Origin of the sequence: Achromobacter xylosoxidans, assembly GCF_001457475.1 — a bacterium.
In the GTDB taxonomy this organism is placed as follows: domain Bacteria; phylum Pseudomonadota; class Gammaproteobacteria; order Burkholderiales; family Burkholderiaceae_B; genus Achromobacter; species Achromobacter xylosoxidans.
The window spans coordinates 1,763,099-2,221,709 of the sequence record NZ_LN831029.1 but is presented as its reverse complement, the minus strand read 5'-3'; the positions used below and the strand labels follow the sequence as shown (position 1 = coordinate 2,221,709).

The following is a 458,611-nucleotide window of genomic DNA, read 5'->3' as shown; positions in this document are numbered from 1 at the left end:
TGTCGGCATCCAGGCGATCGTAGATGGGCTCGCCCCAGCCGGCGGGCAGGTTCTCGGCCACCACTTCGATGCGCGCGCCGACGGAATCGCCATCGCGGCGCAACTGGTCCATGTAGGCTTCCAGTTCGGGCACGACCTCGGCGTTGGGCGCGTAGAACGGGTTGTTCGGAACTTCGTCCCAGGACACGAAGGGAATCGCGATCGGGCCCAGCTGGCTCATGTAGCCGCGCACCTTCACGCCGTACTGCTCGGCCAGCCATTTCTTGGCCACGGCGCCCGCGGCCACCGTGGGCGCCGTCAGGCGCGCCGACGACCGGCCGCCGCCGCGCGGATCGCGCAGGCCGAACTTGCGCCAGTAGGCGTAGTCGGCGTGGCCCGGCCGGAAGGTGTCGGTGATGTTGGAGTAGTCCTTGCTGCGCGCATCGGTGTTGCGGATCAGCAGGCCGATGGGGGTGCCCGTGGTCAGGCCCTCGTACACGCCGGACAGGATCTCGACCTGGTCGGCTTCCTGGCGCTGGGTGACGTGGCGCGAGGTGCCGGGGCGGCGGCGGTCCAGTTCGAGCTGGATGTCGGCCGCCTCCAGGGGCATCCCGGGAGGGCAGCCATCGATGACGCAACCGATGGCCGGCCCGTGGGATTCGCCAAAATTCGTGACGGTGAACAGAGTACCGAGGGTATTGCCGGGCATAGGAAGTCAACAGGTGGGTTTGCAAGCAACCCCGATTATGACACCGCCGACGCCAAAGCCTGAATTTCCGCGGCCGGCGCCGGACGCCCCAGCAGGAAACCCTGCATCACGCGGCAGCCGAGCGATTTGAGGATCTCGCGCTGCCCCTCGGTCTCGACGCCTTCGGCCACGACCGGCAGGTGCATCGCCTGGCACAGCCCGAACAACGCCGACACCACTTCGCGGCTGCCGGCGTCGGACTCGAGCGCGGAGATGAAGCTGCGGTCGATCTTGACCCAGTCGATGGGCAGGTGGCGCAGATGGTTCAGGCTGGAATAGCCGCAGCCGAAGTCGTCCAGCGCCACGCCGATGCCCTTGGCACGCAGCGTGTTCAGGATCTTCACGTGCCGCTCGTAATGCAGGATGAAGATCGACTCGGTGATCTCCAGCACCAGCTTGCGCGGCGCCAGCTTGGTCGAGGCCAGCACGTCGGAAACCAGTTGCACCAGGCTGTCTTCGTTCATCTGCTTGACCGACAGATTGACGTGCACGCGCCAGGCGGGCGGCCACAGCGCCGCCTGCGAGCAGGCGCGCTCCAGGATCCAGGCGCCCAGCGGCACGATCAGGCCGCTGCGCTCGGCCAGTTCGATCGTCACGGCGGGCGACACGCTGCCCAGTTCGGGGTGGTGCCAACGCAACAGGGCCTCGCAGCCCTGCACCACGCCGGTGCCACTGTCACACACCGGCTGGTAGTACAACTCGAACTGGTCCATGGCCGCCGTGGTCAGCGCCAGCCGCAGGTCGTTCTCCAGCCCCTGCTGATCGCGCTGGCGCGCCAGCAGGCGGAAATCGAACATGTTCCAGCCCGGCCCGCCGCGCTCCTTGAGCGGCACCATCGCCACCTGCACGCAGCGTTGCAGCTCTTCCACACTGCGACCGTGGTCTGGATACAACGCCGCCCCCACGCGGAACACCGCGATCAGGGGCCGACCGCCCAGTTCGTAGGGCACGGACAGGTCCTCGAGCAGCTTGGCCGACACCTGGGCGGCGCCCACCTCGTCCACGTCGGGAATGCACACCGTGAATGCGTCGGTGCCGGTACGCGCCACCATCCCACCGAGCGCGCGCGTCAACAGACTGAGCCGGTCCGCCACCATCACCAACAGCGTCTGGTCCTCGCCCGCGCGCAGCATGGCGCTGATCTCGGCGTACTGGTCGAAGCTGACCAGAAAAAAGGCGCCGATGCCCCGAGAGCCGGCGCGGGCACGCGAAATACCCAGGGATTCGCGCTCATCCTGGGCCGAGCCGCGGGGTCCGAAAATGCCTCGGCCCGACTGCCTTTCGGCCTGGTTCAGCCAGGCGCGCGCGCGGCGCTGCAGCTCCTGCTGGCTCAGGACACCGGTCAATTCGTCACGCGTCAATCGTCCGCGCAGGACGCGTTCCCGGCGGACGAAAAACAAACATATCGCTGCAAGTGCGCCCGCGAGCGTCAGGCACAGTGCGAGCAGGTAACTCTCACGCACGGAGCCCCCTATCTAGAAACCCTTGGCGTTGTGGTCCGGAAAGAAACCCAAGGGCTGTAACATTTTTTAAATTATGCATTATTTTCGCAAAAAAACGCCACACTTCAGGAGCAACGCGCTCCCTTTCCTTCGATTCCTGCCCTGATCTGATTGCTCGCGAGGGGTCATGACGGTCCTTGGATAGCAGTCGCTGGCCGCTCCATTGCGCCATGCCGTGCCCTTACTACGACACCCTGGGCCGGAAAATTAATACGGCCTGTCTCAATAGTTATCATCCGGGCAATTATCACGAACGAAATAATTGCACAGGTTGTCTGATATCGCAGTTGATTTCGTAATATTCTGTATGTTCTGTGACATGCGGAATTACAGCGTATACGGCGACACTGAGGTATTAGTAACGTGTGTCACGTTTCTTATCCAGCATTTTTCCCCATCGGGCACTTGCGTGGCCTGACGTTCCCCCCTTTCATTGGCAGGCCGGCATCGAACGGCACCGGCAACGGTGCAGGCCACGAAGGGAATCCTTGATCCATGTCCACACTACGCCGGCTGATCCTCTGCACCGCCCTCCTGATTGCCTTCATCCTGCTCGGCGCCCAGGCCCTGGGGATGCTGGCCGCCCATCGCTATCTGAACACCCAGCTGGCGCAGCAGGGACAGGCCGGCGCGAGCGCCCTGGCCTGGGCCCTGTCGCACGACGCGGCCGGCGACCAGGACAAGGCCAGGCTGGCCGATGACCTCTTCGCGGCCGGCACCTACGCCCTGGTGCGGATCACGGGCGAAAACGGGGACACCCAAGTCGAGCGGCGCGAGCCCGCGCCCGACCGGCCGGACCTGGCGCGCGACTGGCGCAACGGCTGGCTGGCGATGGAAGCGCCAGCGGCCACCCGGCCCTATCAGGCGCCCGACGGCCGCCGGCTCGGCACGGTCACGGTCCAGGCCGACGCCCGGCTGGCGCGCGACACGCTGTGGCAGGGCGGCGTGCGGGTCATCGGCCTGACGTTGGCCGCGGCCGTCTTCTGGGTGCTGTTCGCCGCCAACCTGTTGCGCTGGATCGAAGCGCGCGCCGCCCGGGAGATCCACGACCGGGCACGCGCGCAGGCGCCGGACGGCGGTGCGCCCGGCCGCCCCGGCGAACTGACGGACCAGGCCCTGGTCGACGCGCAGCGGCAGGTCGCCGCGACGGTGCAGGAACAGAACGCACGAATCGAATCGCTGCAGAGCGAAATCCATCGGGACGCCGTCACCCGCCTGCCCAACCGCAAGTACTTCATCGACCATTTCCGCCAGGCCCTGGCGGACCCGGCGCCCGAGGCCGGCGGGCACATCCTGATGTTCCGGCAACGCGACCTGGCGCAGATCAACCGACATTTGTCGCGCGCCTTCACCGACCAATGGCTGCGCTCATCCTCCGACCGCCTGCGCAAGCTGGTCGACGGCGGCGGTGATGGCGACATGACGCTGGCGCGGATCAGCGGCTCGGACTTCGCACTGTTGATGCCGCGCACCTCGGCGCCCCAGGCCGGTCTGCTGGCCGAGCGCGTGCGGCATGAACTGCGGTCGCTGCGCGTGCCGATGGACAAACACGGCTGGTGCCGCTGGGCCCTGGCGATGGCGGCCTTCACGCCCGGCGACAACATCAGCGACACCTTGGCGCGGCTGGATCATGCGCTGATGTGCGCGGAAAGCGCCGACGATGACCAGATCGCCCCGGCCAGCCAGGCCGCCGACAGTACGCGCATCGGCGAATACAGCTGGCACGACGCGCTGTCCACGGCGCTGGAGCAACATCGTTTCTCGCTGTCGGTCCAACCCTTGGCCGACGTGTCCGGCGCCCTGTTGCACTACGAGGCCAGCCTGACGCTGCACGATGCCGACGGCGCCGACCCGGTGCCGGCCTCGATCTTCATGCCACCCGCGGTGCGATTGGGGCTGTCGGCGGAATGCGACATCCAGGCCATCCGCCTCGGGCTGGACTGGCTCTACACCCATGCCGACGCGCTTACCGTGCATGTCTCGCTGGCCTCGCTGGCGCAGGGCGCTTTCCTGTCGAGGCTGGAACGCATGCTGGCCGACCGGCCGGCCCTGGCGTCACGGCTGATCCTGGAAGTGGATGCCGCGGCGCTGGTGGAGCACGGCGCCGACATGCGCCAGCTGTGCCAGATCGTCAGCCAGGGCGGCGGCCGTATCGGCCTGTCGCGCCTGTCGCAGCAGTTCGGCGCGATGGAACACCTGCACGAATATCCCTTGTCCTACGTGAAGCTCTGCGGCGGCTTCGTCACCGGCATCCTGCACAGCCCGGGCAGCCAGCACCTGGCGGCCACCGTCGTGGCCACCGCGGTATCCCTGCGGATGTCGGTATACGCCGAAGATGTGCCCGACGAAGCCACCCGCGCCATCCTGGAGCAAATCGGTGTCCGCGCGATTCGTGGCGCTGTCGTAAACTTCGCCCGCGCGCACGACCTCGCGCCTGACCAACAATGGGTTTCTAGTTGACGGAAGGATTGTTTCTTCGCACCCGCTGGCGGTCGCGCCAGCGCCGCGCGCCGCGCGCCCGTCCGGCCGGATCCGCCTGGCCGGAATGGCTGGGCGCCGTGCTTTTCTGGCCAGGCACCGCCCTGGCCGCCGGATCCGGCCATTCCCCTCCAGACCTGCAGATCGGCCTTGCCGCAGGCATCGCCGTGGCTTGCGCCGCGGCCTGCGCCGTCGCCTGGATTTATTCGCGCGCGGCGATCTTTGGCGCCGGCCTGGCATTCGCGCTGGTCGAAGGCATATTGCGCGCCCAGCCGGCGCTGTTTCCCGCCGGCGCATTGCAGGCAGGTTCGTACGCCGCGCTGCTGGCCCTGTCCATTCCCCTGATCTCGGGCCGCCCCGTCGCCTCGCGGCTGGCCGCGGCCTGCCACTGGACCTGCATCGCATTGACCGGCGTGGCAGCGCTGGCGCTGATCTTCGTCTATGACGGTGACGGCGGCATGGCGCCTGCGCTGATCGCCGGCGCGGGCGCCGCCGCCAGCGCGGCACTGGCCCTGTGGTTCCTGGCCGCGGCGGCGCGATCCGGCCCGCAAAGGGCCGCGACGGCGGCGCTGGGCCTGGCCTATCTGCTGTCGATCGCGATCCTGGCGCGCGACGCCGGATTCGTGCCCGGCGACGGCTCCCTGGTGTTGCCGCTGGCGCGGCTGCTGCTGGTGCTGGCCGCCCTGCTCCTGGCCGGGTTGGCCCAGCGCGGCACAGGCTCGGCCGCCCCCCACGCCAGGGCCGACGCCGACCAATTGGTACAGGGCGAACTGCGGCTGGTGGAAATGGCGAGCGCGCTGGACACGCAGCGCCAGATGAACGCCCTGATCTCGCACGAACTGCGAGCGCCGCTGGCCACGATCAGCGCGGCCGCCCAGTCGCTCGACATGATCCTGTCCGGCAGCGGCGAAACCGTCGATAGCCGCCTGGCCCGCATTCACCGGTCGGTGAGCCGGATGACCGAGCTGATGGAGCAACTGCTGAACCAGGACCGGCTCGGGGAACAGGCCTGGACGCCGCGCGGCGAACTGACCGACATGTCCGAGCTGGCCAGCGACGTCGTCATGGCCATGCAGCCCGACACCGCCCACGCGCTGCGCCTGCAGACGAGCGGCGATGCGTTGCCGGTGTACTGCGACCGCCCGTTGACCAGCGTGGTGGTCCGCAACCTGATCCACAATGCCGTCAAGTATTCGCCGGCCAGCGAACCGATCCGGATCGAAACCGGCCAGGTCGAGGTAAACGGCGCGCCGATGGCATGGGTAGCGGTGACCGACCGCGGCCCGGGCATCGGCCCGGATGAACAGGCGCGCATCTTCGAGCCGCGCTTTCGTCGCGCCGCGCATCGCGAGACCCAGGGGATGGGGATCGGCCTGTACCTGGCGCGGCGCATCTGCCAGAGCCAGGGCGGTTCACTGACGATGCAAAGCGAAGTGGGCGTAGGCACGCGTTTCGTGATTACGCTGCCCGCCCGGGCGCCCGCGCCGGGCGAGCGCGATCAGGCGGCGAATACGTAGCCCTGTCCGCGTACCGACAACACCGGCAGCTTCAGGCCCGCGCTCTGCGCCTTGGCGCGCAAGCGACTCACCAGCACATCGATACGGCGCAGTTCGAAGCCGCCCGGGCTGTCGGGCAGGAACAGCTCGGCCAATGCCTGGCGGCTGACCGCCGAACCCGCCGCATCCATCAAGGCCATGAGAAAAGTGCGCTCCTGGGCGCTCAGGTGCAGCGAGGCGCCGTCCGGCGCCACCAGGATCCAGCCGCCGTCCTGCAACGACCAGGAGGTGTCGGCGGCCGCGCGCGTTTCAGCATCGACCGGCCGCGGCGCCTTGGCCAGGCGCATGCGGCGCGCCAGGCTGCGGATGACCGAACTGAGTTCGAGCAGGTCGACCGGCTTGGTCATGTAGACATCGGCGCCGCCTTCCAGGCCGCGCACCCGGTCTTCGAGCGCGCTGCGGCCCGTCAGCATGACGATGCCGACGGGGCTGAGCGCCCGCAGGCGCGTCGCCACTGAAAAACCGTCCTCTCCGGGAAGATGGGCATCCAGAATGACGATATCGCAGGGTTGCTCCTGCAAACGGCGGTAAAACGCCGCGGCATTGTCACAGGCGAACGCCACACGGAAACCGTACCCGCCCAGGCCCAACGCCAACTCCTCCCGGAAGTCCGCATCATCCTCAAGCAGGCCGATACACAGCAAACCATCTGCGCCAGGCATATTCAGAGTGCTTTATATTGAAAATTGTCGACAAATGCCCCAGTGACAGGCATGCCATCCTGAGTGTCCCGCAGGCGACAATCTTACGACTTTTACAATGGAAACGAATGATTGCAGAGAAAAAAACTGCGATTTTTCGCCTCATTGCGCCAATTTTCCGCATCTTCCGCGCTCAAAAGACGATTTTGTCGTCACCAAACGCGCAAAACGAACATCAAGACGAACAGCTGACTTCGATGCCGTTGGCCCAGTCCGGCGGCAGGCCGGCATACTTTTCGTAGCCAACTCTGGCCGTGAACGGCGCCCGCAACAACGTCATCAGGGTGTCGATCTCGCTGGCGTCGCCGGCCTTGGCGGCGCGGATCGCCTCTTCCGCCAGATGGTTGCGCAATACATATAAGGGGTTGACCCGGTTCATGGCCTCGGCCACCTCGGCCGCCGGACGCCCGTCCTGGGCGTGGCGCGCCAGCAGGCGGTCGAGCCAGGCCGACGCGGCGGCGCGGTCTATGAACAGGTCCTGGAACGGGGCCCGGTCGCCCGACACCGCATCGGCCAGGCGGCGCCAGGTCAGGGTGAAGTCGGCCTGGTTGGCGTCCATCAGCTTGAGCAGGTCGTCCAGCAACGGTTCATCCGCCGGCCGCCACGCCGCCAGGCCCATCTTGGCGCCCATGCGGTCATGGAAAGCGCGCGTGAACACGCCTTCGAATTCGTCCAGCACGGCGCGCAAGCCGTCGACGTCCGGGGCCAGCGTGTGCAGGCTGCCGCCCAGCCGGTAGAGATTCCACAGGGCCACGGAAGGCTGCCGATTCCAGGAATAACGGCCTTCCGAATCGGAATGGTTGCAGACATGGCCCAACCGGAATCCGTCCATGAAGCCGTAGGGACCATAGTCGAGGGTGAGGCCCAGGATCGACATGTTGTCGGTGTTCATGACCCCGTGGCAGAACCCCACGGCCTGCCAATCCGCCATCAGCAGCGCGGTGCGCCGGGTGACTTCGCGCAGCAGCCCCACATAGGGCGCGGCCTCGTCCTGGGGTTCACCGGCCGGCGCGGCCCGGCATTCGGGGTAATAGCGGTCGATCACGTAGTCGGCCAGCGTCCTGAGCATGTCCGGCTGGCGGCGCGAGGACCAGTGTTCGAATGAACCGAAGCGCACGAAGCTGGGCGACATGCGCGTCACGATGGCGGCGGTTTCCACGGTTTCGCGCCACACCGGATCGTCCGAGGCGACCAGCGCCAGTGCGCGGGTGGTCGGTATGCCCAGGCCGTGCATGGCCTCGCTCGCCAGGTATTCGCGCATCGACGAGCGCAGCACGGCGCGGCCGTCGCCCATGCGTGAATAAGGCGTCAGGCCCGACCCCTTGAGCTGCAGCTCCCAGGCGCCGCCCGGTCCCTGGATTTCGCCCAGCAAATGGGCGCGGCCGTCGCCCAGTTGCCCTGCCCAGACGCCGAACTGATGGCCGCTGTAGACCGCGGCCAGCGTATCGCCGCCGGGCAACGGCTCGGCGCCTGAAAACACCCGCAGGAATTCCGGCGTCCGCAGCGCCGACGGGTCCAGCCCGATCAATGCCGCCGCATCCGCATTGGCATGCAGCAGGCGCGGCTGGTTCAGCGGCTGGGGCGCCAGGCGGGTGTAGAACGCGGCCGGCAATGCGGCAAACGAGTTGACGGCCCGCAGGTCGGACAGGGAATGGACGTTCACGCGCGTTGCCTCCTGGCGGCCCGCTTGGCCGGCCGCACATAGAAAATGGCGCTGAAGAAGAAAATCGTCGACAGCGCGATCTCGCCCCACGCCATCAGCACCGACAGCGGCGCCGGGTCCGACATGGCGCGCACCGCCCCCTCCATCAGGTACAGCAGCGACAACATCGCAGCCCACTGGTAGGTGTAGAGATTGCCGCGCACGATGCCGCGCAGCGGCAGCGCCAGCGGCAAGGCCTTGAGCAGCATCCAGGAGCCCCCCGGGCGCAGCGGCGCCGCCAGCGTCTCCCAGGTGACGCACAGCACGATCAGGGCGAACAGCGACACCGAGGCCGCCAGGCGCAAGCGAGGGTTGAGTTCAGGGTTCATGCTGCTATTATCGCCTGATGAACCGCCCCGCCGAGCCTGCCGCCGCCGCGCCGGCGGCCACCCAGCCCCTGCCCCCGCGCGCATCGTGGGCCGCGCGGGTCGGACGCGCTTTTGTCTTCACCGCGCAGCGCGCCGACGAGGAAAAGCTGCTGCAGGTCGCGTCCAGCCTCACCTTCACCACGGTGCTGGCAATCGTGCCGATGCTGGCCGTGGTGCTGTCGCTGTTCACCGCGTTCCCCGTATTCCAGGAATTTCGGGTCGCGCTCGAGGACTTCCTGACCAATAGCCTGATGCCACCGTCCGTTTCGGACAACATCATGGACTACCTGAACCAGTTCGCCCGCCAGGCCTCGCGCCTGACCGCGATCGGCGGCGGCTTCCTGCTGGTCACGTCGCTGCTGCTGATCATGACCATCGACAAAGCCTTCAACGACATCTGGCATGTCACGCGGCAGCGCCCGCTGCCGCAGCGCGCCCTGGTCTACTGGGCGGTCATCACCCTGGGCCCGGTGGTGGCCGGCGCCAGCCTGTGGGCCACGTCGTTCGTGGCCCGCGAATCGCTGGGGTTGGTGCGCGACGTGCCCGAAGTGGTCAGCGTCGCCATCTCGTTCATTCCGCTGGTATTGACCGGCCTGGGCTTTGCCGCCCTGTTCGTGGTGGTGCCGAACCGGCAGGTGCTGTGGCGCGACGCGCTCATCGGCGGCTGCGTCACCGCGGTCGCGCTGGAGGTCATGAAATCGGCGTTCGCCTACTATCTGACGCGCTTCCCCACCTATACCGTCATCTACGGCGCCTTCGCCACGCTGCCGATCTTCCTTTTGTGGATCTACCTGTCCTGGCTGGCGGTGCTGCTGGGCGCCACCCTGGCGGCCAGCGCGCCGCTCATCCGGCTGGGCCGCTGGGAGTTCAACCGCTACCCCGGCGCCCCGTTCGTCGACGCACTCGATGTCCTGCGCGCGCTGCGCCGGGCGCAGTCCCTCACCCCGCCCGGCCTGCCCGCCAATGTGCTCGCCTCCCGCCTGAAACTGCACCAGGACGAACTGAACGACGTCCTTGAAACGCTCGGCGACATGGGCCTGGCCACCCGCAGCCCCGACCATCTCTGGGTGCTGACCTGCGATGCCCGCGAGACGTCGCTGGCGCCGGTGGTCGACCGTTTCCTGCTGGATCGCGGTCAACCCCGGGTGCGCAACGACGCCGAAATCCTGCGGGTCGCCGCGGCGGTGATTTCCCGGGAAAATGCGCCCGTGCTGGAAGAACTCTGCAGAGAAGCGCAAAATACCGGAAATGACGTCGCCCCGGTATTGCAGCTGGAAGCGAACAAGAAATAGCAATCAGGGCGTCATCCGCCCAGGAGAAACCGATGTTGAAGGTCAGCGAAATTCTGCGCGTCAAGGGAGACACGCTTTACACCGCATCGCCGGACATGCCCGTGTCCCAGGCCGTGCAAACCATGAGCGAGCAGGATATCGGCTCGCTCGTCATCATGGAATTCGGCACGCTGGTAGGCATGCTGACGTTCCGCGAGATCATCCGCCACATGCATGCGCACGGCGGCGCGGGCGAAACCACCATCCGTTCCATCATGGACGACGCGCCGGTCAGCGTATCGCCCAATACCAGCGCCGACGAAGTGCAGCGCCTGATGCTCGAAAAGCATGCGCGCTACATCCCCGTCATGGACGGCCCGACGCTGATGGGCGTGATTTCGTTCTACGACATGGCCCAGGCCATCGTGGCCGCACAGCAGTTCGAAAACAACATGCTCAAGGCCTATATCCGCGACTGGCCCGCGGAAAGCGCGGAATCGACCCAATCCTGAGCCATCGGCGATCGCCTGGCGGCGGCCTGGTCCGCCGGCCTGCACGGGATATGCGCAAAAACGCCCGGGCGGCCTCGCGGCCGTCCGGGCGTTTTTGCGTTCAAGCCGTTCCGATGGATGCTCAGGCGCTCGCGGGAGCGGCCGTCAACGAAGCGCCGTCGCGTTCGGGCGGCACATGCCGCTGGCTGCGCCAGGCGTCATAGATCAGCGCGGGGTCATTGGCGGCCAGCAGCGCCGGATCCGACAACATGCGGCGCCAGCGCCGCGCGCCCGACTGGCCGTTCACCAGTCCCAGCATCGGCCGGGTCATCACCCGCAGCGGCACGCCCTGCGCCACCTGGCGCGCGGCGTATTCCATCATCGCATCGACCACCTGGGCATCGCCGGGCAGGCGCACCGACGGCCACAATTGCAGTGACACTTCCGACAGCACCCGCGGCGTGTGCCAGGCCGCGCGGCCCAGCATGACGCCATCGAAGTCGGCCGCCGCGCGCACCGATTGCGCGGCATCGGCCAATCCGCCATTCAGCACGAACACGCAGTCCGGGAAATCCCGCTTGAGCTGGCTGACCACGTCATAGCGCAGCGGCGGGATCTCGCGGTTGTCCTTGGGCGACAGGCCCTTGAGGACCGCATTGCGCGCGTGGGCGATGAACACCCGGCAGCCGGTGTCGTAGATCTTGCCGACGAAGTCACGCACGAAGGCGTACGACTCGTCATAGTCCAGCCCCAGGCGATGCTTGACCGTCACCGGGATGTCGACCGCGTCCTGCATCGCCTTGATGCAATCGGCCACCAGGTCCGGCTCCGCCATCAGGCAGGCCCCGAATGCGCCCTTCTGCACCCGTTCCGACGGGCAGCCGCAGTTGAGGTTGATTTCGTCGTAACCCCATTGCTGTCCCAGCCTGGCCGACTGCGCCAGCGCGTCCGGTTCGCTGCCACCCAGCTGCAACGCGACAGGGTGCTCGGCTTCGTCGAAATCGAGATGGCGCGCCACGTTGCCATACAGCAGCGCGCCGGTGGTGATCATTTCGGTGTACAGACGCGCGCGCGGCGCCAGCAGCCGGTGGAAATAGCGGCAATGCCGGTCGGTCACGTCGATCATCGGGGCGACGCACAGCCGCCAGTCGGGGGAGTCCAAGAATCACTCAGCAAAACAAGGGGATGCGGTATTTTACGGTGCTTGGCGCGATTCTGCCGGGCGGGTCCCGCGGGCGGGCCGCCAGACCCTGCCGGCCATGTGGTCTAAAATTGCGCCGCCGCCACGTGCACGCATGTCCAGGCGTCCGTCACCCGCGTTCGTTAACCCCTATTTTCCTGACATCAATGGCCGTTTTCACCCCCGTATCCGATGACGACGCGCGCGCCCTGCTGGCGCATTTCGATCTGGGCGAGTTTGTCTCGCTACGAGGGATCACGGCGGGCATCGAAAACACCAATTACTTCCTGCATACCAGCCGTGGCGAGTACGTGCTGACGCTGTTCGAAGTGCTGACGCACGCGCAATTGCCGTTCTATATCGAGCTGATGTACCACCTGGCCAGCCGCGGCATTCCGGTGCCACAGCCGCAGACCCTGCGCGACGGCACCCGCCTGACCACGCTGCACGGCAAGCCTTGCGCCATTGTCTCGCGCCTGCCCGGCGGCTACGAGCCGGCGCCGGGCGCGGCCCATTGCGCCCTGGCCGGCGCCACGCTGGCCCGCGCCCATGTGGCGGCGTGCGACTTCCCGATCCAGCAGCCCAATCTGCGCGGTCTTTCCTGGTGGATCGAGACGGCGCCCAAGGTCCTGCCCTTCCTGGATCCTGGCCAGGCGCAGTTGCTGCAATCGGAACTGGCCGCCCAGCAGGCCGCCGCGGCCACCCCGTCCTGGCGGACGCTGCCCGCCGGCCCCGCCCATTGCGACCTGTTCCGCGACAACGTGCTGTTCGCCGGCACCTTCGAAGACCCGCTCATGGGCGGCATCATCGATTTCTATTTCGCGGGTTGCGACACCTGGCTGTTCGACGTCGCCGTCAGCGTCAACGACTGGTGCATCGAGCGCGATACCGGTGAATTCATCCCCGAGCTGGTCGAATCCTGGCTGGACGCCTACGCCCGCGTGCGGCCGTTCACCGACGCAGAGCGTGAAGCCTGGCCGCTGATGCTGCGCGCCGCCGCCCTGCGCTTCTGGCTATCGCGCCTGTACGATTTTTTCCTGCCGCGCCCGGCCCAGACGCTCAAGCCGCACGACCCCCGACATTTCGAAAGAGTGTTGCAGGCGCGCCACCGCCCGGGCCTGCCGGTATTGCCGTAATCGTTACGCCCCCCATAATTGGGGGTAGCACGTCCCTTATTGAGAGATCACCCCCAAGAGAGCCATGCAAGCAGCATTCCTACCCGCGTCTTCCGGCTGGCAATGGGTTCGAGACGGCTTCCGTCTGTTCCGCAAGCAACCCTTGGCCATGTACACCTGGGCGCTGGTCAACAGCCTTCTGGTGATTTTCGCCTTCGCCGCGCAGATCGTCGGCCCGATCCTGTTCATCGCGCTGATGCCGTCGGTCACCCTGATGAGCCTGGCTGCCTGCAAGCACGTCGAGGCGGATCGCGTCATGCTGCCTTCGATGTGGGCCAAGCCCTTGAAGCAGCCCGGGGTGCTTCGCAAATTGTTCCTGATGGGCCTGCTGTATGCCGCCGTGAGCCTGACGGCCGGACTGGCCACGTTCCTGCCGTTCTCGTCGGCGTTCGCCGAAGGCATGCGCATCGCCTCCATCGAGAACAGCATGGAACCCATCCTGATGGCGATGCGCGCGCCGCTCATCATTTTCACGATCGTCTATATCGTGATCGCGGCGCTGTTCTGGTATGCGCCGGTCCTGGTGGCCTGGCACGGCCTGCGACTGACCCAGGCGCTGTTTTTCTCGGGCATCGCTTGCTGGCGCAACAAATGGGCCTTCCTGGTCTACGCGGCCACGTGGGTCCTGATCGCGCTGTTCCTGGACCTGTGCTCGGGGCTGCTGATCGCCATCGGGCTTTCGCCGCAACTGGCCAGCACCCTGCAGATCCCATTCACGATCGCCGCGGCAGGCGTGTTCTATTGCAGCTTCTATCCGTCGTACACCTCCGTGTTCGGCATCAATGGTTCCAGCCCGAACCTCGACAACGGCCACGGCGCCCAGGCATGACGCTATCCGGCGGGGCGGCAACGCCCTGCGCACCTTCACCACGCGCCCGCCACGCGACACGAACGCCACGTCAATGGCGTGCCGCATACCGAAGGTGTGCACCGCCCGGCAAGGGCGCAGCAGGATCCCCGATCTCGGCCCTGGCGCTCGACGGCACAGCAACCCCCGCATCCGTCCCATCCAACCATTGACCCGCAGCAGCCTGAGCCGTGCCTGCGGCAAGCGTCGATGGTCGTTCATCCCAGCCCCCTGGACAGCTGGACCGCGATGGGAAACGCCAGCACCAGGAACGTGCAGGGAAAAATGCAGCCGATCAACGGCAAAAGCATCTTGACCGGAGCCTGCATCGCGAGCCGCTCGGCTCGCATGTGACGCTCGCTGCGGCATTGGGCTGCCTGCGCCCGCAGCAAAGGCCCCAGGCTGATCCCCAGCGCGTCCGCGTGCGCCAGGGCCGTGGCCCAACGATGAACCAGCGGGCTGCCGCAACGATCCGCCATGGCCTGGATGGCCGCCGCCCGGGGGACTCCGGCACGGACCTGCGCCAGCGCGCCGGCCAACGCGTCACGCAACGGTCCGGGTGGACCATTCGCGGCGGCCGCCTGCAACGCTGCATGCGCGCCGAGCCCCGCCTCGACGCACAGCGTCATCATGTCGAGCATGAACGGCAGGCCGCGTTCGATCCCACGGCGCCGTGCCACGCCCTGCGCCCGCAGCCATGCGAACGGCAGCAGCGCCGCCGTGAAAGCGACGGCCCCGCCCGCCATCGCCCAGGCCGGTCCGCTCGCCGCGGGCGGCATCGGCGTCCATGGCGTCTGCATCCACGGCGCCTGCATCCCTATGTCAGCCACCATGCCCGCCACCGGCTGCCGCAGCAACAGGTAAGCCACCCCCACCAACCCGACACCGCCGATCAATGCGGCGACGCTCAGGGCCAGGACATGCCCCTCCCTGACTTGCGGCGGCAATCCCGCCCGCATCAGCGCCCCGCTCAGCCAAGCGCGCCAGCGCCTCGGGCAGAACCGGTCCAACGCCGGCGCGACACCCGTGAGCCAGGGCCAGGCCAGACGCCACCACCACGGCACGGCACCGGGAACGGGAGCGAGGTCGGGATTCGGGCGGGGGCCACCCCGCATGGCAGGACGCAGGACACGCCATGTCCCCCAGCCCGCTCCCAGCCCCGCCGTGATCATTCCAAAATACAGCCACATGGCGCCTCCCGCTTCAAATATCGATCCGGACGATGCGCCGGATCAGCAGCACCCCCGCGGTCTCGAGTCCGCCCAGCACGGCCAGCACCGTCCACCCGGCAGGCGTGTGCCAGAGCGGCGTCATGATGTCCGGCTCGAGGCGATCCAGCGCGATCAGCAGCAGCACCGGCAACGCGCCCACGATCCAGGCCTGCATGCGCCCCTGCGCGGTCAAGGTCCGCAGCCTGGCCTGCAACTGCAGCCTGGCAAACAATGTCTGCGCGATGCTGTCGAGCGCTTCGGCCAGGTTGCCACCGGTCTGCGCGGCGGTGCGCATGGCCGCCACCATCAGGGTTGTGGATTCGGCCGTCATTCTCGTGTTCAGGCGCGCCAGGGCCTCGTCCCACGGCACGCCGAGCCGCTGTTCCCGCAGCATCAAGCCAAACTCCTGTGCCAGCGGCGCCCCGCCCTGCGCCACCACTTGCCGCAAAGCGGGCATCAAGGCGACACCTGCCCGCAAGGCCGACGCCAGCATCAGCAAGGCCATGGGCAATTGCTGTTCGAAGCGCCGCACCCGCCGACGTCGCAACAGGCCCGCCAGCATGGCCGGCGCCCGCAATGCCGCCACGCCCGTTCCAACGGCGGCCATGCCGCTCGCCGTGAGCGCGAAGGCCGACATTGCCGCCAGCAGCGCCAACGTCACCGCGCAGGCCCAGAGCCGGGAGGGTTCGACGAACAGGAACAGTTCCGTGAACCGCAGGCCCGCATCCCGCGTGTAGCGCTCGCGGTAGCGCCGCAAGGCTGGCGCCAGCCGGCGCGTCGCCCACCACGCCAATGTCGTGACGCAGATCATCGCTCCCGCCGCCGCCAGCCACATCATGGCGAGGCCGCCAGGCCATCCGAGGCCGTGCCGGCCTGTCCGGCCGCAAACCAGGCCATGTCCAAGCCCGCCCCCGCCTGCTGCCATTCCGGCGCAAAACTGGGTATCGTGCCGCAGCCGCTGAATCCGCCGGCGCGCTCGTGCCGGAATAGATCCTGCAGCTGAATCCGGCCGCTCTCCATGCCGGTGACTTCCGCGATCGAAAGCACCACCCGGCGTCCGTCGGGCTGGCGTGCCAGTTGCACGATGATGTCGATGCTCGCCGCGATCTGCTCACGCACCGCCGTCAATGGCAGATCCAGTCCCGCCATCAGGACCATCGATTCCAGGCGCGCCAGCGCGTCGCGCGACGAATTGGCGTGCAATGTGGTCAGGGAACCTTCGTGTCCGCTGTTCATGGCGGTCAGCATGTCGAACGCCTCTGCCCCGCGGCACTCACCCACCACGATCCGGTCCGGCCGCATCCGCAGGGCATTGCGAACCAATTCGCGGATATCGACGCGCCCCCGGCCCTCCTGGTTGGGAGGACGGGCTTCCAGGGCCACCAGATGCGCGTGATTCAAACGCAGCTCGGCGGCGTCCTCGATGGTGACGACGCGCTCACCCTCGGGGATCTCGTTGGACAGGACGTTCAACAGCGTGGTCTTGCCAGAACCCGTGCCTCCCGAGACCAGCAGGTTCTTGCGCAGCCGCACGCAACGGGCCAGGAACCGCGCCATGGCATCGCTGAGCGCTCCCGCGGCAAGCAGGGCCGGCATGTCCGGCCGGCTGCGCGGAAACTTGCGAATGGTCAGGCTGGCGCCCTTGAGCGCGACCGGAGGGATGACGGCATGCACCCGCGCCCCGTCGGGCAGCCGGGCATCCACCAGCGGCGAGCTTTCGTCTATGCGACGCCCCAGCGGCGTCACGATGCGCTCGATGACACGGCGCACGGACTGCTCGCCGGTAAACGCGGCCGCGTGACGCCAGAGCCGGCCCTCGCGCTCGACGTAGATCTCATCGTGCCGGTTGACCATGATCTCGGTGATGTCCGGCGCCGCCAGCAGCGGCTCCAGCGGCCCCAGCCCAACCGCCTCGTCCAGCACCTCACGGCACAAGGCTGCCCGGTCCACCCCTGGCGCCGACACATCCTCATCGGCCACGATCTGTGCCAGCAGGCGCGCGGCTTCGGCGCGCAGCGTGGCGTCGCTCATGCCCGACACATCGCGACGGCGCAGGTCCAGCGCTCCCAGCAAGGCGGCATGCAGCCGGCGACGCAGGTCGAGCGACGGCAGCGAGGATCGCGTCGAATCCGGGATCCGGGCCGGCATCGACGGCAAGGGCGCAGGCGGATGAATCCGGGCGAGCGCGTGGCCGCGCGCGTCCGCCTTCACGAATTGCACCCGCAGGCGGCACGGCCCGATCAGGATTTCATCCTGCGGCAGTACCGGCGCATGGTGCGCCACGCGCAAACCATTGACGAATACACCGCCCAGGGCGCCAAGGTCCTCGAGCACAACGGCCGAGGCCTCTTGCCGCAGCCGCGCGTGCTGCCGGCCCACCCGCCAGTTGGCGATACGCACGCCGCAATGGGCGCCGCGGCCGATCAGCGCCGGAGCCGCGGCCCTGATCTTGCGCGTGGCACCGTCGTCAAAGGTCATGTCGATTTCAAGCATGGTGCTACTCCTGATCGGCCAGGGCCGGTTCGCGGGCGGTGCCGGCCCATTGCGAGCCCTTCCCCCCATGGATATTCCACCCCGCCATCACGGGAACCTCCGTGCCCAATCGTGACGGTTCGGGAAAGGCAGCGCGGATCACGTCGCGTCCACGCCGTACGCGATCCGTCATGGCTGGCTCGTTGCGCGATACGATCCGGGGCGTAACGAAAATGGCCAGCTCGGTCTCGCGCAACTGATAGCGTCGCGAGGCAAACAGGGCGCCAAGGATCGGAATGTCTTTCAAGCCGGGCAGGCCGCTGCTGTCGTCGGCGCGTTCGCGAGACAGGAATCCGCCGATGACCAATGTGTCGCCGGAGCGGACATTGAACTCGGTCGAGGCGCGGCGGGTCCGCAGCGCCGGTCCGCTCGCGCCGGTCAACGCCATGTCCACCGAGCTGGCTTCGACCTCGATCAGCGAACGGATGACGCCATTGCGATCGATGCGGGGAGTGATCCGCAGGGACACGCCATAGGGCTTGAACAAGGTGGTGGGATTGCCGCGCGAATCGGTGGAGACGTAAGGCACTTCGCCCCCCGCCAGGAACGTCGCGCTGGCGCCGCTGCGCGCCAGCAGTTGCGGCTGTGCCAGCATGACGGCCTCGCCGCTTTGCGCCAACGCGGCGATACGTGCCGACAACAGCGCATTCACGCCGAAATAGCCCGCGACCGACGACACCGGCGCGGGCGTGTCGATCACCGCCTCACCCGGCCGCGCCATCCGGCCCAGGGAACCGGCATCCCACGCCAATCCGGCGTTGACGCCGCCTTGCGTCAGGCCTTCCCAGCGCACGCCGATCTCGCGCAATCTGGAGCGCGGCATTTCCACCACCTGCACATCCAGCTGCACCATGCTGTCCCACCCCACCCTGCCGGTGAAGTCCATGACCTCGGGGTAGTGTTCCGCCAACGCCGCGATACGGGCGTGGTCGTCATCGGAAAGGTCATCCCCCTCGACGACGACACGGCCACCGACCAGGGAGCTACGGGCCCCCGGGATGCGTGCCAGCAAGGCATCGACCTCGGCGCGCAGGCGCGTGACACCGGCCGCCGCGACATGCACGTCGTAGGCCTGCACGCCGCCATCGGCCCAGACCTGTATCGACGACACGCCCTCGGTGCGCGCAAAGACCACGACCTCGCGGCTGTCGGTGGCGATGGCACTGAGCACCTGGCTGTCGCCGATGGCCACGCGTGTCACTCCGGACTCCGCCAGCACGCGGCTCTCCCCCACCTGCATTTCGAGTGTCTGGCCTGCCGGCCAGGCCGATCTGGCGGCCAACCCAAGGCATAACGTGGCCAGGACCGCAAAGGATCTGATGTTCATGGATGCTCCGACTCAAAATCCGCCAAGACCGTGCCAGGCGCGCTTGCCGACAGACCTGGCCGGTCGCCATACAGGATGACCACGGCCGGTTCGCGGGGCGCTTCGGGAGCCAGTCCGATCAACGACGCCAGGTCGCGGGGCGGGTCCTCCGGAATCCTGGCCGTATCGGCGCGATTGCGCACCAAGCCGGTCAGCGTACCGGCCCGCCGCGCTGCGAGATATCGCATGGCCTGGTTCGGCGTGGCGGCCAGCGTGACCTGCGCCGGACCGGTGCCGCCGCTGGCATCGGGCACGGCCAGGACGCGCACGCCCTGCAATAGCGGCGCGGTCACCTCGCGGCCCCGATACGGGAACGAGACATAGATGTCGACGAGGTCCCCCACCCGCAACAGATCCGCCACGGTTCCCAGATCGGAGACCGGAACCTGCAAGGCCCGCTGGCCGGGATCGAGCCGTGCCGCCAGTGCCGGCGGCGAAGCGCTGTCGGCGCGAGCCAGGCACCCGCTCAGCACCGGATCTCCCTGGGCCAGAGCCACCCCCAGGCGGGTCCCCAGGACGCTGTCGCCATCGCGTGGCTCGATGCTGGCGGCCGGGGCCCACTGCGCCGGGATGTCGCGTATCGCCAGATGCGCTGGCGTCAGCTCGGTGCCGGCCGGCAAATCGCGCGCCGCCACCAATCGACTGACCATGGCCTCGCGGTGCTCGCCCGCCAAGGTATCGACCCGCTGCCGCACGTGTTCGCGAACCGCCCAGGCCGCCACCAACCCGGCGGCGAGGGCCAACAAGGGAACCGCCATCTTGCGCAAGGCGCGCAACCCCCATCCGAGCAAGCGCATCATGGTGTCGATCTCCGGATCCAGATGCCACTTCCCGATTCGAGCGGCACCAATAGCCATTGCAGCCGTTCCTGTCGGCGCTGCCATGACTGCCAGCCGCCGTCTCCCGGCCCCGCTTCGATATCGCGCCAGCCGTCGCGCGCCAGGCCACGCCGCAGCAACGGCGCCAGGCGCGACGGCGACAGCTGGTACTGCCAGATGGATTCGGACAACACGCGATCCGCTTGGGCAACGGCGAAATCCAGCCGGAGCCGCGCCCCGGATGGCAGCCATGCGGGCGGCGGGGATGCCGACGTGGCCAAGGCCGACAGCGACGACATGCTGCCAACGCTGCGACCCGCGGTGGGACTGGTGAGCCGCAGCACCCAATAGGCCTCGCCAACGCGGCCCGACAGGATGGCGAACCCGGGCATGATCCGCAGATCTTCCAGCGCCGGCTGTTGCCGCGACAGGGCCTGGATCAGCGTCGCAACGTCGACCGGGGCGTCAAATACCCACACCTGTACCGGCATGCCGTGCAACCACATGCGCTCGGCCACGGATTCGACCCGCGAGCCAGGAGGAAAACGCAGGTCCGCCAAGGACGCAGGCCCTGATGCGGACGGCAACGCGTCGGCCGGCGTCGTCGCCAGGGCCGTCGTCCCCAGCGCCAGGGCCAATGCAGCAAGGGCCGCCAACCCCGCCACGACGACCGTACGCGCGCCCCCACGGCGGACGCCGCGCCAAACGACGAAGTGGGCATGCGTGATCATTGGCCGGCCCCCGCGACGGGCAGCAGCCTGTCGGCCGGCACCACATCCGCCCATGCCGACAGCCAGTCCAGCGCAAGCGGCGCCCGGCGCCATGGTGCATCGGTAGCGGCAGCCACCGGCCCGGCCGCGCGCGCGACAGCCTGTGAGCGATCAGCAAACTGTCTCCATGTCGTCGTCGCCGCCGCGATGCGACGGCCCGCGTCCGCGTCATTGGACGCATGCCCGGCCCCCAAGGCAACGCTTGTGCGGCGCTGCAGTGTCATGACGCTCCAGGGACCTGCACCGGTCACAGCGCCGCGGGCCGTCGCGGACACCAGCCGCGCCTCTCCGCCGAGCCACTCCGCTTGCGGCAGGGTATGGTTGAAGCCATCCGCGCCGGAATGCAATGGGACATGTTCCAGCTGCACCCGGAATCCGGATTGACCGGGATTCGGCGCGCCTGCCGCACTCGCCATCGCGGTCATGCGACTGGCCTGGAGCAGCATTTGCGCGGAAAACTGCAGCCACCCCAACCAGCCGATTGCCAGGAGAACCAGGGCCAGCCCGGGCAGGACAAGCAGCGCTTCAGCCATGGCCTGGCCTTGCTGCCGGTGGCGAGCGCTCATCATGGCGCAGCCCTGGCCAGCAGCGCTTCCGCGGATGTCACGGGCGACAACCGCGCCTGCCAATACGGGCGAAACAACGTGGCCAGCTCGGTGTGCCCGTCAGCACGCGCCTGTGGCCGCGCGAAGAACGTCTCGGCGGCGCTCGTAACCGTCAATGCCGCATCGGCGCCAGGCAGGAGCAGACCGCCCAGGATCGCCGTCTTTGGCGCCGTGTTGCGGTCCAGCTTGACCGCCACCGCAAACCGCAGCGGCGCCGTCTGGCAGCAGTGGGCCAGCTCGTAGTAATCCGGCAAACCCTGGCCAGGCCAGCGCTGCCCCTGCGCCACCGCGTAGGAATTGGCCAGCGGCGTGCCCGTGCCGTCGTGCAGGTCCCATGTGGTGGACTGCCGTACCCAACGCCAGAAGTCCTGTGCAATGAAATCCGCCGGGGGATTCTCGACGTGCTCCAGGTCGGACGGAGCCCTGGAACCGTCGCCCAGCACCGCGCCCCAGCCCATCGCGTACTCGCGCAGATAGCATCCCGCCCAACGGTTGAAGCGCAGCGAATGGAACGACTGCGTATCCACCGCGCCCCAGCGTCCGTCCGCTCCCAACCAGGTCGCGCCCCGGCGGCGCAAGGTGTGGTGTCCTTGTGGGCAATGCGCGACAGCCGGCACGGCGTTGCGGCGCGTACCGTCGCGGCGCCCGACAAAGTCATAGCGCTGCACAGCCTGCTCGACAGCGGAACGCAAGCCAGCGTGGCCCATGGCATCGCGCCGCTCGAGGTATCCCGGCCAGCCATCGCTGAGCATGCGAATGGATGGCACGGGCGCCGTGGGATGGTTGTCTTGCAGCACAAGCCGCATGAGCCGCGCGCGCGTGGCCGGAAGATCGGCCACGGCCGAGGCCATGCCGACCGCAAGCACCTGGTGCACGACACGATCGTGTTCGGCATAGGCTTGCGCCAACCCCACGGCGGTGCCTGGCTCGGCGCGCGCCGCGCGATAGGCCGCCGCCACGTCGCGACCGAACAGCGTGGCGAGCAGCCGCACCGGCGGGTTGTTGCGACGGCGCTGCCCGGCAAGCGTGCGCGTGAAGGCCATCGATGCCTCCAGGGTCACCAGATGTGCCATCGCGACCTGGTGGGCGACCAGCGTGCGGTTTGCGTAGGCCAGCAGATTCAATCGGCGGGCTTGCGCAAGCGCGCCGCTATACGCAGCCGCGTCCGCCGCGTGCGTCAGGCGCATCCGCGCCTCGACCACGCGTCCCACGCCATGCAGCATTGCCAGCGACGCAACGGCCACGGCAAGCAGCAACAGGCCCGATACCAACGCCTGGCCGCGCTGTGCCTCGGACTTCAGGCGGCCTTTTGACCGAGCATTCATTTGCCGCCCACGGCATTGCCGGCGAAGGACTTGAGCGTGCGCGTTGAGACCTGGCCCGCCGCCTTTTTGACCGCCGCGGCCGCCGCACGGGTTTGCGCGCTGCCGTCTTCGCCCGCGAGTTCGCGCGCCATGGCCGCGGTCTGCGCCCGCACGACCTGACCAAAATGCTGATAGACCGCGATGGCGGCAATCGCCACCAGCGCCACGATCACGATGTATTCCGTCATGCCCTGCCCCGCCTGACGCTGCAAATATCCCGACACTGCCGTTCTCCGCTCGCGATGAATGAGGGTCACAGTGTCGAGGCTGCCGCAGAGCGCCACAATTCGCGGATACCGAGCTGGATCAAAACATCGCACCATCCGGCCGAGTCGACATCGGCCCAGGACAACGCCCAAAAAAATGTTGTAACCCCTTAATTTCCATCGGGTTTTCCCTATTGCCCAGGCCCCAGGGCGGCAGTAGATTGAAGTTGCCGGGCTGTCTGACACCCATCGCGTGCGAAGCCGGGCAGGAGCGCCTCAGACTCATCGCGAGCTGGGGCGCTCTTCCATTGCGCGGCCCGCAGACAGGAACCGGCGCGCCGGCGGCATTACAAAATCTATACACAGTCGCCCAATCCCCTCACAGGGCCATGGCTAGCATTGCGTCTTTCGTTGCCCGATTCGATTGACGACCTATGCTTGCCTACGCCCCACGGCCCAGGGCCTCGCGCCCCGTGCAGGGCGCCGCCGTCCGCAATCCCGCCATCGACGCCCTGCGTGGCCTGGCGATCCTGTGCGTCGTGCTGCTGCACGTGCAGATCCACATCCCGCAAGAACAGAGCCTGCTGGGAAAAGTGCTGCCGCCCGCCCTCTTCAACCTCGTCTTTCGCAGCGGCTACTACGGCGTCATCATTTTTTTCGTGATCTCGGGCTTTCTCATCACGCGCGCAGCCCTCGAGCGCTGGGGCAGCCTGGAAGCCGTCCCCTGGAAACCGTTCCTGCGACGCCGGATCGCCCGCATCTACCCCTGCCTGGCTTTGCTGGTATTGATACTGGCCGGCCTGCACTGGGCCGAGGTCCCCGGCTTCGTCGTCGACAACACCAGCCTCGCCCGGGCTGCGGCCAGCGCGCTGGCGCTGCATCTGAATTGGCTGGAAGCCCAGGTCGGCTACCTGCCCGCGGCCTGGAACGTGTTGTGGTCGCTGTCCATCGAAGAGGCGTTCTATCTGGCGTTTCCGCTGATCTGCATGCTGGCGCTGGCGGCGGGCCGGCGCGCACTGATCGTGGCGCTGCTGCTGTTCGTGGGGCTGGGTCCCTTCGCCCGGGCTGCCTTCAGCGCCAACGAAATCTGGGCCGACCACGCCTACCTGTCCGGCATGGACGGCATCGCCATCGGCTGCCTCGCGGCCTTGTACGCCGCCTGCCCCGCCCGCTGCGCGCGGCACGGCCGCAGGCTGCTGCTTGCCGGCACCGCGCTGTTCTCACTGGTGTTCCTGTTGCGCAAGACCACCCACATGCTGGGCCTGACGGGCCTGGGGCTGAACGTCACGCTGCTGGAGATCGGCGTGGCCTGCCTGCTGATAGGCTGGAGCCGTCCGCGGCGTGCGCCACGTCCCAACGCCATCGCCGCCGCGCTGCGCTGGGCCGGGCAAAACAGTTACGAGATCTACCTCACCCACATGTTCCCCGTGCTGCTGCTGGCGGCCGCATCGTGCCGCAATTCCGGCGGCGTCGTGTCGACCTGGTGGCGGGCGGGCGCGCTGACCGCGGCCAGCGTGCTGGCGATCCTGCTGTCGGCCATGCTGGGGGGATTGGTGGCGCGCTATTATTCGACGCCCATGCGCCACTGGCTGACCCGGCCCGCCCCACGATGAAGCGGCAGACGGCTGCTCTGTTCCACGCGGTGCGTCGGGCGCCGCTGGCACCCGTCCGGCAAGGCCACCGTGAAAAAGCATACGATCGGTTATCCTCCGCAGCAAAAACCACGAGGATGAATCGAACGTGAGCACCGCTCATTCCTTCCAGACCGGCAAACTGGCGTTGGTCCTGTCCAATCGGCTGGGTGATACGTTATATCAGATGACCCTGGCCAACAATCTGCGCAAGGCCGGCCGCGACCTCACCGTGTATGGCGTGCACGGCCACGCCTTGCGGGAATGGTTTCCCGACTTCGATATCCAGCCCCTACCCGCGGACATCGACGGCCTGGCGGGATACGACACCATCGTGCAAATGGACCCGGACAGCCCATTCGACGGCCTGACCCGAGTCTGCAGGCGTTTTCTCAGCACCAAGGAATGGGGCAAGATCCGGGCGGCGCCGCGCAGGCATGCCTCGCCCAACGGCATCCTGGATGAATTCCGCCGGTTCTCGGTCGACGCCTTCGGCCTGACCGAATGGAGCGACGACAACGGACTGCGCGCGCCCGCGCGCTTCAAGGCCCGCCTGCACGACAAACGCGTAATCCTGCACCCCACCTCGAGCGAAGCGGAACGCTGCTGGACGCCGGGAAAATACGTCCTGGTCGCCCGTCGCCTGCGCGCCATGGGCTATGAACCCACCTTCGTGCTGGCGCCCTCTGAACGCGCGTTCTGGCGCCCGCTGCTGGAGCAGGCCCATGCCGGCCTGGTGGAAGCGCCCTCCATCGACGGTGTCGCCGCGCAAGTCTACGAGTCGGGCTGGTTCATCGGCACCGATTCCGGGATCGGCCACCTGGCCTCCTGTTGCGGCCTGCCGACGGTGACCATCGTCGACCGTCCCCGCAATATGCCGCGCTGGCGGCCGGCCTGGGCCGACAACATCATCGTCAAGCCGTGGTGGCTGCCCCTGCGGACCCTGCGCCGCAAATATTGGCGCGAGGCCACCACGGTGGCCGCGGTGATGCGTTGCTTCGGACGCATGGTGCATCGCCAACGCCGCTGAGCGGGAAAACAAACAAACCGGTTGTCGACATGTCGGCAACCAGCCTGGCTCGGCAAGGCCGATTCCCGCCGCGCACGAGACTCCTGAACGTCGTTCTCGCGTCAGGCTGCCACCGCCCCGCTCCTGACCATCCTCGCCTCGTCCATCGCGGCCTCGTAAGCGCTCAACGTCTCGGCCATCTTCTGGGACAGTACCAGGTGACGGTCGGCGAACGCCCGCGCCTGCTCCGCAATGCGGGCGGCCTGCTCCGGATGCGACCAGATCCACGCCAGTCGTTCGGCAAAACCGGCGATGTCACCCACCGGCGCCAGCCAACCCGTGCTGCCAGGGTGAACGATCTCCGGCAATCCCCCGACCGCGCTGGCGACCACCGGACAACGCGCCGCATAGGCTTCCGGCACGACGCGGGACCAGGCCTCGTTGACGGACGGCACCAGCACCGCGTCGGCGGCATGGATGACACTGGCGATATCCTCGCGATGTCCGGCGAATGTCACGCACCCGCCGATTCCCAGTTCCGCCACCAGCTCTTGCAGTTTCTGGCCATACGCCATGGTGCCGCGTGTCGGCATGCCCACCACCAGGGCGTGCGCCGGCAACCCACGCTGGCGCAGCAGATGCACCACGCGCAGCAGGTCCTCCTGGCGTTTGTCCGGGCGCAGCATGCCGATGGTCGCGACGACGAACGCGGCCGGATCCAGCCCCAACTCGCGCCGGGCCGCCTGGCGCCGCTCCAGCTTGTCCGCGCCCACGAAAAAGCCATGGTCGGCCCATTCCCCAACGACACTGATACGGTCCTGCGCGGCAAAGCCCGCCGTGACGATATCCTGGGCGCCCCCCTGGCTGGTGGTGATGACGCGGTGGCAGCCCAGGCGCCATTCCAGCCGTCGCCGCCAGCAGGTGCCCAGAGGGCGGGCGAAGTGCCAGGTCCGTACCAGCGAGCACAGGTCGCGGCATAGCGCGGTCGCCTTGGCGTCCGACGTGCCGTGCGCATCGATGACCTGGATGCGCAGATCCTTGACGAGCCGGCGCAGCTTGAGCATGCCCGACCACGAATACGGCGAACGGAAGTTCATGCCGATGGTCGCCAATCCCCAACTGCGCGCAAGCTTCAGGGTTTCGCTTCCTGGCGGCGCGGCAATCGCCACGGCGTGGCCCTGCTCCCGCAGCCAGCGGGCCTGATCCAGGACGCGGAACTCCAAGCCACCCAGGTTCGAGCCAGAAAGCGTGTGCAGAATTTGCATGAAAATAAAAAGACCGGAAAGCGTGACGCAACTGGCGACGCCCGGTGGCAACTCCGCCCCCGGACCAGCCCGACTCGGTTGGCGCCCAGGCAGGGGCGGCATGAGCGGGATCTCGAATCCGCAGGTCGGCGCTTGGTAAGATGGCCGTCGCGCATCCTTGCGCGGCAGGCTATCGGGTCATCGAAACCAACTGAAACGCCATTTTGTGAAATTTAGCTATCGGTCAGGAATATAGACAGGCAAAAGGGGACAAATTAGGCGATGCCTTTAACTATTGTTAATTTCTTTGCTAATTTCGTAACATTCTGATTCCACTCCTCCCCTCCTGTCCAAGGTGGCGCCGCCGGCATGCGCTGGCACGAAAGGAGCAATACCCAGACAACAAGGGTTGGAACCAGAAGCCGAACGGCCTCTTGCGCCGCGCGGGCCTGTCGGCCGCAACAGCGCCGATGGCGGGAGAATTGAGGGGAAAGCCATAGGGGAATGACGACGGGCGCTCCACCCTCGCATTGCGCGAGGCATCGTCATCAGCGCTGTCCTACGTGCCGCCCATGCCGGCCCGGTCTGTGCCGACCGGGAATCAGCGCTCAGAAAATACAGGTCTTTTGCGTGCAGGTCTTTCGCGCGCCTTCGACCAGAAAAACCGCCACCCGACGATAAACCGATGCCATGCGGGCGCCTGTCGACATGGCGCGGTGGACCGCCGCTGCATCACGGAAAACAAAGCGGGCCTCGGATTGCTCCGAGACCCGCATTGTTCTTTGGTAGGCCCCCCGAGAGTCGAACTCGGCACCAACGGATTATGAGTCCGCTGCTCTAACCAGGCATGAGCTAGAGGCCCAGGAAACTTACTGCCCTTCCAGGAAGCTCTTCAGCTTGTCGGCCCGGCTCGGGTGACGCAGCTTGCGCAGCGCTTTGGCCTCTATTTGGCGGATGCGCTCACGCGTGACGTCGAACTGCTTGCCCACTTCTTCCAGGGTCTGGTCGGTGCTCATTTCGATACCGAAACGCATGCGCAGCACCTTGGCTTCCCGCGGGGTCAGAGAGTCTAGCACTTCCTTGACCACGTCGCGCATGGAACCATGCAGCGCCGCGTCCGAAGGCGCCAGGGTGGAGGTGTCCTCGATGAAATCGCCCAGGTGCGAATCGTCGTCGTCCCCGATCGGCGTTTCCATGGAGATCGGCTCCTTGGCGATCTTCAGGATCTTGCGGATCTTGTCCTCGGGCATGTCCATCTTCTGCGCCAGGGTCGCGGGATCCGGCTCGGCGCCGGTTTCCTGCAGGATCTGGCGGCTGATCCGGTTCATCTTGTTGATCGTTTCGATCATGTGGACCGGAATACGGATGGTGCGCGCCTGGTCGGCGATGGAACGCGTGATGGCCTGACGGATCCACCACGTCGCGTAGGTCGAGAACTTGTAGCCGCGACGGTACTCGAACTTGTCCACGGCCTTCATCAGGCCGATGTTGCCTTCCTGGATCAGGTCCAGGAACTGCAGGCCGCGGTTCGTGTACTTCTTGGCGATCGAGATCACCAGGCGCAGGTTGGCCTCGGTCATTTCGCGCTTGGCCTTGCGGGCCTTGGCTTCGCCGGTGGCCATGCGCTTGTTGACGTCCTTCAGGTCCTTGAGCGGCAGCACCACGCGGGTCTGCAGGTCGATCAGCTTCTGCTGCAGTTCCTGCACGGCGGGGATCTGGCGCTCCAGCGTTTCGGCGTACGGATGGCCGGCAGCCACTTCGTCGACGACCCACTGCAGGTTGGTTTCGTTGCCCGGGAACACCTTGATGAAATGCGTGCGCGGCATGCCGGCACGGTCCACACACGTGTGCAGGACGGCGCGTTCGAGCTGGCGCACTTCTTCCACCTGGTTGCGCAGCGTGTCGGCCAGCTTCTCGACCATCTTGGCGGTGAAGCGGATGCCCATCAGTTCGTTCTGGATCGACTCCTGCGCGCGCACGTAGATGTCCGACTTGTAGCCGTCCTTCTCGTACGACAGGCGCATCTTGTCGAACTGCTTGCCGACCTCGTCGAACTTGGCCAGCGCCTTCACGCGCAGGTCTTCCAGCTGCTTGCTGGACATGCCGCCGGCGGGGCCGTCGTCGCTCTCGTCTTCGTCGGCCGAGACACCGGCGCCCGCGTATTCCTCGCCGTCTTCCGGATCCACCAGGCCGTCGACCACTTCGTCGATCTGCGCCTGGCCTTCACGCACGCGCAGGACGTGGGCGAGGATCTCGTTGATGGTGGTCGGGCAGGCCGAGATGGCCATGACCATGTGCTTCAGGCCGTCTTCGATGCGCTTGGCGATTTCGATTTCGCCTTCGCGCGTCAGCAGTTCCACCGAGCCCATTTCGCGCATGTACATACGCACGGGGTCGGTAGTGCGGCCGAAATCCGAATCCACGGTGGTCAGCGCGGCTTCGGCTTCGTCTTCGACGTCGTCGTCGTTGGACGCGACCGGCGCGTTTTCGCTCATCAGCAACGTTTCGGCGTCGGGGGCCTGGTCGTAGACCGCGATACCCATGTCGCTGAACGTGCTGATGATGCCGTCGATGGCTTCGGCGTCGACCAGGTCGTCAGGCAGATGGTCGTTGATTTCGCCGTACGTCAGGTAGCCGCGGTCCTTGCCCAGCTTGATGAGCTGCTTGAGGCGGTTGCGGCGCGCTTCATATTCCTCGGCCGAGACGGGGCCGCGGGCGATCAGGTCCTTGGGATCGGCCTTGCCGCGCTTGCCGCCACGCTTGGGCGGCTTCAGGTCCGGCAGGACTTCGCCTTCGCCGTCCATGGTGTCGTCGAAACCGTCGGAATCGTTGTTGGCATTCTTGGCCGGGCGGCCCGGGCGGCGGCCGCTGGGGGCCGGGCGCGCGCTGCCGACCAGGTCGGCGAGCTTGTCCTCGGCCTTCTTGGCGCGGGCCTTGGTCACCTTCTCGGGCTTGTCCGCCGCCGCCGTCTTGGCGGCCGCCTTCTTGGCGGCCGTCTTCGCGGCAGGCTTGGCGACCTTCACCGCCGTCTTGGCGGGCGCTTTTTCCGCCGCCATGCTGACGACGCGCTTGGCCTTGGTGGCCAGCGTGTCGGTCGCATCAATTGCAGAGGAGGATTTGCCGGTGGATTTGGTCATAGTCGCTTCCGTGGTCGTCGCAACCCGTTCGGGCATGTTGCACCGCATGAAACCGCCGCCGGGCAAAGGCCCATCGCGGCATCCATGCGGGTAAAACTGGTGAATCGGCGGAAACCCTGCGGCTGCGTTGTTCGCAGCACCGGCTCTTGCGAGCCCGCCTGGCGTCATTGCGGTCCGTGACCGGCTGGGCGCCTGGCGTGCATGGCTTCATCCCGCGACGGACTTCGGGCATCGAGGGGGGCTGTCTGCCTATAAATAGGCGTTGCTTGCCTGGCGGGCCTTGCCCTTGGCAGCTGGATAGACACAGCACCCAAACCTCAGACGCGACGCGAAGATAACCGTCGCCGGACTGCGTGATTCACCACTCAGCTATAGTAATTAACTATGTAACAAATTTGACGCACTCATCCGCTTTTTTTCACGTATGGGCTGGGATTCCCGGCAATCCGGTACCGCCCCCGCCCATCCGCCAAAACTTCGGCCGATCCGCTCGTCAAACCTTAAAACTATTAGATTCAGGCGGCGCAAATAGATTCCGCGCGCCGCATTTTTCCTGCCGTCACTTCGCTTCCTGCGGCCACGCTGTAGTCGCCTCTCAGCTGACCGTATCAGTTGCCTGACTCAGTTGCCCGCCCCAGTTGCCTGACTCAGTTGCCCGACCCAGTTGCCTGCGTCACAGCTACCGCTACCGTCGCCAATTGCTTGCAGCCGCTTGCGCATCTGCTCTTGCCACAACCGCTTTTTCAACCTTTCGCGGCGGAAAACCCTTGATTTTACCGCATTTAGCGTATGCCGGCACCCTTGAGCACCAACATGCGGCTCGACAGTTCCAGGTAGCGCTTGCGCGCCTCTTCCGTCGCCAGGCCAGATGCCGCCAGCTTGGCCATTTCCGCCTTGGCCGAATCGAATTCGATCCGCCGCAGCGCGTCGTCCCACTCGGTCTGCGGGTCGGGCAGGTCCTCCTGGGACAGGATATCGACCCGCAACCCCTTGAGCACCGTCGCCAGATCGGAGTCGGGCTCGGCGGCTTCCAACAGGGCCCCGACATGGCGCGCCCCGCTGGATTGGGCCAGCATGATCAGGTCCCTTACCAATCCTAGATGGGGGCCGTGGTCGATGACTTCAAGCTGCTGGTCCCCCATCGAGTCCACCAGTTCGGGATGGGCCAGCAACAGGCTCAACAGACGCTTGGCCAATGACGGCATGGTGCGGCGCCCTTCGAAACCGCCAACGTCATCGCGCTTGCCCTTCCAGTTGCCCTTGCCGCCCTTCCAGTCACCCTTGCCCTTCCAGTCGCCTTTGCCCTTCCAATCGCCCTTGCCTTTCCAGTCCTGCTTGCCCGCGCCGGCATTCCAGCCGCCGCCCTGCTCCCCGCTTGGCGAGGAAAACTGGCCGTAGTCGACGTATTCGCCATCATCGGCCGGGATGTCGTGGAAGTCATGGCCGCCGAAGTCGTAACCGGCATCCGCGGGCGCGCCATCGTGCAATGCCGCGGCGGCACCCCCGCCCCCTTCGACAGGCGCCGGCTTGGCCGGCGCGCCGAACGGCTTGGCGGGTTGCTGCGCCAGCACCTGGGCCATTTCCTCGGGCGTCAGTTGCACCAGCTTGGCCATCTCGCGCTCGATCTGCACGCGCAAGGCGCATTCCGGAATCGACGCCAGCAGGGGCTTGGCCTCATGCAGGCAGCTGGCGCGGCCTTCGGCCTCGTCCATGTTGTGACGCGATGCGAGTTCGTCCAGCAGGAAACGCGACAGCGCCACCGCCTCGCCCAGGCAGGCGCGGAAGGCTTCGGCGCCCAGTTCGCGCACATACGAATCCGGGTCATGCTCGCTCGGCAGGAACAGGAAGCGGATGGCGATGTCGTCGCGCAACACCGGCAGGCATGCCTGCAAGGCGCGCCACGCGGCGCGGCGGCCCGCGCCGTCGCCGTCGAAACTGAAAATCACCTTGTCGCTGGTGCGCAGCAGCTTCTTGACGTGATCCGGCGTGGTCGCGGTACCCAGCGTGGCGACGGCGTTGGCGATACCTTGCTGCGCCAATCCGACCACGTCCATGTAGCCTTCGACCACGATGACCTGCCCTTCCTGCCGGATCGCCTGGCGGGCCTCCCACAAGCCGTACAGCTCCTGGCCCTTGGAAAACAGCGGGGTTTCCGGCGAATTCAGGTACTTGGGCTCGCCCTTGCCGATGATGCGGCCGCCAAAGCCGATCAGGCTGCCGCGCGCATTGCGGATCGGGAACATGATCCGTTCGCGGAAGCGGTCGTAGCGGCGGCCATCCTCGGATTCGATGACAAGCCCTGATTCCACCAGCGTGGGATCTTCGTAATTGGGAAAAACCTGCGACAGCCCGTGCCGGTCCGTGCCGGACCAGCCCAAGCCGAAATGCGCCGCGATCTCGCCGGTCAGGCCACGTTGCTTCAGATAACGGATCGCCGCGGGCGATGCGCGCAACTGCTTCAGGTAATGGGCCTGGGCGGCGTCCAGCACTTGCGTATGGCGGGACTCCTCGGCCTTGCGGCGCGCGGTTTCCTGCTGCTGGCGCGGACTGCGATTTTCTTCGGGGACCGTCATTCCCGCCGAAGCCGCGAGCGTGCGCACGGCTTCGGGGAAACTGGCGCCCGTGTGTTCCATCAGGAAGGTGATGGCGCTGCCGTGGGCTCCGCAACCGAAGCAGTGATAGAACTGCTTGGTGGGGCTGACAGTGAACGACGGACTTTTTTCGTTATGAAAGGGGCACAGGCCAAGCAGGTTGGCCCCACCCTTTCGCAACTGCACGTATCGCCCGACTACATCGACGACGTCGACCCGGGCGAGTAATTCCTGGATGAATGATTCTGGAATCAATAGATTCTGGAATCAGAAATCAATACAGGCGCGGGGGCAGTTGCTGGCTACGGATGCGCTTGTAGTGGCGCTTCACAGCGGCGGCGTGCTTGCGCTTGCGCTCGGCCGTGGGCTTCTCATAGAACTCGCGCGAACGCAGTTCGGTGAGCAAACCGGTCTTTTCGATGGTGCGCTTGAAGCGGCGCAGAGCGGCTTCAAACGGTTCGTTTTCCTTCAGTCGAACGATAGGCATAAAGTGATTGGCCTGCTTGTAGGGTAACAAAAGTTGATGACAAACCTGGCTTGCTTACCAGCAACGCCACGTGGTTCCGGACGGCGAACCGCCTGTAAGCTCAGGCCGCAGACTACGCACGCGACAATAGTAATCGCGCATGCTGTCCGGACCAAGAGTTCAAGAGCCCCGCGCACAGGATTCCCTGCCCGCTGAACTCCTTGCTTCCAGGCGCCAGCGCCAAGAGCCTTGCAGCGCTAAAGTCCTAAAATCGGCTGGCTCTAGGGCCGGCTGGCTGCTGACTGGCAAGAGTCTCCAGGGCCGGTTGCGTTACCCAAAGACTACCTAAAGAGTAACAAGCCAAGTTCGGTTTAGCGATAACCAGCGATTCTAGCATGGTCATGGCTATTTTGACTACCGGGGGAACAGTCTGGCGCCCTGCCCTCGCACCATCATGCCGCGCATCGACGGCCAGGATTGCCAGACCATCCGTCCCCGTATGGCTTCAGCCCTTGGAACCCTTGCGGATCCAGGCTTCCAGCTGGTGCGGACGCAGGCTGTCGTAATCCTCGAACGGCTGGTGGATCCAGGGGTTGGTCGGCAGCTTGTCGACGTAATAGTCGGGCTGCGCCTGGGAATGCCCCTTCCACCACAGCACGGCGCTGCGCAATTCGGTGATGTCGGCGAACTGGCTCTTGAGGTGGTCGTACACCTTCATGAACGTCTTGCCGGTATCCACCATGTCGTCCACCAGCAACACCCGCCCGGACAGCGTGCCGCGCGTAATGGTGATGAACTGCGCGATATCCATATCGCCCTGCTTGGTGCCCGCAGCTTCGCGGTAGCTGCTGGTCGCCAGAATGCCCAACGGCACATCAAAAATGCGGGACATGACGTCGCCCACGCGCATGCCACCACGCGCCAGGCACAGAATCTTGTCGAACTCCCAACCGGACTGATGCACCTGCAAGGCCAGGCGCTCGATCAAGCGGTTGTAGTCGTCCCACGTCACCCACAGATGGCTATCGTCACTGGTTGGCGCGCTCATAGGCAAGGATCTCCTGCGTGAAAATACGAAAAGGCCGCCGCCGGTAGGAGACCGGCGGCGGCCTTGCGAATGATAACCCGATGTCAGCCCTTCAGGGGATGACGCAGCACAATGGTTTCGTTGCGGTCGGGACCGGTCGACACCAGGTCTATCGGCACGCCGCAGACTTCGGCCACGCGCTCCAGGTAGCGACGGGCGGCCTCGGGCAGCTTGTCGTACTCGGTGATGCCGACGGTGGATTCGCTCCAGCCCGGCAGTTCTTCCAGCACCGGCTGGGCTTGCGCCACGGCATGCGCGCCGTACGGCAGCACGTCGCGGAATTCACCGTTGACACGGTAGCCCACGCCCAGCTGGATGGTTTCCAGGCCGTCGAGCACGTCCAGCTTGGTGATGCACAGGCCGGTGATGCCGTTCAGGCGGACCGAGCGCTTGAGCGCGGCGCCGTCGAACCAGCCGCAGCGGCGCGGACGGCCGGTGACCGAACCGAATTCCTTGCCGATGGTGGCCAGGCGGGTGCCGATCTCGTCGACCAGTTCCGTGGGGAACGGGCCCGAGCCGACGCGCGTGGTGTAGGCCTTGGTGATGCCCAGGACGTAGTCCAGCGACTGCGGACCGACGCCGGCGCCCGCCGAGGCGGCGCCAGCGACGCAGTTGCTGCTGGTGACGTACGGGTAGGTGCCATGGTCGACGTCCAGCAGCGCGCCCTGCGCGCCTTCGAACAGCAGGCGCTTGCCTTCCTGCTGCATGGTGAACAGCGTGCTGGAGACGTCCGCGACCATCGGGGCGATCGCCGGCGCCAGCGCCATGGCCTGATCACGCACTTCGTTGGCCGAAACGGCTTCGGCGCCCAGGTACTGGGTCAGCACGAAGTTGTGGTAATCCAGCACTTCGGCGAGCTTTTCGTCGAACAGCGCGGGGTTGAACAGGTCCTGCACGCGCAGGGCGCGGCGGGCGACCTTGTCTTCGTAGGCCGGGCCGATGCCGCGACCGGTGGTGCCGATCTTGCCATCGCCCTTGCGCGCCTCACGGGCCTTGTCGACGGCCACGTGGTACGGCAGGATCAGCGGGCAGATCTCGGAGATGCGCAGACGCGAACGCACGTCCAGGCCGGCGGCCTCGAGCTCTTCGATTTCCTTGAGCAAGGCTTCCGGCGACAACACCACGCCGTTGCCGATGAAGCAGGTGACGCCGGGATGCATGATGCCCGACGGGATCAGGCGAAGAATCGTCTTCTTGCCATTGATCCACAGCGTGTGGCCGGCATTGTGACCGCCCTGGAAGCGGACCACGCCCTGGACGGATTCCGCCAGCCAATCGACGATCTTGCCCTTGCCCTCGTCACCCCACTGGGTGCCGATTACGACTACGTTCTTGCTCATGTTACGAATCAATATCGAGTTTCTCGGGAAATCCGGAAATCTCCCCGCGGCCCTCTCGTTGCCGAGAGGGAGTTAGTCACAGCGTTCTGACCGTCCAGGCGCCATCCTGCAGCGCCAGCTCGCGATCGCAAACGAATTCGTCCTGATCCTGCTCGTGACCGGGCAATACCTGAACGACGATTTCCCCTGACCGGCGCAGGCGGCGGACCGCCTCGGTCAGGGCGGGGGCTTGCCCCCAGGGCGCGCGAACCGCACGCGCCCGTTCCGCCGGCGGCAAACCCGCCGCCAGCTTGCGTAAATCCAGACTGAAGCCGGTGGCTGGACGCGCGCGTCCGAACGCCAGGCTGACATCGTCATAGCGGCCGCCGCGCACCAGCGCATCGCGCCAGCCTTCGGCGTACAGCGCGAACTTGATGCCGGAGTGGTAGCCGTAGCCATCCACGTCGGCCAGGTCGACGCCCACATCGACATTGGCCATGCCATCCACCAGCACCTGCAGCGCATCCAGCGCCGCGACGACGCCGGGCAGCAGCGGCAAATCGTGACGGGCCCGCTTCAGCACTTCGGGTCCGCCATAGAGCTTGGGCAGCAGTTGCAGCGCCTTGAGCGTTTCGGCCCGCATGCCGGCGGTGCGCGCGGCCAATTCGGTCAGGCCCGGCACGTCTTTTTCGCGCATCAGCCGGATGACGTCCTGCGACACCGCGGCGGCGGCCGGATCGGATTCGACGATGGCGCGCAGCACGCCCGGATGGCACAACACCAGGCGCGGATTGCGCACACCGGCAATGGCCACGGTTTCCAGCACCAGCTGGACGATTTCGAGGTCGGCCTCGAAGCCCGCATGGCCGTAGATCTCGGCGCCGATCTGCAGCAGCTCGCGGCTGGACAGCAGGTCCGCCGGGCGGGCGTGCAGCACGTTGCCGCAGTAGCACAGGCGGGTCACGCCGGCGCGGTTCAACAAGTGCGCGTCGATGCGCGTGACCTGGGGAGTCATGTCGGCGCGTACGCCCAGCGTGCGGCCCGACAGCTGGTCGACCAGCTTGCAGGTACGCAGATCCAGATCGCTGCCGGTGCCGGACAGCAATGAATCGATGTACTCGACCAGGGGCGGCGCGACTAGCTCGAAGCCGTAAGTACGGTACAGATCGAGAAGTTCGCGGCGCAATTCCTCGATGCGCCGGGCCTCTGCCGGAAGTACGTCGGCAAGGCTCTCGGGCAGCAACCAGTTACCCATGAATGTTTACCTGAATAACGCCTAGAGATGCGTGGGCGTCGCCCAAACGAAAAAGCGGCTGAGGGGGCGTAAGCCCGCTCAGCCGCTGCGGAATGTTTTCTAGCTTACGCGGTATTGTACATGGTTCAGCCAGCAGCGCCAGCCGGACCATCCCCCACCGTGTAACCGTCCCCGATTGCCCTCCCGCCCATCGCGCCGACGGAAAAAAGCCCCTTGGAAAACCAAGGGGCCTGGGGCTGGCGCGAGCGCCGCTGGCCTTATTTGGCGGGCACGGTTACCGGAGCCAGCGCCTGTCCGGTGGGGTCCTTCATGAACTGGAAGAAGCTGGAGCTGGGGTCGACCACCAGCACGTCGCCCGGCTTCGAGAACGAGGCACGGTAGGCTTCCAGGCTCTTGTAGTACGTATAGAACTGCGGGTTCTTGCCGTAGGCCTGCGAATAGATCGCGGCGGCCGCGGCATCGCCCTCGCCCATGATCGTCTGGGCCTTGGCGTAGGCCTGGGCCACGATCACTTCGCGCTGGCGGTCGGCTTCGGCGCGGATCTTCTCGCCCTCGGCGGCGCCGATCGAGCGCAGCTCGTTGGCGACGCGGGTACGTTCGGCTTCCATGCGGCGGTACACCGATTCCGAAATCTCGGGCGCGAATTCGATGCGGCGCAGGCGCACATCGACGATCTGCACGCCCAACGGCTCGGCGCGCTTGGCCACGTTAGTGAGGATCTCGGCCATGATCTTGTCGCGTTCGGTCGAGACCACGTCGCGCACCGTGCGCACGTTGACCGATGCGTTGAGCGCGTCGCGGATCTGCGCTTGCAGGCGTTCCTGCGCGGCGCGTTCGTTGCCGCCGAAGGTCACGTAGTACAGGCGGGGATCCGCGATGCGCCACTTGACGTACGAGTCGATCAGCAGGTTCTTCTTTTCGGAAGTCTGGATGCGCTCGGCTTCGTTGGTTTCGATGGTCAGGATGCGCTTGTCCAGCGTCACCACGTTCTGGAACGGCGGCGGCGCCTTGAAGTACAGGCCGGGCTCGCTGATGACCTTGCGCACTTCACCCAGCGAGAACACCAGGGCGTAGTCGCGCTCGCGCACCACGAACACGCAGGAAGAAAGGGCGGCCAGCACGATGAGCAGGCCGACCAGGATGGGCATAAGACGTTGCATGATCAGAAATCCTCCGGGTTAGCGCGACTGGCGGTCGCGGGGCAGCGCGTTGCTATTGCTGCTGCCGGAGGGTTGCGGAACCGGCGCCACGTTGCCGCGGAGCGGCGGCTGGGCGGGCGGATTGATCAGGGTCGACGAACCGGCGCTGCCGGCCGCGGACTTGCTGGCGTCCTGCGCGGCCAGATGCATGATCTTGTCCAGGGGCAGGTACAACATGTTGTTGTTGCTCTTGGTGTCGACCATGACCTTGCTGGCGCGGGTGAAGATCTCCTGCATGCTTTCGAGGTACATGCGCTGGCGCATGACCTGCGGCGCCTTCTCGTATTCGGCCAGGATGCTGGTGAAGCGCGCGGTATTACCCTGCGCATCGCCCGTCACCTTGGCGCGGTAGCCTTCGGCCTGCTCCATCATGCGCGAAGCCTGGCCGCTGGCCAGCGGCACGACCTGGTTGGCATAGGCCTGGCCTTCGTTGATCTGGCGTTCGCGGTCCTGGCCGGCCTTGACGGCGTCGTCGAACGCGGCCTGCACCTGTTCGGGCGGCTGCACGTTCTGGATGGCGACCGTGCTGACCTGCACGCCGGTCTGGTAGCGGTCGAGGATCTGCTGCATCAGCGCCTGGACCTGGCTGGCGACCGTGGTCCGGCCTTCGTACAGCACGAAGTCCATGGACTGCTTGCCGACCACTTCGCGCATGGCGGTTTCAGACGCCTGGCGCACGGAATCGTCCGGGTCGCGCGTCATGAAGAGGTAGTCGGGCGCGCCATCGGCACGCAGGCGGTACTGCACGACGAACTGCATGTCGACGATGTTCTCGTCCGTCGTGAGCATCAGCGCCTCGGGCAGCACCTTGTTGCGGGCGCCGCCACGGAAACCGACCTCGAACGTGCGCAGTTGCGACACGTTGACCATTTCATGGCTCTGGATGGGGTAAGGCAGGCGCCACTGGAAGCCGGCTTGCGAAGTGCTCTTGTATTTGCCGAACTGCGTGACGACGGCGACCTGGCCTTCCTGCACGATGTAGAAACCGCTGGCCGCCCAGATGCCGACCGCGACCAGGGCGATCACCCCCAGCCCGATGCGCGCACCCCGCGGTGACGGCGGCGTCATGCCGCCGCGATTGCCGCCAGGGCGATTGTTACCGCCCCCGCCCTTGCGGCCGAACAACGATCCGATGCGATTATTGAAATCGCGCCAGACCTCGTCGAGGTCGGGCGGACCGTCTCCGTTGCCTTGGGGCCGCTTGGGCGGCGGCTCGGAGCCATTATTGTTTCCACGACCCCAGCCGGGGTCATTCAGATTGAAGAGTTTGATAATTCGAGGCATTGTTTCCCACAATCTGTCCGGTCTCCGCAATTGCCCCGCGCAACGCGTCCAAACCGGCGCGCTCGGTGGCGCTTACAAATACTCGCGCAATCGTACCATGGGCATCACGCTCCGCCCGGGGTTCCAGGCCAGCGCGGTCGATCTTGTTGTATACCAGAATGGTGGGAATCGCGGCAGCGCCGATTTCGGCCAGGACCTTGTTGACCTCGAAGATCTGTTCATCGCGCTGCGGACTGGCGGCGTCGACCACGTGCAGCAGCAGATCCGCGTGCACGGTCTCTTCCAGGGTGGCGCGGAACGCCGCGATCAGGTCATGCGGGAGGTCGCGGATGAAACCCACGGTGTCCGATACCACCACGTTGCCCGCCCCTTCGATCCAGATGCGACGGGTGGTCGTGTCCAGCGTGGCGAACAACTGGTCGGCGGCGTAGGTATCGGCCCGGGTCAAGGCATTGAACAATGTCGACTTGCCGGCGTTGGTGTACCCCACCAGCGACACCGACAAGGCACCGCCGCGGGCCCGCGCGCGCCGCTGCGTGACGCGCTGGCGCTCGACGCGATCGAGGCGTTCGCGCAGCGTCTTGACCTTGGCGCCGATCATGCGGCGGTCCATTTCAAGCTGGGATTCACCAGGGCCGCGCATGCCGATGCCGCCGCGCTGCCGTTCCAGGTGGCTCCACATGCGGGTCAGGCGCGTGGCCAGGTGCTGCAACTGGGCCAGTTCGACCTGCAGCTTGCCTTCGTGGCTCTTGGCGCGCAGCGCGAAGATATCCAGGATCAACGCCACGCGGTCCACCACGCGCAGGTTGAATACCCGTTCCAGGTTGCGCTGCTGGGCGGGCGACAAGGGCTGGTCGAACAGCACGATGTCGGCCAACAGCGCCTGGGCCATGCCCACGCCTTCGTCGGCCTTGCCGGAACCGATGAAGAACTTGGCGTCGGGACGGTCGCGGCGGGCCGTGAGCGTGCCGACGATTTCCGCGCCGGCGCCCTTGGCCAGCATGGCGAATTCCTCGGCGTGGGCCGTGAAGTCGGGATCACCCAGATCCACGCTGATGATCAGTGCGCGCATACATGCACCATTTTGGAGCCAAAGCGAAAATGCCCGCCGACGTCGACCGTCCGGCGGGCAATAAAAGGTACTGCGGGAGCGAGATTACTCAGCAGGGACTTCCACCTGGAAATTCACGGCGCGGGCGGGAACGACGGTGGAAATGGCGTGCTTGTAGACCATTTGCGTGACCGTGTTACGCAGCAGCACCACGTATTGGTCGAAGGATTCGATTTGCCCTTGAAGCTTGATACCGTTCACCAGGTAGATCGACACCGGCACATGATCCTTGCGCAGCGTGTTCAGGAACGGATCTTGCAGAGTTTGCCCTTTATTGCTCATTGGCCAGGCTCCATTTGTTTGTTATTGGGTGATGACGCGCTTTTTACAGGTGGGGCACGCCGAAACATGTACTCTACAGGGTTTTCCCGGCCCGTGCTACTTGTGTCGGATGCAAAAGATGACACCAGAGTTTTCCGCCGGAAAGGCCCTTCAGCCGGGGTTCAGACGACCTCGGCCAGCGCCTTCAGCAGCAACTCGCACTGGGCGTCGGTTCCCACCGTAATACGCAGAAACTGGTCGATGCGCGGCAGGCGGAAATGCCGCACGATGATGCTGCGTTCGCGCAGGCCGGCCGCCAGCTCGGCGGCGTCGCGCGACGCATGCCGGGCGAACACGAAGTTGGCGCTGGACGGCAGCACCTCGAAGCCCAGCGCCTGCAGGCCCGCCGTCATCCGCCCGCGGGTCTGGATCACCGCCTGGCGGGTCTGCTCGAAATACTCGACATCCTCGAGCGCCGCGACCGCGCCGGCCGAGGCCAGCCGATCCACGGGATAGGAGTTGAAGCTGTTCTTGACCCGCTCCAGGCCATCGATGAGTTCCGGGCTGCCCACCGCGAAACCGACCCGCAGGCCCGCCAGCGAACGCGACTTGGACAGCGTCTGGATGACCAGCAGATTGTCGTAGCGTTCGGTCAGCGGAATCACCGATTCGGCGCCGAAATCGACATAGGCCTCGTCCACCACCACCACGGTGTCCGGATTGCCGGCCACCACGCGCTCGATCTCGGCCACGCTCAACGCGCGGCCGGTGGGCGCATTGGGATTGGGGAAGATGATGGCGCCGGCCTGGCCGCGGCGGCCCGGCAGGTAGTCTTCGACGTCGATGCGGAAATCGTCGGTCAGCGGCAGGGTCTCGTAGTCGATGCCGTACAGGCCGCAATAGACCGGATAGAAGCTGTAGGTGATGTCCGGAAAGCGCAGCGGGCGTTCATGCTTGAGCAGCGCCAGAAAGGCGTGCGCCAGCACTTCGTCGGAACCGTTGCCCACGAACACGCGCGTCGGCGCCACGCCCACCGCCTTGGCCACCGCCTGGCGCAGTCGGTCGGACGACGGATCGGGATAGAGCTTGAGCGTGTCGTCGCACGCCGCGCGGATCGCCTCGAGCACCTTGGGCGACGGCCCGTAGGGGTGCTCGTTGGTGTTCAGCTTGACCAGGTTCTGAAGCTTGGGCTGCTCGCCCGGCACATACGGACTGAGCGTCCCGACCACGGGACTCCAGAAACGGCTCATGGATCAGCTTTCCTGCGCGTAGGGGTTGTGCGAAGACTTGAATTCGATCCGCAGCGGCGTGCCGGCCAGGTCGAACGCGTTGCGGAAACGGGTTTCCAGGTAACGGCGGTACGAATCCGGCACCGCGTCCAGCGCGTTGCCGTGGATGACCACCAGCGGGGGATTCTGGCCGCCCTGGTGCGCATAGCGCATCTTGGGACGGAAGATGCCCTTGCGGGGCGGCGGCTGCTGCTCGACGGCGGCCTGCAGTTCGCGCGTCAGCTTGGGCGTGGAGAGCTTGGCGAAGGCGGCGGCGTGGGCGGCGTTGACAGACTTGAGCAGCGGCTTGATGCCCTGGCCGCGCAAGGCCGAGATGGTGTGCACGCGGGCGAACGACAGGAAGCGCAGCTTGCGCATGAATTCGCGTTCGATGCGTTCCTTTTCCTCGCCGTCCAGGCCATCCCACTTGTTGACGGCCACGACCACGGCGCGGCCGGTTTCCAGCACGAAGCCGGCGATGTGGGCGTCCTGCTCGGAGATCTCGGTCTGCGCGTCCAGCATCAGCAGCACCACGTTGCTGGCCTCGATGGCCTGCAGCGTCTTGATGACGGAGAACTTCTCGACCGCCTCGAACACCTTGCCGCGCTTGCGCAGGCCGGCGGTGTCGATCAGCGTGTAGCGGCGGCCGTCGCGCTCGAAGTCGATCTCGATGGCGTCGCGCGTGGTGCCGGGCATGTCGAACGCGATCACGCGTTCTTCGCCCATCAGCGTGTTGATCAGCGTGGATTTGCCGACATTGGGACGACCCACGATGGCCAGCTTGATGCGGTGATCGTGCTCGCCCTCTTCGGCGGGTTCTTCTTCCTCGGCCGGCGGCTCGGCCAGGTCCTGCAGGGCCAGTTCGATCAGGTCGACGATGCCGTCGCCGTGCGCCGCCGAGATGGGATAGGGTTGCCCCAGGCCCAGCTCGTGGAATTCGGCGATGGCGGCGCCCGCGCCCATGCCTTCCGCCTTGTTCACCGCCAGCAGCACGCGCTGCTGCCCCGACTTGCGCAGCAGCGTGGCAATCTCGTGGTCATGCGCGTTCAGGCCGGCGCGGGCGTCCACCAGGAACACCACGACGTCGGCCTCGGCGATGGCCTGCCGGGTCTGGCGCGCCATTTCCAGCAGGATGCCGTCCTTGGCGACCGGTTCGAAACCACCCGTATCGATGACGATGAAGGGGATCTCGCCCACCCTGCCCTCGCCGTAATGGCGATCGCGGGTCAGGCCGGAAAAATCGGCCACCAGCGCGGCGCGCGATCGCGTCAGGCGATTGAATAGGGTCGATTTCCCCACATTGGGGCGGCCGACCAGGGCAACGACAGGCTTGAAAGACACGGTGTAAGGCTTTGTTCTTGAGGGTTTAGTTGGTGCCGATCAGGACGAGATTGCCATTGCCCGTCTGGACCAGCACACCTTGGGAAGTCGTCTGCGGCGGCGAGACCACGGCGCCACCGCCCACGGACAGGCGCGCCATCAGGCTGCCATCGCTGCGCGACAGGAAATGCACGTAACCGTCCAGGTCGCCGACCGCGAGCGCGCCGCCCAGCAGGGCCGGAGCGGTGAGCTGGCGGTTCTTCAGCGCGGCCTGCTTCCAGACGTTGCCGCCGTTGTCGAGCGCGAAAGCGTTGACCACGCTGTTCTGGTCGGCCGAGTAGGCAAAGCGCTGGTCCAGGACCATGCCGCTGACGCTGGAGAAGTCCTTGGCCCAGATCGGACGGCCGCCGGCCGTGACGTCAAAGCACACGATACGCCCTTGATAGGCCACCGCGCAAAGCAGGTTGCCGGCAATCTGGGGCGAGCCGACCACGTCGGTCAGGCGTTCCAGGTCGCTGGCGCCGCGCGGGGTGGCGACGGTGCCTTCCCATTGCACGTTGCCGCTGTCGGAGGCGATGGCCATCAGCTTGCCGCCCGGCAGGCCGGTGATGACGAGGCCTTCGGCCAGCACCATCTGCGCGGCGCTGCGCAGGGCCAGCGCCGGGCCGGGGCGCTGCACGCTCCAGAGGCGTTCGCCGTTGTTGGCATCGAAGGCCTGGATGCGGTAGTCGCCGCTGCGGACCACGACGATGCCATACCCCACCACCGGCGAGATATTGACGTCGCTGGTGGCGCGCACCTTCCACTTGACCTTGCCGCTGTCGTCGAATGCGACCACGTCGCCATCGGGCGAAGCCACGGCGGTGGTGGTGCCATCGCTGCCGGCGCCCGCCGTCAGCTTCACGCCCGCCTGCGACTTCCAGATGGGACGGCCGCTTTGCAGGTCGAACTTGCCGACCGAGCCGTCGGGGGTGGCGGCGTAGACCGCATTGTTCAGCACGGTGGGCGCGAAGCCCAGGCCGGAGCCACTGCCGATCGAGGTCGACCAGACCTGGCGCACCGACATGCCGGCCTTGTATTCAGTCAGGGGAGCGGGGTCGTAGCGGCCATCGTCATGGGAAAACAGGCCGCAGCCGCCCAGGGCCAGCAGGCCCGTCAGGCATACCGCGCCACGCCACGTCGTACGACCAAAAGCAAATTTACGCATTACAGTCACGCTCCGCTCAGGGCATCCAGTTTCAGTTGCACGACCTGGGTCAGCGGATTCGCCGTGCCCAGGCCATCGATGGCGCTTTGCCACGCGGCACGCGCTTCATCGCGCTTGCCTTGCGCCGCGAGGATATCGCCACGGCGGTCGGCGAACAAGGCGGCAAAGGCGGCCGGCGCATTGTTCAGCTGTGCCAGCGCGGCGTCGTACTGCTTCTGGTCGAGCAACAGGCCCGCCAGGCGCAGCCGGGCCACGGCCTGCATCGAGGGGTTCTTGGACTGGCCGGCCAGCCATTCGAGCTGCTGGCGCGCGCCGTCGACGTCCTTCTGGGCCTGCAGCGCCTGGGCCGCCACCAGCGCGCCGCGGGTGGCGTAGCCGGTCGAGCCGTATTGCTCGCGCAGGGTCGCCGCCGCGGCCTTGATGCGCACCGACGAATCGGCGCCGCCCAGGCGGGCCGCGTCTTCGAGCGCCTCGAAATAGCCCATGGCCTGGTTGGCCTTGTGCGATTGGTAGGCCTTCGCGCCCCACCAGCCGCCCCAGGCCAGCGCCACGGCGGCCACCAGCAGCATCACCAGGGTGCCGTAACGGGCCCACCACGCCTTGATCGCGTCGAGTTTTTCCTGTTCTTCCAGATCGTATGCCATGCTAACCCTTGAGATTCAATACGTCGGCCAAGCCCGCCAACGGGACTTGCTGCTGCGCGCCATCGCCTTGGGCGTCGGCGCGCAGGAATTTGATGCTGGCGGTCTGCGAAGCCACTTCATCGGCGCCAAGGATAACCGCAACCCGGGCGCCGCTGGCGTCCGCGCGCTTGAATTGGGACTTGAAGCTGGCGGCGCCGGCATGCACCACCACCGCCAGGCCGGCGTCGCGCAGGTCTTCACCGACGCGGGCGGCCAGGCGCTGCGCGTCTTCGCCCTGGTGCACGACATAGACGTCGCACTCGGCCGGCGCTTCGACCTGCACGCTCTGCTCCCACAGATCCAGCAGGCGTTCCATGCCAATGGCGAAGCCCACGGCCGGCGCGGGCTTGCCGCCCAGCAGTTCGATCAGGCCGTCATAGCGGCCGCCGCCGCACACCGTGCCCTGGGAACCCAGGCGGTCGGTGACCCATTCGAAGACGGTCAGGTTGTAGTAGTCGAGCCCGCGCACCAGGCGCGGGTTGAGGCGGTATTCGATGCCGGCGTCGGTCAGGCGCTGGCACACGCCGTCGAAGTGCGCGCGCGATTCCTCGCCCAGGAAGTCGAACAGGCGCGGGGCGCTGTCGGCCATTTCCTGCATGGCGGGGTTCTTGGTGTCCAGCACGCGCAGCGGGTTGGTATACAGGCGGCGCTTGCCGTCCTCGTCCAGGATGTCGACGTGCTTTTCCAGGTGCGCGATCAGGGCGGCGCGGTGCGCGGCGCGCTCGGCCGGCTGGCCCAGCGAATTCAGTTCGAGGCGCACGTCGGTCAGGCCCAGCAGCTTCCACAGGCGGGCCAGCATGACGATCAGTTCGGCGTCCACATCGGGGCCGGCGAAGCCCAGGGCCTCGACGTCGATCTGGTGGAACTGGCGGTAGCGGCCGCGCTGCGGGCGCTCGTGGCGGAACACCGGGCCGATCGAGTAGACGCGCTGCGGGCGGTCGTACAGCAGGTTGTGCTCGATCGAGGCGCGCACGATGCCGGCGGTCATCTCGGGCCGCATGGTCAGCGATTCGCCGTTGAGCGCGTCGGTGAACGTGTACATCTCTTTTTCGACGATGTCGGTCACTTCGCCAATGCCGCGCGTGAACAGGCGCGTATGCTCAAGCACGGGCGTACGCACATTGCGATAGCCGTAGCCGCGCAGCCAGCCGCGCACGATTTCCTCGAATTGCTCCCAGCGGGCGCTGGCCCCTGGCAGCAGGTCATTCATGCCGCGAATGGCGGCGACTTTCTGGAAAGCTTGAGTCATCTTGATCATGCCGCTCCGCGCGCCGGCAAGCGCGCCTCGCGGCCACACCCTTTCTTTTAATGAGAGGCGAGCGCGCCGTAGCGACGCGCAACGTAGTCTTCAACGATGGCCTGGAATTCTTCGGCGATGTGGTCGCCCTTCAGGGTGACCGTGCGCTCGCCGTCGACGAACACCGGCGCGGCCGGCACCTCGCCGGTGCCCGGCAGGCTGATGCCGATGTCCGCGTGGCGGCTTTCGCCAGGCCCGTTGACCACACAGCCCATGACCGCGACATTCATGCTTTCGACGCCGGGGTACTGGGCGCGCCACACCGGCATCTGCCGGCGCAGGTAGGACTGGATGCTATCGGCCAGTTCCTGGAAGAACGTGCTGCTGGTGCGGCCGCAACCGGGGCAGGCCACCACCATGGGCGTGAACGCGCGCAGGCCCATGGTCTGCAGGATCTCCTGCGCCACCACGGCCTCGCGGCCGCGGTCGCCGCCCGGTTCCGGCGTCAGCGAGATGCGGATGGTGTCGCCGATGCCCTGCTGCAGCAGCACGGCCAGCGCGGCGGTCGAGGCGACGATGCCCTTGCTGCCCATGCCGGCTTCGGTCAGGCCCAGGTGCAGCGGATAGTCGCAACGCGCCGACAGGTCGCGGTAGACCGCGATCAGGTCCTGCACGTGACTGACCTTGCACGACAGGATGATGGCATCGCGGCGCAGGCCGAGTTCCTCGGCGCGCTGGGCGTTGCTGATGGCGGACACCACCAGCGCGTCGCGCATCACCGCCTGCGCTTCCCAGGGCTGGGCGCGGCGGCTGTTTTCGTCCATCTTGCGCGCCATCAGCTCGTGATCCAGGCTGCCCCAGTTCACGCCGATGCGCACCGGCTTGTCGTAGCGGCAGGCCACTTCGATCATCTGGGCGAAGTTGTCGTCACGACGCTTGCCGCCGCCCATGTTGCCCGGATTGATGCGGTACTTGGACAGCGACTGGGCGCAGTCCGGGAATTGCGTCAGCAGCTTGTGGCCGTTGTAGTGGAAGTCGCCCACCAGCGGCACGTCCACGCCCATGCGGTCGAGCTGCTCGCGGATCGCCATGACTTCCCTGGCGGCTTCGGGCGTGTTGACGGTGATGCGCACCATCTCGGAGCCAGCCAGCGCCAATTCCTTGACCTGGATCGCCGTGGCGATGGCATCGGCGGTGTCGGTGTTGGTCATGGACTGGACCACCACCGGCGCGTCGCCGCCGATCATGACCGTGCGGTCGCCCCACTTCACCGCCACCGAACGCGTGGCGCGGCGGGGAGCCGCGCCCACGGCGGGCGGCGGCGCATCCTGGCAAGGCAGAGAGGAATCTTGCATCGGCGAAACCGGTATTTACTTGGACAGCTTGGGAAGCCAGTCGAACGCCAGCCATTGCTGCGGCAGCCAGCCCTGCCAGAAGGCATAGGCGACGCCGGCGGCAAGCACCAGCACGATGGCGATCAGCCAGCCCCAGGAGGTCGAGGACGCGCGATCATCGTCGGCGCCGGACTGGGGAATGGAATGGGCCGAATGCAGCGCTCCCGGACTCAGCTTGACCGGGCCGGTGACGCGGGCCTTGGGATCGAGCGAATCAACGATCGCCTGCGAATCGGCGCCCAGCATGCGGGCGTAGTTGCGGATCAGGCCGCGCAGCGAGACGCCGGTGGGCAGATCGCCCCACTGTTCGTTCTCGAGGGCCTCGATCTGCTTGGCCGAAAACTTGATGCGGCTGGACACTTCGTCGAGCGACCAGCCCTTGGATTGGCGCAGCGTGCGCAGCGCCGAGCCCACATTGCCCGAACCGCCCGCGCTCGCGGGCGTCTCTGAAACTGCAGAAGCGATATCCTGCGTCATGCATGCACCTGTCTAATTGGTATGGTCTGGCGCTGCGCGGCGTTCCGCTCGGTGATGCGGGTACGGTCGCGCACTTCTCCAGCCAGTTGACCACAAGCGGCGTCGATATCGTCCCCCCGGGTCTTGCGCACCGTCGTGATGATGCCGGCGTCCATCAGACGCTGGGCGAACACCTTGACGCGGGCCGAAGGCGAACGCTTCAGGCCGGAGGCGGGGAAGGGATTGAACGGGATCAGATTGAGCTTGCAGCGGATCTGGCGGGCAATGTGTATCAGTTCCTTGGCGTGCTAGTCGGTATCGTTGATGCCATCCAGCATGCAGTATTCAAACGTGATGAAGTCGCGCGGCGCGAAAGCCAGGTAGCGTTCGCACGCGGCCAGCAACTCCTTCAACGGGTATTTCCTGTTCAGCGGCACCAGCTCGTCGCGCAGCGCGTCGTTGGGCGCATGCAGCGACACGGCCAGCGCCACCGGACAGTCCTGCGACAAGCGGTCCATCATGGGCACCACGCCCGACGTGGACACCGTGACGCGGCGGCGCGACAGGCCATAGGCATTGTCGTCGAGCATCAGGCGCAGGGCCGGCAGCACCTGGTCGTAGTTGAGCAGGGGCTCGCCCATGCCCATCATGACCACGTTGCTGATGACGCGGGTGTCTTCGGTGGCGCGAGCGCCTTCCAGGCGCGCGGTGCCGACGTCGGCTTCCAGCACGCGCTTGGCCCACCACAACTGGCCGATGATCTCGCTGGTCTTGAGGTTGCGGTTGAACCCCTGGTGGCCGGTCGAGCAGAAACGGCAGTTCACCACGCAGCCCGCCTGGCTGGAGATGCACAAGGTGCCGCGGTCGTCTTCAGGAATGAAGACGGTTTCGATGGCGTTGCCCTGCCCCACGTCGAACAGCCACTTGCGGGTGCCGTCCGACGAGCGCTGCTCGGTGTTGACCGCCAGCGCCTCGATGACGCAACGGGACGCCAACTGGCCGCGGAAATCGCGGGCCAGGTCGGTCATGGCGTCGAACGAATCGGCGCCGCGCTGGTGCATCCAGCGCTGCAACTGGCGGGCGCGAAACGGCTTGCCGCCCCACTGCCCGACGAGTTCGGACAGGGCGGAGCCATCCAGCCCCAACAGGTTGATTCGTTCGACGGATTCCATGACCAGGGTATTGCTATGACGCTAAAGGAATTTCCGGGAAATCAACGGCTGTGGATGTTGATTTCGGGGAAGAAGAAAGCCACTTCGACAGCGGCCGTTTCCGGCGCGTCCGAGCCGTGCACGGCGTTGGCGTCGATGCTGTCGGCGAAGTCGGCGCGGATGGTGCCCGGGGCGGCCTTCTTGGGATCGGTGGCGCCCATCAGGTCGCGGTTCTTCTGGATGGCGTCTTCGCCTTCCAGCACTTGCACGAACACGGGGCCCGAGACCATGAAGTCAACCAGGTCCTTGAAGAAGGGGCGCTCTTTGTGGACGGCGTAGAAACGCTCGGCGTCGGCGCGCGACAGTTGGGCCAGGCGGGCGGCGATGACCTTCAGGCCGGCTTGCTCGAAGCGGGCGACGATCTGGCCGATGACGTTCTTGGCGACGGCGTCGGGCTTGATGATCGAGAGGGTGCGTTGGACGGACATGAGAACTCCAAAAACGGATACTGACTGGTTTCTATGATTGCCTGGCGTGGCCTGCGCTCGTTGGTGTCACCCTTCAAGCGGCAGCGCGCCATGGGCGCGCAAGCGACTCGGAACAACTGCGTTGACAGCGCGTTCCGGGCCGTCCCGGCCGCCTGTGCCAAGGCGGGGATTCGACACTGCCAACCCTTCGGAGTGATCCCGGGGTTGCCCCCGGGCTGTCCCACCTCGAATGCTTCGCTCGATTCATTGCGCTGAAATTCGCAGCGTTTTTTCAATGAACTTTTGGCGAAACCTCAATGAATTCAGGGACTTCTAAAAGGTTTACAGTAACCCGGTATTCTAACACGCCGATACGACCGCATTACATCTTAAAATGAGCGGTTTGCTTGCCCGTTTCCATCGACCGGGCGCCCTGTCTGCCGGAACCCTGTAATGACTCAAGCCGCTCCCCCGAACGCCGCGTCCGCCGCGACCGACTCCCCGGAACTCTCCAAGAGCTTCGAACCCGCCGAACTCGAATCCCGCTGGTACGCCGAGTGGGAAAAGCGCGGCTACTTCGCCGCGGGGTCGCACGTAAAAACGGGGACCGAAGGTCAGCCTTACGTCATCCAGTTCCCGCCGCCCAACGTGACGGGCACCCTGCACATGGGCCATGCGTTCAACCAGACCATCATGGATGGCCTGATCCGCTACCACCGCATGCTGGGCGACGACACCGTTTTCATTCCGGGGACGGATCACGCCGGCATCGCCACGCAGATCGTGGTTGAAAGACAGCTCGACGCGCAGAAGGTTTCCCGCCACGACCTCGGCCGCGAGAAATTCGTCGAAAAAGTGTGGGAGTGGAAGGAAAAGTCGGGCAACGCCATCACCGGCCAGGTGCGCCGGCTGGGCGCCTCGGCCGACTGGCCGCGCGAGTACTTCACCATGGACGACCGCATGTCGCGCGGCGTGGTGGAGACCTTCGTGCGCCTGCATAAACAGGGCCTGATCTACCGCGGCAAGCGCCTGGTCAACTGGGATCCCAAGCTGCTGACGGCCGTGTCCGACCTGGAAGTCCAGTCGGAAGAGACCGACGGCCACATGTGGCACATCCTCTACCCCTTCGTCGACGGTCCGCAGACCATCGTCGACAAGGACGGCCAGACGGTCACCCTGCGCGGCATGACCATCGCCACCACCCGCCCCGAGACCATGCTGGCCGACGGCGCGCTGTGCGTGCACCCTGAAGACCCGCGCTACAAGCACCTGGTCGGCAAGGAAGTCGAACTGCCGCTGTGCGACCGCAACATCCCCATCATCGCGGATGACTTCGTCGACCCCGAATTCGGCACCGGTTGCGTCAAGATCACCGGCGCGCACGACTTCAACGACTACGCCTGCGCGATGCGCCACGACCTGCCGCTGATCGTGATCTTCACGCTCGACGCGCACATCAACGAGAACGGCCCCAAGCAGTTCCAGGGCATGGAGCGCTACGAGGCCCGCAAGGCCGTGGTGGCCCAACTGGAAGCCGAAGGCTACCTCGTCAAGGTCGAGCCGCACAAGATGATGCAGCCCAAGGGCGACCGCACCGGCGTCGTGCTCGAGCCCATGCTGACCGACCAGTGGTTCGTCGCCATGAGCAAGCCGGCCCCCGAGGGCACGCTCAACCCGGGCAAGAGCATCACCGAAGTGGCGCTGGAGGTCGTCGCCGACGGCCGCATCCAGTTCTACCCGGACAACTGGACCACCATCTACAACCAGTGGCTCAACAACATCCAGGACTGGTGCATTTCGCGCCAACTGTGGTGGGGCCACCAGATTCCCGCCTGGTACTCGGATGACGGCCAGGTGTTCGTCGCGCACGATGAGGCCGAAGCCGTCCAGCAGGCCCGCGCCGCCGGCGTCACCGGCGAGCTCAAGCGCGATCCGGACGTGCTGGACACGTGGTTCTCGTCGGGCCTGGTACCCTTCACCACGCTTGGCTGGCCCGACAAGACGGCCGACCTGGCGCGCTACCTGCCGTCCAGCGTGCTGGTCACCGGCTTTGACATCATCTTCTTCTGGGTCGCGCGCATGGTCATGCTGACCACGCACCTGACCGGCCAGATCCCGTTCAAGCACGTCTACGTGCACGGCCTGATCCGCGACGCCGACGGCCAGAAGATGAGCAAGTCCAAGGGCAACACGCTGGATCCGGTCGACCTGATCGACGGCATCGACCTGGACGGCCTGGTGGCCAAGCGCACCTACGGCCTGATGAATCCCAAGCAGGCCGGCGCCATCGAAAAGGCCACGCGCCGCCAGTACCCGGACGGCATTCCCGCCTTCGGCACCGACGCGCTGCGCTTCACCATGGCCGCCTACGCGACCCTGGGCCGCAACATCAACTTCGACCTGAAGCGTTGCGAGGGCTACCGCAACTTCTGCAACAAGCTCTGGAACGCCACCCGTTTCGTGCTGATGAACACCGAAGGCCACGACCTCACCGGTCCGGACGCGGGCGAAACCTCGTTCGTCGACCGCTGGATCGTCAGCCAGCTACAGGCGCTGGAAGCCGACGTGGCGCGCGGCTTCGCCGACTACCGCTTCGACAACGTGGCCAACGCGCTGTACCGCTACGTCTGGGACGAATACTGCGACTGGTACCTGGAACTGGCCAAGGTGCAGATCCAGACCGGCACGCCGGCCCAGCAACTGGGCACGCGCCGCACGCTGATCCGCGTGCTGGAAGGCGTGCTGCGCCTGGCCCACCCGATCATTCCGTTCATCACGGAAGAGCTGTGGCAGAAGGTCTCGGTGGTGGCCGGCAAGCGCAAGCAAGGCGTGGCAGACAGTGTCAGCGTGCAGCCGTACCCGCAGGCCAATCCGGCCGCCGTGGACACCGCCGCCGAAGCCGACGTGGCCGAACTGAAGGCCCAGGTCGAGGCCGTGCGCGCCCTGCGCGGCGAGATGAACCTGTCGCCGGCGCAGAAAGTGCCGCTGTGCGCCCAGGGCGACGCGCCCACGCTGACGCGCAACGCCCCCTATCTGGCCGCGCTGGCCAAGCTCAGCCAGGTGGACGTGCTGGACGCCCTGCCCGACGCTGGCGCGCCGGTGCAGGTGGTGGGCGCCAGCCGCCTGATGTTGCATGTCGAGATCGACGTGGCCGCCGAGCGCGTGCGCCTGGACAAGGAAATCGCCCGCCTGGAAGGCGAGATCGCCAAGGCCAACGGCAAGCTGTCCAACGCCAGCTTCGTTGAACGCGCCCCGGCCGCCGTGGTCGAGCAGGAAAAGGCCCGCCTGGCTCAATTCGGCGAGACGCTGCAGAAGGTGCGCGAACAGCGCGGCAAGCTGGGCAACTGATCGCCCGGCAATGCGTTCATGCAAAGGGCCCCGGATCCTCTCCGGGGCTTTTTTTCGCGCGGCCTGATCGCATCGGCCTATACGCCGCCGTCGGTCATCCGGTACCAGGTGACCACGGCGTTTACGTACAGGCGGCGCAGTCCATAGAGCGGAAACGGCTTTACGGGCGACAACGGCACCGGCAGCGCCTTGGCGTCGCCGCTGACGAGGTACTGCGCCATGGCGCGGCCCATGCTGGTCTGCAGGCCCACGCCGCGCCCCTGGCAGCCGATATCCACCAGCAGCCCGGGCTGCGGCTCGTGCAGGTGCGGCAGATAGTCGCGGGTGATGGCCACGCGGCCGCACCAGCGGTACTCGAACGGCGTGCCCGCCACCTGCGGGAACATCTTCACCATCACCCGCTCCAGGTGAGCCCAGTCCTGCGGCCCCTTGGGCTCGCGGAAGGGCCCACGCCCGCCCATCAGCAGGCGGCCCTGGTGGTCCAGGCGAAAATACAGCAGCAGGTTGCGGGTATCGGACGTGACGTGGCCTTCCGGAAAGATGCCTGCGCGCAGGCGCTCCGGCAGCGGCGTGGTGGCGACCTGGAAGGTATTGGCGTCGATGATCGAGGTCTTCAAGCCCGGCAGCAGATCGGCGCCGTAGGCGTTGGTGCACATCACCACGCGGTCGGCGGTCACGCTGGCGCCGCCGGCGGTCGTGGCGGTCCACTTGCCGCCGTCGCGCTTCAGACCGGCGACTGGCGTGTCGGTATGAATCACGGCGCCGGCATTCAGGGCGGCGCGGGCCAGTCCGCGCGCATAGCTCAGCGGCTGCACCGCGCCCGCGCGGCGGTCGACCCAGCCGCCCAGGTAGCGGTCGGCCCCGATCAGCCGCGCCACCTCGGCCCGGTCCAACGGCTGCGCGTCGGCGCCATGGCGCGCCCATTGCGCGGCGCGGGCGTGCGCCAGTTCCAGCGCGGCGGGATTGTGCGCGCCCTGGATCCACCCCCTGCGCACATGCGGCACGTCCATGGCATGCCGTTCGATCAGGTTGAACACCGCGTCGGCGGTGGCGCCAGCGAAGCGCACCAGGCGTTCGCCGCGCTCGGCGCCGAACATCGAAACGAGCGCATCGGGATCGTACTTGAGGCCGGGAATGACCTGGCCGCCGTTGCGCCCCGAGCCCCCGAAGCCGATCTCGCGCGCTTCCAGCAGCACCACCCGCACGCCCTGCTCGGCCAGGTGCAGCGCGGTGCTCAGGCCGGCGTAGCCGCCGCCCACCACCAGCACGTCGGCCTGCTCGGACTGCGTCAGCGGCTGCGTGTCCGGCGGCGGCGCCGCGGTGGCGGCCCAGAGCGACGGGGAAAGCGGAAACGGCGTCTGCGACATGATGGTTCCTCACATGGGATGCAGCACGCGGCGCAGGAAATCCTGCGTGCGCGGGTGCTGCGGCTGATTCAGCACTTCACGGGCGGCGCCCTGCTCCACCATCACGCCGCCGTCAAAGAACATGACGCGGTCGGCAACCTCGCGCGCGAAGCTCATCTCGTGCGTCACGACGACCATGGTCATGCCGGCCTCGGCCAGCTTGCGCATCACGCCCAGCACGTCGCCCACCAGCTCGGGGTCGAGCGCCGAGGTCGGTTCGTCGAACAGGATCGCCTTCGGCTGCATCGCCAGGGCCCGCGCGATCGCCACGCGCTGCTGCTGGCCGCCGGACAGTTGCGGCGGATGGGCGTCGGCCTTGTCGGCCAGGCCGACACTGGCGAGCAATTCACGGCCGCGCTCCAGCGCCTGCGCGCGCGGTTCGCCCTTCACGTAGATCGGACCTTCCACCACGTTCTCCAGCGCGGTGCGATGCGGGAACAGGTTGAAGCGCTGGAACACCATCGCCACCTGCGTGCGGATGGAAACGATGGAGGCCGCATCGCAGTCCACCAGTTCGCCATCCACGGTGATGCGGCCGGCGTTGTAGCGCTCCAGCCCGTTGATGCAGCGCAGGATGGTGGACTTGCCCGAGCCGGATGGCCCGATCACGCATACGACTTCGCCCTTGCTGACCGAGGCATCGATGCCCTTGAGCACCTCCAGCGACCCGAAACTCTTGCGCACGCCCTTGAGTTCGATCATTTGGCGGCACTCCTCTTTTCCAGATGCCGCACCAGCAGGATCAGCGGCACGCACATCACCAGGTACATCAGCGCCACCAGCGAGAACACGGTGGCGTTCTTGAACGTCGACACGGCGATCAGCTTGCCTTGCAGGGCAAGCTCGGCCACCGTGATGGTGGACGCCTGCGACGAGTCCTTGAGCATCATGATCATGATGTTGCCGTAGGGCGGCAGCACGATCTTGACGGCCTGCGGCAGCACCACGCGGCGCATGGTCATGCTCCAGCTCATGCCCATCGCCATGGCCGCCTCGATCTGGCCGCGGTCGATGGCTTCGATCCCCGCGCGGAAGTTCTCGGCCTGGTAGGCCGAGTAGGCGATGCCCAGCCCGATGATGGCCGCCTGCACCGCCGTCAGCGCGATGCCCATGTCCGGCATCACGAAATAGATGTAGAACAGCAGCACGATGATCGGGATGCCGCGCAGCAGGTTGATCACGCCCGCGCTGAACTTGGACAGGTATTTGTTGCCGGAGACGCGCATCAGCGCCCACACCAGCCCCAGCAGCGTGGACAGGACCAGCGACCCGAGCGTCACCAGGATGGTGAGCTTGGCGCCCTGCAACAGGATCGGCAGGTATTCCGCCGCGTCTTTGAAGAATTCCGTCATGACTCGATTCACCCCAACTGGGCCGCCTCCGGAAACCCGGGACGCGGCCGGTCCGCGCGCCAGGGCGCGCAGTCCGGGCGGACGCCTGCCGCGGCGCCACGCCCGCCATCAAACGGCCGTCAGCCGCCCAGCCCCCACTTCTTCAGGATCTGGTCGATGGCGCCATCGGCCTTGAGCTTGGCCAGCGCCTTGTTGATGCGTTCGAGCAAGGCGGTGTCGTCCTTGCGCGTGGCCAGGCCCAGGCTGCCCATGACGGTGGGCTGGTAGGACTGCGCCATCTTCAGGTTGGGATAGTTGCCCTGGGTCAGGATGTAGGCGGCGATGGGATAGTCCATGAACCCGCCCTGGATGCGGCCGGCGTTGGCGTCGCGCATCATGTCCGGCGGATTGTCGTAGAGCTTCACCTCCTTGAACACGCCGCTCTTCTGGATCGGCTCGACAAAGGCGGTGCCGACCTGCACCCCCACCGTCATGCCCTTCATGTCGGCGAATGACTTGTATTCCTTGTTGTCGCTCTTGAGCACCATCAGGCCTTCGCCATAGCGATAGACCGGCTCCGAGAAACTCACCACCTGTTGGCGCTGCGGCGTGATGAACATGGCCGCCGAGACGATGTCGATGCGCTTGGAAGTCAGCGAACCGATCAGCGCCGAAAACGCCATGGGCTCGATCTGCACCTCAAAGCCAGCCTCCTTGCCGACCGCTTTCACAATATCGACCATCACCCCTTCGATGGAGTTGGTCTTGGTGTCAAGAAAAGTGAACGGACTGCCGGTGGGCGTGGATCCCACCTTCAACACCGTCTGGGCCTGCGCGGCCGTGGCCGTGGACAATGCTGCGAATACAGAGACAACCAGAGTCTTGAATTTCATGACATTTCCTCATCTAGGCAAAGCGTTCCGGAGCGTGCCCGGAAGGCGGATGATCCCCAGTGTCATCGCGCCGATTCACTGCCCGCGCGCTCAAGGCGGCGGTTGCGTCATATCCCCCGCGGCTTGATTGATATTCGAGATGGCCCAGATGACTTCGGTCACCTGCGAGCCGGGATTGCGCCAGCGCCGCGGCGTGCTGCTGGCATAGCAGAAACTGTCGCCCTCCTTGAGCAGCACGACCCGGTCGCCCACCCACAACTCCAGCGCCCCCTTGAGCACCACGCCGATCTGCTCGCCCTGCCCGGTCACGAACAGCTCGTTGCCGGTCGAGCCGCCCGGCTCGATGGTGGCGCGGCACAGATCCATGCTGCGGCAGGCCGGCGGCGTGTACATCTCCTTGACGATGCCCTTCTCGCGCAAGTCGATGTAGCGGTGCGTGCCGGCGCGGGCCACGCGCCCGCCATCCTCGCCTTCGGTGTGTTCGGCATTGCGCAGCAGCGTATTGACCGAGACGCCGAACTCGCGCGCCAACTGATGCAGGGTCTTGACCGAGGCCGAGCTCAGGCCGCGCTCGATCTGGCTGAGCAGGCCCAGCGACATGCCGCAGGCCTGCGCCACGTCCGCCAGCGAGCGGCCGTGCTGCTTGCGCAGTTGGCGCAGCTGCTGGCCCAGCCACATGTCGACGGCCGATTCGGGCCGCCCCGGCGCCAGCGCCGGCTTGGACAGCGCCGCATCGTCATGCGCACCAGAAGATGAGGATCGACTCATATGAAAATTTCATTTTTATGTAATTTTCAATACTAAGGAGCGAGCCGGGCCGCTACAACCTAGGAGCATCCCTAGGCCGATCCAGTCTTGGAAAAGGGAAAAAGCTTGCGGAGGAAACCTGCCGAAGAACGGCAGAGAGATGCGCCCCGCCGGAACCGGCGGAGGGTACGTCCTGGCACGGGCCCCGGAGATGTCTGCGCCGGCTCAGGAAGCCTTGGGCTTGCCGCCGCGGCGGCGCTTGGCGGGAAGCGGCGGCAACGGCTCGCCGGCCAGCTCGGCCAGGAAGCGTTCGTCGGCCAGCGACAACCATCCCTGGGCGCGGGCCGACTCGATCAGCTCGGGGCGACGCGCAGCGGTCAGCGCCAGCGAGCGCTCCCGGCGCCAGCGCGAGATGTTGGCATGGTGGCCGCTGAGCAGCGGCGCCGGCACGGGCGCGCCCTCGTAGACTTCGGGGCGCGTGTAATGCGGGCTGTCCAGCAGGCCGGACAGCGTGTCGTTGAAGGAGTCCTGCAGCGCGGAGTCGCCGTCGTTCAGCACGCCCGGCAACAGACGCACCGCGGCGTCGATGACGGCGAGCGCGGCGATTTCCCCGCCGGACAACACAAAGTCGCCCAGCGAGATTTCATGCGTGACACAGCGCTCGATGAAACGCTGGTCGACGCCTTCGTAGCGACCACAGATCAGGATCAGACCGTCGCTGGCGGCCAGCGCCTCGGCGCCGGCCTGGTCGTAGCGCTTGCCCACGGGCGCGAGCAGCGCCACCGGGGCCGGCCCCAGGCCTTGGGCCGCGCGCGCCGCCTGGGCGGCATTGACGGCGGCCTCCAGCGGGGCCGCCATCATCACCATGCCGGGGCCGCCGCCATAGGGGCGGTCGTCCACGGTACGGTGAGGATCATTGGTGAAATCGCGCGGATTCCACGCATGCAGGGCCCACCGGCCCTGGGCGTGGGCCCGGCCGGTGACGCCCAGGTCACGCACCACCCCGAACATTTCGGGAAAGAGCGTCACGACGTCAATGCGCATCAGAGGAGATCCGCGGGCCAGTCGCTGTCGATGCGGCGCGCGGCCAGATCGACGGCATGGATATGCGCGCGCACGAACGGAACGAGCATTTCGGCGGGCTTTCCCTTGGAGGTCAGGACAAATTCGGGACCATTGGCCCCGGCCTGCTGGCGCAAGACTTTCAAGACGGCGTGAGCGCCGTTGTCAAAGACTTCATCGACCACGCCAATGAGCGCAGCCTCGCCATCCGCCGTGGTGTACAGCGAACAACCAATGAGATCGACCCAGTAGTATTCGTCTTCTTCGGGCGCGGGGAAGGAGCCCCGCGGCGCCTGCACGGAAAAACCGCGCAGCGCTTCGGCCTGGTCGCGGTCGGCGATGCCCGCCAGCTGGGCCACCACGGTGGCCCCCTGGGAACGGACTTGCACGACCTTGTATGCGACAGGCGCAGACACGACAGCGCCCCGCGCCAATTCAGGCACAGGGCGAGTCAACCACCATTGAGAAGCTGAGAGCAGCACTTCGGCATTGGCCGAATGCGGCTGCACCTTGACCCAGCCTTTCACACCGTAGGCCGCACTGATGCGACCAAGCTCGATCAAGTCCGCAGGCGCCGCGTTGGAATGTGCGGCATCAGACATGTATCGGGCTATCGGTTTCGTACAGCGTAGCTGGAAACTAGCAGGGTTCAGGCGTACGACGCGGGCATCAAGCCGCGGCGGAAACCTTGGCCGAGTAGTCCTTGACCAGACGCTCGACGGCCGGCGACAGCTGGGCGCCGTTGCTGGTCCAGTGCTGCACGCGATCCAGCGCGATGCGCAGGTTTTCGGCGCCTTCATTGCCGACGGGGTTGTAGAAACCCACGCGCTCGATGAAACGGCCGTCGCGACGGTTACGCGAATCGGTGGCCACCAGGTTGTAGAACGGACGCTTCTTGGACCCACCGCGGGCCAGGCGAATCACCACCATAGGTAATCCCTTGAATTAGTTGTGAAAAACGGGAAATTCTAGCACTTAAACAAGCCAGCTGGCAAATGCCCGTGCTGAATCTCGGAAGTCGCGGCGCGATTCATACGCGAAAACACCACATATGCACCACATACGGTATTCTACAAAATCAAAATACGGGCCGGAGCCCGCCGCAGACAGAGTGTAGCCCGTCACGGGCCGCTGTGCTGCGCGAGGGCGCACGAAAGTGGCCGGGCGGGGTTTCCACCCGGAATGCCCTGCCGGAACGGCGCCCTTTGCAAGTGCGTGTGAAGCATTTCCCCGATTGGAGAGATCGGAATGTCATCCTGCGCCACATCCGCAAGCCCGCCTCCCCCTGCCGCGCCGCAACGGCGCCGCCCTTCTCCGCCCTCGCGCCCCCTGCGCCCGCGTAAACGTCCGCGGTTTCACAGCGGCTGATCGCGCCCCATTTCTCCCCAGCGTTTTCCCCAAACTTCCTCTACCGGAGGGTGCAACACCATGAAGAACCGTAAAACTGTCTTCACCCCTGTCGCGCGCCTGGCGGCCACAGGTTTGCTGGCGGGCCTGCTGGCGCTGCCGATGGCGGCCCAGGCCCGGGTGGTCGGCGCGGCGCTCACCACCGTCACCGGCAAGGTCACGGCGGTCGACCCCGCCAGCCGCACCATCACCCTGCAGGGCGCCAATGGCAATGTAGTGGATGTGCAGGCCGGGCCGAACGTGCGCAACTTCAAGCAAATCAAGCCGGGCGATTCGCTTACGCTGGACTATTACGAGTCGGTCGCCATCGACGTGCGCCGGGCAGGCTCCGGCGCGCCGGAGGTGGTCACCGAGACCGCCGCCACGCGCAGCGCCAAGGGCGCCAAGCCGGGTGGCGCGATGGGCCGGCAGACCACCATCACCGCGGAAATCTGGCACATCAACAAGAGCGCCAACCTCGTCACACTGAAGGGTCCGCAAGGCGGCCTGCGCACGATCCAGGTGCAGGATCCCGCTCTGCAGGCCCGGCTGGCGCAGCTCAAGGAAGGCGACCTGGTGGACTTCACCATCACGCAAGCGGTGGCGGCGGCGATCCACAAATAAGGCGCGGCGATCGCCAACAAAAAGGCCAGCCCGGGGAGAGGCTGGCCTTTTTCATGAGTCGCGCGGCAGCTGCGTGGCTAGCGGCGGCGCAGGAAATGCACGCCGCGGCCGTCCGCCTCATGCTGCGCGACCAGCACATTGCCGGTCTGGCGCGAGAACGCCTGGAAGTCGCGGATGGCGTTGCGGTCGGTGGTGACGACGCGCAGCACCTGTCCGCTTTCCATCTGCGCCAGGGCCTTCTTGGCGCGCAGGATGGGCAAGGGGCAGGTCAGGCCGCTGGCATCCACCTCCTGGTCGAAGGACGGCGCTGGCGCGCCGGACGCGTTGTCCATGTCAGAGGCGCTCATCGACCCACTTCTGCACGCTGGCGATCGCGGCGGGCAAGGCCGCGATGTCGGTGCCGCCACCCATGGCCATGTCCGGACGGCCGCCGCCCTTGCCGCCCACCTGGCTGGCGACGAAGCCCACCAGGTCGCCGGCCTTGATGCGGTTGGTCAGGTCGGCCGTGACGCCGCCGACGACGCTGATCTTGCCATCGGCCGAGCCGGTGGCCAGCAGCACCACGGCGGGCTTGAGGCGGTCCTTCAGGTTGTCGACCATGCCGCGCAGGGCCTTGGGATCAACGTCGCCGATGCTGGCGGCCAGCAGCTTGATGCCCTTGACCTCGACGGCCGCGGAGCTGGCCAGGTCGTTGCCGGCGCTGGCGGCGAGCTTGCTGCGCGATTGTTCCAGGTCTTTTTCAAGCTGCTTGACCTGGTCCTGCACCTGCGAGATGCGGGCGGGCAGGTCGGCGGGCGTGCTGCGCAGCATGCCGGCCACCTGGGCCAGCAAGGCGCTCTGGTTCTGTACCCAGGCCAGGGCGTTGTCGCCCGTGATGGCCTCGATACGGCGCACGCCAGCGGCCACGCCGCCTTCGGAGACGATCTTGAACAGGCCGATGTCGCCGGTGCGGCCGACGTGGGTGCCGCCGCACAGTTCGCGCGAGAAGCCGATGTCGAGCACGCGCACGGTGTCGCCGTACTTTTCGCCGAACAGCGCCATGGCGCCGCCCTTGACGGCGTCATCGTAGGCCATGACCTGGGCCACGGTGGGCTGGTTGGCGAGGATTTCGGCGTTGACGATGGCCTCGACGCGGGCGATCTGCTCGGCCGTCAGGGGCGCGTCCTGGGCGAAGTCGAAACGGGTCTTGTCGGGGTCGACCAGCGAGCCGCGCTGCTGCACGTGCGCGCCCAGCACCTGGCGCAGGGCCTTGTGCATCAGGTGAGTGGCGGAGTGGTTGCGCACGGTGCGGGCGCGGCGCACCGCGTCCACGCGCGCCAGCACGGTGTCGCCCACCGCCAGCTTGCCCTCTTCCAGCGTGCCGTGATGGCCGAACACGCCGGACTGGATCTTGAGCGTATCGCCCACGGCGAAGCGCACGCCGGCGGCTTCGAGCAGGCCGGTGTCGCCGACCTGGCCGCCGGACTCGGCGTAGAACGGGGTGGCGTCCAGCACCACCACGGCGCTCTGGCCGGCCTGGACCTGTTGCACCTGGGTGCCGTCGACATACAGGGCCGTGACCTTGACGTTGTCGAGTTCGAGCTTTTCGTAGCCCTCGAAGCGCGTTTCCGCGCCTTCGTAGCTCAGGCCCTCGGCCATCTTGAACTTGCCGGCCGCGCGGGCCTGGTCGCGCTGGCGTTCCATGGCGACCTCGAAGCCGGCCATGTCGACGTCGACTTCACGTTCGCGGCAGATGTCGGCGGTCAGGTCCACGGGGAAGCCGTAGGTGTCGTACAGCGTGAACAGCGTGGTGCCGTCCAGTTGGCCGCCCTTGGGCACGTTGGCCAGCGCGCCGTCGAGGATGCGCATGCCGTGTTCCAGCGTTTCGCCGAAGCGTTCTTCTTCCTGCTTGAGCACCTGCGCCACGCGCTCGGCGGTGGCGGCCAGTTCGGGATAGGCTTCGCCCATCTCGGCGACCAGGTCGGGCACCAGGCGGTGGAAGAACGGCCTGGTCTGGCCCAGCTTGTAGCCGTGGCGCAGCGCGCGGCGGACGATGCGGCGCAGCACGTAGCCGCGGCCTTCGTTGCTGGGAATGACGCCGTCGACGATCAGGAACGAGCAGGCGCGGATGTGGTCGGCAATGACCTTGAGGGAATTGTTTTCCAGGTCCTTGACGCCGGTTTCGCGCGCGGCGGCGGCGATCAGGTTCTGGAACAGGTCGATTTCGTAATTGGAGTGGACGTGCTGCAGCACGGCCGCGATGCGCTCCAGGCCCATGCCGGTATCGACACAGGGACGCGGCAGGCGCGGCATGTTGCCGGCGGCGTCGCGCTCGAACTGCATGAACACCAGGTTCCAGATCTCGATGTAGCGGTCGCCGTCTTCCTCGGGCGATCCCGGGGGGCCGCCCCAGATCTCGGGGCCGTGGTCGTAGAAGATTTCCGAGCACGGGCCGCAGGGACCGGTGTCGGCCATCTGCCAGAAGTTGTCCGACGCGTAGCGCGCGCCCTTGTTGTCGCCGATGCGGATGATGCGCTCGGTCGGCACGCCGACTTCCTTGGCCCAGATGTCATAGGCCTCGTCGTCTTCCTGGTAGACGGTGACCCAGAGCTTCTCGGCCGGCAGCTTGTAGACCTGCGTCAGCAGTTCCCAGGCGTACTGGATGGCATCGCGCTTGAAGTAATCGCCGAAGCTGAAATTGCCCAGCATTTCGAAGAACGTATGGTGGCGGGCGGTGTAGCCCACGTTCTCCAGGTCGTTGTGCTTGCCGCCGGCGCGCACGCTGCGCTGCGACGACGTGGCACGCGTGTACGACCGCGATTCCTTGCCCGTGAAGACGTCCTTGAACTGGACCATGCCCGAATTGGTGAAAAGCAGGGTCGGATCGTTGCCCGGCACGAGCGACGACGAAGGAACGATGGTGTGTCCCTTGGACTTGAAGAATTGCAGGAACTGCTGGCGAATCTCGGAGGATTTCATCGTGGATGAAGCAGGATTTAGGCGAATCGTTGATTATAGAGGGTTGTCGGCGCCTTGCACCCTGGGGGACATCCCGGCCGGCGCATCGCCATCCGCCGCGCCTTGATCGAGCCCCCTGCCGGGGCGCGCCGCGCCCGGGCAAGCAGCCTGCCGCCACGAAACCACAAGCTATCCCAGTTGCCGGCCAGCACCACGTAGGGATCGCGGCGCACGTAGGGAACAACCCGCTCGCCATCGGCGTCCACGCCGAAGATGGCGGGTATCGCCTGGCCCGGCGCGAACTGCAGCCAGGTCTCCCGGCCATCGTCGAACACCTGCATCGGCGCGACCGCGGGATCGCCGGACAACTGCCAATCGAATCGGAACCCCGGCGCGGCGACGCCGGATGCCCGCCAACCGGCCCCTGCCATCGGCGCCGCGCCGGGCGTCCATGCGCAACCGGCCAGGCTCGACAGCGCGCCGGCGAGAAAGAGGATTCGTACCATGTGCCCCACCATCCCAGGAACGGCGACCCGGGAACGGATCGCACCACGCCGGGCATGGTGAACCCCTGCGGGCCGGAAAGGCAGACCGGCATGTACGCATGGATCGAATCGCCCTCTCCGACGCGGCAAAAGCGCGGGCAAGGACGCGGGCAAGAAAAAAAGCCCGGTTCGAAAACCGGGCTTGCGGGCGCTGCCGGACGGCGCGCGGGCGCCGGGCCGGCTGGCGCGGCCTCAGCGCTGCGTGGCGATGCTGCGCGCCTGGCTGGCGGCGTTGTTCAGGGCCGCCACCGGCGGCGTCTTGCCTTCCAGCGCATCGTTGAGCTGCTGGTTGAATACCGGCTCGATGCGATCGTAGTTGGCCATGCGGAAGCCGCGGCTGTTGGCAACCGGGCGGTTGCTCATGGAAGCCACCACCGCCTGGGCGCCGGGAATGCTCTTGTAGAACGACACGTCGGAGGCGCGGAAGGCCGCCTCGGTCAGCGGCAGGTAGCCGGTGCGCTGGTGCCATTCGGCCGCGATGACGGGCTTGGACAGCCAGGCCAGGAATTGCGCCGTGGCCTTTTCCTCATCCTTGGGACGGCCTTCCAGCGCCCACAGCGCCGAACCGCTCACGAACGGTTGGCCGCCGTTCTGGGTGACCTGGTCGTAGTAAGGCAGCGGGGCCACGCCGAACGCCAGCGACTTGGTGTTCAGGAACTGGCCGAACGAACCCGAGGAGCCGGTCAGCACGGCGCACTCGCCCTTGGCGAACAGCTTGTCGGCGCTGTTGTCGGCGGTGTGCGCCATGAACAGCAGCGAACGCTTCCAGCTGACCATCAGCGAAATGTGGCGCATGTAGAGCGTGTCGAACTGCATCGCCGGCGCCGCGCTCTTTTTGGTGACCGCGTCCAGCCCGTTGTTGTTGCTGGTGTATTGCTGGTTGTTCACCGGCGCCAGGTTTTCCAGGTGGACCGTGACCTGGTCGCTGGAGGCATAGGGACAGTCGAGGTCGGCCACGTCGCGCAGCTTGAGCAGCTCGCCCTGCAGGGCGGTCCAGGTGCGGGCGGGCTTGTTGGGATCGAGGCCGGCCTTCTTGTAGGCGGCGGTGTTGTAGAACATCACCGGCACTTCGGCCATCCAGGGGAACGCCAGCAGGCGGCCCTTGCCGTCGCGCACGAAGCTGCTGGTGGCAGGCACGAACCAGTTCAGGTCCTTGACCGGATACTTGGCCAGCAGGTCGTACATCGGCAGGATGGCCTTGTGCTCGGCCACCACTTCCGGCGAGTGGTTGTCGTTCAGCTGCACCAGGTTGGGGGCCTTCTTGGCCTTGACCGCGGCGGTGGCTTCCTGCTGCAGCTGCGCCTGCGAGGCGAAGGCGCGCAGGGTCACTTTGACCTGGTCCTGTTCCTTGTTGTACTGCTTGGCCAGTTTCTCGAACTCGGCCTTGTTGGCGTCCGGCAGCGTGTGCCAGACCTGGATTTCGACGGGTGCGGCGTGGACCGCGCCAGCGACCGCCATGGCGGCGCCAAAGACCCATGTGCGCCGGCTGGCGAACATCGCGCGGGCAATGCCCGCCAATTGCAATTTCTTCATAGGTTCATAGACCAAGAAAAGGGAATTCCGGTTCTGGACGACGTCCGCTCAGCAGATCGGCCAGTGCCCGGCCCGAGCCGACGCCCATCGTCCAGCCGAGAGTACCGTGTCCGGTATTGATATACAAATTGGGGATACGGCTACGGCCGATGATGGGCACGTTCGAGGGAGTGGACGGGCGCAGGCCCGACCAATAACTGACGCGCTCGAAATCGAGCGCGTCGGGAAAGAGTTCGCGGGCGAGCCGCGTCATGGCTTCGCAGCGGCCGGTGTTCAGGCCGCGCGAATAGCCGGACAGCTCGGCGGTGCCGGCCATGCGCAGGCGGTCGCCGAGCCGCGAAAACACCACCTTGTGGCTGCTGTCGGTCAGGCTGACCGTGGGCGCGGCGCCCGGTTGCAGGACCGGGAAGGTCGCCGAATAGCCCTTGGCCGGATAGACATTGCACGGAATGCCGAGCGGGCGCAGCAGCGAAGGGCTGAAACTGCCCATGGCCACCACGTAGGCGTCGGCGGCCAGGGCGCCGTAGCGGCCATCGGGTTCGATCAGTTCGACGCCGCTGACCGCGCCGGCCTCGGTGATGAGCCGGGTGACGCGGGTGCTGTAGCGGAATTCGACGCCGGCGCGCGCGCAGCGCTCGGCCAGCGCGACGGTGAACAGGTGCACGTCGCCGCTCTCGTCCTCGGGCGTGTAGTCGCCGCCGACGATGGTGTTGCGATGCGGCGCCAAGGCCGGTTCGATGGCGATGACCTCGTCAGTCGACACGACGCGGCGCTCCACGCCGAAGTCGCGCATCAGGCCGGCGGCGCGCTGCGAGTTCTCGAATTCGTGTTGATCGCGGTAGAAATTCAGGATGCCGCGCTCGAGGTGGTCGTATTCGATGCCCAGCTCGGCGCGCATGCCGCGCAGCGTGGCGCGGCTGTATTCGGCCATGCGCACCATGGCGCGGATGTTCGGCGCCAGCCGGCCCGGCAGGCATTCGCGCAGGAAGGCCAGGCCCCACATCCACTGGCGCAGGTCCAGCTGCGGACGGAACAACAGCGGCGCGTCGTCCTGGAACATCCATTTGAGCAGCTTCAGGGGCGCCTGCGGATTGGCCCAGGGCTCCGCATAGGAGACCGAGATCTGCGCGCCGTTGGCAAGGCTGGTCTCCTGGGCGGGTCCGGTGCAGCGGTCGATGACCACGACGTCGTGGCCGGCCTGGCTCAGCCACCAGGCGCTGGAGATTCCGATGATGCCGCTACCCAATACCGCTACTTTCATGCCCGCATTGCTCCCTGCGTACCCGCGGGCCCTGCGGACACGATGTCCGCCCCCCGCGGCAAGCCGCTGCCAAGATGACACCGCAGTTTACCCCGGCGCCCCGCCCTCGCCTACGCCCGCCGCCATCAAAAAAAGGGGAGGAATCCGCCGATGCCGGATCCCTCCCCTTCGCGTTGCGCGCGGCCTGATCTCGGTCAAGTCGCGGCTTTCGCCAGATCGGCCTCGGACGTGAAGGCGTCCGCATAGAATTCCTCGGGCGGCAGGCCGCACTGGGCGCTGAACTCGCGCCGGGCGGCGTCCACCATCGGCGGCGCGCCGCAGGCGTAGACCTGGTGGCCCGACATGTCGGGGATGTCCTGCAGCACGGCCTCGTGGACGAAGCCGTCACGGCCGCTCCAGCCGTCTTCCTCGAGCGCGTTCGACACCACCGGCACGTAACGGAAGTCCGGCAGGTCACGGGCCCACGACTGCGCCAGCGCGTCCATGTACAGATCGCGCGGGCGCCGACCGCCCCAGTACAGCGCGACCGGACGGCGGATGTTCTTGTGGATCATGTGCTCGACGATGGCCTTGACGGGCGCAAAGCCCGTGCCGCTGGCCAGCAGGATGATCGGCTTGTCGCTGTCTTCGCGCAGGAAGAACGAACCGAACGGCCCTTCCAGCCGCAGGATCTCGCGTTCCTTCATCTGCGTGTCGCCGGCGCCGAACACGTGGTCGGTGAACACCCCGCCCGGGAGGTGACGGATGTGCAGTTCCAGCGGGCTGCCGGTGTGCGGCGCGCCAGCCATGGAATAGCTGCGGCGGCGGCCGTCCTTGAGGATGATCTCGATGTACTGGCCGGCGTAGTAGCGGAATTGCTCCGAGGCGGGCAATTGCAGCTTGAGCACGGTCACGTCCGGCGCCGCCTTTTCCATCGTCTGCACGCGCGAGGGCAGCTTGCGGATCTGGATGTCGCTGGCCAGGCGCACTTCGGTGGACTCGACCACCATGTCGGAGGCGGGCCGGGCCTGACAGAACAGGGTGTAGCCGTCGGCCAGCTCCTCGGGTGAGAGGATCTGCGCGGGGTACTGGCCGGCGTCGAACTCCCCGGACACCACTTTGCCCTTGCAGGTGGAGCAGGCGCCGTTGCGGCAGCTGTAGGGCAGCACGATGCCCGCGGCCAGGGCGCCGTCGAGCACGGTCTGGCCGGGCTCGACCGGGAATTGATGCTTGCTGGGTTGGATGATGACCTGGAAGCTCATGATGAAACGTATCAGGGGGATCAGGGTTGACGGCGCCCATGGGACACACCCCACGGCACGCCGCCCGGCCCGGCCTCAGGCCGGGAACTTGCGGATTTCCTTGACGCGGTTGGCGTCGTCCACCAGCACGACCTGCGGCTTGTGGGTGGCGGATTGCTCTTCGGACATCGGCCCGTAGGTGCAGATGATCATCAGGTCGCCGACCTGCGCCCGGCGCGCGGCCGCGCCATTGAGCGAAATGATGCCGCTGCCGCGGGCCGCCTTGATGATGTAGGTGTCGAAGCGTTCGCCGTTGTTGATGTTGTAGAGCTCGATGCGTTCGAACTCGCGCATGCCGGCAGCGTCCAGCAGGTCTTCGTCGATGCCACAAGACCCTTCGTAGTGCAGGTCGGCTTCGGTGACCGTGACGCGGTGCAGCTTTGCCCGCAGCATGATGCGTTGCATGATGGAAATATCCTGGTTTCGCGTGCCGGAACGCGAAGTGATGCGATGAATGTGAAACACCCGCGGATGGCGCGCACCTGCGGGCATGCAGCCGAACGGCACCCGGTTTTGCCGTCGGAAGCCGGTATTCTATAATTTTTGCCGCGACGGGACGGCCCGTTGCTGCGCTGGCCGCGACATGGCGGCATTTGCCATCGGCAACGACGGCATTGGCCATTGCCGCAAGCGCATCAATCCGGGGACGACCCCTCTCAAGTAGGAGTCGTCATGACCTGGATCATCCTTGTACTGGCCGGCCTGTTCGAAATCGTCTGGGCCGTCGGCCTCAAATATACCCATGGGTTCACGCGCCTGATGCCGTCGCTCGTCACCGTCGGCGGCATGCTCATCAGCTTCTGGCTGCTGGCGCTGGCCATGAAGACGCTGCCGCTGGGCACCGCCTACGCGGTGTGGGTCGGCATCGGCACCGTCGGCGCCTTCGTGGCCGGCATCATCCTGTTCGATGAATCCATCAGCTGGCTGCGCATCGCCAGCGTGGCGCTGATCGTCGTGGGCCTGATCGGCCTGAAGCTGTCGTCGGCCTGATCGACGGCCGGATACCGCCGCCCCGGCCGCGCGCCGGGGCGCGGCGGGCTAGAAATCCAGTTCGATGTCGACCGCGTCGCCCACCTTCAGGCGGGCGCCGGCCGGCGCATCGACGATGGCGTTCTGGCCAAACACCACCCCGATCTCCAGGTTGCGGTAGCCCGCCAGCGTGCGGCCCGGCTCGTCGTGCTGCACGGCGGTGCGCTGGTCGATGTCGGGAATCGAGCAGCGCGTGCACGGCTTGACGAACGCCATGCTGACCGCGCCCGTGGTGATCATGGCGGTATGGTCTTCCTCGAAGGCCTCCCACTCGCCCTGCACCACGATATTGGGCCGGAACCGGTCCATCGGCACCGGCGCCACGCCCTTGGCCCGCAGGCGCGCGTTCAGGTCATCGAGCGATGCCTGGTTCGCCACCAGCAGGGGGAAGCCGTCGGCAAAGCCGAAGAAGTGATCTCCCCCGAACGTCTGCGCCAGATCTGGATGGCTTTCGGCCCACTTGTCCACCCATTCCGGCTTGGCGGGCCGCGTCGCGCCGGTGTCGACCTTGTACAGGCGGCAAGGCGTCTTGAGGAAATCCGAACACCACTGCGCCGCGGCCTCGCTTTCGCGGCGCGCGTCGAGCGTGTCCTTCCAGACGCCCACGCTTTCGACGCCGGGTTGCAGCGCCGAGCCGTCCAGCGGCACGTCCAGATCGGGCATGCCGGGCGCCGAAAGCCGCAAGGCGTCGGCCGTGAGCGCCGTGCGGATCAGGGCCATGGCCGCCCATTGACGCTGCGTCATGAAATGGCCGTCCGCCCCAACCAGCATCCAGCGGCGGTCGTGGGCCAACCCGGCGCGGTCCACCGGCGACTCGGACAGGTCGATACCGGCACAGGATTTGACGGGGTAGATATGCAGGCTGAGGATGCGGGCGGACATGATGCGACTTCCGGCAGGGAAAGACGGCAGAGCATAGCGGAACGACGAAAAAAAGCCCAGGCCGAAAGGCCTGGGCTGCGGCGCATGCAAGCGGCGCGGGCGTTCTTTCCCTCACGGGAAAGCGCGCGGCGGGAACGGCATGGGTCGCCCCCGCGCGCGGCCGGTCAGGCCACGCCCCGACCAGCGCCGGCAAGCATCCGCCGCGGACAAGGTGCCGCGCTAGCTGCCGACCAGCTTCAACGTGTCGAGCGGCGTGACCGCCTTGAACGCCTTGCGGGTGGCGATGTGCTCGGGACGCGGGGTCAGGCCGTACTTGGGCGGCTCCAGCGTGTTTTCCATGCTGTTGTAGACCATGAACACGTTGGCGCGCGGCCACGGCGAGATGTTGCTGTTGGAGCCGTGCATGGTGTTGCAATCGAAGAACACCACCGACCCCGCCTTGGCCGTCATCGTGCGGATGCCGCCCTGCTCGACCAGCAATTGCAGGCTGACCGGATCCGGCACGCCGTACTCCTGCTTCTTGAGCGACTGCTTGTAGTGGTCGTTGGGCGTTTCGCCGACGCACGAAATGAACTGCCGATGCGAGCCCGGCACCAGCATCAGCGGGCCGTTGCAGTCATTGTTCTCGGTCAGCAGCACCGAGCAGCTGAGCGCGCGCATCGACGGCATGCCGTCTTCCACGTGCCAGGTCTCGAAGTCGGAGTGCCAGTAGAACTCCTTGCCCTTGAAGCCGGGCTTCATGTTGGCGCGGGACTGGTGGATGTAGACCTCGGACCCCAGGATCTGGCGCGCCACGTTGACCAGCCGCGGATCGCGCACCAGGCGCGCCAGCACGGGGTTCAGGACGTGCACCATGAAAATGGAGCGCACGGCGTTGCTGCCGGGCTCGGTGATCGACTCCTCGCGGCGCACGATCGACGGGTCGCGCGTCATGCGCTCGACCTCGGCCGACAACGCCCGCACTTCGGCTTCGGAGAACAGGTTCTCCAGCAGCAGGAAACCATCGCGCTCGTAGCTGCCGATCTGCTCGCCGCTCAGGGCGTCGGCGTACTTGCCTTCTCCATAGACCACCGGATCCTGGCGGGAAATGATGGCGGAACTTCGATCCGTACGGGAGGCGTACGGATCCTGCGCAGGTGAGATCATGCGAACCTCCTTGTATCAGGCCGCTTGGGCTTCGGCTTCAGGCAGGGCGTAGACGCCCTCTTTGTCATGCACTTCCTGGCCGGTCAGCGGCGGGTTGAAGACGCAGATGACGCGCAGCGGCTCCTTGCCGCCGCACAGCCAATGCTCATCGTGCTCGTTCAGCGCGTAGACCACGCCCGGGCCGAGTTCATACTTCTTGCCGTCGGCAATCGTCTCGATGGAGCCGTCGCCCTCGATGCACCACACCGCCTCCAGGTGATTCTTGTAGTGGATGTGGGTGCGACCGCCCGGGAAGATGGTGGTCTCGTGGAAGGAAAAGCCCATGCCGTCCTTCTTGAGCAGCACGCGGCGGCTGACCCAGGTATCGGTGCGGACTTCGTCGGCGGTGCCGATCACATCTTTGACATTGCGTACGATCATTGACGTTTTCCTCCAAATTTCAGGATGCGGGCGGACTGCCCCTCTTCGGCCAGCGCGTCGGCCACGCTGGCCTCGATCACTTCCAGGCCCTTGGACAGCAGTTCTTCCTCGATGGTCAGGGCCGGCAGCAGCTTGAGCACTTCGTCATGCGCACCCGAGGTCTCGATGACCACGCCGCGCTTGAAGGCGTTGGCGGCGATGCGGTTGGACAGCGCCGGGGTGGCGTTGCTCACCAGGCCCTGGATCAGCCCGCGGCCCCGCACCGACAGGCCGGCGTTGGGATAGCTGTGCACCAGGTTCTCCAGCCAGTCGCGCACCAGGCGCTCCTTGCGCTGGATCTCGGCGGTGAACGCGGTGTTGGCCCAGTAGGTCTCCAGCGCCTGGGTGGCGGTGACGAACGCCAGGTTATTGCCGCGGAAAGTGCCGCTGTGGGCGCCGGGTTTCCAGACGTCCAGCTCGGGCTTCATCAGCACCAACGACATCGGCAGGCCGAAGCCCGACAGCGACTTGGACAGCGTGATGATGTCCGGGCGGATGCCGGCGGCCTCGAAGCTGAAGAAGGTGCCGGTGCGGCCGCAGCCGACCTGGATGTCGTCCACGATCAGCAGCATGTCGTGGCGCTTGCAGAGCTTGTCCAGTTCCTTGAGCCAGCGCAGCGTGGCAACGTTGACGCCGCCCTCGCCCTGCACCGTCTCGACGATGACGGCGGCGGGCTTGTCCATGCCGCTGCTGGGATCTTCCAGCATGCGCTCCAGGTAGGCCATGGTGTCCACGTCCGGGCCGAAGTAGCCGTCATAGGGCATGAAGGTGGTGTTGGCCAGCGGGTAGCCGGAGGCGTCGCGGAACTTCATGTTGGCGGTCACCGCCAGCGAGCCGCCGCTGACGCCGTGAAAACCGTGCGTGAAGGAAATCACATTGGGACGCCCCTTCACCTGGCGCGCGATCTTGAGCGCCGCCTCGACCGCATTGGTGCCGGTGGGGCCGGTGAACTGCAGGGTGTATTGCCAGTTGCGCGGCTTGAGCAGCACGCGGTCGACCGCCTCGAGGAAGCTTTTCTTGGCGCTGGTGGCCATGTCCAGGCCATGCACCACGCCATCGGCCTGCACGTATTCGAGCAGTTTTTCCTTGAGGATCGGATTGTTGTGGCCGTAGTTCAAGGTGCCGGCGCCACTGAAGAAGTCGATGTACTCGCTGCCTTCCTCATCGACCAGCGTCGAACCCCTGGCCTGGCTGAAGATCACGGGAAACGACCGGATATAGCCTCGTACTTCCGACTCCATCCGGTCAAAGATTTTCAAGTCCATGTGATTAATCCTCCCTTTCATCTCATAAGTTGACAGACGGCCAGATCCCTTCCGCATGCGCGCCGGGCGCATCCGGATGCGTCAAAGCCATCCCGGTTTTCGACAGAACCGCGTTGCCGCCTAGGGGGCGGGCAGGGTGAACGGGCCTATCCTCAACAACATCTCGTCGTCATGGTCCGCGCCGCCGAAAAGCTGCCGATCGAAGAACGGCTGCTCGGAGACGTGGGCGCCCAGCTCGCTGGCCAGGCCGGCGAACGTGCGGCGCGAGGCCTGGTTGTCAGGCGCCACCGTGGTTTCAAGATGACGAACATGCACGAGCCCCTCGCGTTGCAAGAGCGCCCGGAGCATGGCGCGGCCTAACCGTTGGCCGCGTGCGCGGGTGTGCACGGCGACCTGCCAGACGAACAACACGTCGGGCCTGTCGGCAAGCACGTAAGCGGAGATAAATCCATCGATGCGTCCACCGGCGCTTTCGGCCAGGACGCAGGTGCCGCGGTTGTGCTCGCACAGGAGCAGGTACGCGTACAGGGAATTGAGGTCGAGTGGCGGGCACTCGGAAATGAGCTGGTGGATCGCGGCGCCGTCCTTGCGGCGGGGCTCACGCAACAGATGCGTTTTGCTGCCCGCCGCCGGCGCCACGGCACTTGAGGTCGTAGGGTCGTTCAGTTCGTTTGCTCTCATACAACCAATCCTGATTCGGGAGGCGCGCCACCCGTGGGCACCTCGAGGATGGGCGACGAGACGTCGCCCTGGGTTTCCGTCGCCACCCCGCTCTCTTCTTCCATGAGCGCGACGATGCGCTCGAGCGACAGGGTGATGGTGGCCTGCTCCAGCTCCGGCAACGCGTTGAGCGCGTCGGCCAGGTGCTTCTGCAGCGGCGACGGCGCCTGCTGCGCGACTTCGCGGCCGGCATCGGTGGCCGTCACGAAGACGATGCGGCGATCTTCGCGGCCGCGCTCGCGGCGGATCAGGCCCTTGTCTTCCAGGCGGTCGAGAATGCCGACGACCGTGCTGGGGCTGACGTGGATCTCGCGGCTGATCGCCGTGGCCGTCAGCGGCCCGTTTGCAATGACCGTGCGCAGGCACATCAGCTGCGGCGCGGTAATGTGGCTCACCGCGGACAGCTGGCGCGAATGCAACGCAATGGATCGCGTGATCCGGCGCAGCGCCCGCAGGATGCGCAGGTCGTATTGCTGCGCGGGGTCGGTTACGGTCTGTTTATTCATGACTGAATTAGTTCAGCTAAATTGATTTCTATACGAATGATATGGGTGACCCATCCCCGTGTCAAACCGGATTGACCCTCATTTTGTAATCATTTCCGCGCAATCCGCCGTCAAGTCGCCGGGGGCGTTCCAGGGAAACGCCGGCGTTACGATTTGCCAGAATTGTTCTACATTCCGCAAATAAAACATCTGTTTTTCTTTTTGCCGAGACGGATGTAGCATTTGTTTTATTGCTCCTTCCCTGCTGCCATGATCGCGCCTCTGCAAGACCATCTGCGCCACCTCAGCGCCACGCTGCCCGCCGAGCTGCAGCGCGCCGCCCAATGGGTGCTGGCCAACCCGGCCGAAGTGGGGCTTTGGTCGATGCGCCGGCAGGCGCAGGCGGTGGGCGTGTCGCCCGCCACCATGCTGCGGCTGGCGCGCGCCGCGGGCCACGACAGCTATGAGGCCTTCCGCGCCCCGTTCCAGCGCGCGCTGGCCGGTGCCGCCGAGGGTGGGCTGCGCGAGCGCGCGGCGCGCCTGCAAGCCTCGCACGCCCGGCAGTCCGGCGGCCGCGGGCAGGACGCGCTGACGCAATGGCAGACAGCAGCCCTGGCCTCGATCCGGCAGGTCAACGACGACGCCGCTTTGGACGCCGCCGTCGATGCCCTGCTGCGGGCCCGCCAGGTCGGCTTCCTGGGCACGCGCTCCGCTTTCGGCATCGCCTTCCAGATGCGCTATGCCTACCACCTGCTGCGCCGCAACGGCATCCTGATCGATGGCCTGGGCGGCGCGTCGGCCGAAGATGCCGACAGCCTGCAGGCGGGCGATGCGCTGGTAGTGGTGTCGCAAGCCCCCTACCCCAGCGCCACCGTGCGCCTGACGGCCCAGATCGCCGCCCGCGGTGTCACCGTGCTGGCGCTGACCGACAGCCTCGCCAGCCCGATGGCCCGGGCCGCCCGCCATGTATTGCATTTTGCCCGCCCCGCCGAGGCCGGCGCGGACGCATCGGCGCCGCGCGGCCCCGCCTCGTTCTTCCACAGCACCGCGGGCCTGCTGGGCCTGGCCGAGCACCTGATCGCGCGGCTCGCGGCCCGTGGCGGCGACGAGGTGCTGCAACGACTGACCGAGATCGAAACACGATTGCGGGACGAAGGCGCCTATTGGAAGGAGCCGCCGCCGCGGGGCGGCCGCGACCGCGCTCCGGTCCCTGATTGAACGCGCCCGCGCCCCGCGCTCACGCCAGCCCCGACATTTCACGCCCCTTGCCAACGTTCCCGCCCCGGAGTTCCTCGCCATGACCAGCACCCGAGTCCTTCATCGTTCCCTGCGCAGCACGCCCCCGGTCGCGGTCCGTGGCCAGGGCGTGTGGCTCTATGACCAGCAGGGCCGCGCCTACCTGGATGGCTCCGGCGGCGCGGCGGTCTCGTGCCTGGGCCACAACCATCCCGACGTGCAGGCCGCGATGCATGCGCAGATCGACGCGCTGGCCTACGCCCACACCAGTTTCTTCACCACCGAGGTGGCCGAAAGGCTGGCGGCGACGCTGGTCGCGGACGCGCCCGCCGGCACCTCGCACGCCTACTTCGTCTCTGGCGGCTCGGAAGCCATCGAGGCCGCGCTGAAGATGGCGCGCCAGTACTACGTCGAGATCGGCCAGCCGCAGCGCCGCCATATCGTCGCGCGGCGCCAGAGCTATCACGGCAACACGCTGGGCGCGCTGGCGGTCGGCGGCAACGCCTGGCGCCGGGCGCAGTTCGCGCCATTGCTGATCGACGTGGCCCACGTTGCGCCCTGCTACGCCTATCGCGACCGCCACGACGGCGAAACCGACGACCAATACGCCGAACGCCTGGCGCAGGAATTGGAGCAGACCTTTCAGCGCCTCGGCCCCGACAGCGTGATGGCCTTCGTCGCCGAACCGGTGGTGGGCGCGACCTCGGGCGCGGTGACCGCGGTGCCGGGCTACTTCCGCCGCATCCGCGAAGTCTGCGATCGCCATGGCGTGCTGTTGATCGCCGACGAGGTGATGTGCGGCATGGGCCGCACCGGTACGCTCTACGCGGTCGAGCAGGAAGGCATCACGCCCGACCTGATCACCATCGCCAAGGGCCTGGGCGGCGGCTACCAGCCGATCGGCGCGGTCATGGCGCAAGAGCGCATCGTGCAGGCGATGCAGCAAGGCAGCGGCTTCTTCCAGCACGGCCACACCTACCTGGGCCACGCCACCGCGTGCGCGGCCTCGCTGGCGGTACAGGAGGTGATCAAGCGCGACCATCTGCTGGCGCGCGTGCGCACCCAGGGCGACGGCTTGCGCCAGCGCTTGCAGCAAACCCTGGGCGAGCACCCGCACGTCGGCGACATCCGCGGCCGCGGCCTGTTCATGGGCGTGGAGCTGGTGCGCGACCGCGCCAGCAAGGCGACCTTCGATCCGGCGCTGTCGCTGCATGCGCGCATCAAGCGCGAAGCCATGGCGCGCGGCCTGATGGTCTATCCGATGGGCGGCACCATCGACGGCCGCCACGGCGACCACGTGCTGCTGGCCCCGCCCTTCATCATCTCCGACGACGAACTGGACCAACTGACCGAGCGCCTGGCGGGCGCCATCGACGCCGCCATCGCTGGCGGCGGCGCCTGACCCCGCGCTAGCTTCCCTGTTCCGCCGCCACGCGGCTCCAGGCGGGCCAGGCGCCGATGGTCAGCGCGCGCAGCAACCATTCGACCGGGCCGTAGGCATGGCGGCGCAGCCACCATGCCGACAGCGGCAACTGCGCCACGAAGATGGCCACCGCGATCAGCACCCCCGCCCCGGGCGAAACACTGCCCGACAGCCGCAGCCCCCACGCCTTGAAGATCAAGGCGCAAAGCAACGATTGCATCAGGTAATTGGTCAGCGCCATGCGGCCCGCCGGCGCCAGGCAGCGCGCCAGCCAGGCTCCCGGCCGCGTGCGCATCGCCAGCAGGAAGGCGGCGGCGTATGACATGCTCAGCAACGGCGCGGTGAACAGATCCACCGCCAGGCCCGGCGTCTCCCACAGGGCGCTCATCGCAGGCAGCGCGCTGGTCGCATAGGCGGCGGATCCCGCCAGTCCGGGCAAGGCCCCCAGCGCGCACAGCAGCCACAGCACGCGCGGCTGTCGCCATGGATCGGCCAGCGCCTGCCGGCGCCCCAGGGCATATCCGACCAGGAACATCGCGAAAACGAAGGGGCCCTGCACCAACAGGATGACACCCCAGATACTGGAGGTCAGTTCGTACCAGTGCCGCGCGATAGTGGTGCCGATGGTGCCGCGGTAGGCCGCCAGCGCCGCCTGCGCGTCGGCCACGTACGCGGCGGCGCCAGAACGGCTCAAGGCTTCGGTGCCGGCGGGGTCCAGCAGACTAAGGCCGGCCAATAGCGCCCAGGCCAGCGACACCAGCCCGATCAACCACAACGCCAGGCGCAAGGCGCGGCCCGGCGCCATGCCGCGAACGGCCATCAGGGCGAGCCCCAGCAGCGCGTAGGTCAACAGGATGTCGCCCTGGTAGAACAGCACGGCGTGCGCCAGGCCCAACGCCGCCAGCCCTGCCAGGCGGCGCAGGAAACGCGGCGCGAAGGCCGCGCCGCCGCGCTCGGCGGCGGCCATCTGCAAGGTGAAGCTATAGCCGAACAGGAACGAGAACAGCAGGTAGAACTTGGTCTCGAACAGCCACGCCACCAGCCACCGCACGGCCAGGTCCGCCCGGCTCGAAAACGCCGGATCGGCGATGCCGTTGGCATAGAACGGCGAAGCGAATACGCCGATGTTGACGACCAGGATGCCGAGCAAGGCGAAGCCGCGCAACGCGTCGACCTGCGCCAGCCGCGGCGGCGCCATCGCGACGCCGTTTGCGCCGCCGGTGGCGTCATTGGCGATGCTGCCGTGGGCGGCGCTCATGGCCGCTCTCCCGCCGCGCCGGGCGCCGGCGGCAGGCACCCCTGCAACGCCGCGTCAAGCAAGCGGCCGCCCGCCGCCGCGTCGAATTGCGGATCGACCACGGACCGGCTGTAGATCCCATCCAACAGCAGCAACAGCATGTCGGCCATTTCCGCCACGGGCCGCGGCATGGCGGTTTGCGGCAGGTTGCGCCACACGGCCGCCAGCAGCGCCGAAAGCGACGCCTTGCGTTCGTTCTCGTTGGCCATGACGAGCGCGTGCACCCGAGGATTGCGCACCGCCTCCGCCAGGATCTCCATGCCCAGGCGGGCAAAGCCCGGATCACGGTACTGCGCCAGGTTCTCGTCGATCCAGCCGATCAAGGCGACACGCGCATCGGCCGCCGGAGGATCCGCCTGCCGGCGTTCGCGCAATGTGTCGGTATCCGAGGCGATCAGCGCCTCGATGATCTCGGCCTTGCTGGCGTAATAGTGGAACAGGTTGCCGGGACTCATCCCGGCGCGTGCGCAGATCTGCGCGGTCGAGGTGGCGTGGAAACCATTTTCGGTGAAGCACTCGGCGGCCGCGGCCAGTATCTGGCGGCGCCGCTCCAGTTGCCGGGCGGGATCGATCTTGCGCATACGGCTGACGGAGGATTAATTAATAGACTGATTGATCTATCTATTAAATATCACGCCACGGGCGACGGTCAAGCCAAGGGATGAAAAAACGGCGGACCCGAGGGTCCGCCGTTGATGGCCGCGTCGCCCGCCGGCAGGTCAGCCCAGCACCGGCGACAGCAGCGGCTGCTTGGGCCGCACGTCCAGCGCCCGCCCCTTGCGGGCGCGCTTGCCGACGTACACGGCCAGCGCCGCGCCCGCCAGGATGTCCTCGGTGTGCTTGTTGCGGTAGATGCCCGCCGCGCGCAGGCCGAGCGCGCCGATCGGCACGGTCTGGTCCAGCTTGTCGGCGCCGTCCAGCCCCATCAGGATGGTGCCGCGCCCGCCGCCGGACAGCGACTTGACTTCGTCCAGCCCGAACACCAGGAACTTGCCCTTCTGCGACAGCAGCGCCAGCTGCGTGGCGCCCTCGAACAGCGGCACCGGACGCAGCAGTTCGTCGCCCGCCTCCAGCGTGATGAACTGCTTGCCCGCGCGCTGGCGGCTGGTCATGTCCGACAGCTTGGCGGCAAAGCCATAGCCGCCGCGCGTGGCCAGCAGCCAGCGGCTGTCGGCCGCCGCCGCGATGGTGTGGACGATGCGGGTGCCGCTTTCCAGGTCGATCATGGTGGTGACCGGCTGGCCATCGCCGCGCGCCGAAGGCAGCCCGGCCACCGGCACCGAGTAGACACGGCCGTTGTCGCCCATGGCGATCAGCGTGTCGGTGGTGCGGCATTCAAAGGCGCCATAGAGATCGTCGCCCTGCTTGAAGCCGAACTGCGAGGCATCGTGGCCGTGGCCCTGGCGGGCGCGCAGCCAGCCCTTCTGCGACACGATCACGGTGACCGGTTCGTCCAGCACCTTGGTTTCGAGCACGGCGCGCTCGGCGGTCTCGATCAGGGTGCGGCGGTCGTCGCCATATTGCTTGGCGTCGGCCTCGATTTCCTTGATGAGCAAGCGCTTGAGGGTGTTGGGATTGTCCAGCAGTTCCTGCAGCGCGACCTGCTCCTTGCGCTTGTCCTCGAGCTCCTGCTCGATCTTGAAGCCTTCCAGGCGCGCCAGCTGGCGCAGGCGCATTTCCAGGATGTCCTCGGCCTGCCGGTCGGACAGGTTGAAGCGCTCCATCAATGCCGCCCGCGGCTCGTCCGATTCGCGGATGGTCTGGATCACTTCGTCCACGTTCAGGTAGACCACCATGCGGCCTTCCAGCACGTGGATGCGGTCGATGACCTTGTCCAGACGGAAGCGGGTGCGGCGCAGCACGGTATTGGTGCGGAACGCCAGCCATTCGGCCAGGATGTCGCGCAGGCCCTTCTGGCGCGGACGGCCGTCGGTGCCAATGCAGACCAGGTTGACCGAGGCGCTGCTTTCCATGCTGGTCTGCGCCAGCAGGGTGTTGACGAACTCGTCGCGGTCGACGCGCGAGGTCTTGGGTTCGAACACCAGGCGCACGGCGGCGTCCTTGCCGGATTCGTCGCGCACCGCGTCCAGCAGGTTCAGCATCACGGCCTTGGCCTGCGTCTGCTCGGGCGTCAGGCTCTTCTTGCCGCTCTTGACCTTGGGGTTGGTGATTTCCTCGATTTCTTCGAGCACCTTCTGGCACGAGGTGCCGGGCGGCAGCTCGGTGACCACCAGCTGCCACTGGCCGCGCGCCATTTCCTCGAACTGCCAGCGCGCCCGCACCTTGAGCGAGCCGCGCCCGCCGGCGTAGATCTGCGCGATGTCGGCGGCCGGCGTGATGATCTGGCCGCCGCCAGCGAAGTCCGGGCCGGGGATCATGCCGAACAGCTCGGCGTCCGGCAGTTGCGGCTGCTTGATCAGCGCCACGCAGGCCTGCGCCACTTCGCGCAGGTTGTGCGGCGGGATTTCGGTGGCCATGCCGACCGCGATGCCGGAAGCGCCGTTCAGCAACATCACCGGCAGGCGCGCCGGCAGCATCTGCGGCTCTTGCTGGCTGCCGTCGTAGTTGGGCACGAAATCGACCGTGCCCTCGTCCAGTTCGTCCAGCAGCAGCTTGGCGATCGGCGTCAGGCGCGCTTCCGTGTAGCGCATCGCCGCGGCGTTGTCGCCGTCGCGCGAACCGAAGTTGCCCTGGCCGTCGATCAGCGGATAGCGCAGGGAGAAGTCCTGCGCCATGCGCACCATGGCGTCATAGGCCGCCTGGTCGCCGTGCGGGTGGTATTTGCCCAGCACGTCGCCGACGACGCGCGCGGACTTGACCGGCTTGGCGCCGGCCGCAAGGCCCATGGCCTGCATGGCGAACAGGATACGGCGCTGCACGGGCTTCTGCCCGTCGCCGACGTCGGGCAGGGCCCGGCCCCGCACCACGGACACTGCATAGTCCAGATAGGCCTGTTCGGCATAGCGCGCCAGGGTGATGGCGGCGTCGCCGCCCTCGTCGGGCGCGGCGTCGAACAAACCTTGTTGATTGCTGTCGGTCATGATGGTTTCAGGTAGACAAATTCATTGAAACGGCGTCATTGGGAACGCGCGGCGCCCAGCAGCTGGGAGTCGGCCACGTGCTCGCGCAATTGGGCCCGCACCGCGTCCAGCGTGGCGGCGTCCTGCCCGCGCTTGGGAATGATCACGCCCTGCAGCGTCCCCAGGATGACATACAGATGCTGCGGCGTTTCCTCGACCCGCCGCACGTCGACCCAGTCGATGCGCCCCGAGGCGTCGGCGATGCTGTCCTCGATGCCGTCGGCGCCGAAGACCAGCTGGTGACGTCCCAGGAACATCCCGTCCGGCCGCTTGGCCAGCATGCGGCGCGTGTTCATGCGCACCAGTCCCGGCAGCACGAACTCGTAGGCCAGCGCCAGCAGCGCCAGGATGCCCAGGCCGACCGCCAGCCCCTCGAAGTACACCGGCAGCAGCAGGCCCCAGTTCGGGCCATGCCCGTCCCAGGTCTGCCAGACCAGGTAGCCCAGCAGGACCACCACCATCAACACCGCGAAACGCAGGTGCGACAGGTAGCGGCGGCGGCGCAATTCGGGCCGCTTGTACACATAGGCCGCGAATTCGGCGTAGTCGTCGGCGGTCAGGTCGACCGCCATGGCGGCGGACGGCGGCGGGGACGAGGGCAACGACATCAGATGTCCAGCTCCGCCAGGTTGCCCTTCTCTTCGATCCAGGCGCGGCGCTGCGAGGACTCGCCCTTGCCCATCAGCATGTCGAACATGCGGGTGGTGTCTTCGGGGGTCTGGTCGCCATAGCCCACCGGCAGCAGCCGGCGCGTGTCCGGATTCATGGTGGTTTCCCACAGCTGCTCGGGATTCATTTCGCCCAGGCCCTTGAAGCGGCTGACCGCCCAGCTGCTTTCACGCGAGCCTTCCTTGCGCAGCTTGTCCTGCGCGGCTTCCAGCTCGCCTTCGTCCAGGCAGTAGATCTTGCGCGCGGGGCGCTTGCCCTGCGCCGGCACGTCCAGGCGGAACAGGGGCGGCTTGGCGACGTAGACGTGGCCGGCCTCGACCAGCTTGGGAAAGTGCTTGTAGAACAGCGTCAGCAGCAGCACCTGGATGTGCGAACCGTCGACGTCGGCGTCCGACAGGATGCAGATGCGGCCGTAGCGCAGCCCCGACAGGTCGGGGGTGTCCCCCGGGCCGTGCGGATCGACGCCGATGGCGACCGAGATGTCGTGGATTTCGTTGTTGGCGAACAGGCGGTCGCGGTCGACTTCCCAGGAATTGAGCACCTTGCCGCGCAGCGGCAGGATGGCCTGGAATTCCTTGTCGCGGCCCATCTTGGCCGAGCCGCCGGCCGAATCGCCCTCGACCAGGAAAACCTCGGTGCGGGTGGCATCGCTGGATTCGCAGTCGGTCAGCTTGCCGGGCAGCACCGCCACGCCGGAACTCTTGCGCTTTTCGACCTTCTGCGCCGAACGCTGGCGCGCCTGCGCCTGGCGGATGGCGAGTTCGGCCAGCTTCTTGCCGTATTCGACATTGCTGTGCAGCCACAGGTCGAGCGCGCTCTTGGCGAACCCGCCCACCAGGCGCACGGCGTCGCGGCTGTTCAGGCGTTCCTTGATCTGGCCCTGGAATTGCGGGTCCAGCACCTTGGCAGACAGCACGAAACTGGCGCGCGCGAACACGTCCTCGGGCAGCAGCTTGACGCCCTTGGGCAGCAGGCTGTGCAGCTCGGCAAAGCCCTTGACCGCGCCGAACAGGCCTTCGCGCAGACCCGACTCGTGGGTGCCGCCGGCCGGCGTCGGGATCAGGTTGACGTACGACTCGCGCACCGCGTTGCCGTCCTCGGTCCAGGCCACCACCCATTGGGCGCCCTCGCCTTCGGCGAAGGTTTCGTGGTCGGCGCCGGCGTATTGCTGGCCTTCGAAGAACGGCACCATCAGCTCGGCGCCCGCCAGCGCCTCGGACAGGTAGCCGCGCAGGCCGTCCTGGTACTGCCAGGTCTTGGTGTCGCCGGTCTTTTCGTTGACCAACGAGACCTTCACGCCCGGCAGCAGCACGGCCTTGCTGCGCAGCAGGTGGGTCAGCTCGCCCAGCGGGATATTGGGGCTGTCGAAATATTTGGCGTCGGGCCAGACCCGCACGCGGGTGCCGGATTTCTTGCGGCCGCCTTGGTCGTAGGGCGCCAGCGGTTCGGCGACGTCGCCGCCCTTGAACACCAGCCGGTTGACGGCGCCATCGCGCCACACCACCACTTCGAGGCGGGTGGCCAGGGCGTTGGTGACGGACACGCCGACGCCGTGCAGGCCGCCGGAAAAGGCGTAGGCGCCGCCCCCGGCCTTGTCGAACTTGCCGCCCGCGTGCAGCCGGGTGAAGACCAGCTCGACCACGGGGGCGTTTTCCTCGGGGTGCAGGCCGACGGGAATGCCGCGGCCGTCGTCCTCGACGGAGACGCTGCCATCGATGTGCAGCGTGACCAGGATCTGCTTGCCGTGGCCGGCCAGGGCCTCGTCCGCGGCGTTGTCTATGACTTCCTGCACGATGTGCAGGGGGTTTTCGGTGCGGGTGTACATGCCCGGGCGCTGCCGCACGGGCTCCAGCCCTTTCAGGACGCGGATGGACGCCTCGTTGTAACGTGGAGTGGCCAAGTTATCCCCAACATCTGTGGAAAAAAACCGACATTTTACGGATAAGCCCAGATTCTGCGCGGCTCCGGGTGGGATGCGCACGACCTGACCAGCTCCGAATTCGGTAGGATGACGATAGAGACACAGCCAGCGGATCCGGGTTCAATGCGCCGGATCGCGATAACTGCGCCGCGATATCCTACACAAAAGCGGCGAATACTGTTGTTATAAACAGTAGTATGCCTGTTGTTATTGACAGTGGTATGCTTTAATCCATTCCACAAACAAGAACAACGGCAAGGCGCGTCCCTTTTTTACGCGCCTTTTGCTGCCGAACCGAGAAACACCATCATGAGCGACCAAATCAAGAACGTCAGTGACGCCAGCTTCGATGCCGATGTGTTGAAATCCGGCCAGCCGGTGCTGGTGGACTACTGGGCTGCCTGGTGTGGCCCCTGCAAGATGATCGCCCCGATCCTGGAAGAAGTCGCCACCGAATACGCCGGTCGCCTGACGATCGCCAAGCTCAATGTGGACGAGAACCAGGGCACCGCCGCCAAGTACGGCATCCGTGGCATCCCCACCCTCATGCTCTTTAAAGACGGCCAGGCTGCCGCCACCAAGGTTGGCGCGCTGTCGAAGTCGCAACTTACGGCATTCCTGGACGGCGCGTTGTAAACTGCGTGCTGTGAACGAACGCGCCGCCCTGGGGGCGGCGCGCATTCAATACCGCGCGAGCCCGTCCGTGGCGCGCCGCCAGAACCCTCCTTTACTTTTCCCCCAACACTCACCGCGATGCACCTCAACGAACTGAAGGCGCTGCATGTCTCGCAGCTGCTGGAAATGGCCGCTGGCCTGGAAATCGAGAACGCCAACCGCCTGCGCAAGCAGGAGCTGATGTTCGCCATCATGAAACGGCGCGCCAAGCAGGGCGAGCAGATCTTTGGCGACGGCGTGCTGGAAGTCCTGCCCGATGGCTTTGGTTTCCTGCGCTCGCCCGAGACCTCGTATCTGGCCAGCACGGACGATATCTACATCTCGCCGTCCCAGATCCGCCGCTTCAACCTGCACACCGGCGACTCGATCGAAGGCGAAGTGCGCACGCCCAAGGATGGCGAACGCTACTTCGCGCTGGTCAAGGTGGACAAGGTCAACGGCGTGGCGCCCGAGGCGATCAAGCATCGCATCATGTTCGAGAACCTGACGCCGCTGCATCCGAACCAGCCGCTGCGCTTGGAACGCGACATCAAGAGCGAGGAAAACCTCACCGGCCGCATCCTCGACGTCTTCGCCCCCATCGGCAAGGGCCAGCGCGGCCTGATCGTCGCCAGCCCCAAGTCCGGCAAGACGGTGATGATGCAGCACATCGCGCACGCCATCACCACCAACTACCCCGACGCGGTCATGATCGTCCTGCTGGTGGACGAGCGCCCCGAGGAAGTGACCGAAATGCAGCGCACCGTGCGCGGCGAAGTGGTCGCCTCGACCTTCGATGAGCCCGCCACCCGCCACGTGCAGGTCGCCGAAATGGTCATCGAAAAGGCCAAGCGCCTGGTCGAAATGAAGAAGGACGTGGTGATCCTGCTGGACTCGATCACCCGCCTGGCCCGCGCCTACAACACCGTGGTGCCGGCTTCCGGCAAGGTGCTGACCGGCGGTGTCGACGCCAACGCCCTGCAACGTCCCAAGCGCTTCTTCGGCGCCGCGCGCAACCTCGAGGAAGGCGGCTCGCTGACCATCCTGGGCACCGCGCTGATCGAGACCGGCAGCCGCATGGACGAAGTCATCTACGAAGAATTCAAGGGCACCGGCAACTCCGAAGTGCACCTGGAGCGTCGCCTGGCGGAAAAGCGCGTCTACCCGTCCATCAACCTGAACAAGTCGGGCACCCGCCGCGAAGAACTGCTGATCGCGCCGGACCTGCTGCAGAAGGTCTGGGTGCTGCGCAAGTTCATCCACGACATGGACGAAGTCCAGTCCATGGAATTCATCCTGGACAAGATGCGCGCCACCAAGACCAACGCCGAATTCTTCGACATGATGAAGAAGAAATAAGCCGTCGCCGCCCGCATGCCGGGCGCACGCATCGATTTGGCGAGGATTGCCCCACGGCGGTCCTCGCCAAATGCTTTTTGGGGGTCTGTATCGCCATGCCAGCGATCGCTGGGGCAGCCGGATCAGTGCTCGATGAACTCTTCCAGGCTGCGTGGCTTGGGCGTCTGCTTGGGCGCCGGCTTGCCCGACGCGTCGATCGGGTCGATCTTGGGATCGTCCCAGCTGCCGGTCACGGCGTATTCCATGGTCATGGCGCGGGCCAGCGGCTGCTTGAGCACCCATTGGGTCACGAAGGCGCCCAGGCCGATCAGCGGATTGACCGCCAGCGCCGTCACCATGGCTGCGCCACTGGCGTCGAGATTGGGGATCACGACCGCTTTCAGATCCCAACGCTCCTGCACGATGTTGACGCCCCCCGCCAGCACGATGGCCGCGACCGGGCCATTGATCTTGTAGCCCTCGGTATTCAGCGAACCATCGGCCAGCTTGATCTGGCCGCGCACGGTATCGAAAGGAAAGCCGTCGCGCAGCAGGTTGGTCGGATTCACGTCAAGCCGGGCCAGGCGCTGCAGCGACTGCAGCGACAGCAGCTCCAGCAGGCGCGCCGTACGCGAATTCACGTGCATGAAGCGGCCCTTGTCCAGGCTGATCTCGGCGTCGCCCACCAGGTCGGCGATGTCATGGGTCCATGGCAGGTTGCGCCAGGTCGCCTTGCCCTTGATGCTGCCGGTCCCGCCGGACACGACCCGGTCAAAGCCGATACGATCCATGAAGCTGCCGACGTTCTCGAACTTGGCGGTGGCGTCCACCGTCAAGCCACGCTCCGGGCCTTCGAGGCGCCAGGCACCGGTCGCATTCAAGGCCGCGGCGTCATTGGTGATCGACAGTTTATCCAGGCGCCACTGGCGACCACGCTCCAGATTCGTGCCCAGCACCTGCAATTCGCCCAGGTTCTTGCCATAGAGGCGGAATTCCTTGGCCTGCAGGTCGATGGCGGGAATGTCCGACAGGTCGTTGCCGGAGGAAAGCGCCTTGTCGGCCTCGTTGGTGTCGTCGGCGCCGCCCAGCGCAAGATACTTGAAACGGGCGGTGATCTGGCCGGCGATCGCGCCGGACGCTTCGCGCCATGACAGCGAACCGGCTGCCTGGCGCGACTGGATGTCCACGCGCCATTGGGCCGGCGCCGGACGGGTGGCGTACAGGGTCAGGTCGTTCAGCGTGTAGCCGCTGGCGCGCAGCAGGCCCGCGCTCAGGCTGACGCGCTCGGCAACCGGCAGCAGCGGCCGGGCCGCCGCGCGCCCCTTGGCTGGCGGCGGGTTGAAGCCGTTGGACACGGCTTCCCAGGCGTCCATGTCCAGTTCCGGCAGGCTGGCGTTCAGGCTCAAGCCGCGTTCGGGCAGGCTGGCGGGACGCTCGATCCCGAGCGCGCCGCGGGTGAAGTATGACGGCGAGGCATCGGCCGGATCACGTTCGAAAAGTGCATTGAGATTGTCGCCCAGGCTGGCGGTGAGCCAGCGCCTGCCCTTGGCTCCCGGATCCTGCGCGGCCCCCCATTGCAACTTCAGGGGCCGGGCCAGCGACGCCGGCTTGCCCACGGGTGCCGGCATATCGATCGCCAGGCCGGTCAGGTCGGACTCCACCGACAACTCGACCGAACCGCCGCGCTGGTAGCCGATCCGGCCCTTGTAGGCGGTCTTCCCGGTAAAACGGCCCATCGACGGCGTATTGCTGATCTGCGTCAGCCCGGATCCCGCCAGCACGCCCTCGAAACGCAAGGCATCGGTCGGTTGCGCCAGGCTGCCGCTGAGCTTGACCGGCCCGCCCAGGAACTGGGCGCGGATCTCCTTGGTGCGCACGCCCTTCTCCGAAAAATCCAGGTCGCCATGCATCTGGCTGAGCAAGGGCATTTCCGGCATGAAGGTGAAGGTGTTGTCGGCGAACTGGATCTTGCCTTCCACCTGCGTGTCGTCGGTGTTCATCAACGGCACTTTCAACTTGAGCGGCATGCGCCAGGTGCCAGTGCCGCGCGCCTCGTCCAGCGCGCCGTCCAGCAACTGGCCCAGCGGCGAGCTTTCCGAGAGCGCCAGGTAGGCCGGCACCGGACCGCTGGTTTCACCATTGACGGTCAATTGCGCATTGTGTTCCATGTCGGGAATGGAGGCGGTCACCGCGCCCAGCGTCACGGTCTGGCCTGGGCCGGTATGCGCCAGCGCGCCGCCCGGACTGTCGAGCACCAGCCCAACCTTGTCGATGCGGAAGCTGCCCGACAGGTTCTCCAGCATCGGCCAGCCCTTGCGGTGAGGGCGCGCCGGCGCGTAGTCGACCTTGGCGCCGGAATAGGCGCCGGCGATGACGAACTCGCCGCTCGATCCGGCCGCCCCGAAGGGAAATTCGTCCAGGTCGCCCTTGAGCACAATCGACGCCGACTCCATCTGGCCGGCCGGCAATCCGGTCGCGAGCCATTCGCGCGCGTCCGCGTTCACCTCCAGCGGCAGATAACGATGGATCGCGTTCATGGCGCCGCGCACCAGCGTGCCGCGCATGTCGACGCTACCCGCCGCGCTCTTGCCTTCCCTGCGCCACTGCCCCTGCAGGCGCACATCCAGATCGTCATTGGCGATCCGCAGTTGGGCCACGTCGATGAACCAGTCGTGTTCGCTGGTTCCCTTGATGCGGGCGTCCAGCGCCACCTCGTCGGCTCCCAGCTCGGGTTGTTCGAATATGCCCGGCAGCGCCACGCGCAATTGCTCGGCATGGCCAATGACCGACAGGTTGGCCGCGCCGGAACTGCGGGCCAGCGGCACGCGCTCGCCGTCGATGAAATCGCCCGGCACGCCCTCGATGCGGACTTGCGCATAGCCGGCGCGCACCGCGGTCGCACCAGGCGCCGCCGACCAGTCCACCCCGCGCGTCGCCACGTCGGCCGTGAGCGTGGTGAACTTGCCATGATCGAGCTGCAGCCAGGCGCGGGTGCTGATGCGTCCCTTGATCGGCGGCGGCGACAGCCAGGGCGCCCAGGCCAGGGGTTCGGCGTCATCCAGCGCGGCGTAGAGCTGCCCGCTCCAGTTGGCCGGGCTGGCGGCATTGGCCGAGAACAGGCTGCGATTGAATTCTCCGCGCAGGTCCACTTTGCGCGCCAACACCGGATCGCCGTCGGCGCGCAGCACGAAGCGATGCGACAAGCTGCCATTGCGCACCAGCAGATCGACATTGTTCAGCACCAGATCCGGCGCCTGGCGCAATTCGTCCTGCCAGCGGATCCGGGCGCCACGGATCTGCACCTCGCGCTGCCCGGTCAGCCAGCGCAGCGCCGGATGATTCAGGTCCGACTGGTGATCGCTGGCATTCAGGTCGATGCCCTGCCCCGCCACCCACAGGCGGTTGGCGGCGTCGCGGCGCAAGGTGAGGTCCGGCTGCTCCACCCGCAGGCGCAGCAACGTGGGCGACAGGGTGAACAGGCTGCGCCAGGCCAGCACCGCCGACACCGAAGGCAGGCTCAGGACCGGCTCCGGCACGTCGTCATAGACTTGCACCGCGCTGAGTTCGAGCTTGGGGTTCAGGCCCTGCCAATCCGCCCGGATGGCCCCGATCGCGACGCGTGCGCCCAGCGCCTGGCTGGCGTAGGCTTCGATCTGGGGGCGCCATTGGTCCACGCGCGGCAAGACCCAATAGCGCACGCCCAGGAGCCCGATGGCCACGACGCCGTACACGGTCAGCGCCACCCAGAACAGGCAGCAGAACACTTTCTTTGAAACAGACACGGATCGGTGGGCAGGAGAATAGTCTTGCGGTATCGTCCCCACTTATACCTGAAACGCGTCCATTCGTCTCCCGTCCGATCGCCATGTCCATGCCCGCCCTGTTCGCCCCCGCCCTTGCCTGGTCCGGCCACCTGCGCCGCCGTCTCGATGCCCATCCGGACCTGGCCGCGTGGCTGGAAGACGCCGTACGGGAACCCGTCACGCGGGAACGGCTGGCGCACTGGCAGGCCGAGCTGGCCGGCCCCGGCGCGCCGGACATCCTGCCGGTGGAATTGTGCCGCCAGGTGCTGCGCAAATTGCGCGAGCGGGTCTTCAGCACGCTGATCGTGCGCGACCTGGCCGGCCAGGCGCCGCTCGAGGAAGTGGTGGGCGCGATGACGGCGCTGGCGGATGCCGCGGTGGCCGCCGCCTATCGCAGCGTGGCCGCCGAATTGGCCGAGGTGCACGGGGTGCCGCGCGACCCGGCCACCGGCCTGCCCCAGGAAATGCTGATCGTGGGCATGGGCAAGCTGGGCGGCGCCGAACTGAACGTGTCCTCCGACATCGACCTGATCATGCTGTACGGCGAGGAAGGCGACACCGATGGCCCGCGCCGCATCAGCCACCACGAGTTCTATGGCCGCCTGACGCGCCGCATGATGCCGGTGCTGTCCGAGGTCGACGCCAACGGCCAGGTGTTCCGCACCGACCTGCGCCTGCGTCCCGACGGCGACGCCGGCCCGCTGGCCTGGAGCCTGGACGCGCTGGAGCACTATCTGATCGGCCAGGGCCGCGAATGGGAACGCTACGCATGGCTCAAGGCGCGCCTGATGCCGGCGCAGGCGTTCGAGGGCAGCGACAGCGCCGCCCAGGCCCGTCAGCTGGAAAGCCTGCGCGTGCCCTTCGTCTACCGCAAGTATTTCGACTTCGACGCCTTGGCCGCCCTGCGCGCCCTGCGCGAGCGCATCCGCCAGGACTGGCAGCGGCGGGCTTCCGCCCGCAACGGCATCGACAGCGCCAACAATATCAAGCTGGGCGATGGCGGCATCCGCGAAATCGAATTCGTGGTGCAACTGGCGCAGTTGATCCGCGGCGGCCGCATGCCGGCACTGCAACAACGCGGACTGTTGCCCGCCCTGCACGCCGAATGCGTCGCCGGCCTGGTTCCGGCGCAAGACGCGCGCCGCCTGGAGGATGCCTACCGGTTCCTGCGCCGCACCGAACACGCGCTGCAATACCGGGAAGACGAACAGACCCATCTCCTGCCGGGCGACCCGGCGCTGCGCGCCGGATTGGCCGCCGCCCTCGGCATGAGCGCGCAGGATTTCGAAACCACGCTGGCGGCGCATCGCCAGTTCGTCTCGCAGACCTTCCGCAACGTATTCCGCATGGTCGGCATGGACAAGGCGGACAGCGCCGATGCCACCGAAGAAACCACCGCGGACGAAAGCGACGAGCAATGCGAACTGGCCGAGCAGATCCGCCAGGCCTTCGGCGAGCAGGCCGACGACCTGCTGCGCCGCACCGAAACGCTGCTGGGCAGCCATCGCGTGCGCAGCCTGCCCGAAAGCAGCCGGCGCCGCATGGAAACGCTGCTGCCGGCCGCGCTGCGCGCCGCCCGCCAGACCGACGCGCCGCTGGACGCGGCCGTGCGCCTGTTCGACCTGATCGAGAAAATCGCCCAGCGCAGCGCCTATCTGGCCCTGCTGGCGGAATACCCCGACACCCTGGCGCGGGTCGCGCGCATGGTCGCGGCCAGCCCGTGGGCGGCCCAGTACCTGACGCAGCATCCGCTGCTGCTGGACAGCCTGATCGACTGGCGCACGCTGTTCGAACCGCTGGATTTCGCCCAGATCGCGCGCCAGTTGTCCGCCGACCTCGACGCCTGCCGCCTGCCCGATGGCGATCCCGACATCGAGCGCCAGATGAACCTGATGCGCGACGTGCAGCGCCAGGCCAGCTTCCAGTTGTTGGCGCAGGACCTGGAGGGCGAGCTGACGGTCGAAAAGCTCGCCGACCAGCTATCCGCGCTGGCCGACCTGCTGCTGACGGAAACCATCCGCCGCACCTGGCCGCTGGTGAACAAGGTCGCGGGCGCCGAACCGCGTTTCGCCGTGATCGCCTACGGCAAGCTGGGCGGCAAGGAACTGGGCTACGCCTCCGACCTGGACCTGGTGTTCCTGTATGACGATGCGCGCGAGGACGCCGCCGAGGTCTACGCCAAGCTGGGCCGCCGCATGACCTCCTGGCTGTCGACCATGACCTCGTCGGGCCGGCTGTATGAAGTCGACCTGCGCCTGCGCCCGGACGGCGACGCCGGGCTGCTGGCGGTATCGGTCGAAGCCTTCGAGCAGTACCAGCAAAAGCACGCCTGGGCCTGGGAACACCAGGCCCTGACCCGCGCCCGCTACGCATCCGGCGATGCCGCGGTCGGCCAGCGCTTCGAGCAGATCCGCGAAGCCATCCTGGTGATGCCGCGCGATACCGCCAAGCTGCGCGAGGAAGTGCTGGCGATGCGCCAGAAGATCAACGCCGGCCATCCGAACAGCACCGACCGGTTCGATCTCAAGCACGACGCCGGCGGCATGGTCGACGTGGAATTCGTGACCCAGTACCTGGTGCTGAGCCATGCCGGCACCCACCCGGTGCTGGTGCGCAACCTGGGCAACATCACCCTGCTGCGGCTGGCCGGCGAGGCCGGGCTGATCGATCCGGCGTTGGCCGCGCGCGCGGGCGATGCCTACCGCACGCTGCGGCGCGTGCAGCACCAATTGCGCATGCAGGGGGTGGAAAAGGCGCGCGTGGCGCCGGACCAGTTGCAGGCCGAGCGCACGGCCGTGCGCGAACTGTGGGATGCGGTGCTGGGCTGAACAACGGGGGACGCCCCCTCCCCTTGCCACGCGCCACCCGCCGTCACGGCAACTCGGCGTAAAATAAGGGGTTTTCCGCCTCATTGCCCGCTTTGACCATGTCCGAATTCGTGCGCCCCAAACTCGACCTGCCCGTCGGCCGCAGCAAGGTGCTGTTGCACTCGTGCTGCGCGCCCTGTTCCGGCGAAGTCATGGAAGCCATGACGGCTTCCGGCATCGACTACGCGATCTACTTCTACAACCCGAACATCCATCCGGTCAAGGAATACGAGATCCGCAAGCAGGAGAACATCCGCTTCGCCGAACAGCACGGCATCGAATTCATCGACGCCGACTACGATATGGACAACTGGTTCGAGCGCGTCAAGGGCATGGAAGACGCCCCCGAGCGCGGCGAGCGCTGCACCGCCTGCTTCGACATGCGCTTCGAGCGCACCGCGCTGTATGCCCACGAGCATGGCTTCGACACCATCACCAGCTCGCTCGGCATTTCGCGCTGGAAGGACATGAACCAGATCAACGGCTGCGGCGAACGCGCGGCCGCGCGCTACGACGACCTGGTCTACTGGACCTACAACTGGCGCAAGGGCGGCGGCTCGTCGCGCATGATCGAGATCAGCAAGCGCGAGAACTTCTACCAGCAGGAATACTGCGGCTGCGTCTATTCGCTGCGCGACACCAACCGCCATCGTCGCGCGCAGGGCCGCGAGCGCATCCACATCGGCGTGAAGTTCTACGGCAAGGAAGACCTGATCAACGCGGAAGAGCTTTAAGGCCTGCGTGGGTCCGCGCCGGCCCCGCCCGGCCGCTCAGTCCGGCTCGTCCGTCCGGCGTCCCTGGCGCCGGTATTCCGACGGCGACACCCCATAGCGATTGCGGAACGCGTGGCTGAAGCGCGCCGCGTCCGAGAACCCATGCCGGAAGGCGATCTCGCCGATCTGCCGCGCGGTCTGTGCGGCGTCGGCCAGCATGTCGCGGCAACGCTCCAGCCGCGCGCCGAGAATGAAGTCGGCCGGCGTGGTGGCCGCCTGCGCGAACAGGTTGTACAGATAACGCCGCGACACGCGCAGCGCCTCGGCCGCCGTGGCCGGCGACAGATCGGGGTCATGCAGGTTCTCGATCAGGTACTGCTGCACCCGCCGCAACTGCGCCTGCCGCAATTCAGCGGGGTCTTGCGCCCCGCCCCCGCCCGCCCGCTCACTGATGTCGAGCCCCATCATCTGCATCACCGCGTTGGCGGCGTCGCGCGCGGCGCTTTCGGACAGGTGCGCGTGTTCGCTCAGGGCCACCCGCAGCAGATCCATGGCCATCCGGCCGCAACCATGGCGCGCGCTGAAGCTGCGCGCCACGGCGTTGCGCATGGCCGGCAGCCAGGCTTCGGACTGCTTGGCGGGCACCTGCATCACCAGGAAATGCGCATTGTCGTCGACATCGACCTCGTACGGCCGGGTGGTGTCGTAGATGCCCCATTCGCCCGGCATCAGCAAGGCGGTGCGCGCGGCCTGGCGGATTTCACTGCGGCCGTCGAGCTGCAGCGTCACCTTGTAGCCGGATGCCTCGGCCCGCTCGGCCAGCAGCCGGGTGCGCCGCACGCGCTGGGCCCCCGTGCGCATTTCGCAGATCTGCATCCATCCCAGCGCATCCACCGCCACGCTGCTGCGAAAGTGCTTGGGATCGGCGGCCGACACTTCCAGCGGCACGAACGTGTTGCTGATGTTTTCCTTCCAGCTGGCGCAATCCAGGAACTGCTGGGGCGCGCTGCGTACGAGGGGGGGTGACATGGCGACTCCGGCGCGCGGCATGGAACAAGTGGCGGTCTTCTTTCTATCACCGAGCCCCGGGCGCGGAGTATCGGTGACAACCCCTAGGGCGCAACCGCAATCCAGCATGCCGGGCACCCTCCGCGCCGGCGCTCCCGACAATGCGCGCCTCAGGGCTTGCGGGCGCTGCCATACGAATAGTCGGACAGGGCAAAACCCAGCGCCCCCAACTCACGCGCGAGGCCGTGGCGTACCGGCACCACGTCGTCGTATCGGCGTGGCCGGGCCGCCGCCACCTCGCTTTCGGTGTACGGGCGGAACCCCGCCGGCAGTTGCGCCGGACTGAAGGTGTGGAGCAGCCAATTCAGCACGTTCGCCAATTCGGCATTGTTCAATTGTGAATAGGCGGCGCCCGGCACCCGGATGAGGTATTCGCGGCCCGCGGGCAGGTGCGTGAACGCGCCCACCGAATTGCGGAAATCGGGAATGCCGTGCGGTGTGCTGCCCCGCCCGTCGACCCGATGGCACCCTGCGCATTGCAGTATGTAGTCGGCGCGAGCGGCCTGCCACAGCGCACCCGCGCCGGCCGCGCCCGGGGCGTCTGGCGCCGCCGCGGGGACGGCATCGCCGGCGGCCGCGCCGAAGGACGCGGCCGCCGCCCCGATGGCCATGGCACAGGCGAGCGCAACCCCGGCGCCCCGCCGCCGGCGCGCCCCGCCGCGAGCCCTTGCCGCCGTGACGTTCATGGCTTCTTCTTGGCCAACCCCACGATGACGGAGGTGGTGCAATGGAAAATGGACGATTCGTTCGACATGCACCAGTTGACGTCGTTGTGCAGGAACATCTGGTAGCCGGGCCGCTCGCGCTCGGCCGAGGCGCACATGCACTTGCCGCAGGCCGTCTTGCCGCAGCAGTCGTTGTAGCTGATGAGATAGTCCTTGCCATCGAGCGGGTTGTGGCAGGTTCCCACCCACGATACCGCCGAGGGCGAGGTGCCCGGCGGGCACGAGGTCATGCTGCCACCGCAGCATGAGCACAGAAAGCCGTCCACCGCGCAATAGCGCCAGTAGTCGCAAGCGGTCTCATCGGTCTGCGGCTTCCTGGCCGCCGCGGGCGCCGAGCGGGCCACCGGCAGCACCGGCACCAGGAAGGCGGTGCCGACCAGCACGCGGCCGATGCGGTTGAGCACGCTACGGCGCGAGGTGGTGTGGGCGACGGAGCGCGTGACGCGCTCGCCAAGCTTATCCAGCCAGAGCATTGCCGTTCTCCTTGCGTGAAACACGGGTTTCCTGCAGCGCGCCCCCGGCCAGGAATTCCTGTACCGAGGCCACGCCCAGTTCCTTGGCCGTGAACAGGCTTTCGAGCTGCTCGCGGGAATTGATCAGGCCCTTGGCGCGGATCACGCCGGACTCGTCGATCAGCACGGCATAAGGCAGCTTGCTGATCTGGAACTTCATGCCGAGTTCGGTCGACAGCAGGTAGGGAAAACGCTCCAGGCCGGCCTGGCGGTAGAACGCCAGGTGCTCGGGCATCTCGCCGTCGCTGGCCAGCACGATGCGCAGCCAGGCGTTCTCGGTGCTCGCCACGGACTTCAGGATGGGCAACAGCTTCTTGCACACCGGGCAGGTCGGCGACAGGAAGAACAGCAACTGGCTGTGCTGGCCGCGTTCGCCGATGGTCAGGCGCCGCCCCAGCAGGTCGGCCAGCTCGAACCGCGGCGCGGCCTCGCCCACCGCCGGCCCCTTGTCCATGGTCAGGGCCCCCATCGGCGCCACCCGTTCGTACAGCACGCCGATCTGGCGCGACAGCGCCAGGATGACCAGCAGCAGGCAGAGCACCACGCCCCACAGCAGAAAATTGGAAATGATCAAGGCTTCCATATCGTGTCTCTCCGTTGTTCCTAGATGTGCAGCTGCCGCAGCTTCAGGTGCGAGGCCAGCAGGTGATTGGCGGTGAAGTAAAGGGCCACGGCGCTCATCGCCAGGCCGAACACCGAGGCGGCGTCGGCCCACTGCAGGCTGCGCGACGCGCCCTGCGCCGCGGCGAAAACCGGCAGCGTCCACAACGCCAGCAAGGCGTTGCGCGGCACCATCCACCACGACAGGCCGGCGCCGCGCGCCGCCGCGCCGCGCATGGCGGGACCGCCGCAGCCGCAATCGATGTCGCGGCGGCCGCGTGCCAGGTTCACCGCCACGCCGGCGGTGGCCAGCGCCAGCACCAGCAGCGCCAGCGCCGCCCCCGGCGAACGCAGGCCGGGTACCAGCAGCAAGGCGCCAGCCAGCGCTTCGGCGAGCACATAGCCCCAGGCAAACAGGCCACCGAACGCTGCCGGCACGATCTCATAGGCCTGCACGGCGGCGGCAAACGCGGCCATGTCCTTGAGCTTTTCCAATGCCCCCAACAGCAGCACGCAGGCCAGCGCGGCGCTGGCGGCATAGAGCAGGACGGGATCGGTCATGGCATGCCTCCCGGTTGCGGTTCGACCTGCAAGGCGGTTTCACCGGCGCCCTGGATGGTGCCCTTGAACACCGGTGCGGCCGGCGCCGCGTCGTAGACGTTGACGTTGCCGCCGTCGATGGTGAACAGGCGCGGCTTGTCGTCCTGCGACACCGACATCGACAACGCGTTCTTGCCCGGGATGCGCGCCAATCGCTTGTGCGTGGCCAGGTCGTAGACCCAGATCTCGGCCGCCGGCGTCTTGTGCGACCCCTCGGCGCCATTCGGATGCATGCCCACGTACAGCCGCTTGCTGGCGCGGTTCACCGCCAGCAGGTTGTAGCCGCCGGGGCGCCAGCCGCGATCCTTGCCGGAAGCGTCCAGCAGCGACCAGCGCTCGCCGAAGCGGGCCTCGGCGCCGCTGAAGTCGGCGCTGTAGACGTTGCCGTTGTACGAGACGAAATAGAAGGTGTCGCCCAACCGGTCGGTATGGGTGAAGATCGGGTCCTTCTCCACCTCGAACATCGGCTTGCTGCGCTGCTGGCCGGATGGCTTGCCGGCGGCATCAAGGTCGACCGTGACGAAAGAGCCGTCGCCGCAGATGCTGGCGAAGCTGCGCGGCCGCGATGGCGGCACGATGATGCTCCAGCAGCCCGCCGCCGCGGTCACTTCGTCGGCGAACTTGCGCGTCTTCAGGTCAACCACCGTCACCGACGACGCGGGCGTGGCGTTCTGCACGAACAGCAGGCCGCCGTCCGAACTCTGCTGCAGGTAATTGCGGTAATTCAACGCCTGCGCGCGCTTCTCCGGGATGGGCACCTCATACTTGGGCGTCAACGTCTCGGCATCCCAGGCCTCGACCACGTCGGTGCGCTTGCCCCGATTCAGGCGCTCGTAGTAGGTGGTCATGATGTAGATGTCCTTGCCGTCCGCCGACACCGTCATGTGGCCGTTGAACGACGAGGGCACCAGCCCCAGGAATTTCATCGTATCGCCGTCATAGATGTTGATGCGGCTGTCGACCAGGTGGTTGAACACCGCATCCATCACGTACAACCGATGCGGCGTGGCCGGCGGCAGGCGCGTGCCGCCCTTGAGTTCCTCGACCGGCAGGTCGGCGCGGGCAAGCCCGGCCGCGGCGGCCAGCGCCGCGCACAGCGCCCACTTGCCGGCCCGCCCGGCGCTGCCCTTGGCACAAAGCGCAATCATTGGCTCTCTCCTGGTGTCATGTCCATTGCTCCTAGAAGGCGTAGACGTAGCGCATCTGCACGCCCCGCATGCGCGGGCCGTTCTCGACCTTCAGGTCGTGGATGTACTGCATCTGGATCTGGTTGGCGTCGTTGATCTGGTGGGTAAGCTCCAGCGCCAGCTGGTGGTTGCGCGCGCGGCTGGTCACGGTTTCGCCGCTGGAGCGTTCGCGCCCGCCGGTCTCATAGCGGTAGCGTATGCCCGTATAGGTGTCGGGCGTGAGGTTGGTGGAAGCCAGCGCAAAGAAGCGGAAGGACGGATCCTTTTTGAGCGTCTGGCTCATCCAGTCGGTGTTGCGTCCGTAGATTTCCACTTCGGCGATGGCCTCGAGGAAGGTGGACTCGCCCACGCCCTTGACGAACGAAAAGTCCTGGACCGTGGACCAGCGATTCTTGCCTGGCGAGGTGTCGGGGCGCGAACCGTCGTAGCGGCCAAGCGGCACCACCACGAAGGGTTCCCAGGCGAACCAGGTCTTGGTCTGCTCATTGTTGTAAAGCCAGATCGCGGAACCCAGGGTAACGTCGCCGATACCGGTCTGGCGATCGCGCGAGGCGCCCGGCATCTCCATGGTGGTGCGCGACATCGGCACGATGAACTCCAACTGCACGGTCTTGCCGAACAGTTCGCGATAGTGCATCTGGCGGTAGATCAGCGCGTCCACGTCCACCGAGGCGCCGTCGACGCGCTTGCCGGCCGAGTACAGCCCGGACGAACGTAGTCCGGACAGGTAGCCGGCGATGATATTGGTGCCCACCGGCGCGGGTATCCAGTCGCGCGCGCTGGGATCTCCCGCCCATGCCGTCTGCGCCATCGCCAGGCACGCCAGCAGCAATGCTGTGCGCGCCCGGGCCCGGCAAATGGTCTTGCCTGCCATGCACTTCCCCTTGGTTGCGCGGCCTGCGCGCGCCGGTATCTCCCGGCTTGTCCCGCGCGGCCGTCAGTCTAATAAGCGATACAAACGGACTTCTTCTCCAGGTACAGATCGAGGACGGCGCGGCCATGTTCACGGCCGACACCGGACTGCTTGAAACCTCCGAACGGCATGTTCGGGTCCAGCATGTTGTGGGTGTTGATCCAGAGCGTGCCCGCGTCGATGCGCGGAATCAGCCGCTGGACCCGCGCCAGGTCGTTGCTCCAGAGACTGGCGCCCAGCCCGAAGGCGCTGTCGTTGGCCAGCCTCACGGCGTCGTCCAGCGTGTCGAAGGACTGGGCCACCACCACCGGCCCGAAGATCTCCTCGCGGGCGATGCGGGCGTCCTGCGGCAGATCCGCGAACACGGTCGGCCGCACGAAATAGCCGCCGCCCTCGCCCGCCTCGCCGCCGGCCAGCACCTTGCCGCCTTCGGCGCGGCCGATACCGATGTAGTCCATCACGCGTTGCTGGTGGCGGGCCGACACCAGCGGACCGACCTGCGTATCCGGGGCAAAGCCGGAACCCAGCTTCATGCCGCTGGCCAGGTCGGCCAGCCGCTCCACCACCTTGCCGTACAAGCCTTTCTGCACATACAAGCGCGAGCCGGCGGTACAGACCTGTCCCTGGTTGAAGAAGATCGCGGCGGCGGCTCCCTGTGCCGCCATATCCGCATCGCAGTCATCGAGCACGATGACGGGCGATTTGCCGCCCAACTCCAGCGAGACGCGCTTCATGTCGTCCATGGCGGCGCGGCCGATGAGCTTGCCGACTTCGGTGGAGCCGGTGAAGGCGATCTTGTCCACGCCGGGATGCGCAACCAGCGCCGCGCCAGCGGTCTCGCCACGGCCGGTCACCACGTTGACCACGCCCGGCGGGAACCCCGCCTCCAGCACCAGTTCGGCCAGGCGCAAGGCGGTCAGCGGGGTTTCCTCGGCCGGCTTGAGCACCACCGTGCAACCGGCGGCCAGCGCCGGCGCGATCTTCCAGATCGCCATCAGCAGCGGAAAATTCCACGGAATGATCGCGGCCACCACGCCCACCGGCTGCGGCAGTGTGTAGGCGCTGTACTTCACCCCGGGCGGGAACGGGATCGACAGGGCCAGCGTGTCGCCGGTCAGCTTGGTGGCCCAACCCGCCATGTAGCGCAGCCATTGGGCGCCGGAGCCAACCTCCAGGCCCTGCGCCACGCCCAGCAGCTTGCCGTTGTTCAGGGTCTCCAGGCGCGCCAGTTCCTCGCCATGGCGTTCCACCAGGTCCGCCAGGTTCAGCAGCAGGCGCTCGCGTCCGGCCGGCAGCATCTCGTGCCAAGGGCCACCGGCGAACGCCCGGCGCGCGGCCTGCACCGCCAGGTCGACCTGCGCCGCGCCAGCGTCCAGCTGCATGGCGATGATCTCGCCGGTTGCCGGATCGTGGACGGGAATGGGATCGCCCTGCCCCTCGCGCAGCGGCTTGCCGTCGACGATCATGTATTCCCGGATGGCAGCCAATTCCGGACGGCCGGTGGCGGAAACGCTGGCGGAGGGGCGGGCGGACGACATGCGAAAGCTCCAACGGATAGTGTCGGGCCAGCATAGCAACGGCCCATCGCGTTCGCTTGTCCGCCCGTGCATGGCGATTTGTCCCGGTGCGCACGGCCCAAAAAAAAGCGGGACGCTCGCTGCGCCCCGCCTTGCCAGTCGCGCGCCCCGGGGGCGCGCCGGATCAATCCAGCATCAGCACGGTGGCGCCGGTGGTCTTGCGCGAGGCCAGCGCGGTCTGCGCTTCGCCCGCCTGTTCCAGGCCGTAGCGCTGGTCGATACGCACCTTGATCTTCTTCTTCAGGACCAGGTCGAACAGCTCATCCGAGGCGGCCTGCAGCTTTTCCAGCGTGTTGACGTGCACGCCCAGCGACGGCCGCGTCACGTACAGGCTGCCCTTCTGGTTCAGGATGCCCAGGTTGACGCCCGCCACCGGACCGGACGCATTGCCGAAGCTGACCATCAGGCCGCGCGGCTCGATGCAGTCCAGCGAGGTTTCCCAGGTGTCCTTGCCGACGCCGTCGTACACCACCGGCACCTTCTTGCCGCCGGTCAGGGCCAGCACGCGCTCGGCGACGTTCTCGCGCGAGTAGTCGATGGTTTCCCAGGCGCCGTTGGCGCGCGCCAGCTCGGCCTTCTCGGGGCTGGAGACGGTGCCGATCAGCTTCACGCCCAGGGCGCGCGCCCATTGGCAGGCGATCAGGCCGACGCCGCCCGCGGCGGCGTGGAACAGGATGGTCTCGTTGCCTTGCAGGCGGTAGGTCTGGCGGAACAGGTACTGCACGGTCAGGCCCTTGAGCATCACCGCCGCCGCTTCGTCGAAGCCGATGCCCTTGGGCACCTTCACGACCTGGTTGGCCGGCACGTTGCGGGCCTTGGCGTAGGCGCCGATGGGGCTCTGGCCATAGGCCACCCGGTCGCCCTTTTTCAGGTGCTTGACGTCGGCGCCCACGGCGGTGACCACGCCAGCGCCTTCGAAGCCCAGGCCATGCGGCAGCGGATGGGGATACAAGCCCGTGCGGAAATAGATATCGATGAAGTTCAGCCCGGCCGCATGCTGGTCGATGGTGACCTCATTGGCGGCCGGCGGCGGCACTTCGACTTCGACCAGTTTCAGGACTTCGGGACCGCCATGCTGCTCGATACGGATTGCCTTGACGAGATTGCTGGCCATGCTGGCCTCCTTTCATTGGATTGTTGCGACGCAAGCTTGAGAATCAAACGGGAAGCCCGGACTTCAACGCGGAGCAGCGTTGCCGCCGGGCGCGGCGGGCGAAGGCCTGGCGGCCCCGCCCCCCATCAATACGAATACACCCGCCAGTACCAGCGCGGTCCCGGCCATCTGCCAGACCGTGATGGGCTCTTGCAGGAACCACGACGCCAGGAACAACACCGACACCGGCCCCAGCATGCCCAGGAGCGAGGCGGTCGGCGCGCCGATCAGCGCCACCGCCCACATCAGCATGAAGACGGGCACCACCGTGTTCAGGGTGGCGTGGATGATCGAGTAGCCGTACACGCCCATCGGCTGGACCAGCACGGAGGCGGGATGGATCACGAAGAACTGCACGATGCAGGCCACGCAGGACACCAGCATGGCATAGGCCACCAGCCGCGTGGGTCCGACGCGCTTGATCAGCTCCCCGGAACAGATCAGGTACACAGAATAGCTGAGCGCCGAACCGAAAACGAACAAAGACCCTGACAACACCTCGGCGGAGCCGCCGAAGCTGAGGTCATGGGCAAAAACCAGCACCACGCCGGCGTATGACAGCGTCATTGCCAGCCACTGGCGGCGCTCGACCGGGCGCTTGAACCAGAACGCCGAAATCAGCACCACCAGCGACGGCGACAGGAACAGGATCAGCCGCTCCAGGCTGGCGGTGATGTAGCGCAGGCCGAGAAAGTCCAGGAAACTGGACAGGTAATACCCGAGCAACCCCAGCAGGCAGACCTGCAGGCGCTCTTTCCAGGTCATGACGACGATCTCGCCGCGCGCCGCCAGGCGCGACTGGTGCCAGGCCACGGCCGCGAAAAACGGCATGGCGAACAACATGCGGAAAGCGATGAGGGTGACCGCGTCGATGCCGTAGCGGTAGGTGAACTTGACGACGATGGCCTTGGCCGAAAACAGGATGGCGCCAAGCGCGGCCATGAAGAACCCGGCCGCGCGGCTGGAGGGACGGGAGACCGGCAAAAGCTTGGCAATACGATTCATGCGATGATTTTAGATTCAGCGCCACGGGATTTGCACGCCCGCGCGCTTTTTTTAGCCACTAGCCCAGCGTCCCCCCGCCGTCCCATTGCGAATGACCCGACACCGCGCCCTCACCTACATCCACATCGCCGCCGTCCTGTTCGGCCTGACCGGCGTCTTCGGCGAACTGATCCAGGCCAGCGCGGCGGTCATCACATTGGGCCGGGCGGTCTTCGCGGTCATTTCGCTGGGGCTTTTTGCCCGCATGCGGCGGCGCCCGCTGCTCGGCGCCCTGACGCCGGCCCAGCTGTTCGTGCTGGTGATCGCGGGCGCCCTGCTGGCGGCCCACTGGGTCACCTTCTTCATTTCGGTGAAAGTGGGCGGGATCGCCATCGCCACCTTGGGCTTTGCCAGCTTTCCCGCCTTCATCACGCTGTTCGAGGGTCTGATCTTCCGTGAGCGCGTGCGGCTGGCCGAATGGTTGCTGCTGGGACTGGTCACCGCCGGCCTGGTGCTGGTCACGCCCTCGTTCGATCTCGCCGACCAGGGCACCATCGGCCTGGCCTGGGGCCTGCTGTCGGGCCTGACCTTCGCGCTGCTGGCCCTGAGCAACCGCCGCTCGGCCTCGGGCATGGATCCGATGCAGGTGGCCTGCTGGCAGAACCTGGTGGTGGCGCTGGTGATGCTGCCATTCGCCGTCGGCCAATTGCCCGCCCTGCCCGCCATGGACTGGTTCTGGCTGGCATTGCTGGGCGTGTTCTGCACCGGCCTGTCGCATTTCCTGTTCGTTTCCAGCCTGACGCGCCTGAACGCGCGCAGCGCCGGCCTGGTGATCGCGCTGGAGCCGGTCTACGCCATCGCCTTCGCCTGGATCCTGTTCAGCCAGCAGCCGACCGTGCGCATGATGGCCGGCGCGGCCCTGATCGTGGCCGCCATCGTCTGGTCCGGCCTGCGCAAGACGCCTGCTCCTCTCCCGGAAAGCGAGCCTGGAAAGCAGTCTTGACAATTACTGCCTAGGCAGTAAAATTCGCGGATGAACGCCCCGCCCCGCCCTGATTCCTCCGAAAATCCGATCCATTATCGCGGCGACACGCGCTGCATGATGGAAGAGAACGCCGGCTACCTGATCAAGCTCGTCGCCAACTCCCTGAACCGGATGCTGGACCAGGAAATGGCTCCGCTCGATCTCACCGCCATGCAGTGGCGCCCCATAGCCATGGTCTCCCTGGGCCGTGCCGACACGCCCGCCGAGCTGGCCCGGCTCAATGGGGTGGACACCGGCGCCATGACTCGCACGCTCGACCGGCTCGAGGCCAAGGGCCTGCTGCGCCGCGCCCGCAGCCAGCAAGACCGGCGCGTCGTGAAAATCGAGTTGACCGAACTGGGCGAAGCCAAGGCGCGCGAAATCCCGCCCAATATCGCCCATGTGTTGAACCATCATCTGCGCGGTTTTTCCGCTGACGAAGTCACGCAACTGATGCACTTCCTGCGCCGCATGATCGCCAACGGTTCCGCCTCCGCCCCCGAACGCTGACGGCGTCGGCCGGCACCGCCCCACCCCTGTAAAAGGGGTTTTATTTGACGTAATATTTGCCTAGGCAAATACAGATTAATCAATTACTTTCAGCAGATTGTCAGGATGAAACGCCTTCTTTTCTACCGCATTAGTGTTGGCTTTGAGCGGTTGCGCCCTGATGGAACCCGGCCCCGAGCCGGTGGCCGCCCTGAATGAAGCCAAGCTGGGATTGACGGGTCAGGCAGCGGCCTGGCCCGAAACGAAATGGTGGCAGCGCTACGGCGACAGCCAGCTCGACACGCTGATGGACGAGGCGCTCGCCAACAGCCCCTCCATGACCGCAGCGCAGGCCCGCCTGGCCAAGGCCAACGCGGCCGTCAGTACGGCCCGCGCCCCGTTGATGCCGCGCGTCGACGCCAACTACACGCTTAACCGCGAGCACCTGTCCGCCGACTACATCTATCCGGCCCCGCTCGGTGGCTCGGTGGTCAGCGAAAACCGCCTGGCGCTGGACTTCAGCTACGAGCTCGATTTCTGGGGCAAGAATCGCTCGCACCTGAAGGCAGCCGTCTCGCAGCAGGCCGCCGCCGAAGCCGACGCCCAGGCCGCGCGCAACGTGCTCGCCAGCGCCACCGTGCGCGCCTACCTCAATCTGCAGGACGCCTTCGCCCAGCGCGACGTCATCAAGCGCGTGCTGGCCCAGCGCGAGGAAGTGCTGTCGCTGACCCGCGGCCGCTACTCCGCCGGGCTGGACACCCAGGTCGAGGTCAAGCAGGCCGAATCGTCGCTGGCCGCCGGTCAGGTCGAGCTGACCCAGACCGAAACCACGCTGGCGCAATTGCGCAACCAGGTCGCGGCGCTGGCGGGCGCCGGTCCGCAGCGCGGCCAGTCGCTGGTGGCAACGGCGCTGACCGCCCCCGCCGGCGGCGTGCCCGCCAGCGTGCCGCTGGAGCTGCTGGGCCACCGCCCCGACGTGGTCGCGGCGCGCTGGCGCGCCGAAGCCGCCCGGCACCAGATCGACAGCGCCCGCGCCGAGTTCTATCCCAACGTCAATCTGGTGGCTTTCGCCGGCTTCCAGGCGATCGGCACCGGCAACCTGCTCGGCGCCGCCGCCCGCACCGCTGGCATCGGCCCCGCCATCACCCTGCCGATCTTCCACGGCGGCGAATTGAACGCCAACCTGGCCAGCCGCCGCGCCGACGCCGACCTGGCCGTGTCCGACTACAACCAGACCGTGCTCGATGCCGTGCACCAGGTCGCCGACGCGCTCGACGGCCTGCGCCTGCTGGAACAGGAAAGAGCGCAGCAGCGCCAGGCGCGCGAAGCCATCGAGGCGGCCTATGAACTGGCCGTCAATCGCTACAAGGCGGGCATGGGCAACTACCTGACCGTGCTGATCGCGCAGACCGGCGTGCTGACGCAGGCGCGACTCGACACCGACCTGCGCATCCGTGCCTACCAACTCGACGCCAACCTGGCCAACGCGCTGGGCGGCGGCTATGCGCCCGCCCCCGCGACCGACGCCGCGCCCGCCACGAACTCCACTCATTGAACGCTCCGGATTCAGACGTCATGAACGCAGCCACTCCCACGACCAATCCCGCCCGCAAACGCCTGCTGCTGATCGCGACCGGCGTTTTCCTCCTCATCGCGATCGCCTACGGCATCTGGTGGGCCCTGTTCGGCGCCCACTTCGAGAGCACCGACGACGCCTACGTGCACGGCAACCTGGTGCAGATCACGCCGCAGGTGCCCGGCACCGTGGTGGCCATCGAGGCCGATGACACCGAGACCGTCGCGGCCGGCCAGCCGCTGGTGCGCCTCGATCCGGCCGACACGCAGGTCGCCCTGCAGCAGGCCGAGGCCAAGCTGGCGCAGACCGTGCGCCAGGTCCGCACCTACTATGTCCAGAACGACGCGCTGGCCGCCGACGTCGACCTGCGCAACGCCGACATCCTGCGCGCCCAGGCCGAACTGACCCGCGCCCAGAGCGACGTCAGCCGCCGCCAGCAGCTGGCCAAGTCGGGCGGCGTCAGCGGCGAGGAAATCCTGCACGCCGAAGCCGCGCTGAAGACCGCGCAATCGGGCCTGGCCCAGGCCCGCGCGGCACTGGCCGCCTCGCGCGCCAAGCTGGCGACCAATCAGGCACTGACCCAGGGCACCACGGTGGCGGACCACCCCGACGTGCGCCAGGCCGTGGCCGGCCTGCGCAACGCCTGGCTGGCGCAATCGCGCACGGTGCTGCCGGCCCCCGTCGGCGGTGTCGTCGCCCGCCGCAGCGCGCAGGTGGGCCAGCGCGTGGCGCCCGGCGCCGCGCTCATGACCGTGGTGCCGCTGGACCAGGTCTGGGTCGAAGCCAATTTCAAGGAAGGCCAGCTGCGCAAGATGCGCGTCGGCCAGCCGGTCAAGATGGTCGCCGACCTGTACGGCAGCTCGATCACCTATCACGGCACTGTCGAGGGCCTGGATGCCGGCACCGGCAGCGCCTTTGCCCTGCTGCCGGCCCAGAACGCCACCGGTAACTGGATCAAGGTGGTGCAGCGCGTGCCCGTGCGCATCAAGCTCGATCCCGAAGACCTGAAAACGCACCCGCTGCGCGTGGGCCTGTCGATGGATGTGGAAGTCGACGTCGGCAAACAGGAAGGCGAAGCGCTGACGGCCGCCACCCGCAAGGAACCGGCCTGGTCGACGCGCGCCTTCGAACCCGCCCATGACGAGCTCGACGCCATGATCCAGAAAATCATCCAGGCCAACCTCGCCTCCGACGAATTCACCCCGCAGGCGGACGCCTCGCCCGTGGCCAAAGCCGGCTTGGCGCGCGGCGCCAAGTAAGGGAGCGCTCCCATGAGCACCACCGCGCAGCCCGCGGCCGGCGGCGCCCCCGCCGAACCCACCGTACTTCCGCCGGGCACCTACCCGCCGCTGGAGGGCGCCACCCGCATCATCGGGTCGATCGCCCTATCCACGGCGGTGTTCATGAACGTGCTGGACACCTCGATCGCGAACGTGTCCATTCCCACGATCTCCGGCGACCTGGGCGTCAGTTCCAGCCAGGGCACCTGGGTCATCACCTCGTTCGCCGTGGCCAACGCCATCACCGTGCCGCTGACCGGCTGGCTGACGCAGCGGTTCGGCCAGGTCCGGCTGTTCCTGATCTCCACGCTGCTGTTCGTGCTGGCCTCGTGGCTGTGCGGCTTCTCGCCCTCGCTCGAAGCGCTGATCGCCTTCCGCGTGCTGCAAGGCGCGGTGGCCGGGCCGATGATCCCGCTGTCGCAAACATTGATGCTTGCCAGCTTTCCCAAATCCAAGGCCGGCATGGCATTGGCGGTTTGGTCCATGACGACACTGGTCGCGCCGGTGGCGGGGCCGCTGCTGGGCGGCTGGATCTCCGACAACTACACCTGGCCGTGGATCTTCTACATCAACGTGCCGGTGGGCCTGCTGGCCGCGTGGATCAGCTGGCGCATCTATGGCAATCGCGAATCGCTGACCCGCAAGCTGCCGATCGACAAACTCGGCCTGGTGCTGCTGGTGGTGTGGGTCGGCGCCTTGCAGATCATGCTCGACAAGGGCAAGGAACTGGATTGGTTCGCCAGTCCCACCATCATTGCGCTGGCGGCGATCGCCTTCGTCGCGTTCGTCTTTTTCCTGATCTGGGAACTGACGGATGCGCATCCGGTGGTGGACCTGCGCCTGTTCAAGGTCCGTAACTTCACGGTGGGCGCGCTGACCCTGGCGGTGGCGTACGGCGTGTTCTTCGGCAATGTGGTGCTGCTGCCCCTGTGGCTGCAGAGCTACATGGGCTACACCGCCACCTATGCCGGTCTGGTGACCGCGCCGGTGGGGCTGCTGGCCATCCTGCTCACACCCATGGTGGGCAAGATGCTGGCCACGCGCGACCCGCGCCAGATCGTCACGGTGGCATTCCTGATCTTTGCGCTGGTCTGCTTCATGCGCGCCGGTTTCAATACGCAGACCGATGTGCGCACGCTGATGGTCCCCACCATCATCCAGGGCGCGGCCATGGCGGCGTTCTTCGTGCCGCTGACCTCGATCACGCTGTCCAGCATCGAACCCTGGCGCATACCCGCGGCCTCCGGCCTGTCGAACTTCCTGCGCCTGACGGCCGGCGCATTCGGCACCTCGATCGCCACCACGTTGTGGGAAAACCGCGCCACCCTGCACCACGCACAGCTGACCGAAGTCGCCAAGCCCGGCCAGCAGGCCTTCGACCAGACCGTGAACGTGCTGCAGAACAGCGTCGGCATGTCGCACTCGCAGGCGCTGAGCACCGTGGACCGGATGATCAACTCGCAGGCCTTCACCATGTCGGCGGTCGACGTCTTCTACGCCTCGGCGGTGATCTTCCTGCTGCTGACCGGACTGGTATGGTTCGCGCGGCCCCGCTCGGCCAAGGCGGGTGGTGGCGGCGGCGCCGCGGAAGCCGCGGCAGGCGCTCACTGAACGGCGCCACGCCCGCGAAACACGCGAAAAAAAGCCCGGCGAGCGCCGGGCTTTTTTTCAATTCTTGAGAAGCGCCTGCCAATCCTGCCGCTCGATCACCTCCGGCGGCAACGCGCTCACCGGCGACAGGTTGATCACCGACACGCCCCGGCCGCGCCACTGCTGCGCGGCAAAACGGAACGATGGCTCGATCAGGCGGGCGAAGTTGCGCACCAGGCGGCTGGTTTGCGGCGTGGCGCCCTCATCGTAGAAACGCATGCCGTGCTGCAATGTCAGGTCGAGACCATGCAAGTAGACCTTGCGCGCTCCGCCCGAGATCAATACCTGCAACGCCACATAGGCCACCGTATCGGCATCGAACACACCCAGCGACGCGTCGAAGCTGTAGCCCAACCCTTGCTTGGCATCCAGCAATTGAAGGTCGGGCGATGCCGCCACCATGCGCTTGAGCACCGCCGGCGCGGCGCTGCGCTCGTAGGCGCGCTCCGAGATCAGCTCGATGATGCAGATGCGGCAACGGATGAGATCCTGCGGAATGCCCTGCATGATGTAGCGCAGGACTTCCGGCAACACATACAAGGTCAGGTCGCAAGCGACGATTTCACGCACCAGGTCGATGCGATCACGCACGAAATTCTGGTCGATGATGCAGTAGTACTTGAACGGCAACTTGAACTTGCGAGCCAGCGCGATCGAGCCATTGACGCCCATCGCCGTCCGGATATCCAGGCGGTCGTATGGAATCTGCGCAATGGAGGGTCCGCTCAGGATCAGGTGCACCTCTGCATCCGCCGGGTCATAGCCCTGCTGCAGCGGGGTAATGGGAAAGGTGCGTCCGAACGCCCGAAAACCGCAGATCACGCCCGCCGGATCGCGCCAGATCCGCACGAACGGCCACAGGTGCTGGTTGTGTCGCTGCGTGCGCGAGCGAAGCATGCGAAACAGCTTGCGGGCGAAGCGGTCGGCCCGGCTCCCGCCCACCGGCGCGGGCGGAGCGGCAATCGAATCGACCACGTTATCGGCCCCTGGCTGATGCATCGCTACGCCGTGGGAATCAGCGACGCGATGGCGTCGCCCACTTCGGCCGTGGACGCGCTGCCCTTCATGTCGCGTGTGCGCGGGCCATCGGCCAGCACGGTTTCGATGGCGCGAACCACCGCCGCCGATGCGTCCGGATAACCCAGGAAATCCAGCATCAGCGCGCCGCTCCAGATCTGGCCGATCGGGTTGGCGATGCCCTTGCCGTAGATGTCGGGCGCGGATCCATGCACCGGTTCGAACAACGACGGAAACTTGCGCTCGGGATTCAGGTTGGCCGACGGGGCGATGCCGATCGTGCCGGTGCAAGCCGGGCCGAGATCGGACAGGATATCGCCGAAAAGATTGGAAGCCACGACCACGTCGAACCAGTCAGGATGCTGCACGAAATGCGCGCACAGAATGTCGATGTGATATTTGTCCCAGCGGACGTCGGGGAAGTTCCCGGCCATGTAGGCCACGCGTTGGTCCCACCACGGCATCGAGATCGAAATGCCATTGGACTTGGTTGCCGCGGTCAAGTGCTTGCCGCGCTTGCGGGCCAGTTCGAAGGCGAATTTCAGGACCCGCTCGGCGCCGACGCGGGTGAACACGCTTTCCTGGATGACCACCTCGCGCTCGGTGCCGCCGAACAGTACGCCACCGCTGTTCGAATACTCGCCTTCGGTGTTCTCACGGACGATGAAGAAATCGATCTCGCCCGGCTTGCGATCGGCCAGCGGCGACGGCACCCCGGGCATCAGGCGCACCGGGCGCAGATTGATGTACTGGTCGAATTCGCGACGGAACTTGAACAGCGAGCCCCAGAGCGCTTCATGATCGGGCACGGTGGCGGGCCAGCCGATGGCGCCGAAGAAAATCGCCTCGTGCTGGCCGATCTGCTGCTGCCAGTCGTCCGGCATCATCTTGCCGTGCTTGGCGTAATAGTCGCAGCTCCAGTCGAAATGATCCCACTGGAAATCGATGCCGAAGCGCGTCGCGGCGGCCTCAAGCACCTTCAAGCCTTCCGGCACGACCTCCTTGCCAATGCCATCTCCTGGAAGTACTGCAATCTTGTGTTTTGCCACCACGCTTTCCTTTGGATTTCCGGGTTATATCGCCCAGAATCATAGGCATAAATGGTGCCAACGCAACACCCCCAGTTACAAACAACACAATACCTCGGGTTACAACACGCGGCGACCCGAATTTGTCCTAAAAATGGAATACAGCGTTCAGCGGCGGGATTTGGATCCCAGCAGCGACCCCAGGATGCCCCGGGCCAATTGCGTCGCGATCGAACGGGCCGTGCTCTTGGCGAAGGTCTGCACCACGCCGTCGCGTTTGCCGCCACGCGGTCCGGTCGAGCCGAACAGCACGTCATTCAGGCTGTCCATGAGACCACCGCCCTGCTTCTCGGCCGGCGCGCCCCCCGCCGTTGGCGTGGGCGCGGCCTTCCCGGGCGCCTGATCGGCTGGCGCCGCGGCGCGTCCGGCCAGCACTTCGTAGGCGGATTCGCGGTCGATGGCCTTGTCATATTTGGCCGACATGGGACTGCCCTGGCGCAAGGCCTGGCGCTCGGCGTCGGTGGCCGGCCCGATGCGGCTGGCCGGCGGCACGATCCAGGCGCGCTCCGTCGGCATCGGCCGGCCCTTGGCATCCAGCAGCGACACCAGCGCTTCGCCCACGCCCAGTTCAGTGATGGCCGCCTCGATATCCAGCCCCGGATTGGGCCGCATGGTCTGGGCCGCGGTCTTGACGGCCTTCTGGTCGCGCGGCGTGAAGGCCCGCAGCGCGTGCTGCACCCGGTTGCCCAGCTGGCCCAGCACCGTGTCCGGGATGTCCAGCGGATTCTGCGTGACGAAATACACGCCCACGCCCTTGGAACGCACCAGGCGCACCACCTGCTCGATCTTGTTCAGCAGCGCGGGCGGCGCGTCGTTGAAAAGCAAGTGCGCTTCGTCGAAGAAGAACACCAGCTTGGGCTGGTCGGGATCGCCCACTTCGGGCAGCTTCTCGTACAGGTCGGCCAGCAGCCACAGCAGGAAGATCGCGTACAGCCGCGGCGCCTGCATCAGCTTGTCGGCGGCCAGCACGTTGACGATGCCGCGGCCCTGGGCGTCGGTGCGCATCAGGTCGGCCACGTCCAGCATGGGTTCGCCGAAGAATTTCTCGGCGCCTTGTGACTCCAGCGCCAGCAGGCTGCGCTGGATCGCGCCGACGCTGGCCGCCGACACATTGCCGTAACGGGTCTTCAGTTCGGCGGCGCGATCGGCGACGTTCTGCAGCATGGCGCGCAGGTCTTTCAGGTCCAGCAGCAACTGGCCTTCGTCGTCGGCCACCTTGAAAACCAGGGTCAGCACCCCTTCCTGGGTATCGTTCAGTTCCAGGATGCGCGCCAGCAACAGCGGGCCCATGTCGGTAATGGTGGCCCGCACCGGCGTGCCCTGCTCGCCGAACACGTCCCACAGCGTGACCGGGCTGGCGCCCCACGCCGGCTCCGACAGGCCCAGGTTTTTCAGGCGTTCCTGTAATTTGGGACTGGCCACCCCCGCCTGCGAGATGCCGGTCAGGTCGCCCTTGACGTCGGCCATGAAGACCGGCGTGCCGATGCGGGAAAAGGACTCGGCCAGCACCTGCAGGGTGACGGTCTTGCCCGTCCCCGTGGCGCCGGTGATACAGCCGTGGCGATTGGCCAGGGCCGGCAACAGGGCCAGCTCGGTCTGGGCGTTCTTGGCGATGACGATGGGGTTGGGCATGGACTGCTCTCCGGACCGGAATGACTCAGATGCCCAAGTGTAGAGCCTGCCGCGGCGCTTGTGCGCGTGGCAATATGGACACAGGCGGTCGGCAGCCGGGCGCACCGGCCGCCGGCACGGTAAAATGCCCGTTTTGCAGACAATTTATCCTGGGAAGCCATGGCCGGACACAGCAAATGGGCCAATATTCAGCACCGCAAAGGCCGCCAAGACGCCAAACGCGGAAAGCTCTGGACCAAGATCATTCGTGAAATCACCGTGGCGGCGCGCGCCGGCGGCCCCGACCCGGACAGCAATCCGCGCTTGCGCATGGCCTGGGACAAGGCCACCGACGCCAACATGCCCAAGGACAACATCCAGCGCGCCATCCAGCGCGGCGCGGGCGGCGCGGACGGCGACGCCTACGAGGAAGTCCGCTACGAAGGCTACGGCATCGGTGGCGCGGCGGTCATCGTCGACTGCATGACCGACAACCGCACCCGCACCGTGGCGGAAGTGCGCCACGCCTTCGCCAAGAACGGCGGCAACCTGGGCCAGGAAGGCTCGGTGGCCTTCATGTTCAAGCACTGCGGGCAGTTCGTGTTCGCTCCCGGCACGCCGGAAGACCAGGTCATGGAAGCCGCCCTCGAGGCCGGCGCCGAAGACGTCACCACCGATGAGGAAGGCGTGATCGAAGTGGTCTGCGCCCCGGCCGACTACGCCGCCGTGCGCAAGGCCTTCGACGACGCCGGCCTGAAGGCCGAAGTCGACGGCATCGTCATGAAGGCCCTGAACGAAACCGAACTGGCCGGCGAAGACGCCATCAAGATGCAGAAACTGCTCGACGCCCTCGAAAGCCTGGACGACGTGCAGGAAGTCTATACGACCGTCATTTTCGACGAAGCGCAATAATTTTCCGCAGTCTTGTCGACGCTGCTTTTCCACGCAGTTTTTCCATTACCCGGCGCGCCGCAGGCCTGGCCTTCCCCGCGCCCCGCTGTCACCGGATCCGGGCCCGCCCGGATCCGTGGCCTATTTCTCGGGCAGGTGTCTGACGACACTCGACTGGCAACCTTAAGAATCACGCAACAATGAAACTCCTGGTAATTGGCTCGGGCGGCCGCGAACATGCCCTCGCCTGGCGGTTGGCCCGCTCCCCGCGCGTACACAAGGTGTACGTGGCGCCGGGCAACGGCGGCACGCAACGGGCCGAGCAGATGGAAAACATCCCGCTCACCAATGCCGAGGAACTGGCCGATTTCGTCCAGCGCGAAGGCATCGCCCTGACGGTCGTCGGCCCCGAGGCGCCGCTGGCCGCTGGCGTGGTCGACGTCTTCCGCGCTCGTGGCCTGAAGATCTTCGGCCCCACCAAGGCCGCCGCGCAGCTGGAAAGCTCCAAGGACTACGCCAAGGCCTTCATGGTCCGGCACAACATCCCGACCGCGCGCTACGAGACCTTCACCGATCCGGCCGCCGCCCACGCCTACATCGACCAGGAAGGCGCCCCCATCGTGATCAAGGCCGACGGCCTGGCCGCCGGCAAGGGCGTGGTGGTCGCCGCCACGCTCGAAGAAGCGCACGCAGCCGTCGACGCCATGCTCGGCGACGGCTCCATGGGCGAAGCCGGCGCGCGCGTCGTCATCGAGGAATGCCTGGTCGGCGAGGAAGCCAGCTTCATCGTCATGTGCGACGGCCGCAACGTGCTGGCGCTGGCCACCAGCCAGGACCACAAGCGCCTGCAAGATGGCGACCAGGGTCCGAACACCGGCGGCATGGGCGCCTATTCGCCCGCGCCCATCGTCACGCCCGAGCTGCATCACCGCATCATGCGCGAAATCATCCTGCCGACCGTGCAGGGCATGACGCGCGACGGCATCCCCTACACCGGCTTCCTGTACGCCGGCCTGATGATCGCCCCCGGCGACGATCCCGACCGCGACATCAAGACGCTGGAATTCAACTGCCGCATGGGCGACCCGGAAACCCAGCCCATCATGATGCGCGTCAAGAGCGACCTGCTGGACGCGCTCGAGCACGCCGTCGAAGGCACGCTGGACCAGGCCGACATCACCTGGGACCGCCGCACCGCCCTGGGCGTGGTGCTGGCCTCGCACAACTATCCCAATACCCCGCGCACCGGCGACGTCATCCGCGGCCTGCCCGCAGACGCCGACGACTGCATGGTGTTCCACGCGGCCACCCGCCTGGAAGGCGACGAAACCCAGACCACCGGCGGCCGCGTGCTGTGCGTCACCGCGCTGGGCGACTCGGTCAAGATGGCGCGCGACCGCGTCTACGAAGCCATCGACGGCATCCACTTCGACGGCCGCCAGTACCGCAGCGACATCGGCTGGCGCGCGCTCAAGCCGTCGCAGCAGAAGCCCAAGTCCAACGCGTAACCGGAAGCGCCGATGAACGCATTGCCCGTCGCCGACGTCCGCGGCTACTTCACCGGCCTGCAGGCCCGCATCGTCGGGGCGCTGGAAGCCGCCGAGGGCGGCCCTTTCCGCACCGACGAATGGATCCGGCCCGAAGGCGGCGGCGGCGTGTCGCGCCTGCTCGAAGGCGGCCAGTTGTTCGAACGCGCCGGCGTGCTGTTCAGCCACGTCCAGGGTTCCAAGCTGCCGCCCTCGGCCAGCGCGCACCGGCCCGAACTGGCCGGCCGCTCGTGGCAGGCCATGGGTGTCTCGATGGTGCTGCATCCGCGCAACCCCTACGTGCCCACCACGCACATGAACGTGCGCATGTTCGTCGCCACGGCCCGTCCCGGCCATGACGAAACCGACGTGTTCTGGTTCGGCGGGGGGATCGACCTGACGCCCTACTACCCCTTCGAGGAAGACGCGCGCCACTTCCACGCAGTGTGCCGCGACGCCCTGGCGGGCCACGGCGCCGACTACTACCCGCGCTACAAGCGCTGGTGCGACGAATACTTCTTCCTCAAGCACCGCAACGAAACCCGCGGCATCGGCGGCATCTTCTTCGACGACCTGAACGCCCCCGGTTTCGACGCCTCCTTCGCCTTGACGCGTTCGGTCGGCGACGCCTTCCTCGACAGCTACCTGCCAATCGTCGACCGCCGCCGCCACACGCCGTATGGCGAGCGAGAACGCGACTTCCAGGCCTACCGCCGCGGCCGCTACGTCGAGTTCAACCTGGTGTTCGACCGCGGCACGCTGTTCGGCCTGCAATCGGGCGGCCGCACCGAGTCGATCCTGCTGTCGATGCCGCCGCTGGCGCAATGGCGCTACGACTGGCAGCCCCAGGCAGGGACGCCCGAGGCCGAACTGGCCGCCTACCTGACGCCGCGGGACTGGGTGTGAAGCGTATCGGGCTCCTGGGCGGCAGTTTCGACCCCGTCCACGTCGCGCATGTCGCCCTGGCCGAAAACGCGCTGCGCGCGCTCGACCTGGCGCAGGTGCAATTGATCCCGGCCGCCAACCCGTGGCAACGCGCCGCCCTGCACGCCACCGCGCAACAGCGCCGCGCCATGCTGGAACTGGCCATTGCGGGCCGCGACGGCCTGGCGGTCAACCCGATCGAACTGGAGCGCGGCGGCGCCACCTACACCATCGACACCCTGCGCGCCCTGCCCGCCGATGCGCGCTACGTCTGGCTGCTGGGCGCCGACCAACTGGCCAATTTCTGCACCTGGCAGTCCTGGCGCGACATCGCCAGCCTGGTCGACCTGGCCGTGGCCACGCGCCCCGGCACGCCGCTGACGCCGCCGGCCGAACTGGCCGACTGGCTGCGCGGCCAGGGGCGCGAACTCGAAGAATTGCCTTTTGCCCCGATGCCGGTCTCGGCCTCGCAGATCCGCGAGCGCCTGGCCCGGGGCGAACCGACCGACGGCCTGCTGGCCGCCCCTGTCGCCGCCTATATTGCGGCGCACCATCTTTACCGATAAACCCACCCCCGCCTCGGCGCGCGGCGCCGCGGAACCGGCTCCCACCGCCCGTCAGCGGGTTATATTTGCAGCTATGGATATACAGAAACTCCAACGCGCCGTCATCGACGCCCTCGAAGACGTCAAGGCGCAAGACATCAAGGTCTTCAACACCACGCATCTGACCAGCCTGTTCGATCGCGTCGTGATTGCAAGCGCCACCTCCAACCGGCAGACCCGTGCGCTGGCCTCCAGCGTCTCCGACCGCGGCCGCGCGCTCGGCCTGTCGGGCATCACGATCGAAGGCGAAGACACCGGCGAATGGGTCGTGGTCGACCTGGGCGACGTTGTCGTCCACATCATGCAGCCCGCCATCCGCCAGTACTACAACCTGGAAGAGATCTGGGGCGGCAAGCCGGTGCGCGTCAAACTGTTGCCCGAATCCACCCGGTCCGCGCCGATCGCCGGCGACAGCGGCTACGACAGCACTGACGACTGAGGCGCGTCGTGAAACTGATCGTCGCGGCCGTGGGCACCCGCATGCCGGACTGGGTGCAGACAGCCTGGGACGACTACGCCAAGCGCCTGCCGCCGGACTGCGCGCTGGAACTGCGTGAAATCAAGCCCGAACCGCGCACCACCGGCAAGACCCCGGCACAGATGATGGCGGCCGAAGCCAAGCGCATCGAGGCCGCCCTGCCGGCCGGCGCGTTGCGCCTGGCGCTGGACGAACGCGGCCGCGATCTCACCACCATGGCGTTATCGCAAAAGCTCGAGCAATGGCGCGCCGGCGGCCAGGACGTCGCCTTCCTGGTCGGCGGCCCCGACGGACTCGACGCCGACCTCAAGGCCTCGTGCAGCGGTCAACTGCGCCTGTCATCCCTGACGCTGCCACACCCCATGGTGCGCGTGGTGCTGGCCGAACAGCTCTACCGCGCCTGGGCCATCATGACCAACCATCCCTATCACCGCGCCTGAGGCATGACGCCCGGCGCCAGCCTCGCGCGCCTGCAGCGCGCCTCCTCCCATGACTGACGCCTTGCCCGCACGCCTCTACCTCGCCTCCGCCAGTCCTCGCCGGCGCGAATTGCTGACACAGATCGGCCTGCCGCACGAGGTGCTGCGCGTGCCCGCGCCGCCCGGCGAAGACGAACCGCAACACCCCGGCGAAAGCGCCGCCGACTACGTCCGGCGCACGGCCCGCGACAAGGCCGAACGCGGTCGCGACTGGCTGCGCGCCCAATCCTTGCCCATCATGCCGCTGCTGGCCGCCGACACCACGGTCATCCTGGACGGCCAGGTGCTGGGCAAGCCCGCCGACCGCGACGACGCCATCCGCATCCTGCAGGCGCTGTCGGGCCAGACGCACCAAGTGCACACCGCCGTGGCGCTGTGGAGCCGCGAACGCCTGCTGGAGTCGGTCTCCATCACCGAGGTGCAAATGCGTCCGCTGCAAGCGGACGAAATCGCGCGCTATTGCGACAGCGGCGAACCCTACGGCAAGGCCGGCGCCTACGGCATCCAGGGCCTGGCCGGCACTTTCATCGCGCGCATCGACGGCAGCTACACCGGCGTCATGGGCCTGCCCCTGTTCGAAACCGCCAACCTGCTGCGGGCCGCCGGCATCGCGATTCCCTGATTCGCGCGGCAACATGAAAAAAGCCCCCGGGACCTTGGCGATCCCGGGGGCTTTTTTGTAGCGATCCGCGGCAGCGATCAGCTTTGCGAGGTCGACACCTGCGCCATCGCCTGCGGTTGCACGCCGGGCGCCGGGGCCTCGCCTTCCAGCGCCGCATGCAACTTGTCCTTGTCCAGCTCGCCTTCCCAGCGCGCCACCACCACGGCGGCGGTGGCGTTACCCACCAGGTTGGTCAGCGCGCGGCATTCGGACATGAAGCGGTCCACGCCCAGGATCAGCGCCATGCCGGCCACCGGCACGGTCGGCACCACCGACAGCGTGGCTGCCAGCGTGATGAAGCCGGCGCCCGTCACGCCCGCGGCGCCCTTGGAACTCAGCATCGCCACCAGCAGCAGCAGGATCTGGTCGCCCAACGACAGCGGAATGTCGCAGGCCTGGGCGATGAACAGCGCCGCCATCGTCATGTAGATGTTGGTGCCGTCCAGGTTGAACGAATACCCGGTAGGCACCACCAGGCCGACCACCGACTTCGAGCAGCCGGCGCGCTCCATCTTCTGCATCAGCGTCGGCAGTGCCGCTTCCGACGAGCTCGTGCCCAGCACCAGGAGCAGTTCTTCGCGGATGTAGCGCACCAGCTTCAGGATCGAGAAGCCGTTGTAGCGCGCCACCAGGCCCAGCACCACGACCACGAACAGCACCGAAGTGGCGTAGAACGTGCCCACCAGCATCGCCAGGTTGATGATCGACTTGATGCCGTACTTGCCGATGGTGAACGCCATCGCGCCAAATGCGCCGATGGGCGCGGCCTTCATCAGGATGGCGACCAGCTTGAAGATGGGCTGGGCCAGCGCCGTCAGGAAGTCCAGCACCGGCTTGCCGCGCTCGCCGACCTGCGCCAGCGCGATGCCGAACAGCACCGCCACGAACAACACCTGCAGGATGTCGCCGCCGACGAAGGGGCTGAAGATCGTGGTGGGGATGACGTTCAGCAGGAAGCCAGTGATGGTCGAGTCATGCGCCTTGGCGACATAGCCCGACACCGCCTTCTGGTCGAGCGTGGCCGGATTGATGTGCATGCCGGCGCCCGGCTGCACAAGGTGGCTCACCAGCATGCCGACGATCAGCGCCAGGGTCGAGAACACCAGGAAGTACAGCATGGCCTTGCCGGCCACCCGGCCGACCTTCTTCAGGTCGCTCATGGCCGCGATGCCGGTCGCCACCGTCAGGAAGATCACCGGCGCGATGATCATCTTCACCAGCTTGATGAAGCCATCGCCCAGGGGCTGCATCGCCTGGCCGAGATCGGGCTTGAAATAGCCCAGCAGAATGCCGACCACAATGGCGAACAGCACCTGCACGTACAGGATTTGATAGAACTTGAGCTTGCGCGCAGGCGCGCCTTGATCCACTTCGATCATTGGGATTTGTCCCCACCAGGGGCCCCTGTTCCCCCGCGTCGTGGCGCAGCGGATATCGGGGCGTTATCTCTTTTAGAGCCTTGCGTATTGGCGCAGGCCGATTTCACCCGGTGTGCGATGTGGCCGGGCTTGGAGGGACATACGCAAACCCCGTGCCAGCAGCAGGCCTCCCTCGCCGCTGCCTCAAGTGTTTGATTCGACTTGGAATTTTTTCCACCCCAAGGTACACCGATAAAATATCGAGCGAAATACCGCACAGAAACCGGATAAAATGTGCGAAAAACCGCACAACACCATGCCCCTCCCCTCAGCCTTCCCGCCGACGCAGCCGGACCCGGACGCCATCGGCCCACGCCGCCTTCCCGCCTGGGCCTGGATCCTGCTGGCCTTGGTGGCGGTGGCCGCCGTCTTTGGCATCCTGCACGCCGCCAGTCAATGGGCGCGGGAAGGAGCGCTCAAGGAGGCCTACCAGCAGGCCCGCAGCGCGGGACAGATCAATGCCGCCCTGCTGCGCAACAACCTGGACAAGTTCCGCGCGCTGCCCTTCGTCCTGACGCGCGACGTGGACCTGCGCGCCACGCTGCAGGCGCCCTCGGCAGCGCAGATCGAAGCGCTGGACGAGAAACTCGATACCTTGAGCCGCGGCGTCGGCGCATCCGCAATCTACGTGCTGGACCGCAGCGGCTATGCGATCGCCGCCAGCAACTGGCGCGAGCCGGCCACCTTCGTCGGCGTCGACTACCAGTTCCGGCCGTATTTCCGCGGCGCAGTGGCACATGGCTCGGCCGAACACTTCGCCCTGGGCACGGTCAGCCACGAAGCCGGGCTGTACCTGTCGCGCCGTGTGGACGACGCCAATGGCGCCATGCTGGGCGTGGTGGTATTGAAAGTCGATTTCCGCGATCTCGAGGCCGATTGGCGCCAGTCGAACGCGCCCATCTTCGTCACCGACGAGCATGGCGTGGTGCTCCTGGGAAGCGTGCCCGACTGGCGCTTTCGCGTCGTGGCGCCGCTCGCGCCCGACCTGGCCCAAACCCTGCGCACCAGCCTGCAGTTCGGCGATGCCATGTTCCAGCCACTCCCGTTGCAGCCGCCCCTGCAAACCCTCAGTGGCGGCCAACTGGTGCGGGCCGGCGAAGCCTTGCCGCAAATCCCGGCCAGTGCGCCGCTGCTGCACACCACGCTGCCCATTGTCGAATCGCCGGGCTGGACGTTGCATCTGCTGTCGCCGGTGCAGTCGGCCCTGAACCGCGCCACCGCCAACGCGCAGCTGGGCGCGCTGCTGGCGCAAGGCGTGCTGTCCGCGGTGATCGGCATCCTGCTGTACCGCCGTCACCGGAGCCGCGAGCGCAGCGCGCAGCAATTGGCCGTACGCCGGCAACTGGCCGCGCAGGTCGAGGAACGCACCGCGCAGTTGCGCGCGGCCAATCAGCAATTGGTCGCGCAGATGGACGAACGCCAACGCACCGAAGCGCGCCTGCACACCATGCAGGACGAACTGGTGCAGGCCAGCAAGCTCGCGCTATTGGGACAGGTGGCCGCCGGCGTGGCGCATGAAATCAACCAGCCGGTGGCCGCCATCCGCGCCTATGCCGACAACGCCGCCGAATTCCTGCGCCGGCGCGACAATCCCTCGGTCGAGGAAAACCTGGCCACCATCGCCTCGCTTACAGAACGCATCGGCCATATAACCGGCGAACTGCGAGCCTTTTCGCGCAAGGCCGGGGCCTCGGTCGGTCCCACCAGCCTGCAGGAAGCGCTGGACGGCGCGCTGCTGCTGGTCGGCCCGCGCGCCAGGCGGCAGGGCGTGGTCCTGCAGCGGCCTCCCGTCGAACAGGATCATCGGGTGTGGGCCGACCGCATCCGTCTGGAGCAGGTGATGGTGAATCTGCTGCAGAACGGTCTGGATGCGCTTGAAGGCCGGGCCGACGGCCGCATCGTCGTCGCCATGCAGGACATGGGCGCATCGGTGCAGTTGTTCGTCAGCGACAACGGCCCGGGTCTGTCGGCCGAAACCAGCGCCCGGCTGTTCACGCCGTTCCACACGACCAAGGCCGAAGGCCTCGGACTGGGGTTGGTGATCTCGCGCGACATCGTCGCCGAGTTCGGCGGCGACCTGCGTGTCGCCCATCCCGGCGACGCCATTTTTCCCGCGCCCCACGGTCCCGACCGCGGCGCGATGTTCACCCTCACGCTGCGCAAGTCGCCGCCCGCCGATCCATGACCCGCGTTCCTGATTCCCCTTCCCGCCCGCCGACCCGGCCCGATCCGGCGACGCCGGCATCAGACACCAGACACCTGGAACACACCGAGGCCGAGCCGGCCATGGCCGCAATGTTCGAAGCGGCTGCCGACAACCGGCCGGCGCCCCTGGTGGCTTTCATCGATGACGACGACGAACTGCGCCGCGCCAACGTGCAGACACTCAAGCTGCGCGGTATCGACGTGCAAGCCCACACCAGCGCGCGCGGCGCGCTTGCCACCTTGAATCGTGATTTCGATGGCGTGGTGGTCACCGACATTCGCATGCCCGATATCGACGGCCTGCAACTGTTCCAGCGCCTGCGCGCCATCGATCCGGAAATTCCCGTCATCCTCATTACCGGCCATGGCGATATCGCCATGGCGGTGCAATGCATGCGCGACGGCGCCTATGATTTCCTGGCCAAGCCCTATCCGCCCGACCGCCTCGTCACCGCCATCACCCACGCCGCCGAAAAGCGCCACCTGGTGCTTGAAAACCGCCGCCTGCGCGAAGCGGCGTTCGCCGTCGAAGCCGATGAAGTGCCCTTTATCGGCACCACACCGGCCATGCAGCGCATCAAGCAGACCTTGCGCCACATCGCCGATGCGGACGTCGATGTCCTGGTGGAGGGCGAGACCGGCACGGGCAAGGAAGTGGTCGCCACCGCCCTGCATCGCCTGAGCCGCCGCCGTCACCGGGCGTTGGTCGCGATCAACTGTGGCGCGCTACCCGAAAGCGTGATCGAAAGTGAGCTGTTCGGCCATGAGGCCGGCGCCTTCACCGGCGCACAGAAGCGCCGCATCGGGCGTATCGAGCATGCCAGCGGCGGCACGCTGTTCCTGGACGAAATCGAAAGCATGCCGCTCGCCGTGCAGGTCAAGCTGCTGCGGGTACTGGAATCCCGCCAGATCACGCCGCTGGGCAGCAACGAGGTCCGCAACCTGGATCTGCGTGTCGTCGCCGCCACCAAGGAAGACCTGGGCAATCCCGCGATCCGCGCCAAATTCCGTGAAGATCTCTTCTACCGGCTCAACGTCGTCACCATCCGTATCCCGCCGCTGCGCGAACGCCGCGAGGACATTCCACTGCTGCTGGCCCATTATCTGGGTCACGCCTCGCGCCGCTTCCAACGCGACATTCCCGATATGCCGGCCGACATCAAGCGTCACCTGTTGACGCACGACTGGCCCGGCAACGTGCGGGAACTCGCCCACTTCGCCGAGCGCTTCGTGCTGGGCGTGCTCAACACGCCGGCCGCAGTCTCGCCAACCGCGGAAACCACGCCAGGCACCCTGCCGGAAAAGATGGAACGCTTCGAGGCCCAACTCATCCGCGACGCCCTCGCCGCCCACCAGGGCGATGTGCGCGCCACGCTGGAAGCGTTGGGCATTCCGCGCAAGACCTTCTACGACAAGCTGCAGCGCCACGGCATCGATCGGCAGGATTACACCGGCGCCACCAACTGAACCGTCCGCGCTGAATTTCCGTGGGATCAAGTAAAAACCCCCGTGCGGCGCCAGCCGCACGGGGGTTCTTTTGGGGCAAAAAACAAAACCCCACAGGCGCGAGCCTATGGGGTTTTGAGCAATAAAAGCCTGACGATGACCTACTTTCACAGACGTCCGTCCACTATCATCGGCGCAAAGGCGTTTCACTGTCCTGTTCGGGATGGGAAGGAGTGGTACCACCTTGCTATGGTCGTCAGGCGTAACGGGTTGAGAGATTGTCTTTGAGGGACAACCGCTCCAATCTTGGAAGAAGCGCAACGTGTGGGGATCAGAGAGTGTCTCGATGATCCCCCACAGGGGGTGTAATTGGTGTTGGCTGGCTGCTGACGGGGCAGCCAGATTTTGTATTGAACGACACTTGGAACGCTATACCACCAGGTCATAACCATCAGTGTTATAGGATCAAGCCTCACGAGCAATTAGTATCGGTTAGCTTAACGCATTACTGCGCTTCCACACCCGACCTATCAACGTCCTGGTCTCGAACGACTCTTCAGGGGGATCAAGTCCCCGGGATACCTAATCTTCAGACGAGTTTCCCGCTTAGATGCCTTCAGCGGTTATCTCTTCCGTACTTAGCTACCCGGCAATGCCATTGGCATGACAACCGGTACACCAGAGGTACGTCCACTCCGGTCCTCTCGTACTAGGAGCAGGCTCCGTCAAGTATCCAACGCCCACGGCAGATAGGGACCAAACTGTCTCACGACGTTTTAAACCCAGCTCACGTACCTCTTTAAATGGCGAACAGCCATACCCTTGGGACCGGCTACAGCCCCAGGATGAGATGAGCCGACATCGAGGTGCCAAACACCGCCGTCGATATGAACTCTTGGGCGGTATCAGCCTGTTATCCCCAGAGTACCTTTTATCCGTTGAGCGATGGCCCTTCCATTCAGAACCACCGGATCACTATGTCCTGCTTTCGCACCTGTTCGACTTGTCAGTCTCACAGTCAAGCACGCTTATGCCATTGCACTATCAGCACGATTTCCGACCGTACCTAGCGTACCTTCGAACTCCTCCGTTACACTTTGGGAGGAGACCGCCCCAGTCAAACTGCCCACCATGCACTGTCCCCGATCCGGATAACGGACCAAGGTTAGAACCGCAAACAAACCAGGGTGGTATTTCAAGGATGGCTCCACGTGATCTAGCGACCACGCTTCAAAGCCTCCCACCTATCCTACACAGGCCGGTTCACAGTCCAATGCAAAGCTACAGTAAAGGTTCATGGGGTCTTTCCGTCTAGCCGCGGGTAGATTGCATCATCACAAACACTTCAACTTCGCTGAGTCTCAGGAGGAGACAGTGTGGCCATCGTTACGCCATTCGTGCAGGTCGGAACTTACCCGACAAGGAATTTCGCTACCTTAGGACCGTTATAGTTACGGCCGCCGTTTACCGGGGCTTCGATCAAGAGCTTGCACCCCATCACTTAACCTTCCGGCACCGGGCAGGCGTCACACCCTATACGTCGACTTTCGTCTTTGCAGAGTGCTGTGTTTTTAATAAACAGTCGCAGCCACCGATTCTCTGCGACCCCATCATGCTAAGCGCGCAGGCGCTTCACACTACCGGGGTATACCTTCTCCCGAAGTTACGGTATCAATTTGCCGAGTTCCTTCTCCTGAGTTCTCTCAAGCGCCTTGGAATATTCATCCCGTCCACCTGTGTCGGTTTGCGGTACGGTCTCGTACAGCTGAAGCTTAGAGGCTTTTCTTGGAACCACTTCCAATCACTTCGCAAGCAATGCTCGCTCGTGCCATACCCTTGATTTACGCGCCCGGATTTGCCTAAGCGCCATCTTCGATATGTCAACAGGGACATCCAACACCCTGATGATCTTCCGCGATCCGTCCCCCCATCGCACTGTACGACGGTGCTGGAATATTAACCAGCTTCCCATCAGCTACGCATCTCTGCCTCGCCTTAGGGGCCGACTCACCCTGCGCCGATGAACGTTGCGCAGGAAACCTTGGACTTACGGCGAGGGGGCTTTTCACCCCCTTTATCGCTACTCATGTCAGCATTCGCACTTCTGATACCTCCAGCAGCCTTTACAAGCCACCTTCGCAGGCTTACAGAACGCTCTCCTACCGCGTGTACAAAGTACACACCCGCAGCTTCGGTTTATCGCTTAGCCCCGTTACATCTTCCGCGCAGGACGACTCGATCAGTGAGCTATTACGCTTTCTTTAAAGGATGGCTGCTTCTAAGCCAACCTCCTGACTGTCTATGCCTTCCCACTTCGTTTCCCACTTAGCGATAATTTGGGACCTTAGCTGGCGGTCTGGGTTGTTTCCCTCTTGAGTCCGGACGTTAGCACCCGGTGCTCTGTCTCCCAAGCTGTACTTGCGGGTATTCGGAGTTTGCCATAGTTTGGTAAGTCGCCATGACCCCCTAGCTATAACAGTGCTCTACCCCCCGCAGTAATACTTGAGGCACTACCTAAATAGTTTTCGGAGAGAACCAGCTATTTCCAGATTTGTTTAGCCTTTCACCCCTATCCACAGCTCATCCCCTAATTTTTCAACATTAGTGGGTTCGGTCCTCCAGCACGTGTTACCGTGCCTTCAACCTGGCCATGGATAGATCATCTGGTTTCGGGTCTACACCCAGCGACTGAATCGCCCTATTCGGACTCGCTTTCGCTACGGCTTCCCTATTCGGTTAACCTTGCCACTGAATGTAAGTCGCTGACCCATTATACAAAAGGTACGCAGTCACCCCACAAGGAGGCTCCTACTGTTTGTATGCATACGGTTTCAGGATCTATTTCACTCCCCTTCCGGGGTTCTTTTCGCCTTTCCCTCACGGTACTGGTTCACTATCGGTCGATCACGAGTATTTAGCCTTGGAGGATGGTCCCCCCATCTTCAAACAGGATTTCACGTGTCCCGCCCTACTTTTCTCACGCTTAGTTCCACACACAAAATTTCGTCTACAGGGCTATCACCTGCTACGGCCGGACTTTCCATTCCGTTCGACTATCTTGCATGCTAAAACGTGAAGGCTCTTCCGATTTCGCTCGCCACTACTTTCGGAATCTCGGTTGATTTCTTTTCCTCGAGCTACTGAGATGTTTCAGTTCACCCGGTTCGCTTCCACTGACCTATGTATTCAGTCAGGGATACTCCTTACGGAGTGGGTTTCCCCATTCGGATATCTGCGGATCAAAGCTTGTTTGCCAGCTCCCCGCAGCTTTTCGCAGGCTACTACGTCCTTCATCGCCTGTGATCGCCAAGGCATCCACCATATGCACTTAGTCGCTTGATCCTATAACGCTGTAGGCTATAGGACCTGAGTATTAGCGTTTGTGCCGTTCATAAGTTTCAAAGCAGTCTGAGGTTATTCACCCCAGTCTTGAGAACTTGGAACAAAATTAATGCAATCACAACCCGTACCCATCTTCATCAGCAAGCTGATTACTCGATGAGCACATTTCGTTGTGCTTCTTCCAGATTGTTAAAGAACGAATATAGCTGTTGAGTAAAACCCAACTCATAAGACCGGGCAGATATTATCCGCACGACACTATGAGTTAGCCTCTACATCCCACCAGGCACAGGTCTTGGTGGAGGTGAACGGGATCGAACCGATGACATCCTGCTTGCAAAGCAGGCGCTCTCCCAGCTGAGCTACACCCCCATATCCACGGCATCTCTACCTGCGAATACTTGGTGGGTCTGGTTGGATTCGAACCAACGACCCCCGCCTTATCAAGACGGTGCTCTAACCGACTGAGCTACAGACCCAAAACCTTCTCGGATCAGTAGTCAGAAGTCATGGACACAGGGAGGAGTCCCTCTACCCAAGCCCACAACCGATCCCAGCTATATCAAACAACCGATAAGAGTGGACGCTTAACACGAGCACTAAGCTCTGAAAGGAGGTGATCCAGCCGCACCTTCCGATACGGCTACCTTGTTACGACTTCACCCCAGTCATGAATCCTACCGTGGTAATCGCCCCCCTTGCGGTTAGGCTAACTACTTCTGGTAAAACCCACTCCCATGGTGTGACGGGCGGTGTGTACAAGACCCGGGAACGTATTCACCGCGACATGCTGATCCGCGATTACTAGCGATTCCGACTTCACGCAGTCGAGTTGCAGACTGCGATCCGGACTACGATCGGGTTTCTGGGATTGGCTCCCCCTCGCGGGTTGGCGACCCTCTGTCCCGACCATTGTATGACGTGTGAAGCCCTACCCATAAGGGCCATGAGGACTTGACGTCATCCCCACCTTCCTCCGGTTTGTCACCGGCAGTCTCATTAGAGTGCCCTTTCGTAGCAACTAATGACAAGGGTTGCGCTCGTTGCGGGACTTAACCCAACATCTCACGACACGAGCTGACGACAGCCATGCAGCACCTGTGTTCCGGTTCTCTTGCGAGCACTGCCAAATCTCTTCGGCATTCCAGACATGTCAAGGGTAGGTAAGGTTTTTCGCGTTGCATCGAATTAATCCACATCATCCACCGCTTGTGCGGGTCCCCGTCAATTCCTTTGAGTTTTAATCTTGCGACCGTACTCCCCAGGCGGTCAACTTCACGCGTTAGCTGCGCTACCAAGGCCCGAAGGCCCCAACAGCTAGTTGACATCGTTTAGGGCGTGGACTACCAGGGTATCTAATCCTGTTTGCTCCCCACGCTTTCGTGCATGAGCGTCAGTGTTATCCCAGGAGGCTGCCTTCGCCATCGGTGTTCCTCCGCATATCTACGCATTTCACTGCTACACGCGGAATTCCACCTCCCTCTGACACACTCTAGCCCGGTAGTTAAAAATGCAGTTCCAAAGTTAAGCTCTGGGATTTCACATCTTTCTTTCCGAACCGCCTGCGCACGCTTTACGCCCAGTAATTCCGATTAACGCTTGCACCCTACGTATTACCGCGGCTGCTGGCACGTAGTTAGCCGGTGCTTATTCTGCAGGTACCGTCAGTTTCGCGAGGTATTAACCCGCGACGTTTCTTTCCTGCCAAAAGTGCTTTACAACCCGAAGGCCTTCATCGCACACGCGGGATGGCTGGATCAGGGTTTCCCCCATTGTCCAAAATTCCCCACTGCTGCCTCCCGTAGGAGTCTGGGCCGTGTCTCAGTCCCAGTGTGGCTGGTCGTCCTCTCAAACCAGCTACGGATCGTCGCCTTGGTGAGCCGTTACCCCACCAACTAGCTAATCCGATATCGGCCGCTCCAATAGTGCAAGGTCTTGCGATCCCCTGCTTTCCCCCGTAGGGCGTATGCGGTATTAGCTACGCTTTCGCGTAGTTATCCCCCGCTACTGGGCACGTTCCGATACATTACTCACCCGTTCGCCACTCGCCACCAGACCGAAGTCCGTGCTGCCGTTCGACTTGCATGTGTAAGGCATCCCGCTAGCGTTCAATCTGAGCCAGGATCAAACTCTTCAGTTTAATCTCTGTATTTGTTTCGTATTTCTTAGTTCCGAAGAACCGAGTCATACGTCGCTACTCAAAGGAAGTGAGGTATGTGCTTAGACTTGACATCTAAGGTACTTCACTTCTAGTGAGCACTTGATTTCATTGTGCTTGTGAAAGGGTTTAAAACCCAGTCACTGTGCACCCGCATCAAGCGCCCACACTTATCGGTTGTTTAATTGTTAAAGAGCGGTACTGCCAAATTCTGTACTACCAAACTACTTACTGCATCTTCCGCTTTCTTCGGCGATTTCGCTTTCGCGTCGATCGCTGTGTCAGCAGCAGAGAAACGAGATTATGAAGAAGTTTTTATCGTTTGTCAAGTCAGCGTCGCTTGCTTCACTTCGCTGCCTTGCCTACGACCTCTTCAGGTCTCACCAGGCTCGCACCCGGCTTTCTCTTTAGCAGCTATCGAAATATCAGGGTTAACCCTAAGTTTTCGGTAACTGCCAAGCCTGAAACTATAACACAACTTTTGCAGATTATGCAACCGGCTTTTGCCTAACTTGCACCCTATCTTGCAACCCCGCCGCTTCGTGAATCGCTTCACTTCGCAGCAGCCCCGAATCGCTTCGGAGGTTGGTTACCGCTCCAGCTGGCTTGCAACGCTGACCAGACCACCCTACCGGGTAAACCCTGATTCGCTGTCACCAGCCAAGCCCAAGACTATAGCACAATTTTTGCAGATCGTGCAACTGGCTTCTGCCTGATTCGCACCATCCTATGCAAAATTCGCCGACCGCCGGTTCGAGAGAATCATCGCTGACTCACCGCCTTGCTGCCCTGCGGCAGATCCGCTTGCCGTAGCCCTCGGATCCGTTGCACTTGCCTGGCCCCGCCGCTCAACAAACTGCTTGAACTGCGAAGGAGCGAGACTATAGCACAGAATTTTCGACTGTCACACGCCGGACGCAAAAAGACTGATGAATTTTGCAGGACGTCGGAACGCAAGCCGCCCGCGGGCCTTCCGTCCCCTGCTCGCGCACTTGTCCAACGCCTCGTCTCTCTATATAGATAGCGTTGTGTGCCCGCGTGCCGATGGCGCAGTCTTCCCTATCTATATAGATATAGGGCGCTTCCCTCGCCCCCCTATCCATATGGATAGGCGATCTCGCCAGCCGGGCGCCGCGCCGCTTGCCCGGCGCGCCGGTACGTTTACTATTCGCCTTGCGCCGCACTGCCCTTAACTTGGAGAAGATGCCCCCATGCCCCCCACCATCGCGTTGAGCGAAGATATCCTGATCAACGTCACGCCTTTCGAGACCCGCGTCGCGCTGGTCGAGCAAGGGTCGGTGCAGGAGCTGCACGTGGAACGCAGCATCCAGCGCGGGCACGTCGGCAATATCTACCTGGGACGCGTGGTCCGGGTGCTGCCGGGCATGCAGAGCGCCTTCATCGACATCGGCCTGGAGCGGGCCGCCTTCATCCACATCGCGGACCTGCGCGAGAACCGGGGCGAGCGCAGCCAGGGCCTGACGCCGACGCCCATCGAAAAACTGCTGTTCGAGGGGCAGACCATCATGGTCCAGGTGGTCAAGGATCCCCTGGGCACCAAGGGCGCCCGCCTGTCGACGCAGATCAGCATGGCCGGCCGCATGCTGGTATACCTGCCGCACGATCCGCACATCGGCATTTCGCAGAAGATCGACTCGGAGTCCGAGCGCATCCAACTGCGCGAGCGGCTGCAGGCGTTGATGCCTAGCGAGGAAAAAGGCGGCTTCATCGTGCGCACCCAGGCCGAAGGCGCCAATGACGAGGAATTGGCGGCCGACCTGGAATACCTGCGCAAGCTCTGGACCAGTGTGCAGGCCGCGGCCCGCACCCAACCGGCGCCGGCGCTGCTGCACCAGGACCTGACACTGGCGCAGAGAGTGCTGCGCGACATGGTGGGGCCGTCGACGGGCGCCATCCTGGTCGACTCGCGCACCACCACCGCGGCGATGCTGGAATGGGCCCGCGTCTATACGCCTTCCGTGGTCGATCGCATCCAGCATTACAGCGGAGAGCGCCCCCTGTTCGATACGGCCAACGTCGACGAGGAGATTGCGCGGGCCCTGTCGCGCCGCGTCGACCTGAAGTCGGGCGGCTACCTGATCATCGACCAGACCGAGGCGTTGACCACGGTCGACGTCAATACCGGCGGCTTCGTCGGCGGCCGCAACTTCGACGACACCATCTTCAAGACCAATCTGGAAGCCGCGCAGGCCATTGCCCGTCAATTGCGGCTGCGCAACCTGGGCGGCATCGTGATCCTGGACTTCATCGACATGGAGGAACAGGAGCACCGCGAGACCGTGCTGGCCGAACTGAAGAAGGCGCTGGCGCGCGACCGCACCCGCATGACGGTCAATGGCTTCACGCAGCTGGGCCTGGTGGAAATGACGCGCAAGCGCACCCGTGATTCGCTGGCGCACCAGCTGTGCGAGCCCTGCCCCATGTGCGAGTCGCGCGGTAACGTGCGCACGCCGCGCACGGTCTGCTACGAGATCCTGCGCGAGATCCTGCGCGAGGCGCGCCAGTTCAATCCCAAGGAATTCCGCATCCTGGCGTCGCAGGACGTGGTGGACCTGTTCCTGGAAGAGGAAAGCCAGCACCTGGCGATGCTGGGCGATTTCGTGGGCAAGCGGGTGTCGCTGGAAGTCGAGAGCACGTATTCGCAGGAAAAGTACGACATCATCCTAGTTTGAAACCCGCAGCCTTGCCGGCCCATGGCCGGTACTCCATGATCTGTGATGCCGGAAAGCCGCGACAGCGGCTTTCTTCTTTCATGGCGACCTTATTCCATCGTGACCATCCTTCATGGCGGCCGTACTCCGCCCTGCCTACGCCCGCTCGCGCGTACCAGCTGCCATGCAAATTTTCACGTCAATGTGTGTGAATTTTGTATCTTGGCACTTCGATTGAAATGAAGTTTGAAACCAATGGCGACGAAGGCCACGACCCGATAAGCTCGCCCCCGGCTGGCCACCCCCGGTTTTAAAAGGGGCGCGCCATTTCCCATGTTTTCCGGAGAATCACGTAATGAAATCCCTATTCCGTCCTTTCGTGCTGCTGGCCCTGGCGTTGCCGCTGGCGCTGACCGCTTGCGGCAACAAGGAGCCTGAGCAACGCGCGGCGTTCACGCAGTTCCTGCAGACCCGCATCGTCGACAAGCCGGGCGTGCGCGTGCCGCAGCTGACGGAAGAAGAGAAGAAGTCCTTCGGTGACTACGCCGCGCAGTATGCGGTGATCACCGATTTCAACGCCGGCATGGACGCTTCGGTCAAGCCGATGGGCAGCCTCATGCAGAAGGGCGCCGTGCGTTCGCTGAACGACGTGGTGGCCCGGCGCGACGACATCAAGACGGTGCAGACCGCGCTCAAGGACATGGGCGAGGCCCTGACCAAGGAGCAGGCCAAGGCGGACGCGGCGCGCGCGCAACTGAAGCAGCCCGACGACCTGAAGGCGGTGTATGACAAGGCCTACGCCAAGACGGTGACGGTGCCGGCCGACACCTTCCGCGAAGTGTTGCCGCAAATCAGCGGCACGCTGGACAGCAGCCTCAAGGTGGCGGAATACGTCGAAACGCACAAGGCGCAGATCGACCTGACGGGCCCGGCGCCGCGGGTGCAGGACCCGGCCGTGCTGGCCGAGCTGAACAAGCTGCTGCAGGAATTGACCGCCCAGGCGCAGAAGGTGCAACAGGCGCAAACTCGCCTGCAGGCCGTCATGCTCGGCCGCTGAGCGCCTCGCTGGCATCTCGACGGGACGGTCCTTGCAACGGCCGTCCCGTTTTTCTTGGCGTCCGCGACGGCGGCGACAGGCCGACGCCCGTCATGGGCCGGCAGCCACGACGCGGTTGCGCCCGGCCTCCTTGGCACGGTAGACGGCCGCATCGGCGGCTTCAACCAGGGCGGCGACTTCGTCGCCCGGCCGGGGCACCGCGGTGGCCACGCCGATGCTGACGGTGACAATGCCGCCTTCGTTGTCTTCGTGCTGCGCGTGCAGGCCGACCACGGCCTGGCGTATGCGTTCGGCGATGTCGATCGCATGCTCGAGCGGGGTATTGGGCAACAGTGCCACGAACTCCTCGCCGCCATAGCGCGCCGCCAGGTCGCGAGGGCGCCGCGCCTTGCCGCGCACGGTCAGCGCCAGTATCTTGAGCAGCTCGTCGCCCTCCTGGTGACCATAGCGGTCGTTGTAGAGCTTGAAGCGGTCGGCGTCGAGAAACAGCAGTGACAAGGGTTCGCCGTCGCGGCCCGCGCTGGCCCATTCGCGCGCCAGTGCTTCATCGAAGGTGCGGCGGTTGGCAATGCCTGTCAGGCCATCGGTCTGGGCCTCTTTTTCAAGCCTGGTCTCCACTTCCAGGCGCAACCGCGTCTCGCGCCGGTACAGCACGACCTGCGCCACCACCGAGGCGAACAGCGCCAGGGTGATGGGGATGACCAGCATCGCCCGTCGTTCCCATGGCGCCAGGACTTCGTCGACCGCCATCGCGACGTCGATGACCAGCGGCGTGCCGGGCACGCTGTCGAAGGTATAAAGACGGTCGACGCCATCCGGAGCCAGCGCGCCGACGAACACGCCTTCGCGGCGGATCAGGAATTGCTGGAAGTCCGGTTCCTGGCCGATGTCGGCGTCCAGGTCCGCGGAGGAATAAGGCGTGCGCGCGAGCACCGCGCCATCGTTGCGGAAGATGGTGATGGAATCGCGCGGGCCGATCGACAGCCCGGCGAAGCGCTCGCGGAAATAGGCCAGGCGCAGCGACCCGGTGACCACGCCGGCGAAGCTGCCGTCGGGCGCGGCAAGCCGGCGGCTGATGCCGATGCTCTCGTCGCCGCCGCGCAAGCGGCTGAGGTACGGACGGCTGACATACATGCCGGCGTCGGGCCTGTCGCGATGGACCTGGAAGAAGTCGCGGTCGGCGAAATTGGCGATGGGAGGATCGAGACTCTGTGAGTCGTAGCGGACGTTTCCGTCGCGGTCCAGGATGAGGATGGTGCCAAGGTACTCGGCGCTGGCGGCGCGGTCGAACAGGAAGCGATGCAGGGTGCCGCGTGGCAGGTCTTCGATACCCGGCTCTTGCAGGCGTTCAATGACGCCTTGCAGCGACAGGTCATAGACGCGAATGGTGCGGCTGATGTCGGCCGACAGCACTTCCGTCAGGTTGCCGGCGGCGACGTAGGCGAGGTTCCAGGTGATGCGCCGGTCCGTCCAGAGCAACGCGATCGAGGCGGCGCAGATGCCGATGGCGATCAACCCCGCGAGGGCGTACAGGCTGCGATGTAGAAACCCATGGGACTTCAATACGGCGCTCCTTCGCGATCGCGGCGGGGTGTCATGCCTTTTACGGGTCATGATGCCGCAAGCGCGGGCGACCATGCAAGATGGCGCCCGTTCACAGCCAGGAACGGCGTCGGCGGATCCACGCCGGGGCGTACCGATCGATATCGAAAGCCGTATCGGCATGGCGCCGACCGGGCATCTTGCCTGGTGGCGCCAGGCCGGCAAGCGCCGCGTGGCGATGGCAGCCGGCCACGCGCCCCCCACGGCCGCGCGGCCGGGCCAGCGCGTCAGGACAGCGTGGCGGCGATCCGGAAGGGGAAGGCCTTGGCGCCGCGCGCCTTGTCGGTTTCGCGATGGGCGCTGATGGCCCAGGCGGGGCCGGCCCCGCCCGCCGACAGGACGAGCTGGCGCATGGCGCCCGCGCAAAACCCGCAACGCAGGGTCGTGGCTTGACGGCGTGCAAGCTCAAGCGCGACCGCTTGCGGGGTCGTGGAAATCCGATCCGATTGCAGCATGGCAGCCCCCTGGCAGAAACGCTCCGGAAGTGGAGCGCGCTTGAAGCTAAATCTACCTCAGCCGATCGGACTTGCGCGTGAAATGATGCGTAAAGTAATGCAAAGAGGCTGTAATACGCGATACAGGTCGCTTGTCATACGGCGGTCATGCCGGCGCGCCAGGCTCCGCATGCCCGGCCGGCGCCACGGTTTCACGGTCCGGCTGGTCGTTCCTGCCATCCGCCGGGCCGGTCATGTTGCCGTACAGCAGCGAGCGCCCGGCGAACAGGCCGCCGGCCACCTCCAGCTCGAACCGGTCGGTGTCCCGCTTGCGCACGTCCGCCACCACGTCGGCGGCTTCGTCCGGCGGCACGCCGATGGCGCGCAGCGCGGCTTCGCCGAAAACCAGGGCCGATTCCAGGGTCTCGCGCACCTGGTAGTCGACCCCTTCCCTGGCCAGCGCCAGGGAATGGATGCGGTCATAGGCCCGCACCACCAGTTGCACCAGGGGGAATTCCGATTTGATCAGCTTGACCATGTGGTTGACTGACTGCGGATTGTCGATGCAGATCAGGATGGCCTTGGCGGTTTCGGCGCCGGCCGTGCGCAGCATGTCGATGCGGGTACCGTCCCCGTAATAAACCTTGACGCCCCATTTGGCGGCCGCGCGGATGGCATCGGTGTCGATATCCAGGATCGAGACCTTCATGTCGCGCGCCAGCATTGCCTGCGTCACGATCTGGCCGAAACGGCCGAAACCCACGATCAGCGCGCAACCTTCCAGGTCCCGGGCCACGTCCACCCCTTCCATCGAGGGGACGGGTTTGGGCAGCAGCCAGCGCAGCGCCAGTACGCACAAGGGCGTCAAGGCCATGGAAATGATGACCACGGCGATCAGCACGGCGGCCAGGTGCGCATCGAAGATGCCCGCGGCCGCGGCGGCGCCGTAGAGCACGAAGGCGAATTCGCCCCCTTGGGCCAACAACGCCGCGCGGGTCACGGCCTCGGCATGGCTGGCGCGCAACAGTCGGGCGACCAGGTAGACGCCCACCGATTTGACCAGCATGAAGACCAGCACGCCCGCCAGGATCAACTGCCATTCACGCGCCACCGCGGCCAGGTCCAGCGACATGCCGACGCCCAGGAAGAACAGGCCCAGGAGGATGCCGCGGAACGGCTCGACCTCGGCCTCCAGCTGATGGCGGAAGGTGGACTCGGACAGCAACACGCCGGCCAGGAAGGCGCCCATGGCCATCGACAGGCCGCCCAATTCCATCAGCAGCGCCGCGCCCAGCACCACCAGCAGCGCGGCGGCGGTCATCACTTCGCGGGCATGCGCGGCCGCCAACAGGCGGAACAAGGGGTTGAGCAACCAGCGCCCGGCCGCCAGCAGCGCCAGGACGCAACCGATGGCGATGGCCGCCTGCAGCCAGGGATCGCCATGCTCGGTGGTGCCTGCCGGCGCCAACAACGCCACCAGGGCCAACAAGGGCACGATGGCGAGGTCTTCGAGCAGCAGGATGGAAACGATGCGCTGGCCCTGGGCGCTGGCGGTCTCGTCGCGCTCGCCCAGTATCTGCATGACGATGGCGGTGGACGACAGCACGAAACCCATCGCCGCCATGAAGGCCGCCGGCCCCGACAATCCGGCCAACAGGCCGACCGCCGTCAACAGCGCGCCACAGGCCACCACCTGGGCCACGCCCAGGCCGAAGATTTCCCCGCGCAGCTTCCATAGTCGCGACGGCTGCATTTCCAGGCCGATGATGAACAGAAACATCACCACGCCGAGTTCGGCCACATGCAGGATGGAACGGGGGTCGGAGAACCAGCCGATGCCGAACGGGCCGATGGCCAGGCCGGCGGCCAGGTAACCCAGGACGGAACCGAGTCCCAGGCGCTTGAACAAGGGCACCGCCACCACCGCCGCGCCCAGCAGGACGACGACGTTGACCAGCTGGTTGCCTTCTGCGGGCAGGGACATGGGCGGCTCCTGGGTGGCCTGGCGCGGCGCCCCGGGCGCCGCGCACGCGATCAGTCTTCGCGGAACTGCATGTTGTAGAGCGAGGCGTACAGGCCGTCGGCGGCCAGCAGCTCGGCGTGGGCGCCCTGCTCGACGATCTTGCCGGCGTCCAGCACGATGATGCGGTCGGCGTTCTGCACCGTGGACAGGCGGTGCGCGATGACCAGCGTCGTGCGCCCCTTCATCAGGCGCTCGAGCGAGGCCTGCACCTGGCGTTCGGACTCGTTGTCGAGGGCGGAGGTGGCCTCGTCGAGGATCAGGATCGGCGCGTTCTTGATCAGGGCGCGGGCGATCGCCAGGCGTTGGCGCTGGCCGCCGGACAGGCGGGCGGCGTTTTCGCCCACCGGCGTATTGATGCCCTGCGGCAGGCCTTCGACGAAATCGAGCAGGTTGGCGGCGGCCAGCGCGTCACGCACCTGCTGCTCGCTGGCTTCGCCCAGGGCGCCGTAGCCGACGTTGGCGGCGATGGTGTCGTCGAACAGCACCACGTCCTGGCTGACCAGCGACAGGTGCGACCGCAGGCTGCGCAGCTTAAGGTCGTTGATCGGCACGTCGTCGACGTAGATGGCGCCGCTGTCGGCCAGCACGAAGCGCGGCAGCATGTTGACCAGCGTGGTCTTGCCGCTGCCGGAGCGTCCCACCAGCGCCACGGTCTGGCCGGGTTCGACCACGAAGGACACGTCATTGACGGTGTCGCGGTCGGCGTCGGCGAAGCGGTGGGTGACGTTGCGGAACTCCACCTTGCCGCGCACGGGCTCGGGCAGTTCGCGCGTGCCGGTGTCGCTTTCGGGCACTTGGTCGATCAGGGTGAACACGCTTTCGGCCGACACCAGCATCTTCTGCATGCGCGCGGCCAGGTTGGTCAGGCGCTTGATGGGGTCGAAGATCTGCGCCAGCGCGGCCATGAAGGAGGCGAAGCTGCCGACCGTGAGCGAGCCGTTGTTGGCCTGGCCCAAGGCGACGGCGATGACCGCGCCCACCGAGATCGAGATGCACACCTGCGTCAGGGGCGTCAGGGCGGCGTCGGCGGTGGCGGTGCGCATGGCGAAGCGGCGCAGGCGGCTGCTGACGAAATCGAAGCGGCCGCGTTCGACCTCGTAGCCGTCGAACAGCTTGATGACGCGCTGGCCGTCGATGCCCTCGCTGACCACCCGGGTCAGTTCGGCGTTCATGTTGACGGTGTCGCGGTTGATGCGGCGCAGGCGCTTGATGAAGGTGCGCGCGATCAGCACCGAGACGGGCAGCATGATCAGGATGATCAGGGTCAGCACCCACGAGGTGTACAGCAGCACGCAGATCAGGGCGATGACCACCAGGGTTTCACGCACCAGCACCGTGATGACGTCGGTGGCGTAGCCGGTGACGTTGCCCGCGTCGATGGTGAATCGGTTCAGCAGGCGGCCGGTGTCGCCGCGCTTGAAATCGGCGTCGGGCAGGCCCAGCAGGCGTTCGAACATGTCGCGCCGCATGCCCAGCAGAACGTTGTTGGCGACCCAGGCCAGCAGGTAGTCGCTGAAGAAGTTGCAGACGCCGCGCAAGAAGATCAACCCGACCACCGCCAGCGGCAGCGCCCAGACATAGTACGGTTTGGCGCCCGAGAAGCCGTCGTCCAGCAGGGGCTGCATAATGACGGCCAGCGTGGGCTGCGTGGCGGCGGCGCCGGCCATCAGCAGGGTCGCCAGCACCAGCCCCTTCCAGTAGGAACCGACCCGGCTATAGATTCGGCTCCAGAGTTCAGCTTTGACAGGCTGGGAGCCTGCGGGCGCGTTGCGTGCGGCAGAATTCAATGGAATCACTCGCTTTTATACAATTGTGCCCCGGATTGTACTGGCTACGCGTTGCCGCGCGGGGCCGGGCGTCCCCCTTTCAGTTCCTATCGCGCGGTGCGCCTGTCCATGTCCGAAATCAGTTGCCTCTACGTCCGCCTGCCCAATTGGGTGGGCGATGTCTGCATGAGCCTGCCCAGCCTGCGGGCCTTGCAGGCCGCCGGCTTGCCCCTGGTTATCTGTGCCCGCCCCTGGGCGCGGGACCTGTTGGACGGGATCGACAAACGGGAGTTCCTGCCGATGCTGGGAAAAGTGGGGCCGGATAGAGCCACGGTCAGCGCCCATCGCCGCGCCCTGGGCGCCGAGGGCCGGCGCGCCCGCGGCCTGTTGTTGCCGGATTCGCTGTCCAGCGCGCTGGTGTTCCGGCTGGCGGGAGTGCCATCGGCGGGCTATCGCGACGACGGCCGCAGCTTCCTGTTGCGCTGGCCGGTGGCCAAGCCGGACGCCGCCCTGCACGCGGTGCAGTCCTGGCATCACCTGACACGCGAAGCGCTGGCCCGCTGGGGTCTGCCCACCGGCCCCGCCGACCCGGCTCCCACACTCGACCTGCCCCTGACGCCAACGCACCAGGGCGCCGCCGACCTGGCCCTGGAGGCGGCGGGCCTGGCCGGGCAGCGCTTCGTCCTGATCGCGCCCACGGCCACCGGGCTGCACAAGGGAAAGATCAAGGTGTGGCCAGGATTCGATACACTTACCCGCGCCTTGCAGGCACGGGGCCATACCGTGGTAATGTGCCCCCCTCCGGCGGAAACCGACGAAGCCCGGCGCAATGCCCCGAGCGCGCAGTTGCTGCCTCCCTTGTCCCTGGGCGCGTTCGCCGCGTTGACGACCAAAGCAGCATTGGTGGTCTGCAACGATTCCGGCGTTTCGCACGTCGCCGCGGCGGCCGGCGCGCGGGAACTCACGCTATTCGGCGTCACCCGCCCCGGCCGGACCGGACCGTGGTCGCCCCGGGCGGTGTGCATCGGTTCGGAAACGGCATGGCCATCCGCCGAGGCGGTGCAACAGCAGGCCAACGCCATGCTGGACGATGCGCGGTAAACAGTTTGTCTTGAAATGACCATGTCGAGCTACCTCACGAATCTGATCATTCCCTACAACCTGTGCCTGACCCTGGTGGTGGTCGGCCTGGTGCTGGGCCTGTTCCGGCTGCGCAAGACCGGCGGCGCCCTGATCCTCGCCGGCCTGCTGTGGGCGCTGGCGTGGTCGCTTCCGGTGACCTCGCTCTGGCTCGGCGGCGCGCTGGAAAACCGCTATCCGCACCTGCCGCCCGCCGAGTCTCCCACCGCCGACGCCATCGTGGTGCTGGGCGGCAATACCGCCAATGGCCGCGCCAATTGGTTCCTGCCCTACGACAAGGACACCGCCGTGGTGCGCGTCGACACCGCGGCCCAGCTCTACCTGGCGGGCCGGGCGCCCAAGGTGGTGCTGTCGGGCGGCGCGCTGGAAGGCGACGTGAGCGAGGCGCGCGGCATGGCCCACGCCATCCGCCAACAGGGCGTGCCGGAATCGGCCCTGATCCTGGAAAACGCCAGCCGCACCACTTACGAGAATGCGGCCCTGACCGAAGACCAGCTCAAGACCCGCGGCATCGGCAAGGTGCTGCTGGTCACGTCCGCCCTGCACATGCCGCGCGCCATGGCGGCGTTCTCCAAGCAGGGCGTGATCGCCATCGCCGCGCCCGCGCCCCCGCAGATCGTGGCGCCCGCCGACGGTTCGCTGAACCCGTGGCTGCCCGACCAGCGCACGTTCGACGCCAGCCGCTCCATCATCAAGGAATACGCCGGCCTGTTCGTCTACTGGTTGCGCGGGTGGGTCTGAAGATGCCGGCCTCGCTGGCGTGCCGGCCAGGGTGCGGCGCCTGTTGCATCGCGCCGTCGATCACGCGGCCGATCCCCGGCATGCCCGACGGCAAGCCGGCAGGCGTGCCCTGTATCCAGCTGCTGCCGGACATGCGTTGCGCCCTCTTCGGCCAGCCCGAGCGTCCGGCTTTCTGCGGCGGGCTGCAGGCCCAGCCCGAAATGTGCGGATCCGAGCGCGAATATGCGATCCGCTGGCTGGGGGAACTGGAACGGGCCACGGCGCCGACGCATTGAAAGCGAAAACGGGACCTTGCGGTCCCGTTTTTTTTTGCTGGCGGCCGCGTCTCAGCCGCGCTCGGCCAGCACCCCGTGGTACAGGTCTTCATAGCGCGACGCCACGGTCTCCCAGCTCTGGTCGCGCGCGATCGCCAGGCCGCGCTCGGATAGCGCCGCGCGCAGTTCGGGTTCGTCGCCCAGGCGCTGCAGGGCCTGCGCCAGCTGCGCGCCATCGCGCGGATCCTGCAGGATGAGGGCATCCTTGCCGGCCGACAGGTATTGCGCGAATCCGCAGTAGGCGGGGGAACTGACCACGACCGGCAAGCCATGCGACATGGCTTCCAGCGGCGCCATGGCGTAGCTGTCGTTGAGCGTCGGATGGGCGTAGATGTCGGCCGCGGCAAAGTACCTGGCGACATCGGGCGTGGGATCGACCAGCGTGACGCGATTGGCCACCGCGCCGGCCGCGCGCACCCGTTCGCGGGTCGCGGCGTCGGCTCCCACCACCAGCAGGCGGTACGGCGCGGGCAGCAGCGCCAGCGCGTCCAGCAGCGCGGGCAGCCCCTTGCGCAGCGGGTTGCGAGCCACCAGCAGGCAGCCGATCGTGTCCGCCTCCCAGCCCAGCGAGGCGCGCGTGGCGGCGCGCGAGTCCGCCGCTTCTGGCGCGGGCAGCTTGACGCCGGGCGCGATGATCTCGACCGGCAACTGCGGACCGTAGCTGCGGTGCAACTGGTCCATGATCAGGCCGGACACCGCCACTACCCGACGGGCGGGCGCGCGGCGCACCCGGGATTTCTCGAGCAACAGATACGTGGCCAGCCGCGGGCTGAGCCAGGCGAGTACACGCTTGAGCGGCTTGGCCCGGGTCAGGCGGTTGTAGCGTACCGGCGTGACGTGCATGACCTGGATTTCGCCGGCCCAGCCGTTCATGTGCGAATGGACGATGTCATAGCGGCCACGGGTCAGGCGATCGGCCTTCCAGGCGAAATACAGCACCCGCATCCAGCTGGGCAGCCAGCCGGGAAAGCGCACCGGGTGGAAGGGAAACGGCAGATCGCTGTCGAAGTCGCGCGCCACCACGGAAATATCGTGGCGCTGGCCCAGCACGCGCATGAGTTCGACGCCGTAGGCCTCGGCGCCGCCGAAGCGGTTGCCGAAGCGGTCGACCAGCAGTGCGATGCGCAGCCGCCGCTCAGCGGCGCCCGCGGGTGTCTTCATAGCGCGTCAGGCATTTCTGCAGGAAACGGAAGATGCCGGTCGATCGCGACACGGTCACTCGCGGCAGGCCGAAGGGATCGTCGCTGGCGCGCGCCAGGCCGCGCTTGGTCAACGTGGCGTTGTCGTAGCCCGCCTCGCGCGCCATGACCAGGTGTTCCGGGCCATGGTCGCCGTAGGGATAGCAGAAGGCGGTGACCGGCGCGCCGAGAGCCTGCTCCAGCACGTCCTTGGATTCGACCATCTGGCGGCGCGCCTCTTCGGGCGTCATTTCGGGCAGGTGGACGTGATCCAGGGTGTGCGAGCCGACCTCGTGGCCGGAGGCGGCCCACTGGCGCATCTCGTCGACGGTCATCAGGGGCGAAAAGGGAATGCCGATCTTGGCGTCCCAGACATTGCCGCCGTCGAACTGGTTGGCCACCAGGTAGTTGGTGGCCGTGAAGCCGAGCTTGTCCAGCACCGGCATCGCATTCTGGACCACGTTGCGGTAGCCGTCGTCGAAGGTCAGGCCGAATACCTTGCCGTGGCGCTCGCCGCGCACGTACGGCATGATGTCGCGCATCGACAGGCCGCGATAACCCAGGAAGCGCATCCAGCGCATCTGGCGCGCGAAATCGTCCGGGTGCACCGTCAGGCCGCGAAACGGCGTGCCCTTGGGATTGGGCTCGCCGATCTGGTGGTACATGAGAATTGGGATAGACATAGCGCGGATTATAAGGCTCAGTGTCCGCCCAACGTACGCTGGTAGACGTCGACCGTGGCTTGCGCGAAACGCGCCAGGTTGAAGTCGCGCACCGCGGTTTCGCGGGCGTTCGCGCCCATGGCGCGGACCTGGCCGGGATCGTCCAGCATGATGCGCAGGCGCGCCGTCATGGCGGCCACGTCGCGCACCGGCACGATCCAGCCGTCGACGCCGTCATTCACGTTCTCGGGCAGGCCGCCGACGTTGGTGACCAGGGCAGGCAGGCCCAGGCCCATGATCTCGCGGCAGGCGAACGACAACGCCTCGCGGTACGACAGCACGAAACCGGCGTCGCACGCGGCCAGGGCCGCCCGCACGTCGTCGAGCAGGCCGGGAAAACGCAGCTGATCGGTCATGCCCAATTCGCGCACCCGATCCAGCTTGGCTTCGGACGGCGGATCGCCGGCCACGAGCAGCAGCACCCGCTCCTTGTCGCCCGGCGGCAAGGCCGCCACCGCGGCCACCAGGTCGAGCCAGCCCTTGTCGTAGTCGGTGCCGCCGGCGCTGCCCAGCAGCAGCTTGCCGCGCCATTGCGGGCCGAAAAAGAGTTCGCGCAGCTTATCGACGCTCTCGGGCGCCGGCGGCGCGAAGAACTGAGTGTCGATGCCGTGGCGGATGGTGGTGATGGGACGCTTGCGGTACGGTGAATCGGACAGCAGGCCGTGGATGTAGTCGCTGACCGCGATGCTGTGGTCGGTGGCCAGCGCCACCCGCAGCTTGTGGCCGAAACTGGTGAGCGGATGGTCGTTGTGCTTGGTGAACACGATGCGCGGGCGGCGCGCCATCGCCAGTGTGGCCAGCATCACCTGCTTGTGATCGGCCGAGCCGTTGGCATGGATGATGTCGAAGCCGCCGTCCTTGATCAGGCGGCGCAGCCGCGCGCGGTCCTTGAACCAGGACGAGGGCCGCGTGGTGTAGCGCATGTCCGCGACCGTGACGCCCGGGATCGCCTTGGCGTAGCGGTACAGGCGGCTGCTGGCGGGCGCGGCGACCGTGATCTGGTGCTCGGCGGCCAGGGCGCGGCACAGGTTGATGATGTAGGTGACGTGTCCACCGCCGTTGCCGGCGTGGAAATTGGTGTAGAGAATCTTCACTTGTTCTTCTCGGCCAGGAACATCAGCTTCGAGTAACGGAAGAAACTGCCCGCCGCCGCGGTCACCGCCAGCACCAGGCCGTGGCGGCCGTCGAGGAAGCCGCGCCGGATCAGGTAGATGCGCACGAAAGTCCAGAAGCTGTGGCCCAGCGCGCCGAACACGGAAGTGCGGCGCCCCTTGGCGTACATCATGGCGGCGGCGTCCGACGAGTAGCGGTTGATCTTGGTGACCAGCGCGTCCAGGTTGTCGTACGGGTAATGATGGAAGTAGCCCTTGAGCTGCAGCGGCGGCTGGCCATTGGCCGGCACCACGCGCTCGTGCACGGCGGCGTCATTGAAGCGCGCGGCGCCGCGCTTGAACAGGCGCAGCACGTAGTCGGGCCACCAGCCGCTGTGGCGGATGTCGCGGCCGCAGAAATTCGACAGGCGGGCGATCTCGTAGGTGTCGGCGCGCGGCGCGGCCAGGGTGTCCTGGATCTCGCGCGCCAGCTCCGGCGTGACACGCTCGTCGGCGTCGATCGACAACACCCAGTCACCGGTGGCCAGGTCCAGCGCGCGGTTCTTCTGCGGACCGAAGCCGGGCCAGTCGGAGGTCACTTCGACCCGCGCCCCCAGGGCCCTGGCCAGCTCCACCGTGCCGTCGGTGCTGCCCGAATCCACGACGATGAACTCGTCGGCGAAAGCAACCGACTTGAGGCATTCGGCGATGTTGGCCGCCTCGTTCTTGGTGATGACTATGACTGATAACTTCATCCGCGATTCCTAAGACGCTTTTTCCAGGCTTTCCAGGCGTGATAGCGCGGCCCCCAGAAGGGATCGCGCGACAGCCAGAGCCGCCGGTTCAACCAGGTACCACCCTGGTTGCGCACCGCGAAGCGGTAGATGTGGCCGGGGTCGGCGCCAGGCGTGTTCTGGCCGAAAGGGTCGGTAGTGTACAAGTGGAGAAAGCCCGCCTGCCTGGCGGCCGCCACGTAGTCGGCGTCGAAATAGCCCTGCGGCCAGCAAAGATGATCACTGGCCTGCCCCAGGCGCTGGATCAGCGTCTCGCGCGAATCGGACAGTTCCCGCGCGATATGGGCCCGCTTGGCCTCGGTGTCGGCGCCGCAGACCTTGTCCCAGCGCGTGTGGGTGTGGGTATGCGAATGAAACTCGAAAGTGCCGGCGGCGCGCATCGCCTCGATTTCGCTCCAACGCAGCATGGCCTCGTCGCCGCGCCCGGCCGCGATCAGCTTCTTGCAGGCGTCGTGGTCGGGCGTGGCGGGCAACGGCAGGCCCTGCCCCGCGTGCGGGCGCGCCGGCCCGTCGCCGATCCAGCCGGTAATGGTGAACAGCACGGCGCGCATGCCGTGGCGCGCCAGCACCGGATGGGCATGGACCCAGTTGTTGAGATAGCCGTCGTCGAACGTGATCAGCACCGACCGCTCGGGCGCCGGCGCGCCGGCCAGGTAGGCGGCGAACTGGTCGGTCGACAGCGACTGGTAGCCGGCCCGCGCCAGGCGCGCGATCTGCGCCTCGAAAACCTCGGGGGTGGCGGCGATCATGCCGCCGGCCGGCGTGACGTGGTGATACATCAACACCGGGACGTTGGGCGCGTTCATCCGCGCCGCTCCGCCAGCCAGCGGGTGTAGACGGCTTCGGTGGTTTCGGCCAGGCGGGCGGGCGAGAACACGCCTTCTTCCCAGACCATCTTGCGGCCCGCCTCGCCCATGCGGTGGCGCAGCGCGGCGTCATCGACCAGTCTTTCGAGCGCGGCGGTCAGCGCGGCCGGATCCTTCGGCGGCACCAGGATGCCGGTTTCGCCGTCGCGGAACATCTCGGAAACCCCGCCGACATCGGTGCCGATGACCGGCAGGCCGCTGGCCTGGGCCTCGACGTAGACGGTGCCGGACGCTTCCTGCTGGGTCGCCAGCGCGAACAGATCACAGCCGGCCAACAGGTTGGGCACGTCGCGCCGCATCCCCATCAGGTGGATGCGATCGGCCAGGCCGCGTTCGGCCACGTAGGCCTGGGTCTGCTCGAACACCGGCGATCCCCCGCCCACGAATACCAGGTGCAGCTTGGGACGGGCGGCCATCAGCGGCGCGATGGCGTCGATCAGGTCCTTGTGGCCCTTGGTGGCGCGCATCACGGCCACACAGCCGACCACCACGTCATCGGCCGCCAGGCCGAGTTCCTCGCGCAGCGTGGAATGCTCGACCGGCGGCGGCAACACGATGGGCGAATAGACCGTGGCGACGTGGTCGGCCGGCACGCCGCGCTCGATCAGATGCTCGCGCACATGGTCGCTGACGGTGGTGACGCGGTGCGGCAGGCGCGTGTATGACCACAGCGAACCGACCTTGTTGGACAAGTGGCGGGTGCGGACGATCAGCGGCGTGCCCGCCAGCCGGCCGGCCGCCGCGGCGATCACCGTATCGCGCCGGCTGTGGGTATTGAGCACGTCGAAACGCCCTTCGCGCAGGATGCGGCGGATGGCGATGACGCCCTTGACGTAATTGACGGGACCGTCCATTTCCAGCGTGTGTACCGTGAACCCGGCATCCGACAGGCGCTCGGCCAGCAGGGCGGTGGGCTGACAGATGGCTTCGAGGTGATGGCCACGCGCGCGCATGGCGTTCATTTCCTTGAAGATCCGGCCTTCCTGGCCACCGAAACTGGTGGCGGCTTCCGAATGGACGATACGCATCAGTAGGTGACCTCCACGCCGTTGGGCTTGGTCCAGGCATTCAGGTTTTCGAGCAGGGTATCGGCCATGCGGACCCGCCATTCCTCGCCCAGCCGCACCGTGCACAGGAAATTGTTCTTGGTGTAGACGATGTCCACCGGCACGCCGGGGATGCCGTTCTCGGGCTCGGCGCGGAACGGGTTGAGCATCTGGCGCAGGCGCGCGGCGTCCGCGCCGCCGTTGAGCTTGACGCGCAGCGACTTGGCGCGCGCCTCGCGCGCCAGTTGCAGGTCGTAGAGCTGCTCGGCGACGATGCGCATGCCGCCCGAGTAGTCGTCGTTGCTGACCTTGCCCTGGACAATGACCAGTTGGTCTTCGCGCAGGCGGTTGCGGTGCTTTTCGTAGAGCTCGTTGAACACCGAGATCTCGACCTGCGCGGTGCCGTCGTCCAGCACCGCGAACACCATCTTGCCGCGACGGGTCATCATGACGCGCACGCTGGCCAGCACCCCGCACATCCATTGCAGGTCGCGCTGCGGCTCGACCCGCGCCAGCTGCATCGGCACGATCTGGCGCACTTCGTCGCGCCAGGCGTCGAACAGGTGGCCGCTGTAGTAGTAGCCCAGCGCCGATTTTTCCTCGGTCAGCTTCTTGTGCAGGTCCCACGGCGCGACCTTGGCCAGTTCGCCGGCCACCACGTCGCTGCTGTCGTCGCCGAACAGCGAGGACTGGTTGGCGCTGCGCGCGGCCTGCTCGGCCGCTTCCATGGCGGTGGGCACCGAGGCCAGCATGGCGGCGCGATTGGGTTCGATGGTGTCGAAGGCGCCGGCCTTGATCAGGGCCTCGATGGTGCGGCGGTTGACCGCGTGCTTGCTGACGCGGCGACAGAAGTCGAACAGGTTCTGGAACGGGCCGCCTTCCTTGCGGGCGCGCAGGATGTCCTCGACCGCGCCCTGCCCCGTGCCCTTGACCGCCCCCAGGCCGTAGCGCATGGTGCGCGGCGGCTTGCCCTTTTCGGTGTGCTTGTCAGCCACGGGTTCGAAGCGGTAGCCCGAGAAATTGACGTCGGGCGGCAGCACCTCGACGCCGTTGTCCTGGGCGTCGCGGCAGAAGATCTGGACCTTGTCGGTGTCGTCCATGTCGGAGGACATGGTGGCGGCCAGGAACTCGGTCGGGTGGTAGGCCTTGAGCCAGGCGGTCTGGTAGGAGATCAGCGCGTACGCGGCCGAGTGCGACTTGTTGAAGCCGTAGCCCGCGAACTTCTCCATCAGGTCGAACAGCTTGACCGCGAGGTCGGGGTCGTGGCCCTTTTCCTTGGCGCCCTTCTCGAACAGCTCGCGGTGCTTGGCCATTTCCTCGGGCTTTTTCTTGCCCATGGCGCGGCGCAGCAGGTCGGCGCCGCCCAGCGAGTAGCCGCCGATGATCTGCGAGATCAGCATCACCTGTTCCTGGTAGACGATGACCCCGTAGGTGCTCTTGAGCGTGCTCTCCAGATCGTTGTGGAAGTAGTCCACCGCGGCGCGGCCGTGCTTGCGGTTGACGAAGTCGTCCACCATGCCCGATTCCAGCGGCCCCGGACGGTACAGGGCCAGCATGGCGATGATGTCTTCGAAGGTGTTGGGCCGCAGCTTCTTGAGCAGCTCCTTCATGCCGCGCGATTCCAGCTGGAACACCGCGGTGGTGTTGGCGTCGCACAGGATCTTGTAGGCGGCCGGATCGTCGAGGCTGAGCGCCATGACGTCGAAGTCGCGCTTGTCCTCGTTGAACTGGCGCACGTAGCGCACGGCCCAGTCCAGGATGGTCAGGTTGCGCAGGCCCAGGAAGTCGAACTTGACCAGGCCGGCGGCTTCGACGTCGTCCTTGTCGAACTGCGACACCGCGCTGTTCTCCTGCCCCGGCTGGCAATACAGCGGGCAGAAGTCGGTGAGCTTGCCGGGCGCGATCAGCACGCCGCCGGCGTGCATGCCGATGTTGCGCGTCAGGCCTTCGAGCGGCTTGGCCAGGTCGACCAGCGCGCGCACTTCCTCTTCCTGCTCGTAGCGGTCCTTGAAGGCCGGTTCGTCCTTCAGGGTGCGCTCGAGCGTCCAGGGGTCCATCGGGTTGAACGGGATCAGCTTGGACAGGCCGTCGCAGAACATGTAGGGCATGTCCAGCACCCGGCCGGCGTCGCGCACCACGGCCTTGGCGCCCAGCGTGCCGAAGGTGGCGATCTGGCTCACGGCGGCGCGACCGTATTTTTCCTTGACGTAGTCGATGACGCGTTCGCGGTTGTCCTGGCAGAAGTCGATATCGAAGTCGGGCATCGAGACCCGCTCGGGATTCAGGAAGCGCTCGAACAGCAAGTCGTAGCGGATCGGATCCAGGTCGGTGATGCCGAGCGCGTACGCCACCAGCGAACCGGCGCCCGAACCCCGGCCCGGGCCGACCGGCACGCCGTTGTTCTTGCCCCAGTTGATGAAGTCCTGCACGATCAGGAAGTAGCCCGGGAAGCCCATCTGGATGATGGTCTTGCATTCCCAGCGCAGGCGTTCGTAGTACTGCTCGCGCTTGGACGCGCGCTCGGCTTCATCCGGGAACAGGAAGGCCATGCGCTTTTCCAGGCCCTCTTCGGACAGCTGCACCAGGTAGTCGTCCAGCGACACACCGTCGGGCGTGGGGAAGTTGGGCAGGCGCGGCTTGCCCAGCACCAGGCTGAGGTTGCAGCGCTTGGCGATCTCGACCGTATTGGCCAGCGCCGAGGGCACGTCGGCAAAGCGACGCGCCATTTCCTCGGAACTGAGCAGGTACTGTTCCTTGCTGAAGCGGCGCACGCGGCGCGGGTTGGCCAGGATCTCGCCTTCGGCGATGCAGACGCGCGCCTCGTGCGCCTGGAATTCGTATTCGTCCAGGAACTGCACCGGGTGCGTGGCCACCACCGGCAGGCCGGCCTCGGCCGCCAGGCGCATGGCGGCCTGGGTGTAGGCCTCGTCGCCGTCCATGCCGGCACGTTGCAGCTCGATGTAGTAGCTGCCCGGGAACATATGCGCCCACTGGCGCGCCAAGGCCAGCGCCGACACCGCGTTGCCGGCGTCCAGCGCCTGGCCGACGTCGCCGCCGCGGCCACCCGACAGCACGATCAGGCCGTCCTGGCCCTGCAGCCATTCACGGCGGATCTCGGCCCGGCCCTTGCCCTGGTTGGTCAGGAACGCGCGCGACAGCAGTTCGCACAGGTTCAGGTAGCCCTGGTGGTTGCGCACCAGCAGCAACACGCGGAACGGCTTGGCGGGATCGTCGTCGTTGCTCAGCCAGACGTCACAGCCGGCGATGGGCTTGATGCCCGCGCCGCGCGCGCCCTTGTAGAACTTGATCAGGCCGAACAGGTTCGACAGATCGGTCAGCGCGACTGCCGGCTGGCCCAGCTTGGCGACACGCTTGATGAGGTCGGGAATGCGCACGATGCCATCCACCACCGAAAACTCGGAATGGACGCGCAGGTGAACAAAAGGGGACGGAGTTGTTACGGCTTCGGACATAGGAGGAATTGTACCTAGTCGGAGGGCCTAAAACCGCCCTGCGGACGATTCCTCCACGGCCTGTTCGGCGACGCTGTGTAACAATAGGCGATTGCACCTGACTCACCCGCCGCAGGACGAGATTTACGTATGAAATGGCTGATACCCGGGATCTGGCTTGCCGCCATCCTGTTCGCGCACTTCCGTGGCCGCGTCAAGCTGCCGCTGGGCCGGCAACTGCTGGATCACTCGGTGCTGCTGGCGCCGGTCAACGCCTTCATGGTGCTGACCTCGCGCGTGCCGTCCACCCCTTACCTGACCACCAGCGAGATCGCCGAACTCAAGGTGCTGGACGACAACTGGGAAACGATCCGCGACGAAGCCCTGCAGATGGCCGAGCTGCGCCGCATCAAGGCGGCCGACAGCCACAACGACATCGGCTTCAATTCCTTCTTCAAGTACGGCTGGAAGCGCTTCTACCTGAAGTGGTATGACGCCCGCCACCCCTCGGCCGAGGAACTGTGCCCCAAGACGGTGGCCATCCTGAAGACGCTGCCCAAGGTCAAGGCGGCGATGTTCGCCGAGCTGCCGCCGGGCGGCAAGCTCAACGCCCACCGCGACCCGTTCGCCGGCTCGCTGCGCTACCACCTGGGGCTGACCACGCCCAACGACGACCGCTGCCACATCATCGTCGACGGCGAATCCTACAGCTGGCGCGACGGCGAAAGCGTGGTGTTCGACGAGACCTACGTGCACGAGGCCTACAACCACACCGACCAGAACCGCATCATCCTGTTCTGCGACGTCGAGCGGCCGCTCAAGTGGGGCTGGGCCGAGGCCTTCAACCGCTGGTTCGGCCGCGTGGTGATGTCGGCAGCCAGCTCGCCCAACGACGGCGGCGACCAGACCGGCGCCATCAACAAGCTGACCCATGCGCACTGGGTCATCGACCAGAAGCGCAAGGCCTTCAAGGCCTGGAACCGCAACGTCTACAAGGCCACCAAGTACGGCCTGATCATCCTGGTGATCGCGGGCTTCATCGCCCTGTGATCGGGCCGACCGCGCGGATCGCGCGGTCATCACGCCACCACGGCGGGCCGTCCGGCCCGCCGCTCCCCCACCCTACCCCGCGGCGCGCTCCGGCAAGCTCAACAGGCCGGTGTGGTAGTCGTAGCCATAGATCTCGCCATAGCGGCCCCACTCCACCGCGATCTTCAGCACGCGCTCGGCTTCGTCGGGCTTGAGGAATTCCTCCAGCGAATCCAGGAAGTTCCTTTCCGGCAGCTCGCCGGCGGGTTCCTGTTCCAGGCTGTGGCGGATGTGCGCGGCCAGCGGCACGTGGGCCAGCAGCTGGCGGCCGAAGATGGCCTGCTTCTGGTCCTGGTCGGCCTGAACGTAGCGCTGGCCCAGCGGCGTCAGGTAGATGTCGCCCTTGTCGATCTGGGCCAGCCCGAACAAGCCCAGCGCTTCGCAGGCCGGCAGCAGGTCGTCGTCGGATATCTCGGCTTCCTCGGCCAGCTTGGGCAGGTCGGCGCGGCCATTGAACGGCGCCTCGGCCAGCACGTCGAGCACGCCTTCCATGCGCTCGACCTCGGTATGCGGAAAGCGGTAGCCCAGGCCCTGCTGGCGCGGCGTCGGCATGTCGTGCGCCGGGCGCTGCGTCATCAGCGCGTAGACCTCGTCGATCAGCGCCCGCACCTGCGGCGAATCGGCGTTGCGCGGCCGCGGCAGGCCGATCTGCACCTGGCTGCGGATGCGGCCGGGGTCGCTGGAGAACACGATGATGCGGTCGGCCATCATGACCGCTTCCTCGATGTTGTGGGACACGATCAGGATGCCCTTGGTCGAGATGCGGCTCTCGTCCCATAGTTCGAGCATGTCGTCGCGCAGCGTTTCGCCGGTCAGCACGTCGAGGGCCGAGAAGGCTTCGTCCATTAGCAGCACGTCGGGATTCATGACCAGGGCGCGGGCGATGCCGACGCGCTGGCGCATGCCGCCGGACAGTTCGCGCGGCAAGGCGCCGCCGAACCCGCCCAGGCCCATCAGGTCGAGCACCGCATCGGCGCGCCTGGCGCGCTCGGCCGGCGCCACGCCCTGGGCCTCCAGGCCCAGCTCGACGTTCTGCTGCGCGGTCAGCCAGGGGAACAGCGCGAAGGACTGGAACACCATGGCGATGCCTGCCGCGGGGCCGTACACCGGCTGGCCGCGGTAGGTGACGGTGCCCTGGTCGGCGTTGACCAGCCCCGCCATGATGCGCAGCAGGGTCGACTTGCCCGAACCGGACTTGCCCAGCAGGGCCACGATCTCGCCTTCGCGCAGCGTGAAGTCCACGTGTTCCAGCACGTGCCGGGCAGTGCCATCCGCGGCGCGGAACGATTTGCCGACATCGTGCAGTTCAATCAGGAAATTGGAAGGCATGGAGACTCCTACCGGCCGCGGTCTTCGGCCAGCAAATACAGTTTGCGCCAGAAAAACCGGTTCAGCAGCATGACGAAAATGCTCATGACGCCAATGCCGAGCGCGATGCGGTGGAAATCGCCCTGCTCGGTCATCTGCTTGATGTAACTGCCCAGGCCGTCGGCCACCAGCGAGGTATTGCCCCAGGACACGTACTCGGCCACGATGCTGGCGTTCCAGGAGCCGCCGCTGGCGGTGATGGCGCCGGTGATGAAACTGGGAAACACCGCCGGCAGGTAGACCCGGCGCCACAGCAGCCAGCCCTTCAGGCCCAGGTTGCCGGCCGCCAGGCGCAATTCATTGGGAATGGTCGAGGCGCCCGCCACCACGTTGAACAGGATGTACCACTGGGTGCCGAAGATGATCAGCGGGCTGAGCCAGATGTTCGGATTGAGCTTGAACGCCACCATCACAAACACCACGGCCGGAAACAGCAGGTTGACCGGGAACGCCGCCAGGAACTGCGCCACCGCCTGCACCCGTTGCGAATACCGGGGCCGCAGGCCGATCCAGACCGCGATCGGCACCCAGATCAGCGACGCAAGTCCGATCAGCACCATCACCCGCGCCAGGGTGATGCCGCCCAGGCCGACCACGTGCAGCACCTCGCCCCAGCCCACTTCCTGGTGCACGAACACGACCAGCTTGTAGGTCGCCAGCAGCGCGGCCGCGGCCAGCAGCGAATCCCAGATGCGGGTCCAGCGCGGGTCCGGCGCCTTGGCGCGGGCGCGGATCGAGGTGCCGTCGTAGGGCACGCTGAACCAGCCCAGCGCGCGCCGCATCCGCGCCCAGAACATGTTCGACAGGGCCTGCATCCAGCGGCTGCGGCGGGTCCAGTCCAGCAACCAGGACTGTTGCGCCACGTCGGCCTGCGATTCCTCGAAGCGGAACTTGTCGGCCCAGGCCAGCAGCGGGCGGAAGAACAACTGGTCGTAGAGCAGGATGCCGGCCATCATGGCGCCGATGGCCCAGGCGATGGCGCGGCCGTTTTCGGCGTCGATGGCCACCGCGATGTACGAACCGATGCCGGGCAGCTTGATGTCCTGCCCGGCCACCGAGATGGCCTCGGCCGCCACCAGGAAGAACCAGCCGCCGGACATGGACATCATCATGTTCCACAACAGGCCCGGGGTGGCGTACGGCAGCTCCAGGCGCCAGAAACGCTGCCAGCCGGACAGCCGGAACACCCGCGCGGCCTCGTTCAGCTCGGCCGGCACGGTGCGCATCGACTGGTACAGACTGAACGCCATGTTCCAGGCCTGCGAGGTGAAGATGGCGAAGATCGCCGCGCACTCCACGCCCAGCAGGTTGCCGGGAAACAGCGCGATGAAGGGCGCGATGGCGATGGCCTGGAAACCCAGGATGGGCACCGATTGCAGGATGTCCAGCATCGGGATCATGGCTTTTTCGGCGGTGCGGAACTTGGCCGCGATGGCCGCGAAGACGAAGCTGAACAGCAGCGAAAAGGCCAGCGCCGTGAACATCCGCAGGATGGTGCGCAGCAGGTAGTACGGCAGGTAGATCGGATCCAGCGAGATCGGCAGTTCTTCGCCGACGGCGAAGGGGCGGCTCATCTGCGAGGCGCCATAGGCCATGGCGGCCAGCACCCCCAGCACCAGGGGCAGGAGCGCCCAGTCCCAGCGATTGGGCGAGGAGCGGGACGACGCGGACGGGCGCGTCCGGGTGCTGAAGAGCTCGAACATGTCGGCAATGCTCCAGGGAGCGGGGGTGAAGGCCCGCGCATTGAAGCATAACCAGATGACGCGTCACTGAACAGAAAACGACTGAAATCTGGCGGTAATACGGGACGGCTCGCGCCGCCCCGTATTCCTCGGTTGACGGGGCCGCGCCGGCCTCGCCTGAACCAGCAAGATCAGCGCTGCAGGGATTCCCAGCTTTTCATCAGGCGCTTGACCGACACCGGCATCGGCGTGCGCAATTCCTGCGCGAACAGGGCTACCCGCAGCTCCTCCAGCAACCAGCGGAACTCGTCCAGGCGCGGGTCGGGCGCCCCCTTCAGGGCCGAGCGGGCCCGCTGGTACTGGGTCACGAGCGGGGCCATCTCGGCCACCAGCTTGGCATCGCGGCCCGGATCGGCGCGCAGCTTGTCGATGCGCGCCACCGCCGCCTTCAGGTAGCGCGGGAAATGCGACAGCTGGGGGTAAGGAGTGTCGCGGATGAACCACTTGGGCATCAGCGCCCCCAGCTGCTGCTGCAGGTCGGCATAGGCCGCGGCGTGCGGCTTGGCCTGCGGCAGCTTGCGCTGCAGGGTCGCGTATTCGGTCAGGATCGTGCCCGCCAGGCGCGCCACTTCCTGCGCCAGCAGGCCCAGCCGGCCCTTGCCCTCGGCCCGGCGCGCCTCGAACTGCTGCTCGTTGACCGGCCAGGGCTCGGCCAGGCAGGCCTGGCCCAAGGCGCAGTCGATGATCTGGTCGCGCAGTTCTTCCTGCGTGCCCAGCGTCATGTAGAGCATGCTGATCCTGGTCAGGTCGGCCAGGTTCTTTTCCAGGAACTTGACCTGCTCGCGCAGGCCCAGCCGGAACAGCTTGAGCAGGCCGGCGCGGTGCGCCTTGCGGGCCTCGTCCGGGTCGTCGAACACGTCCAGGTCGCAATGCGCGCCGCGGTCGACCAGCGCCGGGTAACCGATGACCGACTGGCCGCGGCGCTTGATCTCCATGATCTCCGGCAGCGGGCCGAAGGTCCAGGCGGTCAGGTTCTCGTGCGCCAGCGCCTGCGCCACCTGGGTGTCGCTGGCGGCCAACTGCTGGAAGGTGGCCTGGGCCTGCTTGCCGAACTCGGCGCGCAACTGCGCCAGGTTGCGGCCGGCGGCCAGCATGCGGCCGTGCTCGTCGACCACGCGGAAGTTCATGAACAGGTGCGCCGGCAGCGTCTCGAGCTTGAAGTCGGCGGCGGCCGGGCGCACCTGCACCTGGTCCCACATGTCGGCGATCAGGGCGTCCACCAGGCCGGTCTGCGGGTCGCCCAGGCGCTCGAACCAGCGGTCGTAGAAGCCGGCGGCGTAGTCGGGCAGCGGCACGCAGTGGCGGCGCAGCTTCTGCGGCAGCGACTTGAGCAGCAGGTGCACCTTCTCCTTGAGCATGCCGGGCACCAGCCATTCGCAGCGCGCCGGATCGATCTGGTTCAGGGCGAACAGCGGCACCGCCAGCGTCACGCCGTCGCGCGGCGAGCCAGGCTCGAAGTGGTAATCGAGCGCCATCGACACGCCCTGCCACTCCACCTTCTTGGGGAAGACGTCGGTGGTGACGCCGGCGGCCTCGTGCCGCATCAGTTCGTCGCGCGTCAGCAGCAGCTTGGCGGCTTCGGCCTTGTCGAGGCCGTTGACCCACTTTTCAAGCGTCGCGGTCTGCGAGATGTCGGCCGGCAGCTGGCGGTCATAGAAGGCGTAGATCAGCTCGTCATCGACCAGGATGTCGGGGCGACGGGTCTGATGCTCAAGTTTCTCGATGCCGGCGATCAGCTTGCGGTTGTGGGCCACGAAGGCCAGGCGCGTGTCGATCTCGCCCGGCACCAGCGCCTGGCGGATGAACAGTTCGCGCGCCTCGCGCGGATGGACCCGGCCGTACTGGATGCGACGGCCGCTGTAGATGGTCAGGCCATAGAGCGTGGCGCGTTCGTTGGCCACCACCTGGCCGGCCTTCTTTTCCCAGCGCGGGTCCGACCAGTTCTTGCGGATCAAATGGGCGCCGACCTTTTCCAGCCAGACCGGATCGATGCGCGCCACGCAGCGCGCATACAGGCGGGTGGTCTCGACCAGCTCGGCGGCGACGATCCAGCGGCCGGCCTTCTTCACCAGGCGCGAGCCCGGATGGATGTGGAAGCGGATCTCGCGGGCGCCCTGGTAGTGACCGCCCTCGTCGCTCTTGAAGCCGATGTTGCCCAACAGGCCCGACAGCAGCGCCATGTGCAGCTGTTCGTAGGTGGCCTCGACCTGGTTGACGCGCCAGCCCTGCTCGCCCACCAGGGCGGCCAGCTGGGTGTGGACGTCGTGCCATTCGCGCAGCCGGATGGGCGACAGGAAGTTCTGCCGCAGCAGGCCCACCAGCTTGCGCTGCGAGGCCTTGTGCTGCACCTGCTCGCCGTACCAGCGCCACAGCTTGAGGAAGGAGATGAATTCGGACTTGTCGTCGGCGAACTTGGCGTGCGCGGCTTCGGCCGCCTCGCGTTCCTGCATGGGCCGGTCGCGCGCGTCCTGCACCGACAGCGCCGAAGCGATGATCAGCATCTCGGCCAGGCACTGGTGCTCGCGCGCGGCCAGGATCATGCGGCCGATGCGCGGGTCCACCGGCAGCTTGGCCAATTCGTGGCCGGTCTGGGTCAGGACGAACGAGGCGCCGGTGCGGCTGGCGTCGTCGCCATCATCGGCGGCCGCCAGTTCGATCGCGCCCAGTTCCTGCAGCAGGTGGTAGCCGTCGGCCACCGCGCGCCCGGGCGGGGCCTCGACGAACGGGAACTGCTCGATGTCGTCCAGCTTGAGCGACTTCATCCGCAGGATCACGGACGCCAGCGAGGAACGCAGCACCTCGGGGTCGGTGAAGGCGGCGCGGGCGTTGAAGTCGGCTTCATCAAAGAGCCGGATGCAAAGGCCCGGGCCGACCCGGCCGCAACGGCCGGCGCGCTGGTTGGCCGAGGCGCGGCTGACCGGCTCGATGCGCAGCTGCTCGACCTTGTTGCGCCAGGAATAGCGCTTGACGCGCGCCAGGCCGCTGTCGACCACGAAGCGGATGCCGGGCACCGTCAGCGAGGTTTCCGCCACGTTGGTGGCCAGCACGATGCGGCGCGCGTTGCCGCGCGGATGGAAGATCTGTTCCTGCTCGGCCTGCGACAGGCGCGCGTACAGCGGCAGTACCTCGGTGCCGGCCGGGTGGCGCTTGCGCAGCGCTTCGGCCGATTCGCGGATCTCGCGCTCGCCCGGCAGGAACACCAGCACGTCGCCGGGGCCGTGGCGGGCGCATTCGTCGACCGCGTCGACGATGGCGTCGATCAGGTCGCGTTCCTCGTCGCCCGACATGCGCTCGCGGTCGCGGCCCGGCCTGGCGGGCGCGGCCTCGTCCTCGGCGGCTTCCTCGCGCACCGGACGGTAGCGCACCTCGACCGGATACAACCGGCCCGAGACCTCGATCACCGGCGCCGGCTTGTCCTCGGACGCGGCGAAATGGCGGGCGAAGCGCTCGGCGTCGATGGTGGCCGAGGTGATGATGACTTTCAGGTCGGGACGGCGCGGCAGCAGCTGCTTGAGATAGCCCAGCAGGAAGTCGATGTTCAGGCTGCGTTCGTGCGCCTCGTCGATGATGATGGTGTCGTAGCGGCGCAGGAGCGGGTCGCGCTGCGACTCGGCCAGCAGGATGCCGTCGGTCATCAGCTTGATCGACGCATTGGGGCCGGTGCGGTCGTTGAAACGCACCTGGTAGCCCACCACCTCGCCCATCGGCGTGTTCAGTTCCTCGGCGATGCGCTTGGCCACCGAAGTGGCGGCCAGCCGCCGCGGCTGGGTGTGGCCGATCATCTTCTGGCGGCCGCGGCCCAGTTCCAGGCAGATCTTGGGCAATTGGGTGGTCTTGCCCGAGCCGGTCTCGCCGCTGACGATGACCACCTGATGGCCGGCGATGGCGCGCGCGATTTCCTGGCGCCGCGCGCTGACGGGCAGGTCTTCGGGGTAGGTCACGGCGGGAATGGGCCGCTCGGGGCGGGGCGCCTGGCGGGCCGCCGGGGCCGCGGCATCGGCACGCGGCTTGCGGGGGCCCCGGGTCGGCCCGTCGGCCGGCACGGGCGGCCGCGGGCGGGAAGATTCTGGCATGTACGATTTGTCCGGTTAGCTGCCTATTATATAAACGGCCGCCGGTCATATAATTTCGCCACGCCGTCCCATGACGGCGCGTTGACGCGGCCCCTGGGCCGCGTTGTTGCCACTCTCAGGAATCGCCCCACCCATCATGCCCGACCTGGAACCAGACACCGTCTCCGCCCTTGAAGCCCCCGAATTCGCCCCTGCCCAGTTCGTCCGATGGTTCCGAGACGTCGCGCCCTACGTGCATGCGTTCCGAGGCAAGACCTTCGTGGTGGCGTTTGGCGGTGAATTGGTGCAGGCCGGGGCGCTGAACGCGCTGGTGCAGGACCTGTCGCTGCTGTCGTCGCTGGGCATCCGCCTGGTGCTGGTGCATGGCTCGCGCCCCCAGGTCAACGAACAGCTGCGCCTGAAGGGCTTCACCCAACAGTTCGACCGCGGCCTGGCGCCCACCGACGCGGCCGCGCTGGAATGCGCCAAAGAAGCCGCCGGCGAGATCCGCCTGGACATCGAGGCCGCCTTCAGCCAGGGCCTGCCCAACACGCCGATGTCGCACGCGCACATCCGCGTCATTTCGGGCAACTTCGTCACCGCCCGCCCCACCGGCGTGCTGGACGGCGTGGACTACAAGCACACCGGCCAGGTGCGCAAGATCGACGTCGACGCGCTCAAGTTCGCCATCGAAAAGGGTTCGTCGGTAGTGCTGCTGTCGCCGCTGGGCTTCTCGCCCACCGGCGACGCCTTCAACCTGGCCATGGAAGACCTGGCCACCAGCGTGGCCGTGGCGCTGCGCGCCGAAAAGCTGATCTTCCTGTCCAGCGGCCAGGGCGTGCTCAATGACGACGGCTCGGTCGACACCGAACTGGCCCGCGTCGATGCCGACGCGCTGCTGGCGGGCGGCTCGCTGGACGAGGAAACCGGCGCCTACCTGCAATACGCGTCGCTGGCGGTCAAGCGCGGCGTGGCCCGCGCCCACCTGGTGCCGTTCGCGCTGGACGGCAGCGTGCTGCTGGAGATCTTCACTCACGATGGCGTCGGCACCATGGTGGTGGAGGACACGCTGGACGACCTGCGCCCGGCCACGCTCGATGACGTTGGCGCCATCCTCAGCCTGATCGAGCCGCTGGAAGCCGACGGCACGCTGGTGCCGCGCCCGCGCAGCGTGATCGAGCGCGACGTCGAGAACTTCACCGTGCTCGAGCACGACGGCGTGATCTACGGCTGCGCCACGCTGCACAACTTCCCCGAGGATCACATGGCCGAGATGGCCTGCCTGATCGTGCACCCCGAATGGCAGGGGTCCGGCGAGGGCGAGATCCTGCTGCGCCACATGGAATCGCGCGCCCGCGCCAGCGGCGCCAAGCGGCTGTTCGTGCTGACCACGCGCACCTCGCACTGGTTCATGAAGCGCGGCTTCGTGCAGGGCGGCATCGCCGACCTGCCGCGCGAAAAGCAGAACAACTACAACCGCTCGCGCAACAGCCTGGTGTTCATCAAGAAGCTGTGACGCGGCCCCGCCCCAGGCTGGCCCCGAGGCCTAACCGCAGTGCCCGCAGGGGCTTGGCGGCCTTCCGGCGCCAAGCCCGCTAAAATGGCGCATTACCCATTCTTTCCGGCAGCGAACCATGGCCCGTACCGTCAACTGTGTGAAATTGAAGCGTGAAGCCGAAGGGCTGGATTTTCCACCCTACCCCGGCGAACTCGGCACCCGCATCTGGCAAAGCATTTCCAAGGAAGCTTGGGAAGAGTGGAAGCAGGTGCAGACCCGCCTGGTCAATGAAAACCGCCTGAACCTGGCCGACGCCCGCGCCCGCAAGTACCTGCAGCAGCAGATGGAACGCTTCCTGTTCGAGGACGGCAGCGTCGAAGCCCAGGGCTACGTTCCGCCCTCGGCCTGATCGCGCCACGCCGCGCGCGCGGCCCCTCCTGCGAAGCCCCTCGTCCGCGAGGGGCTTCGTGCTTCTGGCCGGTCGATCCGGCCATGCCCGTGGCTGGCTTAAGATTCCATTATTGCTGGCCGTATTAACGCTGTCATGAAAGAAGATCCGAGTTCCGCCTCTTCCTCCGACCTGCCCCCGGCCATCCGGCGCGCGCTGGCGGTGGCCCCCGACCGCAAGCACGGCACGCTTCACGACGTGCGGCACGTCGTCATCCTGATGCAGGAAAACCGGTCCTTCGACCACTATTTCGGCAGCCTGCCCGGCGTGCGCGGCTTTGCCGATCCGCATCCGGTGCCCACCCCGGCCGGCGATGTCCTGACACAAGCCGACGGCGCCGAGCGAGTCCGCCCCTATGCGCTGCAAGGCGAGTACGCCAGCGACACGCCCGTGGGCTACATCACTCCGCACACCTGGGACGACGCCCAGCGCGCCTGGAACGACGGCCGCATGGACCAATGGCTGGCCGCCAAGCGCCGCCTGGGCATGGGCGCCTACCGCCCCGCCGAAGTGCCGTTCCAGACGGCGTTGGCCAATGCCTTCACACTGTGCGATGCCTACCACTGCTCGGTCCAGGCCGGCACCAATCCGAACCGCCTGTTCCTGTGGACCGGCACCAATGACCCGCTGGGACGCGCTGGCGGACCGGCGTTGGTCAACACCTTCGACCGGCTCGGCCCGGCCGACCAGGGCTACGGGTGGACCACCTATCCTGAACGCCTGCAGGCCGCCGGCATCGACTGGCGCATCTACCAGGACATGGCGGACAACTTCCACGACAACCCGCTCGCCGGCTTCCGCCAGTACCGGCGCCAGCACGAGGCCGGCGGCGCCGACGCGCCGCTGCGCGACCGGGGCCTGTCCACCCACACCCTGGACGACCTGGCGCATGACGTGGAACAGGGTACGCTGCCGCAGGTCTCCTGGATCATCGCTCCCGCCGCCGACTCCGAACATCCCGAGGTCTCGTCGCCGCGCCAGGGCGGCGCCTACACCGAACGCGTGCTCGAGATCCTGACGCGCAACCCCGCCGTCTGGAGCGGCTGTGTACTCCTCGTCACCTACGACGAGAACGATTGCTTTTTCGACCATATGCCACCGCCCGCGCCGCCCACGCGCGAGACCGACGGCCGCTCGGGCGGCTTGTCGACGGTGGAGCTGGATGGCGAATACCACGACACCCGCCACGGCCCCAGCGCCGCCACCCCGGACGACCCCGCCGCCCTGCATGGCCGCGGCTTCGGCATGGGGCCGCGCGTGCCGATGCTGGTGGTGTCGCCGTGGAGCCGCGGCGGCTGGGTCAATTCGCAAGTGTTCGACCACACCTCTGTGATCCGCTTCCTGGAGGCCCGCTTCGGCGTGGCCGAGCCCAACATCAGCGCCTGGCGTCGCGCCGTGGCCGGCGACCTGACCTCGGCCTTCGACTTCGCTGGCGACCGCGCCACGCTGCACGCCGACAGCGCGCGCCACACCTGCGCCCTGCCCTATGCCCTGGAGGCCGTGGGCCGCATGACCGCCGACGGCGAACACTACCGCCTGACCTTCCGCAACCCGGGCACGGCGGGCGCGGTGCTGCACGTCTACGACCGCCGGGCGCTGGAGCGCGCCCCGCGCCGCTATACCGTCGGTGCCGGCGCGCGGCTGGATGACGGCTGGCGTCTCGACGCCGAAGGCGCCTATGACCTGTGGCTGCTGGGTCCGGACGGCTTCCACCGCAGGTTCCGCGGCGACACCCGGGATGCCGGCCTGTTGGAAACGCAGCTGGTGCCGGTGACCTCCGGCATTCGCCTGCGCCTCATCAACCACGGCGACACCCACCTGCCGGTGCAGATCGAATCACGCATGGGCGACGGTTGGCGCGCCATGGCCCATGTGCAGGCCGGCGGCGCGCTGGAACTGAAATACGCCGGTTGCGAAGGCTGGTACGACCTGGACGTCAGCGCCCAGGGCCTGCCGGCCTTCGGCCGGCGGCTGGCCGGGCGCATCAACGCCGGCAAGTCGGGCGTACCGGACCCGCGCCTGTGCCAGGGCGCCGAGTTGCCGCTGTAGGCAGCCGGACACGTAAAAAAACCCCAGCGCGCCGTGGCGCCTGGGGTTTTTTGCCGCCGGGCCGCCCCAAGGCAAAAACGCCCCCTCGGGGGGCAGCGACCCGCGCAGCGGCGAGCGTGCGGGGCTTTTTTTTGCCGCCGGGCCGCCCCAAGGCAAAAACGCCCCCTCGGGGGCAGCGACCCGCGAGCGGCGGAGCGTGGGGGCTTTTTCCGGCAGGACGGGCGGCGCGGCCGCCGCGGCGATCAGTCGTCCTGCCCGGGAGTATCCTCTTCGCCGCGCGCCAGGCGCTCGGTGTTCTTGACGCCGGTGTGGCGCACGTCCGCGCCCTTGACCATGTAGATCACGCGCTCGGACATGTTCTTGGCATGGTCGCCGATGCGTTCGAGGGCGCGGGCGATGAAGATCATGTCGATGGCGCGCGAGATGGTGCGCGGGTCTTCGATCATGTAGGTGATCAGGTGGCGCAACGCGCCCTTCCATTCCTTGTCCACTTCCTTGTCGCTGCGCACCACGGCAGCGGCCAGGATGGGGTCGAGGCGGGCGAAGGCGTCCAGCGCCTGGTGCAGCATGGTGCGCACGTTGGCGGCCATGTGGCGCAGTTCGATCACCGGGATGTGGCGGACTTCGGACTCGTGGATGCGGCGGGCCACGGTGGCCACCTTCTCGGCCTCGTCGCCGGAGCGCTCCATGTCCGTCAGCATCTTGGACACGGCCATCAGCATGCGCAGGTCGATCGCGGTGGGCTGGTGGCGGGCGAGGATGCGGCTGATGCTTTCGTCGATCTCCACTTCGTGGCGATTGACTTCTTTCTCGCGCTCGCGCACTTTCTCAACCAGCGTCAGATCGCCGCTGGCCAGCGCATCGATGGCCTCCTGGATCATGGCTTCGACCACGCCGCCCATTTGCAAGAATTGCGAACGGACGCTTTCCAGGTCAGCGTCGAACTGCTTGTTTGTATGCTCCGTCATCCGGGCTCCCTGCGTGGTTGATCTCATTGCATTGCCCCGATAAGAAAGCGTTTCGTGTGTGGGCCTGCACAACCCGCAAGGTTATGACCCAAGTGTGACAGGATTATGAATCGCGGCCGGACCGCCCGCAAGGGCGGCCGGCCATGCCCACTCAGGCGCGGCGGTCCAGGCGGCGGATGCCGTTCTGCGTGGCCAGCAGCGCCACGTCGGCGCCGGCGATCGCGAACAGGCCGCAGGTGACCACGCCGGGCAGATTGTTGACGCGGGCTTCCAGGCCGGGCGCATCGGTGATCGACAGGCCGGCCACGTCCAGGATGATGTTGCCGTTGTCGGTCACGAAGCCCTCGCGCAGGCGCGGCTGGCCGCCCATGGCCGTCATGGCGCGGGCCACCGACTCGCGCGCCATCGGAATGACTTCGATCGGCAGCGGGAACTTGCCCATGACCTCGACCAGCTTGGACTCGTCGACGATGCAGACGAAGCGGTCGGCCACCGAGGCGACGATCTTCTCGCGCGTCTGCGCGCCGCCGCCGCCCTTGATCATGTGCAGGTTGGCGTCGATCTCGTCGGCGCCATCGACGTAGATCGGCATCGACGTGACGTCGTTCAGGTCCAGCACTTTCAGGCCATGGCCGGCCAGCCGCGCGGCGCTGCGCTCGGAGCTGGCGACCGTGCCGCCGATCCGACCCTTGAAACGCGCCAGGCCGTCGATGAAGAGATCGGCCGTGGAGCCGGTGCCGACGCCGATGATGACGTCGGGGCCGGCGACCTGTTCAACGAGTTCCAGGGCGGCGTCGGCGGCTTGCTGCTTGAGTTCTTGCTGGGAGAGCATGGCGATGCGGAATAAAGGTGGTTGAAGCCGGGAAATTTAGCATGCGGCCGCCGCCGGCCAGGCCCGCGCCAGGATCGTCCCGACGTCCAGGCCCCCCGCCAGCTCGCCGAACACTCCGCCCACACCCGCCAGGCGGCTGCCGACGAACCCCTGCGCCACCGGCCCCGGCGCGTGCCGGATCAGCAGCGCCGCCTGCCACAGGCACGCCAGGCCGCAGGCGATGCGCCTGGCCTGGAACTCCGCCTGCGCCGGGTCCGCCAACAGGGCGCGCCACCGCGCCAGCGCGGCATCGAACTCGCGGTACTGGCCGAGGGCCGGGGCGAACTCGCCTTCCAGCGCGGGCAGCGCCTCGGGCTCGCGCTGCAAGGCACGCAGCACATCCAGCGCCATGACATTGCCGGACCCTTCCCAGATGGAATTGACCGGCGTTTCGCGATACAGCCGCGGCATCGGTCCCTCTTCGACGTAACCGTTGCCGCCCCATGCCTCCATGCATTCGGCCACCGCCGCGATCGCGCGCTTGCAGACCCACAGCTTGGCGGCGGGCGTGCCGACCCGCGCCAGCGCGCGCGCGCCGGCGTCGCCACGCTCGTCCACCGCGCGCGCCAGGCGCAGCGCCAGCGCCTGGGCGGCCTCCGACTCCAGCGCGAGGTCGCCCAGCACATTGCGCATCAGCGGCTGCGCCACCAACGGCTTGCCGAAAGCCTGGCGGTGGCAGGCATGGTGCAGCGACTGCACCAGGGCCTGGCGCAGCAACGCGGCGCTGCCCAGCACGCAATCGAGGCGGGTGGTGGCGGCCATCTCCAGCAGCACCGCCAGGCCGCGCCCAGGTTCGCCGACCATGACGCCCCACGCGTCCTCGAACTCGACCTCGGCGCTGGCATTGCTGTGATTGCCCAGCTTGTCCTTCAGGCGCCGGATGCGGACCGCGTTGCGCGGGCCTTCCGGAATCCAGCGCGGCACCAGAAAGCAGCCAAGGCCCTCGTCGGTCTGCGCCAGCACCAGATGGGCGTCGGCCTGCGGCACCGAGAAGAACCATTTGTGGCCCACCAGCAAATAGGCGCAACCGCGCCCGATCGCGCCCATCGGCGCGGCGCGTGTCGTGACCGCGCGCAGGTCGGAACCGCCCTGCTTCTCGGTCAGGCCCATGCCGATCAGCGCGCCGCGCTTGCCGGCCAGCGGCGCGTCGGCGCCGTCGAATTCGCGCGAATAGAGCGCGGGCAGCCAATCGCCGGTGTAGTCGATCACGCCCGCCGGCTCGCGTTGCAGCAGAGGCACGGCGGCAAAGGTCATGGTGGTGGGACACAGCGTGCCGGCCTCGACCTGGCCCTGCATCAGGTAGGCCGCCGCCCGCGCCACCTGCGCCCCCGGCACCGGCTGGGCCCAGGCGCGGCTGTGCAGGCCGCGCGCCACGATGCCGCTCATCAACAATTGCCAGGCGGGATGGAAATCGACATGGTCGATGCGATGGCCGGTCCGGTCATAGGCCTGCAGCCGCGGCGGATAGCGGTTGGCGTCGACGCCGGCGGCCAGGGTCTGGGCGCGGCCGAGCCAGGCCCCATGCGCGCCGAGGTCGCCGAGCCAGGCGCCAGCGCCCTCGCGGACCGCCGCCTCGCGCAACGCCGGGTCGGTCTCGAACAGCGAATAGTCTTCCAGGGGCGGGACCTGGTTGAGTACGGTATGGGTCACGAACGACGGCATGCTGGCTCCTCTTCGTTGATGCGCCGTGCTTGCCGGCGCGCCCCGCCCGGCGGCCTATCTGGCGATGGGCGCCACCCGCTGCCAGGGCCGCAGGGCCTCGACCTGGGCGGCCAGTTCCAGCAGCCAGGCCTCGCTGCCCAGCGGGCCCATGACCTGGATGCCGATCGGCAGGCCGTCGGCCGACAGGCCGAACGGAATGGAAATGGCGGGCATGCCCGTCAGGTTGGCCAACGGCGCGAACGGCGAATAGCCGATCACGCCCTTCTTGCCCAGGCGATAGGCCAGGTAATCGGCGTTGTCCATCGCATAGCGGCCGATGGGCGCCGGCAGTTGCGCCAACACCGGCGACAGGAACAGGTCGTGGCCCTGCGTGCCCTCGCGATGCAGGAAGCGGCCGATGCGGCGCGTGATCTCGTGGCAGGTATCGACGCAAGCCACGTACTGCGCGCCGGAAATCGCGCGGGCGTACTCGCGCGCGCCCAGCGTGGTCGGCTGCAATTCGTCTGCGGCAAGACGACGATTGCGCGCGCCGACGAAGCTGTCGATGGCATTGGCGGCGGCGCTGGCGATCAGCGGCAGCATCGGCGACAGCACTTCCTCGGAACCCACCGGCGGCGCGGCCACCACCAGTTCGTGGCCCAGGCCGGCGAACAGGCGCGCGGCCTCGTCGACCGCCGCCGCGACCTCGGGATGGATCGCTTCGCCTTCGTAGGTGGTGTTGATATAGGCAATGCGGCGGCGCGGCGATGAGCGCGGATCCGCCGACACCCGCGCCACGATGTCGCGATAGGATTCGCCTGGCCTGGCCGGCGCCGCATACGGCGCGCCGACGTCGGCGCCGGCGCTGATATCCAGCGCCGCCGCGCAATCGCGCACCGACAGCGTCATCATGTGTTCTGTCGCCAGGCCGCCCCAGCCCTCGCCCTTGAGCGGCCCCAGCGGCATCATGCCGCGCGACGGCTTCAAGCCCAGCACGCCGCAACACGAGGCCGGAATGCGGATCGAGCCGCCGCCGTCGCTGCCATGGGCGATGCGCACCATGCCGCTGGCCAGCGCCGCCCCTGCCCCGCCACTGGAACCGCCGGCGCTGTGGCCGGCCTTCCAGGGGTTCTGGGTCGGCGCGCCGTAGACCGGCGATTCGCTGGTGGGGCTCAGGCCCAGTTCGGCGCTGGTGCTGCGGCCGAAAGGGATCAGGCCGGCGCGGCGATAGCGCTTGACGATTTCAGCGTCGACATTCCATTCAACCTGGCCATACAGCACCGAGCCCATGGCGCTGGGCAACCCCAGCGCGGCGGTGCCCAGGTCCTTGAGCAAGGTCGGCACGCCCAGGAACGGACGCTCGCGCAGCAGCGCCAGCCGCTGCTCGGCCGTCAGCGTCGCCAGCTCATCGTCCAGCGCGCGGGCCAGGTCCAGGCCCAGCTCGGCCTGCACGCCGCACGCCGCGTTGATCGACGGATTGCGCGCCGCCACCCGTTCCACCGCCTGCTGCATCGCGGCCTGCGCCGTGGTGGCCCCCTGGGCGATCTCGGCGCCCAGCGCCATCGCGTCGAAGGAAGAGGAATCAACTCGGTCAGCCGTGCCCATGCTTACGATGCTCCAGATATCGACGGCGGAATGCCGCAAGTATGAGGATATCGGCAGAGCGCCCGGGTCACAAGCTCGGCCCCGGAGGGCGCCACGCCGGGCCGCGGGGGGAAACGGCGCCCGGGCGATGGCCGCTGATGGCGGCGCGGCGACGCAGGCGCGTAAGGCCGGCAGCCGGGCGCGCCTGTCAGGCGCCGGAAGCGGGCGCCGCGGGCGCGTCGCCCTCGGCCGCGGTCTCGTCGGCGGCGCCTTCGCCGCCCAGCAGGCGCAGCGCCTCGGCTTCGGGCAGCGCTTCGACGCTTTTCAGATTGCGCAGCATGGCGCGCGTGCGCACCTCGGTCTGGCCGATCTTGCTGCTGGCGGTGTCCAGGGTCTTCTTCACGCCGGCCAGCGCGTCACCGAATTTTCCGAATTCGGTCTTGACCGCGCGCAGCACCTGCCAGACCTCGGACGAGCGTTGTTCGATGGCCAGCGTGCGAAAGCCCATCTGCAGGCTGTTGAGCAGCGCCGCCAGGTTGCTGGGCCCGGCCACGTTGATACGCAGGTCGTGCAGTCGATCCAGCAGCCCCGGGCGCCGCAACACTTCGGCATACAGGCTTTCGGTGGGCAGGAACATGATGGCGAAATCCGTGGTGTGCGGCGGCGCCACGTACTTGGTGGCGATCAGGCGCGCCTGCAGTTCGACCGCCTTGGCCAAGGCAGCACCGGCCGCCTTCACGCCCTCGGCGTCGGCCGCCTCCTGCGCATCCATCAGGCGCTCGTACTCTTCCTTGGGAAACTTGGCGTCGATCGGCAGCCAGACGGGCATGCCGCCATCGCCGCGCCCCGGCAGGCGGATGGCGAATTCGACCACCGCGTCGCTGCCCGGCACCGGTTTGATATTGCTGGCGTACTGCTCCGGCGTCATGTTGTCTTCGATCAGGCGCGCCAATTGCACTTCGCCCCAGGTGCCGCGCGACTTGACGTTGGTCAGGACCCGTTTCAGGTCGCCCACGCCCGCGGCCAGCGCCTGCATTTCGCCCAATCCCTTGTGCACCGCTTCAAGGCGGTCGGAAACCTGCTTGAATGATTCCCCCAGGCGCTGCTCCAGGGTGGCGTGGAGCTTCTCGTCGACCGTGCGACGCATATCATCGAGCTTGGCGCTGTTGTCATTCTGCAACGCTTGCAAACGCTGATCGACCGTCTCGCGCACCTCCATCAGGCGCCGCTCGTTGATCTGTATCAGCCCTTGCAACTGCTCGTTGAACCCGGCCGCGAAGCGCGCCAGTGATTCGGCCGATTCCACCCGCGCCGCCTGGGCATCGCGGGTCAGCGCCGCGCGCAGCTCGCCGTGGGATTGCGCCAGTTCCTGCCGCAGGCCGCGGGTCGATTCCGAGAACTCGGCGCGCAGACCGCGCTGGCCCTCGGCGATATCGGCGCGCAGCGCGCGCTCGGTGCGTTCCAGGCCGTCCAGCAAGGCGTCCAGGCGATCATCGCGAGCCGGGCGCGACAGCCAGGCCATCAGGGCCGCCAGGCAGGCCAGTACCGCGCCGCCGGCGGCGACCCAGAGCAGAACTTCGTTTGACAAAACGGACCCTCAACGCTGCGCGCCCACGCCGGGCGCGTGAAATTATAGGGCGGCATACCCGGCCCTCTGTAGCTATCCGAAACGACTTTCCCCGCACGCAGAAAAAACCAAAAGCAAACAACAGCATTAAACTGTTAACAACGTATGTATAAACCTTAAAAACAGTTGAATACAGCTGATTTCCCCACGTACTGTCCGCCTCCCGTCGCCTTCGAATCGATTTTCGGTCCATTGAATCTCAATGACGAAACTCCGGTCGCGGTGGGCGGGGACCGTCATATCTTCCAGCATCCCCATGCCCCTTCCCTGTTGGTCAAGGTCATGGACATGCAGGCGCGCGCGATTTACCTCGAAGCCCGGCCGTTCAAGCGCTGGTACAAGCAATACCAGCGCGAAAGCGCCTATCGCGTCTACCTGAACGAAATCACGGAATACGTCACCACGACCACGCGCCCGTCCGGCGTCTGGCAGGTGCCGATGGCGCGCATTCTGGGCGTGGCCCAGACCACACTGGGCCTGGGCCTGCTGGTCGAGAAAATCACCGATGAAGCGGGCAATATCGCCCTCACCCTGGCGGACCTGGCGCCCCAGGGAACAATGGATGCGGCCCTGTCGGCGCAACTGGATGAGTTCATCGAGGACCTGGCCGACGCGCACGTGGTGCTGCACGACCTGACCGCCAGCAACATCGCCTGTGGCCAGAACGCGGAAGGCCGGTCGGGGCTGTTCCTGATCGACGGGTTCGGCGTCTTGCCGCTGGTGCCCATCTACGCGTGGAGCAAGCGCATCAACCGCCGGCGCATCCAACGCAAATACGCCGAGATGCGGGCCGGCATGGCCGAGCGCGCCCGCAAGGCGGCGCAACAGGCGGGCACGGGCGGCTCCGGCCCCCAGGGCTGAAGGCCGCGGCCCTGAGGCAAGCGCGCCGCGCCCGCCTCAGGGCGCCTGCTTGAGCGGCGCCCCCTGCCGGTCGACCCAGTGATAGTCCCGTCCGGCCACTTGCCCGCGACGCAAAGGGTTGCGCGTGCACCAGGCCGCATAGGCCGGATCGACGTAGCGGTATTCCAGGTGTTCGTCGCGCCCGGGCGGGATGCCAAGCCGGGCGGTGCTGATCAATGCCTGCGGCGATTCGCCCACGTCTTCGACGTACAGCGCGTCGGGGTCGAAGCGCCGCGCATCCCAGTCCGGCACCTTCAGGCCCAGCGCGCGGCACAGCAGCGTCTGGCCCGCGCACAGGCGCGCCGGCAGGCGCGGACGGCCCTGGGCATCGGGATTCAAGGCCTGCATGCGGGCCAGCGCCTCGGGGCCCGAGAGCGCGTCGACCCAGGGATAGCCGGACTTGATCAGCACCGCGTTGCCCGGCCCGCCCGCGCTGAAATTGAGCGAGTCGCCGCCGCGCGCGTAATACATGTAGACCACGCCGCCGTCCATGAACAGGGCGCGGCGCTTGTGGGTATAGCCGAGCGAGGCATGGCTGCCCTTCTCTTCCAGGTAGTAGGCCTCGGTCTCGATGATGCGCGCCGACAGCCACAGGCCGTCGACCCGGTGGCGCACCACCTTGCCCAGCAGTTCGCGCGCCAGCTGGCGCGCGTCGCGATTGAAAAAGGCATCGGGCAACGCCTTGCCGGCGCCGCGCGATGCCTTGTCGGCCTTGCCCGCCACGGCGTCAGGCGAAGCGTTCGCCGTAGCGCTTTTCGCTGAAGCCGACGCCGACTTCGCCATCCGGCGTCACCGCCACCGGGCGGCGCACCAGTGCCGGGAACTCGGCGATCAGCTTGGTCCACTGCGCGTCGGTGCTGGCCGTCTTGCGATCGTCCGGCAGGTTGCGCCAGGTCATGGAAGCGCGGTTGACGAGTTTTTCCCAGCCGCCGAGCTGGCCGGCCCATTCCTTCAGGGTGGCGGCCGGCACCGGATGGTCGCGGTAGTCGATGAACTGGTGGTCGACGCCGTGCGCGGTCAGCCACTCGCGCGCCTTGACGCAGGTGCTGCACTTGGTCAGGCCATACAGGGTGGTTTGCTTCATTTGGGTTCGGACTCCTTGCGCCATTGCATGCGGTTGGCCAGGATGACGCAGGTGCCCACCGCCAGGATGAACAGCGTCGCCAACGCATTGATCTCGGGTTTCAGGCCCAGCCGCACGCGCGAGAAGACTTCCATCGGCAGCGTGCTGGAACTGGGACCGGACAGGAACGACGCCAGCACCACGTCGTCCAGCGACAACGTGAAGGATAGCAGCCAGGCCGAGGCCAGCGCCGGCGCGATCAGCGGCAGCGTGATCTTGAAGAACACCGTGATGGGCGTGGCGCCCAGGTCCAGCGCGGCTTCTTCCAGCGAACGGTCGAGGTCGCGGATGCGGGTCTGGATCACCACCGCCACGAAGGCCATGCACAGCGTCACGTGGCCCACCCAGATGGTGAAGATGCCGTTCTCGGCCGGCCAGCCCAGATGGCCGCGCAACTCCACGAACATCAGCAGCAGCGAGATGCCCAGCACCACTTCGGGGATCACCAGCGGCGCGCTCAGCATACCCACGTACAGCGCGAAGCCGCGAAAACGGCCCATGCGTCCCAGCACATAGCCGGCCCAGGTGCCGATGATGACGGCCGCGGTGGCGGTCATGGCGGCGATGCGGAACGACAGCCAGGCCGCGCGCAGCAACGCGTCGTCGTTGAACAGCGAGTGATACCAGCGGAACGAGAAACCGGTCCAGGAGGTCACGGCGGGCGATTCGTTGAACGAGAACACCATCAGGCTGATGATGGGCACGTACAGGAAGAAGTAGCCCAGCCCCAGCACCACGGCGCGCAAGGTCTTGTTGGGACCGTTCATTTGCGCCCCCCGTTGGCCAGTTCCTGCTGCTTGACCTGGTTGTACTGGAACAGCGCCAGCGGCACCAGCAACAGCAGCACCATCACGCAGGTCACCGCAGAGGCCATCGGCCAGTCGGTGTTGTTGAAGAACTCGTTCCACATGACGCGGCCCATCATCAGCGTGTTGGCGCCGCCCAGCATTTCGGGAATGACGTATTCGCCGACCGCCGGGATGAACACCAGCATGGCGCCGGCGATGACGCCCTGCCGCGACAGCGGCACGGTGATCTGCCAGAACGCCTGCCAGGGCCTGGCGCCGAGGTCGTAGGCGGCTTCCAGCAGGCGCAGGTCCATCTTCACCAGCGTGGCATACAGCGGCAGGATGAAGAACGGCAGGTAGGCATAGACCATGCCGATATACACGGCCAGGTCGGTGCGGTAGATCTCCAATGGGCTGGAGATGATGCCGAGCCATTGCAGGAAGTTGTTCAAGAGACCGTCGTTGCGCAGGATGCCGACCCAGGCGTAAACGCGCAGCAGCAGCGAGGTCCAGAACGGCAGGATCACGCCCAGCAGCAGCAGGTTGCGCACCCGCGGCGACGATCGCGCGATGTAGTAGGCGATGGGATAGCCGATCAGCACACAGGCCAGCGTGGTGATGGCCGCGATCTTTACCGAACTGAGGTAGGTGGCGAAATACAGGCTGTCGGTGAACAGCAGGATGTAGCCGCGCAGGTGCAGGCTGAACTGCACCGCCTCGTCCTTGAATTCGGCCAGCGAGGTGTACGGCGGAATGCCGAACTTGAGCTCGGCGAAGCTGATCTTGAACACCAGCAGGAACGGCACCAGCAGGAACAGCACCAGCCAGGCGAACGGCGGCACCACCGCCAGCGTCCGGCCCGAGGGCAGCCAGTCGCGGGGCGAGAAGCGGCTCATGACGCCAGCACCGTCGCGCTGTCGGCGTCCCAGCTGACGAAGATCTCTTCGTCGATGCCCGGGGCGTCCAGTTGGGCCAGTTGCAGGCTGGGCACGCTGGCCTCGACCATGGCGCCGGAATCCAGGCGGATCTGGTAGAGCGCGTAGCTGCCCATCCATGCCATGTGGCTGACCATGCCGTGGGCCCAGTTGTATTCGCCCGCCGGCTGTTCGCGCGACACCACCATGCGCTCGGGGCGGATGGAGACGTGCACGTCCATGCCCAGCGGCTCGCTGACGCCGTGGCTGACGTACAGCGGGCGGCTCAGTTCGGGGCTTTCGATGGCGACGTGGTCGGGTTCATCGACCACGATGGTGCCGGTGAACATGTTGGTCGAGCCGATGAAGCTGGCGACGAAGCGCGAGTTCGGGAAGGCGTAGACGTCCTGCGGCGTGCCGCACTGCACGATCTGGCCCTCGGTCATGACCGCCAGGCGGTGCGCCATGGTCATGGCCTCTTCCTGGTCGTGGGTGACCATGATGCAGGTCACGCCGACCTGCTCCAGGATCTTGACCAGCTCGATCTGGGTCTTCTGGCGGATCTGCTTGTCCAGCGCCGACATCGGCTCGTCCAGCAGCAGCAGCTTGGGCCGCTTGACCAGGCTGCGCGCCAGCGCCACGCGCTGCTGCTGGCCGCCGGACAGCTGGTTGGGCTTGCGGCGCGAATAGCCGGCCATCTGCACCAGGTCGAGCGCCTCGAACACGCGGTCGTGGATTTCGGCGCGGTCCACGCCTTCCTGCTTCAGGCCGAAGGCCACGTTGGCCTCGACCGTCATGTGCGGGAACAGCGCGTACGACTGGAACATCATGTTCACCGGCCGCCGGTACGGCGGCACGTTGGTGATGTCCTCGCCATCGAGCAGGATCTGGCCCGAGGTGGCTTCCTCGAAGCCGGCCAGCATGCGCAGCAAGGTCGACTTGCCGCTGCCGGAGCTGCCCAGCAACGCGAAGATCTCGTTGCGCTTGACCGAGAGGTTGACGGAACGGACGGCGACCACGTCGCCGAAGATCTTGACCACATCGGCGACCCGGACGAACTCGTCCGGGTCGGCCGCATGCTGCGCCGAGTAACGGCTATCGCTCATGATGCTCAGCGTCCCGATTTCAGCTCGGCCCACATGCGCGTCTGCAGGCGCTGGATGTTCAAGGGCTGGGCCTTGATGACATACAGCGACTTGGAGACCTCGGGCGACGGGTAGATCATCGGGTTGTCGGCCACGTCCTTGACCACGTACTTGCGCGCCTCTTTGTTGGCGTTGGGGTAGAACATGGTGTTGGTGATGGCGGCGTGCACCTGCGGCGTCTCGATGTAGTTGATGAACGCCAGGGCCTCTTCCGGATGCGGCGCGTCCTTCGGGATGACCATCAGGTCGAACCAGGCCGGGGCGCCGCCCTTGGGAATGAAGTAGTTCACTTCATAAGGCTTTTTGGCCTCCTGGGCGCGCTTGCGGGCGATCATGACGTCGCCCGAGAAACCGTAGACCATGCACAAGTCGCCCACGGCCAGTTCGTCGATGTAGCCCGACGAGCTGAATTGGCGGATGTACGGACGGATCTGCTTGAGCACGTCCAGCGCGGCCTTGTAGTCGTCCGGGTTGGCGCTGTTGGGGTCCTTGCCCAGGTACTTGAGCACGGCCGGGAACACCTGCGCGGCCTCGTCCAGCATCGAGATGCCGCACTCCTTGAGCTTGGCGGCGTTCTCGGGCTTGAAGATCATGTCCCAGTTGGCCAGGTCGGCGTTCTCGCCCATGATCTGCTTGACCTTGGTGACGTTGTAGCCCAGGCCATTGGTGCCGTAGCCCCACGGAATGGCGTATTCGTTGCCGGGATCGACCGAGGCGACCAGCGCCATGACGTCGGGATCCAGGTACTTCCAGTTGGGGATCTTGGACTTGTCCAGCTTCTGGAACAGGCCGGCCTCGATCTGGCGCGAGGCGTAATGCGTGGACGGGACAACGACGTCGTAACCCGATTTGCCGGCCAGCAGCTTGGCCTGCAGCGTGTCGTTGCTGTCGTAGACGTCATAACGGACCTTGATGCCGGTTTCCTTCTCGAAACCGGGGATCGTGTCCGGGGCCGTGTATTCGGCCCAGTTGTAGACGTTGACGACCTTGTTCTGCGCCACCGCCGCCGACGTGGCTGCCGCGACCAGCATCGTCCCCAGCGCCCAGCGCATTCCCGCCCGTAGTTTCATTACCAGCCCCCCAGCTATATGCCGTAAGTTACAGGAGTACCAAAAGGCGGAATCATAAAGCCTTTTAGCGATGGCCTGCCCAACTTTACCGGCGGATTTAGCGCAATTTGCCGCAATTGGGCCCGGATCGGGCCGCGGGCGCCGCCCGTCTCAGGGCTGTACGCCGATCCCCCAGGCGGTCCAGTAGCTGTCGCGCAATTTGAGCCAGAAACGCTCGCCCTCGTCCCCCGCCACCTTGACCAGCGACCGGCGCAGGCGTTCCAGGTTGCCCTGGCGCTGGCGGTCGGAAAGGCCGCCGTCGGTGCCGCGGTCGAAATCGATCAGCCAGACCCGGCCGTCGGACCCGATCAGGATGTTGAAGGCGTTGAGGTCGGCGTGCCAGACGCCGGCCCGGTGCATGCGCACGATGGCCTCGGCCACCGGCTGCCACAGCGGCTCGGCCAGCGCCTGGGCCAGCGGCCGCACGCCCGGGATGCGCTCGACCACGATGGCGGCGCGGTAAGTCGGCCCCTGGCGCCAGTAGGCAGCGGCCAGCGGCGCCGGCACCGGCAGGCCCTGGGCGCGCATGGCGGCGAGCAGGCGGAATTCGCGGAAGCTGCGGGTGCGCGCCTGGCCCGCCCACAGGTAGGTATCGCGGCTGAGCTTGGCGATCAGGCCGCCGCGCCGGTAGCGTCGCAGCACGCCCTGCCAGCCCTGGCCCTGCACGAACCAGGCCGCCTGGCGGCCGCCGGCATCCACCGGCCGGGCCCGGTCGCCATAGTGCGCCGGGTTGAACAGCTCGGGACCGGCATCGCCCAGGCGCGGGTCGGCCAGCATTGCGCCGGCCAGCGGCGCCGGCCAGGCATGGCGTCGGGCGCCGGAGGGATCCCGATCAGCCTTCACGGTTGCGCATCCAGTCGGCCACGCCGAAGAACGATTGCAGCAGGCGCTCGACCAGGGCGGGCTCGACGCCCTCGTCTTCCATGGCGCGGCCCATGCAGGCCACCCATTGGTCGCGCTCGACCTGGCCGATCGAGAACGGCAAATGCCGCGCCCGCAGGCGCGGATGGCCGAAGCGCTCTATATAGTGATTGGGGCCGCCGAAGTAGCCGCACAGGAACCAGAACAGCTTGTCGCGAGCCTCGTCCAGGCTGGGGCCGTGCGCGGCGCGCAGTTCCTTCAGGTCGGACTCCATGTCCATCAGGTCGTAGAAGCGGTCGACCAGGGCGCGCACGCCGCGTTCGCCGCCCAGGAGATCGAAAATGCTGGAGGAAGTTTCCACGGGTTCGGTAGGGGTTTGGACGGAGGACGTCATCAGGTTTCTCTCAGGGTGACCAGCGGCGGGGTGCGCAGCACGCCGCGCAACGCCAGCGCGCCACCGGCCCAGGCGCCGAGCATACCCGCGCCGACCCCCACCAGCCAGGGCCAGAGGCTGAGGGTAATCGTGAAATCGAACACCTGGGTTGATAAAGCCCAAGCGATCGCGCTGGCGCCGGCCGCGGCCAGCAGGCCGGCCAGGCCGCCCACCGCCCACAGCTCGATGCGCTGCGAGCGCGCCAGCTGGCGCCGGGTCGCGCCCAGCGCGCGCAGCACCGCGGCTTCGCGCATGCGCTCGTCGCGGGTGGCGGTCAGGGCGGCCGACAGCACCAGCACGCCGGCCGCCAGGGTGAACAGGAACAGCAGCTGCACCGCGCGGCCGACCTCGTTGAGCACCGACTGCAACTGTTGCAGGATGGCGCCCACGTCGAACACCGTCAGGTTCGGGAACTGCCGCACCAACGCGGGCAGCACCTGGGCCTTTTCCGGCGGCAGGTAGAAGGACGTGATCCAGCTTTGCGGCATGTCGGCCAGGGTTTCGGGCGTCAGGATGGCGAAAAAATTGACGCGCATCGTATCCCAATCCACCCGCCGGGTGCTGGAGACAGCCACCTCGAACTGCTGGCCGGCCACGTCGAAGGTCATCCTGTCGCCCAGCTTGATGCCCAGCGTCTTGGCCAGGCCCGACTCCAGCGACACCTCGGCCGAGCCCGGCTTGAGCCAGCGGCCCTGCTCGATGCGGTTGGACGACGGCATCTGCTCGCCATAGGACAGGTTGAATTCGCGGTCCACCAGGCGCTTGGCGCGCGGCTCCTCGTAGTCGTCCGGCCCCACCGGCTTGCCGTTGACGGCGATCAGGCGGCCGCGCACCATCGGCGACAGCACGATCCGGCCCAGCCCCTCGCGGGTCAGCGCGTCGGTCACGGCCTGGCGCTGGTCGGGCTGCACATTGATGAGGAAACGGTTGGGCGCGTCCGGCGGCAGCGTGCGCTGCCAGCCCTGGATCAGGTCGGTGCGGGTCATGGCCAGCAGCAGCAGGGCCATCAGGCCCACCGCCAGCGCGCACACCTGGGTGATGGTGGCGGCGCGCCGGCGCACCACCCCGGCCAGCGCGAAACGCAGCGCCGGCAGGCCTGCGGCCAGGCCGCGCAGGCGCGCCAGGCCCAGGATGCAGAGCCAGGCCACCAGCGCGAACAGCGCAAAGGCCCCCAGGAACCCGCCCGCCACCACGCCGCCCAACTTCGCGTCGCCGGCGAACCACCAGATCAGCAGGGCGAATCCGACGGCGCCGACGCCGTAGCCGAGCGCGCCGCGGGCGCTGATGACGTCGGCGTCGCGCCGCAGCACCCGCGCCGGCGGCACGTGGCGCAACTGCGCCAGGGCCGGCAGGGCGAAACCCAGCAACAGCAAAAGGCCGGTCAGCAGCCCCTGCAGGGCCGGAATGGCCGAGGGCGCCGGCAAGGTCGTGTCGATCAGCGAACCCAGCACCATCACCAGCACCTGGTGCACCGCGTAGCCCAGCAGGCAGCCGGCGGCCGAGGCGAACAGGCCGACCAGCGCGAATTCCAGGGTCAGCATGCGGGCGATCTGCGACTGCACCGCCCCCAGGCAGCGCATCACGGCAATGCCGTCGCGGTGCCGGGTCATGTAACGGCCGGCCGCCAGCGCCACTGCCACGGCGGAAATCAGCACCGCCAGCAGCGCCACCAGCGACAGGAAGCGCTGCGCCCGGTCGAGGGTGCGGCGCACCTCCGGCCGGCCCGATTCCAGCGTGGCGACCTTCTGGCCGCGCTTGAGGTTCTGGCCCAGCCAGGCGGAGTAATTCGCCACCGCATCCGGTTCGCCGGCCACCAGCAGGGCATAGCCGATGCGGCTGCCGGGCGCGATCAGCCCGGTGGCCGGCAGATCGCTGGCGCGCAGCATCACCCGCGGCGCGACGTTGACGAACTGCATGCCGCGGTCCGGTTCGTAGGTGATGACCCGGTCGATGCGCAGGTGGGCGTCGCCCACGTTCAGGGTGTCGCCGACCTTCAGGCCCAGCAGCGACAGCAGTTGGCCGTCCACCCAGACCGCGCCCTCGGGCGGGATGTCGCGGGTGGGGCCGTCGGGGTTGAACGGCGCGTCCGTCACCCGCAGGGCGCCGCGCAGCGGGTAGCCGGGCTCGACCGCCTTCAGGGCCGCCAATTGGGCGCCGTCGCCGGCGCTGACCATGGACGGGAACTGCCAGGTGTTGGAGACGGACAGGCCGCGCTCGCGGGCCTGATCGAGGAAGGCCGCCGGCACCGGTTCGTCCGCGTCCAGCACCAGGTCGGCGCCCAGCATCTGGCCGGCGTCGCGTTCCAGCGCCCGGCCGACCCGGTCGGCCAGGAAGCCGACGCTGGTGACGGCAGCCACCGCCACCACCAGGGCCAGCACCAGCAGGCGCAGCTCGCCGGCGCGGGCGTCGCGCATCATCATGCGGGCGCCCAGCGCCAGGGTGGTCCAAAAGCCGGGGCGCCTGGCCCGTGAGACATCAGGGAAATCCATCATCTGCCAATGTTAACCAACGGCCGGAATGGGGGCCGAATCCCGCTATCATGCGCGAAGCGCCTTGCGGCGCCGCATACCGACTGCAAAACCCACTGCAAAAAATACTGATATCCCTGGAGAAGACAATGCGTAAATCCTGGCTCGCGGCCACGATCCTGGCTGCCTGCGCGGTCGCCGCGCCCCTGGCCGCCTCGGCCCAGGCTCCCCTGAAGATGGCCTATGCCCTGTCGACGTCGTCGCACTACGGCGCTGGGGCCGACGCCCTGGCCAAGTCGATCGAAGCGTCCAGCAACGGCAAGTACAAGGTACAGCAATTCGCCAACAGCGCGCTGGGCGGCGAACGCGAAGTAATCGAAGGCCTGCAGATAGGCACCATCGACCTGGCCATCGTCTCGACCGGCGCCACCCTGAACTTCGTGCCCGAGACCGGCGTCTTCGACATCCCCTTCCTGCTGCGCGACCTGCAACACGCGCGCAACGTGCTCGACAGCAAGATCGGACAGGATATGCTGGCAAAGTTCCCCAGCCGTGGCATCGTCGCGCTGGCCTGGGGCGAGCAGGGCTTTCGCCACCTGACCAACAACGTGCGCCCGGTCAAGACGCCGGCCGACGCCAAGGGCCTGAAGATCCGCACCACGGAAAACCCGATCCACATCACCGCCTTCCGCCAGATCGGCATCCTGCCGACGCCGATGGCCTGGCCGGAAGTGGCCACCGCCCTGCAGCAGGGCACCATCGACGGTCAGGAAAACCCGCTGTCGGTGATCACCTCGGCCAAGCTGTCGCAGATGCAGAAATACCTGTCGCTGACCGGCCACGTCTACGGCCCGGCGCTGGTGCTGATGTCGGCCAACGTCTATGACGGCCTGTCGGCCGACGACAAGGCCAAGTTCGACAAGGCCGGCAAGGAATCGGCCCAGGCCATGCGCGCCTATGTCGACAACATCGAGAAGACCGGCGTCGAGCAGCTCAAGAAGGAAGGCATGCAGGTGTCCGAAGTCGACCGCGCCGCCTTCGCCGCCGCCGTCGAGCCGGCCTATCCCGAGTACTACAAGAAGTTCGACAAGAAGCTGATCGAGTCGATCCGCGACACCAAGTAAGCGCAAGGCCGGCGCGGCGCGAGGCGCCGGGATGACGGAAGCGAATTTCGTCCCCGGCGGCGCCTGCCGCTCCGCCCTCCGCGCGCTCCGCCATCCGTCCTGGAAACCCCCATGCGTCTGCTCTGCGCCTTAGACCGCATCCTGTTCAAGCTGGTGTCGGTCATCGCCCAACTCCTGCTGGTGGCCGCCGCGGCCGCCGCTTTCTACCAGGTCATCGCCCGCTTCGTGCTGCATTCGCCCGCCGACTGGAGCGAGGTGCTGACCCGCGCCCTGCTGATCTGGACCGTGCTGCTGGGCGTGGCCCTGGCCTTTCGCCACGGTGCCATGATCAGCGTCGAACTGCTGCGCAACCTGCTGGGCGGCATGCGCCGCCGCGTGCTGGAAGCCGTCATCGGCCTGATCTGCGCCGGTTTTCTCGGCTTCATCGCCTGGATCGGCGGCCAGATGACCTACCGCGTGCGTTTCCAGAACGTGCCCAGCCTGGACATCTCGATCTCCTGGATCTACCTGGCGATCCCGGTGGGCGCGACGCTCGCCGCCATCGCCGTGCTGGCGCGCTGGTGCGCCGGCGAAGAAGAAGACGTCCCCGTGCGCAACGACGCGCAGGGCTGAGTCCCGTCCCGAATCCAAGCAGCCGATATCGCCATGTCCCAATTAATGATTGTCTCGATGCTGATTTTCTTCGGGCTGTCCGTGCCGGTCGCCGTGTCGATCGGGCTGGCCAGCCTGGCGGGGGTCGGCGCCGCCAACCTGCCCTGGCTGGTGGTGGCCCAGCAGCTCTATGCCGCGCTGGACAAGTACCCGCTGGTCGCGATCCCGTTCTTCATCCTGGCCGGCAACCTGATGGAAGCCGGCGGCATCTCCGAACGCATGGTGGAGTTCGCCAAGAGCGTGGTCGGCGGCATCCAGGGCGGCCTGGCCTGCACCTGCGTGCTGACCTGCATGATCTTCGCCGCCGTGGCCGGCTCCAGCGTCGCCACCACCTTCGCGGTGGGCGCCATCCTGATCCCGGCCATGATCCGCCACGGCTATCCCGCCCCCTTCGCCGCGTCATTGCAGGCCAGCGCGGCCGAGCTGGGGGTGATCATCCCGCCGTCGATCCCGATGATCCTGTTCGCGGTGTCCACCGACACCTCCACCGGCGAACTGTTCATCGCCGGCGTCATGCCCGGCATCCTGATCGGCGTGGCGCTGATGTTCTACGTGTGGCTCTACGCCAAGCGCAACAACCTGGGCAAGCGCGACGGCGAAGGCCGCCTGCCGCTGTGGCCGGCCTTCAAACGCGCCTGGCTGGCGCTGATGATGCCGGTCATCATCCTGGGCGGCATCTACGGCGGCGTCTTCACCCCGACCGAGGCGTCGGTGGTGGCGGTGATGTACGCGGTGGTGGTGGGCAAGTTCGTCTACCGCCGCCTGAGCTTCAAACAGCTGTCGGACACGCTGCACAAGTCGGTGGTGTCCACCGCCGTGATCATGTTCGTGATCGCCAACGCCGGCGTCTTCAGCTTCCTGCTGAACCGCGCCGGCATCCCCGACGCGCTGGGCGTGTGGCTGGCGCAGCTGTTCGACACCCAGTTCTCGTTCCTGATGGGCGTGAACCTGGCGCTGTTCGTGATCGGCATGTTCATCGAGACCTCGGCCTCGATCGTGGTGCTGGCCCCGCTGCTGCTGCCGGTGGCGCTGAAGTTCGGGGTGGACCCGGTGCACTTCGGCATCATCATGGTGGTCAACCTGGCCCTGGGCATGATCACGCCGCCATTCGGGGTGAATCTGTTCGCGGCGTGCGCGGTGGCCAAATTGCCGCTGGAGCGGTTGATCAAGCCGTTGATTCCGTTCGTGGGGGTGGTGATTGTCTGCCTGATGGTGATTACGTATTGGCCGGGGTTGTCGTTGGGACTGCGCGACCTGGTCTACGCCAAGTAGCAACGCGGCCGGCCGCCACGCGGGCGGCCGCGCGCCACCCCGCCCCGGCGAGAGGGGCGCGGCCTGTAGCAAGCCTGAAAGACAAAGCGCCCGATTCGGGCGCTTTGTGGTTTCGGCAAGCCTAGATTTCGCGTTCTTCCGTCTTGAGGTGGTTGTCGCGGGCGAAATCCACCACGAACTTGTACGCCAGCGGTTCGAGATCGCGCAAGCGCTGGTCGACCACGATGCCACGCACGCCGTCGATGACGACGGGCAGCACGTAGGGCGAGTAGGTGAGGTGGTTACCGGCACAGCCGGCGGGCCGGAACTGTGCCATTACGCCGGCGAGCCGTTCCGCCCAATCGCTGGGGCGAAAGCGGCTACCGCTTTCGGTAACGCCATGAATTACGAATTGTCTGACGCGAGTTGCCATGGATTCTTCACTACGGAACGCCCTTCACGAAGCCGGATCGTCGGCGTGATCAAACTGCGCCCCGCGCCGCGAATTGTATATGATTGATCCTTTGCCCTGTCCCGAAAGGCGATCCGCCCAGGGGAAAAGCCCAGGAGGACCCGCGATGACCTCGCCTCTGGCCAACATCTATGCCCGGCTGCCGGTATCGTTCACCCACGGCCAGGGTGTCTGGCTGTGGGACGCGCAGGGCCGCAAGTACCTGGACGCGCTGGCGGGCATCGGCGTCTCCTGTCTGGGCCACGCCCATCCCCGGCTGGTCGCGGCCATCAGCGAGCAGGCCGCGCGCGTCATCCACACCTCCAATATCTACGAAGTCCCGCAGCAGACCGAGCTGGCCGCGCGCCTGGCGCGGCTGTCCGGCATGCGCGACGTGGTCTTCAACAACAGCGGCTCCGAGGCCAACGAAGCCGCCATCAAGCTGGCGCGCTACTACGCCTACCGGCACGGCAACAGCCACGCCCACATCATCACCATGGACTCGTCCTGGCACGGGCGCACCCTGGCCACGCTGGCCGCCACCGGCAGCGACAAGGCGCGCAAGGGCTTCGAGCCCCTGCCCTCGGGCTTCATCCAGGTGCCGTACAACGATGCCGCCGCGATCCGCGCCGCCGGCGACGCCGAGCCGCGCGTGGCCGCCGTGCTGCTCGAAGCCCTGCAGGGCGAAGGCGGCATCCGTCCCTCCGATGCCGCCTTCCTTCGAGAGGTACGACAACTGTGCACCGAGCGCGGCTGGCTGCTGATGATCGACGAGGTCCAGTCGGGCATCGGCCGCACCGGCAAGTGGTTCGCCCACCAGTGGGCCGACATCGTGCCGGACGTCATGACCCTGGCCAAGGGCCTGGCCGGCGGCGTGCCGATCGGCGCGATGCTGGCCGCCGGCCCCGCGGCGGGCGTGTTCACCCCCGGCAGCCATGGCACCACCTTCGGCGGCGGCCCGCTGGTCTGCGCGGCCGGCCTGGCGGTGCTGGACGCGCTGGAATCGGAAAACCTGCTGGCCAATGCCCACGACGTGGGCGGACACCTGCAGGCGCGGCTGGCCGCCGAACTGGCCGGCGTGCCCGGCGTGGTCGAGGTGCGCGGCCGCGGCCTGATGCTGGGCATCGAACTGACCCGTCCCTGCGGCGTGCTGGCGTTGCGTGCCCTGGAAGCGGGTCTTTTGATCAACGTCACCCGCGACCGCGTCATCCGCCTGCTGCCGCCGCTGGTCCTGTCGCGCGCCGAAGCCGACCAGATCGTCGGCATCCTGGCGTCGCTGATTCGACAGTTCCAGGCCGAACATCCATAATCAACCTCCCGCCCGGGCCACGAGCCCGTCCGGGCCCAATGACCTGCGACATCACCATGACTCCTCCCACGACTCAAAACGGCCCCTTGCGGCACTTTCTGCAGTTCAAGGACTTCTCGTCCGCCGAGATCGCCTACGTGCTGGACCGCGCGCGGCTGATCAAGGAAAAATTCAAGCGCTACGAACCCCACATGCCGCTGCACGACCGCACGCTGGCGATGGTGTTCGAAAAAGCCAGCACCCGTACCCGCGTCTCGTTCGAGGCCGGCATGTACCAGATGGGCGGCTCGGTCATCAACCTGACCTCCAATGATTCCCAGCTGGGCCGCTCCGAGCCCATCGAGGACACCGCGCGCGTCATCTCGCGCATGGTCGACATCGTCATGATCCGCACGTTCGAGCAGACCCGCATCGAGCGCTTCGCCTCGCACTCGCGCGTGCCCGTGATCAACGGCCTGACCAACGAATTCCACCCCTGCCAGATCCTGGCGGACATCTTCACCTACATCGAGCACCGCGGCCCCATCGCCGGCAAGACGGTCGCCTGGGTCGGCGACGCCAACAACATGGCCTACACCTGGCTGCAGGCCGCCGAGATGCTGGGCTTCACGCTGCACGTGTCGACCCCGGCCGGCTACGAGCTCGAAGCCGCCCGCATCGGTTCGCCGTCCGACAAGGTGCTGCGCCAGTTCAAGGACCCGATGCAGGCCTGCCAGGGGGCGCACCTGGTCACCACCGACGTCTGGACCAGCATGGGCTACGAGGCCGAGAACGAAGAGCGCCGCGCCGCCTTCGCCGACTGGTGCGTGGACGCCGAGATGATGGCCGCCGCCGATCCCCAGGCCGTGTTCATGCACTGCCTGCCCGCCCATCGCGGCGAGGAAGTCACCGGCGAAGTCATCGACGGCCCGCAGAGCGTGGTCTGGGATGAGGCCGAGAACCGCCTGCACGTGCAGAAGGCGCTGATGGAGTTCCTGCTGCTGGGCCAGCTCAAGTAAGCAGCGCGCCCGTGAAAAAAGCAGCCCCGTGGGGCTGCTTTTTTTTTATCCGCGCCAGGCGCGGCATTCAGGGCTTGAGCGACTTTTCCCGGCGCACGATGGCGTCGACCACCGCCTGCGGCGCTTCCGGCACCAGCGCGTGGCCGGCGCCCGGGATCACCACCACCGACACGCGCTCGCCGAATTCGTCGCGGATCTCGTTGCGGGTCGATTCCGGCTTGAACAGGTCGGCGCCCGCCTGCAGATCGAGCAGCGGCTTGCTGCCGCCCGACCACCAGTCCGACTGGCGCGTGGCCTTGCCGGCCAGGCGCTGGCTTTCGCTGACCTGGGGGTACCAGCCGTTGAGCCAGACGCTGGCGTCATGGCCCGGCGCGAAGAACGCGTACTGGATGGACTTGAGGCGCTCGGCGTCGGGCAGCGACAGGTCGGCGCTGCGGTCGACGTGCTCGCTCAGGCCGGCGGGATACTTCTTGGCCGCCGCCGCCACGATCACCACGCCGCGCACCAGGTCGGGATGGTCCACGCCCGTGGTGCGCGCCACCCAGTTGCCGAAGGCGTGCCCGATCATCACCACCGGCTGCTTGGCCACGTCGCGGATCACCGCCGCCATGTCGTTGCCGAAGTCATGCAGCGTGATGTCCTTCATCGGTCCGCTGCTGCCGCCGATGCCGCGCGGCTCGGGCCGCAGCACGCGGTAGCCAGCCTGCGCCAGCCGCGCCGCGAGGTCGTCGAAATCCTCCTGGCCGCGGCCGCGCGATGGCAGCAGCACCAGGGCCGGGCCCTGGCCCTGCACCAGCACCTCGATACGGGCGCCGTTGCCCGGCAGCACCGTCACGCGCTCGACCTTGTCCGCAGGCGTCACCGCGGCAGGCGTCGGCGCGGCCTGCGCGGCCACCGATACCCCCGCCGCGCTCAACGCGCCCCACAGCACAATCCTCGCCCATCGCTTGCCCATCGTTGTCTCCTCGTTCTTCTGTGTCAAAGAATCTTCTGGAACATGGTGCGGCGCGTGTTGCGAAACGACGGCCGCACCCGGCTGCTCCAGTCGGTGGCGCGCACCGCCAGCCACGGCGGGCTGCCGAAGGTCTCGCGCGTCTCCAGGTCATAGCAGGCCAGGTAGCGCGGCCCCTGGTCGCGGCATTCATAGCGCTGCGCGCGCACGGTGCCGGGCACCGCGGCCAGCCCCGGCAGGTGTTCCTGGTCGTACCAGGCATTCAGGTCCGCCTCGGCCTCGGGCAGCACGTCGGTCTCGACGATGTAGTGCCAGGGCGCATCCAAGCCGGCCGAGGCGCCGGCCAGGTCCAGGGTCCGGTGCAGCACGCGCGCCTGCGCCCCGGGGAACAGTTCGGCCAGGCGCGCCTGCACTTCCGGCTGGCCACCGGCATCGCCGTCGACATATACGTAGGTCTCGTCCTCCTCGATCGCGGCGAAGGCGCGCAGCCGCACACCGTCCAGCCCTTCGGTCAGGCGTTGCGCCATATCGGCCGCGCGCGTCGCGTCGAAACGCTCGCCCAGCGACACCAGCAATACCGTCTTGTCCATGCAAAGCTCCTTTCAGTGCCCGACGCGCAGCGCCACCAGGAAGCGCGACACCATGTTGTAGGCGGCTACCGTCGCGGCCAGTTCGACCAGTTCCTGATCGTTGTAGCGCGAACGCAGCGGCGCGAACAGCGCGTCCGGCACCTCGATGTCGCGGGTCATGGCATCCGTCAGGGCCAGCACGTCGGCCTCGTCCGCCTCCAGCCCGGCCACCGTGTCCGCCTGGGGGCCGCCGCGCAACTGGTCGACCACCGCCTGCGGCATGCCGGCAGCCAGCGCATGCGGCACGTGCGCATCGAACTCGTAGGGCGCATTGTTCAGCGTCGCCACGCGCAGGATGATCAGTTCGCGCACCCGCGGCGACAGCGACGTATTCAGGCGGATCGCGGTCAGCATCGCCTCCCACCCCTGCACCACGGCGGGACTGTTCAGCAGCACCTGGTACAGCGGCGAGATACGGCCGCGCGCGGCCGCGATGCGCGCTTCCATTTCTGCCAGGGCCGGGCGCGTGCCCGGCACGACCGGCGAGACTCGGCAATCGCTCATGCTCACTCCGGACGAATGTTCTTGCGTTGGATCAGCGAACCCCACTTTTCGCGGTCGGCGGCGATCAGCGCCGCCAGCTCCTGCGGCGAGCTGGGCGCGGCCTGGGCGCCGAACTTCTCCAGCTTGGCGCGCACCGCTTCATTGCCCAGCGCGGCGCGCAGGGCCTGGTTCAGTTTCTCGACCGTGGCCGGCGGCGTGGCGGCGGGCGCAACGATGCCGTACCAGTTGTTCGACTCGACGCCGCTGATGCCCTGCTCGGCCAGCGTCTTGACGTCCGGCAGCAGCGGATGGCGCGTCGGCGCGGCGATGCCCAGCGGCTTGAGCTTGCCGCCCTGGATGTGGCCGATCAGGCCCGGCACGTCGCCGAAGAAGCCAGCCACCTGGTTGCCGAGCACATCGTTGATGACGGGCGCCGCGCCCTTGTACGGCACGTGCAGCACCTTGGCCTTGCTGGCGTCGGCGAACATTTCCAGCGTCAGATGCGGAATGCTGCCGATGCCCGACGAACCGATGGCCACCGATTGCGAAGCCGCCTGCGAACGCTTGACGAAATCCGCCGCGTCGGTCGCCGGATTGGCCGGATTCACCACGAACACGGTGGCGTTGTTGACCACGCGCGACACCGGCGCAAAGTCGCGCACCGGGTCATACGGCAGGTCCTTGTACAAGGCCGGGCTGATGGAGACCGCGCCAACGCTGGTCAGGAACAGCACCGAACCGTCGGCCGGCGCCTTGGCCACGTAGGCCGCGGCGATGTTGCCGTTGGCGCCCGCCTTGTTCTCGACGATGACGGACTGCTTGAGTTCCTTGCCCAGTTGTTCGGCCAGCACGCGGCCCACCAGGTCCACCGGGCCACCGGGCGGGAAGGCGATGATCAGGCGCACCGGGCCATCGGCGTGCGCCGTGGCGCCCAGGCTGGCCAGGCCCAGCAGGCCGGCGAATACGAGTTTCTTGAACATGGATTGTCTCCTCGGGATATCGTGTTTTCTTGTCGCCTGGCAGCAGGCGATGGCGCGGCTACGGAAATCCGTAGAGACGCGCCGGGTTGTCCACCAGGACCTGCCGGCGCGTCTCGGCGTCCGGGCAGGCCAGGAAAAAAGCGTCGGCCAGCTCGCCGTCGTCGGGCATATCGCCCGCCACGTTCGGATGCGGCCAATCCGTGCCCCACAACGTGCGTTCCGGCAGCGCCTGCACCAGGGCGCGCACGAACGGAATGCCTTCGGCAAAGGGGCGCTTGCCCGAGGCGATGCGGTCGATCCCGGACACCTTGACCCAGGCGCGCGGCTCGCGCGCCAGGTCCAGCAGCGCGCGGAACGCCGGCGCGCCCAAGCCTTCGGCGGCCTTGACGCGGCCCATGTGGTCGATCACGAACGGCACCGGCAGCGCCCGCAGGCGCGGCAGCAGCTCCGGCAGCATGGCTCCGTCCAGGTGCAGGCAGACGTGCCAGCCCAGCGGCGCGATCAGCCCGATGACGTGGTCGAACACCGCCGGATCGGGCGCGCCGCCCAGGTGCGGCACGAAGTTGAAGCGCGCGCCGCGCACCCCGCCCTCGTGCAATCGGCGCACGCTGGCCGGCGTGGCGTCCGCGCCCAGCAGCGCCACGCCGCGGTAGCGGCCCTGGCTCTGCGCCAGCGCGTCCAGCAGCGCGGCGTGGTCGCTGCCATGGCAGTTGGCCTGCACCACCACGGCGCGCTGCACGCCAAGGTGCGCATGCAGGGCTGCCATCCTGGCGTAGGGCGCGTCGGGCGGGGTGTAAGAGCGCCCCTCGGCATACGGAAACACATCGGCGGGGCCGAAGACGTGGCAATGCGTATCGCAGGCCCCGGCCGGCAGCGCATGGCGGGGACGGGAAGGCGTGGCTAGCGGGGGACGACAATCGGGCACGGGGCGGGTTCCTGCGGGCAAAACGCCATGCTCATCGATTGCGAGCCGCTTAACAATGCTATATCTTTGATTTCAGATATAGAAAATACAAATATCCATACACCCTTTCCCGCCTCCCGGCCCCACCATGGACCTCAAGCAAATCGAGTATTTCGTGCGCGTCGCCGAACGCCGCAGTTTCTCGCGCGCGGCCGAACTGCTCGACGTGGCCCAGCCCACCCTAAGCCGCCAGGTGCGCCTGCTGGAACTCGAACTGGGCCAGCACCTGCTCTACCGCAACGGCCGCGGCGCCGAACCGACCGAGGCAGGATTGCGTTTCCTGGAGCATGCCCGCGCCCTGCTGGCGCTGGCCGACCGCGCCAAGCAGGACCTGCAGACCCTGCGCGAAACCCCGACGGGCAAGGTGGTGGTCGGCCTGCCGCCCCGCATCGCGCGGGTGCTGACGCCGCCGCTGGTGCAGGCGTTCCGGCGCCGCTTTCCCGATGCATCGATCGCCGTGGCCGAAGGGCTGAGCGCGCAGATGCGCGAATGGCTGCTGGCTGGACGGGTCGACCTGGCGCTGCTGTACGACCCCGCGCCTTCGCCGCAACTGGGCTATGAATCGCTGTTCCGTGAGAATCTGGTGCTGGTGGCCGCCGCCGACCACCAGCCGCCGCTGCCCGCCCGCATCGCGGTGGCCGGCCTCGGCGCATATCCCCTGGTCCTGCCGAGCCTGCCCAACGCCATCCGCACCCTGGTCGAGAGCATCTGCCGCGCCCAGGGGGTACGGCTGCAGGTCGCGGCCGAGGTCGACGCGGTGCAGACCATCGTGGAACTGGCCGCCCAGGGCGACGCCTACGCCATCCTGCCGCGGTCGGCCGCGCGGGGCCCGGCGGCCGAGCACGCGCTGTCGCTCAGCGAGATTGAAGCGCCCCGCATCACCAACAACCTGGTGCTCGCCAGCGCCCGCCACCGCCCCGCCACCCGCCTGGCCAGCGCCACCGGCGACCTGATCCGCCAGTTGAACCTGGCGGCGCTGTTCGAGCCGGCCGCCCCGCCTGCCCACCCCCTGCCCTGACCCCAGCCCGGTCCCCTGCCCGGCCCCCTGCCCGGACCGCCCAAACGCGTTAAAATGGCAGGCAGATTTCTTGTTTGGCGGCTCGTTGCTGTCAAAGTCCCGTTGGCGTCTCACCTCAAACAATGACCACTATCCTCCCGAACCTTCCCACCGGCCAGAAGGTCGGCATCGCCTTTTCCGGCGGCCTCGACACCAGCGCCGCGCTGCTCTGGATGCGCAACAACGGCGCCATCCCCTACGCCTACACCGCGAACCTGGGCCAGCCCGACGAATCCGACTACGACGAGATCCCGCGCAAGGCCATGGCCTACGGCGCCGAGAACGCCCGCCTGATCGACTGCCGCGCGCAGCTCGTGGCCGAAGGCATCGCCGCCCTGCAGGCTGGCGCCTTCCACATCTCGACCGCCGGCATCACCTACTTCAACACCACGCCCATCGGCCGCGCCGTCACCGGCACCATGCTGGTGGCCGCCATGAAGGAAGACAACGTCAACATCTGGGGCGACGGCAGCACCTTCAAGGGCAACGACATCGAGCGCTTCTACCGCTACGGCCTGCTGACCAACCCGGACCTGAAGATCTACAAGCCCTGGCTCGACCAGCAGTTCATCGACCAACTCGGCGGCCGCTCGGAAATGTCCGAGTACATGCGCCAGGCCGGCTTCGACTACAAGATGTCGGCGGAAAAGGCCTACTCCACCGACTCCAACCTGCTCGGCGCCACCCACGAAGCCAAGGACCTGGAACACCTGAACTCCGGCATCCGCATCGTCAAGCCCATCATGGGCGTGGCGTTCTGGCGCGACGACGTCGCCGTCAAGGCCGAGGAAGTCACCGTCCGCTTCGAGGAAGGCCAGCCGGTCGCCCTGAACGGCGTGGAATACAGCGACCCGGTCGAACTGATGCTCGAAGCCAACCGCATCGGCGGCCGCCACGGCCTGGGCATGAGCGACCAGATCGAAAACCGCATCATCGAAGCCAAGAGCCGCGGCATCTACGAAGCCCCGGGCCTGGCCCTGCTGTTCATCGCCTACGAACGCCTGGTCACCGGCATCCACAACGAAGACACCATCGAGCAGTACCGCGAAAGCGGCCGCAAGCTGGGTCGCCTGCTGTACCAGGGCCGCTGGTTCGACCCGCAAGCCATCATGCTGCGCGAAACCGCCCAGCGCTGGGTCGCCCGCGCCATCACCGGCGAAGTCACCATCGAACTGCGCCGCGGCAACGACTACTCGCTGCTGAACACCGAATCGCCCAACCTGACCTACGCCCCCGAGCGCCTGTCGATGGAAAAGGTCGAGAACGCCCCCTTCACCCCCGCCGACCGCATCGGCCAGCTGACCATGCGCAACCTCGACATCGTCGACACCCGCGCCAAGCTGTTCACCTACACGAAGACCGGCCTGCTCTCCGCCTCCGGCACCTCGCTGCCGCAACTGAAGGACGAGGCCAAGAAGAAGTAATTCTTCCCGCCCAACAAAAAGCCCCTCGGCAACACCGAGGGGCTTTTTTTGTTCAACACGCCACACAACGCGAGCCGTCCCGCCCCACCGCCCAAATGCCAAAAGGTGGCCGCCCGCGCGGCCTCCTTTTGGCGACCCCGAAAGATCCTTCTCACTTCAATAAACCATGGGCAAGAACGTCAAGCAAACCGCCCGCCCCAAAGTCCGCCAAGATGCAGACATTGCAGCCCGCCGGGTTGGCGTTGCGGGGGTGCGGGGCGTGTAGATGCGCCCGACGGAATCCGAAGGAGTCGCCGAAGGCGAGGACGAGGATGAGAAAGGGGCAGTCCGGAGCGAACGCTCCGGACCGCAATCGTAGCCCCGCGCCCCCGCAACGCCAACCCGGCGGGCGCCTCAAGAACTCAACCCCCAGGCCTAAAGTTCGACCTGCATCCCCATCTCCACAACCCGATTCGCCGGAATCTTGAAAAACTTCGTGCTCCGCGTCGAATTGCGCGCCATGAACGAGAACACCGCCCGCCGCCACCGCCACAAGGCCGGCTTCCTGGCCGCCACCACCGTCTGCCGCGACAGGAAGTAAGACGTGCGCATCGGCTCCAGATCCAGCTCCGGATACGCCTCCGCCACCAGCCGCAGCGCCTCCGGCACGTCCGGATCTTCCTTGAAACCGTAGTTGATCGTCGCCGCCCAGCTCGACGCGCTCATCTTCTGCACCGTGAAGCGCTCGTCCTCGGACACATAGGGCACGTCGGCCACCCGGATCGTCAGGAACAGCACATGGTCATGCAGCACCTTGTTGTGCTTCAGGTTATGCAGCAGCGCCGGCGGCACATTGCCCGAATTCATCGTCATGAAGATCGCCGTGCCCGGCACCCGCGACGGCGGATAGGCCTCCAGCTGCTCCATGAATTCCTTGAGCGGCTGGCGGTCGCGCTGCTGCATGTCGGACAGCAGCCGACGGCCGCGGCGCCAGGTCATCATCAGCGTGAACACCACGATCGCCACCACCAGCGGCAGCCAGCCGCCTTCGTGGATCTTGAAGACGTTGGCCGAGAACAGCAGCACATCGAACAACAGCAGCAGGCCCAGCACCACGAACCACAGCATGCGCTTGGCGCCCGTCGTACCCCGCGGCAGCACCGCGAACGCCAACACCGACGTCGTCAGCATCGTCCCCGTCACTGCGAAACCGTAGGCCGCCGCCAGGTTGTCGGAATTGCGGAACAGCAGCACCAGCACAAGCACCGCGCACAGCAGCAGCGCATTGACCTGCGGCAGGTAGATCTGGCCCTTCTCCACCGCCGACGTGTGCAGGATCTGCATGCGCGGCCAGAACCCCAGCTGCACCGCCTGGCGCGTCACCGAGTAAGCGCCCGAGATCACCGCCTGCGACGCCACGATGGTGGCCACCGTCGCCAGCGCCACCAGCGGCGCCAGGCCCCACTCCGGCGCCATCATGAAGAAAGGATTGCGGATCGCGCTGGGGTCGCGCAACAACAGCGCGCCCTGGCCGAAATAGCACAACGTCAACGCCGGCAGCACCATGCTGAACCAGGCGCTGCGGATGGCCGGGCGGCCGAAATGGCCCATGTCGGCATACAGCGCCTCGGCGCCGGTCAGCGCCAGCACCACCGCGCCCAGCAGCACGAAACTGATCCACGGGAATTCGACGATGAAGCGCAGGCCCCACATCGGATTGAGCGCCGCCAGCACCTCGGGCGTCTGCCACACCTGCCAGGCGCCCAGCGCCGCCAGCGTGCCGAACCACAGCAGCATCACCGGCCCGAACAGCTTGCCCATGGCGCCCGTGCCGTGCGACTGGATCGCAAACAGCGCCACCAGCACCACCAGCGCCAACGGCACCACCCACGCATCCAGCGTGTGCGACACGATGCCGATCCCCTCCAGCGCCGACAGCACCGAGATCGCCGGCGTGATCATGCTGTCGCCATAGAACAGCGCCGCGCCGAAAATGCCCAGCACGATCAATACCCAGCGCAGCTTGCCCTCGCGGCTGCGCACCGCCAGCTCCAGCAGGGCCAGCGTGCCGCCTTCACCGCGGTTGTCGGCGCGCAGCACCAGCGTCACGTACTTGAACGACACCACCACCATCAACATCCAGAACAGGATGGACAGCACACCCAGCAAGTGGGCCGGCTCCAGGTCGGTGTGCACGCTCAGCCCGGTGAGGCACGCGCGCAGCGTGTACAGCGGACTGGTGCCGATATCGCCATACACCACGCCCAGCGCCCCCAGGACGAGAGCCGCGCGCGACGAAGGTGCATGCCCGCCGGCGGCGTGGCCGTTGGACGAGGGAGGAACGCTGACCGAGCCCTGGCTCATGATGTGGGTTCTTGCCGAGTGAGTTGAGCCCCCTTGCGAGGGCCGGGAAACACGACCGAAAGCCGCGTTCCGGAAAAATCCGGGCGGCTGGTGAGCTTCCACCAGGCGCCGTGGGCGTGCGCGATCTCGCGCACAATGGCCAATCCCAGGCCCGAACCGCCGGCGCTGGCCGACGGGGAACGATAGAACGCCTCGAAGACGCGGTCGCGTTCTTCGGGAGGAATGCCTGGGCCATCGTCCTCGACCGTCAACGAAGGCGGGTTGGCGCCCACGATCAAGGTGATCCGGCCGGTGGCGTTGCCGTAGCGCAGCGCATTGTCGATCAGGTTGCCCAGCAACTCGGCCAGCAACAACGGATCGGCGTCGATCCAGATCGGCGCATCCGGGGCCACCAGGTCCAGCTCATAGCGCGCCTCGCGCACCCGCGGAAACCACTCCGCGCCGTGCGCCCGCACCCATTCGCACAGGTCGATGCGCACGAAGCTGTCCTGCGGCCGGGCGTTGGGGTCGGCCCGCGCCAGCACCAGCAGTTGCTGGCCCAGGCGGATCATGCGATCACTGACCGCCTTGATGCGCTCGGCGCGCGCCCGCACATCGTCGGGCAGGGGCCGGGCCAGCATCAGTTCTGATTCCAGGCGCAGCCCCGACAGGGGCGTGCGCAACTGGTGCGCGGCGTGGCCGATGAAGCGCCGCTGCGCCGCCAGCGAAGCATCGAGCCGCAGCAGCAGGTCGTTGGTATGCGTGACCAGCGGTTCGATCTCGACCGGCACGCCGACCACTTCCAGTGGCTGCATGTCGTCGATGGAACGCTGGCGGATTTCCTCGGACAGGTGGTTGACCGAGCGCAGGCCGGAGCGCACACCCTGCACCACGACCCAGGTGAACAGGCCGATCAACGCCACCTGCCCCACCACCATCAGCCAGAAAAAGTCCTCCAGCATCCAGAGGGACATGTCGATCTTGTGGGTGATGACCCAGGTGGCGGCCAGGTCCAGCAGCACCAGCAGCAGGATGGGCGGCATCAGCCGGATGACCAGATGCCGCGCGAGCGAACGGGAGGGGAGCAAGGGGCGCGAGGCCGTAGGAGCGGGAGGAGTGCGTTCTAGCGTCATGACGCGGTGCCCTCGCTTAGGCGGGCAGGGATTCCGGCCGCCGCGGGCCGGCTACGCCAGCCGGCGCCAGGCGGCCAGGGAGGCCGTCAGGCCGTTTCCACATCCAGCATGTAGCCGAAGCCACGCACGGTCTGGATGCTGGCGCCGGTGCCTTCCAGGCGCTTGCGCAGGCGGTATACGTAGACTTCCACTGCGTTTTCGCTGAAATCGGCATCCCAGGCGGACAGGGAATTCACGATCTGGCGCTTGGTGACCACGCGGCCCACGCGGGCCATCAGCATTTCCAGCACGGACAGCTCGCGCACCGACAGCGACAGGCGCTGGCCATTGGCGCGGACTTCGCGGCCGACGGTGTCGAACACCAGCGGCCCGACTTCGATCAAAGGCTGCGCCTGCCCCGCGCGGCGGCGGCCGAAGGCGCGCACCCGGGCGGCCAGCTCGGGCAGTTCGAAAGGCTTGGTGACGTAGTCATCGGCGCCGGCATCCAGGCCGGCGACGCGGTCCTCGATGCCATCACGGGCCGTCAGGATCAGCACCGGCACCTGGTTGCCGTCCTGGCGCAGTTGACGCAGCACGTCCAGGCCGCTCATGCCCGGCAGGTTGAGGTCGAGCAGCATCAGGTCATACGGCTGGCCTGCCAGCGCGCCCAGAACCCGGTCGCCGTCGGTGAGCCAGTCGACCGCATAACCCTGGTCGGCCAGAAATTCCTGGAGCGCATGGCCCAGGGTGGTGTCGTCTTCGATTACCAGAACTCGCATGCCGCGATTCTAGCGCGATCCCGGAAAAAACGGGGCGCGAAATGCGCCCCGCTGCCGGGAATCGTTCAACGGGCGGACGGTGCCGGGGCGGCTCCGCCTGCTGCCGGGGCCTCCCCCGCCGGCGCGCCCGAGGGCGGCGTGGTGACGAAGCCGATGCGCGTCATGCCCGACCGGCGCGCCGAAGCCATGACCTTGGCCAGGGTCTCGTAGCGGGTATTCTGGTCGGCGCGGATGCGGATCTCGGGTTGCGGCTTGGTGCCGGCGATCGACTTGAAGCGGTTCGGCAGGTCGTCGATATTGACCGGCTTTTCGTCCCAGAACAGCGCGCCGCCGGCATCGATGGCCAGATCCACGGTCTTGGGTTCTTCCTCGATCTGCTCGGCGGCCACCTGGGGCATGTTGATCTTGATCGAGTGGGCCAGCAACGGCGCCGTGATGATGAAGATCACCAGCAGCACCAGCATGACGTCGATCAACGGCACCATGTTGATCTCGGAAACCGTATGGCTCCCGGATCCCTTGCCCTCGAAGCTGCCAAAAGCCATTATTCGCTCCCGCGTTGAACCGCGGCGCCGTTACCGTGCTGGCGGCGCAGGGCGCGCACCTTGCTGTCCGACAGGGCCACTTGCTGGCCGGTCGTCAGGAAGGCGAACAGGTCGTGCGCAAAGGCATCCAGGCGCGACAGGTAGACGCGGTTGTTGCGCACGAAGGTGTTGTAGGCCAGCACCGCCGGAATGGCGACCGCCAGACCCAGGCCGGTCATGATCAGGGCCTCGCCCACCGGACCGGCGATGCGGTTGATGGTGACGCCATCGGACAGGCCGATACCGACCAGCGCATGGTACACGCCCCACACGGTGCCGAACAGGCCGACGAACGGCGCGGTCGAGCCCACCGAGGCCAGCACCGTCAGGCCGTTTTCGAGCTTGGCGGTTTCCTCGTCGATCACCTTGCGCATGGTGCGGGTGACGAAATCGCCGTTCGAGCCGGCTTCTTCCAGCTTGGTGGCGCCGAACTTGTTGTGATGCGCCTGGGCATGCATGGCGTGGCTGGCCAGGTGCGAGAACGGATCACGCGCCCCGTGCGTGGTGATTTCGTGCTCGACCTGTTCCAGCGAGCTGGAGTTCCAGAACTTGTTCAGGAAGTCGGCCGAGCGGCGGCGCATGCTGATGTTGCTGCCGACCTTGACCAGGATCAGGTACCAGGTCACCAGCGACATCAGGATCAGGATGATGAACAGGGTCTTGCCGACGAAGTCGCTCTGCGCGACGAAGTGCAGGAAGCCCATGTCGGGGACCGGCGCCGGTGCCGGCACCGGCGCGGCCGCGGGCAGCGCGGCGGCGGCGCTGTGCAGCGCCTCCGCGGATTGCTGGACGGCGCCGGTGGCCTGCTGGACGATGCCGCCGGCCGCGGTGGCGGCTTGCTGGGCGGCGGGCGCCGCAGCGGCGGCGGCGGGTGCCGCGGCCGCCGGAGCCGCTGCCGGGCTGGTGGCCGCCTGCGCCACCAGGGTGGCGCTGTGCATTGCGTTGGACATCTCAGTTCCTCATTACGAAATCGAACGGAATCTTTGCTTTGGCGGGATAAGCCACGCCATTGCGGCTATAGGGTTTCATGCGGGCCTTGCGCGCGGCGGCCAATGCCGACTCGTCCAGCCTGGGGAAGCCCGAGGACGAATCGACGGTGGCCCGCTCGACCAGTCCCTGGGTATTGATTTCCACCAGCACCACCACCCGGCCCTCTTCCCGCATGCGGCGCGATGCCATCGGGTAGTTGGGCATGGGCCGCGCCCCCAGGTATTCGATCTGGGTTTCCTGCAGGATCTGGTCGGGCGGCGGACCTTGGCGCGGCGCCTGCGTGGTCTGCGCGCCGTCGGGGGTACCGGTGGGCGGCGTTTCGACGGGCGGCGTCTCGGGCTTGGGCTCGGGTTTGACTTCCTGCTTGGGCTGGGGCTTGGGTTTCGGCTTGGGCTTCGGCTTGGGGGCCGGCATCGGCGGTTTTTCGACCACCGGTTCGGGTTCGGGCTCCGGTTCGGGCTCCACCTTCGGATCCGGCTCGGGTTCGGGCTCGATCTCGGGCTGTGGTTCGGGCGGCGTTTCGGTCACCGGTTGCGGCACTTCCGGCGTGGGGTCGGCTTTGGCGATCTGGGGAGTGGGAGCATCCACCACACTCACCATGATGGCCTCGGGTTCCTCCAGTTCAGGACGGTTCTCGGGAGCCAGGTAAATGGCATAGACCACTGCGGCGTGTAGCGCAACGACCGCCAGGCCAGCGCCTACGCGTATACCAAGGGAAGACGGCGGTGAAGTGTTCAAACCACGTTGAAAGCTAGGCATGAATCAGCCAGGGTGCATTAACTTATCTGGCCAGCCAGGAAAACGCGCGCCACGGACGCGCGCCGGCTGACCGGTACAAGCCAAACATCATATCTTAAATGCGAATGATTCGCACGTCATATTTCGTCTGCAATAGCGTAACACCCAGATGCACCGCCAACCCTGCGCGCGCGCAAACAAGCCCACAACCCGCACAGGAACGAACACACACCACGCGCTCTTTCGCCAGCGCCTGCGCCACGGAGCCTGCGCGCACCGCATCCACACGGCGCATCCACAGTGCGCATCCCCAGTGCGCATCCACATGGCTCGCGTCCGCAAGCCTGCCCAGACGCCCCCCTACATGCGCACGACAAGCGCAAAAACAAAAAACCCGCCACGGTACCGTGTGCGGGTTTCTGTTTCGGCTTGCTGATGGTGGGTGCTACAGGGGTCGAACCTGTGACCTACGCCTTGTAAGGGCGCCGCTCTACCAACTGAGCTAAGCACCCGTCTTGGTGTCGAATCTGCCGCGAACGTCACGCGGAAAATCGCTGGCCGGGGTACTCAAAAGCAATACGCGGGCCGGAGTATACCGGACCGCGTACCTGTCGGCAAATCAACGGGTGCCGTGCCCGTGCAATCTGCCTGGCCGTCGATCAGTTGACGGCGTCCTTCAGGGCCTTGCCCGGACGGAACTTCGGCACCTTGGCCTTCTTGATCTTGATGGTTTCGCCGGTGCGCGGGTTGCGGCCGGTACGAGCGGCGCGAGCCGACACGGCAAACGTGCCGAAGCCCACCAGCGTGACCGTACCGCCCTTCTTCAGGGTGGTCTTGACGGCACCGATCAGGGCGTCAAGCGAACGACCGGCGGCAGCCTTGGAGATATCGGCCTTGCTGGCAATGTGATCGATGAGTTCGGTTTTGTTCATTCAGGTGTACCCCTCACAAGGTATGGAGTCTGCCGGGAGTGCAGTTCATGGCTGTCATGTTGGACGCCACGACTTGACGCGAAGACCCGACAAACGACGAACAGACTAGTGGATAAACTTTTTCTTGCGCTGCAAAGCACAACTTTTAAACTGCTGCGCCGCCTGGGTTTCAAGGGCTTTGCAGCTCCAGAACCGTCAGCGACGCAGACGTGTATTAGGCCTTGGCGTAGAGCGGCTGTCAAGCGAAAACCTCACCACAAGCCGCACCAATACTAGCTTTTAGGCCTTTTCGCAATAAACAAAAACACGCATTTCGGGGTTTGCGCGACAACGCCAAGTGATGTTCCGAATGCGTTCCAAATGCGTTCCAAATGCGCGTCGAGCGCGCCTCGAAGGCGCCTCGAATCACGCTCAGACATCCACCCAGCGGCGCAGCAGGTTGTGATAGATGCCGGTCAGCTGGATGATCGACGGATGCCCCGCCGCGTCCTGGTTCAAACGCTGGATGGCCACGTCCATGTCGAGCAGCAAGGCGCGCTGGCTGTCTTCGCGCACCAGGCTTTGCATCCAGAAGAACGAACTGATCCGGGCGCCGCGCGTCACGGGATTGACCTTGTGCAGGCTGGTTCCCGGATACAGCACCATGTGCCCGGCCGGCAGCTTCACGCTGCGCGGGCCGTAGGTATCGTCGACGACCAGTTCGCCGCCGTCGTAGGAATCAGGCTCGGAAAAGAACAGCGTGGCGGACAGGTCCGTGCGCACGCGTTCGCCGCTGCCGGCAATGCCGCGCACGGCGTTGTCGACGTGGTAGCCGAAAGCCTCGCCGCCTTCGTAGCGGTTGAACAGCGGCGGGAAGATCTTGCGCGGCAGGGCGGCGGACATGAACAGGTTGTTGCCCGCCAGGCGCTGCAGGATCAGGCTGCCGAGTTCCTGCGCCAGCGGATGCTGCTCCGGCAATTGGCGATTGTGCTTGACCTCGGCGGACTGGTAGCCCGCCGTGACCTTGCCATCCACCCAGTCGGCGGCCTCGAGGCGATGGCGGATGGCGGCGGCCTCGTCGGCAGTGAAAACTTCGGCGATCTGTATAAGCATGGGTTCCTGCCCGGGTTGCGGCGCGGGGCCCTGCCGCGCGCCATGCCCCGTGAATTATCCCTGCAGGCAGCCGTTGAGCGCCTGATCGAAGTCAAATAGCAGATCGGTCTCATCCTCGATGCCCACCGATACCCGGATCAGGCTGTCGGCGATACCCATCTGCTTGCGACGCTCGGCGCCCATCTCGTAATAGATGGTGTGCGCGGCGGGCAGCGCCAGGCTGCGCGTGTCGCCCAGGTGCGTCGCCATCAGCACGATGCGCAGGCGGTTCAGGAAATCGAAGCAGTCCACGCCGTCGGCCAGTTCCACGCCCAGCAGCCCGCCGAAGCGCGAACCGAACAGCGCCGCGGCGCGCGCGTGCTGCGGATGGCTGGCCAGGCCGGGGTAATGCACCTTGGCCACGCCGCGGTGCTCTTCCAGAAAGCGCGCCAGCGCCAGCGCATTGGAGCAATGCTTGGCCATGCGCAGCGCCAGCGTCTCGGCGCCCACCGCAATGCGGTGCGCGGGCTCGGCCGCCAGCGTGCCGCCCATGTCGCGCAGGCCCTTCTTCTTGATCTGGGTCAGCCCCCAGCCGGTGGACGGCCCCTTGCGATAGGCATCGTAGATGTTCGAATAATCGGCCCAGTCATACAGGCCCGTGTCGGTGACGGCGCCGCCCAGCGCATTGCCGTGGCCGCCGATGTACTTGGACAGCGAGTTCATCACCAGCGACGCGCCCACCGTCGCCGGCCGGAACATCCACGGCGAGGTCAGCGTGTTGTCCACGACGTAGACCAGCCCTTTCTCGCGGCAGATCTCGCCGATCACCGCGAGGTCGGCGACCTGGGTGCCGGGGTTGGCGATGGTCTCGGTGAACACCATGCGGGTGTTGGGCTGGATCGCCGCGCGCACCTGCGCCGAGTCGGTGGCATCGACGAAGGTGATCTCCACGCCCAGCTCCAGCAGCGTGCCCAGCAGGCTGTTGGTGTTGCCGAACACGTACTGGCTCGACACCAGATGGTCGCCACGGCGCAGCAGCGTGGTGAAGATGGCGGCCAGCGCGGCCATGCCGGTGGCGAAGCTCACCGTACCCTTGCCCGCCTCCATGTGGTTCACCTTGGCTTCCAGCGCCGTGGTGGTCGGCGTGCCCTGGCGGGCATAGGTGAAGCCCGCCTTGCCCTGGAAGACGGCGGCCAGTTCGCGCGCATCGGCGTAGGCGAATTCCGACGAAGGATGCATCGGCTTGTGCACCGCTCCGTGCTCGACGGATTGCTGGCGGTCGGAATGGAGGATCGTGGTGGTAAAGCCGTTCTGGTGCATGATGGGCGACGCGAAAGAGAAAGGGTCTACGAAAAGGAAGGCATGGCCGGCTCAGGCCTGGCGCTGGCGCACGGTTTCATACAGGCACACCGCGCTGGCCACGCTGACGTTCAAGCTCTCGACCGAACCCAGCATGGGAATGTTGACCAGTTGGTCGCAGGTCTCGCGCGTCAGGCGGCGCATGCCCTCGCCTTCGGCGCCCATGACCCAGGCCATCGGCTGGCGCGCGTCGATCCGGTGCATGCTGTCGGTCGCCTGGTCGTCGGTGCCGACCAGCCATACGCCGCGGTCCTTCAGGCTGCGCATGGTGCGCGCCAGGTTGGTGACCATCAGGTACGGCACGGTGTCGGCTGCGCCGCAGGCCACGCGCTGCACGGTGCTGTTCAGGCCCACCGCGCGGTCGCGCGGGGCGATCACGGCGTGCACGCCCGCGGCATCGGCCGTGCGCAGGCAGGCGCCCAGGTTGTGCGGATCGGTCACGCCATCCAGGATCAGCAGCAGCGGCGGGCCCTCGATCACGTCGAGCACTTCGTCCACGTCCACCGCCAGCTGGCGCTCGTCGGCCAGCGCCACCACGCCCTGGTGACGGGTGCCGCGCGCCAGGCCGTCCAGGCGCTCCATGGCGACCGGATGCAGGCGACAGCCGGCCCTCTCGGCCTGCTCGATGAACGTCTGCATGCGCTTGTCGCGGCGCGACGCTTCTACGTAGATTTCCTTGATCGACTCGGGCGCGTGGCGCAGCCGCGCGACAACCGCGTGAAACCCGGCAAGGACTTGGGTCGACGCCATAAATGCAAATACCTTTAGAGAAACGAATGCCCGCCCCGGAACGGAGCGGGCCGCCGGACAGGCCGGCCATAGGCGCAATGTTACCCCTTATGGGGCGGCCGCCCGCCCGGGCCGAAACCCGGGCGGCGCCCTGTCAGTGGCGTTTGCGCGTGGCCTTCTTGGCAGGCGCGGCGCGCTGCTGGGCGACCTTGGACGGCTTGCCGGCCTTCTTGGCCTCGGCGCGCCGCTCCTTGGCGGTCTGGCCCTTGAGCGCGGCCGGCTTGGGCGCCGCCGCCTTCTTCACGCGGCGCGGACCCTCGTCGGGACCACGCGCGGACGCCTTGCGCAAGGCATCGAAGCTGGTGCCCTGCACCAGGCGGAACTCGATGCGGCGCGCCTCCAGGTCCACGCGCGAGACCTGCACCTGGACCTTGTCGGTCAGGCGGTAGCGCATACCGGTGCGTTCGCCGCGCAGCTCGTGCAGCGCATCGTTGAACTGGAAGTACTCGCCGCCCAGCTCGGACACGTGCACCAGCCCTTCGACGTGCAGCGTATCCAGCGTGACGAAGATGCCGAAGCTGGCCACGCCGGTGACGGTGCCGCTGAAGTCCTCGCCCACGCGCTCCTTGACGAACCAGCACTTGAGCCAGGCCTCGACGTCGCGCGAGGCCTCGTCGGCGCGGCGCTCGCTGGCCGACAGCACCAGGCCCATCTTTTCCCAGATGGCGTGCTCATGCTCGCGCTGGGTGCGGCCGATGACGACCGGCTGGTCGTCCAGGCTGGGCACGTAGCGCTGCCCCGCCAGCAGGGCCTTGATGACGCGGTGCGTCAGCAGGTCCGGATAGCGCCGGATGGGCGAGGTGAAGTGGCTGTAGCCGGGATACGACAGACCGAAGTGACCCAGGTTGTCCGGACTGTAGATGGCCTGCTGCATCGAGCGCAGGCACATGGTCTGGAGCAGCTGGTAGTCGGGACGACCGCGCACGGAATCGAGGAAATCGCCGTAGTCCTTGGCCGTGGGCGTATCGCCCCCGCCCAGCGACAGGCCCATGGTGCGCAGGAACTCGCGCAGCGATTGCAGGCGCTCGGGCGTCGGGCCTTCATGGATGCGGTACAGGCCGGGATGCTTGCTGCGCGTCATGAAGTCGGCCGCGCAGGTGTTGGCGGCCAGCATGCATTCCTCGATCAGCTTGTGGGCATCGTTGCGCACCGACGGCACGATCTGCTCGATGCGCCCCAGCTCGTTGCAGACGATCTTGGTCTCGACCGTGTCGAAATCGATCGCGCCGCGCTTCTTGCGGCTCTGAGACAGCAGGTGGAACAGTTCATACAGGCTCTGCACCTGCGGCATGACGGCGCGCATGGCATGGGCCGCCGGGCCGCCGGGCTGCTGCAGCGCCGCCCAGATATTGGTGTAGGTGGTGCGGGCATGCGAGTGCATCACCGCGTTGTAGAACTGGTAGGCGGTGACCGTGCCGGCCTTGGCGCCCGAGGCCGGAATCACCATGTCGCACACCAGCACCAGGCGGTCGACGTCCGGATTCAGCGAGCACAGGCCATTGGACAGCGACTCGGGCAGCATCGGAATGACCCGGCGCGGGAAATACACGCTGGTGCCGCGCTCGAGCGCGTCGTCGTCCAGCGCGTCGCCGGGCCGCACGTAGTGGCTGACGTCGGCAATCGCCACCAGCAGGCGCCAGCCCGGCCGCTTGCGCTGGCCGGTGCCCAGTTCCACCGCCTCGCAGTAGACGGCATCGTCGAAATCGCGCGCGTCTTCGCCGTCGATGGTGATGAGCGGCACGTCGCGCAGGTCGACGCGGTCTTTCAGGTCACTCTTGCGGACCACGTCCGGCAGGCGGGCGGCCTGCTTGCGCGCGGCCTCGGAGAATTCGACGGGCACGTCGAACTTGCGCACCGCGATCTCGATTTCCATGCCGGGATCGTCGATCTCGCCCAACACTTCGGACACACGGCCCAGCGGCTGCGTGTGGCGGGTGGGCTGCTCCATGATCTCGACCGCCACCACCTGCCCATGCTGGGCGCCGTTGGTGTCGCTGGGCGGGATCAGGATGTCGTGCTTGATGCGCTGGTCTTCCGGCACCACGATGGACAGGCCGTGCTCGTGCAGGAAACGGCCCACCAGCTTGTTGGTGCGGCGCTCGATGACTTCGACGATGGTGCCTTCCGGCTTGCCGCGGTATTCGCCCGACGGCTTGACCAGCACGCGGTCGCCATGCAGCACCTTGAGCATTTCGCGCGGCGACAGGAACAGGTCCGGCCCGCCATCATCGCGCAGCAGGAAGCCGAAACCGTCGCGGTGGCCCAGCACCTTGCCCGCCACGAAGTCCAGCTTGGTGGCCAGCAGCAGCACGCCCTTGCGATTGGGCATCAATTGGCCATCGCGCTCCATCGCGCCCAGGCGGCGTTCGAATCCCACCATCGTCGCCGGACGCTCCACGCCCATGCGCTCGGCCAACTCCACCGGAGACAGCGGCGCCCCCGCGGATCGCAGCGCCTTCAGAATGGCTTCACGGGACGGGACATCGGGATCGAAGTCTGGCGGCGCTTCCGGCAACGGAGTGGATCTGTTGTTCGATTCGTTATTCGATCGTTTTGCCAAAGCTAATTTTTCCGTATATAATGCGCAGCTTCTGTGGTTCGCCCAAGGCTGAACACTGAAGCAGAAATGGTCAGACGGATTGTAGAGTGATTTTGCAATTACGCTTTGAATACATGCGCTTTAAATACATGGGAATAAAAACCTCATGCAATCGAAGTGGCAGCGTATCACAAAGTTCTGACTGGAATGTCTCAGTGCCCAGGTGGCGGAATTGGTAGACGCGCATGGTTCAGGTCCATGTGCCGCAAGGTGTGGAGGTTCGAGTCCTCTCCTGGGCACCACGGAATTTCAGCTGAGGCTGTTTGGGTTTGCGATGAAAAACATCGCCGTGAAATCAAACAGACAGCATTGGCAAAAAAGTTGAAAACCCCGGAAATCGTGAGATTTTCGGGGTTTTTGCTTTGAGCTGCGTGAATGGTCTGGCGTGAACTGCTTTGCACGGCATCAATTGCCCTGTGCCGACCCATCCGCGACCAGATTCAAAGGCCATCACAAGGATGGTGACGCCCCACCCCAACGTTAGCCCCCCCCGGACAGTATTGCTCGATCGAACAACCTTCAGCGCCAAGGCACCTTGCGATTCAGATGATGGCGCGCATACAGGTCCGCCCCCATCCCCGCGATCTGGCCATCGATCAAGGCCTCGAACGGCCGCAGCAGTTCATCGAAATTACGTGGCGCCTCCAGCGCATTGAGCGCGTGCGTCACCGCCTCGATGGTGGACAGCGCACCCGGAATGTCCGCGTGCCGCACCCGGTAGCGCGACGTCAGACCGGCCGGCAGCATCACGCGCGGCAACGCGGCCAGTTGCGGATTGATGTGCAGCAGCTTGCGCGCATGAGTCCAGGTGCCATCGGGCACAATCAATTGCACCGGCGCGCCCGTCGCGGCGGCGCACCCCGGAATCAATACCTCCGCGCCCTCGCCGGGAAACAGCACGCAGGGCGCATAGCCAGGCTCGGCCCACTGCTCATGCTGAAAGCGTTCGCCCACCAGGCGCCGCGCGCCATCCAGCCCCAACACCGCAAGCCGCGCTGTGTTCAGCGCATGGCGCGCCTCGCTCGGATGCTGCAACACCACCACACGGGTTCGCGGGAGCAGCGCCGGGATCAGGGCGCACAGGCAATGGGATTCGGGGCGCTTACAGCGCAGGCAAACAGGGCGTGACATGGGGCGACACTATAGCCAAGCCGGCCGCATCGAAAAAAAAGTGAAAAAAATGCTGCATGACTTGCACACTTCCAAAAAAGTATGCATAATCTCGTTCCTCTGCTGTTGAACACGAAACGAAACGCAGCCGGTAGCAAGAAGTCGAAAGATGGAACGCAAACTGGAAAGCGACGCGGAAGGTAAGACATCAGCGCCCAGGTGGCGGAATTGGTAGACGCGCATGGTTCAGGTCCATGTGCCGCAAGGTGTGGAGGTTCGAGTCCTCTCCTGGGCACCAATTATTACATCACGAGGTACCTGTCGTGATGCGCCAAGAAAAACCCCGTTCGCGAAAGCGTCCGGGGTTTTTTCTTTTGCGGCCCGAATGATCGGGCCGGCCTAGACAGCCGGCCGATCGTTCGCTCGTTCGCAAGCGCCTAGGCCAGCACCCGCGTCATGACGACGTGCGCGATGCCGGCTTCCATGAACTCCTCGCCTTCCACCTGGAAACCATGGGCCTCGTAGAAGCCCTTGGCGTGGGTCTGCGCATGCAGCACCAGCATGCGGTGGCCATCGCCATGGCCCTGCCCGATCAGGGCGTCGAGCAACTGGCCGCCCACGCCCAGGCCGCGTGCGCGCTTGTGCACGGCCATGCGGCCGATGTGGCCGTCGGGCAGCAGACGGCCGGTGCCCAGCGGCGTGCCGTCGGCGGCATAGGCCACGGCGTGCACCGAGACCGCATCGTCGTCATCCATCTCGACTTCGGGCGGCACGTTCTGCTCGACCACGAACACGTCGTAGCGCACCGACGACGCGTCGTCGCGCAGGCGATCCCAGGTTCCCAGGGTGATACGTACCGTCGACTTTTGTTGGTTGGCCATTTTTTTCCCTCGCGCCACTGCTGAATATGAATCCACTGTCGACATTTTCGCAGGGATGGCGCATCGGCGAAACAGGCGTACCATCGCGGCTGGCCCATTCCCGCAGCTGATCGCCATCATGCCGCAAGCCGCAACGCCCGCCTGGTTGAAATTCGCGCCCGCGCTTTTCCTGCTGCTGTGGTCCAGCGGCTTTGTCGTGCTGAAAGTGGGCCTGGCCTATGCCGACCCGATGACGTTCCTGGCGCTGCGCTATGCCTGTGTGGTGGCGCTGCTGGCGCCGTTCCTGCTGGCGTTGCGCCCGCCGCTGCCGCAAGGCGCGAGCGCCTGGGGCCACCTGGCCATGGTCGGCCTGCTGCTGCAGGCGGGCTATTTCTGTTTCACCTATCTGTCGCTCAAGCAGGGCATGTCCGCCGGCGGGCTGGCGTTGATCACGTCGCTGCAGCCCATCCTGATCGGTCTGCTGGCGCCGGTGATCGCCCACGAACGCGTCGACGCGCGGCGCTGGGCCGGGCTGGGACTGGGCGTTTCCGGCGCGGCGCTGGTCATCGTTGCCAAGGCCTCGGTCGACCTGGCCTCGACGCTCGGGCTGGTGTTCGCCGTGGCCGCCCTGCTCTGCATCACCAGCGGCACGCTGTATGAAAAGCGCTTCGGTGTGCAGACCCACCCCGTCACGTCCAACACGGTGCAATACGCCGTGGGGCTGGCGGTCACGGCGCCGCTGGCATTCTGGCTGGAACCGATGCACATCGACTGGACCCCGCCCTTGCTGGGCTCGCTGGCCTACCTGGTGGTGGGCAATTCGCTGGTCGCGATCTCCCTGTTGCTGGCCATGCTGCGCCATGGCGAGGCATCGCGCGTATCGGCGCTGTTCTTCCTGGTGCCGCCATCGACCGCGGTCATCGCGCTGCTGGTGCTGGACGAGCCGATCCCGCCGCTGGCCTGGCCCGGCATGGTGCTCGCGGCGCTCGGCATCCTGCTGGTGACGCGCTCGGCGCGCACCCCGACGACGGCGCGGCAAGTAGAATGAGCGCCCTTTCGCGCCCATTTCTCCCGCCGCCATGAATGCCGTCATCACCGCCGCCCTGCCGGTCTTTGCGCTGATCCTGACCGGATGGCTGGCGGCGCGCTGGCGCATCCTGGGGCCGGCCGCCACCGACGCCCTGAACCGCTACGTGGTCTACCTGTCGCTGCCGGCGCTGCTGTTTCGCGCCATGACCCAGGTAGACCTGGCGCACATGGCGCATTGGGGTTTCGTCGGCGCCTTTGCCGGCGGCATCGCCGTCACCTTCCTGCTGGCGTTCCTGCCGCGCAAGCGTGGACCGCGCGGATTGACCGACCGCGGCATCGAGGGACTGGCCGCCGCCTATGCCAACGCCGGCTATATGGGCATCCCGCTGTGCCTGGCGCTGTTCGGCGCCGAAAGCCTGGCGCCCGCGGCCTTCAGCACGCTGCTGACGGCCAGCGTGCTGTTCGGCTGCGCCATCGCCCTGATCGAGTTCGACCGCCAGCAGGCGCCGAGCCTGGCCGCCACGCTCGCCAAGGTAGGCCGCGCGCTGATGCGCAATCCACTGCTGGCCGCGCCCATGCTGGGCCTGGCGTGGGCCGGCACCGGGCTGGCGCTGCCCGAGGGGCTGGATCGCTACGTGTCGCTGCTGGGCGCGTCGGCCAGCCCGTGCGCGCTGGTGACCATCGGCCTGTTCCTGGCCCAGACCGAATCGGCCAGCTCCGGTCCCGGCGTGCTGCGGCTGGTGGCCGGCAAACTGCTGCTGCAGCCGGCCGTGACCGCGCTGCTGGCGTTCCAGGTGTTTTCCATGCCGCCGCTGTGGGCCTGGACGGCGGTGCTGATGAGCGCCTTGCCGATCGGCACCGGCCCCTTCATGCTGGCGCAGATGTATGGCCGCGACGCGCGCGTGACGTCCCGCGCCATCCTGGTGTCGACCGTGCTGTCGGTCGTGACCGTGAGCCTGCTGGTGGCGTGGATCAGTGCCAACCCGATCATGTGATGGCCAGCGCAGGCCAGAATATAACCATTAGTTATTAAGAAAGCGCAAATTGATTCTTTGAGAAATGTTCGACGCGCTTTAGACTGGACACCACGATGACGGGTGCGGCGACGCGCCCGTTTGCTTTTCCTTCGCCGGATTTCACCTTACCGATCCCCCCGGACTCGACCATGAGCACCAACGCCTCCACCCTGCCCCTGCCCTCGGCGCTGCCGCCGATCCAGATCAACCGCAAGCCGCTCTGGATCGCGCTGCTGCTGCTGCTGGCAGGCGCCCTGTACCTGAACCAGACCGTGAGCTGGCGCCAGGGCGCGCTGTGGATCGTCGGCGCGCTGCTGGGCGTGGCGCTGTACCACGCGTCGTTCGGCTTCACCCAGGCCTGGCGCGTGTTCGTGTCGGACCGCCGCGGCGCCGGGCTGCGCGCGCAGATGTTCATGCTGGCCCTCGGCGTATTGCTGTTCTTCCCATTCCTGGCGCAAGGCTCGCTGTTCGGCCAGCCGGTCAACGGCCTGGTCTCGCCGCCGGGCGTATCGGTGCTGCTGGGCGCGTTCCTGTTCGGCATCGGCATGCAGCTGGGCGGCGGTTGCGCCTCGGGCACGCTGTTCGCGGTGGGCGGCGGCAATACCCGCATGCTGGTCACGCTGCTGTTCTTCATCGTCGGTTCGGTCATCGCCACCGCCCAATTCGGCTGGTGGTCGACCCTGCCCGCGCTGGCGCCCACCTCGCTCATCAAGACCTGGGGCCTGGCGCCCGCCATCATCGCCAACCTGGCGGTGTTCGCGCTGATCGCCTGGGTCGCCACCAAGCTGGAAAAACGCCGCCACGGCCATGTGATCTCGTTCGCCTCGCGCACCGCGCGCCCGACGTCGCTGTTGCAGGGGCCCTGGCCGCTGATCTGGGGCGGCGTGGCGCTGGTGGCGCTGAACTTCGCCACGCTGGCGCTGGCCGGCCGCCCCTGGGGCATCACCTCGGCGTTCGCGCTGTGGGGCGCCAAGGCGCTGGACGCGATGGGCGGCGACGTGGCCACCTGGGCCTACTGGAGCAAGCAGGCCGCGCTGGGCGCGCCGCTGCGCCAGGACGTGACCACGGTGATGGACATCGGCCTGATGCTGGGCGCGCTGGCCGCGGCCAGCGCCGCCGGCAAGTTCGCGCCGGTCTGGAAGGTGCCCGCGCGCTCGCTGGCCGGCGCCGTCATCGGCGGCCTGCTGCTGGGCTACGGCGCGCGCCTGGCTTTCGGCTGCAACATCGGCGCCTACTTCAGCGGCATTCTGTCGGGCAGCCTGCACGCCTGGCTGTGGCTGCCGGCGGCATTTGCCGGCAGCGCCCTGGGCGTGCGCCTGCGCCCGCTGTTCGGTCTGGCGGTCGAAAAGACGCCCGCGGCATCCAGCTGCTGAGAAACACTGTTCCAGCAACGGCCCCCTGACCAGGGGGCTTTTTTACGTCCGCGGCCCGCAGAGCCAGCACTGGCGCCGTTTCCACGTCCCCACGCCGGCCCGTGGCGGCTGCCGGGCCGCACGACCCGTTTACCGGTTTTACAGCCGCCCTGGTGTATGGTTGCTGCATTCCGCAATACGGAGATGGACATGCAATGGATTGCCGGCCGCTACACGGCCTTTATCTTGACCCTGGTGGCCGCGGCCGCGACCACCATCCTGGTGTTCACGGATTCGTACTGGTGGCTGTGGGCCGCCGTGCCGCTGGTGCTGTTGAGCCTGCTGGGCGTGTACGACCTGATCCAGACGCGCCACGCCATCCGCCGCAACTATCCGGTGCTGGGCAACCTGCGCTTCCTGTTCGAATTCATCCGCCCCGAGATCCGCCAGTACTTCCTGGAAGACGACACCCAGGCCTCGCCGTTCTCGCGCGCGCAACGCTCCATCGTGTACCAGCGCGCCAAGCGCGAGATCGACAAGCGCCCCTTCGGCACCCAGGAAGACGTCTACGGCGATCGCTACGAGTGGATCAACCATTCCATGTCGCCCACCCATATCGGCGACACCGATTTCCGCGTGACCGTGGGCGGCCCGGACTGCGCACAACCGTACGCAATGTCCGCCTTCAACGTGTCTGCCATGAGCTTTGGCGCCCTGTCGGCCAACGCGGTGCTGGCGCTGAACGAAGGCGCGCGGCAAGGCAACTTTGCGCATGACACGGGCGAAGGCGGCATCAGCCGCTACCACCGCCAGCCGGGCGGCAGCCTGGTGTGGAACATCGGCTCGGGCTATTTCGGCTGCCGCGACGAACACGGCGCCTTTTCCGAGGAAGCCTTCGTCAGGAACGCCTGTACGCCACAGGTGAAGATGATCGAGATCAAGCTGTCGCAGGGCGCCAAGCCGGGCCACGGCGGCATCCTGCCGGCCGGCAAGGTCACGCCGGAAATCGCCGAAGCGCGCGGCGTGGCGCCCTGGCAGGACTGCAACTCGCCGGCCAGCCATTCGGCCTTCGATACGCCCATCGGCCTGATGAAGTTCGTCGCCCGCCTGCGCGAGCTGTCCGGCGGCAAACCGGTGGGCTTCAAGTTCTGCGTCGGCCACCCGTGGGAATGGTTCGCGATCGTCAAGGCCATGCTGGAAACCGGCATCACGCCGGACTTCATCGTGGTCGATGGCGCCGAAGGCGGCACCGGCGCCGCGCCGGTTGAGTTCGTCGACCATGTCGGCACCCCGCTGCGCGAAGCGCTGCGCCTGGTGCACAACACCCTCATTGGCGTGAACCTGCGCGACCGCATCAAGCTGGGCGCCTCGGGCAAGATCATCACCGCGTTCGACATGGCCCGCGTCATGGCCATGGGCGCGGACTGGTGCAACGCCGCGCGCGGCTTCATGTTCGCCATTGGCTGCATCCAGGCCCAGGCCTGCCACACCGGCAAGTGCCCCACCGGCGTCACCACCCAGGATCCGCTGCGCCAGCGCGCCCTGGTGGTGCCGGACAAGGCCGAGCGCGTCGCCAACTTCCACAAGAACACGCTGCACGCGTTGGCCGAACTGCTGGCCGCCGCCGGCCTGACCCATCCCGGCCAATTGCGCCCGCACCACATCGCCCGCCGCATTTCGTCCAGCGAGATCCGGCTGCTGTCGGCGCTGTTCCCCGAACTGGCACCCGGCGAACTGCTGCGCGGCGAGTTCCGCCACCAGGTGTTCCGTACCGGCTGGTCGATGGCGCGCGCCGATTCGTTCCAGCCGACCCACGACATCAGCACCGCGCTGGCGCAGGAACACGCCATGGCGCATCCGCCCCATCCCGCGACGGCCTGAATCGCGCGCAACGCCGCACGGCGCGGCGGCGCTAGAGCCAGCGCTCGAACATCCGTGAAAAGAATTCCATGAAGCGGTCATCCACGCCCCGGGCCCGCCAGGCCTCGGGCGTGATGCGCACCGACTCGGCAACATCGCGCTGGAACAGGGCCTCCATCTCGGCGGCAAACTCCGGCCCCAGCACCACCGCGTTGACCTCGTAGTTCAAGGCGAAGCTGCGCCAGTCCATGTTGCTCGACCCGACCGTGGACCAGACACCGTCGACCACCGCGGTCTTGGCGTGCAGCAACGCGTCGCGCCGCTCGTAGAGCTTCACGCCGGCATCCAACAATTTGCCGTAGTGCGAACGGCCGGCGTTGAACACCAGCGAGGAGTCGCTGAAGCCGGGCAGCACCAGCACCACGTCCACGCCGCGTTGCGCGGCCGCGGCCAGCGCGTCGACAAAGGCCGGGTCCGGCACGAAGTACGCCATGGTGATGTGGATGGATTGCTGCGCGCTCTCGAATGCGGACATCAACGTCAGATAGACGGTGTAGCCATCGCTGCGATCGGGCTGGTTGGCCAGGATCCGCACCCGCGTCGATCCCGACGGCGGCGCGATCGCCTCGCCGCCGCCCCGCAGCGGTTCCTTGGCCTGTGATTGCCAGCCGTCGCGGATCACGGCTTCCAATTGCGCCACGGCCGGACCCTCGATACGCAGGTGCGTATCGCGCCAGGGCGCGGCACGGGCGTCGGCGCGCCGGGCATCGGCGCCACTGCCCACGCCCCCGGAGCCGCCACTCCCGCTGGCCGGCGAAGATGCGTACACGTCGCTGACGTTGATCCCTCCGAGATAACCCACCTTGCCATCGACCACCAGGATCTTGCGATGATTGCGCTGGTTCGGAGACCAGCCGGCCCGGCTGCCGTTGACGGGGCTCACCGGATTGAACACCGCGACCTGCACGCCCGCGTCGCGCAGGCGCTGGAACAAGGCATCCGGCGTCTTGATGGTGCCCACGGCATCCACCATCAGCGCCACGTCGGCGCCGCGGTTGCGCGCCGCGATCAGGGCTTCGGCGAAGCGCGCGCCTTGCGCGTCGTCGTCGAAGATATACGTCTCCATGTGCACGTAATGTCGCGCCTGCGCGATCGAGCGCAGCATGGCCTGGTAAGTGCCGGGGCCATCGGCCAACAGGCGCACGCGATTGCCGGCCGTCAGGGGCGCGCCGCTGACGGCCTCTTCGACCGCGAGGTGCCGGGCCAGGAAATCACGGTTGGCATTGCGCGGATCCGCCGCGATGGCCTGGCCGCGGCGATAGCTGTCCTGCGCCGCATCGGTGGACAGGCCCGCTTGCGCCTTGCGCGCCGCGCGTTCCTGGGCGTCGGGCACGCTGGCGCAGGCGGCCAGCAGCGCGGCGCAACATGCCAACGCCCACGCTCGCGCCCACCGGCACCACCCGCGCCCAGGGACGGCCGGGCCGGACCTGCCCGGCGACGGCGCCGCAGGCGGCCTCATGGCATCGCGGCTCAGCGCCGGTTGGCCAGCAGGCAGCAACCCAGCAGCACGCCCACCAGCGTCGCCACGCCGACCGACTTCCATGCATTTTCGTGCACGTATTCATCGGCGTAGGCCTTGGCCCGGCGCGCCCGCTCCCGGGCTGCGCCTTCCCAATCGCCAGCGGATTCACGCGCCTCGGCCAGTTGACGCTTCAGGCGCGTGCGCGCCGCTTCGATTTCGGAGCCGGTATACGAGGCCGTGGAACGCAACAGGTCTTCGGTGCCGGCAAGCAGTTCGTGCAGGCTGTCGCTCACGCGGTCGCGGTGCAGGGCCATTTCGGCGCGTTGGTTCTTTCGATTCATAGTCGCTCCTTATTGCTTGTCGATCGTTGAGCTTCCCGGCTGGCCGCCTGCCCGGCATGGCGCCGGACCAGGTTGGGCATGCTGCTGCGCCGGGCCATGGAACCATTGTGGCCATTCCCGCCGCGCTGCGCCCGAGCTTTCGCAACCAGCCGTTAACCGATATTTCAGTGGCGCGGCGCTTGCTGAGGAGCTTGCGCCTGGAGGGAACCGTACGCAACGCCATTGGCCGCCGGCCGGCATGGCAGCCCTCCGGGTGCGCGCCCAATTTCGTAAAAGTCCATTGCATTTCAGGGGCTTAGACTTGACACCAGAACCCCTCTGGCGGCCACAATAAGCCTTTGCAATGCGCTTCACCCGCCTCAAAAAGGAACTGAACGCATGGTCTCTCCTTCCGCACTTCTTGCCGACGCCGCGCCGCGATTCCTGGCGCCGCAACCGCAACCCGCCGGCGCCGAGCAGCGCGAACTGCACGCGGGATTGCGCGATCGCCCCGCCCATATCGACCCCAAGTTCCTCTACGATGCGCTCGGCTCGTCGTTGTTCACCGCCATCACGCAGTTGCCGGAGTACTACCCGACCCGCTGCGAAGCCGAGATCTTCGAACGCCATGGCGCGGACATCGCCCGCCACATCGGCCCGGTCCAGGCCATGATCGACCTGGGCGCGGGCGACTGTGCCAAGGCGGAGCGCCTGTTTGCCAGCCTGCGCCCTCGACACTACGTCCCGATCGACATTTCCGCCGACTACCTGCAATCGGCGGTGCGCCGGCTGCGGCTGTCGTATCCCGAATTGCGCATCACGCCGATCGGCCTGGACTTCTCCCAGGCACTGGCGCTGCCGGCCGACATCGCCACGGAGCAGCGCCTGTTCTTCTATCCCGGCTCCAGCATCGGCAATCTCGACCCGGAGGCGGCGCTCGCCATGCTGCGACGGATCCATGGCCAATGCGCCGGCGGCGGACTGCTGGTGGGTGTCGATCGCGTCAAGCCCAGGCAGGTCCTGGAACCGGCCTACGACGACGCCCTGCACCTGACCGCGGCCTTCAACCTGAATCTGCTGCGCCACGTCAATAGCGTGCTGGGCACGGATTTCAATGTCGATGACTGGCGCCACGTGGCGCTGTTCAACAGCGACCGTTCGCGCATCGAAATGCACCTGGAGGCGCGTCGGGCAACCACCGTCAGCTGGCCCGGCGGCGAGCGTCACTTCGCCGCGGGCGAACGCATCCACACAGAGAACTCCTACAAGTTCAGCCCACCGGCATTCACCCGCCTGCTGCAGGACGCGGGCTATCACAGCACCGAGCACTGGTCGGACGCCCGCGGCTGGTTTTCGGTTTTCAGCGCCCGCGCCTGATGCGGCGCCCCCCCAAACCCGCCACTGGAGGATCGCCATGGAACCCGCCTGCCTGCTGACCCATCCCGCCAACGGCCCCTACGCCGCCGGCCAGGCCGGCCAGCACGACCGGTACGACGCCGTGCGCGCCACCACCACGGCGCTGGCCGCGCCGCTCAGCCCGGAAGACTGCCAGGTGCAATCCATGCCCGACTGCAGCCCGGTCAAGTGGCACCTGGCGCATACCACCTGGTTCTTCGAAACCTTCCTGCTGACCCATTTCCATCCGCCGACCGCGGTCTTCCATCCCCAGTACCGGATGCTGTTCAACTCCTACTACAACGCCATCGGCGCCAAGCATCCGCGTCCCCAGCGCGGCCTGCTGTCACGGCCGCCGTTGGCGGACGTGATACGGTATCGCCAGCATGTGGACGAGGCCATGCATGCGTTGATATCGCGGCTCGGCGGCAACGACCCGGCGTTCGACGCGTTGCTCGAGCTGGGCTTGAACCACGAGCAGCAGCACCAGGAACTGATCCTGACGGATCTGAAGCACATGCTTTCCGCCAATCCGCTCAAGCCTGCCTACGTGGCCGGCGGATCGCCGGCGCTGCCGCCGGGCACGCCGGCCGGCTGGACCCGATACAACGGCGGCGTGGTCCGCATCGGCCATGATGGACGCGGCTTCGGCTTCGACAACGAAGGCCCCGCGCACGAGGTGCTGCTGACGCCGTTTCATCTGGCCGACCGGCTCGTGACCCAGCACGAGTACCTGGCCTTCATTCGCGACGGCGGCTACAAACGCCCCGAGTTGTGGCTGTCGCTCGGCTGGGAACGTGTCTGTGCCGAAGGATGGCGCGCGCCGCTGTATTGGGAAGGCCAGCGCGACGACTGGCGCATCTTTACCTTGCGTGGCCTGCAGGAACTGGAGCTGCAGGCGCCGGTCACCCACATCAGCTATTTCGAAGCCGATGCCTACGCCCGCTGGGCCCGGGTACGCCTGCCGCGTGAAGCGGAATGGGAGCATGCGGCGCGCCAACTGCCCGACGAGGCCTGGTCGGCCCGCGCCAACCTGCTGGAGAACGGCCACCTGGATCCGCGGCCGGCCCCCGCGCGGCTCGGCGCCAGCGGACCGGTCCAGTTGTTCGGCGATGCCTGGGAATGGACCGCCAGCGCCTATGATGCCTACCCCGGTTTCAAGCCCGACAGCGGAGCGGTGGGGGAATACAACGGCAAATTCATGTGCAATCAGTACGTGTTGCGCGGCGGCTCCTGCGCCACGCCGCGGGGCCATATCCGTCCCAGCTACCGCAATTTCTTCCCGCCCGAGGCGCGCTGGCAGTTCTCGGGGATCCGGCTGGCACGCGATGCCTGAGGCGCGGCCGGGCGGATGTAGAAAAAAATCCCCGCCTGGTTGCATTCCCAAAAAATTCCGTGCTAGAATTTCGTTCTTCGTTGCCCTGCTCTCTTTTAATAGCGAGCCAGCAGCAATGAAGACGTAGCAATAAAGACGTGGCGCATTAGCTCAGCCGGTTAGAGCGACGGAATCATAATCCGCAGGTCCCCTGTTCGAATCAGGGATGCGCCACCAAAGAATTCAAAGCAAGGCCCGCAAGCAATTGCGGGCCTTTTTGTTTTTGTGTTTTTGTGTTTTGGGCGGGTGTTTGGGTGGGTGTTTTGGTTTTAACCGACGGGCCTTGATCAACCCGCTTTGATCAACCCTTCCTGGCCAACCAATGTTGGCCGCCCCAAATCCTGGCTCCCCCCGCAGCTACAGTTTGACCAGCATATCGCGGCGGCGTCCGCCCCAGGTGGCGCACAGGCTCGCGACGAACGCGCCGATCAACATCGAAGCGAAACCCCACAACGCGAACGCCGCAGCCGCCTTGCGCGCCTGGTCGGCCGCCTCGCGGGCTTTCTGCTTGGCGTCATCAGCGGCTTTCCTGGCGTTCTGGATGGTCTGCTCCACGCGTTGCTGCGCCGCCGCGGGATCGATCTGCGCTTGCGCCGCGATCACCTTGGAGACATAGTCGCGATCCGCGGCCGTCATCTCGCCACGCGCCAGGCTCATGGCCACGATACGGCCCACTTCGGCCCTGGCCGCGGCGCGGTCGCCAGTGGCGTCGGGACGTTCGGAACGCAGCAGCACGTCGGTGAAATAATCGCCGGCCCGGTCCACGCCGCCAGCGCCGGCACCCACGGCCGCGGTCGCGGTGATGGCGGTGCCCGCCCCGGCGGCCACCGAGGCGCCGGCCCTGGCCGCGCCCGAGGCCAACGTGGCGATGGCGGAGCCCAGCAGCGCCGCGCTGACCACGGCGCTCAATGCCCAGGTCAGAAAGCCATGCGCGGTATCGCGGAAGTAGATCTCGTCGCCGTGCACGTCGGCCCACTTGGTGCGCAGCCGGCCGGCGACGTAGCCGCCCACGCCATAGGCCACGATCTGGGTGAACAGCATCCAGGCGATCACGCCTATGCCCACCGCCGGCGCGGACATGCCTTCGCCGCTCCAGGGTGAAACAGACAGAAAGCCCAGCCCGGTGCCGCCAGCGAACAACGCCAGCGACAAGGCGGCGGCGATCACGGCGCCGGCGAAGACCGCCGCCCACGACACGGCGGATATTGCCGATTCGCGCGCATGCATGATGCCCTCGTAGGGGCGGTTGGCCGTATTTGCATTTTCCATGGTTGTTCCTTGTTCATAGTGCGCGGCGCGGCGCGGAGTCGAAACGGCGATCAGTGCCAGAACAGCGCCAGCAGGATGATGATGGGAATGGGCACCCCCAGCAGCCATAGCAGGATGGAACGCATGCAGACCTCCTTGAAATGAATGGAATCCCGGCGCTCAGGCCAGGTCGATCGTGCCGGGCGCGCGCGGATCGGGCGCGGGCGGCGTTATGCCGGGCGCGCCAGGATCATCGGGCGCGTGATTCGGATCCGGTCGCGGATCCTCCGGCGAGGGATCGCCGGGCAGCGGCGGGTCATCGGGTGGAACGTCGTCGGGCGCGCCCGGTGGACGGTGAAGGGATGGGGACATGGCAGTTCTCCTCGACGGCGCCAAGCGCGCCAGCCGATCCGCCAGCAAGCGCCATGCCCGTCCGGCGGACGCAAAAAAACCCTCGAACGAGGGTTTTGCGTGGGAGAGCTGCCGGCGGTGCCTCGGAGATCAACCCCGGCCAGTCTTGCCGTCGCGGGGCGCTTCCATGCTGTCAGAGGCGTCCCGGCCGAGGAATTCCACCACGGCTGCCTTGCCGGCGGCGGAGGCCTCATCCTGGCTGGCATAACGCCGCTCGGAATAATTGGTGCTGCGCACATTGCCGGTTTCCGGTTCCAGCAGCGTGATGATCCAGGCGAATTCACCCGGCATCAATTGCCTGACCTGCAAGGTGGCACGCGTGCCCGGGCGCAGTCGTTGCGGCATCTGGCGATCTCGAAGAGGACTCAAGGCCTTCATCGTAGCGCAAAGCGCGGGCGACTCGAGCGCCGAAAAATGCTGCAATGCACACCGTTTCAATGCTGCAAGCTGCGCGGCGAAAATGCCACATCATTGGCCGGAACCTGGAAAACCCTAGCGCCATCCCCTCGAAACCAGGCGCACAATCAGATCAAACGTACTAGACCGCGATAGCGGCGCCGCATCCCTTTAATCAGGCGAAGACGGAGACAACATGACTTACGTAGCAGTGGTTATCAGCTGTCTGATGGTTGTGGGTATCGTCGCGTTGGTGATTCAGACGATTCAAAGCGCGGGGTCCGAACCCTGGCTGAAGATATCGGCGGCGATTGTCAGTTCCCTGTTCGCTTCCCTTTTGCTCATTCCGCTCGGTTACGCGGTGGCGCAAACCATGGTTCTGGATTGAGCCTTCCACGCCCGGGGGCTAACTTCCCCGGGCCGATCTGCCTCGCGTCGCCGCCCAACAAATCAACGAACCGGCGGTGACCATCGCTACCCCCTGCCAGAAGGTCAGCGTCAGGCGGGTGGATAGCCATATGGCCGCGAAAAATGTCGACAGCACCGGCGTGAAATATGACGCCGTGGCCAGCAAGGTCAGGTTGCCGTTCAGGATCCCCAGGTTCCAGAGCGCGTAGCCCGCGGCCATGGCACCCGCCGTCACGCACAGTTCCAGCGTGGCGCCGCCGCCGAAGGCCAGCGCGGGTTCCGCGCTCATGCCGTATTTAATCCACAGTACGATCGCAGTCAGCATGAAAAACAATGCCACACCGTTCTTGCCGTCGGCATAGCGTTTTGTCACGTTGCAATAAACGGCCCATATGATGGCCCCGCTGAACGCCAGCCCGTAGCTGAGGGGATTGCTGGAAATGTTGGCGACCAGCCGGTCCCAGGAAATGCCGCCGTCGCCGCCCACCACCCAGACAATGCCGCACAGCGACAAAGCGATGCCGGGAACGACCCAGGCGCTGGCACGCTGGCCGTTGATCAGTATCGCCAGGACGACGGTAAAGCACGGCCACAGGTAATTGACGATGCCCAGTTCGATGGCCTGGCCGCGATTGGCGGCGAAACCCAGCGAAAGCGACAGGCAGATTTCGTAGGCGACGAACAGAATGCTGCCGCTGACCAGATAGGAGCGTGGGAACGACCGCAGACGGGGAAACCCCAGCAGCAGGACGAGAAACACCGAACCTACCGTATAGATCAGGGCCGCGCCGCCGATCGGCCCAAAACTCTCGCTGACGCTGCGGATCAGGCCGACCACGGTGCCCCAGAGCACCACGGCCATCAGCCCAAGAAAGGTCGCCGTGTTCCGGCTGGGAGCAAATTGCATTACTTTTTCCGATTGCCCGAGGTCCATCCAGGCGCCGCGCCGGGCAACGCGCGCCAGAACGACGCAGTGTAGCGAAACAGGAAAACAGCCGCGGCGACATCGGCATGCCGGCAAGGAATGCCGGCGCGCGGCGGATCAGTGCAACCACCGACAAGAGGGAGATCAGGCCGCATGACCATCTCAGTACGCAGGCTGACCGATGTGCTCGCCACAACGGCATCAGGCCGACTTTATCGGATCGAAGTGTTCACGCAGACGGAACGGCAGGACGGGCCCGCCCCAGGCGACATGAGCTTCCGCTACGTCCTCAGGACATCGGAGGGAGAGCGTGTCATCGCACTGGACGAGCGGCGCTACCGGCTGCATTCAGGCGAGGTGCTGACTGCCCTCACCCCCGCGCCCCGCCGCCCCCCTGCCCTCGATCCGCCTTGAAGCAGGAAGGCACGGGGAAGGCAGCATGGCGGAGTCAGGGGCCGTCAAAGGCCACGCGCCGCTTGCCCAGGCCCTTGGCCCGGTACAAGGCGACATCGGCCCGCTCCAGCAATTGCAGCATGGTGACGCCGGACTGCGGATAGACCGCGATGCCTATGCTGGCGGAAACCGCCACCTGGATATTGGGATACGGCTGCGACAGGCTTTCGACCAGGGCTTCGGCGACTCCCGTGGCGTCGTCGCCCCCGGCCCCCAGCAGCAGCACGGCGAACTCATCGCCACCTTGCCGCGCCGCCACGTCCGACACCCGGATGGCACGGGCCATGCGGTCTGCCGCCTCTTTCAGCACGGTGTCGCCCGCGGCATGCCCATGCCGGTCATTGACCGCCTTGAAGCCGTCCAGGTCGATCGCCAGGATGGCGAACGACTCGCCGCTGCGCTGCGCCACGGCCAGCTCACGCAGCACCAGTTCGCCGAACAGTACCCGGTTGCACAGCCCCGTCAACGGATCGTAGTGCGCCAGGTGTTGCGCGTGCGCCAGCATGCGCGACGCCTGCAGCAAGGCCGCGCCGACCTCGGCGGCCTCCTTGACGCGCGTGCCGGGCAACTCGACGCTGCGGCCTTCACCCAGCGCCAGAGCCGGTCCGACCAGGCCCTGCACCGCCGAGGTCAGGCGGTTGGCCAGCCGCAGGGCCAGCCACAGCCCCAGCCCGAAGGTTACCAGCGTGCCCAGCACCAGCCAGGCGATGGAACGATACAGATCGGTCGTCACCAACGTCATCGGCGCGCCGGCCGCGACCGTCCAACCGGTCAGGCTGGATCGGCTGAACGCGGTATAGACCGGGGTGCCTTCCTTGGTGATGGTTTCCAGCGAGCCCTCGTTTTCCATCTGCACGGCGTGCGCCAATGCCGGCACCGCCTTCTGCCCGACGAAGCGCTCCATGTCGCGGGTACGCGCGATGATGGTGCCGCTTTTGTCCAGCACCGCCGCCACCCAGCCGTCCGGCAGTCCGCGACGTCCCAGCACATTGCCGATGCGCTCGGGCGACAGGCCCACGTTGAGGCTGTAGATGACGTCATCGCCGCGCACCACGGGGACACCCAGCGCAATGGTCGGACTGCGGCCGACGGCGCTGGTGAACAAGCCGCTCAACACCGGTTCGCGCGCGCGGAAAACCCGCGCCAGCTCTTGCGCCACGCCCGATGGCGGCAGTTCGGTGCCATAGGGCACCAGGGTATTGACGAGCTGGCGACCGGACCTGTCCGTCAGGACATAACTGTCGATGACCTGGAACTTGATGGCTTCGCGGGCGCGCTGGTGAAATCCGGCCATGTCGCCACTGAGCAGGTCTGGCGATGATGCCAGCATCTGCAAGCCGGCCTCGACCCCGGTCATTTCGCGATCGAGGATGGCAGTGAGGTTGCGCGCCAGGAAAATCGTGTCGCGAAAAATCCGCTCTTTCTGGATCAGATAGCTTTCGTAGACGGCGATCGAGGCCACCACCAGCGCCGGCGCGATACAGGCGACCACCAGCCCAAGCAGGCCGGTGCGCATCGAATACCGGTGCTTGGAACGGACCCGCGCGACGGCCAGGCTTTCGCCATCAGCCATGTTGTTTTTCCCGGCCGCGCCACCGCGCGGGACAACACGTTTGCCGATACTGCATTCTCTGACCCATTGCGCCTCTCCTGGAAAAGCCAACCGCGCCTCGGGCGCGGGTTGGCGAAAAACCAGAAATCATTGCAGAACCAGACCGCGGCATACTCATTCATCGCCTGCCGGCGCCAGGAATCAGGTTCCCGACGATGAAAAATCCGCGTCCCCAATTTACCTCAAAAACAAAGCCGAGCCACCATTTCATTATGCTCGAGCACCTGCCGGCGGATGTTCGGCGGCGTGGCGTCGACCTCGGCGGCGGAATTGAAATATACCGGCCGTGCATGCTCGCAATACTCAATCCCGGTCCTCGGGGGAAGCGGCGCGCACCCACCCAGACTTGAGGCGATCAGCCACGGCATCGTCATCGCTGCGAGCCACTTTATCCTGCACATCCCTGGCCTCCTGGCGGGCCTGGCCCGCCCGCTCCTGGAGGCGGGCCGCACTGTCCGAGCGTTCCTGCGCCCGGCCCATGGCCCGCCCCCGCCAATAAACCCCGGCGACGGCGGCCAGGCCCGCCAGCACTGCCGCCATCAAGCCGAGGCCCCGCTTAATCCATTGCTGCAACATGCGTCGCGCTCCTGTCTACCCGCGCCCGGACGGCCGCAACGGCCTGCTGATACAGGGCGGGCCAACTGTCAGGCTTGGGCTTGCCCGGCCGCCAGGTGCGCAGATACAGCGCCCACGCCGCATTCGTCTCGCCGACCGGCGGCAGCGCCTTCGGATCGGTCCAGAGCAGCAACCGGGCGACGCCCGCCGCCAGCACGTCGTCATGCTCGAGCGCGGCGTGGATCGCGTCCGGATCGGCGGCCACGCCGCGCGCCCGGCACAGCGCGGTCAGCCAATCCCTGCTCGCCGCGTGCAGGAACACGCCCCACACACCGCCGCGACTGGCGGGCGTGCCCCTCTCGAACTGCCAGAAACCGCGCGCCGGTCCGCCGATCTGGCGCCGATGCACGAAGCGGCTTTCCTGCAGGCCGATCGCCAGCAGCATGCAACGCGCCTCGCCCGTATCCATGCGCGCCGGCAGTAATGCCATCGCCGGCCGCAGCGCGTGATCCGTGATCTGGTCAAGCGTCATGCCTGCCCTCCTTATCCGTTTGGGTATCCATGCCCAGCGTCTTGCGCCGGATCTCCACCGCCCAGTCCACCAGGTCCTGGTTCTGCAGCTTGGCGGTCAGGCGCAGGTAGGCGCCCAGCACCCACCAGGCCGGCAAGCCGGCCAGCAGCATGCAGGGGCCGAGGACGTAGAACATGGCCAGAAGACCGTCCTCGCCCAGCCCGGTGCGCTGCGCCATCCAATAGGCGGACGACATGATGTCGGGCATCCAGGCAATCATGGCGATCGCCAGCAACGGCCCGAACAGAAAAGAACTGACCACCGTGCAAGCGGTGCGCGCGACGAATTCGCGCGGCGTGCGCGGCGGCATCAGCAACATGCCGATCAAGGCCGCCATCGCCGCCGGCATGCCGAAGGCCAGCGCGATTTTCAGGGCGGCCCAGCCGCCCAATCCTGTAGATGCCGGTTCCATGGTTACACCGCTCCTGTCGACGGTGCGCATTGCTGCCTCCCGTGAACATCACGGGCGCCGCAATGGCGCACCGGATGGACAAATTGAAATGCGGGCGACACTGTCGTCCGTTTGGTGCAGGCGCTGCCTGCATGCGTCCTGGTATCTTCCCTGTCTATTTCCCTTTCCTTTCAGTCCGACCTGCCATGAAACCTTGGACCCGCCGCCAACCTCGCCGCAAGCCCGCTCCGACCCTCGCCGAGGCGCTCGCCCGCTATCTCCTCGAGGTCTCGGCAACCAAGAAAGGCCATACGTCGGAACAGTCGATCGCGCGGATCTGGCGCGCCACGCGTCTGGCGATCCGCCCGGTCGATCGCATCCGCAGCTCGGACCTGACGGAATTGCGCGACGAATGGCTCAAGGATCGTGCCCCGGCCACCGTGGTGCGCCGCATGGCTTTCCTGTCACACGTCTATACGGTGATCCGAAAGGATTGGGGTTTCGACCAGTTGGCCAATCCTGTCCAGCTGGTGCGACGTCCGGCTGTGGACGACGCTCGAGACCGGCGTCTGTTCGACCGCATTACCCTGCGCGGGCTGTCGGAGGACGACTGTCCGCGCAAAGAACTGGAATGGATCATCCGCGCCACCCGCTCGGCCGAGCTACCCACGATCCTGACGGTGGCCAAGGAAACCGGCATGCGCCGGTCCGAGGTCGTGGGGATCCAGCGCGAGCATCTGGATCTGATGCACGGAGTGGTGCATCTGCCCCACACGAAAAATGGCCGGGCCCGCGATGTTCCGCTTACCCCCCGGGCCCGCGAGGCCCTGCGCCGCTGGGTCACAGGCAAACCGATGCGAGGTCGCATCTTCGCAATGCAACCCGGCTCGGTCACCCGGGCATTCATTCGCGCCCGTCGCCGTGCCCGATCGCGATACGAAGGCATGTGCCGGCACTATGGCCGGCGCCCCAATCCCGCCTACTTCCGCGACCTGCGATTCCATGATCTGCGACACGAAGGCACGTCGCAACTTGCCACCGTGTTCCAGATCCATGAATTGGCCAAGGTCAACGGCAACGTCGACACCCGCATGCTGCTGCGCTATTACCACCCGCATGGGCGCGAACTGGCCCAGAAGCTGGCGCGCAGCCAGCTAGGCCGGCGCCAGCTCGAGGAAATGCGGCGCGAGCGCGAGATCGAGCTGGATACGTTGCCCCTGGCCGCCTGACGCTACGCGGCAGCGCTTTCAACCGGGCGCGGCGGTTCCACCGCGGTCAGCCAGGCCGGCAATTCCCCCCAGCCCGGATAGCTGACCTTGCCGATCGTGCCGTCATGCTGCGCGCCGATCGAATACGGCGCTCCCGTCTCCACCACCCACAGCGGCGTGGTGCGATAGTCATCGACCATGGCCCAGGCATCGCCCAGGCGCCGGGGCCATTTTCCGGCCGGAGGCGCCGGCGGCGCGTCCTCGTATGCGCCGTAGGGGATGTTGAATGTGCCCGGCGTCAAGGCCAGTTCGTTTGCGGTCGACTGATACAGGTAAAGGCCGTCGTTGTCGGTCTGGAATACTGCTTTTTGCATATTGTTTTCTCCTTCGGAATGAAATTTGCACTGCAAATGCGCGGGTGCTGGGATCCAAACAGCAGGGAAGCAGCATTGCAGTGAACGGCGGCCCGACGGGCCTTTCCTCGATCGCTGACTACTCGACGACCGGCGTCGCAGATTGGGGACTGGAACCGGCGGTGCCAATGGCCGGTATGAAGATCGCCAGCGCGCCGGGAACAGCAGGCGTCCCAACGTCTGGCAACGTGGCCCGGGTGAGGCCTGCCAACGTTGCCTATCATCCGCGCCTGCACGTATGACGTCGTCGTCACTGCAAATGCGCGGGTGCTGGGCACGCGCCAGGCGGATGCAATGAAAGCGCACGTTCATACGCTAATCATGCAGCGGTCTGGCGGCGGCCTCGGCTCGACCATGCGCGCAGTTAATGGAGGGAACAACTATTGGCCCTTCAACGCGAACGGATCGGAATCGGAATATGTCACGAGGGATAGCAACCAAGGGGTAAGCGCAGCGGGCGGAACTGAGAATCGGAGCCTGAACACTGCCTACCTCCCCCGTATTCATGCCTGACCGTCCGTCCCACTGCAAATGCGAGAACGCTAGCGACGCGCCAGCCGCAGCAAGTCCAAAGCCACCTCCACACAAGCTTGGCCGTGGGCGTAGGAGAAGGCTCGTTAGGGCCAGGCCAGAGTTCTTACGCGCTTTATGGCTCCGGCACCACGGGACTGTCAGGCGGCCCAGAAACACGACCGATGAATATTGCCTATCACCCACGGATTCATGTCTGAAATCAAGCGTGAATCCGGGGATAGAAAGCGACGTTGGTAGGCCGCGTTTCCTTGCCTCCAGTGTTCGTCGTTCCCCGTCCTATGACCGTGCCTGACTTACCCCCAACACCCATTGCAGAGGAACCGCTGAACGCGTCCCAAGTTTCGTTTGGGATTGCGTGAGAGTGGCTGGCGATTGCTCCGGCCTGCCGGCTAGCCATCGCTCTCGCATTTGCAGTGTCAGCGTCAGTTCCGGTAAACCGACGGAACATATCGCGCAGATCCGGCACCCGGAACTGTGTCGCCGAATAGTCCGAAAACCAATGGCTGCCGCGGTTTGCCGACCACACGGCCTCGGTTTTCACCAACCCCTGCTCCTGCGCGTAACCCCATAGCGCGGCGTAGTCCGTCTTCGACAGCAAACCGCCGGTGGCGTCGACCTCGCTGGCCAGCGGCAGGTTGGTATGGCCGTCCAACGGGCGGCCGCAAAGCGGCGAGCGGTAGCCGGTGAAATACTGTCCGGTCACCCAGTTCCACACTTCGGCGCATTCCGCGACGATGATGGGACCGACATCCTGAGTCGGCAGCGCATTGATCGAGTAGATCCTGGGGAAATTCCCCGCCACGAACGCGGTCGTGGCGATACGGGCGCTCTTGTCCCCCGCCGCCGGCGTCGGTGCGGTCGGGGTCCCGGTCAGCGCCGGCGACGCCGCCAGCGCCGCCACGAAGCGGGCCTGCAGCGCCGCCAGGTCGCCGTCGTCCAGTACGTCCTGGCCCGTCTTGTCGGCGATGTACTGGCCGATCATGGCGGCCACGAAGGACGCCTGGCGCCAGACGGTGTTGAGTTCCTTGGATTTGGCCGTGCCGGCCGAGAAGCCGCCCAGCCGGGCAGCCAGGGCCTGGTAGTCGGCGGGATCGAGCACGTTGGCGCCGGGCACGGTGCCGAAGGGAAGAATTTGATTGATAGCCACGGAATTGTCCTTATTCAACCTGCGAAAAGCGAACCCCAGAGTCCGCTGTCGAACCCCGAGATGTAATGGTTCTGAACGTCAAAACCGAACAGGGGCCCCTCGTTCGAGGGGATGACGTAGTAACTGATGCGCACGCCCTCCGGCTTGAGCGGGATGTATCCGCCCGTCAGGAGCGCCAGGAACAGCGCCGACGGCGGCGTGCCGGCGACGCCGATGTCGACCGACATGTCGCCGTTGTCCTGGATGAACACGTGGGTGCCGCCGCCGAAGATGCGCTCCAGGATGGCGGCCGACGTCTCCAGCGTGCCGTCCCAGTGGTTGGCGCCGATCTTGGCGCGCAGCAGCAGGCGATAGGTGTCGTCGTCCAGCGCGGTCAGGCCGCTGTCCGGATCGAACGGTCCCTGCCATACCCCTTGGTCGAAACCCAGGCCGTCGGTGTCGTGCGAGAAATACACGTTGGCGATCGGCGTGCGGACCTTCCGGTCCAGCCCCACCCAGCGCCCCACGGCATCCAGCTGCGCCCCGACCGCCAGGTCCAGGTCGAAAGCCGCCGGCATGCCGCCGTACAACTCACGCAGGCTGGCCGCCGCGCCGCACAGGGCGGTCACGGTGGCAACGAACCTGGGCTTGCCGCGGTGCCAGGCCGACAGCCGCGCGATGTAGTCGTCCGTATTGGCCATGTCAGCTCACCGTGAGTTTCACGTCGTCGGGCGTCGCGGCGGCGGCTTCGTTGAAGGCCAGCGGCACATCCGGCGCGCCATCGCCGGCCGGGCCGCGCAGCGCCAGGCCCGTGATCTTGAACGTGCCATTGCCCGCCACGCCGTTCGCGGCCGAGATAGCGTCGGCCCATTCCACCGAGGCGCTGGCGCCGCCGCCGATCGCGACCCCATTGATGTAGTCGGCAACCGCGCGCTGCACCGCTTGCCCGATGGCCGTGGTGTACCCGGGCAGCGCCCGCATCTGCACCTGCACCGAGAGCGGCACGAGGGTGGGCCGGAAAAAGCGGATGCGATGCGCGATGCCGTAGATGTCCGTCACCACCACCGCGGTGGTGCCGTGCGTGCCCGTGCCGGGCGTCTTCTTGGCGGCGATGGCTTGCGCGATCGAGGCCGCGTCGCCGCCGTCGACCACCAGGGCGATGCTGTGCGGCGGCAGCCCGTGGGCGTCGACCACCGCGGCGTCGTTCTCGAAGGCGGCATGGCGCAATACCCCGGGCACCGACGCCACCGCGCCGATGGTGCCCTCCAGCACGCTGCGCGATGGCAGGGCCACCGAGATGGCCTGCCGCACCCGCAAAGCGGCATCGCTCTCGACCGGCGCGCCGGGGGTCGCGGCCGCCGGATTGGTGACGGACTGCCAGCCCAGCGTCGGCGTGCCGATCTGGTTGACGCTGCCGGCCGGCGCCGTCACCGCGCCCAGCGTCTGGCTAAGCGCGGTGACGGTGATCTCGCCGCCAGGCGGGATGGTGACGCTGGACGGCAATTGCCAGCGGCCGCGATTGGCATCGGTCGCCACGCCATCGACGATGGTGACGCCGCCCTGCCCGACGATGCGCAGGTCCACCGCAGAGCGCGTCGCCACGCCGCGCGCCAGGCCGTTGATCTTGACGTTGCTGGACAGCGCCGCATTGGCGGCGGTGGCGGGCGAGAACGCGTTGTACACATTGATCGCCGCCGTGTTGGCCTCGTGGATGGCCAGGGCGAACAGGGCCAGCAACTGGCCGTCCTGGCTGTCCGCCTCCAGATAGGTGTCCGCGCCGTAGATGCCGCGGTACTGCTCCTTGAAATACTGCAGCACCTCGCCGTAACTCGGCGCGCGTATGCCCGCGGCGTCGATGACCGGGGCCGTGGATGGAATCGTCATAATGCCGCCTGCACAGTGGCCGTGCCGTAAAGGGTTGAGATGGATGCCGTAACGCTCAGGCCGCGGGTTTGCGGATCGAGCCGGCTCGAATACCCGGCCAGACCGGTCACGCCGGCCGTGCCCAGGATGCGCTGGCGGATGGCCCAGTCGTAGCTGGCCCTGGACTGCTTGCCCAGCACCTCGCCGCGCCAGGGCATGCCTTCGGTGACGTCGAGGAACCATTCACCGCGCGCCAGCATCAGCCGCGTCTTGACGGCCTGAGCCACGGTCGCGGCCGTGTCGCGATGGAAATCGGCCCGTGACGAGCCGAATGAATAGTCGCCGTCGGCGTCCAGTTTTCGGTAACGCATGGGAGTCCTCAATTGGGCGGTGTGGTCACCGCGTTGGCCCCTTGGGCGATGTGGGTGTGCGTGTCGTCCACCCGTTTTCCATTGGCCAGGATCTGGCCGATCACGTTCAACACGCCGGTGATCTGGGCGGTATTGCCCTGGCCGCCGCTGCCGACCAGGCCGGCCAGATAGCTCAGCAGGCCGTTGACCAGCACCTGTCCGGAGAACTCGGACGTCGGCGCGACCACGTCGAAGCCGCCCGGCGCCACGATCCTCACCTTGCCCGCGGCCGGATCCAGCTCCAGGAACGTCGAGCCGTCGTCGCTGCGCAACTGGGTCGTGTGAGTGCTGACCGCGGGCAGCACCCGCGGCTGCGACCGCACGCCCACATAGACAAAGCCGTCGGACAGGTCATGCATCCGCACTTCCGCCTGGTCCTGGACCTGGCCCGATTGCCACCAGGCATCGATGCAGCGCGACGCGAACACCACCAGGCATTCGTCCCCGGGCTTCACCGGGAAAGTCAGCGTGCAATTGCCCCCCGCGGGAAAGTACACGGGGCAATCCACCAGCAGCGGCAACGTCATGCTGCGCTGCGTTCCCTCGGGCGTGGTGACGCGCGCGCGGATGGCCGGTTGCGCGGTGCACGTCATGGCCACCGGGTCGAACGCGCCGATGATGGCCGGCATGGCGGTCCAGGTCTGCGCCAGCGCGCCGCGCAGCGCCGCGCCGATCGCGGCTTGCGGGTCGTTCAAATTCTCTAGTCGGTTCATGAATCATCCTGCTGAAATGAAGCCGCGCGGGCCGTTACTTGACGACGTCGGCCGGCCTGGCCGCGGCGCCCTCCGCCCCTGCCCGTCCCAGGTCGCCCGGGAACAGCGTCGCATCGGTGGCCAGGCACAGGATCTCCGTGTACCAGTCGTTGTCGCGGGTATGCCCGCGATGCTCGACTTCCATGACGTAGTAGTAGCCGTCGCCGCTGATGCGGCGCTGTTCGCCGCGATCGATTTCTGTCGCGTCCTTGCCCTGGGCGCGCCCCTCGTAGCCGTACTCGGCGATGCGGCTGTTGTCCAGGTTGACCAGCCCGCCCACGCGGATGCTGGGGTTGAGCAACATGCGCACCTTGATGCCCTTCTCTGCCTGTTCGGGCATGCCGACCAGGCCGGTGTCGTGCGAGATGACGGGCACCGAGCCCGGCACGTAGGCGGTCTCGGGAACGATCACGACTTTGCCGTCCTGGATGCTCCACAGCGTGTTCGCGCCGTCACAGACGTCCTGCATGTGGTCGCGCACCATGCCGGACATCACGGCTCCGCGGATGGCGGTCTTGCCGCCCAGGTCGGGCACGTAGCCCTGCCTGACGCCATACAGGTTCATGGCCGAGCACAGCAACCGCACCTTGTCGGCGCGGGTGGAGCCCTTGGGCACGGTCGCATTGACCACCGCGAAGTTGTAGGCCTTGTCGCCATCGGCCGCCGTGATCTCCAGCACCGTCTCGGTGTCGCCCGATCCGCCCCACCTGGCCCGCACCACGTTGCCGTGGAAGATCACGCCGTAGTTGCCCTCGTAGCCGGCCTGCAGCACGACCCGGGTGAATTCGCGCTGCACCATGCTGGCCGTCTCGCGACTGGCATTCATCACCTTGATGGTGGCGGTGTTGGGCGTCTTGGCATCATTGCGCTTGATCGCGAAGCTGAAACTGAGCGCCGACAGATCCAGCGCTTCCTCGTCGCCGACGATCAACGACACTTTCCTGCCCCACTGGCGCACGCCCTTGTCGTCGTCCACCGGATCGCCGTACACGGCGATGGGTTCCATTGTGGTCGTCCCGGCCATGTCAGTCCGCCACCCAATAAAGCCGGGCGCCGCGGCCCAGGTCGGTGAACGTCGGCGCGTCGTCCGGCGATTCCGCCCCCGTCACCCGCAGCCCGCCGGTGAAACCGAGGTGGCGGTACTGGCCCAACAGGTTCAGGCCGGCCACCAACGGAACGCCGCATACCAGCGGCCGGCCCAGATCGTCGGCCACGTCCAGGATCCAGCCGTCGCGGTATTGCAATGTCAGCCGATAGTCGTCGCCGCCCAGCGAAATCGCGAACACCTGCGGAATCGGCGACACGGGTATCTCGAAGTAGTTCATGCGTATCTCCTAGTTCCAGTGCAGCGACCCGCCGTTGGGCGCCGCCACGGGCCGGGGCGTCTTCACGCCCAGGTTCTGCTTGTCCGCGGTCTTCTCTTTTTCCTTCTGGCCCGCGTACGGGGGCAGCGAGGTGCTGCGCGTCTGTACCACCACCACTTCGCGCAGCGTCACCGTCGCGAACACGGCGCCGAAGCTGTCTTTGTTGGTCTCGACCGAGAGCTTCTCGATCAACATGTCGCTGTAGCGCCGCCGGCTGGTGACCACGGTCACCGGCTCGCGCGATTCCTGCAGGCTGAGCAGCTGCGAGTAGATGGCGGTCGCGTAGTCGTCGGCCGCGGCCTTGCCATTGGCCACGTCCTTGGCCCGCGCGCCGGCCAGCGCCTCATACGAGGCGTTGCTCCACGCGCACTTCAAGGTCAGCGTCAGCGGCTGCTTGAAGGCATGGTCGCTGATCGCCGATTTGCCATAGGGGCCCGACTCCACCGGGTGGCTGGTGATCTTGAGCGTGTCCTCATGCGACTCGCTGAGCGTCGCCTCCACCACGATGTCGCCGATTTTCTTCGACAGCAGGCCGACCATGTCGGCGCCCGCGATGTTCAAGTCAGCCATAGGATCCCTGCAGGTTGCGCGTCAGGTCGGCATTGACCCGGCTCTGTTGATTGGCCACGGCTTCTCCGGTCGCATGGGGATCGTTCGTCCCATTGACGTGGATATTCGTGGTGGCGTTGATGGAAACCGATGCGGGCGCGGGCGCGGCCAGCACGCTGGCCGCCGTTTCGCCCGTGGCGAAGCCGGAGCGGTAATCGCGCCACGGCTCGACCTGGGCGCCGTCCATGTGCTCGGGCCGGATGCCGCCCCCGGGCAGGTTCAGGCCCGGGCCGGGCTGTCCGGCCGGAAAGCCTGGCATCCCCTCCAGCGATTTCAACGTCCCGTCGCCCAGGGTCCTGGGGTACAACAGCAGTCCCGCGCCCACGGCCGCGGGGCTGCTGGCCACGCTGCGCACCACCGCCTTGGCGCCGTCGGCGATGCGGCCGATCCACGAGCCCGCGGCTTCCCACAGCGATCTGCCCCACTGCAACGCGGTCTGGCCCGCGGCCTTGACGCCATCGACCACCAGCGCGCCGCCGCGCGCGGCCATATTGCCCATCCAGGACCAGACCGCGCCGGCCATATTGCCCATCTGGGTCACGGCGGTGCGGCCCATCGACGTCATCCTGCCGAACACGCCAGCCACGAAATTGCTGGTCACCGTCCAGGCCCGGCTCACGAAACCGCCGATCCGTCCTGGCAACGACGCCAGCTGGGAGCCCAGCCCGCCGATGAGCGACCGCATGCCACCCAGTCGCGAGACCAGGCCTGCCAGCGCTCCCACGACGCCACCGCCGCCCAGCATCAGGAATCCGCCGACCAGCAACAGGAGCTGCGAACTCAGCCCCCCCGTCACGCCGTCGAGCCAGGTGATCAGGCTGACCACCGGCCCCAGCAACGACATGATCGACAACACGAAATTGCCGACTTCGCCCAGCCGCTTGCCGGCGGTCTGCCCGTTCTCCTTGAACCAGGCCGAAATGCCGTCGAGCGTCTGCTGCAATTGCGGGCCCATCGTCAGCAGCGCCTGCGCGAACATCGCGTCGACGGAGCCGCTCAAGGCGCGGATGGTGGCCATCAGCTGATGGGCGCGCTCGCCGGCCGCCTCGATCCTGCTGCCTTCTTCGGCGTCACGCTGCACCGACAGGCGCTGCCCGAACGCTGGATCGCGCAGGGCCTCCACGAGGCCGGCATCCACCACCAGTTTCCTGCCCGTCTCCCCGGCCTGGCCGGGGTCCATGCGCTTGAGCGCATCGCTCAGTTCCAGCACCAGGTCGGCGGTGTTGCGCTGGCCACCCGCGCCATCGCTCGGCGAGATATGCAGCTGTTCCAGCAGCGCGGCAACCCTGGGGTCATCGCGCACATTGCGATGCAAGGCTTGGGTACTGTTGCGCATCGCTTCGACGGAAACGCCGAAGTCCTGCGCGACCGTCTCCAGCGCCCGCATGTCCCTGCCCGAGGTGCCGCCCAGCCGGGCGGCGAAATAGCCTTGCTCGAACTGGGCAATCTTGTTTTCGGCAAAGTCGACGACACTCTTGGCCCGCCCCGCGAACACCGCGAGCGCGTCGGCCAGGCTCTGCTTGCGCGAGTCGCCGATTGCCTGCTTGAGGTCCTTCAGGTCGTCCTTGTCGATCTTGAATGGGCCCATCAACCCCGACAGGTCGATGGACAGAATTGTGTTAGCCATTTTTTTCCGCCATGTGGCGGCGGTACGCTTCCGCCTTGTTGTCTGCCCGGACCGACAGCGCGTCGTTCAGGAGCGCGATGTCGGCCAGGTCCAGGGTGCCGTCCTTGAGGGACTCGTATTTGCAGAGTCCCTCGAGGACCGGCGCCAGCAGCCAATCCTCGCCACCGGGCAGGCTCTTCAGCCAGCCTGTGTCGCCTCGGGGCTGCCGGTCTGGCTGGTAAGCAGCCCTTGTATAAAAGGCCCGAGGCTCCCGACGATGACGCGCAGCGCCAGCGGCAACATGACCGACAGGTCGATGTCCTGGAACATCGGCACGCGCTGGCCGGCCGACCAGATGGCGGTCCAGCCATGTTCCTGCCGGCGCTGGACCGCCTGCATGCAGGTGTCCAGCACGTAGTCGGCGTCCTCGTCCTTCATCGCCGCCAGGCCATCGGCCAGCGGTTGCAGCACGTCGGCCATGCCGCCCGGATCCTCGGTGATCCCGCGCCCGCCCGCCGCGAGGCGGACGAACACGGGGATCAGCGTAGGAACGATCGGAGCGATGCGGCGCGACACATGGAACTGTTGCTTGGCGCTCAGTTTCCCGATGGAGTACCGGTGGCCGTTCAGATCGAGTTCCTGTGCCATGGCTTAGTAGGTTCCCAGGATCGTGTCGATCTTCGCGGCGTCGAAGGTCCACTTCACCACGTCGCCGTCCTTCTTGTAGGTCAGGTCGGGCTTCTTGCTGAAGGCGCACGAGCGGCACGCCGTCACGTCGCCGGTGGCCGGATTGGTGATGGTGATCAGGTTCTTGCCCCACAGGCGGCTGTCCAGCGACTGGGCGTCGTACAGGGCCTGCAGCTGGGCGTTGACGGGCGAGGTCTTCAGGTAGCTCAGCGTCACGGTGCCGCTCTTGTCGGCACGCAGCGTGTGCATGACCTCGCCATCGGCGCCCACCGTCATGGCGCTTTTCTCGCCCTTGGCGGCGATGGCGATGCCTTCATCGGCCACGCCGGAGCCGGAACCCAGCGAAATCGCCCCGCCCGGGCCCACGAGACTGGCGCTGATATCAGCGAACGAATAGGTAGACATCTGCTACTCCTGTTTAGCGGTTGACCGTGACCAGAACGTCGACGGTGTGGATGGCGCCGGCTTCCTTGGCGGCGACCTGGAACGGAACGGCCTTGCGCGCTTCGCGGTCGGCCTGCGACTGGGTGGCGATCGCCGGCGCGTAGACGTAGTAGCCCTTGGCCAGCGTGTCGCCTTGCTTGAGGGCGCCGAAGCCGGCCGAGTTCCACACACCCGGCGCCAGGTAGCCGTTGTTGACGGCGGCCTCGCACGCGGCCTCGATCACCGAGGCGATCAGCTGGTTGCCGGCGTCGGTCTGCGGCACCTTGGTGGGGCTGGTGTACAGCAGGTTGTAGACATCGGTCTGGACGCGGTTGCGGAACCAGATCGCGTTGTAGACCGAGTCGATGAAGATGCCGCTGGGCGTCACGCCGTACTGGATGATGGCCGTGTCGTTGTCGTAGTTGACGAACACGTTGCAGTTCTTGGCCGCCAGCGTGTCGGCCTGGCTGCTGGTCAGGGTCTCGGCGACGATGCCGGGCTCCTGCTTGTACATCAGCGTGATGGTGGTGTTGTTGGCGTTGAAGTTCACCGTCAGCATGCGGCCCAGCAGCGAAGCGACCGCATACGGGCTGGCGCTGGAGAACTGCACGATCGAGTACTTGTATTTCAGCGCCTTCAGCTGGCTGGCGATGTCCTCGTGGTTGGTCGGGTCCAGCACCTGCGGCGCCTGGGTCGACACACCGTACAGGTGGCGCTGGTCGGCCTCGATCAGGCCGGCCACGGCCAGGTGCTGCGCGTCGGTGATGTCGGCATCGGCGAACGCGAGGCCCAGGAACTTGTTGGCGAAGCGGTCCAGGAACAGCGACACGGCGTCCACCGGCTTTTCGGCGACGATGCCGGCGACGGGCGTCGAGGCCTGGCCCGCGGTCAGGCCCAGCATCGATGCGATGTCGGTGCCGGTGCCCGCGGCCGTGGCGTAGCCCAGCGTCGAGGTCGCGCCGGAGGTGTTCGAAGTCACCACGAACTGCGAGCCGTTCCAGGTGACGGAAGCGGAGGCCAGTGCCGTCGAGATGATCGACGCGACCCCGTTCAGGTTGGTGGCGCCGGAGAAATCCAGGCCGTTGACCGTCTTGGCGGTGCCGTCGACCGACAGCGTGAAGGCGCCCGCGGTCACCGCGGTCCAGGCCGACACCTGCTTCTCGGCGGCCGACAACACCGCGCCGCGCAGCGTGGCCGAGGTCGCGCCCTTGGCCCAGCGGCCGATGTACAACTGCGAGGGCTGGGGCGTCTGCTGGAAATACAGCAGGGCCGCGCGATATTCGGGCGCGGCGGTGCCGAAGTCGGCGGCGACGGCGTCGATGCCGCCATAGGAGCGCATGCGCTCGCCGGTGTCAATGACGGCGGAGGCGCCCAGCAGCAGCGCGGTGTTCAGGCTCGCGCCCTGCGCCGCGAGCGGCGACATGTTGATCGTGACGTTGATCAGGCGTGATACCGGCAATCCATTAGCCATGGTAGATCCCTTAATCTGCAAGGTGGTTGATGTGATCCGTCGGCGACAGCGACGCGGCATGCGTCGTGACCTGCGCCGACAGGAGATTCAGGACCGGATAGATGCGCGTGACCCGGCGCTTGAAATGCAAGGTCATGTCGAACTGCCGTATCCACTGCTGATTCACGAGCTCGTGCCGGGCCAGGATCGGCCCCGCGCCGCCGACCGCCATGCCCTGCGCGAGCAGGGGTTCGCGGTTCTGCGGCACGGCGGCGCCATCGCGCAGCAAGGCCGCGTGGCGCAACGCGTTCGGGCCGAACATCGAGCAAAGCACCTCGATGTCTTCGTGCCGGACGTATGAATCAGATCCTTCCCCGGCCGGGTCGTGAGCGACGACCGGGCCGGCGTCCGCGGTTTGCGCCCGGATGTCCATCAGGCACCAGGTATCGCTTTGCGCGGGCGGTTCCACACCGGCCGCGGGCCAGTGCGTACGAACCATGTTCGGGGGCAAGCCGGACACGCCGGCGATGAACCCCAGGAACAGCGCCTCGAGTTCGGCATCCTCCAGGGGCGGAGAAATGGCGATCGGCGCCAGGTAGCCGCCGGTGGCCGAACTGTTCGCCATGCGTAGCTCCTTTGTCGTGTTGAAGTGCCCGAGGGCGGATCGGGGGAATCCAGTTGCCTGGAGGCGGATCGCCGACTTTGCCGCGCCATCGGCGCGATGCCGCGTTGCGTGATGCGTGCGGCCGGGTTGCGGCGGATTCCGGCTGTCGCCCACCGGGCTGCCGCCTCGAGCCGTTCCGGGTCACCGCGGGCGGGAGAAAGGCCCGGTCATTGCAGGAAAGGCGAGGCGGCAGGCCGCTGGACGGCCCAAACGAAACGCCCCGCGCTCTGTTCGAGAACGCGGGGCGTGCAAATAGAAAAGGCCCGCCTGTGGCGAGCCTGTCGTGGGGAACTGCAAAGAGCGCGAGGGGGGAACGGGCAGGTGATGCATCCGCCTTGGGACGCACCGCCCGGGCACACGTACCCTCTCATAAAAAAGGCCCGCTGGTGGCGGGCCTTTTTCGGTTCGTCGTCGGTGCGCAGCGCGACGACATGGATGCATTGTCTCGCGGCATCAGGCGCGCTGGCAATCCCCATTGTGTCGCACTTCGCTCCAGACGTAGCTGAGCGAGTTGCGGGCATGCTCGATGCGCGCCACCTGGCCGCCCTCGCGCAGCGTTTCGAGTACGCGCAGGATGGCCTGTCGCATCGCGTTGCGTTCGCGCCGCGTCAGCTCGCGCGCGCCGGATGCGCCGCGCACCAGTTCCGCCATGCGCCAGGGACGCCCCGGCGCCGCCGCCATGAGATCCAGGACTTCGCTTGCATATTTCATCGGGATGCCTCCCGGACAAGATGCTTATCCATGCTTTTTTCCTTGTTCCAAGCCTTCGATTCGTCGTCATCCCGGTTTGTCCGCCCGTGGCGGTCGCTACTCCGGTAGCGATTCAAGGGCACATTGGCCGGTGCCCCTTCGTGCGCCACGGTCGGCGGGGTGGGTCCCGGCAGGGCCACCGGCGGCCGGGCATGGCTGCGGTCGCCCCGACTATCTTCGGGATTGGAATCATGGTAGCGACTCGCTACCTTAAAATCAACAGCGAATCGCTACTGTACTTTCAGGTAGCGGATTGCTACTATCGCTACCATGGATATCCGCTCGATACGACTGAACAACCTCAAGTACGCCGTGCTCCAGGCCGGGGGGGTGGACCGCCTGGCCGAACGCGCGGGCGTGAGTCGCAAATACCTCGACCAGATCCTCCAGGGGTTCCAGGGCAAGCGCGACAAGAACCCGCGCCGCGTCGGCGATGCCCTGGCCGCCAGGATTTCCGCCGGCCTGGGCCAGCCCGCCCACTGGATGGATCTTCCCCACCCCGACCTGTGGCACGAGCTCTCGCCCGACGTCATCGCCGACGAGCCACCGGGCCGGCTGGTCTCCTTCAACCACGGGCGGCTGGGCCGGCCCGATCACGGCAATGTGCTCATCGCCCAGTTCGATACCGGCGGCGCGATGGGAAGCGGCCTGGAACTGCGCGACCAGCCGGGCGTCATCCAGAGCTGGAACGTCAGCCCCGAATGGCTGCAGAAGAACGTCCGCGGCTTTTCCGCCTCGAAGAACCTGTGCATCGTCACGGGCTTTGGCGATTCCATGCGCCCCATGTTCAATCCCGGCGATCCCCTGATCGTCGACCGCGGCGTGCAGGCCGTCGAATACGACGCCATCTACTTCTTCCGCGTCGGCAGCGAAGGCTTCATCAAGCGGCTGCAGCGCATTCCCACCGCCTCCGGGCTGGTGGTGCGGGCCAAGTCCGAAAACACCAAGTACGACGCCTGGGACATCACCGAAGGCATGGATTTCGAGGTCTTCGGCCGCGTGCTGAAGGTCTGGCGCAGCGAGGACTTCTGACCCCATGGCAACCCGCTCTCCCCTGTCGGCTCCCGAAAGAACCATCCTGGTCCACGGCGCGCTCGGCGCGCTGCTGGCGTTGGCGCTGCATGCCGCGCTGCTGAACCGCGTGTGGCCATGGCACAACCCGTTCGCCACCCTGTTCGCGATCCAGTGGGTCTGGCTGGTGCCACTGGCGGGCGCCATGCTGGCCGGCATGCGCTCTGGCAGGCGCTGGCTGCTGGCGCTGCTGGCCTATGCCCTGGCGCTGCCCGCGCTGCACGCCTACGGCCTGATGCCGCTGCTGGGCTCGCAACCCGTGCGCTATTCCGACGACGGCCCGCGCGCGCTCGCCACCGTGATCACCGCCGCCAGCGGTTTCATGCTGCTTCCCCTGATCCAGGCGCTGGACCCATCCCGGCCGGGCTGGGACTACCCCGCGGTGTTCCGCGCGGCCTGGCGCAACACCGTCAAGCTGGCGCTGGCCGGCGGCCTGGCCCTGGCGGTCTGGCTGTTGTTCTGGGCCGCGGGCGCCATGTTCGGCATGATCGGCATTGGCGCGGTCGGCAATGTCGTCAAGTCCACCCGCTTCACGCTGGGCGTGATGCCGCTGGTGCTGGCGGTCAGCCTGGTGGGGGTACATCGCCGGCCGCAGCTGGCGGACACGCTGCAACGCTCCTGGCTCACGCTCACCGCGTGGCTGCTGCCGCTGGTTGCGCTGGTCGGCATCGCCTTCGTGCTGGCGCTGGCGGCCCGGCTGGCGCTGGACCTGCAGGCGGTGGCGCTGTCCGCTGGCGCCCTCATCGCCTTCAGCGCGCTGTGGATCAAGCTCATCAACTCCGCCTGGCAGGACAGCCCCGAGGCGCCGCCCTTCGGCCCGCGCCTGCGCGCGGTGCTGCGCGTCGCGGCGTGCGGCCTGTTGCCGCTGGCGCTGGTGGCGCTGTACGGTCTCGTCGTGCGCGTCGAACAGTACGGTTGGACCATTCCGCGCATCTGGGGCGTCTACGCCGCGATCCTGTTGACGCTATACGCGCTGGGCTATGCCTGGGCGGCGCTCGCGCCGCGGCGTTTCCACACGATCCTGGGAGGCACCAACATCGTCGCGGCCTTCTGCGCGCTGGCCATGCTGGCCCTGGTGAACACGCCAATCCTGAATCCCGACCGCATCGAGGTCGACAGCCAGGTGCAACGCCTGATCGACGGCCGCGTCCCGCCCGAGGAATTCAGCTATCTCTCGGCCGCGCGCGATCGCGGCGAATACGGCCGGCAGGCGATGCGCAGGCTGGCCGATGGTGCCGCCCAGGCCCAATCGCCCAAGATCGCAATCGCCGCCGCCGACGCACTGACGGGCAAATACTACGATTGGGGGCCGCGCCAGTCCGGCCTGGCCGCCTCGCTGACCAAGCCCGACAGCCTTCAGGTCCATCCTGCCGGCGGTGCCGTGCCGGACGCCTGGTGGCGCTACGCCGCGACCGAAAACCCGTTCGAGCTGGACCGATGCGTAAGCGCGGAAAAGGCCGCTGCCGACGACCCGTCCAACCCCGTCTTGGCCGCTGCCCGCTGCTGGTTGATCCATGCGGACATCACCGGCCCCGGCGCGGCCGATCTGGTCCTGTATGTACCGCCGCGCGCCGACGCCACGGCGGGGGGCTACGAAACTTTCCTGACCTATCAGGGGCGGGGCAAGGACGGCTGGCGCGTGGTGTCGTCCAGGACGCATCGCACGTCCGAGAGCGGTCCGGAAGTCGACATGGGCGGGGCGCTGGCACAGGGGCAGGTGCATACCGAGCCACGCCAGGACCGCGACCTCATCGTCGGAGGACGCCGCCTGCCGCTGCGCTGAATGGCGCGCCGCCGCCGTCTCCAGCGCAAGCCCGCGCGCGTTGCGCGGGCCGCAGGCGGCGGCCTGCCGCAGCCTACTTTTCTTCCAGGTCCGGCGTGCCGGCGAACTGGCTCTTGAGCAGCGCCAGCGCGCCCTTCTCCGCCAGCATCGCGTTCGGAAACACGTTTCGCGTGTCTTCCAGCACGGGAAAGCCGAAAACGCGGACGCGGGCATGGTAGCCCTCGGGAGTTTCGGCGAATTCGATGTCGAAGTTGCGCTCTTCGATCCAGCCCGACTTGTGCAATTTCCAGTCCATATCCGACGCGCTCCTCATGAAGGAAATCCGCAGCACTGCCGGGTCAGGCCGGCGGCGCCGCGGAGACAGGACGCCGGCCCCGGCGGGCCGGCACCACCACACCTTACACCCTCGGCCCTGACGTCGTCTTGACCGCGCACAGGCCACTGGCAGGCGCGCTCAGGCTTGTCAGTCGGCCTTTGGGGGCGCAGCCGGGGACGAGGCCGGGGTCGACGGCCTGGAAGGCGGGACCGCGGGCTTGGCCAGCGCGGCCGCGACGACGTCATCCGGAGGCGAGAACAAGTCCCAGCTGGCCATGAACAGCGCGGCGATCAGCGGGCCGATGACGAAACCATTCAGGCCGAACAGCGCCATGCCGCCCAGGGTCGAGATCAGCACCACGTAGTCGGGCATCTTGGTGTCCTTGCCCACCAGGATCGGACGCAGCACGTTGTCGACCATGCCGATCACCAGCACGCCGAAGGCGATCAGCACCACGCCCTTGATGGTCGCGCCGGTCAACAGGAAATAGATCGCCACCGGCGCCCAGATCAGGCCCGCGCCCACCGCCGGCAGCAGCGACAGGAAGCCCATGATGACGCCCCACAGCAGCGCCCCCTGGATCCCCAGGATGGAAAAAATGATGCCCCCCAGGGCGCCCTGCGAGGCCGCCACCGCGATATTGCCCTTCACCGTCGCGCGCACCACCGTGGTGAACTTGCGGAAAAGATGGTGCTTGTGGGTTTCGCTGAGCGGCACCGCGCGCTTGACGCGCTGGGCCAGTTGCGGCCCGTCTCGCAGCAGGAAGAACAGCAGGTACAGCATGATGGCGAAGCTGACCACGAACTGGAAGGTGTCCTGCCCGATGCTGAGCGCCTGGGTCGCCAGGAACTGGCTGGCCTGCATTGCGCCAGCGCTGAGCTTTTCCTGCAGGCTGGGGATGTCGGCCAGGTCGAACCGCGCCAGCAGGTCATGCACGGACGGCGGCAGCGCTTCCATGGCCTGCTGGAAGTAGGCGCCAAAGTTGATCTGGCCGGATTTGATGCTCTGGTACAGGTTCGCCCCCTCGCGCACCAGCGACCCACTGATGACCACCAGCGGCAGGATCACCAGCAGCAGCACCATGGCCAGCGTGATCAGCGCCGCCAGGTTGCGCCGGCCGCCGATGCGCGGCACCAGCCGCCGTTGCAGCGGCGCGAACAGGATCGCCAGGATGGCGCCCCAGAACACCGCGCCGTAGAACGGCCACAACAGCCAGCCGAACGCGATGGATACCACCACCAGGAGGAGCAGGAAGGTACGGTAGTGCAAGCTGGAAGATTGGCTCATGTTCCGTCCAAGGCGCGGCCTGAACCGCGGAGACCCGCATTGTACAAAGCAGCGTCCCGCCCCGCTCGTTCCCCCCGCTGGCCCCGGCCCCGGCCGTCCGGCGGGCGCCATTGCGCGGAAAGCGGCGCGCGGCGGGCATTCAGGGCTCGCCGGCCGCCGCCCGCGACACCACCGCGCGGGCGGCCTCCAGCGCCGGCGACTGGGCGTTCAGGCCCTGCAGGCGCAGATTCAGTTCATGCTGCAGCGACGGCGTGGCGACCTTGGCCAGCCCATCCTCGAGCGTGATCTCGGCCTCATTGGCCGCGACGAAATCGGCGATGCCGAGCGCATCGCGCGCGACGGTATCCATGCGCGCCGCCGCGTCCATCAACTCGGCCGCCGGCGCCGTGACCGCCTCGTCATACACCCCGTCGTAGACCGGCGCCAGATCCGGCGCAAGCTCCAGTCCCCTGCGCGCGCGGTCGGCGCGGGCCTTGGCATCCTGCAAGGCGCCGGCGCTGTCGGCCAGCGTCTTGCGCGCGGCCAGCAGGGCCTCGCGCCGCCGCACGATGTCGTCGACCGACTGGATGCGCTCGGCCGCAAGGATGGGGCGCAGCGTCACGGCCGCCTTGGCCATGGCGGACTGGAAATCGACGATCACCTCGTAGGCATCGTCGTAGCGGCCCACGGCCTCTTTCTCGGCTTCGCCGAGGGCGCCGACCGGCACCAGCGACCCGGACGCGATACGGCTTTGCAGCAGCTCGATGAAGGCCGCGCGCTCCTGCGGCTCGCGATTGCCGCAAGCGGCCAGCGCCAGCATCGAAGCCGCCGCCAGGCCGGCCAGGCAGATCCGCAGCATTGCCATGCCCTTCCCTCCTTGCGTAAAACGTTGCATCGGGAACACCCGCCCGGCGGCCGGCATCCTCCCCGGCAGATTATCCCGAAGCGTCCGCCACCCGCCGCCGGCGGGCGGATTTTGTTGCCATCGAATCGATATGACACAGCCCACCGGCGCGCGCCTTAGCGGCTCACGCCGCCAGCGCGTAGCGCATCGCGCAGCGGCGCGCCGGGTCGAAACCCGCGGCCGCCTCCGCCTCCAGGCGAGCCCGCAATGCGGGCCCCAATTGCGGGGCCGGGACCTCGACAAAGCCTTGCCGCTGGTAGAAAGGCGCATTCCAGGGCAGCTCGCGATCGGTGGTCAGCGCCACGCCGCGGTAGATGCGCGCGGCGCGCGCATGTTCGACCACCGCCCGCAGCAGGTCGCGTCCCAGGCCGCGCCCCTGCATAGGCAGCGCGACCGACATTTCCGCCAGGTACAGGTCGCCGTCCATCGGCCGGGCCAGCGCGAATCCCGCCGGCCGGTCGTCGTCGCCCGGCGCGACCCACAACAGGCCCGCGGCAGCGGCGCGCGCCAATTCGGCTGGCGGCAGGGGCTCGCCCGCGGCGGCCCAGGCCATGGGCGTCCCAAGGAAGCGGGCGGCGGCGGAACGTTCGATATCGGGCAGGAGCGCCAGGTCGGCGGGGCGTGCGTGTCTGATCATGGGGCGCCCAGTATGCCCCAAGCGGCACGGAAACGGGATGCGCAGCCCCACTGTGCAGGCCGCGCGCCGGGACCTCATGCTTGGCCGCGTTCCGCCAGCGCCCCGCACTGGGCCGGACCGGCCTAAAATGCAGGATTGCCGGCCCGCTGCGGCCGCCCGCCACCCCTTGTCTTTCCAGCCTGAATGACCCAAGACGCTTCCCCCGACACCTGGGGCTTCGCCCATCCCGATTGCCGTGGCGCCGCCGCCCTGCTGTTTTTCATGAACGACCTGGCCCGCGTGGCCAACCAGTATCTGCGCCCCGGGCACCTGGGCGAAGAAGCGCTGGCCGATGCGCAGAAAGCCGTGGATGCCTTGCTGCAACGCTATGTCGAGATCGAGGCCGCCCCGGAAGCCTTCGATGGCGAACGCATCGAGCTGGCGCTGGAAACCGACACCCGTCCCGACGGCTCGACCGCCGCGCAGGTCGCGCTGCGCATGTCGCCCCGCCTGGAGGCGCTGATCATCGAAGCGCAACGCCAGGCGCGCCCCGCCACGCACTGACCTGGGTCCTGCCCCCTGGCGCGGGGCGTCAGCGCCCGCGCCAGGGGGCACCCCGGCCGGACGGCAAGGGTGGCGTCGCACTCATTTCGGCGCGCCTCACAAAAACCCTTGCGAAATCATTAATTTAGCCATATAATCGTTAGTTGAGCCTATTGAACTTGGCGCTATTGGAATTTGCCGTTTGGCACTCCAGGCTTTGCCGCCGCCTTGGTCGGGTTTTGCTCAGGTCCCACTCAGCCTCACCTGGGTCCGCCAGCGAACCAGGCTTTGAAAACCAGCCATTGAGCTACCCGGCGGGGCATCGGTCACCATCCGTTGACCAACCCTATTGGCCAACCCGTTGATCATCCTGTTTCGCGACAGACAACCCTAAGAACGCGGAACCGGTTGCCAACCATTTATTGCACGCAATTGTGTTGCCGGTTTGCCTTGCGCGTCGTCACGACGATGGCGCGGGCCATAGCCAACATTCGCCCCGACCATGCCGCCGAGTCCGGCCCGGTCGGAAAACGCACAACGCAGCGTTGATCCGCTGCCATGCGCCCGCGATGGCGCCGTAACGCCATCGCCTATTGGATCCGCCGTCCACCAATACAGGCAGGCGGCGCCCGCAACGTCCCAGGTCCAGGCCCGGGACGGCCCCCGCAGCCAGTCCGGCGCGCCCGCAAACCATGAGAATGCGCAAAGGACCGGCGGCGGATATGCGTTAGTGTCATGCATGACCCGGCACATGGCCGGGGCGCGGCGCGCGACAGCGCCCTCGCCCCCGCTTCGTGGCATGCGCTACGCAGCAATTCCCATAACAAGAACTTGAAAGAGAACACAACATGAATACTCGTTTCACTACCTCGGACCTGATCCGACGCCCGGCCCATACCAAGCTGGACAACATGCCGATCCACATCGGCGACATCGTTTACCTGCAACCGGCCGACGGCCCGGCCATCCGCGCCGCCGTGATCTTCAACGCGCCGATCGACGGCACGACCACGTACACCACCGAAATCGTGCCTTGCGGAACGGCCGCGCAGAAGGTCCCCGGACAGCGTATCCGCTTCCGCCACGAGCACGTGCACCGCATCGAACCGGTGCGCCGCGCCGCTCGCTGAGCCAGCGGTTCCCAACCTTAATCTGGCGCAAAACCGCCATGGCCCACGCCGTGGCGGCTTCATTTGTGCGTGATAAAGTCGCAGGCAACGCAGTCAAGGCGCGACCATCATGCAAAACAACCGGCTTGCCATCCGCATCTGGGACCTTCCCACCCGACTCTTCCACTGGGCCCTCGTCGTCTGCATCGTCGGCGCCTTCGTCAGCGTCAAGCTGGGCGGCCTGTACATGGACTGGCACGTGCGCTTCGGCTGTGTCGCGCTGGGCCTGATCGTCTTTCGCGTGCTGTGGGGCTTTGTCGGCCCGCGCTATGCGCGCTTCACCCAGTTCGTGCGCGGGCCGCGCGCGGTGGCCAACTATCTCAAGGGCGCGGCCGCGCCGGCCGGCCACAATCCGCTGGGGGCGTGGTCGGTGCTGGCATTGCTGCTGGTGGTCGGCTTCCAGGCCGTGAGCGGCCTGTTCACCACCGATGACATCATGACGCAGGGCCCGCTGTTCGGCCACGTCAGCGAGTCCACCGCCGGCCTGCTGACCTCGTGGCACAAGCTCAATGAATGGGTCATCATCGGCCTGGTCGCCCTGCACCTGCTGGCCATAACCTGGTATGCGCTGGTGCGGCGCAAGCGGCTGGTGCGCGCCATCATCACCGGCAACGTCGATCCGAAAGACGTTCCGCCCGGCACACCGCCGACCCAGGACGGCTTCGCGATCTGGCTGCGCGCCCTGATCCTGGGCGCCTGTGTCACCGGCCTGGTGCTGTGGATTCGATCGCTGGAAATCGTCGCGGACATGTCGTTCTCGTAGTCATCGGGCTCGCGCGTGGCGCTGGCCGCCGAGCCACGCGCGGTATCCAGGCCGCGCACCAATGGAAAAGCCCCTCGGTCGAGGGGCTTTTTACATGCGGCGGCGCGCCACAGGGCGCGGTACCGGCTTACTTCTTCTTGCGATAGGCGTCGTGGCAGGCCTTGCAGCTCGCGCCCACGTCGCCGAATGCGGCGCGCAGCTTGTCCAGGTCGCCGGCGTCGGCAGCCGCCGACAGCTTGACGATGTTGTCCTGGAACGCCTGCTGCTTCTGCTTGAAGCCGGCCGCGTCGCTCCAGATCTCGGGACGGGCGTCGCCGCCTTCCGTGCCGGGACCGAAAGCCGACCAGGGCAGCGCCGACAGCGTCTTGAGCACTTCGACGTTGGCCTTGATCTGGGCCGCGTCGTAGGGCGCCTGGCCCTTGACCACCGGCGTCATGCGGCCGAAGTGCGAGGCCATCAGCGTCAGCGCCGACTGGCGGTACTTGACGGCATCTTCGGGCTTGGCGAACTGCGCCTGGGCCGAGGTCGCCAGCAGCGATCCGACGGTCATACAGGCCAACGCGGCGAGCGTGGACAACTTCTTCATTGCAATCTCCCGTAAGTACAACAAGGATGCCGCGCGCCCGGCGCGCGGCAAGGCGACTATACCGCCCGGGCCAGGTCCGCGGCCAGGCCGATATACGAACGCGGGGTCATCGCCAGCAGGCGCGCCTTGGGTTCGTCCGGCAGGGCCAGGCCCTGTATGAATTCTCGCAGGGCTTCCTCGGTGATGCCTTTGCCGCGCGTCAAAGCCTTGAGCTGTTCGTACGGCTGCGGCAGGCCGTAGCGGCGCATGACCGTCTGCACCGGCTCGGCCAGCACTTCCCAGCAGGCGTCGATGTCGGCGTCGATGGCGGCGGTGTTGACTTCGAGCTTGCCCAGGCCGCGCATGCAGGCGTCCCAGGCCACCAGGCAATAGCCCAGGCCCACGCCCAGGTTGCGCAGCACGGTGGAGTCGGTCAGGTCGCGCTGCCAGCGGGAGATCGGCAATTTATCAGACAGATGGCGCAGCACGGCATTGGCCAGGCCCAGGTTGCCTTCGGAGTTTTCGAAGTCGATCGGGTTGACCTTGTGCGGCATGGTGGACGAACCGACCTCGCCTTCCTTCAGGCGTTGCTTGAAATAGCCCAGGGCCACGTAACCCCAGATGTCGCGGTCCAGGTCGAGCACGATGATGTTGGCGCGCACGATGGCATCGAACAGCGCCGACATCCAGTCGTGCGGTTCGATCTGGATGGTGTGGCGGTTCTGCGTCAGGCCCAGGCCGGCCAGCACGCGCTGGCTGAAGGCGGGCCAGTCGATTTCCGGGTAGGCCGACAGGTGGGCGTTGTAGTTGCCGGTGGCGCCGTTGAGCTTGGCCAGCGGCTCGACCGCTTCGATCGCGGCGATGGCGCGGTTCAGGCGCGCCGCGACGTTGGCGAATTCCTTGCCCAGCGTGGTGGGACTGGCCGGCTGGCCGTGGGTGCGCGACAGCATCGGCTGGTCGGCCTGGGCCACGGCCATGTCGTTGAGCCTGGCGGCGATTTCACGCAGGCGCGGCAGCACCACTTCGCTGCGGGCGCGCGACAGCATCAGCGCGTGCGAGGTGTTGTTGATGTCCTCGGAGGTGCAGGCGAAGTGGATGAATTCGGCCGCGGCCGCCAGTTCGGCATGGTCGGCGACCTTTTCCTTGAGCCAGTATTCGACCGCCTTGACGTCATGGTTGGTGACGCGTTCGATGTCCTTGATGCGGGCGGCGTCGGCCTCGGAGAAGTCGCGCACCAGCTGTTGCAGGCGGGCGCGGGCTTCCTGGGAGAAGGCGGGCAGCTCCGGCAGGCCGGCATCGGACAGGGCCACCAGCCAGGCCACCTCGACCTCGACGCGGTGGGCCATGAAACCGGCCTCGGAGAGCAGCCCGCGCAGCGCGTCGCCGCGGGAGGCGTATCGGCCATCCAGTGGCGAAAGGGCATTAAGTTGGCTAAGCTGGTCGGCGATTTGCATGGTCTGGGAAGGAAAAAGCTGCGGGTGGGAAAACCCGGCGATTTTATCATTCAGGGCCGCGCAACATTGTGGCAAACTGAGCGGGATTCCGTCCCGCGGACGGTTTGGCCGCCATGCGGCCTGCTATACTTCGGCCGCTTTCCGACTCCGCTTGTGAATCCATGAAACTGATCGGCTCGCTTACCAGTCCATACGTGCGCAAGGTGCGTATCGTCATGGCCGAGAAAAAGCTGGATTATCGGCTTGAACTCGAAAACGTCTGGTCCGCCGACACGCAGATCCAAACGTACAACCCGCTGGGCAAGGTGCCCTGCCTGGTCATGGAAGATGGCGGCGCCCTGTTCGATTCGCGCGTCATCGTCGAGTACCTGGATACCTTGTCCCCCGTCGCCCGCCTGATTCCGCAGCCGGGCCGCGACCGCGCGGCCGTCAAGTGCTGGGAAGCCATCGCCGACGGCCTGCTGGACGCCTGCGTCACCATCGTCAAGGAAAAGCAGCGCCCCGAGGCGCAGCGCAGCCCGGAATGGATCGAACGCCAGTACGGCAAGATCCACGCCAGCCTGGACGCCATGGACAAGAGCCTGGGCGAGAACGCCCACTGCATGGGCATCAACTACAGCCTGGCCGACATCGCCGTGGGCTGTGGCCTGGGCTACCTGGACCTGCGCTTCGCCGAGCTGGACTGGCGCGCCAACCACCCCAACCTGGCGCGCCTGTACGACAAGCTGTCGCAGCGCCAGTCGTTCGTGGACACCATCCCCAAGACGGCCTGACGGCCCCCGGCATCGTCCCGCACCGTTCCGGCCGCCTTGCGCGGCCGGTTTCACTTGCGGCTCAGGCCCAGAACGCCTGCGCGGCCTTGAACAGCATGTAGGCGGCCAGCGCGAACAGCAGGCAGGCGAACACCCGCTTCAGCGTCTGCACCGGCAAGCGGTGCGCCATGCGCGCGCCCAGCGGCGCCGTGAGGACGCTGACGCACACCAGCACCAGCAGCGCCGGCCAGTAGATGTAGCCCAGCATGCCGGGGCGGGTCGCGCCTTCGTTCAGCCCCGACACCACATAGCCGATGCTGTTGGCCAGCGCGATGGGAAAACCCAGCGCCGCCGAGGTCGACACCGCATTGTGCAGCGCCACGTTGCACCAGACCATGAAGGGCACCGACAGGAAGCCGCCGCCCGCCCCCACCAGCCCCGACAGGAAGCCGATGCCGGCGCCGGCCGCGCTGGTGCCGACCACGCCCGGCATCTGTCGGCTCGGCTTGGGCTTCTTGTTGCGCAGCATGTTCCAGCCGGAATAGCCCACGAACAGCGCGAAGAACAGCGACAGCCACAGGGTGCTGAGCGCCGCGAACACCGCGCCGCCCGACAGCAGGCCGCCCAGGATGATGCCGGGCGCCATGGCCCAGACGATGCGCCATTTGATCGTGCCCTTCTGCTGGTGGGCGCGCACGCTGGAGATCGAGGTGAACAGGATCGAGGTCATCGAGGTGGCGATGGCGGCGTGCACCACCAGGTCCGCCGGCATGCCTTTCCAGGCGAACAGCATCGTCAGGAACGGCACCAGCAGCATGCCGCCGCCAATGCCCAGCAGCCCCGCCGCGAAGCCCGCCACCGCGCCCAGCGCCAGCAGGCAAATCACCATCGTTACATCCACATCCCTCTCCTCGTTGTCGGCATGCGCCGTTTTTCATGAGCCAGGCCCCGCGGACGCGACGCCCGCGGGGCCTGGCTGGAACTGCTATCGGTGTTGCAACGGCCCGTCACAGGCCGGCGTGCCTAGACGATGATGCCGCCGCCCAGGCAGATATCGCCATCGTAAAGCACCGCCGATTGCCCGGGCGTGACCGCCCATTGCGGCTCGGCGAAATCGAGCGTGAAGCCCTCGGTGGTCGCGTCGCCCAGGCGGCAGGCCGCATCGGCCTGGCGGTAGCGCGTCTTGGCGCCGTATTCGCCCGCGGCAGGCGCCTGCCCCGCCACCCAGCTGACGTCCTGCGCCCGCAACGAGCCGGACAGCAGCCAGGGATGGTCATGCCCCTGCACCACGTAAAGCACATTGCGCTCGAGGTCCTTGCGCGCCACGTACCAGGCCTCGGCCGTGCCGTCATCGCGCTGGCGGCCCTTCACGCCGCCCACGCCCAGGCCCTTGCGCTGGCCCAGCGTGTAGAACGACAGGCCCTCGTGGCGCCCGACCTTCTGTCCTTCCGGCGTCAGGATCGGGCCCGGTTCGGTCGGCAGGTAGCGGTTCAGGAACTCGCGGAACGGACGTTCGCCGATGAAGCAGATGCCGGTGGAGTCCTTCTTGGCCGCATTGTGCAGGCCGATCTCGTGCGCGATGCGACGCACCTCGGTCTTGTGGATCTCGCCCAGCGGGAACAGGGTGCGCGACAGTTGCGCCTGGTTCAGTCGGTGCAGGAAATAGCTCTGGTCCTTGGAACCGTCCAGCGCCTTGAGCAGCTCGAAGCGCGAGCCGCCGCCCTCGGCGGCCACTTCGCGCACGCGGGCGTAGTGGCCGGTGGCGATGTGTTCGGCGCCGAGCGCCATGGCGTGGTCGAGGAAGGCCTTGAACTTGATTTCGGCATTGCACAGCACGTCCGGATTGGGCGTGCGGCCGGCCGAGTACTCGCGCAGGAATTCCGCGAACACGCGGTCCTTGTACTCGGCGGCGAAATTGACGTATTCGAATTCCACGCCGACCAGGTCGGCCACGCTGGCCGCGTCCAGCAGGTCCTGGCGGGTGGAGCAGTATTCGGAATCGTCGTCGTCTTCCCAGTTCTTCATGAACAGGCCGACGACCTCGTAGCCTTGCTGCTTGAGCAGCCAGGCGGTGACCGAAGAATCGACCCCGCCGGACATGCCGACGACAACGCGGCCCTTCTTGGTGGATGTTTGACTCATGATGATGCCATTTTACTGTGGGGCGGCGGCGTCCTGCGGCTGCGGCTCGGCCGCCCGCGAGACTTCCATCAGCCAGGTCCGGAACGCCTGCAGGGTGGGCAGGTTGGCCTTCTGCTCGGGGTAGCACAGGTAGTAGCCCATGCGCGCGCGGATCGGCAGCTGGATCGCCACGGCCAGCTTGCCGTCGCGCAATTCGTCCTCGATCAGGCAGCGCGGGATCAGCGCCACGCCGAAGCCGGCGGCGGCCGCCTGCGACAGCAATGCATACTGGTCGAAGCGCGCCCCTTCCAGGCTGCGCCGGGTGTCGCAGCCGGCCTGCTCGAACCAGTCGCGCCAGCCTTCCAGGGCCGAGGTATGGTGCAGCAGGGGGTAGGCCAGCAGGTCCGCCGGCACGCTACAGCCGCCGGGAATCAGGCGCGGGCTGCAGACCGGCAGGATCTCGCGGCCGACGATGTAGTCGGCGCCGCTGCCCGGCCAGATGCCCTCGCCGAAACGGACGGCGGCGTCCAGCTCGGGCGACGAAAAATCGTAGCCCTGGCGGTGCGGCAGGAATTCCACGTGGATGTCCGGGCGCAACCGCATGAAGGCCGTCAGGCGCGGGATCAGCCAGCGCGCGCCGAAGGTCGGCATACAGGTCAGGTTGAGCGTGCCGCCCTGGCCCTGGTGCGCGATCAGTTCCACGGTGGCCGCCTCGATCTGGCCCAGTCCCGCCTGGATCTTGGTGAGGTAGCTGCGGCCGGCCTCGGTCAGGACCAGCCCTTGCCTGATGCGCAGGAATAGTTCGACGCCGACGAACTCCTCCAGATGTTTCACTTGCTTACTTACCGCACCCTGCGTCACGCACAGCTCCTGGGCGGCGCGGGTGAAGCTGCTGTGCCTGGCGGCCACTTCAAAGGCTTGCAGGTCGGTGAGCGAAGGACAGAACCGTCTCATGGGGGGGAATGCCTGCGGACCCGGTCGACGGGGCTTGAAGTTACAAAAAGAAAACTTCGCCGCAAAAGAGGCATGAAAAAAAGTCATAGCTTAAGGAGAAACTTTCGTTTGTGCAAACCGGCCTTGCACGAAAGAATCTTCCTGTTTGCGTCTGCCTTTTGCGCAGTCGCTTTCCAATTCATAGGGGAATCCATGCAACGCCGTAATGTAGTCCTAGGTCTCTGTGTCGCCGCCGCGACCCTGGCCACGCCGCTGACCTCGGGCATCGCCCATGCCGAAGACGCCTACCCGAGCAAGCCGATCCGCCTGATCGTGCCGTTCCCGCCCGGCGGCACCACCGACATCGTCGGCCGCCTGTTCGCCGACAAGCTCGGCAAGGAACTGAACCAGACCGTGGTGGTGGAAAACCGCGGCGGCGCCGGCGGCTCGATCGGCAGCGCCTTCGTGGCCAGCAGCGCGCCGGACGGCTACACCCTGGGCATCGCCACCGTCAGCACGCACGGCATCAATCCGGCCATCTACCCGAACCTGCCGTTCGATGGCGAGAAGGACTTCACGCCGGTCTCGAACCTGGCCGCCGTGCCGAACATCATGACCATCAACCCGAAGGTGCAGGCCAAGGACATGGCCGAGTTCATCAAGCTGGCCAAGAGCCAGCCGGGCAAGCTGACCTACGCCTCGGCCGGCAACGGCTCGGTCTCGCACATGATGGGCGAACTGTTCAAGATGGCCTCGGGCACCGACCTGATGCACGTGCCCTACCGTGGCGTGGGCCCGGCGCTGAACGATGCGCTGGCCGGCCAGGTCGACGTCATGTACGACAACCTGCCCTCGACCCTGCCGCACGTGCAGTCCGGCCGCCTGATCGCCATGGCCGTCGCCGCGCCCAAGCGCGTGGCCAGCCTGCCGAACGTGCCCACCTTCGCCGAAGTCGGCCTGCCCGCCGTCAACGACGCCTCGTGGTTCGGCCTGGTCGCCCCGGCCAAGCTGCCCGCCCCGATCCTGGCCAAGCTGAACGCCGCCGTGCAGAAGGTCAGCGCCGAAGCCGACGTCAAGTCGCGCCTGGAAGCGCTGGGCGCCGAGCCGGCCGCCAACAGCCCCGAAGCGTTTGCCAAGCAGATCTCGGCCGAGATCGCCAAGAACAAGCGCATCGCCAAAGAAGCCAACGTGAAGATCGACTGAGCGATCTTCGGCCCCCGCCGCGTCCGCGCGGCGCGCGGGGGTCTCCGATTCACGAACGCAACACCCCCATATGCGAATTACCCAACCCCTGTCCTATCGGCTCGACCTTCCGCAGCAGTATCCGAACTCGGCGCCCTCGGCGCCCCTGGTGCTGGACTCCCCGCACAGTGGCACCACCTACCCGCCCGATTTCGCGCCCGCCGTGGATTTCGGGGCCCTGCGCACCGCCGAGGACACCTGGGTTGATGATCTGTGGGGCGACGCCATCGACATGGGCGTGCCCATGATCGCCGCGAGCTTTCCGCGCGCCTACATCGATGCCAATCGCGCCCCGGACGAAATCGACGAACTGCTGCTCGACCAGGCCTGGCCCGGCGCGGTCAATGCCTCGCCCAAGGTCAAGCTGGGCAAGGGCCTGATCTGGCGCATGCTGGACGACGGCACGCCGCTGTACGACCGCAAGCTGAGCGTCGAGGAAGTGACGCACCGCATCGAAGCCTGCTGGAAGCCGTACCACGCCGCCCTGGGCCAGGTGCTGGACAGCGCCCACCAGAAGTTCGGCAAGGTCTGGCACATCAACTGCCACTCGATGCCCAGCGTCGCCGGCGCCTACGCCACCGACCGCCCCGGCCTGGTCCATCCCGACTTCGTGCTGGGCGACCGCGACGGCAGCACCAGCGATCCGGCCTTCCGCGAATTCATCGCGGTCTGGCTGCGCGAGCGCGGCTACAACGTGACCGTGAACGACCCCTACAAGGGCGTCGAGCTGGTGCGCGCCTTCGGCCGTCCCGACGAAGACCGCCACAGCCTGCAGATCGAGATCAACCGCAAGCTCTACATGGACGAGGCCAGCCTGCGTCCGTCGGCCAACTACGGCCGCCTCAAGGCCGACCTGCGCGATCTCACCGCCGCGCTGATCGACTGGACTCGCGCGCAGACGGCCTGACGCCGGACGCCTGCGCGCCGGGTGCCGGCCAGCAGCCAGCTGTCAGTCTGGCCGGTATGACCGGGGCGCGAGCCCCAAAGCCCCATGGTTAACCCCATGGGGCTTTTCTTTTGCGCCCCGCCGAACCTCCTCCCCCGGGCGTATATCCGTTATAACTACGGCGAACCTTCTGAGGAGAGGCGTCGATGCACATCGGGATACCAAGGGAAACCCGAGACGGGGAAACCCGTGTCGCAGCAACACCAGAGACCGTCAAGAAGTACGTAGGCGGCAAACACACCGTTGTCGTGGAGCGTGGCGCGGGCACTGCGGCGCGCTATCTCGACGAAGCCTACGAAGCCGCTGGCGCCACGCTCGGCACCGCCCAGGAGGCATTGGGGGCGGAGCTCGTGATGAAGGTTCGCGCGCCGTCTGCGGCCGAACTGCCGCAGATGAAACCCGGCAGCGTGGTCATCGGCATGCTCGATCCCTTCGATGCCGACGGCCTGCAGCAGATGGCCGCCGCCGGACTGGTCGGATTCGCGCTGGAAGCCGCGCCCCGCATCACCCGCGCGCAAAGCCTGGACGTGCTCTCGTCGCAGGCCAACCTGGCCGGCTACAAGGCCGTGCTGCTGGCGGCCCACCACTACGGCCGCCTGATCCCCATGATGATGACCGCCGCCGGCACGCTCAAGGCCGCGCGCGCCGTGGTGCTGGGCACCGGCGTCGCCGGCCTGCAGGCCATCGCCACGGCCAAGCGCCTGGGCGCGGTGGTCGAGGCCTCGGACGTGCGCCCCGCCGCGCGCGAGCAGGTCGAATCGCTCGGCGCCAAGTTCATCGACGTGCCGTTCGAGACCGACGAGGAACGCGAGATCGCGCAAGGCGTGGGCGGCTATGCCCGCCCCATGCCGCCGGCCTGGATGGCGCGGCAGGCAGCGCTGGTGTCGGAACGCTGCAAGCAGGCCGATATCGTCATCACCACCGCCCTCATCCCCGGCCGCCCCGCGCCCACGCTGGTGTCGGCCGAGACGGTCGCGGCCATGAAGCCCGGCTCGGTGCTGGTGGACCTGGCGGTCGAACGCGGCGGCAACTGCCCGCTGTCAGAGAAAGGCAAGGTGGTCGAGAAACACGGCGTGACGCTGGTCGGGCTGACCAACCTGCCCGGCCTGGTCGCAACGGACGCGTCGGCGCTCTATGCCCGCAACATCCTCGACTTCCTGAAACTCATCATCAATGCGGACGGCGCGCTGGCAATCCAGCGCGACGATGAAATCGTGGCGGCCTGCCTGGTGTGCGAAGGCGGCAATGTGACGCGCAGGAGCTGAAAGCATGGAAGCGATCAATCCCACCCTGATGAATCTCATCATCTTCGTGCTGGCCATCTACGTCGGCTACCACGTGGTCTGGAACGTCACCCCCGCGCTGCACACCCCGTTGATGGCGGTGACCAACGCGATCTCGGCCATCATCATCGTCGGCGCCATGCTGGCGGCGGCGCTGACCGAAGGCGGACTGGCGCGCGGCATGGGCGTGTTCGCCGTGGCGCTGGCCGCGGTCAACGTGTTCGGCGGCTTCCTGGTCACGCGGCGCATGCTGGAGATGTTCAAGAAAAAGGACAGGAAGCCGGCCAAGGAGGAAGCGAAATGATCTCGCTGAACCTCGTCACGCTGCTCTACCTGGTTGCCTCGGTCTGTTTCATCCAGGCGCTCAAGGGCCTGTCGCACCCCACCACCTCGCGCCTGGGCAACGCCTTCGGCATGGCCGGCATGGCGATCGCGGTGCTGACCACCGGCGCGCTCATCGTCGGCCTGGCGCGCTCGGGCACCGCCACCATCGGGCTGGGCTGGGTGCTGCTGGGCCTCCTGGTCGGCGGCTCGATCGGCACGCTGATGGCCAAGCGCGTCGAAATGACCAAGATGCCCGAACTGGTCGCCTTCATGCACAGCATGATCGGCCTGGCGGCGGTCGCCATCGCCGTGGCCGTGGTGGCCGAGCCGCACGCCTTCGGCATCGTCGCCACCGGCACGCTGATCCCCACCGGCAACCGCTTCGAGCTGTTCATCGGCACTTTCGTCGGCGCCATCACCTTCTCGGGTTCGGTGATCGCCTTCGGCAAGCTGTCGGGCAAATACAAGTTCCGGCTGTTCCAGGGCGCGCCGGTGGTGTTCCCCGGCCAGCACATGCTGAACCTGGCGCTGGCGTTGCTGATGCTGGCGATGGGCGTGTGGTTCATGCTGACGCAGGCGTGGACGCCGTTCGTCATCATGACGCTGATCGCCTTCGTGCTGGGGGTGCTGATCATCATCCCGATCGGCGGCGCCGACATGCCGGTGGTGGTGTCGATGCTGAACAGCTATTCGGGCTGGGCGGCGGCCGGCATCGGCTTCTCGCTCAACAACCCGATGCTGATCATCGCCGGCTCGCTGGTGGGCTCGTCCGGCGCCATCCTCTCGTACATCATGTGCAAGGCGATGAACCGCTCGTTCTTCAACGTCATCCTGGGCGGCTTCGGCGGCCAAGCGGGCGAGGCCGCGGCGGCTGGGGGCGGCCAGCAGCGCAGCGTCAAGTCGGGCAGCCCCGACGACGCCGCGTTCCTGATGACCAACGCCGAAAGCGTCACCATCGTGCCGGGCTACGGCCTGGCGGTGGCGCGCGCCCAGCACGCGCTCAAGGAACTGGCCGAAAAACTCACCGAACGCGGCGTGACGGTCAAGTACGCCATCCACCCGGTGGCGGGGCGCATGCCAGGGCACATGAACGTGCTGCTGGCCGAGGCCGAGGTGCCCTACGACCAGGTCTTCGAGATGGAAGACATCAACAGCGAATTCGGCCAGACCGACGTGGTGCTGGTGCTGGGCGCCAACGACGTGGTCAACCCGGCGGCCAAGAACGATCCGAAATCGCCGATCGCCGGCATGCCGATCCTGGAAGCCTACAAGGCCCGCACCGTGATCGTGAACAAGCGCTCGATGGCCTCCGGCTACGCCGGCCTGGACAACGAACTGTTCTACATGGACCGCACCATGATGGTCTTCGGCGACGCCAAGAAGGTGCTGGAAGACATGGTCAAGGCGGTGGAGTGATGCGCGTGGCCTCGCGATGCGCATGCGCATTCGCGAGGCCGCTGCCTGCCCAGGCTGCGGCCGCACGCCCAATGTCCGCGGCAACGTCCGCGCGATCAGGCCGGCGCCAGTTGCTCGTCCACCACTTCGATCCAGTGCCGCACCGGCGTGCTGGTGCCGCTTTGCAAGTGCCCGATGCAGCCGATATTGGCCGACAGGATCACGTCCGGCGCGGCCGGCGCGATCGCGGCCAGCTTGCGGTCGCGCAGCGCCAACGCGATTTCGGGATTCAGCACTGAATACGCGCCCGCCGAGCCGCAGCACAGGTGCTGCTCCGCAAACGGCTGCAACTCGAACCCCAACTCGACCAGCAATCGTTCCGACAACGGCCGCAGTCCCTGCCAGTGCTGCAGGGTGCATGGCGGGTGGAACGATGCCCGCGCGCCCTTGCCCGCCAGCCGCTGGCGCAGTTGCGCCGCGTGCGGCGCCACGATTTCCGCCACGTCCTTGACCAGCGCCACGATGTCCGCCGCCCGCTGGGCGTAGGCGGGATCATGGCGCAGGTGATGCGCATACTCCTTGACCATGGCGCCGCAACCCGACGCATTCATGACGACGGCTTCGATCCCGCCATCCTTCACTAGCGGCCACCACGCGTCGATGTTGGCGCGCATCTGGTCGAGCGCGGCCGCCTGCGCGTCCAGGTGAAAGCTGGCGGCGCCGCAGCAGCCGGCGCCCGGGGCAATGCGCGCGCCGATGCCGATGGCATCCAGCACGCGGATGGTGGCGGCGTCGATCGTCGGCATCATCGACGGCTGCACGCAGCCGGCGAGCATCAGCACCTGGCGGCCATGCCCGGCCACTTGCGGGAGCGCGCCGGCGGGACGCCGTTCCGGCACCTTGCGCTTTAGCGCCTCGGGCAACAGCCCGCGCACGGCCTGGCCCGCCCGCATGGCGGGCCCGAACAGCGGCGACAGCATGGCCCGGCGCAGCATCTTGCGCTTGGCCTTCTCGGCCCAGGGCCGCGGCACGCGTTCCTCGACGATCTGGCGGCCGATGTCCACCAGATGCCCATATTCCACGCCCGACGGGCAAGTGGTTTCGCAATTGCGGCAGGTCAGGCAGCGATCCAGGTGCTGCTGGGTCGACTGCGTCGGTTCGGCGCCTTCCAGCACCTGCTTGATCAGGTAGATGCGGCCGCGCGGGCTGTCCAGTTCATCGCCCAGCACCTGGTAGGTGGGACAGGTGGCGGTGCAGAAGCCGCAGTGCACGCAGCGCCGCAGGATCGCGTCGGCCTCTTTGCCCAGGTCGGTATCGCGGGCCCAGGCTGCCAGATTGGTTTGCATGATGCCTATAGCTCCAGGACCAGCCGGCCGGGATTGAACAGCCCCGCCGGATCGAGTTCTTGCTTGAGGCGGCGCGTAATCAGCGCCACGCCCGGCGACAGCGGATGGAACACGCCGTCGGTCGGCGGCCGCGTGCCTGCCGTACGGAACAGCGTCGCATGGCCGCCCAACCGTTGCGCCAGTTCGCGCAGCTCGGCGGCATCCTGCGCGCCCGACAGCCAGCGCTGGCCGCCGCCCCACTCCACCAGGGCCTGGCCGCCGCCAATCGCCGCCGCCGTCGGCGGCAGGGCCAATCGCCACAAGGGCTGGCCCGGCGCGAAGAACGGATGGGTCTGTTCGCGCAGCCCGCTCCACCAGGCTTGCGCCGCCTCCGGCGCCAGCGGATCCCCGCCGATCACCTGCCGCGCGCTGGCGATGGCCGGCGGCGCGCCCGACAGGCGCACGTGCATCTGGCCTTCCTCGTCGGCACCGCCCACCCAGCTGGTCGCCGAAATCGGCAAGGGCTTGCCGCGCCACAGCGCGAAGCTGGCCAGGGCCTGGGCCTGCGTCGCCGGCAACGCCAGCGTCAGTTCTTCCATCGGCCGAGGCACGACCTTGAGCGACACTTCGAGGATCGCGCCGAAGATGCCATGCGAACCGGCCAGCAACCGCGACACATCGTAGCCGGCCACGTTTTTCATGACCTCGCCGCCGAACGACAGCACCCGGCCGTCGGAATCCAGCAGCTGCGCGCCCAGCACGAAGTCGCGCAAGGCGCCGGCGCTCATGCGGCGCGGCCCCGACAGTCCCGCGGCCACGCAGCCGCCGATGGTGGCGGCGGGCGAGAAATGCGGGGGTTCGAAGGCCAGCATCTGGCCGTGCTCGGCCAGCGCCGCCTCCAGTTCCGCCAGCGGCGTGCCGGCCCTGACCGTCACCACCAGTTCCGACGGGTGATAGCTGACGATGCCGCGATACGGGGTCATGTCCAGCAGGCAATGGCCATCCTGCGGCGTCACCGGCCGGTAGTTGCCGTAGAACGCCTTGCTGCCGCCGCCCATGACGAACAGCGGCTTGTGACCGGCGCGAGCCGTCATGACCTGGTCGCACAATTCCGACAGGACGAAGTCCATAAGGGAGACGTCCTAGAAGCGTGCGAGATCCGGGAAGCGCAGCTCGCCCGCGTGTACGTGCATCTTGCCGTATTCAGCGCAGCGGGCCAGCGTAGGTATGACCTTTTCGGGATTGAGCAGGCACGGCGGATCGAATGCCCGCTTGACCGCCAGGAACGCGTCGAGTTCTTCGCGAGAGAATTGCACGCACATTTGATTTATTTTCTCCATTCCCACACCGTGCTCTCCAGTCACGGTTCCTCCCACCTGCACGCACAGTTCGAGTATGGCCGCACCGAATTTCTCGGCGCGCTCCACTTCGTCCGGTTTATTCGAATCGAACAGGATCAACGGATGCAGGTTGCCATCGCCCGCATGGAACACGTTGGCGCAACGCAGGCCGAACTCGTCTTCCATTTGCTCGATGGCGCCCAGCACCCGGGCGAGATGACGGCGCGGAATCGTGCCGTCCATGCAGTAGTAATCGGGCGACACGCGCCCGGCGGCGGGAAACGCGTTCTTGCGCCCCGCCCAGAATTTGAGCCGCTCGGCCTCCGAGGCCGACACCTGGCAGCGGGTGGACCCGGCCGCGCGGAAGATGGCTTCCATGCGCGCGATCTCGTGCGCCACTTCCTCCGGCGTGCCGTCGGATTCGCACAGCAGGATGGCCTGCGCGTCCATGTCGTAGCCGGCGCGCACGAAGGGTTCGACCATGTGCGTGGCGCGCCGGTCCATCATCTCGAGCCCGGCGGGAATGATGCCGTCGGCGATCACCTGCGTCACCGCGTTGCCCGCGGCCTCGACGCTGGAAAAGCTGGCCATCACGACCTGGGCGCAGGCCGGCTTGGGAATCAGCTTGACCGTCACTTCGGTCACCACCCCCAGCATGCCTTCCGAGCCGATGAATACCGACAGCAGATCCAGTCCCGGCGCGTCCGGCGCCTCGGAACCCAGTTCCACCACGTCGCCGTCGATGGTGACCATGCGCACCCGCAGCACGTTGTGCACGGTCAGGCCGTACTTCAAGCAATGCACGCCGCCCGAATTCTCGGCGACGTTGCCGCCGATCGAACAGGCGATCTGGCTGGAAGGATCCGGCGCGTAGTACAGCCCATAGGGCGCCGCGGCCTCCGAAATGGCCAGGTTGCGCACACCGGGCTCGACCACCGCGGTCGCGCTGGCCAGGTCGATATGCTTGATGCGATTGAATTTGGACAGGCCCAGCAGCACGCCCTGGCTGTGCGGCATGGCGCCGCCCGACAGGCCGGTGCCGGCGCCGCGCGCGACCACCGGGGCATTCAGGCGCTTGCAGATGCGCATCACGGCCTGCACCTGCTCTTCGCTCTCGGGCAGGGCCACTACCGCCGGCAGCGCGCGGTACAGCGACAGGCCGTCGCATTCGTAGGGACGCGTGTCCTCTTCACGAAACAGCACGCAATGCGACGGCAGCGCGGCCGACAACGCCTCGACGAGTTGCTGCAACGAATAAGGCGCCTGCGCTTGAGCCAGGCCGGTTTCGACCAGTGAATTCATGAGCGCAACAATAGCGCGACCGCAGATTGGACGCAGGCCGGGATTTACCCGCATCCTGCGTACATCCGCCGGCCACAAGGGCGCACAGACGTAACCAGCCGTAAAGTCCCTGCGCGCCGAATGGACATGGACGTTGCCGGCCCAGGCGCCCGCTTCATTCCCATCCATTGGGAATGCCTCTCGGCCATGCCCGTCGCCGGTTCCGCTGGACGAAAAAAAACCGGCGGGTCGCCCCCGCCGGCCTTCATCTGCGCCCCTTGGGACGACTCACCAGGACACGATCTTGCCCGGGTTCAGGATGTTGTTCGGATCGAACGCATGCTTGAGGCTGCGCATCAGGTCCAGCGCGTCATCACCATGCTCTTCGGCCATGAACTGCATCTTGTGCAGGCCGACGCCGTGTTCGCCGGTGCAGGTGCCGTCGGCGGCGATCGCGCGCCGCACCAGGTTGTGGTTGATGGTTTCCGACTCCTGCCATTCGCGTTCGCTGTCGGCGTCCAGCAACATCAGCACGTGGAAATTGCCGTCGCCGACGTGGCCGACGATGGTGTACGGGAAGCTGGCCCGGTCCAGTTCCTCGACGGTGTCGCGCACGCAATCGGCCAGGCGCGAAATCGGCACGCACACGTCGGTGGTGCTGGCGCGGCATCCCGGACGCAGTTGCAGGCCGGCGAAGTAGGCATTGTGGCGCGCGGTCCACAGGCGGCTGCGGTCCTCGGGGCGCTCGGCCCATTCGAAGTCCATGCCGCCATGCTCGGCGGTGATGGCCTGCACGGTCTCGGCCTGCTCCTGCACGCCCGCCGGACTGCCGTGGAATTCGAACACCAGCAGCGGCGTCTCGCGCAACGTCAGCTTGCTGTGCAGGTTGACGGCGCGCACGCTGGCCGCGTCCATGAACTCGACACGCGCCACCGGCACGCCCATCTGGATGATCTCGATCACGCTTTGCACCGCGGCGTCGAGCGTGGGGAAGTTGCAGACCGCGGCCGACACGGCCTCGGGCTGCGGATACAGGCGCACCGTCACTTCGGTGATGATGCCGAGCGTGCCTTCGCTGCCGACGAAGATGCGGGTCAGGTCGTAGCCGGCCGACGACTTGCGGGCGCGGCCGGCGGTGCGCACGATGCGGCCGTCGGCGGTGACCACGGTCAGCGACATGACGTTTTCGCGCATGGTGCCGTAGCGCACGGCGTTGGTGCCGGAGGCGCGCGTGGCGGCCATGCCGCCCAGGCTGGCGTCGGCGCCCGGATCGATCGGGAAGAACAGGCCGGTGCTGCGGATCTCTTCATTGAGCTGCTTGCGCAGCACGCCCGCCTGCACCGTCGCGGTCAGGTCTTCGGCGTTGACGGCCAGCACCTTGTTCATCTGCGACAGGTCCAGGCTGATGCCGCCCTGGATCGCCAGGATGTGGCCTTCCAGCGACGAACCCGCGCCATAGGGAATCAGCGGCACGCGGTGTTCGTTGCACAGCCTGGCGACCTCGGCGACTTCCTCGGTGCTCTGGGCGAAGACGACGGCGTCGGGCAGCATCGCCGGATACGGCGATTCATCGCGGCCGTGGTGCTCGCGCACCGCGGAAGACTCGGAGAAACGATCGCCAAAGCGGGCGCGCAGGGCCTCGAGACAGGCGGCCGGCACCGCGCGGCGCAGCGATTCAGCGTGCAGGGGAGCATTCATGATCAGCGGATTCTCGGGTTGGGTAATCCGGCTATTCTACGCCGCCCGCCTTGCTGCGCCGCAAACCGCCGCCCGCGGCGGCTTGCGGCAATCCTGCCTTATTTGCCGGAGGTCAGCGCGACGCGGCGGCGTTCACGCACGGCATGGGCCAGGCGCTCGAGCACGGCCACCGACGCATCCCAGTCGATGCAGCCGTCGGTGATGCTCTGGCCGTAGACCAGCGGCGTGCCCGGCACCATGTCCTGGCGGCCGCCCAGCAGGTGGCTTTCGACCATCACGCCGACCAGGCGCGCGTCGCCGGCTTCCATCTGGCGCGCCACGTCCTCGATCACCAGCGGCTGGTTCTCGGGCTTCTTGCTGCTGTTGGCGTGGCTGGCATCGACCATCACGCGTTGCGCCAGGCCGGCCTTGGACATGTCCTGGCAGGCCGCGTCGACGCTGGCGGCATCGTAGTTCGGCGTCTTGCCGCCGCGCAGGATGACGTGACAGTCTTCGTTGCCCGCCGTCGAGACGATGGCCGAATGCCCGCCCTTGGTCACCGACAGGAAGTGGTGCGGCTGCGACGCCGCCTTGATCGCATCGACCGCGATCTTCACATTGCCGTCGGTGCCATTCTTGAAACCCACCGGACACGACAATCCGGACGCCAGTTCGCGATGCACCTGGCTCTCCGTCGTGCGCGCCCCGATCGCCCCCCAGGAAACCAGGTCCGCAATGTATTGCGGCGTAATCATGTCCAGGAACTCGCACCCCGCCGGCAGGCCCAGGCTGTTGATGTCCAGCAGCAGTTCGCGCGCCACGCGCACGCCCTTGTTGATGTCGAAGCTGCCGTCCAGGTCCGGATCGTTGATCAGGCCTTTCCAACCGACCGTGGTGCGCGGCTTCTCGAAATACACGCGCATGACGATTTCCAGATCCGCGCTCAGACGGTCGCGCACCGGCTTGAGCCGTTTCGCGTATTCGATCGCCGCGCGGGTGTCGTGGATCGAACACGGGCCGATCACGACGATCATGCGGTCGTCCATGCCATGCAGGATGCGGTGCATCGACTGGCGGGCGGCGAACACGGTGTCGGAGGCCTCTTTGGTGCAGGCGAACTCGCGCATCACGTGCGCGGGCGGATTCAGCTCTTTGATTTCTCGGATGCGAAGGTCGTCGGTATTGTGTGACACGGTACTGCTCCTGGGTTTCCCGCCACCGGGATCGGTCCCGGGGTGTTCCTCAAGCTGACGGCACAAAAAAAGCCGCCAGTTCGCTGGCGGCTTTTTTGGGGGGATTCTTTCCAAACTTCAGATTGAGCGCGTCCCTTCCTCCGCCAGCGGCTTCAGAAAACCATAAAAGTAAAAGTAAAAGGCGGGGGACGCGAATTTCATGGGAAAAGACTCTAGCACAAAATTTTGGAGCCGTCACGCCGGATTTCAGCGGCGGACGGCGCCCCATTTCACGCGGTGCCGCCCACCGTCAGGCCTTCCATGCGGACGGTCGGCATGCCCACGCCCACCGGCACGCTCTGGCCATCCTTGCCGCAGGTGCCCACGCCCGAATCCAGTTTCAGGTCGTCGCCGATCATGGTGACGCGGGTCATGGCATCGGGGCCGTTGCCGATCAGCGTGGCGCCCTTGACCGGATACGTCACCTTGCCGTCCTCGATCATGTAGGCCTCGGAGGCCGAGAACACGAACTTGCCGTTGGTGATGTCGACCTGGCCACCGCCGAAATTGACCGCGTACAGGCCGCGCTTGACGGACGAGATGATTTCCTCTGGCGCCTTGTCGCCGGCCAGCATGTAGGTGTTGGTCATGCGCGGCATCGGCAGGTGCGCGAACGATTCGCGGCGGCCGTTGCCGGTGGCCGCGGTCTTCATCAGTCGCGCATTCAGGGTGTCCTGCATGTAGCCGCGCAGGATGCCGTCTTCGATCAGGACGTTGCGCTGGGTGGCGTTGCCCTCATCGTCGATGTTGAGCGAACCGCGGCGGTCGGGGATGGTGCCGTCGTCGACCACGGTCACGCCCTTGGACGCGACGCGTTCACCGATACGGCCCGAGAACACGCTGGAGCCCTTGCGGTTGAAGTCGCCTTCCAGGCCATGGCCGACCGCTTCGTGCAGCAGGATGCCGGGCCAGCCCGACCCCAGCACCACCGTCATTTCGCCCGCGGGCGCGGGACGGGCTTCCAGGTTGACCATGGCTTCGTGCACGGCGCGCTCGACGTAGCCCTGCAGCATTTCGTCGGTGAAATATGCCAGCCCCAGCCGGCCGCCGCCGCCCGCATGGCCCATTTCGCGCCGGCCGTTGCGCTCGGCGATCACGGTCAGCGACAGGCGCACCAGCGGCCGCACGTCGGCGGCCAGGCGGCCATCGCTGCCGGCCACCAGCACCACGTCGTACTCGGCGCCCAGGCCGGCCATGACCTGGATCACATGCGGGTCGCGGGCCCGCGCCATGCGTTCGATGCGTTCAAGCAAGGCGACCTTCTCGGGGGCGCTCAGCGTGGCCACCGGATCGATGTCCGCATACAGGCTGCGGCCCATCTCGGCTTCGACCTGCGCCGCGACCTTGACCTTGCCGGCGCCGCGGCGGGCGATGCCGCGCACCGCGTGGGCCGACGACAGCAGCGCCTCGGGCGACAGCGAATCGGAATAGGCAAACGCGGTTTTCTCGCCACTCAAGGCGCGCACGCCGACGCCCTGGCTGATGGAGAAGCTGCCGGTCTTGACGATGCCCTCTTCCAGGCTCCAGCCTTCGCTGCGGGTGTATTGGAAGTACAGGTCGGCATAGTCGACCTTGTGGGTGAAGATTTCGCCGAGCGCGCGCGCCATGTCGGCCTCGGTCAGCCCCCAGGGGTCGAGCAACAGCGATTTGGCGGTGGCCAGGGATGCAATAGCGGGATCGATGATTTTCATAGGACTCTGTTTGGGGGCGCAGGCGCGGAAAACGCGGCAGCCGTGACACGCAAGCCTCTATCGTAACGCCGACACGGGTCCGGCGTCCCGGGCCGCGAATATTGTCTATCAAGTTAACCAATTGGGGACTGTTCCCAAACTGTTGCGGACTCGCGGCACAAAATAAGAAAGCCCCCGGCACGACCCGGACGCCGGCGGCTCCGTCGCCGTCCGGACGCGCCAAATCGGCCTGCCGCGCTTGGATCAAAAACTTGTCATACAACCCAACGACAAAATGAACACCCGGGAAAATACACGGCGCAAGGGGGCACGCATACCATTCTCGCAGGATGGGAATGAAAATCCGCATACCCTGGCCAAATCCCGCGAATATGCCACGGTATCCATGTCGTCCTACCACTGATTTGCCACGCACATTCCTCATCCGCGGAGTTTGCCAAACCCTGGCCAGGCGTGTTCCGTTACCGCGAAAAATACCGATTCCCTTCCCATCCGCTCGCTTCGTGAAACAAAACCGTGCAATTCGGCGCCCGACCGGCAGCATTCGTCCGCCCTGTGAACCAAAGACTATCTTGTTTCAATTAGTCCCAAATTTGGGAATATCATTCCCAATACTTGTTCCAGGCCGGAAGCCGCAAGACTGAACGCTCTCAGGCGGTTTTGATACAAAGTAATTAGTCCGAAACTGCGGCAATGGCTCGGTAACTTCTGTATTATGCGAGGCACAACAAATAAACATAACTCCGCCGGCGATTAAAGCAGTTCCATAATCAGGAATAACCATGGCCCGAGAAACCTACGCAGCTCTGCAAGCAAAGATCGAAAAGGAAATCAACAAGCTCCAAAAGAAGGCTGAAGTCCTCCAGACCAAGCGTCGCAAGCCGGTGATCGCTTCGATCATCACCTCGATGCGCGAGTACGACATCACGCCCGAAGAAATTGCCGCCGCCTTTGGTGCTGGCAAATCCGTTCGCACCGCCAGCAGCGGTGGTCGCCGCAAGACCGGCGCCGCCGCCCGCCCCGCCAACGCCGCCAAACGCGCCGTTGCGCCCAAGTACCGTCATCCCCAGACCGGGGAGACCTGGAGCGGCCGCGGCAAGGCGCCTCGCTGGCTCGCCGCGGAAGAAGCCGCGGGGGCCACGCGCGACAGTTTTCTTATCAAAGAATAAAACCTATCTTTCAGTAAGAAAAATAAAGGCGCACCAAAATGGTGCGCCTTTTTTATTTTCGAACAACCCTTGCGGGCTGCCGGAATTTACTGAACCGGGAATTGGATTTCGCGCTCGGCGCCATTATTTCCTGGAAAGTTGTCAAATATTGCACGAACCAGATAGGGCATCATGCGCATGAAATTGTCCTGCTCGCTGAGTATGAAAGCGCTGGACCGATAGACTTCGGCCCCGCCCCGCTGGCTGTCGTGGATCTGCAGCGTGAGCGTATTGCGCTGGGCCACCACGGGCACGTCGACCCATTCGGGGCCCCAGTAGCCGTAGTAACCACCCCAGGGACGCGGGCCGTAGAAACCGCCATAACCGTAACCGCCATTGAAATACGGATCGTACGGGCGCCGCACCATGACCTGCGTCTGCGTCGTGCCATAACGGAACGAGACATTGAAACGGGCCTTGGCGCCGCCCTGGGCTTCCACCAGTCCGGTGGCGCCGATACCGGCGCGAACCATGTCCTGGTAGGACTGGTATTCGAGGTTATTGGCCTGCGACGGCTCGGCCGGCACGAATTGGTAAGTCTGGCCTTCGACCCCGGCAGGCCATTGCTGGAACGAGGTGACGCGCGCCGATACGGTGGGGGTGGCGCATCCGCTCAGCACCAGTGCCCCGAATACGGCCAGGACGGCCGCCCAGCGGCCGGTATTGAACGGGAAAGAACGGAACATTTGCAACTCCTCATCGCGCGCAACGGCGCCCATCATACTGAGCTTGGACCGCGCGGCCCGTGGAAAGTTTACGCCTTGCGACGCCTTGCAGCCCTGCGCCCGCCGACCCAGCCACTACAATAGGACTCTCGTTCATACAGGACTGCAATCCCATGCGCACCGACACGCCCGTTACCGTATACCGCAAGGATTACCAGCCCTACCCCTACGACATCCCGCAGGTTTCCCTCGCCTTCGATCTCGCGCCCGACAGCACCGAAGTCCGCTGCGTCATGCAGGTCCGGCGCAAAGCCGAGGCCAGCGCCGACGCCGCGCTGGTGCTCGATGGCGAAGAGCTGGAACTCGTTTCGGTAGCGGTGGATGGCCAGGCGCTGCCCCCCGACCGCTACCACCTGTCCGAACACAGCCTGGCGCTGTACGGCCTGCCCGCCGAGGCCACCGTCGAGATCGTCAGCCGCTGCAAACCCTCGGCCAACTCCACGCTGATGGGCCTGTACGTTTCGGGCGGCAATTTCTTCACGCAATGCGAGGCCGAGGGCTTTCGCCGCATCACCTGGTTCGCCGACCGTCCCGACGTCATGTCGCGCTATCGCGTGACCTTGCGCGCCGCGCCGGCCTACCCGGTACTGCTGTCCAACGGCAACCTGGTGGCCTCGCGCCAACTGCCCGACGGCCGCAACGAGGTTGAATGGGAAGATCCGTTCCCCAAGCCCTGCTACCTGTTCGCCCTGGTGGGCGGCAACCTGACCCACCGCGAAACCACGGTCAAGACAGCCAGCGGCCGCGACGTGTTGTTGCAGGTCTACAGCGACCCGGGCGCCGAGACCAAGACCGAATGGGCGCTGGATTCCCTGGTGCGCGCGCTGCGCTGGGACGAAACCCGCTTCGGCCTGGAACTCGACCTGGACCGCTTCATGGTGGTGGCCGTCCATGACTTCAACATGGGCGCGATGGAGAACAAGGGTCTGAACATTTTCAATGCCGCCTACGTGCTGGCCGACGCGGATACCGCCACGGACGCCAACTACGAAGGCATCGAATCGGTCATCGGCCACGAGTACTTCCACAACTGGACCGGCAACCGCGTCACCTGCCGCGACTGGTTCCAGTTGAGCCTGAAGGAAGGCCTGACGGTCTTCCGCGACCAGGAATTCAGCGCCGACATGATGGCGCAGGACATGGACGAGGCCGCTGCCGCCAGCGCCCGCGCGGTCAAGCGCATCGACGACGTGGTGACGCTGCGCGCGGCGCAGTTCCCCGAGGACGCGGGCCCGATGGCCCACCCGATCCGCCCCGACAGCTACCAGGAAATCGGCAATTTCTATACCGCCACGGTGTACGAGAAAGGCGCCGAAGTCATCCGCATGCAGCACACGCTGCTGGGCGAGGCGGGCTTTCGCGCCGGCATGGACGAGTATTTCCGCCGCCACGACGGCCAGGCCGTGACCTGCGATGACTTCGTCGCCGCCATGGAATCGGTCTACACGCGCCAGCACCCGGGCCGTGATCTGTCGGTGTTCCGCAACTGGTACCGCCAGGCGGGCACGCCGCGCGTGACGGTCAAGCTGACGCACGACGCCGCGGCGCGCCGCTGCACCGTGACGCTGTCGCAGGAATGCCAGCCGGTCGGCGTCGAGAAGAAGGCCCCCGCCGGCTTCGTCAAGGCGCCGTACCACATCCCGTTCGCCATCGGCCTGCTGGACCGCCATGGCCGCGCCCTGCCCCTGCGGCTCGACGGCGTGGAGCGTGACACGGCGCTGCTGGAGCTGACCACGCAGACCCAGCAATGGCATTTCGACGGCATCGACGAGATGCCAGTGCCTTCGCTGCTGCGCGATTTTTCCGCGCCGGTGATCGTCGATTACGACTGGAGCGACGAGGAACTGGCGCTGCTGTCGGCCCACGACGGCAACCCCTTCGCGCGCTGGGAAGCCGGCCAGGAACTGGCCACCCGCCAGATCCTGGCGCTGGCCGAGGCGCGCCAGGCCGGCCGCACGCTGCACGCCGCCCCGGCCTTCATCGCCGCCTGGCGCGCGCTGTTGATCGACCCGGCGCTGGATGCCGCCTACCGCGCCCGCGCCCTGGCGCTGCCGTCGGAAAAGACGCTGGCCGAACGCATGCAGGCCGTTGATCCGCCGGCGCTGGCGGTGGCGCGCGACTTCCTGCGCGCCGAGCTGGGCCGGCAGTTGGCGGCCGAATTCCGCCAGGCCTTCGATGACAACCAGACGCCGGGCGCATACAGCCCCGCGCCAGTGCCGGCCAGCAAGCGCGCGATGAAGAACCTGGCGCTCAGCCATCTGATGGCGGCCGGCGAGCACGAGGCGCAGCGCCTGGCCGAGCAGCAATACGAGCACGCCGGCAACATGACCGACAGCATGGCGGCGCTGTCGGCCCTGATCAACTACGGCCAGGGCGATTTCCCGCAACAGGCGCTGGCCGCGTTCTACGACAAGTGGCGCGACAACGCGCTGGTGGTGGACAAGTGGTTCGCGTTGCAGGCCGCGGCGCGCTACACCACGGTGCAAACCGCGCGCGAGCTGATGACGCACCCGGCCTTCACGCTGCGCAATCCCAACCGGGCGCGCGCGCTGATTTTCCAGTTCTGCCTGAACAACGCCCGCGGCATGCACCATCCGGATGGATCGGGCTACGCCTTCTGGGCCGAGCAGGTGCTGGCGCTGGATGCGCTCAATCCCGAAATCGCGGCGCGCCTGGCGCGCGCCCTGGACAACTGGTCGCGCTACGTGCCCGCCCTGCGCGGCCCCATGCAGGAAGCCCTGCAGCGGGTGCGCGGCCACGAGGGGCTGTCGCGCAACGTGCAGGAAATCGTATCCAAGGCTTTAGAATTCGCAGCATAGGGAGAACCTCTTGAAACGTAAAACACTTACCCAATACCTGGTGGAGCAGCAACGCTCCGCGCAGGCCCTGGCCCCCGAAGTGCGGCTGCTCATCGAAGTCGTGGCGCGCGCCTGCAAGGCGATCAGCCACGCGGTCAGCAAGGGCGCGCTCGGCGGCGTCCTGGGCAGCCTCGAAAGCGAGAACGTGCAGGGCGAAGTGCAGAAGAAGCTGGACGTGCTGTCCAACGAGATCCTGCTCGAAGCCAACGAATGGGGCGGCCATCTTGCGGCCATGGCCTCGGAAGAGATGGAGACCATCCACCTGATTCCGAACCGCTACCCCAAGGGCGAATACCTGCTGCTGTTCGATCCGCTGGACGGCTCGTCGAACATCGACGTGAACGTGTCGATCGGCACCATCTTCTCGGTGCTGCACGCTCCTCACAACGTGTCGGGCGCGCCGGTCTGTGAGGCCGACTTCCTGCAGCCGGGCAACAAGCAGGTGGTGGCCGGCTATGCCGTCTACGGCCCGCAGACCATGCTGGTGCTGACCATCGGCAACGGCGTGGTCGGCTTCACGCTGGACCGCGAAATGGGCTCGTGGGTGCTGACCCACGAGAACATCCGCGTGCCGGAGGACACCAAGGAATTCGCCATCAACATGTCGAACATGCGCCACTGGGCCGCCCCGGTCAAGCGCTACATCGACGACTGCCTGGCCGGCTCCACCGGCCCCCTGGGCAAGGACTACAACATGCGCTGGATCGCCTCGATGGTGGCCGACGTGCATCGCATCCTGACCCGCGGCGGCATCTTCATGTACCCCTGGGACGCGCGCGAGCCGGGCAAGGCCGGCAAGCTGCGCCTGATGTACGAAGCCAACCCCATGAGCTTCCTCATCGAACAGGCCGGCGGCGCCTCCATCAACGGCACCCAGCGCATCATGGACATCCAGCCGGAAAAGCTGCACCAGCGCGTCAGCGTGATCCTGGGCTCGAAGAACGAAGTCGAGCGCGTGGGCCGCTACCACGCCGAGGACGCGGGCAAGTAAGCCACGCACGCGGCCAAACGAAAAGCCCCGGCCTGAGCCGGGGCTTTTTTCATCCAGATCCCGCGAAGGGGTTACTTGACCTCTTCGATGGACTTCACGTCGTCCTTGTTGATCTGGACCTTCTTGCCGTCCTTGTCGTATTCGTACATGCCGGACTTCTTGTCGTAGGTCGGCTCGTCGGGCGTCACGGTCGAGGTCCCGTCCCGTTGCTGAATAACCGAGGGCGACGAGCATCCGGCCAGCACCCCTACTCCGGTCACCACCAGGGCCAACGTCATGGTCTTCAGATTCATGGGCGTGTTCTCCGATTGTGAATGGTGAATTCACTTTATCGGATGACCGCCCGGAAAAAGTGACGGCATGTGGCCAAAATGCGTATGAACGTAAAAAACCCCTCGCGGTTCACACCGGCGAGGGGTTGCAACCCCATACAACCGCAAGCTGCCTTTACACCTTGGCGTGCGCCTCGATGTAGCGGCGCACGGCGGCGGCATCGCAGTCCATGACTTCGACGCGCTGCGGCAAGGATTCCAGGTTGGCCAGGTTGCCAGGCGGCGTGGCCGGACGGCCCAGCGCGGCCTCGATGGTTTCCGAGAACTTGGCCGGCAAGGCGGTTTCCAGCACCAGCATCGGCACGCCGGGTTCGACGTGCTCGCGCGCGACCTTGACGCCGTCGGCGGTGTGCGGATCGACCAGCACGCCGGTCTCGTCGTAGAGCGAACGGATGGTGGCCAGGCGGTCTTCGTGCGTGCTGGCGCCCGAGACGAAGCCGTACTGCGCCTCGAATTGCGGCTTGAGCGCCGACAGGTCGAAGAAACCATCGCGCGCCATGTCGGCCCACAGCGCCTTGACGCGGCCGGCGTCGCGGCCCACCAGGTCGAACACGAAGCGCTCGAAGTTCGAGGCGCGCGAAATGTCCATCGACGGGCTGGAGGTGGCGTAGGTCTGTTCGGCCGGGCGCGGACGGTAGATGCCAGTGCGGAAGAACTCTTCCAGCACGTTGTTCTCGTTGGTGGCCAGCACCAGGCGGCGCACCGGCAGGCCCATGCCGCGGGCGATGTGGCCCGACAGGATGTTGCCGAAGTTGCCCGAGGGCACCGTGAACGAGACCTGCTGGCCCGGCTTGTCGGTGGCGCGCAGCCAGCCGTGGAAGTAGTACACCACCTGGGCGGCGATGCGCGCCCAGTTGATCGAGTTGACCGCGCCCAGGCGGTACTTGGCCTTGAAAGCCAGGTCGCCGGCCAGCGCCTTGACGATGTCCTGGGCTTCGTCGAACACGCCGCGCACCGCGATGTTGTGGATGTTCTCGTCCTGCAGCGAGTACATCTGGGCGCGCTGGAACGCGCTCATGCGGCCGTGCGGCGACAGCATGAACACGGCCACGCCGCGTTTGCCGCGCAGCGCGTATTCGGCCGCCGAACCGGTGTCGCCGGAGGTGGCGCCAACGATGTTGAGCGTGGTGCCGCGGCGGGTCAGCACGTATTCGAACACCTGGCCCAGGAACTGCATGGCCATGTCCTTGAAGGCCAGCGTCGGGCCTTCGGACAGCCCCAGCAGCGACAGGCCGTCGTTCAGCGGACGCAGCGGGACGATGTCTTCGCTGTTGAAGATCTGCGGGGTGTAGGCGGCGCGGGTCAGGCGGCGCAGGTCCTCGGCCGGGATGTCGGTGGCAAAGCGCGACAGCACTTCGAACGCCAGGTCGGCGTACGACAGGCCGCGCCACGATTCCAGCGTCTCGGCCGAAATCTGCGGCAACTGTTCCGGCACGGCCAGGCCGCCGTCCGGCGCCAGCCCTTCGAGCAGGATGTCGGAAAACGGCAGGGGCGCCATGCCCCCCCGCGTAGAAATGTAGTTCATGTCATTGACTCCACAATGCACTGCGTCCCGCCAAGCCAGGCCGCGCGGAGCCGGCTCCGCCGGGCCGCCGCCGGTGCCCCCTTGAGGGGGAGGCGCCGCGGGCGCTTCGGGGGTGGGCCTTCCTCATACCAAATGCTCCACGCGCAGGCGCGTGACCTTGGAACGGACAAAGGGCAAGGCCTCGATGCGCTCGATGGCCTGGTTGACGTTGCCTTCCACCGCTTCATGCGTCAGGAAGATGATGTCCGCGCCGCCGATGTGCGAAGGCTGCTGGATCATCGAGCCGATCGAGATGGAGCGGTCGGCCAGGAGGCGCGCGATGTCGGCCAGCACGCCCGGCTGGTCGTCCACGCGCAGGCGCAGGTAGTACGACGTGCTGACCTGCTCGATCGGCAGGATCGGCGTGTCGGCCATGGCGTCCGGCTGGAACGCCAGGTGCGGCACGCGGTTGCCCGGATCGGCGGTGTGCAGGCGGGTCACGTCGACCAGGTCGGCCACCACCGCCGAGGCGGTCGGCTCTTCGCCGGCGCCCTGGCCGTAGTACAGCGTCGGGCCGACGGCGTCGCCCTTGACCAGCACCGCGTTCATCGCGCCTTCGACGTTGGCCAGCAGGCGCTCGGCCGGCACCAGCGCCGGATGCACGCGCAGCTCGATGCCGTCGGCGCGGCGTTTGGTGATGCCCAGCAGCTTGATGCGGTAGCCCAGGCGCTCGGCGTGCTCGATGTCCTCGGCGGCCAGCTGCGAGATGCCTTCGATGTACGCGCGGTCGAACTGCACCGGCACGCCGAAGGCCAGCGAGGCCAGCAGCGTCAGCTTGTGCGCGGCGTCGACGCCTTCCACGTCGAACGTGGGATCGGCTTCGGCGTAACCCAGGCGCTGGGCCTCGGCCAGCACGTCGGCGAACGGCAGGCCGCGCGAGCGCATTTCCGACAGGATGAAATTGGTGGTGCCGTTGATGATGCCGGCGACCCACTGGATGCGGTTGGCGGTCAGGCCTTCGCGGATGGCCTTGATGATGGGGATGCCGCCGGCGACGGCGGCTTCGAACGCCACCATCACGCCGCGCTCGGAGGCCGCGGCGAAGATCTCGTTGCCGTGCTTGGCCAGCAGCGCCTTGTTGGCGGTGACCACGTGCTTGCCGTTGGCGATGGCTTCCAGCACCAGCTCGCGCGCCAGGGTATCGCCGCCGATCAGCTCGACCACGATGTCGATCTCGGGATCGCGCACCAGCGCGTGCACGTCGGTGTCCACGGGCAGCGTGTCGCCGACGCGGGCGCGCGCCTTGGGCACGTCGCGCACGGCGGCGCGGGTCACTTCAATGCGGCGACCGGCGCGGCGCGCGATCTCTTCCGCATTGCGCGACAGCACCGTCCAGGTGCCGCCGCCGACCACGCCCAGGCCGAGCAGGCCCACTTTCATGGGATTCATCGCGGCGCCCTCCGCGGGCGGGCGTTGAGGCGAATTCATTTCATTTCTCCATAATGCGGGCGCTACGCCACGCAAGCCACGCAAAAAACGGCTGCCCCCGTATCGGGATGCCGCGGATCCGGCTCCGCCGGTCCGCAGGCGCTTCGGGGGTGGGCCTACCTTCGGGGGGGGACCTTACCTATAGCCGTCCTTGCGGAACATGTCCTTGATGCCGCGCACCGCCTGGCGGGTGCGCTGCTCGTTTTCGATAAGAGCGAAGCGCACGTATTCGTCGCCATACTCGCCGAAGCCGATCCCGGGGGACACGGCCACTTTCGCATCCGACAGGACACGCTTGGCAAACTCCAAAGAGCCCATCGCCCGGTAGGGTTCGGGGATCTGCGCCCAGATGTACATGGACGCCTTGGGAATCTCCACATTCCAACCTGCTTCGTGCAGACCGCGCGCGAGCACGTCGCGGCGGCTTTGGTACTGCGCCACGATCTCGTTCACGCAGTCCTGCGGGCCGTCCAGGGCGGCGATCGAGGCCACCTGGATCGGCGTGAACGTGCCGTAGTCGTGATAGCTCTTGATGCGCGCCAGCGCGCCCACCAGCTCGCGGTTGCCGACCATGTAGCCGATGCGCCAGCCCGCCATGTTGTAGCTCTTGCTCATGGTGAAGAACTCGACCGCGACATCGCGCGCGCCGGGCACCTGCATGATCGAGGGGGCGACATAGCCGTCGAAGGTGATGTCGGCGTAGGCCAGGTCGTGCACCACCAGGATGTCGTGTTCCTTGGCCAGGGCCACCACGCGCTCGAAGAACGACAGGTCGACGCACTGGGCGGTCGGGTTGCTGGGGAAGCCCAGCACCATCATCTTGGGCTTCGGAATCGACTCGCGCACGGCGCGCTCGAGTTCCTCGAAGAAGTCCACGCCCGGCGTCATGCGCACGGAGCGGATGTTGGCGCCGGCGATGACCGCGCCGTAGATGTGGATCGGGTAGCTGGGGTTGGGCACCAGCACGGTGTCGCCACGGTCCAGGGTGGCCAGCATCAGGTGCGCCAGGCCTTCCTTGGAGCCGATGGTGACGATGGCTTCGGAATCGGGATCGAACTCGACCGCGTAGCGGCGCTGGTACCAGTCACAGATGGCCTTGCGCAGGCGCGGGATGCCCTTGGATACCGAGTAGCCGTGGGTGGTCGGGCGGGTGGTGGCCTCGACCATCTTGTCGACGATGTGCTTGGGAGTGGCGCCGTCCGGATTGCCCATCGACATGTCGATGATGTCCTCGCCGCGCCGACGGGCTGCCATCTTGAGCTCGCCGGTAATGTTGAAAACGTACGGGGGCAAACGCTCAATGCGAGAGAACTTCCTCATGATGGGAATCCTTAGGGGCGAAGGGGCAAAAATCCAGGGCGCGGGCGCGCGAAGGGGAAACGGGCTCAAAAGCCGCGCCAGCGCAGGTTTGCGGCGCAGCAAAACCCTGTAATCTAGCGCAAGGACGCCCGGGCGGCAAATGGAACAAAAATAGGGCCTGCTTGATGGCGAATTTGGTGGCAAAAATGCCCGCCCGCCGGGCCGCCCCAAGGGCGGGCAGCCCCCGCGGGGGCGGCGGAGCGCGAGCGCAACGAGTCAAGCGTGGGGGTATTCCCTTTGCAACATACGGCCATCCTGATGCGCTATTATCGGAACCATAAAGCCGGAGTATTTATTGAAGCTGCATACCGATCCTGCGACGGCCGCCCTGAACACCGTCACCGCTTATGGTGATGGCTATATCGAGGTCAACCAGGTACGTTTTTCCTCCTCGGTCGCTTTTGGCCCCGAAGGCGAAGTTACCCCTTGGCCCGTTCAGTCGCCGGCCGACATCACCCCCACCCTCTTGCGCCAGGCGGCCGGATTGTCCGAACCCGTCCGCGACCCGTTGGCGTTCCTGGACGAACCCGAAGCCACCCCCAGCCGCCCGGCCAATGCGCCGGAAGTGCTGCTGGTCGGCACGGGCGGCCGGCAACAGTTCCTGCGCCCCGAGGTGCTGCGTCCCCTGTTGGCGGCCGGCATCGGCGTCGAAATCATGGACACCCACGCCGCCTCGCGCACGTACAACATCCTGATGGCGGAGGGCCGGCGCGTGGTCGTCGCCCTCATCCCCCCCAACGGAGACCCCCAGACATGATGATGCCCATCATCGGCAAGCCCGCCCCGCTGTTCACCGCTGAAAGCACCATCGGGCCGATCAGCCTGGAGCAGTGCCAGGGTCGCGCCGTGATCCTGTATTTCTACCCCAAGGACAACACCCCTGGCTGCACCACCGAGAGCCAGGATTTCCGCGACCTGCACGCCGACTTCCTGTCGGCCAGCGCCGTGGTGGTCGGAATCTCGCGCGATTCGCTGAAGTCGCACGAGAACTTCAAGGCCAAGTACGAGCTTCCTTTCCCTCTCATCTCCGACGCCGACGAAACCGTGTGCAACCTGTACGGCGTCATCAAGCAGAAGAACATGTACGGCAAGCAGGTGCGCGGCATCGAGCGCAGCACCTTTCTGATCGACGCTTATGGCGTGCTGGTGCAGGAGTGGCGCGGGGTGAAGGTCCCGGGCCACGCCAAGGAAGTCCTGCAGGCCGCCAAGAGCATCGGTTAGCCGTGCACAGGAATACCCGTCAGGTGCCATAGCCGGCCCATACTGGAGAGTGACGCATATGCCGCTTCCGAAGTTGCCCACCCGCCCCGCAGCCATCCTGACCTTCCCCTCGGGCGATAACGCCCGGGCGCAGGCCCGCACGACCAAGACCGCCGCTGCGCGGTCCAATACCAATACCCAGGCCGTCCTGGCCGAAGACGACGAGGACGAGCTGCTGGTCCAGCCCGAACTCGACGGTATCGGCTCGCCGGCCCGCAAGGCGCAGATCCCGGCCCGCCAGGTTCCCCCCCCGCCGCCCGCCGCGCCGGCGCCGCGCCCCCAGGCCCGCCAGGCCAAACCCGCGCCGGCCCCGGCCAAGCGCGCCAAGGCGCGTGCCCAGAACGCCCCGCGCAAGCTGTTCGTGCTGGACACCAACGTGCTGCTGCACGACCCCAGCTCGCTGTTCCGCTTCGAAGAGCACGACATCTTCCTGCCGATGATGACGCTCGAAGAGCTGGACCACCAGAAAAAGGGCATGTCGGAAGTGGCGCGCAATGCCCGCCAGGTCAGCCGCTCGCTCGACGCGCTGGTGCAGGACGCGACCCAACTCGAAGACGGCCTGGAGCTGGCCAAGCTGGGCAACAAGGACGCCACCGGGCGCCTGATGTTCCAGACCACCGCCATCCACAGCACCCTGCCGTCGGACCTGCCCATGGGCAAGGCCGACAACCAGATCCTGGGCGTGGTGCGGGCCTTGCAGGAAAAATACCCGCAGCGCGAAGTCGTGCTGGTGTCCAAGGACATCAACATGCGCCTGAAGGCGCGCGCGCTGGGCATGGCCGCGGAAGACTACTTCAACGACCACGTCCTGGAAGACTCGGACCTGATGTACTCGGGCGTGATGCAGCTGCCCGAGGACTTCTGGAACAAGCACGGCAAGGACGTCGAGTCCTGGCAACAGGGCGGCACCACCTTCTACCGCATCCACGGCCCCTTGTGTTCGCAGTTCGTGGTCAACCAGTTCGTCTACTTCGAAGGCCAGATGCCCCTGTATGCCCAGGTGCGCGAGGTCAGCGGCAAGATGGCGGTGCTGGCGACGCTGCGTGACTACACCCACGGCAAGAACAACGTCTGGGGCATCACCGCGCGCAACCGCGAGCAGAACTTCGCCATGAACCTGCTGATGAACCCGGAATGCGACTTCGTGTCGCTGCTGGGCCAGGCGGGCACGGGCAAGACGCTGCTGGCGCTGGCGGCCGGCATCACGCAGGTGCTGGAAACCAAGCGCTACACCGAGATCATCATGACCCGCGTCACGGTGCCCGTCGGCGAAGACATCGGCTTCCTGCCCGGCACCGAGGAAGAAAAGATGCTGCCCTGGATGGGAGCGCTGGAAGACAACCTCGACGTGCTGAACATGGGCGAAGGCGAAGGCAATGGCGACTGGGGGCGCGCCGCCACCATGGACCTGATCCGTTCGCGCATCAAGGTCAAGTCGCTGAACTTCATGCGCGGGCGCACCTTCCTGAACAAGTACCTGATCATCGACGAGGCCCAGAACCTGACGCCCAAGCAGATGAAGACGCTGGTGACCCGCGCCGGCCCCGGCACCAAGGTGATCTGCCTGGGCAACATCGCCCAGATCGACACCCCCTACCTGACCGAAGGCAGCTCGGGCCTGACGTTCGTGGTCGACCGCTTCAAGGGCTGGCCGCACTCGGGCCACGTGACCTTGCAGCGCGGCGAACGCTCGCGCCTGGCGGACTATGCCGGGGACGTGTTGTGAACCCTCGCGGGTGAGTCTCCGCGCCGCGCCCACTGCCGTGGACGGGCGCCGCCTCCCCGGGATGGCGTCTCCAAAGAAAAAGCCCCTTGAGCGATCAAGGGGCTTTTTTATCACCGGGGTCGGACGATTACTTGTCGGCGGCGTTGGTGATGGCGTTGCCGGCCCGCGACATGTCCTTGCCCATGCCCGCCACGGTATTGCAACCGGCGAGTACGAAGCCGAACACGACGAAGGCGGTCAGCACGATCTTGCTGCGCATGCTGGCGCTCCTGAAGTGAAGAAACGGTTCCGGGGCGTACTTTAAACGATCTGGACGCGGAGTTCGCCCAGGCCTTCCACGCCGCCGGTGATGACATCGCCCTGCACCACGGCGCCCACGCCTTCCGGCGTGCCCGTGAAGATGATGTCGCCCGGTTGCAGCTCGAACAGGCCCGACAGGTAGGCGATGCTTTCGGGCACGTTCCAGATCATCTGGGAGATATCGCTGGCCTGCTTGCGCTGGCCGTTCACGTCGAGCCAGATGGCGCCCTTGTCGAGCGTGCCGACCACGCTGCGCGGATGGATCGGGCCCAGCGGCGCCGACAGGTCGAAGGCCTTGCCCACTTCCCAGGGACGGCCCTGCTTCTTCATCTCGCCCTGCAGGTCGCGGCGCGTCATGTCCAGGCCGAGGGCATAGCCCCAGACGCAGTCGTTGGCTTCTTCAACGGGGATGTCGCGGCCGCCCTTGCCCAGCACCACCACCAGCTCCATTTCGTAGTGCAGGTTGGAGGTCTTGGGCGGGTACGGCATCTTGCCCGTCTCGCCGTCGGCCACGCTCAGCACCGCGTCGGCGGGCTTGCAGAAGAAGAACGGATCTTCACGGCCGGTGAAACCCATTTCCTTGGCGTGCTCGGCGTAGTTGCGGCCGACGCAGTAGACGCGGCGCACCGGAAACAGCGCGGCGCTGCCGGCAACGGGAACCGCGGTCAGCGGCTGGGGAGGCAATACGTAGTCCATGATCTATCAACCTATGACGGGTGGGACGGTCCGATGGCAAAAATCATCCGCGAGTGTATCCCTTTCCGGGAACGCGAATATTCAGGAAATTGTAGGGATTTCCCCGTCGAACACCACCAGGCGTTCGATGAAATCCGCCATGTAGACCTTCATTTCCTGGTGGGCGGGCGACACCTGGTAGCGGTCGTGGGCGGAGGCATCGGTGAAAGCCGCCACCACGGCGTGGGTCAGGCCGTCCGCGCGGCTGGCCAGATTGGGCCGGAAGGCGTAGCCGGCCACCCCGTCGCATTCGGCCAGGATGCGGTCGCAGTACCCCTGCACCCGGTCATGGAAGCGCGCATCGGCGGCGCCGGACAATTGCAGCATCACGACATGCAGGAACATCAGGACTCCTTTTTCGAACGGGCGACGGCCAGCCAGGCCCGGGACACCAGTCCCATGATGCCGTCGCGGAACAGCAGGACGCAGAGGATGAAAATGGCGCCTTGCACGATTAAGACCCAGGAACCCAGCGGCGCCAGGTAATTCTGCAGCGAGACGAAGGTGAAGGCGCCGGCAAGCGGCCCGAACACCGTGCCGATGCCTCCCAGCAGCGCCATCAGCACCACTTCGCCGTTGGCGTGCCAATGCACGTCGGTCAGCGAAGCCACGCCGAACACCAGCACCTTGAGCCCGCCGGCCAGCCCCGCGACCGCGGCCGACAGCGTGAAGGCCAGCAGCTTGTAGCGCGAAGTCGAATAGCCCAGCGAGCGGGCACGCTGCTCGTTGTCGCGCACGGAACGGATCACCTCGCCGAACGGCGAGTTCAACACCCGCAGCACGAAGGCGTAGCCCAGCGCGAACACCGCCAGCGTGAAGTAGTACATCGGCATCACGCTGTCCAGGTCGAACAGGCCGAACAGCTTGCCGCGCGGCACGCTCTGCAGGCCGTCCTCGCCGCCGGTGAAGCCCGCCTGCACCGCGATGAAGTACACCAGTTGCGACAACGCCAGCGTGATCATGGCGAAGTAGATGCCCTGGCGCCGGATCGCAATGGCGCCGAACACCAGCCCCAGCAGGCCGCCGGTCAGCACGCCGGCCAGCAGGCCCAGTTCCGGCGTCGCGCTCAGCAGCTTCATGACGATGCCGGTGGCGTAGGCCGCCGCGCCAAAGAAGGCCGCATGGCCGAACGACAGCAGGCCGACATAGCCCACCAGCAGGTTGAAGGCGGCGGCGAACAGCGCGAAGCACAGCACCTTCATCAGGAAGGTGGGATAGACGAACCAGGGCGCGGCCAGCGCCACCACGGCCAGGCCTGCCATGCACCAGCGCATGGCGCGGCGGCCCAGCTGCACCGGCTCGCGCGTGGCTTCGGCCGCCAGCACGTTCTGCACCTGCAACGGCTTGCCGAACAGGCCGGCCGGCTTGCACAGCAGCACCAGCACCATGATGATGAAGATCGCCAGGTTGGCGGCCTCCGGGTAGAACACCTTGGTCAGCCCCTCGATGATGCCCAGCCCGAAGCCGCTGACGATGGCGCCCATGATGGAGCCCATGCCGCCGATCACGACCACGGCGAACACCACCACCACCAGGTTCGAGCCCATCATCGGGCTGACCTGGTAGATGGGCGCGGCGATCACGCCCGCCACCGAGGCCAGCGCCACGCCCAGCGCGTAGGTCAGCGTGATCAGCAGCGGCACGTTGATGCCGAACGAGCGCACGACGGTCGGGTTCTCGGTGGCCGCGCGCAGCATGGCGCCGACCCGGGTCTTCTCGATCAGCACCCATACCGCCAGGCACAGCACCAGCGACACCACCACCGCCCAGCCGCGATACCAGGGCAGGAACATGAAACCCAGGTTGACCCCGCCGGTCAGCGCCTTGGGGATGGTGTAGGGCAGCCCCGACACCCCATAGGCCTGGCGCAGCCCGCCCTCGATCAGCAAGGCCAAACCGAAGGTCAGCAGCAGCCCGTACAGATGGTCCATGCGGTAGGTGCGCGAGATCAGCACGCGCTCGACCACGATGGCGAACGCCGCCATGATGAGCGGCACCAGCACCAGCGCGGCCCAGTAGTTCACCCCCAGGTAGTTCAGCAGCATCCAGGCCAGGAACGCACCCGCCGTGTACTGCGCGCCATGGGCGAAGTTGATGATGTTCAACAGACCGAAGATCACCGCCAGCCCGATCGAGAGCAAGGCGTAGAACGAACCGTTGATCAGGCCGAGCAGGAGCTGGCCGAACAGTGCCGTGGACGGCACGCCGAAAATTTCGAACACAGGATTCTCCCCCTCAGACACCCAGGCGGCGCGCGATCCGCCCGGGATCGTTGCGCGCCTCTTGCGCCGACAACTGGTCGACCACGCGGCCATGCTCCATCACGTAGTGGCGGTCGGCCACCTTGGTGGCGAAGCGGAAATTCTGCTCGACCAGCACGATGGTGAAGCCGCGCTCCTTGAGCGTGCGGATGGCCTGCCCGATCTGCTGCACGATCACCGGCGCCAATCCTTCGGTGGGCTCGTCCAGCAGGATCAGCTGGGCGCCGGTGCGCAGGATTCGGGCGATGGCCAGCATCTGCTGCTCGCCGCCGGACAGGTTGCCGCCGGAGCTGCCGCTGCGTTCGCGCAGGTTGGGAAACAGGGCGTAGATCTCGTCCAGCGACATGCCGCCGTCGGCCAGGCGCGGCGGCAGCATCAGGTTCTCGGTCACGTCCAGGCTGCGGAACACCGCGCGTTCCTCCGGGCAATACACCACGCCCAGGCGCGGGATGCGGTGCGGCGCCATGCCCACGGTTTCCTGGCCATTCAAGAGGATCGAGCCGCGGCGCTTGTCCAGGATGCCCATGACGGCGCGCAGCGTGGTGGTCTTGCCGGCGCCATTGCGGCCCAGGATCGTGACCAGCTCGCCGCGCCGCACCTCGATGTCGACGCCGTGCAGCACATGCGATTCGCCATACCAGGCGTTGAGGTCCTTGATCGACAGCATCAGTCGTCTCCCTCGTCGGCGCCCATGTAGGCGGTAATGACGCGCTCGTCGCGCGACACCGTGGCGTAGTCGCCCTGCGCCAGCACCGCGCCGCGCGCCAGCACCGTGATGGAATCGGACAGGTCCGCCACCACCGACAGGTTGTGCTCCACCATCAGGATGCTGCGATTGGCCGAGACCCGGCGGATCAGCGCCGCGATACGGGCCACGTCTTCCTGGCCCAGGCCGGCCATCGGCTCGTCCAGCAGCATCACTTCGGGTTCCAGGGCCAGCGTCATGGCGATTTCCAGCGCGCGCTTGCGGCCGTAGGGCAGCAGCGCCGCCGTGGTGTCGGCCAGGCCCGCCAGGCCGACGGCCTCCAGCAGGGCCAGGCCCTGGTCGTTGAGCCGATCGACGCTGCGGCGGCTGCGCCAGAACCGCATGCCGTCGCCATGCTGGCGCATCAGCGCCACGCGCATGTTCTGCAGCACGGTCAGCCCCAGGAACACCGCCGAGATCTGGAACGAGCGCACGATGCCCAGGCGCGCGATCTGCTCCGGCGCCAGCGCGGTGATGTCGCGGCCGCGGTAGTGGATCGTGCCCTGGTCGGGCGTCAGGAACTTGGTCAGCAGATTGAAGCAGGTGGTCTTGCCGGCGCCATTGGGGCCGATCAAGGCATGGATGGAACCTTCCCGCAGGGCCAGGGACACGCCGTCGACGGCATTGAAGCCGCCGAACCGCTTGACCAACCCCTGGGCGGACAGAACCGCTTGGGTGCTCATGGCCGTCCTCCTACATGCGGGCCAGCAGGCCGCCGTCGATGGCCAGCACGTGGCCGTTGACGAACGCGGCGCCCGGCGAGGCCAGGTACACCACCGCCGGCGCGATGTCTTCGGGCGTGGCCCAGCGTCCCGCCGGCACCGCGGTCGACAGGAACGCCTGGAACTGCGGATTGTCCTGCAGCCCCTGGGTGAAGTCGGTGCGCACGAAACCCGGCGCCAGCGCATTGCAGGTGACGCCCTGGCCGCCATACTCGACCGCCAGCGCGCGGGTGAACGCCGCGATCGCGCCCTTGGCGGTGGCGTAGGCCGCGATGTTGGGCATGGTCGCCTGGCCCGCGACCGACGACATCAGCACGATGCGGCCGAAGCCGCGCGCCGTCATGGCGGGCAGCACCGCGCGGGCGCAATGGAAGGCGCCGTTGACGTGGACGTTCTGCAGCGCCTGCCACTCGGCCGGAGTCATCTCGACCACCGGTTTGCGGTTCTGGTTGCCGGCATTGCTGACCAGCACGTCGATGGCCACGCCATCGGCTTCCAGCTGCGCGACGGCCGCCGCCACGGCGGCGCCGTCGGCCACGTCGAACACCGCGCTACGCGCCGTGATGCCGGCCGCGGCCAATCGTTCGCAGGCGCCATCGCAGGCGGCCTGCGACAGATCGTTGATGATCACGCGCGCCCCCGCCCGGCCCAGGCCGGCGGCAATCGCATAGCCCAGTCCGCGCGCGGCCCCCGTCACCAGCGCGGTGCGCCCGGCCAGCCCGAAGGCCTGGCCCAGATAGTCCTGATTCAAGCTTGTCTCCTTGTTTTATAGGCGCCGGATCTCTCGCCGGGCGACCTTCGGGATTGGATCCTGAAGGTCGCCGCGCCCTGGCCCGGCCCATGTCGCTCCGCTTTCCTTGCTGGAAAACGTGATTGACATAAATCTCAATATACGCGACTATTTTTAAACACTCAATAACAAGATTTTTAGTTTTTCTTCCATAACGAGTTTTGGCTAGGAGACATCATGGCCCTCGAAACCCCTGGCTGCCCTGCGGCCAACGCGCTGCCGCCGCTGGCATCGCGCTTTTTGAAAGTGGATGAATTGCCCTGGAAACCCACGCAAGTGGCAGGCATCGACATGAAGGTACTGATGCAGGACAAGGAGTCCGGCCTGCTGACCGCCCTGTTCCGCTGGCAGCCGGGCACCGAGCTGCCGCTGCACGAGCACGTCGAGGTCGAGCAGACCTACGTGCTGGAAGGCTCGATCGTCGATGCCGAAGGCGAAGTGCGCGCCGGCGACTACGTCTGGCGCCCGCGCGGCAACCGCCACGTGGCGCGGGCGCCGCACGGCGCGCTGGTGCTGAGCTTCTTCCTGAAACCCAATCTGTTCATCGACGCCTACGCCGGCCAGACGCTGGAATAGACGCCGGAACAGGCGCACCCCGGCAAGACCCGCGCGACCGCCCGGCACAGGATGGCGCGCCAAGATACAAGCCCCCGAGGAGACAAACCCATGAAGACCCGTTTCAAGCATTGCCTGGCCGCCTGCGCGCTGGGCGCCGTTTCACTGTCGGCCCAGGCACAGGTGTCCGACGACGTCGTCAAGATCGGCGTGCTGGGCGACCAGTCTGGCATGATGGCCGACCTGTCCGGCAAGTTCGGCGTCGAGGCCGTGAAGATGGCCGTCGAGGATTTCGGCGGCACGGTGCTGGGCAAACCCATCGAGGTGGTGTCCGCCGACCACCAGAACAAGGTGGACATCGGCGTCTCGATCGCGCGGCGCTGGTACGAGAACGAAAAGGTCGACCTGATCCTGGACGTGCCCAACTCCGCCATCGCCCTGGCGGTGCAGGACCTGACCCGCCAGATGAAGCGCGTGGTGATCTTCACCAGCGCCGGCTCGGCCGACCTGACCGGCAAGGCGTGCTCGCCCAACGGCATGCACTGGACCTACGACACCTACGCCTACGCCACCGGCGTGGCCAGCGGCGTCATGGAGGACGGCGGCAAGAGCTGGTACTTCATCACCTCCGACTATGCCTTCGGCCATTCGCTCGAACGCGACGCCATGGCGGTGGTCAAGGCCAAAGGCGGCCAGGTCGTGGGCAGCGTGCGCCACCCCATCGCCAGCGCCGATTTCTCGTCATTCCTGCTGCAGGCGCAGGCCTCCAAGGCCCAGGTGATCGGCCTGGCCAACGGCAGCGGCGACACCATCAACAGCATCAAGCAGGCCTTCGAGTTCGGCATCATGGGCAGCAAGCAGCGCGTGGCCGCGCTCTTCATGAGCATCGTCGACGTGCGCAGCGTCGGGCTGGAATACGCGCAGGGGCTGAACCTGGTCGAGCCGTTCTACTGGGACCAGGACGACAAGGCGCGGCAATGGTCCGAACGCTACTTCAAGCGCACCGGGCGCATGCCCTCGATGGTGCAGGCCAGCAACTACAGCGCCGCCATGCACTATCTGAACGCCATCCAGGCGGCCGGCACCGACGGCTCCGAGGCGGTGATCAAGAAGATGCATGAAACGCCCATCAACGACTTCATGACCGAAAACGGCCGCGTTCGCGAGGATGGCCGCGTGATGCGCGACCTGTACCTGTTCCAGGTGAAGAAGCCGTCGGAATCCAAGCGCGACTGGGACTACTACAAGCTGGTGCGCAAGATCCCCGCCGAACAGGCGTTCCGTCCGCTGAACCAGGGCGGCTGCGCGCTGGTGAAGCAATGAGCGGCGGCCCACTCGGACTGCTGGCCGGCAAGCGCGCCGTGGTCACGGGGGGCGCCAACCCCCGTGGCATCGGCGCGGCCATCGTCGCGCAGTTCCTGGCGCAGGGGGCCAGCGTGGCGGTGCTGGACCGCGACTACCCGGCCGGCGCCGACGCCGCGCTGGCCGGCGGCCGCGTCAACCTGCACTGCGACGTGTCGAGCGGCGCCTCCTGCGAGCAGGCCGTGGCGCGGGCGGCGCAGGCGCTGGGCGGCATCGACGTGCTGGTGAACAACGCCGGCATCGTCGCCGCGACCCGCATCTGGGACCTGCCCGAGGACGAGTTCCGCCGCATGCTCGACGTCAACCTGACCGGCACCTACAACGTCACCCGCGCCGCCCTGCCCCATCTGTTCGAGAGCGGACGCGGTCCCGCCATCGTCAACCTGGGCTCGACCGCCGCATTGCGCGGCGGCGGGCTGCTGGGCGGTTCGCACTATGCCGCGTCCAAGGGCGGCGTGATCAGTTTCACCAAGGCGCTGGCGCGCGAACTGGGGCCTCGCAGGGTGCGCGCCAACTGTGTGGCGCCGGGCATCATCGAGACCGACATGACGCTCGGCAAATTCGGCGAAAATTGGGAACAAGAACTCAAACAGGGCATTCCGCTGCAACGCTTCGGCTCTCCGGCCGAAGTGGCGCAGGCCATTCTGTTCCTGGCCTCGGACCTGTCCTCCTACTCAACCGGCATCGTGGTCGACGTCAACGGCGGCTTCCACATTCACTAGGCGCGTCAGCAGCAATGAGCACTCCCGATCGCATGTTGTCCATCCTCGACCTCTTCCGCGACGACACCACCGCCGCCTTCCAGGAGGACGTCATGGCGCATCTGGAGTGCTCGCGCGCCACCGCCTACCGCTATCTCAAGTCGCTGACCGAAAGCGGGCTGCTGGCGCCCACCGCGGGCGGCGCCTACGTGCTCGGCTCGCGCATCATCGAGCTGGACCGGCACCTGCGCCGGCACGATCCGCTGATGCGCGCGGCCCGCGACGTCATGCGCGCCGCCGGCGACGAACTCAACGCCAACCTGATGCTGTGCAGCTATTACGGCGACAAGGTCATGTGCGTGGACCGCTACTGGACCGACCATTCGATCGAATCCAGCTACGCCCGCGGCCGCCCCTTCCCGATGTTCCGCGGCGCCACCGCCAAGCCCATCCTGGCCAATCTGCCGCCCTACCAGCTGCGCAACCTGATGCTGTGGCATGCCGCCGAGATCCGCGAAGCCGGGCTGGGCGAGGACTGGGATGCGTTCCGCGCCAACCTCAAGCAATTGCGCGCGGCCGGCGTGTGCGTGTCGCACGGCGAGGTCGACCCGGGGTTGATGGGGATCGGTTCGGCCATCTTCACGCCGGACCAGAAGGTGGTGGGCAGCCTGGTGTTCATCGCCGCCGAGGCGCGCACCCCGGCCAAGCGGCTGGCGCTGCTGCAGGAACGCATCCAGGCCGCGGCGGCGCAGGTGACGCAGAATCTGCAGGGCCTGCAAGACAACGGCGCGGCGGCGATCGGCATCATGCCGTCGCGGCCGCGCCGCCTGAAGACGCCCGCCGGTGCGACACCGGCGCGGCGTGGCAAGGCCTGATCAGGCCTTGTTGTAGCGCTCGGCGCTCTTGGTGATTTCCTCGTGGGCGGCGTCGACGCCCTTCCAGCCCTTGACCTTGACCCACTTGCCCTTTTCCAGGTCCTTGTAGTGCTCGAAGAAATGCTGGATACGGGCGGTGTCTTCGGCCGGCAGGTCCTCGTAGGACTTGATGTTGCGGTACGGGGGGTACAGCTTTTCGATCGGCACGGCCAGCAGCTTGGCGTCGCCGCCGGACTCATCGTCCATTTCCAGCACGCCGATGGCGCGGCAGCGCACCACGGCGCCGATCTGGATCGGGAACGGGGTCAGCACCAGCACGTCGGCGGGGTCGCCATCTTCCGACAGGGTCTGCGGGATGTAGCCATAGTTGCACGGGTAGTGCATGGCCGTCAGCATGAAGCGGTCGACGAAGATCGCGCCCGATTCCTTGTCGACCTCGTACTTCACCGGGTCGGCGTTCATGGGGATTTCGATGATGACGTTGAAGTCTTCCGGCAGCTTCTTGCCGGGGGGCACGCGGTCATAACTCATGATGGAACCTTGTCAGTCTGAAAAGAGGATCAAAGCGAACCGTCGTCCTTGAACGGCGGCTTGGTGGTCGGCACCGGCACGGCGGGCGGCGCGGCCGGCTTGGGGGCGGCCGGCGTGGCCGGCGTATAGGTCGGCACGGGATTGTCGAAAGCCGCCGCGGGAATCGGCGCGCTGTCGAAATACTCGTCGATGTCGGAGGTGCTGCCGCCGACGACCGGCGCGTCTTCGGGCGCCAGGGCGCGGGCCTGCTGCTCCTTGCTGGCGCGGGCATCCGGATCCAGCACGTAGTCGGACGCCGATGCCGCCACGGCGGGCGGCAACGCGGGATAGTCGCCGCCGATCTCGGCGTCGCCATCCGACAGCCCCACCGCGTAGCCGCCCTCGGCGTCCACGTGATAGGGATCCGATCCGGTATCCGCGGCCGGCAGCGCCGAGTCCGCGGCCAGCACCGGCAGCGCCATGCTGGCGGCTGTCGCCAGGCGCCAGTGACGCACCGCGTCAGCCGGCCGATCGAGGCGGTCGTACAGGCTGCCCAGCAGCGCGTGCGTCTGCGCGTCGCTGCGGCGCGACAGGCTGCGCAGCAGGTAGCGCTCGGCCTGGCCCCACAGCTGGCCGTTCAGGCACAGCATGCCCAGCGCGGTCAGCAGATCGGGATCGGTGGGACGCTGCTGCAGCCAGGTCTCGGCCTTGGCCAGGCGACGCGAGACCTGCCCGGCATCACAACGGGCGTAGGCAGCCACCAGGGCGGGATTGAATTTCACGGCGATGGCGGCTTCCAGCACCTTGGCGGCCTCGTTGGCCTCGCCCGCCGCCTCGAAGGCGGAGGCGCCGGCCAGCGCGATTTCCGGCAGCAGGCGCTCTTCGGCCTTCAGGTCTTTCCAGATGGCGCGCCAGGCGTCATTGGCAGCACCCGCGCGCAGGCGAGCAGCGCCGGCCGCGTCGATCAGTTGGTCGCCTTCGCTGCGCGCCAGCGCATTGCGGCGCAGCAGGCCGCGCGCCAGCGTGAAGACCTGCTCGTCATGATGCAGGGCCGTGTGGGCGCGCAGGAGCAGGCGCATGGTGTGCAGATGACGGGCGCCGCCGTCGGCCAGCGGCGCCAGTACTGCCAGCGCGCGTTCGGCGCGGCCCTGGTCGAGCAGCATGTCGGCCGACACCGTGGCGGTGGCCTCCACCAGGCCCGGCTCGGCGCCGGCATGTTCCTGGGCCACGGCCAGCAGGCGGTCACGGCGGTCGAATTCACCCAGGCCATGCGCCGCGCGCGCGGCGGACAAGGCGGCCAGCACACGGCGGGTCTGCACCTTGGTCTGGTCGAGCAGGCGGGTCAGGTCTTTCTCGGCATGGGAATAGCGGCCTTCCAGCAGGCCGATCCAGCCGCGTTCGAGCAATTCGTGATCACGCGCCTGCGCGCGCTTGCCGCGCCAGGCGCGGACGCGATCGGGAATCGCCAGCAGCCAGGCCAGCAGGCGCAGGCCCACGTACAGCACCACGAAGGCCGCCACGATCAGCAGCACGGCCAGCGTCAGCGACATGGAGATGCGCCACGGCCACACCAGCAGCAGCACATTGCCGGAATGGGAACGCAGCACAACCGCCAGGGCGACGGCGATGACGGCAAGCAGCAGGGTCCAGAACCAGGTACGCATGGGCCTAGTCCTGGTCGGTGGTCTTGAAGCCGGCGGCGCGCAGGGCGGCCACGGCGTTCAGGCTGTCGGAGACGTCCGGCATGCGCACGGCGATGTCCGTCTGCGCCAGTTCGCGGGCCAGGTTCTGGGCCGCGACCGTGTCCGGTGAGCGGTTGTCGAAGTACTTGGCCAGCGTGGTGCCGACGTTGTCGAGTTCGCTCTTCCAGACCGCGGGCTGGCGCATCAACATGGCCAGTTGCACGGTCAGCAGACGCTGGCGCAGCGTGCCGCGCACCTGGTCGGCCTGTTCCGGCGACAACAGCAGCGCCGCGGGTTCGTCCACGCGCTGGATGGTGATCAGGCCGCCCAGTTCATGCGCCAGCGCCGAACCGGCACGGCCAGGCCAGGACGCCACTTCGGCGCGCCAGCGTTGCCACCAGGGCGCATCGGCCGGCAAGCCGGCCTGCGGGTCGGCCACGGCCGGAGCCGGGGCCGCGGGACGGGCGTCGCCGGCGGCGGCGATGCCGGGCGCGGCGGCGTCCGGCACCAGCAGCGGTGCCTTGCCGATCAAAGCAGTCAGGCGCTCGATGCGCGCCGATTGGGCGGGGATGTCCACGGTGGACACGGCGCGCAGGCGGTCCAGGTCGCCATTGATGGCTTGCTGCAGGCTGGAAAAGCGCGGACGGTCGGCGCGGGCCAGCCGCGACTGCGCAGTTTCCAGCGCGACGATGGCGTTGGAGACGTTGCCGGCCAGGCGCAACTGCTGGCTGCCGATGGTCAGCAGGCGCTCGACGTCGTTGGCCAGCAGTTCGTCACTGGCGCTGTCGTTGAAGTTCTGCCAGGCCTGTTGCAGGGCGTTGTACTGGCTCTGGGTCTCGCGCACGCTTTCTTCGAGGTCGCCCAGGCGACCGGCCTGGGCTTGCGCCAGCGCCAGCGCTTCGCGCGTGTCCTTGCGCGCCTGCGCCACGTCGGCGGTCAGCGTATCGAGCCGCGAGGCGACCTCGCGGCCGGCGGCGACGAACTGGGTACGCTGTTGCCACAGCGCGTAGCCCAGGCCGACGGCCAGCAGGATGACGATGATGAGGGCGGTGACCAGGGGGCCACTGCCGCGCTTGGCCGGACGGGCCTTGACGGAATCGGCCGGGGCCGATGCGGGCGCGCTGGCGCCCGGGGCGGCCGGGTGAACGGCCGGATCGGTAGCGGGAGTCTTGTCTGTCATGACGCGATTGTATTCGGTGTCAGTCCGAAGCAACGAATCAAGCAGCAACAAAAGCCTGGAAAATCGACTCGTCGTTGGGCATGCAGATTTTTACCATTGCCTGCTGCCCGGCTCCACCGGCCGGTGCGGGCACGCGGGCGCCGAGCGAGGGATGGGTCAGGACGAAGCGGCAGCGCTGCCACCAGTCGGCCAGCCCCGCGGCCCGCAGTTGCGCGCGCACCGCGTCCGCGCCCTCCCCGCTGGTGATGAGCCAGGTGGGGAAAACGCCTTCCGCAGCCCAGCGCCGCAGGCGCGACAGCTCGGATTCGTCCCATTGCGCGGGAGACCGCGCATAGGCCGCATGACGTGTCACGACAACGCCATGCCCCGCCAATTTGTCGCCCAGCCAGTCACGCCCCTGCGTGCCGCGGACCAGCAGAACCCGGGCGGGCAGCCGTGGCAGCCCGCGAAGGACCTCCCAGAGGGCTTCGGAGTCATGGCTGGCGGCCTCGTCCCCAGGGTGCAGAACTGTTGTATTCGCGCCAAAACCGGGCATTTCCCGCAGCCCCGCCGCGCTGGCCGGCCCGACCGTGGCGACGACCACCTGCCGCGGCCAGGCCGTGCAGGCTCCGATGCGCGCCAGCTGGTCCAGGTACTGCCGGGCGGCATTGCCGCTGACGAACACCACCATGTCATGGTCGGCCGGCCGCGGCAGGTCGTCCGCGGCCACCGGCAAGGCGTGGATGGCAAGCGCCGGCAGGACGCAAGGCGTCCAGCCGGCGGCACGCAGACGGTCGGCCAGCGCCTCATTGCGGCCCGCGGGCCGTGTCAGCACGGCCACGCGCGACGCTCGGGCGGCGGCCCTTTCCATCACTCGGGGGCGGCGTCTTGCTGCAGTTCGTCGAGGATGGCCTGGGCGCCGGCGTCGAACAGCTCGGCGGCGACCGCCTCGCCGATCGCCTGGGCCTGGGCCACCGGGCCGCTGCCGTGGGCGCGCAGCATGCGCGTGCCATCGGGCGACGCCACCAATGCGCGCAGCGTCAGGGTGTCATCGGCGATTTCAGCGTAGGCCGCCAGCGGCACCTGACAGGAACCGCCCAGCCGGCGCGACACGGCGCGCTCGGCCAGCGAAATCGACGTGGCGCCCGCGTCGTTCAGCGGCGCCAGCCAGGCGCGCATATCGTCGCGATCGTCACGGATTTCGATGGTCAGCGCGCCCTGCCCGGCCGCCGGCAGGCTTTCGGCGGGATCGAGCAGGCTGCTGATGCGGTCGGTCAGGCCGAGCCGGTTCAGGCCGGCCGCGGCCAGCACGATGGCGTCGTATTCACCGCGATCGAGCTTGCCCAGGCGGGTGTCGAGGTTGCCGCGCAGCGGCTTGACCAGCAACTGCGGATAGCGCGCGCGGATCTGCGATTCGCGGCGCAGGCTGGAGGTGCCGACGACCGCGCCGGCCGGCAGGTCGGCCAGCGTGGCGTAGCGGTTGGAGACGAAGGCGTCGCGCGGATCGGCGCGATCGAGCACCGCGCACAGCTCGAACGGGGCCTGCATGTCGACCGGCATGTCCTTCAGGCAATGCACGGCCAGATCGGCGCGGCCGTCGAGCAAGGCGGTTTCGAGTTCCTTGACGAAGAGTCCCTTGCCACCCACCTTGGAGAGGGTGCGATCGAGGATCTGGTCGCCTCGGGTCGTCAGGGTGAGAAGCTCAACCGCGCACGCCGGATACAGCGTGCGCAGCCGATCGCGCACATGCTCGGCTTGCCACAGGGCAAGCCGGCTGGCGCGGGTCGCGATGACCAAGCGTTGCGGTAGCGACACGTCGCGCCATCAAACGAAGTTGGAGACGATGACCGTCGCCACGACCCCGAGGATGGCCAGCACGAACAGGCCCTGCAGGAGGCTCAGGCCTGATTCGGATTGCTGGGGATCGGCGGATCTACGCAGACTCATGTACGGATTCCTTGGAGGCGGTTTTGCGGCTTGCCAGCCACCGTCCAAGGACAACAACGAGCAAGGCGCCGAAGATTTCTACGCCGATTTTAACCGCAGTGGGCTGGACGCCGAATTGACTTTCGACAAACACGTCCGTAACCAGCATGCCGCCCGCGATCCAGCCCAGCAACGCCGCGCCGAAGGTCACCACCAGCGGGTAGCGGTCGATCAGCTTCAGGACCAGCGTGCTGCCCCAGATGATGATGGGCACGCTCACGATCAGGCCGAAGATCACCAGGCCGATCTGGTGATCGGCGTGGGCGTTCTGGGCAGCGCCGGCAATGGCGATGACGTTGTCCAGGCTCATCACGAAGTCCGCGATGATGATGGTCTTGATGGCGCTGATGATGGACGTCCCGCCCTTCACGTTGCCATGGGCGTCGTCTTCGGGGATCAGCAGCTTGACGCCGATCCACACCAGCAACGCGCCGCCCACCACCTTCAGGAACGGGATCGACAGCAGGGTCAGCGCGAAGGCGATCAGGACCACGCGCAGCAGGATGGCGCCGGCGGTGCCCCACAGGATGCCCTGCATGCGTTGCTTGGGCTCCAGGTTGCGGCACGCCAGCGCGATCACCACCGCGTTGTCGCCACCGAGCAGGATGTCGATGAGGATGATCTGGAATACCGCTGCCCAACTCAGCGTCTGGAAAAACTCAAGCAATTTGAACCCCCGAAGGCATTTATCAAAATAAAGGCCGGCCCCGTGCCGGCCAGCCCGCCGCGCGCCTGGCGCGGGCGGGCCCATTCAAAACAACATATTATTGTAGTTCAGCTTTCAGTCAGCTTTCTGGCGCATCAACAAAACTTTGCCAATTGCCAGGACCAGCAGCGCACCCATCGCGCCGGTCATGAGGGCGAAACTGTGCTGCGTCACGCCCAGGGCCGCGTCGATGCGCGCCACCGGCTCCTGCAGGGCCGGATCGCCCACCAGCAGTTCGCCGGCGATGAACCCGAGCAGCGCCGCGCCCACCCAGACAATGAGGGGGAAGCGCTCGATGACCTTGAGCAGCAGCGTGCTGCCGAAAATGACCAGCGGAATACTGATCGCCAGGCCCAGCACCAGCAGGGTCGTGTCGCCCATGGCCGCGGCGGCCACGGCCACCACGTTGTCCAGGCTCATCACGAGGTCGGCAATCATGATAGTGCGGATTGCGGTCAGCAGATTGCCGTGGGTCTTGCCATCGCCCTCTTCTTCGCCTTCGGGCAACAGCAGCGTCACGCCGATGTAGACCAGCAGCAACGCGCCGATGAGCTTGAGCCACGGCAGCATCAGCAGCTTGGCGGCGACCAGCGTCAGCACGATACGCATGATGATCGCGGCGGCAGAGCCGATCACGATCGCTTTCTTTTGCTGCGCCGGAGGCAGCGAGCGCGCGGCCAGCGCAATTACCACGGCGTTGTCGCCCGACAGCAGAATGTTGACCCAAATGATCTGGAGCAACGCTAACCAGAATGCCGCTGAACTGAGTTCCATACCTCTCTTTCCTAGGACGTGATCCCCCTAGGACAAACCAAATGAATGGGTGGAAAAGACAAAAAGACGTACTGACCGTCTTGGTGCGAGCCCGACGGCATTCTTGCTGGGTACGTGCAGAATTTCTTTCATTATAGTTTCGTTCAGCTTTCCGTATGTTTCACCCGGCCGCATCATGGACGCGGGATTTCCCCTAGGCCCTGCGGTGAGCGGGCAAGAAAAAGGCCCGCCGAAGCGGGCCTTTTGGGTCAGGCTGACAACCTTACAGCACCGACTTGAGCAGCTTGCCCATTTCGGAGGGGTTGCGCGTGGTGCGGATGCCGCAGGCTTCCATGACTTCCAGCTTGGCGTCGGCCGTGTCGGCGCCGCCGGAGATCAGCGCGCCGGCGTGGCCCATGCGCTTTCCGGGAGGGGCGGTGACACCGGCGATGAAGCCGACGACCGGCTTCTTCATGTTGTCCTTGGCCCACTGGGCGGCGTTGACTTCGTCCGGGCCGCCGATTTCGCCGATCATGATGACGGCGTCGGTGTCGGGATCGTCATTGAACATCTTCAGGACGTCGACGTGCTTGAGGCCGTTGATGGGGTCGCCGCCGATGCCGACGGCGCTGGATTGACCCAGGCCCAGCTCGGTGACTTGCGCCACGGCTTCGTACGTCAGGGTGCCCGAGCGGCTGACGATGCCGATGCGGCCCTTGCGGTGGATGTGACCGGGCATGATGCCGATCTTGATTTCGTCCGGGGTGATCAGGCCGGGGCAGTTCGGGCCCAGCAGCAGCGTCTTGCTGCCCTTGGCCTTCATGCGGTTCTTGACTTCCAGCATGTCACGGACCGGGATGCCTTCGGTGATGCAGATCACCAGATCCAGTTCGGCCTCGACGGCTTCCCAGATGGCGGCGGCGGCGCCGGCGGGCGGCACGTAGATGACCGACACGGTGGCGCCGGTATCGGCCTTGGCGTCCTTGACCGACGCGAAGATCGGCACGCCTTCGAAGTCCTCACCGGCCTTCTTGGGGTTCACGCCGGCCACGAAGGCGGCTTTGCCATTGGCGTACTCGCGGCACATGCGAGTGTGGAACTGACCGGTCTTGCCCGTGATGCCCTGGGTGATGACCTTGGTGTCCTTGTTGATCAGAATCGACATTTGTGAATCCTTGGATTTTTTCTCTTTACTTGACGGCGGCAACGACGCGGGTGGCGGCTTCGGCCATCGTGTCGGCGCTGATGATCGGCAGGCCCGACTCGGCCAGCATCTTCTTGCCGAGTTCTTCGTTGGTGCCCTTCATGCGCACGACCAGCGGCACGTTCAGGTTGACGGCCTTGCAAGCGGCGATCACGCCTTCGGCGATGACGTCGCAGCGCATGATGCCGCCGAAGATGTTGACCAGGATGGCCTTCACGCTCTTGTTCTTGAGCATGATCTTGAAGGCTTCCGTGACCTTCTCGGCCGTGGCGCCGCCGCCGACGTCCAGGAAGTTGGCCGGCTCGCCGCCGAACAGCTTGATGGTGTCCATGGTGGCCATGGCCAGGCCGGCGCCGTTCACCAGGCAGCCGATGTTGCCGTCGAGCTGGATGTAGGCCAGGTCGAACTTCGAGGCTTCGATTTCAGCCGGATCTTCTTCGTCCAGGTCGCGGTAGGCGACGATTTCCGGATGGCGGAACAGGGCGTTGGAATCGAAGTTGAACTTGGCGTCCAGGGCGATGATGTTGCCCTTGCTGTCGCGGTTCAGGGGGTTGATTTCGACCAGCGAGGCGTCGGTGTCCATGTAGCACTTGTAGAGCTTCTGGAACACGTCCACGGCCTGGGCGGTCGAGTCGGCGGGCAGGCCGATCGCGTTGGCGATCTTGGTGGCTTGCTCGGCGGACAGGCCGGTCAGCGGGTCGATGTATTCGGTGACGATCTTCTCGGGGGTGGAGTGGGCCACTTCCTCGATGTCCATGCCGCCTTCGCTGGAGGCGATGAAGGCGACCTTCTGGGTGGCGCGGTCGGTGACCAGCGACACGTAGTATTCCTTCTGGATGTCGGCGCCGTCTTCGATGTACAGGCGGCGGACCTTCTGGCCTTCCGGGCCGGTCTGGTGCGTGACCAGCTGCATGCCCAGGATTTCGGAGGCGAGCTTGCGCACGTCGTCCAGCGAGCGCGCCAGCTTCACGCCGCCGCCCTTGCCGCGGCCGCCCGCGTGGATCTGTGCCTTGACGACCCAGACCGGTCCACCCAGCTTTTCAGCGGCAGCCACGGCCTCGTCGACGGAAAGAGCGGGGATCCCGCGCGGCACCGGGATGCCAAATTGCTTCAGCAGTTCCTTGCCTTGATACTCGTGGATTTTCATGTGTTACCTGTCAGGACGTATGAGAAAGAGAAGGTGAATCGGAGGTCGAATCGGCCGATGCCTCAGCGCTGCCCCCGGTGTACCACTTGGGATAGTGCTCAGCCACCACCGGGCCGTCGGTGCTCAGGGCATGACAGCCGTCCAGTTGGAATGGACGCCGGTTCGGGTTGCTTTCCTGCCGCCGGCGGTTGGCCATGGTCTGCACCGCCGCGGTGGGAAGCACCTGCGACAGTTCGGTCATGTGCGTACAGCCCTCGACATGGCCGAAGCGCTCCTTGACCTGGCGGCGGAACCCCTTGAGCAGGTTCATGCCGATCAGGTCAGCGTAGGCGGATTCGATGGCCATGCAATGCTCGCCGTAAGGCGCGGCATCATAGACGGCCTGCGCCGCCACGATGGTGAAATCGCCATCGATGGTGATGCGCAGGTGCATATGGTGGATGGGCTGCCCCGCCTTGAACATCTCGCCGTCGCGCTTGGGGAAATCGTACGCCTTGACGTCGATGAGTTCGGCCTCCAGGTCCCAGTTGCCGTCATCGCGCGCATACGACTGCACGCGTATGGAACGCGTGTGCAGCGGCTGGCGAGGACAATCCGGCGGTGGCAAGGGCATGCTTGGGGCCTGCGGGGCAGAGACGGCCGGCGCATGGTGCGCGGCAACAAAACCTTCAAAGTATAGCGCAGCCCGCCCTGCCCCGACCGTCAGAATACGCGTCGCGCTCGCCCCGGCGCCGGGCGTGCCGGCGCTTGCCGGCTCATTGGCGCGTCCACGGCGTGGCCGGGCTGCCCATCCAGGACTGCCCAGCCGGGATGCTCTCGCCCTTGAGCACCAGGGTCAGCGGTCCCAGCCGGGCGCCGTCCTCGACCCGGGTGTCGTACAGGATGGTGCTGCGCGGCCCGACGTTGACGCCATGGCCGATCCGTACCGGCCCGATTTTCATCACGCGGTCCTCGAACAGGTGGGTCTGCGGGCCCGACCAGGCGTGCATGACGGCATCGTCCCCAATTGATACGCAGTCGTACTCGGTGACGTCGGTGGTGTCCATGAACACGCGCTTGCCGATGCGCGCCCCCATGCAGCGCAGCGCCAGCGGCAGCCAGGGCGTGGCGCGCAGGAAATTGAAGAAATTGGGCACCGCGATCGATTCATACAGGCTGGTGACGGCCTCGCTCTTCCACACGAACGGCGTCCACATGGGCTCGGCGCGCGGCCGGTAGCGGCCGACCAGCAGCCACTTGAGCAGCACCAGGAACAGGAAGGTGCCGACGCCGTAGAGCACCCCGGCCAGCATCAGCTCGTCGAAGGCGGCCAGGAATCCCTCGCGCGCGGCGATCGGGATGACCTTCATGACCGTCAGGTAGCCCACCGCGATCACCACCGCCAGCGGCAGGATCATGCGCATCAGCTCGACCGCGCCGCGCGCGACCTTGCGGCCCAGGCTGGGGCGGAAGGTCAGGTGCTCGGGAAAACCGGCCGCCTGCTCGCGCGCCGGCAGCGCCAACGGCGGATTGCCGAGCCAGGTCTGGCCGCTGGCCATGCGGGCATTGGCCGGCGCCCGGCTCTGCACGCCGATCAGCACGTCATCGGGCAGCACCGAGCCGTCCGGCACATAGGCGCCGTTGCCCACGAAACTGCGATTGCCGATGACGGTGGGCCGCATGGTCATCCAGCCCCGGTCGATCTCCTCGTCGCCCAGCATCACGCCGTCGGCGATGAAGCTGTCGCGGCCCAGGGTCAACATGTCGGGCACGATGCCCATCGCGGTCGAGATTTCGGTGCCGCGCCCGACCCTGGCGCCCAGCAGCCGGTACCAGGTGCCGGCGTAGATCGACGCATACAAGCCGTGCAGCACGCTCAGGCTGGATTCCTGGATCTGGTTGGTCAGCCAGCGCCGCAGGTAGATCTGTCCATACACCGGCCAGCGGCCGCTGGCCAGGCGCGGCAGCAGCGTCCAGCGCAACAGCGCGGACACCAGCACGGTCAGCAGCAGCAGCAGCAAGGCGCTGGCCGGCAGCGCCAGCAACAGGTAGACCAGGAACGCGTAGGGCCAGGACACGCGCGAGCCCATCAGGTCCAGCCAGCGCGCGTCGATCCAGTCGATCAGCACGAAACTCGGGAACACGGGCATGAAGAACAGGGCCGCGATCAGCGTGCCGCCGGCCGCATAGGCCAGCACGTCCAGCCGCGCCCAGCGTCCTTCGCGCGCCGGCCGCGCGGGTAGCTCGGGGGCGCGCGCCTGCGGATCGTGCCGCGCCGGCGCGCCGGTCCAGATCTGGCCGGCCGGGATACGGGCGCCGGCGGGCAGCGAAGACAGGCCCTCGAGCCGGCCGTCGTCCTCGATCACGACGTCGCCCTGCACCACCGCGTAGGAGCCGACGTAGGCATTCGCGCCCAGCGCGATGGGCGCCACCTCCCAATGCGCGCCGCGCACTTCAAAGTTCTCCAGGTTGACGGCGGCGCCGATGCTGGCGCCGTCAGCCACCGTCAGCAGATCCGGGGCGCGCACCGAAATGCGGCTGATGGCGGTGTCGCGGCCAATGCGCGCGCCCAGCGCCCGCAGGTACCAGGCCTGCAGCGGCGAGCCCGCCAGCAGGTGAGCCGGCGGGATGTCGAGGATGCGGTCGACCAGCCACCAGCGATAGAAGGTCCAGCCATAGAGCGGATAGCGGCCGGCCTTGAGTCGCCCCAGGATGCCCCACTTGCAGACCACCGCCACGCCAAAGCTGAGCAGGTTGCAGGCCAGGTAGCTGGCGATCGACAGCGCCACCGCGCGCCATACCGAATCGCCCTCGTCGCCGGTGAAGTAGTGGTAAGTGAAGAACGGCGTCAACCAGATCAGCATGCGCACGCCGATCAACAGCGGCAGCACCGCCAGCTGCGCCAGGCCGCAGGCCCAGCGGCGCCACTGCGGCGCGCGCTCGACCTCCGCTGCCTCGGCCGCCGGGGCCTGGACCTCGTCCGAAGCGAGCGCCAGCGCATCGAGCCGGGCCGCCAGCGCCCCCAGCACCGAATGCTGGTAGAGCTCGTGCATGGTCAGGGCCGAGAACTGCGGATGCTTGCGCAACGACGACACCAGCCGCGCCGCCAGCAGCGAATGGCCGCCCAGGTCGCGGAAGAAATCGCTCGCCAGCCGCAGCGGCTGGCCCGGAAAGAGTGGCCGCAGCGCCTCGAACAGGACCTGCTCGCCCGCCGAGACCGGCACGTCATCCTCGCCGCTGGGCTCGGACGCCGTGGCCAGTTCGCGCGCCTTCAAGGCCTTGCGGTCGATCTTGCCCGAGGTCAGGCGCGGCACCTCGGCCACCAGCTCGAAACGGGCCGGAATCATATAGGCCGGCAGTTCGGCGGCCAGCGCCGCCCGCAGCGCGTGCGGGTCGAGACGGACATCGCCCTCCGGCGTCAGGAACGCCACCAGCTGGTCGATGCCCGCCAGGTCGCGCAGCACCACGGCGGCGGCGCCAACGCCAGCCTGGCGGTACAGCGCGGCCTCGATCTCGCCCAGTTCGACGCGAAAGCCGCGCACCTTGACCTGGTCGTCGCTGCGGCCCAGGCACTGGATCTGGCCGTTCTCGTCGATGCGCGCCAGGTCGCCGCTGCGGTACATGCGGGTGTCATGTTCGCCGCTGGGACGCGGGTTGGCCAGGAACTTCTCGGCTGTCAGTTCGGGGCGCCCCAGATAGCCGCCGGCCACGCCCGGGCCGGTGATACAGAGCTCGCCGGTCTGGCCCTGCGGCAGCACCGCGCCGTCCTCGCCGCGGATCAGCATGCCGTAGTTGGGCAGCGGCGTGCCGATGGTCACCCGCTGGCCGGGCAGCAGTTCGGCCAGGCTGGCCGACACGGTGGTCTCGGTGGGACCATAGGTATTGAACAGGCGCCGGCCGGGCGTGGCCCAGCGCTGCACCAGAAACTCCGGGCACATCTCGCCGCCCAGGTTGACGATGCGCAGGCCCGGCACGTCGCGCGCGAACAGCGCCAGCAGCGTCGGCACCGCGTGCAGCACGGTCACGCCCTCGCGCGCCAGCGCATCGGGCAGCGCCTCCGGATCGGTGGTCAGCATCTTGGGCGCCACCCACAGCGTCGCGCCGACCAGGTAGCTGATCCAGATTTCCTCGAACGACATATCGAAGGCAACCGAGAAGCCCTGGTAGACCTTGTCGCCGTGGCGCACGCCGAGCACCTCGTTTTCGCTGCGCAGGAAATGGCAGATGCTGGCCTGGCTGATCGGCACGCCCTTGGGCTTGCCGGTGGACCCCGACGTGTAGATGACGTAGGCGGGATGTTCGGGCAGCAGGCCATCCCGGCGCCGCAATGGCGCGTCGACCGCCGCCGCCAATTCCCAAGGCGTCCAGGTGGCCATGCCGTCCAGGCGGACCTCGCCACCGGCAACCAGCCCGTGGGCGCCGGCGTCCTGCAGGCAAACCAGCATGCGCTCGGGCGGCGTGTCGGATTCGAACGGCAGCCAGGCCGCGCCCGCCTTGGCGATGGCCGCCTGCATGATGAGCAGTTCGTCGCCGCGCGGCAGGCACAGGCCGACGATGTCGCCCGGCCGCACGCCGGCCTCGATCAGGTGGTGCGCGGCCAGGTCGGCGCGGCGCCCGAGTTCGTCATAAGTGAGGGATTGATCCAGCCAGTGGATGGCAATGGCGGCGGGATGCCGCAGGATCGTGGCTTCCAGGATATCGGGCAGCGTTTCCGCTTGCAGCAGATCCGGCCGACGGGGGCCTTGGAGAATCATAGGTACGGCGACAATCCGGCAAATGGGATGTTTGCCTATTGACCCACACGGCGCGAATTCGTTCAAGCAGGGACGAAAAAAACCCCTGTGGCGTGCATCAGGCGCGCAACACAGGGGTTCCGGGTTGCCGGCCCCGGCAAATTCGCGGCGGGCCGGCGGCCGCCGGTCAGGCGGCTTCGCGCAGTGCGCGGGCGGCTTGCACCATGCCGATCAACGCCGCTTCGGTTTCCGGCCAGGCGCGGGTCTTCAGGCCGCAATCCGGATTGACCCACAACCGCTCCTTGGGCAGGCGGGCGGCGGCTTTCTGCATCAGGCCGACCATCCAGTCCACTTCCGGAACGTTGGGCGAATGGATGTCGTAGACGCCCGGGCCGATGTCGTTCGGATAGCGGAAATCCTCGAACGCCTTGAGCAGTTCCATGTTGGAGCGCGACGTCTCGATCGTGATCACGTCCGCGTCCATGGCGGCGATAGACTCGATGATGTCGTTGAACTCCGAATAGCACATGTGCGTGTGGATCTGGGTCTCGTCGCGCACGCCGGCGGTCGACAGGCGGAAGCAATCCACGGCCCAGTCCAGGTACGCCTGCCAATCGGCGCGGCGCAGCGGCAGGCCCTCGCGGATGGCCGGCTCGTCGATCTGGATGACGCTGATGCCGGCCGCTTCCAGGTCCACCACCTCGTCGCGCAAGGCCAGCGCCAGTTGGCGGCAGGTCTGTTCGCGCGGCTGGTCGTCGCGCACGAACGACCACTGCAGGATGGTGACCGGACCCGTCAGCATGCCCTTGACGGGCTTGTCGGTCAGCGACTGGGCGTACGAGGACCAGCCCACCGTCATCGGCGCGGGGCGCGCCACGTCACCGAAGATGATCGGCGGCTTGACGCAACGCGAACCGTAGCTCTGCACCCAGCCGTTCCTGGTGAAGGCAAAGCCGGCCAGCAGCTCGCCGAAGTACTCCACCATGTCGTTGCGCTCGGGTTCGCCATGCACCAGCACGTCCAGGCCGACCTTCTCCTGGAATCGGATCACCTCCTCGATTTCCTTGCGGATGGCGCTCTCGTAGGCCGAATCCGTCAGCGCGCCCGCCTTCCAGTCGCGGCGCAGCGCGCGGATCTCGGCGGTCTGCGGGAACGAACCGATGGTGGTGGTCGGGAACGCCGGCAGGCCGAGCTCTTCCTGCTGCCGGGCGATACGGCCGGCGAAAGGCGCGCGGTCCCGCGATACCGCGGCCGAGGCGGCCATGCGTTGCGCCACGGCGGGGTTGTGGATGCGGGCGGACGAGCGACGCGCGGCCAGGGCGGCGCGCTGACGGGCCAGGCCGTCCTGCACGCTGGCCTCGGTGGCGCTGTCCAGCGCGCGGCCCAGCAGGCTCAACTCGTCCAGCTTCTGCGCGGCGAACGACAGCCAGCTCTTGAGCTCGGCGTCCAGTTCGGTTTCGTTGGCCAGGTCCACCGGCACGTGCAACAGCGAGCACGACGGCGCCAGCCACAGCCGCTCGCCCAGTTGCTGCTTGACGGGAGCCAGCGTCGCAATGGCGGCGTCCAGATCGGTGCGCCAGATGTTGCGGCCGTTGATGACGCCGGCGGACAGCACCTTGTCGGCGCCCAGGCCGGCCAGCACGTCGCCCAGTTGCTCCGGAGCGCGCACCAGGTCCACGTGCAGGCCGGCTACCGGCAGCGCCAGCGCCGTGCCCAGGTTGTCCTTGAGGCCATCGAAGTAGGTGGCGACCAGCAGCTTGACCGGGCTGGCCGAGAACGTGGCGTAGACCTGCCTGAAGGCATCGCGCCAGGCTTGCGGCAGGTCCAGCACCAGGATGGGTTCGTCGATCTGCACCCACTCCACGCCCAGCTTGGCGAAGCGGGCCAGCACTTCCTGGTACACCGGCAGCAGGTTGGCCAGCAATTGCAGCTTGGCCGCGTCGGCCGCGCCGCCGGCAAAGGCGTCGCCCTTGCCCAGGAACAGCCAGGTCAGCGGACCCGGGATCACCGGCTTGACGGCATGGCCCAGCGCCTGCGCTTCACGGATCTGCTCGAACAGCGATTCACGCGCGATGCGGAAGGCCTGGCCCGGCACCAGTTCCGGCACGATGTAGTGGTAGTTGGTGTCGAACCATTTGGTCATTTCGCACGCGGCGGCGGGCTTGCCCGACGGGGCGCGGCCGCGGCCCATGCGGAACAGCGTGTCCAGCGAGACCGGCTCGTTGTCCTTCTGGCCGAACCGCGCCGGCACGGCGCCCAACAGCGTGGTCCATTCCAGGATCTGGTCGTACCAGGCGAAATCGCCCACCGGCACGAATTTGACGCCGGCGGCGGCCTGCGCCTGCCAGTGCCGGGCGCGCAGCTCGCGGCCGGTCTGCTCCAGCGTTTCGCCGGTCTGCTTGCCCGCCCAATAGGCTTCGACCGCGCGCTTCAGTTCGCGCTGGGCACCAATGCGGGGGAACCCCAAATTATGAATCGTAGTCATGGCAGTCGCGTCTTAGACAAATTTTGTTCAAGTGCCGATTATTCTGGACCCAAAGCAAAATGAATCAAAATCAATGTCTACATTCATAAGATGAAAAAATCTCATAGAATATAAGTTCATTCCCGCCCCTGGTCGGGAGTTCCCGCCGTGTTGCCCCCCCGGCGACGGCGCCATCCTCACCGCTACCGCCGCCCCATGCTGGAAATCCGCCACCTCGAAACGTTGACCGCCATCCGCGAAGGCGGCAGCCTGCAGGAAGCCGCCGAGCGCCTGCACCTGACCCAGTCGGCCTTGTCGCATCAGTTGCGCGACCTCGAAACCCGGCTGGGCACGCCGCTGCTGAACCGCCGCACCCGGCCGGCCCGCCTGACCACGGCGGGCCTGCGCGTGCTGGCGCTGGCCGACGAAGTGCTGCCGCGCATGCGCGCCACCGAACGGGAATTGCAGCGGCTGGCCGCGGGCCGCACCGGCCGCCTGCACCTGGCCATCGATTGCCATTCCTGCTTCCAGTGGTTGATGCCGGCGCTCGACGCCTTCCGCGCGCAATGGCCCGACGTGGCGCTGGACCTGTCGGCGGCCTTCTCGTTCGCCCCCCTGCCCGCGCTGGTGCGCGGCGACCTCGACCTGGTGATCACGTCCGACCCGCAGCCGCTGGACGCGGTCGAGTACCTGCCCCTGTTCAAGTACGAGCTGGTGCTGGCCGTGTCCGAATCGAATCCGCTGGCCGGCAGCAAGTTCGTCATGCCCGATCAACTGGCCGACCAGACGCTGATCACCTATCCGGTGGACAAGCAGCGCCTGGACATCTTCACGGCCTTCCTGGACCCCGCCGACGTCGAACCGGCCGCCATCCGCAAGGCGGAACTGACGCCCATCATCGCGCAGCTGGTGGCCAGCAACCGCGGCGTGGCCGCCCTGCCCAACTGGGCGCTGACCGAATACATGAACCAGGGTTGGCTGCGCCAGTGCCGGCTGGGGCCCCAAGGCGTGTGGCGGACCTTGTACGCGACGGTGCGCAGCGAGGACACCGACGCCTCATACATCGACGAATTCCTGACATTGACGCGCGACGTCTGCTTCAAGACGCTGAGCGGCATCAAGTCGGCGAAATAGGAAAAGGCAACGACGGGCCGGCAATGGCCCTCGCCGCGCGGCCTGCTCAGTCGTCGTCGCCCGCGCCCAGGATGCGACGGATGACGTCATGCGCGAAGCCGCGGCTGGCCAGGAAGCGGGCCTGTTTGGCATAGGCGGCGCGATCCTCGGGCTTGGCGCCGAAGCGTTTCTGCCAGACCTCGAGCGCGCGCTCGTATTCGGTGGCGCGCAATTGCTCGCGCAGCTCGGATACCTGGGCATCATCCACGCCGTGCTGGCGCAATTCCTGCACGATGCGGGCCGCCCCCTGGCGCGAGGCGCGGCGGTGCACCAGGCTTTGCGCAAAACGCTCGGTCGACAGCCAGCCTTCCTTTTCCAGCGCGTCCAGCACGCGCTCGACCTCATCGGGGTCTTCGGCATGGGGCGCGAGTTTTCGCGCCAGCTCATCGCGGGCATGCTCGCGCCGCGACAGATAACCCACCGCCCGCATTTTCAGCGACGGCCCCTTGGGGCGCGGGCGCGACTTGTCTTCGGATGGCTGCGCCCCCTCGCCCGCGCCATCGCCATCATCACCGCCCTTGCCACGCCGGCCGCGCCCGCCGGCCGCGCGCCGTTCGGAACTGCGCTGCCACTGCGACGCCGGCGCGCCGGCGCCCTCTGGTTCCTGGCCGGACGCCCCGGTGGATTCGGCGGCCCGCCGCAGGTCCGACGTGCGGCGCAGTCCTTCGGGCTTGGCCACGGTCTCGAATTCATCGTCCAGCCTGGCGCGCAGGCGATCAGCGGACGTGACGGGCGGTTTCCAGCTCATGCGCTTCCTCTATGTGCCAGCGGCAGGCCTCCCGGGACGGGAGCCTGCCGCTGGCGGCCGGGCTGGCGGGCCCGGCGCTATCCGGTGAAGGGGCGACGCGATTACTCTTCGCTGTCGTCTTCGGCGGTGGGCACGAATTCCGCGGCGCGGCTGACGATGCCCTGGTTCTCGCGGACCCGGTTTTCGATCTCGATCGCCAGTTCCTTGTGTTCCTTCAGGTATTCACGGACGTTGTCCTTGCCCTGGCCGATGCGGTTGCCGTTGTAGCTGTACCACGCGCCCGACTTGTCCACCACATTGGCGGCCACGCCCAGGTCGATGATTTCGCCTTCGCGCGAGATGCCGGCGCCGTACATGATGTCGAACTCGGCCTGCTTGAACGGGGGCGCGACCTTGTTCTTGACCACCTTGACGCGGGTTTCGTTGCCGACGACCTCGTCGCCCTTCTTGATCGAGCCGATGCGGCGGATGTCCAGGCGCACCGAGGCGTAGAACTTGAGCGCGTTGCCGCCCGTGGTGGTTTCGGGGTTGCCGAACATCACGCCGATCTTCATGCGGATCTGGTTGATGAAGATGACCATGCAGTTGGTCTTCTTGATGGTGGCGGTCAGCTTGCGCAGCGCCTGGCTCATCAGGCGGGCCTGCAGGCCGGGCAGCGAATCGCCCATTTCGCCTTCGATTTCGGCCTTGGGCACCAGGGCGGCGACCGAGTCGACCACGATCAGGTCGACCGAACCCGAGCGCACCAGCGCGTCGGTGATTTCCAGGGCCTGCTCGCCCGTGTCCGGCTGTGAGATCAGCAGGTCGGACAAGTTGACGCCCAGCTTCGAGGCGTACTGCACGTCCAGCGCGTGTTCGGCGTCGACGAAGGCGCAGGTGCCGCCCAGCTTCTGCATTTCAGCCACGACCTGCAGGGTCAGCGTGGTCTTGCCCGAGGATTCCGGACCGTAGATTTCTACCACGCGGCCGCGCGGCAGACCGCCGACGCCCAGCGCGATGTCCAGCCCCAGCGAGCCGGTCGACACCACCTGGATGTCATGCGAGACCTCGTTGTCGCCGTAGCGCATGATCGAGCCCTTGCCGAACTGCTTTTCGATCTGCGAGAGCGCGGCGGCCAGCGCCTTGGCTTTTTCCGCGGCGGCGGCCTTGGTGGTTTTGTCGTCCATGTAGTGTCCTGTCAGGTCTGGTCTGTAACGTATCGGGGCGCGGCACGTGTGTCGGTCAGCGCGCGGGTTGTCGCAAGGGGTGATCGGGCCGTTGCTGACAGCTGTTGCCAGAAAATTGGCAGTGAAAGCTGTGGCGCTGAAGCGGTGATCGGTAAAGCGATAGCGCAGATTATGGCATCGGATTGTACTGTACAAAAAACCAGTGTGCCACAGTTTTCCACGTATTCCCTGAGTGGGCAAGCCCGGTGCCATATGACAGAATCGGGGAAAAAACTGGCGCTATGTCCCCATTGCGCTCCCGGCACGCCGCCCCGGCATCCCACCGAGGGCGGCACGCGTGCGCCGCTCACCCGGCGCCCTTCTTCTTTTCGACTGCCCATGCGCATCCTGATCGCGGAAGACGACAGCATCCTGGCCGACGGCCTGTCACGCTCGTTGCGCCACAACGGTTACGCGGTCGACGCCGTCCGCGACGGCCTGGCGGCCGATTCGGCGCTGGCGGCCCAGGCCTTCGACCTGCTGATCCTCGACCTGGGCCTGCCGCAACTGGCCGGCCTGGAGGTCCTGCGCCGGCTGCGCGCCCGCAATTCCGCCCTGCCTGTCCTGATCCTGACCGCCGCCGACAGCATCGAGCAGCGCGTCAAGGGGCTGGACCTGGGCGCCGACGACTACATGGCCAAGCCCTTCGCCCTGTCGGAACTGGAAGCGCGCGTGCGCGCCCTGACCCGCCGCGGCGCGGGCGGCGGCGCCACGTTGCTCAAGCATGGCCGGTTGGTGTTCGATCAGACCGGACGCGTGGCCACGGTCGACGACCAGACGCTGGACCTGTCCGCGCGCGAGGTCAGCCTGCTGGAAATCCTGCTGACCCGCAGCGGCCGCATGGTCAGCAAGACCCAGCTGGTGGACCATCTGTGCGAATGGGGCGAGGAAGTCAGCACCAATGCCATCGAAGTCTACGTGCACCGCCTGCGCAAGAAGCTCGAGCCCAGCGGCGTGAAGATCGTGACGGTGCGCGGCCTGGGCTATTGCCTCGAACGGGACCAGGGTGCGGCCTACCTCGCAAGCTGAACCGCCACAGCCGGAGGCGCTCAACCAGGAAGCGCTGGATGTGATGCAGGCCGGGGCCCGCGGCCCCAGTTTCGCGCCACCGCAGCGCTCGCTGCTGGGCGAGATCCTCGACTGGATGCTGGCGCCACTGTTCCTCTTGTGGCCCATGAGCGTCGCCATCACCTATGTGGTGGCGCAGAACATCGCCAACGTGCCCTACGACCGCGCGCTGGCCAACAACCTGCACGTGCTGACGCGCCAGGTCCATGCCCAGGATGGCCGCGCGGTGCTGCGCATGACCGACCCGGCGCGCGAGGTGCTGCGCGCCGATGAAACCGACAGCGTGTTCTGGCTGGCCCTGGGAAGCCGCGGCGAATACCTGGGCGGCGACCGCGCCCTGCCGCTGCCGGCCTCGGTTGGCCAGCCGCGCCCCGGCGAAGTCCAGTACGAGGACGACACCCTGCGCGGCTTCGGCGTGCGCCTGGCCTTCACCTGGGTCGACCTGAACCTGCCCAATACCCAGCCGGCGCTCTTGATCGTGGCCGAGACGGTGGAAAAGCGCACCCAGCTGGCCAACGACATCATCAAGGGCGTGATCATTCCGCAGTTCGTGGTGCTGCCGATCGCGGTGTTGCTGGTGTGGTTCGGCCTGTCGCGCGGCGTCGCGCCGCTGAACGCGCTGCAGCAGCGGCTGCGGGCGCGCCGGCCGGACGACCTGTCGCCCATCGACGAACGCGCCGCGCCCTCCGAGATCGCGCCGCTGGTGGCGGCCATGAACGACCTGCTCGACCGCCTGTCCGCCAACGTGCAGGCGCAGCGCCGCTTCGTCGCCGACGCCGCGCACCAGCTGAAGACGCCGCTGGCCGGCCTGCGCACCCAGGCCGAGCTGGCCCTGCGCGACGCCAGTCCCGAGGAAATGCAGGCCAGCCTGCGCCAGCTGGTGACCGGTTCCGAACGCGCCACCCGCCTGGTGAACCAATTGCTGCTCCTGGCGCGGGCCGAAAACCCCAGCGCCATCGGGCTGGCCGCCACCGACCTGAACGCCATCGCCTATGAGCAGGCCATGCACTGGGTGCCGCAGGCGCTGTCGCTCGGCACCGACCTGGGCTTCGAGGGTTCGGAGACCCCGGTCGAGATCAACGGCAACCCGCTGCTGCTGGCCGAGCTGCTCAACAACCTGGTCGACAACGCGCTGCGCTACACGCCGCGCGGCGGCCACATCACGGTGCGCGTGCAAGCCCTCGATGGGCAGGCCGTGCTGGAAGTCGAGGACTCCGGCCCCGGCATCGCGCTCGAAGAGCGCGAACGCGTGTTCGACCGCTTCTACCGCGTGCTGGGCACCCTGTCCGACGGCAGCGGACTGGGCCTGGCCATCGTCCGGGAAATCGCCCAGAAGCACCAGGCGACCGTCCTCATCAGCGACCATCCGACCCCGCACTCCGACCTGCCCGGCACTCGCATCCGGGTGGTGTTTCCGCTCTACGCCGAACCGGTCGAGGACCTCGGCGACTAGGGCTGCCGTGGCGCGCGGGCGCCATGCAACGCTCCCCCTTGCGCACAGGCGCACGCCCCATCTTGCCGACCCATTCTTCGCATGGCAGGTTCGCGCCCGGCGAGGCAAGGTTCCCCACTCCGTCCCTAGGACTATCCCTAGCTCCCCAGGGGAAAATTACTTTTTGTTTCAATTTTAAGATTCAGGTAAGGGTCTCGTCAGAACCCCGTCAGCCTGGCGTTCCAACCTTGCGGTAGCTCGATGTCGGCCCCGCCGGCGGAGGGTCAAGCACGGCGGAAAACCGCCGGCCAGAAAAATCGAGGAGACATCATGAGCACAACTACCATGGCAGGTCGCGGTCCATCCGCGAATCCGCGCCCGATGACCAAGGATGAACGCCGCGTCATCTTTGCCTCGTCGCTGGGCACGGTGTTCGAGTGGTACGACTTTTATCTTTACGGTTCGCTGGCCGCCATCATCGCCCAGCACTTCTTCTCCGGCGTGAACCCCACGGCCGGCTTCATCTTCGCGCTGCTGGCCTTCGCCGCCGGTTTCGCGGTGCGCCCTTTCGGCGCGCTGGTGTTCGGCCGCCTGGGCGACCTGGTCGGACGTAAATACACCTTCCTGGTCACCATCGTGATCATGGGCCTGTCCACCTTCCTGGTGGGCGTGCTGCCCAGCTACGCCAGTATCGGCCTGGCCGCGCCCGCCATCCTGATCGTCCTGCGCCTGCTGCAAGGCCTGGCGCTGGGCGGCGAGTACGGCGGCGCCGCGACCTACGTCGCCGAGCACGCGCCGCACGGCCGCCGCGGCTTCTACACGTCGTGGATCCAGACCACCGCCACGCTCGGCCTGTTCCTGTCGCTGCTGGTGATCCTGGGCATCCGCACCTTCATGGGCGAGGACGACTTCAAGGCCTGGGGCTGGCGCATTCCGTTCCTGATCTCGGTCGTGCTGCTGGGCATCTCGGTGTGGATCCGCCTGCAATTGAACGAGTCGCCGACCTTCCAGCGCATGAAGGATGAAGGCAAGGGCTCGAAGGCTCCCATCGCCGAATCGTTCGGCCAGTGGAAGAACCTGAAGGTCGTGCTGCTGGCGCTGCTGGGCCTGACCGCCGGCCAGGCCGTGGTCTGGTACACCGGCCAGTTCTACGCGCTGTTCTTCCTGACGCAGACGCTGAAGGTCGACGCCAACACCGCCAACATCATGATCGCGATCGCGCTGCTGATCGGCACGCCGTTCTTCGTGATCTTCGGCGCGCTGTCTGACAAGATCGGCCGCAAGCCCATCATCATGGCGGGCTGCCTGATCGCCGCCGCAACCTACTTCCCGATCTTCCAGGGCCTGACGCACTTCGCCAACCCCGCGCTCGAAAAGGCGCAGGCCAGCGCGCCGGTCACGGTCATCGCCGACCCGTCCACCTGCTCGTTCCAGTTCAACCCGGTGGGCACTGCTTCGTTCACCAGCTCCTGCGACGTGGTCAAGTCGTTCATGGCGCGCAACTCGGTGAACTACAAGAACGAGGCGGCCCCGGCCGGCTCGGTGGCCAAGGTCAAGATCGGCAGCGACGAATTCGCCTCGTTCGACGGCAAGGGCATGGCCCCGGCCGACTTCAAGGCCAAGGCCGCCGAGCTGGACAAGGCCCTGACGACCGCGATCCGCAGCCACGGCTACCCGGCCAAGGCCGATCCGGCGCAGAGCAACAACGTCATGGTCGTCGTGCTGCTGACCATCCTGGTGATCTACGTGACCATGGTGTACGGCCCGATCGCGGCCATGCTGGTGGAAATGTTCCCGACCCGCATCCGCTACACCTCGATGAGCCTGCCGTACCACATCGGCAACGGCTGGTTCGGCGGCTTCCTGCCCCCGGTCGCCTTCGCCGTGGTGGCCGCCACCGGCAACATCTACGATGGCCTGTGGTACCCGATCATCATCGCGGTCATGACCCTGGTCATCGGCACGCTCTTCGTGCGCGAGTCCAAGGACAACGACATCAACGCTTAACGACCATCCCCCGCCGGGCGGGACTGCTGCGCCTGCCCGGCCTTTCAAAAGCTCCCCTGGGAGCTTTTTTTTTGCGCCGAAATCCTCGCCGGCCGTCCAGCCTGGCAACGACCGGGCCTGGATGGACCGCGGACACGCGATGCGCAATCCTGATTCAGGACGCTGTCAGACCCCCGCCGTTAGACTGGCGCCTCAGATTACGGCCTTGCGCCTCATCGCCCGGCGATTGATCCCCCTGCCAGGCGGTTGCAGGGCTAGTGTTCTGACACCGATACCGCGTTCCCCGCGAGCCTTTTATGACGCGGTATTGTGTGCTCCCGTACCGGCCCGGCCTTTATTGAGCCGGGCCGCTTTTTTTTGCGGTGGCTGACGCCGGCGCAAAAAAGGCGGCCGCGATGGCCGCCTCCGGTTTTCCGGGGGATGCGCCTCAACGGCGCATGCCGACCCCGATGACCAGCACGCCGGCCACGATCGCGGCAATACCGGCCCACATCGGAATTGGCACGGACTTCTCGGTCTCGGCCGTGGCCTTGACCGAGCCGACCTGCAGCACGGTTTCCTCGGACTTGTAGCTGAAGCCCTTGTAGGCCAGGGCGGCAATGCCCAGCACGATCAGGATGGCGCCGACGATCTTCATGCTTCTTCTCCTATTGCACGGGGATGTCGCGGACATTACCGCAAGGCCGTCCCCCTGTCAGTGACAGAACGTGTCGCCTGGCCCCATCGTATTGCGCCGCTACGGCAAAGCGGTCCGCGTCGTATAGAATCAACCCTTTTGGCCGACGCTCATGTGGTTCAAGAATCTCAAGATTTACCGTCTCTCCTCGCCGTGGACGCTGACCGGCGAGCAGCTTGAAGAAACGCTTGCGCGGCATGCCTACCAGGCCGGCAACAACCTCGAAATGCAAAGCCTGGGCTGGGTCCCGCCGCGCGAAAACGGCGGGCTGGCCCACGTCGTGGGCGGGCAGATCCTGCTGAATCTGCGCGCCGAGAAAAAGCTGCTGCCCAGCACCGTCGTCAACCAGGTCGCCAAGGCGCGCGCCCAGGAAATCGAAGAGCAGCAAGGCTACAAGCCGGGCCGCAAGCAGATGAAGGAAATCAAGGAGCGCGTCACCGACGAACTGCTGCCGCGCGCCTTCAGCGTGTACCGCGACACTCGCGTGTGGATCGACCCGCAGAACCACTGGCTGGTGATCGACGCCGCCGCCTCGGCCAAGGCCGATGAAGTCATCGGCCTTTTGGCCAAGTGCGTGGACCCGTTCCCGCTCGAAAACCTGTACGTGGCGCAGTCGCCCGCCTCCGCGATGACCGGCTGGCTGGCGGAAGACGAAGCGCCGAGCAACTTCAGCATCGACCAGGACACCGAGCTGCGTTCGTCCGGTGAAAGCGGCGCGGCCATCCGCTACGTCAAGCACTCGATCGACGCCGACGACGTGCGCCGCCACATCCAGTCGGGCAAGCAGTGCACGCGCCTGGCCATGACCTGGGCCGACCGCATTTCGTTCGTGCTGACCGAAGGCCTGGACGTCAAGCGCGTCGCGCCGCTGGACGTGCTCAAGGAAGGCAACGACACCGTCGCCACCAACGACGACGAGAAGTTCGACTCCGACATGATGCTCATGACCGGTGAACTGGCCAAGATGCTGGCCGAGCTGGTCGAGGCGCTGGGCGGCGAAAAGAAGATCTGAACGCAGCCAGCCTCGCCGACACAGGCCGCCTTCGCAAGAGGCGGCCTTTTTCATCGCCGAGCCGCCTCAAGATGAAAACGCCCCCTTGGGGGGCAGCAAGCCGAAGGCGCGGCGTGGGGGCTTCCTTCATCGCCGAGCCGCCTCAAGATGAAAACGCCCCCCCTCGGGGGGGCAACTAGCCGGCGACGCTGCGGTCGCGCCCCGCCTGCTTGGCCTGGTACAAGGCCTTGTCGGCCCGATCGATCAGGTAGGCGTAGTCCGGATGGCCGTCGAAGGTCGCCACGCCGATGCTGGCGGTGATCCGCAGGCTGCCCGCTTCCGGAATGGCAAAGGCGTGGCGGCGGATTTCTCCGCCCAGTTTCTCGGCCGCGGCCAGCGCCGCCTCGCGCGCCGTGTCCACCAGCACCACCAGGAATTCCTCGCCGCCATAGCGGAACACGAAATCACTGGAACGACAGGACTGGTGCACGACTTCGGCGAATTGCCGCAGCACCTGGTCGCCGCCAGCGTGGCCATGACTGTCATTGATGGCCTTGAAGTGATCAATGTCCAGCAGCAATACCGAGAAGGTCGAATGCTCGCGCGTGGCGATCAGGATCTCGCGGCCGATCACCGACGGCAGGAAGCGGCGGTTGAGCACATTGGTGAGGGGATCGCTGCCGCTTTCGATCTCGGCCACCATGTCGAACAGGCCGTTGAGCAGATGCTTGATGCGCGCCACCAGTTCCTGCAGTTCGCGCACCTGGTCCGGCAGCGACTCGGGGCTGCCCTGCAGCAGGCGTGGCAGCACCACGTCGTCGAGCCGCGCCACTGCCTCGATGATCTGTCCCAGCGCGGGCGCGCTCTCGAACAGCACCCCGCCCTTGTGTTGCAGCCACAGGCCGAACTCGGAAGCGGCCAGCCGCGGCAGCACCTGCTCGGGGGCGCGATAGTGCAGGCCGATCAGCACCGCCTGGCTCCATTCGAGCAACGCGGCCCGCTGGCGCTCGCGCTCGGTCGATATGTTCTGCCCCAACGCGAACAAGCGATAGGCCTCGTCGTTGCGGGCGCCGCGGTTGATGTCGCGCATGAACGCGCGGCTCATCTGCTCGATCGCCAGGTCGAACAGGTTGCAGACGTACTGGGTCGCGATCGACGCAGCCATGCCATCCAGATCGCTGGCGCGCAGTCGCTGGGCGATCTCATTTTTCAGAATGCGGGCGCCGGCCATCACCAGGTGGATCGGGATATGCACGCGCGCATGGACTTCGCCCACTTTTTTCTGGGTCGCCATCAACGCCGCGATGTCGCCCTGCTCGCGCACGCACAGCAGGCCCTTGAGCCAGCCCTTCATGCCTTTGTGCAGGCGCGTGGAAACGATCTCGTGGGACAGGCGCGGCCCCGCCTCGGCATCGGCCAGCAGCGTGGAATAAAAGGCGTCGACCAGTTCGTTGGCGCTGTCGGACACCACCGCGGCAACCTGGCCGCGGGTATAGGCATCGACCGAGGAATAGACCGCCTGCCAGGCCTGGGCATTGGAAGCGCTGAGGTAGCACGCCTGCCCGGCGGGATCAGGGGAAGACGGGACTGCGCGACTGCTCGAAGACATAAGACCATCCGACCGAAGATTCCACGGCGTGCCCTGGAGCGGCACGCGACGGGAAAAACCAGCGCGGATTATGCTTGAAATCGCCGGCGGCGGCCGTCATGACCACACCGCCGCGCGGCCCGCGGACGCCTTATTCCAGGCCGTGGAACACCGAGTCGTCCGGACCGATGTGCGACGGGTGCTGCCAGGTCACATCGCGCAGCGAGTGCTGCACCAGCCCTTCCACGCCCAGCAGCACCGCGAAGATGGCCATGCGGATGGGAATACCGTTGTCGGTCTGGCGGAAGATCGCCAGGCGCGGATCGTGGTTCAGGTCCACGCTGAGGTCGTTGGCGCCCGGCCGGCTGTCGCGCGGCAGCGGGTGCATGACGATGGTGTCCGGACCGCAATAGGCGTCGATGATGGCGCGGTTGATCTGGAAGTCGGGCGTATAGCCTTCGTTCTCTTCGTTGGCGAAGCGCTCCTTCTGCACGCGCGTGGCGTAGATCACGTCCGCGCCGGCAAGGCCTTCGGCCAACGAACTCTTCTGCTCGATGATGTTGCCGTTGCGGCTGGCCTGCTCGACGATGTAGGACGGCATTTCCAGTCCCTTGGGCGACACCAGCGAAAACTTGACGTTCTTGTAGAGCGCCATCAGCTTGATCAGCGAATGCACCGTGCGCCCGTATTTCAGGTCGCCCACCATGGCGATGTGCGCGCCGTCGAGCAGCTTGCCCAGGCGCGAGAACTCGGTCAGGATCGTGTACAGGTCCAGCAGGGCCTGGCTGGGATGCTCGCCCGGGCCGTCGCCGCCGTTGACCACCGGGATGTTGGTGGCGCGCGCGAATTCCGCGACCGAACCCTGGTCGGGGTGGCGGATCACCATCGCATCGACGTAGCCGCTCATGACGCGGCTGGTGTCGTAGATGGATTCGCCCTTCGCCATCGACGAAAACGTGAAGCCCGTGGTGTCGCACACCGAGCCGCCCAGGCGGCAGAAGGCCGAGCCGAAGCTGACGCGGGTGCGCGTGCTGGCCTCGAAGAACAGGTTGCCCAGCACTGCGCCTTCCAGCACGCGCGAGACCTTCTGGCGGCGCGCGATGGGTTGCATCATGTCGGCCACACGGAACAGGTCTTCCACCGATTCCCGGGTGAACTGGTCCACCGACAGCAGTTGATGCTTGCCTTCCACCGCGATGCGTTCACGCAGCGGCCCTTCTTGTACGCTTTGCGTATATTTTTCGAGCAGCACGCCGTTCTGCACGATTTCGCTGACGAAGCGCTGCACCACTTCAGGCATGGCGCGGAATTCCTGCGATCCTTCCGGCAGCAGCCACGTATCCAGGGCCCGGCGCTTGACGCCGATCCGGGTGGCGAACACATCGCGCGTGAGGTTCAGGCGGCGCATCGCGTCGCGCAGGAAGGCTTGCTGGGAAATGGTCATGGCAGGTCCCGGAGAATGGGTTTGTATACGCACTGCGCATATTATTCTCAACGCATGCGCAAGTCCAACATTTTTGCGCACACGGGTTTACCCTGAAAATTCAAAGCGTGGCGTAAGTCGTCATTTGCGAGGCGGCATCGGTGGCGCCCTGCCCGGCGGCCAGCCAGCAGGCGGCGCAAAATGCCAGGGCGCTGGCCACGTAGCAGAGCATGGCCAGTATCTGCGCCGGCAGGTGGCCGCGGCCCAGGCGACCGGTGTAGCCCTGGCGCAACAGACTGACCTGCGCCAGGTAGGCGAACAACACGCCCAGGCAAGCCACCAGCAGGCCCGCCAGCAGGAAGAACAGCGGCAATTGCAGATCGGGCGCGGCGATGTCGCCGCCCACCATGCCGAGCACGAATGCCACCAGGCCCAGCGCGGCGCCGCCGTTCAACCAGCCCAGCAGGCGAAAAGCGCCCGTCAGCAGCGCGAACGGCAAACCTGCGGCGCGGATCTGCCGGGCGCGCGGGTCCATGCCTAGTCGCCCTTGCGGCAGACGGGGGTGGCGCTCTGGATCGACGCGCGGGCGGCGGCGATCTCGGCCGCGTCCCAGCGGCCCTCGCCCAGCACCGTCACGGTGACCTTGGCCTTGGCCGGCCCGTCGGACTCGGCGGACACCAGCTCCAGGATCTTGGCGGTTTCACCCACCTTGTAGACCTGCACCTCGTCGGGGGCGCCCTTCTCGCCGATGACGTGCTTCCACGCATAGGCGACGTTGTAGGGATGCTGCACGTTGACGTGGCAGGTGCGCACGTATTCGCCCGCGCGGCGGAAGGCAGCCTGGTAATTGGTATCCACGCTGAAGGTTTCCTTCAGCGTGGTTTCGGACTCGTAGACGCCCGTGCTGGCGCAACCACCCAACAAGGCCATCAACGTGACGCCCACCCACACAGACTTGCGCATGATTCTTCCTGCCATCGGATTCGGATTCCGCGATTATGCCAGCGCACGCAAAAAGGCCACGCCCGAAATGCCGCAACATTCCTGCGTGGCCCTGGCCGCGCCGCGAAGCGCGAAACCCATGCCGGCCGAGACTTGCTTGCCCGGCTCGCCTGCCCGGATTACTTGGTCGCGGCGCCCTCGATTTTCTCGCCACCGCGCTGGATGTCCTTGCCGGCCCCTGCCACGGTATTGCACCCCGCCGACATGGCGGCAATCGAAAGCAGCATCACGAGAATGACTTTGTTCTTCATGGGCATCTCCTATCGAGGCGTGAAAACCGAAGCCAGCATACCGCAAAGACCGCCGTTTTGCGCGCTGTGTCGCTGGCGTCCCTCGCCGGCCTGGCCAACCGCGCGGTCACATGGCCCGGCCTTGCGCGGCCTGTCGCGTATTTGCCGGCAATCGATTAGGATTCTCCAATGACCACGAAACACCTATCGGAAAACACGGGCGGCGGGCCCCAGGCATGGGGCTGGGAACAGCCGCAATGCCGCGGCCAGGCCGCATTGGCGCTCTTCATCGACGATCTGCACCGCATCCTGCAGGCGCACGCCGCCGGCCAACTGGCGGCCAGCAGCACCCTGGCGGATGCCCAGGAACAAGTCGACCAATTGCTGGTCCGATACAACGACATCGCCGCGGCGCCCGAGATTTTCCTGGGGCAGTCGGTGCAGCTCAAGGAAGGCGTCGACCGCAGCGGCGTCTCACATACGGTACCCATTTTTTCGTCGCGCCTGAAACAGTCGCTGGTCGCGATGCTTGGCCAAGCACCCGGCTGACCCCGCCCCGGCGCGCCTGTCGGCGACCGGCCAGAACAGCTCCAACAAGAGGGAGACCGCAGCATGAATACCGACAACGTCGTAGAGTTCCTCCGCCTGCTGTCGCTGGATGTCTCGTTGGGCGCGGCCGCGCAACATGCCGCGAGCCAGGCGGACGCGCCCCTGGCGTTGGCCCGCCTGGCCACCGCCCACGGCCTGCCCTGCAGCGCCTCCGACTGGTCAGTATTCGCCCGCAGCTGTCTGGATGCCCCCGACAGCACGGAAACCGATGGTTTTTCCGGGGACGCCAGGATCTGGCAATTGGTGCAGGATCCCGGCCAGGGCACCAGCATGCCGGCCAGTGCCATCACCCGGGTCATCGGCATCGTCACGCAACCCGAGGGGCCGGCTGTGGTCGGCCACGTGGTCAACGACCTGGCGCCGCGCCCGGCGCAGAGCGCCGCGCCCTATCCCAACGGCTCCTGAAGCCGCTCAGCGGCTCGCCAGGAACCGCGCCACGCCCTCGGCGGCAATCACGCCGCTGGCCATGCACGCGGTCAGCAGGTAGCCGCCTGTCGGGGCTTCCCAATCCAGCATCTCGCCCGCGCAGAACACGCCCGGCGCCTGGCGCAACATCAGGCCGGGCGCCAACGCGTCGAAGCACACGCCCCCCGCCGTGCTGATGGCCTCGTCGATCGGACGGGTCCGCTGCAATACCAATGGCAAGGCCTTGATCAATCGGCCCAGGCGCGCCGGGTCGCGATAATCGTCGGCGCCCGCGCATTCGCGCAGCAACCCCGCCTTGACTCCCGTCAGCCCCAGCCTGCTCTGCAAGTGGCTCGACATCGAACGCGCGCCACGCGGATGCCTGATCGCGGCCAGTACCTTTTCGTCGCTCCAGTCCGGCGCCAGATCGAGCAGCGCCACGGCCTGCCCGGCCGCTTCGATCCGGTCGCGCAAAAGCGCCGACAACGCATACACCAGGCTGCCCTCGATGCCGCTCTCGGTCACCACGAATTCGCCCTGGCGGGCCGGCCCGGGTCCGGCGTCGCCGACACAGCGCAGCGTGACCGACTTGACCGGCTGGCCGGCATGGCGCTGGCGAAAATGCGAGGACCACGCCACCTCGAAGCCGCAATTGGCCGCCCGCAGGGGCGCCATGGCAATGCCGTGCGCCGCCAGTCCCGGCAGCCACGCGCCATCGGAGCCCAGTTTGGCCCAGCTTCCGCCGCCCAGCGCCAGCACCACGGCGTCCGCCGCCTGGGTGCGAACGCCGTCGGGTGTATCAAAGCGCAGGCTGGCCGCGTCGGGCCGCTCGGCCGGCGGCCAGCCCAGCCAACGGTGACGCATGTGGAAGCGTACGCCGCTCGCTCGCAAGCGCGCCAGCCAGGCCCGCAACAAGGGCGCGGCCTTCATTTCCGCGGGGAAGACCCGCCCCGACGACCCCACGAAGGTCTCGATGCCGAGCTGTCGCGCCCAGGCGCGCAGGCCATCGCCATCCAGCGCGCGCAGCCAGGGTTCGATCTGCGCGGCGCGCGCGCCGTAGCGCGCCAGGAACGGCGCCGCGGCTTCACTGTGGGTGAGGTTCAACCCGCCACGGCCGGCCATCAGGAATTTGCGGCCCACCGATGGCATCGCGTCGTATACATCGACCTGGATGCCGCGCGCGGCCAGGCCTTCGGCGGCCATCAGGCCTGCCGGCCCGCCGCCGATGACGGCCACGCGCCAGGAGGACGCGCTCATGGCGCTGGCGCCTTCGCGCCGCCACGGAACGGATGCGGGTTGCAATGCATGAGGAGGAATCCGGAATTACCGAGGCGGCACACGCCGCCGGGGCTGCGATTGTCGCACGCGTCACGGCGCCTGCCGCCGGAATGAAAAAAGCCCCGTATGGGGCATTTTTTCATCGCCGCGGCCAAGCCCTTGATATTGCTGCCATATCGAGACATGCACAGCGTCTATCCCAAGGCTTGTCCACAATCGCTGTGGGTAACTCCAGCCTAGGCGTTGCCGGCCGCCTGCATCGGGCCCGACCAGGGTTCGGCATCGAGTTGGAAACGCAGCTCCTGGTATTCGCCGTCGACGGCCACGGCGCGCAACAGCCCCGCCCCCAAGGCCTGGCCTAGAGCCCGGCGGCAGAGGGTTTCGGGATCGTCGGGCAAGGACTGGAACACCCCATCGGGAATGCGCAATCGCAGAAGCGCCTGCGGATCGCCGCGTTCGGCGGGCCGGCCGATATGGATGTGGGCCGGATAGCCGTGCGGGCACCAGATGCCCACGTGGTACTTGCCTTCGGCGCCGGTATCGGCGACATAGCCGGGATGATCGTATTTTGCCGTGCCCATGGACCCTCCTCGTATGCGGCGGACTCGCGCGCTTGAGCCATGGTAGCGCAGCGCCCGCCGGCTGTGCGGTCCGTGGACCCAGGGAAACTCCGGACTGGAACGATGGCTTGATGCAAGGCAAGCGAAGGACGAAAAAAAAACCGCGACGCGTGTCACGGTTTTTTCGCAGCGCTGGCAGAGGCTTGGAACCTTGCCGCCGATGGCGCCGGGTACTGCTGGAAACTGGTTGCGGGGGCAGGATTTGAACCTACGACCTTCGGGTTATGAGCCCGACGAGCTGCCAGACTGCTCCACCCCGCGTCTGATGTGTGAATCATACATCATTTTGAAATCTTGTGCATTGCACCCAGGCGCGCCGGCGCGCCATTGCCCCGTCCCAGGTGCAAAAGGCGGGCCAGGACCGCCACGGCACGGGCCGCCATGCCCGGCGGATCCAGGCAGATCACCTGGGCCGATGTCACCGCGCTCAATGCCAGCCAGCCCCCTTCCGCCAGGCAATAGGTTTCGCCTGCATTCAACGGCGGCGACGGCGCCAAACGCGCGCCGGGCGGCAAATCGGGCCGGTATGACGGATCGATCGCGATCAGGCGGCCGCTGACGCAGACGACGGCGGCCCCGGCACGCAGGCGTACTTGCCGGCTGGCGCCGGCCGGCAGGTCGAAGCGTAGGGATTGCGGTTCGGGGGCGGAAAAAAGGGCCATGGTCATCTCCAATCTGACCCTCACAGGCTACGCGCGCCCTGCTTTGCGCAACAGCCACACAATCCGGCTTTCTGTACCGATGCAGTCTTCCGATTTTGGCCCTGTTATGGTGTACTTTGCGTGAATCTGTGCCTACCCTCAACCCAACCCAGGGGAGCATGATCGGCGCATGGACCCGCAACCGCTATATCTCCGCCTGGCGAACCACTACCGGCGCGCCATTCAGACCGGGGTCCTGGCCCCCGACCAGCGCATGCCTTCCGTGCGCACCCTGGTGCGCACCCACCACGTCAGCCTGTCGACCGCTTTGCAGGCCTGCCGGCTGCTGGAAGACGACGGCCTGATCGAGGCCCGGCCACGGTCCGGCTATTTCGTCCTCAAGCCACGCCGCAACAGCATTCCGCCGGTCAACGAACCCGACATCCGCCAGGCGCTGGGCGCCGCCCAGTACGTCGGCATCCACGACCGCGTGTCGGACTTCGTCGCCAAATGCGAGGCCCATCCCGTCAGCGCCAATTTCGCGCTGGCCGCGGCGGTGCCGGACGCCTATCCCATGGAAGACCTGAAGCAGGCCATGATCCGCGCGCTGCGGCAGGCGCCGCAGGTGCTGGTCAGCCCGGTGCCGCCGCAGGGCCACCCGGAACTGCGCACCGTGCTGGCGCGACGCGCCCTGGCCAACGGTATCAATGCCACCCCCGACGACGTCATCGTCACGCACGGCTGCATCGAAGCGCTGAACCTGGCGCTGCGCGCGGTGGCGCGCCCGGGCGATACCATCGCCGTCGAATCGCCGACCTACTTCGGGCTGCTGCAGATCCTCGAAAGCCTGGGCATGCGCGCGCTGGAAATTCCCACCAGCCCGCAGCACGGACTGTCGATCGAAGCGCTGGACCTGGCCTTCCAGACCCACGGCAACATCCGCGCGGTGGTGGTGGTGCCCAATTTCCAGAATCCGCTCGGCTGCGTCATGCCGGATGCCGAGAAGGCGCGGCTGGTGGCCTTGTGCGAACGCCAACAAGTGCCGTTGATCGAAGACGACACCTATGGCGCGCTGACCGACGACGACACCCCGCTGCCCGCCGCCAAGTCCTGGGACCCCACCGGCAACGTCATCTACTGCGCGTCGATGCACAAGACGCTGGCGCCCGGCATGCGATTGGGCTGGCTGCTGGGCGGCCGCTGGAAGGCCCGCATCGCGATGCTGAAATTCGCGCAAAGCCGGCCCAACGAGCCGCTGGCGCAGATGGCGGTCGCCGAGTACCTGGGCTCGCGCGCCTACGACCGGCACCTGGCGCGGCTGCGCCGGCTCCTGAAGACGCAGCGCGACCAGACCGCCGAAGTCATCGCCGCGCACTTCCCGCGCGGCACCCGCCTCAGCATGCCTACCGGCGGCATGCTGCTGTGGGTCGAAATGCCGGACGGCCGCTCCGGGCTGGAAGTGTTCGAAGCCGCCCTGCAACAGGGCATCCGCGTGGCGCCCGGCGCCATGTTTTCCAACAGCGCGCGCTATAACCATTTCCTGCGCATCAGTTGTGGCCAGCGCCACACCCCCGAAATCGCGCGGGCGCTGGTGACCCTGGCGCGAATCGTGGGCGCGCGCCAGCCATGAATCCGCAGTTGCACCAGTTCATCGTCGACTATGGCCTGTGGGCGGTCTTCGGCGGCACCCTGCTCGAAGGGGAAAGCGTGGTGGTGCTGGCGGGTTTCCTGTCGCACCAGCGGCTGCTGCACCTGCCCTACGTGATGCTGTGCGCATTCGCGGGCTCGTTCCTGGCCGACCAGGCGCTGTTCTACCTTGGCAGGCGCTATCGCGAACATCGCTACGTGCGGCGCATCCGTGCGCAACCGGCCTTCGGCAAGGCCCTGGCCGCGGTCGACCGCTATCCGCACGGCTTCATCCTGGCGCTGCGCTTTCTCTACGGCCTGCGCACCGTGGGACCGGTGGCGCTAGGGGTCTCGCAGGTTCCGCCCATGCGCTTTCTCGCGCTCAACGCCCTTGCCGCCGCCATCTGGGCGCTGTGCTTCAGCCTGGTGGGCTATCTGTTCGGGCAGACCATCGAGTCCCTGCTCGGCCGCTTGCACGGCGTGGAAACCAAGCTGGCGGTGGCCGCCGTGATCGGCGCGGCAACCTGGCTGGTGTATTGGTGGTATGCGCGCCGCCGTCGGCGGCGCTAGGGCCCTATGCGCGGCGGCGCCAGGCGGATGCCGTGTCAGAAAACCAGCTTGCCGCTGGCGCGCATCACGTGGCGGCGGCGCGCCTTGCGATACAACGCGCCGATGAAGGGCAATAGGGCCAGCCGCCGCAGGACCGGATGGCGCTGGTCGAAGTCGTGCCAGGCCTTGAAGCCATGGCCCAGGCGCTCCCAGCTCTGGCGCGCCTCGGGAGAAAGTTTGCCGGGGTCGAAGGCCGCCAGCTTTGCCGCTTCCGAACCCCGGGCCGCCAGGCCACGGTTCCGGTGTTCCAATGGATACTGATTCCGCATGGGGCGGCATATTACCCGGCTTGCGTGACCCTTGCCGGCCTGCGTCAGGCGCCGCTCGTGGGCGACTCTGGCGCCGCCTTTGATCGCACTTTGCAAGCCGTTGTAAACAAAGGAAAAAGGCATCCTATGCCAGCGCTATCCCAAGGCTTGTCCACAGAAGTTGTGGGTAACTTCGGCGGGCCGTGAGACTGTGTGGCTACTTGAGCGCAGCGACGATCTGGTCGCGCACGCTCTCGAATCCGGCCACGTACTGCGGGTTTTCGGAACGGGCGAGCAGGCTGGAATAGTTTTGCTCCAGCTGGGCCTCGATCGCCTCGCGCAGTCCGGGCGAAGCCTTGGCCAGGTGCAGCATCGTCAACAACGCCGAATTGAGCGCATCGATGCGGCCGCCCTGGTGCGAGATGGTATGCACGATGACCGCGATTTGTTCCTGGGTGTCCATGGGTAAGCCTCCTGGATTGATGTCGGCGCAAATCCTAGCATGGGCGCGCGCGGCCACTGGGCAAGGCGCGCGCTGCGCGCTAGCATGAAGCGTAGCGCGGCGCGGCGACGGCGCGCCAAGGCAACCGGGAGCGTACCCATGAAGACGATCCACGACTACATGCCCCCCGACGCGGCGGCGCTGCGGCGGTTGCAGGAACGGTTGGGATACGGCGACGCCCAGATGGCCGAACTGGCCGGCCTGGACGATGCCGTGCCCTGGTCCAGCTATATCGGCGGCCCGCAACCGCGGGCATTGGGACAGCATCGGCTGCTGGCCATGGCCGCCCGCCTGGCCCTGGACGACCCGGCCTGGCAGGCGGTGCTGGCGGCCATGCGCGAGATCGGCGCGCGCTTCGACTATGACATCGCCCGGGCGCCGCTTGCGACGCCGACGCCGGCGCCGCCTCCCGCACAGGAAAGCAAGTTCGGCATGCAGCTCGTCAGCGACCACGGCGCCTTCCACGAGATGGAGCAATTGCGCGAATTCGCGCACCATGCCCAGGCGTTCGGCGTCACCGACCTGGTGCGCGTGGCGCGCTACGACAGCGGCGCCGACCTCTGTCGTTTCACCCTGGTTCCGGCGCGGGAGCAGGATGCCGCGCGCCGCGACCGGGTCTTCGACGCCGCCTCCCGGACCATCACCCGCTTCGTCTTCGACGGCCGCGTCTACCGCGGCGGCATCCCGCCGGAATCCGACGGCTGACACATGCATTGACTTGCGCCGCGCCGCGCCTGTATGGTCGGGCGCATGAACGAACGCCTAGACGCCATCGACCGGCAGTTGCTCAGCCTGCTGCAGGCCAACGCCCGTGAACCCGCCGCCATCCTGGCGCGCAAGCTGGGGTTGGCGCGCACCACGGTGGTGGCGCGCATAGCCCGCCTGGAACGCGAGAACATCGTGGCAGGCTACGGGGTGCGCCTGGGGCGCTTGCTTGAAGAAGCCGCGGTGCGTGCGTATTGCTTCATCAGCGTGCTGCCCAAGACGCCGGCCGCGGTGATCCGCGAACTGGAGAAAATGCCCGAGGTCGAGGAAGTCTCGTCCGTCAGCGGCCCCTACGACTACCTGATTTTCCTGCGCTGCGAAACCCACGAACAACTGGACGCGCTGCTGGACCGCATTGGCCTGATCGATGGCGTCAAGCAGACGCAGACCTCGATCGTCCTGAGCCGCAAGGTCGATCGGCGCAGCGCTGTGGGCGCGCCCTAGCGGCGCGCTGACCGGGCCGCCGGCAGCCGCCACGCGATGCCGGCCTTTCTCTGTATTGTGTATCCCGGGGACAGCGGGAGCGGCATAATGTTGTAATGTGAATTGTCGCCTTTTACGGATTCCCCATGTTCGCACGCCTTGCCCTCGCCTCCGCCTTGCTCGCCCTGCTGACCGCCTGTTCCAGCATGAGCGAAGTAACGCCCACCGGCAAGAACAGCTACAGCGTCACCTACAGTTCCGGCACGCAATTGCTGACCTGGGTCGAAATCAAGAACCAGGCGCTGCAACGCGCCGACCAGTATTGCCAGTCGATCGGACGCAAGCTGCAGAAGCCGGCCATCACCTCGAACCACGCGACGGGCCTGGGCTCCAAGCGCGCCACCGTCACGTTCGAATGCGGCGAGGTCCCGCCGCCCAAGAGCGCGCCGCAGCAATAAGCCGGGAACGCATCGTGAAGACGCCCCCGCCCGTCGGCATCACCATGGGGGATGCCGCCGGCATCGGCCCCGAAATCGTCGTCAAGGCCTGCGCCCAGGGCTTGAATGCCTCCTGCGTGGTGTATGGGGACGCCGGCGCCTTGCGCCGCGCCGCCAGCGCGCTGGGCGCGCGCCTGGAGATCACCGAGATCGCGCGGGCCGGGCAGGCCAGCGGCGACGCCGGCCGCATCGAGGTGGTGAACTGCAGCCCCGCCCTGCCGCCCGACCTGCCCTATGGCCGGATCAGCGCCGCCGCCGGCCGCGCGGCCTATGACTATGTCTGCGCCGCCATCGACGACGCCCGGGCCGGCCACATCCGCGCCATCGTCACCGCGCCGTTGAACAAGAAATCGATGCACGAGGCCGGCATCGATTATCCCGGCCACACCGAGATCCTGGCCGAACGCTCCGGCACCGATGATTTCGCCATGATGCTGGCCAACGACGAGTTGCGCGTGCTGCTGGTGACCATCCATGTGGCGCTGGCCGACGTCATGGCGCGCATCACTCCCGAGGCCGAACTCACCGCCATGCGCCTGGCCGACCGCGCCTGCCGCCAGATGGGCATCGCGCGCCCGCGGGTCGCGGTCGCCGGGCTGAATCCGCATGCCGGCGAAGGCGGCAAGTTCGGGCGCGAAGACATCGACATCATCGAGCCTGCCATCCGCCGCGCGCGCGACGAGGGCATCGACGCCAGCGGCCCGTGGCCCGGCGACACCATCTTCATGCGGGCGCGCCGCGGCGAGTTCGACATCGTGGTGGCCCAGTACCACGACCAGGGCCTGATCCCGGTCAAGTACCTGGGCCTGGATCATGGCGTCAATGTCACGGTGGGCCTGCCGTTCGTGCGCACCAGCGTCGACCACGGCACCGCCTTCGACATCGCCGGCAAGGGGGTCGCCGACCAGGCCTCGCTGATCGCCGCGTTCGACCTGGCCCTGGCCATGACGCCCTGACCGTCCAAGCCCCCGCGTCTACAATACGCCCCGATTCCGGCGCCCGTCGCGCGCCGCCGCCGCTTTTCCTCCCCTCCCTATCTCCATGTCACGCCTTGCCCGCCTCCTGCCCGACCGCTTCACCCTCTACCTGATCTGCACCGTCATCATCGCCAGCATCGTGCCCGCCCACGGAAAGGGCGTGGTGGTGTTCGGCTGGATCACCAACATCGCGGTCGGCCTGCTGTTCTTCCTGCACGGCGCGCGCCTGTCGCGCGAGGCCATCATCGCCGGCCTGACCCACTGGAAGCTGCATCTCACGATTTTCTCGGCCACGTTCCTCATGTTCCCGCTGCTGGGCCTGGCGCTCAAGCCGGTGCTGGAACCGCTGGTCACCCCCGAGCTCTATCTCGGCATCCTGTTCCTGTGCTGCCTGCCGGCCACCGTGCAGTCGGCCATCGCCTTCACCTCGATGGCGCGCGGCAACGTGCCGGCGGCGGTCTGCAGCGCCTCGGCCTCGAGCCTGCTGGGGATTTTCCTGACGCCGCTGCTGGTGGGCACCGTGGTCGCCAACGCCGGCAGCGCGCCGATCTCGTTCGATGCGGTCGGCAAGATCATGTTGCAGCTGCTGCTACCGTTCGTGCTGGGGCAGTTCGCCCGCCGCTGGATCGGCGCCTGGGTGCACAAGCGCAAGGCGATGCTGAAGTTCGTCGACCAGGGATCGATCCTGCTGGTGGTCTATACCGCGTTCTCCGAAGCCATCAACGAGGGCCTGTGGAGTTCCACGCCGATCCCGGCGCTGCTGGGCCTGGTGGTGTGCTGCGCCGTCATCCTGGCGCTGGCGCTGGGCCTGTCGGCGCTGGCCGGCAAGATGTTCGGCTTCAACCAGCCCGACCGCATCACGCTGCTGTTTTGCGGCTCCAAGAAGAGCCTGGCCAGCGGCATTCCCATGGCCCAGGTGCTGTTCGCCGGCCATGCGGTGGGCGCCATCGTGCTGCCGCTGATGCTGTTCCACCAGATCCAGCTGATGGTCTGCGGCGTGCTGGCCGCGCGCTACGGCAAGCGCCCCGAAACGGACGAGTGAATCGCCACGCCCGCATGAAAAAACCGCGCCCGGGCGCGGTTTTTTTTGGGGCCGGGCGCCGGACGCTCAGTACATGTCGCGGGGCTGCGCGCCGGAGAAGTTCAGGAAGCGCGTGCTCGAACCCTGGAAGGTCAGGCGCACCGTGCCGATCGGGCCGTTACGCTGCTTGCCGATGATGATCTCGGCGGTGCCCTTGTCCGGTGAATCGGGGTTGTAGACTTCGTCGCGGTAGATGAACAGGATCACGTCCGCGTCCTGTTCGATGGCGCCCGATTCGCGCAGGTCGCTCATCACGGGGCGCTTGTTGGGACGCTGTTCCAGGCTTCGGTTCAGCTGCGACAGCGCGATCAGCGGACAGTTCAGTTCCTTGGCCAGGCCCTTGAGCGAACGGCTGATTTCCGACACCTCGGTGGCGCGGTTCTCGCCCGAACCGTTGCCCGACATCAGTTGCAGGTAGTCGATGATGATCAGGCCGAGCTGGCCGCACTGGCGCGCCAGGCGGCGCGCGCGGGCGCGCACTTCCATCGGGCTGAGCGCGGGCGATTCATCGATGTAGACCTGCGCGTCCTGCATCAATTGCACCGCGTGGGTCACGCGCGGCCAGTCCTCGGCGATCAGCTTGCCGGTCCGCATGCGGTGCTGGTCGAGCAGGCCGACCGAACCCAGCATACGCATGGCCAGCTGCACCGCGCCCATTTCCATCGAGAATACCGCCACCGGCAGGCCCTCTTCGATGGCCACGTGTTCGCCGATGTTCATCGAGAACGAGGTCTTGCCCATGGACGGGCGGCCGGCCACGATGATCAGGTCGCCGCCCTGCATGCCCGAGGTCATCTTGTCGAGATCGGTGAAACCGGTGGGCACGCCGGTCACATCAGAAGTGCTTTCGCGGTGATAGAGCTCGTCGATGCGTTCGACCACCTGCGTGAGCAGCGGCTGGATTTCCTGGAAGCCGGCGGCGCCGCGCGCGCCTTCCTGGGCAATCTGGAACACCTTGGACTCGGCCTCGTCCAGCAGTTGGCGCGCTTCCTTGCCCTGCGGATTCATGGCGGCCGAGGAGATCTCGTCGGCGATCGACACCAGCTTGCGCAGCATGGCGCGCTCGCGCACGATTTCGCCATAGCGGCGGATGTTGGCGGCCGACGGCGTGTTGTGCGCCAGCGCGTTCAGGTAGGCCAGGCCGCCGGCGTCCTCGGCCTTGCCCGCGCTGACCAGCGATTCATGCACCGTGATAACGTCGGCCGGACGCGCCAGGCCGATCAGGCGGGCGATGTGGTGCCAGATCAGCCGGTGGTCGTGGCGGTAGAAGTCCTCTTCGACCAGCACGTCGGCAATACGGTCCCAGGCTGCGTTGTCCAGCAGCAGGCCACCCAGCACCGACTGCTCCGCCTCGATCGAATGGGGAGGAACGCGCAGGTATTCGAGCTGGGAATCGGCAGGTGTGTTCATGGCTTCAATAGTAACGGCTGCAGGATATCCGCGACGCGGAAGAAACCCTGCACATCGCGCGACGGCAACCGGCCCAGGAGCGGGCGCAACGGCGTGGCGATGAAGGAAAGCACCCGGGTCAGGCGGCGCAGGCGCGCCTTGACCTCGGGATCGGGATTGCACTCGAAATAGACTTCCAGCGCCAGTTTACCCAGGGTGCGGCCGACCTCGTCGGGCAACTTGCGCAACGATGCCAGCGACGCCAGCATCTGGAACAGATCATAGGCTTGCGCCAGTGGCCGCGACAGCGTCGAACCGATGTTTTCCTCGAAGTCGATGCGCCACAATTCGCCATCCTGCAAGGTGATGTTGCGGATCTGGGCGCCGCCATGCCACAGCCCACGGGCGTGGAAGGCGGCCAGGTCGGTCGCGGCCGCCCGCGTCAGCCACAGGCGCGAGGTGGTGTCTTCGTTGCGGATCAGGTCGGCCAGGTCGTCGCCGACGAACTCCAGCACCAGCAGCCCCTCTTCCTGCCACCAGACCTCGGGCACGCGGCAGCCGGCCTGCAGCAATTGCTTCAGGCGCCGGGCCTCGTGCTCCAGGCCGTTGCGCAACAGGATGCCGGGCCGCGGGAATTCGCCCAGGAACAGCTTGCACCCCAGCCCAAGGAACAACGCGCGCGCATAGCGCAACACGTAGCTCACGCCGCTCGCCAGTCCCGGGCGCCGGCGCTTGACGATGCAGCGCACCCCATCGATGGTCGCATCGCGCACCGACGGCTCGCGCTCGGCGTCCAGGCTGTCGAGCCAGGCTCGCAATCCGGCGGGGGCGTTGTGGTGGACGGGCGGCTGGGTCAAGAGGTCCTCGAAGGAAACGGCGTGGGAGACAAGCGTGCAGCCCGCAAGACTACACGCAAATGGCGGCGGGTACCGCGACGGAACACAAGCCGCAAAGAAAAAAAGCCGGCGCGCGGGCCGGCTTTTTTTCTACCGCGGGGCGAGGCTTACGACAGTTCGCCTTCGACCAGCACCGTGACGTCGACGGTCACGTCGGCGTGCAGGGCGACCTGGATCGGGAACTCGCCGATGGCCTTGAGCTGGCCGTTGGGCATGCGCACCTGGGCCTTTTCGATGCCTTCGAAACCGGCCTTCTTCAGACCTTCGGCGATGTCGGCGTTGGTGACCGAGCCGAACAGACGGCCGTCGACGCCAGCCTTCTGGACGATCTTCAGTTGGTAGCCGTTGACGCGCTCGCCCAGGGCCTGGGCGGCGGCCAGCTTCTCGGCCTGGATCTTTTCCAGTTCGGCGCGGCGGGCTTCGAATTCCTTCAGGGCGGCGTCGGTTGCGCGACGGGCCTTCTTCTGGGGAATCAGGAAGTTGCGGGCGTAGCCATCACGCACGCGGACGACTTCGCCGAGGTTACCCAGGTTGACGACTTTTTCGAGCAGAATAACTTGCATTTCAGTGCCCCGGATTAGTTGTGGTTGTCGGTGTAAGGCAACAGGGCCAGGAAGCGCGCGCGCTTGATGGCGGTGTCCAGCTGGCGCTGGTAGATTGCCTTGGTGCCGGTCAGGCGAGCCGGGATGATCTTGCCGTTTTCTTGCACGAAGTCGCGCAGGGTGTCCAGATCCTTGTAGTCGATCTCTTCGACGCCAGCGGCGGTGAAGCGGCAGAACTTACGACGCTTGAAGAGCGGGTTCTGCTGCGTGAATTTGCGTTTTTCCTTGCGTTTTCCGAAGAAAGCCATGATATGTGCCTTATGTTTGAGAGGACCGGGTCTGCCTTGATCGGGCCCGACTCCCCGTAACCTATCCGTATTCAGAAGGCGCTCTCGCGCCCGTTGCCCTTCCCGTCAAGCCACCAGCGGATCGCGTCCTGCGCTGCCGCTGATCCTGCGCGCCTGCTGCAGATGCAGCTTGAACTTCACGGAGTCCTTGCGCACCGGGGCCAGAAACCCCTGCACCTGCAATTCGGACCCCAGCGCCGTTCCTTGCAACAGCAACGCCAGATCGCCCAGTGCCACGGCCGAGATCGTCAGTTCGACACGGCGCGGATGGCCGGCTTCGATGACCTCGGATTCGTGCGCCAGCACCATTTCCAGGGCTGGCAGACCGGCGGGAGTGTGGCGCAAAGGCTCGCATTCGAGAACGCGGGCGCTGAGTTCCAGCTTGTTCATCCTGCCAGGCACCAAGGGGACTTCATGGGATGGGCTCTGCCTGAGCCCTGCTTACTCGGCCTGAGCCGCGACAGCTTCCGCCGAAGCCTTGCGGGCTTCTTCGCGCTCGACCGACTTCATCATGATCGAGGGAGCGGTCTGGGCCTTCTTGGTCTTGATGACCAGGTGGCGCAGCACGGCGTCGTTGTAGCGGAACGAGTGTTCCAGCTCATCCAGCGTGGCTTGGCCGCACTCGATGTTCAGGCAGACGTAGTGAGCCTTGACGAGCTTCTGGATCGGGTAGGCCAGTTGACGGCGGCCCCAGTCTTCCAGGCGGTGCACCGAGCCGCCTTGGCCCGTGACCAGCGCTTGGTAACGCTCGACCATGGCGGGCACTTGCTCGCTTTGGTCGGGGTGAACGATAAACACCACTTCGTAGTGACGCATGAGTAAAACTCCTTGAGGATGTCTTGCCTGCCGTCCGCCCGACACCGTCATCAGTCCGCGCGCACATCGTGTTCGCGATCCGTTCCGGCTTTCCAGTGCTTTCTCTATCACTGGTCTTTTTCTTCGAGGCGTATGGCTTGCAAGGGGCAGCCCGCTACCCAAAAAACATGGGCGGTCGAGCAAGAAAGCTCTCGATTATCGCCGATCGGGCTACTGGGCGCAAGCCAGCGGCGCTCAGGAAATCGGGGACGCGTTATCCGGTCCCACGGGATGCGGCGCAGCCGCCACACCGATCGGCTGCGGCCGGCTGACCAGGCTGACCATCACGTAGCTGATGATCATGAGCAGGAACCACGAGCCCAGCTTGGCAATGGATACCAGTTCCCAGCCTTGCGACTGGTTGGGATAGCGCCAGGCGTTGGCAAAGGTGCCGATGTTCTCGGCGAACCAGATGAACAGCGCCACCAGCACGAAGCCCAGCAGCAACGGCATGCGGCGGTAGTCGCGCCAGATGCGGAAATAGACCCAGGTGCGGGCGAACAGCAGCGCCGTCAGGCCGAATAGCGCCAGCCGGAAATCCACGATGAAATGATGGGCGAAGAAATTCACGTAGATCAGTACCGACAGCGCCACGGTCGCCGCCAGCGGCGGATGGGCGCGGAAGCGGAAGTCGAACAGGCGCCAGACCCGCGCCAGATAGCTGCCGACCGCGGCATACATGAAGCCGGTGAAGAGCGGCACGCCGCCGATGCGCAGCACGCTGGCCTCGGGGTAGATCCAGGAACCGGCCGCCGTCTTGAACAGTTCCATGCCGGTGCCGACCACATGGAACATCAGGATGACCTTGGCCTCGCTCCAGGTTTCCATGCGCAGGGCCAGCAGCGCCGCCTGGATCGCCAGGGCCGCCAGCGTCAGGAAATCGTAGCGCGCCAGCCAGGCGTCCTTGGGATACCACCAGTGCGTGCCCAGCAGCAGCGCGCACATCAGGCCGCCGAACAGGCAGGCCCAGGCCTGCTTCACGCCGAAGCGGAAGAACTCGTAGAAGGCGACGCCCAAACGACCGCGGCCGGCCAGATGATCGGCCAGCCGCGCTTCCCACCCCTGCAGTCTCGCGATGAGCGGCCAGTCATTGGCCGCCGGATGCCGCACGGAGGACTCAGCCTTCCACCACGGCGTAGGCCGAGTGGTTGTGGATCGATTCGAAGTTCTCGGCCTCGACGCGGTAGCGCGCGATGCCGGGATGCGCGTTCAGGCGGGCCGCCACGTCGCGCACCAGGTCCTCGACGAACTTGGGGTTGTCGTAGGCGCGTTCGGTGACGTACTTCTCGTCGGGGCGCTTGAGCAGGCCCCAGAGCTCACACGAGCCTTCGTCTTCGATCAGGCGGATGACGCCGTCCATGCTGATGTCGGATTCCAGGATGGCCGAGACCGTCACGTGCGAGCGCTGGTTGTGCGCGCCGTATTCGGAGATGGCCTTGGAACACGGGCACAGGCTGGTCACCGGCACCTGCACCACCAGCTCGAACTCAACCTGGTCGCCCTGGGCGCGGGCGATCCACTGCACTTCGTAGTCCAGCAGGCTCTGCACGCCGGAGATCGGCGCCGACTTGTTGATGAAGTACGGGAAAGCCGCGGTGATGTCGCCGCGCTCGGCATGCAGCAGCGGCAGCATGTCGGCCGCCATGGCGCGGAACAGCGTCGGCGTCATGGGAGTGCTGCGGTACTTTTCCAGCAGCGCCACGAAGCGGGACATGTGCGTCCCTTTTTCTTCGGGGGGCAGCGCCACCGTCAGGGTCCAGTTGGCCACGGTGCCCTGGGGCGAACCGTCGGCGTTCTCGATGAGCATGGGGTGGCGCACGCCACGGATGCCCACGCGCTGGATCGGGATGTGCCGCGTGTCCGTCGAGCTCTGGACGTCGGGCATCACGATGGCGGGGTCGATCGGAGAATTCATTTCGGCTTACCTGTCTGGGCGACGAGCGTGGCGTAAACACGCAGACCCAGGAATCTTTAAGAGGGGGCCATTATCGCCCAAAGTGCCGCCAGCGCCAGGGAAAACCCTTTCATTCGTAGGCTGTCGGGGCCGGAACACACTGTTTCGCCACACGGACCAAACCACCGGGCCGGTCCGTGGGTGCGCGCAATCAGGCCAGCAGCGCGGCGTAGCGGGTCCGGATCGATTGCTCGATGCCCGCGGCATCCAGGCCGATCCCGGCCAGCAGCGCCAACTGATCGCCGTGGTCGATGAATTCGTCGGGGAAGCCCAGTTGCAGCACCGGAATCGAGACGCCTTCGGCGGCCAGCACCTCCAGCACCGCGCTGCCAGCGCCGCCCATGATCGCGGCGTCCTCGATCGTCACCAGCGCGTCGTGGCGGCTGGCCAGGTCGAGGATCAGCGCGCGGTCGATCGGCTTGACGAAGCGCATGTCGGCCACGGTGGCATCCAGCTTTTCGGCCACCGCCAGCGCCGGCTGCAGCAGCGTGCCGAAGCCGAGGATGGCGATCTTGCGGCCTTCGCGCCGCACCACGCCGCGGCCCAGCTCGACCGTATCCAGGCCGGCCGTCTCGGCCGCGCCGCAGCCCGCGCCGCGCGGATAGCGGACCGACGCGGGGCCGGGATACTGATAACAGGTGGACAGCAGCAGGCGGGTTTCGTTTTCGTCCGAGGGCGTGGCCACCACCATGTTTGGCACGCAGCGCAGGAAGGCGGTGTCGTAGTTGCCGGCGTGGGTGGCGCCGTCGGCGCCGACGATGCCGGCGCGGTCGAGCGCGAAGGTGACGTCCAGGTTCTGTAGCGCCACGTCGTGGATCAACTGGTCGTAACCGCGCTGCAGGAAGGTCGAGTAGATCGCCAGCACCGGCTTCTGCGCTTCGCAGGCGACGCCGGCGGCGAACGTCACGGCGTGCTGCTCGGCGATGCCGACGTCGAAGTAGCGTTGCGGGAAGCGCTTTTCGAATTCGACCAGACCGCTGCCTTCGCGCATGGCGGGCGTGACAGCCACCAGGCGCGGATCCTGCTGGCCCATGTCGCAGAGCCAGTCGCTGAACACCTGGGTGAAGGTGCGCTTGCCGGGCGCCTTGGATTGCTGGATGCCGACGGCGGGATCGAACTTGCCCGGGCCGTGGTACAGCACCGGGTCGGCCTCGGCCAGCTTGTAGCCCTGCCCTTTCTTGGTGACCACGTGCAGGAACTGCAGCCCTTGCAGCGCCTTCAGGTTCTGCAGCGTCGGCACCAGCGCATCGAGGTCGTGGCCGTCGATCGGGCCGACGTAGTTGAAGCCGAATTCCTCGAACAGCGTGGCCGGCGTGACCATGCCCTTGGCATGTTCCTCGAAGCGGCGCGCCAGCTCCAGCACCGGCGGCACGTGTTGCAGCACGGCGCGGCCGACGTTCTTGGCGGCGGCGTAGAAGCGGCCGGACATCAGGCGCGCCAGGTAGCGGTTCAGCGCCCCCACCGGCGGCGAGATCGACATGTCGTTGTCGTTCAGGATCACCAGCAGGTTGATGTCGGCGGTGACGCCGGCATTGTTCATGGCCTCGAAGGCCATGCCGGCGGACATCGCGCCGTCGCCGATCACGGCGATGTGCTGGCGCTGCACGCCGGCGTTGCGCGAGGCCACCGCCATGCCCAGCGCGGCCGAGATCGAAGTGGACGAATGCGCGGTGCCAAAGGCGTCGTACTCGGATTCGCTGCGCTTGGGAAAGCCCGAAATGCCACCCACCTGGCGCAGCTTGGCCATGCCGGCGCGGCGTCCGGTGAGGATCTTGTGCGGATAGGATTGGTGGCCCACGTCCCAGACGATGCGGTCATGCGGCGTGTCGAAGACCTGGTGCAGCGCCAGCGTCAGTTCCACCGTGCCCAGGTTCGACGACAGGTGGCCGCCGGTCTTGGAGACCGACTCCAGCACGAAGCCACGCAACTCGTCGGCCAGCCGCTTGAGCTCGCGACGATCCAGGCGCTTGAGGTCTGCCGGGGATTGGATGCGGTCCAGTAATTCTGTCGTCATGCTTGTATGGGGTTCGTATGCCCGGCCTGCGGCCAGCCCGGACGGGTCACGGTTCAGCGATCTCGAAGGACGATGAAATCGGCCAGTTCGGCCAGGCGCGAACCGGCATCGCCCAACGGCTCGAGCGCGGCCAGCGCGGCTTCGCGCAGCTCGCCGGCAAAGGCGCGGGCCTCGTCCAGGCCCAGCAGCGAAACGTAGGTCGGCTTGTTTTCGGCAGCGTCCTTGCCCGGCGTCTTGCCCAGGCTGGTGGAATCGGCGGTCACGTCGAGGATGTCATCCACCACCTGGAACGCCAGCCCCATGGCCTGCGCATAGACGTCCAGCGCCTGGCGCGAAGCCGAGCTGGCGCCGGCGACGATGCCGCCCAGCGCCACGCTGCAGGCCAGCATGGCGCCGGTCTTCATGCTGTGCATCAGTTGCAGGTCGTCGCGCGACAGCGAACGGCCGACGCTGAACAGGTCTATGGCCTGGCCGCCGGCCATGCCCTGGCTGCCCGCGGCGCGCGCCAGCGACTGCGTGGCCTGCACGATCAGCGCCGGGGCGATCGGCATGGAGGCCAGCAATTCGAAGGCCAGCGGCTGCAGCGCGTCGCCAGCCAGCATGGCGGTGGCTTCGTCGAACTGCACGTGGGTGGTGGGACGGCCGCGGCGCAGAACGTCGTCGTCCATGCAGGGCAGGTCGTCGTGCACCAGCGAGTAGGCGTGGATCAGTTCCACCGCCGCGGCGGCGCGGTCCAGGGAGGCCTCGACGGCCAGCACGCTGCCGCTGACCGGGCAGGCCTGGCCGGCGGCGTAGACCAGCGCGGCGCGCACCCGCTTGCCGCCGCCGAGCACGGCGTAACGCATGGCTTCGTGCAGGCGGGCGGGCACGGCGTCGGCAGGCGGCAGGAGGTCGTCGAGCACGTCTTCGACATGCCGCACGCGGCCCTGCAGCCACTCCGGGAAAGCGAGTTGTATTTGCTTCATCCGATTCTTATTCGTCATCCAGCGCCGCCGGATCCAGCGGGCGCAGCAGGTCGCCCTCGAGGACCTTGACCTGCTGTTCGGCCTGGGCCAGGCGGTCCTGGCAGACGCGCGTCAACGCCACGCCGCGACGGTACGCGGCCAGCGATTGCTCGAGCGGCAGCGAACCGTCTTCCATGGCCGCGACCAGCGATTCGAGTTCGGCCAGGGCCGTTTCGAAATCCTGGGGCAAGGGACGGTCGTCGGTCTGCGGATCGGCTTGTGCGGGTTTGGCCAAACGGGTCTCCGAGGGCGCTAGGGGTGGATCAATCCGTGAATTGTACGAGATACCAAGGACACATCCCGATGCGCCCGCGGTCTCAGGCGCAAGCCCCCGCCAACCCCGCGATCGCGGCCCGCAGCGCCGGCGCCACATGGGTGCGCAGGCCGGCTTCGGGCAACAAGCCTTCCGGCCCGCCGCAGCTCATGACGAACACCCCCTCGCCCGTTATCGACACGAAGGGCACGGCGACCGCGTTGATGCCGGACTGCCACTCGCCGATCGCGAAGCAGCAGCCGGTGTCGCGCAGTTCGGCGCGGGCGCGCTCGATGGCGGCAGGCGCCGGCGCCGCCGGCCCCAGCCGTTCCAGCACGTCGGCACAGGCGGCCGCCGGCAGGCTGGCGAGATAGGCGCGGCCCATGGCGCTGTCGAGGCTGGCGCGGTAGCCGACCGGCAGCCGCAGGTACAGGGCGGACGATCCGTGGATGGCCTCGACGTAGGTCATGGCATCGCCGTCGAACGCCCCCAGCGCCACCGCGCCGCCAGTCTCGCGCGCCAGATCGGTCATCGAGGCCTTGGCCAACTCGCGCACCTCCAGTCCGGCCAGCAGGCCGAAACCCAGCGCCAGCACGCCGTAGCCGGGCGAGTACTTGCCGGTATCGGGGTGATAGCGCAGGTAGCCCAGTTCGGTGAGGGTGTAGGTAATGCGGCTGATGGTGGGCTTGGGCAGGCCGGTCAGGCGGGCCAGATCCAGGTTGCCCAGCGCCGCCACGCCGGGCCGGAAACAGCGCAGCACCTCCAGCCCGCGCGCCAGCGCGGTGATGAAATCCGGTGATACCGGCCCCTCGCCCACGGCCCCCGGCCGCTTGCGGCGCGCCGGCGCGCTCAATTCAAGCTTCTGGTCGGGCTTGGCGGCGGGATGGGGAATGCGCTTGGGGTCAGAAAAAGATTGCATTTCTATTCGCTTCGTTTTTATAGTTTATTTCGAATAACAAAACTAAATTCCAATATTCGGAATTTAACACACACGCGATTTCAAGGGGAAAACATGATTCGCAAGCGCTATCCATTCCTGGCGGGTTTACTGCTCAGCGTCGCCGCGCTGGGCGCCCAGGCCGATTCCTATCCGTCGCGTCCGATCAAGGTCGTATCGCCGTTCCCGGCCGGCGGCGCCACCGACGTACTGACCCGGGTGCTGGCCGAGCGCATGGCCAAGACGCTGGGACAGCCCATGATCGTCGAGAACAAGGCGGGCGCCGGCACCTCGATCGGCGCCGCCTTCGTCGCGCGCGAGGCGCCGGACGGCTACACCATCCTGATGGCCACCAACTCCACCCTGGTGACCAACCGCTACCTGTATAAGGAACTGCCCTACGATCCCGACGGTTTCGCGCCGATCGGCATGGTCGGCGTGGGCCCGCTGGTGCTGCTGTCCAGCCCCAAGCGGCCGTTCAACAGCACGGCGGACGTGGTCGCGTACGCCAAGCAGAATCCGGGCAAGCTGACCTTTGCCACCTTCGGCGCCGGCACCTCGTCGCACTTGGCGGGCGAACTGTTCAAGGAACGCGCCGGCATCGACATCCTGCACGTGCCGTTCAAGGGCGCGACCCAGGCCCTGCCGGCGCTGATCAGCGGCGACGTCGACCTGTTCTTCGACATGGTCGCCACCGGCATGCCGCAGGCCGAGGCCGGCAAGGTCAAGGTGTTCGCCATCACCAGCCCCAACCGCCTGGCCACCGAATCGAAACTGCCGACCCTGGCCGAGCAGGGCTACGCGGGCTTCGACATGACCGCCTGGTTCAGCTTCGTGGCGCCCAAGGGCACGCCGGCCCCGGTGCTGGAAAAGCTGCAGGCGGCCCTGGCAGATACGCTCAAGGACGAAGCCGTGAAAAAGCGCATGCTGGAGATGGGCATCGACCCGCGTTCCGGCAGCCCGTCGGAATTGGCCCGGCAGATCAGGAACGAGCAGCCCATCGTGTCGCAGCTGATCAAGCAGGCCAATATCGTCCTGCAATGACGGCCACCGCCGTTTCGTGACAAAAGGTTCACGGACCCGCAACGTCCGCGAACCTGCGCCCAGGGCGCCCCTAGACCGACAGCGCCCGCGCGGCCCTGTCGGTTTTTCATGCGCAACCTAACCCCTGGATACAGTACCCGCGCCGCCCCGGCTGCTAAGGTGAAAAGCGAGGACGGCCGCCGCGCCCTCCCCCGCCTCACTTGTCTCCGGGAGTCCGATGCCTTTGACCGATGACCGCTACGCCCGACTGGATGCCGCCCGCTGGCTTGCCGCCGCGGCGGTGGTGCTGCTGCACAGCGCCGCCCTGATCGTCAGCGAACCGGCGGCGTTTGGCAATGGCGCCTGGCTGGCCGCCAATCTCTACGATTCGGCGGCGCGCTGGTGCGTGCCGGTGTTCGTGATGGTCAGCGGCGCCCTGCTGCTCGATCCCGACAAACCGCAGGACGCGCGCCGCTTCTACAGCAAGCGGGCGACGCGGATCCTGACGCCGCTGGTGTTCTGGAGCCTGTTCTACCTGGCCTGGCGCACCGGCCTGGACTGGTGGGACGACGGCCACGTCGATTTCTCCTTCTGGCCGCGCAAGGTCGCCCAAGGGGAACCCTACTACCACCTCTGGTATCTCTACATGATCGTGGGGCTGTACCTGTTCGCGCCGCTGGTGCGGCTGCTGTATGCGCGCAGCAGCCCGCGCTCGCGTTCGCTGTGGGTGGTGGGCATCCTGGGCCTGGCCATCCTCGATGCGCTCTATCGCCGCGCCCTCGGCGCGCAACCCGGTTTCTTCCTGACCTGGTTCCTGCCCTACCTGGGCTATTTCGTCGCCGGGCGCCAGATCTTCGACGGCGAGCTGCGCGTGCCACGGCCGGCCCTGGTGCTGGCCGCGAGCGTGGCGGCCACGGCCCTGGGCGTGTACACCATGTCCAGCAACCGAACGTTGAACACCTATTTCTACGACTACTTCAGCCTGACCGTGCCGTTCATGTCGCTGGCGGCATTCCAGTTCATCGTCTCGTCGCCGCGGCTGCCACGATTGGCGTCGCTGGCTCCGCTGACCTTCGGGGTCTACCTGATCCATCCGGTGTTCCTGGATGTGGCGCACCGGGCCGGCGCCATCAGCGGCGCGCGCCGCGACGCCTGGGTCGTGCCGCTGTTGACCCTGGCGGTGTTCGCCTTGTCCGCCGCCAGCAGCTGGTTGCTGCGGCGCCATCCCGCCACCCGCAGGCTGGTCTGAAAAACCTACGATGCGCAAGGTTATTCAGGTTTTGCGCGCGGTCAAACCAGCGCGGCCGGATCTTCACTAAGCTTCACCGATCTTCACGGGCGTGGGGAAAAGGGTTGGGGTACAATTGACGGCTTACTTGATCGGCCAGACACCGATTTTTCTTCGCGCCAGAACGGATTTAGCCACCCCTCTTGCATACCGCGATTGCAAAACACGACAGCGCGCAAACGCGCAATAGTGAAGCAGCAGTGGTGAAGCAACAGCGACGCAACAATGTCGCAACAGCGGCAGGGGATGTGACGAAGCTCAAGCCGTCCTGGCTTTTTAACGCCGGGCCGCCCCAGAAAGAGGCCCCCATTTGAGGGCAGGTCAGCCCAGCTGGTACGTAGTACACAGTGGGCGCGGCGTTGGGGGAAATATTCATCCGAGCGGAGGGAATCATGACCGACATCGGTCGGATGGCACATGTTGTGCCAGCTCGCACCCAGCTACCCGTCAGTGCTTATTTTGACGAAGCCCTCTTTGCCCGCGAGCAAGAACTCATTTTCAAGCAATCCTCGCTGTACGTCGGCCACCAGAAGCTGGTGCCCGAGGTCGGGGATTGGCGCACCTTGGCCCAGGAAAATGGAGGGCGCGTGCTGGTTCGCAACCAGCAGGGCGTTGAACTCATCTCAAATGTCTGCCGCCACCGCCAGGCATTGATGCTGGGCGGCCAGGCCGGCGACGTCACCGGCCATTGCAATTCGCACGGCAGCCTCAAGGCCACCGGCGGCAACATCGTCTGCCCGCTGCACCGCTGGACCTACAACAACCAGGGCGAGCTGCTGGGCGCGCCGCAGTTCGAGACCACGCCGTGCATGAACCTGCAGAAGTTCCGCCTGCGTGATTGCCATGGCCTGCTGTTCGAAGGCCCGCGCGACCCGGCCGCCGACATGGCGCCGCTGTTCGCGCGGCCCGAGTTCGACTTCGGCGATTACGTGCTGGACCACGTCGAAGTGCACCAGTGCAACTACAACTGGAAGACCTTCATCGAGGTGTACCTGGAGGACTACCACGTCGGCCCGTTCCACCCCGGCCTGGGCCGCTTCGTCACGTGCGACGACCTGACCTGGGAGTTCAACGACTGGTACAGCCTGCAGAAAGTCGGCGTGCACAACGCGCTGGCCCAGCCGGGTTCGGACGTCTACAAGCAATGGCACGATCGCCTGCTGTCGTTCCGCGACGGCGACGCGCCCGATTTCGGCGCGGTCTGGGTCACGTATTTCCCGACCCACATGATCGAGCTGTATCCGCACGTGCTGGTGCTGTCGACGCTGTATCCCAAGAGCCCGCAGGAAACCGTCAACGTGGTCGAGTTCTACTACCCCGAGGAAATCGCCGCCTTCGAGCGCGAGTTCGTCGAGGCGCAGCGCGCGGCCTACATGGAAACGGCGATCGAGGACGACGAGATCGCCGAGCGCATGGACGCCGGCCGCAAGGCCCTGATGTTGCGCGGCGTGAACGAGACCGGTCCCTACCAGTCGCCGATGGAAGACGGCATGCAGCACTTCCACGAGTGGTACCGCCGCATCATGCAGGAGCGGCTCTGAGGACACGCTCCGCCAACGCAAAAGGGCTCGCGATCGCGAGCCCTTTCTTTTTGCCGGGGCGGCAGTTCAGCGGCCGAGGGCGGCGGCGACCGTGCGCTCCCCGATCGCCAGCCCGACCGTCATGCCCACGCCCGAGTGCATCACCGCGACCGTGGTGGCGGCGTCCACCGGCATCACCGAGAACGGCGCCGGCCCATGCGTGCCATAGACGCCCTGCCAGCGCTCCAGCACCCGCAGCCGCGCCCCCAGCGCCTGCGACGCCAGGTCCAGCATGGCGTTGTCGATGGCCTCGTCGTTGAACGGGAAGGCATCCTGGCCGTAGCGGTGCGAATCGCCGATGATCAGTTCGCCATAGGGCGTGGGGCTGATCAGCAGGTGGATGCCGTTTTCCAGCAGCATCGGCGTGCGCGCCTGGATCTGCTCGCGCAGCGCCAACGCCGACGGCAGATCCGAGAAGGCGCCGTAGTGCACGCAGGACAGGCCAGTGAGCAGCGGGCGGTCCAGCGCCATGGGACGCGTCTCGAAAGCCGCGCGCAACATTTGCAGGCGCGTCACTTCCAGGTTCAGCGGCGCGAACCGTTCGGGCAGCAGCGTCAGATAGTCGTGGCCGGGGCAGACGAAGACGTGCGCACCGGTGAAGTCGCCCGCGGTGGTCGCGACCTGCCCTTGCTCGACGGCGCGCGCCAGGGTGCCGGTGACGAATTCGACGCCCAGCGATTCGGCCAGGTAGCGCGTGATGGCCGGCAAGGCCTCGCGCGAATAGATCTGCAGGTCGTCCAGCCCGCGCAGCGCGGCGCAGTGGTGCGCCAGCTGGCCGTCATACAGCTTTGCCACCTCACGGCCCGACAGCAGCTCGGCGCGATAGCCTTCCTGTTGCAGGCGGGTCCGGGCGAATTCGTCCAGCACGTCGGCCTCGCCGGCGTCGCGCGCCAGCACCAGCGCGCCGTTGGCGCGCACATGGAAGCCGGCCTGGGATGCCAGGTCCAGCCACAGCTCGCGCGCCTGCTGGGCGTGCGACAGCATCATGCCGGGGGCCTGGCCGGTGACGATCACCTGGCCGAAATTGCGGATGGTGGCGCCATGCGCCTGGCGGCTGCGTTCGATCACGGCCACCGACAGGCCGCGCTTGGCGGCGGCCCAGGCATGGGCGATGCCGAGCATGCCGGCGCCGACCACGACTACGTCGAATTTTTTCATTTGGAGAATGAGGCAGAAAGGTTGCGCGGGAAGCGCCCGCCCGGGCGCCTGCCCTGCCGCGGCGGCGTGGCCGCCGCGGTGGCCCGATTACTTCTTCTTGGGCTCGGACTTGCCGTCGTAGCGGCTGGTCCATTCGGCGATGATGCGGTCGCGGTTGGTGGCGGCCCAGACGAAGTCGTTCTTGATCATGCGCTTGGTCAGGTCGGCCGGCAGGTTGGGGTTGGACGTGGCGATCGAGGGAATCGCCAGCACCGCGAAGTTGGCCTTGTACAGCTCGTTGGCCTCGCGGCTGGCCGAGAAGTCGGCCAGCTTGCGCGCGGCTTCCAGGTTCTTGGTGCCCTTGACGATGGCGGTGGCTTCGACTTCCCAGCCCAGGCCTTCCGAAGGGAACACGGCTTCGACCGGCGCGCCGTCGGCCTTGAGCTTGGCGGCGCGGTAGTCGAACGACACGCCGATCGGGAATTCGCCGGCGGCCGCCATGTTGCACGGCTTGGAGCCCGAGTGCGTGTACGAACCGATGTTCTTGTGCAGGGCGTCCATGTAGGCCCAGCCCTTTTCTTCGCCGAAGATCTGCAGCCAGGCGCTGACGTCCAGGAAGCCCGTGCCCGACGAGGCCGGGTTCGGCATGACGATCTTGCCGGCGTAGACCGGCTTGGTCAGGTCCTGCCACGATTCGGGCTTGGGCAATTTCTGCTTTCCGGCTTCGACGGTGTTAAAGCAGATGGCGGCGGCAAAGCCGTCCATGCCGACCCAGGTGGGTTCGGCCTTGGCATCGCGCATGTTGGCGGCGATCTGGTCCAGGCCCTTGGGGGCGTAGGGCTGCAGCATGCCTTCCTTGTCCATCAGGCCCAGCGAGGTGCCGGCCAGGCCCCAGATCACGTCGGCCTTGGGGTTGCCCTTTTCGGCCAGCAGCTTGGCGGTGATGATGCCCGTGGAGTCGCGCACCCACTGGATCTTGATGTCGGGGTTGGCCTTTTCGAAGGCGGCCTGGTAAGCCTTGATCTGGTCGGCTTCCAGCGCCGTGTAGACGGTCAGCGTGGTCTGGGCGGAAGCGGCGCCGGTGATGCCGGCGAAAGCGGCGGCCAGGGCAAGCAGCGTGAAGCGTTTCATGAGGGTACTCCGTGGGTGGGCGGAAAAAGGGTGAGTCGGGTCGCCGCGGCCGGCCCATGCCCGCCGCGGTGCGTTGCGAAAAGAGGTTGGGTCAGGATCCCGGCGCCGGCGGCCTCAGGGGCGTTGGCCCGCCGCCAGGCGGGATTCGATATCGGCAATCACGCCGGGCAGGTCGGCCACGGTGTCGATCAGGTAGTGCGGCGCGGCGCCGGACAGTTCGCGGCCGGCGCGTTCGCGGGCCGCCTGGCGGCCGTTGTCGTCCAGACTCAGGTATTCGTCCAGCGTCAGGCCGGCGGCATTGCCCGACAGCAGCAGGCCGACGGTCCACATGCCGGCGCGGCGGCCTTCCTCGATGCCGGGGGCGGTGTCGTCGACCTTGATGCAGCCGGCCACGTCCGTCAGGCCCAGCTCCACCACGTTCTTGAGCGCCATGGCCGGCGCCGGGCGGGCGCGCGGCACATCGTCGCTGGCGACGATGCAATCGGGCTGCAGGCCTTCGCCGGCGGCGCGTTCCACCACCCGGCGCATCACGCTGTCGGGGTAGCCGGAGCACGAGCCGATCTTCAGGCCGCGCTGGCGCAACGCGCGCAGCAGCTCGGCCGCGCCGGGGATGGCGGCCGAGTACTGCGCCACCTTGTCCAGCTGCATCGGCAGGAAGCGTTCGTAGATGGCGGTGACGTCGTCGTCGGTCGGCAGGCGGCCGAACCGGGCCTGGTACTGGTTGGCGATGGCGGGCTCGTCGCACAGCGCGCGGATGTGATCCCACTTGCCCACGCCCATCGGGCCGCGGGCCTGTTCCAGCGTGACGTCCATGCCGAACTCGGCGAAGGCGTCGACGAACACCTTGGTCGGGGCGAACGAACCGAAGTCGACCAGCGTGCCGGCCCAATCGAAAATCACCGCTTCCAGGCGGACGGGCAGAGGCGAAACAGTCATGAGGGTCTTCCTTGCAGAATATTCAAATCAAAGGGCCGCGGGCCGGCGCCAGGCCTGGCTGCGCGCCACCAGGGCGCGGCTGGCCAGGTGCAGCAGCAGCGCCGCGACCGCCGAGCTAGCCATGATCACGGTGCACATGGCGGCGGCCGGGCCGATGAAACCGGCGTCATCCATGTTCAGCACCGCGACGGCGGCCAGCACCGTGGACGGGCTGTACAGGAACACCACGGCCGACACGGTGGTCATGGCGGAAACGAACAGGTAGCGGGCGACGTCGAGCGCGGCCGGCAGGCACATCGGCAGCGTCACGCGCAGGAAGGTGGTCATGCGCGGCACCTTGAGCGAGGCCGAGGCGGCCTCGAACTCCGGGTCCAGCGCGTTCAGCGCGGTGGCGGCCGTCAGGTGCGCGCTGGTGTAGAAGTGCACCACCGTGCACAGCACCAGCAGCGGCATGGTGCCGTACAGCACATTGAGCGGATTGGCGGCGCCGTTGAAGAAGAAGATGTAGCCCAGGCCCAGCACCAGGCCGGGCACGGCCATCGGCATCAGCGCCAGCATGCCCAGCACGCCGCGCAGGCCTCGCGCCGAGGCGCTGCGGGCCGGCACCTTTTCCATCATCCAGGCGCCCAGGAACACCACCACCGTGCCGATCAGCGCGGTGCAGAAAGCCAGTTCCAGGCTGTTGCGCCAGGCCAGCCAGCCGCCGCCATCCATGTTGTCGAAGTCGTACGAACGCAGCGACAGCGACAGGTTGTAGGGCCACATCTTCACGAACGAGGCCCACACCGCCACGCCGATGATCAGCAGCAGGAACCCGGCCATGGCGCCCGCCAGCAACAGGAAGGCCGCGTCGCGCCGGCGGTTGGCGCCGGCCGCATAGGGCTGGGCGCGGCCGCTCAGCTGGGCGCCCTGGCGCGCCCGCAGGCGGCGGTCGAGCACGAAGGTCAGCAGCGCCGGCAACAGCAGCAGGATGCCGATGGCGGCGCCCTTGGGGAAGTTCTGCTGGCCGACCACCGCCTTGTAGGCTTCCATCGCCAGCACGTTGTAGTCGCCGCCCACCACCTTGGGCACGCCGAAGTCGGTCACGGTCAGCGTGAACACCACGCAGCAGGCCGAGAACACGGCATAACGCGTGCCGGGCAGCGTCACCGTCATGAAGGTGCGCAGTGGCCCCGCGCCCATCGCGCGCGCCGCGTCATAGAGGCGTCCATCGGCCAGCGTCAGGCCGGTCAGCAGGATCATCAGCGCGTGCGGGAAGGTGTAGAACGCCTCGCCCACCACGATGCCCCAGAAACCATAGATGGTGGCGCCGCCGGACAGGCCTTTCAGCAAGCCCTGGTTGCCCAGCAGGTAGACCAGCGCGATCCCCGGCAGCAGCGACGGCGCCAGCAGCGGCAGCAGCGCGATGGTGCGCAGCAGGCCCTTGCCGGGAATGCGGCTGCGCGTCAGGGCATAGGCGAAGGCGTAGGCGCAGGGCACCACCAGCATCATGGTGACCACGCCCACCGTCAGGCTGCGCCCGACCATGCCCAGGAAACCGTCGGCGCCGATGATGCCCAGCACCACCGACAGGCCGGCCCAGTCGCCATTGGCGTCGGTGACCGATTTGGCCAGGATGGCCACCAGCGGCAGGGCCAGGAACAGCCCCAGGCCCAGCGCCAGGGCGCCCTGCCCCAGCGTCAGTCCGAAGGCCCCGACCCAGGCGGGCAGCGGCCGGCGGCCCAGTGACGCAGAAACGGGGGCGACGGACGTGTCGGCGGGCGCGGACATGGCGGCGGGTGCGCGGCTCGAAGCCGGATCAAGCGTAGGCGCGAATCGCATGGCGCGGCAGCTCCACCCAGCAGCGGCTGGCGGCGTGAGGGCCCAGCAGGGCGTCTCCGGTTTCGGGGGACACGATCGAATGCACGGTGGCGCCGGGCACGCCTTCCAGGCGCAGCGCCAGGCGGTAGCCGCGGCCCAGGAACACGCCATCGAGCACGTCGGCCAGCATGGTGTTGGGCTGCTCCGGACGCGCCACGCTCACGCGCACCGCCTCGGGCCGCACGAACAGCTTGCCGACGTTGCGCTCCAGCGCCTCGTCCACCGCCAGTTCCTGGCGGCCGACGCGGGCGCGGTGCGCGTCGATGCGCTCGAACGGCAGCCAGTTGGCCTCGCCGACGAAATCGGCGATGAAGGCCGAGCCAGGCTGGCGATACAGTTCGCGCGGGGTGCCGAACTGCTCGATGACGCCGCCGTTCATGACGGCGATGCGGTCGGCCATGACCATCGCTTCTTCCTGGTCGTGCGTCACCATCAGCGTGGTGATCGACAGGCGCTTCTGCAGCGCGCGCAATTCGATGCGCAGGTGTTCGCGCACGCGGGCGTCCAGCGCCGACATCGGCTCGTCCAGCAGCAACAGGGACGGCGACGGCGCCAGCGCGCGGGCCAGGGCGACGCGCTGCTGCTGGCCCCCGGAGATCTGTCCCGGATATTTATGAGAGGCGCCGGCCAGGCCCACCAGCGTCAGCATTTCCTCGACCCGGTCGGCCACGTGCTTGCGATGGGCGCGCTTGCCGCTCAAACCGTAGGCCACGTTCTGGGCCACGGTCAGGTTGGGAAACAGCGCATAAGACTGGAACAGGATGCCGTAGTCGCGCTCCTGCGGCTCGGCATGGGAGATATCCCGGCCCGACAGCAAAATGGTGCCGCTGTCCTGGCGCTCGAGCCCGGCGATGGCGCGCAGCAGCGTGGTCTTGCCGCAACCCGACGGACCCAGCAGGCACACCAGTTCGCCAGCGCGAATATCCAGCGACACATCCGACAGCGCCGTATGGCTGCCGAAGCGCTTGACGAGATTGCTGACCGAAAGAAAGCCCCCGCGCGGCGCTCCGTGCGGCGGCGCGGCGCCGGTCGGAACAGTATTGGTATCGCGTTGGAGCTGTTGGGCCATGGGGCCTCCGGTCTGGGAACGAAGGCAGTATGGAAGGCGCGTATTGAGTGTTTATGACACTTCGCGCAAATGCAGTAATAAAAACATCAAATTATTTTGGTGTACTGGCGGTCTTGCGCAATCCGTCCACCAATTCATCCGTTTACAGGCCCTGCCCAACGTGCTCGTCGCCGAACTCAAATCCTTCTATGCCGTGGCTCGCTGCGGCACCGTCACCAAGGCCGCGGCCCAGTTGGGCGTCAGCCAACCCACGGTGACGGGGCAACTGCGCCAGTTGGAATCGCGCTATGGCGTCGAGCTGTTCCACCGCCAGGGCCGCGGCATGCGACTGTCGGATGCCGGACACAGCCTGATGCCGATGGTCGAAAAGCTGGTGCAGCAGGAAACCGAGATCGATTTCCGGCTGCGCGACGCCAGCGACCTGCGCGAGGGCAACCTGCGCATCGGCGCCACCGGGCCGTACTACATCATGGACACGGTGCGCCGCTACAACCAGCTCTACCCCGGCATCGACCTGACCGTGGCCATCGGCAACTCGCAGAGCATGCTGCAGGCGCTGCACGACTATCGCATCGAGATTGCCACGTCCTCGTTTCTGATGGATGACAAGCATTTGTACCGCCGCATGATCGCGGCCGACCCGATCCGCGTGGTGACGCACCGCGGCCACCCGCTGGCGCGGCGCGGCAAGGTGGCGCTGGCGGACCTGGCCGATCACGCGCTGCTGCTGCGCGAACCCGGATCGATGACGCGCCAGCTGACCGAAGAGGCGCTGCAGGCGGCTGGCGTGACGGTCAAGCGCACGCTGGAAATCGGCAGCCGCGAATCGATCCGCCAGGCCATCCTGTGCGAACTGGGCATCAGCCTGATTCCCTCGCGTGAAATTCCGTCCCATCCGGAACTGGCGGCCCTGGACATCGAGGGCGCCGACGTCGTGATGCATGAATACCTGTACTGCCTGCGCGAGCGCCAACCGGTGCAACTCATCGCGCGCTTTCTGGAGATGGCGCCGGCAGCCGGCTGATCCCAGGGATCACTGCCCGCCTCTTCCCCTTGCGGCCACTCAGGAGACAACCATGGCCTTGACCCTGCAGGACATCGAACAGCTTTTCCTGGAACGCGGGCACCGTTCCTATCATGGCGAATCCGTCAGCCATCTGCGGCATGCGTTGCAGACCGCGACGCTGGCCGAACGCAATGGCGCCAATGCCCAATTGATCACCGCCTGCCTGCTGCACGACCTCGGGCACCTGATCGCCGACCATCCCGACACGCCCACGCTGCGCGGCATCGACGACAAGCACCAGTATTTCGTGCTGCCGTTCCTGCGCGGGCTGTTCAGTTCGGCGGTGCTGGACCCGATCCGGCTGCACGTGGAGGCCAAGCGCTACCTCTGCTACGTGGAGCCGCAGTATGAAGCGTCGCTTTCGGAGGATTCGAAGCGCAGCCTGGCGCTTCAGGGGGGCAGCTTCGATGCGGGCCAGGCGGTGGATTTCGCCAGCATGCCGGGCGCGCCGGATGCGATCCGCCTGAGGCGCTGGGACGACATGGCCAAGGTGCCGGGGCTGGCCACGCCGCCGCTGGACCACTTCCTGGAAATCGCCGAAAGCGTCTCCGGACGGGTCAAGCTGGCGGCGGTCTGGTAAGACCGCCACCCGCGCCGTCGGAATACCACGGCGCGGTTTCAGGCCCGGTTTGCGGCGGGGCCGGCCGGTGCGTTCACTCGCCCTTGGCCACCGGCCGGGACGGATCGCTGCACCACTCGCTCCACGAGCCCGGATAAAGGCGCGAGCCGGCCAGGCCGGCGATTTCCATCGACAGCAGGTTGTGGCAGGCGGTGATACCCGAACCGCACTGGTGCACGATGGCCGCAGGGTCGCGGCCATCCAGCAAGGCGGTGAATTCCTGGCGCAACTGCGCCGCGTCCTTGAAGCGGCCGTCGGCCTGCAGGTTCTGGCCGTTCGGACGATTCAACGCGCCAGGGATGTGGCCGGCCACCGGATCCATCGGCTCAACCTCGCCGCGATAGCGGTTGGCGGCGCGCGCGTCGATCACGGTGAATCCGGGCCGGGCGATGTTGTCCAGCACCGCCTGCGCATCCACGCTGCCCACGAGCGGCGCCGCCGGCGTCACCGGCGCACTCGCCTGCACCGGCGCGGCCGCCTCGGTGGAAGTGGGCAGCCCGGCCGCCTGCCAGGCCTGCCAGCCGCCGTCGAGCACGGCGACCCGGTCGTGGCCCAGCCAGCGCAGCATCCACCACAGGTGCGCGGCGTACATGCCGCCGCTGGCGTCATAGGCCACCACCAGGGTTTCAGGCGTGACGCCGTGCGCCGCCATCAACGCGCCGAACTGGCCGCGGTCGGGCAGCGGATGGCGGCCGTTCTTGCCGTTCCGGGCGGCGGCCAGCTCGGTTTCGTGGTCGAGGTAGCGGGCGCCGGGAATATGGCCGGCGGCATAGGCCTCACGGCCGGCCGCGTGGTTGGTCAGGTCGTGGCGCACGTCGAACACGCGCACGTCCGCCGCGCCCAGGTGCGTGGCCAGGTCGGCCACGGAAATCAGGGTCATCGTCATCGGAAATTCTCCTCTGATAGGGTCGGGTTGGCGGGATCAGGTCGGCTTGGGGTCACGCATGGTGCGCCAGACCGACAGCAGGCCCGCCGAAATGATCAGGCCCATCCCGGCCCAGGCCAGGCCGTCCAGGGTATCGCCCCAGAAACCCATGCCGAGCAGGGCCGCGAAGATGATCGTGCTGTATTGCAGGGCCGCGGTCAGCAATGCAGACCCCAGGCCGAACGCCCGCGTCATGGCCAACTGGCCGAACAGGCCCGTCACGCCCACGCCCAGCAGCGAGCTGTAGCCGGTCCAGTCGGCCTGGCCCCAGCCCTCGAAGCCCAGGCCGGCGAAGCTGGAGGCGCACACCGCCACCGAAAAGAACAGCACCGTGCGCCACTCGGGCTCGCCGATGCGGCCCAGCTGGCGAATCTGCATCATGGCGATGGCCGACATGGCGCCCGCCCCCAGGCCCAGCAAGGCAGCCAGCCACTGGTCTTCGTTGATGCTGGGACGCAGCACCGCGATCACGCCCAAAAAGCCCAGGGCCACGGCCGCGATCCGCACCGGGTCGCGCTGCGCCCCGCCCCACCCCAGCATCCAGCACGCGATGAACAGCGGCGCCGTGTAGTTCAGGCTGGTGGCGGTGGCCAGGGGCAGATGGGAGATGGCGAAGAAACCGAGCCACATCGAGGTGACGCCGGACAGGTTGCGCCACAGGTGCAGTTTCCAGCTGGTGGGCACGATCGACTGGCGCCCGGCGCGCGCCCAGATCAGCAGCAGCACCACCGATGGCAGGCCGCGGAACAGCACCACTTGCGGCAGCGTCGCGCCGTGCTCGGTGCCCAGCTTCACGAACGACCCCATGATGGCGAACATGGCGGACGCCAGCAACATCCAAAGTGCCTGCATCGGGGTCTGCGCTCAGGTAAAAAGAGGGAGGGGAAATAGGGGAAAGCGATACTATACTCTCCGTCACCGGGAGCGGCGCGGCGGTCGGGGAACTGCTGCGCCGCGGCACAGTCCAATCCCGCACAAGTCCCGCTCGCTGAGGAACAAAAAAAGCATGAAACGCATCATCCTTTTCGTCATTACCAACCTGGCCGTCATGCTGGTGCTGTCGGCCACGCTGCGCATCCTGGGCGTAGACCGCTACCTGACCGCCAACGGCCTGAACCTGCAGGCGCTGTTGATCTTCTCGGTCGTGGTCGGCTTCACCGGCGCCATCATCTCGCTGCTGATCAGCAAGCCCATGGCCAAATGGAGCACCGGTGCCCAGGTGCTGGATCCGAACGCGCCGCGCAACCAGCGCGAGGCCTGGCTGCTGGACACCGTCCACCAGCTCGCCGATCGCGCCGGCATCGGCCGCCCGGAAGTCGCCATCTACGACGGCGCGCCCAACGCGTTCGCCACCGGCGCCTTCAAGAACGACTCGCTGGTGGCGGTGTCGACCGGCCTGCTCGAAAGCATGAGCGAAGAGGAAGTGGCGGCGGTGCTGGCCCACGAAGTGGCCCACATCGCCAACGGCGACATGGTCACGCTGACCCTGATCCAGGGCGTGGTCAACACCTTCGTGGTGTTCCTGGCGCGCGTGGTCGGCTACTTCATCGACCGCGTGGTGTTCAAGAACGAACGCGGCCTCGGCCCCGGCTACATGGTCACCGTGATCGTCTGTGAGATCATTTTCGGCATCCTGGCCTCGATCATCGTGGCCTGGTTCTCGCGCCAGCGCGAATACCGCGCCGACGCCGGCTCGGCCCACCTGATGGGCGCCCGCGAACCCATGATCCGCGCCCTGGCCCGCCTGGGCGGCCTGGAACCGGGCGAACTGCCCAAGTCGTTCGAAGCCTCCGGCATCACCGGCAAGGGCGGCCTGGCGGCCATGTTCGCCTCGCACCCGCCGATCCCGGCCCGCATCGCCGCGCTGCAGAACGCCCGCGTGATCTGATCCCGGCAACGGCCCACGAGAAAAGCCTCCGCGCCGCGCCAGCGGCTTGCTGGCCCCCCCCGAAGGCGCGTTTTCATCCTGAGGCGGCTCGGCAATGAAAAAAAGCCCCTTGAGCGATCAAGGGGCTTTTTGTTTGGGGCGCGCCCGCCTCAGCACTCGACGATATTCACCGCCAGGCCGCCGCGCGCCGTTTCCTTGTACTTGGTCTTCATGTCGGCGCCGGTCTCGCGCATGGTCTTGATGACCGAATCCAGCGACACGTAGTGCTGGCCGTCGCCGCGCAATGCCATGCGGGCGGCGTTGACGGCCTTGATCGAGGCCATGGCGTTGCGTTCGATACAGGGAATCTGCACCAATCCGCCGACCGGGTCGCAGGTCAGGCCCAGGTTGTGCTCCATGCCGATCTCGGCCGCGTTCTCGACCTGCTCGACCGAGCCGCCCAGCGCAGCGGCCAGGCCGCCAGCCGCCATCGAACAGGCCACGCCGACCTCGCCCTGGCAGCCGACTTCGGCGCCGGACAGCGAGGCGTTGTACTTGTACAGCAGGCCCACGGCCGCCGCGGTCAGCAGGAAGTCGCGCACGCCCTCGCGGTTGGAACCGGGGACAAAACGGTCGTAGTAGTGCAGCACCGCCGGGATGATGCCCGCCGCGCCGTTGGTCGGCGCCGTCACCACCCGGCCGCCGGCGGCGTTTTCCTCGTTCACCGCCATGGCGTACAAGTTGACCCAGTCCATCACCGACAGCGGATCGGACAGCGTGCGCTCGGCGCGCTGGGTCAGGTTGCGGTACAGTTCGGGGGCGCGGCGGCGCACCCGCAGCGGACCCGGCAGCTCGCCGTCGGCTTCGGGATAGTTGATGCCGCAGCCGCGCGAAACGCAGTCCTGCATCACCTGCCAGATGCGGTCCAGCCCGGCCGCGACCTCGCCGGCCTCGCGCCAGGTCAGCTCGTTCTTCATCATCAACTGGGCCACGCTCAGGCCGCTCTCGCGGCACATGGTCAGCAACTCGCGGCCGGTGCGGAACGGGTACGGCAACTGGTCGTGCGCGGCGATGACCTGGCTGTTGGACGCGCCCGCCGTCACCACGAAGCCGCCGCCCACCGACAGGTAACGGGCCTCGCGCAGCGACTGGCCCTCGGCATCGAAGGCGTGGAATTTCATGCCGTTGGGGTGCTCGGCCATGGCTTCGCGGCGGTAGAACATCATGTGTTCCTTTTCCACGAACGGCACCGGATAGTGGCCCAGCAACGGCAGCTGGCGGCTGGCCCGCACCGAGGCGATCATGCCGGCGATGGCGGCGGGGTCGACGGTATCCGGGGCCTCGCCCATCAGGCCCAGCAGCACGCCCTTGTCGGTGCCGTGGCCCTTGCCCGTGGCGCCGAGCGACCCATAGAGTTCGGCGCGCACGCTCGCCACCTTGGGCAGCAGGCCGTCGCGCTCCAGCCCCTGGGCAAACAGCAATGCGGCCCGCATGGGGCCGACGGTATGGGAACTCGACGGGCCTATGCCTATTTTGAACAGATCGAAAACGGAAACGGCCACCGCAACTCCCCTGCATCCAAGAATGATCCGGCAATGATACGCGCAAGGTCCGACACTACGCAGCAAAGCCCTGCGGGGCGTATGCTGTATTCCAGGGACGGGTTTCCCCACCAGCCCCGGCATGCGATCATTACAGAATTATTTCTTGTCATAAAAAGAATGGAACCACCCCAGGATGTCCGGACTCATTACCCTGCTTGACTTCGCCGGCTACGTCGCCCTGCTGCTGTGGGGCGTGCATATGGTCCAGACAGGCGTGCAACGCGCCTTCGGCGCCGCACTCGGCGCCGCTCTCGGCCGGGCGCTGGGCACTCGCTTGCGCGCCTTCGCCGCCGGCCTGGGCATCACCGCGGCGCTGCAGAGCAGCACCGCCACCGGCCTGATGATCACCGGCTTTGCCGCGGGCGGCGTGGTCGGCCTGGTGCCGGCCCTGGCCGCCATGCTCGGCGCCAACGTCGGCACCACGCTGATCGTGCAGTTGCTGTCGTTCGACCTGACCTCGCTGGCGCCCATCCTGATCCTCGCCGGCGTCTGGATGTTCCGCCGCTATCCGCCGGGCCGCACCCGCGACCTGGGCCGCGTCTTCATCGGCCTCGGCCTGCTGCTGCTGTCGCTGCACCAACTGGTGGAACTGTTCGAGCCGTTCCAGACCGCTCCCATGCTGGGCATGATCCTGGACGCCCTGGCCACCCAGCCGGTGGCGGCCGTGCTGCTGTCTGCCGCCTTCACCTGGGCCGCCCACTCCAGCGTCGCCGTGGTGGTGCTGGTCATGTCGCTGGCCAGCCATCACATGGTGGCGCCGCACGTCGCCTTCGCGCTGGTGCTGGGCGCCAACCTCGGCACCGCCATCAACCCCATGATCGAGGGCGTCACCGGCGACGACCCCGCCGCCCGCCGCCTGCCCCTGGGCAACCTGCTGACCCGCATCCTGGGGGTGCTGGCCGGCCTGGTGCTGCTGCCCTGGCTGCAACCGCTGATGAGCGAGATGTCCAGCGACCCGGCGCGCGCCGTCGCCAACTTCCACACCCTCTTCAACGCCGTCATCGCGCTGGCGTTCCTGCCGCTGCTGGCGCCCTACGCTGCCCTGCTGACCCGCTGGCTGCCCAAGCGCGCCGATCCCAATGACCCGTCCCGCCCGCAATACCTGGACGAATGGGCCCACGACGTGCCCGCCGTCGCGCTGGGCAACGCCGCCCGCGAAGCCCTGCGCATGGCCGACATGCTGCAGACCCTGCTGCTGTACGCGCGCGCCGGCTTCAAGCGCGACAATCGCCACCGCATGGTGCAGGCGCGCCAGCTCGACACGGCCCTGGACAAGCTCGAAAGCGCCATTACCACTTACCTGGCCACGCTCGACCAGGAAAACATGACGCGCGACGACGTGCAGCGCATGGATGACATCCTTGCCTTCATCAGCAACATCGGCCATGCCGGCGACATCGCCCACCACGGCCTGCTCAGCCACATCGCCAAGCTGCGCAAGCAGGGCTGGACCTTCTCCCCCGAACAACGCGCCAGCCTCGACGACACCCTGGGTGAACTGATCTCCAACCAGCGCCAGGCCGCCGCCCTGTTCGTCAACGACGACCTGCGCCAGGCCCGCGCCCTGGCCGGCGAAAAGTCCCGTTTCCGCACCATCGAAACGCAGGCCGCGGACGCCCATCTGCAGAAAATCAAGGGCGGCCAGGTCGACGCCGCCGAAGTCGGCGCCCTCTACCTCGACATCCTGCGCGACATGAAGGGCATCAACTCCCACCTGGTCGGCGCCGCCGCCTATCCCCTCCTGGCCCGCCACGGCGAACTCCTCCCCAGCCGCCTGCGCGAAGCGGGGAATTAGGGCCCCCACGCCGCGCGCGCTTCGCGCGCTAGCTGCCCCCCGAGGGGGCTGCCCCGCCTTCGGGCGGCCGGGCGGCGGGCCGGCCCCACGCCGCGCGCGCTTCGCGCGCTTGCTGCCCCCCGAGGGGGCTGGCCCGCCTTCGGGTGGCCGGGCGGCGGGCCGGCCATCCTGGCGGGAGATTTTTGAAGGCTCCCGCGCTGCCCCGCAATGGCTGCCACCGTTGGGGGCTACCCCGGCTTGAAGCAACTGTGTCGCACAGTGGCGATTGCCGCATGCGATAGAACTCGCTCCCTTTCATTCATCTACGGGGCGCAATAGGCGGACAGTTCTCTCCGCGACACCGCACTACCTATCGCCCCCTCTTCCCGCGCGCGGCGAACCCGGCCCCGACGCCCCACGCCGCGTATGCCAGGGCCGGCTGCCCGCGCAGCCGACCCTGGCGGGCCCCGCAAACCTCTCGCATGCCGCCGCGGTCCAGCAGCGCCCCATGCCTCGAAACCGGTAGCCCGGCGCGGGTGGCGCACGGGTGGGCGCGCCGTCAGATGCGCCCGACGGAAACCGTAGGGAGCCGAAGGCGGACGAGGTTGAGGTTGGGGTAGTCCGGAGCGAAGGCTCCGGACCGCAATCGCAGGCGCGCCCACCCGTGCGGCACCCGCGCCGGGCGGCCTACGAAAGCAACACCCCCTAAAAAAAACCGCCACGCAAACGCGCAGCGGCTTCTCATGACGCCAAGGGCACAATCCCTCTCAAAGGTACCGCTTGAACCACTCCAGCATCCTCCCCCACCCATCCTTGGCCGCTTCCGCCTGATAACTCATCCGGTAATCCGCCAGGAAAGCATGATCCGCCTGCGGGTACACCACGAACTCGGAGCGCCTGGCATTTTCATTGCCGCCGGCCAGCTTGGTTTTCATTATCTCGATATCCGACACAGGAATGCTGGCATCCTTGGCGCCATACAGGCCCAGCACCGGCGCATGCAGTTCATTGACCACATCGAACGCGAAGCGCTTGATCAACGGTCCGTGCCCCGAACTCAGTCGGCCATACCAGGCCACGCCCACCTTCACGTCCGGATTGTGCGCCGCGTACATCCAGGTCAGGCGCCCGCCCCAGCAGAACCCTGTCACCGCCACCCGCTTCGGATCACCGCCATGCTGCGCGGCCCACGCCACGCTGGCGTCCAGGTCGGCGAACACCTGCTCGTCGGGCACCTTGCTGACGATTTCGGCGATCAGCTTGGGAATATCGGTATAGGTCGACGCATCGCCCTGGCGCTCGTACAGATTCGCGGCCACGGCCAGGTAACCGGCCTTGGCCACCCGGCGGCAGATATCCTTGATGTGCTCGTGCACCCCGAAGATTTCCTGGATCACCAGCACCACCGGCAGGTCGCGCTTGCCTTCGGGGGCGGCGTAATAGGCGCTGATGGACCCATCGGCCACGGGCAACTGGAAATCCCCGTGGGCCAGCCCCTGGGCGTCCGTGTGGATCACGGTGGGGGCGACATTGCCGGCGGCGGCGGAAAAACTCATGGCGAACTCCTGGTAGGAATCAAGGCGGAGCCGATGCCCCGCGGTCCGCCTTGCGGCATCCGCGACACGACCGGCCAGGTTCGAAAGCAAAGCCGGGTATGGCGCACGCTGCGGTTCAATGCGTATGCATGTGCTCCGTACGCGCCGCGCCGTGGCCGGCGCCCGCCTCGTGATCATGCCCATGGTGCATCAGGGTCGTGACGCTGTAGATCAGCACCACGCCCACGCCCACCAGCAGCAATTGCGGCACCGCATCGGCCAGGGATACCCGTTCGTGCATCTGCGGCATCAGGTCGGCCACCGAGATGTAGAGGAAGCTGCTCGCGGCAACCACCAATACGTACGGCACCCAGTCCTGCGCCTGTTGCAGCACGAAGTAGCCTATTATGCCGCCCACGGCTGAACACAAGCTGGTGAACAGGATCAGCGCGAAAGCGCGGCGGCGCGCCAGGCCGGCGTTGAGCAGCACCACGAAATCGCCCAGCTTGTGCGGCACCTCGTGCACGATGATCGAGGCGGCCGTCAGCACGCCCAGCAGCGGATCGGTCAGGAAGGCCGCCGCGACCAGCACGCCGTCGCACAGGTTGTGCAGCGAACTGCCGATCAGGATAAGCACGCCCCCGCGCCCCGCCTCGTGGCGGTCGTGGCCATGATGATGATGGTGGCCGTCGCCCTCGTGGTGGTGGCTGTGGCGCAGCAGCGCGATCTTCTCCAGCACGAAAAAGCCGATCAGCGACGCCAGCATCAGGCCGAACAGTACGTGGGCATCGGCCACCCCGCTTTCAAAGGCCTCCGGCAGCAGGTGCAGCAGCGCGACCGACAGCAGCACTCCCACGGACAGGCTGACCATGTGGTGCAGATAGTGGGCAAAAACCTTGTAGGCCAGCCAGCTGGCGACAAGGACGGCGATGAGGCCGCCGGTGATGGTGGCAAGAAGGACCCAGAGCAGCAGCATTTGGGGGACGTATTATTGTCAGGGAGGAAGCGCAACATTATATTGTTGCAGGGAGAAAAGCGGAAATAGGCCGCCCAAGGAAGCCGTGCCCTTCCTTTGCGCGGCCCGCGCTCCTCGCCCACGCGGCGCCAGTGACGCCGCGCCCGGGCTTCAGTGCGCCTGTTCCCAGTTCTTGCCCACGCCCACCTCGGCCACCAGCGGCACACGCAGCTCGGCCACGTTGCACATCAGGCGCGGCAGAGTTTGCTTGACCAGCTCCAGTTCGGCGTCCGGCGCTTCCAGCACCAGTTCGTCGTGCACCTGCATGATCATGCGGGTCTGCAGCTTTTCGGCTTCGAGCCAGTCCTGCACCGCCACCATCGCCATCTTGATGAGGTCGGCCGCGGTGCCCTGCATCGGCGCGTTGATCGCCGCGCGCTCGGCGCCCTGGCGACGCGGGCCCGAGGCGCCGCGGATTTCCGGCAGTTGCAGCCGGCGCCCGAACACGGTCTCGACGTAGCCTTGCTCGCGGGCCACTCGGCGCGTGTTCTCCATGTACATGGCCACGCCGGGATAGCGGGCGAAGTAGCGGTCGATATACGCTTGCGCCGCGTCGCGCGTGATACCCAGGTTGGATGCCAGGCCGAACACGCCCATGCCGTAGATCAGGCCGAAGTTGATCGCCTTGGCCGCGCGCCGCTGCTCGGACGACACGTCCGCCAGCGCCACGCCGAACACTTCCGACGCCGTGGCGCGGTGGATGTCCTCGCCGGCCGCGAAGGCGCGCTGCAGGTTGGCGTCGTCCGACACGTGCGCCATGATGCGCAGCTCGATCTGCGAATAGTCGGCCGACAGCAGCAGGCCCTGCTCGGCGATGAAGGCCTCGCGCACCCGGCGCCCGGCCTCGGTGCGCACCGGGATGTTCTGCAGGTTGGGATCGGACGACGCCAGGCGGCCGGTGATCACCGCGGCCTGCGAATAGTGCGTGTGCACGCGGCCGGTATCGGGATTGATCATGCGCGGCAGCTTGTCCGTGTAAGTGGACTTGAGCTTGGACAGCCCCCGGTACTCCAGCAGCACCTGCGGCAGCGGGTAGTCCTGCGCCAGCTTGCTCAGCACTTCCTCGTCGGTCGATGGCGCGCCGCCGGCGGTCTTGCGCACCACCGGCAACTGCATGCGGCCGAACAGGATCTCGCCCAGCTGCTTGGGCGAATTCAGGTTGAAGGGCTGCCCTGCCAGTTCATAGGCCTTCTGCTCGAGCTGCAGCATTTCCTGGCCCAGCTTGTGGCTCTGGCGGCCGAGTTCCGCCGCATCGACCTTGACGCCGTTGCGCTCGATCGTGGTCAGCACCGCCGATACCTGCATCTCCAGCAGGTAGATGCGTTCCAGCCCGGCATCGGCCGCCACCTGCGGGCGCAGCACCTGGTGCAGTTGCAGCGTGAAGTCGGCATCCTCGGCGGCGTAGTGGCCGGCCTTGTCCACCGCCACTTCGTCGAAGCCGATCTGCTTGGCGCCCTTGCCGCACAGGTCTTCGTACGAAACCCCGCTGCGGCCCAGGTAGCGCTGCGCCAGGTCGTTCAGGCCGACGCCGCGATGCGACTCCAGCACGTAGGCCTGCAGCATGGTGTCTTCGGCGATGCCCGCCAGGCGGATGCCTTCGTTGGCGAACACGTGAGTGTCGTACTTGGCGTGATGCAGCAGCTTGGCGCGAGAGGCGTCTTCCAGCCACGGACGCAGCCGTGCCAGCACCTCATCCTTGGGCAGTTGTGTGGCGCCGTCCGGGCCGCGGTGCGCGACCGGGATATAGCAGGCCACGCCCGGCGCCACCGCCATCGACAGGCCGACCAATTTGGCCTGCATCTCGTCCAGCGAGGTGGTCTCCGTATCCACCGCCACCAGCGCCGCCTTGTCCACCAGTTCCATCCAGGCGTCGAACGCCGGCCAGTCGGCAATGATGCGGTAATCCAGCTCCGTGGGCGCGGCCGGCACTTCGGCCGCCACGCGGGCGTCGCCCGTCGGCACGCGCTCGGCGTCGCCGGTCAGGTCTCGCAGCCAGGTGCGGAAACCGTAGCGTTCGTACAGTTCGGTCAGGGTGGCGTCGTCGCGATCGCGCGGCGTCAGGTCGTCGACGCTGTCGACGTGGCCGGTCAAGTCGCAGTCGCACTTCACCGTCAGCAGCTGGCGCGTCAGCGGGAAATTGGGGATGGCTTCGCGCAGGTTGTTGCCCGCCACGCCCTTGATGCCTTCGGCGCCTTCGACCAGCTTGTCGATCGAGCCGAACTCGGAGATCCATTTGGCGGCCGTCTTGGGGCCGACCTTGGTCACGCCCGGGACGTTGTCGACGGTATCGCCCACCAGCATCAGGTAGTCGACGATGCGGTCCGGCGCCACGCCGAACTTGTTGAGCACGCCGGCCTCGTCCAGCACCTCGCCGCTCATGGTGTTGACCAGGGTGACGTGGCTGTTGACCAGTTGCGCCAGGTCCTTGTCGCCGGTGGACACCACCGTATGCACGCCGCGTTCGGCGGCGCGGCAGGCCAGCGTGCCGATCACGTCATCGGCCTCGACCCCCTCGATGGCCAGCACCGGCCAGCCCAGGGCGCGCACGGCGCGGTGGATGGGCTCGATCTGGGCCGCCAGGTCTTCCGGCATGGGCGGACGGTGCGACTTGTATTCCGGATACAGATCGTCGCGGAACGTCTTGCCACGCGCATCGAAAATACATGCGGCATACTCTGCCTTATAGTCGGATACAAGCTTGCGCAACATATTGACTACGCCGTACAGCGCACCCGTAGGTTCGCCTTGCGCATTGCGCAAATCAGGCATAGCGTGGAAAGCGCGGTACAAGTAGCTTGAACCGTCGACCAGCAATAAGGTTTTTTTCATGGTTACAAAGGCAGATATGGCAACAACTGCGGCAACAACTGCGACGGCAATTGCGGCGACGCCCGCCGAAAAACAAATTCCGCTGATTATGTCAGAGATACGGACGGCGGCGGAAAAGCTCGCGCACATCGGGCCCGCGGTCAGTGTCTTCGGCAGCGCGCGCGTCAGCCGCAACTCCCCCCACTATGAAACCACCGTGGCAATCTCGGCCGCCCTGGCCGAGGCGGGGTTCGCGGTCATCGCGGGCGGCGGCCCGGGCATCATGGAGGCGGCCAACAAGGGGGCCTTCGAAACCGGCGGCACCAGCATCGGGCTGAACATCAGCCTGCCGCACGAAGCCCATAACAACGAGTATCAGACCATCAGTCTGTCGTTTGAGTACTTTTTCTCCCGCAAGGCCACGTTCTTCATGCACAGCTTCGCCTACGTGGCGATGCCGGGCGGCTTCGGCACCCTGGACGAGCTCTTCGAAGCGTTGACGCTGATCCAGACCGGCAAGGTCCCGCCCGCGCCCATCGTGCTGGTGGGCAGCGAATACTGGTCCGGCCTGGTCGAATGGCTGGGTGGCCAGGTACTGGGCAATGGCATGATCGGGGCGCACGACCTGGATCTGTTCATCATCGAGGATGATCCGCGCAAGGTCGTGCGCAAGGTGGTCGAGTTCCACCAGAAGGTCAGCACGGAAGCGCAATACGCGCCGTCTCTGCCGGCCTGACGCCCGCTGGCCGGGAAAGACGCCCGGCAATACCGGGCGGCCGCGGATCGCGGCCGCCCGCCTGCGCCTACTTGCGCATGAACGACGGCAGCACGTCCGCCGGAATCGGGCAGACGTACGGCTGGCCGCGGCGCATTTCCAACAACTCTTCCTTGGCGCGCGCCAGCGTCTCGGGCTGCCGATAGAGATCCGCCGCCGTGGCGGCGATGATCTTGGCCGCGTGCACCATGCCCTTGTGCGCCAGCGACAGCTTGCCCTGCGCCACCATCTGCCACGAATGGAACGGCGTGCCGTAGGCATAGCAGGCGCCCCAGCATTGCGCGGTGGGCGTCACCCAGCTGACGTCGCCCACGTCGGTCGAGCCGTAGCTGATCTCGTGCCTGCCGGGCTCGTAGGGCGCCACGCCGCTGAACAACGGCGTCGGATTGCGCAGCACCGCGCCCAGGTTCTTGCCGGCGTTGTCGATGTCATCGGCCGAAATCGCGTCCCACATGCGGCGCGCGGCCTGCTGTTCGCCCTCGGTGTAAGCGGGTCCCTGCAGCGCCTGCATGTTGGCGTACATGACCTGGTTCAGCACGCCGTTGGGAATGTAGTTGGAGCAGGCCTTGTCGAACACGATCTCCAGCTCGCAGCCGGTCATCAGCGCCGCGCCGCGGGCCACGTTCTTGACCCGTTCGTACAGCTCGGCGGCCTGCGAATTGATCGGCGCGCGCACCAGGTACAGCACTTCGGCGCGGGCCTGCACCACGTTGGGCGAGATGCCGCCGCTGTTGGTCACCGCGTAGTGCACCCGCGCGTCCGGCACCATGTGCTCGCGCAGGTAGTTCACGCCTACGTTCATCAGTTCCACCGCGTCCAGCGCGCTGCGTCCCAGGTGCGGCGAATTGGCCGCGTGCGCCGCCACGCCACGAAAGCGGAAATAGGCCTGAATGTTGGCCAGCGACGACTGGTGGAAGATGCCGGTGTGCGAAGCCGGATGCCAGGTCAGCGCCGCGTCCAGGTCGTCGAACAGGCCGGCGCGCGCCATGAAGGTCTTGCCCGAGCCGCCCTCCTCGGCCGGACAGCCATAGAAACGGATGCGGCCCGCCAGGCCATTGCGTTCGAGGAATTCCTTGACCGCCACCGCCGCGAAATGCGCGGCCGTGCCCAGCAGGTGGTGGCCGCAGCCATGACCGTTGCCGTTGGGCGTTTCCGGCGACGGCTGGCAGGCGTAGGCGCCGCTTTCCTGGCTCAGGCCGGACAAGGCATCGTATTCACCCAGGATGCCGATCACCGGGCCGTCCGTGCCGGCCTCGGCGACGAAGGCCGTGGGGATGCCGGCGGCGTCGCGGGTGACGCGAAAGCCGGCCTCCTCCAGCATGGCGATGTGCAATTCGGCCGACTTGTGCTCGTCATAGCGCAATTCGGCCAGGCTCCAGATGCGGTCGCTCAGCTCGGCGTAGCGGTCGCTGCGCGCGTCGATGAACGGGGCAAGAATGTCGATGGCTCCCATCGTGTCTCCAGTGGCGGTCTACAGGATCTGCGGGCGCCGGCCACGGTACGTCGCCGGCGGTGGCAAAACGTCATTCGTCGAGCTTGATGGCGGCAGTTTCAATGATTTTGCGATTGGCGGCCAGGGTCTGCGCGATGCGCTGGCTGAAAGCCTGCGGCGTGCCGGTGTCGGGCTCGGCGCCCAGGGTGGCCAGCCGCTGCACCAGCGCCGGCTCGGCCAGCGCCCGCCGCACCGCGTCGTTCAGGCGCAGCACCACGGCCTCGGGCGTGCCCGCCGGCGCCACCAGGCCAAACCAGGTCTGGCCCAGCGCATTCAACTGCGGGTAGCCCAGTTCGGCCAGCGTCGGCAGCTGCGGCAGGCCGGCCAGTCGCGCGGGGGCGGCCACCGCGATCGGGCGCAGCTTGCCCGCCTTGATCAAGGACTGGGCCGAGGCGTACTGATCCTGCTGCACCTGCACCTCGCCGCCCACGGCGGCCGTCAACGCGGGGCCCATGCCCCGGTAGGGCACGTGCAACACCTCGACCTGGAGGTCGGCATTCATCGCCGCCAGGTTCAGGTGCCCGAGCGACCCCACGCCTGGCGAACCGAAGGAATACTTGCCCGGATGCGCCCGCAATTCGGCCAGGAACTGCGCGAAGTCCGTCGCCGGAAAGGCCGGGTTCACCATCCACACCACCGGCACATTCGCCACCGAACCCACCGCCGTCAGTTGCTTTGCCGGATCGACGCGCGCCGTACCGTACAACAGCGGATTGACCGCCATGGTGCTGACGGTGGCCATGCCCAGCGTATAGCCGTCGGGCTCGGCCCGCGCCACCGCCTCCGTGCCGATCAGGCCGCCGGCGCCGGCGCGGTTCTCCACCACCACGCTCTGGCCCAGTTCCTTGCGCAGGCCGTCGGCCACCGCCCGCGCCAGGACATCGGTGGAACCGCCGGGCGCGAACGGCACGATCAGGCGCACCGGCTGCGAGGGATAGACGCCCTGCGCGTGCGCCAGGGACGAAACGCCGACCAGTGCGGCGCAGACGAAAGCATGCAACAGACGGGACTTCATGGAACGGCGAATCCTTGAGTGGAAACCGGTAGCCGGCGTCACGCCATTCTGGGCAGGGCATATCCTTATTTCAAATACATTAACCGACCAATATATTCATACTTTGAATATCTCGCTCCGGAATGTTCGATCCATGGACGTCGCTCCCGCCACCCTGCTCGCCCGGCTGCTGGCCAAGGGGCGCCTGCGCCACCTGCAACTGCTGGCCGGGGTCGCCGAGCTCGGCAGCCTGCAACAGGCCGCCGCGCAGATCGGCATGAGCCAGCCGGCCGCCACCCATGCCCTGGCGGACATCGAATCCCTGCTGGGCGTGGAGCTGTTCGAACGCCACGCCCGCGGCATGCGCGCCACCCGCTGCGGTCAATTGATGGCCGATTGCGCGCGCGGCATGCTCACCTCGCTGCGCGCCTCGACCGACTCGGTCGCGGCCCTGCGCGGCGGCGCCGCCGGCAGCCTGCGCTTGGGCGCCATCCCGGCAGCCAGCAGCGGCCTGCTGGCGCAACATCTGCCGGCCTACATGCGGGCCCATCCGGACCTGCAGGTGGACTTGCAGGAAGGCAGCCGCGAACAGTTGCTGCCGCTGGCGGCCGCGGGCAATCTGGACATGCTGCTGTGCCGGCGCCCCGAAGCGATGCCCGCCGGCCTGGACTTCGTCCCGCTGCAACAGGATGGCGCCGTCATCGTCGCCACGCCCGGCCATCCGTTGCTCGCCAGCGACGCCGCGCCGACATTGGCGCAGGTGGCAACCCAGCTCTGGATCCAGCCACGTCCGGAACTGGCGATCCACGCCGTCTTCACCGCTTTCTTCGAACGCGCCGGCGTGGTTCCTCGGCTATGCCGCCTGGCCAGCGCCGCGCCACCCATGCCACTGCTGATCGCCGTCATGCAGGCGCAGCAGGCGCTGGCCATGGTGCCGCTGACGCTGGCCGGCTGGTATCTGCAACATGGCCATTTTCAGCGCCTGCTGATCGAATCGCCGGGCGCCTTCCAGCCCATCGGCGCCATCGTCGGACAGGCGGGTCCCGGCCGCGAATTCCTGCACTGGTTGATGCGCGCGCCGGAGCAACCGCCCCCCTGACCGCCGCGCCGAAACCGGCTCAACGCAGCGCCCGCTCGATCGCTTCGCGCGCCTGGCCGATAAAGGCATCTTCGCCCGGCCGCGCCGGCAGCAGGCGGAATTCAACGTCGGGCAACGGCGGCAGGCCGGGCATCTGCAGACGGCCGATGCCTGGCGCCAGTGCCGACTCGTTCAAGCAGGCCACGCCCAGCCCCGCACCGATCGCCAGTTGCAACCCCGCGACGCCCGAGGCCACGTGCGCCACGGCGTACGGCACGGCGCGCCGTGCCAGCAATCGTTCGGCATACTGGCGCAACGCGCAGGTCTCGGGCAGCGCCAGCAATGGCAACGGTTCCGGCGGCGCCGGCGCGCCCTCGGCCGCCATCCACAGCAACGACTCACGCCGCAGCAATGGTCCCGACGCCCGCCCTTTCGACGCGCCGCGCTCCAGGATCACCATCGAAATGCCGACATCGACTTCGCCGCGTTCGTAGGCGGCCTCGATCGCGCCGCTTTTCATGATGGTGACGTGCATGCGCACCTGGGGATACTGCTCGTTCAGGCGCCGCAGCAGGCGCGCCACGTCGCCGGGCCGGAAGTAGTCGGTGATGCACAGCCGCAACTCTCCACGCAGCGCCACGCCGCGCAGGTCGCGGTAGGCTTCGTCGCTGAGCGCCAGGATGGCGCGCGCATGCGCCAGCAGGCGTTCGCCGGCGGGGGTCGCGACCACGCCCGACTTGCCGCGGATCAGCAGCGGCTGGCCGGCCCGCTCCTCCAGCTTGCGCATCTGTTCGCTGACGGAGGATTGCGACAGGAACACCTTGGGCGCGGCCGCCGTCAGGCTGCCCGCATCCAGCACCGCCACCAGCGTGCGCAACTGGTCGAGATCGAATCCGGACATGGCGTATCCAACGGTTTATACGATGGAAGCAATCGTAAATTCCCGCTTTTCCGATGTCAATGCCGTCCCTACACTGGCTCCATTCCCCTCACCCAAGGAGCCTGTCATGCCCCACATCGTCGTCCACGTATCCGGCCAGCCCGACGCCGCCCGCAACCGCCGCATCGTCGATTCGGTCGCCAGCCTGACCCAGTCGGTGCTCGGCAAGAAGCTGCCGGTCATCGCCATCACGCTGCAGCACATTCCGCTGGACCAATGGTTCATCGGCGGGCGCCCCTTGTCGGAACTGGGCAGGAACGCCTTCCACCTGGACATCAGCGTCACCGACGAGACCAACACCAAGGCCGAGAAGGCGCGCTTCATCCAGGAGATCTACGCAGCCTTCGGCGAGATCCTCGGCGAGCTGCACGAATGTTCCTACGTGCATGTAATCGACGCGCGCGCGGCCGCCTATGGCTATGGCGGCAAGACGCAGGAATACCGGCACCAGCACGCCTGAGCCCGCGTGCCGGCGCGCGGGCGGCGGCCGCTGCGCCGCGTGGTCGGCAGCGTGTGGACCTCGACAGCTTGAACAGCGCCGCCGGCAAGCCCGCGGCCACGAATGAAAAAAGCCGCGCACCCCGAAGGGTGTGCGGCTTTCCGATTGCCAGGCGCGCGGGGCCTGAACCCCGCCCCGCCTTACACGGCGGATTCGCGCGCGGCGCGCTTGCGCTCGTTTTCCTGCAGGTAGCGCTTGCGCAGGCGGATCGACTTGGGCGTGATTTCGACCAGCTCGTCGTCGTCGATGAATTCCACGGCGTATTCCAGCGACATCTGGATCGGCGGCACCAGGCGCACCGCTTCGTCGGTGCCCGAGGCGCGCACGTTGGTCAGCTGCTTGCCCTTGATCGGGTTCACGACCAGGTCGTTGTCGCGGCTGTGGATGCCGATGATCATGCCTTCGTACAGCGCATCGCCCGGGTTCACGAACATGCGGCCGCGATCCTGCAGCTTCCACAGCGCGTAGGCCACGGCGTCGCCGTTGTCCTGGCTGATCAGCACGCCGTTGCGGCGCTCGCCGATCGAGCCTTCCTTGATGGGCGCGTATTCGTGGAAGATGTGGCTCATCAGGCCGGTGCCGCGCGTCAGCGTCAGGAACTCGTTCTGGAAGCCGATCAGGCCACGGGCCGGAATCAGGTATTCCAGGCGGGTGCGGCCGCGGCCGTCCGGCTGCATGTCCTGCAGGTCGCCCTTGCGGCGGCCCAGTTCTTCCATCACGCCGCCCTGGTGGGCGTCTTCGACGTCGATGGTCAGCGATTCGAACGGCTCGCACTTGACGCCGTCGACTTCCTTGAACACCACGCGCGGACGCGACACCGCCAGTTCGTAGCCTTCGCGGCGCATCGTTTCCAGCAGGATGGTCAGGTGCAGTTCGCCGCGGCCCGACACTTCGAACACGGTGTCGTCGCCGGTGTCGCGCACGCGCAGCGCCACGTTCGACTTCAGTTCGCGGTCCAGGCGGTCGCGCAGTTGGCGGCTGGTGACGAACTTGCCTTCACGGCCCGCCAGCGGCGAGGTGTTGACCATGAAGTTCATGGTCAGCGTCGGCTCGTCGATGCGCAGCATCGGCAGCACGTCCTGCGTCACGGGGTCGGTCACGGTGCAGCCGATGCCCAGGTCTTCGATACCGTTGATCAGCACGATGTCGCCGGCTTCGGCTTCGTCCACCACGATGCGCTCCAGGCCGTGGAACTTCAGCACCTGGTTGATGCGGCCGCGGCCGCCCTGGCCCTCGGGACCGAACTTGTAGGCCACTTCCATGCCGGGACGCATGCGGCCGCGGTTGATGCGGCCCACGCCGATCTTGCCGACGTAGCTGTTGTAGTCCAGCGAGATGATCTGCATCTGCAGCGGGCCGTTGGGATCGTCGTCGCGCTGCGGCACGTGCTGCAGGATGGCTTCGAACAGCGGGCGCATGTCGCCTTCGCGCACGTCCGGCGTCAGGCCGGCGTAGCCGGACAGGCCCGAGGCGTACACCACCGGGAAGTCCAGTTGCTCGTCGGTCGCGCCCAGCTTGTCGAACAGGTCGAAGGTGGCGTTGATGACGAAGTCGGTGCGGGCGCCCGGACGGTCGACCTTGTTGACCACCACGATGGGCTTCAGGCCCAGGGCCAGCGCCTTGCGGGTCACGAAGATGGTCTGCGGCATCGGGCCTTCGACGGCATCGACCAGCAGCAGCACGCCGTCGACCATCGACAGCACGCGCTCGACTTCGCCGCCGAAGTCCGCGTGCCCCGGGGTGTCGACGATGTTGATGTGCGTGCCTTCGTATTCAACGGCACAGTTCTTGGCCAGAATCGTGATGCCGCGTTCTTTTTCCAGGTCGTTCGAGTCCATGACCCGTTCGGTCAGCGCCTGGTTTTCGCGGAAGGTGCCGGATTGGCGCAGCAGCTGGTCGACCAGGGTGGTTTTACCGTGGTCCACGTGGGCGATGATGGCGACGTTGCGCAAGGCGCGAGTCATAGCGAGTCCTTTAAGGTGGTGGCGGGCAGCAAGCCCGCCGGCAATTCGTTCAGTGCAAGCAATGCCTGCTTGGGGTCTGGCATCGCCTGCAAGGCATCCAGCGCAACGGCGCGTTCCAGAGAAAATGGCCCGACGTGCGTGCGCCGCAGCGCCGCCAGGTGGGCGTAACAGCCCAGCGCGCGCCCGATGTCCTGGGCCAGCGTCCGGATGTATGTGCCTTTACTGCAAGCCACATCGATCTCTGCCTGCGTCCCGTTCAGGGACAGCAGCTCGATGCGGTAAATCGTAATCTGCCGCGGCGGGCGTTCCAACTCGATGCCGGCCCGCGCGTATTCGTACAGCGGCTTGCCGTCGCGCTTGAGCGCCGAATACATGGGCGGAATCTGCTCGATCGTGCCCGAGAAACGTGACAGCGCGTCGCGCAGCGCCTGTTCCTCGACCACGAAGCCGGGCGCGGCGGTGGCCACCACGTTGCCGGTCAGGTCGCCGGAATCGGTTTCCTCGCCAAATTGCAGCGTAGCGCGATAGGCCTTGTCGGCGTCAAGCATCGCGCCGGAAATCTTGGTTGCCCGGCCCATGCAGCACACCAGCAGACCGGTGGCGAAGGGGTCGAGGGTGCCGGTATGGCCGGCCTTCGCCGCGTCCATGGCACGCTTGGCGCGTTGCAAGGCGTGGTTGCTCGACAAACCTACGGGTTTGTCGAGCAACAGCACACCGTCGAGCGCAAGCCCGCGTCGTTTAGCCATCGTCGGAATCCGGAAATTAAAGCAGTGACGACAGCCCGATCAGGACTGGTCTTCAGGTTCGTCGGGCACGCCCGAGTGCGGGCCGGGCCGGTTTGCGCGGTCGATGAGGATCGACATTTCGATACCACGGGCAATCTGCTCGTCGTGGAAGAAGCGCAAAGTGGGGACAGTATGAATGTGCAGCAGCTTGTACAGCTGGGAATGCAGCCAGCCGGCCTTCTCGTTCAGCAAGGCGGTCGCGGCCTCGGGCTCGGCGCCCAGAACCGTGAAATACACCTTGGCATGCGCGTAGTCGGTCGACAGTTCCACACCGGAGAGCGTGATCAAGCCAGCGCGGGTCGTGTCGATCTCGCGCTGGATGATCCCGGCCAGATCCTTCTGGATCTGGTCGGCCAGCCGCAGATTGCGGCCGGGGATGGCTTTGGACTTGTGACGGCTCATTGGAAGCAATGCCTCGCGACGCTTTACAGCGTACGCGCGATTTCCTTGATTTCAAAGACTTCCAGCTGGTCGCCCACCTGGATGTCGTTGTTGCCGCGCAGCGTAAGACCGCAATCGAAGCCCGACTTGACTTCCTTGACGTCGTCCTTGAAGCGGCGCAGCGAATCGAGCTGGCCGGTCCACTGGACCACGTTGTTGCGCAGCAGGCGGACCTGCGAATCGCGACGCACCAGGCCGTCGAGCACCATGCAACCGGCGATATTGCCGATGCGGGAGATGCTGTAGACCTCGCGGATCTCGACCAGGCCGATGATCTCTTCCTTCTTCTCGGGCGCCAGCATGCCCGACATGGCTGCCTTCACCTCGTCCACGGCGTCGTAGATGATGTTGTAGTAGCGCACGTCGATGCCGTTGGTCTCGGCCAGCTTCTTGGCGCTCGCTTCGGCGCGGACGTTGAAGCCGATCACCACGGCGTTCGAGGCGATCGCCAGGTTGATGTCGCTTTCCGAGATGCCGCCCACGGCCGCGTGCACCACTTGCACGCGCACTTCGTCGGTCGACAGCTTGGTCAGCGACTGCACCAGCGCTTCCTGCGAACCCTGGACATCGGTCTTGACGATCAGCGCCAGGGTCTGGGTGCCTTCGCCCAGGTTGTCGAACATCGATTCCAGCTTGGCGGCCTGCTGGCGCGCCAGCTTGACGTCGCGGAACTTGCCCTGGCGGAACAGCGCGATCTCGCGCGCCTTGCGCTCGTCGGACAGCACCATCAGCTCGTCGCCGGCGGCCGGCACTTCGGTCAGGCCCTGGATTTCCACCGGGATTGACGGACCGGCGGCCTGGATCGGCTTGCCGTTCTCGTCGAGCATGGCACGCACGCGGCCGAAGCTGGCGCCAGCCAGCACCACGTCGCCACGGTGCAGCGTGCCGCTCTGGACCAGGATGGTCGCGACGGGGCCGCGGCCCTTGTCCAGGCGGGCTTCGATCACCAGGCCCTTGGCCTGCGCGTCCACCGGCGCCTTCAGTTCCAGCAGTTCGGCCTGCAGCAGCACGTTCTCGAGCAGGGCGTCGATGCCCTCGCCGGTCTTGGCCGACACCGGCACGAACGGCACGTCGCCGCCGTATTCTTCCGGCACCACTTCCTCGGCGACCAGCTCCTGCTTGACGCGCTCGGGGTTGGCGCTGGGCTTGTCGATCTTGGTCATGGCCACCACCATCGGCACGCCGGCGGCCTTGGCATGGTGGATGGCTTCGCGCGTCTGCGGCATCACGCCGTCGTCGGCCGCGCAGACCAGGATGACGATGTCGGTGGCCTTGGCGCCACGGGCACGCATGGCGGTGAACGCCTCGTGGCCCGGGGTATCCAGGAAGGTCACCATGCCACGCTCGGTTTCCACGTGGTAGGCGCCGATGTGCTGCGTAATGCCGCCGGCTTCGCCCGCGGCAACCTTGGCGCGGCGGATGTAGTCCAGCAGCGAGGTCTTGCCGTGGTCGACGTGGCCCATCACGGTCACGACCGGAGCGCGCGGCAGCTGTTCGGCTTCCGACACGCTGGCGGTTTCGTCCAGGAAGGCTTCCGGGTCATCGAGCTTGGCGGCGATCGCCACGTGGCCCAGTTCCTCGACCACGATCATGGCGGTTTCCTGGTCCAGCACCTGGTTGATGGTGACCATCTGGCCCAGCTTCATCAATTGCTTGATGACTTCGGCGGCCTTGACGGACATCTTGTGGGCCAGGTCGGCCACGCTGATGGTTTCCGGCACGTGCACTTCGCGCGCGATGAATTCCTGCGGCGCCGGCTCGTTGCGGCGATCATTCTGCTGGTTGCGGCCACCACGGCCGCCACCCTTGCCACCGCCCTTGCCGCCTGCACGCCAGCCGTCGCGGCTGGCCGGCGCCGCCGGCTTGTCGGCCGGCTTCTTGCGCGAGGCGTCATCCGACCAGGTCGAGGCGACTTCGGCCGTCTTGATGGTCTTCTTGGTGCCAGGCGCGGCGGGCTTGGCGTCCTTCTTGGCGCCAGGACCCGCGGCCCCCTTGCCGGCCGGCTTGTGCAGCGTGCCCGAAATCGGCGCGGCTGCCGCGGCGGGCGCTTCCGGTTCGGGAGCGCGCAGCACCTTGCGCGGGCGGTTCAACATTTCGCGCAACGCGGCGGCTTCGGCCTCGGCGGCGCGGCGGGCCTCATCGCGGCCGGCGCCAGTGGCGGAGGCGGCGAGCGGCGGGCCGGCGCGGCGGTTGTCGGCACGGTTGCCAACCTTGGCGGCGGGCGCGGCGGCCTCGACCGGCTTGGCGGCGGACTTGGCGGGTTCGGACTTCGCCGCAGGCGGGACCTGGGCGACAACAGGCGCGGCGGCCTGGGAGGACGATGGTTCGGACTTATTGGCTAGCACAACGGGTTCCGGCTTGGCTTCTTCAGCCTTGGGCTCGGTGGATTCAGTCTTGACTTCGGGCTTGGCCTCTTCGGCCACGGGCTCGGCAGGAGCGGGCGCCGGCGTCGGTTCCGGTTCAGGCTGGGCCTGGACTTCGGCGGCGGGGGCCGCAACGGGGGCGGGCACTTCGGCCGCGACGGGTTCAACAGGCGCGGGCGCTTCCACCGGCGCGGGCGCTTCTACAGCAACGGGTTCCTGCGCCGGAGCCGGAGCGGGGGCCTGGACCGGCGTGGCTTCGCGCGGCTCGACCGGCGCCGTCACTTCGGGCGCGGCCGGCGCGGACACCTGCGCGGCTTCTTCCGCGCCCGCTTCCTCTTCGGCGCGAGCGGCGGCGGCCTGCTCCAGGGCCAGTTCGGAGGGATCACGCTTGACGAACACGCGCTTCTTGCGGACCTCGACCTGGATGGTGCGCGAGCGGCCGGTGGCATCGGCCTGGCGGATCTCGGAGGTCTGGCGGCGCGTCAGGGTGATCTTCTTGCCTTCGGTCGCGCCGTGGGCGCGGCGCAGCGATTCGAGCAATTTCGCCTTGTCGCTGTCGGTGACGGAATCGTCCACCGATTTGAGGTCAACGCCAGCCGAGCGCAGCTGTTCCAGCAGCACATTGGCAGGCATTTTCAGCTCGGTAGCGAACTGGGCGACGGTGTTACTCGACATTAGGCTCTCTCTTCCCTATATGCAGCTATTACAAACAACGTGAACTTGCGGCGGACTTGACGGCCATCCGCCGCAGACCCGTGTCCTTTTGGTTATTCTTCGTCAAACCAATGGGCGCGGGCACGCATGATGAGGTCGCTGGCTTCCTGCTCGGTCAGGCCGGCGATTTCCGCCAGCTCGTCCGTCGCCAATTCGGCCAGATCATCACGCGTATGCACTTGACGCTCGGCCAGCTTGGCGGCCAGTTCCGGCGTCACGCCTTCGAGTTCGAGCAGATCCTGGGCCGTTTCAAGACGCTCTTCCTGGGCGATGGCCTCGGTCAGCAGCGCATTGCGGGCACGGGCGCGCAACTCGTTGATGGTGTCTTCGTCGAACGCCTCGATCTCCAGCAGTTCCTGCATGGGGACGTAGGCGATTTCCTCGATACCGGTGAAACCTTCGTCGATCAGGATGTCGGCGACTTCCTCATCGACATCCAGCTTGTTCATGAACGTGGCGCGCAGGCCCGAACGCTCGACTTCCTGGCGGTTCAGGCTTTCTTCCGGCGTCATGATGTTGATCTGCCAGCCGGTCAGCTCGGAAGCCAGGCGCACGTTCTGACCCTTGGCGCCGATCGCCTTGGGCAGGTTTTCCTCGTCCACCACGACGTCCATCGCGTGCTTGTCTTCGTCCACCACGATGGACTCGACGTTGGCCGGGGCCAGGGCGCCGATGACGAACTGTGCCGGATCTTCCGACCACAGCACGATGTCGACCTGCTCGCCGCCCAATTCATTGCGCACGGCGGTCACGCGCGAACCGCGCATGCCCACGCAGGTGCCGATGGGGTCGATACGCTTATCGTATGCCACCACGGCGATCTTGGCACGCACGCCGGCGTCGCGAGCGGCTGCCTTGATCTCGAGCAGGCCCTGCTCGATCTCGGGCACTTCATTCTCGAACAGCTGGCGGATGAACTCGGGCGACGTGCGCGACAGGATCACCTGCTGGCCACGGGCGGCGTGGTCGACGCGCAACACGAAGGCGCGCACGCGATCGGCGACCCGCAGGTTTTCCTTCGGGATCATTTCCGAACGCGGCAGGCGCGCTTCGATCTTGCCGGTCTCGATGATGGCGTCGCCCTTGTCCATGCGCTTGATGGTGCCGGACACGATGGTTTCGCCGCGATCCAGGAAGTCGTTCAGGACCTGTTCGCGCTCGGCGTCGCGGATCTTCTGCAGGATCGCCTGCTTGGCGGCCTGGGCGCCGATACGGCCGAACTCGATGGGCTCGAGCGGTTCCTCGATGTACTCGCCAACCTGGATGTTGGGCACGATCTCGACCGCGTCCGACAGCATTTCCTGCTTGTCGGGCTCTTGCAGGCCCGCTTCGTCGGGCACCACCAGCCAGCGGCGGAAACCTTCGTGGTCACCGGTTTCACGATCGATGGCAACACGAATGTCCGCATCATCCTTGAAGCGCTTTTTCATGGCCGAGGCCAGCGCGCTTTCCAGCGCCCCGAACACGACATCACGCGTGACGTTCTTTTCACGCGCCAAGGCATCGACCAACAGAAGAATTTCGCGACTCATCGCTTTTTGCCCTTGAAATCCAGAACGGGATCCAGTTTTGCACGCTCGATATCGTCGACCGTGAAATTCAACACCTGGATTTCGTTCTTTTTTGCCTCAAATTCGAGACCGAACACGGTCTTGTGCATGCCTGCCATGGCGTCCGAAGCCGCGGGCGCGTCTTCGGGCACGGTCAACGTGCCGGAGAAGACCTTGCGTCCGTCCAATGCCTCGCGCAGCTTGATCTCGATGCGTTCGCCCGCGAAGCGACGGAATTCGGCCTCGTTGCGCAACGGGCGGTCAATGCCCGGCGAACCGACTTCCAGCCGCTTGTAGTCGATGTTCTCGACCTCGTACACCCGCGACAATTGGCGGGACACCTGCTCGCAGTCTTCGATGCGCACACCGCCGACCCGATCGATCGTGACGCGCAAAAGGCCCAGCGCGGCACGTTCGACGTCGACGAGTTCGACGTCCATGCCGGCCAGTGCCTCTTCGGTCAATGCGAATAAATCAGCCATATACTCAAAAAAAATGGGCTGCACGCCCAGCCCACCGTATTGCACAGTGCCCAGCCGCCACCCTACTGCACGTAAGGAGCAATGCTGGGCAGCGCCCTATATTGCGACCTAAATTTCGGCTCGCGCCGCCCTTGCGACGCATTCGCCAGCTTCGCATTCCGCATTTGCTTGCACACCCGCCGAGCCAACCGCCACAGCCAGGATGCACGCCATCAAACAGGCATTCCGGCGCGCCAGACAGCAAAAGCGGGGCGCGAACCAGGGAACGCGCAACGAACGCGAAGCCATGAAAACCATTGATTTTACCAGATAAACTGGAAAAACGCCTGATTCGTCACGGGCTTACGGTTAAGTGGGACGCATCCGGCCGGCGGCGCCATCCTGGCGCCGCCCCGAGGGTGGCTTAACGCCCCCTGCCGCCTCGGCCGCCCATCACGCCAAGGCGCGATTCATGGGCCGAGGCGCCACGCGGCTGCCAGTCGTCGCCACGAGGCGCCGAACCGCCGCGGGCCGCGCGCGGCTTGCCCCCGGCGCCCGGCCCCTTGTTGCCGCCGGCGCGCGCGCCCTCGGCCTTGTTGCCCGCGCGACCGGCTCCCGCCGGCTTGTTCCCGCGGCCGGCATTGCCGCCGCGCGCGCCTGCCGGCTTGCCGCCAGGCTTGGCGCCCGCCGGTTTCCGGCCAGCGCCCACTGTCGCTTCCGGCGCGCCGGCCGAACCAGCGGCCGCGGCACGCACGCCGCGCGCCTTGCCGCCACCCGCCTTGCCGCCTCGTCCGCCGGACTTGCCACCCGTGCCCGCCTGGCCGCGACCGCCAGCTGGCTTGCCGCCCTTGCGATTGCCGTTGGCTTCGCCCGCCAGAGGGTGCCCATTGGCATAGCCGCCCGCGATCATCAAGCCGGTCCCAAAGGGATCGGAGGGACACGCCGCCGCCTGGCCAGCGCTGCCGGCACGGCCACCCTGGATCTTGCCGCGACGACCGATGCGGGCACCGTTCATGCCGTTGCGGTCCATGGTGCCAAAGCCGGGAGGCAAGGCGCTGTCATGCGACTGCGGTTGCTTGGAGCGACGGCGGTTGCCGCCCGACTCGTCGTCTTCACGCAACAGCCCGAGCTGCACCATCAGCGCGGTGACCAGCGAGGCGTCCAATTCTTCCCAGCGGCCACGACGCAGCGAGCGGGGCAACACCACGTCGCCAAAGCGGGTGCGGATCAGCCGGCTGACCGTTACGCCAACCGCCTCGAACATGCGGCGCACTTCGCGATTGCGGCCTTCCTGCAGCGTCACCCGGTACCAACGGTTACTGCCGTCGCCACCCAGGTAATCGAGCGCGCCGAAAGCGGCCACGCCGTCTTCCAGCTCGATGCCATCGACCAGCGATTGACGCTGCGCCTCGTCCATCTCGCCCAGCACACGCACGGCGTATTCACGCTCGGTGCCGTAACGCGGGTGCATGATGCGGTTTGCCATGTCGCCCGACGTGGTGAAGATCAGCAGACCCTCGGTATTCAGATCGAGCCGGCCGACCGACAGCCACTTGCCGGTGCGCAGCTTGGGCAGGCGCGCAAACACGCTGGCGCGGCCGCCCGGATCGTCATGGCTGACGATTTCACCCGCCGGCTTGTGATACAGGATCACGCGCGGCGGCTTCTTGGTATTGGCCCGCATGATCGGCTTGCCATTGACCCGCACCTGGTCATTCGGCGCCACGCGCTGGCCGATGTGCGCCGGCTCGCCGTTGACCGATACACGGCCGGCGACGATCAGCTCTTCCATCTCTCGACGCGAGCCAATGCCCGCATCCGCCAGCACCTTGTGCAGCTTGGGCATGACGGCTTCGCTGTTCAGGTACTTGCCCAACCGCTGCTCCATGCGGTCGGCGGTCTCGAGGTACGACAGCGCCTGCTCGGCTTCCTGCTCGCCGCCGCGGGCATCCGCCGCATCCGCCTGGCCAGCCGTCGCGGCCTGCCCTTCGGTAGCGGGAGCCTGCTCGGCGGCCGCGTCACCGCGACGGCGGCGGAACGGCGTACGCAACTTGCGGCCACGGCCACGGGCTTCGCCCTCGGCGGCCGGTTCGCGGCCGGCGGAAGCTTCCGCCGGCCCATTGGAAACGGCGTCGTCCGGACGGGGGTTGTCGTCCTGCATTGCTGTATTCGTTGTCACTGGGACAGCTCCGAATGTCAAACTTGGGGAGGCCTGCCAGGAGCAGGCGCATCATCATCTGGGGACTCCGGCTCGCGATCAGCCTCGGGCTGATCCGAATCCGGCTCGGTCGACTCCGCCGCGGCGGAGCCGGTATCGGTCTGGAACGACCCGACGCCATGCGCCAGGGGTTCAGCCTCGTCTATCGGTTCGGTCGGTTTCGCGCTTTCCGCGTACTGGGCAACTTCGATTGCAACGCCGGACTCGGCGGCTGCATCGGAAGCGTCAGCGTCTGCGGGATTTTCGGACAACCCGCCATGCGCCTCTTGGGCGGCATCCACCAGCGGCGTTTCGGCCTGCGTTTCGGCTTGATTGAAACGCCCGGCATCCTCGATGTCCGCAGAGGGCGCATCGGACAAGCTTTCGGCTTGCGCCCGGACGGTGGCATCGTCTGCGGGAATCGCGTCTTCTTCTGCGCGCGAAAGCCGGGATTCTACGCTATCGCCCGCCACGATGGTGGCTTCGTCGTCCGAAACAGACAATTCCACAGCCGGAATACTGGTCTGGGCCGCCTCGCCATCGGCGCCCTCGGGCAACTCGGCAGCCTCCGGCGCTGGCGCCGCCCCCTCCAATTCATCGACCGCACCGGCATCATTGGCCGCGCCAGCCGTGTCGGCATCGGCCTCTTCGGCGGCCTGCGCCAATTGTTGCACCTCGCCCAGGTCCAGGCCAGCCAGGGCCGCGGCGGCATGCGCCGATTCGAGCGCCGGCAGTTCGTCCAGCGCGCGCAAGCCCAGGTCATCGAGGAACTGGCGCGTGGTGCCAAACAGGGCCGGGCGTCCCGGCGCATCGCGATGGCCGATCACCTCGATCCAACCGCGATCCTCCAACGCCTTCACGATGTTCGACGATACCGTTACCCCGCGAATGTCCTCGATGTCGCCGCGGGTCACCGGCTGGCGCCAGGCCACGATGGCCAGCGTCTCCATCACCGCGCGGGAATATTTGGGCGGCTTCTCGGGATTCAGCCGTTCCAGGTAGCGCTGCATGTGGGGACGGCTTTGAAACCGCCATCCGGTTGCCAGCTGCACCAGTTCCAGCCCGCCATCGGCCCAGTTGTTCTGCAGGGTCTCGAGCAACGCGCGCAATGCGCTGTTGTCGAATTGTTCATCGTCCCCGAACAGCTTGCGCATTTCGGACAGTTGCATCGGCTGCACCGCGCAAAGCAGCGCGGTTTCCAGCACGAGTATCGCCTCGCTATCGTTCATCGACATTCAAATTCAAAAAAGGGCTAACTTGCGTTAGGTTGAAAATAAGGCTATTATTCTTTTCTCAGACGCGGGGTGGAGCAGTCTGGCAGCTCGTCGGGCTCATAACCCGAAGGTCGTAGGTTCAAATCCTGCCCCCGCAACCAAATTGATCAAGGCCTGGCGAATGCGCCGGGCCTTTTTCATTTGCGGCCGAAGAATCGTTAAAGATATTCCAGGCAAACGCGTCAGGAAAAATGCGTTGTTGAGTGAAGGCGCCCCGGGTAAAGACAGCTCGGGTGAAAACGCCTTGAGCAAGCGCGCCTTCGGCCAGAACCACCTGGGCCGGGGCCTGGCGAACCGGCGAACCACCCTCACAGCCACCGACCCGCGCAGCCACCCGGACCGCCACATCGGCCGGACCGCCACAGACAGCGCTGGTTTGCGTATTTCTCACGAGAATCCTGTAGTTACTGCCAAGCACCGCATCAAGGGCCACATCACGGGCCACATCACGGGCCACATCAACAGCCACATCAACGGCCACGCATCATCGGCCACACATCGCGGGACGCCCCACGAATAACAACCCCATGAGCCGCGTACCCATCGCTACGCGGTTTCGCGGGCGGGTCCGCGCCGGATGGGCTGCGCATACGCCCCGACGAGGGCGGGGACAAATTCGTCAGCGGTAAATCCGTCAACGAAGAACCGTATAAGCAAAATCTGGAAAAAGCTGGCCAACGAGCCAACAAGCCTGCGGGATGCGCCACCGCCTGGCAGCCTTCTCGCGGCGATCGATATTGCGGCAATCGATATCAAGAACCTGAATCGTCAGGCATCGGTCGCTGGCGCCACGCGCCTGCCACCGTCATCCGGAAAATCCGGCGAGCCTCCCCTGGTGCTCCTGGCATCCGACCCCGCAATGTCCAGCCGTGCGGCCGGAACCACGACACATCGGAACCACGATTCTTAGATGTTTTCTAAGACTACATGCTAGCGGACATTGGCAAAAGCCCTGATGCGCAGCGCTCAGCCTGTCGAGGCAGCAATCAAATTATACCGTTATATACCCTGCCCTCAACCCAGGCGGCCCGGCAATCCCCCCACGGCAGTAATTCCTAGGACTGATCCCATGGCGCCGGCCCCAGCCTTTCGACCAGGAAGTCCAGCATGGAACGCAGGATCAGGGGCATCTGGCGGCGCGACGCATAGACGCCGTAAATCCCGAGCTCCTGCGGCCTGGCCTGCGGCAGGATGGCCTTGAGCCGCCCCTGCGCAACATATTCGGCGGCGTAATAAGTGGGCAGCATCGCGATGCCCGCGCCCTCCAGGGCCGCCTGCAGCAACACCGACACCTCATTGGCACTGATGTTGCCGCTGACAGGCACGTCCACGGGCACCCCGTCACGCTCGAAACGCCACAGGCTCTTGCCGAAATAGGAGTGGGTCAGGCAATTGCGCAAGGACAGGTCCTCGACCCGCGCTGGCTCGCCTTCACGCTGCAGATATTCGGGCGACGCGCAGACGACCGAACGGCACACGGCCAGCTTGCGGGCAATCAGGTTGGGATCCAGGTCGTTGGTGATGCGCACGGCCAGATCCACCCGCTCTTCGACGAGGTTGACCGCCCGCTCGACCAGCATCAGGTCGACCGACGTACCCGGATGCAGCTTGACGTAATCGGTGACCACCCGCGCCAGATGCCGCGAGCCGAACGACATGCTGGTGGTCATGCGCAGCAGCCCCCGCGGCGTGTCCTCGGGAGTGGACACCGCACTGCGCAGGTCGCCCACCATGTCAAGCATCTGCCGGCACCGCGGCAAGGTTTCGGCGCCGGCCGGCGTCAGGCTCAGGCGCCGGGTGGTGCGATGCAGCAGGCGCACGCCCACCCATTGCTCCATTTCGGCCAGGTAGCGCGACACCATGGCGCGCGACATATCCAGATGGACCGCCGCCGCCGACAGGCTTCCCCGGTCGGCGACCTCCACGAATACCTGCATCGCTTTCAATCGGTCCATGATTGTCTCGATTCTTGCACCAGACTTTGCGGTTATACCGTACTTCCGTGCATTTTCAGCACTTGAAATGGCAACCACCAGACCATTTCAAGCCCCCCTGGCAATCGCCGCCGCGCTTGCGCCCGCCACGACCCATGACCTGCCGGCACGGAACCTGAAGCGTCGATCTTCCCGGCCATCCGCCCCTTGGCGCAAGCCTCGGCTTGCCGTAGCGGCACACCGCAAGAATCCCCGTTCCGGCGCGAAGCCCGGCCGGCGGCCACGCCGCCAGCGATCGCCCCATCCAGCCGCGGGATCAGAGGGGAAACTGCCCCAGCGCGGCGCAGACTTCGGCACGCACTTGCGCCACGTCGACGCCGCGGACGATATAGACCAGCCGTGACAGCCGCTCGTCATCCGGCCATTGCGGCAACGGCCGGATCGGATAAAGCTCGCCGTGTACGCCATGGACCTCGCACGGCAGGATTTCACCGTCGAAGCACACCAATCCCTTCATCCGCAGCAAGGCCGTCCCGAACCGTTCCTGCACCCGCGATACGCCCGCCAGGAAAGCCGCCCGCCCTATCGGCGCGACCAACGGCAACGAGAAGCTCGCGACCTGCGCATGGCGGCCGGCCATCGGCTTGGCGAACGCCTGCAGCCATCCGGCCAGATCGGCGCCATCACGACGCGCCTGCGTATCCGGCCCCTCCAGCAGCGCGCTCGCCAGGGGCGCATCGCTGCGCTGCACGCAACGACGCGCCCCCGGATTGATCGTCGCGACGGCCTGCTCGACGCGACGCAACTGCGCCGCATCCGCAAGATCGGATTTACTCAGCACGACCGTGTCGGCCAACGCCAATTGCCGCAGCGCCTCGGGTTGATCGGCCATGTGCGCCGCGCCATGCGGCACGTCCACCACCACGATGGCGCCTTGGTAGGCATAGCGCTCGGCCAGGAAACGATCGTGCTTGAGCGTGAACAGGATCGGTGCGGGATCCGCCAGGCCGCTGGTTTCGATCAGCACGCGCCGGAAGGGCTTGATGCGGCGGCTCAGCGCCAGCATGAACAGTTCGCGCAAGGTATCGGCCACTGCGCCGCTGACGACGCAGCAAAGGCATCCGCCTTCTATCAAGACGATATTGTCCTGCGCCATGCGGACCAGGTGATGATCGACGCCGATATCGCCGTACTCATTGACGATCACTACCGCGTCGGCATAAGCGGGTTCGCGCAACAGCCGGTTCAACAGCGTCGTCTTGCCACTGCCCAGAAATCCCGAAATCACCGTCACGCCGATGCGTTTGTCGCCTTCCGCCGCCATCCATGCCACGGACTCCCGCCCGCCCTCTCTATTGCGCCGCGCCCCAAATGGGGAATGGATCCCGAATCGTAGCCAATTCGGCCGCGGGCCGGGCCATTTCTTCCTGCGTCATCAGGCAGGCGCGCAAGCGCGCGTCCAGCGCCGCCTGGTCCATGCCGATGCCGATCAGCACCAGTTCCTGGCAGCGGTCTCCATAGACAGGATCCCAGTCGGCAATGATCCGGGCACGGGAATCCGCATCATCGGGCCAACGCTCGCGCGGCAACGCCGCCCACCAGTATCCTGCCGCGCCATGGCGCGTGACCGGCCCGGCCTGCGACCACGAAGCCGCGAAGGCGGGACGCGTCACCAACCAGAAATACCCTTTCGAGCGCACCACCCCGGGCCATTCTTGCTGCATCCAATCCCACAGGCGCTGCGGATGGAACGGACGCCGGGCACGGAACACGAAGCTGCCGATGCCATACTCCTGGGTCTCGGGCGTATGCTCGCCGCGCAATTCCTTCAGCCAGCCGGGCGCCCGCGCCGCTTCCTCGAAATCGAAGCGCCCGGTGTCCAGCACGCGCGCCAGGGGCACCCGGCCGAATTCGCCCCGCACGATATCGGCCCGCGGATTGAGTTTGCGCAATATGGCCTCGAGCCGCGCCAATTCGTCCGCCGCGACCAGATCGGTCTTGTTCAGCACCATCACGTCGCAGAATTCCACCTGCTCGATCAGCAGATCCACCACGGTGCGCCCGTCCTCGTCGCCCAGCGTCTCGCCGCGCGCGGCCAGGCTGTCATGGCTGGCATAGTCGCGCAGGAAATTGAATGCGTCCACGACCGTCACCATGGTGTCCAGGCGCGCCAGGTCGGACAGGCTGGCGCCATCCTCGTCGCGGAACGTGAACGTTTCGGCGACCGGCAGCGGCTCCGAGATGCCGGTCGACTCGATCAAGAGATAATCGAAGCGCCCCTCGGCGGCCAGCCGGCGGATCTCGATCAACAAGTCTTCGCGCAACGTACAGCAGATACAGCCGTTGCTCATTTCCACCAGCTTCTCGTCCGCCCGCGACAGCGCCGCCCCGCCCTCGCGCACCAGCCTGGCGTCGATATTGACCTCGGACATGTCGTTGACGATGACCGCCACCCGCCGCCCCTCGCGGTTATTGAGCACATGATTGAGCAGGCTGGTCTTGCCCGCGCCCAGGAAGCCCGACAACACCGTCACGGGCAGACGCGCATCGCGCCGGCGACCGCCGCCGTCCGGACCGCGAGTCAGCTTCTCGACCGACGCCTCGCCCGTCCCGGCCGCCGGCCCCGCTTCCGACCCGCCACCTGCCTTCTCATCTTTCATCCGCATGACGCCACCCAAAAAAGGAAATGTTATTACATAACAAATATTACGCGCAGCGAGGCAACTGGAGCAACACGAAATGGAGCAGCACGGCATGAACCGCCGCTGGAAAGGTCACGCACACGTATCGCCACGTAGCGACACGGAAAACCAAAAGGGCCACTCACTTGCGTGAGTGGCCCTGAATTCTTTGGCTCCCCGAGCTGGGCTCGAACCAGCGACCTGCGGATTAACAGTCCGTCGCTCTACCGACTGAGCTATCGGGGAACTGCTAAGAAACGAGATTATGAAGGAAAAATTCGAAGTGTGCAAATCCGATGTTTTTTCACGCGAGGGGCGCCGCATGTTTCCCATCGCAGAAAAACTCTGATATGATTTCGGTCTTTCCAGATCGGGCCCCATAAACAGGGCATGAACTGCGAAGAAAAAGATGTTTTGCTTGAAGTTCTGGCTTGCCGGAAACGAAGCAAATGGTCTTGCCGGCATAGCTCAGTTGGTAGAGCAGCGCATTCGTAATGCGAAGGTCGTAGGTTCGACTCCTATTGCCGGCACCAGAATTCAAAAAGCAGCCCGACCGGGCTGCTTTTTTCATTTCCGGCCGCATCCACCGCCCGGTGTCCCCCGCCACTTCCCTTGCGGGAACTCCCGCCTTGCCGCGCGCGTCCAACCCGCTGGACACATCACGGCAACGACTATCATGCGCATCCTTCTCGTAGAAGACGACACCATGATCGGGGAAAGCGTGCTGGACTGCCTGCGCGCCGAGCACTACGCCGTCGATTGGGTCAAGGACGGCCACGCGGCCGAACTGGCCCTGCGCACCGATCCCTACGACCTCGTATTGCTCGACCTCGGGCTGCCTCGCCGCGATGGACTGACGCTGTTGCGCGAACTGCGCGCGCGCAAGGACCGCACCCCGGTGCTGATCGCCACGGCGCGCGACGCCGTCAGCGACCGCATCGCCGGACTGGATGCCGGCGCCGACGACTACATCGTCAAGCCCTATGACGTCGACGAACTGCTGGCCCGCATGCGCGCGCTGATCCGCCGCAGCGCGGGCCGCGCCGAGCCGGTGTTCGAACACGACGGCATCACCATCGATCCGCAATCCCACGCCGCCACGGTCGACGGCACGCCGGTGCCGCTGACCGCGCGCGAATGGGCGGTGCTGGAACCGCTCATCGCGCGGCCCGGCATGATCTTCTCGCGCGCCCAGCTCGAGGAGAAGCTGTACAGCTGGAAGGACAGCGTCAGCAGCAATGCGGTTGAGGTTTATATTCATGGCCTGCGCAAGAAACTGGGGCAGAACCTGATCCAGAACGTCAGAGGCGTCGGCTATGTCATTCCCAAAACATGAGCATTCCGCTTAGCTATTCGCTGCGGGCCCGATTGCTGTTCTTCCTGCTCGCGGCGATCGCGGTCGGCGCGCTGGTGCAAGGCGCCATCAGCTACCGCAGCACCTTGCAGCAGGCCGACGACATCTTTGACTCGCTGCTGCAGCGCACCGCGCTGTCGCTGGGCACGGGCGACGGCCTGTTGCGCATGGGTCCCGCCCACGCCCAGGGATCGGCCACGCCCATGGCCGACGACCTGATCATCCAGATCTGGACGCCGGATGGCGTGCGCGTGTTCAATTCGCGTTCGCGCCGCCCCCTGCCCGACCAGATCGTCCTGGGGTTCGCCGACACCGAGGTCGAAGGCAACACCTATCGCGTCTATTCACTGGCCACGCCGTTCCAGGTGATCCAGGTGGCGCAGGACATGAACGTCCGCAAGCGCATGGCGGGCGCGCTGGCCTGGCGCACGGTGGCGCCGATCGCGGCGGCGGCGCCGCTGCTGATGCTGATCGTCTGGTGCGTGGTGAGCTGGTCGCTGCGGCCGGTCAAGCGCGCGCGGGCCCAGGTGGCGGACCGCCAGCCCGAGGACCTGTCACCCATCAACGTGCCCGACCTGCCGGACGAGATCCGGCCCCTGATGCAGGAACTGAACCTGCTGCTGGAGAGGATGCGAGGCGCATTCGCGCTGCAAAAGCAGTTCGTCGGCGATGCCGCGCACGAACTGCGCTCACCGCTGGCGGCACTGAAACTGCAACTGCAATCGCTGCGACGCGCCGGCGACGACGCCAGCCGCCGCGTCGCCGAGGAACGCCTGGCGGCGGGCATCGAGCGCGCCACGCGGCTGGTGGAGCAGTTGCTGTCCATGGCGCGCCACGAAAACGCCGCCGAACGCGCCGCGCCCGAACCGGTGGACCTGGCCGAGGTCCTGCGGCTGGCCCTGTCCGAAACCCTGGCCGACGCCAACGCCAGGGACATCGATGTGCAAATGCATGGCGAGCCGCAAGCCTGGGTGCGCGGACGGCGCGACGACCTGGTGCTGCTGGCGCGCAACCTGCTCGACAATGCGATCAAATACACGCCGCCCGGCGGCCATGTCGACATCCGGCTCGAAGCGCCCGCCGGACAGGCGCTGCTGCTGATCGACGACAACGGTCCGGGCATCCCGCCCGGGGAACGCACCCGCGTGTTCGACCGCTTCTACCGGCTCGAAGGCAACACCCAGCACGGCAGCGGCCTGGGACTGGCGATCGCGCGCGCCATCGCCGAACGCCACGGCGCGACCATCACCCTTGAAGATGCGCCCGGCGGCAGCGGCCTGCGGGCCAGGGTCGCCTTTGCGCGCGGCCCCGCCCCGACTTAAGATTCACCTAAGTGTCAGGCCCGAAGATAGCGCCATGTCCCCACACATGAACGCAGGAGCCGACATGAAGACTTCGCAGATCAAACCCTCGCGCCTGGTGCTGGCGCTTCTGGCCGCCGGCGCGATTGGCGGCGCGGGCGCCGCCGCCACGTTCGGCGGCGTTTCGATGGCGGCCAGCGCGCCGTCCGCCACTGCCGCCGAGATCGCGGCCACCAGCGCCGCCACGCCGGGCGCCCCGATGATGGTCGCCCCCAACTTTGCCCAGATCACGCGCGACTACGGCCCCGCCGTGGTCAACATCAGCATCAGCGGCACGCGCAAAGTGTCCGACGACGACGACGATCCCTTCGCCCAGTTCTTCGGGCAGATTCCCGGCGCGCGCGGCGGCATGCCCTCGCGCGAAGTGCCGGTGCGCGGCGAAGGATCCGGCTTCATCGTCAGCAACGACGGCATCATCCTCACCAACGCCCACGTGGTGCAAGGCGCCAAGGAAGTGACCGTCAAGCTGACCGACCGCCGCGAATTCCGCGCCAAGGTGCTGGGCGCCGACACGCAGACCGACGTGGCCGTCATCAAGATCGACGCCAGGAACCTGCCGGTGGTCAAGATCGGCGACGTCAACAAGCTGCAGGTGGGCGAATGGGTGCTGGCCATCGGCTCGCCCTACGGCCTGGAAAACACCGCCACGGCGGGCATCGTCAGTGCCAAGGGCCGTTCGCTGCCGGACGACACTTCGGTGCCATTCATCCAGACCGATGTGGCGGTCAACCCCGGCAATTCGGGCGGACCGCTGTTCAATGACCGCGGCGAAGTCGTCGGTATCAATTCGCAGATCTACAGCCGCACCGGCGGCTTCCAGGGGCTGTCGTTCTCGATCCCGATCGACGTGGCGTACAAGATCAAGGACCAGATCCTGGAGCACGGCAAGGTGCAGCACGCACGCCTGGGCGTGACGGTGCAGGAGGTCAACCAGGACCTGGCCAATTCGTTCAGGCTGGACACGCCGTCCGGCGCCTTGGTTTCCAGCGTCGAAAAAGGCAGCGCGGCCGAAAAGGCCGGCCTGCAGCCCGGTGACGTGGTGCGCAGGATCGACGGCAAGACGATCGTGTCGTCGGGCGACCTGGCCTCGCTGATCACGCTGGCCAAGCCCGGCGAAAAGATCACGCTGGATCTGTGGCGCAACGGCGCTCCCAAGGAAGTCGTGGCCACGCTCGGCGGCATGCCGAAGGACCGGACGCAGGCTGCCGGCGACAGCCGCGACGTGCAGAAGGGCCAGCTCGGCCTGGCCTTGCGGCCGCTGTCGCCCCAGGAGCAGGAAGCGGCGGGCACGCAGGGACTGTTGATCGAGCAATCGGCCGGCCCGGCCGCCAAGGCGGGCATCCAGCCGGGCGACGTATTGTTGTCGCTCAACGGCCAGCCTGTGCGCAACATCAGCCAGGTCAAGGACGCGCTGTCAAAGGCCGGCAAGACGGTCGCGCTTCTGGTGCAGCGCGGTGAAGACAAGATCTTCGTGCCGGTGCAGCTCGGCTAAGGCTGGCGGGGCCCCTCGCGGGGCCGCCAGCCTTACTCCGCGTCGGGCTGCTTGCCCGGCGCGGCGGCGTCGAACGCCGGCAACTCGCGGCAGGCGGCGTCAATCCGCACGACCGTGGGCATCGCGGCCAGATCGCATTCGAAGCGGCGCGCGTTGGCCACCTGCGGCACCAGGCAAAGGTCGGCGATGGTCGGCGTGTCGCCATGGCAGAACTTGCCGGTGGCGGACGACCCGGCCAGTTGCGCTTCCAGGGCTTCCAATCCCTGGCGCACCCAATGCTGATACCAGGCCGTCTTGGCGGCTTCGTCCACGCCCAACGTGTGCTTCAGGTACTTCAACACCCGCAGGTTGTTCAAGGGATGCGTATCGCAGGCAATGCCCAGCGCGAGGTCGCGCACGCGCGCCCGGCCGATGGCGTCGGCCGGCAGCAGCGGCACCTGCGGATGCGTTTCCTCCAGGTACTCGATGATGGCGAGCGATTGACCGATGACCGCGTCGCCGTCGACCAGCGTCGGCACCAGCGCAGTCGGGTTGACCTTGCGGTAGTCGGCCGACAATTGCTGGCCGCCATCCTTCAGCAGGTGCACCGCCAGGTATTCGTACGGCAGGCCCTTCAGGTTCAGGGCGATGCGCACGCGATAGGCGGCCGAACTGCGGAAATAGCTGTACAACTGCATGAAGTCTCCTCGATTCTTGTTCTTGGCGGCGCCCGCGGCGGGGGCCGCGCCTATTCCAGCGATTCGGTCTGCGCCACCTTGCGCGACAGCCCCTTGGGCAACGGGAACGCCACGTTCTCTTCCAGGCCCGGCATGGTGCGCACCGACACCGCGCCCAGTTCCTTGACCCGCGCGATCACCTGCTGCACCAGGATCTCGGGCGCCGAGGCGCCGGCGGTCACGCCGATGCGCTTGCGACCTTCGAGCCAGGCCGGGTCGATGGAATGCGCGCCGTCGATCAGGTAGGACGCCACGCCCTTGCGGTCCGCCACTTCGCGCAGGCGGTTGGAGTTGGAGCTGTTGGGGCTGCCCACCACCAGCACCAGGTCGCATTCCGGCGCCAGCACCTTGACCGCGTCCTGGCGGTTCTGGGTGGCATAGCAGATATCGCTTTTCTTGGGCTCGACGATGCTCGGGAAACGCGCCTTGAGCGCCTTGGATACCGCCGCCGCGTCATCCACGGAAAGGGTCGTCTGCGTGACGTAGGCCAGGTTCTCGGGATCGTTCACCTGGAGGCCGGCCACGTCCTCGACCGTCTCGACCAGGTACATGCCGCCCTGGGCCTGGCCCAGCGTGCCTTCGACCTCGGGATGGCCCTTGTGGCCGATCATGATGATCTCGCGCCCGGCCGCGCGCATGCGGGCCACCTCGATATGCACCTTGGTCACCAGCGGACAAGTGGCGTCGAACACCTGCTGCCCGCGAGCCTCGGCCTCGGCCCGCACCGCCTTGGACACGCCGTGGGCGGAGAACACCACGATCGCGCCCGTGGGCGCGTCGTCGAGTTCGTCGATGAAGATGGCGCCCTTGGCGCGCAGGTCCTCGACCACGTAGCGGTTGTGGACGATCTCGTGGCGCACGTAGATCGGCGCGCCATGCAACTCGAGCGCGCGCTCGACGATGTCGATGGCACGGTCGACGCCGGCACAGAAGCCGCGCGGCTGTGCCAGCACGACTTCGGCGTCGGCCGCGGTGACGGGGACAACCTGGCTCATCAGAGAACTCCCAGCAGCGCCACGTCGACTCGCAAACGGACGCCCGCAAGCGGGTGGTTGAAATCGAACAACGCCGATTCCTCGTTGATTTCCTTCAGAACGCCCGAATAGCGCCCGCCATTGGGCGCGGCGAATTCGACCAGGTCGCCCGGCTCGAAGGTGGCGTCCGCGCCCGCATGTTCGGCCAGCATCTTGCGCGTCACGCGCTGGATCAGCTCGGGATTGCGCTCGCCATAGGCATCGGCCGGCTCCAGCGTGACACTGAACCGGTCGCCTTCGGCCTTGCCGAGCAAGGCGGTTTCCAGGCCGGGGGCCCACTGGCCGCTACCCAATTGCAACGTCGCCGGACGGCCGTCGAAGGTGTCGGTGAATACCGACCCCTCGCCCGGCCCCGAGGCCAGGGTGATGCGGTAGTGCAGCGTCAGGTAGGAGTCCGGACGGACCAAAACGTTCACTTCGTTAGAGGCGATGCTCAAGATCTGCCACCGTATTCAGACAGTAAGTAATACCCTGATTTTAGAGCCTCTTATGAAATTGTCTGCGCGGGTGCCAAAAGCCGACCGTCCCAGGGAGCGCCTGCTGCGCCTGGGGGCGTCGGCGTTACAAAATGCCGAACTGCTCGCCATCGCCCTGCGCACGGGGGTGCCGGGCCTGAATGTGCTGGACCTGTCGTGCCAATTGCTGGACCGCTTCCATGGCCTGCGCGGGCTGCTGGGCGCCACCCCCGAGGAACTGCAGGCGTTGCCGGGGCTGGGCACCGCCAAGGCCTGCGCCCTGGCGGCCATACTGGAAATGGCCAAACGCGCGGTCGAAGAGGAACTGGCGCGCGACAGCACGCTCGACCACCCGTCCCGGGTAAAGCAATACTGCCGGGTCACGCTGGCCCACCGCCGGGTCGAACATTGCATCGCCCTCTACCTGGACAGCCGGCTGCGCCTGATCGCCAGCGGCGAACTGGCGCGCGGCACGCTGTCGCAGGCCTCGGTGTATCCGCGCGAAGTCGTGCGCGAGGCCCTGAGGCACCATGCCGCCGCGCTGATCGTAGCCCACAATCACCCCTCCGGCCTGGCCGAGCCAAGCGCCGCCGACCAGGCCTTCACCCGCCACCTGAAACAGGCGCTGGCCCTGGTGGACGTCGCCCTGATCGACCACCTCATCATCGCCGGCGACACGGTCACCTCGATGGCGGAACTGGGCCGCATCTGAGGGGCTGCGCGCGCCGCGGGAATTCGTTAGACTACGGCCCGAAATTGCTTTAGGCTTAACCTAATTCCGCTTTCCCGATTCCGTTTTTCGCGACCCGCGCCCTCCATGAAACGCCTGTGGGATATCTCCCCTCCCGTCTCCACGGCTTCGCCCGTGTTCCCCGGCGATACCCCGTATCGCCAGGAATGGAAGTGGTCGCTCGCGCCCGGCTGCCCCGTCAACGTCAGCGAAATCACCCTGTCGCCGCACGTGGGCGCGCACGCCGACGCGCCGCTGCACTACCAGAACGGCGCCGCCGCCATCGGCGCGGTCTCGCTCGAACCGTTCCTGGGCCCCTGTCGCGTCATCCACGCGATCGACTGCGGCCCGCTGATCACCCCGGAGCACCTGCTCCACGCCGCCAACAACCTGCCGCCGCGCATCCTGGTGCGTACCGCCAAGCATGCCGCGCAGGAATGGTGGACCGACGACTTTTCGGCCTACGCGCCGCAAACCATCGAATGGCTGGCCGAACGCGGCGTCATGCTGATCGGGCTGGACACCCCCAGCATCGACCCCGCGTCCAGCAAGACCCTGGACAGCCATCACACCATCCTGCGGCACGACATTCGAGTACTGGAGAACCTGGTGCTCGACGACGTGCCGGAGGGCGATTACGAACTGATCGCACTGCCGCTGGCTTTGATCCAGGCTGACGCCAGCCCGGTGCGCGCCGTCTTGCGCGAATTGGGCTGAAACACCGGCCACGGGCGGGCCGTGCGGGCCGCGGCGCAATGATGGCGCCGCCGCTGTGCCGACCGCCCCATTCGAAAGAAGCACGACCATGACCATTCCGTACGACCCGCGCATGGCGCTCGCCTGCGCCTGCCTGCCATTTTCCGGCTGGCGCAGCCTGCCCGCCTCCGCCCGCCGCGCGGCCCCACCCTGCCAGGGAGGCCAGGCATGAGCCAGAACCAACGCCCCGAAGACATCGTCCACGAGGAAAAAGCGCAGCTGGATTTCGCGCGCGACATGACCTACGGCGACTACCTGCACCTGGACGAGCTGCTGGGCGCGCAGCACCCGCTGTCGCCCGAGCACAATGAGATGCTGTTCATCGTGCAGCACCAGACCAGCGAACTCTGGATGAAGCTGATGCTGCACGAGCTGCGCGGCGCCATCGCCAACCTGGCGGCCGACCGCCCGCAGCCCGCCTTCAAGATGCTGGCCCGGGTCAGCAAAATCATGGAACAGCTCGTCCATGCCTGGGACGTGCTCGCGACCATGACGCCGCCCGAGTACTCCGCCCTGCGGCCCTATCTGGCCCGTTCCAGCGGCTTCCAGAGCTACCAGTACCGCCAGATCGAGTTCCTGCTGGGCAACAAGAACGCCGCCATGCTCAAGCCGCACGCGCATCGCGCCGACCTGCTGGCGCAGGTGCAACAGGCCTACGAGGCGCCCTCGCTGTATGACGAATCCCTGCGCCTGCTGGCGCGGCATGGCGTGACGGTCCCCGCCGACCGCCTGGAACGCGATTGGACCCAGCCTTACCTGGCCTCCGATGGCGTCGAACAGGCCTGGCTGACCGTCTACCGCGACACCGACCGCTACTGGGATCTGTACCAACTGGGCGAAAAGCTGACCGACCTGGAGGATGCCTTCCGCTTGTGGCGTTTCCGCCACGTCACCACGGTCGAGCGCGTCATCGGCTTCAAGCGCGGCACCGGCGGCACCTCGGGCGTGGACTACCTGCGGCGCATGCTGGAAGTGGTGCTGTTCCCCGAGATCTGGAAACTGCGCACGAACCTCTGATCCGGCGCCTATCCGTCCCTGAATGGGCATCCGGGCAGGTCCGCCCGGATTGCCTGGCCCGCCCCGTGATTCCCATGCTAGAATGCACAGTTACTTTTCGGATACGTGGCAGGAACCTGAAAGTGGTTCGTGCTGGCGACCCTAACTTTTGACATGACTCCCTGGGGGAGTCCTAGGAAAGCACCATGAAAGAAGGCATTCACCCCGAATACCGCGAAGTCGTCTTCGCCGACCTGCAAACGGGCAGCAAGTTCATCACCCGCTCGACCGTCCAGACGCGCGAAACTATCGAACTCGATGGCAAGACGTACCCGCTCTTCAAGTGCGACGTGACCTCCGAATCGCACCCGTTCTACACGGGCGCCCAGACGCGTATCGTCGAAACCGGCCGCGTGGAAAAATTCCGCGCCCGTTTCGCCCGCACCGCTGGCACGGTCAAGTCCGCTTCCTGATCCTGTTGCTCCCACGGGAGTCACAGCAAAAAGGCAGCCTCCGGGCTGCTTTTTTTTCCCCTGGCCCTGCTTGTCGATCAACCAGGGGCTGGCGCTTCCCGATCTCTCGGTTACATTAACGCCCGTGTCCCCACTTTCCATTTCCACTCCGGCCCGGCTGACGTCCGTGGCCACCGCGAAACTGCCCAGGCTGATCCTGCTTGGGCTGGCGCTGGCGTACATCGTCGCCGGCCTGTTCATGCGCGACCCGTGGAAAACCGACGACGCGGTCGGCCTGGCGACCATGATCACCGCCATCCGCGAGGGTGGCATCACCTGGCTGCTGCCGCAGGTGGGGCACCTGGCGCATGCCGAGGAAGGCCCGCTGATCACCTGGGTCGGCGCCATCTGCATCTGGCTGTTCGGCCCTTTCATCGGCGACATCACCGCCGGCCGCCTGCCCAATCTGCTCTGGTTCGGCATCACCGCCACCAGCGTCTGGTACGGCACCTATCTGCTGGGCCGCCGCGCCGAAGCGCAACCACTGGCCCTGCCCTTCGGCGGCGAGCCGGAACCGCGCGACTACGGCCGCATGCTGGCCGACGCCGCGCTGCTGCTGCTGCTGGCCACGGTCGGCATCCTGCAGCGCACCCATGAAACCACGGTCGTGCCCGCCATCATGGCGTGCCAGGCGCTGGCCTTCTATTCGCTGGCGCGTACCGTCGATCGTCCGGTCACCGGCTCGACCACCCTGGGCATTGCGCTGGCCGCCAGCTTTCTCACGCGCGGCTGGATCGGCGCGCTGCCGATCATGGTCGGCGCCCTGCTGGCCTTCTATCCGCGCGGCCCGCTCTGGAAATGCAAGCGCTGGCTGCCCTGGGCGGCCGCGTTGGCCGCCGCGCTGATCCTGGCCTGGTGGATTCCGGCCACCCAGGCCAGCGAATACTGGATCCGCAACTGGAAGACCTGGAACCTGGCGTCCTTCGCCGTGCCCGCCTGGCACGACCTCGGCCGCACGCTGCGCGACCTGCCCTGGTATTTGTGGCCCACCTGGCCGCTGGCGCTGCTGGCCATCTGGCGCTGGCGCGCCTGGATCTATGCGCCGCATATCTGGTTGCCGCTGATGCTGCTGATCTGTTCTGCCCTCGTGCTGTTCGGGTTGGACGAGGCCAGCGATTCGGAATACGTACTGCTGGCCGTGCCTTGCGCGGTGCTGGGCGCGTTTTCGCTGCCGACCTTGCGTCGCGGTGTGGTCAACACGCTGGACTGGTTCGCAGTGATGTGCTTTTCGCTGACCGCCGCCACCGCGTGGCTCGGCTGGATCGCGTTGCATTTCCACTGGCCGGCGCAGATCGCGCGCAACATCGGCCGCCAGACCACCGGGTATGAGCCCGTCATCTCCTGGGTGGCCTTCGCCCTGGCGGTGGTCTTCACGCTCGGCTGGATCGCGCTGGTGGTCTGGCGCCTGCGCGTCAAGCCGCAAGCGCTGTGGCGCGGCACCGTGCTGTCGGCCGGCGGCCTGACGGTCACCTGGATCCTGCTGGTGCTGCTGTGGCAGCCCGCGGTCGACTACGCCCGCAGCTACCGCACCGTGTCGGGCGAGCTGGCGCAGGCCCTGGCGCAGAACCTCCGTCCGGGCGAATGCGTGCGCGGACTGAGCCTGGGCAGCGGCCAGCGCGCCTCGTTCCTGATCTTCAACAACCTGACGTTCACGTTCGATTCGAAGTGCACGCTGGTGCTGCAGCAGACCACCAACCAGAGCCTGCGCGACAACACCGCCGCCTACAGCGACAGCGCCGACGTGCTGTGGCAGGGCGGCCGCCGCGCCGACCGCCAAGAAGTGTTCCGCCTGCTGCGAGTCGGCCCCACCCGATGACGCCCGCCCAACCGGCGGTGCCCGGTTTCGGCGCCACCCTGCGCAACATCGCCAAACAGGCCTGGCCGGTCCTGGTCAGCCAATGGGCCGGCATCTCGTTCGGCGTGCTGGACACCGCCATGACCGGCCACGCCAGCGCCAACGACCTGGCGGCGATGGCGCTGTCGGCCTCGATCTACATCACCGTTTTCGTGGGTCTGATGGGGGTGGTGCACGCCCTCATCCCGATCCTGGCGCAGCATTTCGGCGCCGGCAACAACCGCGAAGTGGGCCGCAGTTGGGGCCAGGGCGTGTGGCTGGCGCTGGGCCTGTCGGCGGTGGGCGGCATCCTGATGCTGTTCCCGGATTTCTGGCTGTCGATGTCGGGCAACGTCGATCCCGGCGTGCGCGACCGCATCGCTTCGTACCTGCGGGCGCTGATCCTGGCGCTGCCGGCCGCGCTGGTGTTCCGCACCATCTACGCGCTCGGCACCTCCGTGTCGCGGCCCAAGCTGGTGATGGCGATCAACCTCACCGCCATCGGCTTCAAGGCCTTCTTCAACTGGCTGTTCATCTACGGCTCCCTCGGCCTGCCGGCCATGGGCGCCACCGGCGCCGGCCTGGCGACCGCCGTGGTGTCGTGGATGAGCCTGGGGCTGGGCCTGTGGGTCATCACCCACGACCGCTATTACCGTCGGTTCCACCTGCACGTCGGCCGGCCCGACTGGAAGACGCTGAAAGAACTGCTGCGACTGGGCATCCCCATGGGCGGTTCGTATCTGGTGGAGGTCTCGGCCTTCACCTTCATGGCCTTGCTGGTCGCGCGCGAAGGCACCTTCGTGACCGGCGGCCACCAGATCATGTCGAACCTGGCGGCATTGTGCTACATGATGCCGATGGCGCTGGGCGTGGCCACCGCCGCGCTGACGGCGCAGGCGATCGGCGCCGGCAACCTGGCGCATGCCCACCGCACCGGCATGGCCGGCCTGGCGCTGGGACTGATGGGCGCCCTGCTCACCGCGGTAGTGCTGCTGGCCGGCCGTCCGCTGATCCTGGCGGCCTACACCGACAATCCCCAGGTAGCCGCGGTGGCGACCACGCTGCTGGCGGTGCTGCCGCTGTTCCACCTGTTCGACTCCATGCAGTGCATCAACTCGTACCTGCTGCGGGCCTATAAAGTCGCGGTGGTGCCGCTGTTGCTGCAGACGGTGGCGCTGGCTGGCGTCGGCCTGGTCGGCGGCTGGTGGTTCGGTTTCGGCCCGGGCCGCGGCGGCCTGGACGGGCTGCGCGAGATCCTGGTGCCGGGCTCGCCGCAAGGCGCGGGCAGCATGTGGTTGATGGCAATGGTGGGCCTGGCGCTGTCAGCCACCCTGCTGCACTTCTGGTATCGGCATATCGTGCGGACCGTGGCGCGCCAGGCCTGACGGCGCGCCCGGCGGACAGCGACGGCGCAAAAAAAAAGCAGCCCGAGGGCTGCTTTTTTCATGGCGGTGTGGCCGCCCCGCGCCGTTGCCGGCGGCGGGAACGCGCAGCGCGCTCAGCCCTTGGGGCGCTTGTCGATCACACGGCGGGCCTTGCCGGTCAGCGTGCGCTCGACGTGGCCGGCGTCCGACACCTGGATGCGGGCGCTGACGCCGATGTGCGTCTTGACCGCATGCTGCAGTTGCTTGCCCAGCGCCGCGCGCTCGGCGTCCGACAGGGTCGCGAACTCGGCGCGGACTTCCGTCAGGATCTCGAGCTCATCCATATTGCCCGTGCGCGACAGCACCAGCTGGTAATGCGGGGCCAGTTGCGCGATCTTGAGCACCAGTTCCTCGACCTGGGTCGGGAACATGTTCACGCCGCGCACGATCAGCATGTCGTCGCTGCGGCCCGTGATCTTGCCGATGCGGCGCATGCTGCGCGCGGTGGGCGGCAACAGGCGGGTCAGGTCGCGGGTGCGGTAGCGGATGATGGGCATCGCTTCCTTGGTCAGCGAGGTGAACACCAGTTCGCCCGGCTCGCCGTCCGCCACGGGCTCGCCCGTGTCCGGATTGATGATCTCGGCGTAGAAGTGGTCTTCCCACACCACAGGACCGTCCTTGGTCTCGACGCACTCGCTGGCCACGCCCGGGCCCATCACTTCGGACAGGCCGTAGATGTCGACCGCGTCGATGCCCGCCTCAGCCTCGATGTCGGCGCGCATCTGCCCGGTCCAGGGCTCGGCGCCGAAGATGCCGATGCGCAGCGAACTTTGACGCGGATCAATCCCCTGGCGGCGCTGCTCCTCCAGAATATTGCAGAAATAGGAGGGCGTGACCATGATGATGTCCGGACGGAAATCGTTGATCAGCTGCACCTGCTTTTCGGTCTGCCCGCCCGACATCGGGATGACGGTGCAACCCAGGCGTTCGGCGCCGTAATGCGCGCCCAGGCCGCCCGTGAACAGGCCGTAGCCGTAGGCCACGTGCACCGTGTCGCCGGGCTTGCCGCCGGCCGCGCGGATCGAGCGCGCCACCAGGTTGGCCCAGTTGTCCAGGTCGCGCTGGGTGTAGCCCACCACGGTCGGCTTGCCGGTCGTGCCGCTGGACGCGTGGATGCGCGAAATGCGCTCGCGCGGCACCGCGAACATGCCGAACGGATAGTTCTCGCGCAGTTCCTTCTTGGTGGTGAAGGGGAACTTCGAAATGTCGGACAGCTGTTTCAGGTCGTCCGGATGCACGCCGATCTCGTCGAACGCCTTCTTGTAGTGCGGCACGTTCTCGTAGGCGTGCTTGAGCGACCACTTCAGGCGCTCGAGCTGCAACGCGCGCAGCTCATCCTGGCTGGCATGCTCGATGGGGTCCAGCCCCGGCTTGCTCATGGTGTTGGGCATGGTTATCTCTCTCCTGGAATGCTCTACCCTCCGTGCCGGGGGACGCGCCGCGCGCCCGCCTCGGCCGGTGGCCTTGTCTCTGATTGGTTGACGCGTTCAAGCCTCGGCCGGCGTGCCGACGATCTGCCCCTTGATGCGATAGGATCGGCCCCGGAACAGGGCGACGTTGCGGCCGTCCTGGTTGGTGACGGTCACGTCGTACACCCCGGTGCGCCCGGCCAGCGAGCGCTCCTGCGCCACCGCGGTCAGCAGGTCGCCCTCGAAGCCGGGGGCCAGGTAATCGATGGTGCAGCCCGACGCCACGGTGCTGACGTTGCGGGAATTGCAGGAAAAGGCAAAGGCGCTGTCGGCCAACGCGAAGATGAAACCGCCATGACAGGTCTTGTGGCCGTTGAGCATGTCGGGGCGCACCCGCATGCTCAGGCGCGCATAGCCCGGCGCCATTTCCTCGACCTTCATGTCCAGGCCCTGCGAGGCCGCGTCGCCGGCGTACATCACCGTGCCCACGGCCTGCGCCAGTTCCTGCGGATCCGTCGGCGCCTCGACGGGCGGAACGTGCGTGCTGCTCATCATTGCCCCTTGAACTGCGGTTCGCGTTTGCCCAGGAAGGCCGCCACGCCTTCGGCGTAGTCGGCGCTGCGGCCCAGTTCGCGCATCATGTCGCGCTCCAGATCCAGCTGGGTCGCCAGGTCATTGCCCAGGCTGGCCTGCAAGGCGCGCTTGGTGAAGGCCAGGCCCTTGGTCGGCGCGCGCGAGAAATGCTGCGCCAGGTTTTCCAGGGTCGTGTCGAACGCGTCGTCGGCCACGCATTGCCAGATCAGGCCCCAGGCCTCGGCCTGGCGCGCGCTGAGCTTGTCGCCCAGCATGGCCAGCCCCATGGCGCGGGCGCGGCCCACCAGGCGCGGCAGCACGAAGGTGCCGCCCGTGTCGGGGATCAGGCCCAGCTTGCAGAACGACTGGATGAAGTTGGCCGATTCCTTGGCGATGACGATGTCGCCGGCGAAGGCCAGGTTGGCGCCGGCGCCGGCCGCCACGCCATTGACGCCCACCACCACCGGCATCGGCAAGGCGTTCAGGCGCCGCACCAGCGGCGCGTAGAACTTGTCGACGGTCTCGCCCAGGTCGGGCGGCGTGCCGTCGGGCGCGGGCTTGCGCTCGCTCAGGTCCTGCCCGGCGCAGAAGCCGCGGCCGGCGCCGGTCAGCACCAGCACGCGCGCGCCTTCGGTTTCGACGCGGGTCAGCGCATCCGCCACTTCGCCATGCATGTTGGCGGTGAAGCTGTTGAGCTTGTCCGGGCGGTTCAGCGTCAGGCGAGCGATGCCGTCGGCCAGTTCGAATTGGATGTCTTGATAGGTCATGTCCGGATCCACCGTTCAGATGTGGCGGCGGGTCTGCACCACGCGGAAGCGGTTGGACACGTAGGCCGAGTCGGACAGCGCCGCGTTGGCCGCCGGGTTGGCGCCGGTGCCGTGGAAATCGCTGAAGGCGGCGGTCTGGTTGACGAACACCGCGCCGGTCAGGTTCAGCGACAACGACACGCCGGACTCTTCCGCCGCGTCCTGCACCTGCTCGGCCACCTCGTTGCTGGTGGTGTAGGCCGACAGCGACAGCGCGCCGTGCTCGATCACGCTGTCACGCGCGATCTGGATGCTGTGGGCGGTGGAATCGGTGGCGACCACGAAGGCGATCGGACCGAACCATTCCTGGCTGATGGCGGGGTTGCCGGCCTCGGCGCGCAGCAGCAGCGGCGTGCGCACGCGGGCGTTCTCGAACTGCGGGTGCGTCAGCGTCTTGCTGTCGGCCACCACCGGCAGGCCCAGCGCGCGGGCCTTCTCGATGCGTTCGACGATGCCTTCGTTCTGGATCGCGCCGGTCAGCTCGACGGCCTTGGCGGCGTCGGCGCCGAGCTTGTCGACCGCGGCGCCCAGGGCGGCGGCGACCTCATCGAAGCTGACGCGGCCTTCCGGCGTCTGGATGCCGTCGCGCGGCACGTAGATGTTCTGCGGCGCCGTGCACATCTGGCCCGAATACAACGCCAGCGAGAACGCCAGGTTGCGCGCCACGCCCTTCAGGTCGGCGGCCGAATCGATGATGACCTGGTTGACGCCGGCCTTCTCGGTGTAGACCAGCGCCTGGCGGGCGTTGTCCTCCAGCCAGTCGCCGTTGGCGGTGCTGCCGGTGAAGTCGATGATCTTGACGGCGGGGTCCAGCGCCAGCTGGCGCGCGGTGTCTTCCTCGGCGGTGTGCGCGGCCAGCAGCACCACGTCCGGATCGAAGCCGGCTTCCTGCAACACTTCGCGCGCCACCTTGACGGTCAGGGCCAGCGGCAGGATCGCGCCCGGGTGCGGCTTGACGATGACGGTGTTGCCGGTGGCCAGGCTGGCGAACAGGCCGGGGTAGCCGTTCCAGGTCGGGAAGGTCGAGCAGCCGATCACCAGCGCCACGCCGCGCGGCACCACGGTGAAGTGCTTTTCCATGCGGATGGGGTCGTTCTTGCCCTGCGGCTTTTCCCAGATGGCGACGCCGGGGATGCGCGACATTTCCTGCCAGGCGTAGGCCACGGCCTCGAAGCCGCGATCCTGCGCATGCGGGCCGCCGGCCTGGAAGGCCATCATGAAGCCCTGGCCGGTGGTGTGCTGCACGGCGTAGGCCATTTCGAAGCTGAGCTTGTTCAGGCGCGCCAGGATTTCCAGCGACACGCCCACCCAGGCCTGCGGGCCGGCGCGGCGCCAGTCCTGCAGCGCGCGCTTGGAGGCGGCCACCAGCTTGGCGGCGGGCACGTGCGGATAGGTGATGCCCAGGTCGAAGCCGTAGGGCGACTTTTCGCCGCCGACGGTGCCGTCGGCGTCGTGCAGGTTCAGCGGGAACGGCTTGCCGCGCAGCGCCTCGAAGGCGGCGCGGCCGTCGTCATTGGCGGTCTCGCCATAGTTGCGGGGGCTGGGCGACTCGGCAAACGGGCTCCAGTAGCCGCGCAATGCGGCGGCGGCCAGGGCTTGTTCCAGCTGGGGCTGGTGGCGTTCGAAGAATTTCTGGGACACTGCGTCTCTCCAAATGGAATAGGGGTGTGACTGGCGCGCGCCGGGTCAGGTTTCCTGGTCGAAGTCGATCACCAGGCGGTCGCTGACCGGAAAGCTCTGGCAGCTCAGGATAAAGCCTCGGGCCACTTCGTAGTCTTCCAGGGCGAAATTGGCGTCCATGTCCACTTCGCCCTCGACCACCTTGCAGCGGCAGGTGGAACACACTCCGCCCTTGCACGAATACGGCAGCTCGATGCCCTGCGCCAGCGCCGAATCCAGCACGCTGTCTTTGTTCTTGTCGATCACGAACTTGCGGCTGTGGCCGTCCTGCACCACGGTCACCTCGCACTGACCCTTGCCGGGAGCCTGGCGGGCGTCCTGCCCCGTGCGCAACGCGCGCGGCCCCTTCGGGGCGCCGAACAGTTCGAACTTGATGTTCGCCTTCGGGATGCCGCGGGCCTGCAGCCGCTCGACCACGCTCTCGGTCATGGTCTGCGGACCGCAGACAAAAGCGTAGTCGATATCCTCGGGACTCATCCAGGCCGACATCAGCTGGTCGACCTTGTCGCCGTCCAGGCGGCCGTTGAACAGCTCGATGTCCTGGGTTTCCCGGCTCATGACGTAGACCAGCGAGAAGCGGTCCATGTACAGGTTCTTCAGGTCCTCGATCTCTTCGCGGAACAGCACGGCCGACGAGGCGCGGTTGCCGAAGAACAGCGTGAACTTGCTGTTCGGCTCGGTCGACAGCGCGGTCTTGACCAGCGAGAACACCGGCGTGATGCCGCTGCCCACCGCGAATGCCACGTAGTGGCGCTGGTTTTCAGGTGAGAAGTCGACGGTGAAGTTGCCGGCCGGCGCCATCACTTCCAGCGTCTGGCCCGGCTGCAGCTCGTGGTTGGCCCAGCTGGAGAATACGCCCTCGTCGACCTTCTTGATCGCCACGCGCAGCAGCTTGTCGCGCGGCGCCGAACAGATCGAATAGGAGCGGCGCAGTTCCTCGCCGTTGAGCTGCGTGCGCAGCGTCAGGTATTGGCCGGGCTGGAAAGCGAACTCGTCGACCAGCGTATCGGGCAGGTCGAACGTCACGACCACCGCGTCGCGCGTGTTGCGCGCCACCGAGGCCACTTTCAGGGGGTGGAATTGGTTCAGGCTCATTCTCGAAACCACTCTCAGTGAGTCTTGAAGTAATCGAACGGCTCGCGGCAGCTGACGCAGCGGTACAGCGCCTTGCACGAGGTCGATCCGAAGTTGCTGACCAGGCGCGTGTCGCGCGAGCCGCAGCGCGGGCACTCGATGGCGGGCCCGGCACTGCGCCGGCTGATGCCCGAGATGTCGATGGCCTGCTGCGCGGGCGCGGCGATGCCGTAGTCCTTGAGCGCGGCGCGGCCTTTTTCGCTCATCCAGTCGGTGGTCCAGGCGGGCGACAGGCGCGTCTCGACGCGCACCTCGCCGATGCCGTGGCGCGCCAGCACCTGGCGGATGTCTTCGGTGATCTCCCGCATCGCGGGGCAGCCGGAGTAGGTCGGCGTGATGACGACGACACAGGCGTCGCCGTCCCAGGACACGTCCCGCACCACGCCCAGGTCCACCACCGACAGCACGGGGATCTCCGGATCGGGGACCTCCTGCAGCCAGGCGTAGACCTGCTCGATGGACACGGGCGCGACGGCGTTCACCACTTGGCCCCCGGATAGGCGCGCGGCAGATACTGCATTTCCGCCAGCACGTAGCCCAGTTCCTCGGTGTGACGGCCCTGGCGGCCGCCACGGTGGGCCGGATGGTTTGAAGCCGCGGAGTCCGGCACGGTCAGCGTGGCTTCCTCCAGCACTTCGCGCACATGCTGTTCCCAGGGCGCGCGCAGCGCGGCCAGCTCACAGCCGATGCCGCGCGCCGCCATGTCCTGGTCGATCGCGTCGTCGGTGAACAGTTCGCCGGTGAAGCGCCAGGCGTCGTCGATCGCCGCCTGCATCCTGGCGTGGCTGGTCTCGGTGCCATCGCCCAGCCGCACCACCATGTCCGACGAACGGCGCACGTGGTAGGTCACTTCCTTGAGCGACTTGGCGGCGATGCCGGCCACGCGCTCGTCCGACGATTGCGCCAGGCGCTGCAAGAGGAAGTAGTGCCAGACGTCGAACAGGAACTGGCGCGCCATGGTGTCGGCATAGTTGCCGTTGGGCCGTTCGACCAGCAGCGCATTGTGGAACTGATGGGCATCGCGCAGATAGGCCAGCGCGTCCTCGTCGCGGCCGGCGCCTTCGACCTCGCCGGCCAGCGTCAGCCACATGCGGGCCTGGCCCAGCAGGTCGAGCGCGGTGTTGGTCAGCGCCAGGTCCTCTTCCAGGATCGGGCCGTGCCCGGTCCAGGCGCCCAGCCGCTGTGACAGGATCAGCGTGGTATCGCCCAGGCGCAGCAGGTATTCGAAGAAAGTCTTGTCCATGTCTCCCCCGCCGCTTTACATGTGCTTGATTTCTTCAGGCATCGGAAAGAACGTGGGATGCCGGTAGACCTTGCTGTTGGCCGGCTCGAACAAGGGATCCTTGTCGCCCGGGCTGCTGGCGGAAATGTCGGAAGCCCGCACCACCCAGATGCTCAGGCCTTCGTTGCGGCGGGTGTAGACGTCGCGGGCGTGGTTGATCGCCATTTCGGCGTCGGGCGCGTGCAGGCTGCCGACGTGCTTGTGCGCCAGGCCGTGCTGGCTGCGGATGAACACTTCCCACAGAGGCCAGTCTTTGCTCATGATGGATATCCTCGGATGCCGGGCGCGCGTGGCGCCCCGGGTATTGGATGGGTAAGGAGTTGGAAGGCCGGGCGCCGCCCGGCCAAGGCTCAGGCCGCCTTGCGCTCGGCCTGCTTGTCGGCGTAGGCGACCAGCGCCTCGCGCACCCAGGCGCCGTCTTCGTGCGCCTTGACGCGCGCCGCCAGGCGTTCGCGGTTGCATGGGCCATTGCCCTTGAGCACGGCGTAGAACTCGCTCCAGTCGATCTCGCCGAAGTCATAGTGGCCGCGCTCGGCGTTCCACTTCAGTTCGGGATCGGGAATGGTCAGGCCCAGGTATTCGGCCTGCGGCACGGTCTGGTCGACCATCTTCTGGCGCAGCTCGTCGTTGGAGAAGAGCTTGATCTTCCAGGCCATCGACTGGGCGCTGTTGGGAGAGTCGGCATCCGACGGGCCGAACATCATGAGGGCCGGCCACCACCAGCGGTTCAGCGAGTCCTGCACCATCGCCTTCTGTTCGGGCGTGCCGTGCAGGCACATCTGCATCAGCAGGTCGTAGCCCTGGCGCTGGTGGAAGGACTCCTCCTTACAGACGCGCACCATGGCGCGGGCGTAGGGGCCGTAGGAGCAACGGCACAGCGGGATCTGGTTGATGATGGCCGAGCCGTCGACCAGCCAGCCGATCATGCCGATGTCGGCCCAGCTGAGCGTGGGGTAATTGAAGATGCTGGAGTACTTGGCGCGGCCGGCGTGCAGGTCGTCGATCAGGTCGTCGCGCGATACGCCCAGGGTTTCGGCGGCGCTGTACAGGTAGAGGCCGTGGCCGGCTTCGTCCTGCACCTTGGCCAGCAGGATGGCCTTGCGCTTGAGCGACGGAGCGCGGGTGATCCAGTTGCCTTCCGGCAGCATGCCGACGATTTCGGAGTGCGCGTGCTGCGAGATCTGGCGCACCAGGGTCTTGCGGTAGGCCTCGGGCATCCAGTCCTTGGCCTCGATCCGCACGCCTTCGTCGATGCGGCGCTGGAACGTCTGTTCGCGGCCTTCGAGCTGGTCCGCGGTCTTGACCTGCTTGACGCCGGTTTCGACGAGTTGAGCGTACATGGTTGTCTCCTTGAGACGGTTTGCGATAGCGCAAAGCGAACGCCGCGCAGTGCCGTCATGTCATAGGCGGATTATTTAATACAAAAAAACCATTGTCAAACTCAAATCTGTATCACATTGGATTTATGTATCATATCCAGGATCCCGATATCGGCCCCTTGCGGCCCCCCTTATGGCAAACCCTCAGTCGCCCCTGGACCGTTACCTGTCACGCCTCATCAAGAGCGATCCGCCGCGCGCCAAATCGCTCTGCGTCAGCCTGCTGGGCGACGCCCTTGCGCCGCACGGCGGCGCCATCTGGCTCGGCGACCTGATCGAGTTGCTGGCCCCGCTGGGCATCAACGAACGGCTGCTGCGCACCAGCGTGTTCCGGCTGGTGGCGCAGAACTGGCTGCAGTCCGAACGCCACGGCCGGCGCAGCCTCTACCTGATTTCCGAGCAGGGCCTGCGCCACACGGCGCACGCCTCGCAGCGCATCTACGTCGGCGCGCCGCGGGAATGGAACGGGGAATGGACGCTGGTGGCGCTGCCTCGCACCGGCAACGGGCTGGCCGAGCGCGCGGAGCTGCGCCGCGAGCTGGTCTGGGAAGGGTTCGGGATGATCGCGCCGGGGCTGTTCGCCCATCCGCACACCGAGGCCCGCGCGGCCCATGGCATCCTGGAAAAGCTGGGCATTCCGGACAAGGCGCTGGTGCTGTCGGCGCGCGACCTGGCCGGCGCCGGCGGCCTGCCGATAGCCAGCCTGGCCTCGCAGTGCTGGAACCTGGACGACGTGGCCGAGCAATATCGACAGTTCAGCCGCAATTTCGGCCCGCTGGAAAAACTGCTGGAAGCCCCGCCCTCGCCTTCGGACGCCTTCATCGCGCGCGTCATGCTGCTGCACAATTGGCGCCGGATCGTGCTGCACGATCCCCACCTGCCCGGCCCCATGCTGCCGGACAACTGGCCCGGCCACGCGGCCCGCGATCTATGCGGGCGCATCTACTGGCAAGTATTCGACGCCTCGGAAGCGCACCTGAACACCCTGGCCGGGCGCGACAACGAACGCTACACGCCGCTGGCCGCCGACATCGCGGCGCGCTTCGGCGGCCGGCCGACATAGCGCCCTGGGCCGAGGGGCCGCGGAACAGCCCCTTCTCAGGCGTCGTCGTCCTCCCCCGGCATTACCACCCCCAGCGTGTCGAGGTGCAATTCGCCGGCCGCCTGCGCGGCCAGCGCCAGCCCCCGGGCCCGGCCGATGAAGGACAGCGTCCAGCGCGCCCGGATCGGCCGGCCCAGTGCCACACCGGTATCGGCGTCGATGCCACTGGGTACGTCCAGCGCCAGCACGGGCGCGTTCCAGCCATTGACCGCATCCACCAGCGCCTGCCAATCAGGCCCCAACGGACGATTCAGGCCGATGCCGAACAGGCCATCGATGACCAGATCCGGCAACAGGTCGGGAGTCAGGATGGACAAGGCGATGCCGCCGGCCGCGACCCAACCCGCATACGCGCGTGCGGCGTCGGGCGGCAGGCATTGAGCGCCCGCCGGCAGCAGGACCCGCACATCATGGCCCAGTTCCCGCAGCCGGGTCGCCGCCTCCAGGGCATCGCCGCCATTGTTGCCGGGTCCGGCCAGCGCCAGCACCACCGAGCAGGGCTCGATCCGCTGCGCCACGAAACGGGCCGCCGCCGCGCCCGCCAGCGGCATCAGGCGCCGGCCTTCGGCCAGGGCCTGGCGTTCGGCGGCGCGGATCCTGGCGACGGAATGGGAAGACGACATGGCGGCTCGCGAGCGGTTGCCGACGGTTCGGCGGCGGCTTACACCTTAAGGAAGTGCTCGCGGTAGTACTTCAGTTCGTCGATCGATTCATAGATGTCGGCCAGCGCCTCGTGGCGGCTCTTCTTCTCGAACCCCTTGTACACGGCCGGCGCCCAGCGGCGCGCCAGTTCCTTGAGCGTGCTGACGTCCAGGTTGCGGTAATGAAAGAACTGTTCCAGGCGCGGCATGTAAGCAAACATGAACCGGCGGTCCTGGCTGATGGTGTTGCCGCACAGCGGCGACTTGCCTGCCGGCACGTGCTGCGCGAGAAACGCCAACAGCGTATCCTCTGCCTGCGCTTCGGAAATCGTCGAGGCGCGCACCTTGTCGATCAGGCCACTCTTGCCGTGGGTGGATTTGTTCCAGTTGTCCATGGCGTCGAGCAGGCTGTCGGACTGGTGCACCACCAGCACGGGGCCTTCGGCGACCACGGTCAGGTCGGCCTCGGTGACCACCACGGCGACCTCGATGATGCGTTCTTTTTCAGGGTCCAGGCCGGTCATTTCCATGTCCAGCCAAACCAGGCGATTTTCGTTCACAGCCATATAATTTGCCTATAAAACACGCGATTTTCCAATACGCAATTTTCGCACATCCCCACTTGAGCCAGCCGCATCGCCCATGTTCACACTGCTGTTCGTTGCCTTCCTGCTGACCGATATCGCCGTGCGCATGTGGCTGGCCAGCCGCCAGATCCGCCACGTGGCGCGCCATCGCGACCAGGTGCCGCCGGAATTCTCCCATCGGATCGGCCTGGCCAGCCACCAGCGCGCGGCCGACTATACGGTGGCGCGGGTCAGGCTGGGCATGTTCGAACGCACCTATGATGCCATCTTGCTGATCTGCCTGACCTTGATGGGCGGCCTGCAGGTCATCGACCTCTGGGTGGGCCAGCTCACCGACAACGACTTCCTGCGCCAGATGCTGTTGCTGGTGACGGTGGCGCTGCTGCTGGGCCTGCTGGGCCTGCCCTTCACGCTGTGGCGGCAGTTCAAGCTGGAGGCGCGCTTCGGTTTCAACCGCATGACGCCCGAACTGTTCATCTCGGACGCAGCCAAGGGCCTGCTGGTGGCGGCGGTGCTGGGGCTGCCCCTGGCGGCCGCCGTGCTGTGGCTGATGGGCAGCGCGGGGCAGTATTGGTGGGTCTGGGCCTGGGCGCTATGGACCGCATTCAACCTGGCGCTGCTCATCGTCTATCCGATGTTCATCGCGCCGCTGTTCAACAAATTCACGCCGTTGTCCGATCCGGAACTGGCCGGCCGAATCCAGCGCCTGGCGCAGCGCTGCGGCTTCGCGCTCAACGGCCTGTTCGTGATGGACGGCTCGCGCCGCTCGGCCCACGGCAACGCCTATTTCACCGGTTTCGGCCGTTCGCGCCGCATCGTGTTCTTCGACACGCTGCTGGCGCGCCTGAACGCCGACGAGATCGAAGCCGTGCTGGCGCACGAACTGGGCCACTTCGCCAAGCGCCACATCATCAAGCGCATCGTCTTCAGCTTCGCGGCGGCCCTGATATTTTTCGCCATCCTGGGCTGGGTCGCGCAGCAACCCTGGTTCTACGTGGGCCTGGGCGTACTGCCCCAGCTGGGCGGTCGCAACGACGCGATGGCCCTGCTGCTGTTCTTCCTGGCCATTCCCGTCTTCACCTTCATCTTCACGCCGCTGGCCAGCTGGTACTCGCGCCGCGACGAGTTCGAGGCCGATCGCTACGCGGCCGAACAGAGCTCGCCGGACCGCCTGGTATCGGCCCTGGTCAAGCTCTACGACGACAACGCCGCCACCCTGACTCCCGATCCCGTGCACTCCGCCTTCTACGACAGCCATCCCCCCGCCGCCGTGCGCATCCGCCACCTGACGGCGCCCGCGGCATGAGCATGAACGATCGCAACAAGGCCGCCTTCCAGGAAGCGCCCAAGACGGGCGCGCATGGTGATGCCGCCAACGAAGGCCGCATCATCGCGGCGCATGGCCGCCACTACACCGTCGAGCTGGCCGACGGCAGCCTGCGCAAATGCTTCCCGCGCGGCAAGAAGGCCGGCGCCGCCGTCGGCGACCGCGTCCGCATCACGCGCCAGGGCCAGGACGAAGGCGCCATCGATGCGATCCTGCCGCGCCGCAATCTGCTGTACCGCTCCGATGAAATGCGGTCCAAGCAGTTCGCATCGAACGTCGACCAGTTGCTGATCGTGGTGGCGGTGCAGCCGACCTTCTCCGACGACCTCACCGGCCGCGCGCTGGCAGGCGCCTGGAGCGCCGGTATCGAACCGCTGATCATCCTGAACAAGACGGACATCATCGACGCGCTACCCGCCGCCCGCGCCCGCTTGGCGCCGATTGCCGCGCTGGGCGTGGACATCGTCGAACTGAGCGCGCTTGAACCCGAAAAGGTCCACACCCTGCTGGCGCCGCGCCTGGCCGGCCGCACCAACCTGCTGCTGGGACAAAGCGGCATGGGCAAGTCGACGCTGCTGAACGCGCTGGTGCCGGACGCCGCGGCGCCCACCCGGGAACACTCGACGGCGCTGGACATGGGCAAGCACACCACCACCAGCACCCGCCTCTATCACCTGCCCGCGCCAGGCGGAGACCTGATCGACTCGCCCGGCTTCCAGGCCTTCGGCCTGCAGCACCTGAGCCGCGAAGACATCATCCGCGGCTTCCCGGAATTCACCAAGCCGATCGAGTCGTGCCGTTTCTACAACTGCACCCATCGCCACGAGCCCGGTTGCGGCGTGGTCGCGGCGCTGGACGCGGGCGCGATCGACCCGGCGCGCTACGCGCTGTACCTGCGCATCCTGGACGAGAACCTGGCGGGACAACAACGGTATTGAAGCCGCTGGTTGGCAGGTCCCGGCACGGCTCTCAACGCGGCTCGAAGCCGTTGCGCAACAGGTGATAAAGGTTGCGCAGCATGCCGGCCGTGGCGCCCCAGATGAAGTGCCGGCCATACGGCATGCCGTAATAGTGACGCACCCGGCCGTCCTCCAGCCGCGCCTCGTACAAACGGTGATTGGCCGGATCCATCAGGAACGACAGCGGCACTTCGAACACCTCGGCGACTTCGAACGCGTCCGGCGCCAGCTGGAAGCCGGGCGTAACCAAAGACACGACCGGGATGATGGAGAATCCAGTGGCGGTCAGGTACGGGGGCATGCTGCCCAGCACCTCGACGTGGTTGGCCGGCAGTCCGGTTTCCTCCTGCGCCTCGCGCAGCGCCGCGGCGACCGGCGTCGCATCGCTGGTCTCGATACGGCCGCCCGGAAAACTGATCTGGCCGGCATGGTCGTGCAGGTGCGCGGCGCGCTGGGTCAGCATGATGTGCACGCCATCGTCGCGCGTCACCAGCGGAATCAGCACGGCCGCGGGCACCGGGGCGCCTTCGCGGCCGGGATAGCGCAGGTCATTGTCGCGCGACAGCTCGAGCGTCCAGGTGGACGGCTGGCTGAGCGTGCCGCGCAGCAGGTCGGGCGTCAGCAGGCCGGCCGGCACCGCCGGCAGGGAATCGTTGGCGACCACCCAGGGTTGCGACGCCGGGTCGAACCCGGGACGCGCCAGCGGCCGGCGCGGCCGCGCAGAAGACGAGGAATCAGACATTCGGCTTTTCAAAAAGAAAAAGGCACCCTCGCAGGTGCCTTTTTAACCCGGAAACCCGTGCCGAACGAAAACGCTGGATGGCGTGTGCGTCCGACACTGGTAGGGCCGTGTGCCGATAAGCGATCAAGCCGCCGAGGCTTGCTTGCTGACCAGCTTTTCCTTGATACGCGCCGACTTGCCCGAGCGGTTGCGCAGGTAGTACAGCTTGGCGCGGCGCACGTCGCCGCGACGCTTGACTTCGATGCCGGCGATTTGCGGCGAGTACAGCTGGAACGTACGTTCCACGGCTTCACCCGACGAAATCTTGCGCACGGTGAACGCGGAGTTCAGGCCGCGGTTGCGCTTGGCGATCACGACGCCTTCGAAGGCCTGCACGCGCTTGCGGGTGCCTTCAACGACGTTCACGCTCACGATGACGGTGTCACCAGGAGCAAATTCAGGCTTGGCTTGACCGCCGGTCAGGCGGGCAATCTCTTCCTGTTCCAGGATAGCGATAAGGTTCATTGAGAACTCCTAGATCATCATGCCTTTGCGGACTAAAGCGCTTTGCCGTTCGATGTTGTTCGGGCCGGGGCTGAAAAACCGCGCCTGGCCGTGTACCGCAAGCAGAGGATGAGATTTGGCAAACCAATGATTCTACACCAAAATTTGCCCGGCGCCTCAGGTAACATGACGCCCTGCCCGCGGGTTTGCGGTACCCTAGCGGTTTATGTAACAAACACGTCATAAGACGCTGTTCCCCCATGTCGTACTCGTCCCTGTTATTGGTCGTCCTGGCGGCGATGGCCCACGCAACGTGGAATCTGCTCGCCAAGCGCGCGGCCATGGTGGGCGCTCCATTCGTCTTCGCCTACGGGCTGTGCGCATCGGTGCTGTATGCGCCATGGGTGGTATGGGTGCTGTTGCATGACGGCATGACGTGGACCTGGCCGGTCGTCGGCGCGATCCTGACCTCCAGCCTGTTGCATCTGGGCTACAGCCTGTGCCTGCAGCGCGGTTATCAGGTGGCGGATCTATCGGTGGTCTATCCCATTGCGCGCGGCACCGGCCCCCTGCTTTCGACCACCGGCGCCTTCCTGCTCCTGCGCGAGCCCGCCACCGGCACCGGCATTGCCGGCATGCTGTGCGTGGTGATCGGGGTGTTGCTGATCGCCACCCAGGGACGGCTGTCGATCTTCCGCAACCCACAGGCCTGGGTCGGCGTGCGCTGGGGCATGGTGATCGGCCTGTTCATCGCCGCCTATACCGTGGTGGATGCCTATGGCGTGAAGGTGCTGCTGATCAGCCCGGTGCTGTTCGACTGGTTCACCTGTGTCACCCGCACCGCCATGATGACGCCGCACATGCTGAACCGCCGCGCCCAGGCCTGGGAATCGATGCGCGGCCATTGGCACCTGGCCCTGGCGGTGGGCTTGCTGTCGCCGCTGGGGTACATCCTGGTGCTCTACGCGCTGCGCAACGGCGCACCGCTGAGCCTGGTGGCGCCCGCCCGCGAAATGTCGATGATGCTGGGCACCCTGGCCGGAATGTTCCTGCTGCGGGAAAAGGTCGGCCCCGGCAGGCTTGCAGGCTGTCTGTCGATCCTGGCGGGCGTGATACTGCTTGGCTCGACCTGAGCCTTCGCCGGCCCCGTGGCGGGCCGGCGGCGAAGGCGCCGCCCTGCGCCCGGGTGCCGGCCCGGGCGGCGACGAGTCCTTCAGAAGCCGCCGGCCACGCCCAGCCACATGAGGGCGGGAATCATCGCGCCCCAGGCCAACACCAGCACCACGTCCAGCACCATGCTTTTCACGCTGACCTGATCCGACACCGGCTCGACCGTGGCATTGCCCAGGCTGCGCTCGCGCGGGCCACGGACGACGGACGCGCCAGCTTCGGCGGCCGGGGGGAACGGCCATTTGCCAGGCAGGGCGCGCTCACGCTTGCGTGGCTCGGTCTCGACGGGCGCCGTCGGGGCTGCGCCGACAGGCAACGCCAGGTCCACCGTCGCCGCGCCAGCCGCCGCCCGGCCCGTCGCCGCGCCGGACCAAGGCGTGGCCAGCCCCGAAAAACGGGCGCCAAGGGCCCTGACGCGTTGAGCGGCACGGCGCAGCGGCGTGAGGGAAACGGCGGCGAGATCATCCGGCAGGACGGAAAGTTGAGCGGTGTTCATGGGGAACTCCTTTAACGCGATCAAGAACCGCGGCACGACGCCACGGCGGCAACCCGGGCAAGCCGCGGGTCAGTCGAACAACGACAGCTGGCCGGCGACCATGGCGCGCAACTGGCGCGCACCGCGCCCGTAGGCGCCGGCCGCCGGCGCGGCACTGGCAAAAGGGACCCCTGAAGACGCTTTCGCGCCAGCCGGGGATGGAAAAACGGGGATATCAGCCATATTGGCGCCCGGGCCGAACAAGGCGGCGGATGCGCCAACCGGCGCAGGCGGCTGGAAGCGGTCGCAGTCGAGCGCCAGGCGATGGCGGTTCAGGCCCAGCTTGCGGGTGGCCACGGCAAAGCGCTGGCGCAGCAGGTCGGCCCAGATGCCGGTGCCGCGCATGCGCGAACCGAAGTTGGGATCGTTGCGGCGGCCGTTGCGCAGGTCTTCGATGCGGTGCAGCACGCGCTGGGCACGGTCGGGGTAATGGGCGTTGAGCCAGTCCTCGAACAGGGTTTTGACTTCCCAGGGCAGGCGGATGACGGTGTAGCTGGCGTAGTGCGCGCCCGCCGCCTTCGATTCCTGCAGGATGTGTTCCATGGCGTCATCGTTGATGAACGGGATCACGGGCGCCACCAGCACGCCGACCGGCACCCCGGCGGCGGTGAGGTTGCGCACGGCCTCCAGGCGGCGCCAGGGGGCCGCGGCGCGCGGCTCCAGCGTGCGGGCCATGCCGGCGTCGAGCGTGGTGATGCTCATGTAGACGACCACCAGGTTCTGTTCGGCCAACGCCGCCAGGAGGTCGAGGTCGCGCGCCACCAGCGCGTTCTTGGTGACGATGGTGACCGGGTGGCGGGTTTCGAGCATCAGCTCGAGCATGCCGCGCGTCAGGCGCCAGTCGCGCTCGATGGGCTGGTAGGCGTCGGTGGCCGATCCGATGTTGATGGGCGACGGCTTGTAACCCGGGCGGCTGATTTCCGCCCGCAGCGCCTCTATCGCGTTGGCCTTGGCCACCAGCCGCGTCTCGAAATCGAGGCCGGGGGAGTAGCCCAGGTAGGAATGGGTCGGGCGGGCATAACAATAGACGCAGCCATGCTCGCAGCCACGGTAGGGATTGACGGCGACGTCGAAGGGGATGTCCGGCGAATCGTTGCGCGACAGGATCTTGCGGGCCTCTTCGGCCGTGACGGTGGTCTTGGGCGCGACGGGCGCCCGGCGGTCGTCGGGCAGGTTGGGGATGACGGCGGCCGCGGGCGTAACGGCGGCGGCATCGGCCTGGTCTACCAGGCCGAGCGTGTCGGACGCGCCATCGGGAGAATTATTGGGGACAGCATCGACGAAATCTGCCGGGAGGCCCGAAGCGGACCAGCCATCGTCGACCTGCACGCGGTCATCTTTCTGGAAGCGATGCCGAACATTAGTAACCGCACCCCGACCGCGCAAGGCGGCGGGGGCGGCAGCCGGGGACCCAGAACCGGCGGGAAAAGAATGATCGGTGCGTGCCATGAAAACTACTGTACAAAAACACAGTGGCTTTGACAAGCACCAAAAGCCTTTCCGTAAGACAGCCCCACTTTACCGCAAGACGAAGACGGCGTCCGGAGAATTCGATTTCATCTTGCGATATCGCCCGGAAACCCGCGCCAGCATTAGGTTTGGAATAAAAACAACACCGCAGAGACAAGCTCGGCCGAGGCGTTTCCGCCCCGGCTTGCGGTTTACCGCAGCATGCCCGCCGCCGCGGTCTGATGCGTGGCTTCGTCGATCAGGATGAATGCGCCGGTGGCGGGCACATCCGCATATCGATCGATCGCCAACGACTCGCGCGTGGTGAACGTGACGCGGCCGATGTCGTTCATGCGCAGCGTGCCTTCGGTGTTCTCCACTTCCTGCAATTCGTGGATGTCGCGATGCGTGAGCACCGCGCGGATCTTCGCCGACGTCAGGCGCGTGCCATGCTTGAGCAGATACTTGCGCGCAGGGTTGAGCGCCTGCGCGTCGAGCCAGCACAGCTCGGTCTCGAACTCGCGCGCCACCTGCGCCGGCGCCGACGCATGCACGATCACGTCGCCGCGCGACACGTCGACATCGCGGTCGAGCACCAGCGTGACCGAATCGCCCGCCACCGCTTCATCCAGCGCGCGATCGAACAGCCGCACCTCCTGCACGCGCGCGGTCACGCCCGAAGGCTGCACCGCGATCTCGTCACCCGGACGCAGCACGCCGCTGGCAATGCGGCCCGCGTAGCCGCGGAAATCATCCTTGAGGCTGCCGTCGTGGCGCGACACCCATTGCACCGGAAAGCGCAGCGGCCCGGCGCGGCCATCGGCCGCCAGATCGAGCGATTCCAGCAGCGTCAGCAGCGGCTGGCCCGTGTACCAGGGCGTCTTGTCCGACAGCGTCACCACGTTGTCGCCGTTCAGCGCCGACAACGGCAGCGCGTCGAAGTGTGCGATGCCGAGCTTGCCCGCCAGGTCGGCGTAGGCGTCGCGGATGCGCTCGAACACGGCGGGGTCCCAGTCCACCAGGTCCATCTTGTTGACCGCCACCACGATGTGGCGGATGCCGAGCAGGCGGGCGATGGTGCTGTGGCGCTTGGTCTGCGGCAGCAGCTTGCCGTCGGCCGCGCGCGTGGCGTCGATCAGGATCACCGCCACGTCGGCGGTGGACGCGCCGGTGACCATGTTGCGGGTGTACTGCTCGTGGCCGGGCGCGTCGGCGATGATGAACTTGCGCGCCGGCGTCGAGAAATAGCGGTAGGCCACGTCGATCGTGATGCCCTGCTCACGCTCGGCTTCCAGGCCGTCGGTCAGCAGCGAGAAATCGATGGCGCCCTCGGCCACGCGCTTGTACTTGGCGCGCGAGATGGCGTCGAGCTGGTCGGCGAACACGCCCTTGCTGTCATACAGCAGGCGGCCGATCAGCGTCGATTTGCCGTCGTCGACCGAACCCGCGGTGATCAGGCGCAGCACGCCCGTGTCGGCGCCGGAAAGAAAAGAATCGTTTACTGCGTTCATATGCGTCCCCTGTGGGCCGGGCTGGCGCCGGCCGCTCATGCAATCAGAAATAGCCTTCCTTCTTGCGGCGCTCCATCGAGGCCTCGGAAGTCTGGTCATCCATGCGCGTGGCGCCGCGCTCGGTGATGTCGGTCACCGCGGTCTCGGCGATGATGGCGGCGGTATCGGCGGCCTCCGAGGCCACCGGGCAGGTGCAGGAAATGTCGCCCACCGTGCGGAAACGCACCGACAGGCGCTCGACCGCATCGCCGTCCTGCGGCGGCGTCAGGCGCGTCACCGGCACCAACAGGCCCTTGCGCCGCACCACCTCGCGCTGGTGGCTGAAGTAGATCGACGGCAGCGCCAGCCGTTCGCGCTGGATGTACTGCCAGACGTCCAGCTCGGTCCAGTTGGAGATCGGAAACACCCGCATGTTCTCGCCGCGGTGCACCTTGGTGTTGAACAGGTTCCACAGTTCGGGGCGCTGGGCCTTGGGGTCCCACTGGCCGAACTCGTCGCGGAACGAGAAGATGCGTTCCTTGGCGCGCGCCTTTTCCTCGTCGCGGCGGGCGCCGCCGATGCAGGCGTCGAAGCCGAATTCCTCGATCGCCTCCAGCAGCGTCACGGCCTGCGCCGCGTTGCGCGAATCGGTCTCGCGCCGCAGCACCACGCTGCCGCGCTTGATCGAGTCTTCCACGCTGCGCACGATCAGGGTCTCGCCCAGCTCGGCGGCGCGGGCGTCGCGAAAGGCAATGACCTCGTCGAAGTTGTGGCCGGTGTCGATGTGCATCAGCGGGAACGGAAAGCGTCCCGGGCGGAAGGCCTTTTCGGCCAGGCGCAACAGCACCACCGAGTCCTTGCCGCCCGAAAACAGCAGCACGGGCTTCTCGCTTTCGGCGGCCACCTCGCGCAGGATGAAGATGGCTTCCGATTCCAGCCAGTCCAGGTGGCTGCGTTGGATCACTGCGGACATGAATATTCCCCTAAAACGGATTTCTGATGGGTGGCGGCGTCAGTCGCGGGGAGCCGCGACGATGCCGATGACCCGGTTGCCTGCGTGCAGGCCGCATTCCTTGGAATCCGACGACTCCCACCACCAGCGCCCCGCGCGCAGGTCTTCGCCCGGGCGGATGGCGCGGGTACAGGGTTCGCAGCCGATGGACGGATAGCCCTGGTCGTGTAGCGGGTTGTACGGAATGCCGAGGGCGCGGATCACGCCCCAGACGTCCGCTTCGCTCCATTCGGCCAGCGGGTTGAACTTGTAGAGCCCGAAGGTGGCGTCGTCTTCTTCCAGGTGCAGCTCGCCGCGCGTGGCCGACTGCGCCCGCCGCTGCCCGGTGATCCAGGCGCCGCGCCCGGCCAGCGCGCGCTTGAGCGGCTCGACCTTGCGGATCTGGCAACAGGCCTTGCGCAGCTCGACGCTTTCGTAGAAGGCATAGGCGCCATGCTCGGCCACGTGGCGTTCGACCGCGTCGCCGTCGGGCCGGTACACGGTGACCTCGCGCCCATAGCGCTCGCGCACCGCGTCCAGCACGCCCAGCGTTTCCGCGTGCAGCCGGCCGGTGTCGAGCGTGAAGACTTCCAGGCCCAGGCCGGCGCTGTAGATGGCGTGCGTCAACACCATGTCCTCGGCCGCCAGCGACGACGCCAGTGCCGCATCGGGATAGCGCCGCTGGATGTCGGCCAGCCGCGCCTGCAGTTCGTCCCAGCGTGCTGCCAGGGCCGGCTCCAGGCCGGTATCGAGTGCGGCCGTCGTCATGCTTGCACCGCGAAGATACGGGCCCGGCGCGGGCGGGCCAGCAGCACGTCGCCATCGCGCAGGCCGAGCTCCCGGTACAGGTGCTCGGGCACCTCGGCCTCGATGACGGCGTCGGAATCCTCGCTGGCCAGTTCCAGGTAGGCGCTGGGGCCGGCCAGGTAGGCATGGGACAGGCGCACCGGAATGCCGGCGGCGCCGGCCCGATAGCGCTCGATGTCGAATTCGTGCGGCCGCACATAGGCGGTGGCGCGCTGCGCCTCGGCCTGCGCCAGTTCGGGCGCCGGCAACGACAGGCCCGCCCCTTCCCAGACGCCGCGGCTGGCCACGCCCTGCAACTGGTTGACGTCGCCCAGGAAGCCATAGACGAAGGGCGTGGCCGGCCCTTCCCAGACTTCGCGCGGCGTGCCGACCTGTTCGATCTTGCCGGCATTCATCAGCACCACGCGGTCGGCCACCTCCAACGCCTCTTCCTGGTCGTGCGTGACGAACACGCTGGCCACGTTCAGCTCGTCGTGCAGGCGGCGCAGCCAGCGCCGCAGTTCCTTGCGCACCTTGGCGTCGAGCGCGCCGAAGGGCTCGTCCAGCAACAGCACGCGCGGCTCCACCGCCAGCGCCCGCGCCAGGGCGATGCGCTGGCGCTGGCCGCCCGACAGCTGCGCCGGGTAGCGGTCCGCCAGCCAGTCCAGTTGCACCAGATTGAGCAGGTCATGCACCTTGCGCCGGATCTGGTCTTCCGGCGGCCGCTGCGAACGGTGCTTGACGCGCAGCCCGAAGGCGACGTTCTCGAACACCGTCATGTGCTTGAACAGCGCGTAGTGCTGGAACACGAAGCCGACCTGGCGCTGGCGCACGTCCACCGCGGTGGCGTCCTCGCCGGCGAACAGCACGCTGCCCGTGTCGGCCGACTCCAGCCCGGCGATGATGCGCAGCAGCGTGGTCTTGCCACAGCCCGAAGGCCCCAGCAGCGCCACCAGCTCGCCCGTCTCGATGTGCAGCGAGACGTCGTTGAGCGCCCGGAACTGGCCGAAGCGCTTGGAAAGATTGCGTACTTCGATACTCATGCTTGTCTCCGTCTGGCCGGCCGCGTCAGGCGACGGCCGGCTTGATGGCCGTCGCGGGCCCGGGATACTCGACCGGCAGTTCCGCCGCCTTCAGGTAGCGCGCGTTGCGCCACTCGATCACGTTCTTGGCCACCAGCGTCACCAACGCCAGCAGCGCCAGCAGCGAGGCCACCGCGAACGCCGCCGAATACTGGTATTCGTTGTAGAGAATCTCCACGTGCAGGGTCATGGTGTTGGTCAGGCCGCGGATCTGGCCCGACACCACCGAGACCGCGCCGAACTCGCCCATGGCGCGCGCATTGCAGAGAATGGCGCCGTACAGCAGGCCCCACTTGATGTTGGGCAGCGTCACGCGCCAGAAGATCTGCCAGCCGCTCGCGCCCAGCGTCAGCGCGGCCTGCTCTTCCTCGCTGCCCTGCGCCTGCATCAGGGGGATCAGCTCGCGCGCGACGAAGGGGAAGGTCACGAACAGCGAGGCCAGGATGATGCCCGGCACGGCATAGACGATCTTCAGGTCGTGCGCCTGCAGCCAGTCGCCGAACCAGCCCTGCGTGCCGAACAGCAGCACGAACACCAGGCCGGCCACCACCGGCGACACCGAGAACGGCAGGTCGATCAGCGTGATCAGGAACTGCTTGCCGCGGAACTGGAACTTGGTGATGGCCCAGGCGGCGGCCACGCCGAACACCAGGTTCACCGGCAGCGCGATCGCCGCCACCACCAGCGTCAGGCGGATCGCGGCCAGCGCATCGGGCTCGACGATGGCCTCCAGGTACAGCTGCCAGCCCTTGCGGAAAGCCTCGTAGAACACCGCGGCCAGCGGCACCAGCAGGAACAGTGCCAGGAAACCCAGCGCCAGGAACAGCAGGATGCCGCGCACCCAGCGCGGCTCGGTCAGGTGGGCGGGACGGTCAACAAAGCTCATGCCTGTCTCCCGAGGCCACGACGGGCCTGCCAGCCCTGCAGCAGATTAATGACGAAAAGCAGCACGAACGACAGCACCAGCATCACGGTGGCGATGGCGGCGGCGCCGGCATAGTCGAACTGCTCCAGCTTGGCGATGATCAGCAGCGGCGTGATCTCGGACACCATCGGCATGTTGCCGGCGATGAACACCACCGAACCGTACTCGCCCACCGCGCGGGCGAACGCCAGCGCGAAGCCGGTCATCAGCGCCGGCACCAGGCTCGGCAGCAGCACGCGGCGGATCGTCTGCCAGCGGTCCGCGCCCAGGCTGGCGGCGGCCTCCTCAATCTCGCGCTCGATGTCTTCCAGCACCGGCTGCACCGTGCGCACCACGAACGGCACGCCGATGAAAATCAGCGCGATCACGATGCCCAGCGGCGTGAACGCCACTTTCAGGCCGAACCAGTTGGCCAGCGGCGCGCCCAGCCAGCCCTTTTCCGCGTACAGCGCGGTCAGGGCGATGCCGGCCACGGCGGTGGGCAGCGCGAACGGCAGGTCCACCAGCGCGTCCAGGATCTTCTTGCCCGGAAAGCGGTAGCGCACCAGCACCCAGGCCACGATGGTGCCGAACACCAGGTTCACCAGCGCCGCCAGCAGCGAGGCGCCGAAGGTGAGTTGATACGACGCCAGCACCCGTGGCGCCGTCACCGCGTCCCAGAAGCCCTGCCAGCCCAGCGAGGCGCTCTTGATCGGCAGCGCCGCCAGGGGAATCAGCACGAGCACGCTCAGGTACAGCACCGCGTAGCCCATGGAAATGCCGAAACCGGGCAGCACGCCCGGGCTGTTGCGCCGAACGGCAAAAGGCGCCCGCGCGCCCTTTGCCGTCGGAATCGAGGCTGTAGTCATGGCCGTCGTCCGCTGGTTGTCCGCTTACTTCTTCTGCGGCTGGTAGATCTGGTCGAAGGTGCCGCCGTCGCTGAAGTGGTCCTTCTGCGCCTTGCGCCAGCCGCCGAAGATCTTGTCGTCGATGGTCACCAGCTTGACCTTGGGGAACTTGCTTTCGTACTTGGCGGCCACGGTCTTGTCGATCGGCCGGTAGTAGTTCTTGGCGATGATTTCCTGGGCTGCCGGGGTGTAGAGGAATTCCAGGTAGGCCTGGGCCGCGGCGCGGGTGCCCTTCTTGTCGACGATCTTGTCGACGATGGCCACGGGCGGCTCGGCCAGGATCGACAGCGACGGCACCACGATGTCGAACTTGTCCGGACCCAATTCTTCCAGCGCGAGGAAGGCCTCGTTCTCCCACGCCAGCAACACGTCGCCGACGCCGCGTTCGACGAAGGTGGTGGTAGCGCCGCGGGCGCCGGTATCCAGCACCGGCACGTGCTTGAGCAGGTCGCCGACGTAGGCGCGCGCCTTGTCTTCGCTGCCGCCGTTCTTTTCCAGCGCGTAGGCCCAGGCGGCCAGGTAGTTCCAGCGCGCGCCGCCGGAGGTCTTGGGGTTGGGCGTGATCACCTGCACGCCGTCCTTGATCAGGTCGTCCCAGTCCTTGATGTGCTTGGGGTTGCCCTTGCGCACCAGGAACACGATGGTCGAGGTGTAGGGCGAGCTGTTCTGCGGCAGGCGCGCCTGCCAGTTTTCGGGCAGGAGGCCGCGGTCGGCGAGGGCGTCGATGTCGTAGGCCAGCGCCAGCGTCACCACGTCGGCTTCCAGGCCGTCGATGACCGAGCGCGCCTGGCGGCCGGAACCACCGTGCGACTGGCGGATGGTCAGGTCGACGTTGGCCTTTTCCTTGTATTGCTTGATGAAGGCGTCATCGATGGCGCGGTACAGTTCGCGCGTCGGATCATAGGACACGTTCAACAGCGTCTGCTTCTGCTGCGCCTGCGCCGGCGCAATCGCGGCAAGAGACATCGTCACTGCGGCCAAGGCGGCCAACCATCCGGCTTTCCTGAAAGACATTCCTTGCTCCCTTCGCGTGTTTGGCAATGTGAAAGCAAGTGTGCCGGCGGCCTGTTCTGAACGGAACGAATCATTCTTTGATTGCTCATCGCTTCCAGGCATATAGCGCGCCCGCCGCAAGACGTGAAAAAGCCGCGCATTCCCAGGGAATACGCGGCTTTGCGGGCGCTTTTTCGGGCGCCGTCCGGAGGGGCGGCGCCGGCCGCCCATAAACGGATTTCTTATTTACTTATTCGGCTGGGGCGTAATGCGCAGGTACGGACGCACCGCCTTGTAGCCCTTGGGGAACTTCTGCTTGATCACGGCTTCGTCCTGCAGCGACGGCACGATGATGACGTCGTCGCCGTCTTCCCAGTTGACCGGCGTGGCCACGCTGTGGCTGTCGGTAAGCTGCAGCGAGTCGATGACGCGCAGGATCTCGTTGAAGTTGCGGCCGGTGCTGGCGGGGTACGTGATGATCAGGCGCACCTTCTTGTTCGGGTCGATGATGAAGACCGAGCGCACCGTCAGCGTGGCATTGGCGTTGGGGTGGATCATGTCGTACAGCTCGGACACCTTGCGGTCCTTGTCGGCCAGGATCGGGAAATTGACCTTGGTCGACTGGGTGTCGTTGATGTCCTCGATCCACTTGCTGTGCGAATCGGCGCCGTCCACCGACAGGGCCAGCACTTTCACGTTGCGCTTGGCGAATTCATCGGCCAGCTTGGCGGTGTAGCCCAGTTCGGTGGTGCAGACGGGCGTGAAGTCGGCCGGATGCGAGAACAGCACGCCCCAGCTATTGCCCAGATACTCATGGAAACGGATCGGGCCGGCGGAGGATTCCTGCTCGAAATCGGGCGCGGTGTCGCCCAGGCGTAGATGGCTCATGGTGTCTCCTGCTTGCGGATTCGGGTTGCGGAATCGACCGGCCGCCCTGTCCGGCGGCCGGTTGGAAAAACGTTTCGGCGGCGGCCGGTGCCGCCCTCCAAAACGATTCTTCCATCAAACCTGTTGCAGGGAAAATACGCAAGACATATAACCTTATGCAATATTCGCGGCGGCGCCGCAGGCGTCCGCCACCACCCCGGCGCGCACCGCCGCCGACAGCGCCAGGGCGCGCGGCAGGATGTGGGCGGCGTAGAACAATCCGGTCGCCAGCTTCTCGCGATGGAACGGATCGGTCGATCCCGCCGCCAGGTGTCGGCGGCACGCCAGCACGGCGCGCGCCATCTGCCAACCGCCGTGCACCACGCCGGCCAGCATCAGGTACGGCACGCTGCTGGCATAGACGGCGCGGATGTTCACCGCCGTTTGCTCCAGGATGAATTCCACCCCCGACTCGTAGGCCTGGATCGCGCTGTCGAGGTTGTCGCGCAGCAGGCGCAGGCCGTCGCGCTCGGACGCCGCGGCGCGCGAGGACTCGGCCTCGACCGCCCGCAGCGTCTCGCGCATGGCGGCAATGGCGGCGTAGGCGGTGGCACCGGCATCGCGCTGGGTCTTGCGGCTGACCAGGTCATTGGCCTGGATCGCGGTGGTGCCCTCGTAGATCGGCAGGATGCGGGCATCGCGGTAATACTGGGCCGCCCCGGTCTCCTCGATGTAGCCCATGCCGCCGTGCACCTGCACGCCAAGCGAGGCCACCTCCACCGCCGACTCGGTGGCAAACCCCTTCACGATGGGCACCATGTATTCGTAGAAAGCGCGGTTGCGGGCCCGCTGCTCCGGGTCGGGATGGTGAGTGCCCTTGTCGTGGGCCGCCGCCGTCACGTAGGACACGGCGCGCGCCGCCTCGGTCAGCGCCTTCATGGTCAGCAGCATGCGCTGCACGTCCGGATGGCGCGCGATCGCGACGGCGGCGCTGGAACCTTCCACGGCGCGTCCCTGCACCCGTTCGCGCGCGTAGGCCAGCGCGTGCTGGTAGGCGCGCTCGGACACGCCGATGCCCTGCTGCCCGACCGAATAGCGCGCCGCGTTCATCATGATGAACATGTATTCCAGGCCACGGTTCAGTTCGCCCACCAGGTAGCCGACCGCGCCCTCGCCCGCCTCGCCCTTGCCGGATCCGTACAGCAGCACGGCGGTGGGACTGCCGTGGATGCCCAGCTTGTGCTCCAGCGACGCGCACCAGACATCGTTGCGCGGCCCCAGGGAGCCATCGGCCCCGACCAGGAACTTCGGCACGATGAACAGCGAGATGCCTTTCACCCCGGGGGGCGCGTCCGGCGTGCGCGCCAGCACCAGGTGGATGATGTTCTCGGCCAGATCGTGCTCGCCGTAGGTAATGAAGATCTTCTGGCCCGACAGGCGGTAGCTGCCGTCTTCCTGGCGCACCGCGCGGGTGGCGACCTGGGCCAGGTCGGAACCTGCCTGCGGCTCGGTCAGGTTCATGGTTCCCGTCCATTTGCCGCCGATCAGGTTGGGCACGAACTTCCTGCGCTGTTCTTCCGACCCGACCGTCAGGATGGCTTCGATCACGCCGTCGGTCAGCATCGGGCACAGCGAGAACGCCAGGCTGGCCGCCTGGATGTTCTCGCCGGGCGCGGCCGCGACCAGCTTGGGCAAGCCCTGGCCGCCCCAGGCCTGCGGATGCTGCAGGCCCTGCCAGCCGCCGGCGGCGTAGTCCTTGAAGCCCTGGGCATAGCCCGGCGTCGCGGTCACGTGGCCATCATTCCAGACCGGGGGGCGAGTGTCGCCCGGCACATTCAGCGGAGCGATCGCCTGCTCGACGAAGCGGCCATTCTCTTCCAGGATGGCGTCCACCAGGTCGGGGGTCACCTCTTCGAAACCGGGCAGCTTGAGGACGTCGTCCAGGCCGGCCAGCTCCTTGAGCGCAAAGCGGAAATCCTGCAACGGGGTTAGGTAGGGCATCTTGTCTCCATGAGCCGGCTCCCGTGACGGCGGGCGCGGCGGGGTGCGATGGGATGCCGCCTTGGGCGCCGCGCGTGGCGCGGCCGATAGCGGTCTCGGTAGTTTCCCTAGCCTATGTTAAACCCTCGTTCCCCGTCATGGGTCCGGCCATGCGACCGGACTCAGCCGCCCAGGTGATGCGCCAGCGACACGATGATCGGTCCCAGCACCGGCAGCAGCACATTGGCGATGGCATAGGTCACGGTGTAGCCCAGCAGCGGCACCGCGCTGCCACTGGCTCCCAGGATGGCGCTGATCGCCGGCGTGCTGACATGCTGGCCCGCGATGGCGCCAACCAGCAACGGCCCCTCTATCTTGAGCAGCTTGTGCCCGACCCACAGCGACAGGCAGGCCGGCCCGAGCGACACCAGCAGGCCGATCAGCGGCAGCACCGCCCCGTGCTCGCGGATCAGCGACACCGCTTCCGGGCCTGCCGACAGGCCGACACAGGCGACGAACACCGCCAGCCCCAGGTCCTTGAGCAATTGCACAGCCTGCTCGGGCATGTGGCCCAGCGCAGGCCGCTTGGCGTTGATCCAGCCGCAGACCAGGCCGCTGACCAGCGCGCCGCCGCCACTGCCCAGCGACACCGGAATGCCCCACAGGCGCGCGGCCAGGCTGCCGATCAACAAGCCGGCGAGAATGCCGAACGACAGGAATACCAGATCGGTCACGCCACTGCGCCGCAACTGGTTACCCAGCGCCGCGCCGGCCTGCGACAACTCCGGTTCGGCGCCCACCAGCGTCACCAGGTCGCCATACTGCACCACGGTGGCCGGAGTCACCGGCAGCATATGGCCCGAACGCTGTATCGACTGCAGGAACACGCCGCGCGCGCGCTGCGCCCGCGGACGCGCCGCCAGTTCGCCCACGGTGTGGCCATTGACTTCCTTCTTGCTGACGATGACCTGCAACTCGGCCAACTGCAGATCATCGGCATGCGCCTCCGGCAGCTGGATCTCGGGCCCGATCACCGAGCCGGCCCGCAGCGCGAAGCGGCGCAGCCCCAGCACCACCACGATGTCGCCGGTGGCCAATACGTCCGCGGGGGTGGGATCGAGCGCCTCGCCATTGCGCAGGATGCGGCTGATCGCGGTGCGGCCGCCCATCTCGGCCTCGACCTCGCCCACGGTCTTGCCATCGGCGTCCTTGACCACGTGCGAGCGCCCCACCAGCCGCGGCAGCGTCGGCATCATGCTGTCGTCGGCCTCGCCAGGCCCCGCGCCGAGTTTCTCCTCCAGCGCCTTGGAAGCGTCGCGCAGGTTGATGCGCAACAGCGCGGGCGCCACCTGGCTGGTGAAGAACACGATGCTGATCAGGCCCACCAGGTAGGTCAGCGTGTAGGCGGTGGCGATATTGGCCTCCATGCGCTGCACGTCGGCGTCGGCTAGCCCCAGGTGCTTGAGCGCCTCCGCCGCGGTCCCGACCACGGCCGACTCGGTTGCCGCCCCCGCAGCCAGTCCAGCCGCCGTGCCCGCGTCCAACCCGAACAGCGGCACCGCCAGCAGCACGATGGTCAGCACCAGCAGCGCCTCGATGATGGGCAGCACGATGTAGCGCAGGCTGGACCGGTTCAGGTTGGCGAAGAACTGCGGTCCGCCCGAATAGCCCATGGCGAAGATGAACAGGGCGAACGCGACCTCCTTCAGATCGCCGCGCATCTGGCAGCCGGTCTGGCCGATCAGCAGGGCGACGATGAGCGTGCCGCACACGCCCCCCAGCTGGATCGGCCCGACCCTGAGCTTGCCGATCAGGTATCCCAAGCCCACCGTCAGGAACAGCACCGCGATGGGAACGTTATTGAAAAACCCGACTGAGCACGTCATGAGGTCATGTCACCCTGGATCTGGCGGACGATGGCGGCTACTTCGCCCCTTTGGTGGCCGAGCGCTCGGCCTTGGCGGCCTTCTTGACCGCCTGCTTCACCGCCTTCTTGGCGGCTTGCTTGCCGGCGGCCTTGCGCTTGGCGGCGGCGGGCTTGACCTTCTGGCCCTTGCCGGCGGTCGGACCCGAACGCACCAGTTGGCCGGCCTTCCAGGCTTCGACGTATTCCGTGGCGGCGTCGACCATGTGCTTGCCGATCTTGGAATAGTCGCCATCGTCCAGGTTGGCCAGCGAAATGCGGATGGACCAGGGCGGCCCGCCGAACCCGCCGCCGTCCATCAGCACCACGCCCGACTTCTCGGCCAGGCGGAACAGGAAGTCGACCGGCTCGTAGTTGGACGTCATGTATTTGCAGAAGGCGTCGCCATAGGTGTTCTTGGCCCAGACCATGAAGTCCAGTTCGACGTAGTACCAGCCACGCATCGGATCCTCGGGCGGCAACGGCACGCCCAGCCCGCGCCACAGCGCATCGCGCCGCGCCCGCACGATCTGCATGGTCAGGTGCTTGTACGCGTCCTTCAGGTCCAGCAGGTGCGACAGGGCGAAAAAGCCCATCTGCACCTGTTGCGGCAGCGACAGGCCGGCAGTGTGGTTCAGCGCCACGTTGCGGCTGTCGGCCACCATGCGGTCGATGAACTTGAGCTTCTCGGGCTCCATGGTCATGGCGCCATAGCGCTTGTTCAGGCGGTTCTTCCACGATGCCGGCAGTTCGGCGATGCGGCGGTCCATGGTGTTCTTTTCATGGGTCGCGATCACGCCCAGGCGCCAGCCGGTGCAGCCGAAGTTCTTCGAGAAGGAATACACGCAGATGGTGTTGTGCGGCACTTCGGCCATCAACGAACGGAAGTTCGGCACGAAGGTGCCGTACACGTCGTCCGTCACCAGCACCAGGTCCGGATTCTTGCGGATCAGTCCCACGATCTGCTTCATCTCGACCGGGCTGAAGGCCACCGACGGCGGATTGCTGGGGTTGACGGTCACCGCCAGTTTGATCTTCGGGTTCTCCAGCTTGGCGATTTCCGAGGCCGGATAGTGCCAGTCGTGGGTGCCGTCGGCGCGCACGCTGCTGGCGTTGATGGCGACGATCTTGAACTGGAAGCGCTCCAGGTGCGCGATCTCGATGTAGGGCGTGAAGGTCGGCAGGAACAGCGCGATGGTGTCGCCCTGCTTGAGCAGGCCGTTCTGCATCAGCGAATCAAAGATGTAGCACATGGCTGCCGTGCCGCCCTCGACCGGGAACAGGTCGAACTTGCCCTTGGGCGGACGGCCGTCGCACATTTCCTTGATCAGGTAGTCGTGCACCACCTGCTCAAGATGCACCAGGGCGCGCGGCGGCACCGGATAGTTGTCGCCGATGACGCTGTCGGTCAGTTCATGGATCCATTCGTCGGGCACGAAGTTCTTGATCTTCACGCCGTATTCCAGGACGCCAGCCAGGAAGTCCGCGCCCGCCGCGCCCTTGTTCTTGGACAGGAACTTGCGCAGGCGGTCGGCGCACCCCTTCTTGGGTGGCATGCCCGCCAGGATGACATCGTCGCGCACCCGTCGCGCCTCCTTCATGGCGAACTGGCCCAGCAGGAAGAAAGCGTCGCGCGGCTCGGTGGCGATCCAGTTGGGATTGCCGCGACCGGCGTTCAACATGGTCAGCGCGGCCGTCTGCTGTGTGTCCTTGGCCAGCGTGATCAGGTAATCCTTCAGTTCGAAGGGCGACAGTTGCTCCAGGTCGCGCTGGCGCGACCGGGTGGTTTTCAGGGCCGAGGCCAGGCTGACGGTGAGAGGCGCGGTGGAAGCCATTGTTCAGTACTCCTGGTTTGCGATTGACGGACGAGATTTCCTGCGGCGGAAACGGCCCCTAGGTCATGAGCATGACGATGACGATGCCCCAGATGATGAGCAGGGTGTTGCCGATGGCGTAGGGCACCGTGTAGCCCAGCGCCGGCACCTGGCTCTTCGCGGTCTCGGTGATCTGGCCGATGGCGGCCGTGGTGGTGCGGGCGCCGGCGCAGACGCCCAGCACGATGGCCGGATGGAACTTGAACACGTAGCGGGCGATGTACACCCCCAATATCATCGGCACGCTGGTGGCGATGATGCCGGCGATGAAGAGCTTGGCGCCCAACTGCTGGAAGCCCTGCACGAACCCCGGCCCCGAACTGATGCCGACCACCGCCACGAAGGCAGTGAGGCCGACCGACGTCAGGAACCAGTGCACCGGCTCCGGCACCCGTCCGAAGGTCGGATGCACCGAGCGCAGATAGCCGAAGATGAGGCCGGCGATGAGCGAACCGCCGGAGGTCGACAGCGTGATGGGAATGCCGCCCACGGTCAGCACCAGGGTGCCGAACAGGCCGCCCAACAGGATGCCGAAGCCCACGAACACCATGTCGGTCTGCTCGGTGGCACGGTCCACGTACCCCACCTTGCCGACCACGCGCTCGACATCGCGCTTGGCGCCAAGGATGAACAGGCGGTCGCCGCGGTCGAGCTTCAGGCCCCAGTTGACCGGCATCTCGTGGCCGCCGCGCACCACCTTGCGCAGGAACACGCCGCGGCCCAGCTCGCGCACCTGCTCCATTTCGGCGATTTCCTTGACCGTCTTGCCGGCCAGGTTCTTGTTGGTCAGCACCACCTCGACGATCTCGGCGGGCAGGTTGATCAGGTCACGATCCTCGACTTCGGTGCCGATGATCCCGGCCGCCTGCAGCACCAGCGCGTCGTGCCGGCCAGCCACGCCGAGCACGTCGCCGGCCTGCAGCACGGTGGTCGAATCGGTATCGAGGATCTGGTCGCCGCGGCGGATGCGCTCGATGAACACGCGCGCCTCGACAAAGCGCGACTCCAGCTCGCCCACCGTCTTGCCGGCCAATTCGGGATGATCGAGCTTGTAGGCGCGCGAGATGAACTTGCGATAGCCGGACAGCTCCATCGAATCGGCGCCGCCGGACATCTTGGCCTCGTACTCCTTGCACTCCTTGACGATGTCCACGCGCATCAGCTTGGGACCCAGCGAAGCCAGCAGCCAGGCGCTGCCGACGGTGCCGAAGATGTAGCAGACCGCGTACGCCACCGGAATGCTGTCGATCCATTTCTTCTTGGTGGCCGCGTCGATGCCAAGGCCGTTGATGGTGTCGGTCGCCACGCCCATCACCGCGGAAATGGTCTGCGCGCCGGACAGCAGGCCCGCCCCCGTTCCGGCATCGAAACCGAAACCGACGGCCGTGCCCCAGGTCACCAGCAGGCAAATGACGCAGATTATGACGGCGAAGATGACCTGCGGCAGGCCATCGCTTTTCATGCCGCGAAAGAATTGCGGCCCGACGCCATAACCCAGGCCAAACAGGAACAGCAGGAAGAAGACCTGTTTGACGATCGGGGCGATCGTGATATTGAGCTGGCCGACCAGCACACCGACCAGCAAGGTGCCGGTCACCGCCCCCAGGTTGAATCCGAATATCTTCTTGGCGCCTATCCAATACCCCAGCCCGAGGGTAAGGAATATTGCCAGTTCAGGGTATTTCCGCAGAGTGTCAAATAACCATTCCATCCCGAATCTCCTTCGTTATGTACAGGCCAAGCACTTGCGCGAATCCTAGCTGCGCGCGGCATACATTATCAGAATCCTTCAAAAGATCAAAAGATTTGCTCGGTAAATATCAAATGGTTTCGATTGTCAGGCGGACAAGAAAAAGCCCGCGGACATAATGTCCGCGGGCCCGGGTATGAATATCAGGCGAAGGCTTACAGCGCGCCGGTCAGTTCGGGCACCACCTGGAACAGATCACCCACCAGGCCATAATCGGCCACGCCGAAAATCGGCGCTTCGGGATCCTTGTTGATGGCGACGATGACCTTGGAATCCTTCATGCCGGCCAGGTGCTGGATGGCGCCCGAGATACCGACGGCCACGTACAACTGCGGCGCGACGATCTTGCCGGTCTGGCCGACCTGCCAATCGTTGGGCGCGTAGCCGGCGTCGACCGCGGCGCGCGAGGCGCCCAGGGCGGCGCCGAGCTTGTCGGCCAGCGGATCCAGGATCTTGAAGTTCTCGGCGCTGCCCAGGCCACGGCCGCCGGACACGACCACGCGGGCGCCGGCCAGTTCCGGACGGTCGCTCTTGGCGACTTCGCGGCCGACGAAGCTCGACAGGCCGGAATCGGCCACGGCGGCGACGTCTTCCACGGCGGCCGAGCCACCCTGCGCGGCCACGGCGTCAAAGCCGGTGGTACGCACGGTGATGACCTTGACCGGATCGGCCGATTGCACGGTGGCGATGGCGTTGCCGGCGTAGATGGGGCGCTGGAAGGTATCGGCGGATTCCACGCCGATGATGTCGGAGATCTGGGCGACGTCGAGCTTGGCGGCAACGCGCGGCGCGACGTTCTTGCCCGAGGCGGTGGCCGGGAACAGGATGTGGCTGTAGCCCGAGGCCACGGCCAGCACCTGGGCGGCGACGTTCTCGGCCAGGCCGTCGGCCAGTTGCGGCGCGTCGGCCAGCAGCACCTTGGCCACGCCGGCCGCCTGCGCGGCCTGGTCGGCCACGGCGCGGGCATTGGCGCCGGCGACCAGCACGTGGACGTCGCCTCCGATCTTGGCGGCGGCGGCGACGGCGTTCAGGGTTGCGCCCTTGAGCTGGGCGTTATCGTGTTCGGCAATAACCAGCGTCGTCATCTCAAACCACCTTCGCTTCGTTCTTGAGTTTATCCACCAGGGCCGCGACATCGGCCACCTTGATGCCGGCCTTGCGAGCGGGCGGCTCGCTGACCTTGAGCGTCTTCAGGCGCGGCGCCGGATCGACACCCAGTTCTTCGGGGGTGACGGTGTCCAGCTGCTTCTTCTTGGCCTTCATGATGTTCGGCAGCGTGACGTAGCGCGGCTCGTTCAGGCGCAGGTCGGTGGTGATGATGGCCGGCAGCTTGAGCGTCAGCGTTTCCAGGCCGCCGTCCACTTCACGCGTGACGGTGGCCTTGCCATCGGCCAGCTCGACCTTGCTGGCGAACGTGGCTTGCGGCCAGTCCAGCAGCGCGGCCAGCATCTGGCCGGTCTGGTTGGCGTCGTCATCGATGGCCTGCTTGCCCAGGATCACCAGCTGCGGCTGTTCCTTGTCGACCAGCGCCTTGAGCAGCTTGGCCACGGCCAGCGGTTGCAGTTCGGCGTCGGTCTGGACCAGCACGCCGCGGTCGGCGCCGATGGCCATGGCGGTGCGCAGCGTTTCCTGGCATTGCGCAACGCCGCAAGAAACCGCCACGACTTCGGCCACGGCGCCCTTTTCCTTCAGGCGGGTGGCTTCCTCGACGGCGATCTCGTCAAAGGGGTTCATCGACATCTTCACATTGGCGATATCCACGCCGGTCTGATCAGACTTGACGCGCACCTTGACGTTGTAGTCAACGACGCGCTTGACAGGTACCAACACCTTCATCCCGCTGCCTCCAAATGGAAATAATTACCCGGGGGGGAGTTAACGATCCGCCGGGATCGCATTGCACAATTTTTTCCTGATTCTACAGCTTCGCCAGCGCCCGTATATGGGCCACGACGCTGCGGCCCAGGGCGGACAGGTTGTAACCGCCTTCGAGCGTGCTGACGATCCGGCCCTGGCAGTGGCGTTCGGCCACGTCCACGAGCTGCTCGGTGATCCATGCATAATCGGCCTCCACCAGCCCCATTTGACCCATGTCGTCCTCGCGATGGGCATCGAAACCCGCCGAAATCAGAATGAGTTCGGGGCGGTGCGCCTCGAGTCGCGGCAGCCAGGTGTCGGTGACGATGGTGCGCACGGCGGCGCCCGCCGTATAGGCCGCCACCGGCACATTGACCATGTTGGCCGCCGGCTGCTCGGTGCCGCTGTTGGGAAAGAACGGGTGCTGGAAAATGCTGCACATCAGCACCCGCTCGTCGCCGGCGAAGACGTCCTCGGTGCCGTTGCCGTGGTGCACGTCGAAGTCGACGATGGCCACCCGCGACAGGCCGTGGAACTCCATGGCGTGGCGGGCCGCGATGGCCACGTTGTTCAGAAAGCAGAAGCCCATGGCCTGCGAACGGCAGGCATGGTGCCCGGGCGGACGCACCGCACAAAAAGCCGTGCGGGCCTCGCCCCCCATCACCGCGTCAACGGCCGCCACGCCCGCGCCCGCCGCGTACAGCGCGGCTTCGTAGGTATGGGGGTTCATCAGGGTGTCCGGATCTATCGGGTAATACCCGTGTTCCGGCGTATGCTCGCGCAGACTGTCCAGGTACTGGACAGTGTGCACCCGCAGCACGTCATGGCGGGACGCCTGCGGCGCCTGCCGGTCATCCAGATAGGGCATCAAGCCGCTGGCAAGCAATTGGTCGGAAATGGCGTCCAGCCTCTGCGGGCTCTCCGGATGCCAACTGCCCATTTCATGCAAGCGGCATGCCGGGTGGGTAAGATACATGGTCTCCATAAGGAAGATTATGTTCATCTGTCGGCGATTACTGCAACTCGGCACGCTTTCGGCCCTGCTGGCCGGGTGCTCCACCACCGCTCCCACCGCCCCCAATCCAGCCGCCGGCCAGCCGCCGGCGGCCACCACCGGCACCACCCCCATCCGCATCGGACCCAGTACGCCGACACTCGGCTCCGAACCCGCCGATGACGGCCCGGCCGCCCTGACGCCCAGCGGCGCCCTGCGGCCGGAGGTGCGCGCTTTCGTCGAAGGCCTTGCCGCCGAACGCGACCTGCCGCTCAAGCCCATGGTCGCGGCGCTCGAAAGCGCGCGCTACAACGCCACCGTGGCGCGGCTGATCGCGCCCTCGCCGCCCGGCAAGAAAATCTGGCGCAGCTGGCTGACCTACCGCTCGCGCTTCGTCGAGCCCAAGCGCATCGGCTGGGGCGTGGAGTTCTACAACGAACATCGCGACCAGCTCAACCAGGCGGCGCAACGCTTCGGCGTGCCGGCCCCGATCATTGCGTCGATCATCGGCGTTGAAACACTGTATGGCCGCAACATGGGCAACTTCCGCGTGCTGGACGCGCTCACCACGCTGGCCTTCGACTATCCGGATCCCGCCAAGCCCGAGCGCGCCACCATGTTCCGCGGCCAATTGGCCGACTTCCTGACGCTGGCGATGAAAGGCAAGCTGGACATGGAAACCCGCGGCTCGTATGCCGGCGCCATCGGCATGCCGCAATTCATGCCCACCAGCATCAAGCACTACGCGGTGGATGGGGACGACAGCGGCCACATCGACCTGACCAACAACACCCGCGACGCCATCATGTCGGTGGGCAGTTTCCTCTCGCAGCACGGCTGGCAACGCGGCCTGCCGGTGTTCGCGCCGGTGACTCTGCCGGCCGATCCCACCGCCCTGGTGGATGGCGGACTGGAACCCAAGCAGACCTGGGGCACGCTGACCGCGGCCGGCGCGCGCCTGCAGCCGGGCGCCTCGGCCAATGGCTGGAGCAGCCAGCCCATGGGCGTCGTCGACCTGGTGGAGGAAGCCCGCGGCACCGCCCAGTACCGCGTCGGCACGCCCAACTTCTTCGCGCTGACGAAATACAACCGCAGCTACTTCTACGCCACCGCGGTGGCCGACCTGGCCAGCGAAATCGAGGCGCGCGTCGGCCGCTGAAGGCGCGGCGCCCGCCGCGCCCACGCCCGGCAGCCCCCGGCCGGCGGGGATGGCATGTCCCGGCCCTGCCCATTCCGGGTTGGCCCGGTCCAGGTCATCCCCTGGCTCAGACCGTGGCCACCGGCGTGGCGGGCGAACCCACCGCGCCCGGCAGATTCAGCGGCGGCGCGGTCAGGAGGAAGCGGCTGCGGCCGTTGGCGGTCAGCCAGCGGGCCAGCGCGCCCAGATACCACATCTCGCCGATCGGCAGGCCGAGCTTGAAAATGCAGTGGTGGTGCAGCGGCAATGCCGCGCAGCACGCGTTCGGCTTCTGCGTCGGGTAGATTTCCAGCGCGTGGTTGTCCGACGCCATGGCGGCCACCTTGGAATCGGTGATCCACTGCAGCAGCTTCTCGTCGCTGCCATCCAGCCCGGCGCAGATCTCATGCAGGGTGTGGTGATCCGGCTGGCGCTGCTTCTCCAGCAGCGCATCGCCGAATTCCGTGTGGAACAGCACGATATCGCCCTGCTCGATCTCGATGCCATCGGCCTCGATGATGCGCATCAGATCGTCGTAGCCCACCGACTTCTGCTCGCGTCCATAGTGGCGCGCCAGGTCGACCATCACGCCGCGGCTCTGCAGGCAGGACTCGGCCAGCTGGGTGATGTCCAGTTTCTTGGCATGGGAGGCGCCGCCCTGGCCCAGGTCGGTCTTGGCGAAGCCGTTGTCGACGTCGTAGTCCACCGGGCCGACCACGTGTTCGTTGGGACGGTAGCCGTTGTAGTAGACGCGCTCGGGCAGGCCATCGCCATTGGCGTCGAACAACGCGCCCACGTGCGCCAGCGAATCCCACTGGGTCGAATACTGCAGGCTCATCTCGACAATGTCGTCGCTCAGCACGTCGACGCATCCCGGGCGCAGGCGGCCCAAGGGGAAGTTCAGGTACTGGTCGCCGTCGCGTTCGGTGGGGCGCAGCTTGGGCGGATGGCGGCGCACGTTGACGCCATTGCCGCCGGGATAGTCCAGCGGCAGCGACAGGCAGAAGCTCAAACCTTCGCGAACCTCCTGGATTCCCTTCATCACGTTCGCGGGAGTGATGTAATTCAGGCAGCCCCGTTGGTCATCAGGGCCGAAATCCCCCCAGTTCGATCCCTCGGGACGGTTCTTCCATCTCATGTGGCGCGGCTCCTTGGCCATGAATTAAGAATTTGACACAAATTTATCACATATAGGATAATAACATCATGGATGTGAAAACAGCCGCACGAGTCTTGGATGTTCTGAACCTCTTCGCCGAGGCGCAGAAGCCATTGCTGTACAGCGAGATCGCCGCGCAGATGGAGATTCCGCTGTCCAGTTGCCATGGCCTGCTCAAGACCATGGTGGCGCGCGGCTATCTCTACGAGATCGGCAAGAAACACGGCTATTACCCGACGCAGAAGCTGATCCACGTCGCCACCCTGATCTGCCGCAGCGACCCGCTGAACGCGGTGATCGAGCCGGTGCTGGCACGGGTGCGCGACCTGACCGGCGAAACCGCCCTGCTGGCCAAGCTGGCGGACGACAAGGTGGTCTATCTGATCGTCGCCGAATCCAAGCAGACCATCCGCTTCTCGCACCAGGCGGGCGGATTCAAGGCGGTGCACGCCACCAGCTCGGGCAAGGCCCTGCTATCGGTGCTGTCCGAGGACGAACGCCAGAAGTGGTTCAAGACCTATCCCGGGTTTGCCTCGTACACCGAGACCACCCTCACCAGCCAGGCCGCCTTCGAGCGCGACCTGCAGGCCGGCATCCAGCGCGGCTGGCAACGCTCGCTCGGCGAAAACGTCGAGGACGTGATGTCCATCTCGCTGGGCTTCAAGGCCTATGAACAACCCTTTGCCATCGTGGTGGCCGGCCCCCTGGGGCGCATGCAGAAGAACGAAGCCACCACTGGGCAGCAACTCAAAGAGGTCAAGGCGCTGCTGTACGCGGCCCTGCCCTCGGCCAACCTTACCTTTGTAGGAGAAGACAGCAGATGAACAAGCGCACTTTGCTCGCCGCGGCATGCTCGGCAATCGCCATCGGCGCCCTGCCCCTGGCTGGCGCGCAGGCCCAGGATGCCTATCCCGACAAGCCGATCCGCGTGATCATGCCGTGGGCCGCCGGTGGCCCGACCGACGTGGTGGGCCGCGTGATCGCGGTGCGCATGGGCGAGATCCTGGGCCAGCCGCTGGTGATCGAAAGCCGGCCCGGCGCCAGCGGCACCATCGGCGCCGCCCAGGTGGCGCGCGCGCCGGCCGACGGCTACACCGTGCTGATGAATCCGTCGGTGCAGGGCATCTACCCCGCCCAGTTCAAGAGCCTGACGTTCGACCCGATCAAGGATTTCCGCATGGTCGGCGTGCTGGGCACGGTGCCGATGGTAGCGGTGGTGCCGCCTGATTCGAAGTTCAAGACCTTCGGCGAGCTGATCGCGCAGGCCAAGGCCCAACCGGGCTCGTTGAGCTTCGCCTCGCCCGGCGTGGCCACCCTGCCGCACCTGGCCGGCGAGCTGATCAACACCACCACCAAGGCGTCCATCTCGCACGTCGGCTACCGTGGCAGCAGCCCGGCCCTGACCGACGTCGCCGGCGGCCACGTCGACCTGATGTACGCGCCGCTGGCCCCCGCCCTGCCCCTGATCCAGAGCGGCAAGGTGCGCCCGATCGCCGTCACCACCAAGGCCCGCCTGGCCGAACTGCCCGACGTGCCGACCATCGCCGAAAACGGCCTGCCCGGTTTCGACATCGTCACCTGGTACGGCATGTGGGTGCCCAAGGATACGCCCGAGCCCATCGTCGCCAAGCTCAACAAGGTCATGATCGAGGCCTCGCAATCGCCCAAGGTGGTCGAGGCGCTGAAGTCGCAGGGCACCCTGCCCAGCACCATGACCTACCAGGAAGCCGAAGCCTTCAACCTGGCCGAAAGCGCGCGCTGGATCAAGGTCATGAAGGACGCCAACATCCAGCCCGAATAGGGCCCTGGCGACAGTCCGCGCCGCCTGGCCGGACCTCGCAACGCAAACGCCCCACGTCCCGGACGGTTTCCGGGTCGTGGGGCGTTTTTCCTCGGCGGACGCAATGGCGCCGGCGCGCGGCCTCAGGCGTTGAAAACGCCCGTGGACAGGTAGCGGTCGCCGCGATCGCAGACGATGAACACGATGGTCGCGTCATTGACGCGCTCGGCCACGCGCAAGGCCGCGACCAGCGCGCCGGCCGACGAAATGCCGCCGAAGATGCCCTCTTCGGCCGCCAGGCGGCGCGCCATGACCTCGGCCTCGGCCTGCTCGATCGATTCGTAGGCGTCCACTCGGCTGCGGTCGAAGATCTTGGGCAGGTAGGCCTCGGGCCACTTGCGGATGCCGGGAATCGACGACCCCTCGGCCGGCTGCGCGCCCACCACCTGCACCGCCGGGTTGCGCGACTTCAGATAGGTGGACACGCCCATGATGGTGCCGGTCGTGCCCATGGCGCTGACGAAGTGCGTGACGCGGCCTTCGGTCTGCGTCCAGATTTCCGGACCGGTGGTCTCGATATGCGCGCGCGGATTGTCCGGGTTGGCAAACTGGTCCAGCACCACGCCGCGGCCGTCCGCCTGCATTTCGGTGGCCAGATCGCGGGCGTATTCCATGCCGCCCTTGTCGGCCGGCGTCAGGATCAGCTCGGCGCCATAGGCCGTCATGGCCGCGCGCCGTTCCACCGACAGGTTGTCGGGCATGATCAGGATCATGCGGTAGCCACGCATGGCGGCCGCCATGGCCAGCGCGATGCCGGTGTTGCCGCTGGTCGCCTCGATCAGCGTGTCGCCCGGCTTGATGTCGCCGCGCTCCTCGGCATGCCTGATCATGGACAGCGCCGGCCGATCCTTGACCGAACCGGCGGGGTTATTGCCTTCCAGCTTGGCCAGGATGACGTTGCCTCGGGCCGCACCGGCGGCTCCGGGAATGCGCTGCAGGCGCACCAGCGGCGTATTGCCGACGGTCTGCTCGATAGTGGGATAGGTAGTAGTCATGCTGCCGATCATAACCCCGCCCGGCGCCGGGCGCCGCCAAAAGCCGCGCTCGTGCCAGGGGTTCACGCCACGGGGCGCCCCCCCTGCCCCAAGGCCGGCCAACGCGGGAAGGCCTCCTCGCGCCTATCCGGTGGATGGCGAAGCGCCGGCCTTTGCGGATCAGGGGCGCGGCGGGGATACCGCAGCAGGTCGGCCCGCCGCCGTCGGCTTGGCTGCGGCCGCCTTGGCGGCGGCTACGCCAGCGCCGCCGGGCCTGGCCGTGCCGGCCCCACGCTCCCGTGGTGCGAGGGGCTTGGCGGCGGACTCCGCCTTGGCGGGGGCGCCTGCTGCCGTCGACGCGGCGCCGGACGCGCCCACCGTCAGGCCGGCCGCCCCGAGGGCCTGGGCCTTTTTCTGGCTGATGCCGCGCACCCGCTCGGCCAGGTCTTCCAGCGATTCGAACCGGCCGGCGCGCTCACGTTCGCTGACGATGGTCTGCGCGGTACGCGGACCGATACCGCGGATGCCCGCGAGTTGCTGCGCGGTGGCGTCATTCAGGTCGAGCGCCTGCGCCGGCGCGTGCGCCACGCCGGCCGCCAGCAGGGCGACGCCCAGCGCCTGGCGCAAGCCGGTCTGCGCACGCGCGGAGGTGGCGGTACGCGGGCGGTGCCACGGCAAGGCCGGCAGGCGGCGGGCGACAGTGGAATGCAGGAAGGGATTCATGAACAGGTCTCCGGAAAAAGCGCGGGGCAACGGCTGTTGCGCCACGTCCTGATCATGGCCCGTCCAGGCACACAGGCGGGCAAGCAGTGATCGGTTTCATCCACCCCGGCAATCACGTAGACAAGAAAAAAGCCGCCTGTGGCACGGCGGCTTTGTCATGCTCGAGCAGGCGGCGCTTGCGGGCCGCCATGTGCCGCCTACTTGCGGGCGCGCCAGTAGCGCACGTACTCGGACACGCCGGTCTGCACGTCGCGCATGGGCGCGCTGAAACCGGCGGCGCGCAAGCGGCTCACGTCGGCCTGGGTGTAGCTTTGGTAGCGGCCTTTCAGGTCGTCGGGGAACGGGATGTAGCGGATCAGGTCCAGTTCCACCAGTTGCGCCAGCGTCAGTTGCGCTTCGCCGCGCTCGGCGCGCAGCGTGTTGACCACGGCCGCCGCGACGTCGTTGAACGGCTGGGCGCGGCCGGTGCCGCAGTTGAAGATGCCCGACTGTTCCGGATGGTCGAGGAAGTGCAGGTTCACCGCCACCACGTCCTCCACCGAAATGAAGTCGCGGCTCTGGCCGCCGTCCACATAGCCGTCCCAACCGGCGAACAGGCGCACATGGCCATGTTCCAGGAACTGGTTCATGTTGTGGAAGGCCACCGAGGCCATGCGGCCCTTGTGCTGTTCGTGCGGGCCGTAGACGTTGAAGTAGCGCAGGCCCACGACCTGCGCGGTCAGGCTGTCCATGCGCTGGCGCAACACCTGGTCGAACAGCAGCTTGGAATAGCCGTAGACGTTGAGCGGGCCCTCGTTGGCGGGGTCTTCCACGTAGACCGACGAGCCGCCATAGACCGCGGCCGACGAGGCATACAGGAACGGGATGCGGCGCGCCTGGCAGAACTCGAACAGTTCCAGCGTGACGCGGTAGTTGTTGTCGAGCATGTAGCGGCCGTTGCGCTCGGTGGTGTCCGAGCAGGCGCCCTGGTGCAGCACCGCGCGGATTTCCGGCAGGCTGCCATCGGCGACGCGGCGGCGGAAGTCGTCCTTGTCGAGGTAGTCGGCGATCTTGCAATCGACCAGGTTGACGAACTTGTCGCCTTCGGTCAGGTCATCCACCGCGATGATGTCCACGATGCCGCGGCGATTCAGGCCACGCACTAGGTTGCTGCCAATGAAGCCCGCGGCTCCGGTAACGACGATCATGAGAGTTCTCCTGCCAGTTCGGCGGCGGTGACGACGGACGTGCCCAGCTTGCCCACGGCGATGCCGCCGGCCCGGTTGGCCCAGCCCATGGCATCTTTCCATGGCAGGCCGATGGCGCGCGAGACGGCCAGCGTCGCCAGCACGGTATCGCCCGCGCCGGACACGTCGAACACCTCGTGAGCCTGCGCGTCGATGTGCTCGCGGCCCGTGTCGGTAAACAAAGTCATGCCCTGCTCCGAACGCGTCACGAGCAGGGCTTCCAGATCCAGGTCGGCGCGCAGGCGCTGCGCGCGGTCGGTCAGTTCGGATTCGCTATTCCAGCGGCCCACGGCCTGCTGCATTTCCGAGCGGTTGGGCGTGACCAGCGTGGCGCCACGGTAACGGGAGTAATCGTCCCCCTTGGGATCGACCAGCACGGGGATCCCCGCGCTGCGGGCCAGGCCGATCAGCGATTCGACCCGTGCCAGCACCCCCTTGGCATAGTCGGACAGCACCACGATATCGTGATTGGCGAGGTGGCGCGCCAATGCGGCGTCGATGCTGTCGAGCGCCTCCTGCTGCGGATGCTGCTCGAAGTCGACCCGCAGCAGTTGCTGCTGGCGACCCAACACCCGCATCTTGAGCGTGGTATGCAGGCTGCGGTCGGTGATCAGGTCGGCCTGGACGCCGGCCTCCGCGGCCAGGCGCCGCACGCTGTCACCCGCCTCGTCTTCGCCCAGCACGCCGACCAGGGTGACGTGGCCGCCCAATGCCGCGACGTTGCGCGCCACGTTGGCCGCGCCGCCCAGGCGATCCTCGCGGCGCGCCACGCGCACCACCGGCACCGGCGCTTCAGGCGAAATTCGCTCCACCTCGCCGAACCAGTAGCGGTCCAGCATGACGTCGCCCACCACGAGCACCCGGCTATGCGAAATGGATTCGACGGGAAATTGGCTCATTCAAGTTCTTCCAGACGGCGCGGCGCGTAGGTTTCCCAGGCATTGCAGCCAGGGCACTGCCAATAGAAGCGGCGCGCTTGAAAACCGCAGCTCCGGCACGCATAGCGGTCCAGTCGTTGCGTATGTTTGTGGATCAGGCTGCGCAGCAGCGTCAGGTCCGCCCCGGGAACGGGGCCCTGTTCGCTGGCGCCTTCGGGATTGGCGAGCTCGGCTTCCAGCAAGCGGTCCAGCCCGAGCAGCGAAGGATGGTTGCGCAAGGCGCCGCGCGCGAAAGCCCAGGCCGTCGCCGACCCCTGCTGCACGCGCAATTCGCGGAACACGACGTTGAACAGGTCGAGCGACGCATGGCGCGTGTACTGGCGCTGCAGCAGTTCCAGGCCGGCCTCGACCTGTCCGGCGGCCCGATAGTTGGCCAGCAACTGCTCGGCCACCAGGCCGACGTATTCCGGGGCGTCGGTCATGACCGACTCCAGATACAGGCGCTCGCGCTTGGGATCCTGCTCGATCAGGGCCAGGCGGGCGCGCAGCATCGCGGTGCGCACCATGGCGCCCTTGCTCGACATGCCGGCATCGGCGGTCGACAAGGCGTGGTCGGCGGCATCCAGGGCGGCATGCGCGGCGTCGATGTTGGGCGGCTTGGCCGCCAGCGCCGTCGCGGCCTGCTCGCAGTAGTAATGGACGATCTGCGGCACCGGCTCGTCGACCAGGCCATGCAGCGTCTTGACGGCCTCGATTGCGCGCGGCCAGTCGTGCTCGGATTCGTAGATGCGGATCAGCGATCGCAGCGCGGGCAAGGCGTAGCGGGTGTCCTTGAGCTGCTCGAAGCCGCTTTCGGCGCGATCGAGCATGCCGGCCTTGAGGAAGTCCTGCGCCAGCTCGTGCTGCGCGTGTTCGCGCTCGGCGGCCGGCAGGTCGGAACGGTTCAGCAGGCTCTGGTGCACCCGGATGGCGCGTTCCATTTCGCCGCGGCGACGGAACAGGCTGCCCAGCGCGAAGTGCAGTTCGGTGGTCTCGGGATCGAGCTTGGCCACTTCGACGAAAGCATCGATGGCGCGATCGGGCTGCTCATTGAGCAGGAAGTTCAGGCCCCGGAAATAGGAATCGGGCAGGCTGCGGGTTTCCCGCAGCATCTGCCGGATGTCGAAGCGCGCGGCCAGCCAGCCGAGCGCGAACAACACCGGCACGAATATCAACCACCAAGGTTCAAAATCCACTGTGCGGGCTCTTGCGTAGATTCAATGCGGAAATGACCGAGTGCGAACGACGCGGCGCCGTCACAGGGGCGACATGGGAGCGACCGCTTCGGGCGGCACGGCCGGCGTGGTGCCGTTGACGGCGGCCTGCACGCGGTCGAGTTCGCGGCGCAGGCGGATGGCCTCGCGGCGGCGGCGCATGGCGGCGGGCACGGTCAGCAGCAGGCCGAACAGCGCGCCGACCACGAACACCACCAGCATGACGACGATCAGCGGCACATCCTGCACCACGTAATCGGCGTAGAACTTCACGGCGACGGGATCGGTGTTCTTCAACGCGAACATCAATACCGCCACGAACACGAGCAATCGCAGGGCCCAGACAAGGTAGCGCATGACGCATGCTCCTAAGAATTCGAGAGGGTCAATTGTAAGCGACCTCCACACCTCGTGTACGGCCTTCAACGGGGTTTCCTCGAAGGGCGCCGGCGTGTCCGGAAGGACGCCCAAAAACAAAGCCCCTTGATTTCTCAAGAGGCGTTGCTCGCGGTCCGATCTGCCCGAAGGCAGCTTACTGGCCGGTGCTGTCAATGCATGGCGTGCAAGCCTGCCATGGACGGCATCGGTTCGCTCGATCCAGAGGATTGAGCGTCCTCGTCGTTGCCGCCGACCAAGTCCACCCGCTCGCGCAATTCCTTGCCCGCCTTGAAGTGCGGCACCTGTTTGCCAGGCACCAGCACTTGTTCGCCGGATTTCGGATTGCGGCCGATACGGGGAGACCGCTGCGACAGCGAGAAGCTGCCAAAACCGCGGATCTCGATGCGCTGGCCCGAGGCCAGGGCCTGGGTCATTGCATCGAGCACGGTCTTGACCGCGTAATCGGTGTCGCGGGCGGCCAGCTGAGGATAGCGGGCCGCCAAGGCGGCGATCAGCTCCGACTTGGTCACGAATTAACCGTCGTTGCGCTGTTGGTCCAGCTTGGCCTTCAGCAGCGCGCCGAGGTTGGTGGTGCCGGACGAAGCGCTGGCGTCGGACATGCGCTGGATCGTTTCGGCGGTTTCGGCGTTGTCGCGGGCCTTGATCGACAGCTGGATCGAACGCGTCTTGCGGTCGATGTTGACGATCATGGCTTCGATGTTCTCGCCGGCGGTCAGCACGGTGGTGGCATCTTCGACGCGGCCCGAGGAGATCTCGGAAGCGCGCAGGTAGCCTTCGACGTCCACGGACAGCGTCACGACGGCGCCCTTGGCTTCGACCGACTTGATGGTGCCCGGAACCACGGCGCCCTTGTCGAACGTGGCAACGAAGTTGTTGAAGGGGTCGCCTTCCAGCTGCTTGATGCCCAGCGAGATGCGTTCCTTGTCGGTATCGATGCCCAGGACCACGGCTTCGATCTCGTCGCCCTTCTTGAAGTTGCGCACGGCTTCTTCGCCGGTTTCCGTCCACGACAGGTCGGACAGGTGAACCAGGCCATCGATGCCGCCGGGCAGGCCGACGAACACGCCGAAGTCGGTGATCGACTTGATGGCGCCGCGGACCTTGTCACCACGCTTGAAGTTGGTGGCGAACTCTTCCCACGGGTTCTGGCGGCACTGCTTCATGCCCAGCGAGATGCGACGACGGTCTTCGTCGATTTCCAGGACCATGACTTCGACTTCTTCGCCCAGGGTCACGACCTTGCGCGGATCGACGTTCTTGTTGGTCCAGTCCATTTCGGAGACGTGCACCAGGCCTTCGATGCCGGCTTCGACTTCAACGAACGCGCCGTAGTCGGTCAGGTTGGTGACCTTGCCGAACAGGCGGGTGCCTTGCGGGTAGCGGCGAGCCAGGCCCACCCACGGATCTTCGCCCAGCTGCTTGACGCCCAGCGAGACGCGGCTCTTTTCCTGGTCGAACTTGAGGACCTTGGCTTCGACTTCCTGACCCACTTGCAGGACTTCGGACGGGTGACGCACACGGCGCCAGGCCATGTCGGTGATGTGCAGCAGGCCGTCGATGCCGCCCAGGTCCACGAACGCGCCGTAGTCGGTGATGTTCTTGACCACGCCCTTGACCACCGCACCTTCGTGCAGGGTTTCGAGCAGCTTCTGGCGCTCTTCGCCCATGCTGGCTTCCAGCACCTGGCGACGCGACAGCACGACGTTGTTGCGCTTGCGGTCGAGCTTGATGACCTTGAATTCGAGGGTCTTGCCTTCGTACGGGGTGGTGTCCTTGACCGGACGCAGATCCACCAGCGAACCCGGCAGGAACGCGCGGATGCCGTTGGTCATGACGGTCAGGCCGCCCTTCACCTTGCCGGTGATGGTGCCGGTGACCAGCTCGCCGTTTTCCAGGGCCTTTTCCAGTTGCAGCCAGGCCGACAGGCGCTTGGCGCGGTCACGCGACAGGATGGTGTCGCCGTAGCCGTTTTCCAGGGAATCGATGGCCACCGAGACGAAATCGCCGGGTTGCACTTCGAGCTCGCCCTGGTCGTTCAGGAACTCTTCCAGGGGGATCAGCGCTTCGGACTTCAGGCCGGCGTTGACGACGACGAAGTTATGGTCGACGCGCACGACTTCGGCGCTGATGACCTCGCCGGACTTCATGTCCTGGCTCTTGAGGCTTTGTGCGAAAAGGTCGGCGAAGCTTTCGCCGCCGGTGGCGGTAGTGGAAACGGAAGACATGGGGTTGAAATCCATTGGGCCGAAATGGCCGTTAAAAACACACCGCAGCGGATTGCCCGCCACAGTGGAGTCAAAATACCTGCCTGCCGGTTTGCCCTTGCGGGGTGTCCCGTGGGGGTGTCGCCTGGCCAGGACAGGGCCGATAAAAAAACGACTGGCGAAGGTGCCCGCCCCTCAATGCGTGGGGTTGGCCTGCCAGAAATCCAGTATTGCCTGCACGGTTTCCGCAATCGTCAGATTCGACGAATCCAGCACATGTGCATCCGCTGCGGGAGCAAGCGGCGCCGTGGCGCGCTGCGTGTCGCGGGCATCCCGCTCGCGCATATCCCGCAAAAGGTCGTCTAGATTAGCAGAAATTCCCTTTTCGATCAACTGCTTACGCCGCCTCTCGGCCCGCGCGACCACATCGGCCACCAGGAAGACTTTCAGGGACGCATCAGGAAACACCACCGTGCCCATGTCGCGGCCATCCGCCACCAGCCCGGGAAGCAGGCGAAACGCGCGCTGGCGTTCGAGCAGCGCCTGCCGCACGCCGGGGAACGCCGCCACGCGCGAGGCGAAATTGCCCACTTCCTCGCGACGGATTTCATGGCCGACGTCGGCGCCCTCCAGGTAGACGTGGGGGCCGTCGAACCGCACATCCAGCGTCTCGGCCACGCGCGCCACGGCGGGCTCGTCGGCCGCATCGACGCCGCGGTTGATCGCCGCCAGGGCCGTCAACCGGTACAGCGCGCCGCTGTCCAGCACCGCCCACCCCAGCGCCTTGGCGACGCGGTGGGCCACGGTGCCCTTGCCCGAGGCGGTGGGGCCGTCGATGGTGATGACGGGAGCGGCGGAAGTCACGGTCGGTTCAGTCGAAGTCATGTAAGGAAAATGGGCCGCGCGGCCCGTGGTCGCTATGCCGACACCAGGCCGGCATAGACATCAAAGTAACCCGGGAACGTCTTGCTGACGCAACCCGGATCCAGAATCCGCACCGCCGCCGGGCCGAACGCGGCCAGCGAGAAGCACATTGCCATGCGGTGATCGTCCCAGGTGCCGATATGCGCGTCGCGCCAGGCGCCGTCAGCCGGCGGAGTGACCCGCAACCAATCCGGCCCCGATTCCACTTGCGCGCCCAGCTTTTCCAGCTCGGTCTGCATGGCGTGGATGCGGTCGGTTTCCTTGACGCGCCAGCTGCCGATGTTGCGCAGCCGGCACGGGCCATCGGCGTACAGCGCCAGCGCGGCGGCCGTCATGGCGGCGTCGGGGATCAGGTTGAAATCGGTATCGAAGGCCTTCAGGCGCCCGCCCTCGGCCACGCGCACGCCGGTCACCTCGATCCAGCCGTCGCCGTATGCCACCGTCGCCCCCATGGCGGCCAGCGTGTCGGCGAATTTCACATCGCCCTGGATGCTGTCGGCGCCCACGCCCGTCACCCGCAGCGGTCCGCCGCCGATGGCGCCGAGCGCCAGGAAATACGAGGCGGTGGAGGCATCGCCCTCGACCGCGATCTGGCCCGGGCTGCGATAGCGGGCGCCGCCGGCGATGGTGAAACGACCCCAGCCATCGCGTTGCACGGTGACGCCGAAACGCGCCATAAGGTTCAGCGTGATCTCGATGTAGGGCTTGGAGATCAGCTCGCCCAGCACCTCGATCACCACCGGCTGGCCACTCTGGCCGGCCAGCAATGGCGCGGCCATCAGCAAGGCGGTCAGGAACTGGCTGGAAACCGAACCCTGCACCTGCGTCACGGCCGGCGTGGCGATTGCGCCGCGGCCGATGTGCAGCGGCGGATAGCCGGGCTGCCCCAGATAGTCGATCCGAGCGCCCAGCGCCTTGAGCGCATCGACCAGGTCGCCGATGGGACGCTCGTGCATGCGCGGCACGCCGGACAGGCGATAGTCGCCGCCCATCAGCGCCAGCGCCGCCGTCAGCGGCCGGATGGCGGTGCCGGCGTTGCCCATGAAGAGGTCGGCGCTTTCGACCGGGAAGCGGCTCACGCCGCGCACGGTGACACGGCCCTCGGCCAGTTCGGACACCGCCACGCCCAGCTGGCGCAAGGCGGCCAGCATGACGCGGGTGTCATCGGAATCCAGCAGTCCGGTGATGGCGGTCTCGCCGTCGGCGATGGCCGCCAACAGCAGCACGCGGTTGGAAATGCTCTTGGAACCGGGCAAGGCCATGACGCCCTGCGCGCGCCGCACCCGCGGCAGATCCAGGAAAGGCAAAGCGCCCATGTGGGTTTACTCCTTGCGCCAGTTGCGGCGCGCCTGCGCCGCCGTGTCCAGCAGCGCCAGCAAGGCCGCGCCATCGCCGCCATCGATCGCGCGCTCGGCCCGATCCAGCACGGCGCGCACGGCCGCCAGCTCCGCCAGCATGGCGTCGCGGTTGGATAGAAAGATATCGCGCCACATCTCGGGCGATCCCGCCGCGATGCGGGTGAAGTCGCGAAAGCCGCTGCCCGCCAGCGCCAGCCGCGTGGCGGCGTCGGCCGCGGTGGCGACCTGCTCCATGTACACCGACGACAACAGGTGCGGCAGGTGGCTGACCGACGCCAGCACCCGGTCATGCGCGCCGGCGTCCATGTCGATCACCTGCGCGCCACAAGCCAGCCACGCATCGCGCACCAGGGCAATGGCGGCGGCACTATTCTCGGCCAGCGGCGTCAGGATGACGCAACGGCCCTGATACAGGCCGGCATCGGCGGCCTCGGGTCCGCTGCGCTCGGCGCCGGCGATGGGATGGCCCGGCACGAACTGGCCGATGCGCGCGCCCAGCGCCAGGCGGGCGGCATCGACCACCTCGGCCTTGGTGCTGCCGCCATCGGTCAGCAGCGTGGCATCGCGCAGATGCGGCAGCATGCGCGCCAGCATGTCCCGCAGGCCGCCCACGGGCGTGGCCAGGAACACCAGGTCTGCGTGGGCGGCGGCGTCTTCGGCGCTGACGGCTTCGTCGATCAGGCCCAGTTCCACCGCGCGCGCCAGCGACGCGGCATTGCGGCCTACGCCCAGCACCCGTCCCACCTGCCCCGCCCGGCGCAAGGCCGCGGCGAAGGAACCGCCGATCAGGCCCACGCCGACGACGGCCAGCACAGGAATCAGGGGGCCAGCGGCCCCCTGATTCGGCTTGGAGGAAGCGCCGTTCATTCGGACAGGATGGCGGTCAGCGCGTCGATGAAGCGGGCGTTTTCCTGCGGCAGGCCGATGGACACGCGCAGCCACTCGGGCAGGCCGTCGCCGGCCACCGGACGCACGATCACGCCGCGCTTGAGCAGCGCCAGGTTGATGCGCGGCGCGTCGCCCACGTGCACCAGCACGAAGTTGCCATAGCTGGGCACGTAGCGCAGCTTGAGGCGGTCGAAGGCTTCGCACAGTTGCGCCTTGCCGGCCTTGTTGGACGTGTACGCCTGTTCCAGGTAGGCGGCATCGCCCAGCGCGGCCACGGCGGCGGCCTGCGCCAGCGTGTTGACGTTGAACGGCTGGCGCACGCGGTTGAGCAGGTCGGTCAGGGCCGGTTGGGCCACCGCGAAGCCCACGCGCAGGCCCGCCAGGCCGTAGGCCTTGGAGAAGGTGCGCGAGACGATCAGGTTGGGATAGCGGCGCACCAGCGCGGTGCTGTCGAACCGGAATTGCGGTTCCAGGTATTCGTTGTAGGCCTCATCCAGCACCACCGTGACGCGATCGCCATGCGCGGCATGGACGCGCTCCAGGAACGCGGCCACCTGGTCGCCCGGCACAAAGGTGCCGGTGGGGTTGTTGGGGTTGGCGATGAACAAGAGGCGCGTGTCGTCGGCGATGGCGTCGAACATGGCGTCCAGGTCATGGCCGTAGTCCTTGGCCGGCACCACGATGTGGCGCGCGCCGCGGGCCTGCGTGGCCAGGCGGTAGACCGCAAAGGAATGCTGCGCGTAGACCGCCGACGTACCCGGCTCCAGCAATGCCAGCGCGGCGATTTCCAGGATGTCGTTGGAGCCATTGCCCAGCGTGATCCAGTTCATCGGCACGTCGTAGCGCGCGGCCAGCGCGGCCTTCAGATCGAAGCCGTTGGGGTCCGGATAGCGCGCCAGCGACTCGGCGGCGGCCAGCATGGCAGCGCGCGCCGACTGCGGCATGCCCAGCGGGTTCTCGTTGGAGGCCAGCTTGACGATCCCGGCCGGATCCAGCCCGAATTCGCGGGCCAGTTCCTCGATGGGCTTGCCTGCCTGGTAAGGCGCGATGGCACTGACGTGCGCGGGAGCGGAGAGAGGCTTGGAGGTGTTGGTCATGGAAGGGCTCACGGCGCCGGGTAGGAACCCAGCACTTTCAGGTAGGCGACCTGCGCCCGCAGGGTATCCAGGGCGAGCGCGACATTCGGATCGTTGCGATGTCCCAGGACATCGACGTAGAAATAGTATTCCCACTCGCCGGTGCGGGCCGGCCGGGACTCGAAGCGCGTCATCGACACGCCGTTGGCGGCCAGCGGCGCCAGCATTTCATAGACCGCGCCGGCGCGGTTTGGCACCGCCAGGATCAGGCTGGTCTTGTCCTTGCCGCTGACCAGCGGCTCGATGTTGCCGATGGCCAGGAAGCGCGTGCGGTTGTGCGGATCGTCCTGGATGCCGGCGCTGACGACCTGCAGGTTCCAGGCCGGCGCGGCCACTTCGCCGGCGATGGCGGCGATGGTCGGATCCGACGCGGCCACGCGCGCGGCCTCGGAATTGCTGGCGGCGGCCACCCGTTCCAGGTCGGGATAGTTGCGCGTCAGCCAGCCCTGGCACTGGGCCAGCGCCTGCGGATGCGCGGAAATCGTCTTGATGCCGTCCATCTTGCCCGACTGCGACATCAGGCAATGGCGGATCACCAGCGAACGCTCGCCCAGGATGCGCAGCGGCGTGTTCAGCAGCAGGTCCAGGCTGCGGTTGACCGCGCCTTCGGTGGAGTTCTCGACCGGCACCATGCCGACGTCGGCCTGCCCAGCCTCGACGGCGCGGAAGACCTCGTCGAACGACACACACGGCAGCTTCTGCACCGCATGGCCGAAATGCTCCAGCGCGGCCTGCTCGGAAAACGAGCCCTGCGGCCCCAGGTAGGCGACGGTCATGCCGCGCTCCAGGCCGCGGCAGGCCGAGATGATCTCGGTCCAGACCGAGGCCACGCCGGCCGCCGGAAACGGGCCGGGATTGAGTTGTTGCAGCCGGCGGATGACCTCGGCTTCGCGCTCGGGGCGCAACACCGGACCGTCGGCATGGGCGGCATGCTTGGCCTCGCCCACTTCCTGCGCGGCGCGGGCGCGCTGCGAAAGAAGATCCAGGATTTGCGCATCGATGGCGTCGATGCGGTCGCGCAGGGGGCGCAGCTTGCGCTGCAGGTCATCATCCATAGCGGCGCTCGAATTCCTTCAGGTACTCGACCAGCGCGGCCACGGCGGCCAGCGGCACCGCGTTGTAGATCGAGGCGCGCATGCCGCCCACGCTCTTGTGGCCCTTGAGCTGCGTCAGGCCGGCGGCGTCGGCGCCCTGCAGGAAGGCGTCGTTGAGCGATTCGTCGCGCAGCACGAACGGCACATTCATGCGCGAACGCACGGGGGCGTGGATCGGATTGCGGTAGAAACTGGTGCTATCGAGGTAGCCGTAGAGCAGTTCGGCCTTGGCCTTGTTGGCCGCTTCCATGCCGGCCACGCCGCCATTGGCCTTGACCCACTTGAACACCAGGCCGGCGATGTAGATCGCGAAGGTCGGCGGGGTGTTGTAGCGCGAATGCTCGGCGGCCACGTTGGCGTAGTCGAACGCCGACGGGCAGATCGGCAGCGCGTGGCCGATCAGGTCGCGGCGGCAGATGGCCATGGTGACGCCGGCCGGGCCGGCGTTCTTCTGGGCGCCCGCGTACATCATGCCGCAGCGGCTCACGTCCATCGGACGCGACAGGAAATGCGAGGAAGCGTCGACCACCAGCGGCACGTCGGGCGCGCCGAGCGCGGCCGTGTCGGGCCAATCCAGGAATTCGACGCCGCCGATGGTTTCGTTGCTGCACAGGTGCAGGTACGCCGATTCCTTGCGCACCTTCCAGGTGTCGACCGGCGGCACCCAGGTGTACGGCGCCTGCTCGCGGCCGTCCAGCTGCGTCGCCTGGCCGCTGGTGGCCGCGACCTGCGCGTCACCGTAGCGGCCGGCTTCCTTGTGGGAACGCGACGACCAGTGGCCGGTCACGACGAAGTCGGCCGCCGGCGTGCCGCGCCGTCCCATGAGATTCATGGGAACGATGGCGTTCTCCCCGGAACCTCCGCCCTGCATGAACATCACCGCGTAGTCCGAGGACAGGCCGAGCAGATCGCGCAGGTCGCTTTCCGCTTCGTCGCAGATCTGCACGAAGTGCTTGCCGCGATGACTCATTTCCATCACGGACATGCCACTGCCGTGCCAGTCCAGCATTTCCGCAGCGGCTTGCTGCAGTACCACCTCGGGCAAGGCCGAGGGGCCTGCCGAGAAGTTCCAGGGGCGGGCCATTATTGCTCCGTAGGTTCCGTCGAATCCGTTGCACCGGCGTCGCCGTTGCCCTCTTCCTGACCCTCTTCCTGGCCGTCGTCCAGGTCTTCGCTGTCATCGTCGGCATCGCTTTCGACGACCCGGCGCACGCCGGACAGCGAACTGCCGTCATCGACGTTGATGAGGGTGACGCCCTGCGTGGCGCGGCCCATTTCGCGGATTTCCGCGACGCGGGTACGCACCAGCACGCCGCCGGTGGTGATCAGCATGATTTCATCCGAAGGCATCACCAGCACGGCGCCAACCACCTTGCCGTTGCGCGAGCTGGTCTGGATGGCGATCATGCCCTTGGTGCCACGGCCGTGGCGCGTGTACTCGGTGATCGGGGTGCGCTTGCCGTAGCCATTTTCGGTGGCCGTCAGCACGCTCTGCGTTTCATCCCCGGCCACCAGCAGCGCGATCACGTTCTGCGTGTCCTCGAGCATCATGCCGCGCACGCCGCGGGCATTGCGGCCCATCGGGCGCACGTCGTTCTCGTCGAAGCGCACGGCCTTGCCGGCGTCCGAGAACAGCATGACGTCGTGCTTGCCGTCGGTGAGGTCGGCGCCGATCAGGTAGTCGCCGTCGTCCAGGTCGACCGCGATGATGCCGGCCTTGCGCGGGTTGGAGAAGTCGGACAGCGGGGTCTTCTTGACCGTGCCGCGCGAGGTCGCCATGAAGACATAGTGGTCTTCGCTGAATTCCTTGACCGGCAGCACCACCGTGATCTTCTCGCCTTCGGCCAGCGGGAACATGTTGACGATGGGCTTGCCGCGCGAGTTGCGCGTGCCTTGCGGCACTTCCCAGACCTTGAGCCAGTAGACCCGGCCGCGGTTCGAGAAGCACAGCAGGAAGTCATGGGTGTTGGCGATGAACAGCTGGTCGATCCAGTCGTTTTCCTTCATCGCCGTGGCCTGCTTGCCGCGGCCGCCGCGCTTCTGCGAACGGTACTCGGACAGCGGCTGGCTCTTGATGTAGCCGCCGTGCGACAGCGTCACGACCATATCGGTGGGCGTGATCAGGTCTTCGGTGTCGAGTTCGGTGGCGTTGAGCTCGATTTCCGAGCGGCGCGTGTCCTTGGCGCCGGTCGAGAACTCGGCCTTGATCGCCTGCAGTTCCTCGCCAATGATGGTGGTGATGCGCTCGGGACGGGCCAGGATGTCCAGCAGGTCGGCGATGGTGGACATGATGTCCTTGTATTCGCCGACGATCTTGTCCTGCTCCAGGCCGGTCAGGCGCTGCAGGCGCATGTTCAGGATTTCCTGGGCCTGGGTATCGCTCAGGCGGTACAGCCCGTCGCCCTGCAGGCCGAACTCGGCGCCCAGGTCGTCCGGACGGAAGGCCGCGCGGCCTCCCGGCGTGTCGCCGTCGGCGCGCGACAGCATTTCGCGCACCAGCGAGGAATCCCACGACTTGGCCATCAGTTCCTGGCGCGCGACGGGAGGCGTCGGCGCGGCCTTGATGATGGCGATGAAGTCGTCGATGTTGGCCAGCGCCACGGCCAGGCCTTCCAGCACGTGGCCGCGTTCGCGGGCCTTGCGCAGCTGGAACACCGTGCGGCGCGTCACCACTTCGCGGCGATGCTGCAGGAAGTAGTCGATCATCTGCTTCAGGTTGAGCAGGCGGGGCTGGCCGTCGACCAGCGCCACCAGGTTCATCCCGAAGGTGTCCTGCAGTTGCGTGTTCTTGTAGAGGTTGTTCAGCACCACCTCGGGCACTTCGCCGCGCTTGAGCTCGATCACCAGGCGCATGCCGTCCTTGTCGGACTCGTCGCGGATGTCGGAGATGCCTTCGATCTTCTTGTCGTTGACCAGCTCGGCGATGCGTTCCTGCAGCGTCTTCTTGTTGACCTGGTAGGGAATCGCGTCGACCACGATGGCCTGGCGGTTGCCCTTTTCCATGTCTTCGAAGTGGGTCTTGGCGCGCATGATGACGCGGCCGCGACCGGTGCGATAGCCTTCACGCACGCCCGACATGCCGTAGATGACGCCGCCCGTGGGGAAATCCGGCGCCGGGATGATCTCCATGAGTTCATCGACCGAGCACGCCGGATTGCGCAGGCAGTACAGGCAACCGTCGACCACTTCCTGGAGGTTGTGGGGCGGGATGTTGGTGGCCATGCCGACGGCGATGCCCGAGCTGCCGTTGACCAGCAGGTTCGGCAGGCGCGAGGGCAGCAGCAGCGGTTCCTGCTCGCTGCCGTCGTAGTTGGGACCGAAGTCGACCGTTTCCTGGTCGATGTCCGCGAGCAGCTCGTGGGCGATCTTGGCCAGACGGATTTCGGTGTAGCGCATCGCCGCGGCGTTGTCGCCGTCGATGGAGCCGAAGTTGCCCTGGCCGTCGACCAGCATGTAGCGCATGGAGAAATCCTGCGCCATGCGGACGATGGTGTCGTAGACGGACTGGTCGCCGTGGGGGTGGTACTTACCGATGACGTCCCCGACGATACGCGCCGACTTCTTGTAGGCGCGGTTCCAGTCGTTGTTGAGCTCGTGCATCGCGTAGAGCACGCGCCGGTGGACGGGCTTGAGCCCGTCCCGCACATCCGGTAGCGCCCGCCCGACGATCACGCTCATCGCGTAATCGAGGTAACTGCGGCGCATCTCTTCTTCCAGCGATACCGGAAGCGTCTCCTTGGCAAAGGAATCCATATATATAACGACAGAATCGTGTAAGGAGGAACCCGGGCCGGGTAAACAGGAAATTCTATCATTCGATTGGGATCGCGGCCCCAAGGGCCCCGAGCGGCCATCGGCGCGGCCCCGCAACCGGATGTCGGCGGCAAGCGGCACCGACGCGTTCGCCAAGGTCCCGCGAGCCTGTTGTCAAAAACCAACATGGCAAACGGATGGAGCGCGGAAAACGTCATATCCAGCACCAATGCGGCTGTCCAGGGAAGCCAAAGCCCCCCAAATGCCTTAAGATTGTTTCCAGCACGCAGGAAACCCAGTAGCTATTCCTTTGAACCAGCTCTTGGCGTTGCTATACTGGCCCCGTTTTCCTGATATGCGGCGGGGGTTCGCTGCGAGTCACTTATCCAGCTTCAAGCTCAACGAGGAGAAACATGAACAAACCCTCCAAATTCGCTCTGGCGCTCGCCTTCGCCGCCGTCACGGCCTCGGGTGTAGCCTCGGCCCAGACCTATCCCCAGACGGTGGACAACTGGCGCAATCCGTTCGGTAACGTTTGGAAGAACGGTACGAACGAACTGTGCTGGCGCGATGCGTTCTGGACCCCGGCCACCGGCATCCCCGGCTGCGACGGCGTTCCGGTTGCCCAACAAAAGGCGAAGCCGGCCCCGATGGCGGCCAAGGTCGTGTTCAACGCTGACACGTTCTTCGACTTCGACAAGTCGACGCTGAAGCCCGAAGGCCGTCAGCTGCTGGACCAAGTCGCCCAGCAAGCTCGCGGTATCGAGCTGGAAACGATCATCGCCGTTGGCCACACCGACTCGATCGGTACGGACGCCTACAACCAGAAGCTGTCCGAGCGTCGTGCCGCTTCGGTCAAGGCCTACCTGGTCAGCAAGGGCATCGATCCGAACCGTATCTACACGGAAGGCAAGGGTGAAAAGAACCCGATCGCTTCCAACAAGACGAAGGAAGGCCGCGCCCAGAACCGTCGCGTTGAAATCGAAATCGTGGGTAGCCGCAAGTAATTGCCGGACTAGCTACAATAAAGGGCCTCGCATAGCGAGGCCCTTTTTTTCGCCTGGCTTGCACCAATGCGGTGCAATCACCCCGGCGCCCACCGGCGCCGCCGTCCCGCTCTATATATAGAGTGCCGCCTTACGCTGGACCGCCCATGAGCACCCACACCTCTGATACCGCCCAAGCCACCGTCAACGCCGACCAGGCCGAACTGGACAAGTTCGGCGCGCTGGCCAGCCGCTGGTGGGACCCTGAAAGCGAGTTCAAGCCCCTGCATGCCATCAATCCGCTGCGCCTGGAATGGATCCAGGAAAGCGTGGGCAGCCTGGCCGGCAAGAAGGTACTGGACGTCGGCTGCGGCGGCGGCATCCTGTCGGAGGCCATGGCGCGCAGCGGCGCGCAGGTCACCGGCATCGACCTGGCCGACAAGTCGCTCAAGATCGCCAAGTTGCACGGGCTGGAATCGGGCGTGAAAGTCGAGTACCGCAAGGTGCCGGTGGAACAGCTGGCGGCCGAGCAGCCCGGCCAGTACGACGTGGTCACCTGCATGGAGATGCTGGAACACGTGCCGGATCCCGCCTCCATCGTGCGCGCCTGCGCGGCGCTGACCAAGCCGGGCGGCTGGGTGTTCTTCTCGACCCTGAACCGCAACCCCAAGTCGTTCCTGTTCGCCATCATCGGCGCCGAATACGTGCTGCGCCTGCTGCCGCGCGGCACCCACACCTACGACATGTTCATCAAGCCGAGCGAACTGGCCGCCGCCGCCCGCGGCGCCGGCCTGGAACCGGTGGGCATGCGCGGCATGGAATACAACCCGATCACGCAAATCTATTCGCTGACGTCCGACACCTCGGTCAACTACCTGATGGCTACCCGCAAATGAGCGCCCTGATCCTGTTTGACTTCGACGGCACGCTGGCCGACACCGCCCCTGACCTGGCCGCCGCCGCCAACCAGCAGCGTACCCGCCGCGGCCTGGAGCCGCTGCCCTACGAAACGCTGCGTCCGGTCGCCTCGCAGGGCGCGCGCGGCCTGCTGCGCGTGGCGCTCGGCCTGAAGCCGGGCGACGACGAGTACGAACCGACCCGCCTGCAGTTCCTGGAAGACTACGCAGCCAGTTCCACCGTCCACAGCAAGCTTTTCCCCGGCATCGAGGCGCTGCTGGCCGACATCCGCCAGCGCGGCCTGTCGTGGGGCATCGTGACCAACAAGGTCACCTACCTGACGCTGCCGATCGTCGAGCACCTGAACCTGACCCGCGACAGCGCCGTGCTCGTCTGCGGCGACACCACCGCCCACGCCAAGCCGCACCCGCTGCCCCTGCAGCACGCCGCGCGCGAGGCCGGCTTCGCCACCGACCGCTGCGTCTACGTCGGCGACGACCTGCGCGACATCCAGGCCGCGCACGCGGCCGGCATGCCGGCGGTGGCGGCAGCTTACGGCTACGTCGGCGAAGACGACGACATCATCAGCTGGGAAGCGGAAACCTGCGCCAACACGCCGGCCGAGCTGTGGTCCGCGATCGAGCCGCTGCTGCCGCGCGATCTGCGTTGATGCACCGGCATCCGCGCCGATCCCCCGCGACCCGCATCGCCGCCCGTCACGGCGACGCGCGGTCCGGATGACAAGGGTTCGGTCGGATTAGTTGACCTGACCGAACAATTTATCCGGTACAAAAGGGTTTATCCCTACCCGCCGGTGAATTAAAGTACGTTTCATGCAAGGCAATCCGGGTGCCTCCCGATTGCCTTTCCCGGCCAATGCCGGATGCCGCGTGGCAACGCCCGCACGGCATTTCTCGTTACGCATCGACGGTTTGCCGCCCTCATGCGCCCGCGCGCCGACGTCTCCCCGGCGCGCAACCTAGACCTGTTAGACCATTCATCCGCCCACTGCGCGTTGCCTCACGGCGTCGCGCGCACCTGGAATTGCCTATGCTTTTGCCCATCCTGCTACTTTCTGCCGCCGGTTTCACCATTCTGACCACCGAATTCCTGATTGTCGGCCTGCTGCCCAGCCTGGCCCGCGACCTCGACGTGACGGTATCCCAGGCGGGGCTGCTGGTGTCGCTGTTCGCCTTCACGGTGGCCGCCACCGGTCCGCTGCTGACCGCGCTGATGGCCAACATCGAACGCAAGCGCCTGTTCATCAGCGTGCTGGTGTTGTTCGGCCTGTCCAACGCCCTGGCGGCGGCGGCGCCGAACATCTGGGTCATGGCGGTGGCCCGCTTCGTGCCCGCCCTGGCGTTGCCGGTGTTCTGGTCGCTGGCCAGCGCCACGGCGGTGGAACTTGTCGGGCCGGCCCGCGCCGGACGCGCCATCTCGATGGTGGCGTTCGGCATCGTCGCCGCGACCGTGTTCGGCATTCCCATCGGCGTGCTGATTTCCGATGCGTTTGGTTGGCGCGCGGCCTTCGGCGTGCTCTCGGCGGTGGCATTCGCCAAGGCGCTGTTGCTGCTGCTGGCCTTTCCCAGCACCCGCATCCGCGCCGAGAGCGTCAAGCTGGTGACGCAGCTGCGCATCCTGCGCAACCCGATCGTGGTCGGCCACGTGCTGCTGTCGCTGCTGGTGTTCACCGGCATGTTCACCGCCTACACCTATCTGGCGGACATGCTGGAGCGGTTGGCCGGTTTCAACGGCCAGATCGTCGGCTGGACCATGATGGCATTCGGCGCCGTTGGCCTGGTCGGCAACACGCTGGGCGGCCGCATGGTCGACCGCAGCCCGCTGGGCGCCACCGCGCTGTTTTCGTCGCTGATGGCGGCGGGCCTGGCATTCGTGGGCCCGGTGATGCAGTCGCATGGCCTGCTGGCCGTGGCCTTGACGGTCTGGGGCATCGCCCAGGCGGCGCTTTTCATCGTCTGCCACGTGCGGCTGATGAAGTCGGCCCCCGAGGCGCCCGCCTTTGCCGCCTCGCTCAACATCTCCGGCGCCAACATCGGCATCGGCCTGGGCGCGGTGGTGGGCGGCCACGTGATCGACCAGTACGGCCTGGCATCGCTGGGCTGGGCGGCGGCGGTCATCGTGGCCCTGTCGGTGGCCCTGGCTTTCGCGCTGATGGCGGCCTCGCACGCGCGGCCTGCCTCCAAGGCGGCCTGCGCCAACGCCTGAAGCGTGCCGCCGGCCACCTGCTCCACCCATGCGCCCTCCCGGGCGGGACGGCGGTGAGGCATCCGCGCCACGCTCGGGCGGGCGGGCGCGGAAAGGCAGCGGACTATCGCGTTTACCAGTACAATAGAAGTTCTTGGGGCCGATCCGGATTCGACGTGGGTCGCGAAACAACTCAGGGCATGCCGAGCACCAGTACGCTCGTTAAACCACTGGAACACTACAAACGCCAACGACGAGCGTTTCGCTCTCGCCGCTTAAGCGGTGAGCCGCTGCACTGATCTGTCCTTGGGTCAGGCGGAGGAAGGCAACTTCCCAGGGGGGCAACCCTCGAACCGCAGCAGCGACATTCACAAGGAATCGGTTTGAACTGGGGTCACACGGTTCAAATTTAAATTACGTGAATCGCTCTGGTCCGGCCTGTCGGTTGGCTAAGTCCAGGGTTAAAACCAAATAGATCGACTACGCATGTAGAACTGGTTGCGGAGGGCTTGCGGACGGGGGTTCAATTCCCCCCGGCTCCACCAAATTTCCGCCATAGCGCCAAATGGCCGACCTTTACGGGTCGGCCATTTTTTTTCGCATCACTCAGTGGATGTGTTCCTGCTCGGAACGATCCGAACGTTCGACCTGCAGCGTCGTGTGGTGCAGGTCGAAATCTTCCTGCAGGCGTCGCTCGATCTCCAGGCGGACGGTTTCGCCGTCGGCGCCCGCCGCCAACACCACGTGGCCGGTCAGGAGCGGCTGCTTCTGCGTGATCGCCCACAGGTGAATGTCATGCACGCTGGCGACGCCGTCGGTGCCGGCGATGGCGTCGCGCACCGCGCCCAGGCTCATGCCGGGCGGCACGCCTTCGAGCAGCAGGTTGATGCATTCGCGCAGCAGCACCCAGGTACGGGGAAAGACCATGAAGCCGATGGCCACGGCCAGCGCCGAATCCACCCAGCGCCAGCCCGTCAACCAGATGATCACGGCCCCGGCGATGACGGCGACCGAGCCCAGCATGTCGGCCCAGACTTCGAGGTAGGCGCCCTTCACGTTCAGACTGTCGTCCTTGGAACCGGCCAGCAGCCGCATCGACACCAGGTTGATCACCAACCCCGCGATGGCCACGGCCAGCATGCCGGCGGACTGGATATCTGGCGGCGCCTCCAGACGGCGCCAGGCTTCGTACAGGATGTAGAAGGCCACGCCCAGCAGCACCAATGCATTGATCGCGGCAGCCAGGATCTCGAAGCGGGCATAGCCGTAGGTGCGCATCAGATCGGCGGCCTTGCGGCCCGCGCGGATCGCGATCAGCGCCAGCAGCAGCGCGATGGCGTCCGTCATCATGTGCATGGCATCGGAGATGAGCGCCAGGCTGCCGGTCCAGAGGCCTCCGACGATCTCGATCACCATGAACGTGCCGGTCAGCGCGAAGGCGATCCAGAGACGCGATTCGGGCAACGCGCGCACGTCACCGTGTTCGTGATTGCCGCTCATGCGCGACCTCGGCGCCGCGCTGCCGACGTGGCCGGCATGGCGCGGACATGCGCGCCGCGAGTGCGGCGCTGACCGCCGGCGGATCGTGGTTTCGATGGCTTCATATGACAGGCGCTCCGGGTTGCTGCCGCGCCGGCCAGGAGATGAGGGCGCGCCGGATGTATGTAAAAGCGTGAAGCCGCTACGGGGTCAAGGCATTTTCGACTTCGCCTTCAAGGAATCACGTAGATGCACACGACCTGTCGTGTTCGTAACCAAAGGAAACTAGCAGGGACATGGGGCGATATGTCATAGACAGCATATTGAAAGATGATGTGACCCCATTTTACGGGTCGAGAGAGTGGGCCGCTTTCATCTTCCCCCGGGGCGCTTCGATAAATCACTGTCAGCTGAACGGAAGTCCGGGAAATTCTCCGACACATATTACGAATACTTTCAAGACATAATAAACGCAAGAAAATGCCACCGGCTCCGGCCGCTTGATTGCGATGAAGATACTTTCCATATTCGGAACGCGTCCTGAAGCCATCAAGATGGCTCCGCTGGTCGCCGCGTTGCAGGAAGAATCCCAGATCGACAGCGTGGTCTGCGTGACCGGACAGCATCGCCAGATGCTGGACCAGGTGCTCGCACTGTTCGATCTGCGCACCCGGCATGACCTGGACATCATGGTGCCCAACCAGACCTTGAACGGTCTGTATGCGCGGTTGATCAGCCAAGTGGACGGGGTATTGGAAAAAGAACAACCGGACTACGTGCTGGTGCATGGAGACACCAGCACCGCGTCGGCTTGCGCGCTGGCCGCATTCCATCGCCGGATACGCATCGGCCATGTCGAAGCGGGCTTGCGCACCGGCAACCTGGCCATGCCCTTCCCCGAGGAAATGAACCGCCGCGTGGTCGATGCGATCGGCGACGCGCTGTTCGCCCCGACCGCCGAGTCGCGCGCCAATCTGTTGCGCGAAAACCTAGCCGGGCGCATCACGGTGACCGGCAATACCGTGATCGACGCGCTGGCGCTGACCTGCGCCAAGCTGGCGCCGGACGGGCCGCTGGCGCGCGGACTCGAGGCCCGCTACCACTGGCTCGATGCGCGGCGCCGCCTGATGCTGGTCACCGGCCACCGGCGCGAGAGTTTCGGCGGCGGCTTCAAGAACATCTGCGCCGCGCTGGCGGAACTGGCCAGGCGCGAGGATCTGCAGATCGTCTATCCCGTGCATTTGAATCCGCAAGTGCGCAACGTCGTGATGAAGGACCTGGCGGGACTGGAACGCGTACACCTGATCGACCCATTGGATTACCTGGACTTCGTCTGGTTTATGCAACGCGCCTATTTGATCCTGACCGACTCGGGAGGCGTGCAGGAAGAAGCCCCCTACCTGGGCAAACCCGTGCTGGTGATGCGCGATGTGACCGAACGCCCCGAGGCCGTGCAGGCGGGCACGGTGGCGCTGGTAGGCACCGACACGCAGCGCATCCTGACCGAGGTCAACCGGCTGCTGGACGACCCCGCCCTGCATGCCTCGTTTTCGCGCCGCATCAATCCCTACGGAGACGGCAAGGC

411 protein-coding genes, 11 tRNA genes, 3 rRNA genes, 1 other RNA gene and 3 pseudogenes (2 of these 429 cut by a window edge) are annotated in these 458,611 nt (G+C 66.7%); 130 read left to right on the top strand and 299 right to left on the bottom strand.

Translation table 11 applies throughout. The features are described from left to right. Both aroC and AT699_RS10020 read right to left on the bottom strand, forming a co-directional pair. Nucleotides 1-688 carry the 5' portion of a chorismate synthase gene (gene aroC, locus AT699_RS10025; RefSeq protein ID WP_024068376.1) on the bottom strand. 380 nt of this gene lie to the left of the window's left edge, so 688 of the gene's 1,068 nt are visible here — the first part of the coding sequence; its start codon is at nt 686-688; the stop codon falls past the left edge of the window. A 35-nt stretch (nt 689-723) separates the two neighbouring features. Next, a complete protein-coding gene (locus AT699_RS10020; protein WP_035200073.1) occupies nt 724-2,190 on the bottom strand; it encodes a putative bifunctional diguanylate cyclase/phosphodiesterase in 1,467 nt (488 codons plus the stop codon). 534 nt (nt 2,191-2,724) lie between these two features. On the opposite strand from AT699_RS10020, the gene AT699_RS10015 reads away from it, so the two are divergent. Both AT699_RS10015 and AT699_RS10010 read left to right on the top strand, forming a co-directional pair. Further along, complete coding sequence (locus AT699_RS10015; RefSeq protein WP_024068374.1) at nt 2,725-4,689, top strand: bifunctional diguanylate cyclase/phosphodiesterase; 1,965 nt, start codon at nt 2,725-2,727, stop codon at nt 4,687-4,689. Between the two features lie 98 nt (nt 4,690-4,787). Further along, entirely contained in the window at nt 4,788-6,224 is a 1,437-nt protein-coding gene (locus AT699_RS10010) for a sensor histidine kinase (RefSeq protein WP_049051367.1), read from the top strand. Here the strand turns inward: AT699_RS10010 and AT699_RS10005 are convergent. The 3 genes from AT699_RS10005 to AT699_RS09995 form a co-directional block, all read right to left on the bottom strand. Then, the gene (locus AT699_RS10005) at nt 6,206-6,925 is read right to left on the bottom strand and encodes a response regulator transcription factor (protein WP_024068372.1); all 720 of its coding nucleotides are present in this window, start codon (nt 6,923-6,925) and stop codon (nt 6,206-6,208) included. The genes AT699_RS10010 and AT699_RS10005 overlap by 19 nt on opposite strands. A gap of 214 nt (nt 6,926-7,139) precedes the next feature. Beyond that, nucleotides 7,140-8,627, bottom strand: coding sequence for a protein adenylyltransferase SelO (locus AT699_RS10000; RefSeq protein ID WP_024068371.1), 1,488 nt, complete (start codon nt 8,625-8,627; stop codon nt 7,140-7,142). Further along, nucleotides 8,624-8,995, bottom strand: coding sequence for a DUF2069 domain-containing protein (locus AT699_RS09995; RefSeq protein WP_024068370.1), 372 nt, complete (start codon nt 8,993-8,995; stop codon nt 8,624-8,626). The genes AT699_RS10000 and AT699_RS09995 overlap by 4 nt, the downstream gene beginning before the upstream one ends. 17 nt (nt 8,996-9,012) lie before the next feature. Between AT699_RS09995 and AT699_RS09990 the strand changes: the two genes are divergently transcribed. Then, the gene (locus AT699_RS09990) at nt 9,013-10,326 is read left to right on the top strand and encodes a YihY family inner membrane protein (RefSeq protein WP_006387929.1); all 1,314 of its coding nucleotides are present in this window, start codon (nt 9,013-9,015) and stop codon (nt 10,324-10,326) included. 32 nt (nt 10,327-10,358) lie between these two features. Then, nucleotides 10,359-10,817: a CBS domain-containing protein gene (locus tag AT699_RS09985; protein WP_006387928.1), complete on the top strand. Its 459-nt coding sequence runs from the start codon at nt 10,359-10,361 to the stop codon at nt 10,815-10,817. A 121-nt stretch (nt 10,818-10,938) separates the two neighbouring features. Here the strand turns inward: AT699_RS09985 and dusA are convergent, their stop codons facing one another. Beyond that, a complete protein-coding gene (gene dusA / locus AT699_RS09980) occupies nt 10,939-11,922 on the bottom strand; it encodes a tRNA dihydrouridine(20/20a) synthase DusA (RefSeq protein WP_006387927.1) in 984 nt (327 codons plus the stop codon). 221 nt (nt 11,923-12,143) lie between these two features. Here dusA and AT699_RS09975 point away from each other — a divergent pair, with 221 nt between their 5' ends. Beyond that, entirely contained in the window at nt 12,144-13,112 is a 969-nt protein-coding gene (locus AT699_RS09975; protein ID WP_024068369.1) for a homoserine kinase, read from the top strand. Nucleotides 13,113-13,176: 64 nt separating this feature from the next. After that, nucleotides 13,177-13,980, top strand: coding sequence for a BPSS1780 family membrane protein (locus AT699_RS32170; RefSeq protein WP_006387925.1), 804 nt, complete (start codon nt 13,177-13,179; stop codon nt 13,978-13,980). Nucleotides 13,981-13,986: 6 nt separating this feature from the next. On the opposite strand, the pseudogene AT699_RS32475 reads toward AT699_RS32170, so the two are convergent. The 10 genes and pseudogenes from AT699_RS32475 to AT699_RS09925 form a co-directional block, all read right to left on the bottom strand. Then, nucleotides 13,987-14,151, bottom strand: a pseudogene (locus AT699_RS32475) (DUF192 domain-containing protein); the annotation flags it as partial. Nucleotides 14,152-14,216: 65 nt separating this feature from the next. After that, nucleotides 14,217-15,188, bottom strand: coding sequence for a type II secretion system F family protein (locus tag AT699_RS09965; protein WP_062794056.1), 972 nt, complete (start codon nt 15,186-15,188; stop codon nt 14,217-14,219). Nucleotides 15,189-15,201: 13 nt separating this feature from the next. Next, nucleotides 15,202-16,047, bottom strand: a complete 846-nt coding sequence (locus AT699_RS09960; protein WP_024068367.1) for a type II secretion system F family protein — start codon at nt 16,045-16,047, stop codon at nt 15,202-15,204. Then, complete coding sequence (locus AT699_RS09955; RefSeq protein ID WP_006387922.1) at nt 16,044-17,702, bottom strand: ATPase, T2SS/T4P/T4SS family; 1,659 nt, start codon at nt 17,700-17,702, stop codon at nt 16,044-16,046. The genes AT699_RS09960 and AT699_RS09955 overlap by 4 nt, the downstream gene beginning before the upstream one ends. 4 nt (nt 17,703-17,706) lie before the next feature. After that, complete coding sequence (locus tag AT699_RS09950) at nt 17,707-19,068, bottom strand: type II and III secretion system protein family protein (RefSeq protein ID WP_006387921.1); 1,362 nt, start codon at nt 19,066-19,068, stop codon at nt 17,707-17,709. Continuing rightward, entirely contained in the window at nt 19,065-19,964 is a 900-nt protein-coding gene (cpaB, locus tag AT699_RS09945) for a Flp pilus assembly protein CpaB (protein ID WP_223203305.1), read from the bottom strand. The genes AT699_RS09950 and cpaB overlap by 4 nt, the downstream gene beginning before the upstream one ends. After that, a complete protein-coding gene (locus AT699_RS09940; RefSeq protein ID WP_223203304.1) occupies nt 19,904-20,656 on the bottom strand; it encodes a hypothetical protein in 753 nt (250 codons plus the stop codon). The genes cpaB and AT699_RS09940 overlap by 61 nt, the downstream gene beginning before the upstream one ends. Further along, a complete protein-coding gene (locus tag AT699_RS09935; RefSeq protein WP_145964676.1) occupies nt 20,653-21,228 on the bottom strand; it encodes a pilus assembly protein in 576 nt (191 codons plus the stop codon). The genes AT699_RS09940 and AT699_RS09935 overlap by 4 nt, the downstream gene beginning before the upstream one ends. A gap of 32 nt (nt 21,229-21,260) precedes the next feature. Then, entirely contained in the window at nt 21,261-22,625 is a 1,365-nt protein-coding gene (locus tag AT699_RS09930) for a pilus assembly protein TadG-related protein (RefSeq protein ID WP_024068363.1), read from the bottom strand. Then, on the bottom strand, nt 22,622-22,852 hold the full coding sequence (locus tag AT699_RS09925) for a hypothetical protein (protein ID WP_024068362.1): 231 nt from the start codon (nt 22,850-22,852) through the stop codon (nt 22,622-22,624). The genes AT699_RS09930 and AT699_RS09925 overlap by 4 nt, the downstream gene beginning before the upstream one ends. A gap of 452 nt (nt 22,853-23,304) precedes the next feature. Between AT699_RS09925 and AT699_RS09920 the strand changes: the two genes are divergently transcribed. Beyond that, entirely contained in the window at nt 23,305-24,483 is a 1,179-nt protein-coding gene (locus tag AT699_RS09920) for an acyltransferase family protein (protein WP_058207278.1), read from the top strand. A 127-nt stretch (nt 24,484-24,610) separates the two neighbouring features. After that, the gene (locus AT699_RS09915; RefSeq protein ID WP_006387914.1) at nt 24,611-25,531 is read left to right on the top strand and encodes a glycosyltransferase family 9 protein; all 921 of its coding nucleotides are present in this window, start codon (nt 24,611-24,613) and stop codon (nt 25,529-25,531) included. Nucleotides 25,532-25,632: 101 nt separating this feature from the next. Here the strand turns inward: AT699_RS09915 and AT699_RS09910 are convergent, their stop codons facing one another. The 21 genes and pseudogenes from AT699_RS09910 to ndk form a co-directional block, all read right to left on the bottom strand. After that, nucleotides 25,633-26,775 (bottom strand): glycosyltransferase family 4 protein, encoded by a 1,143-nt coding sequence (locus AT699_RS09910; protein ID WP_006387913.1) that lies wholly within the window; start codon nt 26,773-26,775, stop codon nt 25,633-25,635. 762 nt (nt 26,776-27,537) lie between these two features. Then, a tRNA-Ile gene (locus AT699_RS09905) sits at nt 27,538-27,616 on the bottom strand. A 7-nt stretch (nt 27,617-27,623) separates the two neighbouring features. Continuing rightward, entirely contained in the window at nt 27,624-29,891 is a 2,268-nt protein-coding gene (rpoD, locus tag AT699_RS09900; RefSeq protein ID WP_024068358.1) for an RNA polymerase sigma factor RpoD, read from the bottom strand. A gap of 782 nt (nt 29,892-30,673) precedes the next feature. Next, nucleotides 30,674-32,737 carry a DNA primase gene (gene dnaG, locus AT699_RS09895; RefSeq protein WP_058207277.1) on the bottom strand — a complete coding sequence of 688 codons (2,064 nt, stop codon included), beginning with the start codon at nt 32,735-32,737 and terminating at the stop codon, nt 30,674-30,676. A 19-nt stretch (nt 32,738-32,756) separates the two neighbouring features. Next, nucleotides 32,757-32,969 (bottom strand): 30S ribosomal protein S21, encoded by a 213-nt coding sequence (gene rpsU, locus AT699_RS09890; RefSeq protein WP_006218592.1) that lies wholly within the window; start codon nt 32,967-32,969, stop codon nt 32,757-32,759. Between the two features lie 484 nt (nt 32,970-33,453). Then, nucleotides 33,454-33,996 carry a phosphoribosyltransferase gene (locus AT699_RS09885; protein ID WP_006387865.1) on the bottom strand — a complete coding sequence of 181 codons (543 nt, stop codon included), beginning with the start codon at nt 33,994-33,996 and terminating at the stop codon, nt 33,454-33,456. 83 nt (nt 33,997-34,079) lie between these two features. Continuing rightward, entirely contained in the window at nt 34,080-35,375 is a 1,296-nt protein-coding gene (locus AT699_RS09880; RefSeq protein ID WP_006387864.1) for an adenylosuccinate synthase, read from the bottom strand. Nucleotides 35,376-35,451: 76 nt separating this feature from the next. Next, the gene (locus AT699_RS09875; RefSeq protein ID WP_024068354.1) at nt 35,452-36,609 is read right to left on the bottom strand and encodes an ATP phosphoribosyltransferase regulatory subunit; all 1,158 of its coding nucleotides are present in this window, start codon (nt 36,607-36,609) and stop codon (nt 35,452-35,454) included. A gap of 257 nt (nt 36,610-36,866) precedes the next feature. Continuing rightward, nucleotides 36,867-37,769, bottom strand: coding sequence for a protease modulator HflC (gene hflC, locus AT699_RS09870; protein WP_024068353.1), 903 nt, complete (start codon nt 37,767-37,769; stop codon nt 36,867-36,869). Nucleotides 37,770-37,787: 18 nt separating this feature from the next. Next, nucleotides 37,788-39,092 (bottom strand): FtsH protease activity modulator HflK, encoded by a 1,305-nt coding sequence (hflK, locus tag AT699_RS09865; protein WP_024068352.1) that lies wholly within the window; start codon nt 39,090-39,092, stop codon nt 37,788-37,790. After that, nucleotides 39,058-40,164 carry a GTPase HflX gene (gene hflX, locus AT699_RS09860; RefSeq protein ID WP_006387860.1) on the bottom strand — a complete coding sequence of 369 codons (1,107 nt, stop codon included), beginning with the start codon at nt 40,162-40,164 and terminating at the stop codon, nt 39,058-39,060. Before hflX ends, hflK begins: the two co-directional genes overlap by 35 nt. 84 nt (nt 40,165-40,248) lie before the next feature. Further along, complete coding sequence (gene hfq / locus AT699_RS09855) at nt 40,249-40,485, bottom strand: RNA chaperone Hfq (protein ID WP_006218585.1); 237 nt, start codon at nt 40,483-40,485, stop codon at nt 40,249-40,251. 161 nt (nt 40,486-40,646) lie between these two features. Next, nucleotides 40,647-41,714 carry a histidinol-phosphate transaminase gene (gene hisC, locus AT699_RS09850; RefSeq protein WP_024068351.1) on the bottom strand — a complete coding sequence of 356 codons (1,068 nt, stop codon included), beginning with the start codon at nt 41,712-41,714 and terminating at the stop codon, nt 40,647-40,649. A gap of 3 nt (nt 41,715-41,717) precedes the next feature. Continuing rightward, nucleotides 41,718-43,073: a ribosome biogenesis GTPase Der gene (gene der, locus AT699_RS09845; RefSeq protein ID WP_006387858.1), complete on the bottom strand. Its 1,356-nt coding sequence runs from the start codon at nt 43,071-43,073 to the stop codon at nt 41,718-41,720. A 25-nt stretch (nt 43,074-43,098) separates the two neighbouring features. After that, nucleotides 43,099-44,259 carry an outer membrane protein assembly factor BamB gene (gene bamB / locus AT699_RS09840; protein WP_006387857.1) on the bottom strand — a complete coding sequence of 387 codons (1,161 nt, stop codon included), beginning with the start codon at nt 44,257-44,259 and terminating at the stop codon, nt 43,099-43,101. 5 nt (nt 44,260-44,264) lie between these two features. After that, entirely contained in the window at nt 44,265-44,903 is a 639-nt protein-coding gene (locus tag AT699_RS09835) for a YfgM family protein (RefSeq protein WP_006387856.1), read from the bottom strand. 1 nt (nt 44,904) lies between these two features. Further along, the gene (gene hisS / locus AT699_RS09830) at nt 44,905-46,191 is read right to left on the bottom strand and encodes a histidine--tRNA ligase (RefSeq protein WP_111727707.1); all 1,287 of its coding nucleotides are present in this window, start codon (nt 46,189-46,191) and stop codon (nt 44,905-44,907) included. 56 nt (nt 46,192-46,247) lie between these two features. After that, entirely contained in the window at nt 46,248-47,534 is a 1,287-nt protein-coding gene (ispG, locus tag AT699_RS09825) for a flavodoxin-dependent (E)-4-hydroxy-3-methylbut-2-enyl-diphosphate synthase (protein WP_024068349.1), read from the bottom strand. Between the two features lie 15 nt (nt 47,535-47,549). Then, entirely contained in the window at nt 47,550-48,050 is a 501-nt protein-coding gene (locus tag AT699_RS09820; RefSeq protein WP_024068348.1) for a helix-turn-helix domain-containing protein, read from the bottom strand. Continuing rightward, nucleotides 48,047-49,201 (bottom strand): annotated as a pseudogene (gene rlmN / locus AT699_RS09815) (23S rRNA (adenine(2503)-C(2))-methyltransferase RlmN). Before rlmN ends, AT699_RS09820 begins: the two are co-directional and overlap by 4 nt. Nucleotides 49,202-49,242: 41 nt before the next feature. After that, the gene (ndk, locus tag AT699_RS09810; RefSeq protein ID WP_006387851.1) at nt 49,243-49,668 is read right to left on the bottom strand and encodes a nucleoside-diphosphate kinase; all 426 of its coding nucleotides are present in this window, start codon (nt 49,666-49,668) and stop codon (nt 49,243-49,245) included. 432 nt (nt 49,669-50,100) lie between these two features. On the opposite strand from ndk, the gene AT699_RS09805 reads away from it, so the two are divergent. Further along, complete coding sequence (locus AT699_RS09805; RefSeq protein WP_024068347.1) at nt 50,101-52,995, top strand: valine--tRNA ligase; 2,895 nt, start codon at nt 50,101-50,103, stop codon at nt 52,993-52,995. A 77-nt stretch (nt 52,996-53,072) separates the two neighbouring features. On the opposite strand, the gene AT699_RS09800 is transcribed toward AT699_RS09805, so the two are convergent. The 8 genes from AT699_RS09800 to rpsP all read right to left on the bottom strand — a co-directional run bounded on the left by AT699_RS09800 (nt 53,073) and on the right by rpsP (nt 59,364). Then, nucleotides 53,073-54,362, bottom strand: a complete 1,290-nt coding sequence (locus AT699_RS09800) for an NAD(P)/FAD-dependent oxidoreductase (protein ID WP_024068346.1) — start codon at nt 54,360-54,362, stop codon at nt 53,073-53,075. A 9-nt stretch (nt 54,363-54,371) separates the two neighbouring features. Beyond that, nucleotides 54,372-55,103: an amino acid ABC transporter ATP-binding protein gene (locus tag AT699_RS09795; protein WP_024068345.1), complete on the bottom strand. Its 732-nt coding sequence runs from the start codon at nt 55,101-55,103 to the stop codon at nt 54,372-54,374. Next, the gene (locus AT699_RS09790) at nt 55,100-55,753 is read right to left on the bottom strand and encodes an amino acid ABC transporter permease (RefSeq protein WP_006393967.1); all 654 of its coding nucleotides are present in this window, start codon (nt 55,751-55,753) and stop codon (nt 55,100-55,102) included. The genes AT699_RS09795 and AT699_RS09790 overlap by 4 nt, the downstream gene beginning before the upstream one ends. Before the next feature lie 119 nt (nt 55,754-55,872). Beyond that, nucleotides 55,873-56,625: an ABC transporter substrate-binding protein gene (locus AT699_RS09785; RefSeq protein WP_024068344.1), complete on the bottom strand. Its 753-nt coding sequence runs from the start codon at nt 56,623-56,625 to the stop codon at nt 55,873-55,875. A 90-nt stretch (nt 56,626-56,715) separates the two neighbouring features. Further along, entirely contained in the window at nt 56,716-57,393 is a 678-nt protein-coding gene (locus AT699_RS09780) for a helix-turn-helix domain-containing protein (RefSeq protein ID WP_024068343.1), read from the bottom strand. A gap of 204 nt (nt 57,394-57,597) precedes the next feature. Continuing rightward, complete coding sequence (trmD, locus tag AT699_RS09775) at nt 57,598-58,416, bottom strand: tRNA (guanosine(37)-N1)-methyltransferase TrmD (RefSeq protein WP_006387843.1); 819 nt, start codon at nt 58,414-58,416, stop codon at nt 57,598-57,600. Further along, entirely contained in the window at nt 58,416-59,036 is a 621-nt protein-coding gene (gene rimM / locus AT699_RS09770; RefSeq protein WP_045953054.1) for a ribosome maturation factor RimM, read from the bottom strand. The genes trmD and rimM overlap by 1 nt, the downstream gene beginning before the upstream one ends. Before the next feature lie 67 nt (nt 59,037-59,103). Next, nucleotides 59,104-59,364 (bottom strand): 30S ribosomal protein S16, encoded by a 261-nt coding sequence (rpsP, locus tag AT699_RS09765; RefSeq protein ID WP_006387841.1) that lies wholly within the window; start codon nt 59,362-59,364, stop codon nt 59,104-59,106. A gap of 498 nt (nt 59,365-59,862) precedes the next feature. Between rpsP and AT699_RS09760 the strand changes: the two genes are divergently transcribed. After that, nucleotides 59,863-60,444 carry a hypothetical protein gene (locus AT699_RS09760; RefSeq protein WP_020926920.1) on the top strand — a complete coding sequence of 194 codons (582 nt, stop codon included), beginning with the start codon at nt 59,863-59,865 and terminating at the stop codon, nt 60,442-60,444. A gap of 77 nt (nt 60,445-60,521) precedes the next feature. On the opposite strand, the gene AT699_RS09755 is transcribed toward AT699_RS09760, so the two are convergent. The 7 genes from AT699_RS09755 to panD all read right to left on the bottom strand — a co-directional run bounded on the left by AT699_RS09755 (nt 60,522) and on the right by panD (nt 68,405). Continuing rightward, nucleotides 60,522-60,791 carry a sulfurtransferase TusA family protein gene (locus AT699_RS09755; RefSeq protein WP_026383462.1) on the bottom strand — a complete coding sequence of 90 codons (270 nt, stop codon included), beginning with the start codon at nt 60,789-60,791 and terminating at the stop codon, nt 60,522-60,524. Then, nucleotides 60,778-63,402 (bottom strand): alanine--tRNA ligase, encoded by a 2,625-nt coding sequence (gene alaS / locus AT699_RS09750; protein ID WP_006387838.1) that lies wholly within the window; start codon nt 63,400-63,402, stop codon nt 60,778-60,780. Before alaS ends, AT699_RS09755 begins: the two co-directional genes overlap by 14 nt. 17 nt (nt 63,403-63,419) lie before the next feature. Further along, nucleotides 63,420-63,887: a TrbG/VirB9 family P-type conjugative transfer protein gene (locus AT699_RS09745; protein ID WP_024068341.1), complete on the bottom strand. Its 468-nt coding sequence runs from the start codon at nt 63,885-63,887 to the stop codon at nt 63,420-63,422. 231 nt (nt 63,888-64,118) lie between these two features. After that, nucleotides 64,119-65,459 carry an extracellular solute-binding protein gene (locus AT699_RS09740; RefSeq protein ID WP_006387836.1) on the bottom strand — a complete coding sequence of 447 codons (1,341 nt, stop codon included), beginning with the start codon at nt 65,457-65,459 and terminating at the stop codon, nt 64,119-64,121. Nucleotides 65,460-65,463: 4 nt separating this feature from the next. Beyond that, nucleotides 65,464-66,720 carry a D-amino acid dehydrogenase gene (locus tag AT699_RS09735; protein ID WP_024068339.1) on the bottom strand — a complete coding sequence of 419 codons (1,257 nt, stop codon included), beginning with the start codon at nt 66,718-66,720 and terminating at the stop codon, nt 65,464-65,466. A 194-nt stretch (nt 66,721-66,914) separates the two neighbouring features. Next, nucleotides 66,915-67,961, bottom strand: a complete 1,047-nt coding sequence (locus AT699_RS09730; protein ID WP_006387834.1) for a CDP-6-deoxy-delta-3,4-glucoseen reductase — start codon at nt 67,959-67,961, stop codon at nt 66,915-66,917. A gap of 75 nt (nt 67,962-68,036) precedes the next feature. Next, nucleotides 68,037-68,405 (bottom strand): aspartate 1-decarboxylase, encoded by a 369-nt coding sequence (gene panD, locus AT699_RS09725; RefSeq protein WP_006393954.1) that lies wholly within the window; start codon nt 68,403-68,405, stop codon nt 68,037-68,039. 267 nt (nt 68,406-68,672) lie between these two features. On the opposite strand from panD, the gene sugE reads away from it, so the two are divergent. Next, nucleotides 68,673-68,990 carry a quaternary ammonium compound efflux SMR transporter SugE gene (sugE, locus tag AT699_RS09720; RefSeq protein ID WP_006387832.1) on the top strand — a complete coding sequence of 106 codons (318 nt, stop codon included), beginning with the start codon at nt 68,673-68,675 and terminating at the stop codon, nt 68,988-68,990. 48 nt (nt 68,991-69,038) lie between these two features. Here the strand turns inward: sugE and AT699_RS09715 are convergent, their stop codons facing one another. The 6 genes from AT699_RS09715 to AT699_RS09690 form a co-directional block, all read right to left on the bottom strand. After that, the gene (locus AT699_RS09715) at nt 69,039-69,911 is read right to left on the bottom strand and encodes an MOSC domain-containing protein (protein WP_006387831.1); all 873 of its coding nucleotides are present in this window, start codon (nt 69,909-69,911) and stop codon (nt 69,039-69,041) included. 219 nt (nt 69,912-70,130) lie between these two features. After that, entirely contained in the window at nt 70,131-71,057 is a 927-nt protein-coding gene (thpD, locus tag AT699_RS09710) for an ectoine hydroxylase (protein ID WP_006387830.1), read from the bottom strand. Nucleotides 71,058-71,072: 15 nt separating this feature from the next. Continuing rightward, on the bottom strand, nt 71,073-71,477 hold the full coding sequence (locus tag AT699_RS09705; RefSeq protein ID WP_006387829.1) for an ectoine synthase: 405 nt from the start codon (nt 71,475-71,477) through the stop codon (nt 71,073-71,075). After that, nucleotides 71,474-72,781: a diaminobutyrate--2-oxoglutarate transaminase gene (gene ectB / locus AT699_RS09700; RefSeq protein ID WP_006387828.1), complete on the bottom strand. Its 1,308-nt coding sequence runs from the start codon at nt 72,779-72,781 to the stop codon at nt 71,474-71,476. The genes AT699_RS09705 and ectB overlap by 4 nt, the downstream gene beginning before the upstream one ends. Nucleotides 72,782-72,901: 120 nt before the next feature. Continuing rightward, nucleotides 72,902-73,462 carry a diaminobutyrate acetyltransferase gene (gene ectA, locus AT699_RS09695; protein ID WP_006387827.1) on the bottom strand — a complete coding sequence of 187 codons (561 nt, stop codon included), beginning with the start codon at nt 73,460-73,462 and terminating at the stop codon, nt 72,902-72,904. After that, entirely contained in the window at nt 73,459-74,007 is a 549-nt protein-coding gene (locus AT699_RS09690; RefSeq protein ID WP_006387826.1) for a MarR family winged helix-turn-helix transcriptional regulator, read from the bottom strand. The genes ectA and AT699_RS09690 overlap by 4 nt, the downstream gene beginning before the upstream one ends. Nucleotides 74,008-74,256: 249 nt before the next feature. Between AT699_RS09690 and AT699_RS09685 the strand changes: the two genes are divergently transcribed. Continuing rightward, nucleotides 74,257-75,204, top strand: coding sequence for a MurR/RpiR family transcriptional regulator (locus AT699_RS09685; protein WP_024068337.1), 948 nt, complete (start codon nt 74,257-74,259; stop codon nt 75,202-75,204). A 79-nt stretch (nt 75,205-75,283) separates the two neighbouring features. Then, entirely contained in the window at nt 75,284-76,624 is a 1,341-nt protein-coding gene (locus tag AT699_RS09680) for an aspartate aminotransferase family protein (RefSeq protein ID WP_024068336.1), read from the top strand. Nucleotides 76,625-76,631: 7 nt separating this feature from the next. On the opposite strand, the gene AT699_RS09675 is transcribed toward AT699_RS09680, so the two are convergent. The 5 genes from AT699_RS09675 to parE all read right to left on the bottom strand — a co-directional run bounded on the left by AT699_RS09675 (nt 76,632) and on the right by parE (nt 83,591). Then, nucleotides 76,632-77,843, bottom strand: coding sequence for a DUF418 domain-containing protein (locus AT699_RS09675; protein WP_058207577.1), 1,212 nt, complete (start codon nt 77,841-77,843; stop codon nt 76,632-76,634). A 56-nt stretch (nt 77,844-77,899) separates the two neighbouring features. Continuing rightward, nucleotides 77,900-78,523 carry a TetR/AcrR family transcriptional regulator gene (locus AT699_RS09670; protein ID WP_024068334.1) on the bottom strand — a complete coding sequence of 208 codons (624 nt, stop codon included), beginning with the start codon at nt 78,521-78,523 and terminating at the stop codon, nt 77,900-77,902. 138 nt (nt 78,524-78,661) lie between these two features. Continuing rightward, nucleotides 78,662-80,983 (bottom strand): DNA topoisomerase IV subunit A, encoded by a 2,322-nt coding sequence (gene parC, locus AT699_RS09665; protein ID WP_024068333.1) that lies wholly within the window; start codon nt 80,981-80,983, stop codon nt 78,662-78,664. 35 nt (nt 80,984-81,018) lie between these two features. Continuing rightward, the gene (locus tag AT699_RS09660; RefSeq protein WP_020926907.1) at nt 81,019-81,630 is read right to left on the bottom strand and encodes a YcxB family protein; all 612 of its coding nucleotides are present in this window, start codon (nt 81,628-81,630) and stop codon (nt 81,019-81,021) included. After that, a complete protein-coding gene (gene parE, locus AT699_RS09655; RefSeq protein WP_026383474.1) occupies nt 81,630-83,591 on the bottom strand; it encodes a DNA topoisomerase IV subunit B in 1,962 nt (653 codons plus the stop codon). Before parE ends, AT699_RS09660 begins: the two co-directional genes overlap by 1 nt. A 330-nt stretch (nt 83,592-83,921) precedes the next feature. Between parE and trxA the strand changes: the two genes are divergently transcribed. Then, nucleotides 83,922-84,248, top strand: a complete 327-nt coding sequence (gene trxA / locus AT699_RS09650) for a thioredoxin TrxA (protein ID WP_006387817.1) — start codon at nt 83,922-83,924, stop codon at nt 84,246-84,248. A gap of 117 nt (nt 84,249-84,365) precedes the next feature. Then, nucleotides 84,366-85,625, top strand: coding sequence for a transcription termination factor Rho (gene rho / locus AT699_RS09645; protein WP_006387816.1), 1,260 nt, complete (start codon nt 84,366-84,368; stop codon nt 85,623-85,625). Between the two features lie 122 nt (nt 85,626-85,747). Here rho and AT699_RS09640 read toward each other — a convergent pair whose 3' ends face one another. Continuing rightward, nucleotides 85,748-89,386 (bottom strand): YhdP family protein, encoded by a 3,639-nt coding sequence (locus tag AT699_RS09640; protein ID WP_024068332.1) that lies wholly within the window; start codon nt 89,384-89,386, stop codon nt 85,748-85,750. 83 nt (nt 89,387-89,469) lie between these two features. Here AT699_RS09640 and glnE point away from each other — a divergent pair, with 83 nt between their 5' ends. After that, the gene (glnE, locus tag AT699_RS09635; RefSeq protein ID WP_006387814.1) at nt 89,470-92,235 is read left to right on the top strand and encodes a bifunctional [glutamate--ammonia ligase]-adenylyl-L-tyrosine phosphorylase/[glutamate--ammonia-ligase] adenylyltransferase; all 2,766 of its coding nucleotides are present in this window, start codon (nt 89,470-89,472) and stop codon (nt 92,233-92,235) included. A gap of 98 nt (nt 92,236-92,333) precedes the next feature. Next, nucleotides 92,334-93,008 (top strand): epoxyqueuosine reductase QueH, encoded by a 675-nt coding sequence (locus AT699_RS09630; RefSeq protein ID WP_006387813.1) that lies wholly within the window; start codon nt 92,334-92,336, stop codon nt 93,006-93,008. A 36-nt stretch (nt 93,009-93,044) separates the two neighbouring features. Here the strand turns inward: AT699_RS09630 and AT699_RS09625 are convergent, their stop codons facing one another. The 10 genes from AT699_RS09625 to AT699_RS09580 all read right to left on the bottom strand — a co-directional run bounded on the left by AT699_RS09625 (nt 93,045) and on the right by AT699_RS09580 (nt 102,327). Next, the gene (locus tag AT699_RS09625) at nt 93,045-94,016 is read right to left on the bottom strand and encodes an AraC-like ligand-binding domain-containing protein (RefSeq protein ID WP_006387812.1); all 972 of its coding nucleotides are present in this window, start codon (nt 94,014-94,016) and stop codon (nt 93,045-93,047) included. 149 nt (nt 94,017-94,165) lie between these two features. Beyond that, the gene (locus tag AT699_RS09620) at nt 94,166-94,741 is read right to left on the bottom strand and encodes a c-type cytochrome (RefSeq protein WP_373862842.1); all 576 of its coding nucleotides are present in this window, start codon (nt 94,739-94,741) and stop codon (nt 94,166-94,168) included. Next, a complete protein-coding gene (locus AT699_RS09615) occupies nt 94,738-95,253 on the bottom strand; it encodes a methylamine dehydrogenase light chain (RefSeq protein WP_006387810.1) in 516 nt (171 codons plus the stop codon). Before AT699_RS09615 ends, AT699_RS09620 begins: the two co-directional genes overlap by 4 nt. Beyond that, nucleotides 95,237-95,875 carry a methylamine dehydrogenase accessory protein MauD gene (mauD, locus tag AT699_RS09610; protein ID WP_006387809.1) on the bottom strand — a complete coding sequence of 213 codons (639 nt, stop codon included), beginning with the start codon at nt 95,873-95,875 and terminating at the stop codon, nt 95,237-95,239. Before mauD ends, AT699_RS09615 begins: the two co-directional genes overlap by 17 nt. Before the next feature lie 20 nt (nt 95,876-95,895). Then, the gene (locus AT699_RS09605; protein ID WP_020926901.1) at nt 95,896-96,453 is read right to left on the bottom strand and encodes a MauE/DoxX family redox-associated membrane protein; all 558 of its coding nucleotides are present in this window, start codon (nt 96,451-96,453) and stop codon (nt 95,896-95,898) included. Then, complete coding sequence (locus tag AT699_RS09600) at nt 96,450-97,640, bottom strand: amine dehydrogenase large subunit (protein ID WP_006387808.1); 1,191 nt, start codon at nt 97,638-97,640, stop codon at nt 96,450-96,452. Before AT699_RS09600 ends, AT699_RS09605 begins: the two co-directional genes overlap by 4 nt. A gap of 31 nt (nt 97,641-97,671) precedes the next feature. Beyond that, complete coding sequence (locus AT699_RS09595; protein ID WP_024068328.1) at nt 97,672-98,553, bottom strand: transporter; 882 nt, start codon at nt 98,551-98,553, stop codon at nt 97,672-97,674. Nucleotides 98,554-98,621: 68 nt separating this feature from the next. Continuing rightward, complete coding sequence (locus tag AT699_RS09590) at nt 98,622-100,130, bottom strand: aldehyde dehydrogenase family protein (protein ID WP_024068327.1); 1,509 nt, start codon at nt 100,128-100,130, stop codon at nt 98,622-98,624. A gap of 163 nt (nt 100,131-100,293) precedes the next feature. Beyond that, nucleotides 100,294-101,283, bottom strand: a complete 990-nt coding sequence (locus AT699_RS09585; protein WP_006387805.1) for a quinone oxidoreductase family protein — start codon at nt 101,281-101,283, stop codon at nt 100,294-100,296. 63 nt (nt 101,284-101,346) lie between these two features. Beyond that, the gene (locus AT699_RS09580) at nt 101,347-102,327 is read right to left on the bottom strand and encodes a DMT family transporter (protein ID WP_006387804.1); all 981 of its coding nucleotides are present in this window, start codon (nt 102,325-102,327) and stop codon (nt 101,347-101,349) included. Between the two features lie 91 nt (nt 102,328-102,418). Here AT699_RS09580 and AT699_RS09575 point away from each other — a divergent pair, with 91 nt between their 5' ends. From AT699_RS09575 to AT699_RS09555, 5 genes and pseudogenes are all read left to right on the top strand, one after another. After that, nucleotides 102,419-103,309: a DMT family transporter gene (locus AT699_RS09575; protein ID WP_024068326.1), complete on the top strand. Its 891-nt coding sequence runs from the start codon at nt 102,419-102,421 to the stop codon at nt 103,307-103,309. A 30-nt stretch (nt 103,310-103,339) separates the two neighbouring features. Continuing rightward, entirely contained in the window at nt 103,340-103,840 is a 501-nt protein-coding gene (locus AT699_RS09570) for a MarR family winged helix-turn-helix transcriptional regulator (protein WP_049051813.1), read from the top strand. A gap of 105 nt (nt 103,841-103,945) precedes the next feature. Then, a pseudogene (locus tag AT699_RS09565) lies at nt 103,946-105,374 on the top strand (efflux transporter outer membrane subunit). A gap of 20 nt (nt 105,375-105,394) precedes the next feature. Beyond that, nucleotides 105,395-106,654 carry an HlyD family secretion protein gene (locus tag AT699_RS09560; RefSeq protein WP_024068323.1) on the top strand — a complete coding sequence of 420 codons (1,260 nt, stop codon included), beginning with the start codon at nt 105,395-105,397 and terminating at the stop codon, nt 106,652-106,654. A 12-nt stretch (nt 106,655-106,666) separates the two neighbouring features. After that, nucleotides 106,667-108,286, top strand: coding sequence for a DHA2 family efflux MFS transporter permease subunit (locus tag AT699_RS09555; RefSeq protein WP_006387799.1), 1,620 nt, complete (start codon nt 106,667-106,669; stop codon nt 108,284-108,286). A gap of 57 nt (nt 108,287-108,343) precedes the next feature. Here AT699_RS09555 and AT699_RS09550 read toward each other — a convergent pair whose 3' ends face one another. The 3 genes from AT699_RS09550 to AT699_RS09540 all read right to left on the bottom strand — a co-directional run bounded on the left by AT699_RS09550 (nt 108,344) and on the right by AT699_RS09540 (nt 112,062). Beyond that, nucleotides 108,344-109,324 (bottom strand): putative glycosyltransferase, encoded by a 981-nt coding sequence (locus AT699_RS09550; RefSeq protein ID WP_024068322.1) that lies wholly within the window; start codon nt 109,322-109,324, stop codon nt 108,344-108,346. Between the two features lie 2 nt (nt 109,325-109,326). Next, nucleotides 109,327-110,394 (bottom strand): tartrate dehydrogenase, encoded by a 1,068-nt coding sequence (locus AT699_RS09545; RefSeq protein WP_058207276.1) that lies wholly within the window; start codon nt 110,392-110,394, stop codon nt 109,327-109,329. A gap of 144 nt (nt 110,395-110,538) precedes the next feature. Beyond that, a complete protein-coding gene (locus AT699_RS09540; RefSeq protein WP_024068320.1) occupies nt 110,539-112,062 on the bottom strand; it encodes a helicase HerA-like C-terminal domain-containing protein in 1,524 nt (507 codons plus the stop codon). A 159-nt stretch (nt 112,063-112,221) separates the two neighbouring features. On the opposite strand from AT699_RS09540, the gene AT699_RS09535 reads away from it, so the two are divergent. The 7 genes from AT699_RS09535 (at nt 112,222) to AT699_RS09505 (ending at nt 117,566) form a co-directional block, all read left to right on the top strand. Continuing rightward, complete coding sequence (locus AT699_RS09535; protein WP_006387795.1) at nt 112,222-112,953, top strand: YebC/PmpR family DNA-binding transcriptional regulator; 732 nt, start codon at nt 112,222-112,224, stop codon at nt 112,951-112,953. Between the two features lie 179 nt (nt 112,954-113,132). After that, nucleotides 113,133-114,440, top strand: coding sequence for a phosphoribosylamine--glycine ligase (purD, locus tag AT699_RS09530; RefSeq protein ID WP_006387794.1), 1,308 nt, complete (start codon nt 113,133-113,135; stop codon nt 114,438-114,440). Between the two features lie 12 nt (nt 114,441-114,452). Then, nucleotides 114,453-115,364: an oxygen-dependent coproporphyrinogen oxidase gene (gene hemF, locus AT699_RS09525; RefSeq protein WP_006387793.1), complete on the top strand. Its 912-nt coding sequence runs from the start codon at nt 114,453-114,455 to the stop codon at nt 115,362-115,364. Then, nucleotides 115,361-115,948, top strand: a complete 588-nt coding sequence (gene nadD, locus AT699_RS09520) for a nicotinate (nicotinamide) nucleotide adenylyltransferase (RefSeq protein WP_024068318.1) — start codon at nt 115,361-115,363, stop codon at nt 115,946-115,948. The genes hemF and nadD overlap by 4 nt, the downstream gene beginning before the upstream one ends. Before the next feature lie 73 nt (nt 115,949-116,021). Further along, nucleotides 116,022-116,426, top strand: coding sequence for a ribosome silencing factor (gene rsfS, locus AT699_RS09515; RefSeq protein ID WP_006387791.1), 405 nt, complete (start codon nt 116,022-116,024; stop codon nt 116,424-116,426). 8 nt (nt 116,427-116,434) lie between these two features. Next, complete coding sequence (rlmH, locus tag AT699_RS09510) at nt 116,435-116,905, top strand: 23S rRNA (pseudouridine(1915)-N(3))-methyltransferase RlmH (RefSeq protein WP_006387790.1); 471 nt, start codon at nt 116,435-116,437, stop codon at nt 116,903-116,905. Nucleotides 116,906-116,954: 49 nt separating this feature from the next. After that, nucleotides 116,955-117,566 carry a Maf family protein gene (locus tag AT699_RS09505; RefSeq protein ID WP_054499779.1) on the top strand — a complete coding sequence of 204 codons (612 nt, stop codon included), beginning with the start codon at nt 116,955-116,957 and terminating at the stop codon, nt 117,564-117,566. 77 nt (nt 117,567-117,643) lie between these two features. On the opposite strand, the gene AT699_RS09500 is transcribed toward AT699_RS09505, so the two are convergent. Continuing rightward, a complete protein-coding gene (locus tag AT699_RS09500) occupies nt 117,644-118,984 on the bottom strand; it encodes a dicarboxylate/amino acid:cation symporter (RefSeq protein ID WP_058207275.1) in 1,341 nt (446 codons plus the stop codon). Between the two features lie 295 nt (nt 118,985-119,279). Between AT699_RS09500 and AT699_RS09495 the strand changes: the two genes are divergently transcribed. Together AT699_RS09495 and AT699_RS09490 are read left to right on the top strand one after the other, a co-directional pair. Then, a complete protein-coding gene (locus tag AT699_RS09495; RefSeq protein ID WP_232254235.1) occupies nt 119,280-121,208 on the top strand; it encodes a sensor histidine kinase in 1,929 nt (642 codons plus the stop codon). Between the two features lie 101 nt (nt 121,209-121,309). After that, nucleotides 121,310-122,695, top strand: a complete 1,386-nt coding sequence (locus AT699_RS09490; protein WP_058207274.1) for a sigma-54-dependent transcriptional regulator — start codon at nt 121,310-121,312, stop codon at nt 122,693-122,695. Between the two features lie 127 nt (nt 122,696-122,822). Here the strand turns inward: AT699_RS09490 and rrf are convergent. From rrf to AT699_RS09465, 5 genes are all read right to left on the bottom strand, one after another. Further along, nucleotides 122,823-122,935 (bottom strand): 5S ribosomal RNA (gene rrf, locus AT699_RS09485). Between the two features lie 200 nt (nt 122,936-123,135). After that, nucleotides 123,136-126,016 (bottom strand): 23S ribosomal RNA (locus AT699_RS09480). Between the two features lie 296 nt (nt 126,017-126,312). Beyond that, nucleotides 126,313-126,388 (bottom strand) — tRNA-Ala (locus AT699_RS09475). A 30-nt stretch (nt 126,389-126,418) separates the two neighbouring features. Further along, nucleotides 126,419-126,495, bottom strand: a tRNA-Ile gene (locus AT699_RS09470). Between the two features lie 130 nt (nt 126,496-126,625). After that, nucleotides 126,626-128,156, bottom strand: a 16S ribosomal RNA gene (locus AT699_RS09465). Together the 16S, 23S and 5S rRNA genes with 2 tRNA genes alongside form the textbook arrangement of a ribosomal RNA operon. Nucleotides 128,157-129,403: 1,247 nt before the next feature. On the opposite strand from AT699_RS09465, the gene rng reads away from it, so the two are divergent. Next, complete coding sequence (gene rng / locus AT699_RS09460; RefSeq protein WP_026384722.1) at nt 129,404-130,867, top strand: ribonuclease G; 1,464 nt, start codon at nt 129,404-129,406, stop codon at nt 130,865-130,867. Between the two features lie 334 nt (nt 130,868-131,201). Next, nucleotides 131,202-131,903 carry a DUF3053 domain-containing protein gene (locus AT699_RS09455; protein WP_006384024.1) on the top strand — a complete coding sequence of 234 codons (702 nt, stop codon included), beginning with the start codon at nt 131,202-131,204 and terminating at the stop codon, nt 131,901-131,903. Between the two features lie 90 nt (nt 131,904-131,993). On the opposite strand, the gene AT699_RS09450 is transcribed toward AT699_RS09455, so the two are convergent. From AT699_RS09450 to msbA, 4 genes are all read right to left on the bottom strand, one after another. Beyond that, the gene (locus AT699_RS09450; RefSeq protein ID WP_024068312.1) at nt 131,994-133,466 is read right to left on the bottom strand and encodes a sensor domain-containing diguanylate cyclase; all 1,473 of its coding nucleotides are present in this window, start codon (nt 133,464-133,466) and stop codon (nt 131,994-131,996) included. Between the two features lie 266 nt (nt 133,467-133,732). Further along, nucleotides 133,733-133,960 carry a hypothetical protein gene (locus tag AT699_RS09445; RefSeq protein ID WP_006384026.1) on the bottom strand — a complete coding sequence of 76 codons (228 nt, stop codon included), beginning with the start codon at nt 133,958-133,960 and terminating at the stop codon, nt 133,733-133,735. Between the two features lie 145 nt (nt 133,961-134,105). Continuing rightward, nucleotides 134,106-135,923 (bottom strand): monovalent cation:proton antiporter-2 (CPA2) family protein, encoded by a 1,818-nt coding sequence (locus AT699_RS09440; RefSeq protein ID WP_006384027.1) that lies wholly within the window; start codon nt 135,921-135,923, stop codon nt 134,106-134,108. Between the two features lie 50 nt (nt 135,924-135,973). Beyond that, entirely contained in the window at nt 135,974-137,749 is a 1,776-nt protein-coding gene (msbA, locus tag AT699_RS09435) for a lipid A export permease/ATP-binding protein MsbA (protein ID WP_035181076.1), read from the bottom strand. 108 nt (nt 137,750-137,857) lie between these two features. On the opposite strand from msbA, the gene AT699_RS09430 reads away from it, so the two are divergent. Genes AT699_RS09430 through AT699_RS09420 form a run of 3 tightly spaced genes read left to right on the top strand, consistent with a single transcriptional unit; the run spans nt 137,858 to nt 139,884 of the window. After that, nucleotides 137,858-138,829, top strand: a complete 972-nt coding sequence (locus AT699_RS09430; RefSeq protein WP_026382735.1) for a glycosyltransferase family 9 protein — start codon at nt 137,858-137,860, stop codon at nt 138,827-138,829. A gap of 15 nt (nt 138,830-138,844) precedes the next feature. Beyond that, the gene (locus AT699_RS09425; protein ID WP_006384031.1) at nt 138,845-139,609 is read left to right on the top strand and encodes a YdcF family protein; all 765 of its coding nucleotides are present in this window, start codon (nt 138,845-138,847) and stop codon (nt 139,607-139,609) included. 2 nt (nt 139,610-139,611) lie between these two features. Further along, entirely contained in the window at nt 139,612-139,884 is a 273-nt protein-coding gene (locus AT699_RS09420; protein WP_024068310.1) for a YkgJ family cysteine cluster protein, read from the top strand. Between the two features lie 51 nt (nt 139,885-139,935). On the opposite strand, the gene AT699_RS09415 is transcribed toward AT699_RS09420, so the two are convergent. From AT699_RS09415 to dnaE, 7 genes are read right to left on the bottom strand one after another with little or no spacing between them, the layout of a single operon-like run. Then, entirely contained in the window at nt 139,936-141,084 is a 1,149-nt protein-coding gene (locus AT699_RS09415) for a glycosyltransferase family 4 protein (protein WP_024068309.1), read from the bottom strand. Then, entirely contained in the window at nt 141,059-141,784 is a 726-nt protein-coding gene (locus tag AT699_RS09410; RefSeq protein ID WP_006384034.1) for a polysaccharide deacetylase family protein, read from the bottom strand. Before AT699_RS09410 ends, AT699_RS09415 begins: the two co-directional genes overlap by 26 nt. 17 nt (nt 141,785-141,801) lie before the next feature. Beyond that, complete coding sequence (locus tag AT699_RS09405; protein ID WP_006384035.1) at nt 141,802-142,917, bottom strand: glycosyltransferase family 4 protein; 1,116 nt, start codon at nt 142,915-142,917, stop codon at nt 141,802-141,804. Beyond that, a complete protein-coding gene (locus AT699_RS09400; RefSeq protein ID WP_006384036.1) occupies nt 142,914-143,669 on the bottom strand; it encodes a glycosyltransferase family 2 protein in 756 nt (251 codons plus the stop codon). The genes AT699_RS09405 and AT699_RS09400 overlap by 4 nt, the downstream gene beginning before the upstream one ends. After that, complete coding sequence (locus AT699_RS09395) at nt 143,666-144,514, bottom strand: polysaccharide deacetylase family protein (RefSeq protein ID WP_024068308.1); 849 nt, start codon at nt 144,512-144,514, stop codon at nt 143,666-143,668. Before AT699_RS09395 ends, AT699_RS09400 begins: the two co-directional genes overlap by 4 nt. After that, nucleotides 144,511-145,602 (bottom strand): glycosyltransferase family 4 protein, encoded by a 1,092-nt coding sequence (locus tag AT699_RS09390; protein WP_006384038.1) that lies wholly within the window; start codon nt 145,600-145,602, stop codon nt 144,511-144,513. Before AT699_RS09390 ends, AT699_RS09395 begins: the two co-directional genes overlap by 4 nt. Beyond that, nucleotides 145,602-149,093 (bottom strand): DNA polymerase III subunit alpha, encoded by a 3,492-nt coding sequence (gene dnaE / locus AT699_RS09385; RefSeq protein WP_006384039.1) that lies wholly within the window; start codon nt 149,091-149,093, stop codon nt 145,602-145,604. The genes AT699_RS09390 and dnaE overlap by 1 nt, the downstream gene beginning before the upstream one ends. A gap of 129 nt (nt 149,094-149,222) precedes the next feature. Between dnaE and lpxO the strand changes: the two genes are divergently transcribed. Next, nucleotides 149,223-150,122: a lipid A hydroxylase LpxO gene (gene lpxO / locus AT699_RS09380; protein ID WP_020924404.1), complete on the top strand. Its 900-nt coding sequence runs from the start codon at nt 149,223-149,225 to the stop codon at nt 150,120-150,122. A gap of 72 nt (nt 150,123-150,194) precedes the next feature. Here the strand turns inward: lpxO and AT699_RS09375 are convergent, their stop codons facing one another. The 3 genes from AT699_RS09375 to hrpA form a co-directional block, all read right to left on the bottom strand. Then, on the bottom strand, nt 150,195-151,490 hold the full coding sequence (locus AT699_RS09375) for an ABC transporter ATP-binding protein (RefSeq protein ID WP_006384041.1): 1,296 nt from the start codon (nt 151,488-151,490) through the stop codon (nt 150,195-150,197). A gap of 8 nt (nt 151,491-151,498) precedes the next feature. Continuing rightward, entirely contained in the window at nt 151,499-153,232 is a 1,734-nt protein-coding gene (locus AT699_RS09370) for an ABC transporter permease (RefSeq protein WP_006384042.1), read from the bottom strand. Between the two features lie 170 nt (nt 153,233-153,402). Next, nucleotides 153,403-157,344 (bottom strand): ATP-dependent RNA helicase HrpA, encoded by a 3,942-nt coding sequence (hrpA, locus tag AT699_RS09365; RefSeq protein ID WP_024068307.1) that lies wholly within the window; start codon nt 157,342-157,344, stop codon nt 153,403-153,405. A gap of 136 nt (nt 157,345-157,480) precedes the next feature. Here hrpA and argA point away from each other — a divergent pair, with 136 nt between their 5' ends. The 3 genes from argA (at nt 157,481) to AT699_RS09350 (ending at nt 161,318) form a co-directional block, all read left to right on the top strand. Next, nucleotides 157,481-158,839, top strand: a complete 1,359-nt coding sequence (argA, locus tag AT699_RS09360) for an amino-acid N-acetyltransferase (RefSeq protein WP_006384044.1) — start codon at nt 157,481-157,483, stop codon at nt 158,837-158,839. A gap of 118 nt (nt 158,840-158,957) precedes the next feature. Further along, entirely contained in the window at nt 158,958-159,230 is a 273-nt protein-coding gene (locus AT699_RS09355) for an oxidative damage protection protein (protein ID WP_006384045.1), read from the top strand. Nucleotides 159,231-159,365: 135 nt separating this feature from the next. Continuing rightward, the gene (locus tag AT699_RS09350) at nt 159,366-161,318 is read left to right on the top strand and encodes a phosphocholine-specific phospholipase C (protein WP_024068306.1); all 1,953 of its coding nucleotides are present in this window, start codon (nt 159,366-159,368) and stop codon (nt 161,316-161,318) included. Between the two features lie 242 nt (nt 161,319-161,560). On the opposite strand, the gene phoU is transcribed toward AT699_RS09350, so the two are convergent. From phoU to AT699_RS09325, 5 genes are all read right to left on the bottom strand, one after another. Beyond that, nucleotides 161,561-162,286, bottom strand: coding sequence for a phosphate signaling complex protein PhoU (gene phoU, locus AT699_RS09345; RefSeq protein WP_006384047.1), 726 nt, complete (start codon nt 162,284-162,286; stop codon nt 161,561-161,563). 151 nt (nt 162,287-162,437) lie between these two features. Further along, on the bottom strand, nt 162,438-163,118 hold the full coding sequence (rpiA, locus tag AT699_RS09340) for a ribose-5-phosphate isomerase RpiA (protein WP_024068305.1): 681 nt from the start codon (nt 163,116-163,118) through the stop codon (nt 162,438-162,440). A gap of 36 nt (nt 163,119-163,154) precedes the next feature. Beyond that, the gene (locus tag AT699_RS09335) at nt 163,155-164,819 is read right to left on the bottom strand and encodes an isovaleryl-CoA dehydrogenase (RefSeq protein WP_024068304.1); all 1,665 of its coding nucleotides are present in this window, start codon (nt 164,817-164,819) and stop codon (nt 163,155-163,157) included. 54 nt (nt 164,820-164,873) lie between these two features. After that, nucleotides 164,874-166,403, bottom strand: a complete 1,530-nt coding sequence (locus AT699_RS09330; protein ID WP_006384050.1) for an amidase — start codon at nt 166,401-166,403, stop codon at nt 164,874-164,876. Between the two features lie 187 nt (nt 166,404-166,590). After that, a complete protein-coding gene (locus AT699_RS09325) occupies nt 166,591-167,904 on the bottom strand; it encodes a DNA recombination protein RmuC (protein ID WP_223203341.1) in 1,314 nt (437 codons plus the stop codon). Between the two features lie 231 nt (nt 167,905-168,135). Here AT699_RS09325 and AT699_RS09320 point away from each other — a divergent pair, with 231 nt between their 5' ends. Beyond that, the gene (locus AT699_RS09320; protein ID WP_058207272.1) at nt 168,136-168,870 is read left to right on the top strand and encodes a PhoP regulatory network YrbL family protein; all 735 of its coding nucleotides are present in this window, start codon (nt 168,136-168,138) and stop codon (nt 168,868-168,870) included. A 36-nt stretch (nt 168,871-168,906) separates the two neighbouring features. Here AT699_RS09320 and AT699_RS09315 read toward each other — a convergent pair whose 3' ends face one another. The 9 genes from AT699_RS09315 to AT699_RS09275 all read right to left on the bottom strand — a co-directional run bounded on the left by AT699_RS09315 (nt 168,907) and on the right by AT699_RS09275 (nt 177,774). After that, nucleotides 168,907-169,587, bottom strand: a complete 681-nt coding sequence (locus AT699_RS09315) for a DNA-3-methyladenine glycosylase (RefSeq protein ID WP_035181090.1) — start codon at nt 169,585-169,587, stop codon at nt 168,907-168,909. A 49-nt stretch (nt 169,588-169,636) separates the two neighbouring features. Further along, the gene (locus tag AT699_RS09310) at nt 169,637-169,993 is read right to left on the bottom strand and encodes a Spx/MgsR family RNA polymerase-binding regulatory protein (protein WP_006384054.1); all 357 of its coding nucleotides are present in this window, start codon (nt 169,991-169,993) and stop codon (nt 169,637-169,639) included. Then, nucleotides 169,990-170,799: an ABC transporter permease subunit gene (locus tag AT699_RS09305; RefSeq protein ID WP_006384055.1), complete on the bottom strand. Its 810-nt coding sequence runs from the start codon at nt 170,797-170,799 to the stop codon at nt 169,990-169,992. Before AT699_RS09305 ends, AT699_RS09310 begins: the two co-directional genes overlap by 4 nt. Then, a complete protein-coding gene (locus AT699_RS09300; RefSeq protein ID WP_006384056.1) occupies nt 170,796-171,716 on the bottom strand; it encodes an ABC transporter permease subunit in 921 nt (306 codons plus the stop codon). The genes AT699_RS09305 and AT699_RS09300 overlap by 4 nt, the downstream gene beginning before the upstream one ends. Then, a complete protein-coding gene (locus AT699_RS09295) occupies nt 171,713-172,840 on the bottom strand; it encodes an ABC transporter ATP-binding protein (protein ID WP_006384057.1) in 1,128 nt (375 codons plus the stop codon). Before AT699_RS09295 ends, AT699_RS09300 begins: the two co-directional genes overlap by 4 nt. Nucleotides 172,841-172,845: 5 nt before the next feature. Further along, nucleotides 172,846-173,949: a polyamine ABC transporter substrate-binding protein gene (locus tag AT699_RS09290; RefSeq protein ID WP_006384058.1), complete on the bottom strand. Its 1,104-nt coding sequence runs from the start codon at nt 173,947-173,949 to the stop codon at nt 172,846-172,848. Nucleotides 173,950-174,099: 150 nt separating this feature from the next. After that, nucleotides 174,100-174,831, bottom strand: a complete 732-nt coding sequence (locus AT699_RS09285; protein ID WP_024068300.1) for a 3-deoxy-D-manno-octulosonic acid kinase — start codon at nt 174,829-174,831, stop codon at nt 174,100-174,102. After that, on the bottom strand, nt 174,821-175,243 hold the full coding sequence (locus AT699_RS09280) for a group II truncated hemoglobin (RefSeq protein WP_006384574.1): 423 nt from the start codon (nt 175,241-175,243) through the stop codon (nt 174,821-174,823). The genes AT699_RS09285 and AT699_RS09280 overlap by 11 nt, the downstream gene beginning before the upstream one ends. Beyond that, entirely contained in the window at nt 175,243-177,774 is a 2,532-nt protein-coding gene (locus AT699_RS09275) for an ABC transporter permease (protein ID WP_054471193.1), read from the bottom strand. Before AT699_RS09275 ends, AT699_RS09280 begins: the two co-directional genes overlap by 1 nt. Nucleotides 177,775-177,899: 125 nt before the next feature. Between AT699_RS09275 and AT699_RS09270 the strand changes: the two genes are divergently transcribed. The 3 genes from AT699_RS09270 (at nt 177,900) to AT699_RS09260 (ending at nt 180,797) form a co-directional block, all read left to right on the top strand. Further along, on the top strand, nt 177,900-178,874 hold the full coding sequence (locus AT699_RS09270) for a TRAP transporter substrate-binding protein (protein WP_006388529.1): 975 nt from the start codon (nt 177,900-177,902) through the stop codon (nt 178,872-178,874). Between the two features lie 111 nt (nt 178,875-178,985). Next, nucleotides 178,986-179,486, top strand: coding sequence for a TRAP transporter small permease (locus tag AT699_RS09265; RefSeq protein WP_024068297.1), 501 nt, complete (start codon nt 178,986-178,988; stop codon nt 179,484-179,486). Between the two features lie 33 nt (nt 179,487-179,519). After that, on the top strand, nt 179,520-180,797 hold the full coding sequence (locus AT699_RS09260) for a TRAP transporter large permease (RefSeq protein ID WP_006388527.1): 1,278 nt from the start codon (nt 179,520-179,522) through the stop codon (nt 180,795-180,797). 121 nt (nt 180,798-180,918) lie between these two features. Here AT699_RS09260 and AT699_RS09255 read toward each other — a convergent pair whose 3' ends face one another. Further along, nucleotides 180,919-181,209 carry a DUF3579 domain-containing protein gene (locus AT699_RS09255; protein WP_006388526.1) on the bottom strand — a complete coding sequence of 97 codons (291 nt, stop codon included), beginning with the start codon at nt 181,207-181,209 and terminating at the stop codon, nt 180,919-180,921. Nucleotides 181,210-181,354: 145 nt separating this feature from the next. Between AT699_RS09255 and AT699_RS09250 the strand changes: the two genes are divergently transcribed. Both AT699_RS09250 and argF read left to right on the top strand, forming a co-directional pair. Beyond that, nucleotides 181,355-182,536: an aspartate aminotransferase family protein gene (locus tag AT699_RS09250; RefSeq protein WP_024068295.1), complete on the top strand. Its 1,182-nt coding sequence runs from the start codon at nt 181,355-181,357 to the stop codon at nt 182,534-182,536. 56 nt (nt 182,537-182,592) lie between these two features. Continuing rightward, complete coding sequence (gene argF, locus AT699_RS09245) at nt 182,593-183,534, top strand: ornithine carbamoyltransferase (protein ID WP_026382721.1); 942 nt, start codon at nt 182,593-182,595, stop codon at nt 183,532-183,534. A gap of 67 nt (nt 183,535-183,601) precedes the next feature. Here the strand turns inward: argF and AT699_RS09240 are convergent, their stop codons facing one another. From AT699_RS09240 to AT699_RS09220, 5 genes are read right to left on the bottom strand one after another with little or no spacing between them, the layout of a single operon-like run. Next, nucleotides 183,602-184,489, bottom strand: a complete 888-nt coding sequence (locus AT699_RS09240; protein WP_081247879.1) for an alpha/beta fold hydrolase — start codon at nt 184,487-184,489, stop codon at nt 183,602-183,604. A gap of 23 nt (nt 184,490-184,512) precedes the next feature. Next, entirely contained in the window at nt 184,513-185,076 is a 564-nt protein-coding gene (locus AT699_RS09235; protein ID WP_024068293.1) for a DUF4286 family protein, read from the bottom strand. Between the two features lie 12 nt (nt 185,077-185,088). Beyond that, nucleotides 185,089-185,619, bottom strand: coding sequence for a carboxymuconolactone decarboxylase family protein (locus AT699_RS09230; RefSeq protein ID WP_024068292.1), 531 nt, complete (start codon nt 185,617-185,619; stop codon nt 185,089-185,091). A gap of 2 nt (nt 185,620-185,621) precedes the next feature. Beyond that, complete coding sequence (locus AT699_RS09225; protein ID WP_020924426.1) at nt 185,622-186,578, bottom strand: Bug family tripartite tricarboxylate transporter substrate binding protein; 957 nt, start codon at nt 186,576-186,578, stop codon at nt 185,622-185,624. 58 nt (nt 186,579-186,636) lie between these two features. Beyond that, nucleotides 186,637-187,503 (bottom strand): amidohydrolase family protein, encoded by an 867-nt coding sequence (locus AT699_RS09220; RefSeq protein ID WP_024068291.1) that lies wholly within the window; start codon nt 187,501-187,503, stop codon nt 186,637-186,639. A 127-nt stretch (nt 187,504-187,630) separates the two neighbouring features. Between AT699_RS09220 and AT699_RS09215 the strand changes: the two genes are divergently transcribed. After that, the gene (locus AT699_RS09215) at nt 187,631-188,560 is read left to right on the top strand and encodes a LysR substrate-binding domain-containing protein (RefSeq protein ID WP_024068290.1); all 930 of its coding nucleotides are present in this window, start codon (nt 187,631-187,633) and stop codon (nt 188,558-188,560) included. Between the two features lie 122 nt (nt 188,561-188,682). Beyond that, on the top strand, nt 188,683-190,023 hold the full coding sequence (gene argG / locus AT699_RS09210; RefSeq protein WP_006388517.1) for an argininosuccinate synthase: 1,341 nt from the start codon (nt 188,683-188,685) through the stop codon (nt 190,021-190,023). A 414-nt stretch (nt 190,024-190,437) separates the two neighbouring features. Here argG and AT699_RS09205 read toward each other — a convergent pair whose 3' ends face one another. From AT699_RS09205 to rnr, 12 genes are all read right to left on the bottom strand, one after another. Beyond that, on the bottom strand, nt 190,438-192,366 hold the full coding sequence (locus tag AT699_RS09205) for a potassium transporter Kup (RefSeq protein WP_006388516.1): 1,929 nt from the start codon (nt 192,364-192,366) through the stop codon (nt 190,438-190,440). Further along, nucleotides 192,363-193,478 (bottom strand): sensor histidine kinase, encoded by a 1,116-nt coding sequence (locus AT699_RS09200; protein ID WP_006388515.1) that lies wholly within the window; start codon nt 193,476-193,478, stop codon nt 192,363-192,365. Before AT699_RS09200 ends, AT699_RS09205 begins: the two co-directional genes overlap by 4 nt. An 86-nt stretch (nt 193,479-193,564) precedes the next feature. Further along, a complete protein-coding gene (locus AT699_RS09195) occupies nt 193,565-194,236 on the bottom strand; it encodes a response regulator transcription factor (protein WP_024068289.1) in 672 nt (223 codons plus the stop codon). Between the two features lie 65 nt (nt 194,237-194,301). After that, entirely contained in the window at nt 194,302-194,781 is a 480-nt protein-coding gene (locus AT699_RS09190; protein ID WP_006388514.1) for an ExbD/TolR family protein, read from the bottom strand. Further along, a complete protein-coding gene (locus AT699_RS09185; protein ID WP_024068288.1) occupies nt 194,781-195,770 on the bottom strand; it encodes a MotA/TolQ/ExbB proton channel family protein in 990 nt (329 codons plus the stop codon). The genes AT699_RS09190 and AT699_RS09185 overlap by 1 nt, the downstream gene beginning before the upstream one ends. 1 nt (nt 195,771) lies before the next feature. Then, nucleotides 195,772-196,569 (bottom strand): energy transducer TonB, encoded by a 798-nt coding sequence (locus AT699_RS09180; protein ID WP_038503127.1) that lies wholly within the window; start codon nt 196,567-196,569, stop codon nt 195,772-195,774. Between the two features lie 415 nt (nt 196,570-196,984). Then, nucleotides 196,985-197,060, bottom strand: a tRNA-Val gene (locus AT699_RS09175). A 147-nt stretch (nt 197,061-197,207) separates the two neighbouring features. Continuing rightward, nucleotides 197,208-197,480 carry an HU family DNA-binding protein gene (locus AT699_RS09170; protein ID WP_003812968.1) on the bottom strand — a complete coding sequence of 91 codons (273 nt, stop codon included), beginning with the start codon at nt 197,478-197,480 and terminating at the stop codon, nt 197,208-197,210. A gap of 411 nt (nt 197,481-197,891) precedes the next feature. Next, nucleotides 197,892-198,572, bottom strand: a complete 681-nt coding sequence (locus AT699_RS09165; RefSeq protein ID WP_006388510.1) for a Fe2+-dependent dioxygenase — start codon at nt 198,570-198,572, stop codon at nt 197,892-197,894. 54 nt (nt 198,573-198,626) lie between these two features. Further along, nucleotides 198,627-199,871, bottom strand: a complete 1,245-nt coding sequence (locus AT699_RS09160) for a cystathionine gamma-synthase family protein (protein WP_024068286.1) — start codon at nt 199,869-199,871, stop codon at nt 198,627-198,629. Between the two features lie 51 nt (nt 199,872-199,922). Continuing rightward, entirely contained in the window at nt 199,923-200,660 is a 738-nt protein-coding gene (rlmB, locus tag AT699_RS09155; protein WP_006388508.1) for a 23S rRNA (guanosine(2251)-2'-O)-methyltransferase RlmB, read from the bottom strand. Between the two features lie 133 nt (nt 200,661-200,793). Continuing rightward, the gene (gene rnr, locus AT699_RS09150; protein ID WP_026384162.1) at nt 200,794-203,259 is read right to left on the bottom strand and encodes a ribonuclease R; all 2,466 of its coding nucleotides are present in this window, start codon (nt 203,257-203,259) and stop codon (nt 200,794-200,796) included. A gap of 196 nt (nt 203,260-203,455) precedes the next feature. Here rnr and AT699_RS09145 point away from each other — a divergent pair. Continuing rightward, nucleotides 203,456-203,540 (top strand) — tRNA-Leu (locus AT699_RS09145). Between the two features lie 277 nt (nt 203,541-203,817). On the opposite strand, the gene AT699_RS09140 is transcribed toward AT699_RS09145, so the two are convergent. Beyond that, nucleotides 203,818-204,429, bottom strand: coding sequence for a tRNA-uridine aminocarboxypropyltransferase (locus AT699_RS09140; protein ID WP_053501430.1), 612 nt, complete (start codon nt 204,427-204,429; stop codon nt 203,818-203,820). A gap of 192 nt (nt 204,430-204,621) precedes the next feature. Here AT699_RS09140 and AT699_RS09135 point away from each other — a divergent pair. Further along, nucleotides 204,622-204,706, top strand: a tRNA-Leu gene (locus tag AT699_RS09135). 139 nt (nt 204,707-204,845) lie between these two features. On the opposite strand, the gene AT699_RS09130 is transcribed toward AT699_RS09135, so the two are convergent. After that, complete coding sequence (locus tag AT699_RS09130) at nt 204,846-205,289, bottom strand: GNAT family N-acetyltransferase (protein ID WP_006388505.1); 444 nt, start codon at nt 205,287-205,289, stop codon at nt 204,846-204,848. A 118-nt stretch (nt 205,290-205,407) separates the two neighbouring features. Between AT699_RS09130 and AT699_RS09125 the strand changes: the two genes are divergently transcribed. The 4 genes from AT699_RS09125 (at nt 205,408) to AT699_RS09110 (ending at nt 210,546) form a co-directional block, all read left to right on the top strand. After that, a complete protein-coding gene (locus AT699_RS09125) occupies nt 205,408-206,316 on the top strand; it encodes a DMT family transporter (protein WP_054499394.1) in 909 nt (302 codons plus the stop codon). Between the two features lie 31 nt (nt 206,317-206,347). Then, entirely contained in the window at nt 206,348-207,292 is a 945-nt protein-coding gene (locus tag AT699_RS09120; protein WP_024068282.1) for an AEC family transporter, read from the top strand. A gap of 170 nt (nt 207,293-207,462) precedes the next feature. After that, complete coding sequence (locus AT699_RS09115) at nt 207,463-208,686, top strand: YeeE/YedE family protein (RefSeq protein ID WP_024068281.1); 1,224 nt, start codon at nt 207,463-207,465, stop codon at nt 208,684-208,686. Between the two features lie 189 nt (nt 208,687-208,875). Then, nucleotides 208,876-210,546: an FMN-binding glutamate synthase family protein gene (locus AT699_RS09110; protein ID WP_024068280.1), complete on the top strand. Its 1,671-nt coding sequence runs from the start codon at nt 208,876-208,878 to the stop codon at nt 210,544-210,546. Nucleotides 210,547-210,577: 31 nt separating this feature from the next. Here the strand turns inward: AT699_RS09110 and AT699_RS09105 are convergent, their stop codons facing one another. Further along, nucleotides 210,578-211,957: a phospholipase D-like domain-containing protein gene (locus AT699_RS09105; RefSeq protein WP_024068279.1), complete on the bottom strand. Its 1,380-nt coding sequence runs from the start codon at nt 211,955-211,957 to the stop codon at nt 210,578-210,580. 98 nt (nt 211,958-212,055) lie between these two features. After that, complete coding sequence (locus AT699_RS09100) at nt 212,056-212,388, bottom strand: ElaB/YgaM/YqjD family protein (RefSeq protein WP_006388499.1); 333 nt, start codon at nt 212,386-212,388, stop codon at nt 212,056-212,058. Nucleotides 212,389-212,766: 378 nt separating this feature from the next. Between AT699_RS09100 and egtD the strand changes: the two genes are divergently transcribed. From egtD to AT699_RS09085, 3 genes are all read left to right on the top strand, one after another. Next, complete coding sequence (gene egtD / locus AT699_RS09095) at nt 212,767-213,744, top strand: L-histidine N(alpha)-methyltransferase (protein ID WP_024068278.1); 978 nt, start codon at nt 212,767-212,769, stop codon at nt 213,742-213,744. Between the two features lie 37 nt (nt 213,745-213,781). Then, a complete protein-coding gene (gene egtB / locus AT699_RS09090; protein ID WP_024068277.1) occupies nt 213,782-215,098 on the top strand; it encodes an ergothioneine biosynthesis protein EgtB in 1,317 nt (438 codons plus the stop codon). A gap of 139 nt (nt 215,099-215,237) precedes the next feature. Continuing rightward, nucleotides 215,238-215,314, top strand: a tRNA-Met gene (locus tag AT699_RS09085). 180 nt (nt 215,315-215,494) lie between these two features. Here AT699_RS09085 and AT699_RS09080 read toward each other — a convergent pair. The 3 genes from AT699_RS09080 to AT699_RS09075 all read right to left on the bottom strand — a co-directional run bounded on the left by AT699_RS09080 (nt 215,495) and on the right by AT699_RS09075 (nt 217,141). After that, the gene (locus AT699_RS09080) at nt 215,495-216,406 is read right to left on the bottom strand and encodes a hypothetical protein (RefSeq protein ID WP_024068276.1); all 912 of its coding nucleotides are present in this window, start codon (nt 216,404-216,406) and stop codon (nt 215,495-215,497) included. A gap of 159 nt (nt 216,407-216,565) precedes the next feature. Then, entirely contained in the window at nt 216,566-216,757 is a 192-nt protein-coding gene (locus AT699_RS30875; protein ID WP_006388491.1) for a hypothetical protein, read from the bottom strand. 129 nt (nt 216,758-216,886) lie between these two features. Then, a complete protein-coding gene (locus AT699_RS09075) occupies nt 216,887-217,141 on the bottom strand; it encodes a hypothetical protein (protein WP_024068275.1) in 255 nt (84 codons plus the stop codon). A gap of 247 nt (nt 217,142-217,388) precedes the next feature. Here AT699_RS09075 and AT699_RS09070 point away from each other — a divergent pair, with 247 nt between their 5' ends. Next, nucleotides 217,389-217,580, top strand: a complete 192-nt coding sequence (locus AT699_RS09070) for a hypothetical protein (protein WP_006388489.1) — start codon at nt 217,389-217,391, stop codon at nt 217,578-217,580. An 18-nt stretch (nt 217,581-217,598) separates the two neighbouring features. On the opposite strand, the gene yddG is transcribed toward AT699_RS09070, so the two are convergent. Beyond that, the gene (gene yddG / locus AT699_RS09065; protein ID WP_049050696.1) at nt 217,599-218,507 is read right to left on the bottom strand and encodes an aromatic amino acid DMT transporter YddG; all 909 of its coding nucleotides are present in this window, start codon (nt 218,505-218,507) and stop codon (nt 217,599-217,601) included. 171 nt (nt 218,508-218,678) lie between these two features. On the opposite strand from yddG, the gene AT699_RS09060 reads away from it, so the two are divergent. After that, entirely contained in the window at nt 218,679-218,939 is a 261-nt protein-coding gene (locus AT699_RS09060; protein ID WP_049050695.1) for a hypothetical protein, read from the top strand. 34 nt (nt 218,940-218,973) lie between these two features. Here AT699_RS09060 and AT699_RS09055 read toward each other — a convergent pair whose 3' ends face one another. The 4 genes from AT699_RS09055 to AT699_RS09040 form a co-directional block, all read right to left on the bottom strand. Then, nucleotides 218,974-220,551 (bottom strand): sensor domain-containing diguanylate cyclase, encoded by a 1,578-nt coding sequence (locus AT699_RS09055; protein WP_006388487.1) that lies wholly within the window; start codon nt 220,549-220,551, stop codon nt 218,974-218,976. 342 nt (nt 220,552-220,893) lie between these two features. Beyond that, complete coding sequence (locus tag AT699_RS09050; RefSeq protein WP_058207271.1) at nt 220,894-221,166, bottom strand: hypothetical protein; 273 nt, start codon at nt 221,164-221,166, stop codon at nt 220,894-220,896. Then, nucleotides 221,147-221,677 (bottom strand): hypothetical protein, encoded by a 531-nt coding sequence (locus tag AT699_RS09045; RefSeq protein WP_024068272.1) that lies wholly within the window; start codon nt 221,675-221,677, stop codon nt 221,147-221,149. The genes AT699_RS09050 and AT699_RS09045 overlap by 20 nt, the downstream gene beginning before the upstream one ends. Next, a complete protein-coding gene (locus AT699_RS09040; RefSeq protein WP_006388484.1) occupies nt 221,667-222,128 on the bottom strand; it encodes a hypothetical protein in 462 nt (153 codons plus the stop codon). Before AT699_RS09040 ends, AT699_RS09045 begins: the two co-directional genes overlap by 11 nt. Before the next feature lie 185 nt (nt 222,129-222,313). On the opposite strand from AT699_RS09040, the gene AT699_RS09035 reads away from it, so the two are divergent. Next, nucleotides 222,314-223,336: a tyrosine-type recombinase/integrase gene (locus tag AT699_RS09035; protein WP_024068271.1), complete on the top strand. Its 1,023-nt coding sequence runs from the start codon at nt 222,314-222,316 to the stop codon at nt 223,334-223,336. Nucleotides 223,337-223,338: 2 nt separating this feature from the next. On the opposite strand, the gene AT699_RS09030 is transcribed toward AT699_RS09035, so the two are convergent. The 16 genes from AT699_RS09030 to AT699_RS08960 form a co-directional block, all read right to left on the bottom strand. Next, a complete protein-coding gene (locus AT699_RS09030) occupies nt 223,339-223,689 on the bottom strand; it encodes a hypothetical protein (protein ID WP_024068270.1) in 351 nt (116 codons plus the stop codon). A 772-nt stretch (nt 223,690-224,461) separates the two neighbouring features. Beyond that, nucleotides 224,462-225,409 (bottom strand): hypothetical protein, encoded by a 948-nt coding sequence (locus AT699_RS09025; protein WP_058207270.1) that lies wholly within the window; start codon nt 225,407-225,409, stop codon nt 224,462-224,464. A 14-nt stretch (nt 225,410-225,423) separates the two neighbouring features. Next, a complete protein-coding gene (locus AT699_RS09020) occupies nt 225,424-226,089 on the bottom strand; it encodes a DUF2612 domain-containing protein (RefSeq protein ID WP_024068268.1) in 666 nt (221 codons plus the stop codon). Between the two features lies 1 nt (nt 226,090). Continuing rightward, nucleotides 226,091-227,272: a baseplate J/gp47 family protein gene (locus tag AT699_RS09015; RefSeq protein WP_024068267.1), complete on the bottom strand. Its 1,182-nt coding sequence runs from the start codon at nt 227,270-227,272 to the stop codon at nt 226,091-226,093. Further along, nucleotides 227,269-227,622, bottom strand: a complete 354-nt coding sequence (locus AT699_RS09010; protein WP_020924456.1) for a hypothetical protein — start codon at nt 227,620-227,622, stop codon at nt 227,269-227,271. Before AT699_RS09010 ends, AT699_RS09015 begins: the two co-directional genes overlap by 4 nt. An 8-nt stretch (nt 227,623-227,630) precedes the next feature. Then, nucleotides 227,631-228,374: a Gp138 family membrane-puncturing spike protein gene (locus tag AT699_RS09005; RefSeq protein WP_024068266.1), complete on the bottom strand. Its 744-nt coding sequence runs from the start codon at nt 228,372-228,374 to the stop codon at nt 227,631-227,633. 34 nt (nt 228,375-228,408) lie between these two features. Continuing rightward, nucleotides 228,409-229,419 carry a phage protein gene (locus tag AT699_RS09000; protein ID WP_024068265.1) on the bottom strand — a complete coding sequence of 337 codons (1,011 nt, stop codon included), beginning with the start codon at nt 229,417-229,419 and terminating at the stop codon, nt 228,409-228,411. A gap of 19 nt (nt 229,420-229,438) precedes the next feature. Continuing rightward, nucleotides 229,439-229,738, bottom strand: a complete 300-nt coding sequence (locus tag AT699_RS08995) for a phage baseplate plug family protein (RefSeq protein ID WP_006388474.1) — start codon at nt 229,736-229,738, stop codon at nt 229,439-229,441. 9 nt (nt 229,739-229,747) lie between these two features. Further along, on the bottom strand, nt 229,748-230,347 hold the full coding sequence (locus AT699_RS08990; RefSeq protein WP_049050997.1) for a phage baseplate protein: 600 nt from the start codon (nt 230,345-230,347) through the stop codon (nt 229,748-229,750). Further along, the gene (locus tag AT699_RS08985; RefSeq protein WP_024068263.1) at nt 230,340-232,013 is read right to left on the bottom strand and encodes a hypothetical protein; all 1,674 of its coding nucleotides are present in this window, start codon (nt 232,011-232,013) and stop codon (nt 230,340-230,342) included. Before AT699_RS08985 ends, AT699_RS08990 begins: the two co-directional genes overlap by 8 nt. Next, nucleotides 232,006-232,092 carry a DUF6889 family protein gene (locus tag AT699_RS32470; protein WP_372493621.1) on the bottom strand — a complete coding sequence of 29 codons (87 nt, stop codon included), beginning with the start codon at nt 232,090-232,092 and terminating at the stop codon, nt 232,006-232,008. Before AT699_RS32470 ends, AT699_RS08985 begins: the two co-directional genes overlap by 8 nt. Before the next feature lie 98 nt (nt 232,093-232,190). After that, nucleotides 232,191-232,640: a phage tail assembly chaperone gene (locus AT699_RS08980; RefSeq protein WP_024068262.1), complete on the bottom strand. Its 450-nt coding sequence runs from the start codon at nt 232,638-232,640 to the stop codon at nt 232,191-232,193. A gap of 3 nt (nt 232,641-232,643) precedes the next feature. Beyond that, nucleotides 232,644-233,084 carry a phage protein gene (locus tag AT699_RS08975; RefSeq protein WP_006388470.1) on the bottom strand — a complete coding sequence of 147 codons (441 nt, stop codon included), beginning with the start codon at nt 233,082-233,084 and terminating at the stop codon, nt 232,644-232,646. Nucleotides 233,085-233,097: 13 nt separating this feature from the next. Further along, nucleotides 233,098-234,573, bottom strand: a complete 1,476-nt coding sequence (locus AT699_RS08970; RefSeq protein ID WP_024068261.1) for a DUF3383 domain-containing protein — start codon at nt 234,571-234,573, stop codon at nt 233,098-233,100. Nucleotides 234,574-234,583: 10 nt separating this feature from the next. Beyond that, nucleotides 234,584-235,177, bottom strand: coding sequence for a phage neck terminator protein (locus tag AT699_RS08965; protein WP_006388468.1), 594 nt, complete (start codon nt 235,175-235,177; stop codon nt 234,584-234,586). 492 nt (nt 235,178-235,669) lie between these two features. Beyond that, nucleotides 235,670-235,927, bottom strand: a complete 258-nt coding sequence (locus AT699_RS08960; protein ID WP_006388467.1) for a hypothetical protein — start codon at nt 235,925-235,927, stop codon at nt 235,670-235,672. Nucleotides 235,928-236,236: 309 nt separating this feature from the next. Here AT699_RS08960 and AT699_RS08955 point away from each other — a divergent pair, with 309 nt between their 5' ends. Together AT699_RS08955 and AT699_RS08950 are read left to right on the top strand one after the other, a co-directional pair. Next, nucleotides 236,237-236,998 carry a S24 family peptidase gene (locus tag AT699_RS08955; protein ID WP_006388466.1) on the top strand — a complete coding sequence of 254 codons (762 nt, stop codon included), beginning with the start codon at nt 236,237-236,239 and terminating at the stop codon, nt 236,996-236,998. A gap of 4 nt (nt 236,999-237,002) precedes the next feature. Then, nucleotides 237,003-238,820 carry a DUF4153 domain-containing protein gene (locus AT699_RS08950; RefSeq protein ID WP_024068260.1) on the top strand — a complete coding sequence of 606 codons (1,818 nt, stop codon included), beginning with the start codon at nt 237,003-237,005 and terminating at the stop codon, nt 238,818-238,820. A 73-nt stretch (nt 238,821-238,893) separates the two neighbouring features. Here the strand turns inward: AT699_RS08950 and AT699_RS08945 are convergent, their stop codons facing one another. The 4 genes from AT699_RS08945 to AT699_RS08930 form a co-directional block, all read right to left on the bottom strand. After that, nucleotides 238,894-239,115, bottom strand: coding sequence for a hypothetical protein (locus AT699_RS08945; RefSeq protein WP_006388464.1), 222 nt, complete (start codon nt 239,113-239,115; stop codon nt 238,894-238,896). 168 nt (nt 239,116-239,283) lie between these two features. Next, nucleotides 239,284-240,423: an AI-2E family transporter gene (locus AT699_RS08940; RefSeq protein ID WP_024068259.1), complete on the bottom strand. Its 1,140-nt coding sequence runs from the start codon at nt 240,421-240,423 to the stop codon at nt 239,284-239,286. Between the two features lie 139 nt (nt 240,424-240,562). Next, nucleotides 240,563-241,267: a DUF3053 family protein gene (locus tag AT699_RS08935; protein ID WP_024068258.1), complete on the bottom strand. Its 705-nt coding sequence runs from the start codon at nt 241,265-241,267 to the stop codon at nt 240,563-240,565. Between the two features lie 163 nt (nt 241,268-241,430). Continuing rightward, complete coding sequence (locus tag AT699_RS08930) at nt 241,431-241,943, bottom strand: GNAT family N-acetyltransferase (protein ID WP_006388461.1); 513 nt, start codon at nt 241,941-241,943, stop codon at nt 241,431-241,433. A gap of 183 nt (nt 241,944-242,126) precedes the next feature. Here AT699_RS08930 and AT699_RS08925 point away from each other — a divergent pair, with 183 nt between their 5' ends. The 3 genes from AT699_RS08925 to AT699_RS08915 all read left to right on the top strand — a co-directional run bounded on the left by AT699_RS08925 (nt 242,127) and on the right by AT699_RS08915 (nt 244,397). After that, nucleotides 242,127-242,486, top strand: coding sequence for a hypothetical protein (locus tag AT699_RS08925; protein WP_006388459.1), 360 nt, complete (start codon nt 242,127-242,129; stop codon nt 242,484-242,486). Nucleotides 242,487-243,313: 827 nt separating this feature from the next. Further along, the gene (locus AT699_RS08920) at nt 243,314-243,595 is read left to right on the top strand and encodes a hypothetical protein (protein WP_006388458.1); all 282 of its coding nucleotides are present in this window, start codon (nt 243,314-243,316) and stop codon (nt 243,593-243,595) included. Between the two features lie 109 nt (nt 243,596-243,704). After that, a complete protein-coding gene (locus tag AT699_RS08915) occupies nt 243,705-244,397 on the top strand; it encodes a cytochrome b/b6 domain-containing protein (protein WP_024068256.1) in 693 nt (230 codons plus the stop codon). A gap of 127 nt (nt 244,398-244,524) precedes the next feature. On the opposite strand, the gene AT699_RS08910 is transcribed toward AT699_RS08915, so the two are convergent. Both AT699_RS08910 and purB read right to left on the bottom strand, forming a co-directional pair. Continuing rightward, entirely contained in the window at nt 244,525-244,983 is a 459-nt protein-coding gene (locus AT699_RS08910; protein WP_006388456.1) for a c-type cytochrome, read from the bottom strand. Nucleotides 244,984-245,039: 56 nt separating this feature from the next. Beyond that, nucleotides 245,040-246,416 carry an adenylosuccinate lyase gene (purB, locus tag AT699_RS08905; RefSeq protein ID WP_058207269.1) on the bottom strand — a complete coding sequence of 459 codons (1,377 nt, stop codon included), beginning with the start codon at nt 246,414-246,416 and terminating at the stop codon, nt 245,040-245,042. A gap of 161 nt (nt 246,417-246,577) precedes the next feature. Here purB and AT699_RS08900 point away from each other — a divergent pair, with 161 nt between their 5' ends. Then, nucleotides 246,578-247,189 carry a glutathione S-transferase gene (locus AT699_RS08900; protein WP_006388454.1) on the top strand — a complete coding sequence of 204 codons (612 nt, stop codon included), beginning with the start codon at nt 246,578-246,580 and terminating at the stop codon, nt 247,187-247,189. Nucleotides 247,190-247,250: 61 nt separating this feature from the next. Here the strand turns inward: AT699_RS08900 and AT699_RS08895 are convergent, their stop codons facing one another. The 3 genes from AT699_RS08895 to gcvA form a co-directional block, all read right to left on the bottom strand. Then, nucleotides 247,251-248,069: a sulfite exporter TauE/SafE family protein gene (locus AT699_RS08895; protein ID WP_024068253.1), complete on the bottom strand. Its 819-nt coding sequence runs from the start codon at nt 248,067-248,069 to the stop codon at nt 247,251-247,253. A 122-nt stretch (nt 248,070-248,191) separates the two neighbouring features. Then, nucleotides 248,192-249,310 (bottom strand): tRNA 2-thiouridine(34) synthase MnmA, encoded by a 1,119-nt coding sequence (gene mnmA / locus AT699_RS08890; protein ID WP_006388452.1) that lies wholly within the window; start codon nt 249,308-249,310, stop codon nt 248,192-248,194. 12 nt (nt 249,311-249,322) lie between these two features. Continuing rightward, on the bottom strand, nt 249,323-250,243 hold the full coding sequence (gene gcvA, locus AT699_RS08885) for a transcriptional regulator GcvA (RefSeq protein ID WP_006388451.1): 921 nt from the start codon (nt 250,241-250,243) through the stop codon (nt 249,323-249,325). A gap of 192 nt (nt 250,244-250,435) precedes the next feature. Here gcvA and AT699_RS08880 point away from each other — a divergent pair, with 192 nt between their 5' ends. From AT699_RS08880 to AT699_RS08860, 5 genes are all read left to right on the top strand, one after another. Further along, a complete protein-coding gene (locus tag AT699_RS08880; RefSeq protein ID WP_024068252.1) occupies nt 250,436-251,425 on the top strand; it encodes a Bug family tripartite tricarboxylate transporter substrate binding protein in 990 nt (329 codons plus the stop codon). 70 nt (nt 251,426-251,495) lie between these two features. After that, the gene (locus tag AT699_RS08875; protein ID WP_024068251.1) at nt 251,496-252,371 is read left to right on the top strand and encodes an N-formylglutamate amidohydrolase; all 876 of its coding nucleotides are present in this window, start codon (nt 251,496-251,498) and stop codon (nt 252,369-252,371) included. A gap of 185 nt (nt 252,372-252,556) precedes the next feature. Beyond that, on the top strand, nt 252,557-253,675 hold the full coding sequence (locus tag AT699_RS08870; protein WP_024068250.1) for a Re/Si-specific NAD(P)(+) transhydrogenase subunit alpha: 1,119 nt from the start codon (nt 252,557-252,559) through the stop codon (nt 253,673-253,675). Between the two features lie 4 nt (nt 253,676-253,679). Further along, nucleotides 253,680-253,997, top strand: coding sequence for an NAD(P) transhydrogenase subunit alpha part 2 (locus tag AT699_RS08865; protein ID WP_006388447.1), 318 nt, complete (start codon nt 253,680-253,682; stop codon nt 253,995-253,997). After that, nucleotides 253,994-255,433, top strand: a complete 1,440-nt coding sequence (locus tag AT699_RS08860) for an NAD(P)(+) transhydrogenase (Re/Si-specific) subunit beta (RefSeq protein WP_024068249.1) — start codon at nt 253,994-253,996, stop codon at nt 255,431-255,433. The genes AT699_RS08865 and AT699_RS08860 overlap by 4 nt, the downstream gene beginning before the upstream one ends. Before the next feature lie 95 nt (nt 255,434-255,528). On the opposite strand, the gene glcF is transcribed toward AT699_RS08860, so the two are convergent. The 6 genes from glcF to tldD all read right to left on the bottom strand — a co-directional run bounded on the left by glcF (nt 255,529) and on the right by tldD (nt 263,958). Beyond that, on the bottom strand, nt 255,529-256,758 hold the full coding sequence (glcF, locus tag AT699_RS08855; RefSeq protein ID WP_024068248.1) for a glycolate oxidase subunit GlcF: 1,230 nt from the start codon (nt 256,756-256,758) through the stop codon (nt 255,529-255,531). 5 nt (nt 256,759-256,763) lie between these two features. Next, on the bottom strand, nt 256,764-257,867 hold the full coding sequence (gene glcE / locus AT699_RS08850; RefSeq protein WP_024068247.1) for a glycolate oxidase subunit GlcE: 1,104 nt from the start codon (nt 257,865-257,867) through the stop codon (nt 256,764-256,766). Nucleotides 257,868-257,879: 12 nt separating this feature from the next. Beyond that, nucleotides 257,880-259,379 (bottom strand): FAD-linked oxidase C-terminal domain-containing protein, encoded by a 1,500-nt coding sequence (locus tag AT699_RS08845; protein WP_006388443.1) that lies wholly within the window; start codon nt 259,377-259,379, stop codon nt 257,880-257,882. Nucleotides 259,380-259,646: 267 nt separating this feature from the next. Beyond that, nucleotides 259,647-261,056, bottom strand: a complete 1,410-nt coding sequence (locus AT699_RS08840) for an FAD-binding oxidoreductase (RefSeq protein WP_024068245.1) — start codon at nt 261,054-261,056, stop codon at nt 259,647-259,649. A gap of 98 nt (nt 261,057-261,154) precedes the next feature. Then, entirely contained in the window at nt 261,155-262,228 is a 1,074-nt protein-coding gene (gene aroG, locus AT699_RS08835; RefSeq protein WP_006388441.1) for a 3-deoxy-7-phosphoheptulonate synthase AroG, read from the bottom strand. A gap of 269 nt (nt 262,229-262,497) precedes the next feature. After that, nucleotides 262,498-263,958 carry a metalloprotease TldD gene (tldD, locus tag AT699_RS08830; protein ID WP_024068244.1) on the bottom strand — a complete coding sequence of 487 codons (1,461 nt, stop codon included), beginning with the start codon at nt 263,956-263,958 and terminating at the stop codon, nt 262,498-262,500. Between the two features lie 782 nt (nt 263,959-264,740). On the opposite strand from tldD, the gene AT699_RS08825 reads away from it, so the two are divergent. Beyond that, complete coding sequence (locus AT699_RS08825) at nt 264,741-265,127, top strand: H-NS histone family protein (RefSeq protein ID WP_006388439.1); 387 nt, start codon at nt 264,741-264,743, stop codon at nt 265,125-265,127. Nucleotides 265,128-265,213: 86 nt separating this feature from the next. On the opposite strand, the gene AT699_RS08820 is transcribed toward AT699_RS08825, so the two are convergent. Beyond that, a complete protein-coding gene (locus tag AT699_RS08820) occupies nt 265,214-265,852 on the bottom strand; it encodes a DUF4136 domain-containing protein (protein ID WP_006388438.1) in 639 nt (212 codons plus the stop codon). A gap of 152 nt (nt 265,853-266,004) precedes the next feature. On the opposite strand from AT699_RS08820, the gene pepN reads away from it, so the two are divergent. Then, the gene (gene pepN / locus AT699_RS08815; RefSeq protein WP_024068243.1) at nt 266,005-268,710 is read left to right on the top strand and encodes an aminopeptidase N; all 2,706 of its coding nucleotides are present in this window, start codon (nt 266,005-266,007) and stop codon (nt 268,708-268,710) included. Between the two features lie 10 nt (nt 268,711-268,720). Further along, the gene (locus tag AT699_RS08810; RefSeq protein WP_006388436.1) at nt 268,721-269,740 is read left to right on the top strand and encodes a class 1 fructose-bisphosphatase; all 1,020 of its coding nucleotides are present in this window, start codon (nt 268,721-268,723) and stop codon (nt 269,738-269,740) included. 71 nt (nt 269,741-269,811) lie between these two features. Here AT699_RS08810 and AT699_RS08805 read toward each other — a convergent pair whose 3' ends face one another. From AT699_RS08805 to alaC, 4 genes are all read right to left on the bottom strand, one after another. Then, the gene (locus AT699_RS08805) at nt 269,812-270,033 is read right to left on the bottom strand and encodes a YgdI/YgdR family lipoprotein (protein WP_006388435.1); all 222 of its coding nucleotides are present in this window, start codon (nt 270,031-270,033) and stop codon (nt 269,812-269,814) included. Nucleotides 270,034-270,187: 154 nt separating this feature from the next. Continuing rightward, nucleotides 270,188-271,597: a threonine synthase gene (thrC, locus tag AT699_RS08800; protein WP_006388434.1), complete on the bottom strand. Its 1,410-nt coding sequence runs from the start codon at nt 271,595-271,597 to the stop codon at nt 270,188-270,190. 123 nt (nt 271,598-271,720) lie between these two features. Then, the gene (locus AT699_RS08795; protein WP_020924485.1) at nt 271,721-273,025 is read right to left on the bottom strand and encodes a homoserine dehydrogenase; all 1,305 of its coding nucleotides are present in this window, start codon (nt 273,023-273,025) and stop codon (nt 271,721-271,723) included. Nucleotides 273,026-273,199: 174 nt separating this feature from the next. Next, entirely contained in the window at nt 273,200-274,384 is a 1,185-nt protein-coding gene (gene alaC / locus AT699_RS08790; protein ID WP_006388432.1) for an alanine transaminase, read from the bottom strand. Between the two features lie 334 nt (nt 274,385-274,718). Here alaC and AT699_RS08785 point away from each other — a divergent pair, with 334 nt between their 5' ends. The 3 genes from AT699_RS08785 to AT699_RS08775 are packed head-to-tail and all read left to right on the top strand — an operon-like array spanning nt 274,719 to nt 277,409. Continuing rightward, nucleotides 274,719-275,180, top strand: coding sequence for an Mth938-like domain-containing protein (locus AT699_RS08785; RefSeq protein WP_006388431.1), 462 nt, complete (start codon nt 274,719-274,721; stop codon nt 275,178-275,180). Next, complete coding sequence (locus tag AT699_RS08780) at nt 275,180-275,644, top strand: peroxiredoxin (protein WP_006388430.1); 465 nt, start codon at nt 275,180-275,182, stop codon at nt 275,642-275,644. The genes AT699_RS08785 and AT699_RS08780 overlap by 1 nt, the downstream gene beginning before the upstream one ends. A gap of 58 nt (nt 275,645-275,702) precedes the next feature. Continuing rightward, nucleotides 275,703-277,409 carry a PhoH family protein gene (locus tag AT699_RS08775; RefSeq protein WP_024068242.1) on the top strand — a complete coding sequence of 569 codons (1,707 nt, stop codon included), beginning with the start codon at nt 275,703-275,705 and terminating at the stop codon, nt 277,407-277,409. A 127-nt stretch (nt 277,410-277,536) separates the two neighbouring features. Here the strand turns inward: AT699_RS08775 and AT699_RS08770 are convergent, their stop codons facing one another. The 7 genes from AT699_RS08770 to AT699_RS08740 all read right to left on the bottom strand — a co-directional run bounded on the left by AT699_RS08770 (nt 277,537) and on the right by AT699_RS08740 (nt 282,923). Further along, nucleotides 277,537-277,668, bottom strand: a complete 132-nt coding sequence (locus tag AT699_RS08770) for an entericidin A/B family lipoprotein (protein ID WP_006388428.1) — start codon at nt 277,666-277,668, stop codon at nt 277,537-277,539. A gap of 41 nt (nt 277,669-277,709) precedes the next feature. Further along, nucleotides 277,710-278,405, bottom strand: coding sequence for a fumarylacetoacetate hydrolase family protein (locus AT699_RS08765; RefSeq protein WP_006388427.1), 696 nt, complete (start codon nt 278,403-278,405; stop codon nt 277,710-277,712). Between the two features lie 81 nt (nt 278,406-278,486). Then, nucleotides 278,487-278,789 (bottom strand): Dabb family protein, encoded by a 303-nt coding sequence (locus tag AT699_RS08760; RefSeq protein WP_024068241.1) that lies wholly within the window; start codon nt 278,787-278,789, stop codon nt 278,487-278,489. Continuing rightward, nucleotides 278,789-280,666 (bottom strand): ABC transporter permease, encoded by a 1,878-nt coding sequence (locus tag AT699_RS08755; protein ID WP_024068240.1) that lies wholly within the window; start codon nt 280,664-280,666, stop codon nt 278,789-278,791. Before AT699_RS08755 ends, AT699_RS08760 begins: the two co-directional genes overlap by 1 nt. Before the next feature lie 13 nt (nt 280,667-280,679). Next, the gene (locus AT699_RS08750; RefSeq protein ID WP_024068239.1) at nt 280,680-281,372 is read right to left on the bottom strand and encodes an ABC transporter ATP-binding protein; all 693 of its coding nucleotides are present in this window, start codon (nt 281,370-281,372) and stop codon (nt 280,680-280,682) included. Beyond that, nucleotides 281,372-282,133: an ABC transporter ATP-binding protein gene (locus AT699_RS08745; protein WP_006388423.1), complete on the bottom strand. Its 762-nt coding sequence runs from the start codon at nt 282,131-282,133 to the stop codon at nt 281,372-281,374. The genes AT699_RS08750 and AT699_RS08745 overlap by 1 nt, the downstream gene beginning before the upstream one ends. A gap of 10 nt (nt 282,134-282,143) precedes the next feature. After that, entirely contained in the window at nt 282,144-282,923 is a 780-nt protein-coding gene (locus tag AT699_RS08740; protein WP_024068238.1) for an SDR family NAD(P)-dependent oxidoreductase, read from the bottom strand. A gap of 216 nt (nt 282,924-283,139) precedes the next feature. Here AT699_RS08740 and AT699_RS08735 point away from each other — a divergent pair, with 216 nt between their 5' ends. The 4 genes from AT699_RS08735 to AT699_RS08720 all read left to right on the top strand — a co-directional run bounded on the left by AT699_RS08735 (nt 283,140) and on the right by AT699_RS08720 (nt 286,455). Beyond that, the gene (locus tag AT699_RS08735; protein WP_006388421.1) at nt 283,140-283,538 is read left to right on the top strand and encodes a cupin domain-containing protein; all 399 of its coding nucleotides are present in this window, start codon (nt 283,140-283,142) and stop codon (nt 283,536-283,538) included. A 90-nt stretch (nt 283,539-283,628) separates the two neighbouring features. Further along, complete coding sequence (locus AT699_RS08730; RefSeq protein ID WP_024068237.1) at nt 283,629-284,840, top strand: ABC transporter substrate-binding protein; 1,212 nt, start codon at nt 283,629-283,631, stop codon at nt 284,838-284,840. Further along, nucleotides 284,837-285,601, top strand: coding sequence for an SDR family NAD(P)-dependent oxidoreductase (locus AT699_RS08725; RefSeq protein ID WP_024068236.1), 765 nt, complete (start codon nt 284,837-284,839; stop codon nt 285,599-285,601). Before AT699_RS08730 ends, AT699_RS08725 begins: the two co-directional genes overlap by 4 nt. A gap of 14 nt (nt 285,602-285,615) precedes the next feature. Further along, nucleotides 285,616-286,455, top strand: a complete 840-nt coding sequence (locus AT699_RS08720; protein WP_006388418.1) for an IclR family transcriptional regulator — start codon at nt 285,616-285,618, stop codon at nt 286,453-286,455. Here the strand turns inward: AT699_RS08720 and ppa are convergent, their stop codons facing one another. From ppa to metE, 13 genes are all read right to left on the bottom strand, one after another. Then, nucleotides 286,456-286,986 (bottom strand): inorganic diphosphatase, encoded by a 531-nt coding sequence (ppa, locus tag AT699_RS08715; RefSeq protein ID WP_006388417.1) that lies wholly within the window; start codon nt 286,984-286,986, stop codon nt 286,456-286,458. Nucleotides 286,987-287,015: 29 nt separating this feature from the next. Beyond that, nucleotides 287,016-288,629, bottom strand: coding sequence for a heme biosynthesis HemY N-terminal domain-containing protein (locus AT699_RS08710; protein ID WP_024068235.1), 1,614 nt, complete (start codon nt 288,627-288,629; stop codon nt 287,016-287,018). 4 nt (nt 288,630-288,633) lie between these two features. Next, a complete protein-coding gene (locus AT699_RS08705; protein ID WP_024068234.1) occupies nt 288,634-289,827 on the bottom strand; it encodes a uroporphyrinogen-III C-methyltransferase in 1,194 nt (397 codons plus the stop codon). A 37-nt stretch (nt 289,828-289,864) separates the two neighbouring features. Beyond that, on the bottom strand, nt 289,865-290,677 hold the full coding sequence (locus AT699_RS08700) for a uroporphyrinogen-III synthase (protein ID WP_054443048.1): 813 nt from the start codon (nt 290,675-290,677) through the stop codon (nt 289,865-289,867). Beyond that, nucleotides 290,677-291,621 carry a hydroxymethylbilane synthase gene (gene hemC, locus AT699_RS08695; protein ID WP_006388413.1) on the bottom strand — a complete coding sequence of 315 codons (945 nt, stop codon included), beginning with the start codon at nt 291,619-291,621 and terminating at the stop codon, nt 290,677-290,679. Before hemC ends, AT699_RS08700 begins: the two co-directional genes overlap by 1 nt. A 9-nt stretch (nt 291,622-291,630) precedes the next feature. Next, a complete protein-coding gene (locus AT699_RS32365) occupies nt 291,631-291,753 on the bottom strand; it encodes a hypothetical protein (protein ID WP_020924500.1) in 123 nt (40 codons plus the stop codon). Continuing rightward, a complete protein-coding gene (locus tag AT699_RS08690) occupies nt 291,740-292,459 on the bottom strand; it encodes a TerC family protein (RefSeq protein WP_024068232.1) in 720 nt (239 codons plus the stop codon). Before AT699_RS08690 ends, AT699_RS32365 begins: the two co-directional genes overlap by 14 nt. A gap of 114 nt (nt 292,460-292,573) precedes the next feature. After that, nucleotides 292,574-293,272: a TerC family protein gene (locus AT699_RS08685; protein WP_006388411.1), complete on the bottom strand. Its 699-nt coding sequence runs from the start codon at nt 293,270-293,272 to the stop codon at nt 292,574-292,576. A gap of 262 nt (nt 293,273-293,534) precedes the next feature. Next, a complete protein-coding gene (gene sucD, locus AT699_RS08680) occupies nt 293,535-294,416 on the bottom strand; it encodes a succinate--CoA ligase subunit alpha (protein WP_006388410.1) in 882 nt (293 codons plus the stop codon). 25 nt (nt 294,417-294,441) lie between these two features. Further along, nucleotides 294,442-295,602 (bottom strand): ADP-forming succinate--CoA ligase subunit beta, encoded by a 1,161-nt coding sequence (sucC, locus tag AT699_RS08675; RefSeq protein ID WP_006388409.1) that lies wholly within the window; start codon nt 295,600-295,602, stop codon nt 294,442-294,444. Nucleotides 295,603-295,612: 10 nt separating this feature from the next. Further along, nucleotides 295,613-296,215 carry a DUF2889 domain-containing protein gene (locus tag AT699_RS08670; RefSeq protein ID WP_006388408.1) on the bottom strand — a complete coding sequence of 201 codons (603 nt, stop codon included), beginning with the start codon at nt 296,213-296,215 and terminating at the stop codon, nt 295,613-295,615. Between the two features lie 142 nt (nt 296,216-296,357). After that, nucleotides 296,358-300,335, bottom strand: a complete 3,978-nt coding sequence (locus AT699_RS08665) for a Pls/PosA family non-ribosomal peptide synthetase (RefSeq protein ID WP_024068231.1) — start codon at nt 300,333-300,335, stop codon at nt 296,358-296,360. 166 nt (nt 300,336-300,501) lie between these two features. After that, on the bottom strand, nt 300,502-302,799 hold the full coding sequence (gene metE / locus AT699_RS08660) for a 5-methyltetrahydropteroyltriglutamate--homocysteine S-methyltransferase (RefSeq protein ID WP_006388404.1): 2,298 nt from the start codon (nt 302,797-302,799) through the stop codon (nt 300,502-300,504). Nucleotides 302,800-302,994: 195 nt separating this feature from the next. On the opposite strand from metE, the gene AT699_RS08655 reads away from it, so the two are divergent. Then, on the top strand, nt 302,995-303,912 hold the full coding sequence (locus tag AT699_RS08655) for a LysR family transcriptional regulator (RefSeq protein WP_006388402.1): 918 nt from the start codon (nt 302,995-302,997) through the stop codon (nt 303,910-303,912). A 46-nt stretch (nt 303,913-303,958) separates the two neighbouring features. Here AT699_RS08655 and recX read toward each other — a convergent pair whose 3' ends face one another. Together recX and recA are read right to left on the bottom strand one after the other, a co-directional pair. Then, nucleotides 303,959-304,699, bottom strand: coding sequence for a recombination regulator RecX (recX, locus tag AT699_RS08650; RefSeq protein ID WP_006388400.1), 741 nt, complete (start codon nt 304,697-304,699; stop codon nt 303,959-303,961). 101 nt (nt 304,700-304,800) lie between these two features. Next, the gene (gene recA, locus AT699_RS08645; protein ID WP_006388399.1) at nt 304,801-305,865 is read right to left on the bottom strand and encodes a recombinase RecA; all 1,065 of its coding nucleotides are present in this window, start codon (nt 305,863-305,865) and stop codon (nt 304,801-304,803) included. Between the two features lie 378 nt (nt 305,866-306,243). On the opposite strand from recA, the gene AT699_RS08640 reads away from it, so the two are divergent. The 3 genes from AT699_RS08640 (at nt 306,244) to AT699_RS08630 (ending at nt 310,411) form a co-directional block, all read left to right on the top strand. After that, on the top strand, nt 306,244-306,933 hold the full coding sequence (locus tag AT699_RS08640) for a response regulator transcription factor (RefSeq protein ID WP_006388398.1): 690 nt from the start codon (nt 306,244-306,246) through the stop codon (nt 306,931-306,933). Between the two features lie 115 nt (nt 306,934-307,048). After that, nucleotides 307,049-308,425, top strand: coding sequence for a sensor histidine kinase (locus AT699_RS08635; RefSeq protein WP_085941802.1), 1,377 nt, complete (start codon nt 307,049-307,051; stop codon nt 308,423-308,425). 324 nt (nt 308,426-308,749) lie between these two features. Then, the gene (locus AT699_RS08630; RefSeq protein ID WP_035183535.1) at nt 308,750-310,411 is read left to right on the top strand and encodes an MFS transporter; all 1,662 of its coding nucleotides are present in this window, start codon (nt 308,750-308,752) and stop codon (nt 310,409-310,411) included. Between the two features lie 427 nt (nt 310,412-310,838). Here AT699_RS08630 and AT699_RS08625 read toward each other — a convergent pair whose 3' ends face one another. Further along, the gene (locus AT699_RS08625) at nt 310,839-311,048 is read right to left on the bottom strand and encodes a hypothetical protein (RefSeq protein ID WP_006388393.1); all 210 of its coding nucleotides are present in this window, start codon (nt 311,046-311,048) and stop codon (nt 310,839-310,841) included. A gap of 151 nt (nt 311,049-311,199) precedes the next feature. On the opposite strand from AT699_RS08625, the gene AT699_RS08620 reads away from it, so the two are divergent. Next, nucleotides 311,200-312,099 (top strand): recombination-associated protein RdgC, encoded by a 900-nt coding sequence (locus AT699_RS08620; RefSeq protein ID WP_006388392.1) that lies wholly within the window; start codon nt 311,200-311,202, stop codon nt 312,097-312,099. A gap of 175 nt (nt 312,100-312,274) precedes the next feature. Here AT699_RS08620 and AT699_RS08615 read toward each other — a convergent pair whose 3' ends face one another. The 5 genes from AT699_RS08615 to AT699_RS08595 all read right to left on the bottom strand — a co-directional run bounded on the left by AT699_RS08615 (nt 312,275) and on the right by AT699_RS08595 (nt 316,342). Then, entirely contained in the window at nt 312,275-313,687 is a 1,413-nt protein-coding gene (locus tag AT699_RS08615; protein WP_006388391.1) for a diguanylate cyclase, read from the bottom strand. Nucleotides 313,688-313,817: 130 nt separating this feature from the next. After that, entirely contained in the window at nt 313,818-315,110 is a 1,293-nt protein-coding gene (locus tag AT699_RS08610; RefSeq protein ID WP_006388390.1) for an aspartate carbamoyltransferase, read from the bottom strand. 100 nt (nt 315,111-315,210) lie between these two features. Further along, on the bottom strand, nt 315,211-315,624 hold the full coding sequence (locus tag AT699_RS08605) for a hypothetical protein (RefSeq protein ID WP_006388389.1): 414 nt from the start codon (nt 315,622-315,624) through the stop codon (nt 315,211-315,213). Between the two features lie 2 nt (nt 315,625-315,626). Then, nucleotides 315,627-316,052 carry a BPTD_2524 family lipoprotein gene (locus AT699_RS08600; RefSeq protein WP_020924512.1) on the bottom strand — a complete coding sequence of 142 codons (426 nt, stop codon included), beginning with the start codon at nt 316,050-316,052 and terminating at the stop codon, nt 315,627-315,629. A 158-nt stretch (nt 316,053-316,210) separates the two neighbouring features. Next, nucleotides 316,211-316,342, bottom strand: a complete 132-nt coding sequence (locus AT699_RS08595) for an entericidin A/B family lipoprotein (protein ID WP_006388387.1) — start codon at nt 316,340-316,342, stop codon at nt 316,211-316,213. A 168-nt stretch (nt 316,343-316,510) separates the two neighbouring features. Between AT699_RS08595 and AT699_RS08590 the strand changes: the two genes are divergently transcribed. Then, complete coding sequence (locus AT699_RS08590; RefSeq protein ID WP_006388386.1) at nt 316,511-316,870, top strand: hypothetical protein; 360 nt, start codon at nt 316,511-316,513, stop codon at nt 316,868-316,870. Nucleotides 316,871-316,933: 63 nt separating this feature from the next. Further along, nucleotides 316,934-317,335, top strand: coding sequence for a hypothetical protein (locus tag AT699_RS08585; RefSeq protein ID WP_006388385.1), 402 nt, complete (start codon nt 316,934-316,936; stop codon nt 317,333-317,335). Nucleotides 317,336-317,341: 6 nt separating this feature from the next. Here the strand turns inward: AT699_RS08585 and AT699_RS08580 are convergent, their stop codons facing one another. The 4 genes from AT699_RS08580 to AT699_RS08565 form a co-directional block, all read right to left on the bottom strand. Next, nucleotides 317,342-318,592 carry a TIGR03862 family flavoprotein gene (locus tag AT699_RS08580; RefSeq protein ID WP_024068229.1) on the bottom strand — a complete coding sequence of 417 codons (1,251 nt, stop codon included), beginning with the start codon at nt 318,590-318,592 and terminating at the stop codon, nt 317,342-317,344. Between the two features lie 257 nt (nt 318,593-318,849). Further along, nucleotides 318,850-319,194 carry a hypothetical protein gene (locus AT699_RS08575; protein WP_006388383.1) on the bottom strand — a complete coding sequence of 115 codons (345 nt, stop codon included), beginning with the start codon at nt 319,192-319,194 and terminating at the stop codon, nt 318,850-318,852. Nucleotides 319,195-319,417: 223 nt separating this feature from the next. Next, nucleotides 319,418-319,494: transfer RNA gene (locus tag AT699_RS08570), tRNA-Met, on the bottom strand. Between the two features lie 20 nt (nt 319,495-319,514). Continuing rightward, on the bottom strand, nt 319,515-319,895 hold the full coding sequence (locus AT699_RS08565; RefSeq protein WP_024068228.1) for a hypothetical protein: 381 nt from the start codon (nt 319,893-319,895) through the stop codon (nt 319,515-319,517). Nucleotides 319,896-320,064: 169 nt separating this feature from the next. Between AT699_RS08565 and AT699_RS08560 the strand changes: the two genes are divergently transcribed. Both AT699_RS08560 and AT699_RS08555 read left to right on the top strand, forming a co-directional pair. Beyond that, nucleotides 320,065-321,504 carry an aminotransferase-like domain-containing protein gene (locus AT699_RS08560; protein WP_006388381.1) on the top strand — a complete coding sequence of 480 codons (1,440 nt, stop codon included), beginning with the start codon at nt 320,065-320,067 and terminating at the stop codon, nt 321,502-321,504. Next, the gene (locus AT699_RS08555) at nt 321,501-322,070 is read left to right on the top strand and encodes a DedA family protein (protein WP_006388380.1); all 570 of its coding nucleotides are present in this window, start codon (nt 321,501-321,503) and stop codon (nt 322,068-322,070) included. Before AT699_RS08560 ends, AT699_RS08555 begins: the two co-directional genes overlap by 4 nt. 35 nt (nt 322,071-322,105) lie before the next feature. Here AT699_RS08555 and AT699_RS08550 read toward each other — a convergent pair whose 3' ends face one another. Beyond that, nucleotides 322,106-322,360, bottom strand: a complete 255-nt coding sequence (locus AT699_RS08550) for a hypothetical protein (RefSeq protein ID WP_020924519.1) — start codon at nt 322,358-322,360, stop codon at nt 322,106-322,108. 214 nt (nt 322,361-322,574) lie between these two features. After that, nucleotides 322,575-322,820, bottom strand: coding sequence for a hypothetical protein (locus tag AT699_RS08545; protein WP_006388378.1), 246 nt, complete (start codon nt 322,818-322,820; stop codon nt 322,575-322,577). Between the two features lie 138 nt (nt 322,821-322,958). On the opposite strand from AT699_RS08545, the gene AT699_RS08540 reads away from it, so the two are divergent. The 5 genes from AT699_RS08540 to AT699_RS08520 all read left to right on the top strand — a co-directional run bounded on the left by AT699_RS08540 (nt 322,959) and on the right by AT699_RS08520 (nt 326,563). After that, a complete protein-coding gene (locus AT699_RS08540; protein WP_006388377.1) occupies nt 322,959-323,564 on the top strand; it encodes a hypothetical protein in 606 nt (201 codons plus the stop codon). Between the two features lie 45 nt (nt 323,565-323,609). Continuing rightward, nucleotides 323,610-324,068, top strand: coding sequence for an Lrp/AsnC family transcriptional regulator (locus tag AT699_RS08535; protein WP_026383132.1), 459 nt, complete (start codon nt 323,610-323,612; stop codon nt 324,066-324,068). Between the two features lie 125 nt (nt 324,069-324,193). Continuing rightward, a complete protein-coding gene (locus AT699_RS08530; protein ID WP_006388375.1) occupies nt 324,194-324,505 on the top strand; it encodes a hypothetical protein in 312 nt (103 codons plus the stop codon). 14 nt (nt 324,506-324,519) lie between these two features. After that, nucleotides 324,520-325,500 (top strand): 4-hydroxythreonine-4-phosphate dehydrogenase PdxA, encoded by a 981-nt coding sequence (gene pdxA / locus AT699_RS08525; RefSeq protein ID WP_024068227.1) that lies wholly within the window; start codon nt 324,520-324,522, stop codon nt 325,498-325,500. An 85-nt stretch (nt 325,501-325,585) separates the two neighbouring features. Continuing rightward, nucleotides 325,586-326,563, top strand: a complete 978-nt coding sequence (locus AT699_RS08520) for a bile acid:sodium symporter family protein (protein WP_024068226.1) — start codon at nt 325,586-325,588, stop codon at nt 326,561-326,563. Between the two features lie 66 nt (nt 326,564-326,629). Here the strand turns inward: AT699_RS08520 and AT699_RS08515 are convergent, their stop codons facing one another. From AT699_RS08515 to AT699_RS08460, 12 genes are all read right to left on the bottom strand, one after another. After that, on the bottom strand, nt 326,630-328,012 hold the full coding sequence (locus AT699_RS08515; protein ID WP_006388372.1) for a replicative DNA helicase: 1,383 nt from the start codon (nt 328,010-328,012) through the stop codon (nt 326,630-326,632). Next, complete coding sequence (locus tag AT699_RS08510; RefSeq protein WP_006388371.1) at nt 328,009-328,848, bottom strand: RIO1 family regulatory kinase/ATPase domain-containing protein; 840 nt, start codon at nt 328,846-328,848, stop codon at nt 328,009-328,011. Before AT699_RS08510 ends, AT699_RS08515 begins: the two co-directional genes overlap by 4 nt. A 146-nt stretch (nt 328,849-328,994) precedes the next feature. Next, nucleotides 328,995-329,450: a 50S ribosomal protein L9 gene (gene rplI / locus AT699_RS08505; RefSeq protein ID WP_006388370.1), complete on the bottom strand. Its 456-nt coding sequence runs from the start codon at nt 329,448-329,450 to the stop codon at nt 328,995-328,997. A gap of 14 nt (nt 329,451-329,464) precedes the next feature. Continuing rightward, nucleotides 329,465-329,737, bottom strand: a complete 273-nt coding sequence (gene rpsR / locus AT699_RS08500) for a 30S ribosomal protein S18 (protein ID WP_006218308.1) — start codon at nt 329,735-329,737, stop codon at nt 329,465-329,467. A 105-nt stretch (nt 329,738-329,842) separates the two neighbouring features. After that, on the bottom strand, nt 329,843-330,166 hold the full coding sequence (priB, locus tag AT699_RS08495) for a primosomal replication protein N (protein WP_006388369.1): 324 nt from the start codon (nt 330,164-330,166) through the stop codon (nt 329,843-329,845). A gap of 51 nt (nt 330,167-330,217) precedes the next feature. After that, complete coding sequence (gene rpsF / locus AT699_RS08490; RefSeq protein WP_020924524.1) at nt 330,218-330,592, bottom strand: 30S ribosomal protein S6; 375 nt, start codon at nt 330,590-330,592, stop codon at nt 330,218-330,220. Nucleotides 330,593-330,826: 234 nt separating this feature from the next. Beyond that, nucleotides 330,827-331,741, bottom strand: a complete 915-nt coding sequence (locus AT699_RS08485; RefSeq protein ID WP_024068225.1) for a DUF817 domain-containing protein — start codon at nt 331,739-331,741, stop codon at nt 330,827-330,829. Nucleotides 331,742-331,748: 7 nt separating this feature from the next. Beyond that, complete coding sequence (folE2, locus tag AT699_RS08480; RefSeq protein WP_006388366.1) at nt 331,749-332,546, bottom strand: GTP cyclohydrolase FolE2; 798 nt, start codon at nt 332,544-332,546, stop codon at nt 331,749-331,751. 190 nt (nt 332,547-332,736) lie between these two features. Beyond that, nucleotides 332,737-334,599, bottom strand: a complete 1,863-nt coding sequence (dxs, locus tag AT699_RS08475; RefSeq protein WP_006388365.1) for a 1-deoxy-D-xylulose-5-phosphate synthase — start codon at nt 334,597-334,599, stop codon at nt 332,737-332,739. Between the two features lie 53 nt (nt 334,600-334,652). After that, the gene (locus tag AT699_RS08470; protein WP_024068224.1) at nt 334,653-335,564 is read right to left on the bottom strand and encodes a polyprenyl synthetase family protein; all 912 of its coding nucleotides are present in this window, start codon (nt 335,562-335,564) and stop codon (nt 334,653-334,655) included. Between the two features lie 7 nt (nt 335,565-335,571). Next, on the bottom strand, nt 335,572-335,838 hold the full coding sequence (locus tag AT699_RS08465; RefSeq protein ID WP_006388363.1) for an exodeoxyribonuclease VII small subunit: 267 nt from the start codon (nt 335,836-335,838) through the stop codon (nt 335,572-335,574). 82 nt (nt 335,839-335,920) lie between these two features. After that, nucleotides 335,921-336,775: an IclR family transcriptional regulator gene (locus AT699_RS08460; protein WP_024068223.1), complete on the bottom strand. Its 855-nt coding sequence runs from the start codon at nt 336,773-336,775 to the stop codon at nt 335,921-335,923. 93 nt (nt 336,776-336,868) lie between these two features. Here AT699_RS08460 and AT699_RS08455 point away from each other — a divergent pair, with 93 nt between their 5' ends. The 3 genes from AT699_RS08455 to AT699_RS08445 all read left to right on the top strand — a co-directional run bounded on the left by AT699_RS08455 (nt 336,869) and on the right by AT699_RS08445 (nt 340,645). Beyond that, complete coding sequence (locus tag AT699_RS08455; RefSeq protein WP_006388361.1) at nt 336,869-337,837, top strand: Bug family tripartite tricarboxylate transporter substrate binding protein; 969 nt, start codon at nt 336,869-336,871, stop codon at nt 337,835-337,837. A 217-nt stretch (nt 337,838-338,054) separates the two neighbouring features. Continuing rightward, a complete protein-coding gene (locus AT699_RS08450; RefSeq protein ID WP_024068222.1) occupies nt 338,055-339,065 on the top strand; it encodes an acyltransferase in 1,011 nt (336 codons plus the stop codon). Between the two features lie 431 nt (nt 339,066-339,496). Next, nucleotides 339,497-340,645 carry an aromatic ring-hydroxylating oxygenase subunit alpha gene (locus AT699_RS08445; protein WP_024068221.1) on the top strand — a complete coding sequence of 383 codons (1,149 nt, stop codon included), beginning with the start codon at nt 339,497-339,499 and terminating at the stop codon, nt 340,643-340,645. A gap of 66 nt (nt 340,646-340,711) precedes the next feature. On the opposite strand, the gene AT699_RS08440 is transcribed toward AT699_RS08445, so the two are convergent. The 5 genes from AT699_RS08440 to AT699_RS08420 all read right to left on the bottom strand — a co-directional run bounded on the left by AT699_RS08440 (nt 340,712) and on the right by AT699_RS08420 (nt 346,817). Next, nucleotides 340,712-341,842, bottom strand: coding sequence for a TIGR03364 family FAD-dependent oxidoreductase (locus tag AT699_RS08440; RefSeq protein WP_024068220.1), 1,131 nt, complete (start codon nt 341,840-341,842; stop codon nt 340,712-340,714). Between the two features lie 87 nt (nt 341,843-341,929). After that, the gene (locus AT699_RS08435) at nt 341,930-342,952 is read right to left on the bottom strand and encodes a putative 2-aminoethylphosphonate ABC transporter substrate-binding protein (protein ID WP_024068219.1); all 1,023 of its coding nucleotides are present in this window, start codon (nt 342,950-342,952) and stop codon (nt 341,930-341,932) included. Between the two features lie 114 nt (nt 342,953-343,066). Beyond that, nucleotides 343,067-343,888 (bottom strand): phosphonoacetaldehyde hydrolase, encoded by an 822-nt coding sequence (gene phnX, locus AT699_RS08430; RefSeq protein WP_024068218.1) that lies wholly within the window; start codon nt 343,886-343,888, stop codon nt 343,067-343,069. A 27-nt stretch (nt 343,889-343,915) separates the two neighbouring features. After that, nucleotides 343,916-345,658 (bottom strand): putative 2-aminoethylphosphonate ABC transporter permease subunit, encoded by a 1,743-nt coding sequence (locus tag AT699_RS08425; protein WP_058207268.1) that lies wholly within the window; start codon nt 345,656-345,658, stop codon nt 343,916-343,918. Between the two features lie 28 nt (nt 345,659-345,686). Beyond that, entirely contained in the window at nt 345,687-346,817 is a 1,131-nt protein-coding gene (locus tag AT699_RS08420; protein ID WP_006388353.1) for a putative 2-aminoethylphosphonate ABC transporter ATP-binding protein, read from the bottom strand. 160 nt (nt 346,818-346,977) lie between these two features. On the opposite strand from AT699_RS08420, the gene AT699_RS08415 reads away from it, so the two are divergent. Then, nucleotides 346,978-347,841, top strand: coding sequence for a LysR family transcriptional regulator (locus AT699_RS08415; protein ID WP_006388352.1), 864 nt, complete (start codon nt 346,978-346,980; stop codon nt 347,839-347,841). A gap of 52 nt (nt 347,842-347,893) precedes the next feature. Continuing rightward, the gene (locus AT699_RS08410; protein WP_006388351.1) at nt 347,894-348,463 is read left to right on the top strand and encodes a phosphonate degradation HD-domain oxygenase; all 570 of its coding nucleotides are present in this window, start codon (nt 347,894-347,896) and stop codon (nt 348,461-348,463) included. 73 nt (nt 348,464-348,536) lie between these two features. On the opposite strand, the gene AT699_RS08405 is transcribed toward AT699_RS08410, so the two are convergent. Together AT699_RS08405 and AT699_RS08400 are read right to left on the bottom strand one after the other, a co-directional pair. Further along, complete coding sequence (locus tag AT699_RS08405) at nt 348,537-349,388, bottom strand: sulfurtransferase (RefSeq protein ID WP_006388349.1); 852 nt, start codon at nt 349,386-349,388, stop codon at nt 348,537-348,539. Between the two features lie 36 nt (nt 349,389-349,424). Beyond that, entirely contained in the window at nt 349,425-350,279 is an 855-nt protein-coding gene (locus tag AT699_RS08400) for a DMT family transporter (RefSeq protein WP_006388348.1), read from the bottom strand. Nucleotides 350,280-350,433: 154 nt separating this feature from the next. Between AT699_RS08400 and htpX the strand changes: the two genes are divergently transcribed. After that, nucleotides 350,434-351,315, top strand: coding sequence for a protease HtpX (gene htpX / locus AT699_RS08395; RefSeq protein WP_006388347.1), 882 nt, complete (start codon nt 350,434-350,436; stop codon nt 351,313-351,315). Between the two features lie 149 nt (nt 351,316-351,464). On the opposite strand, the gene AT699_RS08390 is transcribed toward htpX, so the two are convergent. Continuing rightward, nucleotides 351,465-352,856, bottom strand: coding sequence for an L-serine ammonia-lyase (locus AT699_RS08390; protein WP_006388346.1), 1,392 nt, complete (start codon nt 352,854-352,856; stop codon nt 351,465-351,467). 175 nt (nt 352,857-353,031) lie between these two features. Between AT699_RS08390 and AT699_RS08385 the strand changes: the two genes are divergently transcribed. After that, the gene (locus AT699_RS08385) at nt 353,032-354,693 is read left to right on the top strand and encodes a Na/Pi cotransporter family protein (RefSeq protein WP_006388345.1); all 1,662 of its coding nucleotides are present in this window, start codon (nt 353,032-353,034) and stop codon (nt 354,691-354,693) included. A 746-nt stretch (nt 354,694-355,439) separates the two neighbouring features. On the opposite strand, the gene AT699_RS08380 is transcribed toward AT699_RS08385, so the two are convergent. The 3 genes from AT699_RS08380 to polA form a co-directional block, all read right to left on the bottom strand. Further along, the gene (locus AT699_RS08380) at nt 355,440-356,228 is read right to left on the bottom strand and encodes a dienelactone hydrolase family protein (RefSeq protein ID WP_024068214.1); all 789 of its coding nucleotides are present in this window, start codon (nt 356,226-356,228) and stop codon (nt 355,440-355,442) included. Nucleotides 356,229-356,343: 115 nt separating this feature from the next. Beyond that, nucleotides 356,344-357,183: a ZIP family metal transporter gene (locus AT699_RS08375; RefSeq protein ID WP_024068213.1), complete on the bottom strand. Its 840-nt coding sequence runs from the start codon at nt 357,181-357,183 to the stop codon at nt 356,344-356,346. 150 nt (nt 357,184-357,333) lie between these two features. Continuing rightward, nucleotides 357,334-360,051 (bottom strand): DNA polymerase I, encoded by a 2,718-nt coding sequence (gene polA / locus AT699_RS08370; protein WP_049050832.1) that lies wholly within the window; start codon nt 360,049-360,051, stop codon nt 357,334-357,336. Between polA and AT699_RS08365 the strand changes: the two genes are divergently transcribed. Continuing rightward, on the top strand, nt 360,050-360,766 hold the full coding sequence (locus AT699_RS08365; RefSeq protein ID WP_444978597.1) for an LOG family protein: 717 nt from the start codon (nt 360,050-360,052) through the stop codon (nt 360,764-360,766). The two genes, polA and AT699_RS08365, sit on opposite strands and share 2 nt — an antisense overlap. A gap of 67 nt (nt 360,767-360,833) precedes the next feature. On the opposite strand, the gene AT699_RS08360 is transcribed toward AT699_RS08365, so the two are convergent. Both AT699_RS08360 and AT699_RS08355 read right to left on the bottom strand, forming a co-directional pair. Continuing rightward, a complete protein-coding gene (locus AT699_RS08360; RefSeq protein ID WP_024068210.1) occupies nt 360,834-362,258 on the bottom strand; it encodes a M20 family metallopeptidase in 1,425 nt (474 codons plus the stop codon). Nucleotides 362,259-362,328: 70 nt separating this feature from the next. Beyond that, entirely contained in the window at nt 362,329-363,312 is a 984-nt protein-coding gene (locus AT699_RS08355; protein WP_006388339.1) for a Bug family tripartite tricarboxylate transporter substrate binding protein, read from the bottom strand. Nucleotides 363,313-363,445: 133 nt separating this feature from the next. On the opposite strand from AT699_RS08355, the gene AT699_RS08350 reads away from it, so the two are divergent. Beyond that, complete coding sequence (locus tag AT699_RS08350) at nt 363,446-364,390, top strand: LysR family transcriptional regulator (RefSeq protein WP_006388338.1); 945 nt, start codon at nt 363,446-363,448, stop codon at nt 364,388-364,390. Between the two features lie 19 nt (nt 364,391-364,409). Here the strand turns inward: AT699_RS08350 and AT699_RS08345 are convergent, their stop codons facing one another. Further along, on the bottom strand, nt 364,410-365,270 hold the full coding sequence (locus AT699_RS08345) for a LysR family transcriptional regulator (protein WP_024068209.1): 861 nt from the start codon (nt 365,268-365,270) through the stop codon (nt 364,410-364,412). 106 nt (nt 365,271-365,376) lie between these two features. On the opposite strand from AT699_RS08345, the gene AT699_RS08340 reads away from it, so the two are divergent. Then, nucleotides 365,377-365,769, top strand: a complete 393-nt coding sequence (locus AT699_RS08340; protein ID WP_006388336.1) for a tautomerase family protein — start codon at nt 365,377-365,379, stop codon at nt 365,767-365,769. Between the two features lie 179 nt (nt 365,770-365,948). Here the strand turns inward: AT699_RS08340 and typA are convergent, their stop codons facing one another. From typA to scpB, 8 genes are all read right to left on the bottom strand, one after another. After that, nucleotides 365,949-367,772, bottom strand: a complete 1,824-nt coding sequence (gene typA / locus AT699_RS08335; RefSeq protein WP_006388335.1) for a translational GTPase TypA — start codon at nt 367,770-367,772, stop codon at nt 365,949-365,951. Next, entirely contained in the window at nt 367,769-368,518 is a 750-nt protein-coding gene (gene truB, locus AT699_RS08330) for a tRNA pseudouridine(55) synthase TruB (protein ID WP_006388334.1), read from the bottom strand. The genes typA and truB overlap by 4 nt, the downstream gene beginning before the upstream one ends. A gap of 39 nt (nt 368,519-368,557) precedes the next feature. Further along, on the bottom strand, nt 368,558-368,959 hold the full coding sequence (rbfA, locus tag AT699_RS08325; RefSeq protein WP_006388333.1) for a 30S ribosome-binding factor RbfA: 402 nt from the start codon (nt 368,957-368,959) through the stop codon (nt 368,558-368,560). A gap of 23 nt (nt 368,960-368,982) precedes the next feature. Further along, nucleotides 368,983-372,036 (bottom strand): translation initiation factor IF-2, encoded by a 3,054-nt coding sequence (gene infB, locus AT699_RS08320; protein WP_020924547.1) that lies wholly within the window; start codon nt 372,034-372,036, stop codon nt 368,983-368,985. A gap of 92 nt (nt 372,037-372,128) precedes the next feature. Beyond that, nucleotides 372,129-373,607 (bottom strand): transcription termination factor NusA, encoded by a 1,479-nt coding sequence (gene nusA, locus AT699_RS08315; RefSeq protein WP_006388330.1) that lies wholly within the window; start codon nt 373,605-373,607, stop codon nt 372,129-372,131. After that, the gene (rimP, locus tag AT699_RS08310; protein WP_054480933.1) at nt 373,604-374,107 is read right to left on the bottom strand and encodes a ribosome maturation factor RimP; all 504 of its coding nucleotides are present in this window, start codon (nt 374,105-374,107) and stop codon (nt 373,604-373,606) included. The genes nusA and rimP overlap by 4 nt, the downstream gene beginning before the upstream one ends. Before the next feature lie 403 nt (nt 374,108-374,510). Next, a complete protein-coding gene (rluB, locus tag AT699_RS08305) occupies nt 374,511-376,247 on the bottom strand; it encodes a 23S rRNA pseudouridine(2605) synthase RluB (protein ID WP_024068207.1) in 1,737 nt (578 codons plus the stop codon). Between the two features lie 35 nt (nt 376,248-376,282). Continuing rightward, nucleotides 376,283-377,518 carry an SMC-Scp complex subunit ScpB gene (scpB, locus tag AT699_RS08300; protein WP_006388326.1) on the bottom strand — a complete coding sequence of 412 codons (1,236 nt, stop codon included), beginning with the start codon at nt 377,516-377,518 and terminating at the stop codon, nt 376,283-376,285. 63 nt (nt 377,519-377,581) lie between these two features. On the opposite strand from scpB, the gene AT699_RS08295 reads away from it, so the two are divergent. Both AT699_RS08295 and AT699_RS08290 read left to right on the top strand, forming a co-directional pair. Continuing rightward, nucleotides 377,582-377,658, top strand: a tRNA-Met gene (locus AT699_RS08295). A gap of 2 nt (nt 377,659-377,660) precedes the next feature. Then, a complete protein-coding gene (locus AT699_RS08290; RefSeq protein ID WP_145964675.1) occupies nt 377,661-378,077 on the top strand; it encodes a hypothetical protein in 417 nt (138 codons plus the stop codon). 535 nt (nt 378,078-378,612) lie between these two features. Here the strand turns inward: AT699_RS08290 and AT699_RS08285 are convergent. From AT699_RS08285 to AT699_RS08270, 4 genes are all read right to left on the bottom strand, one after another. Beyond that, nucleotides 378,613-379,512 carry a LysR family transcriptional regulator gene (locus tag AT699_RS08285; protein ID WP_006388323.1) on the bottom strand — a complete coding sequence of 300 codons (900 nt, stop codon included), beginning with the start codon at nt 379,510-379,512 and terminating at the stop codon, nt 378,613-378,615. Nucleotides 379,513-379,807: 295 nt separating this feature from the next. Continuing rightward, a complete protein-coding gene (locus AT699_RS08280; protein ID WP_020924552.1) occupies nt 379,808-380,815 on the bottom strand; it encodes a CobW family GTP-binding protein in 1,008 nt (335 codons plus the stop codon). Between the two features lie 28 nt (nt 380,816-380,843). After that, nucleotides 380,844-382,151 (bottom strand): zinc metallochaperone GTPase ZigA, encoded by a 1,308-nt coding sequence (gene zigA, locus AT699_RS08275; protein ID WP_006388321.1) that lies wholly within the window; start codon nt 382,149-382,151, stop codon nt 380,844-380,846. Between the two features lie 191 nt (nt 382,152-382,342). Beyond that, a tRNA-Asn gene (locus AT699_RS08270) sits at nt 382,343-382,418 on the bottom strand. A 211-nt stretch (nt 382,419-382,629) separates the two neighbouring features. Between AT699_RS08270 and AT699_RS08265 the strand changes: the two genes are divergently transcribed. From AT699_RS08265 to AT699_RS08250, 4 genes are all read left to right on the top strand, one after another. After that, nucleotides 382,630-382,705: transfer RNA gene (locus tag AT699_RS08265), tRNA-Thr, on the top strand. Nucleotides 382,706-382,848: 143 nt separating this feature from the next. Then, a complete protein-coding gene (locus AT699_RS08260) occupies nt 382,849-383,508 on the top strand; it encodes a response regulator (RefSeq protein ID WP_006388320.1) in 660 nt (219 codons plus the stop codon). Then, on the top strand, nt 383,505-384,848 hold the full coding sequence (locus AT699_RS08255) for an ATP-binding protein (RefSeq protein WP_024068205.1): 1,344 nt from the start codon (nt 383,505-383,507) through the stop codon (nt 384,846-384,848). Before AT699_RS08260 ends, AT699_RS08255 begins: the two co-directional genes overlap by 4 nt. A gap of 64 nt (nt 384,849-384,912) precedes the next feature. After that, nucleotides 384,913-386,379, top strand: coding sequence for a DegQ family serine endoprotease (locus tag AT699_RS08250; RefSeq protein WP_024068204.1), 1,467 nt, complete (start codon nt 384,913-384,915; stop codon nt 386,377-386,379). Nucleotides 386,380-386,411: 32 nt separating this feature from the next. On the opposite strand, the gene maiA is transcribed toward AT699_RS08250, so the two are convergent. From maiA to AT699_RS08235, 3 genes are read right to left on the bottom strand one after another with little or no spacing between them, the layout of a single operon-like run. Then, a complete protein-coding gene (gene maiA, locus AT699_RS08245) occupies nt 386,412-387,056 on the bottom strand; it encodes a maleylacetoacetate isomerase (protein WP_006388316.1) in 645 nt (214 codons plus the stop codon). A gap of 50 nt (nt 387,057-387,106) precedes the next feature. Continuing rightward, entirely contained in the window at nt 387,107-388,090 is a 984-nt protein-coding gene (gene ispH / locus AT699_RS08240; protein WP_006388315.1) for a 4-hydroxy-3-methylbut-2-enyl diphosphate reductase, read from the bottom strand. Continuing rightward, entirely contained in the window at nt 388,090-388,566 is a 477-nt protein-coding gene (locus tag AT699_RS08235; protein WP_006388314.1) for an FKBP-type peptidyl-prolyl cis-trans isomerase, read from the bottom strand. Before AT699_RS08235 ends, ispH begins: the two co-directional genes overlap by 1 nt. A gap of 52 nt (nt 388,567-388,618) precedes the next feature. On the opposite strand from AT699_RS08235, the gene radC reads away from it, so the two are divergent. From radC to AT699_RS08205, 6 genes are all read left to right on the top strand, one after another. Continuing rightward, nucleotides 388,619-389,296 carry a RadC family protein gene (gene radC, locus AT699_RS08230; RefSeq protein ID WP_006388313.1) on the top strand — a complete coding sequence of 226 codons (678 nt, stop codon included), beginning with the start codon at nt 388,619-388,621 and terminating at the stop codon, nt 389,294-389,296. 105 nt (nt 389,297-389,401) lie between these two features. Next, on the top strand, nt 389,402-390,031 hold the full coding sequence (kynB, locus tag AT699_RS08225; protein ID WP_006388312.1) for an arylformamidase: 630 nt from the start codon (nt 389,402-389,404) through the stop codon (nt 390,029-390,031). A gap of 207 nt (nt 390,032-390,238) precedes the next feature. Continuing rightward, a complete protein-coding gene (kynA, locus tag AT699_RS08220; protein ID WP_006388311.1) occupies nt 390,239-391,087 on the top strand; it encodes a tryptophan 2,3-dioxygenase in 849 nt (282 codons plus the stop codon). Nucleotides 391,088-391,272: 185 nt separating this feature from the next. After that, nucleotides 391,273-391,539 (top strand): type B 50S ribosomal protein L31, encoded by a 267-nt coding sequence (locus AT699_RS08215; protein ID WP_006388310.1) that lies wholly within the window; start codon nt 391,273-391,275, stop codon nt 391,537-391,539. 124 nt (nt 391,540-391,663) lie between these two features. Beyond that, nucleotides 391,664-393,394: an ArnT family glycosyltransferase gene (locus AT699_RS08210; protein ID WP_006388309.1), complete on the top strand. Its 1,731-nt coding sequence runs from the start codon at nt 391,664-391,666 to the stop codon at nt 393,392-393,394. Further along, nucleotides 393,391-394,797, top strand: coding sequence for an MATE family efflux transporter (locus AT699_RS08205; protein WP_024068198.1), 1,407 nt, complete (start codon nt 393,391-393,393; stop codon nt 394,795-394,797). The genes AT699_RS08210 and AT699_RS08205 overlap by 4 nt, the downstream gene beginning before the upstream one ends. 113 nt (nt 394,798-394,910) lie before the next feature. Here AT699_RS08205 and paaK read toward each other — a convergent pair whose 3' ends face one another. The 9 genes from paaK to paaA all read right to left on the bottom strand — a co-directional run bounded on the left by paaK (nt 394,911) and on the right by paaA (nt 403,060). Next, on the bottom strand, nt 394,911-396,227 hold the full coding sequence (gene paaK, locus AT699_RS08200) for a phenylacetate--CoA ligase PaaK (protein WP_006388307.1): 1,317 nt from the start codon (nt 396,225-396,227) through the stop codon (nt 394,911-394,913). A gap of 96 nt (nt 396,228-396,323) precedes the next feature. Then, the gene (gene paaI, locus AT699_RS08195) at nt 396,324-396,797 is read right to left on the bottom strand and encodes a hydroxyphenylacetyl-CoA thioesterase PaaI (protein ID WP_026382792.1); all 474 of its coding nucleotides are present in this window, start codon (nt 396,795-396,797) and stop codon (nt 396,324-396,326) included. Then, complete coding sequence (paaG, locus tag AT699_RS08190; protein WP_006388305.1) at nt 396,797-397,585, bottom strand: 2-(1,2-epoxy-1,2-dihydrophenyl)acetyl-CoA isomerase PaaG; 789 nt, start codon at nt 397,583-397,585, stop codon at nt 396,797-396,799. Before paaG ends, paaI begins: the two co-directional genes overlap by 1 nt. 15 nt (nt 397,586-397,600) lie before the next feature. Then, nucleotides 397,601-399,265, bottom strand: coding sequence for a phenylacetic acid degradation protein PaaN (paaN, locus tag AT699_RS08185; protein ID WP_024068197.1), 1,665 nt, complete (start codon nt 399,263-399,265; stop codon nt 397,601-397,603). Between the two features lie 45 nt (nt 399,266-399,310). Beyond that, nucleotides 399,311-400,399: a 1,2-phenylacetyl-CoA epoxidase subunit PaaE gene (paaE, locus tag AT699_RS08180; protein ID WP_024068196.1), complete on the bottom strand. Its 1,089-nt coding sequence runs from the start codon at nt 400,397-400,399 to the stop codon at nt 399,311-399,313. A 14-nt stretch (nt 400,400-400,413) separates the two neighbouring features. Then, nucleotides 400,414-400,923, bottom strand: a complete 510-nt coding sequence (paaD, locus tag AT699_RS08175; protein ID WP_370445613.1) for a 1,2-phenylacetyl-CoA epoxidase subunit PaaD — start codon at nt 400,921-400,923, stop codon at nt 400,414-400,416. Next, nucleotides 400,917-401,681: a 1,2-phenylacetyl-CoA epoxidase subunit PaaC gene (paaC, locus tag AT699_RS08170; protein ID WP_024068195.1), complete on the bottom strand. Its 765-nt coding sequence runs from the start codon at nt 401,679-401,681 to the stop codon at nt 400,917-400,919. Before paaC ends, paaD begins: the two co-directional genes overlap by 7 nt. A gap of 15 nt (nt 401,682-401,696) precedes the next feature. Next, complete coding sequence (paaB, locus tag AT699_RS08165; protein WP_006388300.1) at nt 401,697-401,981, bottom strand: 1,2-phenylacetyl-CoA epoxidase subunit PaaB; 285 nt, start codon at nt 401,979-401,981, stop codon at nt 401,697-401,699. Nucleotides 401,982-402,070: 89 nt separating this feature from the next. Continuing rightward, complete coding sequence (gene paaA, locus AT699_RS08160) at nt 402,071-403,060, bottom strand: 1,2-phenylacetyl-CoA epoxidase subunit PaaA (RefSeq protein WP_024068194.1); 990 nt, start codon at nt 403,058-403,060, stop codon at nt 402,071-402,073. A gap of 172 nt (nt 403,061-403,232) precedes the next feature. Here paaA and paaX point away from each other — a divergent pair, with 172 nt between their 5' ends. Further along, a complete protein-coding gene (gene paaX, locus AT699_RS08155; protein WP_024068193.1) occupies nt 403,233-404,162 on the top strand; it encodes a phenylacetic acid degradation operon negative regulatory protein PaaX in 930 nt (309 codons plus the stop codon). A gap of 35 nt (nt 404,163-404,197) precedes the next feature. On the opposite strand, the gene AT699_RS08150 is transcribed toward paaX, so the two are convergent. Both AT699_RS08150 and orn read right to left on the bottom strand, forming a co-directional pair. After that, nucleotides 404,198-404,824 (bottom strand): NAD(P)H-hydrate epimerase, encoded by a 627-nt coding sequence (locus AT699_RS08150; RefSeq protein ID WP_024068192.1) that lies wholly within the window; start codon nt 404,822-404,824, stop codon nt 404,198-404,200. 38 nt (nt 404,825-404,862) lie between these two features. Then, nucleotides 404,863-405,408 (bottom strand): oligoribonuclease, encoded by a 546-nt coding sequence (orn, locus tag AT699_RS08145; protein WP_026382789.1) that lies wholly within the window; start codon nt 405,406-405,408, stop codon nt 404,863-404,865. Between the two features lie 76 nt (nt 405,409-405,484). Here orn and AT699_RS08140 point away from each other — a divergent pair, with 76 nt between their 5' ends. After that, a complete protein-coding gene (locus tag AT699_RS08140; protein ID WP_024068191.1) occupies nt 405,485-406,735 on the top strand; it encodes a M48 family metallopeptidase in 1,251 nt (416 codons plus the stop codon). Further along, on the top strand, nt 406,732-407,694 hold the full coding sequence (gene rsgA, locus AT699_RS08135) for a ribosome small subunit-dependent GTPase A (protein ID WP_024068190.1): 963 nt from the start codon (nt 406,732-406,734) through the stop codon (nt 407,692-407,694). The genes AT699_RS08140 and rsgA overlap by 4 nt, the downstream gene beginning before the upstream one ends. Before the next feature lie 31 nt (nt 407,695-407,725). Here the strand turns inward: rsgA and AT699_RS08130 are convergent, their stop codons facing one another. Then, a complete protein-coding gene (locus tag AT699_RS08130) occupies nt 407,726-408,457 on the bottom strand; it encodes a CoA pyrophosphatase (protein WP_006388293.1) in 732 nt (243 codons plus the stop codon). Between the two features lie 123 nt (nt 408,458-408,580). After that, a complete protein-coding gene (gene rplS / locus AT699_RS08125) occupies nt 408,581-408,961 on the bottom strand; it encodes a 50S ribosomal protein L19 (protein ID WP_006218237.1) in 381 nt (126 codons plus the stop codon). 239 nt (nt 408,962-409,200) lie between these two features. Here rplS and AT699_RS08120 point away from each other — a divergent pair, with 239 nt between their 5' ends. Then, nucleotides 409,201-410,073 (top strand): DMT family transporter, encoded by an 873-nt coding sequence (locus tag AT699_RS08120; protein WP_026382787.1) that lies wholly within the window; start codon nt 409,201-409,203, stop codon nt 410,071-410,073. 80 nt (nt 410,074-410,153) lie between these two features. On the opposite strand, the gene AT699_RS08115 is transcribed toward AT699_RS08120, so the two are convergent. The 17 genes from AT699_RS08115 to AT699_RS08035 all read right to left on the bottom strand — a co-directional run bounded on the left by AT699_RS08115 (nt 410,154) and on the right by AT699_RS08035 (nt 430,464). Continuing rightward, entirely contained in the window at nt 410,154-410,606 is a 453-nt protein-coding gene (locus AT699_RS08115; RefSeq protein ID WP_024068189.1) for a hypothetical protein, read from the bottom strand. A 69-nt stretch (nt 410,607-410,675) separates the two neighbouring features. Next, nucleotides 410,676-412,094: a PA0069 family radical SAM protein gene (locus AT699_RS08110; protein WP_058207266.1), complete on the bottom strand. Its 1,419-nt coding sequence runs from the start codon at nt 412,092-412,094 to the stop codon at nt 410,676-410,678. Between the two features lie 212 nt (nt 412,095-412,306). Then, nucleotides 412,307-413,605 carry a sulfate adenylyltransferase subunit 1 gene (locus AT699_RS08105; protein WP_024068187.1) on the bottom strand — a complete coding sequence of 433 codons (1,299 nt, stop codon included), beginning with the start codon at nt 413,603-413,605 and terminating at the stop codon, nt 412,307-412,309. Nucleotides 413,606-413,648: 43 nt separating this feature from the next. After that, nucleotides 413,649-414,557: a sulfate adenylyltransferase subunit CysD gene (gene cysD, locus AT699_RS08100; RefSeq protein ID WP_024068186.1), complete on the bottom strand. Its 909-nt coding sequence runs from the start codon at nt 414,555-414,557 to the stop codon at nt 413,649-413,651. 39 nt (nt 414,558-414,596) lie between these two features. Next, the gene (locus AT699_RS08095; protein ID WP_006388287.1) at nt 414,597-415,343 is read right to left on the bottom strand and encodes a phosphoadenylyl-sulfate reductase; all 747 of its coding nucleotides are present in this window, start codon (nt 415,341-415,343) and stop codon (nt 414,597-414,599) included. Beyond that, complete coding sequence (locus tag AT699_RS08090) at nt 415,340-416,404, bottom strand: sulfate/molybdate ABC transporter ATP-binding protein (protein WP_006388286.1); 1,065 nt, start codon at nt 416,402-416,404, stop codon at nt 415,340-415,342. The genes AT699_RS08095 and AT699_RS08090 overlap by 4 nt, the downstream gene beginning before the upstream one ends. Nucleotides 416,405-416,429: 25 nt before the next feature. Next, a complete protein-coding gene (gene cysW, locus AT699_RS08085) occupies nt 416,430-417,329 on the bottom strand; it encodes a sulfate ABC transporter permease subunit CysW (RefSeq protein WP_006388285.1) in 900 nt (299 codons plus the stop codon). Beyond that, complete coding sequence (gene cysT, locus AT699_RS08080) at nt 417,326-418,216, bottom strand: sulfate ABC transporter permease subunit CysT (protein ID WP_006388284.1); 891 nt, start codon at nt 418,214-418,216, stop codon at nt 417,326-417,328. Before cysT ends, cysW begins: the two co-directional genes overlap by 4 nt. A gap of 24 nt (nt 418,217-418,240) precedes the next feature. After that, nucleotides 418,241-419,269 (bottom strand): sulfate ABC transporter substrate-binding protein, encoded by a 1,029-nt coding sequence (locus AT699_RS08075; protein WP_058207265.1) that lies wholly within the window; start codon nt 419,267-419,269, stop codon nt 418,241-418,243. A 225-nt stretch (nt 419,270-419,494) separates the two neighbouring features. Continuing rightward, nucleotides 419,495-420,136, bottom strand: coding sequence for a peroxiredoxin (locus AT699_RS08070; RefSeq protein ID WP_024068184.1), 642 nt, complete (start codon nt 420,134-420,136; stop codon nt 419,495-419,497). 153 nt (nt 420,137-420,289) lie between these two features. Further along, nucleotides 420,290-422,116 (bottom strand): acyl-CoA dehydrogenase, encoded by a 1,827-nt coding sequence (locus AT699_RS08065; protein ID WP_024068183.1) that lies wholly within the window; start codon nt 422,114-422,116, stop codon nt 420,290-420,292. Nucleotides 422,117-422,277: 161 nt separating this feature from the next. Continuing rightward, nucleotides 422,278-423,981: an aspartate-alanine antiporter gene (aspT, locus tag AT699_RS08060; protein ID WP_024068182.1), complete on the bottom strand. Its 1,704-nt coding sequence runs from the start codon at nt 423,979-423,981 to the stop codon at nt 422,278-422,280. A 37-nt stretch (nt 423,982-424,018) separates the two neighbouring features. Beyond that, on the bottom strand, nt 424,019-425,833 hold the full coding sequence (locus AT699_RS08055) for a bifunctional aspartate transaminase/aspartate 4-decarboxylase (protein ID WP_024068181.1): 1,815 nt from the start codon (nt 425,831-425,833) through the stop codon (nt 424,019-424,021). A 58-nt stretch (nt 425,834-425,891) separates the two neighbouring features. Continuing rightward, a complete protein-coding gene (aspT, locus tag AT699_RS08050) occupies nt 425,892-427,583 on the bottom strand; it encodes an aspartate-alanine antiporter (RefSeq protein WP_006388276.1) in 1,692 nt (563 codons plus the stop codon). Nucleotides 427,584-427,777: 194 nt separating this feature from the next. After that, nucleotides 427,778-428,707 carry an electron transfer flavoprotein subunit alpha/FixB family protein gene (locus AT699_RS08045; protein ID WP_024068180.1) on the bottom strand — a complete coding sequence of 310 codons (930 nt, stop codon included), beginning with the start codon at nt 428,705-428,707 and terminating at the stop codon, nt 427,778-427,780. 1 nt (nt 428,708) lies between these two features. Beyond that, on the bottom strand, nt 428,709-429,458 hold the full coding sequence (locus tag AT699_RS08040; protein ID WP_006388274.1) for an electron transfer flavoprotein subunit beta/FixA family protein: 750 nt from the start codon (nt 429,456-429,458) through the stop codon (nt 428,709-428,711). An 82-nt stretch (nt 429,459-429,540) separates the two neighbouring features. Beyond that, nucleotides 429,541-430,464, bottom strand: a complete 924-nt coding sequence (locus AT699_RS08035) for a histone deacetylase family protein (protein WP_081247768.1) — start codon at nt 430,462-430,464, stop codon at nt 429,541-429,543. A 10-nt stretch (nt 430,465-430,474) separates the two neighbouring features. Here AT699_RS08035 and mltB point away from each other — a divergent pair, with 10 nt between their 5' ends. Continuing rightward, nucleotides 430,475-431,632, top strand: a complete 1,158-nt coding sequence (mltB, locus tag AT699_RS08030; protein WP_006388272.1) for a lytic murein transglycosylase B — start codon at nt 430,475-430,477, stop codon at nt 431,630-431,632. A 106-nt stretch (nt 431,633-431,738) separates the two neighbouring features. Here mltB and AT699_RS08025 read toward each other — a convergent pair whose 3' ends face one another. Then, nucleotides 431,739-432,788 (bottom strand): cyclase family protein, encoded by a 1,050-nt coding sequence (locus tag AT699_RS08025; protein WP_006388271.1) that lies wholly within the window; start codon nt 432,786-432,788, stop codon nt 431,739-431,741. Nucleotides 432,789-432,856: 68 nt separating this feature from the next. Between AT699_RS08025 and AT699_RS08020 the strand changes: the two genes are divergently transcribed. Both AT699_RS08020 and AT699_RS08015 read left to right on the top strand, forming a co-directional pair. After that, nucleotides 432,857-433,633: an IclR family transcriptional regulator gene (locus AT699_RS08020; RefSeq protein WP_024068178.1), complete on the top strand. Its 777-nt coding sequence runs from the start codon at nt 432,857-432,859 to the stop codon at nt 433,631-433,633. Next, nucleotides 433,630-434,610, top strand: a complete 981-nt coding sequence (locus AT699_RS08015) for a Bug family tripartite tricarboxylate transporter substrate binding protein (RefSeq protein WP_006388269.1) — start codon at nt 433,630-433,632, stop codon at nt 434,608-434,610. Before AT699_RS08020 ends, AT699_RS08015 begins: the two co-directional genes overlap by 4 nt. Before the next feature lie 122 nt (nt 434,611-434,732). Here the strand turns inward: AT699_RS08015 and cysM are convergent, their stop codons facing one another. The 15 genes from cysM to gyrA all read right to left on the bottom strand — a co-directional run bounded on the left by cysM (nt 434,733) and on the right by gyrA (nt 451,459). Beyond that, nucleotides 434,733-435,644: a cysteine synthase CysM gene (cysM, locus tag AT699_RS08010; RefSeq protein ID WP_026382781.1), complete on the bottom strand. Its 912-nt coding sequence runs from the start codon at nt 435,642-435,644 to the stop codon at nt 434,733-434,735. A 159-nt stretch (nt 435,645-435,803) separates the two neighbouring features. Next, the gene (locus tag AT699_RS08005; RefSeq protein WP_024068177.1) at nt 435,804-436,346 is read right to left on the bottom strand and encodes a ComEA family DNA-binding protein; all 543 of its coding nucleotides are present in this window, start codon (nt 436,344-436,346) and stop codon (nt 435,804-435,806) included. Between the two features lie 197 nt (nt 436,347-436,543). Then, nucleotides 436,544-437,533, bottom strand: a complete 990-nt coding sequence (gene rfaD, locus AT699_RS08000) for an ADP-glyceromanno-heptose 6-epimerase (RefSeq protein WP_006388267.1) — start codon at nt 437,531-437,533, stop codon at nt 436,544-436,546. Next, entirely contained in the window at nt 437,530-438,471 is a 942-nt protein-coding gene (rfaE1, locus tag AT699_RS07995; protein WP_006388266.1) for a D-glycero-beta-D-manno-heptose-7-phosphate kinase, read from the bottom strand. Before rfaE1 ends, rfaD begins: the two co-directional genes overlap by 4 nt. Continuing rightward, nucleotides 438,468-439,685 carry a lipopolysaccharide assembly protein LapB gene (gene lapB, locus AT699_RS07990; RefSeq protein ID WP_006388265.1) on the bottom strand — a complete coding sequence of 406 codons (1,218 nt, stop codon included), beginning with the start codon at nt 439,683-439,685 and terminating at the stop codon, nt 438,468-438,470. The genes rfaE1 and lapB overlap by 4 nt, the downstream gene beginning before the upstream one ends. Nucleotides 439,686-439,745: 60 nt before the next feature. Continuing rightward, complete coding sequence (locus AT699_RS07985) at nt 439,746-440,060, bottom strand: lipopolysaccharide assembly protein LapA domain-containing protein (protein WP_006388264.1); 315 nt, start codon at nt 440,058-440,060, stop codon at nt 439,746-439,748. 191 nt (nt 440,061-440,251) lie between these two features. Then, nucleotides 440,252-440,611, bottom strand: coding sequence for an integration host factor subunit beta (locus tag AT699_RS07980; RefSeq protein ID WP_006388263.1), 360 nt, complete (start codon nt 440,609-440,611; stop codon nt 440,252-440,254). A 3-nt stretch (nt 440,612-440,614) separates the two neighbouring features. Continuing rightward, nucleotides 440,615-442,327, bottom strand: coding sequence for a 30S ribosomal protein S1 (gene rpsA / locus AT699_RS07975; RefSeq protein ID WP_026382780.1), 1,713 nt, complete (start codon nt 442,325-442,327; stop codon nt 440,615-440,617). A gap of 174 nt (nt 442,328-442,501) precedes the next feature. After that, nucleotides 442,502-443,191, bottom strand: coding sequence for a (d)CMP kinase (gene cmk, locus AT699_RS07970; protein ID WP_026382779.1), 690 nt, complete (start codon nt 443,189-443,191; stop codon nt 442,502-442,504). A 32-nt stretch (nt 443,192-443,223) separates the two neighbouring features. Further along, nucleotides 443,224-444,546, bottom strand: a complete 1,323-nt coding sequence (gene aroA / locus AT699_RS07965; protein ID WP_024068176.1) for a 3-phosphoshikimate 1-carboxyvinyltransferase — start codon at nt 444,544-444,546, stop codon at nt 443,224-443,226. 6 nt (nt 444,547-444,552) lie between these two features. Next, a complete protein-coding gene (locus tag AT699_RS07960) occupies nt 444,553-445,455 on the bottom strand; it encodes a prephenate dehydrogenase (protein WP_006388260.1) in 903 nt (300 codons plus the stop codon). Further along, the gene (gene hisC, locus AT699_RS07955; RefSeq protein WP_006388259.1) at nt 445,452-446,573 is read right to left on the bottom strand and encodes a histidinol-phosphate transaminase; all 1,122 of its coding nucleotides are present in this window, start codon (nt 446,571-446,573) and stop codon (nt 445,452-445,454) included. The genes AT699_RS07960 and hisC (AT699_RS07955) overlap by 4 nt, the downstream gene beginning before the upstream one ends. A gap of 8 nt (nt 446,574-446,581) precedes the next feature. Next, complete coding sequence (pheA, locus tag AT699_RS07950; RefSeq protein ID WP_020924595.1) at nt 446,582-447,667, bottom strand: prephenate dehydratase; 1,086 nt, start codon at nt 447,665-447,667, stop codon at nt 446,582-446,584. Continuing rightward, nucleotides 447,660-448,790, bottom strand: coding sequence for a 3-phosphoserine/phosphohydroxythreonine transaminase (serC, locus tag AT699_RS07945; RefSeq protein WP_006388257.1), 1,131 nt, complete (start codon nt 448,788-448,790; stop codon nt 447,660-447,662). Before serC ends, pheA begins: the two co-directional genes overlap by 8 nt. Beyond that, a complete protein-coding gene (gene gyrA, locus AT699_RS07940; RefSeq protein WP_006388256.1) occupies nt 448,790-451,459 on the bottom strand; it encodes a DNA gyrase subunit A in 2,670 nt (889 codons plus the stop codon). Before gyrA ends, serC begins: the two co-directional genes overlap by 1 nt. Nucleotides 451,460-451,872: 413 nt before the next feature. Here gyrA and ompA point away from each other — a divergent pair, with 413 nt between their 5' ends. The 5 genes from ompA to ssrA all read left to right on the top strand — a co-directional run bounded on the left by ompA (nt 451,873) and on the right by ssrA (nt 456,092). Further along, the gene (gene ompA / locus AT699_RS07935) at nt 451,873-452,466 is read left to right on the top strand and encodes an outer membrane protein OmpA (RefSeq protein WP_006388255.1); all 594 of its coding nucleotides are present in this window, start codon (nt 451,873-451,875) and stop codon (nt 452,464-452,466) included. A gap of 146 nt (nt 452,467-452,612) precedes the next feature. Further along, complete coding sequence (gene ubiG, locus AT699_RS07930) at nt 452,613-453,341, top strand: bifunctional 2-polyprenyl-6-hydroxyphenol methylase/3-demethylubiquinol 3-O-methyltransferase UbiG (protein ID WP_006388254.1); 729 nt, start codon at nt 452,613-452,615, stop codon at nt 453,339-453,341. Next, nucleotides 453,338-454,012 carry an HAD-IA family hydrolase gene (locus tag AT699_RS07925; protein ID WP_006388253.1) on the top strand — a complete coding sequence of 225 codons (675 nt, stop codon included), beginning with the start codon at nt 453,338-453,340 and terminating at the stop codon, nt 454,010-454,012. Before ubiG ends, AT699_RS07925 begins: the two co-directional genes overlap by 4 nt. 380 nt (nt 454,013-454,392) lie before the next feature. Beyond that, the gene (locus AT699_RS07920) at nt 454,393-455,568 is read left to right on the top strand and encodes an MFS transporter (RefSeq protein WP_024068174.1); all 1,176 of its coding nucleotides are present in this window, start codon (nt 454,393-454,395) and stop codon (nt 455,566-455,568) included. A 135-nt stretch (nt 455,569-455,703) separates the two neighbouring features. Further along, nucleotides 455,704-456,092, top strand: a transfer-messenger RNA (tmRNA) gene (ssrA, locus tag AT699_RS30865). Nucleotides 456,093-456,153: 61 nt separating this feature from the next. On the opposite strand, the gene AT699_RS07915 is transcribed toward ssrA, so the two are convergent. Next, nucleotides 456,154-457,047, bottom strand: a complete 894-nt coding sequence (locus AT699_RS07915) for a cation diffusion facilitator family transporter (RefSeq protein ID WP_024068172.1) — start codon at nt 457,045-457,047, stop codon at nt 456,154-456,156. A 488-nt stretch (nt 457,048-457,535) separates the two neighbouring features. Here AT699_RS07915 and wecB point away from each other — a divergent pair, with 488 nt between their 5' ends. After that, on the top strand, nt 457,536-458,611 hold the 5' portion of the coding sequence (wecB, locus tag AT699_RS07910) for a non-hydrolyzing UDP-N-acetylglucosamine 2-epimerase (protein ID WP_024068171.1). 85 nt of this gene lie beyond the right edge of the window; 1,076 of the gene's 1,161 nt are visible here — the first part of the coding sequence; it begins with the start codon at nt 457,536-457,538; its stop codon lies off the right edge, out of view.

Bases quoted from the DNA above. Each gene is read 5' to 3' on its own strand.
- AT699_RS10015 (WP_024068374.1), top strand. From the start codon at position 2,725: ATGTCCACACTACGCCGGCTGATCCTCTGCACCGCCCTCCTGATTGCC.
- AT699_RS10005 (WP_024068372.1), bottom strand. From the start codon at position 6,925: ATGCCTGGCGCAGATGGTTTGCTGTGTATCGGCCTGCTTGAGGATGAT.
- AT699_RS09995 (WP_024068370.1), bottom strand. From the start codon at position 8,995: ATGAACCCTGAACTCAACCCTCGCTTGCGCCTGGCGGCCTCGGTGTCG.
- AT699_RS09990 (WP_006387929.1), top strand. From the start codon at position 9,013: ATGAACCGCCCCGCCGAGCCTGCCGCCGCCGCGCCGGCGGCCACCCAG.
- AT699_RS09985 (WP_006387928.1), top strand. From the start codon at position 10,359: ATGTTGAAGGTCAGCGAAATTCTGCGCGTCAAGGGAGACACGCTTTAC.
- dusA (WP_006387927.1), bottom strand. From the start codon at position 11,922: ATGATCGACGTGACCGACCGGCATTGCCGCTATTTCCACCGGCTGCTG.
- AT699_RS09975 (WP_024068369.1), top strand. From the start codon at position 12,144: ATGGCCGTTTTCACCCCCGTATCCGATGACGACGCGCGCGCCCTGCTG.
- AT699_RS32170 (WP_006387925.1), top strand. From the start codon at position 13,177: ATGCAAGCAGCATTCCTACCCGCGTCTTCCGGCTGGCAATGGGTTCGA.
- AT699_RS09965 (WP_062794056.1), bottom strand. From the start codon at position 15,188: ATGTGGCTGTATTTTGGAATGATCACGGCGGGGCTGGGAGCGGGCTGG.
- AT699_RS09960 (WP_024068367.1), bottom strand. From the start codon at position 16,047: ATGATGTGGCTGGCGGCGGCGGGAGCGATGATCTGCGTCACGACATTG.
- AT699_RS09955 (WP_006387922.1), bottom strand. From the start codon at position 17,702: ATGCTTGAAATCGACATGACCTTTGACGACGGTGCCACGCGCAAGATC.
- AT699_RS09950 (WP_006387921.1), bottom strand. From the start codon at position 19,068: ATGAACATCAGATCCTTTGCGGTCCTGGCCACGTTATGCCTTGGGTTG.
- cpaB (WP_223203305.1), bottom strand. From the start codon at position 19,964: ATGGCTATTGGTGCCGCTCGAATCGGGAAGTGGCATCTGGATCCGGAG.
- AT699_RS09940 (WP_223203304.1), bottom strand. From the start codon at position 20,656: ATGATCACGCATGCCCACTTCGTCGTTTGGCGCGGCGTCCGCCGTGGG.
- AT699_RS09935 (WP_145964676.1), bottom strand. From the start codon at position 21,228: ATGGCTGAAGCGCTGCTTGTCCTGCCCGGGCTGGCCCTGGTTCTCCTG.
- AT699_RS09930 (WP_024068363.1), bottom strand. From the start codon at position 22,625: ATGAATGCTCGGTCAAAAGGCCGCCTGAAGTCCGAGGCACAGCGCGGC.
- AT699_RS09925 (WP_024068362.1), bottom strand. From the start codon at position 22,852: ATGACGGAATACATCGTGATCGTGGCGCTGGTGGCGATTGCCGCCATC.
- AT699_RS09920 (WP_058207278.1), top strand. From the start codon at position 23,305: ATGCTTGCCTACGCCCCACGGCCCAGGGCCTCGCGCCCCGTGCAGGGC.
- AT699_RS09910 (WP_006387913.1), bottom strand. From the start codon at position 26,775: ATGCAAATTCTGCACACGCTTTCTGGCTCGAACCTGGGTGGCTTGGAG.
- rpoD (WP_024068358.1), bottom strand. From the start codon at position 29,891: ATGACCAAATCCACCGGCAAATCCTCCTCTGCAATTGATGCGACCGAC.
- rpsU (WP_006218592.1), bottom strand. From the start codon at position 32,969: ATGCCTATCGTTCGACTGAAGGAAAACGAACCGTTTGAAGCCGCTCTG.
- AT699_RS09885 (WP_006387865.1), bottom strand. From the start codon at position 33,996: ATGAGCGCGCCAACCAGTGACGATAGCCATCTGTGGGTGACGTGGGAC.
- AT699_RS09880 (WP_006387864.1), bottom strand. From the start codon at position 35,375: ATGAGCAAGAACGTAGTCGTAATCGGCACCCAGTGGGGTGACGAGGGC.
- AT699_RS09875 (WP_024068354.1), bottom strand. From the start codon at position 36,609: ATGGGTAACTGGTTGCTGCCCGAGAGCCTTGCCGACGTACTTCCGGCA.
- hflC (WP_024068353.1), bottom strand. From the start codon at position 37,769: ATGCAACGTCTTATGCCCATCCTGGTCGGCCTGCTCATCGTGCTGGCC.
- hflK (WP_024068352.1), bottom strand. From the start codon at position 39,092: ATGCCTCGAATTATCAAACTCTTCAATCTGAATGACCCCGGCTGGGGT.
- hflX (WP_006387860.1), bottom strand. From the start codon at position 40,164: ATGCGCGCACTGATCATCAGCGTGGATCTGGGTGATCCCGACTTCACG.
- hfq (WP_006218585.1), bottom strand. From the start codon at position 40,485: ATGAGCAATAAAGGGCAAACTCTGCAAGATCCGTTCCTGAACACGCTG.
- hisC (WP_024068351.1), bottom strand. From the start codon at position 41,714: ATGAGCCGTTTCTGGAGTCCCGTGGTCGGGACGCTCAGTCCGTATGTG.
- bamB (WP_006387857.1), bottom strand. From the start codon at position 44,259: ATGCGTAAATTTGCTTTTGGTCGTACGACGTGGCGTGGCGCGGTATGC.
- AT699_RS09835 (WP_006387856.1), bottom strand. From the start codon at position 44,903: ATGGCATACGATCTGGAAGAACAGGAAAAACTCGACGCGATCAAGGCG.
- hisS (WP_111727707.1), bottom strand. From the start codon at position 46,191: ATGACTCAAGCTTTCCAGAAAGTCGCCGCCATTCGCGGCATGAATGAC.
- ispG (WP_024068349.1), bottom strand. From the start codon at position 47,534: ATGCAAGATTCCTCTCTGCCTTGCCAGGATGCGCCGCCGCCCGCCGTG.
- AT699_RS09820 (WP_024068348.1), bottom strand. From the start codon at position 48,050: ATGACGCAGGATATCGCTTCTGCAGTTTCAGAGACGCCCGCGAGCGCG.
- ndk (WP_006387851.1), bottom strand. From the start codon at position 49,668: ATGTCCGTCCAACGCACCCTCTCGATCATCAAGCCCGACGCCGTCGCC.
- AT699_RS09805 (WP_024068347.1), top strand. From the start codon at position 50,101: ATGACTCAAGCCGCTCCCCCGAACGCCGCGTCCGCCGCGACCGACTCC.
- AT699_RS09800 (WP_024068346.1), bottom strand. From the start codon at position 54,362: ATGTCGCAGACGCCGTTTCCGCTTTCCCCGTCGCTCTGGGCCGCCACC.
- AT699_RS09795 (WP_024068345.1), bottom strand. From the start codon at position 55,103: ATGATCGAACTCAAGGGCGTGCGCAAGAGTTTCGGGTCGCTGGAGGTG.
- AT699_RS09790 (WP_006393967.1), bottom strand. From the start codon at position 55,753: ATGACGGAATTCTTCAAAGACGCGGCGGAATACCTGCCGATCCTGTTG.
- AT699_RS09785 (WP_024068344.1), bottom strand. From the start codon at position 56,625: ATGAAATTCAAGACTCTGGTTGTCTCTGTATTCGCAGCATTGTCCACG.
- AT699_RS09780 (WP_024068343.1), bottom strand. From the start codon at position 57,393: ATGAGTCGATCCTCATCTTCTGGTGCGCATGACGATGCGGCGCTGTCC.
- trmD (WP_006387843.1), bottom strand. From the start codon at position 58,416: ATGCGCATTGACGTCGTGACGCTCTTTCCCGAAATGTTCGGGGTGGTG.
- rimM (WP_045953054.1), bottom strand. From the start codon at position 59,036: ATGTCTGATGCCGCACATTCCAACGCGGCGCCTGCGGACTTGATCGAG.
- rpsP (WP_006387841.1), bottom strand. From the start codon at position 59,364: ATGGTGGTGATTCGCCTGGCCCGCGGTGGGTCCAAGAAGCGTCCGTTC.
- AT699_RS09760 (WP_020926920.1), top strand. From the start codon at position 59,863: ATGAAGAACCGTAAAACTGTCTTCACCCCTGTCGCGCGCCTGGCGGCC.
- AT699_RS09755 (WP_026383462.1), bottom strand. From the start codon at position 60,791: ATGAGCGCCTCTGACATGGACAACGCGTCCGGCGCGCCAGCGCCGTCC.
- alaS (WP_006387838.1), bottom strand. From the start codon at position 63,402: ATGAAATCCTCCGAGATTCGCCAGCAGTTCCTGCAATTCTTCAAGTCC.
- AT699_RS09745 (WP_024068341.1), bottom strand. From the start codon at position 63,887: ATGGTACGAATCCTCTTTCTCGCCGGCGCGCTGTCGAGCCTGGCCGGT.
- AT699_RS09740 (WP_006387836.1), bottom strand. From the start codon at position 65,459: ATGAAGAAATTGCAATTGGCGGGCATTGCCCGCGCGATGTTCGCCAGC.
- AT699_RS09735 (WP_024068339.1), bottom strand. From the start codon at position 66,720: ATGAAAGTAGCGGTATTGGGTAGCGGCATCATCGGAATCTCCAGCGCC.
- AT699_RS09730 (WP_006387834.1), bottom strand. From the start codon at position 67,961: ATGAGCTTCCAGGTCATCATCCAACCCAGCAAGCATCAATTCCCGGTC.
- panD (WP_006393954.1), bottom strand. From the start codon at position 68,405: ATGCAACGCATCATGCTGCGGGCAAAGCTGCACCGCGTCACGGTCACC.
- sugE (WP_006387832.1), top strand. From the start codon at position 68,673: ATGACCTGGATCATCCTTGTACTGGCCGGCCTGTTCGAAATCGTCTGG.
- AT699_RS09715 (WP_006387831.1), bottom strand. From the start codon at position 69,911: ATGTCCGCCCGCATCCTCAGCCTGCATATCTACCCCGTCAAATCCTGT.
- thpD (WP_006387830.1), bottom strand. From the start codon at position 71,057: ATGATCTCACCTGCGCAGGATCCGTACGCCTCCCGTACGGATCGAAGT.
- AT699_RS09705 (WP_006387829.1), bottom strand. From the start codon at position 71,477: ATGATCGTACGCAATGTCAAAGATGTGATCGGCACCGCCGACGAAGTC.
- ectB (WP_006387828.1), bottom strand. From the start codon at position 72,781: ATGGACTTGAAAATCTTTGACCGGATGGAGTCGGAAGTACGAGGCTAT.
- ectA (WP_006387827.1), bottom strand. From the start codon at position 73,462: ATGAGAGCAAACGAACTGAACGACCCTACGACCTCAAGTGCCGTGGCG.
- AT699_RS09690 (WP_006387826.1), bottom strand. From the start codon at position 74,007: ATGAATAAACAGACCGTAACCGACCCCGCGCAGCAATACGACCTGCGC.
- AT699_RS09685 (WP_024068337.1), top strand. From the start codon at position 74,257: ATGATCGCGCCTCTGCAAGACCATCTGCGCCACCTCAGCGCCACGCTG.
- AT699_RS09680 (WP_024068336.1), top strand. From the start codon at position 75,284: ATGACCAGCACCCGAGTCCTTCATCGTTCCCTGCGCAGCACGCCCCCG.
- AT699_RS09675 (WP_058207577.1), bottom strand. From the start codon at position 77,843: ATGGCGCCGCCGCGGCTGGCGCAGGTCGACGCGTTGCGCGGCTTCGCC.
- AT699_RS09670 (WP_024068334.1), bottom strand. From the start codon at position 78,523: ATGCGCAAGATCGATCCCGCCCGGCAACTGGAGCGGCGCCGCCAGATA.
- parC (WP_024068333.1), bottom strand. From the start codon at position 80,983: ATGACCGACAGCAATCAACAAGGTTTGTTCGACGCCGCGCCCGACGAG.
- AT699_RS09660 (WP_020926907.1), bottom strand. From the start codon at position 81,630: ATGTCGTTGCCCTCGTCCCCGCCGCCGTCCGCCGCCATGGCGGTCGAC.
- trxA (WP_006387817.1), top strand. From the start codon at position 83,922: ATGAGCGACCAAATCAAGAACGTCAGTGACGCCAGCTTCGATGCCGAT.
- rho (WP_006387816.1), top strand. From the start codon at position 84,366: ATGCACCTCAACGAACTGAAGGCGCTGCATGTCTCGCAGCTGCTGGAA.
- glnE (WP_006387814.1), top strand. From the start codon at position 89,470: ATGTCCATGCCCGCCCTGTTCGCCCCCGCCCTTGCCTGGTCCGGCCAC.
- AT699_RS09630 (WP_006387813.1), top strand. From the start codon at position 92,334: ATGTCCGAATTCGTGCGCCCCAAACTCGACCTGCCCGTCGGCCGCAGC.
- AT699_RS09625 (WP_006387812.1), bottom strand. From the start codon at position 94,016: ATGTCACCCCCCCTCGTACGCAGCGCGCCCCAGCAGTTCCTGGATTGC.
- AT699_RS09620 (WP_373862842.1), bottom strand. From the start codon at position 94,741: ATGAACGTCACGGCGGCAAGGGCTCGCGGCGGGGCGCGCCGGCGGCGG.
- AT699_RS09615 (WP_006387810.1), bottom strand. From the start codon at position 95,253: ATGCTCTGGCTGGATAAGCTTGGCGAGCGCGTCACGCGCTCCGTCGCC.
- mauD (WP_006387809.1), bottom strand. From the start codon at position 95,875: ATGGAAGCCTTGATCATTTCCAATTTTCTGCTGTGGGGCGTGGTGCTC.
- AT699_RS09605 (WP_020926901.1), bottom strand. From the start codon at position 96,453: ATGACCGATCCCGTCCTGCTCTATGCCGCCAGCGCCGCGCTGGCCTGC.
- AT699_RS09600 (WP_006387808.1), bottom strand. From the start codon at position 97,640: ATGATTGCGCTTTGTGCCAAGGGCAGCGCCGGGCGGGCCGGCAAGTGG.
- AT699_RS09595 (WP_024068328.1), bottom strand. From the start codon at position 98,553: ATGGCAGGCAAGACCATTTGCCGGGCCCGGGCGCGCACAGCATTGCTG.
- AT699_RS09590 (WP_024068327.1), bottom strand. From the start codon at position 100,130: ATGTCGTCCGCCCGCCCCTCCGCCAGCGTTTCCGCCACCGGCCGTCCG.
- AT699_RS09585 (WP_006387805.1), bottom strand. From the start codon at position 101,283: ATGGCCAGCAATCTCGTCAAGGCAATCCGTATCGAGCAGCATGGCGGT.
- AT699_RS09580 (WP_006387804.1), bottom strand. From the start codon at position 102,327: ATGAATCGTATTGCCAAGCTTTTGCCGGTCTCCCGTCCCTCCAGCCGC.
- AT699_RS09575 (WP_024068326.1), top strand. From the start codon at position 102,419: ATGACCCGACACCGCGCCCTCACCTACATCCACATCGCCGCCGTCCTG.
- AT699_RS09570 (WP_049051813.1), top strand. From the start codon at position 103,340: ATGAACGCCCCGCCCCGCCCTGATTCCTCCGAAAATCCGATCCATTAT.
- AT699_RS09560 (WP_024068323.1), top strand. From the start codon at position 105,395: ATGAACGCAGCCACTCCCACGACCAATCCCGCCCGCAAACGCCTGCTG.
- AT699_RS09555 (WP_006387799.1), top strand. From the start codon at position 106,667: ATGAGCACCACCGCGCAGCCCGCGGCCGGCGGCGCCCCCGCCGAACCC.
- AT699_RS09550 (WP_024068322.1), bottom strand. From the start codon at position 109,324: ATGCATCAGCCAGGGGCCGATAACGTGGTCGATTCGATTGCCGCTCCG.
- AT699_RS09540 (WP_024068320.1), bottom strand. From the start codon at position 112,062: ATGCCCAACCCCATCGTCATCGCCAAGAACGCCCAGACCGAGCTGGCC.
- AT699_RS09535 (WP_006387795.1), top strand. From the start codon at position 112,222: ATGGCCGGACACAGCAAATGGGCCAATATTCAGCACCGCAAAGGCCGC.
- purD (WP_006387794.1), top strand. From the start codon at position 113,133: ATGAAACTCCTGGTAATTGGCTCGGGCGGCCGCGAACATGCCCTCGCC.
- hemF (WP_006387793.1), top strand. From the start codon at position 114,453: ATGAACGCATTGCCCGTCGCCGACGTCCGCGGCTACTTCACCGGCCTG.
- rsfS (WP_006387791.1), top strand. From the start codon at position 116,022: ATGGATATACAGAAACTCCAACGCGCCGTCATCGACGCCCTCGAAGAC.
- AT699_RS09505 (WP_054499779.1), top strand. From the start codon at position 116,955: ATGACTGACGCCTTGCCCGCACGCCTCTACCTCGCCTCCGCCAGTCCT.
- AT699_RS09500 (WP_058207275.1), bottom strand. From the start codon at position 118,984: ATGATCGAAGTGGATCAAGGCGCGCCTGCGCGCAAGCTCAAGTTCTAT.
- AT699_RS09495 (WP_232254235.1), top strand. From the start codon at position 119,280: ATGCCCCTCCCCTCAGCCTTCCCGCCGACGCAGCCGGACCCGGACGCC.
- AT699_RS09490 (WP_058207274.1), top strand. From the start codon at position 121,310: ATGGCCGCAATGTTCGAAGCGGCTGCCGACAACCGGCCGGCGCCCCTG.
- AT699_RS09455 (WP_006384024.1), top strand. From the start codon at position 131,202: ATGAAATCCCTATTCCGTCCTTTCGTGCTGCTGGCCCTGGCGTTGCCG.
- AT699_RS09445 (WP_006384026.1), bottom strand. From the start codon at position 133,960: ATGCTGCAATCGGATCGGATTTCCACGACCCCGCAAGCGGTCGCGCTT.
- AT699_RS09440 (WP_006384027.1), bottom strand. From the start codon at position 135,923: ATGTCCCTGCCCGCAGAAGGCAACCAGCTGGTCAACGTCGTCGTCCTG.
- AT699_RS09430 (WP_026382735.1), top strand. From the start codon at position 137,858: ATGTCCGAAATCAGTTGCCTCTACGTCCGCCTGCCCAATTGGGTGGGC.
- AT699_RS09425 (WP_006384031.1), top strand. From the start codon at position 138,845: ATGACCATGTCGAGCTACCTCACGAATCTGATCATTCCCTACAACCTG.
- AT699_RS09420 (WP_024068310.1), top strand. From the start codon at position 139,612: ATGCCGGCCTCGCTGGCGTGCCGGCCAGGGTGCGGCGCCTGTTGCATC.
- AT699_RS09415 (WP_024068309.1), bottom strand. From the start codon at position 141,084: ATGAAGACACCCGCGGGCGCCGCTGAGCGGCGGCTGCGCATCGCACTG.
- AT699_RS09410 (WP_006384034.1), bottom strand. From the start codon at position 141,784: ATGTCTATCCCAATTCTCATGTACCACCAGATCGGCGAGCCCAATCCC.
- AT699_RS09400 (WP_006384036.1), bottom strand. From the start codon at position 143,669: ATGAAGTTATCAGTCATAGTCATCACCAAGAACGAGGCGGCCAACATC.
- AT699_RS09395 (WP_024068308.1), bottom strand. From the start codon at position 144,514: ATGAACGCGCCCAACGTCCCGGTGTTGATGTATCACCACGTCACGCCG.
- AT699_RS09390 (WP_006384038.1), bottom strand. From the start codon at position 145,602: ATGCGTATCGTCCATTCGGAAGCCGCCACCAGTTTCGGTGGCCAGGAA.
- dnaE (WP_006384039.1), bottom strand. From the start codon at position 149,093: ATGTCCGAAGCCGTAACAACTCCGTCCCCTTTTGTTCACCTGCGCGTC.
- lpxO (WP_020924404.1), top strand. From the start codon at position 149,223: ATGAAATGGCTGATACCCGGGATCTGGCTTGCCGCCATCCTGTTCGCG.
- AT699_RS09375 (WP_006384041.1), bottom strand. From the start codon at position 151,490: ATGCCTTCCAATTTCCTGATTGAACTGCACGATGTCGGCAAATCGTTC.
- AT699_RS09370 (WP_006384042.1), bottom strand. From the start codon at position 153,232: ATGTTCGAGCTCTTCAGCACCCGGACGCGCCCGTCCGCGTCGTCCCGC.
- hrpA (WP_024068307.1), bottom strand. From the start codon at position 157,344: ATGCCAGAATCTTCCCGCCCGCGGCCGCCCGTGCCGGCCGACGGGCCG.
- argA (WP_006384044.1), top strand. From the start codon at position 157,481: ATGCCCGACCTGGAACCAGACACCGTCTCCGCCCTTGAAGCCCCCGAA.
- AT699_RS09355 (WP_006384045.1), top strand. From the start codon at position 158,958: ATGGCCCGTACCGTCAACTGTGTGAAATTGAAGCGTGAAGCCGAAGGG.
- AT699_RS09350 (WP_024068306.1), top strand. From the start codon at position 159,366: ATGAAAGAAGATCCGAGTTCCGCCTCTTCCTCCGACCTGCCCCCGGCC.
- phoU (WP_006384047.1), bottom strand. From the start codon at position 162,286: ATGACGGAGCATACAAACAAGCAGTTCGACGCTGACCTGGAAAGCGTC.
- rpiA (WP_024068305.1), bottom strand. From the start codon at position 163,118: ATGCTCTCCCAGCAAGAACTCAAGCAGCAAGCCGCCGACGCCGCCCTG.
- AT699_RS09335 (WP_024068304.1), bottom strand. From the start codon at position 164,819: ATGCCGTCGTTCGTGACCCATACCGTACTCAACCAGGTCCCGCCCCTG.
- AT699_RS09330 (WP_006384050.1), bottom strand. From the start codon at position 166,403: ATGGGCACGGCTGACCGAGTTGATTCCTCTTCCTTCGACGCGATGGCG.
- AT699_RS09325 (WP_223203341.1), bottom strand. From the start codon at position 167,904: ATGGCCTGGCTGTCGCGCCCGGCTCGCGATGATCGCCTGGACGCCTTG.
- AT699_RS09310 (WP_006384054.1), bottom strand. From the start codon at position 169,993: ATGAAGCAAACCACCCTGTATGGCCTGACCAAGTGCAGCACCTGCGTC.
- AT699_RS09305 (WP_006384055.1), bottom strand. From the start codon at position 170,799: ATGAACGGTCCCAACAAGACCTTGCGCGCCGTGGTGCTGGGGCTGGGC.
- AT699_RS09300 (WP_006384056.1), bottom strand. From the start codon at position 171,716: ATGAGCCGCTTCTCGCCCCGCGACTGGCTGCCCTCGGGCCGGACGCTG.
- AT699_RS09295 (WP_006384057.1), bottom strand. From the start codon at position 172,840: ATGAGCGATAGCCGTTACTCGGCGCAGCATGCGGCCGACCCGGACGAG.
- AT699_RS09290 (WP_006384058.1), bottom strand. From the start codon at position 173,949: ATGAAACTACGGGCGGGAATGCGCTGGGCGCTGGGGACGATGCTGGTC.
- AT699_RS09280 (WP_006384574.1), bottom strand. From the start codon at position 175,243: ATGACGTCCTCCGTCCAAACCCCTACCGAACCCGTGGAAACTTCCTCC.
- AT699_RS09275 (WP_054471193.1), bottom strand. From the start codon at position 177,774: ATGATGGATTTCCCTGATGTCTCACGGGCCAGGCGCCCCGGCTTTTGG.
- AT699_RS09270 (WP_006388529.1), top strand. From the start codon at position 177,900: ATGCGTAAATCCTGGCTCGCGGCCACGATCCTGGCTGCCTGCGCGGTC.
- AT699_RS09265 (WP_024068297.1), top strand. From the start codon at position 178,986: ATGCGTCTGCTCTGCGCCTTAGACCGCATCCTGTTCAAGCTGGTGTCG.
- AT699_RS09260 (WP_006388527.1), top strand. From the start codon at position 179,520: ATGTCCCAATTAATGATTGTCTCGATGCTGATTTTCTTCGGGCTGTCC.
- AT699_RS09255 (WP_006388526.1), bottom strand. From the start codon at position 181,209: ATGGCAACTCGCGTCAGACAATTCGTAATTCATGGCGTTACCGAAAGC.
- AT699_RS09250 (WP_024068295.1), top strand. From the start codon at position 181,355: ATGACCTCGCCTCTGGCCAACATCTATGCCCGGCTGCCGGTATCGTTC.
- argF (WP_026382721.1), top strand. From the start codon at position 182,593: ATGACTCCTCCCACGACTCAAAACGGCCCCTTGCGGCACTTTCTGCAG.
- AT699_RS09240 (WP_081247879.1), bottom strand. From the start codon at position 184,489: ATGGGCAAGCGATGGGCGAGGATTGTGCTGTGGGGCGCGTTGAGCGCG.
- AT699_RS09235 (WP_024068293.1), bottom strand. From the start codon at position 185,076: ATGGACAAGACGGTATTGCTGGTGTCGCTGGGCGAGCGTTTCGACGCG.
- AT699_RS09230 (WP_024068292.1), bottom strand. From the start codon at position 185,619: ATGAGCGATTGCCGAGTCTCGCCGGTCGTGCCGGGCACGCGCCCGGCC.
- AT699_RS09225 (WP_020924426.1), bottom strand. From the start codon at position 186,578: ATGTTCAAGAAACTCGTATTCGCCGGCCTGCTGGGCCTGGCCAGCCTG.
- AT699_RS09215 (WP_024068290.1), top strand. From the start codon at position 187,631: ATGGACCTCAAGCAAATCGAGTATTTCGTGCGCGTCGCCGAACGCCGC.
- argG (WP_006388517.1), top strand. From the start codon at position 188,683: ATGACCACTATCCTCCCGAACCTTCCCACCGGCCAGAAGGTCGGCATC.
- AT699_RS09205 (WP_006388516.1), bottom strand. From the start codon at position 192,366: ATGAGCCAGGGCTCGGTCAGCGTTCCTCCCTCGTCCAACGGCCACGCC.
- AT699_RS09200 (WP_006388515.1), bottom strand. From the start codon at position 193,478: ATGACGCTAGAACGCACTCCTCCCGCTCCTACGGCCTCGCGCCCCTTG.
- AT699_RS09195 (WP_024068289.1), bottom strand. From the start codon at position 194,236: ATGCGAGTTCTGGTAATCGAAGACGACACCACCCTGGGCCATGCGCTC.
- AT699_RS09190 (WP_006388514.1), bottom strand. From the start codon at position 194,781: ATGGCTTTTGGCAGCTTCGAGGGCAAGGGATCCGGGAGCCATACGGTT.
- AT699_RS09185 (WP_024068288.1), bottom strand. From the start codon at position 195,770: ATGTCCAACGCAATGCACAGCGCCACCCTGGTGGCGCAGGCGGCCACC.
- AT699_RS09180 (WP_038503127.1), bottom strand. From the start codon at position 196,569: ATGCCTAGCTTTCAACGTGGTTTGAACACTTCACCGCCGTCTTCCCTT.
- AT699_RS09170 (WP_003812968.1), bottom strand. From the start codon at position 197,480: ATGAACAAAACCGAACTCATCGATCACATTGCCAGCAAGGCCGATATC.
- AT699_RS09165 (WP_006388510.1), bottom strand. From the start codon at position 198,572: ATGCTTATACAGATCGCCGAAGTTTTCACTGCCGACGAGGCCGCCGCC.
- AT699_RS09160 (WP_024068286.1), bottom strand. From the start codon at position 199,871: ATGCACCAGAACGGCTTTACCACCACGATCCTCCATTCCGACCGCCAG.
- rlmB (WP_006388508.1), bottom strand. From the start codon at position 200,660: ATGGCGTCGACCCAAGTCCTTGCCGGGTTTCACGCGGTTGTCGCGCGG.
- AT699_RS09140 (WP_053501430.1), bottom strand. From the start codon at position 204,429: ATGTCACGCCCTGTTTGCCTGCGCTGTAAGCGCCCCGAATCCCATTGC.
- AT699_RS09130 (WP_006388505.1), bottom strand. From the start codon at position 205,289: ATGGCCAACCAACAAAAGTCGACGGTACGTATCACCCTGGGAACCTGG.
- AT699_RS09125 (WP_054499394.1), top strand. From the start codon at position 205,408: ATGCCGCAAGCCGCAACGCCCGCCTGGTTGAAATTCGCGCCCGCGCTT.
- AT699_RS09120 (WP_024068282.1), top strand. From the start codon at position 206,348: ATGAATGCCGTCATCACCGCCGCCCTGCCGGTCTTTGCGCTGATCCTG.
- AT699_RS09115 (WP_024068281.1), top strand. From the start codon at position 207,463: ATGAGCACCAACGCCTCCACCCTGCCCCTGCCCTCGGCGCTGCCGCCG.
- AT699_RS09110 (WP_024068280.1), top strand. From the start codon at position 208,876: ATGCAATGGATTGCCGGCCGCTACACGGCCTTTATCTTGACCCTGGTG.
- AT699_RS09100 (WP_006388499.1), bottom strand. From the start codon at position 212,388: ATGAATCGAAAGAACCAACGCGCCGAAATGGCCCTGCACCGCGACCGC.
- egtD (WP_024068278.1), top strand. From the start codon at position 212,767: ATGGTCTCTCCTTCCGCACTTCTTGCCGACGCCGCGCCGCGATTCCTG.
- egtB (WP_024068277.1), top strand. From the start codon at position 213,782: ATGGAACCCGCCTGCCTGCTGACCCATCCCGCCAACGGCCCCTACGCC.
- AT699_RS09080 (WP_024068276.1), bottom strand. From the start codon at position 216,406: ATGGAAAATGCAAATACGGCCAACCGCCCCTACGAGGGCATCATGCAT.
- AT699_RS30875 (WP_006388491.1), bottom strand. From the start codon at position 216,757: ATGTCCCCATCCCTTCACCGTCCACCGGGCGCGCCCGACGACGTTCCA.
- AT699_RS09075 (WP_024068275.1), bottom strand. From the start codon at position 217,141: ATGCCGCAACGACTGCGCCCGGGCACGCGTGCCACCTTGCAGGTCAGG.
- AT699_RS09070 (WP_006388489.1), top strand. From the start codon at position 217,389: ATGACTTACGTAGCAGTGGTTATCAGCTGTCTGATGGTTGTGGGTATC.
- yddG (WP_049050696.1), bottom strand. From the start codon at position 218,507: ATGCAATTTGCTCCCAGCCGGAACACGGCGACCTTTCTTGGGCTGATG.
- AT699_RS09060 (WP_049050695.1), top strand. From the start codon at position 218,679: ATGACCATCTCAGTACGCAGGCTGACCGATGTGCTCGCCACAACGGCA.
- AT699_RS09055 (WP_006388487.1), bottom strand. From the start codon at position 220,551: ATGGCTGATGGCGAAAGCCTGGCCGTCGCGCGGGTCCGTTCCAAGCAC.
- AT699_RS09050 (WP_058207271.1), bottom strand. From the start codon at position 221,166: ATGTTGCAGCAATGGATTAAGCGGGGCCTCGGCTTGATGGCGGCAGTG.
- AT699_RS09045 (WP_024068272.1), bottom strand. From the start codon at position 221,677: ATGACGCTTGACCAGATCACGGATCACGCGCTGCGGCCGGCGATGGCA.
- AT699_RS09040 (WP_006388484.1), bottom strand. From the start codon at position 222,128: ATGGAACCGGCATCTACAGGATTGGGCGGCTGGGCCGCCCTGAAAATC.
- AT699_RS09035 (WP_024068271.1), top strand. From the start codon at position 222,314: ATGAAACCTTGGACCCGCCGCCAACCTCGCCGCAAGCCCGCTCCGACC.
- AT699_RS09030 (WP_024068270.1), bottom strand. From the start codon at position 223,689: ATGCAAAAAGCAGTATTCCAGACCGACAACGACGGCCTTTACCTGTAT.
- AT699_RS09020 (WP_024068268.1), bottom strand. From the start codon at position 226,089: ATGGCCAATACGGACGACTACATCGCGCGGCTGTCGGCCTGGCACCGC.
- AT699_RS09015 (WP_024068267.1), bottom strand. From the start codon at position 227,272: ATGACGATTCCATCCACGGCCCCGGTCATCGACGCCGCGGGCATACGC.
- AT699_RS09010 (WP_020924456.1), bottom strand. From the start codon at position 227,622: ATGCGTTACCGAAAACTGGACGCCGACGGCGACTATTCATTCGGCTCG.
- AT699_RS09005 (WP_024068266.1), bottom strand. From the start codon at position 228,374: ATGAACCGACTAGAGAATTTGAACGACCCGCAAGCCGCGATCGGCGCG.
- AT699_RS09000 (WP_024068265.1), bottom strand. From the start codon at position 229,419: ATGGAACCCATCGCCGTGTACGGCGATCCGGTGGACGACGACAAGGGC.
- AT699_RS08995 (WP_006388474.1), bottom strand. From the start codon at position 229,738: ATGAACTACTTCGAGATACCCGTGTCGCCGATTCCGCAGGTGTTCGCG.
- AT699_RS08990 (WP_049050997.1), bottom strand. From the start codon at position 230,347: ATGGCTGACTTGAACATCGCGGGCGCCGACATGGTCGGCCTGCTGTCG.
- AT699_RS08985 (WP_024068263.1), bottom strand. From the start codon at position 232,013: ATGGCTAACACAATTCTGTCCATCGACCTGTCGGGGTTGATGGGCCCA.
- AT699_RS08980 (WP_024068262.1), bottom strand. From the start codon at position 232,640: ATGGCACAGGAACTCGATCTGAACGGCCACCGGTACTCCATCGGGAAA.
- AT699_RS08975 (WP_006388470.1), bottom strand. From the start codon at position 233,084: ATGTCTACCTATTCGTTCGCTGATATCAGCGCCAGTCTCGTGGGCCCG.
- AT699_RS08970 (WP_024068261.1), bottom strand. From the start codon at position 234,573: ATGGCTAATGGATTGCCGGTATCACGCCTGATCAACGTCACGATCAAC.
- AT699_RS08965 (WP_006388468.1), bottom strand. From the start codon at position 235,177: ATGGCGAACAGTTCGGCCACCGGCGGCTACCTGGCGCCGATCGCCATT.
- AT699_RS08960 (WP_006388467.1), bottom strand. From the start codon at position 235,927: ATGAAATATGCAAGCGAAGTCCTGGATCTCATGGCGGCGGCGCCGGGG.
- AT699_RS08955 (WP_006388466.1), top strand. From the start codon at position 236,237: ATGGATATCCGCTCGATACGACTGAACAACCTCAAGTACGCCGTGCTC.
- AT699_RS08950 (WP_024068260.1), top strand. From the start codon at position 237,003: ATGGCAACCCGCTCTCCCCTGTCGGCTCCCGAAAGAACCATCCTGGTC.
- AT699_RS08945 (WP_006388464.1), bottom strand. From the start codon at position 239,115: ATGGACTGGAAATTGCACAAGTCGGGCTGGATCGAAGAGCGCAACTTC.
- AT699_RS08940 (WP_024068259.1), bottom strand. From the start codon at position 240,423: ATGAGCCAATCTTCCAGCTTGCACTACCGTACCTTCCTGCTCCTCCTG.
- AT699_RS08935 (WP_024068258.1), bottom strand. From the start codon at position 241,267: ATGGCAATGCTGCGGATCTGCCTGGCCGGCCTGGCGGCGGCTTCGATG.
- AT699_RS08930 (WP_006388461.1), bottom strand. From the start codon at position 241,943: ATGATCAGACACGCACGCCCCGCCGACCTGGCGCTCCTGCCCGATATC.
- AT699_RS08925 (WP_006388459.1), top strand. From the start codon at position 242,127: ATGACCCAAGACGCTTCCCCCGACACCTGGGGCTTCGCCCATCCCGAT.
- AT699_RS08920 (WP_006388458.1), top strand. From the start codon at position 243,314: ATGAATACTCGTTTCACTACCTCGGACCTGATCCGACGCCCGGCCCAT.
- AT699_RS08915 (WP_024068256.1), top strand. From the start codon at position 243,705: ATGCAAAACAACCGGCTTGCCATCCGCATCTGGGACCTTCCCACCCGA.
- AT699_RS08910 (WP_006388456.1), bottom strand. From the start codon at position 244,983: ATGAAGAAGTTGTCCACGCTCGCCGCGTTGGCCTGTATGACCGTCGGA.
- purB (WP_058207269.1), bottom strand. From the start codon at position 246,416: ATGCAAATCGCCGACCAGCTTAGCCAACTTAATGCCCTTTCGCCACTG.
- AT699_RS08900 (WP_006388454.1), top strand. From the start codon at position 246,578: ATGAAACTGATCGGCTCGCTTACCAGTCCATACGTGCGCAAGGTGCGT.
- mnmA (WP_006388452.1), bottom strand. From the start codon at position 249,310: ATGAGTCAAACATCCACCAAGAAGGGCCGCGTTGTCGTCGGCATGTCC.
- gcvA (WP_006388451.1), bottom strand. From the start codon at position 250,243: ATGAGACGGTTCTGTCCTTCGCTCACCGACCTGCAAGCCTTTGAAGTG.
- AT699_RS08880 (WP_024068252.1), top strand. From the start codon at position 250,436: ATGCAACGCCGTAATGTAGTCCTAGGTCTCTGTGTCGCCGCCGCGACC.
- AT699_RS08875 (WP_024068251.1), top strand. From the start codon at position 251,496: ATGCGAATTACCCAACCCCTGTCCTATCGGCTCGACCTTCCGCAGCAG.
- AT699_RS08870 (WP_024068250.1), top strand. From the start codon at position 252,557: ATGCACATCGGGATACCAAGGGAAACCCGAGACGGGGAAACCCGTGTC.
- AT699_RS08865 (WP_006388447.1), top strand. From the start codon at position 253,680: ATGGAAGCGATCAATCCCACCCTGATGAATCTCATCATCTTCGTGCTG.
- AT699_RS08860 (WP_024068249.1), top strand. From the start codon at position 253,994: ATGATCTCGCTGAACCTCGTCACGCTGCTCTACCTGGTTGCCTCGGTC.
- glcF (WP_024068248.1), bottom strand. From the start codon at position 256,758: ATGCAAACCAATCTGGCAGCCTGGGCCCGCGATACCGACCTGGGCAAA.
- glcE (WP_024068247.1), bottom strand. From the start codon at position 257,867: ATGGACTTCGTCCTGTCGGAATTGTGCGACCAGGTCATGACGGCTCGC.
- AT699_RS08845 (WP_006388443.1), bottom strand. From the start codon at position 259,379: ATGAATTCACTGGTCGAAACCGGCCTGGCTCAAGCGCAGGCGCCTTAT.
- AT699_RS08840 (WP_024068245.1), bottom strand. From the start codon at position 261,056: ATGAATGCTCCCCTGCACGCTGAATCGCTGCGCCGCGCGGTGCCGGCC.
- tldD (WP_024068244.1), bottom strand. From the start codon at position 263,958: ATGAAAATCATCGATCCCGCTATTGCATCCCTGGCCACCGCCAAATCG.
- AT699_RS08825 (WP_006388439.1), top strand. From the start codon at position 264,741: ATGGCCCGAGAAACCTACGCAGCTCTGCAAGCAAAGATCGAAAAGGAA.
- AT699_RS08820 (WP_006388438.1), bottom strand. From the start codon at position 265,852: ATGTTCCGTTCTTTCCCGTTCAATACCGGCCGCTGGGCGGCCGTCCTG.
- pepN (WP_024068243.1), top strand. From the start codon at position 266,005: ATGCGCACCGACACGCCCGTTACCGTATACCGCAAGGATTACCAGCCC.
- AT699_RS08805 (WP_006388435.1), bottom strand. From the start codon at position 270,033: ATGAATCTGAAGACCATGACGTTGGCCCTGGTGGTGACCGGAGTAGGG.
- thrC (WP_006388434.1), bottom strand. From the start codon at position 271,597: ATGAACTACATTTCTACGCGGGGGGGCATGGCGCCCCTGCCGTTTTCC.
- AT699_RS08795 (WP_020924485.1), bottom strand. From the start codon at position 273,025: ATGAATCCCATGAAAGTGGGCCTGCTCGGCCTGGGCGTGGTCGGCGGC.
- alaC (WP_006388432.1), bottom strand. From the start codon at position 274,384: ATGAGGAAGTTCTCTCGCATTGAGCGTTTGCCCCCGTACGTTTTCAAC.
- AT699_RS08780 (WP_006388430.1), top strand. From the start codon at position 275,180: ATGATGCCCATCATCGGCAAGCCCGCCCCGCTGTTCACCGCTGAAAGC.
- AT699_RS08775 (WP_024068242.1), top strand. From the start codon at position 275,703: ATGCCGCTTCCGAAGTTGCCCACCCGCCCCGCAGCCATCCTGACCTTC.
- AT699_RS08770 (WP_006388428.1), bottom strand. From the start codon at position 277,668: ATGCGCAGCAAGATCGTGCTGACCGCCTTCGTCGTGTTCGGCTTCGTA.
- AT699_RS08765 (WP_006388427.1), bottom strand. From the start codon at position 278,405: ATGGACTACGTATTGCCTCCCCAGCCGCTGACCGCGGTTCCCGTTGCC.
- AT699_RS08760 (WP_024068241.1), bottom strand. From the start codon at position 278,789: ATGTTCCTGCATGTCGTGATGCTGCAATTGTCCGGCGCCGCCGATGCG.
- AT699_RS08750 (WP_024068239.1), bottom strand. From the start codon at position 281,372: ATGCTGTCGATCAAGGACCTCAACGCCTGGTATGGCGAATCGCATGTG.
- AT699_RS08745 (WP_006388423.1), bottom strand. From the start codon at position 282,133: ATGAGCACCCAAGCGGTTCTGTCCGCCCAGGGGTTGGTCAAGCGGTTC.
- AT699_RS08735 (WP_006388421.1), top strand. From the start codon at position 283,140: ATGGCCCTCGAAACCCCTGGCTGCCCTGCGGCCAACGCGCTGCCGCCG.
- AT699_RS08730 (WP_024068237.1), top strand. From the start codon at position 283,629: ATGAAGACCCGTTTCAAGCATTGCCTGGCCGCCTGCGCGCTGGGCGCC.
- AT699_RS08725 (WP_024068236.1), top strand. From the start codon at position 284,837: ATGAGCGGCGGCCCACTCGGACTGCTGGCCGGCAAGCGCGCCGTGGTC.
- AT699_RS08720 (WP_006388418.1), top strand. From the start codon at position 285,616: ATGAGCACTCCCGATCGCATGTTGTCCATCCTCGACCTCTTCCGCGAC.
- ppa (WP_006388417.1), bottom strand. From the start codon at position 286,986: ATGAGTTATGACCGCGTGCCCCCCGGCAAGAAGCTGCCGGAAGACTTC.
- AT699_RS08710 (WP_024068235.1), bottom strand. From the start codon at position 288,629: ATGCGTACCTGGTTCTGGACCCTGCTGCTTGCCGTCATCGCCGTCGCC.
- AT699_RS08705 (WP_024068234.1), bottom strand. From the start codon at position 289,827: ATGACAGACAAGACTCCCGCTACCGATCCGGCCGTTCACCCGGCCGCC.
- AT699_RS08700 (WP_054443048.1), bottom strand. From the start codon at position 290,677: ATGGAAAGGGCCGCCGCCCGAGCGTCGCGCGTGGCCGTGCTGACACGG.
- AT699_RS32365 (WP_020924500.1), bottom strand. From the start codon at position 291,753: ATGAGTCTGCGTAGATCCGCCGATCCCCAGCAATCCGAATCAGGCCTG.
- AT699_RS08685 (WP_006388411.1), bottom strand. From the start codon at position 293,272: ATGGAACTCAGTTCAGCGGCATTCTGGTTAGCGTTGCTCCAGATCATT.
- sucD (WP_006388410.1), bottom strand. From the start codon at position 294,416: ATGTCGATTCTGATCAACAAGGACACCAAGGTCATCACCCAGGGCATC.
- sucC (WP_006388409.1), bottom strand. From the start codon at position 295,602: ATGAAAATCCACGAGTATCAAGGCAAGGAACTGCTGAAGCAATTTGGC.
- AT699_RS08670 (WP_006388408.1), bottom strand. From the start codon at position 296,215: ATGCCCTTGCCACCGCCGGATTGTCCTCGCCAGCCGCTGCACACGCGT.
- AT699_RS08665 (WP_024068231.1), bottom strand. From the start codon at position 300,335: ATGATTCTCCAAGGCCCCCGTCGGCCGGATCTGCTGCAAGCGGAAACG.
- metE (WP_006388404.1), bottom strand. From the start codon at position 302,799: ATGACTACGATTCATAATTTGGGGTTCCCCCGCATTGGTGCCCAGCGC.
- AT699_RS08655 (WP_006388402.1), top strand. From the start codon at position 302,995: ATGCTGGAAATCCGCCACCTCGAAACGTTGACCGCCATCCGCGAAGGC.
- recX (WP_006388400.1), bottom strand. From the start codon at position 304,699: ATGAGCTGGAAACCGCCCGTCACGTCCGCTGATCGCCTGCGCGCCAGG.
- recA (WP_006388399.1), bottom strand. From the start codon at position 305,865: ATGGACGACAAAACCACCAAGGCCGCCGCCGCGGAAAAAGCCAAGGCG.
- AT699_RS08640 (WP_006388398.1), top strand. From the start codon at position 306,244: ATGCGCATCCTGATCGCGGAAGACGACAGCATCCTGGCCGACGGCCTG.
- AT699_RS08635 (WP_085941802.1), top strand. From the start codon at position 307,049: ATGCTGGCGCCACTGTTCCTCTTGTGGCCCATGAGCGTCGCCATCACC.
- AT699_RS08630 (WP_035183535.1), top strand. From the start codon at position 308,750: ATGGCAGGTCGCGGTCCATCCGCGAATCCGCGCCCGATGACCAAGGAT.
- AT699_RS08625 (WP_006388393.1), bottom strand. From the start codon at position 311,048: ATGAAGATCGTCGGCGCCATCCTGATCGTGCTGGGCATTGCCGCCCTG.
- AT699_RS08620 (WP_006388392.1), top strand. From the start codon at position 311,200: ATGTGGTTCAAGAATCTCAAGATTTACCGTCTCTCCTCGCCGTGGACG.
- AT699_RS08615 (WP_006388391.1), bottom strand. From the start codon at position 313,687: ATGTCTTCGAGCAGTCGCGCAGTCCCGTCTTCCCCTGATCCCGCCGGG.
- AT699_RS08610 (WP_006388390.1), bottom strand. From the start codon at position 315,110: ATGACCATTTCCCAGCAAGCCTTCCTGCGCGACGCGATGCGCCGCCTG.
- AT699_RS08605 (WP_006388389.1), bottom strand. From the start codon at position 315,624: ATGGACCCGCGCGCCCGGCAGATCCGCGCCGCAGGTTTGCCGTTCGCG.
- AT699_RS08600 (WP_020924512.1), bottom strand. From the start codon at position 316,052: ATGCGCAAGTCTGTGTGGGTGGGCGTCACGTTGATGGCCTTGTTGGGT.
- AT699_RS08595 (WP_006388387.1), bottom strand. From the start codon at position 316,342: ATGAAGAACAAAGTCATTCTCGTGATGCTGCTTTCGATTGCCGCCATG.
- AT699_RS08590 (WP_006388386.1), top strand. From the start codon at position 316,511: ATGACCACGAAACACCTATCGGAAAACACGGGCGGCGGGCCCCAGGCA.
- AT699_RS08585 (WP_006388385.1), top strand. From the start codon at position 316,934: ATGAATACCGACAACGTCGTAGAGTTCCTCCGCCTGCTGTCGCTGGAT.
- AT699_RS08580 (WP_024068229.1), bottom strand. From the start codon at position 318,592: ATGAGCGCGTCCTCCTGGCGCGTGGCCGTCATCGGCGGCGGGCCGGCA.
- AT699_RS08575 (WP_006388383.1), bottom strand. From the start codon at position 319,194: ATGGGCACGGCAAAATACGATCATCCCGGCTATGTCGCCGATACCGGC.
- AT699_RS08565 (WP_024068228.1), bottom strand. From the start codon at position 319,895: ATGGCCCTTTTTTCCGCCCCCGAACCGCAATCCCTACGCTTCGACCTG.
- AT699_RS08560 (WP_006388381.1), top strand. From the start codon at position 320,065: ATGGACCCGCAACCGCTATATCTCCGCCTGGCGAACCACTACCGGCGC.
- AT699_RS08555 (WP_006388380.1), top strand. From the start codon at position 321,501: ATGAATCCGCAGTTGCACCAGTTCATCGTCGACTATGGCCTGTGGGCG.
- AT699_RS08545 (WP_006388378.1), bottom strand. From the start codon at position 322,820: ATGGACACCCAGGAACAAATCGCGGTCATCGTGCATACCATCTCGCAC.
- AT699_RS08540 (WP_006388377.1), top strand. From the start codon at position 322,959: ATGAAGACGATCCACGACTACATGCCCCCCGACGCGGCGGCGCTGCGG.
- AT699_RS08535 (WP_026383132.1), top strand. From the start codon at position 323,610: ATGAACGAACGCCTAGACGCCATCGACCGGCAGTTGCTCAGCCTGCTG.
- AT699_RS08530 (WP_006388375.1), top strand. From the start codon at position 324,194: ATGTTCGCACGCCTTGCCCTCGCCTCCGCCTTGCTCGCCCTGCTGACC.
- AT699_RS08520 (WP_024068226.1), top strand. From the start codon at position 325,586: ATGTCACGCCTTGCCCGCCTCCTGCCCGACCGCTTCACCCTCTACCTG.
- AT699_RS08515 (WP_006388372.1), bottom strand. From the start codon at position 328,012: ATGAACACACCTGCCGATTCCCAGCTCGAATACCTGCGCGTTCCTCCC.
- rplI (WP_006388370.1), bottom strand. From the start codon at position 329,450: ATGCAAGTTATTCTGCTCGAAAAAGTCGTCAACCTGGGTAACCTCGGC.
- rpsR (WP_006218308.1), bottom strand. From the start codon at position 329,737: ATGGCTTTCTTCGGAAAACGCAAGGAAAAACGCAAATTCACGCAGCAG.
- priB (WP_006388369.1), bottom strand. From the start codon at position 330,166: ATGAACAAGCTGGAACTCAGCGCCCGCGTTCTCGAATGCGAGCCTTTG.
- rpsF (WP_020924524.1), bottom strand. From the start codon at position 330,592: ATGCGTCACTACGAAGTGGTGTTTATCGTTCACCCCGACCAAAGCGAG.
- folE2 (WP_006388366.1), bottom strand. From the start codon at position 332,546: ATGAATTCTCCGATCGACCCCGCCATCGTGATGCCCGACGTCCAGAGC.
- dxs (WP_006388365.1), bottom strand. From the start codon at position 334,599: ATGACGACAGAATTACTGGACCGCATCCAATCCCCGGCAGACCTCAAG.
- AT699_RS08470 (WP_024068224.1), bottom strand. From the start codon at position 335,564: ATGAAGCAAATACAACTCGCTTTCCCGGAGTGGCTGCAGGGCCGCGTG.
- AT699_RS08460 (WP_024068223.1), bottom strand. From the start codon at position 336,775: ATGCAATCTTTTTCTGACCCCAAGCGCATTCCCCATCCCGCCGCCAAG.
- AT699_RS08455 (WP_006388361.1), top strand. From the start codon at position 336,869: ATGATTCGCAAGCGCTATCCATTCCTGGCGGGTTTACTGCTCAGCGTC.
- AT699_RS08450 (WP_024068222.1), top strand. From the start codon at position 338,055: ATGCCTTTGACCGATGACCGCTACGCCCGACTGGATGCCGCCCGCTGG.
- AT699_RS08445 (WP_024068221.1), top strand. From the start codon at position 339,497: ATGACCGACATCGGTCGGATGGCACATGTTGTGCCAGCTCGCACCCAG.
- AT699_RS08440 (WP_024068220.1), bottom strand. From the start codon at position 341,842: ATGAAAAAATTCGACGTAGTCGTGGTCGGCGCCGGCATGCTCGGCATC.
- AT699_RS08435 (WP_024068219.1), bottom strand. From the start codon at position 342,952: ATGAAACGCTTCACGCTGCTTGCCCTGGCCGCCGCTTTCGCCGGCATC.
- phnX (WP_024068218.1), bottom strand. From the start codon at position 343,888: ATGACTGTTTCGCCTCTGCCCGTCCGCCTGGAAGCGGTGATTTTCGAT.
- AT699_RS08425 (WP_058207268.1), bottom strand. From the start codon at position 345,658: ATGTCCGCGCCCGCCGACACGTCCGTCGCCCCCGTTTCTGCGTCACTG.
- AT699_RS08420 (WP_006388353.1), bottom strand. From the start codon at position 346,817: ATGGCCCAACAGCTCCAACGCGATACCAATACTGTTCCGACCGGCGCC.
- AT699_RS08410 (WP_006388351.1), top strand. From the start codon at position 347,894: ATGGCCTTGACCCTGCAGGACATCGAACAGCTTTTCCTGGAACGCGGG.
- AT699_RS08405 (WP_006388349.1), bottom strand. From the start codon at position 349,388: ATGACGATGACCCTGATTTCCGTGGCCGACCTGGCCACGCACCTGGGC.
- AT699_RS08400 (WP_006388348.1), bottom strand. From the start codon at position 350,279: ATGCAGGCACTTTGGATGTTGCTGGCGTCCGCCATGTTCGCCATCATG.
- htpX (WP_006388347.1), top strand. From the start codon at position 350,434: ATGAAACGCATCATCCTTTTCGTCATTACCAACCTGGCCGTCATGCTG.
- AT699_RS08385 (WP_006388345.1), top strand. From the start codon at position 353,032: ATGTCCGGACTCATTACCCTGCTTGACTTCGCCGGCTACGTCGCCCTG.
- AT699_RS08380 (WP_024068214.1), bottom strand. From the start codon at position 356,228: ATGAGTTTTTCCGCCGCCGCCGGCAATGTCGCCCCCACCGTGATCCAC.
- AT699_RS08375 (WP_024068213.1), bottom strand. From the start codon at position 357,183: ATGCTGCTGCTCTGGGTCCTTCTTGCCACCATCACCGGCGGCCTCATC.
- AT699_RS08365 (WP_444978597.1), top strand. From the start codon at position 360,050: ATGGTTACAAAGGCAGATATGGCAACAACTGCGGCAACAACTGCGACG.
- polA (WP_049050832.1), bottom strand. From the start codon at position 360,051: ATGAAAAAAACCTTATTGCTGGTCGACGGTTCAAGCTACTTGTACCGC.
- AT699_RS08360 (WP_024068210.1), bottom strand. From the start codon at position 362,258: ATGGGAGCCATCGACATTCTTGCCCCGTTCATCGACGCGCGCAGCGAC.
- AT699_RS08355 (WP_006388339.1), bottom strand. From the start codon at position 363,312: ATGAAGTCCCGTCTGTTGCATGCTTTCGTCTGCGCCGCACTGGTCGGC.
- AT699_RS08350 (WP_006388338.1), top strand. From the start codon at position 363,446: ATGGACGTCGCTCCCGCCACCCTGCTCGCCCGGCTGCTGGCCAAGGGG.
- AT699_RS08345 (WP_024068209.1), bottom strand. From the start codon at position 365,270: ATGTCCGGATTCGATCTCGACCAGTTGCGCACGCTGGTGGCGGTGCTG.
- AT699_RS08340 (WP_006388336.1), top strand. From the start codon at position 365,377: ATGCCCCACATCGTCGTCCACGTATCCGGCCAGCCCGACGCCGCCCGC.
- typA (WP_006388335.1), bottom strand. From the start codon at position 367,772: ATGACTCGCGCCTTGCGCAACGTCGCCATCATCGCCCACGTGGACCAC.
- truB (WP_006388334.1), bottom strand. From the start codon at position 368,518: ATGGCTAAACGACGCGGGCTTGCGCTCGACGGTGTGCTGTTGCTCGAC.
- rbfA (WP_006388333.1), bottom strand. From the start codon at position 368,959: ATGAGCCGTCACAAGTCCAAAGCCATCCCCGGCCGCAATCTGCGGCTG.
- infB (WP_020924547.1), bottom strand. From the start codon at position 372,036: ATGTCGAGTAACACCGTCGCCCAGTTCGCTACCGAGCTGAAAATGCCT.
- nusA (WP_006388330.1), bottom strand. From the start codon at position 373,607: ATGAGTCGCGAAATTCTTCTGTTGGTCGATGCCTTGGCGCGTGAAAAG.
- rimP (WP_054480933.1), bottom strand. From the start codon at position 374,107: ATGGCTGATTTATTCGCATTGACCGAAGAGGCACTGGCCGGCATGGAC.
- rluB (WP_024068207.1), bottom strand. From the start codon at position 376,247: ATGCAGGACGACAACCCCCGTCCGGACGACGCCGTTTCCAATGGGCCG.
- scpB (WP_006388326.1), bottom strand. From the start codon at position 377,518: ATGTCGATGAACGATAGCGAGGCGATACTCGTGCTGGAAACCGCGCTG.
- AT699_RS08285 (WP_006388323.1), bottom strand. From the start codon at position 379,512: ATGGACCGATTGAAAGCGATGCAGGTATTCGTGGAGGTCGCCGACCGG.
- AT699_RS08280 (WP_020924552.1), bottom strand. From the start codon at position 380,815: ATGGCGGCGGAAGGCGACAAACGCATCGGCGTGACGGTGATTTCGGGA.
- zigA (WP_006388321.1), bottom strand. From the start codon at position 382,151: ATGAAAGATGAGAAGGCAGGTGGCGGGTCGGAAGCGGGGCCGGCGGCC.
- AT699_RS08260 (WP_006388320.1), top strand. From the start codon at position 382,849: ATGCGCATCCTTCTCGTAGAAGACGACACCATGATCGGGGAAAGCGTG.
- AT699_RS08255 (WP_024068205.1), top strand. From the start codon at position 383,505: ATGAGCATTCCGCTTAGCTATTCGCTGCGGGCCCGATTGCTGTTCTTC.
- AT699_RS08250 (WP_024068204.1), top strand. From the start codon at position 384,913: ATGAAGACTTCGCAGATCAAACCCTCGCGCCTGGTGCTGGCGCTTCTG.
- maiA (WP_006388316.1), bottom strand. From the start codon at position 387,056: ATGCAGTTGTACAGCTATTTCCGCAGTTCGGCCGCCTATCGCGTGCGC.
- ispH (WP_006388315.1), bottom strand. From the start codon at position 388,090: ATGAGCCAGGTTGTCCCCGTCACCGCGGCCGACGCCGAAGTCGTGCTG.
- radC (WP_006388313.1), top strand. From the start codon at position 388,619: ATGAAATTGTCTGCGCGGGTGCCAAAAGCCGACCGTCCCAGGGAGCGC.
- kynB (WP_006388312.1), top strand. From the start codon at position 389,402: ATGAAACGCCTGTGGGATATCTCCCCTCCCGTCTCCACGGCTTCGCCC.
- kynA (WP_006388311.1), top strand. From the start codon at position 390,239: ATGAGCCAGAACCAACGCCCCGAAGACATCGTCCACGAGGAAAAAGCG.
- AT699_RS08215 (WP_006388310.1), top strand. From the start codon at position 391,273: ATGAAAGAAGGCATTCACCCCGAATACCGCGAAGTCGTCTTCGCCGAC.
- AT699_RS08205 (WP_024068198.1), top strand. From the start codon at position 393,391: ATGACGCCCGCCCAACCGGCGGTGCCCGGTTTCGGCGCCACCCTGCGC.
- paaK (WP_006388307.1), bottom strand. From the start codon at position 396,227: ATGCCCAACACCATGAGCAAGCCGGGGCTGGACCCCATCGAGCATGCC.
- paaI (WP_026382792.1), bottom strand. From the start codon at position 396,797: ATGAGCAGCACGCACGTTCCGCCCGTCGAGGCGCCGACGGATCCGCAG.
- paaG (WP_006388305.1), bottom strand. From the start codon at position 397,585: ATGACCTATCAAGACATCCAATTCGAACTGGCCGACGGCATCGCTCGC.
- paaE (WP_024068196.1), bottom strand. From the start codon at position 400,399: ATGAGCCTGAACCAATTCCACCCCCTGAAAGTGGCCTCGGTGGCGCGC.
- paaC (WP_024068195.1), bottom strand. From the start codon at position 401,681: ATGGACAAGACTTTCTTCGAATACCTGCTGCGCCTGGGCGATACCACG.
- paaB (WP_006388300.1), bottom strand. From the start codon at position 401,981: ATGAGCAAAGACTGGCCTCTGTGGGAAGTGTTCATCCGCAGCCAGCAC.
- paaA (WP_024068194.1), bottom strand. From the start codon at position 403,060: ATGTACGCTCAACTCGTCGAAACCGGCGTCAAGCAGGTCAAGACCGCG.
- paaX (WP_024068193.1), top strand. From the start codon at position 403,233: ATGGCAAACCCTCAGTCGCCCCTGGACCGTTACCTGTCACGCCTCATC.
- AT699_RS08150 (WP_024068192.1), bottom strand. From the start codon at position 404,824: ATGTCGTCTTCCCATTCCGTCGCCAGGATCCGCGCCGCCGAACGCCAG.
- orn (WP_026382789.1), bottom strand. From the start codon at position 405,408: ATGGCTGTGAACGAAAATCGCCTGGTTTGGCTGGACATGGAAATGACC.
- AT699_RS08140 (WP_024068191.1), top strand. From the start codon at position 405,485: ATGTTCACACTGCTGTTCGTTGCCTTCCTGCTGACCGATATCGCCGTG.
- rsgA (WP_024068190.1), top strand. From the start codon at position 406,732: ATGAGCATGAACGATCGCAACAAGGCCGCCTTCCAGGAAGCGCCCAAG.
- AT699_RS08130 (WP_006388293.1), bottom strand. From the start codon at position 408,457: ATGTCTGATTCCTCGTCTTCTGCGCGGCCGCGCCGGCCGCTGGCGCGT.
- rplS (WP_006218237.1), bottom strand. From the start codon at position 408,961: ATGAACCTTATCGCTATCCTGGAACAGGAAGAGATTGCCCGCCTGACC.
- AT699_RS08120 (WP_026382787.1), top strand. From the start codon at position 409,201: ATGTCGTACTCGTCCCTGTTATTGGTCGTCCTGGCGGCGATGGCCCAC.
- AT699_RS08115 (WP_024068189.1), bottom strand. From the start codon at position 410,606: ATGAACACCGCTCAACTTTCCGTCCTGCCGGATGATCTCGCCGCCGTT.
- AT699_RS08110 (WP_058207266.1), bottom strand. From the start codon at position 412,094: ATGGCACGCACCGATCATTCTTTTCCCGCCGGTTCTGGGTCCCCGGCT.
- AT699_RS08105 (WP_024068187.1), bottom strand. From the start codon at position 413,605: ATGAACGCAGTAAACGATTCTTTTCTTTCCGGCGCCGACACGGGCGTG.
- cysD (WP_024068186.1), bottom strand. From the start codon at position 414,557: ATGTCCGCAGTGATCCAACGCAGCCACCTGGACTGGCTGGAATCGGAA.
- AT699_RS08095 (WP_006388287.1), bottom strand. From the start codon at position 415,343: ATGACGACGGCCGCACTCGATACCGGCCTGGAGCCGGCCCTGGCAGCA.
- AT699_RS08090 (WP_006388286.1), bottom strand. From the start codon at position 416,404: ATGAGTATCGAAGTACGCAATCTTTCCAAGCGCTTCGGCCAGTTCCGG.
- cysW (WP_006388285.1), bottom strand. From the start codon at position 417,329: ATGAGCTTTGTTGACCGTCCCGCCCACCTGACCGAGCCGCGCTGGGTG.
- cysT (WP_006388284.1), bottom strand. From the start codon at position 418,216: ATGACTACAGCCTCGATTCCGACGGCAAAGGGCGCGCGGGCGCCTTTT.
- AT699_RS08075 (WP_058207265.1), bottom strand. From the start codon at position 419,269: ATGTCTTTCAGGAAAGCCGGATGGTTGGCCGCCTTGGCCGCAGTGACG.
- AT699_RS08070 (WP_024068184.1), bottom strand. From the start codon at position 420,136: ATGAGCCATCTACGCCTGGGCGACACCGCGCCCGATTTCGAGCAGGAA.
- AT699_RS08065 (WP_024068183.1), bottom strand. From the start codon at position 422,116: ATGCCCTACCTAACCCCGTTGCAGGATTTCCGCTTTGCGCTCAAGGAG.
- aspT (WP_024068182.1), bottom strand. From the start codon at position 423,981: ATGACGTGCTCAGTCGGGTTTTTCAATAACGTTCCCATCGCGGTGCTG.
- AT699_RS08055 (WP_024068181.1), bottom strand. From the start codon at position 425,833: ATGGCTTCCACCGCGCCTCTCACCGTCAGCCTGGCCTCGGCCCTGAAA.
- aspT (WP_006388276.1), bottom strand. From the start codon at position 427,583: ATGGAATGGTTATTTGACACTCTGCGGAAATACCCTGAACTGGCAATA.
- AT699_RS08045 (WP_024068180.1), bottom strand. From the start codon at position 428,707: ATGACGACGCTGGTTATTGCCGAACACGATAACGCCCAGCTCAAGGGC.
- AT699_RS08040 (WP_006388274.1), bottom strand. From the start codon at position 429,458: ATGAAGGTGTTGGTACCTGTCAAGCGCGTCGTTGACTACAACGTCAAG.
- AT699_RS08035 (WP_081247768.1), bottom strand. From the start codon at position 430,464: ATGGAGACCATGTATCTTACCCACCCGGCATGCCGCTTGCATGAAATG.
- mltB (WP_006388272.1), top strand. From the start codon at position 430,475: ATGTTCATCTGTCGGCGATTACTGCAACTCGGCACGCTTTCGGCCCTG.
- AT699_RS08025 (WP_006388271.1), bottom strand. From the start codon at position 432,788: ATGAGATGGAAGAACCGTCCCGAGGGATCGAACTGGGGGGATTTCGGC.
- AT699_RS08020 (WP_024068178.1), top strand. From the start codon at position 432,857: ATGGATGTGAAAACAGCCGCACGAGTCTTGGATGTTCTGAACCTCTTC.
- AT699_RS08015 (WP_006388269.1), top strand. From the start codon at position 433,630: ATGAACAAGCGCACTTTGCTCGCCGCGGCATGCTCGGCAATCGCCATC.
- cysM (WP_026382781.1), bottom strand. From the start codon at position 435,644: ATGACTACTACCTATCCCACTATCGAGCAGACCGTCGGCAATACGCCG.
- AT699_RS08005 (WP_024068177.1), bottom strand. From the start codon at position 436,346: ATGAATCCCTTCCTGCATTCCACTGTCGCCCGCCGCCTGCCGGCCTTG.
- rfaD (WP_006388267.1), bottom strand. From the start codon at position 437,533: ATGATCGTCGTTACCGGAGCCGCGGGCTTCATTGGCAGCAACCTAGTG.
- rfaE1 (WP_006388266.1), bottom strand. From the start codon at position 438,471: ATGAGCCAATTTCCCGTCGAATCCATTTCGCATAGCCGGGTGCTCGTG.
- AT699_RS07985 (WP_006388264.1), bottom strand. From the start codon at position 440,060: ATGCGCTACCTTGTCTGGGCCCTGCGATTGCTCGTGTTCGTGGCGGTA.
- rpsA (WP_026382780.1), bottom strand. From the start codon at position 442,327: ATGTCTTCCGTTTCCACTACCGCCACCGGCGGCGAAAGCTTCGCCGAC.
- cmk (WP_026382779.1), bottom strand. From the start codon at position 443,191: ATGACTTCGACTGAACCGACCGTGACTTCCGCCGCTCCCGTCATCACC.
- aroA (WP_024068176.1), bottom strand. From the start codon at position 444,546: ATGGGCGCTTTGCCTTTCCTGGATCTGCCGCGGGTGCGGCGCGCGCAG.
- AT699_RS07960 (WP_006388260.1), bottom strand. From the start codon at position 445,455: ATGAACGGCGCTTCCTCCAAGCCGAATCAGGGGGCCGCTGGCCCCCTG.
- hisC (WP_006388259.1), bottom strand. From the start codon at position 446,573: ATGACCAACACCTCCAAGCCTCTCTCCGCTCCCGCGCACGTCAGTGCC.
- pheA (WP_020924595.1), bottom strand. From the start codon at position 447,667: ATGGATGATGACCTGCAGCGCAAGCTGCGCCCCCTGCGCGACCGCATC.
- serC (WP_006388257.1), bottom strand. From the start codon at position 448,790: ATGGCCCGCCCCTGGAACTTCTCGGCAGGCCCCTCGGCCTTGCCCGAG.
- gyrA (WP_006388256.1), bottom strand. From the start codon at position 451,459: ATGGATTCCTTTGCCAAGGAGACGCTTCCGGTATCGCTGGAAGAAGAG.
- ompA (WP_006388255.1), top strand. From the start codon at position 451,873: ATGAACAAACCCTCCAAATTCGCTCTGGCGCTCGCCTTCGCCGCCGTC.
- ubiG (WP_006388254.1), top strand. From the start codon at position 452,613: ATGAGCACCCACACCTCTGATACCGCCCAAGCCACCGTCAACGCCGAC.
- AT699_RS07925 (WP_006388253.1), top strand. From the start codon at position 453,338: ATGAGCGCCCTGATCCTGTTTGACTTCGACGGCACGCTGGCCGACACC.
- AT699_RS07920 (WP_024068174.1), top strand. From the start codon at position 454,393: ATGCTTTTGCCCATCCTGCTACTTTCTGCCGCCGGTTTCACCATTCTG.
- AT699_RS07915 (WP_024068172.1), bottom strand. From the start codon at position 457,047: ATGAGCGGCAATCACGAACACGGTGACGTGCGCGCGTTGCCCGAATCG.